Below are 461,373 nucleotides of genomic sequence, written 5' to 3'. Positions count from 1 at the left end.
AGCCGCGTCGACTCGGCCAGGCGGCGTGCGGACGCGGCATCCGCCAGCCCCACCGAGACGATCCCGCCGAACCCGCTCATCTGTCGGGCGGCGATGTCGTGGCCGGGGTGCGACGGCAGGCCGGGGTAGTACACGCGCTCGACCGCCTCGTGGCCGGAGAGGAACTCGGCGATGGCGTGCGCGTTCTCGCTGTGCCGGCGCATCCGCAGCGCCAGCGTCTTGATGCCGCGGGTGGTGAGCCACGCGTCGAGCGGCCCCGACACGGCGCCGACGGCGAACTGAAGGAACTTCGCCTGCGCGAACAGCTCCTCGTCGTTCAGCACGAGCGCCCCGCCGACGACGTCGGAGTGCCCGCCGAGGTACTTGGTGGTCGAGTGCACGACCACGTCGGCGCCGAGCGCGAGCGGCTGCTGCAGCGCGGGCGACGCGAAGGTGTTGTCGACGACGACGAGCGCGCCGGCGTCGTGCCCGAGTTCCGAGAGCCGCGCGATGTCGGTGATGCGCAGCAGCGGGTTGCTCGGAGTCTCGACCCACAGGATCCGCGCGGCGCGCTCCTCGAGGGCGGCTCGCACCGCGCCGAGGTCGCTCATGTCGACGACGCGGACGCCGACCCCCCACGCGCCGAGCACGCGCGCGATGAGCCGGTAGGTGCCGCCGTAGACGTCGCTGCCGAGGAGCACCTCGTCGCCGGGCCCGAGCGCCGCGCGCAGCAGCGCATCCTCGGCGGCGAGACCCGAGGCGAACGACAGCGCGTGCGCGCCGCCCTCGAGGGCGGCGAGCTGGGTCTCGAGCGCCGTGCGGGTGGGGTTGCCGCTGCGGCCGTACTCGTAGCCGCCGCGGAGTCCGCCGATGCCGTCCTGCGCGTACGTGGTCGAGAAGTGCACGGGCGGGATCACCGCGCCCGTCGCCGGGTCGAACGCCTGGCCGGCGTGCACGGCGCGGGTCTCGAAGCCGGCGGTGTTCCTGGGGTCGGTCATTCGGTCGCTCCTTCGTGGGGGGCTGCGTCGGGCGTGGTGGAGCCGGCGCGGGACGCGCCGTCGGCGGGGGTCGCGGGGTCGACGGGGTTCGTGCCGGCGGCGGGGACGGCGGATGCCTCCGGCTCGACGTCGAAGCCGTGCTCGCGCATCCACCCGTCGTCGTAGAAGCGGTTGAGGTAGCCGCGGCCGTGATCCGGGAGCAGCACGACCACGACCGCGTCGCGGGACAGGTCGCGGGCGGCGCGCAGCGCCGCGACGACAGCCATGCCGCTGGACCCGCCGACGAGGAGACCCTCCTCGCGGGCGAGCCGGCGGGTCATCGCGAACGCCTCGGCGTCGGGGATGCGGTGGATCTCGTCCGGCACCGACGGGTCGTAGCTCTCGGGCCAGAAGTCCTCGCCGACGCCTTCGACGAGGTAGCCGTGGATGGGCCCGCCGGAGTAGATCGACCCCTCGGGGTCGGAGCCGATCACGCGCACGCGGCCTTCGGAGACCTCGTGCAGGTACCGACCGGTCCCGGTGATGGTGCCGCCGGTGCCGATGCCGGCCACGAAGTGCGTGACGCGCCCGTCGGTGTCGCGCCAGATCTCGGGCCCGGTGGTCTCGTAGTGGCTCAGCGGCCCGTTCGGGTTCGCGAACTGGTTCGGCTTGAAGGCGCCGGGGATCTCGCGCACCAGCCGGTCCGACACGCTGTAGTACGAGCGCGGGTCCTCGGGCGGCACGCTCGTGTCGGTCACGACGACCTCGGCGCCGTACGCCCGCAGCACGTCGACCTTGGCTCCGGAGAACTTGTCGGGCACGACGAAGATCATGCGGTAGCCGCGCTGCAGCGCGACCAGCGCGAGGCCCACGCCGGTGTTGCCGCTGGTCGGCTCGACGATCGTGCCGCCGGGCAGCAGCTGCCCGTCTCGTTCGGCGGCGTCGATGATCCGGCGGGCGATGCGGTCCTTGGCGGAGCCGCCGGGATTGAAGTACTCGACCTTGGCGAGCACCGTCGCGGCGATGCCGTCGGTGACGCGGGTGAGGCGGACGAGGGGGGTGTTGCCGACGAGGTCGGCCACGCTTTCGGCGTAACGCACGATGAGTCCTGGAGTGTTGCCGCGCAGGGCGCGTGGGTGTGTCGGGGTCGCGGAGGCGTGCCGGAGCACTCAGCGACAACAGCGACAGGTCAACACGCCGACCACTCTATGCGCAAGGGCCGCGCGCCGTCGAGCGGCCGGCACGCCGAGTCGCGGCGTTGCGATCCGGTTGGGGTCTTCGGCGCGCACGGATGACCGCGACCGGAACGAGACATGGCGAGTCGACGGTGAGCGCTGCGCCGGGCGCGTGAGCGAGAGGGCGCCGGCGGGCCGCGTGAGCGAGAGGACGCCGCGGCCGGTCAGCCGCGGAGCGCGAGCGCGAAGGGCAGGACCTCGGATGCCCCCGCCCGCCGCAGCTCGCGGGCGGCGATCGTGAGGGTCCAGCCGCTGTCGACCCGGTCGTCGACGAGCAGCACGGGTCCGTCGGGGAGGTCGAGAGCAGCTGCCGAGAAGCGGCCCCAGACGCCGGCCACCCGGAAGGCGCTGTTGCCGCCGGGACTGCCCGCCGGACCGCCGTCGACCACGTCGAGCGAGCCGAGGAAGGGCAGCCGGCCGATCTCGGCGAGGCCACGGGCGAGCGAGGCAACCAGCTGCGGCTTCGACCGCGAGGGCACCGCGACCACGGCGGCGGGGCGGCGCTCCCAGCCCCATTCGGCGAGCACGCGCACGCAGGCCTGCAGCACCCCGGCCGGCACCGGTGCGTCCCCGGCACCGGCGGCGAACAGGTCGCGAAGCGGCCCACCCCACCCCAGATCGGTGAGACGCGCGAGCGCGCGTCCTTCCGCGGCCTGTTCGTCCGCGGCGATGCGGCCCCTCACCGGGACGCCGAGCCGGTCGGCGCCGGTCGGCCACTGCCGACGCGGTTCGATCGGCACGCCGACGCGATCGAGGGCAGCGGCGGCGGCATCCGTCACTCCCGCCGCGATCTCGACCGGGAACCAGGCGCCCGCGCAGTTGTCGCACCGGCCGCAGGGCGCTGCGGTGTCGTCGTCGAGCGAGCGCTGCAGGAACTCCATGCGGCAGCCCGACGTCTCCTCGTACTCGATCATGTGCTGCTGCTCGGCGATCCGCTCGGCGGCGATGCGCCGGTAACGGTCTTCGTCGTAGGTCCAGGGTTCGCCGGTGGCGATCCAGCCGCCACGCACTCGGGCGACGGCTCCGTCGACGTCGAGCACCTTCAGCAGCAGCTCGAGCGGTGTGCGGCGGATGTCGACGACGGCCTCGAGCGCCGGAGTCGACAGCGGGCCCGGGGCGTCGCCGAGCGCCGCGAGCACCCGCTCGGCGCGCTCGCGGTCGGGCATCGACGCCGTGGCGAAGTAGTGCCAGATCTCGCGGTCCTCGGTGCCCGGCAGCAGCAGCACGTCGGCCGACTCGGTCGCACGGCCGGCACGTCCGACCTGCTGGTAGTACGACACCGGCGACGACGGCGCACCCAGGTGCACGACGAAACCGAGATCGGGCTTGTCGAAGCCCATCCCCAGCGCACTGGTGGCCACGAGGGCCTTCACCCCGTTGTCTTTGAGGAGCGCCTCGGACTCCTCCCGCTCGTCGGTGTCGGTCTGCCCGGTGTAGGCGCGCACGTCGTGGCCGCGTTCGCGCAGGAGCCGTGCGGTGTCGTTCGCCGCCGCCACCGTGAGGGTGTAGATGATGCCCGAACCGGGGAGATCGCCGAGGTGGCTGATGAGCCACGCCAGCCGGCTGGGCGAGTCGGGGAGGCGGAGCACGCCGAGCCGGAGCGACGCGCGCGCCAGGGGCCCGCGGATCGTGAGCACGCCGGCGGACGCAGCATCCGACTCCGCCATACCCGCATCGAGCTGCTCGGCGACGTCGGCGACGACGCGGCTGTTGGCCGTCGCGGTGGTGGCCAGCACCGGCACGCCGGCCGGCATGCGCGCGATGAGGTCGCGCAGCCGGCGGTAGTCGGGGCGGAAGTCATGCCCCCAGTCGCTGATGCAGTGCGCCTCGTCGACGACCAGCAGGCCGATGCGGTCGACGAGCTGGGGCAGCTGCTCGTCGCGGAACGAAGGGTTGTTGAGCCGCTCCGGCGAGACGAGGAGCACGTCGACCTCGTCGTGGTCCAGCTGCGCGAGCACATCCGACCACTCGTGCGCGTTCGTCGAGTCGATCTTGACCGCGCGCACCCCCGCGCGCGCGGCCGCCGCGATCTGGTCGCGCATGAGGGCCAGGAGCGGAGACACGAGCACCGTCGGTCCGGCTCCGCGACGCCGGAGCAGCAGCGTCGCGACGAAGTACACTGCCGACTTGCCCCAGCCGGTGCGCTGCACCACGAGCGCGCGGCGCCGGTCGTCGACGAGCGCCTCGATCGCTTCGAACTGGCCGTCGTGGAAATCCGCATCGCCGCGACCCACCAGTGCCCGGAGCACGTCGAGAGCTTCGGCGCGGGTCGTGGTCGTCGCGGTCACAGGTTCCACCCTGCCTCATGCCGCCGACACCCGCGCCCGCCCCTCTCGGCTGCGGTGCCGTCCGGCCGCGCCCGTGCCGAGGTGGCACGGCACGCGGCATCCCACCGCACGAACCCGCACATCGCGCCACCCGAACGGCCCGCGCCCGCGTCGACATGTCACAACACGCGGCATCCCACCCCACGAATCCGCACATCGCGCCGCCCGAACCGCCCGCGTCCGCGTCGACATGGCAGGACACGCGGCATCCCACCCCACGAACCCGCACATCGCGCCACCCGAACGGCCCGCGCCCGCGTCGACATGTCACAACGCGCGGCATCCCACCCCACGAATCCGCACATCGCGCCACCCGAACGGCCCGCGCCCGCGTCGACATGTCACGACACGCGGCATCCCACCCCACGAACCCGCACATCGCGCCACCCGAGCAGCCCGCGCTCGCGTCGACGTCCCGGATCAGCGGGCGCGGGCGTCGCAAAAGGCTCAGCCGGCCGCGCCCGGCGGGGTTCCGGGGCCGGTGAGCAGCCGGTCGAGGAGACGCAGCGCGGCATCCTGCGGCGCGTCCTGGTCAAGCAGCCACTGCGTCTGCAGGCCGTCGGATGCCGCCACCACGAGTGCCGCCACCGCCTCCGGGTCCACATCCGGCCGCAGCCTCCCTGTCGACTGGTTGTGCCGCACGCGCTCGGCGAGCTCGGCGCGCACGCGGGCGAACCGCTCCGTCGCGAATGCGTGGGCCGCGGGATGGCCTTCCTCCAGCGCCGACGCGACGAGGGTCGAGTACAGCTGCACCAGCCCCTGCACCTCGTGGTTGGCATCGCTCCAGCGTCGCACCAGCTCGGTGGGGGTCACATCGAGCGGGACCGGATGCCGGTCGTCCCCGCGCTCCTCGGACTGCCGGTACACCGCGACGAGGAGCTCCTCGAGCGACCCGAAGTAGTGCTTGAGGGCGGCGTGGGTGACGCCGACCTCCTCGGCGATGGCGCGGAGGCTGGTGCGGTCGGAGCCGCGTTTCGCGAAGACTTCGATCGCCCGGTCGAGGATCTCCTGGCGACGGGCGATGCCCTTCGCATACGAGCCGCGCAGGGCCGGCTGCTGCTCATCGTCCGCCATGCGCTCATGCTATCCGACGAAAACCTCCATGCGGAGGTTTTGGTGGTACCGTGATCCCGGTGCCGGGTCCAGCCCGGAGACACCGCCCGCAGACCACGTCGAAGCAGACAACGAAGGAGCGCGACCGATGCCGGTCCAGACATCCATCCAGCTGTTCACCGTCCGAGAGGCGCTCGAGGCCGACCTCGAAGGCACGCTGGCCGAACTCGCCGCGCGCGGCTTCACCGCGGCCGAACCCTACGACTTCGTGCGCCGCGCCGAGCCGCTCGCCGCCGCGCTGAGGGCCAACGGCATCGCGGCCCCCACCGGTCACGCCTTCCTCGCCTCGACATCGTTCGTGAACCCCGACGGCACGACGACGACCCGTCCCGTCCCTCCGGCCGAGGAGGTCTTCGACGCCGCCGAGGCTCTCGGCATGACGACGGTGATCGAGCCCTACACCGACCCCGCCCTCTGGCAAAGCCGGGAGCACATCGCCGACATCGCCCGGCAGCTGAACGCCGCCGCCGAGATCGGCGCCGCGCGCGGCATCCGCGTCGGGTACCACAATCACGCCCACGAGCTCGAGGCGACGTTCGACGGCCGGACGGGCCTCGAGGTCTTCGCCGACCAGCTCGATGAGCGCGTCGTGCTGGAGGTCGACCTGTACTGGGTGGCGCGCGCCGGGGTGGACTCCCCCGCCCTGCTGCGCGCCCTCGGCGACCGCGTGATCGCGGTGCACGTCAAGGACGGCACGCTCGACCCCGAGGCCGTCGCCGCCTACCCGCCGGCCGACCAGGTGCCCGCCGGCCGGGGCGTCGTGCCGCTCGAGGAGGCGCTGGCCGCGGCATCCGCTCTCGAGGTCGCGGTGGTCGAGTTCGACCACTTCCCCGGCGACCTGTTCGACGCCGTCGAGCAGAGCCGGCGCTTCCTCGACGAGCGCGGCCAGGGCGACCAGGGCGCCGCCTGATGGCCGCCGCCACGCAGCCGGTCGGCGTCGGCATCATCGGCGCCGGCAACATCAGCGACCAGTACCTCACGCACCTCACGAGCTTCCCCGACGTGCGCGTCCTCGCCGTGGGCGACCTCCTCGAGGAGCGCGCACGGGCGCAGGCAGACGCCTACGGTGTGCCGCGCGCCGGCAGCGTCGAGTCGGTGCTGAACGATCCCGACATCGACATCATCGTGAACCTCACGATCCCGGCCGCGCACGTCGAGGTGTCGCTGGCGATCATCGCCGCCGGCAAGCACGTGTGGACCGAGAAGCCGATCGGCATCGACCGCGAGGAGTCGCAGCGTCTGCTCGACGCAGCGCGGGAGGCGGGCCTGCGGGTCGGCGTCGCGCCCGACACGGTGCTCGGCCCCGGGGTGCAGACCGCCAAGCGCGCGATCGCCCGCGGCGACATCGGGCGGCCGCTGTTCGCGACGACCACGTTCCAGTGGCAGGGCCCGGAGCTGTGGCATCCGAATCCCGCCTTCCTGTACGCGAAGGGCGCCGGACCGCTGCTGGACATGGGCCCCTACTACGTCTCGACGCTCGTGCACGTGTTCGGTCCCGTCGCGTCCGTGGCGGCTCTCGGCCTGCGGGGCGTCCCGACCCGCACCGTCAAGTCGGGCGCGCTGGCCGGCCAGGAGTTCCCGGTCGAGATCCCGTCGACGCTGTCGGTGCTGATGGACTTCGAGAAGGGCGGCCAGGCGCAGAGCCTGTACAGCACCGACTCGCCGCTCAAGCGCCACGGCGTCGTGGAGATCAACGGCACCGAGGGCACGATCGTGATCCCCGACCCGAACATGTTCGGCGGCGACATCTCGATCATCCGACCTCTCACCGACGCGTCGGTCAGCGAGCAGGAGATCATCGCGGTGCCGCAGGAGGGCGTGCTCGCCGGTCGAGGCCTCGGCCTGCTCGACATGGCGCGCTCGATCCGCGAGGACCGCCCGCACATCGCCACCGGCGAATTCGGCTTCCACGTGCTCGACACGCTGCTCTCGATCGAGGAGGCCGCCGAGTCCCACGGCTTCGTCGAGGTGGAGAGCACGCTCGGTGAGGTCGGGTCACTTCCCGCGGACTTCGACCCGCTGGCCGCGACGCTGTAGGCCGCCGCGCCCACCGGCTCTCGAACCGCGCACGCTGCAGTCCGGCCTGCTCCGGCTGCACAGTGCGCGGTTCGACACCGGGGTGAGGGCCGGAGTCAGCGGTCGCCGGGGGCGGAGGTGTCGATTCCGGATGCCGCGGCCTCGAGCGCGTCGCGAGCCGCGGCGATCGCGGCCTCGGTCGCCGCGTACCCGTGCTCCGGACCGGGGAACACCCCCTCGCGCACCTCCTGCGCGTACGCGGTCACCCCGGCGACCATGTCGTGGCCGATCTCGGCGTAGCGCTTGACGAACGCGGCGGTCTTCCCCTCGGTGATGCCGAGCAGGTCGTGCATCACGAGCACCTGCCCGTCAGCCGGACCGGCGCCGATCCCGATCACGGGGATCCGCAGCGCCGGAAGCACGATCGCGGCCACGTCGGCGGGCACCGCCTCGATGACGAGCACCGAGGCGCCGGCATCCTGCACGGCGAGCGCCTCTCGCACGAGGCGCGCCGCCGACTCGGCGGTGCGGCCCTGGGCACGCAGACCACCGAGGGCGACCGCGGTCTGCGGCGTGAGGCCGACGTGGGCGACGACGGGGATGCCCGCCTCGGCGATCGCGCGGATGCGGCTGAGTCGCGCCGCACCGCCGCCCTCGAGCTTCACGGCGTCGGCGCCGGCCTCCTTCACGAAACGCACCGCGGTCGCCACGGCCTGCTCGTCCGAGACCTCGGTAGAGCCGAACGGCACGTCGCACACCACGAACGCGGAGCGCACGCCGCGACGCACCGCTCGCGCGAGCACCAGCATCTCGTCCACGGTCACCGACACGGTCGACTCGTGCCCGAGCACGACCTGCGCGCCCGAGTCGCCGACCAGCACCATGTCGACCTCGGCCTGCTCGGCGGTGCGCGCGGTCGGGAAGTCGTACGCCGTGACCATGACGATCGGCTCGCGGCGCGCCTTCATCTCGTCGAGTCGCTGCAGCGTCACCGGCGCGCGCATCAGGAACCTCCAGGTGCGAGGGCGCCCGAAGGCGCGATGAGGGTGTTGTCGATCAGTCGCGTCGCGCCCACCCGGCCCGCGATGGCGACGAGCGCCGGGCCGTCCAAGCGCGCGATCGGCGCGAAGCTCGCCGGGTCGACGACCGCGACATAGTCGGGGTGGATTCCGGATGCCTCGAGCACGGCGATCGCCCGTGCCCGCAGCGCCTCGGGGTCCGTGGTGCCGGCGGCGGCGGCATCCGTCACCTCCTCGAGCGCACGCGGGATGGCGAGCGCCCGCGCGCGCTCGTCGGGCGAGAGGCGGGTGTTGCGGCTGGACCGCGCGAGACCATCGGCGTCGCGCGAGGTCGGGCAGACGACGAGCTCGACCGGGACGCCGAGGTCGGCGACGAGCCGGCGGATGACGGCGACCTGCTGGGCGTCCTTGGCTCCGAAGTAGGCGCGGTCGGGGAGCGCGGCGAGCAGGAGCTTGGTGACGACCGTCGCGACGCCGTCGAAGTGGGAGCGACCGCGCTCCGCGCCTTCGAGCGTCTCGGCGATCAGGCCGGCGACGCTGACGGTGGTGGCGAAACCCGCGGGGTACACCTCCGCGGCCTCCGGGGCGAACACCACGTCGACGCCCTCCGCCTCGGCGAGCGCGAGGTCGGCCTCCTCGGTGCGCGGGTAGGCGGCGAGGTCGGCCTGCTCGTCGAACTGGGCGGGGTTGACGAAGATCGACATCACGACGGTGTCGTCGGCCGAGCGGGCCGCGCGCAGCAGCGTCGCATGGCCCTCGTGCAGCGCCCCCATGGTCGGGACGAGTCCGACCGCCCCGGCCCGCCGGTCGCGCAACGCGTCCCGGAGGGCGGCCACGGTACGCACGACGATCACGGTCCCACCTCCTGTCGAGTGCGGAGGTCCTCCGTGGCGGCGACGAGCGCGTCGAAGAGGGCGGCGCGGGCGGGCAGCCGCTCGCGCACGGCGGCGCGCTGACGGGCGACGGTGTCGGCGTCGCCCCGGGCGATCGGACCGGTCAGAGCCGCGGCGCCGTGCGCCTCCCAGTTCGCGACCGTGGCGCGCACGAGGGGTGCGAGCGCTTCGCGCGGAACGCCCGCGGTCGCGGCGAGCTCCTCGGCGAACGATTCGAGCGTCACGAGGAAGTTCGAGGCGATCGACGCCGCGGCGTGGTACGCGGGCCGGTCGGCATCAGCGACGTCGAACGATCTCATCCCCAGCGCGTCGGCGAGCGCGTGAGCCGTGGCGAGCGCCCGCGCGGTCGAGCCGGCGAGGGCCGCGGGCACACCCTCGAACGAGGTCACGCCGGTCACGGTCGTGAGGGGATGGATGCTGAGCGCCTCGTGCTGCGCGAGCGGCTCGAGCGTCGTCGCGCCCGAGAAGTGCCCCACGACGCGGTCCGGTGCGATGAGCGCCGCGGCGGCGCCGATCTCGGCATCCGGCACCGCCAGCAGCACGATGTCGGCGTGCTCGCCCGTCGCGCCGCGTGCGAGGGGACCCTGCACGTCGACGCCCGCCTGCCGGAGGGCCGACACCATCGCGCGGCCGATGCGGCCGTCGCCGACGATCGCCACGCGGGCGAGCGCGTGCGCGGGGTGCGAGTCCGGCATCGTCGTCGTCTCCCGTCACGGCGCGTGGATCCGGTTCAGGACGGCTGAACCGGATTCAAAAATACCGGAGGGGCCGCCGGCGGCGCGCACGTCCACTTCCTCCCGTGCCGAAGCGCCCTCCGCCGGGCCACACTACGCCGTGGCGGGCACCCGGTACGCGACGTGCACGCGGCCGATCTCGCCGTCGAACGCGAACGGCATCCGGTCGGCGTACGCCCGAGACACCGCGCCGCCGTACGCGCGGCCCACGTCGAGACAGTCGTTCGCCGAGAACAGCAGCGGCGCACTGACCGGCACCGTGCCCGACGCGACCTCGGCGCCGTCGACGCGCAGCACCACGCGGAGCGGGCCGCCGGGGCGCGGCTCGACGTAAGTGGTCTCGATCTCGATCGTGTGGTCGCCCGCGGTGAGGGCCTCGGTGGCGGCGATGGTCGTCCGCTGCACCAGGAACAGGTTGTACTCGTACGTCAGGATGCCGTCGACGACGTACGCCGTCAGGCCGCCGCCTGCGCCGCCGAGCTTGTACAGCACGCCGTTGGCCCGGTCGCCGACCTTCACCTCCATCGTGACGACGTTCGGCTTGTTGCCCAGAGCAGGCGCGCAGAACTCGGGCACGCGGAACGTGTCGCCCGAGAACTCCCACTGCGTGTAGGGAGGTGAGATCCGCAGCTCGGGATGGAAGGGCACGACCCACAACCCGCCGCCGATCGGCAGCACCTTGTTCTTGGCCGCCTCGATCGCGAACAGCTCCTTCATCGCGGCGAGCTTCTCGGGATGCTGATCGGCCAGGTCATGCGCCTGGCTCCAGTCCTCGTCGAGGTTGTACAGCTCCCATTTGTCGTCGTCGGGCGTCCAGGTCTGGATGCCGGCCGGCACGCCCGGCACCCACGGCAGGCGCGGACCGGGGGTGGACGCGATCCAGCCGTCCTCGTAGATCGACCGGCTCGCCATGATCTCGAAGTACTGCACGCGGTGCCGGCCCTCGGCGGTCTTGTCGTCGATCGAGTAGGCGAAGCTCGTGCCGTCGATGGGGTCCTGGGGAATGCCGTTGACGGTGTCGGGATGGGAGATGCCGAGGATCTCGTAGATGGTCGGCGCCAGATCGATCACGTGATGGAACTGGGTGCGCGGCACGGGGTCGTGCTCGATGTGCCCGGGCCACTGGATGAACATCGGGTTGCGGGTGCCACCGAGGTGCGAGGCCATCAGCTTCATGCCCTGGTACGGCGAGGAGCCGGCCCAGGCCCAGGCGGCGTGGTACTGGTTGTCGGTCGCCGGCGTGCCCAGGGCGTCGAGGCCGCCGAGCTCCTCCAGCGCCGCGATGTGCTGGTCGATCGTGGTCGGGATCATGTTCTGCGCGAGCAGCTCGCTGATGGTGCCGTTCTGGCCCTCGCCGGACGAGCCGTTGTCGCCCCAGATGTAGATGACGATCGTGTCATCGGCGTACCCGAGTCGCTCGAGCTCGTCGACCACGCGGCCGGCCTGCACGTCGGCGTGCTCACCGAAGCCGGCGCACACCTCCATCAGACGCGCCTGGAACGGCTTCTGGTGGTCGGGGATCTCGTCCCAGCCCTGCAGCGAGTCGGGGCGAGGCGTGAGCACGGCATCCTCCGGGACCCAGCCGGCCGCCTTCGCCCCCGCGAGCGCTTCCTCGCGGTAGACGTCCCAGCCGTCGTCGAAGACGCCCTTGTACTTGTCGGCCCACTCCTTGTGCACATGGTGCGGCCCGTGGATGGCGCCGGTCGCCCAGTACATGAAGAAGGGCTTGTCGGGCGAGAGCGCCTTGTGGTCGCGCAGCCACGCGATCGCGTCGTCGGCGATGTCCTCGCTGAGGTGATACCCCTCCTCCGGCGACTTCGGCGGCAGCACCGACGTCGTGTTGCGCACGAGGTTGGGCTCGTACTGCGACGCCTCGCCCGCGAGGAAGCCGTAGAAGTACTCGAAGCCGTTGCCGGTCGGCCAGTTGTCGTACGGACCCGCCTTGGTCGTCTCCTCGGCGGGTGTGTTGTGCCACTTGCCCCACGCCGCGGTCGAGTAGCCGTAGTTGCGCAGCACCTCGGCGATGGTGGCGCTCGACTTGGGAATGTGGCCCGAGTAGCCGTCCCAGTCGTTGGCGAGCTCGGCGATCTGGCCGGCGCCGACGCGATGGTGGTTGCGACCGGTCAGCAGTGAGGCGCGCGTCGGCGAGCACATCGACGTGGTGTGGAAGCGGTTGTAGCCGATGCCGTCCTGGCGGATGCGATCGAGCGTGGGCGTGGCGACCTTGCCGCCGAGCGGTGCCGGCAGCGCCGGCCCGGCGTCGTCGATGAGGATGACGAGCACGTTGGGCGCGTCCTCGTTCAGGCGGCGCTCGGGCGGCAGCGGCGAATACGTCGACTCGGCGAGCGTCCGCCCCGCGTAGCTGCCGGACGGCTTGGGCGGGAACGGGAGAGTCCTGCTCGGCGGGAGCGGCGCTCCCACGATCGTGCGTGCGTCCTCGGTCATCGTCATCTCCCGTCAGTGCGCGATCATCCGCTCGAGCGGCGCGCCGGGGCGGCCCACCCGAGACCCCCGCGTCAAGGTAGCCGGGGGCATCCCGCCGTCACATCACTCGGATCGTGTGAAGCGCCGGCCGCGCGGTGGGGCGGCGTTCCGGTTCATACGATCTGCATGGTGCGCGCCACCGGCGCACATTGTGCACTTAGTCCAGTTGTCCGGGTTTCGAAGCGGAGGCGGGCATTGGACGATGTCGATCGGCTGCGACGGTTCTGCGTCGACGATCCGGCGCTGGCTGCAGACCCGGGCGGTTCGTGGTCGGGCGCGCTCGACGTGCGCACCGCTGCCCTGGTGCGGATGGGGGCGCTCATCGCGACCGATGCGCCGGCCGCGTCGATCCGCTCCGCCGTCGACGAGGCGGTGACGGCCGGCGTCACGCTGCACGAGATCGTCGCGGTGCTCGAGGGCATGGTGAGCGTGGTGGGACTGCCACGCGTGGTCGCCGCCGCCCCACGCATCGCCGCGGCCCTCGGCTACGGCGACGACCTGGTGCCGGAACCGGCACTCTGAGCGGCCCCACAAGACCGCCCGGCGTCAGCCGCCGAGCAGCCCCAGGGCGCTCGCCCGGTCCACCGCGCCGCCCCGTGTGGTCACGCCGAGCTTGCGGTAGATCGAGCCGACCTCCGAGCTCACGGTGTTGCGTGAGATGAACAGGCGCTGCCCGATCTCGGCGATCGTGAGGTGCGTCTGCAGGTACGGCAGCAGGCGCAGCTCGGCCGGCGTCAGCGGAACGGATCCCCCCGCGACCGGCTCGGCGGCAAGGGCGACGCGCAGCTCTGCGGCTTGCGCGGCGACCGCGCCGACATCCGGCCGCTTGCGCAGCAGGTCGTCGATCTCCTTCAGGAGGTGCCACGCCGCCGACCGGTCTCCCGCCGCGATGTGCGCCTTCGCCAGCTGCATGCGCGCCCGGATCGAGAGGTAGGGCAGCAGGTGCGTGCAACCGACGCGCGCGCGCATGCCCCGCGAGAGCAGCCGGGCCCCCTCCTCGCGGTCGCCGTCGTGGAGCGCGACGCGGGCCGCAACCGCCAGCGCAAGGGCGGTCGTCGGGTACCCGTCCATGTGGCTCGAAGCGATCGCGTCCACTCCCCGCTCCGCGTGCGCGCGCGCGGCTCCCCAGCGGCCGGCCTCGATCGCCAGCAGCGCCAGCTCGGGCTCGCTGAGGATCACCGTGTCGGCGTTGCCGGCCACCGCGGCGACCTCGACAGCCTCTTCGAACGCCGCCTGCGCGCCGATCGGATCGTCCACCAGCAGGCGCGCCGATCCCCACAGGTGCAGCGCCTGATCGCGCCACGGGCTCGTCGGCGGTTCGTGCTTCATCGCGTACGCGGCATCCGTCACCACCCGCTCATGTCCCCGCTCGCACATCGCGGCGCGGACCATGGCGCGGGCCGACTCGAACGAAAGACGGTCCTCCTCGGGAAGGGACTCGACATCGAACGCGGCGAGGATGCGCGCCCAGCGCTCGCCGGCTGCCACCTCGCCCAGCAGCACCGCCGTCCACGTCATCGAGACCACGAGCGGCGGGTATGTGCGCACCAGCCCGTCGCCGAGCTCGGACAGCCACCGCCGCACCGTCGACACCCGCCCCCTCTGGTACATCGGCAGTCCCAGCTCGGCGATGCGCTCGGCGGCACTCTCGATCTCACCTGCCAGCAGCAGGTGCTCCACGGCCTGCGCCGGCATGCCGTGGTCGTCGTGCCACCGCGCCGCGCGGCGGTGCAGCGCGGCGACGGCGGCGGCGCCCTCGGCTCGTTCGAGCTCGGTCTGGAGGAACTCACGGAACAGCGCGTGGAAGCGGAACCACCCGCGGTGGTGGTCGAGCCCGATGAGGAAGAGATTCGCGTCCTCGAGGTCGCGAAGCCGAGCGCGCGCATCCTCGATGTCGAGCACGGCGTTGCACGAGGCGGCCGAGAACTGGTCGAGCACCGCCGCGCGACGGAGGAAGACCTGCGTGTCCTCGGGAAGCCGCGCCAGGCACTCGCGGTAGAGGAAGTCGGCGACGAAGCGGTCGTCCCCCGTGACCGAGGCGGCATCGCCGCCCGAGCGCGCCACCAGGGCGCAGAGCGAGAGCCCGGTCGGCCAGCCCTCGCAGCGCTCCACGATGGTGTGCAGATCGGCGTCGTCGACGTCGGCAGCGCCGGCGTGATCGAACAGGACGCGCGCCGAGGCGTGGTCGAGCGACAGGTCCGCCGTCGTGATCTCCCACGCGTCGCCCGCCACGCGGAGGCGTCCCACGAGCGCCGGTTCGCGCCGGCTGGCGAGGACGACGTGCGAGCCGGCCGGCACACGACCGAGAAGCACTTCCAGCGCGTCCTGGCATTCGTGCGAGTCAGCCCAGTGCAGGTCGTCGACGAACAGCACGAAGGGGGCCGGGGCGGCGGCGAGGGCACCCGCGAGCATCGGGGCCGAGCGGCCCAGCGCGCCGGTGCCGATGCCGCGCATCTCGGAGACCACGCCGGCCGCTGCCGGCGAGAACGACGCGGCGGCCGCCGCGATGACCGACAACAGGGACGCGGGGTCGGCATCCGTGCGGTCCAGCGACGCCCACGCGACGGTGCGATCTTCGGATGCCGCCCATTCGGCCAGCAGCGTCGACTTGCCGTAGCCGGCGGGCGCCGTGACCGAAACGACGCGGGCACCACTCGTCCGGGCACGATCGATCAGTGCACTCCGGCTCACCGCACCCGGGCGAGGAGGCGGCGGCTGGGTCTTGCCGTGCAGCAGCACAGCGTGCAGATCGGGGGTCCCCACACCCGTCTCACGGAGAGTCTCCGTCACGTTCGGAATCATAGGGGCGCGGCGAACTCTGCCACAAACACCCGGGTAACAGAAGCGAAAGCTCCGTGTGCGAAAGCACCGCGCTCGCAGGCGCAGAGGTGACGGATGCCGCGGCCCCGCGACCGCGCCCCACCGAGACCGCGTCCCCGCCCACCCGCAGCCCACGGCCGCGCCCTCGGGCGTCAGCGCGCGTCGCGCGCGGCATCCCACCACTGCAGCACGCGCGTGCCGATCAGGGTGAGCCACCGCGAGGGCTCGCCTTCGGCGACATCGACCGGGAACCAGGTGCGGCCGGGCAGCGGGGTGGTCTGCAGCCACGACCCGTCGGGCTGTCGCGCCGAGCGCACGAGCTCGACGGCCTGGGTCATCCGCGGGTCGGGTCGTGTGCCCTCGAGCAGGGCGACGTCGCGGAAGTGATCGAGCGCCGCGAGGGCGCTGTAGCGGTGGCGGTTCGGGTACACGAACCGGCTGACGAAGTCGCCGACCACCTCGCCGGTCGATGCGCGGAACATCAGGCGCCGCGAGAGCAGGTACTCCTCGCCGCCGTGACGGGCATCGCGCAGGGCGGTGTCGCCGGTGATCCGCTCGTAGGCCAGCATGCCCCGGACGGCATTGAGGGTGGAGTGGAAGGACGAGCGCACCGACTCGCCCTCCTCGGCCTCGCAGTTCCAGCCGCCGTCGGCCAGCCGGTGCGCGGGGAACCAGGCGGCCAGCCGTGAGACGTCCGCGCCCAGCCACGCTCCGGTGGCCAGCGTGTACGAGTTGATGCACACGTCGACCTCGCCGCCCCAGTACGGCAGGTCGTCGTACTCCCACCGGCTGTTCGCCGCGAGCTTCTCGGCTGTGCCCGCGAGGGCCTCGGCGTCCAGCCCCCACTCGCGCAGATCCTTCAGCACCCACGTCGTCGCCGTCCACGGCTGGCCGGGCTCGTCGGCCTCCGGGCTGCCGAAGAAGCCGGCAGGAAAGAAGGCTCCGCCGGCCCATTGCCCGTCGTCGTCCTGCTCCGCGAGCAGCCGGGCGCCGAAGCCTTCCGTCGCCACGCGGGCTCGTGTGGCCTGCCATACCACCGGCGGTGCGCCGGCGAGATCGCGTTCGACCTGCCACCGCAGCGCGGGGTCGGAGTCCAGCAGCCAGTCGAGCACGCGCGGATCGGTCGCCATGGAGGCAGGCTACTCAGGCCCTCCGACGTGCGGGCCGAACCGGAGACGGGGCGGGCCGACCGATGTCGACCCGCCCCGATGCTCCCCCGCGTCGGTATCCGGTGGCTCAGCCGCCGGCGGTCGCGTTGTCGTACGCGCGCATCGCGGCGGACTGCGCGTCGGCGAGCGCCTCCTCCGGCGTCTTGTCGCCGAGCAGCGCCGCGGTGACGGCGTTGTTCAGCTCGTTCTGGATGTCCTGACCGGCCGGCGACGAGCCGAACGAACGGCCGTAGTCGAGCACGTCGTAGTAGGTCGCGATCGTCTGGTCGAAGCCGGCGTTGCCGGTCTCAACGACATATTCGTCACGGATCGACTGGTCGGGACCGGGCGAACCGGTGAACAGGCCGGTGTTGATGCCGCCGTCCTCCGCGCGGGTCTCGGCGCGCGCCGCACCGGCAGCCGCCCAGCCCTCTTCGCTGGTCAGGTCGATCATCCACGCGCAGGCGGCGGCGGGGTTCTCGGCTCCGGCGGGGATGACGAACGCCGAGCCGCCGGCGACCGAGAAAGGCTCGCCGTCGCTGTTCTTGAACGGGACCGCCTCGATCTGCACCTGGTCGACGTACGGCGACAGCACGTTGGGATACCACTGCGCGTTCACCTGGGCGCCGACCTGGTCGGTGACGAACTGGTTGTTGTCGCCGAACGTGTCGAAGGAGTCGGTGAAGCTCTTCACGTCCGCGTAGCCGCCCTGAGCGTCGTTGATCTGCTTGAGCAGCTCGATGCCGGCGATGTTGCTCGGGTCGTCGAGCGTCGGCGTGCCGTCGTCGTCCGTGAGCTGGCCGCCCATCCCGAGGATCCACAGCGGCGCCTGGCCCGTCGAGACCGGGTCGAACCCGAGCCGCGTCGGCACGCCGCCGGACTCCTGGTACATCTTCTCGATCGCGCCGAGGAGCGCCTCAGGGTTGGAGGTGTCGATCTCCTCGTTGGTGACGCCTGCCTCGTCCATCACCCGCTTGTTCAGCATGATCGCCGGCGGCTGGTAGAACTGCGGCACGGCCCAGATGGCGTCTTCGTAGCGCACATCGTCGACGACGAAGGGGTACCAGTAGTCGTCGGGGGTGACCCCCTGTGCCTCGAAGCACGCGTCCAGCGGGATGATGAGGTCCTGGGCCGCGTACTGCGTCACGTAGCGGCGGTCCATCTGCACGACGTCCGGCACGTCGCCGCTCGCGATGCGCGTGGTGAACTTCTGCGCGTCGAACGCCGTCGCGTCGAGCTCGACCTCGACGTCCGACAGCTGCTCCTCGGCATAGTCCAGCCGCGACTGTCCGACGTCGTCGGCGTTCTCGAAGCCCCAGGCCGAGAGGGTGCCCGTCGGCTCGGCCTCGAAGTCGGCTTCTCCGCCGCCCGTCCCCCCGCCGCCGTTCCCGCCGCCGCCGCAGCCGGCGAGGAGGACAGCGGATGCCGCGATGGCGGCGATTCCGATCACGCGCTTGCGCATTTGCTTGCCTTTCGGTTGGTTGACGTGAAGAAGCGGGGAGTCAGGCGCGAGGCATCCGTCATCCCTTCCGGCCCTGCGTCGCGACGCCCTCGATGAAGTACCGCTGGCCGAACGCGAACAGGATGAGCATGGGAAGCGTCACCAGGAGCGACGCCACCATCACGTACTGGTAATCGCCCTGACCGCCCGCCGTCGGGCTGTACTTCGTCATCGCGTAGGCGATGCCCAGCGGCGCGGTGAACTCGTCGACGGACCCCGCGTTCAGGTAGATCAGCGCGGCCTGCAGGTTGTTCCAGCTCGCCTGGAACTCGAAGAGGAACACGATGACGAAGGACGGGATCGACAGCGGCATCGCGATGCGCCAGAACAGTCCCCAGTAGCTCGCGCCGTCCAGGCGCGCCGCCTCGAACAGCTCCTTGGGCAGACCGAGGAAGAACTGGCGCTGCAGGAAGATGTAGAAGGCGGAGCCGAAGAGGTTCATGCCCCACAGCGGCACCCAGGTGCCGAGGAACCCGGTCTCCTTCCAGATGAGGTAGATCGGGATCATGGTGACGGCGCCGGGGAGCATCATCGTCGCCAGCACCAGGCCGAACAGCAGCCCGCGCAGCGGGAAGCGGAAGTAGGCGAACCCGAACGCGACGATCGAGCTGGAGATCGCCACCGTCCCCGCCGCCAGGATCGCGATGGCGACGCTGTTGAACATCCAGCTCACCAGCGGAAGCTGGTTCCAGACCTCGACGTAGTTCTCCGGCACGAACGTCTTCGGGATGAGCGAGTTGTCGAACACCTCGCCCTTCGGCTTGAAGCTCGCCGCGAGCAGCCAGGCGAACGGGTAGAGGAACAGCAGCGCGAACCCGACCAGGAGGATCGTCAGGACGATGCGGCCGGCGAGCGTCTTCGGCTGGGAGAGCCCGCGGCGCCAGCGTCCGCGCCGCTTCTCCGGCACCGTCACGGCGGCGGTCGCGGCCTCGGGGGTGGCCCGGGTGACCCCCGGGGTCTGCAGCGACGACGACATCAGCGGTCCCCCTCGTAGTAGACGAAGCGGTTGCCGAACTTCACCTGGATGACCGTGATGATCATGATGATGACGAACAGCAGCCACGCCATCGCCGCCGCGAACCCGAAGTTGAACTGACGGAACGCCTGCTGGAACAGATAGATGGCATAGAAGAGGGATGCCTCGGGCGACGCGTTGCTCTGATCTCGCCAGAACAGCAGGTACGCCTGGTCGAAGACCTGGAAAGCCGCGATCGAGAGCACGATGACGTTGAAGAACATCGCGCCCGAGATCATCGGCAGCGTGATGGAGAAGAACTTGCGCACCGGTCCCGCACCGTCGAGCGAGGCGACCTCGTACAGCTCCACCGGGACGTTCTTCAGCGCCGCGAGGAAGATCACCATCGTGCCGGCGACCGTCCACAGCGTCATGATCACGATGCTCGGCTTCACCCACGCGGGGTCGACGAGCCATTGCGGTCCCTCGATGCCGAAGATCCGCAGGCCCTGGTTGATCGCACCGGTGTTCCCGTTGAGCAGCAGGAAGAAGACCGCTGCGGTGGCCACCGCCGGCGTCATCTTCGGCAGGTAGTACAGCGTGCGGAACGCGCCCGCTCCGCGGCCGACCCGGTTGAGGAGCATCGCGAGGACCAGCGCGAAGATGATCTCGAGCGGCACCGCGAGCACCACGTAGAACAGCGTGTTCGCCAGCGAGACGCCGACGCGCGGATCCTCGAAGAGGTTGGCGTAGTTCGTGACCCCGACGGGGCGTGCGACGTTGGTGGCGAGGTTGTAGTTGCTGAACGAGATGTAGAGGCTGTAGACCATCGCGCCCGCGGTGAACACGAGGAAGCCGATGATCCACGGTGAGATGAAGAGGTAGCCGGCGAGCACCTCGCGCTTGTCGTAGTGCTGCTTGACCTTGACCTTGCGCGGACGCTCCTTGCGGCGCAGACGGCCCTTGCGGCCGCTGCCGCCGTCGGCGCTCGAGTCGGTGGCCTCCTTGAGGGCCTCGACGACCGCGTCGTTCTGCGACGTCACGCTCATGACGCGGTCTCGGCGATCGGCGAGGGTGGGCGAATGCAGTCGGACTTCTGCCGCCGCGCATCGCCCGCAGCGGCAGGCGCCGGGACGCGTTCACCGGGCGAGAAGTGGACAGACTGCGACATCATGCCGCGATGCTAGGCACGCCCGAGTGCGACTCTCAGGGGGCTTGCGCAGAGCACCGCTTCTGTGCTTCTCCCCTTCCGCCGCGAGAGCGGCACGCGTCGCGGGACAATGGTGCGATGAGCACAGCGGCGACGGGAAACCACCCGATCGGGCCCCTTTCCGCGAAGGCGGCCTCGGCACGGTGAGCGGCGGAATCGATCGTGAGCGGATCGACGAGCGGCTCGTCCGCGCGCGCTTGCGACACACCCCGGGGCCGACTGCGGCATCAGAGCACGGCGTGGAACTTCGGGCCCGGGCCCGCGCCCGCCGGCCGCTCGCCGGCCAGGATCGCCGGAAGCTCCTCCAGGGTCACCGTCGCGGCCACGAGAGGCCGCGGGTCGACCACGCCGGCCGCGAACGCGTCGATCGTGCCGGCGAGGCCCGGTGAGGCGCTCAGCACGCCGACCGCCGTGACGTCCTTGAGCGCGAGGTCGCGCGTGTCGATGCGGCTCGGCGTGCCGGCGAGGCCGATGTAGACCACGCGCTTGCCCGGCTCGACGAGCTCCAGCGCCTTCGCCGGCAGCTGCGACGCGTTGGAGGCGTCGATCACCGCGTCCCACGGAAGTTCCGGCAGCCGGTCCTGCGTCCACACGTCGTCGATGCCCAGCGAGCGGGCGAACGCCGCGGCGCCCTCGTGGCGCGTCAAGAGGTGCACCTCGGCGCCGGCGGCGCGCGCGAACATGGCGCTGAGCAGCCCGATCGTTCCGGGACCGAGCACGAGGCAGCGGTCGCCGGGCCGCAGGGCCGCGCCCTGCACCGCGCGGAAGGCGTTGCCCCCGGGCTCGACCATGGCCCCGGTCGCATCGTCGACCGAGTCCGCGAGCGCGTGGAGCGATGACGCCGGCGTCGCGACCTTCTCGGCGAGCGCCCCCGCCTTGCCTCCGCGGATGCCGAGCTCGAGCCGGCGCTCGCACACGTGCTGCAGGCCGTGCGCGCACCGCCGGCACGTGCGGCAGCCCAGCATCGTGTCGCCGGTGACGCGGCGGCCGACCCACGCCGGATCGACGTCGGCGCCGACCGCCGAGACGACTCCCATCCACTCGTGCCCGATCCGCATCGGGTACGCGGCGTGGCCGGTGTGCAGATAAGCCATCTCGCCGGTGAAGAACTCGAGGTCGGTCCCGCAGATGCCCGCGCGCCGGACGTCGACCACGACCTCGCCCGGCGCCGGTTCGGGTTCGGGGACCTCGCACACCTCCGCGCGGCGGAGCGCCGTGATGACGAGTGCTCTCATCGCCCTGCCCACAGGTGCGGGAGCAGTCCGGCGACCCCCGGGCGGATGGTGAAGAGCCTCCCCGCGAGCGGAAACTCGGCGAGCTCCTCGGCATCCATTCCTTCCGTCGCCGTGGTGATCACCAGGGTCGCGAGGTCCGGCCCCGCGAAGGCGGGGCACGTCGTGTTCGGTGCGGGCACCTCGACGCGGGCGACGATGCGCCCGTCGGGGGCGATCCGCAGGACGACGCCGCCGCCGAAGACCGCCACCCACAGGTGCTCCTCGGCATCGATCGTCATCCCGTCGGGATGCCCGTGCGGCAGCTCGACGAAGACGCTCCGGCGACCCGCCTCGCCGGTGGCGGGATCGTAGTCGCGCACGAAGATGCGGCGCGCCGGGGTGTCGATGCTGAAGAGGCGCCGCCCGTCACGGCTCCATGCGAGGCCGTTCGACATGCCGAGGTCGTCGTCGAACACCGTCATCCGCTCGTCCTCGTCGATGCGCAGCAGGAGCTCGTCGCCCGGGCCCTTGGTGCCGCCGACGAACCGCCCCGCCGGATCGGGCTTGCCGTCGTTGAAGCGGCGACCCGCGCCGCCGAAGAGCTCGCGCCCGGACTCGACCCGGCCGTCGGCGTCGCGGTACTGCAGCCGGTGAGTGCCGGCGACCACCATGGCTCCGTCACCGGCCACAGCGACCGCACCGGCGGTGTCGGGGAACGGGAAGCTCTCGACGTGGTCGATGCGGCCGTCCTCGCCGAGGCGCCCCTCGTGCACGACGCCGTCCATGATGTCGACCCACAGCAGGCGCTCGCGCACCGGGTCCCACGTCGGTCCCTCGCCGAGGTGGTGGGCAAGCTCGGTGGCGGGTTGCGCGGTGCCGAGCGACGGCACGTCGGCGTAGGCCGCCTGGGGATCAATGGGACTCACGTGACACCTCGGATCCGGACGCGCCGACGAGGAAGTCCAGGTCGGCGCCCCTGTCAGCTTGCAGGACATGGTCGACGTAGAGGCGCTCCCACCCCCGCCGAGGGCGAGCGTAGCCGTCGAGCGTCGCCTGGCTCGGCATCCGCTCCGCGAGCTCCTCCGCGGGCACCTCGAGGTCGAGGCGGCGCGCGCGGACGTCGAGGCTGATGACGTCCCCCGATCGCACCAGCGCGAGCGGTCCGCCGGCGGCCGCCTCGGGCGTCACGTGCAGCACCACGGTGCCGTATGCCGTTCCCGACATGCGTCCGTCGCAGATGCGGACGACATCGCGGATGCCTCGCTCCAGGAGCTTCTTCGGCAGCGGCATGTTCGCCACCTCCGGCATGCCCGGGTAGCCCTTCGGGCCACAGCCGCGCAGCACCAGGACGGAGTCCGCGTCGACGTCGAGGTCCGGATCGTCGACACGGGCGTGGAAGTCCTCGATGGAGTCGAAGACCACGGCCCGGCCCCGGTGCCGCAGGAGGTGCGGGGAGGCCGCAGCCGGCTTGATGAGGGCGCCGCCCGGCGCCAGCGTCCCGCGCAGCACCGAGATCCCGGCGTGCGGCTGAAGCGGCGCCTCGCGCGGGGTGATGACCTCGGCGTCCCAGATGCGCGCGTCGTCGAGGTACGCTGCGAACGGCCTCCCGGTGATGGTGAGCGCCTCGGGGTCGAGCAGGTCGCGCACCTCGCGCATCACGGCGAGGAATCCGCCCGCGCGGAACAGGTCCTCCATCAGGTGCCGGCCGGCCGGCTGCAGGTTGACCAGCAGGGGCACGTCGGCGCCGATGCGGTCGAAGTCGTCGATCGTCAGGTCGATGCCGAGCCTTCCCGCGATCGCCAGCAGGTGCACGACGGCGTTGGTGGAGCCGCCGATCGCCGCGAGCGCCACGATCGCATTGCGGAAGCTGCCCGCGGTGAGGAACGTCGACGGCCGGCGGTCCTCCGCCACCAGCCCCACCGCCCGTGCGCCGGTCAGGTGCGCCGCCTCCAGGAGGCGCGCGTCGGCGGCCGGGGTGCCGGCTACGCCGGGCACCACCACGCCCAGCGCCTCGGCGACGAGCGCCATCGTCGAGGCCGTGCCCATCGTGTTGCAGTGCCCCTTGGAGCGGATCATCGACGACTCGGACCTCAGGAACATCGCCTCGCTGAGCGTGCCGGCGCGCACCTCCTCGCTCAGCCGCCAGACGTCGGTGCCGCAGCCGAGCGCTTCGCCGCGGAAGTGGCCGGTGAGCATCGGACCTCCGGGCACCACCACGGCCGGAAGATCGACGGATGCCGCAGCCATGAGCAGCGCCGGAATCGTCTTGTCGCACCCCCCGAGGAGCACCGCGCCGTCGATGGGATTCGCGCGCAGCAGCTCCTCGGTCGCCATCGCCGCGAGGTTGCGCCACAGCATCGCCGTGGGGCGCACGTTCGTCTCGCCGAGCGAGATCGCCGGGAGCTCCAGCGGGATGCCGCCGGCCTCGTAGACGCCGTTGCGCACCGACTGGGCGACCTCGGTCAAGTGCGCGTTGCACGGCGTGAGATCGGAGGCGGTGTTCACGATCGCGATCTGCGGGCGCCCGGTGAACGCCGAATCCGGCAGTCCGCGGCGCATCCACGCGCGATGGATGTACGCGTTGCGATCGTCGCCCGCGTACCACTGCGAACTGCGAAGCGTCACCCTCGACCTCATCCCGCCCGCTCGGCGCGGGCGCTCCTGCCATCCTGCCCGACCCGGGCGCACCCGGCGCGGCTTCGGCGCGGCCGGGGCGCGGCATCCGTCGTCCGCCCGTCGCCGACGGGCCTGTGTCGAAACCCTGGCGCTGTCGTGGAACGGCTGTGGGATTGCTGTTGCCCGGGCCTGCATAGCGTCGTGAGCAACACGAAGACCCCTTCTCAGAACAGGAACCCACCCACGATGGACACCACCACCGCCCCGGCCGCTCCGACCGCCGCGCCCGTTCGCTCGCGCAAGCGCATCCTCGTCCCGCTGGCCGGTCTGCTGGTCGCCGCGGCGATCACCGTGGGTTCGGGAGCGGACTTCGTCGCCAACTCGGTCAACACCGGCAACGCCTACAGCTCGGGCACGCTCACGCAGCAGAACTCCAAGGCGAACAGCGCCATCTTCAACCTCGACAACCTGAAGCCGGGTGACACCGTCAACGGCAAGGTCACGATCACGAACTCCGGGTCGCTGGCCGCCGTCCTCAAGCTCACCGAGAGCGCCAGCAACGGCTTCGCCAACAAGGACAACCTCAAGCTGACCATCACGACCGGTGCGACCACCGTCTGGAGCGGCACCTTCGGCGCCCTCACCACGGCCGGCCCGGTCGCCCTCGGCCAGTTCGCCGCCGGCGAGGCCCGCGAGTACACCTTCAGCGTCGCCCTCGCTCAGACCGCCGGCAACGAGGAGCAGGGCAAGACGGCCACCGCGACCTACACGTGGGACGCCACCCAGACCGCCGCGACGGTCACCAACCAGTAATCCGAGCTGGGGAAGGGGAGCACGAACATGAGCGCCGCGAGGACGTTCCAGCGAGTGGGCAGCGCCGCGATCACGGTCGCCGCGGTCGTGGCCGCCATCATCGCGGCGCTCATGTTCGTGCCGGGCCTTGTGGGGCTGGACCGCTACGTCATCACGGGCGGCTCGATGTCGGGGACGTTCGAACGCGGGGCGCTCGTGCTGGAGCGCCAGGTGCCGGTGTCGGAGCTGCGCACCGGCGACATCATCACCTACCTCCCTCCCGCCGACTCGGGGATCACCGAGCTCGTCACCCATCGCATCGTCTCGATCGAGCCGAGCCCCGACGGCAGCGCGACCCGGGTCTTCCGCACCCAGGGCGACGCCAACGCGGGCGTCGATCCCTGGACCTTCACCCTCGCCGGCTCCGTGCAGCCCCGCGTCGTGGGCTGGGTGCCGCTCGTCGGGTGGATCTTCATCGCCCTGTCGGATGCGATGATCCGGATGCTGGCCATCGGCGTCCCCGCCGCGGTCATCGCCCTGCTCTTCCTGCGTGATCTGGTCCGCGGGAGCAGCCCGCGGCGCGGCGCGGTCGCCGCCGCCGCATCCTGACGCGGGAACGCGACGACTGTGGACCGGACGAGTCGCTGCCGTGGCACGGCTGTAACCCGCCCGCGCGTACCGTCGGAACCGCCCCGCCCCACCAGGAGACGCCGATGACCCGCACCGCCTTGCGCAACGCGGTGCTCGCCGTGCTCGCGGCCGTCCTCCTGGTCGCCGGCAGCCCCGTCGGACCCGCCCTCTCATCGGCCTCCTTCACGGCCCAGACGAGCAACGGCGCGAACCGGGTGAGCGCCGCCGCGGACTGGACGCCGCCGACGGTGGCGGTGCAGCAGCCCGCCGGCGCGCTCCGCGACATCGCGACGATCACCGCCGTCGCCGCCGATGAGAAGAGCGGGATCCGCAACGTCGTGATCTCTGTCCAGGCCGCCGGCGCCACGACGTGGACGACGCTGTGCACCGACACCACCAGCCCCTACAGCTGCCCGTGGGACACCCGGACGGTCGCCGACGGCGCCTACGACCTGCGGGCCGTCGCCACCGACGACGCGGGCTACACGAGCACGTCGGCAAGCGTCCGGGCGACGGTCGGCAATGCGGTGGGCATCGTCCTGGCCGAGCCTGCCGAGATCGTCCGTGGGATCGTGTCGCTCGGGGCGACGCTGCACAACCCCGGGACCGCGAGCTACACCGTGGCCTTCGAGTACGCCCCGTCGGGCAGCACCGTGTGGAAGTCGCTGTGCGTCACGACGACGTCGCCGTACACGTGCGCGTGGGCGACCGGCGGGTTCAAGGACGACTTCTACGACCTCCGCGCGACCGTCACGACGGGGGGAGCGACCACCGTGTCGAACGTCGTGGCCGAGGTGCTCGTCGACAACGGCGCGCCCGCGGTGGCGATGACCGACCCGGGCTCGCCGCTGCGCGGCACCGTGACGCTGGCCGCGACGGCGTCCGACGCCGCCTCGGGCATCGCCCGCGTCGTCATTCAGCTGTCGGCCGGCGGCACGGGGTGGCAGGACGCCTGCACGGTCACCGCGCCCCCCTACTCGTGCCGGTACTCCACAGCCGCACTGCCCGGGGGGAACTACTCGTTCCGCGCGGTCGCGACCGATGGCGCCGGAAACGTCTCGACGTCCGCCGTGATCGGCCCGCGCCTGGTCGACAACACCGTCGCATCCGTGGCGATGGAGGACCCGGGCCCCTTCCTCACCGGCACCGTGCCCCTCACCGCCACGGCGAACTCGACGGCCGGCGTCGCGAGCGTGGCGATACAGATCGCGCCGAGCGGCACGACCACGTGGAGCACGGTGTGCGCGCCGACGGCGTCGCCGTTTGGCTGCTCGTGGAACACGCGCACGGTCGCGGACGGCCCGTACGACTTCCGGGCCGTGCTCACCGACTCCGCCGGGAAGACGACCACCTCGACCGTCGTCGCGCAGCGGCGCGTCGACAACCGCGCGGTGCGCGGTGCGGACGTGCAGACCGCGAACGGCGGCGCGACGGCCGGCAGGCTGGATGCCGGCGACACGATCACCTTCACATACAGCACGCAGATGAACCCGGCGAGCATCATGCCCGGCTGGAACGGCGCGAGCACCGCCGTGTCGCTGCGGCTGCGCGACGGCAACCTGCTCGCTCTCGGAAACGCCGGCGACACCGTCGACGTGCTGACATCGAACGGCAGCGCCCCGGTGAACCTCGGCTCGGTCAACCTTCGCGCCGACTACGTCAAGAACAACAAGACCTCGACGTTCACGGCCACGATGACGGCCGCCACCGCGACCGTGAACGGCCTGCCGGTGACGGTTGTGCAGATCACCCTCGGGTCGCTGGCGAGCGGCGGCGCCCTCCGCACAGCGCCCACCACGGCAGCGGCCGCCATGGCGTGGACCCCGTCCGGCGCGGCAACCGACCTCGGCGGCACCGCCTCTTCGATCGCCACCGTCACCGAGACGGGCAACCTGGACCGGGAGTTCTGATGAGCGACGACCACGGCGACACCCCCGTCGGGAGTGTCGCGGCCGGCGACAACGGCCTGGATAGCATCGACGTCGTGGGTCAGCGCATCCTGGTCGTGGAGGACGACGACGGCATCGCGGTGCCGCTCGTGCGCACCCTCACCCGTGAGGGCTACGACGTCGAGCGCGTGGCCGAGGGCGCGACGGCGGTGAGCCGCGTCATCGGCGACGGGTACTCGCTGGTGGTGCTCGACCTCGGACTGCCCGACATGGACGGCCTCGACGTCTGCCGTCGGCTGCGCGAAGAGGGCTACGCGGGCGGCATCATCATCCTCACCGCCCGGGACGGCGAGCTCGACCGCGTCGTCGGCCTGGACGTCGGCGCCGACGACTACATCGCCAAGCCCTTCGCGCTCGCGGAGCTCCTCGCGCGGCTGCGGGCGCTGCTGCGACGCAGCGCCGGCGTACTCGGCGCCGGGGCGCCCGAGAAGACGGCGGCCGCGGCATCCGCCCACGCGCTCACCGTCGACACCGACGCGCGCCGGGTGTTCGCCGGCGACCGCGAGCTCTCGCTGAGCACCAAGGAGTTCGATCTCCTAGCGCAGCTGGATCGCACCCGCGGCGCCGTGGTCACGCGCGAGCGCCTCATGGACGAGGTGTGGGACGAGAACTGGTTCGGCTCGACCAAGACCCTCGATGTGACGATCGCCCGCCTGCGGCAGAAGCTGGAGGAGTCCGGCGCGGACGTGCGCGTCACGACGATCCGGGGCGTGGGCTTCCGCCTCGACGACGGGGCGGCGGATGCGTGAACGCCTCGTCCTCGCCTTCGTGGCCCTCGCGGTGGGGATCATCGCGCTGTACGGCATCCCGCGCGCGTACATCGTCGCCGACCTGATCCAGACCAGCGAGGAGCGGCGCGTGGTGCGCCTCGCCGACTTCCTCGCCGTGCTGATGGCCGAACGCGAGGCCGAAGCAGACGTGACCGCGGAGTTCCTCGAGCCGCTGCTCATCGAGGGTGAGCACATCGTCTACGTCGACGCGGAGGGGAACCGCGTGCAGGCGGGCGAAGCGCCGCGACCGGACGACATCGTCTCGACCGCCGACGTCGAGGGGGGCGGCTCGGTGCAGTTCGGCCGCTCCGACGACGTGATCTCCGGGCGGGTGCAGGAGGCGGTGATGCCGGTCATTGTCATCGGATTCGCGCTCCTGGCGGTCTCGGCCGCCGCGGCCGTCCTGCTGGCGCGACGCCTCTCGCAGCCGTTCACCCGCCTGGCCGCGGTCGCGCGGGGGCTCGGCGAGGGAACGCTCGATCGCGAGTCCGAGGACCTGCGGATCCCCGAGGCCCGCGCGATCGACCAGGCGCTGCGTACGAGTGCGTCGACGCTCGAGCAGCGGATCCGCCGCGAGCACGAGTTCGCCGCCAACGCCTCGCACCAGCTGCGCACCCCCATCACGGCGCTGCGGCTGGAGCTCGAGGACCTCTCACTGTGGCCCGAGACGCCACCCGCGGTGCGCGAGCAGCTCGAGCATGCACTCCGCGAGATCGACCGGCTCTCCGAGGCGATCGCCGAGCTGCTTGAGATGGCGCGGGGCGGAACGCCGGGGGCGGACGCCTGGACCCCCCTCGCGCCCATGCTCACACACGCCGCCGACCGCTGGGCTGCGCAGGCGGCGGCGCGCAACCGCGACATCCGCGTCGACGCCGCCCGCGTCGCCACGGTCGACGCCCCGGCGCCGACGGCGCAGATCCTGGACGTCCTGCTCCACAACGCCCTGCAGCATGGCGTCGGGAAGGTCAGCGTCTCGGCGACGCCGGCGAAGGGCTACGTCACGGTGAGCGTGGCCGACGAAGGACCCCGCCCTGCCGGCAACGCCGTCTTCCAACGCACCCCGGGGAAGAGCACGGCGGGTGGCGAGGGCATCGGGCTGGCGCTCTCCGCGGAGCTCGCGGAGGCGCTGGGCGGGCACCTGCTGCTGGATGCGTCGCCCACCACGCGCTTCTCGCTGATCCTGCCGCAGAAACACGCGGAGTGACCCGCGGCGGTTAGTCTTCGAGCAGCCCGCTGCTGCCCATCAGACGGGACGGCACGAGGTGGATGGCCACCCGCTTGGGGTTCACCCGTGGCTGACGGTACCGCCCGGCGTACAGCGAGACCGCGAGCGCGACCTCGTCAGGGTCGTCGTGCACGGTCGCGGTGCCGGGGAAGCTGAGCCACCGCGCGCCGTCGACCTGGGTGATGGTGGCCGCGGCGTCTCGCAGGACGTTGCGCACCTTCTGGGAGTCGCGCGACGTGATGATCCGGAGGATGCCGCCGTGGAGCGTGAACCCGACGGGGACGGAATGGATGCCGCCCCACGGAGCGATCGTCGACAGCGTGGCGAGATGGCGCTCGCGCACGAACGCGAATCCGGCCGACGACAGTTCCCGCACCCTCCCCAACCTAGCCGGGCGGTGCGCAGCATCGGACGCGGGAGCCCCGGGCCTACGACCGACCCGCCGCCCGCGCCATGTCGACGGCGTGCGCCGAGCCCTCCGACCACGCGTCGCCGTGGCCGGGAAGCACGACCCGTGTAGCTGCGTGTCCTTCGGCGCTTCGCCGGATGAACGGTTGACAGCGATGGGTGAACTATAGTTCACTAGTCGACGAGGGGGAGTAATCCTCGCTCCGCATCGTCAGTACGGTCCCGTGCGGGATCCGGTGCGGTGGGCGTCCGGCCGATGAGACCTTCACGACACGTGGAGGTGCCATCGTGGACATTCCCTTCTGGGCCTGGCTCGCCGTCCTCGGCGCAATCATCGCGATGCTCGCGGTCGACCTCGTGGCTCACCGCAAGGCGCATGTCATCGGGGTCCGCGAAGCGGCAGCCTGGTCGGCGTTCTGGGTCGCCACCGGCGTCGGCTTCGGCGTCGTGGTGTGGTGGGTGTGGGGCCCGGAGTCGGGCCAGCAGTACTTCGCCGGGTACCTCATCGAGAAGTCGCTGGCCGTCGACAACGTCTTCGTCTGGGCGATCATCTTCGCCGCGTTCGCGGTGCCGCGGGAGTATCAGCACCGCGTGCTCTTCCTCGGTGTCCTGGGGGCCCTCCTCTTCCGCGGCCTGTTCATCGCCGCAGGCTCCGCCCTCATCGAGAACTTCTCCTGGGTGCTCTACGTCTTCGCCGCCCTCCTCGTCTATACGGGCTGGCGGATGTTCCGCTCGCGCAACGAGCACGTGCATCCGGAGCGGTCGCGCATCCTGCGACTCTTCCGCCGCTTCGTGCCGATGACCGACGCGTACTACGGTCAGCGGTTCCTCATCCGCCGAGCGGGCGCCGTCGTGGCGACTCCCCTGCTGGCCGTGCTCGTGCTGGTCGAGCTCACCGACATCGTCTTCGCGGTGGACTCGATCCCCGCGATCTTCGCGGTGACGACCGAGCCCTTCCTCGTGTTCACCGCCAACGCGTTCGCGATCCTCGGCCTGCGGGCGATGTACTTCCTGCTCGCCGATCTGGTCCACCGCTTCGTCTACCTGAAGCTGGGCCTGTCGGCGGTGCTGATCTGGGTCGGCGTGAAGATGCTGCTGCTGGACGTGGTGAAGATCCCGACCTCGGTGAGCCTCGCCGTCGTAGCGACGATCATCGCGGTCGCCGTCGCAGCGAGCCTCCGCGCCACGCGCGGGCAGGGCCGCAGGACGGTCGAGGCGGCGCCCGCCGGCGCGTTCCGCATCGCCGACGAGGCGGAGATGGCCCAGGCGCAGCCGCTCCTTCGCCGTCGGCGGGAGGGGGCGATGCGCCGATGAGCAGAGAGGGCGGATGCCGCGCCCCGAGGCTGTTCAATAGGAGCGTGGCGCACTGGACCTTCCTCACCCATCACGCGCACGTGCTGCTGGCCGTGGCCGTCGACAGCGACGCGACGATCCGCGACATCGCCGACGAGGTCGGCATCTCCCGGCGGCGCGCCATCGCGATCCTCAACGACCTCGTCGACGAGGGCTACGTGAAGCGCGAGCAGCGCGGGCGCGGCAATCACTACACCCTCCGGGTCGACATGCCGCTGCGGCATCCGTCCAACGCGGGCCACTCGGTCGGCGAGCTGATCGCCGCCCTCACCGTCGCCCGCTGACCGGCCGCGACCTCGGACCGGCGGTCAGCCGAGCTTGCCGACGGCGCGATCCAGCGCGTCGCCGATCGCGGTCGGATCGATCGCCGGCGTCTCGCCGGACTCCACCTGACGCGCCCACGACTGGCCGATGTAGCGCATGACCCCGGCGAGGAGGTGCGTGACGATGTCGGCCTGGTCGGCGAGATCTTCCGCGTTCTCGCCGGGGTACTGGGTCTGCAGCCGCAACTGGATGATCTCTCGCAGCTCGTGCTCGATGGCAGAGAGACGCTCCATCTGCCGGGCCATCAGCACAGGGTTGGTGCCCACCGCCCGGATGCGGCGGGCGAGGAGCCCCGGGTCGCTCGCCATCGCGCCCGCGTCGATGCGGATGAGCTGCGTCGCTTCGCGCAGCAGCGGTCCCGTCGACACGATGAACGAGCGGGCCGCACGCTCGTCGACCGTCGGCGCGCCCGGACCGATGAGCGCCATGTCCTTCGTCTTGAAGTGGTTGAAGAACGTCCGCTGACTCACGCCGGCACGAGCGCAGATCATGTCCACCGTCACGGCCTCGTAGCCGCGCTCGAGCACGAGATCCACCGCGGCGGCCTCGATCGCCGCCGCCTTCGCGACGGCGTCGCGACGGCGGGGACTCGGTGACGTGGACATGATCTGCACTCCTGGGCTCACTCGTACCGTAGCGACTCGATGGGGTCCTGGCGGGCCGCGCGGCGAGCCGGGAGCACTCCGGAGACGAACGCGATGACCATGATGACCACGATGACGACCGCCACGCCCGCCGGCTCGAACAGCAGGATCTGCAGGCCCGGGAGATCGGCCAGCACCGTCTGTGACAGCGACGCGGCCAGCGCGGAGCCGACGGCGACCGCCGCCACCGCGCCCAACGCCGAGCCCAAGAATCCGATCACGACCGCTTCGAGACTGAACAGCCCGAACACGCGTCCGTTCGACATTCCCATCGCCTTCATCAGCCCGATCTCTCGGGTGCGCTCTTGCACACTCATCAGCAGGGTGTTGACGATCCCGAAGGCCGCCGCGATGAGTGCGACGATCGCGAAGGCGCTGAGGACGCCGATGATGCCGTTGATGACCGTCTGCACGACGCCGAGCTGATCCTCGACCGTCTGCCCGGCGAGGTCGGCGTCCGCCAGCTGTTTCTTGACCGCCGCGACGTCATCGGCGGTCACCGCGCCACCTTCGCCCGATCCCTCGAGATAGGCGACCGCGAGCGGCCACGCGCGAGGCTGGCCGGGCACCGACTGAGCGTCGGCGAGCTCCTCGACGAGGGCCGCGTTGGCGCCCGCTCCGGCGGCGAAGAGACTGGTCCGCGCCACACCGACGATGGTGGCCTCGAGCTGGTGCTCCGCCCGCTCGGCGTCGCTGAAGCCCAGGGTCACCCTCTCGCCGATCGCCGCGTCCGCGTCGTCGAAGCCGAGGACGGCGACGTAGTCCTCGGGGATCACGAGCTCGTACGCGGTCGAGTCCTGGTCGAGCTGCGCGCCCGCCACGAGATCGCTCCGGCCGATCGACGAAGTCGGATTGATGTCGATCTCGAATCTCGTGGCGTCGGCGGTGCCGGAGGCCTCGACCCAGTCGACCTGCACCTGACTGACCGCCTCGACCGACCGGACGCCGTCCATCCCGGCGATCGCCTCCACGTCGTCCTCGTTCAGCAGCGTGCCGGCCGTGAGCGGGTTGGCAGCGCCTGCCTGCTGCCGCCCGTCGGGGTCGAACTCGTTCGGACCCTCGGTGCTGTCGGCCGCGGCGGCGGGGCTCACGAGCAGCACGTCGCCGCTGCTCAGGGTCGACACCTGGCGCTCGACGTAGTCGTTGACGCCCGCGCCGAGCGCCGTGGTGAGGGTGAGGGTGAAAGCGCCGACGAACAGGCTCAGCACCGTCAGTGTGGTGCGCAGCCGGCTGCGGAAGGCGTTGCGGGTCGCAGTGCGCACCAGATCGCGCGTTCTCATCGGGACACCCCCAGCGCGCCGGCGGTGGTTGCGGCATCCGCCGTGATCAGGCCGTCGGCGATGGTGGCCGCCCGCTCGCAGCGACCGGCGAGCTCGCGGTCATGGGTCACGACGACCAGCGTGATGCCGCGCTCCCGCTGCAGACCGAAGAGGATCTCCTCGACCTGCCGGCCGGTGGCCGAGTCGAGGTTGCCGGTGGGCTCGTCGGCGAAGATCACCGACGGCTCGCCCACGAGCGCGCGGGCGATGACCACCCGCTGCTTCTGCCCGCCGGACAGATCGACCGCGCGGTTCGCGGCCTTGTCGGCGATTCCCAGTGCGTCCAGCGCCGCCATGGTGCGGTGCCGCCGCTCGGCCGCCGGCACACCGGCGATGACGAGGGGGAGGCTGACGTTCTCGAACACCGACTGCCCGGACGCGAGGAAGAACTGCTGGAAGACGAAGCCAAACGTCGCGTTGCGCAGGGCGTTGAGCTCGCGGGGGCGAAGGGTGGCGGCATCCGTCCCCTCCACCATGATCTGGCCCGACGTCGGTCGGTCCAGCAGCGCGAGCAGGTGCATCAGAGTCGACTTGCCCGAGCCGGACTTGCCGACGATCGCCAGGGATTCGCCCCGGCGGACGTCCAGGTCGACGCCCCGGAGGGCGTGGAATGCGCTGTCGCCCCCGCCGTAGTTACGGGTGACGGAGCGGGCTTGCAGAACGGGCGGACCGTTGAGTGCTCGCTCTTCGTTCGGGGTGCCAGACATGTTGATCCTTTCGGTGTTTGCAGAAACTGCACTTTATACCGCAGAGACTGCATGTTAGCTGAGCGATCCGCCTGCGTGTGCGGAGCGACCGCAGCATTTCGGCTGGTTCTCAGGTAGCCCTCGGACAGACCCCGTATTCTGCGAGCTCCAAGGGGAGTACTCCGCCACTGCTGACTCGTCATTACGGATGCCTCGCATCCCGGGTCGCCGGTCCTCGACACCGGGGATGGAGAAGACCTTGGCGTCAATGGTCACGCCAGGTCTGGAGTCCTCCTTGAACATCACCCCGCTCGTCTGGATCATCACGATCGCGGTCACGATCGCGTTCTTCGTCTACGAGTTCTTCGCGCACGTGCGCAAACCCCATGAGCCGTCCATCGGCGAGTCAGCGCGGTGGTCGGCGTTCTACATCGGGCTCGCCCTCCTGTTCGGCGTCGGCATCGGCGTCGTCACGGGCTGGACCTACGGCGGCGAGTACTACGCGGGATACCTCACCGAGAAGGCGCTGTCGATCGACAACCTCTTCGTCTTCCTGATCGTCATGACGGGATTCGCGGTGCCGAAGATCTACCAGCAGAAGGTGCTGATGATCGGGATCGTCATCGCCCTGATCCTCCGCGGCATCTTCATCGCCGTCGGCGCCGCGCTCATCGAGAACTTCTCGTGGATCTTCTACCTGTTCGGCGCGCTGCTGCTCTTCCTCGCCTACCGGCAGGCCTTCTCCCACGGCGAGGCCGATCCCGCGCAGGGCAGGTTCATGTCGTTCGTGCGCCGCCACCTCCCGGTCAGCGACGAGTACAACGGCGACCGCCTCACCGTCGTCAAGGCCGGCCGACGCTTCGTCACGCCGATGCTGCTCGTGATCATCGCGATCGGATTCGTGGACCTCATCTTCGCGGTCGACTCGATCCCGGCGATCTACGGACTCACCGAAGAGGCCTACATCGTGTTCACCGCGAACGCGTTCGCGTTGATGGGACTGCGTCAGCTCTACTTCCTCATCGGCGGCCTGCTGGCGCGCCTGGTCTACCTCGCCCAGGGCCTCGCGGTCATCCTCGCGTTCATCGGCGTGAAGCTGGTGCTGCACGCGATGCACGTCAACGAGCTGCCCTTCATCAACGGCGGCGAGCCGATGCTCTGGGCTCCCGAGATCCCCATCTGGTTCTCGCTCCTGTTCATCGCCGCCACCATCGCGGTGGCGACCGCCGCGAGCCTCCTCAAGACCCGGGGCGGCCGGCGTCCGGCGCCGCACCCGCCGCTGGCCGCCGAGGACGAGGCATCCGCGCTCCGCTCGGAAGAATCCGCGGTCCGCTCGAAGAGGAAGGTGCCCTGAGCGGCCGACGCTGACGGGCGGGGACCGCTCCGGGCACCGCGCGCAAGTCCTCCCCGCGCCCCGCGCGGTCTGCGACCATGGCGCCATGGCGGGCACCACGGCAGCGCTGATCCTCGCGACGCAGCAGTTCGCGCACCATCCGGCGTACGAGGATCCCGACATCGACGCCTTCCTGTTCGTCGAGTCGGCTCCCCGCTTCGAGGCGCTGCCCTACCACCGGCACAAGATCGTGCTGCTGCTGGCGGCCATGCGGCACACGGCGGCCCGGCTCGAGGCGGAGGGACGCACCGTCCATCGCATCGAGCTGTCGGAGGACCTCGGCTTCGCCGCCGGCGTCGAGCGCCTCGTGCAGCGGCACGGGATCGAGCGGCTCGCATGGATGAGCGCCACCGACCGCGGGGTCGACGAGCGGCTGCTGCGGCTGTGCACGCGCCTGGGACTGCACTCGCGGCGGTACGAGGACGCCCTCTTCCTGACCACGGCGGCCGACATCGACGCCTGGTTCGCCGAGCACCCGCGCACGCCGATGGAGGACTTCTACCGCTGGCAGCGCCGCCGCACCGGCATCCTGATGACGGGCGACACCCCGGCGGGCGGGCGCTGGAACTTCGACGCCGACAACCGCAAGCCGCTGCCGCGCGGCGGGATCGACATCCCCGGGCTGCGGCATCCGTCTCCCGATGCGATCACCGCGCAGGTCATCGCGGAGGTGTCCGAGCGGTTTCCCGGCCACCCGGGCGACGCCGGGCTGTTCTGGCTGCCGGTCACCCCGGAGCAGTCGCGATCGCACCTGCGGCGGTTCGTGCGCGAGCGCCTGGAGGACTTCGGACCGTACGAGGACGCCATGGCGGCCGACGAGCCGTTCCTGTTTCACGCGGTGGTCTCGCCGCTGCTGAACATCGGGCTGCTCACCGTCGAGGAGGTCGTCGAGGCGGTGACCGGATCGCCGGGTGCACCGCTGGCGTCGGTGGAGGGGTTCGTGCGGCAGGTCATCGGGTGGCGGGAGTACATGCGGGGCATGTACCGGGCGCACCCCGATCTGGAGCGCGCGAACGAGCTGCGGCTGACCAAGCGCGTGGAGCGCTGGTGGTGCACCGGCCGCGGAGTGCCGGACGACCTCCCGGTGCCGGTGCGCACCGTGCTCGAGCGTGTGCATCACTGGGGCTACGCCCACCACATCGAGCGCCTGATGGTGCTGGGCAACTGGTTCCTGCTGCAGGGGTACGCGCCGCGGCAGGTGAACCGGTGGTTCCTGGCCCTGTTCGTCGACGCGTACCCGTGGGTGATGGTGCCGAACGTCATGGGCATGAGCCAGTACGCCGACGGCGGTCTCGTGGGCACGAAGCCGTATGTGTCCGGCGGCGCCTATCTCCAGAAGATGGGGTCGTGGTGGGGATCCGCCCGGGAGGCCCGTGAGTCGGCGTTCACCGACGCGTACTGGCGGTTCCTCGAAGACAACGAGGACGTGCTGTCGAGCAACCCCCGCCTGTCGCTGCCGCTGGCGCAGTTGCGGCAGCGGAGGGACGCCGCGCGCTGAACGACGCGGGTCACGAGGCGAGGTCGCGGAGCACCGCGTTCGCCACGCGTTCGCCGGTGACGAGCGCTCCCTGGATCGACGGCGTGTCGCGGTGGTCGCCGGCTCCCTTCCGCGTGCCCGCGCTGATGCCAGAGTACAACGTTGGAATTTATCCTTGACCTCGGCTTGCTCAGACGCCACGATGGGTCGGGAACGGAAATTACGACGTTGTAAACCGTCCCCACGGCTGCACGTCGCCGCTCCATCGGAGGTGTGCTCCTCCGGTGTCGAAGCACCCGCATGACGACGTGCGGGCTGCACACGAGAGGAACTCGAGAGTATGTGGACAGATCAAGAGCGGGGCACCGAGAGGCGCTCCGGTCGTGTCTTGGTGGCGATGGCCACCGCCGCCGCGTTGGGAGTGTCCGCACTCCTCGCGGCCCAGCCCGCCGCAGCGGCTGAGGATCCGTGGGTGACCGAAGTCGACAATGTCGTCCCCGACGTCTACCGGTTCGCGGTCCCGAACTCGGCGATCCAGCCGGCGACAGGGATCACCGGCTCCGTCGTCGCGGTCGAAGGCAACTTCGCGCCGGGCAAGACCTGGACGACTCTGAACATGGGAGCCAGCGGAGGCAGCTGGACCTCGACCATCGGCCCGCTCGAGCCGGGTCTGTACTACTACCAGTATTCGGCGCGGCCGTCGTGGGGTGAGGACGCCATTCCCTTCCGCAATCCCGCCAGCCCTCAGGAGGTGACCTCCAAGCCGACGTGGAACACCCTCTTCGTCGACGGCCCGGGCGCTGAGTGGCTCGCCGACGCACCGGACGGTGGCAACCTCGAGCCGCTCACCTACTCGAGCAAGGTCACGGGTGGCGAGCGCTCGGCGCTGGTGTGGACACCGCCCGGCTATGACGAGAACCGCGCGGAGCCGTACCCGGTCCTGTACCTGCTGCAGGATGAGGGTCAGAGCTACCGCGAGTGGGTCGAGCTGGGCCGGCTGCAGCAGATCCTCGACAACCTGACCCTCGACGGAAACGCCGAGCCGATGGTCGTCGTGATGGGCGACGGCGAGGTCGACGGCATCCGCGATGAGGTCGTGAAGAACCTCCTTCCGGCCGCGGAAGCCGCATTCAACGTCTCCAGCGACGGAGAAGATCGCGCGATCGCCGGCATCGGGCGCGGGGCCGACCAGGCACTCAGCCTTCTGGTCGACGCCACGAAGGAGTTCTCGAACGTCGGCTCGTTCTCAGCCGACCTGCAGGGCAACCTGGGCAACGGCAGCGGGAAGATCAGTAAGGGCAAGGCGAAGCAGATCAACGACGCGACCGACCTCATCCGCCTGTACGTCGGCAACGTCACCGACCCGGACTACAACGCGACGGTGAGCCTCGCCGACAAGCTCGGCGCGGCAGGCGTCGAGTTCCAGTCGGACGGCTCCGACCCGGAGACCGGTGGCACGTGGGACACGTGGCAGAAGAACCTGCATGACTTCGCGCAGCGCGTCTTCCAGGACGCCGGTGACACCGGTCCGAGCGAGGGCCACCTTCCGCTCGAGCCGCACTCCCTGCCGGCGCCCGGCACGACCCCCACGCCGTGGATCGACGAGAACGGCGTGGTCACCTTCGAGACCGGCACGGAGTTCGCCGACGCGAACAATGTGACGGTGTGGGGAAACTTCGGGCCCGCCGGCAGCTGGCCGCGGACGCCCATGACCAAGCAGGACGACGGTCGCTGGCGTCTGACGATGCCGGTCGAGGCGGGTTCGTATTACTACAAGTTCGTCGTGGAGGGGTCGGACCGCAAGGACACCACCAACCCGACGACGGTGCTGTCGGAGCCCAACTGGAGCACGTTCCAGGTGCCCGGCGATGAGACGCTGCGCGGTGAGTACACGACGCCGGTTGCACCCGAGGCTCGCGGCAACGTCGAGGTCATGAACTACACGAGCACCGCGAGCGGCAACCCTGTGCGCTCCGCCTACGTGTGGACGCCCCCGGGATACGACCCCGATCGCGCTGAGGCCTACCCCGTGTTCTACCTCCAGCACGGCGGCGGGCAGACGTGGACGGACTGGATCGAGGTCGGCTTCGCCGCCCAGATCCTGGACAACCACTACGCCAAGGGGAACATCGTCCCCATGGTGGTCGTCATGGCCAACGGCAACGGCGTGAACTTCCCCAACGAGATCACGCAGCGCATCACGGTGGCAGCCGAGGAGCAGTACAACGTCAGCAGCGAAGGCGAGCACCGCGCACTGGCGGGCCTGTCGATGGGCTCCGGGGCCACGCTGACCACGCTCTGGGCGCACCCGGGCGAGTTCGCGTACATCAGCGGGATGTCGGCGTTCGGCAGCGTTCCCGCCGGTGCGGACGTCGCGGCGATCAACGAGGGGACCAAGCTGCTGCGCATCTACTCCGGTGACGTCCAGGACTTCACCTATGGAGCGACGCTGAGTCTGATCAGCAGCATGACGGCCCGCGGTGTCGAGCACGAGTTCGCTCCGATCATCCCGGGTCCCCACAGCTGGGACGTGTGGCAGAAGTCGCTGATCGACTTGCTGCCGCGCCTGTTCCGGGGCTGACGCCTCGGGCGTCACCGGCGCCGAGATGAGGGCCTGTGAGGGCGGGAACGGTGTTCTCGCCCTCACAGGTCACTTTTCGCGGGGCTTGCGCGGTCATCGAGTCGTGAGGGCCTCGCCGGCGAGGGTGACGCCGGCATGGAGCAGGTCCGCTTGCCGTTTCTCATCGGCGATGAACGCGGGGGTCAGGAAGCGCCCGTCGCGATCGTGGAACGCGGTGTCGCCCGGCTGGAGTGTCGGATCGGAGAAGATCTCCGCGAGCTGGCGTCCGATGGCGAGCTGTGCTTGGCCGTGGCTCGTCATTCCGGTGCGCGCCTCAACAGATGCGAGGTCGTGGAACTCCATGCGCACGGACTTGGGCACATCGCGGCTCGACGCGGATCCGACGCGGGCGAAACAAGAACCGCCCTGGTAAACGCGGGTTTTCGTGGCGGTGATTGTGGGCGAACCGGAACCGGGCGTAACGCGAAGTCGCAAGTTGCGTCAGCGTGCTCCCGGGAACTATCGCGGTTGTCGGTGGGGGTCAGTCGATCACGGAATGAGCGCCGAGCCGATGCCACGAGCGGTTGTGGTAGACGAGCGCGCTCCCAGCTCCACCCGGCGTGACATCCCGTGCGACGTGAAGCTGGAGGGCGTGGGCGGCGATCACGGTCGAGTCTCCGGCATCCATCCGGTTGACGATCCCGCAGCGCAACCACGCCCGGGCCGTCGGGAAGACAGGCTCGCCCGTGGCGAGGCGTGCCCATTCGGTCGGATCGGCGAATCGATCGATGCCGCTGGTCGACCCTGTCGACTGACATCCTGGTGAGAGAGAATGCGCTCAGAGCCGCGGATCAATCGGGTCGGACTCGAGCGCGAGCACCCCGAACACTGCCTCGTGCACGCGCCACAGTGGCTCACCGCTGGTGAAGCGGTGGAGCGACTCGATGCCGAGTGCATACTCGCGCGCAGCGAGGGATCGCTTGTGACCGGTGTCGCGGTCACGAAGTCGACTGAGGTTGGCCGGGTTCGTGTAGTCCGCGCCGTAGATGATGCGCAGGTACTCGCGACCACGCACCTTGATGCCAGGCTGCACGAGACCCTTGCTCTTTCGGGTCAGGTTGGCGAAGGGCTTCACGACCATGCCTTCCCCGCCGGCATCGGTGAGCTGATCCCACCACCCCACCGCGGCCGACACGGACGCGTCGTCGCCGAGGTCGACACGGACACGTCGCGTTGACGCCACCGTGTCCGGCGCCGCCTGCGCCATTCGGTCTGCGATCGCAAGGTGCCAGCCGTGATCCCGGCCCTCGAAAGTCCCATTCCCAGCTGCGAGCACCTGGAAGGGGGCGAGCCGTACCTCTCCCGGCGCGCCGACGTAGCGACGGTATGCGTCACGGAATCGTGCCGCATTGTCGGCCCGGATGTTCATCCGTTCCGCGAGTGCGGCGACGTCGATCCCGGATGCCGTCACCCGCGCAAGCAACGATGACGCGGCCGTCGTGGCCGTCGTACCGGCAGAAGCCACCGATGCGTAGAGGTCACGGATGAGGTCGCCGGTCTTGAGTGACCAGGGCAGGATCTCGCTGTCCAGCAGGATCCAATCGGAGTCCAACTCGTTCCACACGCCGGCACTGTCGAGGGCGTCGTCCAGTCCGGCGAGCATTGCCGCTTCGGCGGCTGGTTCGAAAAACGGGCGGCCCGTGCGGGTGTGGATGACTCCCCGCCACCCGTCGGGTGCGTTGAACTTTGCCGGGTTGCGGGAGACCAGGACGACAGCGCGGGATCCCATGTGCTTCTCTTGGCAAACCACATCGGTGACACCGTGGTCGCGGAAGTAGGCGAAGGCTTCGTCGGGGTGCTCGAGATAGCCCTCGCGTGCCGAAGTGTTGGGCGGCGACATCGTCGGCGGAAGGTAGGTGAGCCAGCGGGGGTCGGTTGCCCAGCGGCTCATCGTTTCGAGCCCACCGGCTGCCTGATCTTCTTTGATGCCGACCCGGCCATGCAGGCTCGTCTCGATGATGAGCTTGCCCTGCACGTCTGCGAGGTTCAGCACACCTGGCTCGCGCTCGGGCGCTTGAGGCACCAGCGGGCGGATCGGCTCGTACCAGACCCGCTCGGCGGGCACTGAGACGACCTCGCGTTCCGGATACCGCATCGCCGACAGAGCGCCGCCGAATACGCAGCCGGTGTCAAGGCAGGCGGTGTTGTTGATCCACTCGACGGTCGGCACGGGCGTGTGCCCATAAAGGACGACAGCTTTGCCGCGGTAGTCCTGTGCCCAGGGATACCGCACCGGCAGACCGAACTCGTCGGTCTCTCCCGTCGTCTCACCGTAGAGCGCGAACGCGCGGACACGGCCGGAGGCTCGGCCCTGGTACTGCTCCTTGAGTCCCGCATGAGCAACGACGAGCCGGCCGTCGTCGAGGACGAGGTGCGAAACGAGGTCGTAGCAGAACATCGCGACCTGCTCGCGGAACTCCTCGGACTCACCCGCCAGCTGCGCGAGCGTCTCTTCGAGACCGTGCGAGACGGTGACCTGAGCGCCGCGCAGCGCGCGCACGAGCTTCGCCTCGTGGTTGCCCGGCACCGCCAGCGCAGCGCCCGATGCCACCATCCCCATCGCGAGCCGCAGGACGCCGACGACGTCCGGGCCGCGGTCGACGAGGTCGCCGAGGAAGACCACCCGGCGTCCGCGGGGATGCCTCGCGTCGATCGCTCGCCCCTGGTCATCGCGGAGGAACTCGTACCCGAGGCTGGTCAACAGTGTCTCGAGTTCCCTGCGGCAGCCATGAACGTCGCCGATGACGTCGAACGGCCCGTGCTCGTCGGACCGGTCGTTCAGAAGGCGCGTGCGGTCGATCGTGACAGCGGCCACATCCTCAGGCGTACGCAGGACATGAACCTTCCGGAAGCCCTCCTTACCAAGGTGGCGCAGGCTGCGCCGCAGCTGGTCGGTCTGCCGCTTCACCACCCGGGAGGAATCTCGCGGTCGGTCCTCTCGGAGTTTCGCGCGATGCTCATCGACTCGGGCAGGTCGAACACGATCGCCACGGGGAGCACGTCATGAGCCTTTGCGAGCTCCACGAGCTTGCGACGAGCTTCGGGCTGTACGCTCGTCGCGTCGATCACGGTCAACAGACCGGCATCGAGACGCTTGCCCGCGACGTACTGCAGTGCGTCGAATGCCGCAGTCGTCGCCGACTGATCGGCCTCATCGTTCGCAACGATGCCACGGAACACATCGCTCGACAGCGTTTCGTACGGCCCGAAGTGCTCGCGGGCGAAGGTCGACTTGCCCGAACCGGACGCTCCGACGAGGACCACGAGCGACAGCGCGGGAATGTCCAGCACGCTCACGCGGCCACCTCCCGCCGGAAGAGGGCGAGTTGTGTGGGAGCGCCGAGCACCGCATCCTCGACACCGACCGCACGGAACTCGGCGGAGTACCCGTGCCGGGCCGCGATGTCGTCCGCCCACGCTCGGAACTCCTCACGCGTCCACTCGAATCGATGATCGTCGTGCCGGAACGCACCGTCGACGAGCGTGGGATACAGGGCGTTGTACTCGGCGTTCGGCGTCGTCATCACGACCGCGGCGGGTTTGGCTCCTACGAACACAGCATCCTCGACCGCGGCAAGCCGCGACGGGTCGACGTGTTCGATCACTTCCATCAGCACCATCGCATCGAACCCGACAAGACGGCCGTCGCGGTAGACGACGGAGCCGTGGAGGAGTTCGATGCGGTCACGCTCGGCGTCGGATGCAGAGTCGAGTCGCAACATCCGTGCCGCCTGTTCCAACGAGCGTGCCGAGACGTCGACTCCTGCGATCTTCGTGAACGACAGATCCTTCGCCAACCGCGACAGCAGTGCTCCAGGCCCGCAGCCCATATCCACCACGCTGCGCGCACCGACGTCTTTGAGTGCGGTCATGACGGCATCCGCGCGCAGAACTCTCAGCGGGGTCTCCGCAGCCGAATCGGCGACGTCATCGGTCTGCGCGAGCAGCGAGCGCTGATGGATCAAGTACCGGCGGGTGATCAGATCCCGCTCGGGATGCTGCGCCAACCAGCCCTCACCCGCTCGCTCGAGCTTGGCCACCTCATCGTCGCCGACCCAGTAGTGCTTCGCGTCATCGAGGACCGGGAGCAGCACGTAGAGCTGGCGCAGCGCTTCGGCGAGGCGAACCTCGCCGGTCAAGGTCACGGAACTGAACCTCGAATCACCCCACGCAGGGAAATCCGGATCGAGCGGAATCCGCTCCTGCACGACCGTCCAGCCGCACGGCTCGAACAGACGACGCACGAGGTCGTCGCCACCACGAACAGAGACCACCGGAATCTCGATCCGGAGCGGAAGTGGCGACGCCGCCACATCGGGATACGAGTCGCTCCGCCCGGTCATCGCCGTGCGGAACACTGTCCCGATCGCTACCGCGAGCATGCTCGACGCCACGTACGGCCGGTCATTGACGTAGTGCTCGAGGACACCGGCATCGCCACGAAACCGCTTGTTCCGCACGAGACCGATGGGGTCTACCTCGAGCAACACCGCCACCGTGCAGCGATCGCTCGTCGCCTCCGGGTTGAACACGTGAATGTCGCCCACCGGCGCGGAGAACATCTGGACCTTGCCGGGATGCTTATGGACCAGGAAGCCGAGCACGCTCGCGTCGATCCCCGAGTCGCGAGCCGGCTCGAGTGTCACGGTGACCAGCATTACCGCCTCCCGCCTGATGGCATCCGCACAACTCTATGCGGCCCGACCGTTCCACTCGCGGAGACGGCGAACCCGAGCAGGGCGAGGCACCGAGGTCCAACCTCCAGACTCTGCAATTCCGTAGTCTGAAAGTTCCCGGCTCGGCGGGCACCATCTACCGTGGGGGGTTGCCCACCGTAGGGGCGGACCCAGGAGGTCACGGGGTCTCCGTGATGTCTACGAAATCCGCGTCAGACCGCGGAATCTCGCGGGTCGAGGGCGGACACCCTTACGACCGCGCTCGCTCGCAGCGCCGACCCACCTGCGCAATCGACGCGTTCGCCGCCCGTCGCGCCCTGAGCAGACGAGGGCAAACTGCGGTCAGGGTAATAAGAAAACCCCTGCTGAACAGGGGTTTTCATGGCGGTGACGGTGGGATTTGAACCCTTACGGGACCGCATCACAGGGGTCTCATGGGGTCTCAGAACCGCATGAAATCAACGTTCCCAGTTCTCAAACACTGCATCGAAACACGCTCGATTCACTGCGGTTGTTCCCGCTCTTGTTCCCGAGGGACGGACGAGACCACCCCGTTCACGCTGGTCCACACGAATCCTGACACCCAGTCACGCGCGTCGTGAGCGATGTCGTCAACGGATGCCGCGACGTCAAACTCCACGCCCATCTCATCGGGCTGGAGCATCTCGAGGGCATCGAACTGGGACCGCAACAGGGACGGCGGCATGAAGTGGCCCCGGCGGTCCCCGGCACGCTCGGCGAGCAGATCGGGCGAGCCGGTCAGGTGGATGAAGACCAGGTTCGGTGCGGCCACACGCAGCCGGTCACGGTACGACCGCTTGAGCGCGGAGCACGCGACCACCGGCCGTTCGGGAGCAGCGAGTCGATCCGCCACAGCATCCAGCCACGGCCACCGATCGGCGTCGTCGAGCGGCCGCCCCGCCGCCATCTTCGCTACGCTCGCAGCCGGGTGCAGGTCGTCTGCGTCGATCATCGACCGCCGCAGGAGCCGAGCCAGCTCCGCGGCGACCGAGGTCTTGCCCGACGCCGACACCCCCATGACGACGATGCCCGGCAGCTGTGCGTCGAAACTCACCAGTCGTGAACAGTGCCGTCGAGGAGCCGGTTGTACGGCAAGTACGCCTGCTCGTACGGGTACTTGCCTGCCTCGTCGACGTCGAGCTCGACGCCGAGGCCCGGCTTGTCGCCGGGGTGCAGGTAGCCGTCGGTCCAGGTGAACGACTGCTGGAACACCTGGTCGGTCTTCACACCGTGCTTCATGTACTCCTGGATGCCGAAGTTGTGGATCGACAGGCCCAGGTGCATCGCCGCGGCCATCCCGACCGGCGAGATGTCGGTCGGACCGTGCATGCCCGACTTGATCTGGTACATCGCCGCGTAGTCGAGCGTCTTCTTGAGCGCCGTGATGCCGCCCATGTGGGTCACGGCGCCGCGGACGTAGTCGATCAGCTGGTCACGGATGATGTCCTTGAAGTCCCATACCGTGTTGAAGATCTCGCCGATCGCCAGGGGGGTCGTGGTGTGCTGACGGACCAGCCGCAGCGCCTCCTGGTTCTCGGCAGGGGTGCAGTCCTCGAGCCAGAACAGGTCGTACGGCTCGAGGTCCTTGCCGAGCCGGGCCGCCTGGATCGGCGTCATGCGGTGGTGACCGTCGTGGAGCAGCGGGATGTCGGGGCCGAACTCGTTGCGCACCGCCTCGAACACCCCCGGCAGGTGGTTGAGGTAGGCGCGGGTGTCCCAGTCCTCCTCGACCGGCTTCGCGCCGCGGCGGGCCGGCTCGTGGTCGTAGCGCACGGTCGCGTCGCCGACGTCGGCGCCCTGGGCGGCGATGCCGTAGATCGCCTTGAGCGTCGGCACCCCGGTCTGCACGCGGATCGCCTTGTAGCCCTGCTCCTGGTGCGAGCGGATCGAGTCGAACAGTTCCGGCAGCTCTTTGCCCGACGCGTGACCGTAGGCCATGAGCCCGGTTCGGCTGGCGCCGCCGAGCAGTTGGTAGACCGGCATCCCGGCCGCCTTGCCCTTGATGTCCCACAACGCCATGTCGACCGCGGCGATGGACGCCATCGTGACCGGCCCGCGGCGCCAATACGCGGACCGGTAGAGGAACTGCCACGTGTCTTCGATTCGAGACGCGTCCGCCCCGATCAGCAAAGGGACGACGTGCTCCGTCAGGTACGCGACAACGGCGAGTTCACGCCCGTTGAGTGTGGCGTCGCCGAGACCCGTATGCCCCTCGTCCGTCGTCAGCTTCAGCGTGACGAAGTTGCGGTCGGGGCTGGTGACGATCACCTCGGCCTTGTCGATGATCATGGGTGTTCGACTCCTTCTGTGGACGGTGAAAAGGACACTCCGGATGCCGCGAGCCGGTCGACCGCCACGGAAACGCGGGCGGCGAAGTCTTCGTCGGACGCCAGTCGAGGATCGAGGGCACCGAGGAGCTCGCGCTGGACCTCTGGATGGAGGATTCGGTCGCCGACCGCTGCGGCGATAGGGCTCACCACCGCACCTGCGCCCGCGCCGACCATCCATGCGGCGACCGCAGCCGCGCACCCCTCCGCGGACCGGCCTGCCGCCCGCTCGCCGAGCGCAACCGGGACGATGCGCAGCCGCATCTTGGTGGTCGAGTCGAGCGCGATCTGCGCGAGGCGATGCTCGATACGACGGTTGCGGAACCGCTGGACCAGCGCGACGCGGTAGGCCGCGAGGTCGAGCATCGGCAGCTGCCGCGCGACGTCGTCCCACACGGCCCGCACAACCTGGCGGCACACGAGGTCGTCGATCGCGGTGCTCACCATCGTGTGCCCGCGTGCCTGACCCAGCGCAGCGAGCACGGTGTGCGCCCCATTGAGGGCCCAGAGCTTGCGGTTCTCCCACGGGGTGAGGTCATCGACGAAGCGGGCGCCCGCTGATTCCCAATCCGGGCGGCCGGCCGGGAAGTCGCCGGAGAGCACCCAGTCCGAGAACGGCTCGGTGACCACAGGCGCCGCGTCCAGCCACCCCGTCGCATCGGCGACCGCTGCCGACTCGGCGGCCGAGTCGATCGCCGGTGTGATCCGGTCGACGGATGTGGACACGAACGACACCGATTGGTCGATCCAGTGAGCCAACTCGGGCGAGACCGCTGCGGCGAGGTCTTGCAGCGCGCGCTGCAGCAACCCACCGTTGTCGGGGAGGTTGTCACAGGAGACGAGAGCGATCGGGCCGCCACCGGCGAGGCGGCGAGCATGCAGCGCCAGGAGAATCCGGCCGAGTGCGGTGATCGGGTGGGAGGGCTCGCGATCACTTCCCGAGCCGCTGACGGCGGTCGCCAGTAGGGCGATGTCGGCGCTCACGGCCGGATCGGCCGGATCGAGGCTGCCGCGCTCATCGACGCGGTACCCGGCCTCGGTGATCGTGAGCGTGAGGATGGCGATGTCAGGTTGCTCCACCGTGGCGACGAAGGCGTCCACGTCATCGCCCGCTTCGACGCGGACGATGCTCGGCATGATCTCGAACGCGTCATTGTCGGCGCCGCGCTCGATAAGCGTGTACACGCCGCCCTGCGGCCCCAGCCGGTCGACGAGATCGCGGCTGCGTCCCGTGAACGCGACGATCCCCCACTGCTCTGCGTCGGTGGCGTGCGCGGTATACCAGGCCTGGTGGGCACGGTGGAACGCGCCCAGCCCGAGGTGGACCATGCGTTCGGGCGGGGCGACCGCCCCTGCCGCCCGTCGATCGAGAAGGACGCCGACGGCACCGGCGCGGCGTGCAGCGGTCGGGCTCACAGCTTGAACACCTCGCGCGGAATGGTCTCGACCAGGTCGCGCATGATTCGCCGCGCGGTGGGCATGCTCACGCGGCCCTCGTCGACCAGTCGTGCGAGAACGCCGGCATCGACCCGGCGCGAGGTGTCATGTCGGGCGGGGATCGACAGGAACGCGCGGGTGTCGTCGATGAACCCGCTCGACCGGTAGAAACCCGCCGTCTCCGTCACGGCGGCGCGCCAGCGGCGCATCGCGTCGGGGGCGTCGAGGAACCACCAGGGGGCGCCGATGTAGACGCTGGGATAGAAGCCGGCGAGAGGAGCGATCTCTCGAGAGAAGACAGTCTCATCGACCGCGAACAGCACGAGGTGGAAGCCAGGCACCGTGCCAAAGGCCTCGAGGAGAGGACGCAGGTTCTCGGTGTACTCAGTGCGCACCGGGATGTCGTGCCCGGTGTCAGGCCCGAACCTGTCGAGCGTGGGCCGGTGATGATTGCGACGCACCCCGGGGTGGACGGTCATGACCAGCCCGTCCTGCGTGCTCATGCGCGCCATCTGGAAGAGCATGTGACCGCGGAAGACGCGCGCATCCGCGGCATCCATCCGTCCTTCCAGGGCGTCAGCGAACAGCCGCTGCGCCGCCCCGGGATCGAGGTCGAGGGTGAGCGGCTCCAGCACGCCGTGGTCGGCCGACACCGCGCCGTGCGCGATGAAGTGGGAGCGCCGGTCTTCGATCGCGCCGAGGTATCCGTCGAACGTGGCGGGGCGTCCGGTCGCACCGAGGAGTCTGTGGACTCGGTCGGAGAATCCGGATGCTTCGGGGTCGAGGTAGGCGTCGGGCCGGAACGTCGGCACGACCCGCCCGCGGAATGCAGGGTCGTCGGCGAGCCGCTGATGGACGGAGAGGTCGTCGAGCGGGTCGTCGGTGGTGGCGAGAAGCTCGATTCGGAATCGCTCGAACAGCGCGCGCGGGCGCAACCCGTCGGTGCGGAGGGCCGCCGCGACTCGGTCGTAGACGGCGTCCGCGTTCTCGGGCCCCAGCTCGTCGGTCACGCCGAAGAGCGACGCGAGCTCGTCGGCGATCCAGAAGCCGCTCGCAGTGCCGGCGAACCGGTGCCAGTGCGCTGCCAGGATGCGCCAGGGCTGGCGCGGATCGACCGGGTGCGCCGCGTCCAGCCCGAGTTCGGGGAGGGACACACCCGCCGCGTGGAGCAGCCGCGTGACGTAGTGATCGTGCGTGATGAGCAGGTCGGCCGGATCGGAGAACGGCACATCGTCCGCCAGGAGACGCGGATCGACGTGTCCATGCGGCGAGATGATCGGAGCGGTCGCGACCTCGTCGTGGAGATCCGCCGCGAGCTCGCGCAGGCGCTGCTCTGCGGGGAAGAGGCGATAGCGCCCACCGGCTGTCATCGCGGCGCTCACTTGGCGATGAGGTTCAGCTGAGCATTGAGCGCCGCCACCTGCTCGATCGGCACCTCGCCGGCCTGCTGGAGCAGCTTCTCGACGCTCATCCGATCGATGATCTTGAGCATCGCCGGCGGGATCTCCACCCCGCGGCCGACTTCACCGCGGCTGGTCGCCATGGCCTCCATGACCGAGGCGATCACGCGCGCCCCATCCTCCGACTGCTTGATGTCGGCGAGAGTGTCGCGGATGGAGAAGAATCCCGTCGGGCTGGGAAGCTCTGCGTCTTCGAACCAGTTCGCGATCGTCGTCGTCGGCCGCACCGCCGCTGCGGTCACCTCGTCGACCTTGCGAAGGAAGATCGTGTCGACCAGCTCGCCCGCCCGCGCGGTGATCTGGTGCTGTCCCGAGATCGGGACGTCGAACCGGAACGCACGACGTCCCTCGGTCGTCCCCGCCTCCATGCCGTCGACCAGGAGCGTGACACGGGGCTGGTTCGAGTACACGACGACCTCGGTGACTTCCTCCGCACGATCGGCCCTGCGCCGACCCGCGACGTGCACGAAAGGCTCAGTCGACCACGCCGCCTTGTAGACGTAGAAGGCGTCCTTCCTGAGGGTGCGGTCGAAGGAGACGAGCCCCTTCTGGTTGCGGCCGGCCACCCCGCCCTCGTCACGCCCGGCCGAGCCGAAGTCGGCGAGGTTCCACACGTGCGTGGCCCAGAGCCAGGGGCGCTCCTCGATCATCTCGACGAGGTGCTCGTGGTACAGCGCCTGGTACGACTCGGTGTAATCGCCCTTCGCCGGCTCCGCCGACTGATACTGCGGATTGGCGTCGGCGCCGTACTCCGAGAGGCCGATCGCGATGCCGGGGTAGGCGGCGTGGAAGTCATCGAGCCACGTGTCGTTGTCGGCCGCCTCCCCCACATACCACCCGAAGTAGAGGTTGTACGACATCACGTCGGGCACGGTGACCAGCGGGTGATCGGTCTCGAGCAGGAACAGGTTCGCCATGGCCGTGAGCCGGGTCGGATCGAGGCGATGTGCGAGCTCGTTCAGTTCGCGGTGCGCCGCCACGACGTCTTCGCCGGCGCCCGCCAGCGTGATCTCGTTCGACAGTCCCCAGCAGACGATGCTCGCGTGGTGACGGTTCTGGACGATCAGCTCGGTGAGCTGGTCGCGCGCGTTGTCCGTCGCACCGGGAAGGAAGACGGTGATCTGGGGGATCTCGGCCCACACCACCAGTCCGGCCTCATCGCACAGCTCGTAGAAGCGCTGGTCGTGCTGGTAGTGAGCGAGGCGCACGGTCGTGGCACCGAGCTCGCGGATCAGGGCCAGGTCGGTCAGCTTCATCTCCTCGGTGATGGCATTGCCGACCCCTTCGTGGTCCTGGTGGCGCGAGACTCCACGCAGCGGATACTCCTCGCCGTTGAGCAGGAAGCCGCGCTGCGGGTCGACCGCGAACTCGCGGCATCCGAATCGCAGCTCGACTTCGTCGACCACTTCGCCTTCCACGAGGAGTTCGGCACGTGCCGTGTAGAGGTGGGGGTCACGCAGGCCGTGCCACCGGCGCACCCGCTCGATCCGGAGGGTGGCGATCGCCTCGCCGGCTGCGACGGGGACGGTCTGCGCCGTCTCGCGGTCTATGTGGAAGCGCACGGATGCCGCAGCCCCGCCATCCACGCGCGCGCTGAGCGCTACGTCGGCGTGATCGCCGTCGAGAGTGGGCACCACGGTGAGACCCGGGCCGCCGGCCTCACCGAGAGCGAAGTGGACGGTGCCCACACCCAGCAGCCGAACGTCGCGGTAGATGCCCCCGTAGAAAGTGAAATCGGCCTGCTGCGGGTATACCGTCTCGTTCGCGGAGTTGTCGACGATGACGAGGAGGGTCGCGGGGCCGTCGGCAAGAACGGCCGTGAGGTCCACGCGGAACGTCGAGTACCCGCCGTCGTGCCGGGCGAGCAGCTGGCCACCGACATACACCTCGGCGGAGGAGTTCACGCCGGCAAACTCCACCCACGTCTCCGCGGCGTCAGTAACCGCCGACACACGCCGCGCATACGTCGAGCGCCCACGCCGGTATCCGCCGCCCGCCTGACCATCTGCCGCGTTCCACGTGTGCGGCAGGGTGACAGGCTCTCCCGCCTCGACCACGTCGTCCCAGCTCGAGTCCACCGCCAGTTCGAGTGGCGCGAACGCCCAGTCGTCGAGGATCGGGGTCACCCGGCGGGCGAGGTCGGGGGGAGGCTGCGTCATTGTGGTCTCCTTCGGCGCACAGCACCGGCACATACCGGGCTATCCCAACGTAGGAACCCACGGGGCGTGAATGATAGAACTGGTCACGCAGCAGCAGCACGGATCTCGCACCAATCGCTGAGAAGAGGAGCACGGAGTGGCAACGGACTCACCTGCCGAGCGCGACGCGAGCCTCGAGCCGGTCATCGCGGTGCTCGCGGAGGTGCTCAGCTGCCCCCTGGTGCTCACCAGCGACATCGACTCAGCCCTGACGACCTTCGAACGCGATCACTGCCTGAACCCCCAGCTGCAGCCGGCCTTCACCGTCGCCGCACTGCGGTCGTTCGTCGATGGAATGCCCCCTCAGGTCGTTCACGAGATCGAGGAGCCGCTCGGCATGGCGGTGTCCGTCGCGCGCTGGAACGATCGCCTTCTCCTCATCGGCCCCTATACACACGAGCCTCTGTACCCAGGGACTGCGGAGGAGCTCATGAGCCGGCTCGCCATTCCCACCGCGCACCTCTCGCTGTACAAGCTCTATCGAACGCGTTACCCGATCCTCGACGCCGAGTACGTGTACCGCAGCGCTGCAGCGCTGCTGCGTGCCGCCGGCGCCGAGGACACGCTGGGGAGTCTGCAGCACGTCAAGGCGGAAGCGGGGACGATCACGCCGGGGCTGGGTGACGCTCCGCAGTCCGCGTCGTTCGCGGTGGTGGAGGAGCGCTACCAGCGGGAGCAGGAGTTCATGGACGCGGTCGCCGATGGCTCTGCCGAGGACGCGCTGGCGGCCCTGCAGAAGCTGTCCGGGATGCCGCGGATCAGCGGCTACCTCAACACGCCGTTCCTCGGCGCTACCATCCTGCGCATCATGGCACGCGTCGCGGCGCAGCGCGGAGGCCTGCCGGCTGTGACGATCGACGCGATCTCGCAGGAATACGCCCAGCGGCTGCATCGCATCGGCCACACGTCCGATCCTCGCCGGACCTTCGGCTTCACGGCGCAGATGGTCACGGACTTCTGCCAGGGCGTGCGGCGCCACCGTCAGCGCAGCTATCCCCCGCTCGTGCGTCGGGTGACCGACGAGATCGACCTTCACTTGAGCCACCACGTCTCGACCGTGGAGCTGGCTGAGCGACTCGGCGTCTCGACGTCGACACTGGCTCGCCGGTTCAAGGATGCGACGGGTACGACTGTCGTCGGCTACGTCGCCCGTCGGCGAGCGGAGCGCGCGGCCCGCCTTCTCGCGACCACCACGCAGAGCGTGCGGGATATCGCCGTCTTCGTCGGGTACGAAGACGCGAACTACTTCGTCAAGGTGTTTCGCGCTGAGTACGGGATGACACCGAGTGCCTACCGGGAGCTGCACTCCCGCTGAGAGAGCCCCGCGACCGGCAGCCCCGTCTGGGGCCGCGCGACCGCGGGGCGCGTCGTCTCAGGCGAGCGACCCTGCCGGCTCCTCCGCGATGAGAGCAGCCTTGCGGGCGGCGATCCGCTTCTGGACCTGGATCATCTCGACGCGGTCGAGCTTGTAGCCCCGCATCGCGATGAGGGTGCAGATCCAGCCCAGGATGGGAAGCCCGAAGAACAGCGCCATCGTCATCAGGAGGATCGCCTGGTTAGGGCTGTCGGTGGGCTGGGGCATGACCGTCGTGAACCCGATCAGCGCGACCGCGCCGAGCGCGAGGGTCGATCCCAGCGACGAGATGATCTGATCGAAGATGTTGTACACCGCCGTCACCGTCGCCGGCAGATACTTCCCGGAGCGCTCCAGCTCGTAGTCGATGACATCCGCGCGCATCGCCCCCTGGGCCACCGTGACGACCATCGAGGCGCCGTTGAGGAGGAGGTACACGAGGAAGAACACGATCGTGAGCGGCAGGCTGCCGAGGATGGAGCGGGGGTCGATGACCAGGCAGAAGGCGAGGAGTACGGCGGCCAGGATGAGGCAGATCCACGTCCAGGTGACGGTGGCCGCCTTGGAGCCGTGCTTGCCGTTGTAGCGCGCGCCGAAGATGGCGAAGATGATGCCGGGCAAGATCGCGACCAGGCTGAGAATCGTGCCGAGCTGCATGTTGCCGAGAAGGATGCCCCACATGAGGGTGCCGATCACCGCCTGCGACTTGACCACCTGAGCGAGCTTGTCCGAGGCGCCACTGATGAGGTAGCGCACGAACGATCCGTTGTGGGCGAGCACATTCCACATGTCGCGGATGGACACTTTCGCGTCCGCCTTAGTGACGGAAAGGTGCTCGAAGCTCTCGGGCTTGTCGACGCGGGCGACGCCGACGCACGCGAGGATCTGGAAGAAGAAGGAGCAGACGACGTAGGTGATGGCCGTCTCGCTGAGCATCGCGACGGTGAACTCGTTGCCGTGGCGCGGCAGGAAGACCACCGTGGAGATGATCGTGAACGCTGCGGGGATGAGGTAGGCGTAGACGGTCGCCCACACCTGCACGGTCGGGCGCTGACGGGGGTCGTTCGTCAGTACGGGCCCCGACATCTGGCCCGCGATGTCGTTCATCGACGAGCCGACGATGTACACCAGGTAGATCGCGATGAAGAAGACCGCGCCAAGCCCAGTGTCGGATCCCCAGACGAAGAGCAGAAGGATCGCCAGCGAACGGATCGCCCAGCCGGCGAGCATGAAGAACCGCAGCTTGCCGAAGGGGAACGTGACCCTCTCGATGACGAAGGCGATCAGCGGGTCGATCACCCCATCGAAGACGCGAGTCACTGTGAGGATGATCCCCGCAACCGCGACCGCGATGCCATAGCCCGCGTTCTGGAGGTAGCTCATGAGCCCGACCAGGACGTAGAAGATCATCGCCGAGCCGTTGTTGAGCTGGGAGAAGGCGATCTCCCACGTGCGGGCACGGCGGTAGACGACGCCATCGACCTCGCTGGCTGACTGCTTTCGGGTACGCGCCATCGCGTTCACACTCCTTCGGGTATCGCCTCGGCGCTGTGGCCCATTCCACGATGCGATCGAGGCGAACGCAACGCTACGTTCGGCCACCAGCCGCCGAATAGAACGGATCGAGCAGCATCAGTAGAGATTCGGAACGGATCGCGGCGGGGACACCGACTGCGCCGAGCGCATTGCTGAGATGATTTGGTCCATCGAGCGAGAGACCGCGAGCGTGTCGGCGTGCGTGTGCCACGGATGCTCGAGAAGCCCCGACTGGATCGCATCGGCGACGGCAGTGAGCATCGGCCGATATCCGTTGCCCAGACGCGGATGCTCGATGACCTCCGGCGATCCGAAGATCGCCTCGGCGGACCCCGCATGCACGTTCGCGCGCGTTCCGGCCCAGAACATGGGAGCGATCGTCACCCATCCACGGGCCCCGGCCACCGACGCCGACAGGTCGAGGAACTCCGTGCCCGACCACGACAAGTGCGCGAAGCCGCTCCCGCTCTCGAGCGTCGTATGGCCCGACGTGTCGACGTCGCCGTCGAAGACCCCCGAGGCCGCGATCCGCATGGGCTCACCGAGGAACCAGCTGCTGAGGGTGACCGCGTAGATTCCCCGATCGCGCAGCGCGCTTCCCGCGTCTGCCGGCTTCCGGACGCGCCCCCGCGGGTGGAAAGGCGTGCCGAAGCTCGCACGCACGCTGCTCACCTCACCGAGCAATCCAGCGCCGATCCGGTCGAGGAGGTCGACATGGAGCGGATTGAATCGCATCCACATCGCCTCCATCGCGAAGCGGCGCGCTGCTCGAGCCGCCGCGAAGATGCGCTCCGCCTCCGGGGCGCTTCCCGCGATCGGCTTCTCGATCAGGACGTGCTTGCCCGCCGCGAGCGCTTCGATCGCGATGTCGGCGTGGGTGTGGGCTGGCGTGGCGATATACACAACGCGGACATCGTCGCGGGCGAGGAGCGCGTCGAGTGATTCCGTCGCGACAGGGATGCCGTGCGTCCGGGCGAAGTGGTCGGCACGCGCGGCCGACCTCCCCCACACCGCAGACACGCGCGCGTCCGGGAGCGTCATGAGGTCGGCCACCAGCCGCTCCGATATGTCGCCGGTGCCGATGATCCCCCATGTGAGCATCGTCGTCTCCTTTCGTTGGCGACTCGCGGCCTTTTAGGTCAGAGCGTCTCGCCGCCGTCGGCCATGAGGGTGCTGCCCGTCATGATCATCGAGAGGTCGCTGGCGGCGAAGAGCACGACGCGGGCGATGTCGTCGGGGGTGCCCATTCGGCCGATCATGCTCTTGTTCATGACCTCCAGCGGAGGCATCTCGATGCCCGCCGCGGCAGCCGCCTCGGCGCCGGCCTTCGCGGCGGCGAGATTGCCCTCGGTCGGGACGAAGCTCGGCGCGACGCCGAGCACGCGAATGCCGAGGGGGGCCAGGTCGACCGCGAGCGACTTGGTCATGCCCAGCGCCGCATGCTTCGAGCCGACGTAGGCGGCCATGCCTGGGAACGCCACCTGCACGCCGGCCGTGGAAATAATGTTCACGATGACCCCGCCCGAACCGTCCGCCGACATCCGGCGTGCGGCCTCACGTGCTCCGAGGAACACGCCGCGGGCGTTGACGGCGAAGGTGGAATCCCACATCTCGTCCGGCATCACCGTCACAGGCGCGTTCGGGAAGATCCCCGCGTTGTTGACCCAGACGTCGATGCCGCCGAGTTCGGCGGCGGCGAAATCAGCCGCGGCGACAACGGACGCAGCATCGGCGACGTCGGCGCGCGTGCTCAGTACGCGGACCCCGTAGCGCTGCGCCAATTCCGTGGCCGCGGAATCGGCGGCGTCGGCATTGAGGTCGATCAGCAGAAGGTCGGCGCCAGCCTCGGCCAAGCGGGAGGCGATGGCCTTGCCTAGGCCCTGGGCAGCACCGGTCACGACGGCGCGGCGTCCGCGCAACGAGAGAAGCTCGGATAGTGGACGGTTGGTAACGTCGGCGAACGGGAAAGACATTGTGCTCCTTTGCGTGCTGCTGCCAGGGATTTGGGCGTACGGCTTGAGGCGGGGCACCCAGCGAGCCCTTCGTCAGGCGCCCGATGCCGTCAGTTGAGCAGAGCGCCCATCTGCTTGGCGATGAGGGTGGTTGCCCGCTTTGGGTTGAGGCGCGAGAGCTTGTCCATCGTCGCCGCGTCGCTCCCGATGGTGGCCCGGTACCTGCCCTTGATCACGGCGTCGACGATGACTGCCGCGGCGGCAGAGGGCGGGGTCGTCTTGTACGCGGGCGCGTCCTGCGACCCGTCCGACAGCGCCACACCCGAGTTCGCGGCGATATCTGTGCCGATCGCGCCCGGGAAGATCACCGTCACCGCGACGGACGTGTCGAGAAGCTCGGCGTAGAGCGCCTCGGTGAGCACCTTCACGGCCGCCTTGGATGCCCCGTAAACGGCCTGACCGGGGACCGGAGCATAAGCGCCCATGCTCGCGACATTCACGAGGGCGGCTTCGGGACGCGAGGTCAGCACCGGCAGGAACGCCTTGACCATGTTCATCGTGCCCCAGAAGTTCACGTTCATGACCTTCTCGATCTCCGAGTAGGCCAGATCGGTGACCTTCACGAACTTCTGGATCACGCCCGCGACATTGATCACGCCGTCGGCAGGGCCGTGGGCAGACTCGACCTGCGCTGGCAGCGCCTCCACGGCATCCCTGTCCGTGATGTTCACGACATGCGAAGTGAACCGCGAACCAGCATCGGCGAGCTCCGCGGTCCTCCGCAGGCCGGCTTCGTTGAGGTCGACACCTGCGACCGATGCACCGGTGGCGAGGAGCTGAAGCGTCACCTCGCGGCCGATGCCGTTACCGGCGCCGGTGACGACGAACGTCTTGCCCGAGATCTTCATCGGTCAGGCCTCCCACGACAGCGAGTTGCGCTGCGCCACCTGGCCGAGCCACGCGAGGCTCGGCTTGGGGGTGCGGACGAAGGTGTCGCGGTCGACGGCGATGAGGCCGAACGTCGGCTCCCAGTGCCCCCACTCGAAGTTGTCGAGCAGCGACCAGTGCAGATAACCCTGCACGTCGATGCCGTCGGCGATCGTGCCGAGCAGACCCTGCAGGGCTTCGCCCGTGTAGCGGATGCGCTGCTCGTCGTCGGCAGTGGCGATGCCGTTCTCGGTGATCACGATGGGCGTGTGCTGGCTGATCTCCCACGCGTGGCGCACCGCCATGGCGAGCGAGTCGGGGCGGAACGCGGTGCCGACGAGCGTGTTGTCGGGGTGCGGCGGGTGCGGGACGAGCCCGTTCGCGTCGACCTGCTGGGAGGAGTAGGCCTGCACGCCGACGAAGTCGTCGCCGCGACTGCCCTCCCAGTACACGTCCTCCTTGCCGTATCGGATCTGCCGCAGCTTCTCCTCGCCGCCGGGTGCGGCGGTCAGCGCTCCCGCGGCGATCGTCCAACCGACCTTCGCGCTGGTCCGATCGCGGACGATCGCGCGTGCCGCGTGATGGATCCGGGTGAACATGCGGCCGATCTCCGGATCGGCGTACGTCAGGAACTCGCTGTGCGTCTGCTTCTTCTGATCGTCGCCTTCGGCCTCGACGGTCGGGCTGGTCCAGTCGCCTCCCGAGGCGGAGAGATGGCGCATCGCCGTCATGATGGCGGCCTGCATGTTGGGCTCGTTCATGGTGGCGACCCACTCGACGCCGTCGAGGATCGTGCACGCCTGCTCGACGTATGCGCAGAACAGCGCCTCCGCCTCGGGCGATTCCCATCCGCCGAGCGCGGCGAACCACTGCGGCGTTGTGAAGTGCTGCAGGGTGACGACCGGCGTCACGCTGTTGTCGAGACAGAACTCGATCATGCGGCGGTAGTGCGCGAGCTCCGCCTTGGAGAAGTGCCCGCGCACCGGCTCGATGCGCGACCACTCGAGGCTGAACCGGTAGGACGTCAGGCCCGCATCGGCGAGAAGCTGGATGTCCTCGCGGTAGCGGTGGTAGCTGTCCACGGCGTCGCCGGACAGCTCCATGCCGGGCATCATCTGCTCGCGTGCCCACCAGTCGCTGTTGACGTTGTTGCCTTCGATCTGGTGGCCGGCGGTCGCGGCGCCCCACAGGAATCCATCGGGGAAGTTCGTCATTGCTTGCTCTCTTTCACATCGGTGTGGTTGTCAGCGCACGCTGACAGCGGGAAGGGATGCCGGCATCCCGGCGGTCTCGTCGAAGCGGCCGGGCCCCGCCTGGCGCTCGGTTCCGTCCGGGAACACGATCCGCGCGTGGGTGCCGCCCGGGATGTCCGCGGAGATGCGGATGCGGTCGCCCTCCACACGCCACTCGACGTCGATGCGCCCCTGCGGGCCGTCATGCGCGCCGCGCGCCCAAGTCATCCCTGGTGCGGGCACCGGAGCGATCACGACCTTCTCCCACGCGACGGAGCCGAAATCCTGACGCAGGCCGAGCGTGTGAGTGTGCAGGAACCTGATGACCGCGCCTTTGCTGTAGTGGTTCAGCGACTCGTGGGCGATGCCCTGCTCATCAATACCCTCCCAGTCCTCCCAGATGGTCGTCGCTCCGCGGTCGACCATATAGAGCCAGGACGGCGCCGTGCGCTGGAACAGGAGCTCGTGCGCGATGTCGGCACGACCCGCATCCGTGAGTACCGGCAGCAGATCGCCGGTTGCGAGGAAGCCCGTGCCGAGATGGGTTCCGGCCTCGCGGATCAGCTCCACGAGGCGGTCGATCGCCGCCGCACGCAGCGCGTCTGGGATGAGCCCGAACGACAGGGCGCGGACGTAGGCCGCCTGGGTGTCGGTGACCGTCGTTCCGTCCTCGCGCAGGTACGCGTCACGCCAGGCGGCTGCGACCTTGGCGGCGACCTCGGCGTAGCGCGCAGCATCCGCTCCTCGTCCCAGGATCTCGGCGATGCGCGCCAGGGTCGACGTCGAGCGGTGCAGAAACGCGGTCCCCACCTCGCCCTTGTCCGCCATGAACCAGGCCATGGGGTTGTGCTTGATCGGGTCGATGAAATTGCCGTCTGCGTCGCGCTGCTTGGGCTCGGTCCACTCTCCCCAGTGGAACGTGCCGTCCCAGAGGTATTCCTCGAAGGGTTCTGGGTCGGGGGATGCCTGCGCACGCGCGTGGTGTCGCGAGCCGCGAGCCTGGGCCAGAGCCCACTCCACCCACCGCACCATGGCGTCGTAGTTCTCCGCGAGAACGGATTCGTCGCCGTAGGAGACGTACATCTCCCAGGGGACGGCGACGATCGCATCGCCCCAGCCCGACGATCCAGTCATCATCGCGAACTGATCGTCCAGATGGCGTTTGATCTGGCGGCCGTCGGGCGAGAAGTTCGCGATGCGGCCGTCGTCGAGCTGGTCATCCCTGACCGACCGCAGCCACTTCCGGGTGAAGCCGTGGACGTCATACAGCCGTGTCGCGGTCGGGGCGAACACCTGGTAGTCGCCCGTCCAAGCCAGCCGCTCACGGGTTGGGCAGTCGGTCGGCACATCCACGGCGTTGCCACGGAAGCTCCACTCCGCGATCTCGTGCAGCCGGTTCAGGTCGGGTTCGCTGGACTCGAACGTGCCCGAGCGAGCGAGGTCGGTGTGGACGACCTGCATGGTGACGGATGCCGCGTCCAGCGGAGACCCCGTCCTGGTGATCCGGACGTACTGGAATCCGTGCACCGTGTGGCGCGGCTCGAAGACCGCACCAGCAGGTCCGGCGGTCACCTCGTCCCGCTGGATGAACACGAGCGGGTCGTGACCGGGCTGCGTGGAGTCGAGATGGGAGGTGGACAGGTCGCCCGTCGCGTCGACGTACTCGCCGTACTCGATCACTGTCCTGGTGCCCACCGCACCGAGATCTGTGCATCGGATCCAGCCCGATGCGTTCTGACCGAAGTCGATCACGCACACGTCATCGCCCAGACGCTTCACGGCGACCGGTGAGCGGGTCTCGATCACTCTCACCGGAGGGGCCGGAGACCAGTCGATCGTCGGCGCGTCGATCGCTCCGACACGCACGGGATGCCGCCGCGAAGCCGCCTTCGAGAAATCGACCGCTTGACCGGCCATGAGATCGGCACGGATGATCGTGGACGGGCGGCTGGTCCAGGTTTCGTCGGTGCCGAAGACCTGCAGCGATCCATCGCGCAGGCGCACGTGCAGCTCGAGTCGGAGTGCCGTCGTCGTTCCCCACTGCGCGGGGCGGCGGTGGGCACCCACCTGGCCACGGAACCAGCCGTCGGAGAGCTCGACCTCGATGCGGTTCTCGCCGGGACCGACGAGGGCGGTGACGTCGTGGGCCTGGGCGTAGAGCGTGCGGTCGTAGGAGGTGGAACCGGGGGCGAGCTCGTCCGTGCCGACGCGGCGTCCGTTCACAGCTGCGGTGTAGATCCCCAACGCCGTCGCGTACAGCCGGGCGGAGACGACCTCGGTGTCGAGCTCGAAGCAGCCGGTCAGTACGGCGACTGGGCGCTGCCCGTACCCCGGATCGTCTCCTTCGACGGCGGAGATCCAGTCGGCCGACCAATCCTGGTCGAGCAGTCCGACCTCGAACTCCGCGAGTTCCGACCACGCGGCATCCGGTGCATCCTCGCGCACCCGCCACTGCACGCGGCTGCCGCTGCCGAGCGGGCCGAAGGGCCACTCCACGAAGCGGTGCCCGGCGACATTGGCGGTGACGGGGAGGCCGCCGTCGACGGTCGCCTCGACGACGGACCGGTCCGATGAATCGATCGGGTTCTTCCACGACAGGCGCGGCCGGTCCCCGGTGACGGCGAACTGGTCACCGCCGCTGTCGACCGACAGACCGAAGGGTGCATTGTGCAGCATGATGGGCGGGATTTCCGGCTGGGTGGCGGATCAGCGGACGGACTTGACCTTGAGCAGGATGATGAGCCCGCCCACGAGCGCGAACACCGCACCTGCCAGATAGAGGAGCGTGTAGTTCTTGTCGCCGCCGACAGCCCCGATCGTGATGACGACGCCGGCGAGCAGCGGAGCCACGGCGCTCGGGATCTTCTGCGCGAACTGGATCACCGCCATGTAGCGTCCGGCCTGGTCGCGCTCGGGGATGATCGCGTAGACGATCGCCTGATCGACAGTGGCGAACACCGCGATCGCCAGCTGCATCAGGACGGCGCCCACGATGATCTGCGGCAGTGACCAGGCCGTGGCCTCGACGACCGCGCCTCCGACGAAGAGCAGCGCCGCGAGCATGACGAAGAGGCGTCGACGCTGGAGCTTGTCGGACAGGAAGCCGCCTACGATGGCGCCGGCCGCGGCGGCCAGCACGCCGATCATGCCCACGGTGGCCACGATGCCGGCGACCTCGCGTACGGGCAGGTCGAGCCGCTGGGCGTAGAAGAACGTGCCGAAAGTGGTGTTGAAGTAGAGGCCGATGAAGAAAACGAAGCGGCCGAGCCAGTTCCAGGCGAAGTCCGGGTACTTCCGCACGTTGAAGCCATAGCTCGTGACGACGGACTTCACCGTCACCTGGTCGCGCTGCGGGATGTCCTTCGAGCTGCCCTCCGGCTTGATGAGCGGGAAGAGCGCGAGGAACACGGCGCCGATGAGACCCGGTACGAGGAAGATGAGCAGGGTGCTCGACGACACGGCGTAGGCCACGCCGATGCCGAGCACCGGCGCGATCTGGGTCATCAGCCCGGTGAGAGCCGACACCTTTCCGCGCTGCTTCTCGGGAAGCTTGTCGGCCTGCAGCGTCTGCAGCGCTGCTCCGGCGATCGACCAGCCGGTCATGCCGAGCACCCACCCCGCTCCGACGATCAGCAGGTTCGGTGCGAGTCCGATGATCACAAGTCCGACGAGGCCGATGCCGGTGCCGAGATAGATGAACGGCGAGCGGCGGCCGAAGCGCGATCGCGTGCGGTCGCTCCAGATGCCGATGAGCGGGCTGATGAGGAGATAGACGAGCTGCGCGCTCCCGGTGATGTAGCCGAGGACCTCTTCATGACCGGGAGCCAATTCGGTGATGCGCACCGCGATGCCGTACGAGAGCGGCACCATCATCGCCATCGAAGCGCCGAAGCTGGCGAGCATGAGCCAGAGGATGTACGAGCGACTCATCGGAGTGGTGGGCTCACCGGGTCCGGCGGCGGCCGGCGCGTCGACGACGTCGAGCGCCGTCTCGTTCCCCGGCAGCGGTTCCGCAGCGGCGAGGCCCTCGGCGAGCGCCCGCGCGTTCGGCTCGTTCTTGGTCACCATGACTCCTTCATCAACGTGCGTCGTCTGCCCGCAGCTGCGCGGGAGGACAGGCGGGCGTCGGGCCGCCCTCCAAAAGTAACCACCTCGGTAACTCTTCGTAGAATGTAACCGCTCCGGTTACACTTGGCAAGTCGCCGGACACGGTGATCGCGACCGTGACAGGAGGAGCCATGTCGAACGTCGCCGAGGATGTCGAGTCGGATCGGCCCGTGAAGCCCGCTACCCGCCGCCGAGGGCCCTACGCGAACACGCCGGCGCGCCGAGCGGAGATCGTCCGCGCAGCCTCGGCGAGCTTCGCCGAGCATGGGTACGAGCGCGCGTCACTGCGCGACATGGCCGCTCGGGCGAATGTGACCCATGCTGCGCTGCTGCGGCACTTCGCCAGCAAGGACGAGCTCCTTCTCGCCGCCCTCGCACTGCGGGACGAGCAGGACGAGGAGCTGGCGCGGCGCATCATGGAGGCTCAGGTCCCGGCCGAGCGCGTGCTGTCCACCGTCCTGCGCGAGGAGTTCGCTCACCCCGAACAGCAGCGCAACTGGCTGGCGATCACCGTGGCGGCCACCAATCCTGACCATCCCGCCCACGAGTTCTTCCTCGCACGGCGGGATCGCATGCGTCGCAGCTTCGGCACGGGCCGTCTCGCTACCGCCGACGACCATGAGGAGCTCACCGCCGACGACAAGGTCACCATGGTGCTCGCCATGATCGACGGCCTGCGTATACAGGCGCTTCTCGACCCTGGGCGCGACGTTCTGCCCCTGATGGAGCGCCTGATGCGGCTGCTGTCTACGACGGACAATTAGGCCTGGAGGTTCCCGCGTTCCATCGGCGCCGCTGCTCGCTCGGGTCGCCACCACGACGACCCCCAACGTTCGGCGCCCGAGCGCCCCACCCGCTCGGTCCACGGTGGTGCTCCAAACCACGGTAACTACGCCGTTTGCCGCGGAATCCTGCGGATCTTGAGGCAGGCGACGCAACTAGCGGGAACAAGAAATGCTCGCAAAACGCCGATCAGCGCCACTCGAAAGTAGCGCTGATCAGGGATTTATGGCGGTGACGGTGGGATTTGAACGCATACGGGATGCGGTCACAGGGATCACATGAGGTCACAGAGCCGCATGAAATCAACGTTCCAAGTTCTCAAACGCTGCGTCGAGTCACCCTCGATTCACTGCGATTGTTCTCGCTTCTGTTCCCAGCGAAGTCGCGCCCTCAGGCCTTCGTGCTCGTGCCGCGCGCCCGTGCGGGTGTGCGCGTGGGTGCGGGGTCGCTGAGGGGCTGGAGGCGGGTGAGCTGGGTGACATGGCGGGGTTCGAGTTCGGCGATGGTGGCGACGCCGAGCAGTTGCATGGTGCGTTCGATCTCGGTGCGGAGGATCTGTATGGTGCGGTCCACGCCCTGGCGTCCGCCGGCCATGAGGCCGTAGAGGTAGGCGCGGCCGATGAGGGTGAACTTCGCGCCCAGGGCGAGGGCGGCGACGATGTCGGCGCCGTTCATGATGCCGGTGTCGATCATCACGGTGGCGTCCTTGCCGACTTCGCGGACGACCTTCGGGAGGAGGTGGAACGGGACGGGGGCGCGGTCCAGCTGCCGGCCGCCGTGGTTGGACAAGATGATGCCGTCCACGCCGGCGTCGATGAGGCGCACCGAGTCGGCGACGTTCTGCACGCCCTTGACGACGATCTTGCCCGGCCACAGGTCGCGGATCACCGCCAGGTCGTCGTAGCTGATCGTCGGGTCCATCGCGGCGTTGAGCAGCTCCCCGACCGTGCCGCCGGTGGTGGACAGTGACGCGAACTCCAGCTTCGGGGTGGTGAGGAAGTCGTACCACCACCACGGCCGCGGGATCGCGTTGACGATCGTGCCCACCGTCAGCTGCGGAGGGATGGAGAACCCGTTGCGCTTATCCCGCAACCGGGCACCCGCCACCGGGGTGTCCACGGTGAACTGCAGCGTGTCGAACCCGGCCGCCGCCGCCCGCTGCACCAGCCCGTAGGAGATCTCCCGATCCCGCATCACATACAGCTGGAACCAGTTCCGCCCACCCGGGTTCGCGGCCTTCACGTCCTCGATCGACGTGGTGCCCAGCGTGGACAGCGTGAACGGGATGCCCGCAGCCCCCGCCGCCGCCGCCCCCGCCGACTCCCCCTCGGTCTGCATCAGCCGGGTGAACCCGGTCGGCGCGATCCCGAACGGCAACGCGCTGGGCCCACCCAGGATCTGCACCGACGTGTCCACCACCGCAGCGGGACGCAGGATGTCCGGGTGGAACTCGATGTCCTCGAACGCCTGCCGCGCCCGCGCCAACGACAACTCCCCCTCCGCCGCACCATCGGTGTAATCGAACGCCGCCTTCGGCGTCCGACGCTTCGCGATCACCCGCAGATCCGCGACCGTCAACGCCGATTCCAACCGGCGCTTGCGCCCGTTCAACTCCGGCTTCTTGAAGCTCATCAACTCGAGCAGCTCCGCGGGGTTGGGCAGTTGTCTTTGGACCATTTCGTTACTCAAGACCTTGGTTCGTATCGGAGGGGGGTATGCGTGCGCGCGACGAGCTCACGCATCGTCTCGAGCGTGCCGCTCAGCAGCCCGGCGGCGCGGGCCTGGACGAGAACGTTGCCGAGTGCGGTCGCTTCGACCGGGCCGGCGAGCACCGGAAGACCGGAGCGGTCCGCGGTGGCCTGACACAGCAGCCGGTTCAGCGCGCCGCCGCCGACGATGTGGATCACGTCGATGTCGCGTCCGGTCAGGCGACCCGCGGTAGCCACCGCGGTCGCGAACGCCTGGGCGATGCTCTCGACGATCGTGCGGGTGAAGGCCGCGCGCGACGGGGGCACGGCGAAACCGGCCCCGTCGAACAGCGCGGCGATGCGCGCGGGCATGTCGCCGGGCGCCGACAGCCGCGGATCGTTCGCATCGAAGATCGGGATGTCGCCGTCGACGGATGCTGCAGCATCCAGCAATTCCGAGAGATCGATCGAAGCGCCGTCCTCCGCTTCCCACGTGCGCACCGACTCGCTCAGCAGCCACAGCCCGGTGACGTTGTGCAAGAAGCGGACCCGTCCGTCGACGCCGCCCTCGTTCGTGAAGTTGGCCTCGCGCGCAGCATCCGTCAGCACCGGCTCTTCCAGCTCGATGCCGACGAGACCCCACGTGCCGCAGGAGATGAACGCCGCGTTCGGTGAGCTGAGCGGGACGGCGACGACCGCCGAGGCCGTGTCATGCGATCCGACGGCGACGACCTCGATCGGCGCGCCGACACGCTCGCGGGCCGCCCCGCGCAGCGGTCCGAGACGCGTACCGGGATCGACGATGCGCGGAAGCACGGATGCCGGGATTCCCATCGCTTCGGCCAGCTCCACATCCCACTTCCCCGTGCGGACATCCAGCAAGCCGGTGGTCGACGCGTTGGTGCGTTCGGCGACCCGCGCGCCCGTGAGGAGGAACGCGACCAGGTCTGGGACGAGGAGGGCGACGTCCGCATCGCTGAGGCCGCGCTCGGTGACGTACTGGTACAGCGTGTTGAACGGCAGGAACTGCAGTCCGTTGCGGCGGTACAGCTCCTCGAACGGGACGACCGCGTGCACCTGCTCGACCCCGCGGAGGGTGCGGTCGTCGCGGTAGTGGAACGGCTCGGCGAGCAGCTCGCCTCCCGCAACGAGGCCGTAGTCGACGGCCCAGGAATCGATTCCGACGCTCGCCAGTTCCGGCTCGCGAGCGACCACCTCACGAAGTCCGTCCACAACGTGGCGGTACAGCGACGTGAAGTCCCAGTGCAGCCCATCCGGCCCGGCCACCGGGCCGTTCGGGAACCGCGAGACCGCCTCGAGGCGCAGCATCCCATCCCCGACGTAGCCGAGCATGACGCGGCCGCTGGTCGCGCCGAGGTCGACGGCCGCAACGACGCCCCCGCTCGGCTCGGTCATCGCAGGAACGCTGCCGCGACGCCGGAGTCGACGGGGATGTGCAGGCCCGTGGTCCGGCTCAGCTCGGGTCCGGTGAGCACGTACACCGCGTCGGCGACGTTCTCGGGCACCACTTCGCGCTTGAGGATGGTGCGGTTCGCGTAGAACTGGCCCAGGTCCTCTTCCTTGACCCCGTAGGTCGCGGCGCGGTTGGCGCCCCAGCCGGCGGCGAAGATGCCCGAGCCGCGCACGACGCCGTCGGGGTTGATGCCGTTCACGCGCACACCGTGCTCGCCGAGTTCGACCGCGAGCAGCCGCACCTGGTGGGCCTGGTCGGCCTTGGTGGCCGAGTAGGCGATGTTGTTCGGGCCGGCGAAGACGGAGTTCTTCGACGAGATGTAGATCACGTCGCCGCCCATCCTCTGCGCGATGAGGGCCTTCGCGGCGGCCTTGGCGACGAGGAACGAGCCCTTCGCCATGACGTCGTGCTGCAGATCCCAATCCTTCTCGGTGGTCTCCAGCAGCGGCTTGGACAGCGACAGGCCGGCGTTGTTCACGACGAGGTCGATACCGCCGAACGCGAGCACGGTCGCGTCGATCGCGGCCTGCACGCCCTCGGCGTCGGCGACGTTCGCCGCGACGCCGATCGCGACGTCGGTGCCACCGAGCTCGGCGGCGGCGGCCTGCGCCTTCTCGAGATCGAGGTCGGCGACCACGACGCACGCGCCCTCGGCGGCCAGGCGGGTCGCGATGGCCTTGCCGATGCCCGACGCGGCGCCGGTGACGAACGCGATGCGGCCCTGATGCGTCTTCGGCTTCGGCATCCGCTGCAGCTTGGCCTCTTCGAGCGCCCAGTACTCGATGCGGAACTTCTCCGCGTCCGAGATCGGCGTGTAGGTGGAGACCGACTCGGCGCCGCGCATCACGTTGATGGCGTTGACGTAGAACTCCCCCGCGACCCGGGCGGTCTGCTTGTTCGCGCCGTAGCTGAACATGCCCACGCCTGGGATGAGCACGATGAGCGGGTCGGCGCCGCGGATCGCGGGCGACTCGGCGGTGGCGTGGGCGTCGTAGTACGCCTGGTAGTCCGCGCGGTACTCCTCGTGCAGCTCTTTCAGGCGGGCGATGGATGCCTCGACCTCGGCGTCTGCGGGAAGGTCGAGGATCAGCGGCTTGACCTTGGTGCGCAGGAAGTGGTCGGGGCAGCTCGTGCCCAGCGCGGCCAGAGCGGGCGCCTTCTCCGACGCGAGGAAGTCGAGCACCACAGCCGAGTCGGTGAAGTGACCGACCATCGGCTTGTCCGTCGACGCCAGGCCGCGGATCGTCGGGGCGAGAGCGGCCGCCTTCGCGCGACGCTCGGCCTCGGGGAGGGCCTGGAAGCCGGCGCGCACGCCGCCGAACGGGGCGGACTTGCTGTGCTCGTCGAGGTAGGACTGCGCGGTCTCGATGATCCACAGCGAGTGCGCCTCGGCCTCATCCGACGTGTCGCCCCACGCGGTGATGCCGTGACCGCCCAGGATGCACCCGATCGCCTGCGGGTTCTTCGCCTTGATGTCGGCGATGTCCAGGCCGAGCTGGAACCCCGGGCGACGCCACGGCACCCACACGACCTTGTCGCCGAAGATCTTCCCGGTGAGCACCTCGCCGTCGGCGGCGGTCGCGATCGCGATGCCCGAGTCGGGATGCAGGTGGTCGACGTGCGCCGCATCCACCAGCCCGTGCATCGCCGTGTCGATCGAGGGAGCGGCGCCGCCCTTGCCGTGCAGGCAGTAGTCGAACGCCGCGACCATCTCGTCCTCGCGATCGACGCCGGGGTATACGTTCACGAGCGCACGCATGCGGTCCAGGCGCAGCACCGCGAGGCCCGCCTCCTTCAGGGTGCCGAGGTCGCCTCCCGAGCCCTTGACCCACAGCAGCTCGACGGGCTCCCCCGTGACCGGGTCGGTCTCGGTGCCCTTTGCCGACGTGTTGCCACCGGCGTAGTTGGTGTTCTTCGGGTCGGCGCCGAGGCGGTTGGACCGCGCGATGAGGTCGGCTGCTGCCTGGTTGGTCATGAGGGGTCCTTCGTTCGATTGCTCACGATCTGCACAAACGCGGGCCGTTCGCGACAGGTGAGCGGAAGCGGGTGGTGCGCCGGGGCTGCGGGGATCGGCTTCCCGCAGCCCCGGCGGGTCTCTGAAGTTACGCGCCCCAGCCGGCCTGGGTGCCGCCGACGCGGTCGGCCGCGATCTGCTGCTGGTAGCCGGAGGCCGCATACGCGGCCATCGGGTCGGCGGGCAGGCCGCGCGATTCGCGCCATTCGGCGAGGGCGGGGCGCACGTCGGTGTAGAACGCGTCCATGAACACGGCCTGCGCGCCGAGCACGTCGTTGGCGGCCTGGGCCGCGGCGAGGGCGTCGCGGTCGACGAGCAGCGCGCGTGCCGTCATCTCCTGCACGTTGAGCACCGAGCGGATCTGTCCGGGGATCTTGTCCTCGATGTTGTGGCACTGGTCGAGCATGAACGCGACGTCGGGGTTGTTCAGGCCGCCGCCGCGGATGACCTCGAACAGGATGCGGAACAGCTGGAACGGGTCGGCCGCCCCTACGATGAGGTCGTCGTCGGCGTAGAAGCGGGAGTTGAAGTCGAACGAGCCGAGCTTCCCGAGCCGCAGCAGCTGCATCACGATGAACTCGATGTTCGTCCCAGGCGCGTGATGGCCGGTGTCGAGACACACCATCGCCCGGTCGCCGAGAGCGGCCACCTGCGCGTACGAGGTTCCCCAGTCCGGAACGTCGGTGTGGTAGAACGCCGGCTCGAAGAACTTGTACTCCAGCACCAGGCGCTGCTCGTCGGAGAGGCGCGCGTAGATCTGCTCCAGCGAGTCGGCCAGTCGATCCTGGCGCGCGCGCATGTCGTTCTGACCCGGATAGTTCGAGCCCTCGGCGAGCCAGATCTTGAGGTCGCGCGAGCCGGTGGCGTGCATGATGTCGATGCACTCGAAGTGATGGTCGATCGCCTTCTGCCGGATCGCATCGTCGGCGTGGGTGAGGGCGCCGAACTTGTAGTCCTCATCCTGGAAGGTGTTGGAGTTGATCGTGCCCAGCTTCACCCCGAGGTCTTCCGCATGGCGGCGCAGGTCGTCGTAGGAGTCAACCTTGTCCCACGGGATGTGCAGCGCGACGCTCGGCGCGAGGGCGGTGAACTCGTTCACCTTCGCAGCATCCGCGATCTTCTCGAACGGGTCCCTCGGTGTGCCCGGCGTCGTGAACACCCGGAATCGAGTGCCCGAGTTGCCGAAGGCCCACGAAGGAAGCTCGATGCCCTGGCCCGCCAGTTGCTCGAGGTGGTCAGGGGTAAGCATTGCCGTACTCATCTTCGAGGTCTCCAAGGTAGTGAATCGTTTCATACGATAGTTGCCTGTATCGTTTCACGCAACTCAACCGGGTCGAGAGCAGAGGTCGGGATGTCGGTAAGCGTCAAGGATGTCGCGGCGCTCGCGCAGGTCTCGGTGGGCACGGTGTCCAACGTGCTCAACCGACCCGGCAAGGTGTCAGCGGCGACCGTGCAGCGCGTGCAGGCGGCCATCGACGAGCTGGGATTCGTCCGCAACGACGCCGCGCGCCAGTTGCGGGCAGGGCGAAGTCGCAGCATCGGCCTTGTGGTGCTGGACGTCGGCAACCCGTTCTTCACCGACGTCGCCCGAGGCGCCGAGCGTCGCGCCGCTGAGAGCGACCTCTCGATCCTGCTCGGCAACAGCGACGACGACGAGTCGCGCGAGACGGGGTACCTCGACCTTTTCGAAGAGCAGCGGGTGCAGGGCGTCCTCATCACGCCGGTGCACGATGTCTCGGCACGGCTGGTGCGCCTTCGTTCCCGCGGCATCCCGGCCGTCCTGGTCGACCGCCCCAGTGACAGCGGCGAATTCTCATCGGTCGCTGTCGACGACGTCGCCGGCGGCTACCTCGCGGTGCGCCATCTGCTCGACACCGGCCGGCGCCGCATCGCCTTCGTCGGCGGACCGCTGACGACGCGGCAAGTCACGGACCGGCTCGCCGGTGCGCGTCGAGCGATTGGTGAAAACCCGGATGCCTCCCTCGACGTGATCGAGACAACCGCTCTGACCGTGCTCGAGGGTCGTGCTGCGGGCGAACGTCTGCGCGGGCGCGAGCCCGGGGACCGCCCCGACGCTGTCTTCGCCGCGAACGACCTGCTCGCTGTCGGCGTGCTCCAGGCACTGGTGATGCTCGGTTCCATCTCCGTTCCGGACGACGTCGCGATCATCGGTTACGACGACATCGACTTCGCCTCGGCCGCCGTCGTCCCCCTGTCATCGATCAGACAGCCCAGCGAACTCATCGGCCGACGAGCGGTGGACCTGCTCCTCGCCGCGGTGGACGGGGCCGACTCTGCGCAGCAGATCGTCTTCCAGCCCGAGTTGATCGTGCGATCTTCGACGAGAGCTCGCTAGCGAAGGGGCGAAGACGCCGCACGGCTGGTGACTCGACAGATCTGACTCTTCGGGATCTCAGACGTCAAAGACCAGCACCCGCTTGGCCGAAGACCCGATGAGCTGTGCCACCGGCAGGTGCGCTGGGTGAGAGAGGTAGGCATCACGGTCCGCCCGGGTCTCGAAGGACATCACGAACCCGTAGTCGTACCCTTGCTCCAGCGCCTCGGGGCTGTTGCTCTCACCCAATCGCAACTGTTGGATCTCAGGGATCTGTTCGGGCAGGCGTCCGATTGCCGCCTGCACCGATTCGCGTCGGGTCGGGTCATCCGTCTTCCACTCGATCAGCACGATGTGAGTGACGGTCATGATTCCATTCTCATCCTTCGGGCGGACAGCACATCGCGGGGACAGCGCTGCTGCCCCCGCGATGTGATGCAGTTCCTTACTTGATGGTGAACTGCGTCGCGATAGGCGCCTCGGATGAGCCGCCTACGGCGACGCCGTAGGTGCCCTTCGCGGACACCCAATCGTCGGCGCCCTCGTCCCAGTGCTCGAGCAGGTGCTGCTCGGCGAGTTCGTCGGCCGACAGGGTGATGGTCACGTTGCGGTGCTCACCCGGCTCGAGGGTCACCGACTCCCATCCGACCAGTCGCGAGCCGGGGGCATCGGCCGAGTCCGGAAGCGTCACGTACGCCTGCGCGATCTCGGTGCCCGTGCGGTCGCCGGTGTTGGTGACCTTGAACTGTATGCGGATCTCCTTGGCGCCGTTCGTCGACTTCGGGGTGACCTGCACCCGGTCGTAGGCGAACGTCGTGTACGTGAGACCGTGGCCGAAGGCGAACAGCGGCTCGATGCCCTCTTCTTGGTACCACTTGTAGCCGATCGCGAGGTCCTCGCTGTACTCCACCTGACGGATCTCGTTCGAGCCCGCCGGGCGGGTGGTCGACCCGTCGGAGAAGACGCCGGGGTACTGCTCGGGAGTGTTCGTCGGAGTGTCAGCGAGCGACTTCGGGAACGTCATCGGCAGCTTGCCCGACGGTGCGACGTCGCCGAACAGCAGCGACGCGATCGCCGGGCCCTGCTGCTCGCCGCCGTACCAGTTCTCCAGCACAGCCTCGACCCCATCGAGCCAGGGCATCTCCACCGCACTGCCGGTCTGCAGCACCACGACGGTGTTGGGGTTGGCTGCCTGGACCGCCGTGATGAGCGCATCGCCGTTGCCCTGCAGTCGCAGGTCGGTCAGGTCGCTGAACTCGCCCATCCGCTGGTATCCGAACACGATCGCGATGTCGGCCTCCGCGGCCTGCGCCGCGGCTGCGGCGATGTCCTGGCCGTTGTTCCACGTAACCGAGGCGCCGTCCTCGGCTGCCCGTGCGGTGATCGCCGTCTCCGCCGAGACGACGTCCTCGCACGGCAGCGTGTTGCGCGGAGCGGCCGTCGGGTTGCGCTGCAGCGTGAGGCTGCACACCGAGACGGCGCTGACCGGGAAGCTGCCGACCGTCGTCGGGGTCGTCGATGCGGTGGGACCGAAGAGCGCGATCGTCTGGCCGGCCTCCGCTTCGAGCGGCAGCACGCCGTCGTTCTTCAGGAGCACGCTGCCGTCCTCGGCGATCCTCTTCGCGGTCGCCTCATGGGCGGGAGTGGATGCTTCGACAGCGGCCTCCGCTGGCAGCGGGTTGTCGAACAACCCTCCTCGGATATACGACCGCACGACCCGGAAGGCCGCTTCGTCGATGCGCTCCTGCGTGATCTCACCCGCGGCGAGAGCGGCGTCGAGCTTCTCGGGCGTGAACCAGATCGGCCGATTGAGCTCCTGGTCGAGACCATTCATGAGCGATGCGGTCGTCGAGTGCACCGATCCGAAGTCCGACATGATGAAGCCGTCGAAGCCGTGGTCGTCCTTCAGCAAGCTCTGCATGATCGGGCTCTCGCAGATGTACACGCCGTTGACCTGGTTGAAGGCGCACATCACGCTCTCGGGGCTGCCTTCGTCGACCGCGATCTCATAGGGCAGGCTGTACAGCTCGCGCAGGGCGCGCTCGCTGATGTTCGACGAACTGGTCTGCCGATCCAGCTCCTGCTCGTTCGCCAGGTAGTGCTTGAGGTCGGACAGCACCTTGCCGTCCGCCTCGATGCCCTCCGCGTGGGCACCGGCGAACAGGCCGTTCACGAGAGGGTCCTCACCGAAGTACTCCGGCGTCCGTCCGGCGAGCGGAGTGCGGCCGTTGCCGATCCCGGGGGCGAGAATGACGTTGCGGCGCTTCGCGAACGACTCGTCCGCCTGGGCCACGCCCTTCTCGTACGCAAGCTCGAGATTCCAGGTCGACGCCAAGGCGATCTGCGCCGGGAAGTCCGTGACACCCGGGGCCCGCACCGCCTCGGGCCCATCCGTGTAGACGATCGTCGGGGTGCACTCGACCTGCACCGGGTACACGACCGGCGCCTCTCCTGGGCGGCCGGGCTGCCAATCCGTCCGCGTCGGCGACACAGCGGGCTGTTCCACCAGCCAGCGATACTTCTGGTGCTGCGTGCTGGCCTCGAGCAGGGCTTCCGCGCGGGCGTCCGCCGATTTCGAGGCATCCATCCATGGAACAGTGCTGCAGTCAACGGCAGTCGCCGGTACTGACAGCGTCACTATGGCGCCGGTCGCGATGAGCGCTGCGCTCATCGCCATCCCGACCATCCGGTGGGGTTTCTTCACGTCCGGTTCCCTCTCCCTCGAGGCTTGTAGACCGTTCCACAACTGTGTGGAACGGTTTACATTCTGCTCTGGAAGGACGCGTTGTCAAGAGGAATTGAGTGAGGATTCGATGAATCAGGACGGCGCGCGGCTCGAAGTGCGCACTCGCAGCTCGGGTGGGAACACCTCATGGACGGGTTCGGTCCGGCCGGCGACGCGCTCGAGCAGCAGTTCGACGGCGCGCGCGCCCATCTCGTCACCCGGCTGGTGCACGGTCGTCAATCCCAGGGCCGGGTGTGCGGCGATCGGGACGTCGTCGTAACCGACGACGGACAGGTCTGACCCGGTCTCGGCTACCGCCCGCAGCGCTCCGATCGCGAGCTCGTCGTGCGCCGCGAACACGGCGGTCATTCCGGCACCGTCGCGCAGGGCGGCTGCGACCGCCTCGTAGGCCGGATTCTGGCCCTCGTCGGAGCGCAGGACCAACTCGTGCGCGGAATGGCCCGCAGCCGCCATCGCGGCCCGGTACTCCCGCAGTCGGACCCCGTGCGGTGACGCATCGTCCTCGTCGGACTCAGGCAGCGTGAGATGCGCGATGCGGGTGTGGCCGAGCTCGAACAGGTGAGCCATAGCGGCGGCAGTGCCGCGGACGTCGTCACCGGCCACGGTGTCGTACTCGGCAGAGGTGTCGTAGCGTCCGAACATCACGACCGGGGTGGAGGCCGCGATCCGCTCGAGTTCGCGTTGATCCACCCGGGGCGACACCGCGATGACGCCATCGACCTGCCGGTCGATGAGCGCTTCGATCGCGCGCAGCCCCTCTCGCGAGCCCGCCTCAGCGGGCGCGATCACCAACTGGTACGACGTGCCTGCCAGTCCCCGCATCGCGCCGCCGAGCATGCGCGTGAAGAACTGGTTGCCGAAATCGGGGATCTCGATGCCGATCGTGAATGTACGGCCTCGCATCGCGCGCGCCGCGACACGCGGGCGGTACTGCAGTTCGGTCATGGCGGCCGTCACGCGCTCACGCATGGAGTCGCTCACGCCGTAGGCATTGCGCAGCACCTTCGAAACCGCCGCGCGGGAGACGCCGGCCGCGGCGGCGACGTCTTCGATCGTCGCGTGCCGCCGGGTCGCAGCATCGGTCATGACTTCCTCCGTGGGCGAGGGGAGCGCTCTCGCATGGTTACGGTACCGCCCCTGAGGGAGAACGACCGACCGCCCCGTGGCGTTCCCACGGGGCGGGCGGTCAATCGCGGGGGACGACTCAGCGGCCGTCCGCGGCGATCAGCGCAGGTCCTTGCGGTTCACCTCCACGGCCTCGGTCACGTTGCCCGACGCATCGGTCACGCGGAACGAGACGGTGCTCTTGGCGTCGACCTGGAGCGGAGCGGTGTACTCGGTCCACGGCGAGGCCTCCTGCTTGTTCTTCTGCGTCGAGTACTCGATGAGCGCGACGCCGCTGAGCTCGTCGGTCGCCTCGACGACGACCTTCTGGCTGCGGTCGAGGGTGATCGACACGATCTCGGGTGCGATGCGGTCCACGAGCACGTCCTCCGACAGGCGAAGGTCCCGCGAGGACGCCCCGACCGAGAACTCGTACTCACCGTCGAGCACCGTCCACTTGTCGGCCTCCACGTCCCAGATCGAGAACGGCTGGTTGCTCGCGGTCGAGTCCACCTCGACCTCGACGCGCGTGCTCTCGCCGGCCGCCAGGTCGACGCGGTCGAAGCCGACCAGGCGCTTGCCCGGCTCCTCGGCCGCCGCAGGCAGCGACAGGTACACCTGGGGGATTTCCGATCCTGCGACCGCACCGGTGTTCTTCACCGTGAAGGAAACAGTCGAGTGCACCTCGCCGGTGACCGGGTCGTCGCTGTGCTCGATCTCGAGGCCGCTGTACTCGAACGACGTGTACGACAGGCCGAACCCGAACTCGAACTGCGGGTCGACGCCGTTCTCGTCGTACCACTTGTAGCCGTTCTCCAGGCCCTCGGTGTAGTTGATCTGACGGATCTCCTCCGAGCCTGCGGGACGGGTGATCGAGCCATCGGCGAAGATGCCGGGGAACCGCTCCGGCGAGCCGCCCACGGGACTCTCGGCGATCGACTTCGGGAACGTGACGGGCAGCTTGCCGGACGGGTTCGCGTCGCCCCACAGCAGGTTGGCGAGCGCGACGCCGCCCTTCTCGCCCGAGTACCAGGCGTTGAAGACGGCGTCGACGTCACCGAGCCAGGGCATCTCGACGCCCGAACCCGTGTTGAGGACCACGACGGTCTTTTCCGCGGCGGCGGCCACCGACGTGATCAGCGCGTCGCCGTTGACCGACAGGCGGTAGTTCGGCATGTCGTTGTCCTCGCCCATCTTCGTGTAACCGAAGACGATCGCCACATCGGCCTCAGCGGCGACGGCGGCGGCGGCGACGGGGTCAGCGCCATTGTTGTAGAGGACCTCTCCACCGGCAGCCGTCACCTTCTCGGTGATCGCCGTCAGAGGCGCGGTCATCGCGGTGCAGTTGAGCACGGTGCCTGCGCTGCCGAACGGAAGGAACTGCGAGCAGCCCTGACGCGCGGTCACGCCACCGGTCGGGGTGAGCGAAGCGGTCTGGCCGATGACGGCGACCTTCAGCGGCTCGGCCGCGAGCGGCAGCACGTCGTCGTTCTTCAGCAGCACGATGCTCTGCTCGGCGAGCTCGAGCGCGAGCGCCTTGTGCGCGGGGGTCGAGGTGTCCGGCACGCGGACGGCGGGGATCGGGTGGTCGAACAGTCCGCCGTCGATGTACGCCCTCACGACGCGGAACGCGGCCTCGTCGATGCGGGCCTGAGTGATCTCACCGGCCGCGAGCGCGGCGTCGAGGAGCGCAGGCGTGAAGTACACCGGGCGGTTCAGCTCCTGGTCCATGCCCGCCATGAGCGACGCGGCGGTGGAGTGCACCGCGCCGAAGTCGCTCATCGTGTAGCCGGTGAAGCCCATCTCGTCACGAAGGCTCGTCGTGAGCACGGGGTTCTCGCACGCGTAGATCCCGTTGATCTGGTTGTACGAGCACATCACGCTGTTCGGGTCGCTCTCCTTGACCGCGATCTCGTACGGCAGGTCATAGACCTGGCGGAACGTGCGCTCGTCGATGTTCGACGTGCTGAGCTCTTTGTCGAACTCCTGCTCGTTGGCGACGTAGTGCTTGAGGTTCGCGATGACGGGCTTGTCGGGGTTGCCCTCCTCGAGCCCCTTCACGTTGACGGCCGCGGAGAGGCCCGACAGCAGCGGGTCCTCGCCGAAGTACTCGGGGTTGCGACCGTTCAGCGGGTTGCGGTGGCTGGCGATACCGGGACCGAGGACGACCGCGCTGCGGTTGTCGAACGTCTCCCGACCGTGTGCCGCACCCTTCGCCTCCCCGAGCTCAAGGTTCCAGGTCGCTGCCATACCGATGGGAGCGGGCCACGCGGTCGTGCCGGCGCGGTTGTGCACGCCCTCGGCGCCATTGGCGTAGATCACGGTCGGCGTGCACTCGACCTGAGCCGGGTAGACCACGCCACCGGACCAGGTCGTCTGGGTGGGGCTGTTCGCCGGCTGCTCTACGAGCCAGCGGTACTTCTGGTGCTGCGAGCTCGCCGCCAGGAGGGCCTCGGCCCGCTGGTCGGCGGTCTTGGAGGTGTCCATCCATGGCACCGTGGCGCAGTCGGCGGCGACGGCCGGTGCGCCCAGCGCGACGACTCCTCCGCTCGCGATCAGCGTCGCGCCCAGCAGCAGCGCGGTCATCCGGCGGCGGGCACGCGGTGCATGCGCCGGGCGGATGTCTTCGGACAACGTCATCGTCGGGTCCCTCTCCCTCGAGATCAGGCGGTCGTAGACCGATCTACGATCTGTAGACCGGTCTACATTCGCAGTCAGCAGCGCCCGCTGTCAAGAGCTCGGGACGAATCGGCTGTGAACTCCGCGGATCAGGCCGCTGACGAGCTCGCACGCACCACGAGGTGCGGCTTGAGGGACACCATCCGGCGCTCGTGCGGTGCCCCGGTGAGGTCCTCGAGAAGCAGCTGGAACGCGACCGCGCCCATCTCCATGCCGGCCTGCGCGACGGTCGACACCGGAATGGCCGCATCCCTCGCCGCCGCGTTGTTGTCGTAGCCGATCACGGCCAGATCCTCGGGAACACGGAGCGCGCCCTGCACGGAGTGGATGATCGACAGCGCAACAAGGTCGGAGGTCGAGACGACGGCGTCGGGTCGCACCAGAGGGCCGAGCTGTCGAAGCCGCCGGCCGATGGCCGCACCCTCCGCGAGGTGATCTTCGAAAGGAACATGCTCGAACGTGAGCGCGACGCCGTCTGACTCATCCACGGCGCGCCTCACGCCCTCCAGCCGCTGCTGAATCGGCGCGAGGCGGTCGGGACCTCCGACGAAGTGCAGCCACCGACGCCCGAGATCGATCATGTGCCGCGCGGCGAGGTAGCCGCCGAGCTCGTCGTCGCTCACGACCGACGAGCCGTAGTGCACCGGCCGCGCCACGTTCAGCACGACCGCGGGACCGCGCAGCCCCTCGGGCTCTCGATAGTCCGCCGCGGATTCGAACGGCGCGATGAGGATGCCGGCGAAGCGCGCCTCGTCGAACACGCGGAGGAGTTCGCGCTGCTTGCCCTCGGCGTTGACACTGCTGGCCACGAGAAGCGAGTGCCCCGCGTCGGCGGCCGCCTCTTCGGCGCCGCGCGCGATGTCGACGAAGAAGGAGTTCGCGAGGTCGGTGACGATCATCCCGATCGTGCGAGACCGCCCGCGCGCGAGCGAGCGCGCTTGGCCGTTGGGGACGAAGTCGAGCAGCGCGATGGCCTGCTCGATCGCGGTCTGTGTCGCGGGGGCGACCTTGTCGCGTCGGTTCAGGAAGTTCGAGACGGTGCCGACGGACACCCCTGCCACCCGCGCGACGTCAGAAAGCGTCGAGCGCCGGGCGCCACCGCGGCGTGCGCGCGACGGGGATCCCTCTGCCGCTTCGCTCACCGACACTCCTCTCCGACGGGGCACGTCTGCTCACCGCTCTCGCGCGTCATCGCGCGTCGGGCGGCAGTGCGCCGGTGAACCAGGACAACTCATTCTCGACGATGAACCGCCCGAGCATCGGGTCATCCACCGTCACCGTCAGTCCGATCGCGCTCAGCAGGCCGGCGACGCGCCGAGCGTCGTCCACGCCTGCGCCGTCGACGAGCCGCTCGAGCGCCTCCACGACGACGGCCCCGCCGCTCGCGGCGGACAGGACCTGCTCGCGCTGGTACTTCATGCCGCGGAACAGCACGCGGTCGCTCGCGAGCACGACGCGTGCGGCCGCGAGGGCGGCACGGGACGCCGCATAGCGGCGCGCGAGAGTATCGTCGCGCGCCTGGGCGTGCGGCAGGAAGTATCCGGCGAAGAGCCCGAACTGATCGCCGAAGCTGCGGGCCAGGCCGTCGAACCGGGCACCGGGCGGGTCCACGATGCGCGCGATCACTTCGGGCATCACTCCGGTCCGATCGTGCACCACGGACGCCCCGATGAGCGACGCGCGGAACGGGTCATCGCCTCCGTCTTCGCGCGCTCCATCAGACCGCGGCTGATGAGCTTCACGTCGACGTAGCCGCCGGGCCATGCGTCCTCTCGCGGCTCGATCCACGACACTTCACCGCGAGCAAGCGCGGCATCGAACGCGGCATCGTCGACCACGCGATAGATGTCCACATCGGAGTCAGGCCGTGCGCTGCCGCGCGCGGCCGAGCCCACCACGATCAGCGCCGCGACCTCGTCCGCGCGCGCGGCGCCGGCGAGCTCGGCGATGAGCTGCTCGTGGTGCGCGTGGCGGGTCATCGCAAGGACACCTCTACGGTGTGCACCAGATCGCCGCGCGAGAAACCGACTGCGATCTCGACGGAGCCGGCGGGCGTCGCCCAGGCCCCGTCGACGCGGCGCGCGAGGGCATCGCGGTCCACGGCGACACGGAGCCGCCTCTTCTCGCCTGCGGCGAGCCGCACCGCCGCGAACCCCGCAAGGCTCAGCGTCTCACCGTCGGCGGCGCGCGCGTACAGCTGCACGACCGCCTTGCCTGCACGATCAGGGCCGCAACGCAGGTCGACCATCACACCGTCGCCGTCGGCGTCCGCGGCGACGAGGTCGATCCTCGCGTATCCGAGTCCATGGCCGAACCAATAGGCGGGACGGATGCCGCCGCGCTCGTAACCGCGATAGCCGACGTCGACGCCCTCGGCGTAGTGCACGCGGCCGTCGGCATCGGGATCGGCCGGCCGGACCGGCGCGTGTCCGTCTGGCACCGTGAGCACGAGACGGCCGCCCGGTTCGCGGCGACCCGACAGCATCGAGGCCAGGGCGGTGGCGAATCTCTCCCCCGAGTGCCCCATGTGGAGGATCGCGGCGGCACGCTCGCGCCACGGCATGTCGACCGGCCCTGCTCCGTGGGTCACGACGACGACAGGCGTTCCGGCGGCTGTCACGGCATCGATGATCTGCGCCTGGCCGGCCGGAAGGCCGAGGTCATCGGCATCCATCGCCTCGCCCGTGACGCGGCCGGCGAGCACGACGGCGACGTCGGCTTCGGATGCCGCGGCCACCGCTGCCTCGACGATGGGCGCAAGCGGCACCGCGCCGATGAGGAGGTGCGGCATGATCGGCGTGGCCGGGACCGCGATCGCCGACCCGGTGCGGTAGCGCGCGAGGAGCACGCGATCCCCGTCGGACGCTGGGACGACGGCCTGCAGGACGTAGTGCGGACCGGCGATCATCGGCGACGCCTCGCGGAACCCCGCCGCCAACGGCCGCCCGTCGACGAACAGCTCCAGGTCACCCGCGAACTCCGCGGCGACGAGAAGCTCGCCCGACGCGGGCAGGGTCACCGCCAGCTCGGCCGACCAGGCGGCATCGGGCCGCTCCGGATCGGCGCGGAGCTCGGCGCGATCGAGTGCCTCTCGTCGCTCCCCGGCGGCATCGCGCACGGTCGCGGCGATGGAGATGCCGGGGCCTGCGGCGAGCGGTGGCAGCGGCACGTTCGCGGCTCCGTCGGCCGATGCCGCGAGCTCGAGGCCTTCCGCCGCGAGCGCGTCCACCAGCCGGGGGACGCGCACGTCGGTCAAAGTGACGCTCGCCGCGCCGCCGACGACGAGCCGGTGGCGCACCTCCTCACCGCCGATGAGCGCGACGCGGGCACCGGATGCCAGCGGCAGCGCGTCTTCGTTGCGCAGCAGCACCGCACCGTCGACGGCGACGCGCTCGGCCAGCTCGAGTGCCTCGGGCGTGCCCAGGCGCGTGGCGTCGACGACGCCGGTGGCCCCGACCAGTCCGACGGACGCCGCAGCGGCTCGCACGTGCTCTCCGAGTCGCGCGAGGGTCTCATCGTCGGCTTCCGCGACGATCTCGGGCGTGCGTCCGGCCAACTCCTCGAGCCCGGGGATGTCAAGTCCCGCGTGCAGGGCGGCCTCGGCATCCCTCACCGCGAACAGGAAGTCAGGAATCGTGACACCACGGAAACCCCATTCCTCACGGGTGATGCGCCACAGTTCGGCCGACTCGCAGGTGTACACGCCGTTGAGGCGGTTGTACGAGCCGAGCAGCCCGGCGACGCCGTACCTCTCCACCGCACGGCGGAAGGGCGCGAGATACACCTCGTGCAGGGCGCGCTCATCGACATGCACGTCCATCGCGTCGGTCCGCTCGGCGAAGGACCCCGCGCCCGTGCGCAGCCGCTCGACGTTGTTGCCCACGAAGTGCTTGGCCACCGCGAGCGCTCCGCGCGACTGGATGCCGCGGCCGATCCGCCCCCCGAGCTCTCCGGCGAGGAGCGGATCCTCTCCGAGGTTTTCGCCGATGCGCCCGGATCGCGGGTCGCGCGCGATGTCGAGCGCGGGCGCGAGGAGGACGTTGTGCCCCGCCGCGAGCAGCTCTTCGCCCAGCAGCCGGCCGTACTCCTCGGCCAGGCCCGGGTCGAAGCTCGCCGCGAGGGTCACCGCGCTGGGCAGCGCTGTCGCGCCGTCGACGCCACGGATGCCGCAGCTTCCGTCGGCGTAGGCGAAGGGGGTCGCCCCGCCGCCCGAGAGGTCGTTGAGGGCGATGCGCTCGTCGGATGCGCGCGTCACACCGCGCTCCGCTGGGCGAGGGCGCGCGCAGGGTCGGCCACGGCGGGGGCAGTGACCGTGAGGCGATGGATTCCGGGACCGACCCGGTCCGGTGCGGGGGCGTCGCCGAGCCGCACGATGGACTCCGGCCCGGCGGGAAGGTCGAGCACGGCCTCGGCGCCGAAGGGCACCGACAGGTCGACGACGAGGGCGTTGCCCTCCAGGCGCCAGTCGATGCCGATTGGGCCGAGGGAAGAGCGGATCTCGGCGGAGACTTCCGTGATGCCGACGCTGGGGCGCGGCGCGACGCGGATCTCGCGATACCCGGGACGATCGCCGACGGGGGCGAGACCGGCCACCGTCCGGTACACCCAGTCGATCACCGCCCCATACGCGTAGTGGTTGAACGAGAGCATGCCCTCGCCTGTCTCCATGTCGCCGGGGTGGATCGAGCCGTCCGGTCGCAACGCATCCCAGCGCTCCCACACCGTGGTCGCCCCCCGCTCGACCTGGTACAGCCATGACGGCGCTTCGCGGCGAAGCAGCATGGCGTACGCCTCGTCGAGGTGGCCGGTGCGCGTCAGAGCCGGGAGGACGAGCGGTGTGCCGAGGAACCCGGTGGCGATGCGACCGTCCTCCTCGCGGACGAGCGCGGCCAGACGATCGCCCAGTCCGGCGACCTCCTCCGCCGGCGCGATCCCGAACTCGATGGCGAGCGCACAGCCGGACTGCGTCGAGGACGCGTGGTCTCCCCACCGCTGCCAGGTCGCGTCGGCCACACGGTCGGCAAGCGCGTCGGCGGCGACGGCGCGGTCTGCGTCGCCGACGAGTCGCTCGGCGCGCGCGAGCAGGCGGGCGCTCCAGCTGAAGAACGCGTTCGCGACGAAGTCGCCCGACACCTTCGCCTCCCACGGCCGGTCTCCGGGAGCGTCGGGGTCGAGCCAGTCGCCGAACTGGAACTCGCTCGGGAGCAGCCCGACGTCGCCCGCGCGGCGCTCCAGGTGATCGACCCAGCGGCGCATGCTGCACAGCTGCTGGCGGAGGGCCTCGTCGCTGCCGGTCGACTCATACAGTGCCCAGGGCACGATGGTGGCGGCGTCCGCCCAGCCCGCCCGTCCCATGATCTGGGACTGTCCGGTCGAGTCGAAGTCGGTGTCCTCGATGATGTTGGGCACGACGGCGGCGACGGCGCCGTCGTCGTCCTGATCGATCTCGAGGTCGACGAGCCAGGAGCGCCAGAACGCGTCACTGTCGAAGAGGGTGGCGGCCGTCGCCGCGAATGCCTGGGCGTCGCCGGTCCAGCCCAGCCGCTCGTCACGCTGCGGGCAGTCGGTGGGCACCGAGACGAAGTTGTCTCTCTGCGACCAGGCGACGTTGGCGTGGAGCTTGTCGAGGGCCCACTCGCTGCTGCGGAAGCTCGATCGCTGGGGAGTGTCGGAGCTGATCGCTACTCCGGTGGCGGAGATCACCTCGGCGCCGGTCACGTCGGCGTACTGGAATCCGTGGAACGTGAAGGCCGGCTCGAGCACGTGCTCGCCGTCGCGGTCGAGGATGTACGTGTCCGTCGCACGCGCGGTGCGGAGTGCGGCGACGTGGAGCGCACCGTCCTCCTCGAGCACCTCGGCGTGGCGGACGACGACGGTGTCTCCGGCCTCGCCGCGCACGACGATGCGCATCCAGCCGGCGATGTTCTGGCCGAGGTCGACAGCGGTGCGGTCGTCGCGCACCGAGAGCGTGCCGGTCAGCTCGGCGACGGTGCGCACGGGCGGCGCGAACCGAGGCTGAAAGACAGCCCTGTCGACATCGAGCGTGCACACGCCGCCCCAGGCCGAGTCGTCGAAACCGGGACGATCCCACCCGTGCGGCTCCAGCCGCAGATCGACGTCGCAGCCGTCGTAGAGGCTCGTCATGAGCAGCGACCCGACTGATGAGCGCCAGTCGTCGTCGGAGTCGACGCGAACGATGCTGCCGTCGGCAAGCTCGACCTCGAGCTGCACCAGCAGCCCCAGGGCGCTGCCGTAATGGTGACGCTTGTTGCGCCATCCGAGGCGTCCTCGGTACCAGCCGTCGGCGATTCGGACGGCGAGGACGTTGTCGCCTTCCCGCAACGCCGACGTCACGTCGTGCGTCGCGACGAGGATGCGATCCTGGTACGCAGTCCAGCCGGGCGCGAGGTGCTCGTCGTCGACGGGCTCGCCGTTGACGCGGGCCTCGTAGAGCCCGAGCGAACTGATACGGAGGCGGGCACGAATGGGAGCGTCGGCGAGAGTGAACGACCGGCGGAGGTACGGATTGGGACCCTCGGCGTCGGAGTCGACCGTGATGACAGCCGCCTCCAGCCGGTCGACCGCTCCCTCCACCTCGAGCTCGGCGCTCCAGGGTGACCAGCCGGCTTCGGTGGCGACGCGCACGCGGAAATGCCGCGACGCGCCCTCCGGCAGCGGCCCGCCCGGGGCGGGCACCGCGATCGAGGCCTCGCCCTCGAACGGAGACTCCTCGATCCAGTCGCCCCCATCGGACCACGCGAACTGCGCGCCGACCTGGCGGGCGGCGCTGGTGCTGCGCACCTCCCACGACAGGCGGAGCCCGTCGCGCGGGACACCCAGCAAGCCAGCCGGGTGCTGGGAGCGAAGGCTCCAGACGGCGGTCCCCTCGTCGGTGCGGGCGGACGGTGGGAGGTCGGTCACGGGACGATCCTTTCAGCGGCACTGCAGCAGTGAAGCGCTTCAACGCTACCCCACGATTGTGCACATCGGCGGGTCGCTCGGCAAGTGCCGTACGCGGCAGAGAGATCGCTGGTTCGCGGAAACATGCGGCTGTGATCGACTTGTGACCCGACAAGCTGTTGACATTCTGATGTACACCGATCTACAGTCTCTCGTGTTGAACCGCTTCAACACTCCTGCCCATCGCATCACATGTTTACATGGAGGTAAGCAATGACCATCCGCACCCCGCGACGTGCAGCCCTGGCCCTGGTGGCCGGTGGCGGGATCGTCGCGCTCGCGCTCGCCGGCTGCTCGGCCGGAGGTGGAGGCGGTGACGAGGGCAGTGACGAGCCCGTCACGCTGACGCTCCTCGCCGACAACTCGGAGTCGACCCTCGGCCCGACCCAGGCGATCGTCGATGCATTCAACGCCCAGAGCGACAACATCACCGTCGAGGTCGAGACCCGCCCGCAGGGTGCCGAGGGCGACAACGTCGTCAAGACCCGGCTGTCGACCGGCGAGATGACCGACATCTTCCAGTACAACTCGGGCTCGCTCTTCCAAGCCCTGAACCCCGACTCCACGGTGCTGAACCTGGAGGGCGAGGAGTTCATCGACAACCTCTCCGACACCTTCGTCAGCGCGGTCTCGACCGAGAACGGCGTCTACGGCGTGCCGATGGGCACGGCCATGGGCGGCGGCGTGCTCTACAACGTCGGCATCTACGAGGAGCTCGGTCTCGAAGTCCCCACGACGTGGGACGACTTCATTGCGAACAGCAAGGCCGTCGCGGAGTCGGGCAAGGCCGGCGTCATCCAGACGTACGGAGAGACGTGGACCTCGCAGCTCTTCGTGCTGGGCGACTTCTACAACGTCCTCGCCGAAGACGCCGACTGGGCGACCGCGTACACGGCGAACGAGCGCAAGTACGTCGACGAGCCCGCGATCAAGGGCTTCGAGCACCTGCAGGAGGTCTTCGAGGCCGACGTCCTCAACGAGGACTTCGCCTCGGCGACCTACGACGACGGCCTCCGCATGGTCGCCACCGGTGAGGGCGCGCACTACCCGATGCTGACCTTCGCCATCCCGCCGATGGTCGAGAACTACCCGGAGGCTGCCGAGGGCGTCGGATTCTTCGCGCTCCCCGGCGACGGCCCCGACAACGGCCTCACGGCGTGGACGCCGTCGGGCCTGTACGGCTCGGCGACGACCGAGCACCCCGAGGCGGTCAAGGAGTTCTTCGCCTTCGTGGCGACCACCGAGGCGTGCGACGCGCAGACCGAGGCCGTCGGGGCCGCCGGCCCGTACCTGGTCGAGGGCTGCACCATTCCCGACGACGTGCCCAAGGCCGTCGCCGACATGCTGCCGTACTTCGAGACCGAGGGCGGCTCGCTGCCGGCCCTCGAGTTCCTCTCCCCCATCAAGGGACCGGCGCTCGAGCAGATCACGGTCGAGGTCGGATCGGGCATCCGCTCCGCCGCCGACGGCGCCGCCATCTATGACGAGGACGTCGTCAAGCAGGCGCAGCAGCTCGGCCTCGAGGGCTGGTGACCCGCCCGACCTGACTAGGTCACACTGAACTGAGGGGCCGGTCGGCGCTCGCCGGCCGGCCCCTCATCCATTCCCGACACGAGAGACCCGGATCATGTCGATCACCCCCTCCGCCACGGCGCTCCAGGAGGCCGAGGACATCGCCGATGGCGACGCGCCCGGCCTGCGCCGAGGCTCCCGCCGCCGCAAGCAGGGCGGCAACATGGCGAAGCAGTACCCGATGTGGTTCTACCTGCCCGCCGGCATCCTCTTCATCGTCCTGTTCATCGTCCCGACGATCGCGAGCTTCTACTTCTCGCTGACGCGGTGGTCGCTGTTCGACATCCAGTTCATCGGCTTCGCCAACTACGTCCAGTTCTTCAAGGAGCCGGCCCTGGTGCAGGGCTTCACGAACACGTTCATCTTCGGATTCGTCACGTCAGGCCTGAAGGTCGTTCTCGGACTGCTCATCGCGCTGCTGCTCACCGGCCGCATCATCGGCCGCACCTTCCTGCGCGCCGTCATCTTCTTCCCGGTGCTCGTCTCGACCATCGGCGTCGGAATCACCTTCAAGGTCCTGATGGACCCGTTCGACGGCCTGATCAACAAGACCCTCGCGGTGTTCGGCATCCAGGGCCCCGCCTGGCTCACCGACCCCTCGCTCGCCATCTATTCGGTCGCCATGGTGGACGTGTGGCGCGGCGTCGGCCTTGCGACCCTCATCTACATCGCCGGCATCGTCGCGATCCCGCAGGAGTACTTCGAGGCCGCCAAGGTCGACGGTGCGAGTGCATGGCACAGCTTCTGGAACATCACGCTCCCGCTGCTCAAGCCCGCCACCGTGACGGTCATCATCCTGTCGCTCATCGGCGGCCTCCGGTCGTTCGACCTCATCTGGGCCATGACGAAGGGCGGGCCGGGATTCTCGAGCGACGTCATCTCGTCGGTCATCTTCAAGCAGTACCAAGCCGGGTTCTTCGGTCTCTCGGCCGCCGGCAACGTCATCCTCTTCCTCGTCGTGACGGCCGTCATCGTGCCCATCTTCTGGGCCCTCAACCGGAAGCAGGTCGAGCAGTGATCGCCGCCGTCCGCCGCAACGTCGTCGGCGTCATCGCCATCATCGTCGCCCTGGTGGTGTTCATCGTCCCGTTCAGCTTCATCCTGCTGACCGCGATGAAGCCGCAGCAGGAGGCATCCCTCCTCCAGTTCAGCTGGCCCGAGCAGTTCGCGTTCTTCGAGAACCTCGTCGAGGTGGTCACGGCTCGCGACTTCATGCTCATCTGGGCGTTCATCAACTCGACCATCCTCACCGTCGCGTCCGTCACGCTGATGGTGGTGTTCTCGGCGATGGTCGGGTGGGTGCTGCAGCGCCGGCCGAGCAAGCTCAACCCGCTGATCAACTTCCTGGTGCTGAGCGGCCTGATCATCCCGCCGGCCGTCGTACCGACGATCTGGGTGCTGCAGGGTCTGGAGCTGTTCGGCAACCTGCCCGGACTGATCCTCATCGAGGTCGCGTTCGGACTCTCGTTCTGCGTGCTGATGTTCCGGGCGTTCATCTCGACGATCCCGCGGGAACTCGACGAGGCGGCGACGATCGACGGCGCCGGACCCCTGCGACTCTTCTTCACCGTCGCATTCCCGCTGCTCAAGAGCGTGATCGTCACGATCATCGTGGTGCAGTCGGTGTTCGTCTTCAACGACTTCCAGAACCCGCTGTACTTCCTGCCGGGCGAGCCCACCGTGCAGCTGACGCTCTACAACTTCTCGAGCCAGTTCTCGACGCAGTGGAACCTGCTGTTCACGAACATCCTGCTGATCACGATCCCGCCGCTGATCATGTACATCTTCTTCCAGAAGCAGATCGTCGCCGGCATGACCAGCGGAGCCGTCAAGGGCTGAGCGAACCGTAAGCCGAAAGAGGGGGCGGATGCTGCGGCATCCGCCCCCTCTTCGCGTACCCCCCATTCCTCACGCCCGCCGCTTGCTCGCGCTGGTCTGAGGCGGGTCGCCGAACGCGCGCGCAGCAGCGATGAAGGACCGCAGCAGCGGGTCCCGACGCCCAGCAGCGAACACCGCGACGATCTGGCTCGGGCGCGCATCGGTGATGGGGATGTATCGGAGATCGGCCCGGTCGTACGCGAGCTGGGCTTCCGCGGCGGTGATGTTGACACCCAGGCCAGCGCCCACGGCCGCGAGGATGCCCTCAAAGTCCGGTCCTACAGCCACCTGCTTGGGCACCGTCCCGTCCGGTCGCGGGTCGATGACCCACCACGCCAGGGTCTCCGCGTCGACACCGGTCGGCACCACGAACGTCTCATTCGCGATATCAGACAGCACCACCGCGGGCCGTTTGGCGAGAGGATGTTCCCGGGACACTACGAGCACACGCCGCGAGTCACGGATGTGAGCGCTTCGCACGCCGGCATCGGGCGCGGAAGTGAAGGGCGCGGCTGTGACCACGACGTCTGCCTGGCCGTTCAGGATGTGCGGTATCACTCCACCGAACGGCACGGTGACGAGCGTGATCTCGAGGTCGGGACGTTCGGCGCGGAGCGTGGCCAGCACCTGCGAGCCCAGATCGAACATGCCGCCCGCAACCAGCCCGACCCGGATCGAGCCTCCGGTTCCCATGGTGCGGGTCAACCACGATTGCATGTCGTCGTCGGCGTCCAGAACAGCCCGGGACGCGACAAGAAACTCTTCGCCGAGGCGGGTGAGCTCCACGCCCTTGCGCCCGGAGGAACAGCGGCGCCCCCAGCAGCGCCTCGAGCCGGGAGACCTGCACGCTCAGCGAAGGGGTCGCGATGCCGAGCTTCTCGGCGGCGCGGCCGAAGTTCCTCTCCTCCGCGAGTGCCACGACATAGCGGATGGTCCTGACCGGCAACTCGGGCATGCCCGCCTCCCCGCACCTTAGGCCGAGTCTAATGTCCGGTAGCCGGTTGCGCCTTGTTCCGTCGTCGCTGCGAATGTTTGCATGGGAGAGGCATATGGATCTCGTATGCCTCTCCCCACCCCAACCACTTGGAGCCCAGCATGCCCATGTCTTCTTCGCCCCCGCGGCGCGCACGGCTGACCACCGTAGCAGCGCTCGCGGTGGCCTCGCTGCTCGTCGGCCTGACGGCCGCGCCCGCGTCCGCGGCCAACGACGAGGTGCCTTGGATGGACCCGTCGCTGTCCGCTGACGATCGCACCGATCTCCTTCTCGCCGAGCTCAGCCTCGATGAGAAGATCACCATGCTCATCCAGTCCGGCGGCGCGGGCCTGCCCGAGCGCCTGATTCCCGCCATCCGCGGCAAGGACGGATGCTGCGGCCTCTCCGCGACCGACATCGACACCACCGCGCTCCCCGCGGGAGTCGCCCTCGCCTCGACCTGGGACCCCGAACTTGCTGAGGCCTACGGAGACGTGTCGGGTGACGAGGCGTGGCGCGCCGGCTACACCAGCATCGCCGGACCGACGATGGACCTCGTTCGCAGCCCGTACAACGGCCGGCAGTGGGAGTCCTTCGGCGAGGACCCGCTGCTCAACGGCGCCATCGCGACCGGCCAGGTCGTCGGCCAGGAGTCCAACCCGGTCCACTCCATCGTCAAGCACTACAACTTGAACAATCAGGAGACCCGTCGCGGGCACGTGAACGTGGTCGTGGACGAGCGCACGCTGCGCGAGGTCTACACCCGCCCGTGGGAGCCGGTGATCGCCGCCGACCCGGGCGCCGTGATGTGCGCCTTCAACAAGGTCAACGGCGAGTACTCGTGCGGCAACGGCACTCTCCAGAACGACATCCTGAAGAACGACCTCGGCTTCAAGGGCTACATCTCCAGCGACTTCAACGCCACCCACTCGTTCGCGGACTACGAGAACGGCCTCGACGTGGCCGGCCCCGGGATCGAGTTTTCGGCGAGCAACCTGAAGCAGGCCGTGCTCGACGGCACTGTCAGCGAGGAGCGCGTCGATGACGCCACTCGCCGCGTTCTCTACGCGCTCTTCTCGCAGGGCACCATCGACAACCCGCCCGCGAACTGGGATGTCTTCCCCCAGCCCGCATCCGACGCGCTGCCCGCGGACGTGCTCGCCGAGCACGACGCCGTCGCCGAGAAGGTCGCCACGGAGGGCATCGTCCTCCTGCAGAACGACAAGTCGGCGCTCCCGCTGAACGCCGGGAAGAAGGTCGGCTCCATCGCCGTCATCGGCGCCGACGCGGACCACTACATCGACGGCGGCGGCAGTGGAGCGGTGCAGAACCCGGCCGACCTCACCACCATCCTCGATGGCATCGAGGCGGCCGCGGGCGACGCGCAGGTCACCTACACGGCCGGCGGCGACCCCGTCAGCCTGGGCGACACTCTGACCGGCCTCGCCCCTGTGCCGTCCGATGTCCTCACCCCGTCGGGCGGAGAGCTGGGCGACGGACTGAACGTCTCATATACGGCAACCACGATGGGCATGACGCTCGACCGCGTCGACTCGCAGGTGAACCTTCGCACCGGGATCTCCGGCACGATGATCAACACCTCCCAGGTCGAGAACGTCCCGGCGCTGTTCGCCGTCGGACCCATCACGGCACGCTGGACGGGCTCCATCACCGCGCCGACCACCGGCGAGTACACCTTCGGGCTCTCGCAGATCGGTCAGGCGTCGCTGACCATCGGCGACACCCAGGTCATCTCCCCGGCAACGGGCGACAACGACGTGTACGGCACCGACCAGGCCAAGCTCAGCCTGAAAGCCGGTCAGTCCTACCCCGTCGTGGTGGAATACGCCACGGACGCCCCCAACCAGTTCGACGGCGGTCTGAACGACCAGGCGGGCGCCATGGTCCGCCTCGGCTGGACGCCGCCGAAGGGCACGACGACGGCGAGCCAGCAGGCAGCTGTCGACGCGGCCGCGGCTGCTGATGTCGCTGTTGTGGTGGTCCGCGACTACACGGGCGAGGCGGCCGACCGCGGCGACCTGACCCTGCCCCAGAACCAGGACGCCCTGGTCTCGGCCGTCGCCAAGGCCAACAAGCGCACGATCGTGGTGCTCGCCACCAGCGGCGCGGTGCTCATGCCGTGGCTGAACGACGTCGAAGGTGTCGTGCAGGCCTGGTACGGCGGGCAGGCTCAGGGCGACGCCGTCGCTTCGGTGCTCTTCGGTGAGACCAACCCGTCGGGCAAGCTGCCGATCACCTTCCCGGCGAGTGAGGCGCAGGTTGCTGACACCGGCATCACCAACGAGTTCGACACGCTCGCCGTCGTCGAGCCCGAGGTGCGCTACGACGAGGGACTGAACGTCGGCTACAAGGCATACCTTGCCAACGACGCGGCTCCGCTGTTCTCGTTCGGTCACGGACTGTCGTACACCTCGTTCAAGTACGACAAGAAGGTCACGCTCGGCACCACCACTGTCGACGGCGAGACCCGGACGACTGCCACCGTCACCGTGCGCAACCAGGGCAAGCTGACGGGCACCGAGAAGGTCCAGGTGTACGTCGGGAGTCTGCCGGGCGTCTCATCGCCGGAGAAGCAGCTGGCCGGCTGGGCATCCGTGACGCTCGACTCGAAGCAGTCGGCGGAAGTGACCGTTGTCCTCGACGAGCACGCGTTCCAGTACTGGAATACGGAAGCGGATGCCTGGACCACCGCCACCGGTTCGGTGACGCTCGAGATCGGCAGCTCCTCCTCCGATATCCGCGCCACGACCAAGACCGTCATCCCCGCGGGCTGACGTTCCAGCGCAACGAGAGGGCCGGCATCCCATCAGGGACGCCGGCCCTCCTGTCGCTAGTCGGTCAAGACGTTCACCATTCCGACGGACCACCAGTGCGAGGCATCCGTCCCCGTGTTGTGGATGCTGATGTACCGCGCCGTCCGCGACGCGAACAGTGCGTTCACGACGCCGTACCCGTCGCCCGCTGCGACCTTCGTCCAGGTGACTTTGTCGTTGGACGTGTACACCTCGTAGCCGCGGGGGTAGTCGCCACCCCCGTTGTCGGGGCCGCCGGTCTGGATGAGCTGGACGCCCTTGAACGTGCGGGCGGCACCGAGGTCGATCTCGTACCACTCGTTGTTGCTCTGCGCTTGGCCGGACTGCCAGCGGGAGTCCAGCCACTGGTCGATGCCGAGCCCCGCCGAGGCGGAGGCTGCTGACGCGGATGCCGTCCAGCCGGTGTGAGACAACGAGGACCACGTCACGCCTGTGGTGGTGGACCGTGCCCCGTTGTAGACACGCGCCTCGGCCACGCTCCACCAATTCGTGCTGGACGCTGCTGTGAGCTGCACGCGGACGTACCGCGCGCTGCGGGTGCCCGTGGCGATATGGGTGATGTGGGAGGTGCCGCTTCCGGTGGCCACCGCACTTCCCCAGGTGACTCCGTCGTTTGAGACGTGGATGGTGTAGCCGCGCGGGTAGTCGCCTGACCACACTCCTGCATCCAGTTCGAGCGCCGTGAAGGTGCGGGTCGCGCCCAGGTCGAGGCGCAGCCACTGCCCGGACGCCTGTGCGGCACCGGTTGTCCAGCGTGTACCCGCCGTGCCGTCCCAGGCCGCCGCCGCCGACGTGCCGCTTCCTGTCAGTGATGCCGTGGCCGCCCCCGCGTTCTTCGGCAGCAGCCCTGCCTGGCTGTTGTAGACGCTGACGTCGCCGATGGTCCACCACTTCCCGGCCGCTGCGGTGAGGTTGATCCGGATGTACCGCGCAGTCGCCGGTGCGAAGGAGATGTTGGTGAACGAGGATGTCCCGTTGCCGTAGGAGACCGTGCCGCTCCAGGTCGTCCCGTCTGGGGAGGTCTGCACCGTGTAGCTTCCCGGAGAGTCGGTGGGGAAGGCGATCTGGTTTAGCGAGATCTGGTCGAAGGTGCGCGATGCGCCCAGATCGAGGGTGAACGACTGACCGGAGCTCTGGTCGACGCCCGACATCCAGCGGGTTCGCGGGTTCCCGTCGATGGCCTGAGCCGGGGTGAACGCGTCCCATGTGTTCGTCGCCGACGCGCTCCACCCGGCTTTGCTGATGGCATTGCCGGTGGTCGGGGTGTACACGTACGTGGCGATCGTGTCGCCCGGGATGGTGTCGGTGAACTCGCCGTCGGGCGTCGCGATCCGGATCGGAGCTGCCGCCGTGTTCAGCTGGGTGGTGTTGAAGCGGGCCGGGTTCGACTCGGGCAGGCCGGTGGCGTCGGGTCGGTTGGCGACGACGATGACCACGGTGCCGTCCGGGTTCTGGAAGGCGACGTTCGAGATGGTGCCCATCCGATCGGTGCTGTCGATGCGCTTGGCGCCGAGTTGGATGCTGCGGGAGAACTGTCCCCAGATGTAGTACCAGCCGTTGAGGTCGTACTGCGTCGGGTCGCCTGCTCTCGGAGAGATGAGGGAGGGGGTGTCGGCGTCGGGGTCGGTCGTGCTCACCTTGCGGTCCATCCACCAGCTGGGTCCGGCGTTGCACAGCACGATGTCGTTCGTGGTGTCGTCGACGGCGTTGCACATCGAGTACTCGAACATCGTCGCCCACCCGGAGTAGCTGCTCACGCCGCCGCGGAAGAACTCGATGAGTTTGTTCGCACCCTGCGTGATCTCCGTCATGTGCTGAGTCTTCGTCGGATACTGCGCCGCGACAGCGTTGGGCTGCCACATGGTGGTGTTGTCGTAGTTGTGGAAGGCGATGCCGTCCACGGCCGGGTTGGTGGCGGCGTCGCCGAGGAGCGCGTCGGTGTACTTGAAAGTGTCGCCGGTGAGGTTGGCGTCCATCCCCCAGATCTTCGACGTGATCCCGGCAGCGGTGAACTTCTGCTTGAGGATCTTGGCGAAGTCCTGCATCTGACCGGGGGTGAAGCAAGTCGTCGGATACGGCATCTGGATGTCGGGTTCGTTCTGCAGCGTGACCGCATAGATCGGGATGCCCTGCGCGGCGTAGGCCTGCACATACTTGACGTAGTAGTCGGCGAGCACCGGGTAGTAATCGTTGGATGACCCCGTGTGGTGAGGACCGGTGTTGCCGTGCTGCACACGCGGTTCGGTGCCGTCGGTCTTGCAGTGCCCGAAATAGCCTTCCGGACCGGTGATGCTGTTGTTGGTCTTCATCCACGCCGGCGGCGACCAGAGCGACGCATAGAAGCGGAGTTCCGGGTTGATCTGCCGCATGCGCTGCATAATGGCGATCTTGCCGTCGCTGATGTCTCTCGCGATGGAGAAGGAGGAGAGCGTCGGGTCGGCCACGCCGTTGTTGTCGGCGTATGTCCAGAATCCCGTCGTCTTCGCGGTGCGGCAGAAGTCGGCGCACCCGATGGTGGTGCGCCACAGGTTCATGTTGTTGCCGTTGGCGCGGCTGACGAGGGCTTGCAGCGCGCTCTCGCGGCTGGTCGAGCTCAGCCGCTGCAGGTGGTAGATGGTGGCATCCTCGAGCGAAGAACCCCACCCCTCGTAGGACTGATACGAGACGGACGGGTCGACGTTGATCGTCATCGCCGAGCTGTTGCTCATCGGGGTGAGCGTCTTGTCGGGTTGCGGCGAGAGCCGATGACTGCCCTCGTCGACGTTGTAAGAGGTGTACGTGACGGAGACGGCACCGCCGGCCCCGGTGGATGCGGCGGCCGGCGCAGCCGCGAGGGGCTGGATCGCCAGTGCCACCAGGCCGGCTACGGCGACGGCGGCGACTTTGCGGCGGTTCTCTTGGACAGGTCTGGACATGGACAAGCTCCTTTGCTCATCGAGGCACACTGTGGTTGCGGTGTCCGCACATACGTCACCGGCCCGGGCGCATCAACGCGCCCGGGCCGGACACTGCTCAGTCGAAGTCTTCGATTCTCCATTCGTCATGCCAGTCGATGACCGGGCGGTCACCGTCGAACCGGATCGGCAGCCATACGTAGTCCGCGATGGTCGTGTCGACGTCGGCGAACTCCTCCATCGGCTCGTCGCCGTCCTTGCCCGGCGCGAAGTGGTCGACGAAGGCCTGATGGGCTCGCGCGCCGTGATCCAGGTACCGGGGAAGCCAGCGGTCGGCGATCGCGATGTAGAGGTCCTTCTTGCCGGGGTGTTTGAAGACCGACGAGATCTGCGAGTGGAAGGACGTGCGTGACTCGTCGGTGGGGTGCAGGTCGCCGAGTACCTCGAACGGACCGTGGTAGCTGGCCGCGACTGCCGCTTCGGACGGGTTGGGGTAGTACCCCGTCGTTCCGGAGGTGAGGAGGTAGTGCTTGCGGTTCCGGCGGAAATACGCCGGCGCCTCTCGTACGAACGGAGGCTGCGGCTGCGGGAAGTGGGTGGAGTAGTACCCGGTCACGTCCGTGTAATCCGTCGTGAGGTCTGCGCAGATCATCTCCGAGTGGACGCGCTCGAAGTAGTAATACGCCTTGCCGTCCTCCGGGTCGACGACGAGATCGAAGTCGCCCGCGCTCATATCCAGCGGTCGCAGCCAGGTGCGCTCGATCGTGTAGGGACCGAGGATGTGGTCGGCGGTGAGCACGGTCGAGCGCTGGATGGAGCCTTTCGTCATCACCTTCACCCAGCACACGTACTTCGCGGTGTGCTGGTTGTAGATGATGTGGGGGCGGTCCAGCAGCTGGTGCGGGTGAAGGGGCGATTCCTCGTCGTCTTGGTCCGGGGGGATGATGAGCCCCTCGTCCTGCCAGTTGTAGAGGTCCTTGGAGCTGTAGGCGCGGACGCCCCAGTGCCAGATGCCGCTCCCCGGGGTTGAGCGCTCCTTGTTCTCGCCGTACCAGTAGAAGGTGTCGCCGACGGTGATGACGGAACCGCCGTGTGTGTGGATGCGCTCACCGGAGGTGTCGAGCCAGACCTGGCCGGGGGTAATGCTGGTGCGGGGTGATGTCATTGCTGTCTTTCTTCGCCGTTGGCGAGGGTCAGGCTTCGATGGGATGCCGCTGCGGCTCGAGGTGAGCACCGTCCGGGCCGCCTGCGCGGAGGGTCGTCGTGTAGGTGTGCGTTCCCGGACCGACCGCGATGGCCTCGCCGCTGCCCGGAAGAACGACTTCGCCCGTGGAGCCCACCGGGACCTCGACGGTCAGCGTGAAGGTGTCGTGGTCGTGCTGCCACGAACTGCTGGCCGTGCCGAGGACGGAGTCGTAGCTGGCGGACGCGCTCGTGAGCGATCCTCCTGGAATGGGCGCGAACCGGATGGCGGTCCACCCGGGCGCGACGGGTTCCAGCCCCGCGACGGCCCGGTGCAGGAAGTCGGCGACCCCGCCCAGCGCGTAGTGATTGAACGAGGTCATGTCGCCGGGGTTGATGCTCCCGTCCGGGAGCATGCTGTCCCACCGCTCCCAGATCGTGGTCGCACCCATCGACACCGGGTACAGCCACGACGGCAGCTGGTCCTGCAGCAGCAGCCGGTATGCGTGGTCGGGCTTTCCTGCCAGGACGAGCGCGTCGCAGATGATCGGGGTGCCCACGAACCCGGTGGAGATGCGGAATCCGCTGCGTTCCACCAGCTCGGCGAGCCGTTCGCCGGCGGCGGCTGCCTGCTGCGCGTCGTGGAAGAGGTCGAACACCAGGGCGAGGGCGATCGCGGTGCTCGTATCGCTCACGACGCGTCCGGACGGGCTGACGTACTCGTCCTGGAACGCCCGGGTCGCCCGGGCCGCTACGTGCGCGTAGTGGGTGGCGTCGTCGTTCCGGCCGAGGAGGTCGGCGGTGCTCGCCAGGATCCGTGCCGTCTTGACGTGGTAGGCCGTGGCGACCAGGTGACGGTCGGTGTGGGATTCGCCGGGGTCGTGCGGAGGCGCCTTCGGGTCCAGCCAGTCGCCGAGTTGGAACCCGTCATTCCAGAGGCCGGTGTGGCCGGTGAGGCGGTCGACGAGATCGACCCAGGCCTTCATGCTGTCGTACTGCTCGGCGAGGATCTTCACGTCGCCGTCGTTGCGGTACATCTCCCATGGCACGATGACCGCCGCGTCGCCCCACGCCGCGGTGGGGAAGTTGGGGAACCCGCACTCGACCCAGGGGACGAATTGCGGCACGTGACCGTCGTCCCATTGCTCGACCGCCAGGTCGCGCAACCATCCGGTGAGGGTGCCGTGCGCGGCGTAGAGCCGCAGGGCGGTCGGGGCGAAGATCTGGATGTCGCCAGTCCATCCGACCCGCTCGTCGCGCTGCGGGCAGTCGGTGGGCAGGTCGACGAAGTTGTCACGCATGCTCCACACCACGTTGGAGTGCAACTGGTTCAGGCCGTCGTGAGAGGAGCTGAATCCGCCGGTGCGCTGCATGTCGGTGTGGATCACGACCGCTTCTACATCGTTCGCGGTCAGCGCTCCCTGCCACCCTTCGATCTCGGCGTACTGGAACCCATGGACGGTGAAACGCGGGGTGTAGACCTCGCCGTCGTGGCCGGCGGCGATGTAGGTGTCGACGGACGTCGCCGCGCGCAGAGGTCGGGTTCCGAGTTCGCCGTCTTCGATCACCTCGGCATGGTGCAGCCGGATCACACGGCCGGCGTCTGCCCTCGGCCGGATCCGCAGCACCCCGGAGATGTTCTGGCCGAAGTCGAGCCGGATGCGCCCGTTGTCCCGGTGCTCGATGGAGCGTGGCGGGATCGTCTCGATTTCCCGGACGGGAAGCGCGGTGGGCGCCTCGATGCGGGCGGTGAACCTCTCGCGGCCGAGAACGGTCGCGAAGGGCCAGGCGTTCGCGTCGTATTCCGCTGTCGACCACAGCGGGTCGTGGCGGCGAGCGTCGAACGTCTCGCCCTCGTAGAGTCCGACGGCGGCGATGGGAGACGGTGCCCATCGCCACGTGAGCGGGACGACGGAGGTCGCTCCGTCGATGGTGGTGACCTCGAGCTGGAGCAGTAGCGCGACGTCGGTGCCGTAGATGTCCCAGAGTCCGCCGTCGAAGCCGATGTGGCCCCGGTACCAGCCGTCTGCGAGCCATGCGCCGACGACATTGACGCCGCTGCGCAGGCGATCGGTGATGTCGTGCGTCTGGTAGCGGAGGCGGTGCCGGTAGCTTGTCCATCCGGGCGCCAGCCGGTCGTCGGAGACCGGGCGGCCGTTCAGTTCGAGTTCGTAGACGCCATGTGCCGTGGAGTAGATGCGAGCGCGGCTGATGAGTTCCGCGGCGAGGGCGCCGAGGTCGAACGACGCTCGCAGGAGGTAGCCGGGGCGCGGTTCTCCGGCGTCGGCACGCTCGGACGGACTGACGAAGTCCACCTGCCAGTCGTTCCCGATGCCTCGTTCGATCCGCATCGGCTCGGACCACTCACCGGCCGCGTCGGGCCGCAGGCGCAGCATCCCACCGCCTCGCGCTTCCAGCGCCGGAAACGGCCAGGCGAGGAGCCTGGTGCCGCTGACCGTGGTCGAGACGGATGCGCCGCCGTAGGGGGTGAACTCCAGTTCGTATGAGGTGGCGGGCTCGCAAGGGATGAAGGACAGCCGGGGAGCCGCCTCGTCGATTCCGACCATGCGTCCGCCGCGACGGTTTTCGAGCCAGATCTCCGTGATCGCCGGTGCCATGTCAGCCTTTCACCGACCCCGCGGTCAGTCCTCGCATCACCTGCTGGTTGAGGAAGAGGTAGAGGATCAGGGTGCCCACGACGTTCACGGCGATGCCGGCGAACATGGGCCCGTAATTGATGGCGCCGTACTGTCCGGTGAAGTTGAGCAGTCCGACCTGGATGGTGCGCAGCTCCTGCGTGTTGACGAACGTCAGCGCGACGAGGAGGTCGTTCCAGATGAAGAAGAACTGCACGAGCGCGACGGTGAAGACCGCGTTGCGGACGAGGGGAAGACCGACGGTCCAGAACAGGCGGTAGATGTTCGCGCCGTCGATCGTCGCCGCTTCGAAGACCTCACGCGGCACGTTTCGGAAGTACGTGGCCATCATGAACACCGTCAGCGGCATGCCGATCGCGACGTACGTGATGATCAGCGGCCAGAGCGTGCCCGTCAGGTGGAGCCTGAAGTAGATGGTGAACAGGGGCAGCAGGATCATCTGGACCGGGATCATGATGCCGGCGAGGAACATCAGCAGCACCACGCCGCGGCCCTTCCACACCATGACCTCGAGCGCGAAGCCGGCCGCGGTGCCGAAGAGCACGATGAGGATGATGGAGGGGAAGACGGCGAGCACGCTGTTGCGGATGTAGGTGCCCAGGCCGCCACCGACGAATGCTTCGATGTAGTTGTCGAACCCCCACTGCCGTGGGAGAGCCCAGAATGGTTCGCTGAGGAACTCGTCCTGCGTTTTGAACGACCCCAGCAGAAGCCATACGAGCGGGTAGACGACGATGACGAGCAGGATGAAGACCCCGATGATGACCGGCAGCTTTCGGAAGAACTTCCGGATGCCGCGGCCTCGATGGCCCGTCTCGGGTCGTTGGATGGTCGGCGACGCGGTCGTGGTCGGCTCGGCGATGAGTGCGGACACGGGTCAGCCCTTCGTGAGATCGCGTCGAGTGGAGCGGAAGATGAACACCGTCACGACGAGGCAGAGGATGGTCAGCATCAGCGCCACGGTGCTTCCGTAGCCGTATTGGCCGAAGCTGAACGCGGTGCGGAACATGTAGACGGTCAGCGGCGTCGTGGATGTGCCGGGTCCGCCGTTGGTGAGGGCGACGACGGTGTCGAACACCTTGAGCGTCCCGTTGATGGAGAAGATCAGTGCGGAGAGGAGCACCGGCAGCGAGAGAGGGAGCACCACGGAGCGGACGAGCCGCCAGCCGTTCGCGCCGTCGAGTCGCGCGGACTCGATGAGCTCATCCGGGATCTCCACGATGCCGGCGTAGAGGAGCACGGCGTAGAACCCCATGGAGCGCCACACGTCCATCAGGATGATGACCCAGAAAGATGCGTCCGGCTGTCCGAACCAGTCCACGTTCGGACCGCCGAGAAGGATGATGAGCGAGTTCACCGGGCCGGTTGCGGGGGCGGCCTCGAAGAGCCGGCTGAACAGCAACGCGACGGCGACCGTGGGAAGGATGACGGGGAAGAACACCAGGGTGCGGGTGAGCGCGCCGCCGCGCTTGAGAACGAAGGTGTACAGCAGTGCGAGGCCGTAGCCCGCGGTGACTTGCAGCAGAGTCAGCACGATGGCGTAGCGGATCGTGAATCCGACCGCCTGCATCGCCGTGGGGTCCTGGAAGAACTCGATGAAGTTGGCGAACCCGACGAACTCGAAGCCGCGAATCGCGTTGCCCTCGAAGAAGGTGTAGCCGGCGGACCAGAAGATGGGGACCAGCATCACCGAGGTGTAGACGAGGAATGCGGGGCCGAGGAGCACGAGGATCGCGCGCCAGTCGCTGAGCATGCGTTGCATGGATGTTCCTTGGTGTGGAGGGCGGGGTCGGACGTGGGCCCGACCCCGCCTCTAGGTGGTGCGTGCTCAGCCGTTCGCGGCCTGGACGAGTTCCATGAACTCCTGTCCGGAGAGCGTTCCGGTGGCGAGTCCGCCACCGTTGGTCTGGCTGACGGAGGTCGCTTCGGGCGAGAACGCCGCCTCGAACCACAGCACCGAACCAGGGGCATCGGCGATGACCTGCTGGACGGTGGTGGTCAGTTCGGACTGCTCAGCCGGCGGGTTGTCGACGACGAAGCCGGTCACCTGACCGAACTCGTTGAGAGCCGTGTCGCCGTAGCCGGTCGCGATGCACTCCAGCCACTGGGCCGAGCCCTCGTCCCAGCCGCTGGTGGTGAACATGGTGGGGATGCCGACGTTCGCAGGGACCTCGTCGGCGCTGCCGGCGCCGCCCTCGACGGCGGGGAAGGGCAGGAAGCCGATGTTGTCGGCCCCGATCTTGTTCTGCTCGGAGTCGTTGAAGTTACCCAGCGCCCAGCTGCCCATGTAGAAGAACGCACCGTCACCGGTGAGGAACTGGTTCATGGCCGTGTTGTAGTCGATGGAGCCGGCAGCGTCACCGAAGTAGCCCTCGGAGCCGAACTCGGCGATCGCGTCTGCCGCAGCCACGTACTCGGGGTCGGTGAGCGATGCCTCACCGTCGGCGACCTTCTGCAGCGCGTCGGCACCGAGGGAGCGGAAGAGATAGTTGCCCACCAAGCGTGTGACAGGCCATCCGTCCTTGCCCGCGGCGACGAACGGCTGAACGCCCGCGTCCTGCAGGGTGGCCGCCGCGTCGGCGAGCTCGTCCCAGGTGGCGGGCGGCTCGATGCCTGCGTCCTCGAGCAACTGCTTGTTGTACCAGAAGCCTTCGATGTTGAGCTCGGTCGGAAGCGCGTAGAGCGCGTCCTGGCCGTAGAGGGCCTTGATGGTCGATTCGGCGGCCGGCACGATGCGATCTGCGACGCCGAGCTTGTCGAGCTCCGCGCTGAGGTCGACCACGAGGCCGGCCTCGATGAACTCCTGCATCAGAGCCGGGGTGCCGCCCGCCATGCCGAAGTCCGACAGAGCATTGTTGCCCGCGAGCACCTGCAGCTGCTGGTCCCACGTCGTGCCGTCGACCGAATCGACCTTGAGAGATGCCGTCTCGTCAGCCGTCTCGCACTGGTCGCCCGCGAGCGCCTCGAGAGTTCCCGCGATGACGGTGTTCTGCGTCTGGCTGAGCACGCTGAACTCGCCGTCGCTCTTGGCCGCTGCGCTGTCATCGCCTGTGGTTCCGTTGTCGGCGCTGCCACTGCAGCCCGCGAGGACGAATGCGCTCGCGCCGACGATGGCCACTACCGGCAGCAGGCGCCCCATGTGCCTCGTTGCTGTGGTCATTGTTCCTCCTTGAAAGCGACGCTCCATCTTTGAAGCGCTTCAAGAATGAAAGATGGCATGCTCGCCTCGTGTTGTCAATCAGCGTTATCAGTTTGTGAAGCGCTTCATTTTTCCGCCGCTTCGCGTTGGGCTAAGGTCGAGGCATCCGGTTCGATGCGGAGTCGGAGTCGACGAGAGGGCATCAATGGCGGGTCAGCTTCGCAGTCCGAGCAGCGGCCGCCCGAGTATGGCCGACGTGGCAGCGCACGCTCAGGTGTCGATCGGGACCGTGTCCAACGTCCTCAACAGCCCGGACAAGGTCACGGACAAGACTCGGCGCAAGGTCCAGGCATCCATTGCCGAGCTCGGCTTCGTTCGGAACGACGCCGCCCGGTCCCTCGCTGTCGGCACGAGCAACGCCATCGGCCTGGTCGTGGCAGACCTCGGCAACTCCTTCTTCGTCGACATCGCACGGGGCGCCGAGTCGGTCATGCGACGACACTCGCTCAACGTGATGATCACGAACTCCGACGTGGATCGCGAGCGCGAGGTCCGCAACCTCGAGCTTTTCGAAGCGTCACGGGTGGCGGGCATCATCTTCGCCCCGCTCGATACTCCCTTCGCGCAGTCCTCCCTTCTCCCGGCACCCACTACACCGATCGTCCTCGTCAACTACGAATCGCCGACACTGGCCTATGCGGGCGTCATCGTGGACGAAGGGCACGGCGGCGCTCTGGCGGCCCGCCACCTTCTCGCGCTCGGTCGCCGGCGGCTGCTCTTCGTGGGAGGGCCGATGTTCCTCACAGCAGTGCGGGCCCGCCGGGAAGGCGTCGCGCACGCAGTCGCGGAGATCGCCGACGCGCAGCTGGACACGCTCGAGGTCGGCGGGCTGAATCTCCAGCACGGACGCCAAGCCGGACACGAGATCATCCGACGAGGAGCCGGTGAATACGACGCCGTCATCGCCGCATCCGACCTGATCGCGATCGGCCTGATACAGGTGTTGAACGAGACGCCGGGGTTCCGAGTACCCGTCGACGTCGCAGTGACCGGGTACGACGACAACCACTTCGCGGCCGAGAGCGCCATTCCGGTGACGACAGTTGCTCAACCGGGAGAAGAGATGGGCCGTGCCGCCGCGGAACTGCTGCTGCAGCACATCGACGACCCGAGCACACCGAACCGCACGATCACGCTAGAGCCGCATCTCGTGCCTCGGCGTTCGACGCTCGGCGACGTCTGGCGGCAGTAGTGGGCGGCTGGAAATCGGCCAGGGCCAATGAGAGACCTGGTCCGACGTTGTCAGCGTTCCGCTTCAGAACTGCGGTGGTGCTCCAACCCACCGTAAGTGGGTCCAGAATCCGCGAGATTCCGCGGGAGTTCGACTGGCCGTTCGGCACGTGAGAACAATATGGGAACAGAATTCATCGCGCTTAGGCCGCGAGACGCCGATCCGGGCTACCGGAAAGGGCGACTGATCAGGTATTTCTCGCAGCGGCGGTGATCTACCTATGGTGGGACTCTCGCGTGCCGCGAACGCGGCACCCGTCAGTAATCGACAAATCCCCGATCAACAGGAAAAGCCGCCGCGATGATGTCGCGACGGCTGTTTCCGTTTTGTTCCCAGTTTGTTCCCGTTAACTGAATTAATCGGGCCTGACCTGGGGTTTTTATGGCGGTGACGGTGGGATTTGAACCCACGGTAGGGGGTTACCCTACACAACTTTTCGAGAGTTGCACCTTCGGCCGCTCGGACACGTCACCGCCGACGAGTTTACGTCACGCCGTGCCAACCCGCCAATCGAGGCGATCGGCCGGGACATCGACACGGGACTACGTTGCGGCGCGGCGGGCGCCGGCGAGCCACGCGGCGAGCGCGAGAAGGATGCCGCCGCACACCCGCTCGATCCACACCGCCCCTTGCCGCTTGAGCACGCGGATGGCCTGCGAGCCCAGCACGGCGTACGCGAGCATGATCGTGAGGTCGAGCGCGCAGAACACCGTCCCGATGACGAGGTACTGGGGAAGCTGTGCAGCGGCCGGATCGATGAACTGGGGCAGGAGCGCCCCCACGAAGAGGTAGCCCTTCGGGTTGGTCACCGCGACGACGAAGCTCTTGGTGAACAGCGCACCCCGAGCGCCGCGAGGATCCGCCGTCGGATCGCCGTGCAGCAGGGCCCCCCGAGAGAGCAGCATCCGCAGCCCGAGGAAGGCCAAGTAGGCCACGCCCACCCATTTCACGATGGTGAACGCCGTCTCGCTCGCCAGCAGCAGCGCCCCGAGTCCCACGCCGACGGCGATCACCAGCACGATGTCGGAGGCGACGGCGCCCAGCATCCCGAACGTCGCGCGGCGCACTCCGTAGCGGGATCCGTTGGCGAGCGCAAGCAGCACGGTGGGACCGGGGATCGCGATCGCGACGGCGGCCGCGAGGGCGAAGGCGAGCAGGACGTTTAGATCCACGGGCGGGCCTTTGCGTGTGCAGGGCGCGAGGGATGCCGGAAGCGGCGAGTGGCGACGAGCTTAGCGGCAGGGGAGGACAGGACGCGAGCTCAGGCGGGAAGGAAGTCGCGGTGGTGGTAGCCGTCGGGGTCGAGCACCGCGACGGTGGACTCGCCGACCTCGTGGAAGACGCCGGGCAGCTCGTTGAGCGGCTCCGACACGACGACCTGGGCGTGGTCGCCGAACAGCGACAGGCGCTCCGCGCCGGGATACATGGCGCGGAGGGTCGGCACATCCGCGGAGTGGAACAGCGTGCGCGAGCGTCCCTGCGACGAGTACCGGAACGCCCACAGCGTCTTCCCGTCCGACACCGCCAGCGTCCCCTGCATCGGGAACCGCACTCCGGCGGCGTGGCCCAGCTCCTCGACGCGGCGGATGGCGGCACCCACGGCCGCGATCGGATCATCCGCGAGCCCGTAGGTGAGCGCCAGGTGGAAGAGCACCTCGGAGTCCGTCGTCCCCTGGATGAGCGGGTACAGCGCGGGGTCGACGGCGAGCGTGAGATCGCGCTTGATCAGCCCGAACTGCGCGATGGCGCCGTTGTGCATGAACAGCCACCCGTCGTGCCGGAACGGGTGGCAGTTCGTCTGCTGGATGGGCGGGCCGGCGGCCGCACGGACGTGCGCGAAGAAGAGCGGGCTGACGACCGCGCGGCTGATCTCACGCAGGTTCTGGTCGTTCCAGGCCGGCTCGATGCTGCGGAACACGAACGGATGCCTCGGGCCCGCGGCATCCGTCCTTCCCGCGTCTGCGGGGTACCAGCCGAAGCCGAAGCCGTCGCCGTTGACGGTCTCGGCTCCGAGCGGCGAGTTCTGCGACATCGCGACGACGGAGTGCTGCGCGTCGAGGATGAGGGTGGCGGGCCGCAGCGGCTCCCCCGTATAGGCCAGCCAACGACACATCGCAGCTCCCGCGAGGGTTCGGTGGGCACCGGACGGTGCTGCCGTCATCGTACGGCGGCCGCCCGTCTTCGCGCACCGCGTGGTCCGAACCCGCCGCGATGTCGTCGGACGGGTCTAGCGTGATGTCGTGACCGACCAGCAGCCAGGGGCCGACACGCCCGTCGCCGCCGCGCGCATGTCGACGACGCAGCGGTTCGTCCTGTGGATCGCGGTGCTCGGCTCGTTCGTGGCCTTCCTCGACGGCACGATCGTCAACGTCGCCCTCCCCGCCATCAGCGACGAGCTCGGCGGCGGGATCACGACGCAGCAGTGGGTCGTCGACGCCTACCTCATCACGCTGGGCGCGCTGATCCTGGTCGCGGGGTCGGTCAGCGACGCCTACGGGCGCGTGCTGGTGCTGCGCATCGGGCTGATCGGCTTCGGCGTCGCCTCGGTCGCGATCGCCGCGGCCCCGACCGCCGAGTTCCTCATCATCGCGCGAGGCGTGCAGGGAGCCGCGGGCGCCTTCCTCGTTCCCAGCTCGCTCGCGCTCATCACCTCCAACTTCTCCGGTCGCGCGCAGGGCCGCGCGATCGGAATCTGGACGGCCATGACCACGTCGGCGATGATCGTCGGCCCGCTCATCGGCGGACTGCTGGTCGACCTGTGGTCGTGGCGGCTCGCCTTCCTCATCAACGTGATCCCCATCGGGGTGACGCTGGTGCTGCTCGCGCGCGGCGGCTTCCGCGACACCCGCAAGCCCGGCGCCGCCATCGACTGGCTCGGCGCCGCGATGTGCACCCTGGGCCTCGGCGGCATGGTCTACGCGCTCATCGAGCAGCCCAACTTCGGCTGGTCCTCTCCGACGATCTGGCTGCCGCTCGTGGTCGGAGCGGCGCTGTTCGTGCTGTTCATCCTCCGCCAGCGCACGGTGCGCAACCCGATCCTGCCGCTCGACCTCTTCGGCGTCCGCAACTTCTGGACGGGCAACGTCGCGACGACCTTCATCTACGGCGCGCTCGCCCTCAACGGCCTCGTCGTGGTGGTCTACCTGCAGGAGGGCGCCGGGCTGGCCGCAACCCTCGCGGGACTCGCGAGCCTGCCCACCACGATCCTCCTCATCCTGTTCAGCTCGCGCGTCGGCGCCCTCAGCGGCAAGTGGGGCCCGCGCCTGTTCATGACCGTCGGCCCGATCACGATGGGCGTCGGCGCCCTCCTGCTGCTCACGGTCGGCGAGGACTTCTCGTACTGGTGGCAGGTGTTTCCGAGCATGGTCGTGATGGGCATCGGTCTCGCGCTCACGGTCGCACCCCTCACCTCGGCGATCCTCGGTGCCATCGGCCCCGACCGCTCGGGCATTGCGTCGGCCGTCAACAATGCGGTGGCCCGCGTCGCCGGACTCATCGCCATCGCCCTGCTCGCCACGATCGTCGGCGGGACCCTCGACCTCGACGGCTTCCATCGCGCCGCGATCGTCACGGCCGCGCTCATGTTCGCGGGCGGAATCACGTCGTTCCTCGGCATCCGCAATCCCCCGGCCGACAGCGAGGCGCCGCCGGGGTGAGGAGAGCGACGGATGCCGCGACCCGGCGCGGTCGGCGGCATCCGCTCGTCCTGTCCGTCGTCGCGCTCGCACGCGCTGGCCGCAGCCCGCCCGGCACTGCCAGACTGGCGGCATGGCTGTGATCGAGAACTCGAAAGTCACCATCGTCGGGGCCGGCAGCGTCGGCTCCAGCGCGGCCTACGCGGCCCTCATCCGGGGATCGGCCCGGCACGTCGCGCTCTACGACATCGCGACCGAGAAGGTCGAGGCGGAGGTGCTCGATCTTGCGCACGGCACGCAGTTCACCGGCTCCAGCGACATCGTCGGCGGCAGCGACCTCTCGGTCGTCGAGGGATCGCACGTCGTCGTGATCACGGCCGGCGCGAAGCAGCACCCGGGGCAGACCCGCATCGAGCTCGCCGGCGTGAACGCCGGGATCATGAAGAAGATGATGCCGCAGCTGCTCGAGGCGGCTCCCGACGCCATCTACGTCGTCGTCACCAACCCCTGCGACGTCCTCACCGTGCTCGCGCAGGAGGACACCGGGCTGCCGCCCGAGCGCATCTTCGCCTCCGGCACGGTGCTGGACACCTCCCGGCTGCGGTGGAAGCTGGCCGAGCGCGCCGGCGTCTCGACCTCGAGCGTGCACGCCTACATCGTCGGCGAGCACGGCGACACCGAGTTCCCGCTGTGGTCCAAAGCCACCATCGGCACGGTCCCGATCCTCGAGTGGGTGACGCCGCGCGGCGACCGCATGACCGTCGAGGAGCTGGACCAGATCGCCGTCGACGTCCGCGATGCCGCGTACAAGGTGATCCAGGGCAAGGGCGCGACCAACTACGCCATCGGTCTGTCCAGCGCGCGCATCATCGAGGCGATCCTCAACGACCAGCGCGCGGTCATGCCCGTCTCAACGGTGCTGAGCCGCTTCCACGGCGTGGACGGGGTGGCCCTCTCGGTCCCGTCGGTGGTGAGCGCGACCGGCGCCGTGCCGATCCGCGAGACGAAGTTCGACGACCGCGAGCTCGAGCTGTTCCGCGCATCCGCCGATGCGCTCAAGAAGGTCGCCGACTCGCTGCGGGACTGACGCGCGAGGGCAGCGGGCCGACGCGGGCCGCGAGTCGAGGCATCCCGTTCCATCCGTGGTGTTCCGCACGCTCGGAACGCCTCGACCGGGCCGGAACGCCTCGACTCGTCGGCCGCGCAGCGAGGCCGCCCGGGGATGTCGCCGGCGCGACGTACGCTGGGGCCATGGCAGCCCGACGCCCCACGCAGACCGCGCCCTACCGCTGCACCGAGTGCGGCTGGACGACGCTACGGTGGGTGGGGCGGTGCGGCGAGTGCCAGCAGTGGGGCACGGTGGTCGAGGCCGCGGAGCAGACCGGCATCGTCCGCGCGATCGCGCCCGTCTCCCCCGGCGCCACGCGCGCTGCGCAGCCGATCACGCGCATCGACACGTCCGACGCCCCGCGGCGCACGACCGGCGTCGGCGAGTTCGATCGCGTCCTCGGCGGCGGGCTCGTGCCGGGGGCGGCCATCCTGCTCTCGGGCGAACCGGGCGTCGGCAAGTCCACCCTGCTGCTCGAGGTGGCGGCCCAGTCGGCTCGCGAGGGCCGGCGTGTGCTGTACGCGAGCGCCGAGGAGTCCACGGCGCAGGTGCGACTGCGCGCCGAGCGCACCGGAGCGCTGCACGACGAGCTGTACCTCGCGAGCGAGACCGACCTCGCCACGATCCTCGGGCATGTCGACGACGTCGCGCCCGATCTCCTGATCGTCGACTCCGTGCAAACGGTGTCGTCGGCGCTCTCCGAAGGAATGGCGGGGCATCCGTCGCAGGTGCGCGAGGTGGCCGCGACGCTGATCCGCGTCGCGAAAGAGCGCGGTCTCCCGACGATCATCGTGGGACACGTCACGAAGGACGGGTCCATCGCGGGTCCGCGCATCCTCGAGCACCTCGTCGACGTGGTGTGCCAGTTCGAGGGCGATCGCCAGACGTCGCTGCGGTTCGTGCGGGCGCTGAAGAACCGCTTCGGCCCGACGGACGAGGTCGGATGCTTCGACATGACCGGCGCCGGCATCGCGGAGGTCCCCGACCCGAGCGCGCTCTTTCTCGGACACGGCAGCACCGAGCCGGGCACCTGCGTCTCGATCGCCCTGGAAGGACGCCGCGCGCTCCCGGTCGAAGTGCAGGCGCTGACCATCGCGAGCAAGTCGGGCAACCCGCGGCGCATCGTGAACGGCGTCGACGCTGCGCGTGTGGCGACCGTGCTCGCCGTGCTCGAGAAGCGGATGGAGATCAAGACCTCCGACCAGGACGTCTACGTGTCCACGGTGGGCGGTGTGCGGTTCGCCGAGCCGGCGGCCGACCTCGCCATCGCGCTGGCCGTGGCCAGCGCCGTCGAGGGGTGGACCATCCCCCGGCACATCGCCGCGGTCGGCGAGCTCAGCCTCGCCGGCGAGGTGCGGCCGGTGACCCAGGCACCGCAGCGCCGCAGCGAAGGAGCCCGGCTCGGCTATCGCGATGTCATCGACCACCGATCGGGTTCGCTGGGCGGTGCGGTCCGCGACGTGAAGGTGCGCGCGAAGGGCCGGCCGGGGGAGGACATCCCGGAGTTCTGAACCTGCGCGCTCTCGCCCAACCCCGAGCTAGCGGCCGCGAGGACGACGTCGCCGCTCGGAGGGCGACATGCCCAGGGCGACCGGAATGATCAGACCGGCGGCGCAGACGAGTCCCACGACCAGGAATTCCATCCGGCGAGTCTGCCCCGCGGCGCCCCTCGACGCAACCTGCGTTTCGGAGTGTCGGGGCCTTCTCAGGCGTCGAGCGCGGCGATCAGGTCGGCCGGCGCCGCCTGCAGCGGGTGCGGTCCGGCGATGTCGAAGAACACCGTGGTGATCTCGGCCTCGTGGGCGCCGAGGAACGCGCGCAGCCACGCCGGCGACTGCAGCGCGACTCCGGGCGGCAGGCTTGCGGGCTTGTGTGCGGCGTCGCTGAAGAGCAGCAGCGCGATGTCGCCGGTGTCGGGGTCGCGGTAGGTCCAGACCTCGCCGACGTCGAGCGGGTTGTCGCGCTGACCCGGGCGCATGAGCGGCACGACGGTCGGTCCGTGGCGCAGCGCGAACGCCACCGCCGCCATGTCCTGGGTCTGCAGCGCGTCGGTCAGCTGCGTGTTGCGGAACTCCAGCGGCTCCGTCGACTTCTTCGCGCGCTTCTTGCCTGCCACGTCCTCCAGCGTAGGCGGAACACCGGTCCGCGCCGCTCGCCGATCCACCGGCGTCGAGCAAGACGACCGGCGCCTCAGGCGAGGAAGCCGCGCAGCAGCGCCTCCGAACCGGCGAGGTGTTCGAGGATCGCCGCCTCGGCGGCATCCGGTCTCCCGGCGAGGATCGCGGTCACGATGTGCTCGTGCTGGGCGTTGGAGTGCTCGATGTTGCGCGGAAGGAGGGGGAACGTGTCGAGCCACTCGTTGACCTTCGCGCGGTTCTCGGCGGCGAGCGCGACGAGCGACGGGATGCCGGCGAGCTCGGCGATCGTCAAGTGCAGCAGCGTGTCGAGCCGGCGGTAGTCGGCGGCGGATGCCTCGGCCACGGCCTCGTACCGGGCCCACAGCACCTCGCGGGCCGACGCGTCCAGCGTCCGTCCGGCCGCGGCGCGGGCGGCGCCGGCCTCGAGCACGCGGCGGAGGCCGAGGACGTCCTCGAACTCCGCGGCGGCGACGTCGCGCGGGTGCGGCGGCTGCGGCAGCGGGTCGGCGACGAACGTCCCGCCGTAGCGCCCGCGGCGGCGCACCAGGTAGCCGGTGTCGGCGAGCTCGCGGATGGCCTCGCGGACGGTGTCGCGGCTCACCGCGTACAGCACGGCCAGCTCGCGTTCCGACGGCAGCGACTCCCCCGGGGCGACGACGCCCAGGCGGATGGTCTGGGCGAGCCGGGCGACGGTGTCTTCGAGCGCGTTGCCCTCGCGCACCGGCCGGTACACGGCCTTGCGCACCTCGTGCAGCGGCGCGTCGGTCACGTTGGGGCCCCGGCATCCGATCGGGAGTCCATCTGCGCGCGCCGGCGCCGGCGAGGCGCACCCGTGCCGCAACTCCGCCTGAGCCGCGCACCACGCCCGGCCCCGCCGCGGAATACCGGGGGTGGGGGCGAAGGCACCTCACGCCGAGGTGGAGTCATGACACACGAGGTCACCACGGCCAGTCCCTACAGCGGCGTGACGTAGGCGTTGGTGATGCCGCCGTCGACCACGAAGGCGGTCGCCGTGATGAACGAGGCGTCGTCCGAGGCGAGGAAGGCGACGGCGGCGGCCAGCTCCTCGGGCTCGGCGAACCGGCCCATCGGCACGTGCACCAGCCGGCGCTGCGCGCGCTCCGGGTCCTTGGCGAACAGCTCCTGCAGCAGCGGCGTGTTGACGGGGCCCGGGCAGAGGGCGTTCACACGCACTCCCTGCCGGGCGAACTGCACGCCGAGCTCGCGCGTCATCGCCAGCACCCCGCCCTTCGAGGCGGTGTAGGAGATCTGCGACGTCGCCGACCCCAGCAGGGCGACGAACGACGCGGTGTTGATGATCGAGCCCTTGCCCGCGGGCACCATGTGGCGCAGCGCCGCGCGCGAGCACAGGTACACGCTCTTGAGGTTGACGTCCTGCACACGGTCCCAGGCCGGCAGCTCGGTGGTCTCGATGGAGTCGTCGTCGGCCGGCGAGATGCCGGCGTTGTTGAACGCGATGTCGATCCGCCCGAACTCGGCCGCGACGCCGTCGAACACGGCGTTGACCTCGCTCTCGTCGGCGACGTCCACCTTGCGGAACACCCCGTCGACCGTGTCGGCGGCCACCTCGCCCGCCTCAGGGTCGAGGTCGGCGATCACGACGCGCGCCCCCTCGGCGGCGAAGCGCCGCGCCGTCGCCAGCCCGATCCCCGACGCTCCGCCCGTGACGATGGCGACCCGGTCCTTCAGTCTCGCGGTCAGATCCATGGTGTTCCCTCTCAGTCCGTCGCGAAGAAGACGTTCTTGGTCTCGGTGAAGTGCTCGGCCGCGTCCGGGCCGAGCTCGCGGCCCAGGCCCGAGGCCTTCATGCCGCCGAACGGCGTCCAGTACCGCACCGACGAGTGCGAGTTGACCGACAGCACGCCGCTCTTGACCCCGCGCGAGACCCGCACGGCGCGGCCGAGGTTCTCGGTCCAGATGGAGCCGGCGAGGCCGTAGATGGTGTCGTTGGCGAGCCGGATGGCGTCGGCTTCGTCGTCGAACGGCAGCACCGCCACGACGGGCCCGAACACCTCGTCCTGCGCGAGGCGGTCGCCGCGCTCTGCGAGCACCACGGCGGGCGCGAACCAGAATCCGTCGCCGTCAGGGGCCGAGCCGCGGAACGCGACGTTCGCGCCTTCGAGGAAACCCTCGACGGTGGAGCGGTGGGATGCCGAGATCAGCGGCCCCATCTCGGTGCTCTCGTCGCCCGGGTCGCCCACCCGCCAGGCCCGCACCGCGGGTTCGAGCAGCTCCAGGAACCGGTCGTACGCCGAGCGCTCGACCAGGATGCGGCTGCGGGCGCAGCAGTCCTGGCCGGCGTTGTCGAACACGGCGCCCGGCGCCGAAGCGGCGGCCTTCTCGAGGTCGGCGTCGGCGAACACGATGTTCGCGCTCTTGCCGCCGAGCTCGAGGGTCACCGGCTTCAGCTCCCGTGCGCATCCCGCGGCGACGTCGACGCCCACCGATGTCGAGCCGGTGAAGACGACCTTGCGCACATCGGGGTGCGACACGAAGCGCTGGCCGACGACCGAGCCCGATCCGGTCACGACTTCGAACAGACCCTCGGGCAGTCCCGCCTCGAGGGCGAGCTCGCCCAGACGCAGCGCAGTGAGCGGCGTCAGCTCGGCCGGTTTGAGGACGACGGCGTTGCCCGCGGCGAGGGCGGGGGCGAAGCCCCATGACGCGATCGTCATCGGGAAGTTCCACGGCACGATGACGCCGACGACCCCGTAGGGCTCGTGGAACGTCACGTCGAGCCCACCCGCCACCGGGATCTGCTGGCCCGACAGCCGCTCGGGCGCACCGGCGGAGAAGTTCAGCACCTGGGCGACGTGCGACGCCTCCCACCGCGCCGAGCCGATCGGATGCCCCGAGTTCAGCACCTCGAGGTGCGCAAGCTCCTCGACGTGGTCCTCGACGACGCGCGCGAAGGCCCGCAGGGCGTCGGCCCGGGCGACCGGCGGGAGCGCCGCCCACGACCGCTGCGCCGCGACGGCCCGCGCGATCGCGGCATCCGTCTGCGCCTCATCGGCACGCGCGATCTCGCGGATCGGCCGCGCGGTCGCCGGGTTGATGAGCGTGAACGTCGCAGTCATGCGCGGACCTCCCGGGACGCGTAGACGGATGCCTCCGCCACAAGCCCTGCGAACAGGCGGCGATCCTCCTGGTTCTGCTCGGGGTGCCACTGCACCCCCATGACATAGCCGTCGCCGTCGGACTCGAACGCCTGGATCAGCCCGTCGTCGGCGCGCGCCGTGACGACCAGGCCTTCGCCGAGCCGGTCGATCCCCTGGTGGTGGTAGCTGTGCACGTCCATGGGGCCCGCCCCCACAAGGCCCGCGAGGCGGGTGCCGTCGTCGACGAGCACCTCGTTGGTGGCGAAGACGCCGCCACCCACCCGGTACCGCTCCGTGCCCAGCGCCTCCGGCAGGTGCTGGTGCAGCGTGCCGCCCCGCGCCACGTTGACGAGCTGGAGGCCGCGGCAGATCGCCAGCACCGGCATCTCTCGCTCCTCCGCTCCGCGGAAGAGCGCCAGCTCCCACGCGTCGCGCTCCGGACGCGCCGGGTCGGTGGTCGGATGCCGCTCCGCACCGTACAGCTCGGGCTGGACGTCGAGGCCCCCGGTCAGGATGAGACCGTCGAGGCCGTCCAGGACGGCGTCGGCGGCGGCATCCGGATCCGGCTGCGGCGGAAGCAGCACCGCGACGCCGCCCGACGCGGTCACCGAGTCGAAGTACACCTGCGGCAGGAATGCCGCCCGGACATCCCACACCCCCTGCTTCGCCTGCTCGAGGTAGGTCGTCAGGCCGATGACGGGCTTGCGCCGTTCAGAGTCGCTCGAAGCCACGCACCCGCTCCCAGTCCGTCACGGCCGCGTCGTACGCCTCGATCTCGATGCGCGCCTGATTCAGATAGTGCTCGACCATGTCGTCGCCGAACGCGGCGCGCGCGATCGCCGACCGGTCGAACAGCGCAGCAGCCTCGCGCAGCGTGGTGGGGAGGTGGTCGACGCCCGACGTGTAGGCGTTCCCGGCGAGGGCCTCGGGCATCGGCAGTTCGTGCTCGAGGCCGTGCAGGCCGCCGGCGATGATCGCGGCGATGCCGAGATACGGGTTGACGTCGCCGCCGGGCACCCGGTTCTCCACGCGCAGCGACGAGCCGTGCCCGACCACGCGCAGCGCGCACGTGCGGTTGTCGACGCCCCAGGCGATGCCGGTCGGGGCGAACGAGCCCTTGGCGAACCGCTTGTACGAGTTGATGTTCGGCGCGTACAGCAGCGTGAACTCGCGCAGTGTCGCGAGGATGCCCGCGATCCAGTGCTCCATCAGCGGGCTGAAGCCGTGTGCGCCGTCGCCCGCCATCACGGGGTCACCCGCCTCGGACCGCAGCGAGAGGTGGATGTGGCAGCTGTTGCCCTCGCGCTCGTTGAACTTCGCCATGAACGTCAGCGCCTTGCCGTGCTGCTCGGCGATGGCCTTCGCGCCGTTCTTGTAGATCGCGTGCTGGTCGGCGGTCTCGAGCACCTCCGCATAGCGGAAGGCGATCTCCTGCTGTCCGAGGTTGCACTCCCCCTTCACGCCCTCCGTGTACAGCCCGGCGCCGTCCATCTTGAGGCGGATGTCGCGCAGCAGCGGCTCGAGCCGCCCCGAGGCGAGCAGGTCGTAGTCGACGTTGTAGTCGGTTGAGGGCGTGAGGTCGCGGTAGCCCTTCGCCCAGGCCTGGCGGTAGGTGTCGTCGAAGACGATGAACTCCAGCTCGGTGCCGGAGTAGGCGACGAGGCCGCGGTCGGCGAGGCGCTGCCGCTGCCGGTCGAGGATGTCGCGCGGCGACTGCACGACGGGATCGCCGCCTTCCCACGCGAGATCGGCCATCACCAGCGCCGACCCCGGCAGCCACGGGACGAGCCGCAGCGTCGCCGGGTCGGGGCGGAGCATCATGTCGCCGTAGCCGGTCTCCCAGCTCGACATCGCGTAGCCGTCGACGGTGTTCATGTCGACGTCGACCGAGAGCAGGTAGTTGCAGGCCTCTGCGCCGTTCGGCAGCACCTCCTCCTGGAAGAGGCGCGCCGAGACGCGCTTGCCCACCAGGCGCCCCTGCGCGTCGGCGAACGCGACGACGACGGTGTCGATGTCGCCGGTCGCGATCCGGTCGTTCAGCTGCTCGACGGTGAGGTTTCCCGGCATCCGTCCTCCTCCGTGTCGGCGTGCGACGCGTCGCCGACGCCACCATGCCCAGCCGCGGGCCCGCGCTCACTCTAACGAAAATCCGATGCAAAGGTAGACACAGCCCACCAATAGCGCCACAATTTGCGACAAGTGCAAGCGCGCGACCCGAGCGCCCCTTCCTTCGCCCATCACTGGAGGACCGATGTCCCAAGCGAGCAGTGCAGCACGGCCGGATCGTCCGGCACCGTCCACCGCAGGATCCGCGAAGGTCGCCGGAGCGACCTATACACGCGCCGGCCAAGAGTACTTCGAGAAGCGCGGGCTCAAGCGCGCCGCCGGCGTCTGGGGGCTGTGGGGCCTCGCCGTGGCCGCCGTCATCTCGGGCGACTTCTCCGGCTGGAACTTCGGCATCGACTTCGCCGGATTCGGCGGCATGCTCATCGCCTTCGTGATCCTGGTGGCGATGTACTACGGCATGATCTTCTCGATCGGCGAGATGGCCGCGGCGATGCCCCACACCGGCGGGGCCTACTCGTTCGCCCGCTCCGCGATGGGCCCCTGGGGAGGCCTCATCACCGGCGCCGCCGAGACCATCGAATACGTCGCGACGACCGCCGTCATCGTCTTCTTCTCGGCGTCGTATGCCGACGCGATCACCTCCGAGCTGCTCGGGGTGTCGCTGCCCGGCTGGGTGTGGTGGATCATCCTGTACGCCGTCTTCATTGCGCTGAACGCCGCCGGCGCCAGCATCTCGTTCAAGTTCGCGATCGTCGTCTCGGTCATCTCGATCGGCATCATCCTGGTGTTCTCGGCGATGGCGATCTTCTCCGGCGCCTTCCAGTGGGCGAACCTGTGGGACATCGCCCCGGATCCCGGCCAGACCGAGTTCCTGCCGCACGGCGTGCTCCCGATCCTGTTCGCCCTGCCGTTCGCGATGTGGTTCTTCCTCGGCATCGAGGAGCTGCCGCTGGCCGCGGAGGAGTCGCACGACCCGGTGCGCGACATCCCTCGTGCCGGGTTCTGGGCACGCGGCACGCTCATCGTCACCGGTCTGCTCGTGCTCTTCCTCAACACCGGCGTGCTGGGCGCCGAGGCCACGGGCGTGGCCGCCGAGCCGCTGCTGGACGGCTTCCGGGCGATCGTCGGCGACGGCCTGGCCGCGGTCCTGGCGCTCTTCGCCCTGGTGGGACTCCTCGCCTCGCTGCAGGGCATCATGTTCGCGTACGGCCGCAACATGTACTCGCTGTCGCGCGCCGGCTACTATCCCCGGTTCCTGTCGCTCACCGGCAAGCGCAAGACGCCGTGGGTGGCGCTCGTGATCGGCGCCGTGATCGGCTTCATCGCTTTGCTCATCATCGAGTTCACCGGCGGCTCGGGCAGCGTCGCGGGCGCGATCGTCCTCAACATCGCGGTGTGGGGCGCCGTGCTGGCGTACTTCCTGCAGATGGTGTCGTTCGTCCTCCTCCGCAGGAAGCTGCCGGACGTGGAGCGGCCGTATCGCAGCCCGTGGGGCATCCCCGGCGCCGTCATCGCGGCGGCGATCGCCTTGCTGATCTTCGTCGGCTTCCTGCTGAACCCGACCTTCCTTCCGGCGATCATCGCGATCGCAGTCGTCTACGTGGTGCTGCTCGTGGGCTTCGGCCTCTTCTTCCGCCACCGGCTCGTGCTCTCTCCCGAAGAGGAGTACGCGCTCTCCGGCGGCGCGCACGGCGACCCGCAGGCCGAGGGATACGACGCGATGGAGGGACAGATCTTCGACGACAGGACCTAGGTGTTCGGCTGACACCTCGGTGTGGGGAAGCGGAGCGGGGCGGACTGGGAACGCCCCGCTTCGCGGCGTCCGGGCGCATGCTCACGTGTAGGTGTGGTGCACATGCCAGTCGACGCCGTCGCGGTAGACGTCGAACATCACGACCTCGCCGGCGTCGCTGGTCGCCTGGAACCGCCAGCCGTACATGCCGCGTCCCCGCTCGAGCGGCATGGCCCAGATGGATTCCCGCAGCCGAGTCGGCACATCGCTGACGCGCCAGCGGCGACCCGCGTAGAACATGCGCGCGGGGATGTCGTCGGTCATCCATATGGTTGCGTCATGTTCGAGATGAGAGGTCGTCATGGCATAACAGAATAGAACACATCTTCGATACTCGGTAGAGTGGCGGTGGGCCGGAGGAGGGAGCCGGCAGTGGGCACGAACAGGCGGTACGCCGACCATTACGACCGGCTGATGGGCGAGAGGATCCTGCAGCGGGTGGCCGCCGGCGGCCCGCTCGAGACCCTGACACGGCTCGAGCTCCGGCTCGACGATCTGCCCTGCACGACGGATCCGAAGCCCAAGCCCGTGAGGGCGTGGGTGCGGTTCGGCGGCACGCCGATCCAGGTCGATGCCGAGGCCTGCATGTGGACGCCTCGGGCGATCGCGATCCGCTTCCGCATCTCGGGCACCGAGTACCGCTGCTGGGTGTGGGCGAGCGCGGTGGACGGGACGGGCGACACGGATGCCTCGCCGGGCGGGTGACCCGCCGGGCGCGCCGTTCGCCCGCGTCAGTACAGCAGGAACTGCTTCGGCTCGGTCGACGCGATGCCGCCGATCTCGACCGACAGGTGGTACGACGCGCCTCCGCCGGGCGCGACGGGGCGGGTCGTGTCACCGCAGGTCCCCACGGCGGAGCGCGTGCGGTCCCACTCCAGCGGTGCCGCGCTGGTGACGGTCTGCCCCGCGGTGATGAGGACGATCATGTCGCTGGGCTCGCTCTGGCAGTCGGTCGAGCGCCACCACACGTCGTCGCCGCTGGTGACCGTGAAGGACTGCGCGCTGGTGCCGACGTTGAGCGTGCAGTCGGGACCGTTGTTGGTGAGTTCGATCGAGAACTGCGGCTTCTGGTCGCCGGTGAACGTGTCGGCCGAGGTCACGGGCTCCACCGTCAGCTCGCTGGCGACGCACTCCTGGGCGACGGGGGTCGCGCCGGGAGCAGGCGTGGCGCCCTCGACCAGCGCGCCCTCCACCGCCCCGGTGCCCGACGGCTCGGGAGTCTGCCCGGGCGACGGCACCGGCAGCGAGTCCGCCGTGTTCTGCGACGACGTGCGCTGACCGGTGGGGTCCGACTCCTCGGCCGATCCGCGCCAGGGCTGGGCGACCAGCAGCCACACGAGTCCCGCGATGGCCAGCAGCGCCACGAGAACGACCAGGCGCCGGCGACGGTAGACCGCCAGGGAGTGGCGGCGGCGCGGAGTGGTGCCGGTCATGATGACCAGGCTAACTCCGGGCGGCGCCGTCGCCGGTCGGCACGCCCCGGATGCCCGGACACGACGTCGACGCGACCCTCCCGGCGCCCGCTGTCAGAGGCGCTTGATCATCCGCGTGTTGCCGAGGGTGTTCGGCTTCACGTGCGCGAGATCGAGGAACTCCGCGACGCCCTCATCAGGGGAGCGGATCAGCTGCGAGTACACGTCGGGATCGACGACCTGCTCGCCGATCGGCTCGAAGCCGCGTCGCGTGAAGAAGTCGACCTCGAACGTCAGGCAGAACAGCCGCGAGAGCCCCAGCGTGCGGGCGTTCTCCTCCAGTCCTTCGACGAGCGCGCGCCCCACCCCGTGCCGCAGCCACCCGTCGGCGACGAGGAGCGTGCGGACCTCGCCGAGGTCCTCCCACATGACGTGGAGCGCTCCGCAGCCGATCAGCTCGCCCCCGGCGTCCTCCGCGACCAGGAACTGCTGCGTCGCCTCGTAGAGCACGACGAGGTCCTTGCCGAGCAGGATGCGTCGCTGCACGAACGGCTCGAGGAGTGCCTGGATGCGGCGGATGTCGCGCGTGCGCGCGGGCCGCACCGTGAACTCTGCCATCCGTCCAGCGTAGATCCCTGCACTCCCCGGCCTCGAATCGCGCACACGACGTCTCCGGCCGGGCGAAACGGCACAGTGCGCGTTCGGGACAGGGCCGCCCCCGTCACTGGGGAACGGCGGGCGGACCGTCGCCAGCGGATGCCACAGCCGTCAGCACCGTCTGGACCTGAGCGTCGCTCACCGCCGCCGGGCCGCCGAGGACCTGCAGCGTCATCGGATCCAGCCGTCGCAGCTCGCGGATCACGTCGTCGGGAATCGGGCCGGCCGGCGGCAGCAGGATGATGGGTGCTCCACGCGGACCGACCACCGGGGCCGCCGCGAGCGCGTCGGGGAAGTTCGCGCCGGTCGCCAGCGCGACCGAGGCGGTGGGTCCGTCCGGGATGACCTCAGCGCTGATGGCGGCCGCCGTCTCGTAGCGCGTCGGCCCGGCCCACCGCTGCGGCGATACCCCGGTCGTCGCCGCGACGGCGTCCGCGACCGCCGCCGAGACGGCGCTGGGCCCGCCGAGGATGACCACCTCGGCCGGAGCGAGCCTGCTCACCTCGGCCGCGGTCGACTCCGGGAGCGTCGTCGGCGCCGTGAGGAGCACCGGCGCACCGAGCCCCGCGGCGACGGCCGCACCCGAGAGCGCGTCCGGGAAGTCCCGGCCGCTCGCTATGAACACCCGGTCCGCCGCGGGGAACACCGAGGCGCTGATCGCCGCTGCGGTTCCGTACCGGTCGGCGCCGGCACGCCGCTCGACAGTCCCGCCCGGCGGCAGCTGCGCACGCAGCGCGTCGACCACCGCATCGGAGACGGCCGCGGGTCCGCCGAGGACGACGATGTGCAGCGGCATCAGCCGCGACAGCTCGGCCGCCGTCGCGGGCGGCACTGGACCATCCGGTTCGACGAGGAGGATGGGCGCGTCCAGCGCAGCGGCTGCCGGGCCTCCGGCGAGGGCGTCCGGGAATGCGCGACCGCTCGCGACGAACACCGTCCCCGCTCCGTCGGGGAATCCCTCGGCGCTGACCAGTGCGGCCGTCTCGAATCGGTCCCCTCCGCCGATCCGGCTGAGAGTGGTGTGGACCACATCGAATGTGCTGGAGTGCGCTTCCGCCATCGTGTTGCCGAGAAGGTCGGTCACCGCCGTGTCGACGTCGACGCGGAACCGACCGGTGTGCAGCGGCTGAGCCGGCGTGAGCATGACCGAGGACCGGCTGACGTCGTCACCGTGCTGTTCGATGAGCTCCGCCTCGACGGCCTCACCCGTCGCTTCACGGACCAGCCGGACAGCGCCGGCGAGCGAAGCCGGATCCACGCGCTCCGAGAAGTTGAGAACGAGCCGCGTTGAGCGTGCGACGCCGTTCGCACCGTCGGGCGGTTCGACGGCGACCACGTGCGGTCCGGTCGTATCCGCCGGATCCAGCACCAGGACGCGTGCCCCACCCACCACGTCCATGGGCGGCCGCCCGTCCGTGAACGCAACGGTCGCCGCGGCTCCGACCTCGAGCACGCCTCCTGGCGGATACTCGGCGACCTCGATGTCGAGGCGCGCGATGCCGGACGAGTCGGTCGTGCGCACCTCGCTGCGCACGTCCCCTCCCTCGGGCCACGTGAAGGCGACCGGGCGCCCGGGCCCGGAGGGGTCCTCGCCGATCAGGAGCGCAGCGGACACCTCCACGTTTCCGCCGACAGCGGTGGCATCCGGGGTGGCTCCGACGTCCAGGCGCGGCATCCCCGCCACCGGCGTCAGGCTCTCGTTCAGCACCCGTAGCGGGTTGCAGCCGAGGAACGGGTTCGGGCACTGCGCAAGCGGTGTCAGCACGCGCGCCATCGGCGGCGTGGGCTGCTGGTAGACCCGCACGATCCCCCAGCTCCCCGCCGACAGGCCCATGGTGCCGTTCTCCACGCCGTATCGGTAGTCGCCGACGGCCTGCAGGTCGCCGCCCGCGGCGGGCATGTGGAACGTGTGCGCACTGCCCGTCGCGATCGAGCCCTGAGTCCCGGCGCGGACCGACCCGGCATCGAACGCGTGCTCGAGCCAGTTGTGGCCCTGCACCGCGTACTGCACCACGCGGGCGCGGTCCCCCGCCGCCACGACGTGGAGCCGCAGCGGGTCGCCGTTGTAGGCGCGCACGATGGGCGTGTCCGGGTCGCCGATGGGGACGGGCCCGCCGCCGGTGTCGATCGGATAGGTCGAGCTGAAGACGTTGGCGATCCGGTCGCCGAAGTCGGCGTCGCTGAACGGCGGGCCCTCGGGGTCGATCGGCGGATCGACGAACTTGTCGACGAGCGGATGCGTCAGCCCGAGGCGGCGGTGAACGGGAGCGTTTGCGTAGCTGATCGCGCGCTCGCCCTTGTCGGGCCAGTCACCGATGATCGGATCGAGCATGGGACGACCCTCGGCGTCACGGATGTTCAGCCCGTTGTGCTGGAACACCACCGCGTCACGGTAATCAGTGCCCTCGCCCAACGGGTCGACGTCGACCTGCGCGCCGGAGTGCACACGCTCACCCGTGAGCGGATCGTGGTAGATCGCATCACCTGGGCCGACGGCCAGCGCGGCGAGGAGACCGTGGTGGCGGGTGCCGCGCACGTCGCCGTAGGCGAGAAGCGGCACGACGCCCAGCTCTCCGTCGGTCAGCGCCGGCGCGGCGTTGGGGTCCTGGTAGACCACCTCGTCGGCGAACCAGGTGTACTCGACCGACTGCCCTGGGCCCGCGGTCTGGTCGAAGTTGTAGCCGACGGTCGTGCCGTCCGAGGTGCGCACGTCGTAGCTCACGAGGGACGGATGCAGCGACACCCGGTTCCCGGCCACCCACGGCACGCCGCTCCCCGGTTCCGGCTCAACCGGCTCACCCGGTGCGCGCTCCTCGGGCCATACCGGCTCCAGCGGCATGGGCGCGTCGCCGTCGAGCGTGCCGAGCCGGCCGTGCGTGTTGAAGTGCTCCCAGTCGACCTCATTGCGCAGCGTCACCTGGATGCAGTCGCCCTCGTTCACCCGCAGGACCAGCGGCTCGAGCGGCTTCGCCCCCGACCGCACGGCGTCGGCGTCTTCGGTGAGCACGTACGCGAGCCCGAACGGGTCGTGATCGCCGTAGCGGTTGTACGCGATGTCGTGACTGATCGCCGACACGTCGTACGACTTCACCGGCGCGGCCGCGGGACAGGCCGGCGTCGGCACGGCCTGCGGCACCGGAGCGACCGGGTCAGGCGGCGGAAGCGCGTTCCCCACGGGCAGTGCGGTCGCGTTGTCGGGCAGGGGCAGGAGTCCCCCGTTGCCGGCCGTCTGGTCGAAGACCCGCATGATCCCCCAGACACCGAACCACAGGTCTTCCACGCCCGGGCCGCCGTAGAGGAAGTCCGCGACCCGCGGCGCATCGCCCTCCGTGGGGCGGAAGCACGGACCGGCCGCCCCCAATCCGCAGTCCACTCCGACGGCATCGATGTTGAATGCCTCCGAGACGCCGATCGGCCTCGCGTTGATGTACGGGGCGGCGGGATCGTTCGGGTCGTTCTTCCACCGGAGGCCGTGCACGGTGAAGTTGTGCATCTCCTCGTGCGACCCCTGGATCAGGCGGAACCGCACGGTGTCTCCGCGGTTCGCGCGCAGAATCGGCGTGTCGGGGTCGCCCCATACGCGTGAGCTGAACACGTACGCCGGGTCGACCCAGCCGGCCGCGGCGAGCTGCTCGTCCGTGAGCGCCGCCCCGGGCGCAGCGGGCGGCTCCGGCGCCGGCCCGGCGAACTGCCGATCCGCGAGCGGGGCGGCGCGGTAGTTGATCGCCATTCCGCCCTGGTCGCCCTCGGGCGCCCCCAGCGGCTGATGCGGCGGCTCCAAGGCGTTCAGCGGATCGAGGATGTCGGCGTGGGTGGCCGACTTCGTGAACAGCGGCACGAAGTCGGCGACGGCGAGCCCGAACTCGCGGAAGTCGTCCGGCGTCCAGCCCTCCTCACCGGTGGGAGCCACGGCGGGGCCGATCATGTCCATCGCCGCGCCCCGCGCCTCGCCGACGCAGGCCGCCACGCACTGCGGCTTGCCGGCAGCGGCGGCGTGCGCCGCCTGGTTGATCGGCTGCAGCCATTCGCCCGTGTACGGATGCCGGGAGTCGAATCCTGCCGGCTCGACCAGCAGCGCAGAGAACAATCCGCGATTCTGAAGGGTGCCGGCGAAGTGGTGGTCATGGTTGAACACCGTGCGCAGCTCGTAGTCGGCGTACCAGCGCTCCTTGATCGTCTGGCCCTCGTGAAGCCAGTTGCCCCGTGGATCCTCGGCCTCGGCGACCGGGTCGCGGCCCGTCGGCATCGCCGGGAGGCACACCGCACCCACCGCGCAGTCGATGTCGCCGGCCAGAAGCGCTGTGCTGTATGCGGCCTGGTCCTCGCTGAATGCCGCCTGCTGATAGTTCCACCCGTTGGATGCACCGTCCGAGGCGAGTACGTCGAAGTTCACCAGGTGGATGTGCGACCCGGCCATGTTCGTCATCATCAGCTGCTGGTAGGCGTCGTCGCCGATGACGTTCGGCGACCGGTTGGTCAGCTCGAAGTCGATGCAGTCGCCGGAGTTGACCCGGTAGAACAGCGGCTCCGGCTGCTTCTCACCGGCCAGCACGGCGTCGACGTCCTGATCGGCCACGAGGATGCGCCCCTGCACGTCCCGCCAGCCGTTGCCGGCGTCGCCGGTGTACCAGAGCGGCATCTGGATGAGCGACACGCGATATGTCACCACCCGCGCGTCAGCGGGGCACGGATCGACGAGCGGAGCGCCGGGCACGGGCTCAGTGCCGCGCGCCTCATGGTAGGTCTGCTGCACGTTGCGCTCCACCGCGAGCCGGTGCGCCGTCCGCGCGGTGGCGGGATCGGCGGGCGTGAATCCGGCGCTCGGCGTGGTCGTCGCGGTGCCCGACGGGGCCACGTCGGCGCCGATGGTGAGGTCGGCCGTGGCACGCCATGCGTCGAGACGGACGCGCCACGGGTCGGCGGCGGTTCCCGCCCCCGTCACCGTGACGCGGTCGACGTCGTCGAGGGACTCGAGCGCGGCAGCGATCTGCTCGGCGGTCGCGGGAAGCGCGACGTCGACATCGGCGCCGGCGAACGACAGGGTGAGCGTGCCGACGTCGACGTCGACGACGACGTCCTGCGTGGCCGCCAGCAGTGCGGGGTCGAGCGCCGTGGTGCCGGCGTGCCGCATCACCACCTGTTCCACGGGATCGCCCTCGGCATCGAGCACGGGGTCGCCGTTCACGTCGAATTCCCGCTGCCAGACGCTGAGCGGCGGCTGCGGCGCCCGTGCGCCCCATTCCCCGGGAATGAATCGCGGGTAGCCGGGCACATCGAAGGTGGGGAGGTTCTTCGGCGGCGGCACGGTCGCGGCCATCCCCAGGTCGGGAGCCACCGCGGCCAGCGGCACCCACGGCGCCACCCGAGTGCCGTCGGGCAGAGCGCTCGAGCCGTCCTCGAGCACGTCGTGCACGCGCATGAGCATCCAGAACCCGTGCGAGAAGTGGGTGTAGAGGTGGCAGTGGAAGATCGCGTCGCCGACGGTGCCGACGCGCGCCCCGGCACCGTAGTTGAGATCCGCGGTGAAGGCCGTCCAGGGCGAGTAGGTCTTCGAGTCGATGGTCGTCGCGCGCGGCTGAGCCTCGGGCGTCGGGCGCGGCGGCACGGTTCCGGCAGGTCCCGCGTCGTCGGGCTCGGCGGGCCACGTGTGCGCGTGGAGGTGGAACACGTGGGTCTCGTAGTTGCCGGCGTGCGCGAAGCGGATCTTGATCGGATCGCCCTGGTAGGCACGGGTCACGTTCGTGACGTAGCACGAGGCGGGTCTGGTCTCGCCGGCGGCGGTGGTGAGAAGCAGCCCACAGTCCTCGATGTTGTCGGCGACCAGCCCGCCGGGCGCAGAGAGCGGGTCGTCGCCGCCGAAGTCCGGCGCCTGGGGCAGCCACGGCCCGGATCCGGACGCGAGCTTGACCATTCCGGGGTCTCCGTACACCCACGACGAGAGCACGGTCTCTTCGGTGCTGCAGTCCTCGCACCAGCGCTCGGTGCCCTCCAGGTTGAAGCCGATGCGCTTGGGCTCCGGATCCGAGCCGAAGTTCATGCCGAAGCGCTCGAAGGGCTCGGGCAGCAGCGCGAGCTCCTCGGGAGGCAGATCGGCGCGGTCCTGCATCGGAAGGATGTCCTGGCTGATGATCACGGACTCCCGGAAGCGACGCTGATAGGCGTCGGCGATCACGGCGTCGATGTAGAGGTCCCCGGACTGGTCGGCAACGGCGGCGTACTGCTGGTCGGGAACCGAGGACGACAGCTCCCGACCGGTTACCGGGTCGAACCAGCGGGCGCCGCTGGGCTGCACCGCCAGCGCTCCGTACAGCCCGTGCTCGGCGGCCCCGCCGTCGTCGACGGCGGCGACGGCCATGCCCTCGTCGCGGAACAGGTAGACACCCTCGGACTTCGGAGCGACCCAGAAGTAGGTGCGCGATTCCCCCACGCCGATCGATCCGTCGGGGCTGTACCCGACGGCGGCGCCGCCGGATGAGGCGGCGTTGTACGAGACGCCGAAGGCGCGCAGCGCCACGCGTGGATCGATCTGCGGCAGGAAGCCGGCGACGGCCTCGGGGTCGAGCTCGTTGGTGAGGGTGATCGCGACGCACTCGCCGACGTTGGCGCGCAGCACGAGCGGCCGCGGGCGCAGCCGCCGGCCGTCGGCGGGGTCACCGGCGTAGCCGTCCGCGGCGGTGCCCACCAGCGGCACGTGCCAGTTCTGCACAGCGAGCTTGTCGCGCTGCAGCACGAACAGCATGCCGCCGGGGTCGCCGTCAGTGAGGTGGTCGACGCCGTCCACGACCGGGTCGGGTTCGGGCACGCGCGAGTCGTTCTGCCAGCGCGAGTACGGGATGAAGGCGTTGACGGCCGCGATGTCGTACACGCGCACAGCGGATGCGGCGTCGCAGGCAGGCGCCGGTGGGACGGATGCCTGCGCAGCGGGTGCCACGAGAGCGGGAAGCGTCGCGGCCAGCAGAGCGCCGACCGTCGCGGCGACGGGCGCGAGCAGCCGACGCCGACGCCGTGAGATCCCTCCCGCTCCGGACCGGGCAGCACGGGCGACGGCGGCGGCGAACGGAGTCAGCACCGCGATGACGAGCACCGCGGGCGCGAGCACGGACGCGTCCGCCACAGCGGCCTCGAGCGAACCCGCTTGCGTCTGACCCGCGTGGCCCGAGTGCCCTGGCGCGGCGCCGGCGCCGACGCGCGCGATGCCGAGAAGGATGGTCGACGCGATCGCGAGCACGCCGGCGATGGCGAGGCCTGCGAGCCGGTCCCGGACCGGGGATCCCGTCCGGCCCCGGCGCGTGAAGACCGCCAGCACCCAGAACGCGATGACGGCCGGCGGAAGCAGCCACCCCGCGTTCACGACGGTCGCCGGACCGGAATGAGCGCCGGCGAAGATCGTCGCCAGCAGCACCGCGCACGCGGCCGGCACCACCACCGGTCCAACGACGAGAATGCCGTCACGGATGCGCATCGCCTGCATGAGCACTCCCCAGTGCCAACGCGTGAGGCCCGTGAGGCTCGGCCTCTCGCGCGACCGCTTCCGTCGCTTCCCCAGTGCCGGGCGGTCAGTCGTCAGCATAGGGACCGAGTGAGGAAGATGAAAGGGCTCTCACAGTTTCGGCCCTCAGGATCTGCACAGATTGCTCATGAATGGCCTAAGATGTGCAGTCTCACCGTAAGGGTGGTCGACCGGCCGACGTCTGGGGGGACGATGGGCGACACTGTGACGCGGCGGCGCACGTCCGTGACGCCTGCCATGGCGGCCGACACCACGCGTCGCCGCAGCCCCGTCGCGTGGTGGGCAGTGCTGGCGCTGTCGGCTTCACTGATCGCGGCGATCGCGATCTGGGGCTTCTGGCTGCGCACGTCCGAGGCATCCGTCGGCGTTCCGATCGAGTACGACGGCGGCACGGCGACCGTGAACGCCGCGTGGGTGATGGACGACCCGATGCGGCTCATGCATCCGGACGACCCTGACAAGTTCGCCGCGGCGGGGATGCCGTCGATGTCCATGGCGATGTCGGATGCGGTTCCCGAGGGGTTCAAGCGCGTCGCCGTCGAGGTGCTGCTTCGGGCCGGGGACGCGCCGATGGAGTTCCCCGCCGCGGGTGTCGCGCTCAGTGCGGACGGCGAGCGCTATGCGCCCACGGTGTCGATGCTCAGCGACGAGGAGCTTACGGCGGGGCACGCGCTGGACGCTCTCGCGATCTTCGAGGTGCCGGTGGAGACCGGGCTCGCCCGCTTCCACCTCGCCGTCGGTGCCCCTCCGATCGCGCTCGACCTCAGCGGCGGCCACTCCGTTCACGACGAGTAGGTCGCCGGACACACGCGAGGGGACGGATGCCGCAGCATCCGTCCCCTCGTGAACTCACGAGCTATGCGTTCGCGGCGAGGTCCGGCGTCGCGGTGATCTCGCCGTTGTGCACGACGCCGACCGCGACCTTCTCGCCGCGCGGGCCGTGCTCGAACACGAACTGCCCGTTCTCGGCGTCGACCTTCACGTGGTCGCCGGGGTTGAGCTCGCCGTGGAGGATCTTCTCCGACAGGCGGTCCTCGACCTCGCGCTGCATCGCGCGGCGCAGCGGCCGGGCGCCGAGTGCGGGATCGAAGCCGATCTCGATGAGCTTGTCCTTCGCGGCATCCGTCAGCTCCACCGTCATGTCGCGGTCGAGCAGGCGCTCGCCGAGACGCTTGGTGAACAGACCCACGATCTGACGCAGCTCCTCCTTGTTCAGCTGCGGGAAGACGATGATGTCGTCGACGCGGTTGAGGAACTCGGGCTTGAAGTTGCGCTTGAGCTCCTCGTTGACCTTGCCCTTCATCCGGTCGTACGAGGTGCCGGTGTCGCCCTCGACCTGGAAGCCCACCGGGCCTCCGGCGATCGCCGACGAGCCGAGGTTCGTCGTCATGATGATCACCGTGTTCTTGAAGTCGATGACGCGGCCCTGACCGTCGGTGAGGCGACCTTCCTCGAGGATCTGCAGCAGCGAGTTGAAGATGTCGGGGTGGGCCTTCTCGATCTCGTCGAAGAGCACGACCGAGAACGGCTTGCGGCGCACCTTCTCGGTGAGCTGGCCGCCCTCCTCGAAGCCGACGAAGCCGGGAGGGGCACCGAACAGCCGTGAGACGGTGTGCTTCTCACCGAACTCCGACATGTCCAGCGAGATCAGCGCGTGCTCGTCGTCGAAGAGGAACTCGGCGAGGGCCTTGGCCAGCTCGGTCTTTCCGACACCCGTGGGGCCGGCGAAGATGAACGAGCCCGACGGACGCTTGGGGTCCTTGAGACCGGCGCGCTGGCGGCGGATCGTCTTCGACAGGGCGGCGATCGCCTCCTCCTGGCCGATGACGCGCTGGTGCAGCGCCTTCTCCATGAAGACCAGGCGGCTCGACTCCTCCTCGGTCAGCTTGAAGACCGGGATGCCGGTGGCCTGAGCGAGCACCTCGGCGATGAGGCCCTCGTCGACCACCGCGTGGGAGGCGACGTCGCCCGAGCGCCACTGCTTCTCGAGGCGCAGCCGCTCGGCGAGCAGCGACTTCTCCTCGTCGCGCAGCGACGCGGCCTTCTCGAAGTCCTGGTCCTCCGACGCCTGCTCCTTCTGCTGGCGGACGTTGGCGATCTTGTCGTCGAACTCGCGCAGCTCGGGCGGCGACGACAGGATCGACAGGCGCAGGCGGGCGCCGGCCTCGTCGATCAGGTCGATGGCCTTGTCGGGCAGGAAGCGGTCCGAGATGTAGCGGTCGGCGAGGTTGGCCGCCGCCACGATCGCGCCGTCGGTGATCTGCACCTTGTGGTGCGCCTCGTAGCGGTCGCGCAGCCCCTTCAGGATGTTGATCGCGTGCGGCAGGCTCGGCTCGGCGACCTGGATGGGCTGGAAGCGGCGCTCGAGGGCGGCATCCTTCTCGAAGTGCTTGCGGTACTCGTCGAGCGTCGTCGCACCGATCGTCTGCAGCTCGCCACGGGCGAGGAGGGGCTTGAGGATCGACGCGGCGTCGATCGCGCCCTCGGCGGCACCGGCACCCACGAGGGTGTGGATCTCGTCGATGAAGACGATGATGTCGCCGCGCGTGCGGATCTCCTTGGTGACCTTCTTCAGGCGCTCCTCGAAGTCGCCGCGGTAGCGGGAGCCGGCGATGAGCGAGCCGAGGTCGAGCGAGTAGAGCTGCTTGTCCTTCAGCGTCTCGGGCACGTCGCCCTTGACGATGGCCTGCGCCAGGCCTTCGACGACCGCCGTCTTTCCGACACCGGGCTCGCCGATCAGGACGGGGTTGTTCTTGGAACGGCGCGACAGGATCTGCATGACGCGCTCGATCTCCTTCTCGCGCCCGATCACGGGGTCGAGCTTGTTGTCGCGCGCGGCTTGCGTGAGGTTGCGGCCGAACTGGTCGAGCACCTGCGAGCCACCCTGCGTCGTGCCCTGGGTCTGCTCGCCCGCGCCCGAGGCGACGCCGGCGGGCTCCTTGCCCTGGTAGCCCGACAGCAGCTGGATGACCTGCTGGCGCACCTTGTTGAGGTCGGCGCCGAGCTTGACGAGCACCTGGGCGGCGACGCCCTCGCCCTCGCGGATGAGGCCGAGCAGGATGTGCTCGGTGCCGATGTAGTTGTGGCCGAGCTGCAGCGCCTCGCGGAGGCTGAGCTCGAGCACCTTCTTGGCGCGCGGGGTGAAGGGAATGTGGCCGGTCGGCTGCTGCTGGCCCTGGCCGATGATGTCCTGCACCTGCTCGCGCACGGCGTCGAGCGAGATGCCGAGGCTTTCGAGGGCCTTGGCGGCGACGCCCTCGCCCTCGTGGATGAGGCCGAGCAGGATGTGCTCGGTGCCGATGTAGTTGTGATTGAGCATCTTCGCCTCTTCCTGGGCGAGGACGACCACACGACGGGCACGGTCGGTGAATCTCTCGAACATCTCGTTCACTCCTCCGGGGCGCCTCGGGTCGGTAGGTCCCACTGCGCCTTACATCGAGGGTAGCCAGCGGGCCATTGCGGCATGGCCGTGTTCGCCGTGGGCATAGCGACGACTCGACGGCGGTGACGGAGGCCTTGCGCCGAGGCATCCGTTCGGTTATCGTTTTTCGATAACAACGTTTATCGATATGTGAGGAGATGTCATGAGCCGTCCCGCTCGGGACCGCACGCTCAGCCGGGCCGATGCCCTGGCGATGTGGTTCTTCATCATCGTGGGGGTGGTGCTCGTCGGCTGGACGGTCTACGGCAGCGTCGCGCGCGTCGTCGATGCCGTGAACGGCCGATTCGAGATCCCCGGGGAGTTCTCGGGGACCATCGGCCAGGCGCCGATCGGCCCCGGCGGCGACATGCGCGAGGTGGAGCTGCAGACCGCCCTCCTCCTGCCCGACACGCTCTCGCTCGCCGGGATGGGGGCCCTCGTGATCGAGCAGGTCCTCGCGGTCGCGACCATCGCGACGGTGGTCGGATGCCTCATCGCTGTCACTGTCTCGGTGCTGCGCGGGCGCGTGTTCAGCCGGCGCAACACGGCCCTGATCGCCACGGCCGGAGTCGCGTGGCTCGTGGGGATCGCCGGGGTGCCGTTCTTCGGCAACATGGTCGCAAACGACGCGTTCCGCTCGATCTCGGACGGCACGTTCGACAACGTGCTCATGAGCGTGGACGTGTCGTCGCTGTTCCTCGCCGCGTTCGTCGCCGCGATGGCGACCACCGTGTTCACCGTGGGCGCCCGGCTGCAGCGCGAGACCGAGCTGCTGGTATGACCCCCGCCGAAGACGAGGGTCCGAGCGGTGTCCACTGCCGGCTGGACGAGCTGCTGCACGAGCGGGGCATGACGCTCACCCGTCTGTCGGAGCTCGTCGGCGTCTCGGTGGTGAACCTGTCGATCCTCAAGAACGACCGCGCCCGGGCGATCCGCTACTCCACGCTGTCGGCGATCTGCCGGGCGCTGGACTGCGAGATCGGCGAGCTGCTCGTGCGCGCGGACTGAACGGAGAGCGGATGCCGCGAGGTGCGGCATCCGCTCTCCGCCGCCGTCATTCGTGGCCGATGATCGGGACGCGCACGTTGTCGAACTCGCCGCCTGTGAGGATGGCGAACACCTCGGCGTCGTCGTCGACGCCCTCGACCTGCGCGACGACGCCGCGCGGGGCCATGTCGGCCGTGCAGGGCTGGTCCGCCGGCGGCGTCGCGAACGTGACGGTGACCTCTGCGCCCGCCCCTTCGACGTTCTCGATCACGGGCACGCAGGTCGACGAGCCCCAGGTGAGGATCACGAACTGGCCGTCCTTGTCGGTCCACCCGGCCGACGGGAGGTAGTCCGTCTCGCCGCTCTGGTCGAGGCCGGGCACCGGGTCGAGATCGGCCTCACCGTGGTAGCCCTCGCCGGTCACGCGCACCTCGAGCTCACGGGTCGTGTCGACGCCCTCCGGGAGGCCCACCACGGTGACGCGCGGCACGAGGTCGCGGGTGCAGGCCGTGTCGGCAGGCGGCTCGATGAACTCGACCTCGAGCACGCCGTTGTCGTAGGCCACCTCACCGGCGGTCGGCACGCAGGTCGAAGACCCCTCGGTGACGAGGCCGATCATGCGCCCGCCGTCGAGCCAGGCCGCCTCCACCTCGATCTCGGTGCTGCCGGCGGGCGCCGTCTCGGACGGCGTCCCCGACGTCGAGCCGCTGTCGCCGGCGGGGGTCGCGCACGCGGTCAGCAGCCCCGCGGCCAGCAGCGCCATGCCGAGGCCGGCGACCAGGGAGCGGGAGCGAACGGGCATGCGAGCCTCCTTCAGGATCGCGGATGCCGCTTGCCGCAGCATCCGTCACCCCTATGGTGTCGCAGATCACGCGGGAATCTCATCGCGCCGATCACGTGAAGGTCACGATCCGGGGAGGGCGTCCCGGGGCACGGTCACATCAGGGCAGGGATGCGGGATCGGCGGCGGCACGGACGTAGGCCTCGGCATCCCCCCGCGGCATGCCCCACAGCGTGGTCGCCACCGCCACCAGGGCGGGCACCTCTTGGCGGACCATCTCCTCCGTCGCCGAGGCGTCCTTGCCCTGCGGATCGATGATGTCCTCGTCTTCCAGAGTGGTCGCAGCGACGTCGGCGCGGTGCTCGGCCCACGAAGCGACGACGCCGATGAGGTCGGCAACGGATGCCGGAGGCCCAGCGCCGATCAGCGTTGCGAGGCGGCCGGCCTCCCGGATGGTGAACGTTCGCCGCATGGCTCGCGGCACCCGCCGGACGATCTCGTCATGATGAGCGCGAGATGCCGCCAGGATGAGATCCGCCTCGGCGACCAGTGGATCGGTGAGCAGGCGGGCGCGATGGCCGCGCTCTGCCGCACCGAGGCTCGAGGCGAAGCGGCGCGTCCGGGGTCCCATCGGCTCGCCCACGGGCGCGTGCGTGCCCGCGCTGGAGACGATCACGGCCGCTCGCAGGTCGGACGGCAGGTACCAGCCCGCCCACGTATCGAGGAGCTCGGCGGCGAGCGCGGACCGGTGGAGGTTGCCGGTGCACACGGTGAGCACCGTGAAGGACTCGCTCACCGTCGACTCCGCGTCTGCGATAGGACGTCGGCGTAGAAGCGCCGGTGCTCCGCGGCGATCTCTGCGTCGGTGCGCAAGCCCGGGGTGTGGATGGCGGCCACGCCGAGGGCGTGGCGCAGCGCGGGGTCGGCCGCCAGCTCCCGCAGCTCGCTCGCCAGCGCCTCGGCATCCCGAGGTGCGAACCGCCGCCCGTTCACCCCGTTCTGCACCCACTCGACGGGGCCGCCTTCGTCGGCGACGACCGTCGCGCACCCCGCAGCGAGGTACTGGAGGACGTTCTGCCCCAAGGGCTCGGGGCGCAGCGAAGCCTGCACGGCGATGTCCCAGCGGTGGAGGACCGCATCGACGTCATCGACGTGACCGAGGAGGGTGACACGAGGCCCGACACCCAGCTCCTCCGCGCGATGGCGCAGGTGCGCGGCGAAGCCGTCGTGCCCGAACGGCGCTCCGCCGGCGAACTCCAGGCGCTCGTCCCCGTCGGGGAACGCGCGCGCGAACGCATCCAGCAGCAGCTCCTGCCCTTTCCAAGGATCGATGCGCGCGAGCATGCCCACCACGGTGGGGCCGCTCCGACGTGCACGCGCCTCGCGTCGGACGAGTGCCGATGCGCTGGGGATCACAGCCCTCGACGTGCCGGACCGGATGTATGGCTGCGCTGCACTGAGCGCGCGCTGGGTGTCGGCGATCACTCCATCGGCTCGCGGGAGGACCAGGCGGCGCATGATCGCTGCTCCCGCGGCGCCGAGCGCCTCGGCCTCCGCAAGGTCGCGCACATGCACGACGAACGGCGTGCGGGAGGTGATCGCCGCGAGCGCACCGTACGCGGACGCGCGTGTCGAGTTGGCCACCGCGATGTCTGCCGACCGGAACGCGGGGTGGACGCGCGTCGCCGCTGCCTGGATGACGAGACGCGCCGCGTTGACGATCTGCGGGACCACACCGGCGGTACTCGCGCCGAAGCGCTGGCCGACGCCGGTGGACATGACCGGCACGCTCGTCACGGCGCGGAATGCCCCGCGTCCGGCCGGCGACCGCGGGAGCAGCACGACCGCGTTCCAGCGCGGTCCGGCGTTGAGGATCCTCACGAGAGCGAGTTCCGCACCGCCGGCGACGGTCGAATGGCTCAGGAAGAGGATGCGCGCGGACAAGCCTCGGTCGTCCACTCGACCTCCCGGTCTGCTGGTCGGCCTCATTCCGCGAGGCACGTCGCCCGATAGAGTTTCGCCAGTCGAGTGTACGGGGGTGGGCGGGTGCGGGTGCTCAGGATCTCGCACAGCGCCGGGGTGGACGCCTGGCGCGGCCGTGAACGCGCCCTCGCCGCCCGCGGAGTCGATGTCGACGTGATCTGCGCCGCGCGCTGGGTCGAAGGGGGTGTCCCGGTGACCCCTCACCCTCGCCCCGGCGAGAAGGTCACGCCCGTGCGGACGTGGGGGACCCACCCTGCGCTGTTCCTCTACGAGCCGCGGCCGATCCTGCGCTCGCTTCGCCGGGGATGGGATGTCGTTGACATCCACGAGGAGCCTTTCTCGCTGGCGACTGCGGAAGTGCGCCTGCTCCGCCGGCTGGCAGGCGTCCGTGCGCCGATCCTCCTTTACACGGCGCAGAATCTCGACAAGAGGTATCCGGTCCCCTTCCGCTGGCTGGAGCGTGCGGCGCTTCGCAGCGCGGCGGCGGTGTCTGCTTGCAATGCCGCCGCGGCAAGGATCGCCGAACGCAAGGGATTCGACGGTCGCGCCCGCACGATCCCGCTCGGCGTAGACACCGATGAGTTCGCCCCAACTCCGGAGCCGCCTCGACCGTCGGGCGCAGATGCCGAGGCCGCCGCAACGGCTGCGGGTGAAAGTCCTTCTGCCCCGGGTCGCCCGCCCGTCGTCGTCGGCTTCCTCGGGCGCCTGGTGCCCGAGAAGGGGATCGGACTGCTGCTCGACGCGGTCGCCGCCGAGCCGGGTCTCCGCCTGCGCATCGCCGGCGGCGGGCCCCTTCAGGACGAGCTGGACCGTCAGATCAGCAGCCGAGGACTGGACGCCCGCGTCGAGATGCTGGGCGGAATACAGCCTTCCGATGCGCCGGCCTTCTATCGATCGCTCGATGTCCTCGCGGTGCCATCCCTCCCGACAGCCACGTGGACCGAGCAGTTCGGCAGGGTCGCCGTCGAGGCGATGGCGTGCGGAACGCCGGTGGTCTCGAGCGCCGCGGGCGCCCTGCCCGACGTCGTGGGAGGCGCGGGCATCGTCGTGCCGCTCGATCCGGCGGATCCTGATGTCCCCGGTCTTGCAGCGGCCCTCATCGAAGCAGGCACTGCTCGCGCAGCGGAGTTGCGTGCCCTCGGGCTCGAGCGTGCCGCCGAGTGCTCGTGGGAGTCGGTCGCCGATGAGTACCTGGACCTGTACCGGTCCGTTCTCCACGACGTCGACGGCGCTCCGCGGGATGTCGAGATCATCGTCGTCGCTTACGGAGCACCCGGCCTCCTGCGCCAAGCGCTCGAGCCGGTCGCTGCTCTGCCGGTGACCGTCGTGGACAACTCGTCGTCAGCCGAGATCGCCGACCTGTGCGCGCGACTCGGAGTCCGCTATCTCGACCCAGGCCGCAACGGCGGCTTCGCCGCCGGTGTGAACCACGGGCTGGCGAACCGGCTCCTCCCCGATGCCGACGTGCTGCTGCTCAATCCCGATGCCCGCATCGAGCCGGCGAGGATCGCCGAGCTGCAGGCATCGCTACGGGCCGATCCGCGCCTCGCAAGCGTCGCGCCGGAGCAGACGGATGCCGCGGGCCGACGAGCCCGCGTCGCGTGGCCGTTCCCTTCGCCCCTGAACTCCTGGCTGGAGGCTCTCGGACTGGGCGCCTACCAACGCGGTGGCTCGTACGTCATCGGAGCAGTGCTGATGCTTCGCGCCGAGGCGCTGTCGCAGCTCGGCGGGCTCGACGAGAGGTTCTTCCTCTACGCGGAGGAGACGGACTGGGCCTACCGTGCGCATCGCCTCGACTGGCGCCACGCAGTCGTGACGGACGTCGCCGCGGTGCACGAGGGCGCGGCGACCAGCAACGACGCCCGACTCCGCGAAGCACAGTTCCACGCCTCCCAGGAACGCTATTTCCGCAAGCACTTCGGTACCGTGGGGTGGCAGGTGACGCGCGCCGGCGTGTGGTTCGGCGCGATGGCTCGCGCCATCATGCTGGACAGAGATCGAGCACGCGAGGCCAGGCGCCGCGCGGCCCTGTACCGGCTGGGGCCCGTGCGAGTCGAGCGCAGGCTGTCCTCGCGATGAGTGCGCGCCACGACTCTTCACGGCGCGCGTCGCGGCCCTGGTGGGGTCCGTGATCACCGCTCCTCCTGCGCCTGCGGGGCGCTTGGTCGTGCCGGACGTCCTTCGCGGCGTCGCGATCATCGCGATGCTGCTGGCCCACGCCATGCTCTTCTTCCCGGATGCGAGCGCGTCGATGGTCTTCGTCGTCGCCAACGTGAACGACCTGGCCTCACCTCTGTTCGCACTGGTGATGGGGATGTCCGCGCAGATCGTCTGGGATCGGGCGCCGCGCTGGTGGCCGACGCTCGGTCAGCAATGGCTCCGCGGGCTCGCCTTGATCGTCCTGGGGCTGTGGATGGCTACATGGGGCTCGTGGGTCGTGATCATCCTGGCCTACCTCGGACTCCTGCTGATCGTCGGCGTGCCGTTGCTGAAGTTGCGAACCGGCTGGCTCGTCATGGCCACGATCTTCGCCGTCATCGTGAGCGCACCGCTGAACGCCTGGGCTCGCGGGCTCGCGTCCACGAGCCCCGAGTGGCACTGGGCGACACAGCAGCTTGCGACGTGGGCGGCGCTCGGCACGTCGTACCGCCTCACGAATCTGCTCCCTTTCTTTCTCTTCGGGGCGCTCCTCCTGCGTCACGGCTTCCGTCGGGACCGATGGCTGCAGTGGATGCTGGTCGCCGCTCCGATCACCTACCTCGTGCGCCCGCTCGGGGAGCGGATGCTCGGCTGGCCCGAAGTTTCGGGCAGTTATCCCGACACGCTTCATGACGTGGGTCTGGTCTTCGCGACGTACGTGGCAGTGGTCTGGCTCGCGACAGTCACGCGCCCCCGTCCACGCCGGGTGATCGATGGTCTTTTCGTGCCGATCCGCGCCTGTGGCGAGGTCGCCCTCAGCCTCTACCTCCTGCACGTCGGGATCATCGCGGTATGGGCGGGCAGCCTCGGCCTCCCCGTTGACACCATCCTCTTGGGGTGGGTGCTCACGGTGCCGCTCGTGGTCCTGGTCGGTTGGGCCTGGTGGCGCTTCGTGGGCACGGGGCCGGTCGAGTGGCTGCTCGGTTGGGTGACGGGACGTCCGAAACGGCCACGTGCGAGCCGCGGTGCGGCCTCCGCGGGCCCCCATCGGCAGAGATGAGTAGGGGCGGACTCGATCAGCTACCGCTGACCATGGATCTCAGGTCACCGCGTTGCGTGGCGACGGCGCAGCTAGGCTGAGGGCACCGAGCCCGGATCGAGATGAAGAGGGCGCACATGACCCGCATCGTGCAGATCGTCCCCTTCATGCGACCGGGCTCAGGCGTCGCGGGAGTGGCGTGGAATCTCGATCGCGCGCTGCGCAGCCTCGGCGCCGACGTCGAGGCTTACACCTACACGCAGGCGCGCGCCGGCGAGCGGGAACCGATCGCGGTCCGGGGCAGGCGCACCGCCCGGCTCGCGTCCTCGTGGCGCGTAGTGTGGATGTCGACGGAGGGCACGCGACGAGCGAGAGATTTTCTCGCCGAGCGACCGGATGCGGTGTCGATCGTCCACAGCAACGTCACGATCGGCGACGTGTACGTCAATCACGGCGTGCTGTTCGCGGCGATGCGGGCCCGTGGCCGGGCGGGCCTGAGGCTGCTCAAGGATCCCTCCCGGATATATGTGCACTTTCGCGACCGCAAGCGTTACCGTGGGCACGCTCACCGCCGCATCGTCGTGCTGACGGCAGCCGAAGAGCAGACACTCGTCTCCTCGTACGGGCGCGTCGGTCCGCCGGTGAGGATCATCTCCAACGGGGTCGACCTGGATGAGTACCGACCCCCGACAAGCGACGAAAGGGCCGAAGCCCGTCGAGTGTTCGAGTTGGACGAGGAGGACCGGGTCGCCCTCTTCGTCGGCCATGAGTTCGATCGGAAGGGCCTTCCCCTCGCCATCGAGGCGCTCACGCATGCCCCCACCGTGCTTCTTCTCGTCGTCGGAGGCGCGCGCAAGATGGTCGACGACTCCCGACGCCTGGCTCAGAAGCTCGGCGTGGCAGACCGCGTCCTCCTGCTCGGCGAGCAGCACGGCCTGAAGGCGTATTACGCCGCAGCCGACATGTTCGTGCTGCCGAGCGTCTACGAATCGAGCGGGCTCGTCTTCCTCGAAGCGCTCGCCTCCGGACTCCCGCTCGTCGCGACACGGGTAGGAGTCGCGCCGGAGGTCGTCGTCGACGGGGAGAACGGCTACCTGGTCGACCGTGACGCGGAACAGATCGGCGATCGACTCGAACGCCTGGCTGCACACCCCAGCGGCGCGTTCGCCGCACGTGCACGGGCGAGCGTGACCGGCTACTCCTGGCGTGCAGTGGCCGAGCAGTATCTGGAGCTGGCCCGCGAGATCGAGGCGGAGAGGGCGGCGGAAGCGGCGAGCAGCGCCCCTTCCGTCGGACGCGGTGGCCCCGGCACCAAGGAACCCCGGCGCCGATGACCGACCGCCTGCGCATCGTCCACGCCACACGCTCCGGCGCCTTCGCCGGAGTTGAGCAGTTCGTGTTGCGGCTGGCGACCCGGCAGGCGCTGGACGGTCATGAGGTTCGCGTCATCGGCGGGGCTGCCCAGCGGATGGAGCGCACCCTCGCCGCCCACGGCATCGCGTTCACCCCTGCCGCGCGCACGATCACGACATGTCGGGCGATCCGCGAGGCGCATGACGCGGACGTCGTCAACACCCACATGACAGCAGCCGACGTCGCGGCGGTGGCTGCGCTCGCCGGCTACCGCCGCCCTCCCGCGATCGTGTCGACGAGACACTTCGTCGGCGTCCGTGGCCGCGGTACGCGCATTCCGTTCGACCGAGTGATCGGCGACCGGATCGATGCCGAGATCGCCATCAGTCATGCCGTCGCAGCCTCTCTGGGCCGACCGAGTACGGTCGTGCACGCCGGTGTGCAGGATGATGGCAACGCGCCCCTCCCTCGCGCGCGCACTGTTCTCATGGTTCAACGGCTGGAGGCGGAGAAGCGCACCGATCTCGGCCTGCGCGCCTTCGCGGCTTCACACCTGCAGGATCGTGGGTGGATGCTCGAGATCGCCGGGGACGGTGCCGAGCGTGTTGCCCTCCAGTCGCTCGCCGCAGAGCTCGGGGTGACAGTCCGCTTCCTCGGCTTCCGCGACGACGTTCCGCTCCTCATGCGAAGCGCAGGGATGCTTCTCGCCCCCTGCACGGCCGAAGGACTCGGTCTGGCCGTCCTCGAAGCGATGTCGATGGGAACTCCCGTGATTGCCGCGGACGCCGGCGGGCACCACGAGATCCTGGAGGGTCTCGATCCTCGCGCGCTGTACTCCCCGGAGGACACGGATGCCGCGGCACGGAACCTGCGGGAACTCGCCGACGACGACGGGGGGCGCGCAGCGCTCGGCTCGGCGGGGCAGTCCCGTCAGCGGGCGGAGTTCTCACTTGCGGCTCAGGCCGCCCGTACCGACGCGGTATATCGAGCGGCGATCGCCGGACGCATGAGAAGGGCTCGCGGGTGAACCTCGTGGTCGTGTCCCTTGAGGCATGGGACGACGTATGGCGGCGCAACCAGCATCTGGTGTCCCGGCTGCTTCACACGGATCCGGCCCTCCGCGTGCTGTTCGTCGAGCCGGCGGCAGACCCGCTGCACGACGTCGTGTCGCGCCGACTGCCGCGGCGCGGGCAGCGCCTCACCGAGGAGTCGGGCTTCGACGGCCGTCTCTTGCGGTTCCGGCCGGTGAAGCTCCTGCCCAGATCAATCGATGCTCGCGCCGATGAGCGCCTCGCGCGCAGCGTGCTCGAGGCGACGCGGCGCGCCGGGTTCTCGGAGGCTGTGCTGTGGTTGAACGATCCGAGCGCGGCCCCGCTCGCCCGCCTCACGGGCTGGCCGACGCTCTACGACGTCACCGACGACTGGGTGGCCGCGGATCGCCCGTCCGCCGAGATCGATCGCATCCGCGCCGACGAGAACTGGCTGCTGCGGCACGCGCGGGAGGTGGTGGTCTGCTCACCGGAGCTCATGCGACGCAAGTCCGGCGCGCGGCGCGGGGCGATCCACCTGATCCCGAACGCGGTCGACGTCGCTGCCTACCGCGCAAAGAAACCTCGCCCCCGCGACCTGCCGGCAGCTGCGGCGGTCTACGTCGGCACCCTGCACACCGACCGGCTCGACCTCGACCTCTGCGTGCGAACCGCAGCAGCCCTGTCGCTCCGCGCATCACTCGTGCTCGTCGGCCCCAACGCGCTGACTTCCGCCGCGACGACCCGCCTCAGCGCCGCCGGCGTCGTCTTGCTCGGCCCGCGTCCACACGAAGACGTGATCGCATACCTGCAGCACGCCGACGCGCTCGTCGTCCCGCACGTCGTCTCGCCGTTCACCGACAGTCTCGACCCGATCAAGCTCTACGAATACGCGGCCGTCGGCCGTCCAGTCGTCTCGACCCCGGTCGCCGGCTTCCGCGACGCAGACGATCCGCGCGTCCGTGTGGTTGCGGCATCCGGGTTCCCTGCCGCAGTCGCGGAGCTGGTGCCCGCCGCCACAAGCTTTCCCGACGGGACCGACGTAGCGGTCGCCGGGTGGGATGACCGCGCCGCAGCCATGCGGGGCGTGCTCACCCGGGTGCACGCCTCCTGACAGCCCGGTCGCGGTGAGGCACGACCACGCCTCGCGGCACTCTAACGACATCCCCCGGTACCATCAACACGTGCGCCCGACCGTCATCACGCCTCCCGGCCGGTTGGCGCTGCCGCCGTGGCGGGAGTTGTGGGATGCGCGTGAGGTCGCCCTGCGTTTCGCTCAGCGTGACGTCGTGCTCCGCTACCGGCAGACTTTCATCGGAGTCGCGTGGGTGCTGTTGCAGCCGCTGGCAGCTGCCGGCATCTTCGCGATCGTGTTCGGCGCTGTCGCGCAGCTGCCCACCGGCGGCGTTCCGTACTTCTTGTTCTCGTACATGAGCATGCTCGCGTGGACCCTTTTCGCCAGCACGCTCTCCCGTTCCGCGTCGTCGATGGTGGCCAATCAGGCGCTGGTCTCGAAAGTGTTCTTCCCCCGCATGCTGGTTCCGTTGTCCGCGGCAGGCCCGACGCTGCTGGACTTCGCAGTGGGTTTCGGTTTCGGCGTCGTCCTACTGTTCGCATTCACGGTGAACCCTGGCTGGCCGGTGCTGCTCGTTCCGATCTGGGTCCTGATCATCACTGCGACGGCCGTCGGTGCAGGGCTCGCGGCGTCCGCGTGGATGGTCAAGTACCGGGACGTCCAGTACGTGCTGCCGTGGATCCTGCAGGTGGCGTTGTTCGCGACGCCGGTCGCATACGCGACGGATGCGATCCCGCCGGCCCTCCAGCCACTGTTCCTCGCCAATCCCCTCGCCTGGATGCTCGACGGCTTCCGCTGGTCCACGCTCGGAACGACCGCACCACCCGTCTGGCAACTGGTCGGATCGGTCGTCGTGGCCGTTCTGGTGCTCTTCGTCGGCGCGGCGATCTTCCAGCGATACGAACGGGTGTTCGCCGACCTCATCTGAGCCCTTAGGCTGTCGCAGTGACCCGCACCCTGTCCGTCGATGCCCTCGGTACGGTGGTGCGCATCGACGGCTCAGCCCTGTCCGACGAAGCGTGGGCGGCGACGCAGGCCGCCTGGCGCGACGGCGTTGTGGAGCGCGCCGCTGTCGACACGGCCGCGACTGTCCCAGCGCATGGCTCTCTTCCGACGCGGTCGATGCTCTCGGCGCTGTCGACGGAGGTGACGCTCGCGGCACTGGAAGCACGAGCTGGGGAACTTCTCATGCTGCACGCCGCCGGACTCGCGACCGCAGACGGCAGGGTCGTCGCGCTCGTCGGCCCGTCCGGACGTGGGAAGACGACCGCTTCGCGCATTCTCGGGACCCGCTTCGGCTATGTTTCCGATGAATCCGTCGGCATCGCTGCGGACGGCACGGTGCATCCGTACCGGAAGCCGCTGTCGCTGATGGAGGATGACCAGGTCCTGAAGGTCCAGCGGAGTCCGACCGAGCTGAACCTTCTGCCGCTTCCGACCATGCCGTTGCGGCTGGCCGCCCTTGTGCTGCTGGAGCGGGATGACTCCGCGACGACGCCGCGTTCCGAGCGAGTCGACCTCGCGGAGGGCATCACAGCCCTCGCCGAGCAGAGCAGCTTTCTCGGGACGCTGCCCGCGCCACTGCATGTGATCGCCTCGCACGTGGAGTCGGTCGGCGGCGTGCAGCGTGTCGTCTACAGCGACGCCGAGAGCCTCGTGGCGGTTGTGCAAGAGCTGGGGGCGCGGGAGCCCACACCGCCCGGGCCCGTGGCCGGCCCGGTAGAGCCGGCTGCTGTCGCCGTCGTTTCCCGTCCGCTCGCTGCTTCCTCCTATCGTCGTGTCGAGGCGCTGGACTGGCTCGCGCTGGAAGACGGTCGCCTGGCGCTCCTCGTGCGAGACCACGAGGCATCCACCCGCGTCGTCGTTCTCGATGGGATCGCACCCTCGCTCTGGCACGCGACGGCGCAGCCGACGCCCGTGACCGCGCTCGTCGGCATGGCCATCAGCGTTCACGGACACCCCGACGGCGTGGACGCGGCGAGCCTCGTCCGGGCATCGCTCGCAGAGCTCGTCGACGCGGGGCTGATGATTCGCGCTTAAGCCTTACCCGAAGCTGGAACCGGCGGCCGAACGCCGTGCAAGCTCTCGTAGATGTCGTCGATGAAGGACTTGATGGCGTCGCCGACCACCGGCCCACCGGCAAGCAGACCGTCGGCGCCGAGCAGCACCGCACTCGGCGACGGGATGAAGTCGGCGAGCGACGCTGCGACACGACCGCCGGTGTCATGGAGCGACTGCGGTTCATCGGTCTCGGTCCACGGGCTCGACTCGGGCGGATCGGTGAGCAGCAGCCGCACGTCGACCTCCGGAAGCAGCTCGCGCCACGCCTGACGCTGGGCGACGATCGGTTCGCACCATCCGCATGTCGGCGAGACCAGGAGGAGAAGGACTGGCCGCAGTTCGGTGAGCGCCCGCAGATCGGTAGCCGTCCCGTCGGCGAGCGTCACCGAGACAGCGGGTGTCCGCGTGCGGATGTAATCCAGTTCGTCGCTTTCGTCGGCACTCTCGGACCGAGGACTCTGAGCCGCATCGGCCATGGGTCCGCTGTCGCGTGCGAACTGCGGCGCATCGTCAGGCCACATCACCAGCGCCGTTGTGACGGCAGCCAGCGCCAGGGCGGGCACCACAGGCCAGCCCGCGACCAGAACGCCGCCCAGAGTCGGAGCGGTCCAGATGCTGAACGCGGCGGCGACGGCGATCGCCGTGAGCCACGCATTGCGCACCACGGTGACGCGCGTCACCTTCTTCCGGACGCCGAAGCACGCGCAGCTGGTGTCCTCGTCACGCGAGACGGCCCGCACCACCAGCCAGGTGTAGGCGCTCATGAGGCCCACCGCCGCGAGCGCGGCGAGCAGTCCGAGGATGCCGCCCAGCACAGCCAGCGCGACACCGAGGACGATCTCCCCCGCAGGATGGAACCGGAGGAGCCATTCGCGCCGAAGGCCACGGGGCACGCCCAGGTCGGCCCAGCCCTGCAGGTCTTCGGGGTTTCTCAGCTTGCTGACACCGCTGGCGATGAGTACGGCTGCCAGCACAAGGGGGAACGCCGCCAGGAGTGCGTCAGGCATGCGTCGATGCTACGGCGACGCGCACCCGCGCAGCCGGAAGTGAAAAACGGACGGACACGACTTCACGAGTTGGTGCACGCCGGCGTGCAGGTGAACTCGGGGAAGGCGTCGAGGATGCACCTCTGACGGGCCTCGCTGAACGTGCAGCTTCCGGTGTTCTGGCCGCATGACGTGTTGTTGAATCCCATAGGCGGAAGGCCGCCTGCGGTGCCTGTGGCAGGCGGCTGCGGCACGGCAGGATTCGCACCCACCTGCAGGGTGTAGTTCACCGACACGTCGTTGCTGGCGCTGTTGCCCCAGTCGCTCGTGACCAGGGCATAGGTGCCCGACGAGTTCGCGCCGACCGTGAAGGTCGTGCTGAGAAGGGTGCAACACCCGGTCTGGTTTCCGGGGCCGACCTTGACGACGTTGACCTGGGCGCCGCTCTGCGTCGCGCTGCCACGCACGACGCTGGTGATCGAGATGGTGACCGGCTGAGCCGTGGTATTCGTGATCGTCATGAGGAACACCGCGCCGTCGGAGAAGGCGCCGACAGAGTTGCCCGGCAGCTTGCAGTTCTGACCCGTGAGCTGGATCGTGCCCTGACTCGCCCCGGCGAACGCCGGTACCGGCGCTGCGATCGCGATCGCGGGAACCGCCCACGCCATCGCCTTGGTGACAGTCCGTCGGCTGACGCCGCCCGACTTTTCCTGCTCGTTGAATTCGCTCATCGCGACCCTCCCCAGAGTCTGCCGCAACGACTGTTCGCGGCGGACGACATTCTATGGCTGTACGGGACAGTGTGATATGACCCAGACGATTCGATGCCCCAAGAATCGAATACCCCAGCGCGCCACTGACGGCGATGCTGGCGATGATACCGTAATTCCCCAGGCGAACACACCCGTCATCTCGTCGACCTGAAAGCTGAGGGCCACGTGACGCACGGCACCGCCGCGATCATCGCCTCCAACGTCTCCAAGACGTATCGGATCAGCCACCGCAGCCGCCCGAACCGTGCCAGCGAGGCCATCGTCGAGTTCGCGAAACGGCCCTTCCGCCGCACGGACGTGGAGCTGTTCGACGCCCTTCACGCACTGGATTTCGAGGTTCCCGCGGGCGAGGCGGTCGGCATCATCGGTCGCAACGGGGCCGGCAAGTCCACGCTCCTCAAGCTGCTGACCCGGATCACGGCTCCCACCACGGGCCGCATCGAGCTGCGCGGCCGCGTCGGAAGTCTGCTCGAGGTGGGAACGGGCTTTCACCCCGAATTGACCGGTCGCGAGAACATCTTCCTCAACGGCACACTGCTGGGCATGCGGCGCCGCGAGATCATCCGCCGCTTCGACCAGATCGTGGACTTCGCAGGTGTGGAGAAGTTCCTCGACACGCCCGTCAAGCGCTACTCGTCGGGCATGTACGTGCGCCTCGCGTTCGCCGTCGCCGCGCACCTCGACACCGAGATCTTGGCGATCGACGAGGTGCTCGCCGTGGGCGACGCCGAGTTCCAACGGAAGTCGCTGGCGAAGCTGAGGGATGCCGCGAGGGACGGCCGGACGGTGCTGTACGTGAGCCACCAGATGCAGACGGTGCTCAACCTGTGCACCTCGGCGATGTTCCTGCAGTCCGGGCGCCTTGTAGCGCAGGGCGCCGTTGCGGACGTCATGGCGCGTTATCGCGAGTCGTTCGATGACTTCGCGACCGCTCAGGTCGAGGCATCCCGCCGCCCGGGATCGGGGGAAGTGCGGGCGGCGGCGGTCACCACCGACGGTACTTTCCACGTGGCCGATACCAAGATGGTGCAGATCGAGGTCGCCGCGGGTTCGGCGGGCGGCCGCCCGTACTACGTCTCGGCGCACGTGAACGATGCGAACGGCGTCGTCCTCGCACAATGCGACTCCAGGGTGCATGATGTCTGGCTGGATCCGGCGCGCCCTCAGCGCCTGAGCCTTTCTATTGACGGTCTGTGGCTGCGGCCGGGGCGCTACTCCGTCGACGTGTTCGTGTGCCGTGCGGGCATCCTCGACGCCTGGGAGGCGGCCGCCTCATTCGAGATCCTTCCCGACCTGCCTTATCCCGAGTTCTCCGACCCCGAGGCGACTGCCGGCGGCGCGGTTCTCAGCGACTTCACCTACACGGTCGGCTGAGAGGCCCAGCGAGTGACGCGCCGACGCAACGCCCCAGGCGCTTCGCCGAATCGTCGCGTCAGGTAGCAGGCGGCCGCCCAGCCCGCGACGACGAGTCCACGGCTTCGGCCACGCCACGAACGCCGGCGCAGCCCCGCCAGACCGAAACGACGCAGGAAGCGCACCCGCGCCGCGGGGCCGGCACCCGCGAGCTTTGAGAAGAGCAGCCCGTTGCGGAGGAAGTAGAAGCTTCCCAGCGTCGCCGCGGCCCCGGTGAACGATGCCGATACGGCGTGGAGGATACGCACGTCGCAAGCGACGAGCAGACGGATGCCGCGAGACCGCGCGCGCAAACTCCACTCCGAGTCCTCGAAGTTGAGGAAGAATCGTTCGTCGAAGAGCCCGACAGCCCGCCAGGTCGGAGCCGACGCCGTGATGCAGCATCCGGCGAGCACGTCGGTCACCCGAACACCGTTCACACAGGACGCCAAGTCGGCCTGGGCGGTGTGATGCGGGTAGCCGTCGGGCATGTCGAGGGTGCCGCCGCCGAACCAGATGCGGCCGGGGTCGTCCCTATAGAAGACGGTTGGACTGACCGCGATGGCGTCGGCCGCGAGCGAGGCGAGGCGAGGCAGCGCGCCAGGTGGCACGACGGTGTCGTTGTTGAGAATCGTGATCGTGTCCGCGCCGTGTCCGAGGGCCCACTCGATACCGCGGTTCATGCCTCCGGAGAACCCGAGGTTGCGCAGGAGCTGCAACGTACTCACGCGTGGTGTCCCCGCCAGGGTTTCCACCACCCCGTCGAACGAGCCGTTGTCGACCACGAGGACCTCGGTGTCGGCATCCCCGTCCAGGATGGATCGCACACACTCCAGCGTGTCAGCTCGTCCATGCCAATTCAGGACGATCGCGACGTGCATCGAGAACACCTCGATTCGCGGAGCACACCGCCCCGCCTTCCGAGCTCGCCTGAGCGTACGCCCGATGGGGCATCGAGCGTCGGGCGCCTAACCGACGGACCAGACGTCATGTCTGCTGAGCGCCAGAGACAGCGAACGCAGAGTCGAGAAGACCAGACACGCGCAGTCGTGGATCCGTCCACCCGAACCTACGTCGACCCCACCGAATGATGCGGAGCGCGACGCCGTTGAAACGACCTGCTGCCCGTTCGACCAAGCCACGCGCCGGGTACGAGCTCAGCGGAATCGGCTCGAACTCCCATCCGGTCAAGGTCAGGCGCATCATCCTCTTCCGCCGCATGAATGCGTCGACGATCTGCTCGAAGAAGAGCGTGTTGTGCCGTGGCGCCTGCCATCCGAAGTACCGCGCTGATGCAGGCGAGGAGAGCACCAGCGGGAGCCAACGGTTCATCAGTGGCCGGCAGAAATCCGACCGCCGACACAGGAAGACCTGATCCGTGAATCCGTAGCCGATGAATATGCCCTCGGCTGATTCGTCAGATTCCTCCGCCACCGACGTAGCGCCGTCTGCCATTCGCCAATTCGGGTTTGCGACGCAGAGCCTGGAGTCGGTCTTGAACGCAGCGAGGCTCGCGGAGACCCAGCTGCCATCGCCGCGCAGTGCGAGATCCACGTCCACGTAGCACAACAGTTCCGGCCCATCGAGCGTGAGTGCAACCAGGCAGCAATCTGACCAATGAAGATAGCGGCCGAAATCCGACCTCCGAAGCCCTGTAACTCTCAGCGCGCGGTCCAGGTGATCCTCAACGAACGCGAACCGGTCGATCTCGCCGCGATCGACGGCCGCCTGAGCCAGACGGGCGGCGAGGGGGCGATCCGCAACGTTGTTCACGAGCAGGGTGCGTAGGGCGAAAGGATATCGGTGCTGTGCCACTGCGGCTTCCAGAGCCCCCGGACGGGTCACTTGGACGATGTTGCGCTCGAAGCAGTTCACAACAAACTCGACTGGCTCGACGTTCAATTCCGATCTCCCTCGGTAGGCACCTGATCGTACCCAGGAACGTGCGGAGACTCGCAGCGAACGACTACCAGGCCGAAGATCGGTAGCCTCTCGCATTCAGCATGGCTCGACGCTTGGCTCAGCAACACTTCAGCCGCATCTTCGACCCCGTCCCCGCTTCCGACCCAGTAGGTGTACACCGTCACGCCCGGGCGGGTCTCGAGCGTTGCAAGATCGGCAGCATCCCGTTGCACCGACGGCGACATCAGCCATTCGCGGTAGCGCCGATCAGTCGGCAGCCCGCTCGACAGCAACCAGTTCGGCGTGAAGTTGCCCACGAACAGTGCGTCAGGGTCGGCCCGCCGCTCGGCGTCCAGGTACCGGGACACCGCGTCGAAATCGGTCTTGTACGGCGCCTGTAGGTTCGCGGCGACCCACCCGAGATTCGCAGCCAGGCACGCGAGAAGAAATGCCGTGAAAACCGACTCGAGGCGAGCGCGCGCCGCAACGGCGAACAGAGCCGCGATGACGCCCCACGTAGCGGCGGGGAGGATCACGATCAGGTTGCGAAGCGTCCAGACGTGGACGAACTGCGAGACCGTCCAGGCGAGGACGGTGACCACGATGGCGATCAGTAGCAGCGTCGTCGCAGCGTCTCGAGCCGAGGACCGCGGGCCGACGTCGACGGCGGACGGCGCGCCCCCTCGATACGAGAGAGACCAGAGGATCGTAGCGACCACGGCGCAGAAGACGACACCCGCCCACGACCTCCACGCGAACCCGCCATCGGTCATCTCCAGACCGTCGACCGAGAACAGAGTGGTCGCAAGCTCTGCCAGTTCGCCTGACGCGGGCCGCGGGATCCAGCTGGTGGCACCGCCGAACTGCGGGGTGAAGACTCCCCAGATCTGCCAGAGGAGTTGAGGCGCCACGGCGAGACCAGTCATGGCGGTGATGAGGCTCGGTCGGAGCCGCCGCCACCCCAGGGCCACAGCTCCGGCGACGACCAGCAGCAGAGCGCCGAAGAGATGCGTGGCCGACAACGCCGCGCCCCACAGAACCCACCCCGCCACCAGCCCGCGCTGAGGCTGGTGAGGACAGGCGGCCGTCAGTCTGATCGTGAGAGCTGTAACCGCCAGAGCACAGCACCAGAGGAGGGAATAGGAACGCGCCTCCTGCGCGTAGACGATGGCCATGCCTGCTGCGGCGCTGCCGGCCACGATGAGAAGCCGCAGTCGCAGGTCGAGCTCACTTCTCCGCAACAGCCAGTATGCGAGGAACACGCCCAGCAAGCCGAACGCGGTGCTGAGGGCGCGCGTCCATGCGGCGTCGGTCCCGCCGAGATGCACCCAAGCCCACAACAACAGCTGATAGACCGGCGGGTGGACCTCCGTCTTGATCGTGTGCAGCGAATCCGCGAGGGGTAGAGATGCGACACCCACGGACCACTGTTCATCCACCCAGTAGCTCTGCCGGTCCAGCCACGCGAGGCGCACCGCGCAGGCGAACGCGACGACGACAGCGGCCATCGCGACGAGCTCGCGACGCCCACGAACCGGCGTCGTCAGCGTAGGCATCGGCGACGGTATCCGGGTGCCTGTCATCGTGCGGGCTCCACGGGGGGAGTCTAAGTGCCGGCCGTCAGTCGCGCTCTGGTGGCGAGAGAGGGCGAGGCTGCAACCGCGGCCACAGGCCGCGCGCGAACGGGTGCACATCGCGCAGCCATCGCCAGGTGAGCGGCACCGGGAGCCAGACGGCGAAATAGTAGAGGGTTCCCCGCCACCCGTTGGCGTGCCCCCACGACCGGGTCTTCTGGCGAATCTCATGTGGCCGCCGCGCCCAGGAGTTGTGTATCACCGCTGCCTCCGGCGGAAGGCTGATCCAGCGATGCTCGCCGTCCTCGGCCGGGCGGGTGAGCTGCAGCGAGGAACTGTCGCCGCGAACAACAGGCCGGAGGAACGACCCTTCCACCCGACGGGCGTCGGTGAGGCGGACCTTGGGACGCACGGCGACTGCACCAGGGAAGTCGTAGCGTGGCTCGAGGCGGGACCCCACGACCTCCCACACGCGTCGCGTCGTGCGACGATACAGCACCCGCATCGGCCACTCCACCGCGTCTAGGCCCCGACGTTCCGCCTCATCGATCGCTCCCAGTAGCGCGGCGGTGTCGGGGAGGAGCTCGTCGTTGTCGAGCTGGATCACCCAGTCCACCTCGTCGGCGAGCGCGTCAAGCGCTGCCTGACGCTGCGCTGTGTCGGCCCGCATCGGGTTGGCCTCGTCTGTCCACCGGCCTTCGAGACGGCGCGCGATCCGTCGCTCGTCGACCCGATCGATCACGGCGAGCGCCGCGTCGACGGGGATCGGCGCGCCGGTCCAGCCGCGGCCGTCGACGGGTACTGGCACGACGATCACATCGACCAGACCGTAGTAGCGCCCGAGCGTCTTCTCGAGCCAGACGACGTCGGCGGGGAGGATGTACGCGCCGATGCGCCTGGTCATGGCAGCCCCCTCTGCTGTTCGCACCGGTTCCATTCAACTAGATTCGAGTCCACCGATCGGTGCCGAGGTTCGAAAGGGGGTCTCTATGTCGAGTGTTCGCCAGACGATCAAAGCGATCGCCCCGACACCCGTGCGGTCCGCCGTCGGGAGATGGCGCGATGTGTGGGGTGACCTCCGCCTTCGCCTCCTCGCCGACCTTGGATACTTCCCGTCGCACCGCGTGCGCGGGTACTTCTACCGCCGAGCCGGACTGCAGATGCACCCGACGTCGAGCATCCATTGGCGCGCCGAGTTCTATGCGCCCGAGTCGATTCGCATCGGCCGGTACTGCACCATCGGAGATTCCGCGTTCCTCGACGGACGAAGCGGTCTCACGATCGGCGACTGCGTCAACTTCGGCAGCCATGTGACCGTATACACGCGACAGCACGACGTCGACTCGGCAGACTTCGCAGAGGTCGGTGCGCCCGTGATCGTCGAAGACTACGCGTGGGTGTCCAGCCATTCCATCGTGCTGCCCGGAGTGACGATCGGGCGAGGAGCCGTCGTGGCTGCCGGGTCCGTCGTGACCAAGGACGTCGAGCCGTTCGCCCTCGTCGGCGGGAATCCCGCTCGCTTCATCCGCCATCGCTCGCGTGACCTGACGTACCGGCTGGGGTACGCCAAGCGATTCGTCTGAACGGGACGTCGATGCCGTCCACACCGCATGACCTCGTCACGGTCATCGTGCCGACCTACAACGGCTCTCAGCATCTCGCCGCCACACTGGAGAGCCTCGGCGCGCAGGACTATACGGAGTTGGAGGTCATCATCGTTGATGACGGCTCAACCGACGACTCGCTCGACATCGCACGGCGATCCGGCGTCGCCCGCACGGTTCTCGCCCAGGAGAACTTCGGCGTGGCCGTCGCGCGAAATCGTGGCCTCGCGCATGCGCGCGGGCGCTGGGTGGCCTTCCTCGATCAGGACGACCTCTGGCGCCACGATCGCGTGCGGAATCTGGTGGACTACGCCCACACAGCCGGGGTGGCGGCCGTCGCCTCGACGGAGACGCCGTTCGCGGTGACGTCTGACCGACCGGCCCTCGAAGCGGTCGGCGACGGCAGAGAGCGGTGGCCCGAACTGTGGATCAACCCCGGCCAGGAAAGCACTCTGATCCATGGGGCGCCCTATCCCTCCGTCGCAGAAAGAACCGAGGTGATCACCGTGCAGCGCCTCATGATGGGCGCCGCCATGCTGACCACGTCCGTGCTGTACGAGCGCGAGATCGCGATCGCGGCGGGGGGCTGCACCCCGCACGCGCGAGCCCTCGACGACCACATCCTGAATCTGAATGTCGCCCGCATGGCGGGAGGCATCCACCGGATAGACACGCGCGACCTCCTGTATCGCGTGCACCCGGCATCGGCGACGACGACCTCGCCCATGGCCGGTCCGCTTCTCTCAGCCATGGCGAGCATCCGCCTTGGAGGCGTCTTCCCCACCCACCCGCAGATCGGGCCCAACGTGGAACACCTCCTCTTGGGGCTCTCCGAGACCGAGCTGTCGCCCGCCGAGCAGATGGCGCTTCTGGTTCTGACGGTTCCTCGGGGCTCGCGCACGACTTGGCTTGCCCGGTGGGGCAAGAGAATGCTGCGGCGCATTGTCCCCGGACGCCGAACGTGAAGTCGCTCAAGGCGCGCCTCATCGCGATCCTGCCGCCGACGGTCCTCTCGAGCCTGCAGCGGGCCAAGATCTTGTCTCGCCTGCAGTTGGAGCGGTTCGGGCCGACTCAGCGGCGCACGAATGCGATGATCACCGTTCCCGGGCTGGCCCGCCGCCCGCGGATCGCCGGCTCCGTGTGGGGCGTCTGCATGGCGCGCAACGAGGAAGACATCATCGAGCACACGGTGCGCCATATGCTCTCGCAGGGCTTGGCCGGCGTCATCGTGGTCGACAACCTCTCCACCGATGCAACGCGTTCGGTCCTGGATCGGGTTGCGGCCGACGACCATCGCGTCCACGTCGGAACCGATCGCCAGGTGGGGTTTCATCAGGGCGGCAAGGTGTCGTACCTGTCCCACCTCGCCTGGCGCGCAGGAGCCGATTGGGTGGTTCCCTTCGATGCCGACGAGTTCTGGTTCGCCGAGGGCGAGAGCGTCGCTTCCTTCTTGGCTCGTCAGACCGTAGACGCCGTATGGTGCGACTTCCGGAACGTCTACCCGACGGTGTCGAGGCGGCGTATCGAGCTCGGCACCCCCGGACCTGTGCAGGTAGAGCGACGCGAGAGCCGATGGCTTCGCATCACCTTCCGCGCCCGCCGCTGGGCATTCGTGGGGGAGGGCAACCACGCCCTTCGTGACTCCACCGAGACGCCAGTTCGCGGCTTGCACATGCTCCACTTCTCGTATCGATCGATCGAGCAGTACAGCCGAAAGGTCGAGCACGGCGTCGCGGCGCTCGAAGCCGCGGGCATGGATTCATCGATTGCGACCCATTGGCGGTACTGGGCTTCGTTGAATGGTGAAGAGCGACAGCACCTCTGGGCCCGATATCTCTCCGACGATGGCGTCGGCGCCGACGGGCCGATCCCGCCGACGGAGCGCATCATCGTGGACAGCCCCACCCGATGGCGGACCTGGGATCCGATCGGAGTCTTCTCCCCTGCCGAAGCGGGCGGGTCGTGAGCTCTCGGCCGTTCGACCGTCTTCCGCGCTGGGCTCGGATCATCGCCGAGAAGCCGCCTGCCCTCAAGCGCCTGGCGCTGGCGATCAAGCGCCGCCGCCGTGGCGCGCGCGGGTGCGTCCGCGGTAGACGCCGACGTACGCGTCCGCAACAAGACGCAGGTCGAAGTCCCGCGCACGTTCTCTCGCTGCAGCACCGAGACGATCACGCAGCGACGGATGCCTCAGCACCGCCGTCAACTCCGCTCCAAGCCCGGCCATGTCGGTGAGCACACCATAGCGGCCGTCGCCGGTCACGAAGCGTGCTCCCGGGTTCGGAGTCGCGATGACCGGCAGGCCGGCGGTCATCGCTTCGGCGTAGGGGATGCCGAATCCCTCGTAAGCCGAGGGAAGACAGAACGCCCACGCCCGGCGGTATTCCTGTGCGAGCTCATCGTCGGACAAGCGGCCCAGCGCTTGCACACCATCGGGCAGCTCGGACGGCGCATCCTGCGTCACCATCCGGAGGCAGGCATCCGGAACGTGAGGGCGCACCTGCTCGGAGAAGATGCGCGCCAGTTCCGCGCCGCGCTTGCGCTGATGCCATGTGCCGACGAAGAGCACCGTGGGCTGGGAAGCCCGGGCTGAACCGTCCGACGCGAAGCGGGCGGCATCCACTCCGTTCGGGATGACCGTGCGAACCCAGGGCGTCCACCGACGGGTCTGCGGCGAGATGAGGACGGTGTGATCAGCGACCACACTCGCCAGAACTTCGGTGAAGCCCAGCAGCACCATGCGCAGCTTCTCGCCGATCCCGCGGATGTGTATCGCCTCTTCGAAGCAGGAGCCGTGCAGAGTCCGGACGTGCATAGGGACCCGTCTCCGCCACATCCAGTAGTCCTCGCCGTGCGCATGAAGCACGTCGTAGGAGGACAGATCCTGTCGGCGCATCACGAACGCGAACCGGAAGGTGCGAAGAGATCCGGTGAGCGGCAAGTGGACATGTCCGTACAGCGCGCCGTCGACGGGAGCGCAGGGACTGAAGACGTCGACGTGATGACCGCGCCGTACGAGCTCATTGGCCAGGGCGTGAACCTGGTAGCCGACTCCGATCTTGCTCTCGCTGGGCAGGTAGTACGAGATCATCGCGATCCGCAACGGAACGGACGCCGGCTCGGCGTCCGTCATGTCGCCAACCCCGCTCGCAGGGCGCGCAACCATCCGTGGCCGTCGCGCAGATCCGGCTCCAGATGGTTGCCTTCGGCCCACTCATTCCAGGACTTGACCCAGAGCAGTCGTTCCTCCGGCGGGCGATCGCCCAGCAGCGCGGCAGCCGCCTCGACGTTGCGCTGGAAACCGTCGGGAGTCGCTCCCGTCACCACCAGACCGCGACGGCCGGAGCGCGGAGTGTTGTCCCAGTTCGGATAGACGCATGGCTGCACCTGCGGGTGCCGCGGGAACGTGTCGACGACGGAGTCGGAGTACGGCCAGATCTCGGGCCCGCCGCGGAGGCGCCGCCGAGCGCGCATCTTCAGTCGGGTTGCCGGAGTGACTCTCGCGGGAAGCCGCATGTAGACCGAAGCATCGAAGCCGTCCTGCTCCGCACTCGTGTATCGCGAACCCTCCCCGAGGAGATCGCTCGCCTCGGCGACGAGATAGATGCCGTCCAGTCCCGCAGCTTCTGCCATCCGCTGCCAGCGGTCGACGAAAGCACGGGCATCGGGCAGTTCCTCCGGGCGGAAGACGTAGAACACCGGCTTGCCGCGCACACGGAGGTAGCGCGGGTCGCGGAAGGCCGGCAGGATCGCGTCGAAGTGCCGCTGATCGTCTTCCGGGCCCGGGTAGCGCTGGTGCTTGAGGACCTTGTCTCCTGCCGCGTGCCAGATGCCCGTCCACGATTGATTGGCCCACGCCAGGCAGAAGGACACTTCCGGCGCACCGCTCTCGAGCACCTCTCGAAACGGACGGTCGAGGATCCGATCGCCCTCGCCGAACCAGTAGTGCCAGTACGCGAATGCCTCCACGCCGTACTGCCGCGCAAGGTCGCTTTGCGCCTGGCGTGTCTCTGGTACCCGAAGGTCGTAGAACCCGAGGTCCGCAGGCAGAGTCGGCTGCTGATGCCCACGGAAGAGCGGCCGGGCCCTGGCCGCATTGGTCCACTCGGTGAACCCAGGCCCCCACCAGTCGTCGTTCTCGGGGATGGGGAAGAACTGGGGGAGGTAGAAGGCGACGGCGCGTGCTCTCAGTTCCAGCGACACCCCTCAGCCTCTCCGTGCCCGATGCCGGCGAGGCGCCCCTGTCTGCTCACCGTGCGCGGAGCCGTCGTGGTCCGGAGCCAACAGCTCGTCGAAGACGCCCCCACCCTCGGCGGGCGCGCTCGCGGAGGCGGGCGCTGCCCCACTGTTCCGGGGGGAGGGCTGTGCGGTCGGACGCACCTCCGCCGCCTCGGCATCCAGGCCCCCCACGTCATCCATGGCACCCGCCTCATCCGAAGCGGCGGCGTCGAGGGAAGCTGCCGCGAGGAAGGTCGGGCGGGTGTGATCGACTGGGCGCCCACCGCTGCTCGAGAGTGGCTCGTCGGCGGCAGACGGCACCGCTTCGGCTGCGGCGGCCGGCGCGCCACGCTTGGCGTGCCCAGCGCTGTAGTGGCGTTGGTACTCGTACGAGTACGGCGATGCATCAGCGCCCCGGAGGGGAACCTTGTTCAAGACGATCCCCAAAGCGCGTCCCCGTGCCTTTCGCAGGGTGTCCAAGGCCTTCTCCACCAGGTCGAACGTCGTCTTGCCGAGGCTCACGACGACCAGGGCTCCGTCGGCTTGATGCGACAGGACGGCGCCGTCCGTGACGGGGATGAGCGGCGGGGCGTCGATGATCACCGTGGAGTGCTCGGCGAGGTCATCCAGCAGGTGCTTCATGCGCGCAGAGCCCAACACCTCGCTGGGGTTCGGCGGTGGGCTTCCGGCGGCGAGGACGAAGAGATTCTTCGATTGCGGAGCACGCTGCAGGACGTCGACGACCTCGGCGCGCCCCGCAAGGACATCGCTGAGGCCCGCGCTGGAGCTGACGCCCATCGTCTCGGCCACCTTGGAACGTCGGAGGTCGCCGTCGACCAGCACGACGTGCGAGCCGTTCGCTGCGAGCGTGAGGGCGAGATTGCACGCCACGGTTGACTTGCCGTCTCCAGGCAGGGGGCTGGTGATGACGATGGTCCGCGGAGGGTTGTCGACATCCATGAACTGCAGATTGGTGCGAAGGGTTCGCAGCGCCTCCGCGACCGCGAATCCCGGGCCGCCTCGCGCGGCGTCGGGATCGAACAGACGCGTCTCCGCCCCCGACTGCTTGGCGAAGGGGAGGGTGCCCACGACGGCGACCTCGGTCTTCTTCTCCACGTCGTCGGCGGTGCGCACCCGGCGATCGGATGCCGTTCGCATGAGAGCGAAGCCGACGCCGAAACCCAGCCCGATCACACCACCCACGATCAGCGATGTGCGAAGGTCGGGGAAGATCGGCTCTGACGGCAGCGAGGCCGAGTCGCCCGCCACGATGTTCACAGGAGCGGAGCCCGGGCTGCCGTTGCCGTCGACCTGGTCGATGGTGTCGACCATGCCACGAAGCCAGGATTCCGCCAGTTCGCGCGCAGCCGTCGGGCTGTCCGCCTGGGCGACGACGCGGAGGATGGTCGTACCTTCCGGGTTGCTCACGGCGACGCGTTCGATCAGCTCCTCCGGGGTGGTGTCGAGACCAAGATCCTCGATCACGTACTGGGCGACATCCCGCCATCCCGCGATCACGAGGAAGGAGGGGACCTTGGCCGCCGCCGCCGGGTCACCGATCTGGATGATGCTCTGCTCGTCCAGCTCGCTCTGATCGAGCTTGGCGATGCCATCGGCGGCCGCCTCATAGACGGGCGTCTGCAGCTGCACCCAGACGAAAGAGGCGCCGAATCCGACGAGAACCATCATCACGATCGCCAGCCAATGGCGTCGCAATCCCCGCACGTAGTCCCGCAGTTCCATACAGCTCCCCCAACCCCGGCACGCTTACGCCCCCACCCCACGCGACGAGGCGCATTCTCACGTGGCGCTGGTGTCGATCATACGCATCGGGCCGCTCGCCGAGCCTGCCCGGATTGCGGCACGGCCGGCGGCCCCGCCGGTCACCGTCGCGCCACCGGCGCCGCCAGGTCGGCGGTGAAACTCTCGCGGCGTTCGGCCGCCGATGCCTGCGCGCCCAGGCAAATGCCCGCGATCACGAAGGGGATCGACACCTGCCCGGCCACCCAGAACAGATCGAATTGCGACTGCACGAGACGGCTCAGCAGGACGGCAAAGGCGAGCGTGCCGTAAACCGGATCCACACGCCAGAGGATCACCAGGATGCCGAGCCACATGACGATGAAGCCGATCAGGCCCACCACCCCGGCCGACACGGCAACCTCGACCTCCGCCTGCGGCGGCTGGAAGTCCGCCCATCCCCCTTGGTACCAATACCGGAGGCCGTGTCCGAAGACGGGCGCCTCCTTCCAGTAGGCGAACATCGCTCGCAGCCACTCGAGTCGGGTGTTGGCCGAGTTGAACTGATTGTCGGAGCTGACCTGATCCAAGACCATGACCGCGATCAACCACACCGCTGGAGCCAGCAGCAGCAGGACGAGGCGCGAGTGCCGGTTGCCTCCGGCGCCGCGCCGGAGCGCCAGAACGACGACTGCCACGATCAGGCCGAGCGCCGCCTGCCTCGACTGGGTGAGCACGATACCGACACAGAGGAGCCAGAAGGCGGCTCGCGCCCACCCACGTGTCAGCGAGAGCCACTGAGGATTCGCGTAGGCGACGACTGCGGCGAACGCCATCACCGTGCCGGCGAAGTTCTTGTGCATCTCCACGGGCCAGGACGGGTACACCGGCCCGAGGTCGCCGCGCGAGAACTGGATGAGACCCGTCACGATCGTTCCGACGGCGATCATGCACGCCGCACCGATCATGAGGATCAGCGCCGGGCGGGCATAGCCGGCGCGACCGAGCGCCCACCCCACGATGATCGCTCCCGAGACGAGAAGCCACGCGTGGAACCATTCGACCGTGTTCGCGGCGTAGGGATTGACGATGACGGTGAACAGCGTGGCGAACTGATAGACGAGGTTCAGCCACAAGATCTGCCGCAAAGGGCGGCTGTAGGGCCGGTGCCCCAGGAGGATCGCGGTGCCGAAGGCGGCCGCGAGGGCGACGTCCGAGACGGAGAGATCCGCACCGCCCAGACCCGCGCGCACAGGAATGAACAACGCCGGCGTCGCCATCAGGGCGACAGCGAGGGGCACACGCGGCGTCAATGCGGCGGCGATCACCAGACCGGCGATCGCCGAGGCGGTCACCAGCCCCATCGCGGACTGCTGTCCGAGCAATACGGTGACGGCGACGACCGCACCGGCCGCCATCAACACCCACCGCCAGGCCCCCGCCCACCATTGTGCGAGGCGATCCCGCCACATCGCCGTCTGCATGGGATCACCCCCTGGCTATCCGATGGGTTCAGTATCTCCCACCGGGGCAGGTCTGATCAGCCCTTCGCGAGTCAGTCGATCGATGAAGTCCATCACGTCTCCGGAGATATTGGCCGGCTCGGCCGCGACCAGCTCGGCGAGCCGCATCACCAGCGTCTGCCGTGGACCTGCCAGCGCAGCCTCCCAGATGAGGGCGGCCGTGTCGGTCAGCTGGAGGATCGGACCGTCCGGAAGGCGGGCGACGTAGACGTCGCCCGCTTCCACAACGAAGCCGACGCCCGGCCCTGGGACGAAGCCCGTCACCGCGTTCCCCCACCAGTACGGCGTCGCGGGAGCTGCCTGATCGCCGTCAGCGGACGCGCCAAGAAGCCGGCGACGATCTCTCGGCGGGTGGGAGAGCGGCCCAGGCGATGCGCGAGCTGCTCGACATTCACGACCGGTGCCAGGGCGGCGATCCGGATCGCCTCGGCGAACGTCGGCGCGGCACGGATTCGGGCGCGCCATTCTGCGACGCGGGTACCACCCTGGGTGGTCACGCGCCACAGCGGGTAGTCGGGCTCTCCTCGGTAGCGTTCGAGGTCTCCCGTCGCGGCGGCGAATCCGACACGCGCCTCGAGTCGGTCGACCCACGCCGAGACGGCATCGGCATCCACGCGGCCCCCGTCGATCCACCGGTTCACGGGATCGGGAACCCGGGCTCGATTCCGGGCGTCGTTGAGCACGAGCAGCACCGCCTGCGCCTCCCGAGCCGGCGCGCTGCCGCGCGCCCCCGGCATCTCCAGCCGTTTCCTCTCCCGCCAAAGAAGCTCGAACGCCTGCTCAGCGTCACGCCGCACGCCGGGAAACGACCGATGGAGGTCGAAGTAACCCCACGTGGGGTGCAGGTAGGTCTGAGCGTGACCGAAGGGCGAGCCATACCGGAAGGTGCTGTACACCTGCCAGCCGTGAGCCTTGAGACCGCGGTCCAGCGATGCCACCTGGGACGGACGAACCAGCGCGTCGACATCCGTTCCGGGCTGGGCGACGGCTCGGAGCGACGTGTCCACGGCATCGCCCTTGATGTGGAGGATGTCGGCCCCGACCTCGTCAGCGATGAGCTGCACGGCAGGACGAGCGAGCCTGACGCGCACCACCGAGGGAATGCTCACCGGGGCCTCCCGACCCAGCCCGTCGCTCACCGGGCCAGCCTAACGGTGCCTGCGAACGCTCAGTCAGAAGGGCAGCATCGCCGGTGGCGAAGTGATGACGAGGGCGGTCGCCACCCACGCGCCGAGGACCAGCAGCAATCCGCAAGCGACGCAAGCCACCGCGATCCGTCCGAGAGGACGCCTCGCCAGCAGGGTGGTTCCCCCGTAGGCCAGCGCGACGAGAGGGATCACTCCATAAGCGGTCCGGAACGCGACCTGCCAGCCGAGGTTCACCTGCAGCAGCCACGCCGTCACCGACGCGGCGCCGACGATGAGGACCAGCTGCAGTGGCGCACGGTCGCCGATCTCTCGGGCCCGCCGCAGCAGCATGACTCCTCCCGCCGCGATCGCCGCCGCGATGAAGAAGATGAGCACGTCCGCCCACCAGGGCGAGACGAGGGTGTTGCGCAAGTACTCGGTGGGAACGCTCAAGTACGTGAGAACCGAGCGCGCCAGCGCATCCACCGATAGCCCGCCGGTTCCAAACTCGAAACCCGCCGCCTCGACCCCCGCCTGACCGGTCGCATCGCCGTAGAGCAGCAGATTGCGGACGAACCACCATGCGGTCGAGGCGGCGACGACAACCGTCGCCACCACGGCGGTCCGCACCCGCCTGTGCAGAAGGAGCCACGCGACGATGCCCACCACGAGCGGCGCCATGCTGACCTTGACGAGCATCGCCGCTGCGCTCAGTGCGCCGATGGCAGCACCCGCCGCCCAGCTGTTCCACGGTCGCGAGACCACTGCTGCGAGCACGGCACCGAAGCCGGCCGCCAGCGCCCACGAGTCGTTCTGAACCGACGCCGCCATCACGGTCAGCATCGGATTGAGCGCGACGAAAGCGGTCCCGGTCGCGACCACCAGCCGGTCGCGAGGCACTGCTGCCCGCAGGAGGAAGAACGTCACCCCGACGACCACCGCGCCACCGAGCGCTCCCAGAAGACGAACCGCGAGGAGCCCCTCCCCGCCCTCCCCCACGACCGACATGATCAGTGCCGCCACGGCGTAGTACAGCGGCGCCTGCTGCGCCTGATACAGCACACCCTCCTCTCCCAGCACGGGCAACGCGCGCTCCCTCGCGTAGAAGAGCACGTTCGACCAATGCGCTGGCTCGTCATACGGCAGGCCCGGGGGCACGATGACGGCCGCTGCGGCGCCGCAGATGAGGGCAGTGAGGACCAGCGCGACGAGTGCGACGACCTCGCTTCGCGCGAGGAAGCGGGCGGTGTGGACCGCGTTCATTGCAGCGCCGAAGTCAGCCGCGCGAGGTTGTCGAGGATCGTCGAGCGCAGCGGCTGCTTCTCCCACTCCGCCAGCGTGAGCTCGCGGGAGTGGGAGCGGTACATGTCCTCGACCCCGCGCATCTGCCGCACGAACTCCTCGCCGCGCACGAGCATCGAGATCTCCATGTTGAGACCGAACGAGCGCATGTCCATGTTGCTGGAGCCGATGATCGCGACCTCGTCGTCGATCGTGAGGCTCTTGGTGTGCAGGATGTACGGCCGCTTGTACATCCAGATCTTCACGCCGGCGCGCAGCAGCGCCTCGTAGTAGCTGCGCTGGGCGTGGTAGACGATCGCCTGATCGCCCTCCTCCGACACGAACAGCTCGACATGGATGCCGCGCTGGCAGGCCGTTGTGATCGCCAGCAGCAGCGCCTCGTCGGGCACGAAGTAGGGGCTGACCACGATGATCTGCCGCTGCGCCGCGTACAGCAGCCCGGCGAAGAGCTTCAGGTTGTTCTGGAACTCGAATCCCGGCCCCGACGGCACGATCTGGCAGTCGAGGTCGCCGGGGCCCGCCTGCACGTCGAACAGGTCGATGTCGTCGGTGAGCACCTCGTCGGTCTCGCTATACCAGTCGCTGAGGAAGACCGCGTTGACGGATGCCACGACCGGGCCTTCGATGCGCGCCATGAGGTCGACCCAGTGCAGGCCGCGCCGGATGTTCTTGCGCAGGTTGTACGTCGAGTCGGTCACGTTCTGCGAGCCCGTGAACGCGACCCGGCCGTCGACGACGAGCAGCTTGCGGTGGTTGCGCAGGTCGGGCCGCTGGTACTTGCCGCGCAGCGGCTGCACCGGCAGCATCAGGCGCCATTGCGCGCCCATCGCGTCCAGGCGCTTGATCGTGCGGCGGTACTTCGGCTTGCCGCGGTTGGCCCAGTGGTCCAGCAGCACCCTCACCGGCACACCGCGGGCCGCGACCTCCTCGAGCGCGCGGAAGAAGTTGTCGGTCGAGGCATCCGCCTGGAAGATGTAGAACTCGACGTGCACGTACCGCTCCGCCGCCCGGATCGCGTCGGCCATGGCGTCGAGGCTCTCCTGGTAGTCGGGGATGAGCTGCGCGGAGTTGTCGCCGGCGAGCGGCATCGCGCCGAGGTTGCGGTTGAGTGTGACGAGCGACGTGAACCAGGACGGGGCGTGCGGGCGCAGCGTTCCGAAGTCCAGCGAGGCGCTGGTGTCGTGGATGTACTCGTTGATGCGCTCCTGCTTGCGCCGGCGCTTGCGCGGCAGCCTCGGGTTGCCGATGAGCAGGAACAGGAAGACGCCGATGATGGGGATGAAGTAGATCGCGAGGAGCCACGCCATCGCGGCGGTGGGCCGGCGGTTGCGAGGGACGATGATGATCGCCGCGATGCGGATCGTCAGATCGAGCACGAGGACGAGCACCGCCCACCACGTCGCATCGAACGTGATGGTGATCATCGGCGGGTGCCTCTCGACGTCGCGGCGGGACGGTCAGCCCAGCGTATCGGGGCACGACCGACATGCCGCGCATCGTGGCGACCGGCGGCTCGAGAGGGGATCTGGGCTCAGCGATCGGCGGGCGCCGCACCGGTGGGCGCCGGCGGCAGGCCGCGGCGGGCGCGCTCCTCCGCTTCGACCTTCGCGTACAGACGTCGCTCGTTGCGGTCGGCCCGCATCACCCCGCGCATGACGAAGAAGAAGATGAGCGAGACGACGACGGTCGGCAGAAGTGTCCACACCACCGCGACCCAGTAATCCATGCCCTCCAGGATACGCCGTCCGCCGGCGACGACTCCGCGCCCGCTCCTCCCCAGGCGGCCGGAACGATCGTTCGAGCCGAGTTGTTCCGCGAGCGGCATCCTCGTCGGCCATGACGGGTCCGACGTCGACAGAGTCGTCCCATGACCCCGGCAACAGTCGTCAGAGCCGCCGACGCGGCACAGTTCCTCACCTTCGTCCCCCGCATGCTCGGGTACATCCCCACCGAGAGCCTGGTGCTGATCCCCTTCCACCACGGGCGCAGCCTCGGTGCCATGCGCTTCGATCTGCCGCCCGGCGAAGCGGCCGACAGCACCGCCGCCACCGTCCTCGGCACGGCCTGCCGCCTGCCGGACGCCGACGCCGTGGCGGCGATCGTGTACACCGACCGGCGGTTCGACGATGACGATCGGATGCCGCATCGCGCGCTGCTCGACGCCCTCGAGCGCCGCGCCCAGGCGTGCGGCCTGCGGCTCACCGACCTGCTGTGCGTCGCGGGCGATGCGTGGGGGTCGACGCTGGATCCCGCGTGCCCGCCGGCCGGCCGGTCGCTGGACGACCTCGATGCGACCTCTGCCGGGCTCACCGGCCTGCCCGCCCCGGACGGCGATCAATCCTCGGGCGCGGCGCTTCCGGAGTGCACCACTGAGGAGCGGGAGCGCGTCGCGAAGGCGCTCGACGCGCTGGATCGAGCTGTCGCCCTGCTCTGCGGTCCCGAAGCGGTCGGCGCGACCGCCCATCGCACGACGGCAGCGGCCGACGCCGCGAGCACCCTGACCGCGAGTGCCGACGCGGGGGCCGACTCCGAGCTCGCGGCCGCCACGTACGCCTGCGATCTCGGACCCGTTCCCGCGCCGGTCAGCGACGATTTCGACACGGGCTGTCCGGTGGAGTCCGGGGGCCGAGTGGATCCGCGGGCGCTCAGCACGGCGTGCCGCTTCGACGATCTGCCCGGACTGTACGAGGAGGCGCTGAGCGCCCCACCCGCCATGTGCGATGCGTACGAGTGGGCGGCCCTGATCTGGTGCCTCGCGCGCCCGTCGCTGCGGGACGTCGCGCTGGTGCAGTGGAGCGGTGATGCTGCGCAGGGCGACGAGGCCCTCGACGCTCAGCTGCGGTGGGAGGCCGGGGCCGACTACCCCTCCCACCTCGCGATGCGGATGTGGGGCGAGGGCGACCGGCCGGACGCCGGCCGTCTGGAGTCGGCGCTCGAGATCACGCGCCACGCCGCGGCGATGGCGCCGGAGCGGTCACAGCCGGGAGCGCTCGGGATGTGCGCGTGGCTGTCGTGGGCGCTGGGACGCTCGACCCACGCGGCGTCGTACGCCGAGCGCGCCCTCGATATCGAGCCCGAGCACGGGTTGTCCGAGATCGTGCTGTCGTTCGTCGGCGCCGGCCACCTGCCCGACTGGGCGTTCCGCGCGTCACCGCCCGCGTGATGCTGTGCGGGAGAGCCCTACTTCACCAGCGGGAAGAGGATCGTCTCGCGGATGCCGAGGCCCGTGATCGCCATCAGGAGCCGGTCGATGCCCATGCCCATGCCCCCGGTGGGCGGCATGCCGTGCTCGAGGGCGCGCAGGAACTCCTCGTCGATCCGCATCGCCTCGAGGTCGCCGCGCGCAGCCAGCTTGGCCTGCTCGACGAAGCGCTCGCGCTGGATGACGGGATCCACGAGCTCGGAGTACCCCGTCGCGAGCTCGAAGCCGCGGGTGTACAGATCCCACTTCTCGACCACGCCGGGGATCGAGCGGTGCTCGCGCACGAGGGGGCTGGTGTCGAGTGGGAAATCCATCACGAACGTCGGGCGGTCCAGCCGCGGCTTGACGAAGTGCTCCCACAGCTCCTCGACGAGCTTCCCGTGGATCGCATGCGGCGGCAGCTCCACCCCCTCCGCCTCGGCGAGCGCGACGAGATCTTCGAACGGCGTCTCCGGCGTGATGGTGCGCCCCGCGGCCTGCGACAGCGAGTCGTACATCGACAGGCGGTCCCACTGGCCGCCCAGATCGTACTCGGTCCCGTCGGCCCACGTCACGGTGGTCGAGCCCGTCACCGCGACCGCGGCGTTCTGAATGAGCTCCTGCGTGAGGTCGGCGATGCCGTGGTAGTCGCTGTAGGCCTGGTACGCCTCGAGCATCGCGAACTCGGGACTGTGCGTCGAGTCGGCACCCTCGTTGCGGAAGTTGCGGTTGATCTCGAAGACGCGGTCGATGCCCCCGACGACCGCGCGCTTGAGGAACAGCTCCGGCGCGATGCGCAGGTACAGGTCGGTGTCGAAGGCATTCGAGTGGGTGATGAAGGGACGAGCGGATGCCCCACCGTGCTGCACCTGCAGCATCGGCGTCTCGACCTCGAGGAAGCCGTGCGAACGGAACGTGTCACGCAGGCTCGCATTGACCTTGGCCCGCGCCACCACGGTGTCGCGCGCGCGGTCGCGGACGATCAGGTCGAGGAAGCGGCTGCGGACGCGCGTCTCCTCACTCAGCTCGGAGTGGAGGTTCGGCAGCGGCAGCACGGCCTTCGACGCGATGCGCCACTCGGCCACCATGATCGACAGCTCGCCGCGGCGGCTCGAGATGACCTCGCCCGACACGTAGACGTGGTCGCCCAGGTCGACGAGCTCCTTCCACGCCTGCAGGGACTCCTCGCCGACGGCCGCGAGCGACACCATCGCCTGGATGCGGCTGCCGTCGCCGGACTGAAGGGTCGCGAAGCACAGCTTCCCGGTGTTGCGACTGAAGACGATGCGGCCTGCGACAGCCGCCGTGACGCCCGTCTCCGCCCCGGCCTCCAGCTCACCGAAACGCTCGCGCAGCTGCGGGATCGTGTCGCTGATCGGGAGGGAGACGGGGTAGGGCCCGCCCGAGGCGTCCGTGCGCTCCGTGATCAGCCGCTCGCGCTTGGCGAGCCGGACCGCCTTCTGCTCGAAGACGTCGGCTTCGGTGGGCTCGGCGGGCGAGGTCGTGTCGGTCACGGATGGGCTCCTCGAGGGTGTCTCCGCGGCACGCGGACCCTCAAGTCTACCGACGGCTCGCCGCGAGCTCGCCGGAGCGTGCTTCGACCTGCACGACGGACGACCGCCCCTTGGCCGGCCCGCCCCGCGCGAGTAGGGTCGGAGGCGCTTCCGGGGAGGCCCCTCGACCGAACGGATCGAGATCATGTCGCGAGCTCACGCCACGATGTCGGATCGCAGCGGATTCTGGGTGGTGGCGATCGCATTCGCGACCGTGACGGCCTATGCGACGGTGCCGACACCGCTCTATCCGCTCTATCAGGAGGCCGACCGGTTCCCCGTCCCGGTGGTCACCCTCATCTTCGCCGCGTTCGCGGTGGGGGTCGTGTTCAGCCTGTTCCTCATCGGGCACATCAGCGACTGGGCGGGCAGGCGACGGATGACGATCATCGCGCTCCTCCTGTCCGCCGGCGCGAGCATCCTCTTCATCCTGTGGAGCGCGGTGCCCGGGCTCATCGCCGCCCGGTTCCTCGACGGCGTCAGCGTCGGCACGCTGACCGCCGCCGCGACGGCCCATCTCGCGGAGCTGCGCGCGCGAAAGCGACCGGACGAATCGCCGACCGTCGCCGCCGCGGTGGCGGGTGCCGCCAACATCGGCGGACTGGCGCTCGGTCCCCTGATCGGAGGCTTGTTCGCCGAGTTCCTCCCTGACCCGCTCGAGCTGCCGCACGTGGTGTTCTTCGTGCTCTTCATCGTCGCGGCCGTGGTGCTCCGCCGCGTGCCCGAGACCGTCGACACCGCCGCGCCGCACGAGGGCTACCGCCCGCAGCGGCTGGCGCTCCCCCCCGCCTCGCGGGCGGCATTCGCAGCGGCGAGCATCGGGGCGGCGGCATCCTTCGCGCTCTTCGCACTCTTCACCTCACTCGCGCCGACCTTCCTGCACGACACCTTCCGCGTGTCGGACCACCTCGTCGACGGTGCGACGGTGTTCGCGGTGTTCGGCGCCGCAGCCCTGGCCCAGATCGTCCTGGTTCGCGTCGCCCAGCGCACGCAGCTCGGCATCGCCCTCGCGTGCTTCGTGATCGGGCTGACCCTGATCGCCGCCGGCGCGCTGCTGCCGAACCTGGCGCTGTTCATCCTGGGCGGGATCGTGGCGGGGGCCGGGTCCGGCATCATGTTCCGCTCCGCGATCGGCGCGGCGGGCGCCTTGGCCGCACCCGGACGCCGCGGCGAAACGCTCGCCCTGCTGTTCCTCATCGCCTACGCGGGGCTCGTGGTCCCCGTGCTCCTCGTGGGATGGAGCCTCACCTTCGCCCCGGAGACGGCTGTGCTCGTCGTCTTCTCCGCCATCGTGCTGGTCGCGACGCTCGGAGCGGGCGCAGCGATGCGACGGCAGGCGCCCCCGGCGCGGGCGCGGTCAACGGACGGCGCCCGCTGATCCCGCGGCCCTCAGCCCAGGTAGATGTCGGTGTTGTCGATGAAGCGGTGTCCCGCCACCGTCGCGGCGATGAGCGCGACCGCGGGTCCCCTGCTGCCCTCGTCGACGGGGAGGAAGGTGGCGGGGTCCACCACGCTCAGGTACTCCAGGCGAATACGCTGCTCGCCCATCAGCGCCGACTGCGCGGCGGCGATGCAGGCATCCACCCCTCGGTCCGCGTTCGCCGCGGCGGCATCGAGGGCGGCGGGGAGGAGGGCGGCGGCGGCCAGGTCGCGCGGCTCGAGCATCCCCACGCGCGTCGACACCGGCAGTCCGTCGTCGCCGCGAACGGTGTCGACGGTCGCGACATCGACGTCGAAGAAGAGGTCGCGGATCATGCGGCGAACGAGGAACACCCGCTGCCGATCGCGTTCGCCGTACACCGCCACATCCGGCTGCACGAGGTGGAAGAGCTTCGCCTCGACGGTGAGGAGACCGTCGAAGTAGAACGGCCGGGCGCGTCCTTCGTAGCGCAGACCGAGGTCGCCGGCACTGACCTTCGTGGTGGCCGATCCGTTCGGCAGCAGCTCGGCGGCATCCGGTGCGAACACGATCTCGACGCCGAGCGAGGCGAGCAGCTCGGCGTCCTCGTCGGGCGTGCGCGGGTAGGCGGCGTACTCGGCGGGGGTGGCGAAGCGCAGCGGGTTGACGAACAGCGAGACGACGACGACGTCGGCGACCTCGCGCGCCCGGTGGACGAGATCGATGTGCCCGTCGTGGAGGGATCCGATCGTGGAGACGAGCGCGACGCGCGCGTCGGGTCTGGCGGCGCGGACCTCGGCGATCGCCGCGCGCAGCTCGTCGACGGTGCTGATCATCCTTGGATCGTAGCGGGGGGCTCGTCCGCGGTTCCCGACCCGGCCTCGGCGAGCGCATGGTCGATGGTCGTGTGCGCGAGCGAGTACAGGTACGACCCGGGGTTCGGGACGCCCGCCCGGCTGAGCAGGGCCGACGCCTGCCTGACGATCGACCGCGAGAAGTCCCGCGCCGTCGCGATCGCCTCCGCGTAGGCCGCCCGCGCCGCCTCCTCCACGACCACCGGCTCGCAGCCGAGCTCGACCGCGAGCGCCTGCGCGATGGGGAGCACGGGCCCCGGCGCGGTCACCGCGGCGTAAGAGCTCGACAGCGCGCGAAGGTCCATCGACGTCCCGGTGAACTCGATCGCCGGATGCACGGCGAGCGGGATCGCGCCCTTCACGACGGCCGGCGCGAGAACGGCGGTCCCCCACCCCGGGTCGGTGTGCAGCACGAGCTGTCCCGGCTGCCACGCGCCGACCTCGGCGAGGCCGGCGACCAGTCCCTCGAGCTGATCGTGCGGGACCGCGACGATGACGAGCTCGCTGCGCCGCACGATCTCGGGTGCGTCGAGCACGGGAACGCCGGGCAGGAGCGCCTCCACACGCTCGGGGTCCGAGCCGACGGTGACGCCCACGATCGCGTGGCCCGCACCGCCGAGGGCGGCGCCCACCACCGGGCCGACACGGCCCGCGCCGATGATTCCGACGCCGAGGCGCCCGTCTCGCACAGCCGTCACGCGTCGTCCCTTCCCGTCACGCGCTCCGCCGGCCCGCCGGGCGCCTCGCCGAGCTGCGCCGACCCGCTCGCGGGCACGCTCTCCTCGGCCAGCGGCGATCCATCGCCGCGCACCGTCGCGCCCGCACCCGCCGGCGGGCCGTCCGCATCCTGCGCCCATCGGTGGGTGCGATCCGCGGAGGCGGCGCGCACCGCCCCGCGGGCGACGTCGCCGAAGAGCGCCAGGGCACTGTCGCGGTCCACCGCGGCAAGGAACGGCGAGACCGGCCCGGTGACGACGTGGGCCCGCACGCCCGCCACGCGCGTCGCCCGGTCGAGCGGCCCCTGGTAGAGCCCGATGCTCTGCAGGCGCGCCAGGGGCAGGATCGCGAGCTTGCGCCACACCACGCCCCGACGCATGAGCAGCACGTCGGCGGTCAGCCGGAAGCCGTTGCGTCGATACGACAGCGGGCGGATCCACCACGCCCGCCGAGGGGTGTTCGTGAAGGTGTCCTCGTCACCGGGGCCGAGCATGCCCTCCCGCACGATGAGCGCCCGCTCCGCACCGGGGAGCGACGGCTGCAGCAGCCCGAGCACGCGCTCCACGTCCGCGGCGGTGCCGACCGGCAGCACGGTCGTGAACTGGTCGGTCGCCGAGTCCGAGGCGCTGCGGCCGGTCAGACGATTGATGCGCACGGTCCACCAGCCGGCGGGCCGCCAGAGGATCGGCTGGGTCACCTCCACGGCGTGCACGCGGCCGGGCGGAACGATCTCGGTGATGGTGGTGAACAGGCCGAACGTGATCCGCACGCCGTCCGGTGTCGGGGCGATCGAGTACCGCAGCGACCGCACGATCGAGCGCACCCAGTACGCCCCGAAGCCGATGATCGCCGGGACGAAGCCGAGCAGCAGCCACGTCACGCCCTGGCTCACGCCGATCCCGATCGCGACGACCGCGAACAGCAGCGCGACCGTCGACATGCTGAGGACGTGGGATGCCACGAGCCGGCCGACCGGGATGTTCACGACCGATTCGAGCTCGGCGACGGGAGCCTCCGGCCCCTCGATCATGCCCGTGATCTCGCGGCCGACCGTCTGCCCGAGGGACGCGACGCGACCGGCGTGGCGGTGGTCGGCGGGCGAGCTGCCCGCTCCGAGCCGGCGCCCGGACGCCAGGCGCAGGATGTCGGCGCGGACGGCCTCGGCGTTCGCGGTCGACAGGTACTCGAGCTTGACGTTGGCGTCCATGCCCGCGCCCACGACCTCGAGCTTGGCCATGCCCAGCAGCCGCGCGATCATCGGACGCGTCAGGTTGACGCCCTGCACGCGGTCCAGCGGGGCCCGGCGCTGCGTGCGGAACAGGATGCCGCTGCGCACCTCGACGTCGTCCTCGGTGATGCGGAAGGTGTGGAAGCGCCACGATGTGTAGAACACCGCGACCAGGATGATGAGAGCGGCCAGCACTCCGAGCGCGGCCAGCACGTAGAGGTCGTTGGCGATGATGAAGTCGATCGGGTCGCCGGTGGCGCCGTCCCACTCGCCCACCTCGGCCTGCACGTCGGGACCGAGCCACGGCAGGAAGACGAACACCAGCCGATCGCGCAGGTTCGCCAGCACGATGCCGATGATCACGATGAGGAAGAGCCCCCCGCGCAGCAGCGGGGTGAGCGGGTGCAGCCGGTGCCACTCGCCGTCGCTGAGCGGCGAGCGGACCAGCTGCGGCGGTGGCGCGCTGGGCCCGATGGCGGTCATAGGCCCGTGCGCCTGCTCTCGGCCACCTGCACCAGGTGATCGCGGAGCGTCTCGGCGGTCGCCTGCTCCAGGCCCGGGATCGTCACACCGGTCGCCGCCGCGGCGGTGACGAACTTGAGCTGCGCGATGCCGAACCCGCGGTCCAGCGGGCCGTGGGTGATGTCGATGAGCTGCATGCGGCCGTACGGGACGGCGACGAAGCGCTGCCACAGGATGCCGCGACGGAAGACCAGATCGTCCTCGCGCAGCTGGTAGCCGATCGAGCGCGCCTGGCGCGGCAGGATCGCCAGCGTCCATCCGATGATCACGGTCATGATGACGCCGGGGATCCACGCCCACAGCTGGTGCATCAGGAGCGTCAGCACCAGGGTCGCCGCGATGACGACGAGCAGGAACGAGCCGGACGAGATGAACTGCACCTTCACGTACTTCGGCGAGATCTGGTGCCAGACGCCCTCGGTCAGGACGAGGCGGTTCTCCGACCGCGGTTCGGCGATCCGGTCGTAACCCGCGTCAGTGGTCGTGGAGGCGGGGGTGGAGTCCGGGGTCGTCGCCTCCGGGCTGTTCGTCATCGTCGTCCTTCCGGATCGTGCACAGGTGCTCCGCGATAAGACCGGCGGCGACCAGCAGGGCGCCGCACACGGTCGTCGCGATGACCGTTCCCCACGAGCCTATCGACGGCGTGACGGGCCGGGTCGCGAGGAAGATCCACAGCCCGCCGCCGAGCCCCCCGATGACGGCGCCGACGATGCTCGACGCCTTCGCGAGCATCGCGATGCGCACCGCGCGGAACGGGTTCACCGCCGACGTCGACCCCCGGCGGGTGGCCCGGCGGATGGGCAGGGCGAGCACGACGACCACGGCGCCGAGCAGCACCAGCAGGATGGGGAGGGTGACCGCCGGTGTGAACGTCGGGCGTCCGGCGGCTGTCAGCAGCTGGTCCACGAGGAAGCCGGCCGCGAGCCCCAGAGCGGCGGCCAGCAGCAGGACGCCGGCGCTCGTGCGCTTCATCGACCCGCCTCGTCGGCCTGCCCGTCCGCCTCCCGGAGTCGCGCGAGAGCCTCGTCGACCCGGCCGACGCCCGGCAGCACCGCATCGGGGTCGACGGCGAGCCACGGCCCCAGCACGAACTCGCGCTCGGCCGCGCGGGGGTGGGGGATCAACAGGCTCGGGTCGTCGCTGACGAGGTCGCCGTACGCGATCAGGTCCAGGTCGAGCGTGCGGTCCTCCCACCCCGGCTCGTTCGCGAACCGCCGGGCCGATCGGGTCCGCCCGTGGCGCTGTTCGATGGCGTGCAGGTATGCGAGCAGAACCGACGGCGCCAGCCGGGTGGTGAGGACCGCCACCGCGTTGAGGTACGCCGGGGCCGAGGCATCCGGCCCGTCCTTCGTCACGGCGACGGTCTCGATGGGCTCCGACACCCGCACCGCCCCGACCAGCGGCAGTCGCGCGAGCTCCTTGATCGCCACCGTCATCGTCGCAGCCCGGTCGCCGAGGTTCGCGCCGAGCGCGACCACCGCCTCCACGGCGTCGCGGCGGCGGTGCGAGCTCTCGCCCTCGAACCCCTGAGCCAGCCGGCGGCTCACGGCGCCGCCGTCCCGACGGTCGCACCGGCTCGCACGCGGCGGATCGTGACCGACACGTCGGAGAACGGCACCGGGATCGGGGCCTGCGGCTTGTGGATCGTCACGGACACCATCCTGACAAGGTCGTAGGCGAGCAGCTCGTCGGCGATCCGCGCGGCGACGGTCTCGATGAGGTTGACGGGCTCTCCGGCCACCACGGCCGCGATGCGCTGGGCGGCCTCACCGTAGTGCACCGTGTCGGTGACATCGTCGGATGCCGCCGCCGACGCCGTGCTCAGGTAGAGCGTCGCGTCCACGACGAACTCCTGGCCGCGGGTTCTCTCCTCGGGGAGCACCCCGTGATACCCGAAGGCGCGCACCCCCGTCAGGGTGATCTCGTCGACGACGTCCATCGGATCCCTTCCTGCCAGCCACGGGCGACGACGAGGGCGTCGCGAGTGGCGGCCACATCGTGCACGCGCACGGCCCACGCCCCCGCCTGGGCGGCGAGGACGCTCGTGACAGCCGTCGCGAGATCGCGGCGGGCCTCATCGACCTCGGCCGGATCGGGCTCGAGCGTCTCGGCGAGGAACCGCTTGCGGCTCGTGCCCACGAGCAGCCGCGGTCCGAGGCCGACGAGGCGGTCGAGCTCGTGCAGCACGGCCCAGTTCTGGGCGCCCTTCTTGCCGAACCCGATCCCCGGGTCGAGGATCACCCGCGACGGGGCGATGCCGGCGGATGCCGCCGCCTCGACCCTTCCCCGCAGCTCGCGCACGACCTCGTCGACGACGTCGTCGTACTGTGCGCGCGCATACATGTCGGTGGAGGGGCCGCGCCAGTGGCCCAGCGCGACGTCGGCGCCCGTCGGCGCCACGGCCGCGAGCAGGTCGGGGTCGGCGAGCCCGCCCGACACGTCGTTGACGATGCGGGCACCCGCCTCCACGGCCGCCACAGCCGTCGACGCGTTCATGGTGTCGATGCTCACGACGGCGCCGGCCTCGGCGAGCGCACGCACGACGGGCAGCACGCGGTCCTGCTCCACGCGCGGCGCCACGCGCTCCGCGCCGGGCCGCGTGGACTCGCCGCCCACGTCGAGGAGGTGCGCGCCCTCGGCGCGCAGCCGCAGGCCGTGGGCGACGGCGGCGTCGGCATCCGCATAGCGACCGCCGTCGCTGAACGAATCGGGCGTGACGTTCACGATCCCCATGATGAGCGTCGTCATCACCGGCCGGCCCCCATCAGCGCCACCAGCTCAGCGCGGGCGGCCGGCTCGGCGAACTCGCCGCGGGCGGCGATCGTGACGGTCGAGGCATCCGGCTGTCGTCCGCCGCGCATCGTGACGCACTCATGGCTCGCCTCGAGCACGACCAGCACGCCGCGGGCATCGAGTGAAGCGGCGATCACATCGGCGATCTGCTCCCCCAGGCGCTCCTGCACCTGCGGACGCGACGACAGGATGTCGACCACCTTCGGCAGCGCGCCGAGCCCCACCACCTGCTCGCCCGGAAGGTACGCCAGGTGCGCGTGGCCGCGGAACGGCAGCAGATGGTGCTCGCACACGGAGCGGAACAGGATGTCGCGCAGCATCACCGCCCCCGACGGCAGCGTGTCGGGAGCCGGCCCGCGGGTCACCGAGATGGTGTGCGCGAGCGGCGCCGAGGCATCCTGTCCGACGCCCGCGAAGAACTCCGCGTAGGCGTCGGCGACGCGCGTCGGGGTCAGCTTGAGTCCCGGGCGCTCGGGGTCCTCACCGATCGCCTCGAGCAGTTCCCGCACGAGCGCGGCGACGCGCTCCCGATCGACGGCCACGGGCCGAGCCTACGCGGTCGCGGGGCGCGCCTGCCCGCTCGGGCGGCGCTTGACCGCCTTCTCGGCCGCGGGCTGCTCGGCCTCGACGCTCGCGGCGAGCCCGGCCTCGCCGCGCCGCTGCGGCACGTCCACCGGCGGCAGCGTCGACGGCGGGCGCTGCTCGCTGGAGAGCCACTGCGGGCGCGGCGGCAGGCGCTTGACGTCCTTGAAGATCTCGGCGAGCTCGACGTGATCCAGCGTCTCCTTCTCGAGGAGGGCCAGGGCGAGCCTGTCCAGCACGTCGCGGTTCTCGTTGATCACCTGGTAGGCCTCGTTGTGCGCCAGCTCGATGAGGTCGCGCACCTGTGCGTCCACGCGCTCGGCGATGCGCTCCGAGAAGTCGCGGCCGTGTCCCATGTCGCGGCCCATGAAGACCTCACCCGAAGACTGGCCCAGCTTGACCGGCCCGATGTCGCCGGTCATGCCGTACTCGGTGACCATCTTGCGGGCGATGTTCGTCGCCTTCTCGATGTCGTTGGAGGCTCCGGTCGTCGGGTCGTGGAAGACGATCTCCTCGGCGACGCGGCCGCCCATGGCGTATGCGAGCTGATCCTGCAGCTCGTTGCGCGTGACGGAGTACTTGTCGTCCAGCGGCAGCACCATCGTGTACCCGAGGGCCTTGCCGCGCGGGAGGATGGTGACCTTGGTGACCGGGTCGGTGTGGTTCATCGCCGCCGCCGCGAGCGCGTGGCCGCCCTCGTGGTAGGCGGTGATGAGCTTCTCCTTGTCCTTCATCACGCGGGTGCGGCGCTGCGGGCCGGCGAGGACGCGGTCGATGGCCTCGTCCAGCGCGCGGTTGTCGATGAGCTGCGCGTTGGAGCGGGCGGTCAGCAGCGCCGCCTCGTTGAGGACGTTCGCGAGGTCGGCGCCGGTGAAGCCGGGTGTCTTGCGGGCGACGACCTCGAGGTCGACGCCGTCGGCGAGGGGCTTGCCGCGGCCATGCACCTCGAGGATCTTCTGGCGTCCCTTGAGGTCGGGAGCGTCCACGCCGATCTGGCGGTCGAAGCGTCCCGGGCGCAGGAGGGCCGGGTCGAGGATGTCGGGGCGGTTGGTCGCCGCGATGACGATCACGTTCGCCTTGGGGTCGAAGCCGTCCATCTCGACGAGCATCTGGTTGAGCGTCTGCTCGCGCTCATCGTGCCCGCCACCCAGGCCCGCGCCGCGGTGGCGGCCGACGGCGTCGATCTCGTCGATGAAGATGATCGCCGGAGCGTTCTCCTTGGCCTGATTGAACAGATCGCGCACCCGGCTCGCGCCGACGCCGACGAACATCTCGACGAAGTCAGAACCCGAGATCGAGTAGAACGGCACGCCCGCCTCGCCGGCGACGGCGCGCGCGAGCAGGGTCTTGCCGGTTCCCGGCGGCCCGTACAGCAGCACGCCCTTGGGGATGCGGGCGCCGACCGCCTGGAACTTCGACGGGTCCTTCAGGAAGTCCTTGATCTCTTCGAGCTCTTCGATCGCCTCGTCTGAGCCCGCGACGTCCTGGAAGGTGACCTGCGGCATCTCCTTCGTGACGAGCTTGGCCCGCGACTTGCCGAACTGCATCACCTTGCTGCCGCCGCCCTGCGCGCTGGACAGCAAGAACCAGAAGAGCAGACCCAGCAGCAGGATCGGGAGCAGGAGCGAGAGGAACCCGTCGAACCAGGTGGCGCGCGGCACGGCGTCGTTGAAGCCGTCCTCGGGCTGGGCGGAGTTGATCGCGTCGACGACCTCGTCGGCGCGCGCCGAGACGTAGTAGAACTGCACGTCGGTCGCGCCGTCGTACTCCTTGGACAGCGTCATGTCGACGCGCTGGTCGCCGTCGGTGTTGACGACCTCGGTGACCGTGTCACCGGAGAGGAGCTCGAGCCCCTCCTGCGTGGAGATCTGCTTCGCGCCGTTCAGGCTCGAGATGAGCGAGAACCCCACGATGAGGAAGACCCCGATCAGCAGGACGTAGAAGAGCGGGTTGCGAGTGATCTTCTTGAAGTCCATGGTGCGGGCGCGAGCCCGACCCCTTTCGTCGACGTGCCGCCGCAGACGGGAAACCCCCCGTCGACGGTTGAATCAGGGTATCGCGGGGTTCCTAGGCGCTGACTGTGCATTCGCCTCGGGCGTAATCGGAGCCCGGGCTCAGGAGTACACGTGGGGCGCGAGGACCGCGACGTCGCGGAGGTTGCGGTACCGCTCGGCGTAGTCGAGGCCGTAGCCGACGACGAACTCCGTCGGGATGTCGAAGCCGACGTACTTGCACCGCACCTCGACCTTGGCGGCCTCGGGCTTGCGCAGCAGCGCGAAGACCTCGACGGATGCCGCGCCGCGGGCCGCGAAGTTCTCCAGCAGCCAGCTCAGCGTCAGGCCCGAGTCGATGATGTCCTCGACGATCAGCACGTGCTTGCCCAGGATGTCGGTGTCGAGGTCCTTGCGGATCTGAACCACGCCACTGGACTTCGTGCCCGCGCCGTACGAGGAGACGGCCATCCAGTCCATCGGCGCCAGGGTCTTGAGGTGGCGCGAGAAGTCGGCCATCACCATGATCGCGCCCTTGAGGACGCCGACCAGCAGCAGGTCCTTGCCCTCGTAGTCGGCCGCGACCTGCGCGGCGATCTCCTCGAGCTTGGCCTGGATCTGCTCCTCGGTGACGAGGACTTCGGTGATCTCGCTGGAGACGTCTGCCGCACGCATGCGACGAGTCTATTCAGGACCGAGCGGTGAACTCGATGTGTCCGCCGAGGCGGCGGGCGCGGCATCCGGGCAGATCGATGGGTCCCTGGCCCGACCAGTCGGTGACGAGCCGGGCGACCTCGAGCGTCTGCGTGCGGGTGAGGCTCTCGTGGAACTCGCTGGCGACGACGTGGCGGATGATGCGGTGGCGCAGCGCCGCCGGGTTCGCGGCGAGCGCCGCGGCCGAGACCGAGATGCCCGCCTCGGCATGCTCCACGAGATCCTCGATCGTCTCGTCGATCATCTCGTCGAACGCCTCGGCGTCCTCGCGCAGCTGCGCCGCCGTGCGGGCCAGGGCCTCGGCGATCCCCGGCCCCAGCTCGGCCTCGAGCACCGGCAGCACCGACTGGCGCACGCGCACGCGCGCGTAGCGGCGGTCGCCGTTGTGCGGGTCGTCCCACGGCTGGAGCCCCTCGGCCGCGCAGGCCGCCCTCGTCGTGTCGCGCCGCACGCCGAGCAGCGGGCGCAGCAGCGGCACGCCGTCGAGGTCGGACGCCTCGGCCATGCCCTGCAGACTCGCCGCGCCCGCGCCCCGGGCCAGGCCCAGCAGCACCGTCTCCGCCTGGTCGTCGAGTGTGTGGCCGGTGAGGATCGCCGCCGCCCGCTCCGTTCGCGCGGCGTCGCGGAGTGCGGCGTATCGCGCGTCGCGTGCCGCCGCCTCGGGTCCGCCGGCCGTGCCGACCTCGACGCGCGCGACACGGGCGTCGAGCCCGAGGGCCTCGGCCTTCGCGGCTGCGGCGGTGGCCGCATCCGTCGATCCCTCCTGCAGCCCGTGGTCGATCGTGAGGGATGCGGGACGCAGGCCGAGCCTCGGCGCCTCGAACGCGGTCGCCGCGGTCAGGGCGAGCGAGTCGGCGCCGCCCGACAGCGCCACGAGGACCGTCGCACCCGGTTCAAGGCCGCCCAGCACCCGGCGGACGGCCCGCCGGACCTCGGCGACGGCGGGGTCCAGCCCGGGCCTGCGGTCGGTCATGCGCCCACGGTACCGGGCCGCGCGTGTTCAGGATTCAGTCTGCGCGTGCCCACGCGGGCGTGGCAGCCGCGGAATTCCGGGGACGTGTCCGCGCCGCCGCGCGCGCAGACTGAATTGTGGACCGCGCGACGCCCGGAACTAGGCTTGTCGCGGCAATCCAGTCGAAGGAGCACAACATGGGCGCGTACGACGCCGTCATCGAGATCCCGCGCAACAGCAAGATCAAGTACGAGGTCGACCACGGCACGGGCCGCGTTTTCCTCGACCGCATCCTGTACACGCCGATGGGCTACCCGACGAACTACGGCTTCTTCGAGAACACGCTCGGCGAGGACGGCGATCCGCTCGACGTGCTGGTGTTGCTCGACCACGACCTGGCCCCGGGCATCCTCGCGAAGGTGCGCCCCGTCGGTGTGCTGAAGATGAGCGACGAGGCCGGCGGCGACGACAAGGTCGTCGCGGTGCTCGCCAAGGACCCCCGCTGGGCGCACATCCAGGACGTCGGCGACATCCCGGAGTACACGCAGAAGGAGATCACGCACTTCTTCGAGCACTACAAGGACCTCGAGCCCGGCAAGTGGGTGAAGGTCGATGAGTGGGCGAACGCGGCCGAGGCCGAGCGTCTCGTCGACGAGGCCTTCGCGCGCTTCGCGGAGCACGAGGGCCAGACCAAGACCCAGGGTGAGGGCGTCGCGCCGAACACGCTCTGACCTGAGCCTCACGAGAAGACCGGATGCCGCGGCATCCGGTCTTCGTCTTCTGCGGCGCGTCCGGGTGCGTGCTCAGACGCCGATGCCGCGGTCGGCCATGAAGATGATGGGATTCACGGGGGAGCCGTACCAATAGGTCTCGAAGTGCAGGTGGCAGCCGAAGGAGTTGCCGGTGTTCCCCTCGCTGGCGATGAGCTGGCCGGCACCGACCCACTGGCCCACGCCCACGAAGATGCCGCCGGAGCGGATGTGGGCGTAGCCGGTTCCGATGCCGCCGCCGTGGTCGATCTTGATGTAGTTGCCGTACCCGCCGTTCCAGCCCGCGTAGACGACGCGTCCGGCGTATGCGGCGTAAATGCCTGACCCGCAGCCCGCCGCCAGGTCGACGCCGTAGTGGAAGCCGCTGGAGCAGTACGTATTGCCGCACTGCACGGTGCGCGGACCGTACCCGGAGCTGCGCCAGCCCCACGAGGGCCGGGCCCAGCCGGAGCCGACGACAGCACCGCCGCCGCCTCCGCCGCCTCCGCCGCCGCCCCCGCCACCACCACCGCCGCCGGCGTTCGCGGCCGCCTGCTCGCGGGCGATGCGCTCGGCCTCGGCCCGTGCGGCCGCTGCCGCCGCCGCGCGGGCGGCTTCCTCCGCCGCCTTGCGCACGCGCTCGCCCTCTTCGTACTCGGCGACCGTCTTGGCGGTGGTGTCCTGAAGGGCTGCCAGCTGCGCCTCGAGCTCGCCGCGCTTGGCGTTCTGCGCGTCCAGCGCCGCCTGCGCCTCGTCGGCGGCCTTCTGCGCGGCGGCCATCTTCTCTTCGGCGATCTTCTGCAGCCTGTCGCGCTCGGTGCGCTGCACCGCGGCCTGGTCGCTGAGGCTCTGGGCGGAGTCGCGCGCGGTCACAGCCTGCGCGTACACGGCCTGGTTGCGCTCGACGAGCTTGTCCATCGTGCCGAGGCGCGCCAGCAGGTCATCGGCCGACGACGCGGAGCCGGCGAAGAAGAGCTCCAGCGACGTGTCGTCACCGCCGTTGCGGTAGAGCTGGGCGGCGACGCGGCCGGCCTTGTTCGCGGCGTCCACCGCGGCGGATGCCTGCGCGTCGGCCTCCTGCTGCAGCTGGTCGGCGCGCAGCGCGGCGTCGAAGTACTCCTGCTGGGCGACGTAGAACTCGTCGGCGAGCTGCTGCGCGATCTGGCGCTTCGAGGCGACCTCGGCCTCGAGGCCGGCGATGAGATTCTGGATGTTGACGATCTCTGCGGCCTTGGCGGCCTCGTTCGCCCGGGCGGCGGCGACCTCGTCCCACGACGGATAGTCGGCGGCGAATGCGGGACTCACCAGCGGGCCGAGGACCGCGCCGCCTGCGCCCAGCGCGGCGACACCGAGGATGCCGAGTCCGAGCGCGGTGCGACGGTTCATCGCGGGCCAGAGGCGCCGCTGTTCGGCCGGTGTCGGTGCGCAACCGCAGTCGTCGACGGCGTCGTCGACGATGACCTTCGCGCTGACTCGGTCGAGCTGCACCGGACCCTCCCCTCGCGGCGTCACTCGTTTCACACTAGCAACATCGGTAACATGCGCAAGCCCCCACCTGCGCATCACCACCGCCCGCCTCGGGCGGCGGTCATTGCGCCAGTGTGCGCCTCCTGCGGCCGTTTGACAAGAGCGCCGCGCCCTCGATTCGCGTTTTGCACGGCGATTACGTATGCTTGGTCCTCGGCAGTGAGCCCCCAAAGGTTCACCCGGCCCCATCGTTTAGCGGCCTAGGACGCCGCCCTTTCACGGCGGTAGCACGGGTTCGAATCCCGTTGGGGTCACTCCACACAACTCAATAAGCATGGCCCTGTAGCGCAGTTGGTTAGCGTGCCGCCCTGTCACGGCGGAGGTCGCGGGTTCAAGTCCCGTCAGGGTCGCTCCGAGCGACGGGCCCTTTTCTCGAAGAGGGCCTTTCGTCTAGGACGCGGCAGGTCTTGCGAGAGAAACCGCCGTGCGGCTCTGTAGCTCAGTTGGTAGAGCGTTCGACTGAAAATCGAAAGGTCACCGGATCGATGCCGGTCGGAGCCACAAGGGTGATCGTTACAGTCACCCCAGGAACCCCCGCGTAGCTTCTACATCGCGGGGGTTTCGTCTTTCTACAGTGCAGCTGCGCGGATCCGACGCACAGCGTCGACGCTCTCAGCGACGATCGCCAGGCGATCCCTGACAGCCAGATCGCGGGCGACGCCCACCTTGACCCCGGTCCATGCGAGGGGACCAGCAACGGTCAGCACGTCCGTGATCGCCCCGACGGTCATCAGCGACCCCGGCGTGCCAAGCGGTGTGATCGCAGACGGAGCGAACGGCAGGTGGGCGTCGATCCATGCGAAACCGAAGTCGGTGTCGACGTCGGCGACCCCCGAGGCGATGAAACCGCGGAGGAGCCCGCTCTCCGCCGCGGCGCGTGCATGGGCGACGGCGGTGTCGGGGTGACGTCCTTCGATCACCGACCTTCCCCAGTTGAGTGAGATGCCGACCCCGGTTCCGGAAGCCTCGATCGCCGCGATCTCATCGTGGAGGTCGAGGAACCCCTTCTCCGGGGTGTGATCGTCGCGCCAGGCGTCGCAGTGCTCGATCACCAGCTCCGCTCCATCCCAGTCCCATGCCGCGACCAACCGCAGCGACTCTGTGAGCGCGTTCACTGACGCCGATACGCCGCGCGGGGCGCTGTGCACCTCGACGGCGCTGATCACCTGACGGGCTTGCGCGTCGTTGAGGCGGTGGATTCCGTCGCGCAGGCGAGCAGCGTCGGCGATCGCGGCCGCGCGCCCCTCCGGGTCGGGGGAGGCAACGCCATACGAGGGGTGGGCCGCGATCCGTGACATGACATGAGGGATGTCGGTGATCAGTGCGGAGAGGTTGATCGGGTAGTTCGCCTCCAGCCAGGCATCGTCGTGCGGATGCATGCGCCCCAGCCAGGGCAACTCGATCGCTCCGACACCCGCCACCGCGGCCAACCCCTCGAAGAACTCCGTCTCGGCGCGCGGATCCCACACGCGGTGCGCGGGGGAGGCGGCGTACGCCCCCACGACGAGCCCGTCGATCATGGCGTCCCCGTGGTCACGCCACTGCGACGCGGTTGGCGTACGCGTACCGGTAGTACCCGGCCAGCTGGAGGCGGGAGGCTGCGGCCGCATCGATGAGCACGGTGACATGCGGGTGATGCTGCAAGATCGTCGCCGGCCACAGTGCCGATACCGCGCCTTCGACGAGCTGGTGCACCGCTTCGGCTTTCCCCTTGCCGATGGCGACGAGAATGATGCGCCGGGCTTGCATGATGGTGCCGAGGCCCTGGGTGAGGCAATGGCGGGGGACCGCGTCGATGTCGCCACCGAAGAACCGAGCGTTGTCACGACGGGTCTGTTCGGTGAGAGTCTTCACCCTGGTGCGGGACGCGAACGAGGACCCGGGCTCGTTGAATGCAATATGCCCGTCGGTGCCGATGCCGAGGATCTGCAGATCCACTCCCCCGGCCTCGGTGATCGATCGATCGTACGACTCGGCTTCCGCCGCGAGATCGGACGCCGCTCCGTCGGGCGCCCGGACGGCCCCCGCGGCGAAGTCGACCCGCGAGACGAACTCGTCGTCGATGACAGTGCGGTACCCGCACGGATGGCCGGCCGGCAGCCCGACGTATTCATCGAGCGTGAATCCCCTCGCGCGTGCGAACGAGACGTCGCCTCGCTGGACCCGCGCGGCGAGGCTGTCGTAGATCCGCAACGGACTGGATCCTGTTGCGAGTCCGAGCACCGCATCCGGCTTCCCGGCGAGCAGCGCCGCGATGTCGTCCGCGACCAGCTCTCCGATCGAGCCTTCCGACGTGATGATGACTTCCATCAGTGCTCGTCCTTCCGGTCCGAGTCCGTCCCGGTTCCATTGATGGCAGCGACGAACCAGGTCGTGATCGTGGCGGGGTGCGTGATCGCGGTACCCACGCACACCGCGTAAGCGCCGGCGGTACGTGCCGCGGCGGCGTCCTGCGGCGTGTGGATGCGCCCCTCTGCGACGATCGGCCGCTCGCAGACACTCGCGATCTGTTCGATGAGCGCGAGGTCGGGCCCGGCCGTCTTTGGGCGATCGGGAGTGTACCCCGCGAGGGTGGTTCCGATGAGGTCGGCGCCCGCAGCCTCCGCGGCGATGGCGTCGTCGACAGAGCCGCAGTCCGCCATCACCAGCACGTCATGCCGCTCCCGCAGCCGGGCGACGGTTTCGGCGAGGGACAGCCCGTCGGGGCGCGGACGGCGGGTGCCGTCGAGAGCGACGATGTTCGCGCCTGCCTCGGCCACCGCCGCTGCGTGCTCGAGCGTGGGTGTGATGAAGACATCCGCATCGCCGTCCTTCCACAGGCCGACGATCGGCACCTCCAGGTCGGCCGCGGCGCGAATGTCGGCGATCCCTTGCAGGCGGACGCCGACGGCTCCGCCGACAACGGCTGCGCGTGCAATCTGCGCCATCGTCTCGGGGTGACGCATCGGTTCGCCGGGGTAGGCCTGACACGACACGATCAAGCCGCCTCGCAGGTGCTCTAGGACGCTTTCTGCGTTGCGGGCCATGGCCGCCCTCCCCACTGCTGCCATGCCGCGGCTGCCGCACCGATGAGTGGGGCGTCACCGCCCAGCCGACCGGGGAGAAGGGGGACATCGGCGAGGGCGTCGATGACTTCGGCGCGAAACGCTTCATCCATGGCGTTCCACCATCGTTCGCCGATCTGGGTGAGCCCTCCGGTCACGATGACCCGCTCCGGATCGAGGAGCGTCGCCGCTGCGGCGATGCCGCGTCCGACTGCTGCGGCCGAGTCCTGGATGGCCCGCAGCGCGAGCGCATCGCCACGGCGGGCGAGATCGGCGACGGATCGACCGTCGACGTACTCGGGTGATCCGCCGAGCGAGACGAAATGACGCTGCAACCCGGCGCCTGACCCGATCGCTTCCAGATGCCCATCACGCCCGCAGGGACAGCGCAGGTGTTCGGCGCCCGGCATCGGGATGTGAGCGATCTCTCCGGCGACATGGCGTGCGCCGCGGAAGGGCTTGCCGTCGATGATGATCCCTGCTCCGACACCCGTGCCGACCGCGACCACGAGGGCGCTGCGGGCCCCGGTGCCGGCGCCGCTCGTCACCTCGCCGAGGGCGTGCGCGTCCACGTCATTCTGAACGTTGACGACACCCTCCGCGCCGATCAGGTCGGCGAGTTCCGCGCGGAGGAGCGCAGCTACCGGCGTGCCCGCCCATCTGGCGAACGTGTCGGTCGACGACACGATGCGTCCGGCACCGGCGTCCACGACGCCGGCGGTCGCGACTCCGACTCCACGGATGTCCTCTTCGTGCTGCTGGGCGACCGCACGCGCGAGGCGGACGACCGTTCCGATCACCGCACCGGGACCATCGGATGCCCGCGAAGGCGCCCGGCGGGAGCTCCGGATCTGACCCCGGCTGTCGACCAGACACACGACGGTCTTGGTGCCGCCGATGTCGACGGCGATGACTGACGCGGTCATCGAGCGTGCGGTGCGGGCAGCAGGTCGAGGTCGCTCAGGATCATCCCGATCTTCTCGACGGCGTCATCGCTGAGCGGCTCGACCGTGACCGCCATGGTGGCATGATCGATGATTCCGCGCGCCTTCATGCCCGCCTTGAACGCCCCGACGCCGGTGGCGTCTCCTGACAGTCCGGTCGGCTGGAACACGATCTCGAACGCGCGGTTCAGTCGCTCCTGCTCGGCACGCGCGGCCTCCCAGTCTCCCTGCGTGGCGGCATCCCACAACCGGACGTAGCCGGGCGCCTCGACGTTCGCGAAGCCCGGCACCACACCGTCAGCGCCGGCGAGCAGCATCGCGTCGACCACGACCTCGTGCCCGGTCAGCAGCTGCAGCGGGTGACCCGCCGCCGCGTTGGCGGCGACCAGCCGACGGAACCCGACGTCATCTCCTGACGAGTCCTTGACCCCTGCGATCACCCCGTCTGCCGCCAGGCCCATGAGAAGGTCGAGCGACAGCTTCGAGTGGACCCGGACGGGCACGTCGTACGCCCACAGCGGCACGTCGATGGCCGCGGCGATCGTCCGGAAATGCGCATCGACCTCCGACGGAGAGTTCAGCGTGTACAGCGGCGCAGTGGTGACGACGGCGTCCGCCCCGACATGGGTCAGTCGGCGCGCGGTGTCGATGATGCGCGGGGCCGTCAGTTCGATGGCGCCGGCGATGATCGGCACACGGCCGGCGGCGGCGGTGACGATCGTGCCGAGGATCTCGGCACGCTGCGCGTCGGTGAAGTACGCGGTCTCACCGGTCGAGCCGAGGGCGAACAGCCCGTGGGCGCCCGAACCGACGAGGTAGTCGACCAGTCGTTCCAAGGACGCATGGTCAACTGTGCCATCGGGAAGCAGTGGCGTCGCCACGGGCGGGACGACTCCGGCGAAGCGGGCGGTGCGGTCGGTTGAAGACGTAGTCATGGTGTGGGGTCCTGTCGATGCGGTCAGGCGGGAATGTGGGGAGCGAGGAGCGAGGGCGCGGCGCCGAGCAGCGAGCGCGTGTACTCGTCGGCGGGATCATCGAAGATCTGATCGGCTGTGCCCAGTTCGACCACTCGTCCCTTGTTCATGACGGCGATCTCGTCAGAGAGGTAGCGGACCGTCTGGATGTCGTGCGAGATGAACACCATGCCGAGGTTCAGCTCGTTCTTGAGGTCGGTGAGCAGGTTGAGGATCTGCGCCCGCACGGAGACGTCGAGCGCCGAGGTCGGCTCGTCTGCCACGATCACCTGCGGGTCCAGCACCAGAGCCCGGGCGATTGCGACGCGTTGCCGCTGTCCACCGGACAGCTGGCTCGGTACGGCGTCCAGGACGGACGCCGGCAACCCGACCATGCCGATCAAGTCGCGGACCTTCGCGGCACGCTGCGCCTTGCTGCCGATCCGGTGCACCTCCATGGGGTCGACGAGAGCATCGCGGATACTCATGCGCGCGTTCAGAGCCGTCGCGGGGTCCTGGAACACGACCGACAGGATCCGGCCCAGGCGTTTGCGGACGCCGCGGTTGAAGCTGCGAACGGGTTCCCCCGCGAAGACCACCCCGCCGCTGGTCGGCTGCTCCAGCCCGACCAGCACCTTCGCAGCGGTGGATTTCCCGGACCCGGACTCGCCCACGATCCCGAGGGTCTGACCGCGTCGGACGGTGAACGACACTCCTGCAAGGGCATCCACATACTGCTTGTTCGTGAGGGTCGAGGTGCGCGCCTTGTAGCGCACGTGGACGTCCTTCAACTCGATGACGGCTTCACTCATCGTCCCACCCCGATCTTCTCGACCGGCGCATCGTCGGGATGCGCAGCGTAGTAATGGTCGGTTCCCGCGATCCGACGGCGAACCGGAGTGACACCGCTGTTGCGCGTCGGGTCGGACGAGCGCGGCGCGAACCGGTCGCCGGAGGGAAAGTCCTTCGGCGAGGGAACGATGCCCGGCACCTGATGCAGCCGGTCGGAACCGGTTTCGATGGACAGCACCGCCCCGAGCAAGCCACGGGTGTACTCGTGCACCGGCTGCGTGAGCAGTTCCGTGGTGGTGCCCTGCTCGACGACCTGGCCGGCGTACATCACGGTGATGCGGTGGGCGAGCTCGGCCACCAGCGCCAGGTCGTGCGAGACGAACAGCATCGCGAAGCCGAGCTCCTCGCGCAGACGATTCAGAAGCTCGATGACCTGGGCCTGCACGGTGACGTCGAGGGCGGTCGTGGGCTCGTCGGCGATCACCAGCCGTGGGTCGCGGGTCAGTGCCATGGCGATGAGCACGCGCTGTCGCTGACCGCCCGACAACTCGTGCGGGTACGACGCGAGGACGCGCTGCGGGTCCAGGCCGACCAGTTCCAGCAGGTCTTCTGCGGTCCGTGTGCCACCCCGCGCCGTCAGCTGCTTCATCTGCGCGCGGATCTGCATCGCCGGGTTCAGTGAGCTGAGCGCGTCCTGGTAGATCATGGCGATGTCGTTTCCGCGGAGGGCGGTGCGCTCGGCGGGAGGCATCGCGAGCAGGTCCTGCCCGTCGAACAGGATCTTTCCGCGGATGTTCGCCTTCGGGTCCAGGAGGCCCATGATCGACAGCGACGTGATCGACTTCCCGCATCCCGATTCGCCGACGAGCGCCATCGTCTCGCCGGGCCGCACGGTGAAGCTGACGTGGTCGACCACGTCCACGTCGCCGTGACGAGGGAACGAGATCTGGAGGTCCTGCACCTCCAGCAGGGGTGGGGCATCCGAGCCGTACACCAGCCGGTCGTTGCGCTGCAGCTCCCGGGCGCGCAGCTGCGCGAGTCGCTCGTCCAGCGCGACTGTGGAAACTGCGGCGCGCACGTCGGGCTCGGCATCCGCTGTCCCCGCCTGCTGTGGGAGCGCCGACTCGGGGAGCTCGTCGAGGCCAGCGGCCACCTCCTCCGGAGTGGCGCCCTCGCGAAGCGGTGCTTGCGCCTCCTCCAGGTCGTGAGTGGCCTCTTCGGTTGAAGCGGCATCGATGGTGAGCTTGCGCGCCCGCGGCGTGATCATCGCGTCGGTCATGCCCTCGGAGAGCACGTTGAGACTCAGCACCGTGAGCAGGATCAGCAGGCCCGGGAAGAACGTCGCCCACCAGTACCCACTCATCACGAGGTTGCGACCGTCGGCGATGACGTTGCCCCACGACGGTTCCGGGGCGGGCACGCCGGCTTGCAGGAACGACAGCGACGCCTCCAGCACGATTGCGTCGGCGACCAGCACCGTGGCGAACACCAGCACAGGGGCGATGCAGTTGCGCGCGACATGCTTGGCGATGATGCGAGGAGTGGACGCACCCATCACCTTGACCGCGGAGACGTAGTCCTCCCCGTACTGGTCGAGGATGTTCGCTCGAACCACGCGGGTCAGCTGGGGGATGTAGAGGAAGGCGATCGTCATCACCAGAACGGGCAGCGACGGGCCCAAGACGGTCACGAAGACCGCGGCCAGAGCGATCCCGGGGAACGACATGATGACGTCCATGACGCGCATGACGATCTCGGAGAGCCATTTCGGACCGGTGGCGGCGACGGTGCCGAGCGCCGCCGCCGCGATCAGCGCGACGATGGTGGCGCCGAGACCGATGACGAGCGAGTAGCGTGCGCCGTACAGCAGCCGGGACAGGATGTCACGACCCTGACGGTCCGTCCCGAACCAGTGCTCGGGGCTGGGCGGCTGCACGGGCGGGCCGGAGGCGAGCGGATCGTAAGGGGCGATCAGCGGGGCGAAGATGGCGGCGAGGGCCACCAGGATCAGGAAGCCGAGCGAGATCCTCGCGCTCAGAGAGAGGCTGCCGAGGGCGAGCCCGGGGCGGGAAAGACGTTCTGTGAGGCTGCGTCGCATGTCACACCGACCTGATGCGCGGGTTGATGAGGACGTACAGGAGGTCAACGATGATGTTGATCACGACGAACGCGAGCGCCACGGTGAGCGTGACTCCCTGCACGATGTTGGGTTCGTTGTTGGTGATCCCCTGGAGGATCAGCGTGCCCATGCCGGGGAGGGCGAAGATGATCTCGATCACGACCGCGCCGCCCAGCAGGTACCCCACCCGCAGGCCCAGAACGGTGACCGGGGTGATGAGCGCGTTGCGGAACACGTTGCGCGAGATCACGACCGGACGCGGGATACCCGCACCGAGTGCTGTGCGGACATAGTCGCGATCGAGCTCTTCCGCCATCGCCGTGCGGACGACGCGGGACAGCTGGCCGATCACCGGGACTGCCAGGGCGATCGCGGGCAGTGTCATTCGCGCCAGCCAGCCGGCTGGATCCTCCGTGAACGCCGGCAGCGGTCCGGATGCGGGCAGCCAGCCCAGCTGCAGCGTCACGACCTGGATCAGCAGGACCGCCAGCCAGAACGACGGCATAGACAACGAGCCGATGGAGAGGACACGGATGACCTGGTCGGGCCACCGGTCCCGGTACAGCGCCGCCGCCACTCCGAGCAGCGTCGCGCCGATGATCGCGATGAACAGGCCGAGGAAGGTGAGCTGCAGCGTGATCGGGAAGGCGCGGGCGATCTCGTCGATCACGGGCAGCTGGCGGGCGGAGTAGGTGCCGAGGTCGAGGTGCAGAAGCCCGGCCAGGAACGCGACGTAGCGCACAAGGAGGGGCTCGTTCAGCCCGTTCTCCTCGCGCCACGCTTCGCGCTGTTCGACCGACGCGCCTTCGCCGAGAGCGATGATCGCGGGATCGATCTGAGAGAAGGACATCACGAAGAAGACGAGGAATGTGATGCCCAGGATCATCAGGGGCAGTTGCAGAAGCCTGCGCCCGATGAGTCGGAGCGTATTGCCCACGGTCCGTCCTTCCGGCTCGGGGGGTGCCGCAGCGGTGCGGCGATCTGGGACCGGGGCGGGCGTGCGCCCGCCCCGGTCTTCTGGATTACTGCGCGGCCACGCCGACGTCGAGGAACGACAGTCCGGTGGTGTTCACCGGCTGGAAGCCGACGAGCGCGTCGGGGTTCCATGCGGTGGGCAGCTTGCGGTGGAACAGCGGGTAGAGCGGAACCTCTTCGGAGAGCAGGTCGAACGCCTGGTTCCAGGTCTCCTGCTGCGCGTCGCCCGATTCCTGCACGGCGGAATCCAGCAGCTCGGTGAGCTCGGCGTACTCGGCCGAATCCGCCCAGTTGAACCGGGTGTTCGGCCAGACGTTGTCGCCGTACCACCAGCGCATGAGGATGTCGGGGTCGTTGCCGAACACCGAGGGGTCGCCGGGCGCGACCATCACCTGGTAGTCGCCCGCATCCACCTTCGTGTATTGCGCCGGGGACTGGCCGATGTCGAGCGTCGTGTTGATGCCGATCGCGTCCAGCGACTCCTTGATCAGCGGCGCGACCTCCTTGACCCAACCGGTGTCCGTGGTCAGCAGGGTCAGGTCCATGCCGTCGACCCCGGCCTCCTCGAGAAGCTGCGTCGCCTTCTCCGGGTCGTAGGTGTAGACAGTGGACGCCTCGTGGTAGTTCGGGTGCGACTTGGGCAGGAAGGATGTCGCGGCCTCAGCGTTGCCGAGAAGACCGGTCTCGATGATCTTGTCCATGTCGAGGGCGTAGAGCAGCGCCTGGCGCACCTTCGGGTCGTCGAAGGGGGCGACCTTGGTGTTGAACATCATGAACAGCAGGCCGAATGACTGCTCCGTCGCCACCTCGGCGGAGGCGGACAATGCATCGGCGTCGATGTACGGGACGTCCTCCATGGCTTGGATGGTGCCGGACGACATGGCGGTGACGCGAGCGGCGGGGTCTCCCAGCAGGTTCCAGTTCATGCCCGCCGCCAGCGCCGGACGGGGTCCGTTGTAATCGTCGTACCGCTCGAAGACCACGGCGTCGTTCGGGGTCGCGGAGACCAGCGAGTAAGGACCGGAGCCCACGGGGGTGGTGCCGAACGCGTCGGGGTCTTCCTCGACGAGCGCCTTCGGCACGACCTTCACCACGCCCAGACGCTCGTTCACGAGCGAGAACGGATAGTCGGTGGTGATGCGCACGGTGTCCTCGTCGATAGCCTCGACGGTGTCGATGAAGTCGACGAAGCTCGCGAAGAAGCTGCTCTGGGCCGGGTCCATCGTCCGTTCGAAGCTGAAGACGACGTCCTCGGTCGTGACCGGGTCACCGTTGTGGAACGTCGCACCCTCGCGGATGTCGATCTCGTAGGTCGTCTCGTCGACCTCGACGGGAAGGTCCGCGGCCAGAGCAGCGTAGGGCTCGCGGGTGACCGGGTCGAGGTCTACCAGTCCCTCGAAGATGTGCCAGTTCGCGGCCTGCGTCACCGCGCCGGAGGCGAGGATCGGATCGAAGCTGCCGCCGAGCGAGTACGAGATACCCGCTTCGATGATCGCGTCGGAATCGACTGCCGTCGACGCGGCGGCGTCGGCGTCCGGCTGCGGGCTTGCGGACGAGCCGCAACCGGCCAGCACCAGCGCAGTGGCCACGGTGCCTGCCGCTACAACCGCGAGACGACCCGTCCGGCGACGAGAAGTGGATCGGTTCATGTGTGCTCCAGTAGGTGTTCGGGGCGACGCTTGAGGAGATCAGACGTCTGACGTACTATAAACACATTCACGGCCCATGCACAATGGGGCGACACGAACTCGTTACGGAACGGAGCCGGCGATGAGCCTGATCGACAAGCGCAGCTCGCGCATGCGACGAGTGACCACAGCCGATCAGATCAAGCAGCTCATCCTGGAGCGAAACCTGCGGCCCGGCGACCCGTTGCCCACCGAGGCCGAGCTGTGCGAGACGCTCGATGTCTCTCGATCCTCAGTGCGGGAGGCGATCCGCACACTCTCCACTCTCGACATCGTCGATGTCCGCCATGGTCACGGCACCTACGTCGGCGGGATGTCCCTGGACCCGATGGTCGAGGCACTGGTGTTCCGTGGCGTACTGGCGCCGGAAGGCTCCCTGGACGCCCTGCGCGAGGTCGTCGAGATCCGGCTTGCGCTGGATCTGGCGATGTCGGACCGCGTGGTCTCGGCGCTGGACGGAGCCAGGACGCCGGAGCTGGACGCGATGGTCGCCGAGATGATCGAGCGCGCCGAGCAGGGGGAGACCTTCCTGGACGCTGACCGTGCGTTCCACACCACCCTGTTCGATGCGATCGGCAACCACCTGGCGGTGCAGCTGGTCGGTGCCTTCTGGGACGTGCACACCGCCGTCCTCCCCCAGCTCGGGCTCGCCCTTCCCGCCGACATCGAACTGACCGCACAGGCGCACGCCGACATGCTGGAAGCTGCCCGCAGCGGTGATCTCGACCGGTACCGACGGGCGGTCATCGATCACTACGCTCCACTGCAGCGCTCACTGACCCACGCATCGGCTCGGCGGTCGGCGTGAAGTACGGCATCATCGGGGCGGGCTACTTCGGACGTGAGTTCGCGCGCATCCTGAACGCCATGCCCGGCGCCACCCTGACGTCCGTGTACTCGCCGTCTGACGCATCAGATCTCATCCGGGAATCCGGCGGCACCCAGGCCCCGTCCATCGACGCTCTCGTGAATGCCGTCGACGCCGTGATCATCGCCTCGCCCAACCACGCGCACCGCGATCCCGCCGTCGCAGCCGCGCGCGCCGGAAAGCACGTGTTCTGCGAGAAGCCGGTCGCGCTCACCTATGACGACTGCGACGTCATGATCGGTGCCGCCGAGGAGGCAGGGACCCTCTTCCTCGCCGGCCATGTCCTCCACTTCATGCCCGGCCTCCAGCGCGCCGGCGACCTCGTGCGCGCCGGCGCGATCGGGGAACCGATCGTCGGGCGCACCGCTCGTACCGGGTGGGAGGACGGATCGGCCGCCCCCACGTGGAAGAAGACCCGGGCGCTGTCCGGCGGGCATCTGTTCCACCACATCCACGAGCTCGACATCCTGCAGGCGTTTCTCGGCCCGGCGACCACTGTGACGATGACCGGCGGCGGCGCCCCGCAGGCGGGCCCGCGCATCGGGGACGAGGATGCCATCCTGCTGGCCACCGCGACGTTCGCGCGCGACCGCTACGCGACCATGGAGTGGGGCTCGGTCTTCCGGCGCCCGGAGCACTCCATCATCGTCCAAGGCAGCGAGGGTCACCTCACCGTCGACCTGCAGGATGTCGGAGTGACACTGCAGCGCGCGAACGGGGTCGAACGGTTCCCGCTTCACTCCGCCGCCGAGGTCGACCAGGAACGCACGCGAGACAACCGGGCCGTCACCCACGGGAGCGGCGTCACCTACGGTGACCCGACGGTCCGGCCGCCGCGGTGGCTGCGCGAGGCGATGCGGGCCGAACTCGCCTACTTCGATGGCGTGGCCAGTGGGGCGAGGGCTGTGGACCCCCGTCTGAGCGCTCTCACCGACGGTTCGGCCGCCCGCGCCTCCATCGCCACCGCCGAGGCGATGATGCTCGCGCTCCGCCTCCAGCGCACCGTCTCCGTCTCCGAGATCACGGGCGGCGGAGCTCAGGCGACCGCCTGAGCAGAGCTGCGATCCTCGCCGTCACTCTGCGGCGTCGGACGAGGTCCCGTCGGTTGCGCGGCAATGGCTTCTCCACTACCTTCAGCGGAAGTACGACATCAGACGTCGTACTTCCTGGAAGGAAGGATCCACGTGCGCTCTCTCCCCCACAGGCGGTCGCTGATCGCCCCCCTCGCCGCCACCGCGGCACTGACATTGGCGCTGAGCCTCGCTGGCGGCGCCACCGCCGGCGCGACCGAGGCTCCGTCGGTCGGTGAGTTCACCACCACGAACCTCGCAGCCGACCGCACCGCAGCGAACTACTTCTATCGCATCCCCGCGCTCGCCCACCTGGGCGGTGGGGTGGTGCTCGCCTCGTGGGACGCTCGGCCCGGCAGCGCCGCCGACGCGCCGAACCCCAACTCGATCGTGCAGCGCCGCTCCACCGACAACGGGCAGACCTGGGGTCCGTTGGAGATCATCGCGGCAGGCAAGGTCGCGGACGCGAGCGGACCGCAGTTCGGTTACTCCGACCCCAGCTATGTGGTCGACCGTGAGACCGGCCGGGTCTTCGCGTTCTTCGTCTACTCCAAGGACCAGGGCTTCCACGGCTCCCGCTACGGCAACGACGACGCGGACCGACAGATCATCAGCGCCGCCGTGCAGCACTCGGACGACGGCGGCGTCACGTGGAGCCAGCCCCGCCTGATCACGTCGGTGGCCAAGCCTGCCGCCGGAACGGCTGCCTCTCCGGCCACAGGCGACGTGCGCAGCACGTTCGCGACCTCGGGTGAGGGGATCCAGCTGCGGTACGGCCCGCACGCCGGCCGCCTCCTCCAGCAGTACGCCGGCTGGGTGCGCCAGAGCGACGGATCCGAGAAGCTCCAGGCCTACTCCGTGTACTCCGACGACCACGGCGAGACGTGGCACAAGGGCGAGAACGTCGGCGTCGGGATGGATGAGAACAAGGCCGTCGAGCTCTCCGACGGCCGCGTCCTGCTCAACTCCCGCGACAGCGGCAACGGTCGCCTGCGCAAGGTGGCGATCTCGACCGACGGCGGCCACTCCTACGGTCCGGTCGCCCAGGATCCGGAACTGCCCGACCCCACCAACAACGCCTCCATCATCCGCCTGCACCCGGACGCCGCCGAAGGCTCTGCCGATGCCCGCAAGCTGCTGTTCACCAACTCGAACAACGGCGCCAACGGCAACCGCGTCAATGGGGCCGCGCGCGTGTCGTGCGACGACGGCGAAACCTGGCCCGGGCTCGCTTCGATCGACACCGGCTCGTTCGCGTACTCTTCTGCGACCACGCTCGACGAAGGACGGATCGGCGTGCTGTGGGAGCGCAGCTACGTCAACGACATCCAGTTCTCCACCTTCGATGAGAAGTGGCTGAACTACGCCTGCGCACCGCTCACCGTGCCCGAAACCGCACTCACCGCAGGCACCACCGCCCCGGTGTCGGTGACGGTCACCAACCAGGAGACCGAGGAGCTCTCGGGCGTCGTGACCTTCGCCGCCCCCTCGGGGTGGTCCGCCACCTCCGCCCCGATCACCTCTCTCGCACCGGGCGCCTCGGCAACCGTGACCGTGGACGTCACCGCCCCCACCGGCGCGGCCGGCGCGCACCGACTGCAGGCCACGTTCACCGTCGGTGACGGCCGAGTGAGCCAGACCACCGCCACGCTCCGCCTGCCTCAGGCGTCCACGCTCGACCTGACGCTGTCAGCGACGGCCACCAGCCCGTCACGGGATGTCACCGCCGATCCCTACCGCGTCGGCGAGACTCTCAGCTTCAGCGTGCGCGTGACCAGCAAGGCGAGCGTGGCCACGCTGGTGACGCCGCACGAGACCACCTTCACGGCAGGTTTCCAGCCGACCGCCTGCCGCTGGCAGAACCTCGCCGCGTTCGGGAGCTACAACTGCACCACCCCGAAACGCACCCTCACCGCGGAAGACCTCGCGCGAGGCTGGTACACCCCTGAGTTCAGCTTCACCGTCGCCCCGATGAGCGACACGTCGCAGACCCTCGTCGTCCGCCACTCGGGTTCCCCCGTCGTCCTCCGTGACGGCGTTCTCGACGCGACGATCACCGGCGATCGCGCCGATGCCGGGCGCGATCTGGCGACGCACCCGTACGCCGCGGGAGAGGCACTGCCGTATCACTTCCGCGTCGACAGCACGTCGCCGATGGCAGCCAACGTGACACCCACAGCCGGACCGTTCGCCCCGTTCGTTCCGCCGGGTTCCGGGAATTGCCGCTACCTCAACCTCGCTGCGTTCGCGGGGTATGACTGCACCACCGCGAAGCACACGGTGACCGAAAGCGATCTCGCCGACGGCTTCTTCGTCGCTGACACGACGTGGACGGTGAGCGCGACCGGCCAGCGCACCGCGGAGATCGCGGTGCCGGGCGGCGAGATCGACGTGCTCGATCGCGACCCGCGCCTGGCCGCCGCGGTGACCGGGGAGTGGAACGACACGAATGGCAATGGGATCGCGAACGTCGGCGACACGGTGACCTGGACCAGCACCCTGACCAATACCGGCAACGTGCGGCTTACCGCCGTCCAAGCACCCGGGGTCACCGACGGTGAGCTGGCTGCCGGCGACACCATCGTCGTCTCGACCCGAACGGTGGCCGTCGACGCTGCGGCACTAGCAGCCGGCACGATCACACCGGATGCATTCGATGCAGCAGCGTTCAACGGCTCGCGCGCCGCGACGATCGACACCGCCGCGGCTGCGCTCGCACTGCCGGTCGCGCGCACATGGTCGACGACCACCACGTACCTTGCGGGCGACCAGGTCACCCACGACGGCAATCTGTGGCAGGCGACATGGTGGACGCGCGGACAGCAACCCGGAGACCCGTACGGACCGTGGCAGCAGATCGCCACAGACGAGACCGGGACGGCGCTGTGGACCCCGTCTCGCAACTTCGTTTCCGGCGACCTCGTCGTGCACGACGGAAGGCGCTACGAAGCCAAATGGTGGACACGCAACCAGACCCCCAGCGCGCAGCGGGGTCCGTGGGCGCCCGCCAGCTGACCCCACCGGAGCATGCGCCCGCCGAGTGGACGAGCAGATCCGCCCGTTCACTCGGCGAGGCCCATACACTGCCCGCCCGGAGGAGCGCGGGACGCCCGGCTGTGGCATCCCGTACGGTGCGACCGAGCTCGACGCGACCCGGCGAGCCGCCGCCACAATGGCTAGAACTCAGGGCTCCAGTGTGACGTCGACCTGGATCTCGGTCGCGAGACGCTCCAGCTCGCCGGTCAGATCGGCCAGATCGACGGATGCCGGGACCCGGGCGATGATCGTCGCCTCGAAGAGCCGGCCGCCGTACATCGCGGCCTCGCGGGTGTGCGTGGTCATCCGGTCAATGCTCACCCCGTGCGCCCGCAGGACGGCGGAGACGTCGCGCACAATGCCGGGGTGGTCGTTGCCGATCACCTGGAGCGCGAGGGGCCGGCCGGTGGTGGCATCCGCCTCCGTCACCCCACCCGGGTGCACGGTCACCTTCAACAGCCCGTCGAGCTCGGCGAGCGCCGCGCGGAGCTCCCCGGCACGCTCGGCGGCAACCGACACCTCGATGATGCCGGCGAACGCCCCCGCGAGCTCGGCGAGCCGGCTGTTCTCCCAGTTGCCGCCGTGTGCGCCGACGACGTCGGCCACGGCGGCGACGAGCCCCGCCCGGTCGTCGCCGACCACGGTCAGCACGAGCGTCGTCATGCGTTCACTGTACCGATGCGCCGCGCGGCGCGTCGCACGGCATCGGCGTCGACGAGCGACCGTGGTCAGCGCGGGACGAGCTCGCCAGACACCGGGAACGGCAGCCGGAACCGCTCGGGGTTCGCCCCGACGGCCGACGCCGCGCCGAACTCGTCGGCGACCACGGTGATGCCGTCCGCACCGGCCTCGGCGATCCGCACCGGCCGCTCACTGCCGTCGGGCAGCCGGAGCGTCCACCGGTCGGCGAGGTAGCCCATTCCGAGGTCCTCGAGCAGCTCTTCGGCCTCGAGCCAGTCCATCGGGCCTTCGGCGTCGGGCGACGTGCGCTCGCGGCCGAGCAGGTCGAAGACGCGGAAGCCCTCGCCGTCCGCGCGCATCCAGCCCAGCAGCTCCCCGTCGGCGCGACGGTGTTCGATCCAGTCGGCGGGCGTCACGGCATCCGAGCGTAGCGAGCCCGCCTGCCCGTCGTCACGCGCGTTCTGCGCGTATGACGAGTGTCACCGCGCCCCGGCCGCGCCACCCGATACCATCGGCGACGAGAGCCGGGCGTGGGGACGCGCGGCGCGGACTCCTGGGAAGTCGCATGACCACATCGGGTTCCGGATCCCGGCGACCGTCGGCGCGGGTCCGTCGCCGGCGCCTGTTCGCGGGAGTCGCGGGCGCCGCCGTCGTGCTCGCGGTCGTCGGGGGCACGATCGCTGCGGTGAGCCTCGCGCGGGCGGGCGCCGAAGGGCGCAAGACGGCAGCTGCCGCGGCACCGACGTCGCCCGGCCCGACTCCCACGCCGAAGCCCACCCCGCTCACGCCGGAGGAGGAGCTGCTCGCCTCGACGTCCGATCCGGCGGCCTGCGCCGTCACCTTCGCGGGTGAGGGGGTCGCCGATCCCCCCATGCTGCAGACGCAGGGGACGCTGTACGCGGCGCTGCCGATCCCCGCCCGCGACGACGGGTTCGTCTTCGCCGGTTGGTATGCGACGCCGGAGGACGCGGCCGCCCTCGCGATCCCCGGACGCGTCAACGGGTCGGAGCCCGTGGTGTGCACCGATCAGCGGGTGACGCTGCACGGCGGGTGGGTGAACCCGGAGCGCAACGCCGCGGAGGACGCCCGCATCCCGATCCTGATGTACCACCAGTTCACGACGAAGCCCGAGGGCGAGAGCGGCTGGCTGCGCGGCAACTACGCCTACATCGGCGACTTCGACGCCCACATGAACCACATCGCGACGACGGGGTTCTACCTGCCGACGTGGGACGAGCTCTCGGCGTTCATCGACGGCCGGCTCTTCCTGCCCACGCACTCCGTGATCGTCACCGACGACGACGCCGATCAGACGTGGTTCGATCTGGCCGCGCCCGTCGTCGACAAGCACAAGGTGCTGTCGACCTCGTTCATGATCACCGCCTACCGGCAGGATCCGCCGCCGAACCTCTACGTGCTGCGCCGCTCCCACACCCACGACATGCACCGGGCCGGAGCGAACGGCGACGGACTGATCACGAACCTCGGCGTGCCCGAGATCGTCGCCGACATGGAGACCTCCGCCGGAATCCTCGGCGTCAAGGAGGTCATGGCCTACCCGTTCGGCCACTACAACGACACCGCGAAGGAAGGCCTCCGCCAGGCCGGCTTCGAGATGGCGCGCACCATCGAACCCGGCTACGTCACGATCGGCACCGACAAGCTGGCCCTCCCGACGGTGCGCATCAACTACGGCATGCGCCTGGACGCGCTGATCAACCTCATCGGGTGACGGATGCCGCCGCACGCGGCCCCGAGCACATTACAGCTCGCCGGGCGCGGTGGCCTGGGCGTCGACCTCCTCGACGAAGCGGCGCACCGCGCTGGGCGCGACGCCGGGCTTGCGGGGCGCGTAGACGACCAGCGAGTGGAACACGAACCGCACGAAGAAGGCCACGACGAGGGTGATGGCGGTCGCGACGACCGCGGAGAAGTGCCACGACTCGACCATGAGCGCGATGATCGGGATGCGGATCAGCGCCTCGGTGTTGTTGAACGCGAACGACTTCGCAAAGCGCAGCCATCCACCCGAGGCCTGCGCGCGCATGTCGTGGAAGACGAAGCGCTCCTGCAGCAGGAAGTTGCCGATGATCGTCACCTCCGCGGCGATGATCGCCGCGATGATGTAGTCCACCCCCAGGCCGACGAGCGCCCACACGATGGCGACGTTCGCGACGGCGCCCAGGCCCCCGATGACGGCGAACAGCGACATCTTGCCGAACCGGAGGGCCGTCAGCTGCGCGAGGAAGTGCACGCCCTGCCGGATCGACGCCTTCGACTCGCCGGCGCCGCGACCGGCGAAGTCGAATGGCACCTCCGCGATGCGCAGGGGTCGGCGCGCGAGGATCTCGAGCAGGATCTTGAAGCCGCGGGGTCGCAGCGCCGCCTGGTCGACGCTGCGGCGGTCGATGAGGAAGAAGCCCGTCATCGGATCGCTGACATCGCGCAGGCGGACCGGGAACATCGCGCGGGTGAGCGCGTTCGAGGCCTTCGACACCATCACGCGGGTGCGGTCGGCGAGGCCTCCGGCGGTGCCGCCGCCCGCGTAGCGCGAGGCGATGACGACGTCGACGTCGCCGTGACCGAACCGCTCCCACAGCTCGGGGATCTTCTCGGGGGGATGCTGCAGGTCGCCGTCGATGACGAGGCACGCGTCGGCGCCGGCGTCGGCGAGCCCTTCGAGGACAGCGCCGCAGAGACCGCCCGCGGGCCGCTCCCGGTGGATGAGCCGCACGGGCAGCGGCGCGGAGGCCGCGATGCCGCGGATCACGTCGGGCGTGGCATCCGTACTGTCGTCCACGAACAGGATCTCAGCGTCCACGCCGCCCGGCACGAGCGCGAGCGCCGCCGCGATGCGGCGCACGAGCTCCGCGACGTTGGGCGCCTCGTTGAAGGTCGGGACGATGATGGACAGCTGCATTGCGGCATATCCTTTCACGCCGCGTGCGGCGCCCGTCCAGGATTCCCGGGGGAGAATGGAACGATGACTTCTCCTGCGACCCTCACCATGTTCGGAGCGGACTGGTGCCGCGACTGCATCCGCACCAAGAAGCAGCTGGAGGAGCTGGGCGTCTCGTACACGTACGTCGACCTCGTCGCCGACCCCGCCGCCGCGGAGGTCGCACGGGACATCTCCGGCCGGACCAGCATCCCGGTCGTCGTCTACCCCGACGCCTCGCACCACGTGGAGCCGTCGAACGCCGACGTCGAGGCGAAGCTGCGCGAGCTCTCCCTCATCTGAGGCCGACGCGGCGCACGGGCCTGACGGCGGGAGGCTCCTCCTCATTAGGCTGAGGCCGTGAGCGTCGAACGCAACACCAGGGCGATCGAGGGGTCGGTGGTCACCGACTTCCAGGACCGCATGAGCTACGGCGGGTACCTGGACCTCGGCACCCTGCTCTCGGCGCAGCGTCCGCTCAGCGACCCGGAGCACCACGACGAGCTGCTGTTCATCGTCCAGCACCAGACGACCGAGCTGTGGCTGAAGCTCGTGCTCCACGAGCTCGGCGCCGCGTGCCGGCTGCTGCGCGAGGATCAGCTCGCACCCGCGCTCAAGTGCATCGCCCGGGTGAAGCACATCCAGCAGACCCTCACCGAGCAGTGGTCGGTGCTGGCGACCCTCACGCCCGCCGAGTACGGGCAGTTCCGCGCCGTGCTGGGCAATGCCAGCGGCTTCCAGTCGGCGCAGTACCGCGCGGTGGAGTTCACACTCGGCAACAAGAACGCCGGCATGCTGCGGGTGTTCGAGTCCGACCCCGCGGCTCATGCGCTCGTGACCGCGGCGCTTCAGGCTCCGAGCCTCTACGACGAGTTCCTGCGCCTGCTCGCCCGGTCGGGCTACCCCGTCCCTGCCGCCGTGCTCGAGCGCGATGTCACCGCCGCGTGGACGTACTCGCCGGAGCTCGTGCCGGTGATCGTCGACATCTATCGCGATCCCCGAGCGCATTGGGCGGCCTACGAGACGTGCGAGGAGCTTGTCGACCTGGAGGACAACTTCCAGCTGTGGCGCTTCCGCCACCTGAAGACGGTCGAGCGGATCATCGGCCTGAAGACCGGCACCGGCGGCTCGAGCGGCGCGCCGTTCCTGCAGCGCGCCCTCGATCTGACCTTCTTCCCCGAGCTGTACGCGGTGCGGACCGAGCTGTGATGGCACACGACCCGCACGCGCTGCGCGCCCTCCTCGGCGAGGATGCCGAGCTCTGCCACCGCGCCATCACCGGCGAGCACGGCGTCTCACTCCCGCCGTTCACCGACCACCACGTGCACCTGCACCTCTTCGACGAGACCAGGCTCGCCGCCGGCGGGATCGCGGGAGCGGTGGACCTCGGCGGCGACCCGGTCGCGCTCGCGCGGCGCGAGAACCACGGCATTCCCCGCGTGGCATACGCCGGCGCCTTTCTGACCGCACCCGGCGGGTACCCCGTCGGCAGGTCCTGGGCGCCCGGTGAGATCACCCGCGAGATCAGCGATCCCTCCGCCCACCCCGGCGTCCCCGGCGGCGCGGCGACCGCGGTCGACGAGCAGGCGTCGTTCGGGGCATCCGTCATCAAGGTCGCGCTCAACAGCACCGCCGGTCCCGTGCTCGACTCCGAGACGCTGTCGGCCGTCGTGGCGGTGGCGCGGGAGCGCGGTCTGGCGGTGATCGCGCACGCGGAGGGCGAGCGGATGCCGCGACTCGCGTTCGATGCGGGGGTCAGCGGCTTCGCCCATGCGCCTTTCAGCGAGTACGTCGGCCGCGCCTTCCTCGCGCGCTCCGCAGCAGCCGGTCACGTGTGGATCTCGACGCTTGCGATCCACCGCGGCGACGAGGAGGCGGCGGAGTTCGCGCGCGTGAACCTGGCCGGCTTCGCCGCCGCCGGCGGGCGCGTGCTGTACGGCACCGACCTCGGCAACGGCGAGCAGCCGGTGGGGGTGAACGCCGACGAGGTCACCGCCCTCGACCGCGCCGGCGTGCGGGGCCCGGCGCTGATCCGAGCGATGTCGGACCCGTGGCCGCATGCCGAGCCGCCGTCGGGCGTGCGGACGTTCGTGCCCGGTCCCCCGCCCCACCATGCCGACGAGGTCGCCGGGTGGCTGCGGGGCGCGACCGTCGTCCCCACCGAGGAGCTCGTCCATGATGACCACTGACCCCCTGCCTGCTGCGTCCGCCGAGACGCTGGAGGCCGAGGCCGCCGCCCTCGACGCGGCCGACCCGCTTCGCGCGCATCGCGACGCCTTCGTCGGAGCCGAGACCTCGCTGGTCTACTTCGACGGCAACTCGCTCGGCCGGCCCCTGCGCGCGAGCATCGAGCGCCTGGCGGCCTTCACCCGGGACGAGTGGGGCGGGCGGCTGATCCGCGGCTGGGACGAGTCGTGGATGGAGCTCCCGTTTCGCATCGGAGACGCCGTCGGACGCGCCGCGATCGGGGCGGCGCCCGGGCAGACCGTCATCGGCGACTCGACCACCGTGCTGCTGTACAAGCTGGTGCGCGCGACGTTCGATGCGGCTGTCGCGGCCGACCCGGCGCGCGTCGAGATCGTCATCGACCGCGACAACTTCCCCACCGACCGGTACCTCGTCGAGGGCATCGCCGCCGAGCGCGGCGGACGCGTGCGCTGGATCGACGTCGACCTGGCCTCGGGAGTCACCCCGGACGCGCTGCGCGCCGCCGTCGGACCGCAGACGGCGGTGGTGGTGCTCTCGCACGTCGCGTACCGCTCCGGGTACCTGGCCGATGCCCCGGCGCTGACCCGCATCGCGCACGACGCAGGCGCGCTCACGGTGTGGGACCTGTGCCACTCTGCCGGCTCGGTGCCCGTCGAGTCGGATGCCTGGGGGTTCGACGTCGCCGTCGGCTGCACGTACAAGTACCTCAACGGCGGGCCGGGCTCTCCGGCCTTCGCCTATGTCGCGTCGCACCTGCAGGAGCGCCTCGCCCAGCCGATCCAGGGATGGATGGGCGCTGCGGATGTCTTCGCCATGGGTCCGCAGTACCGGCCGGCGGCGGGCATGCGACGGTTCCTCTCGGGCACGCCGCCCATCGTGGGCATGCTCGCCATGCAGGACACGCTGGCCCTCATCGAGCAGGTCGGGATCGGCGCCCTCCGGTCGAAGTCGATCCGGCTCACCGAGTTCGCCGTCCGCGTCGCCGACCGGCTGCTCGCCCCTCAGGGTGTCGAGATCGCCTCTCCCCGCGACCCCGAGCTGCGGGGCGGGCACGTCACGCTGGCGCATCCGCAGATGCGCGCGGTGACCGCGCGCCTGTGGACCCGGGACGTCATCCCCGACTACCGGGACCCCGGCGGTCTGCGGATCGGATTGTCGCCGCTGTCGACGTCGTTCTCCGAGACGCTCGCGGGCCTGCGGGCGGTCGACGCGGCGGTGCGCGCGGTGGCGCGGGGTGGAACCGGGTAGCGCGCTCACGGGCACCGAGTCTCACGGCCGCGGCATCCGCGTTTATGCTGGACCACACCCGCCCGAAGGAGAGCGTCCGTGCCGTCCACTGCGAAGGCGTCCGCGCCGCCGCGCCGACCCGCTGAAGCCCCCGTGTGGGCGCCGGCCCTCGAGTCGGCGATCGCCGACCTCACCACCGGCGCGGCCGTGTGGACCCAACTCACACTCGACCAGCGGGCGCGCCTGCTCGAGCGCGTCCGGGCGACGGTCGTCTCGCACGCCGAGGAGTGGGCCACGACCTCGGCCCGCACCAAGGGGCTCGACGCCTCGCACCCGCTGGTCGGCGAGGAGTGGCTGGGCAGCCCGTACGGAGCCCTCGTCGCACTCGACGGCTACGTCGCGACGCTGCGCAAGCTGGCGGCGGGCGGCAGCCCGCTCGACGGAGTGCGCATCGACGAGGCGCCGGGTGGTCGCGTCCGCGTGCACGTGTTCCCCGCCGGCGCCACCGACCGCGTGCTGCTCTCGGGCTTCCGCGGCGAGGTGTGGCTGCAGCCGGGCGTCACGGCGGCGGAAGCCGTCCGGGCGGCGGGGCTCGGTCAGCTGACCCCCACCCAGCCGGGCGGCATCGGGCTGGTGCTGGGCGCCGGCAATCAGTCCTCCATCCCCGTCCTCGACGTGCTCTACGAGCTCGTCGCGAGCAACCGCGTGGTGCTGCTGAAGGTGAACCCGACGCAGGACGAGCTGGTGTCGCTGCTGACCCAGGCGCTCGCGCCGCTCGTCGAACTCGGTCTGCTGCGCATCGTCACGGGCGGACCGGAGGTCGGCGAGTACCTGACCCAGCACGCGGCCATCGGCCACGTCCACATCACGGGCGCCGCCGCCACGTTCGACGCGATCGTGTGGGGCCCGGCGACCGGCCCGGGCGCGGCGCAGACGGCGCGCCGGCGCCGCGAGCACCGGCCGCGCCTGCGCAAGCCGATCACGGCGGAGCTCGGCGGCGTCTCGCCCATCATCGTCGTCCCCGGCCGGTGGACCGAGGCGGATCTGCGCTTCCAGGCCGAGCACGCCGCCACCATGCGCCTCTACAACAGCGGCCACAACTGCATCGCAGCCCAGGTGGTCATCGTGAGCGAGGACTGGCCGCAGCGCGACGCGTTCCTCGCCGCCCTGCGCACCGCGTACGACGCGATGCCGAGCCGGCCGGTCTGGTACCCGCGAGCCGACGAGCAGCTGGCGGCCGCGGCATCCGACTATCCGGACGCGCACTGGAATGCCTCACACGATCGCGCGTTCGTCGAGCTCGGCCCCGGCGATGATCCCACGCCGCTGCAGCAGACGGAGTACTTCGCGCCGGTGCTCGGCGTCGTCACGCTGCCCGGCCTCGGGCAGGAGTTCCTCGACACCGCCGTGGCGCACGCCAACGACCGCCTCGCGGGAACCCTCGGTGCGAACATCATGATCGACCCGGTGACCGAGCGCGCGCTGGGCGACGGCTTCGAGCGCGCGGTCGCCGCACTCCGCTACGGCTCGATCGCGGTCAACACCTGGACCGCCTTCGGCTACCTCAACGCGGCGCACACGTGGGGCGGCTTCCCCGGCGCGACGCTCGACGACGTCGGCAGCGGCATCGGGGTGGTGCACAACGCGCTCCTCCTGGACAGCGTGGAGCGCAGCGTCGTGCGCGGGCCGTTCCGCCCGTTCCCGCGCTCGCTCAGCGCACTCGGCGGCACCGGCATCGTCTCGGTGCTCGCCAAGCCGCCGTGGTTCGCGAGCTCCCGCACCGCAGCGGCCGTCAGCGAGGGCTTCACCCGCTTCCAGATGGACCACGACTGGGCGAGGTTCAGCCGGACCATCGTCCAGTCGCTGCGCGCATGAGGCGCCGGCCGGTCGATCTCTCGGCCGACGTCGTGGTCGTCGGCGCGGGCTCCGCGGGGGCGGCCCTGGCCGCCCGGCTGAGCGAGGACCCGACGGTCTCGGTGCTGCTGCTCGAGGCCGGCGGGCCCGACCGGGCGATGGAGCTGCACGTCCCGGCGGCGTTCTCGAAGCTGTTCCGAAGCGCCTACGACTGGAGCTACGACACGGTCCCCCAGCCCGCGCTCGAGGGCCGCACGGTCTACTGGCCGCGGGGAAAGACGCTGGGCGGGTCGTCGTCGCTCAACGCGCTCATGTGGATCCGCGGGTTCGCCGCCGACTACGACGAGTGGGCGGATGCTGCGGGCCCTGGGTGGTCGTGGAACGCACTGGTGCCCTACTTCCGGCGCGTGGAGCGCACCACCGATCCCGCAGACGACTCGCAGGGCGTCGACGGCGCCCAGTCCGTCGAGCACCAGCGCGACCCGCGGCCGCACACGGCGGCGTTCCTGGCAGCCGCGGCCGAGGCGGGGCATCCGCTCACCCCTCCGAACCTTCCGAGCGGCCAGGGGTTCTCGCAGACCATGGTGAGCCAGCGCCGCGGGGCCCGCGCATCGACCGCCGATGCGTACCTGCGCCCGGCGAGGAGGCGCCGCAACCTCCGGGTGCTGACGGATGCGTTCGTGCGGCGCGTGACCTTCGAGGCGGAGGCGGATGCGGAGCCCCGCGCGACCGGCGTGTACGTGGATCTGGACGGCATCACCCGCCACATCCGCGCGCGGCGCGAAGTGGTGCTGTGCGGCGGGGCGGTCAACACTCCGCAGCTGCTGATGCTGAGCGGGATCGGTCCCGCCGACCACCTCGGCGAGCATGGCATCGGTGTGGTGGTCGACGCGCCGGGGGTCGGCGCGAACCTGCAGGATCATTTGGTCGCCGGCCTCGCGCCGGCTGCCCGCGGCGGGACGCTCCACGACGCCACCCGCGCCGTCGAGCTCGCCCGGTATGTGACCCGCCGCCGGGGCATGCTCACGTCGAATGTCGCCGAGGCGTACGGGTTCGTCCGCACCGGGATGGCCGAGCGCTCCGGCACGCCCGACGGCCTGCCCGATATCGAGATCCTCTTCGCAGCGGTGCCGTACGTGGGTGAGGGCCTGGTGCCGTCGCCGGGCCACGGCCTCACGCTCGCGGCGATCCTGCTGCGCCCGCACAGCCGCGGCACGATCCGTCTGGCCTCCGCGGATCCCGCGGACAAGCCCCTCATCGACCCCCGCTACCTGTCCGACCCCGACGGGCTGGACGAGGCCACGCTCCGGGCGGGCCTCGCCGAATGCGAGCGCCTGCTCGACACCGCCGCGCTGCGGGCCGTGACCACGGGCGGGTGGGTGCTGCCCGAGCACGGCGAGCGCATGACTCCGGCCGAGCGCGCCGAGCTGTCGATCCGGCGCTACTCCCACACGCTCTACCACCCCGTCGGAACGGCACGCATGGGGACGGATGCCGCCTCCGTCGTCGACCCGGAACTGCGGGTGCGCGGGGTGTCGGGGCTGCGCGTGGCCGACGCATCCGTCATGCCCACCGTCATCCGCGGCCACACCAACGCCCCCGCGATCGTGATCGGCGAGGTCGCGGCCGACCTGCTCCGCGGGCGTCGGTGACCCGCTGCGCGCCGGCGTGTGCGGTACGGGTGCGTTCGCCCCTGGGCGCCGCCGAAACTAGGCGTTGCCGCCGAAACCGAGGGTGATACCCCTTGCCTCGGCGCGAAGCCCTCGTCTCGGCATCACGCGCGCAAGCGCCCGCGCGACGCGCACGCAGCACGCCGGCCGGTCGCGGAGGTCAGCGACCGGTCGCGGAGGTCAGCGACCCCCGCGGCGGTTGGTGCCGTTGGGGCGGACGACCGAGCCGACCATGAGCTTGCCGGTGCCCGACGACGAGGCGCGGCGACCCGGCGTGCGGGGGTTGCCCGCAGGCTGCGCCGAACGCGAGTGGCCGGCGCTCTGGTCGTGACGCTGGTGGGCGGCCTTGTCGCGGGCCGACGCGGCGTCGCGACGCTGACCGCCCGACTGCGAGCGCGCGGCGGCGCCCTGCCCCGAGCCACCCTGGCCCGCCGCGCCCTGACCCGAGCCGCGACGGCGACGGCCGCCGCCGGAGCCGGAGCCTGCCGAGCGGGCGCCGGTGGCGGCATCCGCCTCTCGTCCTTCGCGCGCGGCGCGCTTGCGCTGCGCGTTCGCGCCCTGGCTGGTGCCGCGCGGGACGTCGGCGACCGGGACCGGCTTCACGTACGCGGCGACCTCGCCGACGAGCTCGACGACCTCCGGCGAGGCAGCGGTGACCGCGGTGAAGTCGACCGAGATCGCGGCCTTGCGCAGCAGCTGCGAGACATCGCGGCGCTGCTCGGGCAGCACGAGGGTGACGACAGCGCCCTCGGCTCCCGCGCGCGCGGTGCGGCCGGAGCGGTGCAGGTACGCCTTGTGCTCCATGGGCGGGTCGACGTGGATGACGAGCTCGACGTCGTCGACGTGCACCCCGCGGGCCGCGACGTCGGTCGCGACGAGCACCTTCACGGCGCCCGACGAGAACGCCGCGAGGTTGCGGTCGCGGGCGGCCTGCGACAGGTTGCCGTGCAGGTCGACCGCGGGGATGCCCTGGCCCGTGAGCTGCTTCGCGAGCTTCTTGGCCTGGTGCTTGGTGCGCATGAACAGGATGCGGCGACCCGTGCCCGAAGCGAGCGCCGTGACCACGTCCCTCTTGGCGTCGGCGTCGGCGAGCGTGAAGACGTGGTGCGTCATGGCGGCGACCGGCGAATGCGCCTCGTCGACGGAGTGGAGCACCTCGTTCTGGAGGAAGCGGTTCACCAGCTTGTCGACCCCGTTGTCGAGGGTCGCGCTGAAGAGCAGGCGCTGGCCGCCCGCGGGCGTCGCGTTGAGGATGCGCGTGACACCGGGGAGGAATCCGAGGTCGGCCATGTGGTCGGCTTCGTCGATCACGGTGATCTCGACGGCGTCGAGGTGCACGAAGCCCTGCTTCATGAGGTCCTCGAGGCGGCCGGGGCAGGCCACGACGATGTCGACGCCGGCGTTCAGGGCGTTGACCTGGCGGTTCTGGTTCACGCCGCCGAAGATCGTGGTCGTGGTCAGGCCGTAGGCCTTGGCGAGCGGGGCGAGGGCCGCATCGATCTGCGTGGCGAGTTCGCGCGTCGGCGCCAGCACGAGGCCCAGCGGGCGGCCCTTGCGGCGGTTGCCGCCGGCGAGCTTGCCGCCCAGGCGCGCGGCCATCGGGATCGAGAAGGCGAGGGTCTTGCCCGAGCCGGTCTTGCCGCGGCCGAGCACGTCGCGGCCGGCGAGCGTGTCGGGGAGCGTGTCGACCTGGATCGGGAACGCGGTGGTCTTGCCGGACGCGGCGAGCGCGTCGACGAGGGGCTGCGGCACGCCGAGCGCGCCGAATGAGGTTTCGGTCATGAGGAGTTTCTCCGGGCACGCGGGTGCCCTGTCGGTGGCCGGGGCGTATCTCGCCCGCGGGTCGCCGTACGAAAGATGTCAGCGCGGTTCTGCGGATCGGGGTCCGGATGCCGGCGAGGGAAGCGTTCTACGACGCGAGAAGCGCATCGGAGCGCTGCAAGGTTCTCCACCCTACCAGGGCCCGGCTGGACGTTGCCCGGCGAGCGGCGCGGCTGCCGGAAACCCGGCCCGCCACCGCGACACGCCCGGAAGGCACCCGCCGCCGCGGCGTGTCGCGCGATCGACCAGGCTTTCGGCACGGAAAGAGGGTGGCCGTGCCGAGGCGCCGCCGGCGGGCCCCTACACGGCGCCCGGCTGCAGCTCGCCGTGCGAGTCGTGCGCAGCGTCGGCTTCCGCCGGGACGGATGCTTCGTCGCCGGGCTCCGTCGAGGACTCCGGGTGATGCTCCGGGGCGTCGGCGGCAGTGTTCTCGGCATGGGGCTCGCGGGCCGCGTCCGCGTGGGCCTGCGACGCGAACCGGTCCGTCGCCGCGCGCAGGGCGGCAGCGATGCCCGGCTCGGACGCCGCGTGCGCGGCATCCGGAACCATCGTGAACTCTGCCTCCGGCCATGCCCGGTGCAGGTCCCACGCGGTCATCGCCGGAGTGCACAGGTCGTAGCGACCCTGCACGATGACGGCGGGGATGTGCCGGATGCGCTCGACGCCGGCGATGAGCTGGCCCTCGTCGAACCAGCCGCCGTGGAGGAAGTAGTGGTTCTCGATGCGGGCGAACGCGACGGCCGCCCGCGTCTCGGTCATCGACGCGATCAGCTCGGGGTCGGGCAGCAGCGTGAGGTTCGCGGCCTCCCACTGCGACCAGGCGATGGCGGCGGGCACGTGGATCTCGGGATCCGGGTCGGTGAGGCGGCGGTGGTACGCCTGCATCATCTGGGACCGCTCGAGGATCGGGATCGGGGCGACGAAGTCCTCCCACAGGTCCGGGACGACGGATGCCGCCCCGCCCTCGTAGAACCACTCCAGCTCGTGGCGGCGCAGGGTGAAGATGCCGCGCAGCACGATCTCGCTGACCGCGCGCGGGTGCGCCTGGGCATAGGCCAGGGCGAGGGCGCTGCCCCACGATCCGCCGAAGACCTGCCACTTGGCGATGCCGAGGTTCCTGCGCAGCAGCTCGATGTCGGCCACGAGGTGCCACGTCGTGTTGTGACGGAGGTCGGCGTGGGGGTCGCCGGCATGCGGCGTCGAGCGGCCGCAGCCGCGCTGGTCGATGAGGATGACGCGGTAGCGCTCGGGGTCGAAGAACCGACGGTGCCATGGCGAGGCACCCGCGCCCGGCCCGCCGTGGAGGAACACGACGGGCTTGCCCTCGGGATTGCCGCACTGCTCGTAGTAGATGCGGTTGCCCTCGCCGGCGATGAGGGTGCCGACGTCGTACGGCTCGATGGCCGGATAGAGGATCTCGTCGAGGTGCTCGTTCACAGACTGCCCCCGGCGACGCCGAAGGTGTCGCACGCGGACGGCCCGCTCTGGTACCCCGTCTCGAACCATCGCTGCCGCTGCTCGCTGGAGCCGTGCGTCCAGCTCTCGGGATTCACGAAGCCGCCCGATTCCTGCTGGATGTGGTCGTCGCCGACGGCCCCTGCCGCGTTGATGGCGTCGGCGATCTGCTGCTGGGTCGGCGTCTCGAGGTAGGGCACGCCGTTGTCGTCCTCGAGCTCGGTCATGTCGCCCACCCAGGCACCCGCGAAGCAGTCGGCCTGCAGCTCGATGCGCACTCCGTTGCTGTCGGGGCCCGTTCCGTTGTTCGGGTACCGCTCCATCACGCCGGTGATGTGCTGCACGTGATGCCCGTACTCGTGGGCGAGCACGTAGAGCTGCGCCAGGTCGCCGGCGGAGGCGTCGAACCTCTCACGCAGGAGGCCGAAGAACGTGGGGTCGATGTAGACGGTCTCTTCGGGCGGGCAGTAGAAGGGCCCGGTCTGGTTCGAGGCGGTGCCGCACTGGGTGCCGGTCTGGCCGTCGACGATGATGAGCTCCGGCGCCCGGTAGCCCTGCACCTGCGTCTCCCAGTACTCGTCGAGCACCAGACTGCCGGCGGCGAGGCGACACGCGTCGTCGCGGTTGGCGTCGGCGCCGGTCTCGCACTGCTGGATCTCGGACTCGGTTCCCGAGCCCGTCTGCGGCGCGGGCACGAGGCCCGACAGGTCCTGCCCGGTGAACAGCTGGAACAGCAGCACCGCGATCGCCCCGATGCCGGCGATGCCGCCGCCGGCGACCGCCGCCCCGGCTCCCCGACGCCTCGCCCGGTTCCCCCCGACGTTGGCGTTCTCATTGAACGTCATGGCAGTCACGGTACCGCGTGGGGCGCCGTCCGCCCGGGAACCTGCCCCGGATCTCTGCGAACGGGTAAAATGCCGCGGGCATAGGCTCGTGCCATGACGAACCGGCCCACGACCGTGACCATCACCGGGGGCGGCGGCCAGATCGGCTACGCCCTCATGTTCCGCATCGCGGCGGGCGACATGCTCGGACCCGACGTCCCGGTGCGGCTGCGACTGCTCGAGATCCCGCACGGCATGCGGTCCGCCGAGGGGGCGGCGCTCGAGCTGCAGGACTGCGCCTTCCCCCTGCTGCGTGAGATCGAGATCACCGACGATCCCCTCACCGCCTTCGACGGCACGCACATCGCGATGCTCGTCGGCGCGCGTCCGCGCTCGGCCGGCATGGAGCGGGCGGATCTCCTCGCCGCGAATGCCGGCATCTTCGGTCCGCAGGGAGCGGCGATCGGCGCGGTCGCCGACGACGACGTCCGCGTGGTCGTGGTGGGCAACCCGGCGAACACGAACGCGCTCATCGCGGCGGCATCCGCCGGTCCTGACGTGCCCGTGGAGCGCTTCACCGCGCTGACCCGCCTCGACCACAACCGCGCCGTCGGCCAGCTCGCCGAGACGCTGCAGGTCGGCGCCGGCGAGATCGCAGACGTCGTGATCTGGGGCAACCACTCCGCGACGCAGTTCCCCGACGTCTCGCACGCGATCCTGCCCGACGGGATGCCGGTGCTCGAGGCGCTGGCGGAGCGCCTCGGCGGCCGCGACGCGGCGACCGCGTGGCTCGACGACGTCTTCATCCCGCGGGTCGCCAAGCGCGGAGCCGAGATCATCGAGGTGCGCGGCTCGTCGTCGGTGGCCTCCGCCGCCAATGCCGCCATCGACCACGTGCGCGACGAGCAGCTCGGCACACGCCGGGGGATGACGTCCGCGGCGGTCGTCTCGCACGGCGAGTACGGCGTGCCCGAGGGGCTGGTGTGCTCGTTCCCGGTGATCTCGCGCGGCGACGGGTACGAGGTGGTCGAGGGGCTCGACCTCGACGAGCGCGCGCGACAGCGGGTCGCGGCATCCGTCGACGAGCTCGTCGCCGAGCGCGACGCCGTCCGTGCGTTGGGGGTGCTGTAGCGACTCTCCCGGTTTCGCATCAGGTACTCGCACCCTGGACCCCGAATCCGCGCCGAGTGGGCTCTTCGAAAGCCGGGGGAGCCTCGGCAATAGGCTCTGAGGCGTGGAAGCGCTGGTCATCGTCATCGCCGCGATCCTGGTCATCGCCCTGGCGACGGCGATCGCCCCGAAGGTCGGCATCGCGGGACCGCTGATCCTCGTCGTCATCGGCGGCGCGGTGAGCCTGCTGCCTTTCGTCGAGGTGCCGCAGATCGACCCGGAGTTCATCCTCGTCGGCGTCCTCCCACCGCTGCTGTACTCCGCGGCCGTCTCGCTTCCCGCGCTCGAGTTCCGCCGGGACTTCGGCCCGATCGCCGGGCTGTCGTTCCTCCTCGTCCTGATCAGCTCGGTCGTGCTCGGCCTGTTCCTCCTCGCCGTGATTCCGGGCATCTCTCCGGCGATCGCGGTGGCGCTCGGGGCCATCCTCAGCCCGACCGACGCCGTGGCGACCTCGATCGTCAAGAGACTGGGGGTGTCGCGCCGCGTCGTGACGATGCTCGAGGGTGAGAGCCTGCTCAACGATGCGACCGCCCTGGTGCTGCTGCGCACGATGATCGCGGCGGGCGCCGTCGCCACGACGGCCACGGGGGACGGGGCGCTCACCGTCGGCTTCCTTCCGGCGTTCGCGTGGGGCGTCGTGGTCGCCGTCGCCGTCGGCGCGGTCGTCGGCTACCTGAACCTGCGGCTGCGCGCCCTCATCCGGCACTCCGCCGCCACCACGGCGATCGGCTTCGTGGTGCCGTTCATCGCCTACATCCCGACCGAGGAGCTGGGCGGCTCGGGCCTCGTGGCCGCCGTCGTCGCGGGCATCGTCACCGGACAGGGCGCCGCGCGCTGGTTCACGCCCGAGCAGCGCCGGTCCGACGAGCACAACTGGCACACGATCGAGCTGGTCCTCGAAGGCGCGGTCTTCCTGGTGATGGGCCTCGAGCTCTACGACATCGTCAGCGCGAACATCCGGGAGCACAACGGCATCGGCACCGGGATCGGCATCGCCGCCGGGGCGCTCGCGATCATCCTCGCCGTCCGCGCCGCGTACGTCTCGCTGCTGGTCTGGCTGCAGAGCCGCCGCGCCCGCGGGCGCCAGCGCCGGCGGCTCGAAGCGATGTCGGCGCGCATCGACGAAGTGGCCACCGGTCACGCCGGACCACCCGGCGGGAAAGGGCAGACGGATGCCTCGCCCGCCGGTGACGCCGACGGCCCGGCCTCACCTGCCGCCGCGGCGGATCCGGCCACGCCCGCGCTCCGGCGCCGGGCGCCGGACCCCGGCAATCCCCGAACCCGGCGCCGCGTCGCGGCGATGCGCGCCCGCATCGCCCGGGCCCTCGGCGATCTCGACTACTACCAGGCCTCACCGCTCGGGTGGAAGCACGGCGCCGTCATCGTCTGGGCGGGCATGCGCGGCGTCGTCACGCTCGCGGCCGCGCAGACGCTTCCCCGCGACGAGACCGGCGACCGGGCGCTGCTGGTGTTCATCGCGTTCGCCGTCGCCGTCGGCAGCCTGATGCTGCAGGGGTTCACGCTCCCCGGGCTGGTGCGGCTGCTGCACCTGGAGCGCCCTGGCGACGACAGGCTCGACAGGGCCGAGCAGGCGGCGCTCGATGACGAGCTGCGCGACGCGGCGGTCGGCGCGCTGTCGAGCCCGGACCTCCGTCGCCGCGACGGCACGGCGTTCGATCACGAGCTGCTGGCGCGGATCGGCGGACGTCTCGTCGAGCCGCCCGACGAGGCCGACACTCCCCGCACGCGCGACCTGCTCGAGCTGCGCCTGGCGATGATCGAGGCGATGCGGGTGCGGCTGATCGCGGTGTCGTCGGGCGGGGGCTACAGCACGCAGGCGCTCCGGCACGCGCTGGCCGAGCTCGACGCCGACCAGCTCAGCCTGGAGCTGCGACTCGACGACGAGGAGTGACGCCGCCGGGTGAGACAATGGGGCGAGCGAAGGGGCCCTGAATGACCGACACGACGAAGACGCCGGATGCCGCGCACACCCACGCTGCCGCCACGGCGCACTCGGCCGGTGCCGACACCGCACCCCTGCATCTCCCCCACCCCGCCGCCGCCTGCCCGAAGTGCTTCACGGAGCTGCAGCGCGACCGCAACTGGTGGCAGGCCCAGCCTGCCGGGTCTCGCCTGGTCGGGCTGGTGATCTCCCGCGACGACATGCCCTCGGTGGTCGAGCAGCGCAACGAGCTGACGCGCTTCGGCGTGCCGATCGAGGGTTTCCGCCACCCGGCGCCCGAGACCCTGGAGTCGTGGGAGGAGCGCCTGGTGCGCCTGTTCGGCACGCTCGGCCGGGGCGACGTGCTCGTCGTCGCCAACGTGCACGCGCTCGGCCGCGACATCGATGAGGAGACCCGGACGGTCGCCGAGCTCCACCGCCGCGGCGTCGTGGTCAAGGTGGTCAGCCACGGCGGCCGGCACCTCTACGACGCCGGGCGCTGACGGACCGCCCGTCGAGGCTGTTCAGGCGTCGTCGTCGGCAGGCGTGCCCTGGCCGCCGAGCGAGGCCTCCCGCTCGATGTCGAGCAGCGGCAGATCCTCGCGGGTGACCAGGCGCGCGGCGATCGCGTGCTCGACCAGGCGCACGCGCCGGTTCGTGGCATAGGAGCGCACCCCGCCGCGCATGCCGGGCACGCCGATCTTGTCGAGCTTGTCGCAGACGTTGTCGAGCTTGCGGTTGAACCGGGTGAGCGTCCATCCCAGCCTCTCGGCGGCCTGCGCCGACGTGGGCAGCTCGCTCATGCCCGTGCCGTCCCGCCGCAGCACGGGCTCGGCGAGCGCGAGGATCATGACGCGCTGGCTGTGCGTGAGCGGCACCTCGCCGATCGTGCTCAGTCCGTCGTCCTCGGCCGGGGGCTGCGACTCGCGGAACGTCGGCTCGGACGCGTGGATCGTCAGCTCGTAGGTGGTCGGGCCGGCGCTGAAGATGACGGATGTCGCGGCGAAGACGAGCGGCAGGCGCGCGCCGGGTGCGAGCCAGGCCTGCACCCGCCCGCCCGAGTCGGTGACGGTGGCCGACAGCCGCGACCCGACGTTCGAGAGCAGCCACAGTCCGTCCACGTTCTGGATGGTCAGGAAGTTGCGGTGCAGGAACAGGTTGTCGTCGATGGCGAGGTCGCCCTCGCGGCCCACCGTGAAGACCGTGTCGGGTTCGACCGAGAACTCCTCGCCGGCGAACTCGACGGTGAGCGCGTCGGCTTCCGCGACGGTCATGGCGCGCACCCCCTGGTCTTCTCGGGATCCTGCTGCTGCGTGCCGTTGGCGCGGACGAGTGTCACGTCGACGCACGTCTGCCCGGCGGCGGCCGCGGGGACGATGATCTCGGTGGTCTCGACGGTCTCGACAGCGGGTGTGCTGTCGGCGAGGTCGACGAGCTCGACGATGTAGAAGTCGCCGTCCTGCGGGTCGGGATTGGTCCAGGTGAACCGCACGCCCCCATCAGCCGGGGCTCCGGCGACCCCCACCACCGGCGGCACGACCGCGGCGATGGGGTCCTGCGGCCGCGAGGTGGCCGTCGGCTCGGTCGCGGCCGGGCCGGTCCCCGAGAGCATGCCGGGCAGCGAGACCCCGATGATCACGGCGACGACGACGAGGGCCGCCGCGCCGAGCCCGATCCACAGCGCCGTGCGGGGGCGGCGGGGTGCAGCGTCCGTCTCCGTCTCCGCCGGCGGCGCGGCGGCGGTCTCGAACGGGCCCGGCGCGAGCACGGCGGGCGCTGCCGGCGGACGCAGGACCGTCTCGTCGGGCAGCGCCGGGCCCGACCCCCCGCGCCGGACCGTCTCGTCGATGTCGGCCTGGTCGAAGGCCGGTCGGGTCGGCGCGGCGCGCAGCACCGTCTCGGCGTCGACGGTGGTCCCGAACGCGGGAGGGGATCCGGCGCTCGGCGCCGTCGTCGCCGACGGCCTGGTCGCCCCGGCCGCCGGCGCGGTCTCGGGGCTGATGCTGACGACGCCGCGCACGCGGGTGAGCCCGTCGTCCTCATCGGCCTCGACGTCTTCGGGCAGCTGGTCGTCGAGGATGTCGATCGGCGTGACCGAGTGCGAGAGCTCGATCTGCACGGTCTGCAGCGCGCGGGCAAAGGCGAGCGCGCTCTCGTGGCGATCGGGGGGGTTCTTGGCCATCGCACGCTCGATCACCCGCTGCAGCGAGGCCGGCACGTCGGCCCGCCCGAGCGCGGGCAGCGGCTGCGTCTCGATGCGGTGGATGAGCTCGGCGGCGCCGTTGCGCTGCCCCGGCAGCTCGAACGGCGACCGGCCCGCGAGGAGCGTGTACACCGTCGCGCCCAGCGCCCACACGTCCGAGCGCGGGTCGCTGCGCGGCACATCGGCGAAGGACTCCGGCGGCGACCACGGGATGGACAGGCCGGCCGACTCGGCGGCCGCGCTCGTGGTCGAGGCGATGCCGAAGTCCGTCAGCGCCGGCCGGTTGTACTCGGTGACGAGGATGTTGGCGGGCTTGATGTCGCGGTGCAGCACGCCCGCCCGGTGCGCGGTCTCGACCGCGGCGGCGACCTGCACGCCGACCCGCAGCGACTCCGCGATCGAGAACGCCTCGCGCCGATACCGCACCTGGAGGTTCGGCCGCGGGCAGTACTCCATGACGAGGTAGGGCCGGCCGTCGCCGGCGACGCCCGCCTGGTAGATCGTGACGATCGCCGGGTGGGTCGACAGCATCGCCATGACGTTGGCCTCGGCGGTGAACTCCTCGACCGAGCCGCTCGACATGCGCTCGGTCAGCAGCACCTTGACCGCGACGCGGCGCTTGGGCAGCTGCTGCTCGTAGAGGTACACGTCGGCGAAACCGCCCGAGCCGAGCAGGTCGACGTAGGTGAAGCCGGGGAGCTCCGGCGGCGCCATGGGCGCGCGCTTGGCGCTCACGACGGCGCCTCGATGTGCACGGTCACGCCGTCGCCGAGGTCGAGCACGTCGCCGGGGACCACCACGGTCCCCTCCCCGGGGTGCAGCCGCACCGGGTCGGCGCCCGGCCTCAGCAGCGTGGTGCCGTTGGTCGTGCGCAGATCGGTCGCGACGATGCTCTCGCCCTCGACGCGGAGCTCGACGTGGCTGCGCGAGATGTCCTGCTGGGGGCTGTCGACTGCCACGAGGTGCGGCAGGTCGGTGCCGCTGACCCGAGTGGAGCGCGGGCGGCGGCCGATGACGACGGTGCGGTCGAGCGCGACCAGCTGGCCCGTCGAGAGCCGCACACGCCCCGGGGCCGGAGGACGCGGCGGAGCGAGCGGTGCCGGGGCGGAATCGGACGGGAGAGCGGATGCCTCACCCGCGGCCTCATCGGAGGCTCCGGCGCGGAGCGCGCGAGCCTGGGCGAGGGAGATGGTGGCGCCGTCGTGGTCGCCGATCACCGCCGTGGGGACTCCGGGCGCGGACCCCCCGCCGCCGCGGACAGGGCCGGGCTCGTCGAGCGGACGCAGGACGGTGGCGCCGACCTCGGCGTCGAAGCCGGCGTCGTCGTCGGGCTCCGCGTCGTCGGCGCCCGCGCTGTCGGTGGACGCGGGGTGCAGGGCGGAGTCGAAGGGCAGCAGCGTCTCGGCGTCGGCCACCGACGGCACCGAGCCGGAGTCGATGAGCGTCACCCCCGGCGCGACCGGGACCGCTCGGCCCGCAGGTGGCGGTGCGGCGGGGGTCGCGGGCACGGCGGGGGTCGCAGTGGGGAGCACCGGCGCGGCGGCGATCGCGGGCGCGGCCGTGGCGGGGGTCGCAGGCGCGACGGGCTCGGCGGTGACGGGGGGAGCAGGGGCCACGGGCTCGGACGTGGCGGGGGTCGGCACGCTCGGAGAGTCCTCGGGCGCGGCCGGGGCCGCGGCCGGGGCGACCGCGACGCCGCCGGTCGACCTCGCCTCGTGACGGTCGCCCGTTCCGGGCACAGCCCACGCGACGCTGCCCGCCAGCACGACACCGTCGGCGATCTCGAACTCGGCGGGGGCGGCATCCGTCTGCGGCGTCGCGAGCGCGATGCGCTGAACGTCCGGGATGACCCGCTCGGTCCAGGTCGTGACGCCGGCGCCCGAAACTTGCTCGGCCGCTGCCGCCGTGAGGTCGAACGCGAAGTCGCCGCGGACGGCGACGCGGACGCCGTCACCCTCCCACAGGGCGACGGCGAACGCGGGAATGGCCGTGAGCGACGCACCGTAGGCGCCGGTGAGGGCTTCGATGACGCCGCCGAGGCCGCGGCCGTCCACCAGCTGCGACCGGATCCGCGCGAGGAGCGCGGCGGAGGCGCCCGCCTCGAGCGCGACGAACCCGCGCGGCGTGACGGCGACCGGTGTCGGGCCGGGGGCGTACAGCGTCGGCATCAGAGACCTCCTGTGGCCGCTGCGCGCGGCAGCGTGTCGCCGTCGATGTCGGCGACGGGAGCGGTGGGGGCGCTCACCGGCACCGTATCGCGTTCGGCAGCCCCGCTCGCCCGGCTCCGCACCGAGAGCGCGTCGACGACGATCGCGGTGATGTTGTCTCGCCCGCCGCGCACCATCGCCTCGTGCACCAGCCTCGTCGCCGCCGACTGCGGGTCGGACTCGGTGACGAGGATGCCGTGGATGGCGTCCTTCTCGAGTTCGCCCGAGAGGCCGTCGGAGCACACCAGGATGCGGTCGCCGTCCTCGGCGGGGATGAGCCAGTAGTCCGGTTCGGCGTCGCTGCCGGCCCCGATGGCGCGGGTGATGACGTTGCGGCGCGCGTCCCGCTGCGCGGCCTCGGCCGCGAGCTCGCCGCTGTCGATCAGCTCCTGCACGACCGAGTGGTCCACGCTCACCTGCTCGAGCCGGCCGCGGCTGAGCCGGTAGGTGCGGGAGTCGCCGAGGTTGACCGTCAGCCAGTAGCCCTCGCCGTCGACGTCGGCGACGACGACACCGGCGAGGGTCGTGCCCGCCCCCGCGCCGCCGCCGGGAGGAAGCGCCGCGACGCGTCGGCGTGCCTCCCGCACCGCGGTGTGGACGTCGTCGATCGCCAGGCTGTCCCGGCCCGCCAGAGCGGCGAACTCCTCGATCACGGTCGCGCTGGCGATCTCGCCGGCGTTGTGGCCGCCCATCCCGTCTGCGACGAGGAACAGCGGGGCGGCGGCGAGGTAGGAGTCCTCGTTGACCCGGCGTCGCAGGCCCGGGTCGGTGGCCGCGCCGAACGCGAGTGCGATGGGAGGCACCGATCCGGTCATCGGCCCGCCCCCACGGTGAGGCGGCGATCACCGAGCTCGAGGCCGTCCCCCGGGCGGAGCGTCGTCGGAAGGCCCGGCGTGAGGGGAATGCGGTGGCCGTCGCGGACGAGCACGGTGCCGTTCGTCGAGTGCAGGTCGGTCACCCACGCCCCCGCGGTGTCGCCACCGATCTCGAAGTGCTCCTTGGACAGCGAGAGGGTCTCGTCACGCACCGCGATCGCCACCGCCCCGGGCGCCGGCGCCGGGTTGCGCCCGTACCGCGTGCGGCCGTAGACGGCCATCCGCGCGCCGTCGTCCCAGGTGAGCACGACGACGACGGGCGCCTCGGGGTAGAGGGCTGCGCGCTGCGCGGGCGGCGGCGCGGCCGGGTGGGTCGCCTCGACGTCGTCGTCGGGGTGCCCCACGACCGTCGCCTCGCGCGCCGAGGTCGAGGCGGGCGTCGCTGCTCCGGCCAGGGACGGACGGGTCGCCGGCCGGGCTCCGGCCGCCGCCGCTCGGGCGTCGTGGAACAGCCACGCCAGGTCGGCGACCGGCCCGGTGGGTCTCACGCTCATTCGGACTCCTGTGCAGGACGGGCGGAGGGCTCCGATGCCTTCCGCGTCGGGGCGGATCGACGGCGCGAGGCGCGCGTCGCCCGCGCCTCGGCCGTCGGCGCGGCGTGCGGGGCGCCGGCGGACGCGGCATCCGTCATCGGCACCGCGCGGGCCGGCCGCGCAGGACGGGGCGCGCGGGCCGGCAGCGCGAACCGCGTGCCCGCGAGGAGAGACCGGATGCTGAGCCGCGCGCGCAGCCGCTGCCACAGCGATCTGCCGGCGCCCATTCCGCCGACGATCTCGTCGACCTGCGTCCAGAACGCCTCGATGTCGTCGGGCGTCGGCTCGGCGGGGCCGAACACCTGGGCGTCCGCCCGGGAGGCGAGCATCGTCACGCGCGGCTCGGCGAACGCCGCGGTCAGCACGCCCGCATCCTCTTGACGCGTCGCGCCGGCACGCACCGGAGCGCCGAAGTCCGACGCGCGGTCGACGAGCTCGTCCCAGCCGCCCGAGATGCGGTCCGAGGCCCGCGCGGCCTCGCGCCGCTGGCGGCGGCGGGCTGCCTTCAACGCGCCGACGACGACGAAGGGCGCGAGGAGCACGGCCAGGAGGCCGAGGATCCCGACGCCGATGCTGACGATGGTCCACAGCAGCGCCGCGTCGAAGCCGTTCTCGTCCTCCGAGCCGCGGTCGTCCGCGACGGTCGGAGGCAGGTCGACCGGCTCCTGCGGCGGGGGCGGCGGCTGCAGCACCTGCGGCTTGGGATCGGCCTTGGGCTTGGTCGTCTGGTCGCTGGGTACCTGGTCCTCGGGCGGCGTCGGGTCGAAGGGCACCCATCCGGCGTCCTCGAAGGCGACCTCGACCCACGCGTGCAGGGTGTCTCCCGTGGCCGTGAACACGCCCTGTGCGGCTTCGTCCTCGGCGGGATAGAAACCCATGACGACGCGTGCGGGGATGCCCACCTGGCCGGCAAGCAGCGCCATCGCCGTGGCGTACTGCTCGTCGTCGCCGACCATCTGCTGCGATCCCAGCAGCGTCGAGATGCGCTCGGCGCCGTGCCCGGCGCGCGACAGCGGCTGGCCGGTGAGGCCGTGGCTGAAGTACCCGCCCTCCGAGAGCATCTGCTGCAGCGCGCGCGCCTGCTGGATCGGGGTCTCGGCCTCCGCGACGGCCTCCGACGCGATTTCGGCGAGCGACTCGGGCACGCCCTCCTGCTTGGGCATCTTCAGCGGCGCGAACGCCTGGTCTCCGAGCTGCGCGTCGCTCGGGACCTCCGGGACGACCGCCTCGAGCGTGTACTCGTCGCCCGCTTCCAGCCCGGCCGTCACCACGGCCGTCTTCGTCGACTCGTTGTAGTGGGCGGTGCGGCGGAGGTCGTCGGCCCGGGCGCCGTCGAACGTGACGCTGCGGACGGCGCCGGCCTCCGGCATCCACACGCCCTCCAGTGCGCCGATCTCGACGTGCACCGTCGCGGGCGTCCCCTCGGCGTCCGCCGACATGTTGGTGCGCGCGGGAGTGAAGGCGCTCGAGCTGCCCGTGCCCGAATCCGAGACGTTGTAGACGGTGCCGTTGTAGGCGTCCATCGTCGCCAGGCGCACGCGCGCCCCCTCGGGGAGCCCGCGCGCGGTGAAGAGCGCCTCGTCGGGGTGGTCTCGCACGTACGCGCGGAAGGACTGCAGGGGGCTCGCGAACTCGCGGACGTCGAAAGGCGGGATCACGATGTCGCGCAGCACGTACCGGGGTGCCGTCGGCGCCGCGAACGCGCTGGTCGCGGCGCCGATCACCGCGGCGAGCGCAATGACGCCGGCCCCCATCAGCAGCCGTCGGGTGCCGGCGCCGCGAGCGCCGGTGCCCTCGCCGACCGAGATCGCCGCCGTCTGCGGCTGCCACGCCTGCCGCACCGCCAGCCACGTCACCGCGACGAGCCCGAAGACGATGCCCTGCACGACGGGCACGATCGGCTCGGACGTGCCCAGCGCGATCTCGATCGCGAGGAACGCCGCGGCCGGGATCAGCGCCCATCCGGCCGAGCGCAGGCGCAGCGCCAGCGACGCGGTGAGAACCGCGGCGACGAGCGTGAGCAGGAACGGGACGATCAGGTGCCCGTCGCCGGTCGCGACGGGCGCGATCGTTGTCAGCAGCTGCTTCCAGGACGTGAAGGTGCCGAGCCCGAGCAGCCGGAGCGTCTCGAGGGTCGGGATGACGCCCGCGACGGTGGTGTGCGGCAGCGCGAGCGCCCCGCCGAAGAGGAAGTACCCCACGACCGTCGCGCCCGCGAGGAGCAGGATGCCCCACCGCAGCACGCGACCCAGCACCGCGATCCCCACGCCGAGCAGGAGCGCGCCGAGCGCAGCGACGAGGTACCTCGGGCCGTCGAAGGTCGGTTGGAACCCGATGATGGGCACGAGGAGCAGTGCGACCACGGCCCCGAGGTCGAGGATCCAGCGGCGCACGGGCAGCGGCTCGACCGGGGGTGCGACGGGGCGCGGCATCGGCGCGGGAGACGTGCGCTCCTGGCGGGAGCCGCGTGCACGCAGCGAGGCGGGGGCGGTCATGCCAGCACCTTCCGCAGCGCGCGCGGCAGCTGCTCGAGCGTGCCGAGGGTGACCACATCGGCCTCCCCGATGCGCCGGAGCGACGGTGACGTCTGCGACGACGCGGCGACGACGGCGAGCACGCGCGCGCCGAACGGCAGGCGGCTGCACGCGGTGCGCAGGTCGTTGGCGTCGACGCGGCTGCCGCAGACCAGCACCACCACGCTGGCCAGCGGCAGGCTGGCGGCGACCGAGCCGGCGAGCTCGACGATGCGTCCGCCGCGCGGCTTGGACGCCTGCAGCGCCGACAGCGAGTCGAGGAACTGCTTGCCCGTGCCGGACGGGAGCGCGCGCTCCTGCACCCGCACCTCGACACGGTGCGAGTCGCGCAGCGCCCGCAGGCCCAGCGAGCCGGCCGCCGAGATCGCGAGCTCGAACTCCTCGTCGTCGCGGTAGTCCGCAGGGTTCGTCGACAGCCCGATGACGAAGTGGGAGCGACGGGTCTCCTCGTACTGCCGGACCATCATGTGGCCGGTGCGCGCCGTCGACTTCCAGTGCACGTGCCGCAGGTCGTCGCCCGGCTGGTACTCGCGCAGGGCATGGAACGACACGTCGTCGGGCGAGAGATCGGCGGCGGGAAGGCCCTCCAGGTCGCGGAGGAAGCCGAGCGACTGGCCGTCGAACAGCACGGTGCGCGGGTGCACGAAGAGGTCGACGGGTTCGTCCCGGCGGTGCACGCGCTCGAAGAGGCCGAGGGGATCGCCGCGCACGACGCTGACCGGTCCGACCTTGACCACCGCCCGGCGGGTGGTGGGGATGGCGAAGAGCTCCTCGGCGGACTCACCGGCCGCGAGCCGGTTGACGTCGAACACGCCGCGCCCGTTGCCGACGGGCAGCACCACGCGCGACGGCAGGATCGCGCGGGAGCCCGTGTTCGCGAGCGTCAGCGCTCCCACGGCACGCTCGCCGACGACCACCCGGGTGCGGTTGAGGTCCAGCGAGACGTCGTACGCGGTGCGCCCGATGAGGAACAGCAGGCAGAGCACGAGCACGGCGGCCACCACGACCGCGGCGGCGGTCAGCTCCCACCACCCGAGCGCCTGCCCGAAGACCCACAGCGCGATCGCGCCGAGGATCAGCACCCAGGCGGCGGGGCGCACGACCCCGAAGACGCGGCCGAGCACGGCACCGGCGCGCCGCAGCGCGGCGAGCGCCAGCTCGCCCTGCTGCGCGCGCCGATCCTCTGCGACCGTCGCCTGCCCGAGTGCCTCCGTCGCCATCAGGCCGCGGACCTCGCCTGCGGTGCGGCGACGGCGTCCAGCACGCGTGCGACGACGGTCTCGGCCGTCGTTCCGGCGAACTCGGCCTCGGGGTCGAGCACGATGCGGTGGGTCCACACCGGCGCGACGAGCGCCTTGACGTCGTCGGGCAGCACGAAGTGGCGACCCTGCGCGGCGGCGTAGACCTTGGCGACGCGGATCATCGCCAGCGAGCCGCGGACCGAGACGCCCAATCGCGTCGCGGCGTCGTCGCGCGTCGCCTCGGCCAGCTGCGCGGTGTAGCGCAGCACGGCGGGGTCGACGTGCACCGTCGCGGCGAGATCGGCCATGTCGGCGACGGCGCCCGTCGTGATGATCGCGGGCAGGTGGGCCGACGGGTTGCGGTCGGCCGCGCCGGCGAGGATGCGCTCGGCCACCGCGAGGTCGGGGTAGCCGATCGACGTCTTCACCAGGAAGCGGTCCAGCTGCGCCTCGGGCAGCTTGTAGGTGCCGGCCTGCTCGATCGGGTTCTGGGTCGCGATCACGAGGAACGGCCGGCCGACGTCGTGGGCGACGCCGTCGACGGTGACCCGAGACTCCTCCATCACCTCCAGCAGCGCCGACTGGGTCTTGGGCGACGCGCGGTTGATCTCGTCGGCGAGCACGATCGAGGCGAAGACCGGACCGCGGTGGAACTCGAACCGGTGTGAGGCCTGGTCGTAGATCGTGACGCCGGTGACGTCCGAGGGGAGGAGGTCCGGCGTGAACTGGATGCGGCTGCTCGTCCCCTGCACGGTGGCCGCGAGCGCCTTGGCCAGGCTGGTCTTGCCGGTGCCAGGGGCATCCTCGAGCAGCACGTGGCCCTCGGCGAGCATGGCCGAGAGCACCAGGCCCACCACCTCGCGCTTGCCCATCAGGGCCTGATCGACGTTGTCGACCAGTCGCGCGAAGGTGCTCTGGAACCAGGCCGCCTGTTCGGGGGTCATCGTCATGTTCGTCTCGTTCTCTCGTTGCGGGAAGTGCAGATGGCGGATGCCGCGGCTAGTACCAGTTCATCGGCGCGGCGTCGCCCCAGCCCACGATGGTCACCCAGACACGGGCGCCGGGGTAGCCGTGGTAGCAGTTCGCGCGGGCTCGGCCGTTCGCCGGCACCCACGTCGTGCTGCCGCCACCCCACGAGCTGTTGCCGTCGTTGCACTGCAGACGGTAATTGCCGGCCGGGAAGTTCGTCACGTCGACAGCCATGTAGGCGCACGATGCCGACGAGCAGTCGCCCCAGCTGCCGGACGCGCCCTTGACCGTCTGCGCCGTCGGCCGCGGGCGGTCCACGGTGGTCGCGGCATCCGAGACGACGTTGCTCCACTGGCCCTCGGCATCCTGCGCGCGCGCGTCGATCGTGTGGCGCTCGCTGTAGCCGTAGCTGTTGGTGCGGGAGCCGTTGTTCGCGACGTTCTGCCAGCCGCCGCCGTCGATGCGGATCTGCATCTGCGTGATCCTGCGGCCGTTCTCGGCGGGTGCGCTCCACTGGAACGTGATGTTCGTGCCGTCCCGCGTCGCCGAGACGCCGGGATTGCGCACCGGCCCGTACGGCACCGCCCCGTTCGACTGCGCGGACGGGTCGCCGTTGTAGCGCACGCCGTCCAGTGCGGTGTAGGCGCGCAGCCGCACGGTGTACGTGGTGCCGTTGCCGACGCCCCCGATGGTGCGACCGCTGAACGCCTGCCATCCGCCGCCGTTGAGCGAGTACTCGTACTGCAGCTCGCCGGCGTTCGCACCGTTTCCGGCCGCGGGTGTGAACGTCACGTCGATCGTGCTGTCGCCGCGCGGAGTGGATGCCTGCACGTTCGTCGGGGCGCCCGGCACGCCGAACGCGCGACGGGGAGCCGAGGACGCGCCCCACTCGCCCCAGCCAGCCTTGTTCGAGGCGCGGACCCGGAACGTGTAGTCCGTCGTCGAGGTGGTGACATTGACTGCCTGGCGGGTCTGCGAGCCGGGGATGCCGGTGATCGTCCGCACGACCGAGGAGCCCTGCAGCACCTGCAGCTCGTAGCTCGAGATCGCGTCGCCGTTGTCGGCGGGCGGGTTCCACACGACTTCCAGCTGCGCCTGGTCGCCGACCGGGTCGAGGCGGTTCACCGAGGGCGCGCCGGGGGCGTCCGGCGCGCGCGCCGGGATCTCGCTCACCGACCACGTGCTCCAGCTCGATGGCTCGGGCGCGCGGTTGTGCGCCTGCACGCGCACCTGGTAGGCGACGCCGTTCTGCAGGCCGTCCCACACCAGGGAGTTGCCCACCACATCGGCCTTCTGGCTCATCCCCGACGGCGGGGCGGGCGAGATCTCGAGGGTGTACTTCTCCACCGGAGAGCCCGGCGTGGTGGGGGTCGCCCACGACACCGTGAGGCTGCGGTCGCCGAACTGCAGCGCAGGGGCGGCGGGGGTGTCGGGCCGGGCATCGGGACGCGCGGTCTCGGACGGCGCCGACGGGTCGGACGGGCCGACGCGGTTCTCGGCGACGACGACGAAGTTGTACTCGACGTTGTTGGTGAGACCGTCCAGCGTGCACGTCGTGGCGAGGCACTCCTTCTCGTAGTTCCCCGCTGTGGAGGTGACGAGGTAGCGCTCGATCTCGGCGCCGTTGTTCGCCGGGGGCGTCCACGACAGCACGACGGTGCGGTCCTGCACGCTGGAGACCACGGGCGTGCCGGGAGCGTCGGGCTTGCCCTGCACGGTGAGGCGGATGCGTCCCTCGACCTCGCGGTCGGGGTCGCCGGTCGCATCCTGCACGCGGTAGCGGACCACCATGGTCCCGAAGAACTTCGCGTCGGGCGTGACCCGCACATCGCTGCCGGCGAAGTCGACGTCGCCCTGCCCGGTCTCCACGAGCGCGGTGGTGATCTTCAGCGGGGTGTCCGGGAAGGGGTTCACGTCGTTCTCGAGCACCGGCACCGACACGGTCCTGCCCTGGTCGGCCTCCGGCACGATGTCATCGTTCGCCGTGGGAAGCTCGCGCGTCGACGCGATGACGCGCACGCTCACGGAGCCCTCGATCGGATCCGTCGTGCCGTCGGTGATGCGCAGCTCGATCGTGGCGCCGGTGCCCTTCCGGGTGTCGGCGGCCGCGCTGACCTGCAGCTCGGCGCCCTCGATGCGCGCCGTCATGCCGCTGGGCGACCCCCCGACGATCTCGAACCGCAGCCGGTCGGCGTCCTCCGGATCGGGGTCGGTGGTGAGCCCCGCGAGATCGAGCACGGCCGGGTCCTCACCGGGCGCGACATCCATCTGCCCGTTGACGAAGGCGGGCTGCTGGTTCTCGGGCGGGAGCACCGTGATCGGCAGCGTCAGCGTCGCCTTGCGGCCCTGCGGGTCGTCGGGGCCCTCTCCGTCGGTCACCTCGAAGGTGATCGCGTCGGGCCCGAAGTAGCCGGCCGACGAGGTGTACACGAGCGTCGTCTGATCCTTCACGAGCGACGATCCGTCGCTGTGCGCCGCCGTGACCTTGGCCGCCTCGGTGATGATCACCGTGCCGCCGCCGGCCGCACGCACGTGCTCCCCCAGGGGCAGTTCGACGGTCTCGCCGCTCTCGACCTCGACCGGGTCCGTGCTGATGAGGGTCGGCGGAAGCGACGACAGCGCGGGGATGTGGATGAAGGCGGATGCCTCGTTCCCGTCGCGGTCGGTGATGGTGTAGCCGGCGAGGCGGTCGCGGTCGCCGAGCGTGATGCGCACGGTGCCGTCCGCGAGGACGCGGGCGTCGGCGTCGGCGACCGTCAGCTCGAGATCGTCGACGGTCCCGTCGGGGTCCTCGTCGTTGGCGAGCACCTCGAGGTCGACGACGCCGTCCTCGACGTCGGCGGCGCGGACGTAGTCGTCGCGGGCGATGGGGCGCTGCAGCGGGACGTCTTCTGCCACCGTGATCTGCAGCACCGCCTTCGCCTCGGCGCCGCGCGCGTCGCGGATCGTGTACTGCAGCGAGGTCTCGACGGGCTCGGACGGTGAGGTGACGACGACGCGGTTGCCGTCGACCTTCGCCTTGAGACCCGGGACGTCGGGCAGGATCAGCCCGTCGCGGATCAGCCCGAACTCGTCACCGTCGGGGTCGGAGTCGTTCGCGAGGACCGGCACCGCGACCGCACGGCCGGGGCGCATCAGCACCGCGTCCTTGACCGCGTACGGCGCCTGGTTGACGCCCTCGGGCGGGGCGATGCCGACGCGGATCGACGCGGTCGCCTCGGCGCCCAGGCGGTCGCGGACACGGTAGGTGAAGGCATCCACCCCCGCGGTCTCGTCGAATGCCTCGTAGATGAGGTAGTCCGAGCCGGTCTCGACGACGCGTCCCTTGCCCGGCGAGGACGCCAGGCCCATGAGCTGCACCGAGTCGCCGTCGGAGTCGATGCCGTCCAGGGGGACGGCGATGCGCACGCGGCTGCCGCCGAGCACGCGGGCGGTCAGGTCGCGGGGGCGTGGGGCGGCGTTCGTGTCGGCGTTCACCGGCAGCACCTGGATGGTGATGTACCCGGCGTCCTTCTGCCCCGTGCTGTCGACGGCCTCGTAGGTGGCGTAGACGGTGCCGGGCTCGTCCGTTGCGCGGAAGCGGACGGTGTCCTGCGAGACGAAGATCTCGCCGTCCTCCGGCTCCACCAGCGGCGGAATGAGGTCGGGGGCGACGTGGATGGCGTCGCCGTTGGGGTGGTAGTCGTTGTCGAGGACGGGGATCGTCACGACGTCGCCGGCGCGCACGACGACCTGGTCGTCGTTGGCCACCGGCGGCCGCAGCTGCGAGGGTGCGGGGATCGGGATGACGATGACGTCGCCCTCGGCCGACTGGGAGCCGTTGGAGATGCGGTACGTGATCCGCACCTGCTCCGAGAGCGCGGCCTGGTCGCTGATCCGCAGGGTCTCGTGGTTGAGCACCGCGACCGCGATGCCCGAGTTGGGTTCGACGGTGACCGACTGCACGACCAGGATGCCGCCGGACGGGTCGGAGTCGTTGGTGAGCACGTTGACGAGCACCTCGCCGCCGCTCGGCAGGAGCGCGACGTCGCGCACCGCGACGGGCGGGAGCTCGGTGTCTCCCTCGGGCAGCACGTCGACGCGCACGATGCCGGGGACGCCCGCCGCGCCCGCGGCGACCATGTACTGCACGTAGTAGGTCCCCGGCGTCGCCGAGCGGAAGGTGAACGTCTTGTTGGCGTAGTCGGGCACGATGTCGGCGCCCGAGACGGGGTCTACGCGTGCCAGGCGCAGCGGCTCGCGGCCGGCCCCGACGTCGTTGGCGAGAGGGGCGACGGTCGCGGTCTGTCCGGTGCGCACCGCGATGTAGTCGGCGTTGGTCACCGGGTCGATCGATCCCACGGGCCGCACGTCGAAGCGGATGATGCCGACGGCGACGTCGGAGCCGTCCGACACCGTGATCTCGACGTCCTTGCGCCCCTGGGTGCCGCCCACCGCGCGGTAGGTGATGCGGCCGTCGGAGGTGAAGTCGGCCTCATCACCCTCGGCCGGCGCGACCGACCCCAGGAAGACGTCGTCGCCATCGGGGTCGATCCAGTCGGGCAGCACGTTGTAGGTGATCGTGCCCCCGGCCTCGACGGCGACGGTGGTGACCCGCTTCTGCACCGGCGCGGCGTTGACGTCCCACCCGCGCACCGCGAGGGCGACGCGGGCGGTGTCGGTGCCGCCGCGGCCGTCCGAGATCTCGTAGGCGAACGATGCCGAGCCTGAGGCATCCTCCGCCACCGCAATCTGCAGCGACCGGCCGTTGTCGATCGACTGCACCTCGCCGATGGACGGATCGCCGTCGAGCACGCGCGCGGTCAGCACGTCGCCGTCCGGGTCGCTGTCGTTGTCCATGATGGGCAGGATCGTCGTGCGCCCGGGCCGGACGCCGAGATCGTCGTCGTTGGCGTCGGGCGGGGTGTTCACCTCCGACCGCTCGGGCAGCACCGTCTCGGTGGTCTCCTCGGTCGTCTGCTCGCTGTCCTCGGTCTCACCTTCCGGCGGGGTGATGTCATCCCAGTTGTCGACCCGCTGCATGTCCTCCGCGGCCATCCAGGTCGCGCCGCCGATGACGTCGTTGAGCACGACGACGTCGCGATTCACCCGGAACTTCAGCAGGGAGGTCGGTTCGATGCCCTCGATGCCGACGGTGAGGTCGTCGGCATCACCCGCGCAGTCGCGCACGAAACGACCCGAGCCGCTCCAGGCCGCGTAGGCGCAGCCCTCGAGCCACACCGGCTCGGCCGGCGCGCCGTCCCCGCCGGCGGGGAGGGCAGCGGGCTCGGAGCCGTCGAACGGCACGCGCACGAGCGCGGACTCGGTCGACAGCGAGACGGCGTCCGCCGCCGCGGACGGCTGCTGAAGCACGGCGCCGCGTCCCCCGTCGACGACGGTCTCACGCCCGTCGGCGATCACCGTGCCGGTCGACGCGTCCAGCACGACGGGCTTGTCGGCGACGGCCGTGACGCTCAGCTCCGCCGTGTCGTCGATGCCCGCGAGCCCGGTGCGCACCGGCTCTTCGGGGGTGTCGTCGGTGCCCATGCGGATCGTGATGAGCTCGGCGGTCTCGGAGGAGGCGACGTAGACGACGCCGTCGACGCCGACCGCGGCATCCGCCCCCTTCCCGGCGTTGGCGACCGGGTCGGACCCCTCGATCTGGAAGGTGCCGGCGCTCTCGACGGGAAGCACCCAGACGTCGCCCGATGCCCGATCGAGGATCGCCACGGTGGACCCGCCGAGTGCGACCTCGGCATCGCCGGGCAGGCTCGCTGCCCCCGCGAGCGCCACCATGCCCGGGTCGATCACGCTGACCGCCGAGTTCGCCTTGTCGACGAGGAGCACGTCGGAGCCGGACTGCAGGATGTCGTAGTCGTCGCTGGTGGTGCGCAGTCCGCCGTCGAGCACCTGCGACTCGTGATTGAAGTGCCCGACCATGAGGCTCGACTGCTTCGTCACCCACACGCCGCCGTCGTGGAGGTCGACCTCGGTAGTGGGAACGCCCTGGTAGACGAAGGCGAGGGTGGTGAGCGTCACCGCTGCGGCTGTGACCGCGCCTGCCGACGCGAAGGCGCGCGGGCGCGCGCGAAGCCATGCGAAAGACCTCATCGAACCTCGGCCTCCTCCGGGGTGTCGTGCGTCTCTACGTGGCGTCGGGACCCGACGTGGGGCATCGGGCGCTCACAGAAACCTGGGGACGATCCAGCCTAACCCGGCCCATCGCGGGAATGGGACGGGCAGTGTCATCGCTCGATGCTAATCGCCCAGATCAGAGGCAGACGATGGGGACAATCACCCACCCGCCGGAAAGCTCAGCGAAGCGCCGACGTACTCGCGCAGATGCCGGGCGGTCAGGGTGTCGGCGGTCGCGACGAGGTCGGCCGGAGTGCCCTCGAACACCACCTCGCCACCGTCGTGCCCGGCGCCCGGACCGAGATCGATGATCCAGTCGGCGTGCGCCATGACGGCCTGATGGTGCTCGATCACGATGACGCTGTTGCCCGCCTCCACGAGGCGGTCGAGCATTCCCAGCATGTTGTCGACATCGGCGAGATGAAGACCCGTCGTCGGCTCGTCGAGGACGTAGACCGCCCCCTTCTTCGCCATCGAGATCGCGAGCTTCAGACGCTGCCGCTCGCCGCCCGACAGCGTGTTGAGCGCCTGCCCGAGGGTGAGGTATCCGAGTCCCACGTCGATCATGCGGGTGAGGATCGTGTGCGCGGGACCTTTGGCGAAGAAGACGGATGCCTCGTCGGCCGACATCGCCAGCACCTCGGCGATGTTCTTGCCGTCGAGGGTGTACTCGAGCACCTCGTCGCTGAAGCCCGAGCCCTCGCACAGCTCGCACAGGGTCTCGACGGTCTGCGTGAATCCGAGGTTCGTGATGATGACGCCCAGGCCTCGGCACGCGGGACATGCCCCCTCGGAGTTGGCGCTGAAGAGGGCGGGCTTGACGCCGTTGGCCTTCGCGAAGGCCGAACGGACGGTGTCGAGGATGCCGGTGTAGGTCGCCGGGCTCGACCGCCGGTTGCCCTTGATGGGCGACTGGTCCACGACCACGACGTCGTCGAACGCCGGCACGTTGCCGTGGATGAGCGACGACTTTCCGGAACCGGCGACCCCCGTCACGACCGTGAGGATGCCGAGCGGGATGTCGACGTCGACGTTCTTGAGGTTGTGCTGCGTCGCGCCGCGGATCTCGAGCGCACCGGCGCGCCCGCGGGTCGAGCGCTTGAGCCGGGCGCGGTCGTCGAGGTGACGGCCCGTGATGGTGCCCGACGTGCGCAGTCCGGCGACATCGCCCTCGTACTGCACTTCGCCGCCCGCACGACCGGCGCCGGGACCGAGGTCGACGATGTGGTCGGCGATCTCGATGACCTCGGGCTTGTGCTCCACGACGAGCACCGTGTTGCCCTTGTCGCGCAGCTGCTGCAGCAGCCGGTTCATGCGGGCGATGTCGTGGGGGTGCAATCCCGCCGTCGGCTCGTCGAAGACGTAGCTGATGTCGGTGAGGGGGGACCCGAGGTGCCGGATCATCTTCGTGCGCTGCGCCTCGCCGCCCGACAGCGTGCCCGAGGCGCGGTCCAGCGACAGGTAGCCGAGGCCGATGTCGATGAACGACGCGATCGTCTGGCGCAGGCCGACCATGAGCGGGGCGACCGACGGGTCGTCGACGGTGTCGAGCCACGCCGCGAGATCGGTGATCTGCATGGCCGCGGCATCCGCGATGCTGATCCCGTTGATCTTCGACGACCGTGCCCCCTCGTTGAGCCGCGTGCCGCCGCACTCGGGGCACGGCAGGAACTTCACCGCGCGGTCCACGAACGCGCGGATGTGCGGCTGCAGCGAGTCGCGGTCCTTCTGCAGCATGGACTTCGTCAGCTTGGGGACCAGGCCCTCATAGGTCATGTTGATCCCGGCGATCTTGACCTTCGTCGGCTCCTTGTAGAGGAAGTCCGCGCGCTCCTGCTCGGAGTAGTCCTGGATGGGCTTGGCGGGGTCGACGAAGCCGGACTCGGTGTACGCCTTCACCATCCAGCCGTCGACGCTGTAGCCCGGGATCTTCAGGGCGCCGCCCGCGAGCGACTTGGTCCGGTCGTACAGCTCGTCGAGGTCGACGTCGCTCACCTCGCCGAGCCCCTCGCACCGCGGGCACATTCCGCCCGTCACTTCGAACGATCGGCGCTCCTTGACCTTCTTGCCGGCCTTCTCGAAAGTGACGGCACCGGCACCCGACACCGACGGGATGTTGAACGAGAAGGCCTGCGGCGAGCCGACGTGCGGCGAGCCGATGCGGCTGAACAGCAGCCGCAGCATGGCGTGGGCGTCGGTCGCGGTGCCCACGGTGGAGCGGGCGTTGGCGCCCATGCGCTCCTGGTCGACGATGATCGCCGGGCTCACGTTCTCGAGCGCGTCGACCTCGGGGCGGCTGAGCTGCCCCATGAACTGCTGCACGAACGTCGGATACGTCTCGTTGATGAGGCGCTGCGACTCGTTCGCGATGGTCCCGAACACCAGCGACGACTTGCCCGACCCGCTGACGCCCGTGAAGACCGTGAGGCGGCGCTTCGGGATCTCGACGGAGACGTTCTTGAGGTTGTTCTCGCGGGCTCCGACGACGCGGATGACCTCGTGCGAATCGGCGACATGAGATGCCATGCGCACGAGTATGCCCGGCAATGCGGACACCGCGCTTCCTCGATCCTGCTCGACCTCTTCCCCTTTCAGCACCGTCGCGCCCGAGGGCGCCGCCGACGTCACGATGCGGGTCAACGGTGCGTGCGCCAGCAGCCTCCGACGTGATCGTCGACCATGCCCGCCGATTGCATCAGGGCGTACATCGTGGTCGGTCCCACGGACCGGAACCCGCGCTTGCGCAGCGCCTTGCTGAGCGCGTCCGACGCGGGGGTCGTCGCCGGCACGTCCGCGAGCGTCGCGGGACGACGATGCGCAGCGGGGGCGAACGACCACATGAAGGCGTCGAACTCGCCCGGCGCGAGGTCGAGGAGCAGCCGGGCGTTGGAGATCGTGGCCTGGATCTTGGCGCGGTTGCGGATGATGCCGGCATCCGTCATCAATCGCTCGATGTCGTCGTCGTCGAACGTGGCCACAGCCTCGGGCTCGAATCCCGCGAACACCTCGCGGAAGCGCGGCCGCTTGCGCAGGATCGTGATCCACGACAGGCCAGCCTGAAAGCCCTCGAGGCTCATCTTCTCGAACAGCGCGCGGTCGCCGTGCAGCGGAACGCCCCACTCCTCGTCGTGATAGCGGGCGTACTCGGGGTCGTCGCCGACCCACGCGCAGCGCGCGCGGCCGTCGGCGCCGAGGCGGACGTCGGTGCTCACCGCGCCAGCCTAGGGGTGCCCCCGCTGCGGAGGCTGTCAAGCCCCTCCGCCGGGGAGGGTGCCGCACGTAACGTGGCGGCATGACTGATCTCACCGGAAAGAAGGTCGCGTTCCTCGCGACGAACGGGTACGAAGACAGTGAGCTCACCTCCCCGTGGGAGGCGGTGACCTCCGCCGGCGCCACCGCCGTGATGGTGGCGCCTGAGGGTGGCGAGATCGAGGGCAAGAACGGCCACCGGCAGTCGGTGGATCTGTCGGCGTCGCAGGCGGATGCCTCCGAGTACGACGCGCTCGTGCTCCCGGGCGGCGTCGTCAACGCCGACCACCTGCGGATGGACGCGGACGCCGTCGCGTTCGGCCGGGCGTTCTTCGAGCAGCACAAGCCGGTCGGCGTCATCTGCCACGGCGGCTGGCTGCTCGTCGAGGCCGACGTCGTGAACGGCCGCACGCTGACGAGCTACCCCAGCCTCAAGACCGACCTGCGCAACGCCGGGGCGACGTGGGTCGACGAAGAGGTCGTGGTCGACCAGGGCCTGGTATCGAGCCGGACCCCCGACGACCTTCCTGCCTTCAATGCCAAGGTCGTCGAAGAGATCGCCGAGGGCACGCACTCCGGCCAGACCGCCTGACGTCTGCCATGCGATGCCGCGGCGGTGCGGGAGACCGCATCGCCGCGGCATCCGTCCGTCCGGGCCGGCGCACCGGCGTGCGCTCCCGGTTCCGGGATGCCCGGCACGTCGCGTACCGTGGAACGTCGGGCCGTTCAGCCCGGCGCAGGAAGGAACCGCCGTGAAGATCGTCGCCTCGTCGGACTGGCGCGACGCCATCCCCTTCGACACGCTGGTGCTCGTCGCCGACGTCGTTCCCGGCGACCCCACCCGGTGCTTCACGTGCGGCGCCGGTTCCGAGCCGCTGCCGCGCACCGAGCTGTGGGCGTACAAGCACCGCCACCCCAAGAACCACGACGGCTACGTGCGGTTCTACTGCGCCGAGCACCGCCCGGTCATCCAGCGCCCCGCCCCGGCCATGGCCGCGCCCGGCGTGCGCAGCGCTTCCCGCAGCTCATCGCGCCCCGCCGCCGAGCGTCGTCCCGCGAAGCCCGTCGTGCCCGAACGGCAGCGGGCCATCTGCCCGAACTGCTTCGTCGAGGTCTCGGCGACGGGCGAGTGCGGCATGTGCGGCTGGTCGGCCGACTGACCGAGGTTGCGAGGCATCCGCCCCGACCTCGCCGCGCGAGCGCACGATCTGCCGTCGAGTGCACGGCGCCGCGGCGCGCGCTGCTCGTGCAGTCGCGACGAGGCCGTGCGCTCGCCCCGCGGTCTACTTCTTCTTGAGCGACTTCTCCGAGACCGGCGCTTCGCCCGACGCGGCGAGCGCACGGTAGTACTCGCGCGCCTCGTCCTGACGCTTCTGCTCGGCGCCGGACGCGATCGGCGCGCGCACGTGCTCGGGCGCGAACCCATAGGCGTCGACGAGATCCTGCGCGTGCGGCCGCAGGCGCCCCGCGAGCCGGTCGATGTAGCGGGAGACGGATGCCGCGCGCTGAGCCGACAGCCGGCCGTTGATGAGGTACCACGCGAGGTGCTTCTCGATGAGGTGCAGGCCGAAGAGGTCACGCAGCCACGTCAGGACGCGCTTCGTGCCCTCGTCGGAGATGCCGTTCACCCCGTCGGTGAACGCCTCCCACTGCAGCAGCTCGCCGTGCGCGCGGGCCGCCTCGATGAGCTCGGCCTGGTGGCTGTTGAACAGGGCTGCCGCCTCGGCGGGCGACAGCTTCGACGCGGGGCGCAGTGCGGCGGCGACGTCGGCCACCATCTGCTGCACGCGACCGGCGAGCAGCTCGTGCTGCTGGTCGGCCCGCAGGCCCAGCTCCACCGAGCGTGCGGTCGAGCCGAAATCGGCCACCGCCTGGCCCAGCTGCCGCAGGCCCGCACCGTGGAACACCTTGCCCGCGGTCTGGCCGACGGCGAAGCGGGCGAGGGTCGCGGCATCCGCTCCCTTGAACTGCGTGGCGTAGTCGGCCAGCAGGCGTTTGCCGACGAGCTGGAGCAGGACGTTGTTGTCGCCCTCGAAGGTGACATACACGTCGAGGTCGTGGTGGAGGCCCACCATGCGGTTCTCGGCGAGGAACCCCGAGCCGCCGCACGCCTCGCGGGCCTCCTGGATGGTGTCCAGCGCGTTCCACGTCGACAGCGGCTTGAGCGCCGCGGCGAGCGTCTCGAGGTCTTCGCGCTCCTCGGGCGTGTCGTGGCGGCCCGAGAAGACGCCGTCGAACTTCTTCAACAGCTCGTCGGTGCTGAAGAACTGCGCGTAGTTCTGCGCGAGGAGGGGCAGCAGGCGCCGCTGGTGCTTGCCGTAGTCCAGCAGCACGACTTCGTCGGTGCCGGCGCCGGAGTCGAACTGCCGGCGCTGGTTGGCGTAGGTCACTGCGATGTGGAGCGCGAGCGCCGCGCCGGTCGTGGCGGCGCCGTCGAGCGAGACGCGGCCCTGCACGAGAGCGCCGAGCATGGTGAAGAAGCGGCGGCCGGGGCTGGCGATCTCGGACGTGTAGGTGCCGTCGGCCGCGACCTGCCCGTAACGGTCGAGCAGGTTGAAGCGCGGCACCCGCACCTGGTCGAACGCGAGGCGCCCGTTGTCGATGCCGTTGAGGCCGCCCTTGACGCCGTCGTCCTCGCTGATGATGCCGGGCATCATGTTGCCCTCGTCGTCGCGGATGGGCACGAAGAAGCAGTGCACGCCGTAGTTGACGCCGCCGGTGATCAGCTGCGCGAACACCGTCGCCGCCTTGCCGTGCAGAGCCGCATTGCCGAGGTAGTCCTTGTAGGCGCCGCGGAACGGCGTGTGGATCACGAACTCCTCGGTGTCGACGTCATAGGTCGCGGTGGTGCCGATCGCCGCCACATCCGATCCGTGCCCGGTCTCGGTCATCGCGAACGCGCCGGGGAGGCTCACGTCGATCACCGCGGGGAGCCACTCCTCGTGGTGCTTCTCGGTGCCGAGCTGGAAGATGGCCGAGCCGAAGAGGCCCCACTGCACGCCCGACTTGATCTGCAGACTGGGGTCGGCGAGCACGAGCTCCTGGAAGCCGGCGATGTTCGCGCCGTTGTCGCTCAGACCGCCGAACTTCTCGGGGAACGCGCGGCGCGAGCCGCCGTGGTCCACGAGCAGGCGCAACTGGGCGAGCACGCGCTCGCGCTGCTCGGACATCGACTGCCCTTCGATACGCCAGAACACCGGGTCCTTGATCATCTCGCGTGCCTCGCGGCGCGTGTCGGCCCAGGTGCCCAGGAGCAGGTCGGTGACCGCGGCGATGTCGATACGGGGCTCGGATGCCTCAGCCGCGGTGTGCGGCGCGACAGGCGCGCCGCCGGCGGGCGTGCGCTTGCTGGTGGCGGGCTTCTTGGTGCGGACGGCGGCGTCAGCCATGTGCATCACCTCTCGGTGCAATGGACAGGATCACGTTCTCTTCGACCGTAGAACTCCCACAAGCGGTCATCAACGCGAATAGCGGATGTCTACAACTTCCAGGGCGGATGCCTCGGCCTCGCGTTGTGCGAGGGGCACAGCGGCGGCATCCGGCCTCCGCGCGTGCGCCGTGCATGCTCGGTCGCGCGACACGCCGCGCGGAGGCGCCGGCCATCGGCGTGTCGCCGTCGCCGGCGATGCACCACGCATTCCGGGCGGCGACCTCCGCTCGTAGGCTGGGCGCATGACGCCCCCTCCGACGGCCATCACGACGGCGTTCATCCCGGTGCGCGACCCCCGGGCGGGCGCGCACTGGTTCGCGGACGTGTTCGGCCTCGAGATCGTCGAGGAGTCGGACTTCTCGAGCGTGCTCGCCGGGTCGCACGGCCAGGTGACGCTGATGGGGCCCAGGAGCGGCATCGAGGTCGTCCCCGGTCTGCCGTGGGCGACATGCAGCTTCCGCGTCGACGACCTCGAACCGGTGCACGAACTGCTCGCCCGCCTCGGCGCACACCCGAGCGAGGTGCTCGGCGATCCCGGTCGTTGCCTCTTCTTCACGGCGACCGACCCCGACGGCAACACCATCCTGGTCACGGACCGCTGAGCCGGCGCCGCCGAGGATGTCGGGGGTCCCGCCGACAATGGATCCGATGGTGCTCGACATGTCCCCGCTCGACCTCACCGGCCGCGTGCCCGACGTCGACGAGACGTTCGCGTCGCCGACACTCGACTCCCAGCGCTGGTGGCCGTTCTACACACCGCACTGGTCGACGCGGGATGCCGCGGCGGCACGGTGGCAGCTCGGGTCCGGCGGTCTCGAGCTGAGGATCGACGCCGACACCCCGCCGTGGGCGCCTGACCTCGACGGCGAGCTGCGCGTGTCGCACCTGCAGACCGGGCAGCACTCGGGGCCGCCGGGCAGCGGGATCGGACAGCACCGCTTCCGGCGTGGGCTCACGGTGCGGCAGGAGCAGCCGGAGCGCCGGCTCTGGCTCGTGCGCCACGGCGTCATCGAGGTCAGGCTCGCCGCCATCCGGCATCCCGACGCGATGGTCGCGTTCTGGCCGATCGGCTTCGAGGATCGCCCCGAGGACTGCGGCGAGATCTGCATCGCCGAGATCTTCGGCAGCGACCTCGACGACGACGGCGGCTGGGTGGGCGTGGGCGTCAAGCCGCAGAACGACCCGCGGCTGCGCGAGGACTTCGAGAAGATCCGCGTCGACGGCGACCTGACGGACTTCCACGACTACGCGGTGGAGTGGACACCCGATCAGCTGCGCTTCTTCATCGACGGACGGTGGGTCAAGACGGTGCAGCAGAGGATCGACTACCCCGTGCAGCTCATGCTCGACGTGTACGAGTTCCCGCGGGCCGGCGGCATCCGTGACTCTTCCGCACTCCCGCATGTGCTGCGGGTGCAGCGCGTCCGCTCCTTCCCGCCGGCATGACGGGGTCCGCACCGAGCCCGGGCGTCAGAAGAGCCCGACGATCCTGCCGTCCGCGTCGACGTCGATGCTGTTCGCCGCCGGCACGGCCGGAAGGCCGGGCATCGTCATGATGTCGCCGCACACCATGACCACGAACCGCGCGCCGGCGGCCAGGCGCACCTCGCGGACGTCGACGGCGTGCCCGGTCGGGGCGCCCCGGAGCTTCGGGTCGGTGGAGAAGGAGTACTGCGTCTTGGCGACGCACACCGGGTAGCCGCCGTACCCCTCGTCCTGCAGGCGCTTGATCTGGGCGCGCACCGTCGTCGAGGCCGTGACTTCGGATGCCCCGTAGATGCGTGTCGCGATGGCCGTCATCTTCTGCCAGAGCGTCGCGTCGTCGGGGTAGGTGAATCGGAGCCCGCTCTTCGGCGCTCGCGCGTCGACCGGCGCGGCATCCGACTCGGCGCACAGCCGCACCACTTCGCGTGCGAGCTCCTCGGCGCCGGCGCCGCCCTGCGCGAAGTGCCGAGCCACGACCGCTTTCACCCCGACCGCGTCGGCGGCGGCGATGAGCGCCGCGATCTCGGCATCCGTGTCCTCCGCGCGATGGTTGATGGCGACGACGGCGGGTATGCCCCACGTCTCGCGCACGGTCTCGAGGTGCCGGACGAGGTTGGCCGTTCCGCGCTCGAGGGCGGCGACGTCTTCGCGAGCGAGGTCGGCCACCTCGACGCCGCCGTGGTACTTCATGGCGCGCACGGTGGCGACGACGACGGCGACGTCTGGCCGCAGGCCCGTCGTGCGGCACAGGATGTCGACGAACTTCTCGGCGCCGAGATCCGCACCGAATCCGGCTTCGGTGACGACGTAGTCCGCCATGCGCAGCGCCGAATCGGTGGCGAGGTACGAGTTGCACCCATGCGCGATGTTGGCAAACGGCCCGCCGTGCACGAACGCCGGCGTGTGCTCGAGGGTCTGCACGAGGTTGGGTGCGAGGGCGTCGCGCAGCACCGCCGCCATCGCGCCGTGCGCCTGCAGGTCGCGCGCGCGGACCGCCCGGCGGTCGCGCGTGTAGGCGACGACGATCTCGCCGAGCCGCTCCTTGAGGTCGGCGAGGTCGGTGGCCAGGCAGAAGATGGCCATCACCTCGCTGGCCACGACGATGTCGAAGCCCGCCTCGCGCGGATAGCCGTTGCCAGGGCCGCCGAGCCCGACGACGGTGTCGCGCAGGGCGCGGTCGTTGACATCGAGCACGCGCCGCCACGTCACGCGCCGCACGTCGATGCCCAGCTGGTTGCCATGGTGCACGTGGTTGTCGATCAGCGCCGCGAGCAGATTGGTCGCGATGGCGATGGCCGAGAAGTCGCCCGTGAAGTGGAGGTTGATGTCTTCCATCGGCACGACCTGCGCGTACCCGCCGCCCGCAGCCCCGCCCTTCATGCCGAATACCGGCCCCAGCGCCGGCTCGCGCAGGCAGATCATCGCGCGCTCCCCGATGCGGGTGAGCGCGTCGCCGAGGCCGACGGTCGTCGTGGTCTTGCCCTCGCCGGCGGGCGTCGGCGAGACGGCGGTCATCAGCACCAGGCGGCCCCGGGGCTTGTCGCGCAGCGTGCGCAAATGATTCAGCGACACCTTCGCCTTGTAGCGGCCGTACGGCTCGAGCTCGTCGTCCGGGATGCCGAGCCGCTCGGCGATCCGGGTGATCGGCCAGAGCTCGGCCTGCTGTGCGATCTCGATGTTGCTCGCGGACACCGTCGCTCCCCACGGCGGGCTCCGTCGTCCGCCGATGTCAGCCTAGGGGTTCGCCTGCCGCCGTCCCGGTTTCCGCCGCCGTTGCCGGGAAACCCTGGCGGGGAACGCCCTCGGGTCTTTACGGTGGTGTCCATGGTGGCGCCGGTGCGTAGAGCCACGGTCGACGACGCCGAGGTCGTCGCCGCGCTGCTGCACGATTTCAACAGCGAGTTCGACACGCCCTCTCCGGGCACGGCAGTGCTGGCCGAGCGCCTCCGCGTCCTCCTCGCCGGCGCCGAGACGTTCGCGCTGCTCGGCGGCGAGCCGGCGGTCGGCGTCGCGCTCGTGACCGTGCGGCCCAACGTCTGGTATCCGGGACCGGTCGCGCTGCTCGACGAGATGTACGTCGCACCCCGTGCGCGCGGCGGGGGCGTCGGCGGCGCGATCGTCGACCGCCTCGTGGCGGACTGCCGCCGCGCCGGGGTATCGGCGATCGAGATCAACGTCGACGAGGGTGACGTCGATGCCCAGCGCTTCTATGAGCGCCACGGCTTCTCGGGAGTCGATCCCGACACCGACGAGCGCGCGTTCTTCTACTCGCAGGAGCTCTGACCCCGGGGAGCGCGCATCCCGCGCCCGCTGCACGGGTTGTCGGCGAGCGCACGGGTTGGGCACAGGACCAAGCCGTGCGCTCGGCGCCAAGGCGTGCACTCGTCCGGCCCGCGCCGCGCCGACGGGCGGTCGGACGTCGGGGGCGCGACCGGGAGTCGGACGAACCGCGGCGAGGCGCGGTCCGACGGCGGGCGGCGGCGCGCCACGCGTCGAGTACGGGTGAGGAGACTTCGGGGGTCAGGCGGCGGACGCGACGACAGCCAGCACCGCCTCGCCGTACGCCTCGCGCTTCTTGGCACCGATGCCCGCGACGCCGTCGAGATCGGCGAGCGACTCGGGTCGGCGCTCGGCGAGGGCGCGCAGCGTCGCATCGCCGAACACGATGTACGCGGGAACGCCCAGCTCTTTGGCCACGACGCCGCGCCACGCGCGCAGCGCCTCGAAGACCCCCGCGTCCGCCGGGTTGAGGGTGTCGGGCGCATTCGTCTTGCGCACGCGGGCCACCCCGCCCGACCGCCCCATGACGTCGCGGCGCAGCGGCACCGGGGTCTCGCCGCGCAGCACGCCGGCGGCCGGCTCGCCGAGCGCGAGGGTGCCGTACTCGCCGCGGGCGACCAGGACCCCGCGCGCGAGGAGCTGCCGGATCACGCTGCGCCAGTCCTGTTCGCTGAGGTCCGCCCCCAGCCCGTACGTGGAGAGCGACTCGTGCCCTTGCTGGCGGATCCGGTCGTTGGATGCCCCGCGGAGGATGTCGATGAGGTGGCCGGCGCCGAACGCTTGGCCGCGCTCACGCTGCAGCCGCACGATCGTGGAGAGGAGCTTCTGCGCGGGCACGAGGCCGTCCCACGTCTCGGGCGCCTCGAGGCACGTGTCGCAATTCCCGCACGGCTGCGAGCGCTCGCCGAAGTAGGCGAGCAGGTTCTGGCGGCGGCATCCGACCGTCTCACACAGCGCGAGCATCGCATCGAGGTGCTGCCCGAGCCGCATCTTGAAGGCGCGATCGCCGGGCGACTGGTCGATCATGCGGCGCTGCTGCACGACGTCGCCGAGCCCATAGGCCATCCAGGCGACGGATGCCTCGCCGTCACGGCCCGCTCGCCCGGTCTCCTGGTAGTAGCCCTCGACCGACTTCGGGAGGTCGATGTGGGCCACGAACCGGACGTCGGGCTTGTCGATGCCCATGCCGAACGCGATGGTCGCGACCATCACGACGCCGTCCTCGCGGAGGAACCGCGCCTGATTGGCGCTGCGCGTCTCGGCGGGGAGTCCCGCATGGTACGGCAGCGCGTCGACGCCCTGGGCAGACAGGAACTCGGCCGTCTGCTCCACCGACTTGCGACTGAGCGCGTAGACGATGCCCGCCGCGCCGGCGCCCTGCGCGCGGATGAACGCGACGAGCTGCCGCCGCGGGTCGGACTTGGCCTCGATGCGGTACTGGATGTTCGGGCGGTCGAAGCTCGACACGAAGTGCCGCGCCTTCGGCAGCTGCAGCCGCTCGGTCATCTCGCGATGCGTCGCGGGTGTCGCGGTGGCGGTCAGCGCGAGGCGCGGGACCCCGGGGAACCGGTCGGCGAGCGCACCGAGCGCCAGATAGTCGGGCCGGAAGTCGTGACCCCACTGCGAGACGCAGTGCGCCTCGTCGATCGCGATGACGCTCAGCCTTCCCCGCCCGAGGAACCGGAGGGTCGCCTCGGTGTTGAGCCGCTCGGGAGCGACGTAGAGGAGGTCGAGGTCGCCGGCGAGGTACGCGCGCTCGACGGCCGCCCGCTCGGCGGGCGCCTGGGTCGAGTTGAGATAGGCCGCACGAACGCCGTTGGCGACGAGGGCGTCGACCTGGTCGTGCATGAGGGCGATGAGGGGGCTGACGACGAGCCCGGTGCCCGGTCGCACCAGGGCGGGCACCTGGTAGCACACGCTCTTGCCGCCGCCGGTGGGCATCAGCACGACGGCGTCTCCGCCGGCGATCACGTGGTCGACGATGGCGCCCTGCTCCCCGCGGAACGCGTCGTACCCGTACACCTCGCTCAGCACGGCTCGCGCGTCGAAGCCCGTGAAATCGCGCCGCGGACCGGCGTCGGCGAACGGATCGAGCGGCGCCGACCCGGCGGCGAACGGATCCGGCGGCGGCGCCCAGCCGTCCTCCGGCGGCGCCCACGCGTCGTCGGGCGGCGCGAACTCATCGGCCTCCCACGCGAGACCGGCGTACGGGTCGCCCTGCGGGATCGTCATCTGGTCCAGCGTAACCGCGGCTTCCGACGCCGCTCCCCGCGACCTCCGCACCGGGGGACGGCCCGCCGCACGAGGGTGCGGGGGAGGAAGGTCAGCACCACTTCTCGGCGATGGTGGTGACGACGTTGAGGTTGCGGTTCGTGGCAACGCCCAGCAGCTTGGCAGCCCCCAGCGGATCGACCGAGCCCGCCTGGTACCCCGGTCCCAGCAGAGCATGCGCGACCCGGCCGCGAACGACCATCTCGCCCTCGGCCGACGCGAGACCGGTGATCCGCTCCACGGCCTCGGGCGAAGGCTCGTCCTTCATCAGGTAGACGTAGTGCCGCTCCAGCCCGGGATGCTGCGCGTTGAGCTCCGCCGCCTCGCGCGCGATCTCGGCCAGCTCGCCGGTGGTGAACACGATCGCCGGGACGTCGAAGCCACGGTCGGCGGCGAAGGCCCGCTCGAGCAGCCCCTCGATCTTCGGGCGCGAGCGCAGCGACGTCGTCAAGCGCACGTTGCCGGTGTTGATGTGCGTCTCGACGCCGGTGAAGCCGACGCTCTCCACGACGCGGCGGATGTCGTCCTTCGGGAACTTGCGGTTCGGACCGAGGTTGATCGCGCGGAGGAACGCCACGTAGGTGGGCATGACGTCATCATTCCGGATGCCGCCGACACGAGGCATCCGTTATCGTCGTCGTCATGCAATGCCCGTGACCCGTCTCCGTCACCATCCGTCCCTGCGCTTGCCGGGACGCTGAACACGGATGCCGCACCCCGGCGTCCTCGAAAGGCATCGCATGTTCTCCTCTTCTGCTCTCCCCCTTGCCGGCAAGACCGCCCTCGTCACCGGCGTCTCACGCCGCCGCGGCATCGGATTCGCCGTCGCGTCGCAGCTCGCCTGGCTGGGCGCCGACGTCTTCGTCCACCACTTCCGCCCGCACGACACGGTGCTGCCGTGGGGCGGCGACGACCTCGACGCGGTGCGGGACGCGCTGCGCGCGGAGCTGGCCCCGGGCGCCCGCTTCGGCGATGTCAGCGCGGACCTGCGGGACGCGTCATCCGTCCCCCGTGTCATCGAGGCGGCCCGGGGCGTCACCGGCCGGCTCGACATCCTGGTGTGCAACCACGCGCAGTCCGGCGACGACGGGTCGATCCTCGACATGACCGCCGACCGCCTCGACGGGTTCTGGCAGGCCAACGCCCGCTCGACGATCCTGCTCACCCGCGAGTTCGCGGCACTGCACGCGGGCGCCGGCCCGGGCGCGCGGCCGGGCGAGCGCATCGGGCGGCGCGGTCCGTTCACCGAGCCGACCGGCCGCGTGTTCTGGATGACGTCGGGCCAGATCCACGGGCCGATGCGCGGCGAGGTCGCGTACGCCGCGAGCAAGGCCGTGCTCGCCGGGATCACGAAGACCGTGGCCGCGGAGCTGCTCGAGCTCGGCATCATCCTCAACACGATCGACCCGGGGCCGGTGAACACCGGCTACCTCGACCCCGAGACGACCGACCGCCCGCTCGACGAGATCGAGGCGTGGATGCGCACGACGCCGTTCGGCCGCTACGGCGAGCCGGCCGATCCGGCGCGCCTCATCGGCTGGCTCGCGAGCCCCGACGGCGCGTGGGTGGTGGGCCAGGTGCTGTCCACCGACGGCGGGCTCGGGCTCGGCTGACCCTGGCCGACGTGAAGGAACCGGGCAGAATCGCGCCTCTCGCGGATCCTGCCGATTCTGCCCGGACCCGTGACACCCGAGCCGCTACAGCCGCACGACCTCGGTCACCCGCACGACGGCGGTGCCCGCCTCCTCCGACGCCGCGAGGTCCACGACGCCGCGGATGCGCCAGTCGTGGTCGCCGGCCGGGTCGTCGATCGTCTGCTCGACGCGCCAGAGACCGGATGCCGCGGCATCCGTCTCATCCACGGTCACGAGGCGCGGCGACCGGGCGGGCCCGCCGGTGAGGATCTCGTCGTGCTCTTCGAAGTACGCGTCGAGGGCGGTCGGCCAGTCGACGTCGGGGTCGAGCTCGACGAGCTCGTCGTCGCGCTGCCGCGCGGCCAGCTGCACGCGGCGGAACAGCTCGTTGCGCACCAGCACCCCGAAGGCGCGGCGGTTGGTGAGCACCGACGGCGGGGCGGGCGGCACGACCGGGGCGGCAGGGTCGTCGACGGGGTTGACGAGCGCCTCCCACTCGTCGACAAGGCTGGAGTCGACCTGCCGCACCACCTCGCCGAGCCACGCGACCAGGTCGTGGAGGTCCTCGGTCTGCGCCTCGGCGGGAACGGTCTGCCGGATCGCGCGGTACGCGTCGGAGAGGTACCGCAGCACCAGGCCCTCGCTGCGGGCCAGCTGGTACAGCGAGATGAGCTCCGAGAACGACAGCGCGCGCTCGAACATGTCGCGCACCACCGACTTGGGCGACAGCGCGAAGTCCCGCACCCACGGCTGGCTCGACGCGAAGACCTCGTACGCCTGCGTCAGCAGCTCCTCGAGGGGCTTGGGGTAGGTGACCTCCTCGAGCAGGGCCATGCGCTCGTCGTAGTCGATCCCTTCCTGCTTCATCGCGGCGACCGCCTCGCCGCGCGCCTTGAACTCCTGCTGCGCCAGGATCGGCCGCGGGTCGTCGAGCGTCGCCTCGATGACGCTGACGACGTCGAGCGCGTAGTGCCCGGTCCCGGCGCGCGCAGAACTCCACGCATTCGGGCCCGTCGCGGCCGGATCCGGCTCTTCGCCCGGCCTCGCATGCGGATCCGTGGAGTTTCGCCGGTCGGCAGGCGGGTCCTCCGGGTCGAGCAGCTCGATCGCGGCGAGCGCGAAGGGCGACAGCGGCTGGTTGAGCGCGAAGTTCGGCTGCAGATCCACGGTGAGGCGGATGCGATGGCGGATGCCGCCTCCCGCGGTCGCCGGATCCGCCGACCGGTCGACCTCCACCACGCCGGCGGCGACGAGCGTGCGGAAGATCGCGATGGCGCGGCGCGCGAGGTCGTAGCGCCGGGCACGGGGCTCGTGGTTGTCGAACACGAGGCTGCGGACGTTCTGGAACACGTCACCGCCTCGTGCGATGACGTTGATGAGCATGGCGGCGGTGAGCTGCAGGTGGGGCACGAGGGGCTCGGGCTCGGCTTCGACGAGGCGCTCGAACGAGCCGAGACCCCAGTTGACGACGCCCGTCGGAGCCTTCTTGCGCACGATCTTCTTGCGCTTGGCCGGGTCGTCCCCTGCCTTGCGCAGGGCCGCCTCGTTCTCGATCTCCCACTCGGGCGCCATGACGACGACGGTGCCGGACGTGTCGAAGCCGGCGCGCCCGGCACGGCCGGCGACCTGGTGGAACTCGCGCGCCGAGAGCTGCCGCATCTTCGTGCCGTCGAACTTCGACAGCGCCGTGATGAGCACCGTGCGGATGGGCACGTTGATGCCGACGCCGAGCGTGTCGGTGCCGCAGATGACCCGCAGCAGCCCGCGTTGCGCCAGCGTCTCGACCAAGCGCCGGTAGCGCGGCAGCATGCCGGCGTGGTGCACCCCGATGCCGGCGCGGACGTACCGCGAGAGCGTGCGCCCGAACGCCGTGGTGAACCGGAAGCCGCCGATCGCCTCGGCGATCGCGTCGCGCTGCTCGCGGGAGACCACCTTGATCGACGACAGCGCCTGCGCCCGCTCCATTGCGGCGGCCTGCGAGAAGTGCACGATGTACACCGGCGACTCGCCGGTCTGCAGCAGCTCCTCGACCGTATCGTGGATCGGCGTGCGGGCGTACGAGAAGTGCAGCGGCACGGGCCGCTCCACCCCGGTGATGCGCGAGACGGCGCGCCCGGTGCGGCGCTCGAGGTCGGCGGCGATGTCGGTGACGTCTCCGAGGGTCGCCGACATGAGCACGAACTGCGCATCCGTCAGAAGGAGCAGCGGCACCTGCCAGGCCCAGCCCCGGTCCGGATCGCCGTAGTAGTGGAACTCATCCATCACGACCTGGTCGACGGCGGCGTCGGCGCCCTGGCGCAGTGCGAGGTTCGCCAGGATCTCGGCGGTGCAGCAGACGATGGGCGCGTCGGGGTTCACCGATGAGTCGCCGGTCACCATGCCGACGTTGGCGGCGCCGAAGATGTCGACGAGCGCGAAGAACTTCTCGCTCACCAGCGCCTTGATCGGGGCGGTGTAGTAGGTGCGGCCACCGCGGGCGACGGCGGCGGCGTGCGCGGCGACGGCGACGAGCGACTTGCCCGTGCCGGTCGGCGTCGACAGGATCACGTGCGAGCCCGACACGATCTCGATGACCGCCTCGTCCTGCGCCGGGTACAGCGCGAAACCCTGGTCACCCGCCCACTCGACGAACGCGTCGTAGACCGCGTCGGCGTCCGGCGATCCGGATCCGGACCCGGATGCCTCGGCCGCGGCCGCGATCGTCTCGAGAAGCGTCGTCACCGTCCGAGTCTGCCAGGTGCCCAGGCGGCGGCCGCCCTTGCGCCGGAGCGTGCCGAAGCGCCCGCCGCAAGAGCGTCGGGACGCGACGGATGCCGCGGGCCGCGGCATCCGTCACCGGTTCAAGGCGTCAGGGGTTCAGCTTCGACAGGATGACCTGGGTGTAGGCGGCGTACCCCTCGTAGGTGGGATGCAGGAAGCCGGCCGGGTCGTTGACCGGGTCGACGCCGAACCAGGGATCGCTCGGCGCGCCGGGCAGCAGCTGCACGCCGTGACCGAGGAACGCCTGCACGACATCGGCGTAGACCACGTTCGCACCGTTCGCGGCAGCCATTGCCACCGCTGCCTGGATCGCGGCGTTGAGGGCGTCCGCGGCTGTGTTGACGGCCTGGGCGAGGGCGGCCAGCGCCAAGCACTGCTCGACCGGTGCCACCAGCGCGCACGCCTGCACGTCGACGGGCTCGAGCAGGTGCGGGTACCCCGTGACGACGATGGTGGCGTTGGGGGCGCGCTGCGCGATCGCGCCGATCAGCATCGCGAGCGGTTGGACAAGACCGGGCGCGTCGTCGATGACGGTCTGAACCGCCATCAGACATGCATTGAGGTCGCCGCCGGCGGGAACCGTCGCACACTGCGCGTAGACCGTATCGAGACCGAGATCGTTCGCGCCGACGGTGAGCGTGACGAGGGTGGTGCCGCGGTTCACCTGCGACAGCTGCGCGGCGGTGTCGCCGATCGTCGCCCCGCTGCAGGCGGGGTGGCGCAGCAGATTCACCTTCGGCACGTCATCGAGCTGAGATGCATAGCCGCCGTCGGTGCGGGCGCAGGCGTCGAGCGGCACGCCACCGCCCTGTCCGGCGGCGATGGAGTCGCCGAGGGCGACATACTTGGCGACCGTTGTCGGCGCGGCGGCAGCCGACCCACCGGCTGCCACGAGCCCGGCTCCGACAGCGACGGCCGCGAGCACGGCGAGAATGCGTCGTTTCATGATTCCCCCTTGAATCCCCAGCGAATGAAGCGATTCCCCCAGGAATCGGTCCGCCGATGCGTCGGCGCGCTTCTCGCTGCGCGCACACGCCGCGGACGATGCCGACGATAGACCTCCCCACCGCGCCCCGCCAGAGGGGTCGCGCGCTGGCGGAATCACTCGCGCGACACGTACGTTGAGTCAAGCGACGGAAGGAGACCGGGTGACCCACACCGAACAGACCACCGTGACCCGCAATGACGAGGACCACCGCTACGAGGTGCACGTCGGAGACGTGCTGGCGGGCTTCACCGTCTTCCGCGCCGACTCGCGTGGCCGGGTGCTCTTCCCCCACACCGAGATCGACCCGGCGTTCCGCGGGCAGGGACTGGCGCAGACGGTCGTGTCGGAGGCGATGGCGGATGCCGCGCGCCGCGGCGACACCGTGGTGCCGCACTGCCCGGTCGTGGCGAAGTATCTGCGCGAGAACGAGGTTCCCGGCCTCGACATCGCGTGGCCCGACAAGCCGCACCCCGAGTGAGCGGAGCGCGTCGATGACCCGGTTGGACGCGTCCTCGACGGCGGGCGGGCTGCGTCCGGACGCGATGGAGCTTGCCTCCGCGGTCGAGTGCTCCGGCCCGCGCACCCTGCTCCTGGAGTCGCGCGAGGTTCCGCTCGGCGGCGTGCGCGCCATGTCGGTGCGCCGCTCGCTGCCGCAGCGCGACCTGCCGCTGGTGGGAGCGTGGTGCTTCCTCGACCGGTTCGGCCCGCAGGAGACGCGCATGCGCGTGGAGCCGCATCCGCACATCGGACTGCAGACGGTGACGTGGCCGTACCTCGGCGACGTGCGGCACCGCGACTCGGTCGGAAGCGACGTCGTCGTGCGCCGCGGAGCCCTCAACCTGATGACGAGCGGCGCGGGCATCTCGCACTCGGAGTACTCCGTGGGCGACGGACCGACGCCCCTCGATGCGCTGCAGCTGTGGATCGCGCTGCCGGACTCCCGCCGCCACGGCGCTCCCGACTTCGAGCAGCACGCGGTGCTGCCCGACGTGGAGCTGCCGGCGCTGCTCGGGACACCCGGCGCCGCCACCGTCGTCCTCGGCGAGCTCGCCGGGGTCGCATCGCCCGCCACCGTGTACACGCCCATCGTCGGGGCAGAGATCCGCATCCCGCCGGGCGCGACGGTCCGTGTGCCGCTGCAGGCGGAGTGGGAGCACGCGCTCATCGCGGTGGCCGGTGCGGCCGAGATCGCGGGCGGCGACGCCGCGGGCGAGGCATCCGTCGTCCTGGACACCTCCCACCTGCTGTATCTCGGGATCCGCCGCGACGACGTCGTCATCTCGAGCGCGGACGGCGCCACGCTCTTCCTGCTCGGCGGTGAGCCGTTCGAGGAGGACGTCGTGATGTGGTGGAACTTCGTCGGCCGCTCGCACGAGGAGATCGTCGAGGCGCGCGAGGCCTGGGAGGCCGGGTCGGAGCGGTTCGGTCGCGTCGTCGACCACGGCGACGAGCGCATCCCCGCCCCGCCGATGCCGGGCGTGCGCCTCACGCGCCGCCGACGCCGGCTCTAGGCGCCCGCCCCCCAGACGCCGAGAGGCGCCCGGGCCGCAGCCCGGACGCCTCCCGTGGATGGAGCGGTTACGGCACGTCGACCGAGACGACCGTGCGCACCTGGGAGTCGCCGTAGCGCACGACGCCCAGGTAGCTGCCCGACTCGAGGCCCGACCACGACAGCTGGAACTGGGTCGGCGTCGCCTCGGTCACCGGCAGCGGGTTCGGGGCCGCGGTGAGCGATCCCAGTCCGTCCGGCGTGACGAGTGCCGAGGTGGCCTGCCAGGTGAACGGCTGCGTGTACGAGTACACGTGCGCCTCGACCAGGTAGTAGCCCGGGGTCGGAGCCACGAGCTGGACCGCCTCGTCGGCCGAGGCCGACGCTGACTGCCAGTACTCGTAGTACGACCACTGGGTCGGGCTCACCACGCGGTAGACCGTCAGGTCGAGGTCGGAGTTGGTGTCGTCGGACGAGTCCAGCGCGAAGCGCGCCAGCTCGGTTCCGTCCTTCACCTCGACCACCTCGTAGGTGAATCCGCCATCAGCCTCACCGGTCGCCTCGGTGCCGTCGATGACGACGTCCTCCGCAGCCAGGCCCGCGACGTTCAGCGGCAGGTCACCCGTGAGGCCCGGCGTGATCTCGATGTCGACGCTGCCGTCGGCACCCTCGCCCTCGACCTGCGCGGGAGCGGCGGCCGTGACCGGGAACACCGCGATCGGCGAACGCACCTCGGTGTCGCCCGACGTCCACGTGAGGAAGCCGGTGGTCCACTTCTCGACAGGAGCATCGCCCTTCGTGAAGGTGACCGAGAACGACTGGGTCTCGCCCGCGCCGCCGAAGGTGAGCGTGCTCGGCTCGACGGTGACGTTCATGCCCGGGACCGATGCCGACGCGGTGAACGTTCCGGCCTGCGTCGAGGTGACCGTGCGGGTCACCGTCTGCGGGCCGGGGAACGTGCCGATTCCGAACGACGCCAGGTTCAGGTCGCTGGGGTCGGTCGCCTCGATGCCGTCGAAGAGGTCCTCACCGAGCGCGCCCTCGAGGTAGCCCGCCCAGTCGGCGGGGCCGTTGAGGTAGAGCAGGCCCGGCTCGAAGTACTTCGTCGGGTCGACATGGCCGGCACCCTGCGCAAAGGGGTCGGTGACGTCGTTGTCGTCGGCGTCGACCGTGTTGTACGCGGTCGTCATGAGCGCGGACTTGATCTCAGCGGGCGTCGCGAGCGGACGCTCGCCCAGGTAGAGCGCGCCGAGACCCGCGACGTGCGGCGATGACATCGACGTGCCCGACTTGAAGCCGAAGGTCGGAGCCTCGGTCGGGCCGTTGTGGGTGGCGGCCACGATCGCGACACCCGGAGCCGAGACGTCGGGCTTGATGACGTCGGCGCCGTCGGCGAGCATCGGGCCGCGGCTCGAGAAGCCGGCGACCTGCGGGGTCGGGGTCTCCTTGCCGGTGACGTTGTCGCCGACCAGGGTCGCCGTCGCGCCCGGGGTGTTGCGCACGTAGTCGAGCAGCGCCGTGCGGAACTGCGCGTCGATGTGCACCGTCGGGACCGAGTGGAAGTCGTTGTCAAGCGAGCCCGGCGTGACGTTCACGAGGATCATCGCGGTGCCGCCGGCGGCGGCGACCTCCTGCGACTTCTCGACGCGCGCGTTGGTGCCGCGGTCGCAGACCACGATCTTGCCCGCGACCTTCGCGGGGTCGAGCGTGCCGAGGAAGCACAGCGCCGCCTCGTTCGGAGCTGCACCCGCCTTGGCGACGTCGCCCGAGTACACGACCGGACCGGTCACGCTCTCGCCGAACGGCACGGTGACCGAGGCGCCGGCGGCCTGGAAGCCGTTCGGCAGCTGCACGGTGCCCTCATACGTCGGGATGGTGGATGCCGCAACCGTCGTGTACCACGGCGAGGCGTGGTCGGCCGTAGCCGCTCCCGGGCCGCTGTTGCCCGCGCTCACCGCGACGAAGACGCCCGCCGCCGCCGCGTTGAAGAAGGAGATGTCCTCCGGCTGCAGCACGGTGGTGGCCGAGCCGCCGCCGATCGAGTAGTTGATGACGTCCACGCCGTCCGCGACGGCCTTGTCGATCGCCGCGAGCAGGTCGCTCAGCGCGCAGATGTCGTCGCTGGTCACGAGGTCGTCGGGTCCGACATAGCAGGCCTTGTAGGAGGCGACCTTCGCGGCGGGCGCTACTCCGGACATGTCGCCGAAGCCGATGCCCTCGACCGACGTCTCGACACCGAAGTTGCCGGCCGCGGTGCTCGCGGTGTGCGAGCCGTGGCCGTCGCCGTCGCGCGGCGACAGGTAGTCGTAGCTGAAGTCGAACCCGGTGGCCGCGGCGCCGTCGGCGAAGTACTGCGCGCCGATGAGCTTGGTGTTGTAGAGCTGCTTGGTCCAGCCCTCATCCTCGGCGGCCACGCGGCGGGCGCGGTACTCGTTGCCGTCGGACTTCTTGAAGACCACGTTGTCGCCGTTGATGTACGGCTTGCCGGTGCCGGGCTTGCCGATGAGCTTGTCGCCCGCGAACGCCGGGTTCTCCGGGGCGATGCCGGTGTCGACCACGCCGACCACGACGCCCTTGCCGGCCTCGGCGACGCCGCCGACGGCATCCCACACGCCGCCGGTGCCTGCGTCGCCCGAGCCCAGCCCGATGAACTCGGTGGAGGGGACGGCGTCGGGGTGGCGGATCTCGTCGGGGTACACCCCGAGGACGTTCTTGTCGCCCTGAAGCTTGGCCACCTGCGCGCCGTCGAGGTCGGCGGTGAAGCCGTTGAGGGTCACCTGGTAGGTGGCGGCGGGGGTGACGCCCGCGTCGGCGGCGACCTCCTCCTGCTCCTTCTTGAGGTGCGCGACGTACTTCTGCGAGTTGGCGGAGTGCGCGTCCAGCTGCTTGCCCTTGTCGGGCTTCGTGCGCTGGATGCCGGCCTGGCCGCCTTCGTACGTGGCCAGCGGTGCGTCCTTCAGCATGACGATGTAGCGGCCGGAGGGCGCATCGATCGGAGCGGGTGTCTTCACCTCCTCCGGGGCCGCGCCGAAGCTGGCTGTTGCAGTGCCCGTGAACAGGGCGGCGAGTGTGACGACCGCGGCTGCTCTGACGGAGGATCGACCCATTCGTGGCCTCCATGTGGATTTTGTGGGGAGAAGTCGCGCCACTTCTTCGGGGCGCAACGACCTCAAACCTAACTCTCGGTCAATTCCCGGTTAATGAGATCTTTGTGAGAAAAGCGATGGCTCCCGTCGGTAGACTTGTCAGGTGGCTGAACGCGTCCGACTTTCGACGAGCGTTCTGCTCACCTGTGCGGCGATCGGTGTCGCGACCGGTGTTCTGCAGGCCGGCGCAGGTGCGATCAGCGGCTTCGTCTCGGCGGGTGCGCCGATCCTCTACGGGCTCGTTCTCGGGGTGCACGTCCTTCCCGGCGTGGTGGCGCAGGAGCTGCTCCGGCGTCCGTGGGTCGCGCTGATCACGCACCTCATCGCAGCGCTGGTCGCGAGCGCGGTCGTGCCGCTGTGGATCGGCCGATACATCGGCACGGCGCTGCTCGTCGGCGCGCTGCAGGAGCTGATCGCCGCCGCCTCCCGCTACAAGCGCTGGGAGCCGTGGCGGTTCTTCGTCTCCGCGGTGATCGTCGGCGCCGTGATCGCGGTGTCCATCTGGTTCGCGGCGGACGTCTCGCGGTTCCCGCTGTGGGGTCAGGTCGTCTACGTGTCGCTCTTCATCGTCGGGCCCGTGGCGTGGACCGCTGTGGGGCTCGCCATCGGCGCCGCGCTGCGCCGCGCCGGCGTCGCGCGCCGCAGCCGCGCCTGACCGTCGCACGGGGCCGGGACCGGGTTCCGCCCCGGCGGACGGGGTAGGTTAGGGGACGCTAAGTTCCCTTGACGATCGGATGCCCGTGTCCACTGCCGCGCCGCTGCTGCGGGTGCGTGCGCTCGGCGTCACTCACGACGGCGAGACCGCTCCGGCACCGGCATCCGTGTCGTTCGACATCGCTCCCGGCGAAGTCGTGCTGCTCTTGGGACCCAGCGGCTCGGGCAAGTCGACGCTGACGCTCGCGCTCAACGGACTCATCCCGCACGCGGTGCCCGCGACGGTGACCGGTTCGGTGGAGGTCGACGGGATCGACACGCAGGTCTCCGCCGTCGCCGAGCTCAGCACGCGGGTCGGCATGGTGTTCCAGGATCCGGACGCTCAGCTGGTGACCGGCACGGTGCTCGACGAGGTCGCCTTCGGCCCGGAGAATCTGCGGATGCCGGTGCCCGACGTGCTGGCCAGGGCCGAGGCTGCTCTGCGCCGCGTGGGCCTGTGGGAGCGTCGCGCCGAGAACCCGGACCGGCTGTCGGGCGGAGGCCGGCAGCGGCTGGCGATCGCGTGCGCCCTCGCGATGGGGTCACCGCTGCTGGTGCTCGACGAGCCGACCGCGAACCTCGACCCGGCGGGGATCGAGGAGGTCTACGCGGCCCTCGGCGAGCTCGTTGCGGCCGGCGACCGCGCTGTCCTCCTGGTCGAGCACAACCTCGACGCGGCGGTCGGGTTCGTCGACCGGGTGGTGGTGCTCGACCACGAGGGCCGCCTCGCCGCCGACGGCAGCGTCGACGACGTGCTGCGCGGGCGGGCGAACGATCTGCACGAGATGGGCGTGTGGCTTCCGGTGTCGGCCATCGCCGCGCTGCGGCTGCGCCGAGCCGGTTTCGCGCTGGACCCGCTGCCACTCACCCCCGACGAGCTGCGCGCGGCGCTCGACGCGGAGCCCGCGCCCTCCCCTCCTCCCCCCTCCGTTCTGTCGAAACGCACGACGTCGGCGGGCGCAGGTACCGAAGTCCCGGTCATCACCGTGCGCGACCTCACGCTGCGGCGCGGCCGCACCGAGGTCCTGCGGGGCGTCGACCTGGACGTGCCGCGGGGTGCGTTCGTCGCCATCGTGGGAGCCAACGGCGCAGGCAAGACCAGCCTCATCCAGGCGATGGCGGGCGTCATCGCGCCGCCCAGAGGCACCGTGCACGTCGACGGCCTCGACGTGGGGCGCACCGACTCGCGCACCCTGAGCCGGCGCATCGGGTTCGTGTTCCAGAACCCCGAGCACCAGTTCATCGCGCACACCGTCTTCGACGAGATCGCCCACGGCCTGCGGTTGCAGCGGCTGCCCGAAGCCGAGGTGCGGGCCCGCGCCGACGCCCTGCTCGCCCGCTTCGGACTCGCCGCCAAAGCCGACAGTCACCCGTTCCTGCTCTCGGGCGGGCAGAAGCGGCGCCTCTCCGTCGGCACGGCGCTGGTCGCCGGTGCCTCGGTGCTCGTGCTCGACGAGCCCACGTTCGGCCAGGATCGCGCACGGGCCGACGAGCTGCTCTCCCTGCTGTCGGAGCTGAACGCGCAGGGCACGACGATCGTCGTGGTGTCGCACGACATGCAGCTGGTGACCGACTACGCCGACCGCACCGTCGTGCTCGCCGACGGCCGCGTGCTCGCCGACGGGGCGACGGCGGATGTCTTCGCCGACGACGCGCTCATCGCCCGTGCCGGCCTGCGGCCGCCCCCGCTGCGCCGAGCGCTGCGCGGGGTACGCAACCACCCGGAGCTCGCCCGCATCGCGCGCCTCGCCGACCTCCCCGGCGGCCCGCCGGCACCCCCCGTTCCGGCTGCCCCGGCGGCGGCGGCTCCGGTTCCGGAGGCCCCGCCTCCGGCCATGCCCGGGGGAGGTGCGCCGTGACCGAGACCGGCCCCCTCACCGTCGCGACGGCGGCACGCCGCACGATCGATCCGTACGCACGGGTCGAGGCATCCGCTGTCCGGTTCCTGTACCGCCTCAATCCGCTCGCGAAACTCGCCGCACCGCTGCCCGCGATGGCGGTGCTGGTGTTCGTGCGGGATGCCGCGACTCCGGCGGCATTCCTGCTGCTCGCGTACGCCGTGCTGCTCGTCGGGGTGAGGTTCACCCGCCGGCTGGCGGCGCTCCTCTTCGTCGCGCTGCCGCTGGGCGTGCTGGTGATCGGCCTCGGGTTCGCGCTGTGGACCGACGTGTCGCGCGTCGACCAGTCGGTCGTGGTGTGGCAGATCGGCGGCTGGTCGATGTACGGGGGCGCGCTCGCGGTCGGGTATGCCACCGCCGTGCGGCTGGCCGCGATCCTCGCGCTCACCCTCATCGTCGGCCTGTCGACGACCGGCCCGGATCTCGTGCGCGCCTCGGTGCAGCAGCTGCGCGTGCCGTACCGCATCGGCTACACCGCGCTGGCGGCGTTCCGCTTCGTGCCGCGGTTCGGGTACGAGCTCGACGTCATCCGGCAGGCGCATCGCGTGCGCGGCGCCCACGGCGGGCGGGGGCCCTTCGCCGCCGTCGCGCGCTGGTTCGGCTACATCGTGCCGCTGCTGGCCGGAGCGATCCGCCACGCCGAGCGGGTCGCGCTCGCGATGGACGCGCGCGCCTTCGGCGCCCATCCCGACCGCACCGAGCGCCACCTCGTGCCTTGGCGCGTGCGCGACACCGTGTTCGTCCTGGCGTTCTGGGCGGTCTCGGCCGCGATCCTCTGGGCGTTCTTCCCCTGGGGGCTGTGACCACCCCGGGCCCGCCTCGCGCTGGGGCGGCGCCCAGGACGGCACAGACGACGGATGCCGCGGCCCGGCGCCGGCGAAAGGCGCGGGGTCGCGGCATCCGCTCCCGTGCTAGCGCTTGCCGACGATCTGGCGCGAGACGAGGTCGCGCATGATCTCGTTCGTGCCGCCGTAGATGCGGTGGACGCGGGCGTCGAGGTAGGCGCGGGCGATCGGGTACTCGGTGATGTAGCCGTAGCCGCCGTGCAGCTGCACTCCGATGTCGAGCAGCTCTGCCTCGCGGTCGGTGGTCCAGAATTTGACCTTGGCCGCCTCTTCGGCGGTGAGCTTCTGGTCCTTGTAGAGCATCATCGCGCGGTCGGTGTAGGCCCACATCACGTCGACGGTGGTCGCCATGTCGGCCAGCTTGAACCGGGTGTTCTGGAAGTCCGCGATCCGCTCGCCGAAGGCCTCACGGCTGAGCACGTAGTCGCGCGTCCACACGAAGGCGGCCTCGCCGGCGGCGGCCGCGGCGACGCCGATCGAGAGGCGCTCGAGCGGCAGGTTCATCATGAGCTGGATGAACCCGAGGCCCTCCTTGCCGCCGATCAGGTTCTCTTCGGGCACGAACACGTCGGTGAACGAGAGCTCGGCGGTGTCCCAGCCGTGGAAGCCCATCTTCTCGAGCTTCTTCGAGTGGTCGAAGCCCGGCATGCCGTCCTCGAGGATCAGCAGGCTGAAGGCGTCGGGGCGGTTGCCCTCGCCGGTCTTGACGAACGTGACGACCATGTCGGCCGTCTTGCCCGACGAGATGAACGTCTTGGCGCCGTTGACGAGGTATCCGCCCTCGACCCGCTTGGCGGTCGTCTTGATGCCCCGCAGGTCGGAGCCCGCCCCGGGCTCGGTCATCGCGAGCGCGCCGAGGATCTCGCCGGTCGCCATGCCGGGGAGCCACTTCTCCTTCTGCTCCTGCGTGCCCATGTGCACGATGTACGGCACGGCCAGGTCGTCCTGGATGCCGAGGGCCCCGGCGAGCGAGCCGAGCCCGGCCGAGATCGTCTCTTCGAGCACGATCGCACGGAAGCGGTAGTCCTGCAGCATGCCCGCACCGCCGAACTCCTCGGGCACCGACAGGCCGATGATCCCGGCCTCGCCCGCGGCCAGCATGGTCGCGCGGTCGATCTCGCCGTCGCGGTCCCACTGCCGGCGCTTCTCGTCCGACGCGTAGCGCTTGATGAACTCCTTGACGACGTCGCGGAAGGCGTCGTGGTCCTCGTCGTAGATATCCCGCTCCATCGCAGGCGAAACCTCTCTCTTCGTCGGGTCGGCGTCCCGTCGCCGCCCCGGTACCTCGATCCTACGCCGCCCGCGACATTGAGTCTCACCCAGGGTGGGATTCAGTTCCGCGGCGGGCGGCGGCGCGGCGGGTCACTGCCGGTAGTCGGGTGCCGGCTCGAGGGCGAAGAACGCCTCGAGCGACGTCCATCCGCCGTCGTGGTAGGCCTTCGCGAGCTCCGGCCCGATGTAGCGCAGGTGCCACGGCTCGGGAAGGTAGCCGGTCATGTCGGTCGCGCCCTCGACGTAGCGCACGATCCACCCGTGCTCCCACGCGTGCTGAGCCACCCACTGCCCCTGCGGCGACGCGGCGAGCTGGTCGAGAGTGCCGCACCCGCCGGCGCACGCGACGACGTCGGCGCCGAGACCGAGCTGGTGCTCGCTGTACCCCGGTCGCGCGCTCACCTGGTCTGCCCGGTCGCCGCGCTCGGCGAAGTGCCGCCCGTACGTCTGCTGCTGCGTCTGATACGAGCGGAAGCCGCTCTCGAGGGCGATCTCGCCCACGCCGGCGGTGCGGGCAGCGTTGACGAGCGAGGTGAGAGCGGATGCCGCATCGCTGCGCAGCGCGCCTCCGTCGACGTTGCGCACGCCGTCGGGGATCACCAGCCCGCTGGGGCGGTAGTCGACCGGTGAGGCCGGGCGCAGCTTGTCCACGACCGCCCAGACGCGTGCGGAGTCGCCGAGGTCGACGCACGGCGCGCGCCCGTCGACCACCGCCGCACGGAACGCCTCGCCACCGCCCGCCGCGACGATCGCCTGCTCGTCGGCGCCCGACTGCAGCGCGGTGAGGAACTCGGGGATGGCGCAGAGGTCGGCCGCGAGCGGGGACTGCTCGACCGCGGGCACCGGCAGCTGTTCGATCTCGCGCGTCTCGGGGGCCGTGGTGAGCGCGGCTCGGGCGTCGGCCTCGGGTGCGGGCGGCAGCATGGCCGCCGTCATCGCCGCCGAGCCGAGCAACAGCGCGGCGCCGGTGGTGAGTCCCGCCACCACGGCGATGCGGCCGGTGAGACGACGCGGGCGGGCGTGGCGGACGGGCTGCGCGTCCTCTGCGACCGCGAGGATCTCCGCCCCGCGCGCGGCGCGCCGCTCGCTCGTCGCCGGGCGGTTGCGGGTCGCGGCCTTCCGGTCGCGCCGCGTTGCGGGGGCGGGCAGGGGCGCGGCGGGAGCGGGGGGCGTGGTCGGCGCTGACTCGCGGGCGGCGGACGCGGCCAGTGCGGGCGCGGCGGCGGGTGGATCTGCGACGGAATGGGGGGCGGGAGCGGTCTCGCGGGCACGCCGCGCCGCCTCCTCGCGCAGCTCTCGGGCAGCACGACGAGTCTCGGGGACGGCTCGGGGGGTGGCGAGCCGGCCTGGCTCCGTCACGCCTGCCATTCTTCCTGGCCTGGGGCGCGACCGCCACCGCGGCCGACCCTCTCGCTCGGGCATGTTCGACACGCCGTCACCCAGTCTTGACGTGTCTTCGAACTTTTGTTCTGATGGGGAGGTGAGATGGCAGGGTCAGGAACTGGGAGTGGCGGATGCCGCAGCCCTGCCCGGGCTCGAGCAGCTCAACGGCCTCGTGCGCTCGGTCACCACCCCCGAGTTCGCGGGCGTCACGTTCCACGAGGTGCTCTGCAGGTCGGCGCTGAACCACGTGCCGACGGCGTCGGCGATGCCGTTCGACTGGACGGTCAACCCGTACCGCGGGTGCAGCCATGCGTGCTCGTACTGCTTCGCCCGCGGAACGCACGAGTACCTCGACCTCGACGCCGGGCGCGACTTCGACACGCAGGTCGTCGCCAAGATCAACGTCGCCGAGGTGCTCGAGAAGGAGCTCCGGCGCGGCAGCTGGCAGCGGCAGCCGGTCATGCTCGGCACCAACACCGACCCCTACCAGCGTGCGGAGGGCCGCTACCGGCTGATGCCCGGCATCGTGTCGGCGCTCACCGAGTCGGGCACCCCGTTCTCGATCCTCACCAAGGGCACGCTGATGCGACGCGACCTGCCGATGCTGACGGATGCCGCCACCCAGGTGCACGTCACCCTGGCCATGTCGATCGCGGTGTTCGACGATGAGCTGCAGCACCTCATCGAACCGGGCACGCCCACCGCGTCCGCGCGGTTGGAGACGGTCCGCGCGGCCACCGACGCGGGCTTCCGCGTCACGGTCTTCCTGATGCCGATCATCCCCCACCTCACCGACTCCCGTGCTGCGATCGATCACGCGCTCACCCGCATCAAGGAAGCCGGTGCGATCCGCGTGGTCTACGGGGCGCTGCACCTCCGGCCGGGTGCGAAGCAGTGGTTCATGCAGTGGCTGGAGGAGAGGCATCCGCAGCTCGTTCCGGCGTATCGCGGCATGTACCCCGGCGTCACCGCGAACGCGCCGAAGGCCTACCGCGCGTGGCTCGCGCAGCGCGTGCGGCCGCTGCTGCGCGCGCACCGGCTGGACGGGCGAGCCGAAGAGGAGCACGGTCGGGGCATGACCGTGACCGGTCTCGCCGACCGCGCCGCCACCCGCGCTGCGACGATCGTCACGACCTCACGCGGCCGAGCCGCCGCCGCTGCTCTCCGCCCGGCGACGCCGGCGCTCGCGACACCGAGGGCCGAGGCATCCGACCGCCTGTTCTGACCTCCGGACCCGGAGTCAGCCGGCGAGGATCCCGCGGATCGCCCCGGCGTACGCCACATAACCCGCGCTGTTCGGGTGGAAGGCGTTCCGACTGCTCAGCCACCGGAAGTCGTTGATCCACGGCGCCGGGCTGCCGATGCCGTGGCCGGCGAAGTCGTCCTCGACGTCGACGAAGCGGGCGCCGTTGGCGAGCACGACTGTCTCGATGACGTCGTTCAGCACGACCGTCTGATCGTTGACCTCGTCGGCCCACGTGTACTTCGGGTTGACGCCCGACGTGTTCTCCCAGAACAGCAGCGGGTACCCGGTGACGACGATGCGTGCCGCCGGGGCCTTGGTTCTGATCGCCGTGACGACGTTGGCGACGCTCGCCTTGAACGCGTCGGAGTTGGCGATCGCAGCGCCGGTGGCCGCCTCGACGACCCCGAGGCGACAACACCTGCCACATCCACCCGCGCCGCCGCCTGCACCACAGAGATGGCCCATATGGCCGCTTCGCGGGCGCCGAGGCGACAACAACTGCCATATCCTCCGGCGCCCGGGCGGCCGATGTGGCGCATGTGGCCGCTTCGACGACCCCGATGCGACAACACGCGCCACATCCACCGGCGCCCGCACGCCACCCGCTGCCGTGCGGCGTCTCAGCGCGTCGACGCAGCGAGCGCGGGCTCGGGCCGCGTCTCGACGTCGACCGGCGCGACGTCCGGCGCCTGGTCCGCCACAGGGCCGGCGACGTGCGCGAGGACCGCGTCGAGCACGACGTCCGCCGCGAGCAGCCGGTTGTGGCCGAGGCCGCTGGTCGGCAGCAGCCGCGCGGCCGGGTGAGCGGCCGCGATGCGCTCCGCCTCCGTGAAGGGGACGAGCCTGTCGCCCCGGTCGTGGACGATCAGCAGCGGCACGGCGGCCGGCAGCGGCCGGCGCACGCTCGACAGCCACGCGAACGGGTCGGGATCGCCCGCGAAGTAGCGGCTGGCGAACAGCTCCCTCATGCGTCGGGAGACGGCATCCGAGTATCCGAGTCCCGCCTGGAACCCCGCGAGCAGCGCGTCGGCGTCGGCAGGGGCCGCGATCGTGACGACGCGGGCAGAGCGGATGCCTCCCGCGACGCCGACCAGCGCCGCGAGGCCGCCGAACGAGTGCCCGACGACCGCCTCGAAGTCGCCGTGGCGCTGCTGAAGGGCGGCGAACACGTGGATCCAGTCGACGAGGTAGGTCCGCCGTCCGGCGGAGCCGCCGTGCGCCGGGGCATCGAATGCGACGACGCGGTACCCGTCGGCGACGAGTTCGCGGACGAGCGGCGCGAACTGGCTGGCGCGCGCGTCCCAGCCGTGCGCCAGCAGCACGGTGCGGTCGCCGGCTCCCCACTCGTACGTGTCGACCTCGACACCGCGCCGGTCGATGCCGGCGATCGTGACGCTGCCCCGACGCGCGCGTGCCATCGTCGGCTCGTGGTCGGCGTGCACGGGCCGCGGCTTCGCGACCCGCCCGAAGAGCGGCATCGCAAGAGCGGCGCCCCAGCGGGGTGAGAGCGCGCCCGCGGCGCGGACGGATGCCCCGGCGGTGGCGACGAGAAGGCTCATGGGGGCTCCGATCCAAGAATACGAACGGTCGTACTTATGAATACGAACGATCGTACGGTAACCTCGCCCCATGGCACAAGCCCCCGTCGACCGCCGTCGCCTGCGTGGCGACGAGTCCCGTCGCGCCGTGCTCGCACACGCGGTCGATACGGCGACCGTCGACGGGCTCGACGGACTCACCATCGGACGATTGGCGGATGCCTCGGGGCACAGCAAGAGCGGGATCGCCACACTGTTCGGCTCGAAGGAGCAGCTGCAGCTCGCCGTCGTCGCCGCCGCGCGCGAGGTCTTCGTCGATCGCGTCGTGGCACCCGCCCGCGCCCGCACCCCTCGCGGCCTGGTGCGCGTGTGCGCGCTGCTCGCGGAATGGGTGGCGTACTCGCGCGACCGCGTCTTCCGTGGCGGCTGCTTCTTCGCCGCGACCTCGGTGGAGTTCGACGCGAAGCCCGGCGCGGTCCGCGACGCGGTGGTCGCCGCGTCCGGCGAGTGGGAGGACTACCTCACGGCCAGCATCGAGCATGCGATGGCCGCCGGCGAGCTGCCGCTCCTCGACGACGCGCGGCAGCTGACGTTCGAGCTCGTGTCGTTCCTCGAGGCGGCCAACACCCGGTCGCTCCTCTACGCGAGCGACGAACCGTATCGGCGTGCCGCTGTCGCGGTGCGCGCCCGCCTGACGTCGCTCGGCGGCGACCCCGAGCTCATCGCCACGATCGGCGCGACCCCGGCCACTTGACCGGCGCCGCTCTCCCGCATCCGGTCCCGCTGGTTCGCGAGGGGCCGCACCGCACAGAGCATCCCGCAGCCACCCCGCGCCCCCTTCGGCAACGGGATGCGGCGTGCCCGAAGCCGGCCGCCACGCGCGGCCCTGGAACTCGGCCCGGAGGGAGAGGACGATGGCGGGATGGCGCGCTTCCTGCTGTCGGCGATGCCGTTCACCGGTCATGTCGACCCGCTCCGGGCAGTCGCCCGCGCTCTCGCGGAGCGCGGCCACCACGTGCGCTTCTACACGGGTGCCGCGTTCGAGGCCCGGGTCGCGGCATCCGGAGCCGCCCTCATGCCCTGGCGCCGCGCCCCCGATTTCGACGAGAACGACCTGCGTGCCACCTTCCCGCGGCTCGAGGGCAGAAAGGGAATACGGCAGGTCTTCGCCAATCTCGAAGACGTCATGATCAACACCGCCCCCGCGCAGGTGGATGACCTGCAGGCGGAGTGGGACCGCGAGCCGTGGGATGCGGTCGTCGCCGACGAGACCTCCGTCGGCGTGGCACTCTTCGCGGAGCGGAACGGATGCCCCTGGGCCACGGTCGCCGTGCTGCCGCTGGCTCTGCCGAGCCGGCGGGGCGCCCCGAACGGGCTGGGCCTGGCGCCAGGTCGCAACCCCATCACCTGGGCGAGGGATGCGGCACTTCGCGGTGCCGCGCCGCTGCTGATGCGGCCGCTCGCCCGTCCGCTCGCGCGCGCCCGGGAGGCCGTCGGGCTGCCTCCGCGTGCAGTCCGGTTCGAGGAGGCGGCGTACTCGCCGGACCGCGTGCTCGCCACCGGCGCGCCCCTGCTGGACTTCGCCCGCTCCGATCGCCCCGACCACCTGGACTTCGTAGGCGTGCTGGCGCCACCGGCATCCGCTCCCGGTCCGCTCCCGCCGTGGTGGGGCGACCTCGACGGCCGCACCGTCGTGCACGTGACGCAGGGCACGCAGAACATCGATCCCGCGGACCTCATCCGCCCGGCCCTCGAGGCACTCGCCCATCGCAACCTCCTCGTCGTGGTGTCGACGGGCGTGCGCGGTCGCGACGAGCTGCCGTTCGCGGTGCCCGGCAACGCGCGAGTGGCGGGGTTCCTGCCGTACGACGAGCTGCTGCCGCGCACCGATGTCGTCATCACGAACGGCGGGTGGGGCGGCACGCTGGCCGCACTCAGCCACGACGTCCCGCTGATCATCGCCGGCGGCGACCTCGACAAGCCGGAGGTCGCGGCGCGCGTCGCGTGGACCGGCGCCGGCATCGACCTGCGCACCGGCACGCCCACGGCGGCCCAGGTCGCACGCGCGTACGAACGCGTCTCGGCGGATCGATCGATGCGGGATGCCGCGGCCCGCGTCGGCGCCCAGCTCCGGTCGCTCGGCGGGGCCGCCGGAGCCGCCCGCCTGCTCGAGGCCTTCGCCGCGCGCGCCTGAGCGCGCGGGAGGTGCCCGCCGCCCCGTGCCGCCGCATGGCGGTCTCGGAGGACCGCGGTCGCGGCCGGGCGGTGTGGCTTCGCTTCGCGTCGCTGGGCCCCGGGGCTGGCGCGGGCGTCGTCGGTGCCGCAGACGCTGGCGCCGAGACAAGGGGTTCCCGCCGAGAAAAGTGGTGTCGCCCTGGGTCTCGGCGCGAACCCCATGTCTCGAGGGGTGGCGGACGCCGTTTGTGACACACGAGGGCAAGGCCGCAACTCGTGACGCACGAGCACGCAGGCGCGCCACTCACCTGTCACGACACGCGGCACGGCGGCCCCGGACGGCGCAATACGTGTCAAGCGAAGGCGACGCCGCAACTCGCGGCACACGAGCGCGCAGGCGCGCCGCTCACCTGTCACGACACGCGGCACGGCGGCCCCGGACGGCGCAATACGTGTCAAGCGAAGGCGACGCCGCAACTCGCGACACACGAGCACGCAGGCGCGCCGCCCGCCCGCCACAAGGGCCGGGGCGAGAGGAGGGACGGATGCCGCGGCGGGGAGTAGCATCCGTCCCCGGCCCGGTCAGCGCGGCAGCAGCGGATCCCCCGGGCGGGCCTCGTCGAAGGGCGCGTCGATGTCGGCGCGGTCCAGCAGATCGGCGAGCCGGGCGCGACGAGCCCGCGTCACCAGCGTCACGACGGTGCCCGGGCGACCGGCGCGTCCGGTGCGGCCGGCGCGATGCAGGTACGTCTTGTACTCGTCGGGCGGGTCGGCCTGCACCACGAGATCGATGTCGTCGACGTGGATGCCGCGGGCCGCGACATCCGTCGCCACCAGCACGTCGATGCGACCCGAGGTGAGCTTCTCGAGGTTGCGGGTGCGGCGGGCCTGGTCGAGGTCGCCGTGGAGCGCCAAGGCGCGGACGCCGGCTTCGCCGAGCTGCTCGGCGACCATCTCGGCGTAGGCGCGGGTGCGCGTGAACACCAGCGACTTCCCGGCCGCGCCCACGAGGGAGCGCAGGATCTCCGGCTTGTCGCGATGGTCGATGACCAGCACGCGGTGGTCGATGGTTCCGGAGCGCTGCGTCTCACCCGCGACCTCGAACACCGCCGGCTCGGCGAGGAACTCCCGCACGAGCGCCTGCACCTGCCCGTCGAGCGTCGCCGAGAACAGCAGCCGCTGCGCGTCGCGCGGCGTCCGGCGCATGATGCGCTGCACCGGCTCGAGAAAGCCGAGGTCGCACATGTGGTCGGCCTCGTCGAGCACCGCGACCTGCACGTGCGAGAGGTCGAGCGCGCGCGACTCGACGAGATCCTCGATGCGCCCCGGCGTGCCGATGACGATGTCGATGCCCTTCTTCAGCGCGCCGAGCTGCCGGGCGTGCGGCACGCCGCCGTAGATCTGCGTCGTGAAGAGGCCGACGCTTCGCGCGATCGGCTGGATCGTCGCGTCGATCTGCAGCGCCAGCTCGCGCGTCGGCGCGAGGATCAGCGCGCGCGGCGGGCGCCCGACCTCGCGCTTCTGCCCGGCCTGCGAGCGCAGCACGCTCTCGACGAGCGGCGCTCCGAACGCGATGGTCTTGCCCGAGCCGGTCCGGCCGCGCGCGAGCACATCCCGGCCGTCGAGGATCGCCGGGATCGTCGCCGCCTGGATGGGGAACGGATGCCTCGCCCCGAGCTCGCCGATCGTCTTGACGATGTTCTGCCCGAGGCCCAGGTCCGCGAAGGTCGCGCCTTCGCCCTCCGCGGGCGACACCGTCGCGGCCTCGAGCCGCTCGTGCACCACGTCGGGCCGGCCGCCGTCCGCCGGCCGGCCGCCGTCCTGACGCGGACCTCCGCTCGGCCGGGCAGCGCCGGCGCCCCGCGCGCCGCCCGCGCCCCGCGTGCTCGCCTCACCTCCGGCAACGCGCTCGCCCCCGGCGCGACCGCTGGTCCCGGCACCCCGTCGCGGGCCTTCGGCGCCTCCGCGGTCGTCGCGGGCGTGACCGCGGATCGCCCGCGCCTCATCGCGCCCCGCCCGCTCCTGCTCCGACCAGCGGCGCTTGGCCGGCGGCTCGGCGGCGTGATCCCGGTGACCGCGATGCCCCGGGCTGCGACTGCCGGGCTTGCCGGACGACGACTGCCCGGGACGCCGCTTGGCGTCGTCGCCGGCTCCCCCGCCTCCCACACCGGCGCCCGCAGCGCGACCCCCGTCACCCTGAGCGCCCGTGCTCCGGCCGCCGCGCGACCCGCCTGCCGCCCGATACTTCGGGTTGTACCGCGGGTCGAAGTTCTTGGCCGCACGACCGCCGCCGGGCTTCTTGTTCTTGGGCATCCGGATCCGGCTCCTTCTCGCGGTTCCGCGGGCATCCGCACCGCCGTCGGCGCGGGTCGGCCCCGGCTTCCCCAGCGTAGTCGGGAGCCGCTCGCGCCCCGCAGATACCCCTTTCGAGGGGATCGGCGCAAGTTCTGGTCAGCGCTTGCCCGGCCTGGCAGGTTAGTGTTACCACAGGCGGCTTGCCGCTCAACAGCCTGGGAGGGCTGTTCTGGGGAGTAGTCGTCGTATACCGATGGGCCCCGGACCGGGGATTCTATGGGGGGACGACCGGCACCGGGCTCATGCACCGAACCGATCGTGAGTCTCGAATGTCTCCCACGACCCTTTGCGATGCACCAAGCGCCCCACCGGTACCGGCAGGCGCCGTGATCACGGCTGCCACCGCCACTCTCTCACAGGTTGCGGCCGACACGGCCCCCGCACAGGCCACGCGGCGCGACATCATCGTGCCCGTCGTCAGCAGCACCGCACGCGCGATCGCCCTCGCACCGACGACCGTCTCGACCACCGCACCGGCCGCCCTGCGCGGCATCCGCCCCGTCGCCGACCCCGCGCTCATCGCCCACCGCATCGGCAAGCTGGCGGTGCTGTCACTGCCGCTCGGCGTGCTGGTCTCCATCCTCACCACCGGCGATGCGACCTGGTGGCAGCTCCACTTCTCGCAGCTGGGCACGCACTCCGACCTGTCCGGACGCACCTTCAACTCGATCGTCATCTTCTCCGGGTTCTTCCTCGCCGCCTACGGCGTGTTCCTGTCGCTCGCGCTGCCGGCCGGCATCGGGCGCCGGCCGTCGCGCGCGTTCCGGGGCTCGGTGGTGTCGGCGGGGCTGCACCTCACCGCCGTGGGCCTCGTTCCCATCCCGGTGAGCGCCGTGATGCACGACATCATCGCGTCAGGACTCGGCCTGTCGTTCCTCGCGACCGTGGCCACGGGACTCGCGATCCCGGGCCGCAGCCGGCGCTTCCGCCGCGCCACCCTCTTCTGCGTCGGTCTTCTCGCGACGGGCATGGTCGTGCTCACCGCGGGCTTCATCACGCTCGCTCTCTTCGAGTTCGTCGCCTTCGTCTCGATGGGCATCTGGCTGCTCTCGCTCCCCCGCGCGCTCGCGCACCGCGAGGCGCCCGTGACGGCCGCCGAACCGGTGCGGCGGGATGCCGGCGCGACCGGAGAATGGATGCCATGGCAGAACCCGTGGCCCACCCCATCACCGTCGCGATCGAACGACGCATCGATCCTTCCCGCACCGTCGAAGCCACGAGCTGGATGCAGGCCGGCACCGATCTCGCAGCCGGTTTCCCCGGCTTCCTCGGCTCAGGGTGGGTCCGCGCCGGCGAAGGCAGCGACCTCTGGTACATGCTCTACCGGTTCCGCGACATCCCGACCCTCGAAGGCTGGGAGGGCTCCCCGCAGCGCTCGTGGTGGCTCGACTCCGGTCGCGCCTTCGCCCGCGAGGTCAGGGTCGAGCGACGCACTGGCATCGAGGGGTGGTTCGACGCTCCGTTCGCCACGGTCGTCGAGCCGCGGCATCCGGATCGCTCATCGGGACCGGCCACCGGTCCTGTGCAGCAGCCCATCCCGCCCGCTCCCGCACGCTGGAAGCAGGCTGTCACGATCTGGCTCGGCTTCTTCCCCACGAACCTTCTCGCGTCGTGGCTCCTCGGCTTCGTCCCGGGTTTCGCGGAGTGGCCGCTGATCCTGCGAGTCCTGCTCGCGACGCTGCTGCTCACGCCTGTGATGACGTATGCGGTGCTGCCGTGGGTGACACGGATGCTGCGCCCTTGGCTGCAGCGGGGGCCCTCGGCCGCCTGACTCAGCGGTTGCCCGCCGAGCAGGTCTCTTGCTGCGCCGTCGACCCGGTGATGCTCTCGGGGAGGACCACGGGCTCCTCGGCCGGCGTGGGCGTAGCCGTCGGGTCCGGGCTGGGCACCGACGGGGCGGCCTCGGGAGGCGTGACCTCGATGACACCGCCGTTCGCTCCGGCCTCGCCCGACACCTGCAGGGGCCGGTTGGCCGCGAGCGCGTCCCACAGCCGCTGCGCCGAGTCGCCGTCGGGCACGACCCGGTTGCGGTCGGACGGGTCTTCCATCACCGGGTACTGCACGAACACGATCTGGTCCAGCGGCACGTCCCTGCCGGCGAGCGCGAGCTGCACCATGCGCAGCGGATCGGCGAGCGACTGCGTCGGAGTGATGTTGTCGGCCGCCGTCGCGGCGAGCCGGAACAGCGTGGCGGGATTGGTGAGCACCTCCTCGCTCGTGAGCTTGCGCACCAGGCGCGACATGTACTGCTGCTGGTTGCCGATGCGGGCGAGGTCGCTCTGATCTCCCACGCCGTAGCGGGTGCGCAGGAACTGCAGCGCCTCGAAACCCGCGATCGTGCGCGGGCCGGGTGGCCAGTCGATGCCGGTGAAGGGGTCGCGGATCCCGTCGTTGCCGATGCACACCTCCACGCCGCCGACGGCCGACGTGAGCGCCACCACGCCGCCGAAGCTGACCTTGGCGGCGAATTGGATGTTCTGCTGCGTGAGGTTCGACACGGTCTTCGTCACGCAGGCGAGTCCGCCCAGCCGGTACACGGCGTTGATCTGAAGCTTGGAGATCGGCTCGGCCGTCGAGCCGTCGGCCTGGGTGCACGAAGGAACGGGCACCATGAGGTCACGCGGGAACGAGACCACGGTCACCCGTCGCGGGTCGTCCGAGACGTGCAGCAGGACGTTGACGTCGTTGAGCTCGTTCATCGAGTCGGGTCCGGTGCAGCGTGCCCCGAACGCGGCGATCAGCTCCGGCTCGCACTCGTCGGTGCCGACGACGAGCAGGTCGAACGGACCCTCGATCGGCCCCATCTGCGGGGGTGGCAGTGGCGTCTGGTCGTGAAGGACGACCGCATCCTCGGCGAAGCTCGCGCGGAGGTCGTACAGCGAGAACGCGACGACCGCGGCACTGGCCACGAGCACCGTCATCGCCACGACGCCCGCGAGGGTCAGCGCCTGGCCGAGCGGGGTCGGCGAGCGGAGCGGCGCATGACGCGCGACGGTCCGCCGCCTGGAAGCACCCTGACGCGACAACGGGATCACCCCTTCCCCCGCGCCCTTGCGATTCACATCCTCCCACCGGCGTGCTCGGCGGGGCAGAACCGTCACCGAATCTTGACGCGCCGGACGATCCCCCGATCCTCGGCCGGTCGTACCCTGACGTCGTGAGCACCGTGAACACCTCGCCGCGCCCGGGTGCCGCAGCCCCGACACCCGGTCGCCGTGCCGAATCCGAAGCCGTCTACGCCGCCCTCGCCGCCGGTGTGGTCGGCGCGGTCTACGGCCTTCTCGTCGGCATCCTCGCCCCCGATCTGCAGCTGGCAGGGGAAGCCGACTCATTCGCCGTCTGGGCCGCCGCCGGCGCTGCCGTGGTGGCCGCCGCGGCATCGACGTTCGAGTACTGGCGGGCGCGCCATCGCCCGGGTCAGGAGTGGCGGCAGTCGCTCCCGTCGTGGAAGTACATCGTCAACACCGTCTCGGTCGTGATCGTGCACGCGGCGCTGGCGTTCGTCGCGGTCTACGCGCTGTACCGCGTGCTGGCGATGGGCTTCATCGGGCTGCCGATCGTCACATTCTGGTCGGTCGTGCTGATGGCGGTGACCCTCGGCCTCACGACGTGGATCGTGTTCCTGTCGGTCTCGGCGATGACCACCCAGCGCATGTCGAGCCTGCTCATGGCGTTCATCGCGATCGGCACGCTCACCGCGATGGTGACGACGCCCGACCCGCTGTGGTGGACCGTCCACTTCAGCCACCTCGGCACCTTCGAGGACGACCTCTCCAGCTGGGTCTTCAACGGCACCCTCATCGCCGCGGGTCTGCTCGTGACGACCTTCGCCGTCTACATCGCCAACGACATGCGCGAGCTCGCCGCGGCGGGCGTGCTCGAGAACCCGCGGGCGCCTCGCACCGTGCCGGCGCTTTTCGTGATCATGGGTGTCATGCTCGCGTGCGTCGGCATCTTCCCCGTCGACGTCAACATGCCGGCGCACAACATCTCGGCATCGGGCATGGCCGCGATGTTCCTCGTGCTGCTGATCGGCGGCCCGCGGTTCCTCCAGGGCATGCCGCGCACCTACTTCGTGGCGTCGTGGGCGTTCCTGGCGGCCATGGTGGCGTCGGTGATCCTCTTCATCCCGGCCGTCGGCTTCTTCTCGCTCACTGCGTTCGAGATCATCGTGTTCGCGCTGATCTTCGGGTGGATCGCCGTCTTCATCCGCTTCCTGGGGGTCGCCGGACGCCAGGACTGACGACGGCGGATGCTGCGCGGCTAGGGTGGGCGCAGCGGCACGAGGAGGCGCCATGGCGGACACCGATCGGAATGTCGACCCCGGGAGCGAGATCGACCTCGCGATCGAGAGGGCACTCGAAGGCGCGAACCTTCGCCCCGGCGATGCGCCGAGCACTGCGACGGCGTACATCGTCGAAGACCGCGAGTTCTCCGCCGCCGAGGCGGGCGGCGGCTCCGCGGGCGCGGTGAGCGACGCCGACGGGGACTAGCAGCCGTGGGCCCACGATCGCGGGCCCACCTCGGGCCCGGGTTGTCAAGTCCGCGCGGCGCGGGGGGCCATCTGCTTACGCTCCTCGTGATCGAGCACCGCACGGGGAGGTCTACTGACGTGGCACGTACGCCGCATTCGCGCCTCGGTGACACCGCCCCGGCGGCCTGACCGTGCCCGACGACACCCGAGACGAGCGCCGATCGCTCATCGCGCCGGAGCTTCCCCGCGAGGGGTGGAGTGCGGCCCCGCTCACGGAGGCCGCGCGCATCCCGGACTTCGGGCGTGACCTTCCGGCGACGATCGACTGGTGTGTGCGCACAGGAGCCGGCGCGCCGCCGCTGGGAGGCGGGCGAACAGGTGAGGTGTGGGACCTGCTTGCGGCCACGGCGCTGCAGGACGTCGCCGCGGCACGGATGCTGGAACCGCACCTCGATGCGCTCGGCATCCTCCGTCAGGCCGACGCGCGCGTCGGCGCGGGCGACGGTCCCGTGGGTGTCTCGGACATCGGCGCGGACGCGTCGTCGTCCTGGGGCGTGTTCGCCGCGGAGGGCGCGGGCATGCGGCTGGACGCGGCGGAGACTGCCTCGGGTTGGACCCTCACCGGGACCAAGCCGTGGTGCTCCCTCGCGGCTGAGCTCTCACACGCCCTAGTGACGGCCTTCGTCGGCGAGGAGCGCCGGCTGTTCGCCGTCGCGCTGCGCACGCCCGAGGTGCGTCCCCATGACGGGCCCTGGGTGGCACGCGGCCTGCCCGGCATCGTCAGCGCTCCGGTCGACTTCGACGGTGCCCGCGCGGTGCCCGTCGGTCCGGCCGGGTGGTATCTCACCCGCCCGGGCTTCGCGTGGGGCGGGATGTCGGTCGCGGCATGCTGGTGGGGCGCGGCGGTGGGCCTCGTCGCCGGGTTGCGCGCCGCAGCGGCGTCGGAGCGCGCCGACCAGGTCGCGCTCGTGCACCTCGGACGTGCGGACGCCGTACTGTGGGCCGCCCGCGCCACGCTGCGCGAAGCAGCCGACCTCATCGACACCAGGCCTGGCGGCGATTCTCGCCTGTTGGCCGAACGTGTGCGTGCAGCGGTCGCCACGGCGGCGGCCGTCGTCCTCGCCGAGGCCGATACGGCTCTGGGCCCGGGTCCGCTGGTGACGGACGACGCTCACGCGCGCCGGGCGGCCGACCTGCACCTGTACCTGCGACAGCATCATGGGCTGCGGGATGCCGCACGCCTGGGCAGGCTGCGTCTCGAGGGCGAGCGCGGCTGATGGCCGGCTTCAGCCACCTCGACGCCGGGACGGCGGAATCGGTATGGACCGACGTCCTGGCCGAACGTCGCCTTCGGCCGTTCGACGCGTCCTTCGACGCGCTCGTCGTCGTCGCCGCCCACCCGGACGACGAGACGCTCGGTGCCGGCGGGCTCCTGCGCCGGGCGTCGCACGCAGGCGCGCGAACGGTGGTCGTGATCGCGACCGACGGCGAGGCATCCCATCCCGACTCCCCGACACACGACCGCGCCACGCTGGCGCGCCTGCGGCGCGATGAGGTGCGCGAGGCCGTGTGCCTTCTCGCTCCCGACGCAGAGGTGCGATTCCTCGGACTCCCGGACGGCGGCCTCGACCGCAGCCGAGCGGAACTCGACGCCCGGCTCACGGCCGTCCTCGAAAGTCTGGCGACGGAGGGGCGGGTCGTCGTCGCCGCTCCATGGAAGGGGGACCGCCACCGCGATCACCGCGTCGCCGCCGAGGTCACCGGCGCGCTCGCGGCTCGAGGCCGACTCATCCACCTCGCCTACCCGGTGTGGGCCTGGCACTGGGGCACGCCCGACGACCTGCCATGGGAACGACTGGTCCAGCTTGCCCTGACCGATGAGGAGCGCAGCGCGAAGCGGAAGGCGCTGGCACGCCACACCACCCAGATCGCGCCGCTCTCCGACCAGCCCGGCGATGAGGTGCTGCTGCACCCGGGCATGCTGGCGCACTTCGACCGCGACGTCGAGGTCTTCGTGTCCGCGGACGCCCGGGACGACGATGATCCCGCCGATACCCCCACCGCGACCGCGCCGGAGAGCCTGGACGCGCAGTGGTTCGACGACTTCTACGGCCGCAACGGCCCGGATCCCTGGGGCTTCGAGTCGCGCTGGTACGAGCGGCGCAAGCGGGCCCTGCTGATGGCCGCGCTGCCGGCCGCCGAACTCGGCGATGTGTTCGAGATCGGCTGCTCCACCGGCATGCTGACGATCGACCTCGCCGCCCGCGCGAGGAGAGTCGTCGCGTGGGATGCCGCAGCCGCCGCGGTCGAGACGGCGCGGTCCCGGCTCGCCGGCGAGCCGAAGGTGTCGGTGCAGCTGGGAAGCGTGCCGGCCGACTGGCCCGACGGCCAGTTCGACACCATCGTGCTCTCAGAGGTCGGCTACTACCTCTCGCCCGCAGACCTGCAGCAGAGCATCGTGCGGATCGACGCCGCGCTCGCCGACGGCGGCTCCTTCGTCGCGTGCCACTGGCGCCACCCGGTCGAGGAGTATCCGCAGACGGGCGACCAGGTGCACGTCGCCCTGCGAGCGGCTGCCGCGTGGGAGACGCTGAGCCTCCATCTGGAGCGCGACTTCGTACTCGAGGTGTTCGCGCGCCGTCCCGCACGCTCGGTCGCCGAAGCAGAAGGCCTCGTATGAACCGCCCGCGTGCCGACGCCATGGTCGTGGTCGTCCCCGTCCGCAACGAGGAGCTGCTCCTTTCGGCATCCCTGTCTGCCCTGGCCGCCGCGGTCGACCGCGCGACGGCGGCCGGCATCGCAACCGCCGTCCGGGTCGTGCTCGACCGGTGCACGGATGCCTCCGCCGACATCGCGGCGCGATTCCCGTTCCGCACGCTCACCACGGCCGCCGGACGTGTCGGCGCAGCGAGGGCGCTGGGTGTTGCGGACGCCCTCGACGCTCTCGCCGGGGTGCCGCTCGAGCGCATCTGGATCGCGAACACCGATGCCGACTCCCGGGTTCCCGCCGGATGGCTCTCGAACTTCCACGACTGCTCGCCGATAGCCGACATCTGCGTCGGTACGGTGCGACCCGACTTCGCCGACCTGTCGATCTCACAGCGGGCACTCTGGCTGCGCACGCACACCCGCGGCCGACCCAACGGACATGTGCACGGCGCCAACCTGGGGATCAGCGCCCTCACCTACCTGGACGCCGGTGGGTTCGCCCCGCTCGGCGAGCACGAAGACGTCGACCTGGTGGCACGCTGCCGCAATCGCGGTGCCGTCATCGTCGCCAGCGACGACGCTGAGGTCGTCACGTCGGGCCGCTTCACCGGACGCACCCCCGGCGGGTACGCCGGCTATCTGCGTCAGCAGGCCGCGGATCTCGCGCGCGACGCATCCGAGTAGCGATCGCGATCGCGAGGAGTACCGTGATGTGGACGCACCGCTGCGGCCATGCGGGGCGCGTTCGTCCGACCGCGAAGGAGCATCTCGATGGACGACTCGACGAGCGGATCAGGGCGGATCTCCACGGCGGAGTTCCGCCGGGCGGAGGAGGCGTCGGATTGGCGCGTCACTCCCTTCGGCCCCGAAGCCGTCTTCACGGCAGGCTCGTTCTCGCGCGCTGCGGAGCTTGTCCCGCCGATCGCCGCGTCCGCCGACCGGACCGGTATTCAACCGGACGTCGATCTGCGGCCTGAGGGAGTCGTGGTCCGCATTCCGGCCGACGACAACGGCGTCCCGGCGAGCGCGATCACCTTCGCGGCGTCGGTGTCGCAGTCGGCCGTCGAGCTGGGCCTCACCGCCGACCCGTCGCGCGTGCAGTCGGTCGGCGTCTACGTCGCCGAGCACTCGCAGATCGACGTGCGCCCCTTCTTCCAGGCGGCGCTGGGCTACGCCCCGTGGGGAGAAACCGATGCCGTCGACCCGCTGCGCCGCGGACCCCAGCTCGCGTTCAACCCGATCACCGGCGACGCTCCGGGTCGCGGCCGCACGCACTTCGACGTCTTCGTGCCCGCCGATCAGGCGAAGGCGCGAGTGGAGGCGGCCATCGCGGCCGGCGGCAGGCTGGCCGATGATTCGTACGCGCCGTCGTGGTGGTCGCTCGCGTCGCCCGACAACCACGGCGTCGACATCGCTGCGTGGCCCGACGCATCCGACTGACGGACACACTCGGTCGAGAAACGGGGCGAGCCGGCGTGCGAACGGATGCCGCCACCCGCGCTCGAACATGGTCCGGCGCGGATGGCAACCCCCTGCACGTAGAGGCCGGATGCCCCGCAAGCTGGCGTGCATGAGCGATAGAGACGACGTCAAGCAGCCGCTCGACCACCAGCCCCCGCAGGACGAGCGCGACGAGGCGACTGATCCGACCGAGCCGCGGTACCCCGGCACAGGGGATGCCACCGATCCGTCAGCGGTGAGCCCCGACACCGCCGCCGAGCCGGAACCGCCGGGCCGTCACGGCCTCGACCAGCCGCCGACCGGCGGGCGCTGAGCGTCGACGCAATGGCCCTCGCCTGCCTCTTGTCGCGGGACGAGGCAGTCGGCAGACTGCTCCCATCGAGGCGAAGGGCGGGTGCCGATGGCAGCGACGGGTGCGCACGTGATCAAGCCGCTCACCTCCGAGACGTTTCCGGCATGGCTGGCGCTCGCCGAGAAGCACAACGGGGTGTGGGGCGGGTGCTACTGCTCGTATTTCCACGGCGACACCGAGCAGACCGTCAAGAGCGAGTACGACGGACCGACCTTCAAGCGGCGGCTCGTCGACGAGGGGGTGGCACACGCCGCGCTCGTCTTCGACGGTGACGCCGCGATCGCCTGGTGCGAATACGGCAGCCCCGAGGAGTTGCCGCGGATTTATCACCGCAAGCAGTACGACGCGAGTGAGACCGACCCCGCTCCGTGGCGCATCACGTGCTTCTTCGTCGACCGCGATCACCGGCGCTCCGGGGTGGCGCGCGAGGCGCTCGACGGCGCCCTCGCGCTGATCGCGCAGGCGGGCGGCGGCGAGGTCGTGTCGTTTCCCAACGAGCTGCCGCAAGGAAAGCGGACATCGTCGTCGTTCCTCCACAACGGCACGCGGGCGATGTTCGAGAAAGCCGGCTTCACCTTCGAGCGGCACATCGGCACGAGCAAGACCGTCATGCGCAAGACCGTCCCGCCGGCGACCGGCTGAGGCGGTGAGGAGTCGGCGGGCGGCGGCATCCGCCCGCCGTGGCATGCGTCAGTTGATGATCTGCCCGCGCTCGTCGTTGCGCAGCTCGGCCAGGCGTTCGCGCCAGGCCGCGAGCGCCTCCTCGGTCAAACGGGGCCAATCGAGGGTTTCGCCCACGATGCGCAGCGGCGCCCTGCTTCGGTACGAGCGCGTCGGATTGCCCGGGAACTTCTTGTCGGTGACATTGGGATCGTTCTCGAAGTCGCCAGTGGGCTCCACCAGGTAGACGCGGGGTGGGGCGTCGCCCGGCGCGAGCTCCGCTGCCAGCCCGGCGCCGTCGACGATCGCCGTGAAGTAGATGTGGTTCATCACGACCTCGGGCCGGTAGTTCGACCGGAATCCCGGGGTGAGCAGATCGCCGGTCCGCAGGTCGGCCTTGGTGCCATGGAAGAACGGGCCGTCATCCAACGCGTGGGTCATCGAAGTAGCTTGGACGACGACGTGCCTGGCGGCAACACCCGCCAACGGCTGCGACCTAGCGGTCGGCCGGTGACGGCGATCATCGTCTACGGCCCGCCGGGTCAACGTTCGCGCCGCTGAGTCGGCACGATCGTCGGTCGGCCCCGGCCTGACCCCGGAACACACGCAGACCTCGCGCCGGCGACGCCTTTGTCACTACTGTGAGGGCCGGTGCACTCGCCCACCCGCCCATGAAGGGACCTCGCATGGCTCAGCGCCCGCTCGGCGTCACCCTCGTCGCCATCATCGCCTGGCTCTCCGGCTTCCTGCAGAGCGTCGCGTCGATCATCATCATCATCACCACGGGATTCTTCTCGGGCCCGGCCATCCTGGGCTGGATCAGCCTCATCATCGGGCTCGTCACGCTCTTCGTGGGCGTGGGCCTGTGGCGCGGGAACCCGACCGCCCGCACGATCGCGACGATCGTCTTCGTCGCCAACATCGTGCTCGAACTGCTCGGCATGTTCAACGGCGAGAGCCTGTGGTCGGCGCTCGCCGGGTCGATCCTCTCGATCATCGGCCTGATCCTGCTTTACACCCGGCGGGCCCGCGAGTACTTCGGCGCCTGAGGTCTGGGTCCCCGCGATGCGAACCCAGCACCTCTATCGCATCCGCTTCCATTACCCCGAGGGGTGGATGGTGGGACTCGAGGGTGGATGGCAGCAGCACTTCTATCTCGCCGAGGGGTCCTGCGAGGGTGAGATCAGCGGTCGATTCCGCGCCGCCAACTCTCCGCTCCGAAGGACGAGCGATGGGCCGTTCCTGCCCGACATGCGCGGCGTGATCGAGACGGACGACGACGCCACGGTGATGTTCGAATGCCGCGGGTACGGACGTGCTCATCCGGCAGGCAGGCGGCAGGTCGTCGCCTCGGTGCTGCACGTCAGCGATCACCCTCGCTACCGCCGGCTCAACGACGTGGTGTGCGTGTGCGTCGGCGAGGTGCGCGCGTCCAGCGATCCGGGGCATCCTTCGCCCGAACTCGTGCTCGACGTCGCCGAGCTGATCTGGGAGCCGATCGCGCCGTAGCATCCTGGGCGTTTCCCACTCCACCTGATCTGGATGCCGGCGGTCCGCGGGCGAGACTGTGGCCTGCGCGAGACGCTCCCGTGGAACGGCCGTAGCACGCGCGAGCGTAGCGTCGAAGACAGCCCCGAGAACATCAGCGGGGGAGGAGGATCCGATGCACGCCATCGAACTGATCATCGGAGAATATGTCCACCGCCTGCCGCGGGGCGCCGACGAAGAGGCCGTCTTGGCACAGCTCACGGACGCCGTCCACGCCGGCGGCGCGGTTGTGAGCTTGCCCGCGCTTCGACCTCACACCAGCGTCTCGGTGCTGATCAGCCCCGGCGTCCCGGTGGTCATCGAGCGCACGCTCATCGAAGAGGAAGCTTCTGCGGGGGAATGCGAGCCGTTCGACGTGGATCTGATGGAGTGGGCCGGCCCCTGACTCTGGGGGTCACTGACCGCTGTCGCGCACCCCGTCCAGTGGCGTCGTTCCGCTGAAGCGGTCGGCGAGCAGGCCGACGCCCCGCTGCGGGTGCGCCAGCTCGACGAGGCCTTGACGCTGTGTCCGCGTCTTCGGGGTGTCCAGACCCATCGCCCGCTCGCGGTCCGCTTCCAGCCGCGGGTCGCACTCGCCGTCGCGGTTGAACGACCACATCAGCATCGGGTCGCCCAGCGGCAGGCTGTGGCCGCCGCCGATGTCATGGCGACCCGTGTGCCACGTGTGCCACGTCTTGCCGTAGCTGTTCATCAGCCGCTTCATGAGCGCCTTCTCGGCCGCCGCGGGCAGCCCCGGCGCGACGAGCGACCCCGACAGCACCTCGTAATTGTGCGGATGCCAGTACTTCTTCTCCTCCTCGGGTAGTGCGTCGAACAGCTGCTCCGAGACGATGTACTCGACGCCGATCAGGTTCGCGTGAGCGGTGTTGCCGTCGAACAGCGCGGCTTGGATGAAGTCGTCGTTGACGACCTGGCAGTAGTGATGGGCCTCCATCTGCATCGACGGATCGTCCTTCGCGGGGTGGAACCCGCTGACATAGACGTCGAAGTGCTTCAGCGGCGCCGCGCTCTGCAGGGCATTGGCTCCCTGCTCGAGCACCGCGAGCCAAAGTCCCTTGTCGTCGCCTGCCGGGGTCACCGGACTCGGCCGGTCGCTGCTGCTCATCGAGGCTCCTTCGTGTCGCTCCCCCGCCGACCCGACGACGCCGGCTGGAGACGACAGTCTGCGCAACGCCTCACGTCGCGGTCAGGTGCCTTGCGTGATGGGACGGATGCCGCTACCCGCCGCAAACCATCATCGAACAGCGGCTGCTGAGTGCCCGTTCCGCCCTCGCCTCCTCCAGCGCCCGCAACCGCTCCATCGCCGAGATCGCCAGCACGTGGGGGTTCAGCAACCCGAGCTACTTCGCCGACCGGTTCCGCCGGCGGTTCGGTGTCACCCCCCGCCAGTGGCGCGACCAGGCTCTGTCACCCGCCGAGGCGACGAGCGGGGTCGGCCCGATCCCTGGGTAGGCGGCGCGGCGAGGATGATGGCGATCGCCTCGACGGCGAGCAGCACCAGCGGGCCGTGAGGCCAGTATCCGGTGGCGAGGGTGCCCACGACGAGTACCGGCAGAGTCAGCCCCAGCATCATGCGCACCCACAGCGGCCAGCCGGGTCCTGCCGTGACGGCGGCGAGGATGCCGGCGAGACCGACGGCGATGAGCACGAACGCCTCCGCGCCCCAGAGCGCGTGCAACGGCGCCTCCTGGGGGGTGTTGAGATAGCTGAGCGCGGTGACCGGTGCGCCCAGGATCACCAGCCAGGCCATCACCGCGCCGCCCCAGCCCGCTCGGCGAAGGTCGGGGAGCAGCGCCAGCCCTATCGCCAGGAAGGACACGGCGGCGAGCGCGCCGAACACGATGTACGGATCGTGCACTCCCTCCCGCGCCCAGAAGTACGCGCGGTAGCGGAAGACCCAGCTCCAGAGGGTCACCCCGAACTCCGTGGCGGGGAACGGCAGGATGAGCAGGGCCCACAGCCCGCCCGCGCCGGCGAGCACCGCCCGCCACACGCGGGACCGGTCGACGAGCGGTTCGCGGTCTGCCTCCACCCGCCGATTGCACCATCGATCCGATGGGCGCCGCCACTGCGGAGGCGGAGAGCCGCGGAATGCGCTCGACGCCAGGTCCTGTTCGGATGCCGCCCCACGGCGCACGACGGAGGTTGAGGCTACTCTGTGGTCGTGGATGCGTCAGCCCGGCCGACGCCGGAGCCGCCCACGGCCGCGTCGTCGCGAATCCTCCTCGACACCAAGCTGTACCGGCCGAGGCCGCGGCGCAGTGCCGTGGCCCGACCTCGGCTCTCGGAGCAGCTCGACCGCGGCGCCGAATCGCGCCTCACGATCGTCTCGGCGCCTGCGGGCTTCGGCAAGTCGACGGTGCTCGGCGCCTGGCTCGCGGACCACGCCGGAAGCGGAGCCGGGGGTCGCGAAGCGGCCTGGCTCTCGCTCGACGCCGGCGACAACGATCCGGCGTTGTTCTGGGCGTATGTCATCGGGGCGCTGCGAACCGTCTCGCCCGATGTCGGAGCCGACACCCTCGCCGCGCTCGAAACGTCGGGCGTCGGCTTGACGCAGGGCGCCCTCACCGGTCTTCTCAACGACCTCGCCGCCCTCGAACGAGACGTCGTGCTCGTGATCGACGACTATCACCTCATCGAGGCGGCAGCGGTGCACGACTCCGTCGCCTTCTTCATCGACAACACCCCTCCGAACCTGCATCTCGTGCTCGCGACCCGCGCCGATCCTCCCCTGCCGCTAGCCCGGCTCCGTGCGCGCGGCGAACTCACCGAGGTGCGCGCGGCGGATCTGCGCTTCACGGCGGAGGAGGCATCCGCTTACCTCACCGACGTGATGCAGCTGCCGCTGACCGCGTCGCAGGTGTCGACCCTCGACGACCGGACCGAGGGGTGGATCGCCGCGCTGCAGCTCGCGGCGCTGTCGATGCGGGGACGCGACGACCTGAGCTCGTTCGTCGCCGAGTTCGCCGGAGACGACCGCTACATCGTCGACTACCTCGTCGAGGAGGTGCTCGAGAACCAGCCGGAGGAGGTGCGGGCCTTCCTACTGCAGACCTCGATCCTGTCGCGGATGAACGCGTCGCTCACCAACGCCCTGACCCTTCGGGACGACGGCCGCGCGATGCTGGAGGCGCTGGATCACGCCAACCTCTTCCTCGTGCCCCTTGACGACCGGCGCCGTTGGTTTCGTTACCACCACCTCTTCGCCGAGGTGCTCCGGGCACGATTGACCGACGAGCAGCCGGACGAGGTTCCCGGGCTTCACCGCCGGGCCAGCGCGTGGTATGCGGAGCACGGCGAGACCGACGCCGCTGTCCAGCACGCGCTCGCGGCGCCGGATCACGCCCTGGCCGCGCGCCTCATCGAGGCGGCCGTGCCCGCCATGGGTCGCGACCGCAGGGAGGCGGCCCTGCGGAGGTGGATGGAGGCGCTCCCGGCGGACATCTTCCGCACCCATCCGGTGCTGAGCCTCAGCTTCGCCGGTGCCCTGCTGTCCACCGGCGAGGTAAATGGGGTGGAGGCGAGATTGCGGGACGCGGAGCGGTGGACGGATGCCACGGCCGCCGCCGTCGCGCAGGGCGATGCGCCCGTCGTGGTCGACCCCGAAGAACTGCGGCGCCTGCCCGGCTCGATCGCGATCTACCGCTCCGGGCTCGCTCTCGCGCTCGGGGACGCCGGCACGACCGTGGAGCAGGCGCGGCGCGCGCTCAGCCTGCTCGACGAGGACGATCAGTACCGGCGAGGCGCGGCCGCCGCGCTGGAAGGGCTGGCGCTCTGGGGGCGCGGCGACCTGGACGGCGCGTACAGCGGGTACGCCGAGTCGGTGGCGAGCTTCCGCCGGTCCGGCCACATCGCCGATGTGCTCGGATGCACCATCACCCTCGCCGACATCCGGCTGACGCAGGGCCGGCTCAGCGACGCGCTGGCGAGCTACGAGGGCGCCTTGCAGCTCGCGCTCGACCAGACAACCGAGGTGCGGCGCGGCATCCCCGACATGCACGTCGGCATCAGCACGATCCTGGCCGAGCGCGGTGACCTGGATGCCGCGACCGCCCATCTCGACCGCGCCCACATGCTGGGCGACGCCGCCGGGCTGCCGAAGTACCGCTACCGCTACGCACTGGCCCGGGCCCAGATCCTCCAGTCGCGGGGCGACCTGGATCGCGCGGTCGAACTCATCGACGACGCCGAGCGCTTCTTCGTCGCCGACATGGCCCCGCTGGTTCGTCCGGTGCCCGCCACGAGGGCGCGCGCCTGGCTCCGGCAGGGCAGGGTCGCCGAAGCCCTCGCGTGGGCGCGTGAGGCCGAACTGACCCCGGAGGACGACCTCCGCTATCTGCGCGAGTACGAGCACGTGACACTCGCCCGGGCGCTGCTCGCCCAGCACCACCGCTCCGGCGAGGAGCGGCCGCTGGACGACGCACTGGCGCTCCTCGACCGACTGCGTGACGCCGCAGAGGCGGGAGGACGGACGGGAAGTCTCATCGAGATCCTTCTGCTCCAAGCTCACGCGCATCAGGCGCGGCGCGACCTCGACGAGGCGGTGACGCTGCTGCAGCGGAGCCTGACGCTCGCCGAACCCGAGGGCTACGCCCACCTCTTCCTCGACGAGGGCGCCGCGGTGACCCGGCTCCTCGACGCTGTCGCGGCGCGCGGCGTCGTAGCCGCGTATGCGCGCCGCCTCGTGAGTATGGCGAGGAATTCGCATTCTGCCATCCCGCCCACGGAGGCGCGTCTCACCGAGCCGTTGAGCGACCGGGAGCGGGAGGTTCTCGAGCTGCTTGCCACTGAGCTCAGCGGTCCCGAGATCGCCCGCCTGCTCGTGGTGTCGCTGAACACGGTCAGGACGCATACGAAGCGGATCTACACCAAGCTCGGGGTCAACAGCCGACGGGCCGCAGTGCTGCGCGCCGAGGAGCTGGGCGAGTTGTCGGCGAGGGGCCGGCGCGGGTCCTCGTCGGCGTAGCGCATGGTCGGCCGCGGGGTACCCGCGAGTCCGCGGCATCCGTGCCCTGTCGTCACGGTTGCCGGTCGATGACTTCGATCGCGCGGACGGAGAGGAGGATCACGCCCAGATCGCGGATCCTGCACAGGATGCCGTGCAGTGCGGCCTGGTCGGCGAGACAGCCGCGCAGCGTGGTCGTGCCGTCGGCTTCGCGCGTGAGTGTCAGCGGACCGAACCACTCGCCCCAGCGATCGTCGAGGTGCCGGTCGACGCGGAGCTCGTAGCCGGAGGGTTCGTCACTACGGCGCCCCGCGGTCATCGCCCTGCCTCCGCTCCGGCACCGCCGCGCCGGCTCGGGACCCGCGCGGCCCGCCGGCGGATCGCCCATTCCGCCACCGCGAGGTTGATCGCCCAGCCGGCACCGTTGAGCAGGGCCACGCTGAGCTCGCCCTTCCCGAAGAGCAGCTCACCGAAGCCGAGGGTGAACACCTGCGTCGCGGCCCCGAGCCCCAGGGCGAAGGCACGGATCATCCAGGCTCGGTGCTGTGGGAGCTTCCGGTGCCGGATGGCGAGGAATCCCCGCACGATCGAGACGGCCATGCCCGTCGCCGCAAGCAGGCGGAACGCGAACAGGAGGACGGACGAATCCGGCAGCGTCGCGAATGCCAGCCAGAGCCCGGAGAAGGCCGCGAGCAGCGCCCCCAGGATCGCGACCCTGCCGGCGATCCGGTGCCACGTCGGCCGGCGTCGCCGGAAACCGGCGGAGAACTGCAGGGCGCCGAGGGTGACGAACACGGTGGCGCCCAGCACGTGCAGCACCACGGGGAGCGACATCGCGCCCGCGCCAGCCGAGGCGGCTTCGGGCGCACCGACCGCCAGAGCTATCCGCCGGAGCGCGTTGGCGACGATCGGAAGGAGCCCGAGCGTGATGAGGCCGGCGGGCAGCAACCAGCCGGGGCGGCGGCGACGCGGCGGCCGGGCACCGGTCGCGGGGCGTGAAGCGTGGAGAGTCATCGGAGTTCGTCCCTCGTCGAGTCGCGGGCCGTCTGCTACTCGGAGCGCAACGCGTCCATCGGCGTCCGGCGCGCTGCTCGCTGTGCGGGCACGGTCGCGTCGGTGATCTGGAGGACGACACTGCCGCGCTTGTGCCCGGTGTCGACGTAGCGGTGGGCGTCGACGATGTCGTGCAGAGGGTAGGACCGGTCGATGACGGGTCGAAGGTCTCCGAGCTCGGCGAGGAGCATGACGTGCTCGAGGTCTGCGGCACGATAGCGGCCGGGGCCGGTGACGACGGTGATCCCGTACCGCCGGGCGTCCCGCTTGGCGCGGAGCAGCGAGCCGAGATCCGCTGCCACCAGGAGCACCGCGCCTCCCGGGTTGAGCGCGCCGTGCACGCGGTCGACCGGGGCGTTGCCGACGCAGTCGACGATCACGTCGTAAGTCGCGCCGTCGGCGGTGAAGTCCTCCGAGCGGTAGTCGATCGTCCGCCGCGCTCCGAGGCCGGTCACGAGGTCGTGGTTCTCAGTGCTGCAGACGGCCGTCACGTCAGCGCCCACCGCACTCAGGATCTGCACGAACGCGGTCCCGACGGCGCCGGATGCCCCGTTGACCAGCACCCGCGTGCCGGCCCCGACGCTGACTTGATTCAGGTAGGACTGAGCGGTGAGGCCGCCGAAGACGAGACTGGCCGCCTCGTCGAACGCCAGGTCGCGCGGCTTGCGCGCGACCGCGTCGGCGGCCTTCACGACGACGTACTCGGCATGGCCGCCGAAGCGACTGCCGAGCATCGCCACCACTTCCTCTCCCACGGCGAAGCCCTGCACGTCCGCACCGGTACGCTCGACGACGCCGGCGACGTCCATGCCGAGGACGGGCCTGCGGGGGCGGAAGAAGCCGAGCACGAGCGAGCTCGGGACGATCAGGCCGGCAGGGATGTCGCGGGAGCGCGAGCGGTGGTCGGCAGCGCTCACCGTGCTGGCGTGGACCCGGATGAGGATCTCGTCCGGGCGCGGTCGGGGGTCGGCGATGTGCTCGATGCGGACGACGTCGGGTCCTCCGAATCGGCGGTACACGGCAGCTTTCATGTCATCTCCAGGCGGTTCGTCGAGCTGGTCGAGCGGTGGTTCTGCCGAGCAACGTACGGACCGATGTGGTGACCGCGCATCACCACATGTGGTGATCTTCGCCACACGGTGCGCCGAGGAAATGCTTGCGCAGTCCTATAACGTCATATAACGTCTAGATACGTTCTATAACGAGAAGGGTAAACCGTGAGTTCTACTGTCGTCTCCACCGCATCGTCTGTCATCGAGGAGCAACTGGCCGCGGCCCGTGAGGCCATCGCCTCACGTACCGGCCTCTCCCGCGTGGTTCTCAGCGCCTGCGGGGGCTCATTCGCCGTGATGCTGCCGGGCGAGTACTTCCTGGGCACGTCCGCTGGCAGCCTCGAGTCCGTCGTCCTCAACGCGGCCGAGTTCATCTCCCGTGCGTCGGCGCGAGTCGACGCACAGACCGTGGTGATCCTGTGCTCGCACTCGGGCACGACACCCGAGACCGTGGCGGCAGCCCAGCACGCCCGCGAGAGGGGTGCGCTCACCGTGGCCTTCACTCACGAGCTGGACTCCCCGCTCGCACAGGCATCCGAGTTCGTCATCGGCTACCAGCACGGCGCCGAGAAGAGCGAGTCATACGTGGCGCCGGCGCTTCTCCTGCGTCTCATCGCCCGGATCCTCGACGATCGCGAGGGTGGGTCCTTCGTGGAGCCGATCGACGCCGTGGTCGCGTCCCTTCCGAACCTCGTGCCGGCCGCGCGAGCCGCTCACACCGAAGCTGCCGACCGCTGGGCGTTCGCCTCGCGACGCGAGGAGCTCATCTACACGATGGCCGCCGGCTCGAACTACGGCACCGCCTACTCGTTCGCCATCTGCCTCCTCCAGGAGATGCAGTGGGTTCACTCGGCGGCGATCCACTCCGGTGAGTACTTCCACGGCCCGTTCGAGATCACCGACGTGGATGTGCCCTTCATCGCTCTCCTCGGCCTGGACGAGACCCGCCCGGTCGAGCAGCGCGCCGTCGACTTCCTCACGAAGCACACCGAGAAGGCGCTCATCATCGACGCCGCCGACTTCGGACTGGACGGCGTCCACGAATCGGTCCGCGGCATCTCCGCGCATCTCCTCTTCAATCCGGTGCTGCGCACGTACGCCGACGCGCTCGCCGATCACCGTGGACACCCCCTGAGCGTGCGTCGCTACATGTGGCGCATGGACTACTGAACCGAAAGGAACCGCACAATGCGCACACGTGCTCGCATTGCCGCCGCCGCCGTCGGCATCGCTGCACTCGTTCTTCCGCTGGCAGCCTGCGCCGGGGGAGGTGCGGGGGCATCGGGAGACACCGTCGAGATCGACTTCTTCCACCGCTGGCCGAACGAGCCGAAGAACGCCTACTTCGCCGCACTGGTGGAGGAGTTCGAGGCCGAGAACCCCGACATCAAGGTGAACGTCGAGAGCGTCCTCAACGACGCGTACAAGGACAAGGTCAAGGTCGTCGCCGGGTCGGACAACGCGCCCGACGTGATGTTCTCGTGGAGCGGCTCCTTCCTCAACGAGCTCGTGGAGGGCGGGGCAGTGATGGACCTCGGCCCGTGGCTCGACGAGAACGCCGACGTCCGTGACAGTTTCTTCGAGAGCCAGATGGAGCCGATGAGCATCGACGGCGTGCAGTACGGGCTGCCGCTCGGAATGCACTCGAAGCTGTTCTTCTACAACGTCGACGTCTTCGGCGAGCTTGGCCTGGAGGCACCGACGACGTGGGACGAGTTCCTCGATGTGCTCGATGAGATCGAGAAGGCCGGGATGACGCCGATCGAGTACGGCGCAGCCGATCAGTGGACCATCGCGCACTACGTCGGCACGCTCAACCAGCGTGTCGTCGATCCCGAAGTGTTCGAGGGCGATCAGGATCCCGCGACAGGTGAGTTCACCGACCCCGGCTACGTCGAGGCACTCGAGCGCTTCCAGGAGCTCTCGTCCTACATGAATCAAGACATGACAGCGGTGACCCATGAGGTTGCGCGCAACGCATGGATCGCGGGCGAAGCGCCCATCATGTACATGCAGAGCGCCGAGGTCGGCTACTTCGGCGACGCGCAGTTCGAGTACGCGACGTTCAACTTCCCGTCCGTCGACGGCGGCAAGGGGGATCCGGGCCAGCTCACGGGCGCCCCGGAGGGGTTCGTGGTGTCGGAGACGACGCAGCACCCGGAGGAGGCGCTGCGGCTCCTCGCGTTCCTGGTGAACAAGCAGAACGGCATGCGGTACACGGAGGCGACTGGGGAGCTGAGCGCGGTGGACGGCGCTGTGGACGAGGCGGACGTCGCTCCGATCACGAAGGAGCTCGCCCAGGGCATCGTCGACGCCACGGCGATGACGACCTGGCTCGACAACGCCTACGACCCGCAGATCGTTCAGGCGTACCTGACCGAGACGCAGCTCATGCTCAACGGCCAGCAGACGCCCGCGGGTGTTATGAAGGCCGTCCAGGACGCCGCAGCCCGAGTGCGCGCGGAGTCCTGACCAGCCGGCGGAGCCGCCGCGCGACCTGTGCCCGCGCGGCGGCTCCGTAGCCCCGGTATGAACGTGCCGACATCCGAGCATTTCACCGACCGAGAGGAAGGCGCATGAACACTCGCGCCCGTACCTTCAACGTTCTCTACATCGCCCCGGCTCTCGCCCTCATCGGGCTGTTCGTCTACTACCCGCTCGTGTCCAATGTCGGATACAGCTTCTTCCGGTTCTCGGCCGGGTCCGGCGACATGCAGTTCGTCGGGCTGGAGAACTTCACCCGGCTGTTCACCGACCCGGTGATCGCGACCGCCCTGGGCAACAACACCCTGTACGCCGTCGTGTCCATCGTGTTCCAGGTGATCGGAGGACTCGTCGTCGCCGCCTGGCTCACCCATCTGCTCGGGCCGCGGATGGGGTCGTTCCTGCGGAGCGTCTACTTCATCCCCGCCGTCATCTCGATGACGGTCATCGCGCTCCTGTTCACCTTCGTGTTCGACGCGCGCGGCGGCCTGCTCAACGCGTTCCTCGAGCTCATCGGTCTCAGCGGTCTGCAGACCGCGTGGCTGGCGAATGTCGACACTGCGATGGGCGCGGTCATCAGCGTCTCCCAATGGCAGAGCGTCGGGTACGTCTGCATGCTGTACGTCGTCGCGCTGCAGCAGATCCCGGTTGAGCTGTACGAAGCCGCCTCCCTCGACGGCGCCGGCCGTGTGCGCCAGTTCTGGCACGTGACCGTGCCCCAGGCGAAGGAGATGATCTTCGTCGCGATGATCCTCACCGTGTCGGGCGCGTTCACGGTCTTCAACGAGCCGTACATCCTCACGCGCGGTGGCCCCGGCAACACAACCCAGGTGCTCGCCACCTACATGTACAACCAGGGCTTCTTCCAGAACCAGATGGGGTACGCCTCGGCGATCGCGACGCTGATCTTCGTCATCACGCTCGTGCTCTCGGTCATCCAGCTGGTCTCGTTCCGAAGCGGAAAGGACTGACATGTCGACTTCGAATGTGCGCGACGCCACTTTAGCCGTGCTCGACGACTCGCCCCGCACGGCACCGCTCGACACGGTCACCATCACCACCCGCAAGCCGCGGCGAGATCGCGGCCGCCGACGCCATCGCGTCAATCGGTGGAGCGTGTGGAACATCCCGGTCTACGCCGTGCTCGCCGCCTATGCGGTGGCGATCGCTTACCCGCTGTTCTGGATGGTGGTCTCATCGTTCAAGGCGTCGGCCGACATCTACGCTGACCCCTGGGGGCTTCCCGGCACCTGGCTGGTGGGCAACTACGCCGCCGCGTGGGACCGAGGGATCTCGGAGTACTTCCTCAACTCGCTGATCGTCACGATCCTGTCCACGGCCATCACGGTGCTGGTCGCGGCGCTGTGCGCCTATGGGATGGTGCGCCTAGCCAACCGCTTCGCCGACATCGTGCTCGTGGTCATGCTGGGCGGGCTGGTCGTCGCCCCGCAGGTGAGCCTCATCCCGCTCTACCGACTGCTCGACTCGCTCGGGCTGCTGAACACGTACTGGGCGATGATCCTTCCCTACGTCGCGTTCCGTCTGCCGATGGCGGTCATCCTGATCCGTTCCGTGTTCCTTGCGGTACCGACGGAGCTGGTCGACGCCGCGACCATCGACGGATGCCGGTCACCCCAGGTCCTTCGGCACGTCTACTTCCCCCTGAGCCGGTCGGTCCTCGTCACTGCGGCCGTCCTGACGGCGTACTTCGCCTGGAACGAGTTCCTGTTCGCGATCGTCTACGTCGACGCCGATGCTGTCCGCACGATCCCCGCCGGCCTGATGGCTTTCCGCGACGCGCTTTCCACGGACTGGGGTGTGCTGCTGGCGGGTCTTGTGATCGCGGCGCTTCCGATTGTCATCGTCTTCCTGTTCCTGCAACGTTATTTCGTCGCCGGTGTCGCCGCCGGCAGCGTGAAAGGCTGATCACGTGTACACCCCGGCGCAGCTTCGCGACCGCCTGGCCTCCGTCCCCGCGCCCTCCCTCGTCGGCATCGGCGACAACGTGCTGGACTGCTACCTGCACGAAGACCTGGCGTACCCCGGCGGGAACGCCCTGAACGTCGCGGTCTACAGTCGGCTGTTCTTCGGGGCGGACGCGGGTTTCGTGGGCATCTTGGGCGACGACCGGTTCGCGACGCACCTGATGAGCGTCCTCGACGAGCTTCACGTCGACTATCAGTGCGTTCGTCGAGCCCACGGCCCGAACGGCATGGCCTTCGTGTCGCTCGACGACGACGGGGATCGACGCTTCGTCGGCTCGAACTATGGCGGTGTCCAGCGTGGCCTCCGCCTGCGGCTCACCGAGCAGGACTTCGCCCACCTCGAGTCATACGACCGGGTGCACACGTCGGTGTACTCGGCCATCGAGCCGGAGCTGCCCGCCTTCACGGAACGCGGCATCCGGGTGTCGTTCGATTTCTCGGACGATGCGCCCGCCGGGCTGCTGGCTCGGATCGGTGCGCACATCGACGTCGGCTTCTTCTCCAGCGGGGCGCTGACCGAATCCCAGATCGATGACCTCGGGCAGGCCGCTCTGGAAGGGGGAATGAGCGTCGCCGTCGTGACCAGGGGATCCCGGGGTGCGAGCGCGTACACCGACGGTGCTCGGGCCGTCGCCACGGTGGCGCCCGTCGGTGCGGTCGATGCGCTCGGTGCCGGCGACGCGTTCATCTCGGGCTTCCTTGCGGCTCGCGCCGCGGGGGACGACATCGACGGATGCCTCGAAATCGCCGCGACGGCGGGCGCCCTGGCGTGCACGTACCGTGGCGCGTTCGGTTACCCTGTCGAGGCAGGCGACGACGCGCGTGCCCAGTTGGTTCGCCGATACGAGTCCGTCTAGAGAGGCGCACGATGGTCCAGCCCGTTGCGATGTCGCTGCACGAGCAGGTGCGCAACACGCTGCTGTTCGAGATCGAGACCGGCGTCTTCGCGGGAGACGGCAAGCTGCCGACCGAACCGGAGTTGTGCGAGCGATTCGGCGTGAGCCGCATCACCGTTCGTCGCGCAGTTGCCGACCTCGAAGAGATGGGCATGGTGACCAGGCGTCAGGGGCGCGGCACGTTCGTGGCCGCAGAGCGCCCGTCGCTGGGGACCATGGCGATGGGTGGCTTCTCCGACCAGCTCAGCGCTGCCGGTCCGACCTCCCGTCGCATCGTCGAAGCCACCACGACCGCCGCAGACGAGGCCACCGCGCAGCGGCTCGGCGTGCGGGCAGGATCTCCCGTCTTCCGGCTGATCCGCGTGTTCCTGCTGGACGACGTTCCGCTGTCGCTTGACGACAGTTCCTACTCGCTTGAGCGGTATCCCGGCCTGGACACCATGATCGACGACGCGACGTCGACGTACCGCGTCCTCCGCGAGACGTTTGGTGTCCACTTCCACGAGGTCGAACGCCGGATCGGCGTCAGCTTCACGACCGTCGAAACGGCGCTGCTCCTCGACCGCCCAGAGCACGACGCGCTGATCAGGATCGACAAAGTGGCCCGCGACCGCAAGGACGCCATCATTCACATGTCGACGGTCGAGGTCGTGCCCTCGCGGCTCGAACTCCGGATGACCGCCCGCGAGGAGTGAGACCGCGCGGTTCCGCCGCCCACATATGGTTGCCCCGCGCCGGGCGGGCGGGACACTGCGAGGCTATGTCAGCACATCCCGGGTGGTGAACCGCCAGACGGCGAGTGCGCCCGCGAGTGCGATCCACACCGCCTGCAGCAGGGCGTTGTCGAGGAACGAGTCCCACGAGATGGGTGAGCGCAGCAGGTCGCCGAAGTCCAGCCAGCGGTCGGTGAACAGGTAGGGGTGCACCGCCGACAGCTGCGGGATCTGACCGACGATCTGCGCCGCGACCGCGAGGATCGCGGTGGCCGCCATGGCGCCGACCGGCACGGTCGTGAGCGTCGAGAGCAGCAGACCGATCGCCGTGAGCCCCAGCATCGACACCGACACGTAGGCGACCACGGCCACACACCGGGCCAGCCCCTCCCCGAGACTCACCTGCGTGCCGCTCAGCAGGGTCAGCGGTCCGGCGCCGAAGAGCACGGCGCCGACGATCACGCCCACCGCGACGACCGTGAAGGTGGCGACGACGCAGAACACGGCGGCGGCGACGTACTTGACGGCCAGGAGCGCCACGCGCCCCGAGGGTGCCACCAGCAGATAGCGAAGGGTGCCGAGGCTCGCCTCGCCGGCGATCGTGTCGCCGGCGACGACGCTGACGGTGAGCGGAAGGAAGAGCGGGATCGCGATCGTCAGCGCGGCCAGTCCGACGAAGACGCCGTTCTCGGTGATCTGGTCGAGGAACGCCGGCCCACGCCCGGCACGGGCGCCGCCCGCGATGAGCACCGCGACGCCGAGGAGCACGCCGATGAGCCCGAGGGCTCCGAGCATCATCCACGTGCGCAGGCGGCGGAACAGCGTCGCCAGCTCGCTCGTGAGGAGACCTGCGATGCCGCTCCCGCGGCCGCCGCGACCGGGAGCCGACGCCGTCGGCGGGGCGTCGGTCGGGCGAGCGGGAGCATCACGCGACGACATCGAAACCCTGCCCCGTCAGCTCGACGAACCGGTCCTCGAGGCTCGTCCGCTCGACCGTGATGCCACGCACGCGCACGTCCGCGCGCACGAGGGCCGCGACGAGGTCCTCGGGCTCGGGCCCGTGCGCGCCGAGTGTTCCGACCAACGTGTGGGGCGCGGCATCCGTCGTCTGGATCCCCGCGCTCGCGAGCACCTCTCTCGCCCTCGCCACATCGGGTGTCTGCAGCTGCAGACGACCCGTGCCGTCGCCGCTGCGCAGCTCGTCGAGGGTGCCGGATGCCACGAGCCGCCCCGCGCTCATGATGCCGGCGTGCGTGCACACCTGCTCGACCTCGGCGAGCAAGTGGCTCGAGACGAACACGGTCGCCCCCTCCTCGGCGAGGGAGCGGATGAGCCCGCGCACTTCGCGCATGCCCTGCGGGTCGAGCCCGTTGGTCGGCTCGTCCAGCACCAGCAGCTCGCGGGGAGTGAGCAGGGCGTTGGCGATGCCGAGGCGCTGCTTCATGCCCAGCGAGTAGGCGTGCACCTTCTTGTCGGCGGCCGAGGTGAGTCCGACGCGCTCGAGGGCGTCCTCGATGCGCCGGCGACGGGTGGCGGATGCCGCATGCCGGCCGGCCGCGTCGAACCGCTGCAGATTCTGTCGACCGGTGAGGAACGGCGCGAACGCCGGGCCCTCGACGAGCGCGCCCACCCTCGGCAGCACCGCCCGGATGGCGTCGGGCACGGGCCGCCCCAGGATGCGGGCCTCCCCCGCGGTCGGACGGATAAGGCCGAGGAGCATCCGGATCGTGGTGGTCTTGCCGGATCCGTTCGGCCCGAGGAACCCGAACACCGAGCCGTGCGGCACGTCCAGGGCAACGGCGTCCACGGCCGCCTGCGCGCCGAAGCGCTTGGTCAGCCCGGAGGTCTGGATGGCGAGGTCGGTCACCGCGGGCTCAGTCGCCGGCCGCGACCTGCGCGAGGTGATCCGCGTCGACGGCTCCGGCGAACACGCGCCCGTCGTCGGCGAAGAACACCGTCACGAGCGCCGTCTCGAGCACGCGTCCGCCGGTCACCGGACGCGTCAGGCTCTGCAGGTTCGCCCCGTCCATGCCCTCGACGCCGGAACCGCTGGTGGGCGCCGGCGGCAGCTCGACGACGGCGGTCCAGCCCTCACCGTGCACGACGGGCCGGGCGGCGGCATCGGTGTCGACCTCACTGTCACCGGGGTGATCGTGGTGGGGTGCGGAGAGGGTCTTCTCCTCGACGGTGTATCCCGAAGCAGGCGTGTACGTGAGCGCCGCGGGGTCAGGCGCCGTATAGGAGACGTCGGTGAAGGCGATCTCGAACGCGGGCTGGTCAGCGCCGCGGGCGGTGACGGATGCCGCGAGCGCAGCGCCCGTCTCGCCGTCGATGGCGAACCGCACCGCGCCGATGAGGCTGGCGTCGTCGTCCGGCGCGAGCACGAGCTCGTACACCTCACGCCCGGCCACTCGCCCGTCGGTTCCGACCGAGATCTCGGTGGATTCGTCGAGCGTCGCCAGCGCGTCGTCGAGCATCTGCTGCGGGGTCTCGACCGGCGCGTCGGGCCGCGGCTGCGGCATGCCCGGGTCGATCTCGACCGTGTAGCGCGTCGCGGTCTGGGCCTCGGAGTCGACGAACCAGCCTTCGCCGGCGGTCCGGTCGACGTACACGTTGCGCTCGGCGAGGCGATCGAGCACCTGGAGCCGCGACTTGTCGCCGTCGAGGTAGATGTTGGCGGTGTGCGAACCCGTCAGCAGATCGATGGCGTCATCGGCGCCGGTACTCGCATCCTCGTCGTCCGACCCCACGATGCTCGAGAGGTCCGGCAGACCGAGCTCCGACGTCTGCTCGATCGTGCCCGTCAGCGCCGTGACATCGCTCGCGGCGGCGAACTCGAGCAGTTCGGCGGGCGTCATGTCGGGGAGGTTCACCTGGGCATCGGCAGCAGTCGGGATGACCACGGCCGCGGCGACGGCCCCGGCGAGAACGAATGCGCCGGTGATCGGAAGCCAAGGGGCTGGTGACCGGCGCGGATGCCGCCTATCCATGGGGAAAGGCTACGCCTGCGTTGCGGCGCGCGGGCTGGGAGATGGATCTGAGAACGCGGCTTGCGGCCGCGCGCTACCCCGTGGCGCGCAGGGACGCCTGGGCTCCTGCCGGGGAGGTCAGGATCAACCGGGCGGCGAACGGCGACGCCAGCGGGATGAGGATGTCGTACAGCGTGGCACCGTGCGGCCCCTTCCGGTACGCGAAGCGGATACGGCGGCCCGCCGGATACAGGGGACGCAGCGGCAGCTCGAGCGACCCGCCACCGTCCATGCGGATATTGCTCAGAGCGATGGAGGCCGTGAGCGCCGGGCCGAGGGACGGACTGGGCACCGGAACAACAACTGGCCCGGTGGGGAGATGCAAGGTGCCGCGCCGAGCGGCCGACACAGCGAGGGTGTACGGCGGGGTCGCGGTCCTCGGGACCGTGCTCGATACCGTCACGACGCTCACGGATGCCGACACGGCTTTGACCCCTACGAGCGCGAAGTCGGGCGGCTGGGGCGCCGTCCACCCGGCAACGGTCGTGACCTCCACCGACGAGCGACCGAGCGGGTCGACGAGCCGGAGCCCGACATCGACCGGGTCCGAGGCATCCGTTCTGGTGAACCAGATCGCCAACGGCGTCCGACCGTCCACCCTCGTCCCGCGCGTGACGACGGCGACCCCCGGTGCGGGAGCCGGCGGCGGCTCGGTCGCTGAGACCGCCGAGAGCGAGGAAGGCACGACGGCTTCGAGCGTCGCCGCGGTGACGGAATCGCCCGTCGCCGCCGCGATCAGGTGAGGACCGAAGTCGGTGTCGGGGATCGGCGCCGCGGTCGACGTCCGCGCGACGAGCACGGTCCGGTCGGGCGTCACGGCTTCCACGACGAGCGGATCGAGATCGGGCGGCGTGGACGGCGGGACGCGGACGGTCACGATGTCGGACGCGGGCGAGAGCTGACCCCGCCACCCTCGCTCCGGGATGGTCGTCGTGTCAGGCTCCGCCGTGGTTCGCACGTACCAGGTCCGCCAGCTCGGTGTGAGAGCGTCCGACCAGCGGGCGCGATACAGCGGGAGCCCGGTGACGAGATCCCTGTCGCCGGCGGCGGGAGGGTCGGCAGGTGCAGCGGCTGTGACGAGCTGCGGCGCTCCCATCGAGTCGGCTCGCCGCGCCGCATCGAAACTCTGCGTGCGGTACACGCGGAAGCGCGAGACAGGCACCTCGCTCGGCACCTCGAGGTCGATCTCCACTCCCGCCGGTGTGATCACAGGGCGAGCGAGCGGCTGACCGGGGACGACGACCCGCGGTGCGATGAAGACCTGCGTGAAGTCCTGCGTGGCCGTGTTGATGGGCCATGGCGAGTCGGCCCCGGCCCGCGTCGTCGAGGTGACGACGAAGAACTGGATGCTGCGCGACCCACGAGCCAGAGCGATGTCAGCCTCGCGCCGGTCGCCGGGAACCTCCAGCACGCGCCGGAAGGCGAGCCGGCACGCCTCGGGCCGGTCGATCAGGAGCTGTCTCAGGGCGACGAGCCTCGCCCCGGCTACCGTGCGCGGGTCCGGTTCGGGCACTCCGCATCGTTCGCGAAGGTACTCCTCGCTCGCCTGCCAGATGACGAAGGACTTGGCGTTGTTCGGCGAGGGCGCGCCCCACACGACGGCGGCGTGGGAGCGGCCGTCCGAATCGGGCAGGCTTGCAAGGGGGACGCCGGGCAAGCGTGTGATTGCCGGGACGACCGGCACCGGGCTGCCCACAGAACTGACCATCGCACGAGCCGGATCGGTCGGGCCCCACACACTGGGGGTCGGGCCTACGACGAGCGACCTCCTAGCCCACAGGTCGACGCCCCAACGGTCTGTGACCGCGAAATCCAGGGGCGGGAGCTCGACGTGCACGGCGTAGCGACGGGGCTCCCCCTGCCCTGCTCCGAACGTGGCGGCCGGCACCCCGTTCGCGTCGAGAGGCGAGACGGTGCATCCGACGCCGGTGGGCACGTCGCCCGCGAAGGACAGGGAGAACGAGTGCCCGAAGGCGCCCGGTGGTGCCGTCTCGGGGCCGATCCCCGCGGGAGGCTGAGCCGAGGGGGAGCTCATGGGGTAGAAGACCGCCGACAGGTCGACCGACGACGTCGAGCGTTCGCGCCACTCGACGACCACTTCGACGTCGAGCGTGGCCGGGCACTGCGGAGTTCCGGCGTATCGACTCACGAGCGTGAGGTTCGCGAGCATGGGCGGGGCCGCCGCCGGCTCGGTGCCGGAGTAGATGCCCTCGCTCCACGGCGACCACACGCCGTAGACGTCGGAGTGCGCCGCAGCGTAGACCTGCTGCCGACCGCCGCTCCCGAGCGGGATCTCAGCCAGAGGGTCGACCGACGAGTGCAGGACGTCTCCCGGGGCGAGAGGCGGGAGATTGGGGATGCGCCAGCCGTCGTAGTCGGCGTCGAACGGGAAGAGCGCTTCCGCTTCGAAGGCGCCGAGCGACGCGCGCACGGGCGCGAACTGCGTGACGTGGACGCTGCCGGCAGCGGCGGGCAGCGGCGGCCATGTGCTCCGCACGTTCTCCCGCCACGGGGCGTCACGGCTCACGGGGGGCTGCGACGAGTAGCGCGACGGCACAAACGGCATCGGCGCCGGGGTCTGGCTGTGGGGTGCGAGCGGCGCGTAGGCGGCGTACTCCCCCTTGGGGAGCTGCACCTCGACGTTCCAGCCGGGTCCGGATGCGCGGAAGACCGGTCCCGGGGTGTATCTGGCCGTGACGAGGAACTCGGGCAGCGGGGGCAGCCGCACGCCCTCGGGCATCCCTGCCGAGGGGTACGCGGTGCCGAAGCCCAGTGCGAGGTTCATGAAGGGGTCGGTCGTGGCGGGCACGACCAGCAGCGGCCAGGGAGCCGCATCGATCACCGCCGGCTGCCCGGCGCCCGCGGGGCCGTCGACTTCGATGGCGTTCCGCAGCGCGGCCTGCTCATTCTCTGGGAGTCCCGCTCGGTAGAGCGGCGCGATCCGGTTCAAGAACTCATGCTGGAGCAGGTCGACGAGCCGCGCCGAGTCGGGCGCTTGCCATGGTGGCGCCGCCATGCCGGACGGCAGTGCGGGAAACCATCCTGCCCGGGGCGCCCCGCGCGCCAGGCGATCGACAGCGGCATCCCGGGCCTCCTGCGGGGTTGCGACCAGACCCTGCTTCCACCCGTCGTAGTCGGTACCCGCAAGGCCCGCCTCGTCGATCGGGAGGCCGACGTGCTCGATCTCCTTCCAGTCGTCGGCATCCACAATCGCGTTCAGCGAGACGATCTGCACGACGGGGTCGTCACCGCTCGAGACGTTCGTCAGCAGAGCGCAGGTGGCGCCCGGTGTGCGCATGTCGACGCGCACCCTCCCTCCTGCGGGCATCACCGAGCGGATGGCGGTGATGGACTCCTCCGTGCGCGTGCGCCAGAACAGCGTGATCGTCACGGGGCTGGTCTGACTCACGGCCGCGACATCGATCAGGACCCGGCCGGCCGGCTCCCTCCATGACAGCTGCATCCCGTCACCCACGGGCGTGAGGTCCACCTCGACCGACTCGGCAACCTCGTCTGGTGCCGTTCGAGCCCAGACGGTGAAGACCCCGTGCGGCACGCCCAGGTCTTTGTGGCACGCCCATGAGAGCCTCGGGGTCCACTCACGCTGATCCTCCTCGCGACGTTCCTCCACGCCCTCGTGCGCCGTCACGATGGCCTTCCAGTCGATCGCGACTGCCTCCGCCCGGAAGAACTCGGGGTTCGCGAGGCGATCCATCAGTCCTCCACCTCCCACGGCGCGGCCCCGAGCGGGACCGAGAGCAGCGGCGTCCGCTTCTCGGCGGGTCCGGCCGGGCCGTCAGGGTCGGTGACGAGGTCCAGGCGCAGACGCTTGCCGCGGGAGCCGGACTTCAGGAAGACGATCACGCGCGTGCCGCCCGGTGCCGTGACGATGCGGTCGATCGCCGCGTCGGTCGAACCCGGTTCCGGAGCGGAGACGGATGCCGCGACCCGCAGCCAGCGCGACGGCGCACTCGTCCAATAGTGGTGGGTCGGGTCGGGATCGGCGGCCGTCGCCGGAACCTTCTGCGGCATCGACCGTGAGCGCACCACCTCCTCGCTCGACTCCACCACGATCGCGATCGGCTGTGGCTCGGTGTCAGTGCTCCACAGCACCTGCAGGGCAGGAAATCCCGGTACCTGCGGCGCGCCGAGACCCGCCTTCTCGAAAGCGTCGTCGATGGCCGCGCCTGAGACCTCGCCGACGAGACCCGACAGTGCCGACGGCACGAGCACGCCGCGGCCCTCTGCGCGCGACTGGCCGACATACGCGGCGAGCTCCGCTTCGTCGGCGAACCGGCCGGTACGGAAAGGCACTCGGTAGACGATGTCGCCCCGACCGCCCGCAGCCTTCTTCCGCGCATGCACGTCCAGCAGGTACTCGGTGAGGGGTTCGAAGACGTAGGGGATGGTGACGGTGAACGTGCTGCGATCGAAATGCGAGGCGTCGAGGCATCCGAGCTCCACGACGAGACCTTCGACGGCTTCACGCCACGGAGACGTCACGCCGTAGGGATCGGCCAGCGTGGCGAAGGGCGATGCGGGCGTGAGGGGCACGTGCGGGGCGGGCGGCGAACTGCCGTCGGCGAGGCGCGGATGGATGCCGGAAGCTGCATGCACGACCGCGAACAGCTCGAGGTCATACGCGTCGAAGAGCGCCGCGACGCGCTGCGATGAGAAGGTGAGCGACACGCCGGCGCGAGTGAAGACGCCGATCTCGTCCTTCGCGGGAATGGTGGCCAGTACCCAGGGCGACAGGTCCGTGACCACGTCGGAGGGGATGCCGGCCTTATGCTTCGTGCGGAAGGCAAAGCTCTGCGACTTCGCGACGGTCTGCGCAGCGGGCAGGTCCGACGGCGCCAGTGTGGCAGCGGGGGGCTGGCCTGGCAGCGGGCTGTTCGGGTCGCCTGTCACCGGGATCCACGTCGCCGTCCAGTCCACCTCGACCGCGTAGTTGGTGCCCGGGCTGAGGAGCGGTTCGCTGCCGGCCGGCTGGGTCAGCGCTGTGCTGAGCGCCTGCTGGTCGGCGTTGAGCGTCGTCACGTCCCACTGGAAGCGGTGCGTCTCGGACGACAAGCACGCTTCGACGGCGACGACGTAGTACGGCGGGAACGGCGGGTGCTCCTCCGTCCGCTCCCAGCCGATCGCGATGCTCGTCGCCTTGCCGCTCAAGCCTTCCAGGTGCACGTAGGCCTCGAAGAGGCCCTCGCTCACCGCCACCCGCCCGCCGAGGGTTGTCGCCCGGTGCACGGGTTCGACCCAGGGGTACCCCGGTTTCGACCAGTCGGCCGGGATCGACGCCTGGGTGGGCACCTGGTGTGCGCCGGTCACCGTCTCCCTGCGCACCTCGTTACCCTCGGCATCGCGCGCCCACACGATGAGCCCGTGTTCGAGCCCGATGCGGGGCACGAGCAAGAGCATGCCGACGTCTTCGAACGCGTCGGGCGAGGTTTCGTCGCCCGCCCCGAAGACGACCGTGTCGCGCAGCTCGTGCGGCACGAATGCGGACGCCTGCCACGCGTCACTCACAAGGCTCTCCGTCTGCGAGTCTCCGTCCGGCGCCGGCTTGGGGGAGTCACCCGCCGGTGACCGCAGGATCTGGCCGAAGCATCCGGCGTCAGGAGTGGCCCGGTCGCGGCCGCCCGCTGCACGCGCGAAAGCCGACACGACGTCGGGATCCCATGCCGTGTCCTGCCGCACCGCCGGGAAGTCGAACAGCGATCCGTCCTGGGCCGCATGCGCAGCGAGTTCGGCGAGTGCCGCCTCACCGCTGGGCCACCACCGGGTGCTGAAGCCCGAAAGGCGGTCAGGCGTGCTCGACATCTTGAGCGTTTCGACGTCGTCGCGCTCCTTTCCGTCGAGGCAGGGCACGGCATCGCCCACGACCGCCGCCGGGTCGGTACCCTGCAGTGCGTCCACCGGCGGCGCGATCCGCCACGCTTCGCGCACGCGCAGTCGCGTCGACGGCGGCGCGGTGCGCACGGTGTCCGGCTCATCCGGCCACGGGATTCCGATGAGCTCCCAGCCGGATGTGCTCGGGCCGAGAGGCTGGCCGTCGAACGTCCACAGCACCGGCGCTGGGCAGGCCGCCCGGCTGCACAACCTTCCCCAGCGGTGCTGGACCGTCGTGGTCAGTGCTTCGCCGTACGGCACCGCGGCCGGGTGGGCGTCGGGCGTCCAGTTGAGCAGCGCCAACTGCAGCGAGGTCGACTCGGTGTCGTTCTTCTGCACCCACCACACGCTGGCCGTCGACGCGCCGGGCGCGGGGGGCGGGATGAGCGGCCCGCCGGTCAGCCGCACCGCGACGACCTCGTACCGCCACCAGTGATCGCCCAGCTGCATCCACGGGTTGGCGGGCGCGCCGGCGTAGCTCCCGAGCACGGCACCGAGCACCATCGCCTGATCCGCCTTGGGGAGGGTGAGGAATGAGACGACGGGGATGGCGTCGATGGGGACGTCGACCGGCAGCGGCCCCGTCCCCTCGACGGCCTTGGCGATCACGCCGTCGACGGGTTCGCCCGCCGCGGAACCCTCGAGCAGAACGTGGATCGACCGGGCGACGAGCCCGACGCCCGTCACCAGATCCTGCACCGGCGGCGGATCGGTCGGCGGCTGGCTGCCGATCGTGAGCTCGACCGAGCCCTCGACGCTGAAGAAGAAGAAATCCACCTTGCCGCGCACCTCGCCGTGCACCCAGAGGGCGTCGGTGGAACCACGGTAGATCACGTCGAGCTTCGCGCTCGCCGTGATGCTGACGATCCAGAGCCGCAGCTCACCGCTCACCGCTCACCGCGACGATCCCCCCGACATACAGGGGGTCGGGGGCGAAGAGCGCATCGAATCCGGCGGCCGCGCGGAAGTAGAGCCCCAGGTGCGTGCTCCCCATCAGCACGGCGTCGATGTGGAAGCCCGTCGCGAAAACGAGCCCGTCAGAGCTGAGCGGGGGTTGGGTGGGAAGCGTCAGTCCGTCGCCATGCACCTCCAGGTAACCCGACCCCTCGAAGGTGTCGAACACCCGTACGGTCGCCGGGTGGTCGTGGCTCCCGAGCTCCAGGTACCAGTGGGACGTCCGCCGCGTGTCGAAGAACGCCGTGACCGGAACGGTGATCGACAGGAACAGGCCGACGCGGTAGTCGACTCGTAGCGCGACAAGGATCGTCCCGCGGCCGAAGTCGAGGTCGATCACGGCGAGGATCGTGGCCGACGTATCGCCGAGCAATCCCGGCAGTGCAGGCGACAGCACGTTCGCGAGGGCCATCAGGGTCAGCTGCGGCCCGGGAACCGAGATGAGCAGCACGCCCTTGAGATCGAGCGTGAAGCCGGCGTCGACCGTGCCGAGCACCAGGCCCGCGCCGAACGAGTAGGCGTCCTTGGCGTAGTGCCAGGCGGCGGGCGTGAAGAGATCGTCGTCGCGCAGATGCGTGATGGCCCAGTCCAGCGCGGGCAGTTCCGCGGTCTCGTCATACGTCCGCGCGAAGTTGATGCCCATTCCGCCGAGGAAGCCGTAGATGCCGAGTCCTGATGCACCGAGAAGGATCGGTGCAGGGAACTCCACGGCCGCGCCGAAGAGGATGCCGATGGCCGGACCGCCCGAAGGATCGGGATGGATCGTGAGCGTCGCCGCGATGCGGATCCCGACTGAGGTCACCGACACGTCGAAGCCGCCGCTGATCGCGTCCTCCGAGATCGCGACGAACCCGGTGCCGTGCAGCACACCGGGCACGTCGAGGGTCGCGGCCAGCCGCGAGATGCTGATGTCAGGCGTCCCGTCGCCGGCGAACGCCGCACGCACCGTCGCGGTGTCGATCGTGAGGATCCCGAGTTCGAGCCCGAGGCCGAACTGCACCTCGACGAACATCGGGTTGTCGCGGCTGACCTTGAAGCCGAAGATCCGCAGGATCCGGTCCAGCGGCGGCTTGGCCACGAGCGAACCGTCGGGCGCGTCGATCGTGTAGCCCTTGCTCGGGTCGAAGACGGCCCGGGGCGCGAACCCGGGGTCGGCCGCGCCACCCCACTGCGCGCCGACGCCGATCGCCTTGTATCGGGCGCTCATCGGCTTCCCGTCGGCCGTGCGGATGATCTTCAGGTCGAAGTCGAACTTCGTCTCCACGTCGAAGAAGATGCTCACCGTGTAGCCCGCCGCGGCGTCGCCCGTGGAGCCGTCGGCGCTGACGATGCCGTCGCTCACTGCGAGCTGTCCGCCGTTGAGCATGATCTGCTGCGTGTCGATCACTCCGAATGCACCGACCGCAACCGTGCCCAGTGCGACGACGGCGCCTGCGGAGGGTGAGAGATCGGCCACGCCCGCTGTCAGCGGGGCGAGGATCGCGAGAGCGCCGACCGAGTCGATGACGAGGTCCGGGATGCCGTCGCCTCGCCGTCGTCGGTACAGACCGTCCTTGTCAGCGTCGTGCGCTCGGAACTCGGCATCCGTCTGCCACGATTGCCGGTCCTCGCTGATGCGCAGGCGCACCAGGAAGTCGACGATTCCATCGGCCGGATTGTCGGCGCGCTGCTGTGCCGTCAGGCCGAGACCGGGCCGGGCCTGTTCGGCCGCGGTGGAGAGGTCGAACTCGCCCCAGATCTCGGCGCGGATGAAGGTGTCGCGGAGGATCTCGACGCGCGCGCCGATGCGGCGGAAGCAGTCCGGCTGCGGCGGCCGCGACGGTGTGGGGTCCTTCTGGGTGTTGTCCCCCGCCCAGGTCTGACGCCGCGCCTCGAGATCGGCGGTGACGATCGTGGTCGGCGCAGCCGTCGCCCACGCGCGGGCACGCCACCAGGCGCCGTCGCCCTGCGCTGGGGTGCTCGCCGTCGCCGGGTCGGGCCGAGGCGGCACGCCGTCGCGGGCGTTCACGGCACCGAACGGGGTTCCGGGGGTGACGTTCGTGAAGCCCGCATCGCGCAGGATGGCGATGGCCGCATCGCGTCGCCGCTGGCTGAGGTCCTTGTTGTACTGCGCCTGATCCGTTTCGTAGGACGCGTAGCCGTCGACGGTGAGCTCCGTCGTCTTGTCGATGTACGTCGCGAGATCCCGCGCCGCATCGACGTAGCTGCGCGAGGCGGCGTGCTGGTCACGTCGGGGCGACTTCTGGTCGCGGGTGTTCGCCCGGTTCAGCGCCCAGTGCGGATCGGTCAGCTCGCCCTTCTTCGGGTGGTCGAACAGGAAATAGCAGTCGCTGACGACGGCGGGAAGCCCGGTGACCGTCGCGGTCAGATCGCTCGTCAGAGGGTTGGTCGCGCTGAGTGCGGAGATGTCGAGGGTGACGGATGCCTCGTCCGCGGCGCCGACGATGGACACGGCCGAACTCGTCCAGGCGATGGTCGCCGTCACGGGCGGCTCGGGTTCGAGTCTGACCACTGCCGGGTCGAGCGAGACGACCATCAGGCGGAACGGTGTGAGGGCGCTGGTCGGCGTGACCGAGAGCGACGTCACTCCCCCGCCCGTGGCACCGCCCCCACCGCCTGCCGCCGCGAGCGTGGTCCGCACCGTCAGATGCTTCGTGATGCCGGCGGCCGCGTCGACGACCGTGACCTCGATGGTGGTGCCGCCCGCGGGCGTGGTGATGGCGGCTCGCGTTCCGAGCACCGTCGAGGCGTTCGACGGCGAGATCGTCACGCTGTTGGCGCCCGATCCTCCGCGGGTGTCGATGAAGAGCGTCGACAGCGCCGGCACGGTCGCCGTGCCGCGGGCGGGATCGGCGGACGGGTCGGTGACGACCACGGGGATGTGGGTGCCGGTCTCGGTGAGGAAGTGGGCCGAAACGACGAGCTCGGCGGCATCGACGACCTCCGCTTCGAAGATCGCGGTGAGACCTGCACTGGCTCCCGTCCCGATGTAGACGTCGCGCGCGGCCGCGGTGATGTAGAGATCTTCGAGGCCGGGCGGTTGGACGAACAGCCGGGCCTCGGGCAGGTGGAAGCCCTGCCAGGAGGCCGGCATCGCGCGCGCACCTGCGGGTAGCCCGGCCGGCCCCGACTCGGAGCTGAGATCGAGCACCGCTGAGCGGAAGCCGATCCCCACCACCCCCTGAGGTCCGACCATCGCGTACGGCGGCTCCATCCGGACGAGGTCGTAGATGCGGTCGGCGGGGCTGCCGGTCGTCGAGGCCGAGAGGAAGTCGAACTGCACGACCTGCCCTGCCAGCTGCATGAGGCGCAGCCGCAGTCCGCCGACGATCATCCGCACACGGTCGACCGAAGGATCGGCAAGGAGGCGCGCGTTGGCGGCATCGTACTTCGCCGGTGTGAGGAAGGGCAGGTGCACGGCCACCACCGGGCTCGTCACCACGACGCGCCATCCGCCGTCATCGACACCGCCGCTCTGGTGCAGACCGATCTCGATGCGGAGATTCGGGTCGACGAACTCGATCGGAGTCCCGCCGCCCGGCACGCCGCCGAAGCCGTCGAGCTGCACGAGGGTGTCGGCGCGATAGTCCTTGGTCCACACCCGCCAGTCGCCGTCGGATGTCGGGCCGCTCGCTCCCCCCGCCCTCAGCGCGGTCTCGAGCGCCGTCAGGACACCGCCGTTCTTCGCGGCATCCGGCAGATCTTCCCACTGTGTCATCGCGCGCCTCACTGGGCCGAGCACTGCATGTGGTTCCCCGCCTGAGAGGCTAGGACCTCGGGATGCCGCGAACAAGAGCGGTCGCGGTCACCCCCAGAAGAAGCTGAAGACGAACTTCACGCGGCGGTTCTCCGCCCGGTGCGCCTCGTTCGCCGGTGGGTCGTGCGCGAGCACCGCCGCGCCGGTCGGCACCATGATCCAGGTCACCCGGTCGGAGTCGTTCGGCCAGTCCGACCACGACGTCGTGAGCTGCGCGGTCACGGCATCTTTCAGCCACGCGAACGCGGAGTCCGCGCGGGTCAACGATGCGTTCGACTCGCTCCTGCGGCGGTCGTCGCACGAGAGCGCAGCGGAGTCGTTCCTGTCGGAGAATCCGACGATGGCGATGGCGACGAATGAACTGCCGGTAGAGCCCGCATCGACGATCCCGGCGATGTCGGCGACGGCCGCGTCGAGTTCGGCGCGCTCCGCCGAGCCGGGGTGGTAGCGCGCGTACCGTTGCGCGAAATCCGTCTCACCGGACGCGAACCCTTTGAACTCGATCGATTGTGCGCGCACCGTCGCCTCCGTCTCCCGGCATCAGGACCAGCCGCTCACAGCATCGACCTGCTGCGGCCGTATCGCAACAACATGCCGTCAGCGGCATGTCATGAGGTGTCGCCGACCCGCGTTGCGAGCGGTACGGTCTGGCCATGGTGTTCGAGATCGGCGCGGCCAGCGCGGCCGACGTGACGCTGATGGCGGAATGGGCAGCCGGCGAGGGATGGAACCCCGGGCTCACCGACGCTCGGGCCTTCGTCGTGGCTGATCCGCGCGGCTTCCTCGTCGGGCGGATGGATGGGGAGCCGGTCACGTGCATCTCGGTGGTGCGGTACGGCGAGGCGTTCGGCTTCCTCGGGATCTACATCGCGCGCCCCGACGTGCGCGGGCGGGGGCTCGGCTATCAAACCTGGCAGGCGGGCATGGCACGACTGGCGGGAAGAACCGTCGGACTCGACGGCGTGGTCGCCCAGCAGGAGAACTACCGTCGATCGGGCTTCCAGCTGGCGTGGACCAGCGTGCGCTTCGAAGGGCCGGCCCCCGAGGTGGAGCCGCCGCCGGGGATCCGAATCGTGGATGCACGCGACATCCCGTTCGATCTGCTGGCCGCCTACGACCGGCGGTTCTTCGGCGCACCGCGGGACGCGTTCCTGGCGGCGTGGAGCAGTCTGCCCGCGCGCAGCGCGCGTGTCGCCGTCCGCGATGGCGACATCGTCGGCTTCGCCGTGCTGCGCGACGCGCACGCGGCGTCACGGATCGGTCCGCTGTTCGCCGCCGACGGCTCGATCGCGCATGCTCTCGTCAGCTCTCTTGCGAGAGCGAGGGATGCCGCGACCGTCGCCGTCGACGTCCCCGGCGTCAATCCCGCCGCCGTCTCCTGGGCGCAGGATGCCGGGTGGGCGCCGTCGTTCGAGACCGCGCGCATGTACACCGGCGAGCCGCCCGGGATCGACCACGGCGGACTCTTCGGCATCACCAGCCTCGAACTCGGGTGAGGGGTCGGACCGTCCTGCCGTCGGGCACGCGCCGGCCGCTTAAGGCGTGATCAGCTCGTCCCGCACCACACCGGCGCTCCACCGTCCCAGCAGGATGCCCGCGACGGTGTCCGAGATGTGGTGCTGGCCGCGGTAGATCCGCGAGAACGCGATCGCGCCAGGTATCCCATATCGAAGGAGGGGGCCGAGGAACCGCGCGCCACGGGCGCCGTGGCGATCGAGCAGGTCGGCGAGCGTGCCGTGGAGCGCGAAGGCGGCCGCCGTGTGGCCGGAGGGGAACGACGACGTCGCGTGCGGCAGCTCGGGGCGCCACACGCGCTGGGGTCGCGGCCGTCCCACGAGCGCTGCGGCTGCCACGAAGCACGCCGTCTCGAGGGCGAGCGCCGCCGCGGGAGCCACCGCTGCGCGCCGGTTGCGCGTCAAGAACCAGCTGACGCCGCACCAGACCGCTCCGTTCGCAATGGTCTGCGGCACCCCCGAGTACCACGACAGCGGCGCGGTGACTCTGTCGATCGGCTCGCGAACCTCGGTCGGGTCGACGTCCGTGGTGGCGGCAGCATCGCTGTCGGTGGGCGAGTGCCCGAACGCGTGCTGGAGGGCACGCAGCGCCCGGTCCTCAGGCGGGTCGTCCCCGCCGAGAAGGCGTACCGCCCTCCCCGTCGCAACGAGCCCGGCGATCACACCGAGCGCCGGGAGGACGACGGCTCGGATCAACGGCATTCCCGCATCGTACTGGCGTCGCAGGCGGGGGTGCGTTGCATCGGTCACCGCTGCGCGACCGTCAGCAGCGCGCATGAGAAGACCCCTTCGCTGAGCCGGACCAACGCGGGACAGATTCTCTTGTAGCAGGAGCGTGAGCGCGCCGGGAGTCCTACGTGTTCTTCGCCGTCTTCTTGCCGAGTCGGGAGGCGATGTCGGGAACGTAGCTGAACTGCTCGATGGGCGGCCGCTCGTAGTCGTCCGCCTGCGGACGGTCGGGGATCGCGATCTTCGGCCGGTCCAGGTGGTGGTACGGGATGCACATCGGCCAGGGCTTGCGGTGCGCGCCCCGATGCGACAGAGCGACGGCTCAGTGCGCGCTCTCCGCGTCGATGGCCGCACGCAGGACCGCCGGCTCCATCCCCAGCGCCCACTCACTCACGTCGGCGACGACCTGCTGGTGGGCGCGCTGGGACGGCGGCGCCGCGGTGTTGACGTAGGAGCCGGCGCCGTCGACGGCGATGAGGATGCGGGTACAGGCGGCCGCGGCATCCGCGGTTCGGAAATCACCGGTCGCGATGCCGTCCTCGATGATGGCGATGAGGCGCTCGCGGTCGAGCGCATCCTGGTGCTGCAGCGCCTCATCGAGCGCCGGGCTGAACCGGGCCAGATGGCGCGCGTTGAGCCACATGCGGGCGAGCGGCTCGGATGCGCCGCGCTCGATGTGGTTCACGAAGTGAGCGAGCCGCTGCACGGGATCGCCCGCCGAGATGAAGAAGCGCTCGCGCTCCCGCACGGCGGCGCGGGCGAAAGCCTCGATCACGAGCGTCTCGGCGGCGGGGAAGTAGTGGGTGATCAGGCCGGGGCGCACACCCAGCCGGTCGGCGACGGCGCGGAGGGTGATGCGCTCGAGTCCCTCGTCGAGCGCGATCGCGGTGGCGTGCTCGAGGATCTCTTCGCGGCGCTCCTCGGGCCGCTTTCGCGTGCGCACCGAGATTCCGCTTGACGTCACGCCGCCCATGTTATTGAATGTGTGACCAATAGTCCATTGGGCATGTGACCAATAGCGATGACGCTGACCCGGAAGGAACACCGTGACCCACCCTCAGACCGAACTCGAGGATGAGTTCGTCGACACCGCCTCGCGACCCGAGACGCGCGGCATCGAGCTGGTCAGCGACGCGGAGCGCCACGGCCGCGCGCGGGACCTCTTCTTCATCTGGGCGGCGCCGAACGTCAGCATCCTGAATCTCACGATCGGCGCGACCCTCATCCTGCTCGGCCTCGAGCTCTGGCAGGCGGTCGCGGTCATCGTCGCCGCCTCGCTGCTGTGGGTGTTCCCCGGGCTCATCGCCGGCAGCGGCCCCGCCTCGGGCACCTCGGGCTCGGTGGTCACGCGGGCGATGTACGGCATCCTCGGCAACCGGCTCTTCGTCGCCTTCGTCGGCTGGTTCATCGGCGCGGTGTTCCTGTCGCTGACATGGCTGGCCTCGTCGTTCATGGGAGCCGACCTGCTCCGCCGCATGGGTCTGGAAGACCCGGTGTGGGTGCCCATCGGCGTCACCGTGGTGGTGGCCACGATCACGGTGCTCGTCGCGATCTTCGGTCACGGCCTGATCGTGCGGGCCTACTCGTACATGGCCGCGGCGCTCTTCGTCATCTTCCTGCTGGTCGCCGGGTTCATCCTGCCGACCGTCGACTGGCAGTACGCCGCCGCGCAGCCGCTCGAGGGCGTCGCCCTCTGGTCGGCGATGACGATCGGTTTCACGATCCTCGCCTCGACACCCCTGTCGTTCATCAACAGCCCCGACATCGCACGCTACCTGCCGCGGTCGACGAAGCCCTCGCACATCGCGCTGGCGACGGGCCTTGGCGGCGGCATCCCGTTCATCGCCTTCACGAGCGTCGGCGTGCTGCTCGCGACGGGTCTCGACGCAGCCGCCTTCGACGCCGGACTCGACATCGCGCTGCTCGACCTGCTGCCCGCGTGGCTGGCCCCCGTCCTGGTGATCGGCGTCGTGATCAACACCATCGCGCTCAACGCGATGACCACGTACACCTCGAGCATGGCGCTGCAGGCGATCGGCTTCCGGCTGCGCCGCATCCCCGCCGCGATCATCGTGGGAGTCGTCGGCACCGCCCTGACGATCTACCTCGTGCTGTCGTCGAGCCTGCTCGAAGCGGCGAACCTGATGCTGCAGTTCCTCGTGATCGTGTCAGGGCCGGCGATGGCGATCTACGTCGTCGACGTGATGCTCCGGCGCTACCGCTACGACGGCGTCGAGCTGTTCGACGACCAGCCCGGCGGGCGCTTCTGGTACTCCGGCGGCTGGAGCATCCCGGGCATCGTCGCACTTCTCGCCGGCGGCCTCGCCACGGCACTGTGCCTGTCGACCACCGTCTGGTCGGGCCCTGTCGCCGAGGCGACGGGCTACATCGACCTCTCGGTACCGGCCGGCATGCTGGTGGCCGCCGGTCTCTACGCAGGGCTGCTGCGCACCCCGCTCGGGAAGGAGGGCCGCCCATGATCACGCGCTATGTCAACGGCAGAGTCTTCACCGCCGATCCGGCGCCCGGGAGCGCCTGGGCGGACGCGTTCACCGTGCGCGACGACGTCATCGTGCACGTCGGCGACGGCGGCGACGCTCCGACGGCCGATGAGACCGTCGACCTGCAGGGCCGGCTCGTGGTGCCCGGGTTCACCGATGCGCACACGCACCTGCTCATGATGGGCGCGGCCCTCGGACAGGTGCACCTCACCGACGCGCGCTCGCTCGAAGAGATCCAGGCCCGGCTGCGCACGGCGAGGGAGCAGACTCCGGATGCCGCGGTGCTGCGTGGGCGCGGATGGCTCTTCGACTCCGTTCCCGGCGGGGCACCCACTGCGTCGATGATCGACGCGGCGGTGGCCGACATCCCGGTGTTCCTCGACGCGAACGACTACCACTCCTGCTGGGTCAACAGCGCGGGTCTGGCCGCGCTCGGAATCACGCGCGACACCCCCGATCCGCTCGGCGGCGCGATCGCACGCGACGCCGACGGAGAACCCACCGGCATGCTCTACGAGACGGCGGCCGTTCAGTACGCGTGGGCGCACCGTGACGCGACGACGACGGATGCCGACCGAGACGACGCCGTCCAGCGCGCGATCGACGCTTACCTGGCCAGCGGCGTGACCGGTGCGATCGACATGGCCTTCGACGAGTTCGCTCTCGCCGCGTTCGAGCGCGCTCGGGCTCGTCACGGCGGCGAGCTGCCGATCCGCGTCGCCGGGCACTGGCTCATCGAGAACACCGGCGACGATGAGAAGAACCTGGCGCAGGTCGGCCGGGCTGCCGAGCTCGCCGCCAGCCCGTCGTCGCCGTGGCTCCGCGTCGTGGGGATCAAGCTGATCCTCGACGGCGTGATCGACGCCTGCACGGCAGCGATGCGCCGACCGTACTCCGACGGCACGAACGCCGAGCCGATCTGGCCGCTCGCGCAGCTGAAGCCCGTCGTCGCCGCGGCGGATGCGGCGCGACTGCAGATCGCGCAGCACGCGATCGGCGACTACGCGAGTGAGATTGCGCTCGACGCCATCGAGCACGCCATCTCGGTGAACGGCGACCGCGACCGCCGTCACCGCATCGAGCACCTCGAGTACGCAGCACCCGGAACCGCGGAGCGCATGGCGTCGCTGGGTGTCACGGCATCCATGCAGCCCGTGCACTCCGACCCCGCCATCTTCGACAACTGGGCGCAGATGCTCGGCGACGAGCGCGTGCAGCGGGCGTTCGCGTGGCCTGAGTACGAGGACGCGGGCGCGCTGCTGGCCTTTTCCACCGACGCACCCACGGCGCCGCACAGCGCGCTGGCGAACATGTATGTCGCGTCGACGCGCGCGTCGGCCCTGGACCCCACGGTGCCGGCCACCCATCCTCAGTACGCGCTGCCGCTCGAGCGCGCGATCGGGCACGCCACCCGCGACGCGGCAGCCTCGGTGGGCGACGGCGCCTGGCGCGGCCGGATCGCGCCCGGGTTCGCAGCCGACATCGTCGTGCTCGACACCGACCCGTTCGCCGACGGTCCCGATGCGCTCCTGCGTGCGCGGGTGGTGGAGACGATCGTCGCGGGCCGTTCCCGCCATCGTGCGGGCGGCAACGCGTAGGCGAGCGGCATCCTTCACCCGAGCCTCGCCGCGGACTAGCGTGGGGTCGTGTCCGCACCCGCGACCGACGCCCGCACCGCGCACGCCGCCGGCGTGCGGCGGCTGCTCGAGAGTTACCGGGCGCTGCCCCAGGGTGCGCCGGTCCGGCTTGCCAAGCGCACCTCCAACCTGTTCCGTTCCCGCTCGGCACTTGCCGCCCCGGGCCTGGATACGTCGGGGCTGACGGGAGTCATCCGCGTCGATCCCGATGCTCGGACGGCGGACGTCGCCGGCATGTGCACGTACGAGGATCTCGTCGCCGCGACACTGCCACACCGGCTGGCACCCCTCATCGTTCCGCAGCTGAAGACCATCACCCTCGGCGGCGCGGTGACCGGCCTGGGCATCGAGTCGACCTCGTTCCGCAATGGGCTGCCGCACGAGTCGGTGCTCGAGATGGACATCCTCACGGGTGCGGGCGAGGTCATCACGGCATCTCCGCGCGAGCATGCCGACCTGTACCGGACCTTCCCCAATTCCTACGGCACCCTCGGCTATGCGGTGCGTCTGCGCATCGAGCTCGAGAGGGTGCAGCCGTTCGTAGCCCTGCGGCACCTGCGCTTCCACACGTTCACCGACCTCATGGGGGCGATGGACCGCCTCGTCGCGACGCGCCGGTTGGACGATGTGCCGGTGGACTACCTCGACGGCGTGGTCTTCAGCGCCGACGAGAGCTACCTGTGCGTCGGCACGCAGACGGCCACACCCGGCCCGGTCAGCGATTACACGGGCCGCCACATCTACTACCGCTCGATCCAGCACGACGACGCGGTCAAGACAGACCGGCTCACCGTCCACGACTATCTCTGGCGGTGGGACACCGACTGGTTCTGGTGCTCGGCGGCGTTCGGTGCGCAGCATCCGCTCATCCGTCGCTTCTGGCCCCGCCGGTACCTCCGCAGCGCCAGTTACAGCAGGCTCATGCGGCTGGAACGCCGATTCGACATCGGCGACCGCCTGGAGAAGCTGAAGGGCCGCCCGGCACGCGAACGCGTGATCCAGGACATCGAAGTCCCGATCGCCCGGTGCACCGAGTTCATCCACTGGTTCCTCGAGAACGTGCCGATCACGCCCATCTGGCTCTGTCCGCTCCGCCTGCGCGCCGACGATGCCTGGCCGCTGTACCCGCTGCATCCCACCGAGACGTATGTCAACGTCGGCTTCTGGTCGACGGTGCCGATCGGGGCGACCGATGGCGAGACCAACAGTCGGATCGAGCGGAAGGTGTGTGACCTCGACGGGCACAAGTCGCTGTACTCCGACGCGTTCTACTCGCGGGACGAGTTCGACGCGCTCTACGGCGGCGCCGAGTATCGGGCGGCGAAGACGCGGTACGACCCCGACGGGCGACTGCTCGACCTCTATCAGAAGGCTGTGCAACGACGATGACCACATCCCAGGAGCGGACGGATGCCTCGCAAGCCGGCGACGCGGCGGGCACGGCCGACGACGAGTCCGGCAAGCTGACGCTCGCCGAGGTGCTCGAGATCTTCACGGCGGGCCGGCTGCCGCTGCGCTTCACCGCGTACGACGGCAGCACGGCCGGACCCGAGGACGCGCCCTTCGCGCTGGACCTGAAGACACCCCGCGGCACGACCTATCTCGCGACCGGGTTCGGCGATCTCGGGCTCGCGCGCGCCTACATCGCCGGCGATCTCGAGGTGCGAGGTGTGCATCCGGGCGACCCGTACGAGCTGCTCAAGACGCTCGAGAGCCTGGAGTTCACGCGACCGTCGCCGCGGCTCATGGCCCGCATCGTCCGTTCCATCGGCGTCGAGCATCTGCGCCCGGTCGCGCCGCCGCCGCAGGAGGTGCCCTCGCGCTGGAAGCGCATCGCCGGGGGCCTGCGGCACAGCAAGTCGCGCGATGCCGAGGCCATCCACCACCACTACGACGTCTCGAACACCTTCTATGAATGGGTGCTCGGGCCGTCGATGACCTACACGTGCGCGTGCTACCCGCACCTCGACGCGTCGCTCGAGGAGGCGCAGGAGAACAAGTACCGGCTCGTGTTCGACAAGCTGCGCCTGAAGCCGGGTGACCGGCTGCTCGACGTCGGCTGCGGCTGGGGCGGCATGGTCCGCTACGCCGCGCGTCGCGGCGTCCACGCGCTGGGGGTGACGCTGTCGCACGAGCAGGCGGCGTGGGCGCAGCGCGCGATCGCCGACGAAGGGCTGGGCGAGCATGCGGAGGTGCGCTACGGCGACTACCGCGACATCGCCGAGACCGGTTTCGACGCGGTGTCGTCGATCGGGCTGCTCGAGCACATCGGCGTGCGCAACTACCCCGCGTACTTCCGCTTCCTGCGCTCGCGTCTGCGTACGGGCGGCCTGCTCCTCAACCACTGCATCACCCGCAGCGACAACAAGACCCAGCCCGCCGCGCAGGGCTTCATCGACCGCTACGTGTTCCCGGACGGCGAGCTGACCGGTTCCGGTCGCATCATCACGGAGGCACAGGATGCCGGTCTGCAGGTGCTGCACGAAGAGAACCTGCGCCCGCACTACGCCCTCACGCTCCGCGACTGGTGCGCGAACCTCGTTGAGCACTGGGACGAGGCGGTCGCCGAGATCGGGCTGCCCGCCGCGAAGGTGTGGGGTCTGTACATGGCCGGATCACGGCTCGCCTTCGAATCGGGCGGGATCGAACTGCACCACGTGCTGGCCGTCAACGGACAGGGGAACGACGACGCGGACCTTCCGCTGCGGCCGTGGTGGACGCCGTAGCGGCGGCACCCCTGCCGATCCCGTCACTGCGCGATCACGGCACGGACGATGCATCCGCGCGGTGTGATTCTCGAGAATGCTTTGACGAGGGGACCCACCGCGAGCCGAGGAGGCACAGTGTCCACGACAACGACGACGTACCACGGCAGCGCCCGCACGCGAGACATCGCAAGACAGGTGCTCATCCTCGTCAGCTCCGTGCTCGCCATCGTCGCCGCCTTCGTCGGGTCCGGCGCGTTCTTCGGAACGCCGATCCAGCAGGCGTCCGGCGGCTTCCTCGACGCCGACTCGACGCTCATCGCTCCGGGAACGGGTGCCTTCCGCATCTGGAGCGTGATCTACACCGGCATGCTCGCCTATGCGATCTGGCAGGCACTGCCCGGGCAGCGCAGCGATGAGCGGCAGAAGCGCATCGGCTGGTGGGTGGCAGCGTCGCTCATCCTCAACGCGGTCTGGATCGGCGTCGTGCAGGCCGGCCTGCTCTATCTGAGTCTTCCCGTCATCGTGCTGCTGCTGATCGTGCTCTGCCGGATCTTCGTCATCCTGCGTCGCACCACCCCGAAGAACACGATCGAGACCATCGTCGCCGACGGCGCCATCGGCCTGTATCTCGGCTGGATCATCATCGCCACAGCGGCGAACGCGACCGCGATCCTCGTAGCGGCCGGCTTCGACGGATTCGGCATCGCGCCCGAAATCTGGTCGTCCTTCGTGCTCGGCGCCGCCGCAGCCATCGGCATCGCACTCGCCTTCTGGGGCGGGGGCCGCCTCGCACCCGCGGCGTCGCTGTGCTGGGGAATCGCGTGGGTCGCTGTCGCGCGGTACGCCGATGACCCCTACTCTCCGACCACGGCCATCGCGGCGATCATCGCCGTCGCGCTCATCGTCGTGGCCACCGTCATCACGCGGGTCCGCCACGACCGGGCGAAGCGCGTCTGACAGACACCGAGCGGGCTTGCGCCCGGCGCTTGCTCAGTTCTTCGTCAGGTCCTGGGCGAACATCACGAGGATGCCGCTCGGGCCGCGCAGATAGGTGAGCTTGTAGACATCCTGGTACGTCGCGACTCCGCGAAGCGGATGGCACCCGTGCTTCGCCGCGATCTCGAGGGCGTCGTCAATGTCGTCGACGGAGAAGGCGACACGGTGCATTCCGATCTCGTTCGGGAGCGTGGGCTCCGTCTCGATCGCGTCGGGATGGATGTATTCGAAGAGCTCGATCTGGCCGTGACCATCCGGCGCCTGGAGTATCGCGATCTTGGCGTGGTTGCCGTCGAGGCCGACCGCTGTGTCCGCCCACTCACCGCTCACCGTGTCACGACCGAGAACCGTCAGGCCCAGGTCGGTGAAGAAGGCGATGGCCGCCTCGAGATCGCGAACGGCGATGCCGACGTTCTCCAACTTGATGCTCATGAGTTGGATGCTACCCAGCAGGGCGGGCGAGGGCTGTTGGCGCCGTCCACTCGGCCGCGTGCCGCCACCGATGAGAGACTCGGTCTAGAAGCGTCTCACGTAGATCGCACCGCCCGAGTCATCCTCGATGTCGAGGCGGTATTCCTCTCCTCGGAACCACGCGGCCGTGGGAATGGACCCGTCGGCCTCCCGGTCGCGGACCTCGACACCGACGGTGACGCGGCGCTGGCCACCGGTGGCCACCTCGTCGAATCGGGCTGTGAAGAGGTTCGCCGGCTGCATGTGTCGAGCGTACGCCGCCGACGTCACAGGCATCGCTCACATCCGACCGCTGGGCGATCGCCGCTGTGAAGCGCGCGAGCTGGCGACGTCGCGGGCGAGGCGCTCGATCGCGGCACGAGCGGCCCGCCGCTCTTACGCCAGCTCCCCCAAGGTGCAACTGACGAAGATCCGCAGGCGCTGATCCGGCGTGCGGACGGGGCCGGACGCGGCCCCGCCCCTGCGCCACAGGGTCTCTCCGTCAACCCCGGCATCCGGGGTCATAAGGGATCTCACCGATGTATGCCTGCCACTCGCTCTCGGTGAGCGCGCGCCCGGCGACCTCGCACGCGTGGTCCTTCCATACCGACGGGTCGGCAGTGATGGCCCAGACCACAAGCCCGACCACCGCCGACGGCGGGGGTGCCCCACGACCGCATTGGTGTACTGCACCGTGAACACGGCGATCCGTATGCGGGCAGCGCGATGCCGCGACGTGGTCGGACGAGGCCGCACAAGTGCATTCGCGCTAGAATTCTGTACATGACGGTACTGTCACTCGCGGATGCGCGCGCATCGCTGAGCAAGCACATCGAATCGGCGGCGACCACTCATGAGCGTTTCGAGATCACACGCAACGGTGCTCGAGTCGCGGTTCTGCTGAGCGCTGAGGACTATGACGCGCTCGTGGAGACCGTGGACATCTTGAGCCGTCCTGACGAGGTCGCAGCGTTGAGGGAGGCGATCGCCGAGCTCGAGTCGGGCGACGTGTCGTCGGCAGATGAGGTTCGTGCCGCTATGGTCGCGCGCGGTCGGCTTGCCGAGTGATCGGGCCCTACGAGGTCGTCTTCACACGATCGGCGAGGCGTGCGCTCGAGGTCACGCTCCCCGAATCCGTCGCCGCAGCGGTGTTCGAGTTCATCGTCGGGCCGCTGGCAGCCAACCCGACGAGACTGGGCAATCCGTTGCGTGAGCCGCTCGCGCCTTTGTACTCAGCGCGTCGCGGCGAGTATCGAGTGCTCTATCGGATCGAGGACGACCGCCTGGTCATCGAGATCGTCACCATCGAGCATCGTCGGGACGCGTACCAACGCCGCTGAGCGCTCGTCGGTCGAGATCGACTCCGCGGGGGATGGACGGAGCCGTGGGTTGTCAGAAGATGTGCGCTTCGCAGGTGGCGAGGAACGCCACCCGGCGGCGTTGGAGTTCGCGGTAGACGGTGGCACGGGACACGTTGAACAGCTCGGCGATCTCGGTCTGGGTGTACTCACCCCGGTCTTGGACGTCGAACAGGAGCTTGCGCTGCGTGGTCGACAGCTTGGGCTGCTTGCCCTTCAGGTGACCTTTCGCGCGGGCGACCGCCATACCTTCCTTCGTGCGCATGCTGATCAGGTCGCGTTCGAACTCGGCGACCATGGCGAGCACGTTGAACAGGAGCCGTCCCACCGGATCTGTGGGGTCGTATCTGCTGCCGCCCAGACTGAGCGCGACGCCTTTCGTCGTCAGCTCGTCGGCGATGTCGCGCGCGTCCCTGACCGATCGGGCAAGCCGGTCGAGCTTGGTGACCACGAGGGTGTCGCCTTCGCGGACGGCGGCGAGCGCTTCGCGCAGTCCGGGTCTTGCCCGGTTGGTGCCGGTCAGCCCGTGATCGACGTAGGTGTTCGAATCGAGGACTCCCAGTCGCAGCAGGGCGTCCCGCTGCGAAGTGAGGTCCTGATCGGCGGTGGAGACTCTGGCATAGCCAATCTGTATTCCATTCATGCCGCGAGCGTCCCACTGAGAGTGCGCACGCGCACGCGGGTTGGATCGTTTTCCGGGCAGTGCATGAAGGCGGTGTCGCCTTAAAGCGCTCGCCCGGTACGCCAATGGAGCCGTAAACGAGGAGGGAGCGCCCGAAGGCGCCCCCTTCTCGTCGCGACCTCGGTTAGGTCGCGCAGTTCGTACAGGTGATCAGAGGTGAGGGTGAGCCTCGACTTTGCTGTCCAGCGGCACCTTCCAGAAGTCGACGTTCCACGCCGCCGTGCCGCCGGAAGGCACGCGGTCGGTGTAGGTGAAGTCGACGCCTACGATCTTTCCGCCGCCGTCGCGGGCGATCAGATCAATGCGAACCATGTCCTGGTCCTCGGAGAAGTTACTGGTGACGGTGCCGTTGACTGTCATGTAGTCGTACTCGGAGCCGGTCGTGATCGGCCCCATGGTGAACGATCCCGTCTCGGCGGCAGGCGAGTGAGTCGCCGCGTCAGCGGTAGGCCCACGCACCTCAATGTGGTTGATCTGCGCCGAGCCGATGTCGAAGAAGTCTCCCACGTACCACGAGGTGCCCGACAGGATGGTGCCGTACGTGCTGTCGGTGTCAATCAGCACGCCGTTCGCGTCGTACGCCTCCACGTCGATGCCGGCGCTGGCGAAGATGTAGTCCTCGTTCGGGTTAGTGACCTGCACGGCGTACCAGCCCATGCCGCTCTCGGTGTCAACGCCGAACGCGGTTTCCCCCAGCACCAGATCTTCGGCGTCCGCGACCGCCGGCTCCTCCTCGACGGCCGGCTCCTCGTCGGCCGATGTCTCCTCGTCGGCGACGTCGGAAGTGCCGACTTCCTCGGTGACGGTGGCGTTGATGGCATCGCTGACGGCGCCGGCCGCCACGGCCATGAACACGATCACGCCGACGATGGTGCCGACAACGGAGACGATGATTGCGGTCAGCCCCTGCCACTTTGGCTTGTCCTTTTGAAACAGGGCGATGATGCCAAGGAAGAAGCCGATCGGCAGGAGAATCCACCCGACAATCAGAGCGCCGGGAATACAGGCGAAGATGAAGCCCACGGCGGCCACTGCGAGGGCGACGATTCCGAGGATGTTGCGGGGCCTCTTCTCGGGCGCCGGAGCGGTCGGCGGGCCCGGAACCACGCCCGTCGCGGTGGCGATGCCGCCGGCAGGACGAACTTGGTCGGTCCACGAGGTGCCGTCCCAGTAGCGCTCTTGGCCTTGAACGCCTGCAGGAAACCAGCCTGCGGGTGCGGATGTAGGCGTCGAATCGGTCAAGGCGTTCCTTTCACACAAGGGCACACGGTCTACGCCGTGACCCCAGGCACGAGTGCTCGCCGGGCATATGCGAGCTAGCGCAACTTTATGAGAGGGGCCTCATCAATCACGCGAGTTTGGCTTAGGTTTACGCCAGCCCGCGAAGAGGGAGCCCGGGAGCTTCGTAATCGGGGACTGAAACGCCAGGTGATTTACCCGCACCGGCCGGGGTCGAGCGGGCAGACCTACTCGCCGCGGTTCTCGCGCATTTCCTGGTATGACCCCGTGTCCAGCACCTCGCCAGTCGCATCATCGACGAACTCCACGATCACGTCAATGTCGTCGGGGGTGACTCCGTTGAACTGCTGGTACAGCGCCCCCTGAATGTAGAACCCGAGTGCGAGCAAGCTCTCGAGCGCACCGTAACTCGCTGCGTCGACCGACACCTCGAATGACGTCATCTCGTCGTTGAACTCGACCGCGGTTACCGAGTTCGCCTCATCCGCAATCAGTTCATCGGCCGCGTCCTGAACTGTCGAGCGCATCTGCGAGAGCATCTCGTCGCGCTGCGGCTTCGTCATCGTGTAGACGACGGTGTCGCCCTCAACATCCGCCGCGATGCCTTTCTCGCCTGCGCCGGCCACGATCTGTTCGTCGGTGAGCGACCCACTCTGGTCCAGCAACGACCGGGCGATCCGCACATCGACGGTCACTAGTTCCTCCTCGACCTCGACGGCGGCGGGTGAGGAGGTCGAGCTGTTTGTCGCACTGTCCCCGCCAGCGGAGCAACCGCCCAGCACGAACACCGAACAGACGATGAGCGACACGATCGCACCACGAATCTTCACGAGGAACTTCCTAGGGTCTCTTGGTCGGACAGCCGACCCTTCGATCCTATGGAGACCACCCGACATGAATCCTCGACAGCCATCGCCCGCGGAAGGAAGGCGCCGGGGCGCCGATGGTACGCGCGGGCTCGATCGCTCCTCGACGCGGGTCGTACATGGGTATGACTTACGAGTAGGCGGCGCGGTACAGGAGATCCGCACGCCGTACGGCCTCCGCACTTGGCCGCTGGTCATTCGCTGACGCAGGATCGAAACTTGCCCATTCGTCCGCAACCCGCCTCCTGAGCGCTTCGTTGTCTATGCGGCTGTAGTACCGGGATCCTGAGTATCCATCTAACAATCCCGCGAGCATCATCAACTTGGCAGCAGCGTTCTTTAGGAGTATCTGCTCCTGGTCACTGCGCAGGATCGTCGAGAGACGGGCCGGCTTGATCGCACCGGGAGTCTTACCTAGGTATTTGCGGATCGCGTCCATCGCCTCCGAATACTTCGGGAGAGTTTCGACGCTGAGCGTGTTCAAGTCTGGGATCAGCTCGAAAGGCTTGTTGTCGTTCTCATCGACGCCTCGGAGCAAGAGTTCGCACCGCGCGGACAGTTGACTCAGCTCAGCCTTCGCGGTGACCATGGGCACTGACAGTTGGCCATCGAAAGACTTGCTCTCCGCGACGATAACTAAGCGAATCGCGGTCCCCCACCTCTCAACGCCGTTGGCCACGTCCTTCTCGACGCTCTTACTGAGTTCGCGGACGATCACTCGCGCCTGATAACCAGCCGAGATCTGTCCTACATTGAACCCCGCTTCGAGAGCGGCCGATACGGACAATTGCGAGTCGAACAGCCTCCACTCCGCGGCCTCCGCTACCGCTTCTGCCAAACCACGGCGACTCGCTTCGGTTGCGCTTGAGGCAGAGTTGTCCAGAATCTCGACCATGACAGCCCCCCAGTTCGGCGTAGCCCCGATGCTTCGCCTCGGCGTCACGATAGCGCTGGATCGGCTCGCGGTCGAGGAGTCCTGTCGCGCTCCTCTGTGCCGACCCACCCGGCGAATTGGGGAACGGCTCGCATTCACCCACGCGGCGAGGGCTGAACGCCCGAGTGGCGTGCTGGATCGCGGGGCCGCTCGTTTGAGGATCGATGCGAACCTGGGCCGCGGGTAGTGTGTCGGCGTGGAATCTGACTCTGAGTTCCCGGTCACTCTCGGCAAGGTCGCGCGTCGCGAGCTCGCCGTCCACGGAATCACTCGATTCCAGCAACTCACATCGCTCACCACATCCGACGTACTGAACATTCACGGTGTCGGCCCGAAGGCGGTTCGGATCCTCGCGGAGGAACTCAGCGCGCGCGGGATGCACTTCGCTCGGTAGGACCGCCCGTTCAGGGACGACAACTGCGCCTGCTGGGAGCCGCACGCGATATACGTCCATCGGGCAGTGCTCGGCTGCGGATCGCACTGACGGCCTGTCACGTCGACGCTTTTGAACGGCTGAGCGAGGTGTTGCACTGCTCTTCCACAAGTGCGGCACGCCGCAATGCGATCAAGGCGTAGATAAGCCAGCCCACTCCGTGCAGCATCTGGATGGCGCTGTGGAAGGGGGTGCCCGCTTCCAACGCCGTGACTCGGAAGGTGAGATCGAACAGCGCGTGCAGCACGACGGGCGGCCAGAGTGAGCCGGTGCGCATACGCATGGCGGCGTAGCCGGTGCCCGCCATCGCCGCGAACGTCACTTGGAGCAGAACGGTCTGCCAGGGCGAGCCGAGGAACAGGTTGGCAACGTGCAGCAACCCGAAGAGGGCGGAGGAGAGCAGCACCGCCGTCCACGGTCCGCGTGGCAGGAGCCGGGTGAGCAGGATCCCGCGGAACGTCGTCTCCTCAACCACGCCTGCAAGCACTACCGACGTGAACGCGAGGGTCAGTGTCGAAACCTCCACGTGTCGGAAGCCGGCGAAGAAGCCGACGACCACAGTGAGGGTCGGAAACATCAGCACGAGCCGGTCGCGCGACGCCGGCAGTCGCCGAAGGCCCAGCGCATCCCATCCGACGCGGACGGCGAACGGGAGAATCATGAGCAGCATCCCGAGCTGCAATGCGACCTGGACCGGGCCGACGCCGCCAGGGCGTGGTCGGAGGGTGGGCGTCAGCCACTTGGCGAGGATCCCTATCGCCGTGATCGCCACGAGAAACAGCGCCCACAGCAGCACCGGGCGGGCGAGGAGCCCGTCCCGAACTGAATGCCGTCTAGTCGGCCCAAGTGTCTTGATTTCTGAGGGCATGTTGTCCTCATCCTGAGCAGGACGGTGCATCAACTGGCCACTGTCGTTCCGCTCCGGTGGCCCGCGAAGTTCGACACCGCAGCGAGCAGCCACCGCGGCCTGACGGACGGGAAGGCGGCGATGGCGACCAGTACTGCTACGGCCGCCGCGGTGGCTGCGGCCAGGTGAGCGGCGGAGAGGCCCGCCTCCGCTGCGGCCAGCTCGCTTCCCCCTGCGGCGAGGACGGCTACGCGTGGGTACGCGTCGATGGCGCCGAATGCGGCGATGCCGAGGGCTCCGCCGATCTGGGCGGTGGAAGATGCGAGTCCTGACCCGACGCCTGCGTTGCTTGCGGTCATGCCGCTTGCGATGACGAGGGTGGTGGGGGTGAAGCTGAACGCCACGCCCGCGGCTGCGAGCAGGAGGACGGGGAGCACCCGTGCGAGGTACGGCATCCCGTGGTCGAGGGAGGCGAACATCAGGTGGGCGGTGACGAGGAGGATGAGCCCCAGCACCGCGACCTTCTCGGGACCGAACCGTGCGAGCGCGCGCGGCAGCAGCAGTGTGCTGACGGCGAAGCCGGCCACCGATGTTGGCAGCATGGCCAGCCCAGCGGCCGCCGGGTCGTACTCGAGTACCTGCTGAATGAGCAGGGCAACCAGCACGAAGCACGCGACTCGGGCGGCGCCACCGAGCACGTTGACGACGATGCCACCTGCGACGCGCGGCTCCCGCAGTGCCGGAAGCGGCAGAACAGCGTCCCGGCTGCGCTGCTCGACCAGAACGAAGCCGGTCCCGGCGGCCACGGCGACGGCCGCCGCGATGAGCACCTCGACCGAGGCCACCCCAGCATGCGGAAGGCTCAGCACGGCAAAGACCACCGCACCCGCCGCCGTGGTCACGAGCGCCGCACCCGCAGCATCGAATGGTCGGCGGGTGGTGGGGTGGTCAAGCTTCAGCTGAGCCCAGCCGGCGATGCCGACAAGCACGGCTGCGGCGGCGGTGACGAACATGACGCTCTGCCAGCCGAGTGCGCTGGTGATGATGCCTCCGACGCTCACGCCGAGCGCGCCGCCGACGGTGGACGCCGCACCCCACCAGGCCATCGTGCGGGTCCGGGCGGTGCCGGTGAATGTGGCGAGGATCACCGCCATGGCGGCGGGGCTGAGCATCGCAGCGCCGCCGCCCTGGATCAGGCGGGCGGTCACCAGCACGGCGTCCGTGCTGGCGAAGCCGCCCAGGAGTGAGCCGGCGACGAGAACCGTCGCCCCGGTGAGGAACATCCGGCGGCGGCCGACGATGTCAGCGGCCCGACCGGAGACCAGCAGCAGCCCGCCGAAGGTCAGGAAGTAGGCGTTGAGCACCCACGCTGTCCCGACTGCGGTGAGATCTAGGTCTTCGGCGATGGAAGGCAGCGCGACGATGAGGATGCTGGAGTCGAGCATCACGACCAGCTGAGCGGCCACCAGTGTGAGCACCAGTGGCAGGGTCCGGTCACGCATGCGCAATCGCCTCCAGGACCGGCAGCTTCGCGGCGCGAGCGGCCGGCGCGATCCCGGCGAGCAGGCCCGCCACGGCGACGACTCCCGCGAGTACTGCCAACTGCGCGACCGGCACTTCCATGCGCAGCGGGGCGATGGTGGACAGCGCGCCGATGGCGGCGACGCTGGCGGCGACACCGAGGAGCAGCCCGGTGACCACGGCGACGACCGACACGATGACCGCCTCGGCTTGCACCATCAGCGCCACCGACCGGCGTGACATGCCGACCGAGCGGAGGACACCGATCTCGCGGGTGCGTTCGACGATGGACAGCGCGAGGGTGTTCGCGATGCCGAGCACGGCGATGACCATGGCGAACGCGAGGAGCACCGTGACTAATCCGAAGATTTGGTCGACGGTCTGTGTGCGTCCCGCGATGACCGCCGCCTGGTCTCGCACCTGTACTGTCGGGTGGTCCTCGAGCGCGGTCTCCAGGGCGGTGGAGAGCTCCGCAGGAGAGGTGCCGGCCGCTGCCAGCACAAAGATGCTGGCATCCATGTCCTCGGTGAAGAGGGCACCGTAGGTGTCCAGGGAGACGAAGAAGTCGGTCTGCAGCGCCTGCGCGGGACCGTCGGCGATGATGCCGACGATGGGCAGGATGGTCTCACCCAGCCGCGCGAACGTCATCGGCAGCTCGTCGCCCACCGCCAGCTCACGCTCGGTGGCGACGCGTTCGGCGATGACGACGCCTCCGGCGCTCAGTGCGGCGATGTCCCCGTCCACCATCCGGATCTGCGCGACCTCGGTGATGAGCTCAGGGTCCAGACCGGTCAGCGCGCTGGTCGTCCTGCCGTCCTTCCAATGCCCGTACTTCAGCCGGGTGGCAACGCCGACAGCGGAGACCGCCCGGACCTCGTCGTAGACGGCCGCGTGCACCCCGCCGAGCATCTCCTGCCCTGCGCTTTCGATGACGACGTCCGCGGCGATGACCTCGCGGTACTGCTCACCGGTGGCCGCTTTCACCGAGCCGCCGACGATGGACACGAAGCTCATCAGCGCGAGCCCGAACGCCAGCGCCATCACCGTCGCGGAGGTGCGACGCGGTGCGCGAAGCGCTGCTTCCCGGGCCAGCTGCCCGGGCACTGTCCGCGCGGAGGCCGCGCCGACGAGAGAGACCAGCGGACGCAGCGCGGACGGCGCGATCAGCACGACACCGACGAGGGCGAGCACCAATCCCGCGCCGAGCAGCAGGATCGGGCCCGCGGCCAACCCTGGAAGGGCGGCGACGGCGGAGCCTGCCACCAGCAGAACCGTGCCGGTGATGAGGCGCCCGCGACCGAGACCGCGCGTCTCGGCGGCGCTGCTGCGCATCGCGGCAAGCGGAGAGACCGCCGCGGCACGGCGAGCCGGGCCGACAGCCGAGACAAGGGTGACCAGGACACCGACGGTGAGGGCGATGATGACGGTTCGGGTCTCGATGACGAGCTCACCGGAGGGGATGCTGACCCCGAAGACTCCGGCCAGTGCGCGCAGGCCGTAGGTGCTCACGATGCCCAGCAGCACGCCGACGGTCGAGGCGAGGGCGCCCACGAGCAGCGCCTCGACGAGCACCGACGCAAGAACCTGCTTCCCGGTCGCGCCGGTCGCACGGATCACCGCGAGCTCACGGGTGCGCTGCGAGATGACGATGGCGAAGGTGTTGGCGATGAGGAACGCGCCGATGATGAGCGCCGCGACGCTCATCGCGATGAGCACGACCTGGAGCATCTCGAGGTTCGCGGCAGCCTGCTCGGCGCCGGCTGCGGCGAGGTCTTGCGCCGTAGCGACCTGCACGTCGTCAGCGAGTACATCAGCGAGCAGCGGCTGCAGTTCACCGGCGGTCAGTTCCGAGGTGACGAGGATCTCGGACAGGCCGTCGCCGAGGCCGAGGACGCTCTGCGCGGTGGTGAGGGTCGAAAGCGCGACCGCCCCCACCGGCGGACCGTCACCGTCACCGAACCCGACGAGCCCGACGACACGAGCATCGACCCGGGTGTCGCCGACGACGGTGACAGCGTCGCCGATGCGCAGGCCGAGCGCGTCGGCGGTGTTCTTGTCGATGACGATCTCGCCGTCGCTGGTGGGTGCCGCGCCGTCGCGGAGCGGGTATGCGCCGACGGGCTCGTCGACCCAGGTGCTCAGCTGGACGCTGCCCAGATCGGTGGTGCCCTGCTCGAGGCGGGCGGCGCCCTTGGCGACCGGGACCGCATCTGTGACAGCGTCCACGTCGCGGACGGAGTCCAGCGTTGCGGCGGGAAGCGGGTCCCGTTCGACCTCGACGCCCATTCCGGAGTCGAATGCGGTGGCGGTGCGGACGGTCACGTCGGCGCCGGCGGAGGCGGTGGCGAACTGGTCGTCGAACAGCTTCTGGGCCGTGTCGTTGAGGACGAGGCTGCCGGTGACGAAGGCGACGCCGAGCATGACGGCGACCACCGTGAGAGCCAGTCGCAGGCGGTGGGCGAGGACCTGGGCGAACGCGAACCGGATCATGCCGCCACCCCCTGACGCTCGGCGTCGAAGCGCGCCATGCGCTCAAGGACGGTTGCGGCGGTCGGGTTGTCGTGACCGTCGATCACCTCGCCGTCGGAGAGGAACTCGACCCGGTCCGCGTACGCCGCGGCCGACGGGTCGTGCGTGACCATCACGATGGTCTGCCACAGCTCGCTGGCAGCGCGGCGCAGGAAGGCCAGCAGCGCCTGGCTGGAGCGGGAGTCCAGTGCTCCGGTGGGCTCGTCGGCGAAGACGACCTCGGGGCGGGAGATGAGGGCGCGGGCGACGGCGACGCGCTGCTGCTGGCCGCCGGAGAGCTCGGAGGGGCGGTGGGTGAGCCGGTCGGCGATGCCGAGCGTCGCGGCTAGCTCCAGCATCCAGTCCTTGTCGACCTTCTGACCTGCCAGGCGCAGCGGGAGGGCGATGTTCTCCTCCGCGGTGAGGGCGGGCACGAGGTTGTACTGCTGGAAGATGAAGCCGACGTGGGTGCGGCGAAGCAAGGTGCGCTGCTTCTCGCTCATGCCGACGAGCTCTGTTTCTCCGAGGCGGATGCTGCCGGAGTCGACGGTGTCCAGCCCCGCCATGGCGTGCATCATCGTGGACTTGCCGGACCCGGACGGGCCCATGATGGCGGTGAACCGGCCACGGCGGATGCTGAGGCTGGCGTGGTCGAGGGCCCGGACGGTGGTGTCGCCGGTGCCGTACGTCTTCACGAGGTCGGTGGCCTCGATGGCGAATGTGGTGCTCATGGTGTGTGTCCTTTAGCAGTTCAGCGGGCAGCGGCGAGGTGTCGGCGGTACTGCGCCGGCGTCCAGGACGCGGTCATCTTGGTGTTGAGGGTGGCGCCCAGGCGCGCGTAGAAGCGCTGCCCGGCGTGGTTGTTCAGGCGGACGCCCCACTGCACGAGCAGGTCGTCTTCGGCGGCGAGTCGGGCCACGGCGGTCATCAGCTGGCTGCCGATGCCCTTGTCGCGGTGTCCCGGTCGGACGTACAGGTCGTCCAGCGCGAGCAGGTCGCCGCCGGTCCAGAGATGGATGCGGCGCACGGTGCTGGTGAAGCCGACCGCGCCGGCGTCATCCTCGGCGATCAGGACGCGCACGTCGGGGCGCGCGAGCAGCTCCCGCCACGCCTCCGCGTCCACGTGAACGTGCTCCAGGTCGCCCTCGTGCGCGGCGAGCTCTCGCACCATCTCGTCCAGGGCCACGGCATCCCCAGGGCCGACCTGTCGGATGTGGATCATGATGCTCCTTACGGTGTCAGTTGTTGCCTTTACGATGTACGGATACGTCGTACAGATTGCACCGTACGATGTAAGCTGTCAAGCAGGGAGGCCGCAATGGCAGAAAAACTCACACAGATGGGCATTGCACAGGCGGCCCTGGCCGCTATCGACGCGGACGGTATCGAGGGGCTCAGCATGCGCAAGCTCGCGAAGAGCCTCGGCTCGTCGCCGATGGCGGTGTACACGTACTTCCCGGACAAGGACGCGTTGCTCGACGGCGTCGCTCAACTCCTGCTCGCCGAGGTCGACACGCCGCCTGAGGACATCCACTGGCGCGACGCCATGCGCTTCATCATGCGGTCCGTGCGACACGTCGCCATGCGCCACCCGAACGCCTCGCGACTCATCAACCAGTTCCCACCGCATACACCCGACGCTCTGGCCTTCGTGGAAGCGGGGTTCCGCAGCTTCCGCCGCGCCGGCTTCGACGAGCTCAGCACCGCACGCTGCTACCGCGCTCTGGCTGCGTATTCGCTGGGCACACTCGACATCGAATTGGGCGGATACTTCTCGCCCGAGACGCGCACGATCACATCGGAGACGCGCGACAGCATGGACACGCCCACGGCAGCCAAGCTCCTCCCGCTTGTAACGGAGATCACGCCAACCCTTCTCGCACAGGATGACGCGGCAGAGTTCGAGTACGGCCTCGAGCTCCTGCTGGACGGGTTCGCCGACGCTATGTCAAGATCTGGCCGCACCGCCTAGAGTTTCGCGGCCTGTTCACCGGCCACACTGACGCAGCCTCGCCGCAGCTCTTGAACACGTCGTGCGCCAACCGTCCTCCTGGGGCCGAGGTCAAGTCAGCTCATTCGATCCGCCGGTCCTCCGCCGGGTGCACGTCGGGGTCCCGCTTTCGCGCGCCGCCCGCAAAGGGATCCGCAACGAAGCGGGTTGCTGGGATTACTTGCGATGCGACAGCCGTTGCGGGCTATGGCAGCTGAAGGAGCGTCACCCGGGCGGCACCGACGTGGTCGACGGGCACGACTTGGAGTCTTTCGTCTCCATTGAGGATCCGACCGTCCTCGATCCGCCCGTCGGTGATGAGGAGCTCGGTCACGGTGTCGATCTCGACTCGACCGGCGCCCCCGGCCCTGAAATCGACTTTGACGCCTTGGCCCACGATCACGACGGTGTCGTCCTCTTCGGCGAACATCAGCGCGAATGGTCGCTGCTCCCCTGGGGTGGGAACAGGTTCGCCCGGGAGTGTCTCGTCCGGGACGGGCACGGCCTCGTCGGGTAGTTGTACGCCGACGTCGAGGAGAAAGTTCCTGACGATGCTGTTCAGTCCGCGCGCGCTGATCTGGAGCGAGCCGACTTCGGCGGTGGCAGTCTCGTCGCCTTCAACGACCACCGCCGCGATCCGCTGAGTCTGTTGAGCGGCTGCAATCGCAGTCTCGAGAGCGACAAGGTAGGCAAACGTGGCCGCGACCTGTCCGTCGGGGTTGGCACCGTCGATGCCGAATCCTGACCAGCCCATCGCCCGGTAGGTGCCCACTGCGCGGACGAGCTCACCGGCGCGAAGCCGGCTTTCCGGAACGAAGAACGGTTGAGTCGCGGCGTACGTCTGCATGACAGGATCGGCGTCGTCGACGTAGATATCCGGTGCGACGAACGCGAGCGAGGGTGCGGCTGTGTGCCAGACGTCGATGACGCGGCTGCTCGGTCCGCCGCTCGGCCATTGGCCGGGCTCATCCTGGCCCGGTTGCGGTCCTAGCCAAGCGTTGGTGTACATCGGGATCGGCTTGATCGCCCGGCCACGAGCGGCGAGTTCCTCGACGTAGGTGGCGACCGCCCAGGCCATGAACACTTCGTCGGCCGCGCTGCTGTTCCCGAACACGTCAGCCCACGACCCGGAGTCGCGACGTCCGGCATCGACCCACAGCGTGCTGAGCGGCGATCCCGCGGGCGCGACCGATGCGGCGCGGACAAGATCTGCGGGCACAGTGTCGCGCCACGCCTTCTCGGCGAGCTCGTTTCGGTCGCGGCTGTCCATCAGGATGCCGGACTCATTCTCCACCTGGACGAGAGCCACAACGTCGTCGGTGTCGTTCTCCGCGAGTTGGGTGATGAACGCCTCGAACGCCGCAGCATCCGCCTCTCGCAGGTCGCTGCTGAAGACTGACAGGACGGGTGTCGGGGTGACTCCCCGATAGTGGAACGCGCTGCCCTTCTGCTTCGATTCGATCACCGCCCGCATGAACCGGTTCTCGTCCGTGCGGACCCATCGGGGCGCGTAGGTCGACGCGGCATTCTTGAAGGCACCGAACCACAGCAGCACCAGCCGCAACCCCGACGCCCGCGCCTGCTCGATCATGTGGTCGACGAGCGTGAAGTCGAATCTCCCCTCTTCGGGCTCGCTGAGTGCCCAGCTGACGGGCGCGAGAACGGTGTTGCCGTTCATACGCCGGACGTGCGCGAAAGACTCACGGATCGACGCGGCCGAGGAACTCGAGGAATTGTGCACCTGACCGCCGAGCAGCAACGCTGGCTCCGTCCCTCTGAGGAGACCGCCAGTCCCGGGATCGACGACCCAGCGATTCGTTCCAGATGACATGCCCGACCCCTTCAGCTTCGACGCTCGATCCAGCCTCACAGCTTTTGTCGAGTTCGAACATTTCGGGTCGTAATTCAAGACATCACGACCATCGATGCCGAGGCCGAACCACCCCACCCCGCGCGTCGCATCAACACCGAGCTCCTGCACACACCACCGCGGGGACGGCTCTCACCTAGTCGGCATTCAGTGCCCACTCAGGGATGTCGAACAAACGCGCTCAGGCCGTTCGCCACCGACGTCTAGCGGGCAATGCCCGAATAGGGATCCTCAATCGGGCGGTGACCGATTGAGGGGCCCACCCGCGCACGCGACGCGCGGGCTATTAGGCGAGCCTGCGTCTCACGACAGCTGTATCGCGGTCGGGAGTGCGGACGATTCGGTCGCGCCGAACTTCAAACTCGCTCTTGTGAATGACTACGAGCCGAACGCCGTGAGCGGGGATCAGCTCGGCCTTGCGCACGTCGTACAGCCGCCGCTGCTCACCGCGAGGAACGCCGGACACGGTCGCGCGCCGATCGAAGATCGGCACTGACTCGGTGTGCTGCTTCTCCTGGAACTCCACGACCAACCCGTGCTCGGGCCAATATCCGTCTACCGGCAACCGAGCTGCACGGCCTGACGTCGGTGACAAATCACCACGGAGCCAGTCGAACCGGGCCTGCCGGTGGCCGGCAGCCGCGAGGACTGCGTCGCATAGATCAAGGACGTAGTGCTCGTCGCTCTCAGTCCTCTTCGCCACACCGCCACCATATGCCGCCGCCTCATCCCGAGCGATCCGCTTGCGGGCGTTGGGCGGAAGCGGGGCGGACAGCAGGCGTTCGACCGATAAGCGCCGGTGCGGCCAGTGCTCCGCCGCCTCGTAGTCGAACTCGGCTGGCAGGCAGGTCCGTGATTGTGCTGCATCAGCGCGGGCGCGCTCTCGGTCGGACCGGGGATTCACTCGCTGTCGCCGACGATGTCGTAGGTGCTGCGCACTATCCTGCCTAGAGGACCTTCAAGGTCCATCATCCGAGCGTCTCGATCGGCGTAGCCCAAGAGCGGCGCGATGATCGAACTCGCATCTCCGTCCTGCGAGGAGACAACCTTCGCGCCGACCTGATCGACGAACACGTCCGGCACCTTCGCGGGCCACCGGGAAATACGATCAGGCGGATGTGGGAGCCGCAGCACGACGACAGTGTCTTGGCCGTCGTCGACTTCGAGAGCCCAAGCGGTCCAGCTGCCGAAGTCGCTTACCCAACCGGTGTCGCTATCCTCCCAGAACGCGAGGAGGAGGGACCGCCCAGGAACTGTCGCGTTTACTACGCCCGCCGATTCCAATGCACCGATAACCTCGGCGACGCGCTTCCGTTCCGCGACAATCTCCCGGTGAAGCGTGTCGGCGTCCGGCGCAAAGAGCACTGAGCGAAGCCCCGAGTTGTACTTCTCGCCGGCCTGATCGATATCGTCCAGCAATGCTGCCAGCGGATGCGGCATCGATAGGTTCTTCCCGTAGCGGTGGACCGTTGTCGCCATCCGCTCACGGCCGTCGAGAATGCCATGCTCGCGTAGCCTCAGTTCAAGTAGCGGGTCGTGGCGTCGCGGCTCTAGCTCTGAAATATCCAGTGTGGCCTGAGGCATCTCGGTTCTCACCTCGAACGTTGTCCAGGATTGCGGAGCCCCTCGCGCAGCAGTGAGAAAGCGTCGGCGCCCAAGCCCTAGAATTTCGATTTCATCAGTTGTGCTCACCGATGCGAGTGCTTGTGCGAGCTTCGTCCTTTGGTCCAGACTCTCCATGACTTCGCCTTTGTGTGGCTGTAGGGTGCTTCCGAGATCGGGAGACATCGCCTCAACCGCCAGGCGGTAGCGGGCATACCGCAACCGCGGCTGCGGCAGCGCTAGTAATCGATCGAGTTGCACACGGGAGGCGAGCTCGCCAATCGCGCGCATCGATCCTTCCGCTTCGGCTCTCGTCTCGCGAGTAGGGAGCGCAACAGTAAAGCTCAGCTGCTGGTCTTCGATGGTCACGGTTCCGCCGAGGGCCAATAGCTTCTCGCTACTCCCAATCGATTGGGGGTCTCTAAGCAGCCTCAGGTGATGTTTGTGCTCGACCAGGGTTGAGCTGCCCAACGTAACGATCGCCGCACTGAACGTTCCGAGGGCTGGACGAATGAAGGCATCGAAAGCCGCTGACGCGAACCGGGGCCGCGGGGAGGCGTGAAAACGTAGCAGAACCTCGCCGAGCAACGCTGCATACTCAGTGTTGTGACGAACCATGCTGCGAACAAGCCGTGCATCCTCGGCCTCTTTCGTCTCGACCAGGCCCTGTGATTCCAATTGCGTCAGGACTCGGAGCGCATCGATCGTTCGACCAGAACGCGATTCGGCGTGGCGCACCGCTTCGCCGATCTCTGCGAAGGGGGCTAGTGCGGAACCTGGTTCTATTACCTCGATAAGGCCCCAGAGCAAGGCGATGGCGTCGTCTGGCAACGCAAGGAGTTCGCCAATCAGGCTCCCCGCCGCAGGCTTCGTCTCTCGCGCGAGAACCGCGGTCGCCGACGGAACCCACGGTTCGATTTCGCTCCTGCTCTCCAACCACTTTGCGACCGCATTGAACGCCGACTCGGCGACGTGCGCGCGCTGCTTTGCTGTGAGCACCCGGTCCCAGATGAATGCTCGCCGCCGATCGTGAAACCATGCTTCACCGTCCGACCGGTGGACGAAGATCCCCGAATCAATTAGCGAATCTGTCAGGATCCCCCACTGCAGAACGTCGTACCCCAGGTACTCGCGGATAAAGTCGTCGCTGGGCGGGTTGGCGAACGGCGCCAATTTCGCCACCGTCGCTCTGATGCTTTCCGGAATGCTCCGCCATGACGCGCGCAGGAGTGCCTCGAACCCGTCGGGCGCGGTGATCCCGTCCAGCGACTCCCCCGCGCCGGTCAACCGAACAGCATCGGCAATGAAGAAGGGGTACCCGCTAGAGAGTCGGGAAATCGTGTCCCACCTACCGCGTGGTATCTGCTCGGATTGCAGCCACTGCTCGACTGCTGGGCGGTCGAGGGGGCCCAGCAAATGCGGCTCGATACCGCGCAGGGTCACCTGGCGGATGATCTCGTCGCCGGCCTGGTGATGCGGCGTTACACATACGACGATCCGCACGTCGCCCACGGTGCACCCAGCGAGTTCCGCCAGCAGGCCGTGGTCCCCAGGTGAGAGGCGCTCGGCATTGTCGAGCCGCAACACGACCGGCCGCCCTGTAGCTTCGCTCAGTCCAGCGGCGATCTCACACAGCTCGCTTGCACGGTCAGGGACTCGAATGGCTGCGAGCTGATCGTCGAAACCCAGGACGCCGCCCTTAGCGATATCGCCAAGCACCTTCTTGCCAATCGCAACTGCTTCCTTACCCAGCTTCGACTCGGCGTAAGCGAGAGCGCCCGCGACAACCGCCCGCCCAACCTCTCGCCCCGTGACGGTTCCGATTCGATCGGCGATCGACTTCACCACGACCCATGCGTCACGAACATCGGTCGCGCTGTCGAGGTATTGGGTAATGCAATCACTAATCGCATCCGCGAGCGCCGTCTGCAGTGATCCCTCAACTGAACGCAGAACTATAGGACGCGAAACGAGGGGCTCTCCCGGCCACGCCGTCAGACTGGAGAGAAACGACGACTTGCCGATGCCAGAATCACCCACAACGAGCAGCAGTCCATTGGGCGATGCGGTGATTGCGGCACGGTCGCCATCACGCCCATATAACGCCGACTGAGTCATCACCCTATTGTCTTGCGGGCGGCGTTAGAGTCGTGCCCCGGCGCGCTGGAGCGCGGAAGGTGGGGGGAGGCGCGAGTCAACCCGCCGAGCGGCGGACTCCCGCCACTCAGACGGCTCCTGGGTTGCTGGCTGTCGGATCCCTAAGCGGGCGACGATCGGAAGCCGTCCCGCTCTCGAGCATTCGAACCAATCGCGGCCTGATGCCGGGCCAGACCGCTCGAGGGGTTGCGGCGGTGAGTCCTTGAGCTAGGGCGGGCGTAGGACGCAAGCGGCACCATGGGCGGGCAATCGCCTCAATGAGGATCTCCAACGCGGACACCGCGCGAATCGCGCAGTCCATCGATAAGGTCGAGTTCCGCCTTCGGACTGGATCGAGAAGACTTGGCGAATCTGAACCTGAACAAGAAGCCGCTGCCACCGGCGCCAGGGTGGGGCGTTCCGCGTCGGTCGTGGTTCTGGCCAGCTTTGTATCTCACACTGATCCCGCTTGCGATCATCTTCGCGTTGATCTACTCGTTCGACGGTGCGGTCAGCGCGAGCATATTCGGCGTGCTGGCGGGTGCCGGGTGGGTCCTCGTGTGGTTCGTTGCGGTCCTCGTTGCGCTGGATCCGATCGGCCGCCCGCGCCGCCGGCCACCGATACGGCTGCCGCGTGAAGCGGAGCGGAAGAAGACGCGCACCCGACGCGCGCGTTAGCGGTGCCGGTCCCGCCAGCTCAGCCACTTGCGGCGCTGGCGGCGCTGATGTTCAGGGCGGCGACGATCGAGCAGATCCTCCACCGCGATTGACTGCGTGCGTGATGCTCGAGCGGGCGCCGGTCGCAAGGGAAGCGTGCGCGAGCGGGGGGGGAACCCGGGTCCTCCTGCCCCCGATATGCTCCGTCCATGGCCTGGCTGTTCGATCTGCTGCTGATCGGCGGCACGACGATCGTCTTCGGCGTTCCCGCCGCGATCGTCATTGCACTCCTCACCTTCCTGTGGAGGCACCGACCCCCGCATGGCTCAGGATGGGGGCGATTCAAGGAATCAGTGCGCAGGCATCCGTGGGCAGCGTGGGGCAGCGGCATTGGCCTGGGGGCCGGGGTACTCGCGATCATGGTCGGAGTAATCGGGCTGCAGTCACAGACGCAACCCGGCCCGGGGCCTGGGCCCACGACCGCGTCGACTCCCATCGCAACGCCATCAGCCACGCCGATTCCGACGACCACGCCCGTTCCGCTGGGCGGGTGGGGGCCTAGTCGTAGCCTCGCGAAACACGACGCCCGCCCACAGGGGGCAATGCTCAACTCTGTCGTGGACGACCCGAGCTTCGGGGACGAGCGCGGGTTCATGGTTGTGCGGCTGGCTGACGATGATGACGCCACATGGTCGAGCTCCGTCGTCGCGGTTCCCGGCATGGTCTACGACGTGGCCGTTATCGTCAACAACGACGCGTCCGAGGGAGGAGAGGCTGCCGAAGGCGTTCGTGTACGCGTGGAGATACCCGCAGTGGCCAGTGGAGTCGATGCGGCGTCCGAGGCATTCGTCACAGCGTCCAACGTCTCACCAGAAAAGATCTGGGCCGGGATGGCTTGGGTGGCAGAGACCGAAGGTGTCGATTACGCGCTTCGCTACGTGAGCGACTCCGCAATGCTTCACACAGGCGGTGACGCGAACGGCGCACTGCTCTCGGACTCACTCTTCGAGGAAGGCGTGCTGATCGGCTGCGACGCCCTCGATGGCGTTCTACCCGCCGGGGAGCGATGCAACAGCTGGGTGAGTTTCAAGATCCGAATTGACCGGCCCGACTTCGACGTCGAGGCGCTGGCTGAAATAGACGGCACAGATCAATGGGCGAACCGATTCGTTGGAATCCCGGGACAGCAGGTAACCGTCGCGGGCACTTACACAAATACGGGTACGACGATGCAGGACGATGTCACGTTCACCGTCGACTTGCCCGACAACATGCACTACGTCACTGGCAGCACGCAATGGTCCAACGCATCCACGGATAGGCACCCTGCGAGCAGTGACGAGATCGTCGACACGGGGATCAACGTTGGCTCGTACGCACCTAGAGCTAATGCGACCGTCTACTTCGACGTAATCATCGACGGACCGATAACGGGGTCGCGCATCCAGGAGATTGAAGACATGGTTGTTGTCCATACGAACGCTGGCAGCAAGGGAGCTACGTTGACTGTGCGCTGGCCGTAAGGGAGCGAGACTGAACCGCGAGCCTCACCTCGATCCCCTTACGCGCAACGCACGATGAGGGAATGTGGCGGGCACACGACACGGTGCCCTGAAGATGCGCACGTGTGCTGCGACCGTCCTGCGCGTCTGTGCGGTGCCGAATGTCGGCGGCGCGTGAACTCTGAACGTTTTCGGCGCCGTTACTGACCAGTGTTCGAGCGCCGTCGACACCGAACCCTGCCGGGCGAATCCGACGCTGGCGCTGTTAGGACGCCACGGGTTCGGTGGCTGTGCGCCTGCCTACGCAAGTGAAGTCGTGCACCCTACTCGCGACATCGTGCGAGGCTCCGTCGGGCAACGTGACCGTGCATCGAGTCGATACCGGCACCTCGATGCGGACTTTGCACGAGTCGTCGTCGAGGCCCAACGACGACGACGCGCGACCGTACAGGGTCTCGACCACGCCCTCTGCGGAGGTGGAGTCGGTGGCGTGATGGATGATTGGCGGGTGAGGGATCATGCCGAGCCGGCGCAACACGAGTACCCGTTGCCGCCCCGGACGACCACTCGGAAGCGGGGGCTGGCTTGGCTTCTTGCGCTGCTCGCTGGCGTCGTGGCTGCTGTTGTCGTGGTCGGGGGGCTGGTGGCGATCCCGCGCGACAGTGATGGCGATGGGCTTAGCGATGCGGTCGAGGAATCGGGATGGCGCACTAGCGGTGGCACAGTGTATGTCACCGATTCGCACTACGCGGACACGGACGGTGACGGCCTAGACGACTCCGAAGAGGCCGGCGAGGCTGTCTCCGAGTCACCGGGCAGGACGATCTATGCGGGTATCTCCGACCCTACGAAGTCTGATTCCGACGACGACGGGCTTGAGGACAGGACCGAAGTAGAGGGGTGGCGGACGACGAAGGGCGTCCTTTATCTGACCGAGCCGATGAACCCGGACACCGATGGTGATGGGGTCACCGATGCCGAGGAGGCCGGTGGGGTGCTCCTGGAGGCGGGGAGCGCTGGTTACGAGGCGATCTCAAGCCCATTAGTTGCGGACTCCGACGGCGACGGCCTGACGGATTTCGATGAGTACGACCTGGGTACCGACTCGTGGGCCCGCGATACGGACGGCGACGGGCGCTCGGACTTCAGCGAAGTGACTGCGTACGATACCGACCCCCGAGCACTTGACTCGGATGGCGATGGATACAACGACGATTACGAGATCTCGCACGCGGCCGATGCGTACGATCCCCTCGAACCGGCCATCCCTCCTGACCCCGCGCGATTGGCTGAGGACTTCTACGTCGGTGCGGTCCTCGGTGCCTGGGACGAGCGTGATTCCGTCGCCTGGCTTGCTGGGAACGTCACCCAAGGTGGCACGATCGTCGTTCCCGGCGTCGGCGAGGCGATAGGGGCCGTCGGAGATTTCAGGGACTCGCTCGCGCAGGCCCTACGGGGCGATTATGCCGATGCCACGCTATCGGCGCTGGGCCTGGTGCCCGTGATCGGGCTGACGGCCATCACACCCAAGGTTGTCAAGTTCGTCAAGCGACTACCGGAGCTCCGCGTCCAGGTCGACAAGTGGGTCGGCAGCATCGACGTCCCTTACAGCTGGCAGCTCACGTTGCGCAAAGCGGTGTGGGGTTCCAATTGGGACAACCTCACGTCACGCGGCTTCACCGATGCGGATCTCACCCGCATGGGCCCGACGCGACGGGCGAACCTTATGGAGGAAGTCCAGCAGCGCCCGTCGTCCATAGGGTCGCGACAGGCGGCGATCACCGGGGACACTCGAAACGAAATTGGCCGCAACGCTGAGTTGGCCCATGCCGCGAAGCTGGACGCTGAGGGTGCCGAGAACGTCAAGGTCCAGGTGACGGTCGACGTGCCGGACTCGTGCACCGCGGCCTGCGGCCCACGGCCCACGCGGAAGTTTGATGTCTGCTCCGGCGGTGCTACGGAGTTGTCGTGCGCGGAGGTCAAAGCCGGGTACGCGCCGTGGAGCACGCACATCCGGGAAGAGATTGCCCGCGACGTCGAGTCTCTCAAGTCCGGAAAGATCAAGAGCGTCGCTTACCACTTCTACGTGAGCGAGAAGTCGGGAACTGTCGGCGCGGACCCCCAGGTGCTCGAACGGCTCAGGGAGAACGGCATCCCGTACGAGATCCACCCTCCGAACTGACCGGTGGATGCCGAGATGCGCACCCGATAGCGTTCCCCCGCACCGAGCATGGTTCCCGTCGGCGCGCGCTTCAGGGCGAACCGGTCGGAGCGGCGGGCAGTGTATGCCTCCCAGGGAGTCCGCCGACAACTCGAGTCGTGGATCCTGGTGACCAGCAGGGACGATCCCCAACCGCACCGCGTCAGCCCGCGGTTCGAGGATCCGTATGCGGGCGGTGCACGCTGGCGGGGGTGTGGCGGGCGCCGTGCATCCAGTCGCCTTAGCCGCGATGTCGGAAGCGCTCGATAGCGTCGAGACCCCGACACCAGGAGGAGCGATAATGACCGATTCGTGGCGTACGACGCTCGCGAAACTCCAACTCCTGAACTCGAGTTGGCCACTCGGACCGTGAGGGTAACCAAACGAGCTACATGCGGCGAGCCCCCAACGCCCCTTGCGGGTGCACTGCCCGCATTCGGATCGCTCAGTTTCAAGCCCAAGGACGGGAGGCGCTCGCTAAATCGGCCATGTCTGCGTCTTGGGCTTGCCAGCCCGCTTGCGGCTGATTTCAACAGCGCGCTTGCGCAAAGCGTCGTTGTAGCGGTTCCGCTCAGCTTCAGTGAGATCGCGCGACTGCAGGGTGAAGCTCGCTGACCTTTTCACGCCGAGCCGCCTCGGCGATCGTCATCTCGCCAGCGAGGATGCTCAGCACGATCCTCGCCTTCTTCTCCACCGGGATCACTGGTGGTCTACCCATGGTCAAACTCTCCGCTCAGGACTCAATCAATCGTCCTGCCACAAAGTCTGACGCGCGACACTTGCCGTCATTGTCGTCTGTGCTTGGGTAAGTCTTTCGGTCTCGTCCTGGTGCGCGAATGGCGATGAGGAAGCCCGCGGGTGGAACGCGAGCATGTACACGCTGCCAATCATCATTAGCGCGGGGATCCTGCAGTGGATCGTTGCAGCCTTCCTCGGCGAACCCATCGTCTCGGCCGACTGGAACTGGCAGGCGTGGGTCATGGTCGGTCTGGGCGCAATTACCGTCCCCCTGCTCGCGTTCTGTGGCGCTGCAGGAATGGCGTTCCTTTACGAGACCACCGTTCTTCGCACATCTGAGGGTCGACTCCACTATTACGCGAGGGTCGGTTGCCTCCTCATGGCCATCGCGATGATCTGTGCCCCGTTCGTGGCGTGGTTCCTGATCTACTTCGGTGTCCAGTTCATACAGCGTGATCTCTTTGTGTTGGGTCTCGGCATGATCCTCGTTCCCGTGAGTTGGTTCTTAGTGCCCCTGCTCGGAAGCCTTTTCGAAGGTCGGTGGAAGCACCTGACCGAACCACGGAAACCACCTGAGGACGACTGGTTCTAGGTCAAGGCTCGCTTCTCCAGATTGCGCGAAGGACGTCGGGGACAATCGAAATCAGGGTGCGCGCGCCGGCGCCACTTGAACCTCAGGTGGCGACAACCTTCGGCGAATGCCGTTCGGCGGCGCAAAGTCCGCCGGCGCCAGGGAGTGTTCGACGGCACGCTCCACGCGGTCGGCGCAAGGGCAGTGCGCGCTTGAGGCGCGTGGCGTGCCGGCCGGAGTGAGTTCGGTTGTGGGTCGTTGAGCGCGCAGATATTCGGAAGCGACCCCGAGAACGATCGCAGGAATGGTGATTCGCACGGCCGACATTCTGTCTCGATATACAGCGCTCGTTAGAGGCCCAGCGCGCGAGATCCGGTCGCCTTGAGCGCAGTCGAGCCGCGATCTATGTCGGCGCGCCCTTCCCTGATCGTCAGTCGCTCGCGGCGTGAACCACCTGACCCGCATGGCGAGCGCTGCATCCGCGGCGACGATGGATCCTGCGTGTCCCGACGTCGCGACATAGGTGCGTATAGATGCTCGCCCCGAGTTCCGGCATCATTGCCGATGATGAGACGACTGTTTGTATAGAGCGTGAAAGCCACCAGATGACTTGGGAAGCCTTGGTCGCCGGCCTGGCCGCACTTATTGGTGCGGTTGTCGGCGGTCTGTTTGCGATCTGGGCACAGGCTCGTGAGGCAAGGGCTCAAGCTGCGCGCGACCGAGAAGCGCGCGAACACGACCGCGCCGAGGCTCGGCGCGCGGACGGCATGGCGGACTGTCGAGCGATCCTCGCGGAATTCATCGAACTCCGCCGGCTGACGCCGACCATCCAGAATGATTCCGGTGCCTGGCGACGGATATGGACCAGTGATCGACAGGATGCGCTTCACCTTCGAGCCGGGCTGATTCCCGACGACCGAACGAGGAAGGCCGTGTCGCGCCTTCTCGAGCACATTGACCGCGCGCCAGTCTTCGCGAAGGGATCGTCTGACTGGCCCGGCGCGATCTGGGAACTGGGTGAGCTTGTCGACCTTCTCCTGAAGAAAGCCGTACAGATAATGAACGCGTACGTACGGGGCGATGCGATAAGTGATGAGTTAACCGACGTGTCGTTCTTCGAAGGAATCGCTGATCGTCATGATGAGTGGTTCAACGCAGAGTTGCGCGCGAGGGGTGCGCTCTAGCGGATCGACCGCCGCGTCACATCGTCGTGTCGAAGCTGACCCCGTCGCGGTGGGCCAATAATTCGACTGTCTCCTCCGCACGCCGGCGGGTCGTTTCAGCGGGCGGCGATGACGCAATTGTTGGCGATGGCTACATGGTTGGCCTGCACCCACGCAACTATCTGGCCCACGGGGTGACTCAGCGAACTGGCTCCAAGTCGCCGGCGGTCTCGTCGCTGCCCGGCGGACGCTCCACCCGCGCTTCCGAAGCCATAAACCGCGACGTTGATCCGGAGAGCTGACGCCGCCCCGGATCCTTCTTCACACGACAAGACGATGTCAACACGACCTCCATGATCTAGGAAGTGTCGCGATCCTCGCGAGAATTCATCGCGTCGTCGACACTCGCCCGGCGGCATCTTGTCCAAGCGGACGCCGGGGCCCTATCCTGCAAGCAATCTGCAGGCTGGGGAGCCGAGATGCGCTGGGGAAAAAGGCCGTCATTGGGGTGGGCGCTATTCGCCGTGACTGTGGTCCTTGGGCTCGTTGTCCTATCGCGACTCGACGAGGCTGTCCTCACCGCGATGTCGACCGATTGGGTCGCTGAGCCGCAAGCCACCGCACGCCGTTCCGGGCCGACGCTGGGACTGTTCTACTGTGACGAGAACTTCTGCCGTCGGATGAGCGGCCCTTGGCCCGAAGTGTACCTGGCCCTCTCGCTCGGGATGGGTGCCCTCTCGTGGGTGCTGGTCCGCAAGGTGGAGAGGCATGTCTCCGAGTCCCGGGGCCGACGAACCACCTTCACCGTCGCGGTGCTGACCTTGACGATGTTTATGGTGGCGTCCCTGGTTCGCTACCTTGCGGCGAACGGCGTCAACCTGTCGCCGTGGGCTCTTCGAGTCACGGCGGCGATCGCTGTTGCCGGTCTGGTCGCCTGCCTGCTCCTACTGGGGCGTCGGGCATACCCCGGCTCCGCGGGCAATTTCTGGCGATCGATCGAAGCGATGACAGCGGACCATCGGGTGACAGTCGTCGTGCTGCTGATCTGGTCAGCCGCCCTCCTCGCAGCGCCCATCGCCCAGCAACAGATCGCGGACGCCGTCCGCTCCCTGGGCGTACAGACTGCCCAGTCGCGGGCGCAGTTGGCCTCGCTGGTCGCGGGAACGACCACTCTCGCCGCCGTCGTCCTGTATACGTCGCTGCGGCTGAACCAGCGCACACAGACCAAGAGCAAGCCGATATCGGCGTGGGCATGGCTGGTTGCCGGGGTCGGCGTCGGGCTGCTCGGCGGGCTCGTCTGGGTCCTCGGCGGCGGACCCGGGTTGCTCATGCTCGCCGCTCTCCTCCTTGTCCTAGCGCTGCTGCAGCGTTTCGCGCTACCCGCGAACACGAAGTCCCCCAACAACACGCAACGCAGCGGCACGACGACGGGACGCTCGGACGGCAACGATCAAGACCTCACATCGTCTCTCAGTGCCGCCCGCCAACGGCTGCCGTGGGTCCTCGCCGCGACCCCGCCATTGGTCATGGGCGCGACCATCCTGGCCTCGGAGCTGGACGTGATCGTTCTGGAATCCGGATACTCGAGCGACACTGTCCTCGTCCTCGCCGTCGGGCTGCTGCTCGGCCTGTCGAGCGCGTTGCTCGTTGGGTTCGGCTCGCCCACTCTGGTACCGAGGCCACGCCGCCGGGGCGGTCTCATCATGCTGGTGGTGGTGACGGTCGGTCTGGCCGTCCTGGCCGCGAGACTACCCGCCGATCCCACCCTGACTTGGGTCGCCGCGGCGTTGATCGCGCTCGCGCTGGTCGCAGTGTTCGTCGTCTCCGCGTCCATCGGCAAACCGTCCCTCGCTTACGCACTGCCTTTCACCCTGCTGGTGGGCGTCGCCATCGCGATCGCTGTACACATCGAGCCTCGGTTGACCGGCTGGAACCTGGGTGCGGTCACGCTGGTGGCGCTCTTCGCGGCCTTGATCATCGCCCTCGGCTACGCGGCCGTCGCCGGCGCAGACCGCTACCCTCCGCCCGACTTTCTGCATTGGGCGGGGATGACCCGATTTCCGATCATCAGCCTGTTCCTGATTTGGTGGGTGCTGGCCGGGCTGGTGGCTCCTGCACAGATGCACGACGTCCGCCTTACCGCAAGCACCTCCACGGCAGCGCCCAGCACGCTCGCGGACGCCTTCAACGCCTGGGTGGCCGCGCAACCTGAGCTCGCCGAGCTGTCTGTGGACGGCGCAACCGCTGCATCCCCTGTCCCGCTGGTCGTGGTCGCGACGCACGGCGGCGGCATTCGCGCGTCCTACTGGACCGCCCTGGTCCTCGACTGCATCGTCGCCCGTGAGATGACGCTGCCCGGGCCCTACGAACCCGATGACGTGGACACGTGCGCCGGACCGCGCCGGAGCGCGGCAGAGCAACAGATCGCGGCCGGGCGGCTCTTTCTGGCCAGCGGTGTCTCCGGCGGTTCCGTGGGGCTGGCGGCTTACAGCATGGAACTGCTCGACAACGAAACACTGACAGCCGGATGGGTCGACCGGCGCTTGAACGCCGACTTGCTCTCGCCCGTCGTCGGCTGGGGCCTGTTCCACGACCTCCCCAACCACTTCTTTGGCACCTACCCCCGATCACCGTCGGTCTGCACGATTCCCTATCAGAGCCACTGCCTGATCCAGGATCGGGCAGCCGTTCTGGAACAGACGATCGATCGAGTAGGCGGCGGGAGCACCCATCTGCTGCGCGAATCGTGGCGGGAACGATCCGAAACCGTCGACGGGGTCGCCGTGCCACCGCTGCTGGTGCTGAACTCGTCGACACCGAACATCCCCCACCGTGCGATCACCTCCCCCGTCGACCTGTCGACCTGGCCGGTGTACCTGCCCGGTTCAGGCGAGCTGACCGGCCGATCCCTGCCCCATCCCGTTGCCGGCGCTGTCGACGTCGTCGATATGCTGTGCACTTCGTCCGACCTCAGACTCTCCACCGCCGCGGTACTTTCGGCGCGTTTCCCGTTCGTGTCCCCCTCCGGGCGGATCGCAGGAAACTGCGGGGTCGATCCCGGCAGCAGCATCCCGGTAGTGGAAAGGGACTCCGCTTGCGCGACAGGGTCCGCGTTTTGCGAAACGCAGCTCGTCGATGGCGGCTACATCGACAATTCGGGCATGCTGACCGTCTCCCAGATCTGGCCCGAACTGCGCCGACTCGTGCTCGAGCAGAACGCCCGCACGCCCGCACACCCGATCGCCGTAGTCGTCTTGGAGATCAACAATGAATACTCGAGCTCGCTCGCAGGGCTGTTCCGGATGCCCGGTGGGCGTGCTGGTGAGTCCTTGCTCCCGCTGGGAGTGGCGCTGAGTGCGCCCAGTGCCATCGAAGCCGCAGCCCGCGAAACCGTTCTGCTTTCACACGCGCAGAACTGCGTCATCGGCATCACGCCGTCGGACGCCCCCAGCGCACAGGCACCACTCGGCTGGGTGCTGTCGGACGTCACCCGCAGCGATCTCCGCGACGCGTTGACGGCACCCGACCCGCGGGCAGGTCAATACGGATCCCCCGCATACTGGCTACGGACCATGCAGGACGTGCTCGGCGAGCACCTCGGCCCCGGCGACAACCGCGCCCTCGGCACGACCCTTGCATCCTGCGTGCCCGCCGCCGACCCGTCTCAGCCAACACCAGTCGGCTGACCGCTCAGCCGGACGGTGGACAGCTCCTACGCTCAGCGGGCGATGTCGCCGTCCGCGACCGATCGGCGAAGCAGATTTCGACGCAAATCGCCGGCGGCCGATAGACCATGTCGAGGGCGCCGACATCGGCGCCTAGTCGCGACCTCGTCGATCCGGGTCCAACGCACGGTCGCCGAGAACGACACCGACTCACCTCGGGCCGGTCGTCGAGGTGCCATGGTGCGGTGGCCCTAGGATGCGCTGGTCACGCCGGGATGCGCGATCGCGAGTGACTCGGCCAGGTGCGTCTTTTTTCACGCCCCCTTTTCCTCCGCCATTGGAATGAGACGCAGCACGGTGTCGATGCGGTGATCCTCGCTCAGGCAAACGACGCGATCGAAGCGCTCCTCAGGATCGACACAATCTCCATGCTCACAAATCAACCAGGTCGCGGAGATTCCGACTCCTCCCCAGGTGTATCTCCCGTGTCCGATCGCCGGTCGTTCACCGCGCGCCCTCCCCGCGTTCCGCACCGCGCACCCCTGGCGTTGCACAACGTGCCCGTTTACCCGGCGCGGTGATGTCGCACTGGAAGGCCGCCTATGCGTGCGGCCTGCGCGACCGGCGCTGGCGTCACTCTCGCGGTGGCTGATGCCCGTCCGTGTCGGAGGTTCCGTCAGCGTTCTCATGCGGCTGCGGGTCCTCAAGCTCCTGAGCACTCTCGTCCGACGCCTGCTCATCGGCGTCGGTTGATTCGTCTGCCCGTGTCAGGTCATTGGTGTCGGCCGACGACTCGGGCCCGGCTTCTTCCGACGCCTCATCGACGCCACCGTCCTGCTCGGCAGCTCCGGCGTCCACAGTCCCAGCTGCAGAGTCCTCGCCGCCCTCCACGGTGTCAACCGACGCACTCGCCGGGGCAGGCGCCGACTCCGACACCTCGACATCGGGATCTTGTTCAACAGCCCCCGGAGCAATGTCCGCAGCACCAGCGGACTCAGTGTCCACCGCCTCCGCGCCACCGCCCGAAACCACCTCCCGACCCTGGTCCATCCCAACGGAGCCATCAGCGGCAGGCTCCGCGGCAACGGCAGCCGGCGCCGGCGTGGCGTCCGACACCTCGACGTCGGGGCCCTCCTCGATCACCGGCACCGAGATCTCCGACGTCGCGGTCGATACGCCGCCGTCGCGCTGGCGTCGCTGACGCCGCGTTTCGAACGCCGCAGCCGACGCGGCACCGACAGCAGCGCCGACACCGACACCGGAAGCCGAGCCGGAACCGGCACCCGACGAACGCGGCACCTCAGCCCCAAGACCCCCGGCCCCGACGAGCGCCGGCACGGCCGCGGCATCCGTCCCACCCGCCGGCCCATCCCCGCCAGACCCGGGGTCACCGGAGCCATACCCGCCCCGCCGCTCAGCCCGCCGCTCGCGCGCACCCTCGACGAGGTTGTACAGGGTCGGCAGCACGAGGAGCGTCAGCACCGTCGACGAGACGAGCCCGCCGATCACGACGATCGCGAGGGGCTGCGAGATGAACCCGCCCTGGCCGGTGATGCCGAGCGCCATCGGCGTGAGCGCGAAGATCGTCGCGAGCGCGGTCATGAGGATCGGGCGCAGACGTCGCGAACCGCCGGCGATCGTCGCGTCGTGGGCCGACAGGCCCTTCTCGCGGTACTGGTTCACGAGGTCGACGAGCACGATCGCGTTCGTCACCACGATGCCGATGAGCATCAGCACACCGATGAGCGACGCGACCCCGAGCGGCACGCCCGTGATGATCTGCAGCAGGATCGCGCCGGTCGCCGCGAACGGCACCGAGATCAGCAGCAGCAGCGGCTGGCGAAGCGACTTGAACGTCGCCACCATCACGATGTACACGATGAGGATCGCAGCCAGCAGCGCCAGGCCGAGCTGCGTGAACGCGTCCTGCTGCTGCGTCACGACACCGCCGAGCGAGGCATCCGCCGCCGCCGGAAGCTCGGCCTCGTCGAGCGCGGTGGTCACCGCGGCCGACGCGCTCGCGAGGTCGTCGGTCGACGGCGTGACCGTCACCGTGGAGGTGCGCTGGCCCTGCTGCGTCGTGATCGACGTCGGCCCCTCGCTCTCTTCGACGGTCGCGACGTCCGAGAGCGGAATGGGTCCGGTCGCGCTCGGCACCGGCAGCGCGCGCAGCTCGTCGAGCGACGCGGGAGTCTCGGATGCCGCCAGATAGACGGTCAGCGACGTTCCGTCGATCTCGACCGACCCGATCGACTGCGGCTGCATCGTGTTCGACACCAGCGCGCCGACCGCGACCTCCGACAGGCCGAGCTGCGCCGCCCGCTCGCGGTCGACCGTCACGGCGATGTAGGGCAGCGACGCCGACAGGTTGCTCGACACCTGGCCGACGCCTTCGGCTCCGTCGACGGCCGCCACGACGGCATCCGTCGCCTCCTGCAGGGTGCCGGAATCGGGAGCCGTCACGTCGATCTCGATGTCGCTCGAGCCGAACCCGCCGCCCGCGGTCGAGACGGTGATCTCGCCCGCGTCGTCGAGCTCGGCGACCGCCGCCTGCACCTCTTCGCGCAGCGCGACCTGGTCGACGCCCGGGTCGGTGGTGATGGAGTACGTGATGCCGCTGCCGCCGCCCGAGAACGCGTCGCGCAGCGCCGAGCCGCTCGAGCCGATCGACACCTGCACGGTCTCGATGCCCTCGATGTCGAGCAGCACCGCCTCGACCTCCTCGGCGGCCGCGCTCTCGGCCTCGAGCGACGGCGCCGGGCCGATGTCCTGCGTCATGGTGAACGTGTTCTGGCCCGAGTCGCCCAGGAAGTTCGTCTTCATGAACGGCGCCGCGGCGATCGTGCCGATGAGCACGAGCAGCGCGAGGCCGAGCGTCGCCCACGAGTGCTTCATCGTCCACCGGAGGATCGGCAGGTACGACTTCTGCAGGCGGCTGGGCGGGGCGGCCGGGTCTTCGGGGTCGATCGCGACGCCGCGCTCGTCGAGGATCGGCTTGCCGGGCCGGAGGAACCAGTACGCCAGCACCGGCACGATGGTGAGCGCCACGAACAGCGACGCCGTCATCGCGATCGTGACGGTCAGTGCGAACGGCCGGAACAGCTCGCCCGTGACGTCGCCGACGAACGCGATGGGCAGGAACACCGCCACGGTCGTGATCGTCGAGGCGGTGATCGCCGCCGCGACCTCGCGCACGCCGCGGAGGATCGCGGTGCGCTTGTCGGCGTCGCCGACGTAGTGCCGCTTGATGTTCTCGATGACGACGATGGAGTCGTCGACCACACGCCCGATCGCGATCGTGAGCGCGCCGAGCGTGAGGATGTTCAGCGAGTACCCGAACGCCTGGATGCCGACGAATGTGATGAGCACGCTGGTCGGGATCGAGATCGCCGCGACCAGCGTCGAGCGCACCGACAGCAGGAACACGAAGATCACGAGCACCGCGAACACGAGGCCGAGCAGGCCCTCCTTCGCGAGCGTGTCGATGGACTCCTGGATGTAGGGCGCCTGGTCGAACACCACCGTGAACTCCGCGCCGCCCAGCGACTCCTCGAGCTCGGGCAGGATGTCGAGCACCCCGCGCGACACGTCGACGGTGTTCGCCGCGGGCAGCTTCGTCACGGCGATCGTGAGCGCCGGCTCTCCGTTCACGCGCGAGACGGTGGTGACCGGGTCGGCCTCCTCGGCGACGGTCGCGACGTCCTGGATCGTCGCGGCGCCGGCCTGGAACTGCTCGGGCGTCGACGGCACCAGCGGCAGCGCGGCGATCTCGTCGACGGTCGTGATCTTGGCGCCCGTCTGCACCGTGAGGGTCTCGTCGCCCTCGGTGATCTCGCCGCCCGGGAACAGCACGCCGTTCTGCTCGAGCGCGTCGCGGATCGCCTGCTGCGTGTAGCCGGCGGCCGCGAGCGCCGCGGGGTCGGGCGTGATCGTGACGCGCTGACCGACTCCGCCGACGATCTGGGCGGCGTTGACTCCCGCCACATCCTCGAGGTCGGGGATGACGGATGCCTCCAGCTCGGCCTGGATCGACTCCTCGTCGTCGTACCCCGTCACCGCCAGCTGGATCACCGGGAAGTCGTCGATGCTCGCCGTGATGACGCTCGGATCGACGCTCTCGGGCAGCTGGCTCTTGATGCGGTTGATCGCCTGCGTCATCTTCTGCTCGGCGGTCGCGAGATCGGTGCCGTACGTGAAGGACGCCTGCACGATCGAGGCGTTCGTCGTGCTCGTCGCGGTGGAGGTCTCGAGTCCGGGCACGCCCTGGATGGCGTTCTCGATCGGCACCGAGACGTCGTTGCTGACGACTTCGGGCGAGGCGCCCGGGTAGGTCGACACCACGATGAGCGCGGGGAACTCGATCGAGGGGATGAGCTCCTGCTTGAGATTGGTGAGGGCCAGGCCGCCGAAGATGGCGGCGACGATCGTGATGAGCGCGATGAGAGCGCGGTTCTTCAGACTCAGGACGGCGAGGTTGGACACGGATGCCTTCGCTGGGGGAGGTGGTGCGTCGAATACGGGAGCCCGCACGATACGAAGATGTATCGGCTGTCAGTATTTCATGCACCTCTCATGTGAGCCGCCTGAGCGTCGAGACGGGCGGTCTCACGCGAGGGCGGCCCCGAGCAGCAGCCCGAGTCCGGCCGCGACCGCGGCGAGCGCGAGCGTGCCGAAGAGATTGAGCGCGGCATCCCGCCACCGCCTCCGCTCGGCGAGCAGCACCGTCTCGACCGACACCGTGCTGAAGGTGGTGTAGCCGCCGAGGAGCCCGGCTCCGAGGGCGAGCGACCACTCCGGCGCGACGGCGGCGCCGAGCCCGGTGAGCAGGCCGAGCGCGAACGATCCCGACACGTTGACCACGAGGATGCCCACCGGGAACCGCGCGCCGGCCCGCGGTGTGACGAGCCGGTCGACGAGGTGACGCAGACCCGCGCCGACCCCGCCCGCGACCGCGACGACCAGCAGCCACGGCGTCATTCGGCGTCCTCGACGGCTTCGATGCGGCCGGGAGTGTCGGCGATCCGGCGTCCGATCACGAGCCCGACGACCGCTCCCACAACCCCGGAGATGACGGATGCCGCGGCCAGCCCCGCGACGAGCCACGGCGTTGCCGCCCCTGCGGCCAGCGCCACGGCGAACGCGCTGTAGGTCGTGAACCCGCCGAGCACTCCGGTGCCGAGGAACGCGCGCAGCAGCGGCCGCCTTCCGTCGAGCCATCCGACGACGATACCGAGGAGCAGCGAGCCGACCGCGTTGACGCCAAGCGTCACCCACGGCACCGCCGCGGGGTCCTCCAATGGGACGATCACGGCCGCGCGGGCGAGCACGCCGACCGCCCCGCCGGCCACCACAACCCCGAGCACACGGGCGTCGACCGGCTGAGGCATCCGTCCACGCTACTCCCGCCGTACGCCCGGCTTGAGCCGCGCCCGGCCAGGCTCCCGCGCCCTCGCGGTGCGCTCAGGCCACCTCGACGACGTCCTCCGGCTCGGTCTCGCCGCGGACCGGCCGCAGCAGCTGGCGGATCGCCGACTCGGGCGTGCGCGACAGGTCCAGGAGGTTCCCCTCGCGGTAGCGGACGAACACCCTCGGGTCGATGTACGACCCGCGCGCGACGGCGGGCGTGTTGCCGAGCGCTTCGGCCGTGGCCCGCACCGCGAGCACCTCGGCCCGCTTCAGGTCGGTCTTGGTGTCGACGGTGCCGATGTGGGCGAGAGCCTCGGCCGCGAGGATCGTTCCTCGCAGCGTGCGGAAGTCCTTGGCGGTGAACTTTCCACCGGTGAGCGATCGGACGTAGGCGTTCACCTCGGCGGGGGTCAGCGGCACGCGGCGGCCGGCGCGGTTGAAGGCCAGCAGCGGCGAGCGCGGGCGGCCCGGCACGAGCAGCTCGATGACCGCCGCCAGCTCGGCGTCGTCGATCTCGAGGTACTGCAGCTTGCCGCTCTTGCCGGGGAACGTGAGGGTGACGACGGAGCCGTCGACCGAGGCATCCCGTCGATGGAGCGTCGTGAGGCCGCGGCTGCCGTTCTGCGCGAGGTAGCGCTCCGAGCCGATGCGCGGGGCGGCGTTGTCGAGCAGCCGGAACGCGACGGCGAGCACCCGCTCACGGTCGAGGTCGTCGCGGCGGATCGACGTCGTGACCCTGGCGCGGGCACGCGGCAGCGCCTCGGCGAGCGCGAGCGCGCGGGCGAACTTGCCCTTGTCGCGCCCGGCCGTCCATGCCGGGTGGTAGATGTACTGCCGCCGCCCGGCGTCGTCGGTGCCGACGGCCTGGATGTGGCCGTCGGCGCGGGCGCTGATCCAGACGTCCTGCCAGGCCGGCGGGATGACGAGCGCCCGGATGCGTTCCAGATGCCGCTCGCCGGGGGTACGGCCCTTGGCGTCGAGGTAGCGGAATCCCGCTCCCGCACGCAGGCGCCGGAAACCCGGGTCTTGGAAGGGACGCACACGCGTGAGCTTCGGCATGTGCTCAGTCTCCCCTGACCGCCGGTCCCGCCGGCGCATCGGCCGACGGGCCCGGCGACCACATCCTCAGTGGTTCCGGATCATCTCGATGAGCTCGGACTTCCTCTTGCCCGAGTAGCCCGAGAGTCCGAGCTCCTTCGCGCGCTTGCGCAGCTCGGGCACCGTCCGGTCGTCGTAGTTCGTCGCGTTGGCGCCGCGGCGGCCGACGGTCTTGCGGCCCTGGTTGGCGGCCGCGTTCGAGATGCGCGCCGCCTTCTCTTTGGAGGCTCCGTCCTTGCGAAGCTCCTCGTACAGCTCGCGATCCTTGAGATTGGATCCGCGTCCCTGTGGCATCGCCTGCTCCTTCCGTCGCCGCACCGCCCGGGTGCGGGGCCCTGCACCGCCCGGTCAGAGCGGCTTTCCGCCGGTCACCGGCACGATCGCGCCCGAGGTGTACGTCGACAGGTCGGACGCGAGGTACACGTATGCGCCGGCGAGCTCGGCCGGCTGGCCGGCGCGGCCGAGCGGGGTGTCCTGCCCGAACGACGCCAGGCGCTCCTCGTCCCACCCGGTGGCGGGGATGAGCGGCGTCCAGATCGGGCCGGGTGCGACGCCGTTGATGCGGATGCCCTTCTCGCCGAGCTCCTCGGCCAGCGCCTTGATGAGAGCGACCTGCGCGGCCTTCGTCATCGCGTAGTCGACCAGCCCCGCCGAGGGGTTGAACGCCTGCACCGACGTGGTGAGGATGATCGAGGCGCCGGGCTTCAGGTGCGGCACGGCCGCGCGCAGGGTGAAGATCTGCGCGAAGAGGTTGGTGCGGAAGACCCGCTCCATCTCCTCGGTCTCGAGCGTGTCGATGCCCTCGCGGTCCTTCTGGTACGCGGCGTTGAGCACCAGCACGTCGAGCCCGCCGAGCTCCGAGAGGGAGCGGTCGACGATGTCGGCGCAGAACTGCTCGTCGCGCAGGTCGCCGGGAAGGGTCACCGCCTTGCGGCCGGCGTCGGAGACGAGGCGGGCGGTGTCCTCGCCGTCCTCCTCCTCTTCGGGCATGTAGACCAGCGCGACGTCAGCACCCTCGCGGGCGAACGCGATGGCCACGGCCCGGCCGATGCCCGAGTCGCCGCCGGTGATGAGCGCTCGACGCCCGGTGAGGCGGTCCGATCCTCGATACGACTCCTCGCCGTGGTCGGGTTCGGGTCTCGTCTGGTCGGTGAGTCCCGGCTGCTCCTGCTCCTGCGCCGGGAAGCCTTCGTCGTGGTGCGCGGTCGTGGGGTCCTGGGGCGACGATGAACTCATACCGGCACGCTAGGCGTGCCCCGGGGCGCGCTCACGGGGGTTGACTTCCCCGCATGACGCCCCTAACGGCAGGGCTTCGGCTATCACCGGCGCCGACACGCCGTCAACCCCCTCGGGTCGCGGGCCCAGCGGTGCCACTGTGAAGACGTGCCCAGGAGGCATCCGTTGCAGACCATGCAGGGGACACGCAGAAGGAGAAGATCCCATGAACCTCGCCCTGATCATCATCATCGTCGTCGCGATCATTCTCGCGATCGTCGGCGGCCTCAACTCCGCGCTGAACTGGCTGCTGTGGGTTGCGATCATCGTCGGCATCATCGCGCTGATCGTGTGGCTGTTCCGAGTGATCAGCGGGAACCGACGAGCTTGACCCGCTTCACCAGCTGAAGACGACGGATGCCGCGGCCAAGGTCGGCCGCGGCATCCGCCTGTCTGCAGGGTCGAGGTGCGCCTACAGGTTCGCCTCCGCGTACACGCGGAGCGCGTCGCGGACGAACTCCGCGCCTGCGGTGCCTCCCGCGCTCGTCGCGTAGTTCGCGCCGAAGCGCGGATCGGCGACGTACATCTCTCCGAGGCCCAGGACGTAGCCCTTCACGTCGCCGCCCGGCGTCGCCGCGGGCGTGCCGGGGATGCCGGTGAGCCACTCCACGTGACGCTTCGCGAGCGCCTGCGCCTCGTCGCCGTCGGGCGCGATGCCCGCCTCCGCCGCCGCGATCCAGTCGCGACCGAGGTCGGAGACGCGCTCCTGCCACGCTGCCTTCTCGTCGGCGCTCATCGAGCGCCACCAGCGGTCGCTGTCGGCGTAGGCCTTCCTGCCCCAGCGCTGCTCGACCTCCTCCTTGTACTGGGTGTGGTCGAAGCCGTCGAACATGTTCTCTGCCATCAGTCGTTCACCTCCCCTCAATGCGCTGATCGTGCTCTCGACCGACGCGATCTGCCGCGCCAGCCGGTCCTGCTCCTGCCGCAGCCACGCGAGGTGGCTCTCGAGCGCGGGTGCCTCGGACGCCTCGCGGTCGAGCACCTCCCCGATCTGCGGCAGCCCCAGTCCGAGCTCGCGCAGCAGCAGGATCCGCTGCAGCCGCACGAGCGCGCCCTGGTCGTAGTAGCGGTAGCCGTTCTGACCGACGCTCGACGGCGCGAGCAGACCGATGTCGTCGTAGTGGCGCAGCGTGCGGCTCGTCGTGCCGGCGAGCTTCGCGATCTGCTGGATCGACCACTCCTGGTCCGCCATGGCCGTCTCCTCTCGTCGGTCGTGGGCGTCGCTGATCACACTAAAGGTTGACGTTGCGTCAAGGTCAAGCGGCGGTATCCGCCCGACCGGCGCAGGCTTGACAGAGTCGCGATATATCGTGTTATCCTGCCTGCACGCGATATATCGCGATTCCACCCCGATAGGCAGGAGAATCAGTCATGACCCTGGAGAAGTGGATCATCCACCCGGGCGAGACACGCGTGATCGACATCGAAGGCATCCGCGCACTCAAGGTCGGCCTCGTCGGCGGCCAGGTCGACGTCATCGCCCACGACGAGCCGGGCGTCCGCATCGAGGTGCACGACGTCACGGTGAAGGACCTCCGCATCGAGGTCACCGACGACCGCGTCGAGATCGACCACCCGCAGCTGCGCTGGGACAACTTCCTCGAGGTGTTCCGCAACTTCGGCGCCGGCGGCCCCAAGGCCGAGATCAGCGTCGCGGTCCCCCGCGACGTCGCCCTCAACCTCGGCGTCGTGAGCGCGAGCGCGCTCGTCTCGGGCCTGCAGGCCGGCGCTTCGCTCAACACCGTGTCGGGCGACATCATCGTCGACGGCCTCACCGGCGACCTCTCGGTCAACGCCGTCTCGGGCGACGTGCAGGTGCGCGGCCTCGTCGGCGGCCTCAACGCCAACAGCGTGTCGGGAGACGTCGCGGCGACCGGGTCGCTGCGCAAGGCCACCGTCGACACCGTGTCGGGCTCCGTGCTCGTCGACTCGAGCGGCGACATCGTCTCGGTCGGGCTCAACACCGTCAGCGGCAGCTCGACCGTGCGGCTGGACGAGGGCTACCCGGCGAACTACGTCATCCGCAGCGTCAGCGGCCGCGTGCAGATCGACGGCGTCGTGCGCTCGGGTCAGGGAACCGGCCCGACGACGAACTACGCCGGCTCGGTGGGCGAGCTCAGCGGCAGCTTCGCCGACGTGCGCGCCCACAGCGTCTCGGGCGACATCACCGTGCTGCGCCGCGCGTCCGGAGAGGTGACGGATGCCTCCGCCGCTGCCGCTGTCGGCTCGGCGCCGGAGTCGGCGTCGGCGTCATCAACCGCGTCGACGGCGTCGACTGGAGAGCCGGCGTCGACGCAGCCCGCGGGCCCGGCGTCAGCGCAGGACGCGACCCCGACCGCGCAGACCCCGTTCGGAGGCGACGCCCCGGCGCCGGCCGAGACCCGCACCGACCGAGAGGAGCTGTGATGGCTCCGGTCTTCTCCCACGGCGACCTGCGCCTGTACCTGCTGAACCTGCTCGACGAGGGGCCGCGCCACGGCTACGACATCATGCAGGCCCTGTCGGACCGCACCGGGGGCACGTACACCCCCAGCGCCGGCACCATCTACCCGCGTCTGGCGAAGCTCGAAGAGGAGGGTCTCGTGACCAAGACCGTCGACGGCCGCAAGACCGTCTACGCGATCACCGAGGCCGGCCACGCCGAGGTCCAGGCCCGCGCGGGCGAGCTCGAGGGCATCGAGGCGGGACTGGCCGACTCGGTGCGGCTCATTGCCGAAGAGGTGCGCGGCAGCGTGCGCGAGGCGATGAAGAGCCTGCGCGCCGATCTCGCCGCCGCCTCCCGCGAAGAGCGCGAGACCACGCCGCAGCAGCCGCGCGAGGACGACCCCCGCGTGCGCAGCCGCGAGCAGCTGCAGCGCCTGGACGCCCTCGTCAACGAGTTCCGCGCCACGCTGCGCGGCGATGTCCGCGTCCACGTCGCGCGCGGCGGGGAGCTCGCCGCCACGGTCGTCGACCAGGTCGCGAGCGAACTCGACCGCGTCGCCCGCGACGTGACGCGCGCGCTGCGCGGCTGAGCCGAGGCATCCGTCCCTGCGCCCTCCCCGCGAGGGCGCAGGGAGGCGAGCGCCGCGGTCAGGCGGGCCAGATCTCCTCGTCGTCGGGCACCGGCTCGCCGAGCGGCACCACGAGGATGGGGCGATGCTGGCGATGGGCGAGACGGGCGCCGACCGAGCCGGTGAAGAACTCGCGCACGGACTCGCCGAAGCCCCGCTTGCGGGTGCCGACCACCAGCAGCCGGGCGTCGATGTCCTCGGCGAGGTGCTTGATGGCCATCGCCGGATCGCCGACGAGCTGGCGGACGGTCCAGTCCACGTCGGAGTCGGCGAGGACGGATGCCGCGGCATCCTGCACCTTCGTCAGCTCCCCCTCGCCCGCCGCGATGTTCATGTCGATGGGCGCCGAGTGCACGTACCCGTCGGGGTCCTCGTACGTCACGAACCGGGTGACGTCGACGTGGACCACGACCAGCGGCGCCTGCAGCAGCCGGGCGTAGCGCACGGCCTCCTTGAGCACGCGCGGGGACTGGTCGGGGATCACTCCGGCGATCACCGCTCCGCGCAGGCTCGCATCACTCCTGGCGTCGACCTCCGGCTCGGATGCCTCGTCAGTCATACGTCCGCGCTCCTCCCGCACCGCCGGGCCCCGGGACAGCCGGGCCAGGGGGCTCCGTGTTATCCTGAATGCTACTCTTACCGGTTCGAAGCCGGATTCGTGAATGCCCGGGTGGCGCGGCGGAAAAGCCCGCAGAAACCCGCAACTCAAATGAGGGGGTCTCGCATGGGGCGTGGCCGTCAGAAGGCGAAGCACACCAAGATCGCCCGAGAGCTGAAGTACGACACGTACAGCGTGAACTACTCCGCACTCGAGCGCGAGCTCGGTCACCACAGTGAAGACGAGTACGTCGACAAGTGGGCCGACCAGTACAACGACGAAGACGAGGACGAGACCTCGCCCGTCTCTTCGTCCCAAGCCTGAGCACGGCGAGGCGCACCGCCTCGCCGTCCGTCGAACCGACCCCGCGTGCCGCTGCACGCGGGGTTCGACGTGCATGCGGCACAGAGCGCCGGCGCGTCACCCGGTGTGAGGCCGGTCGGCGGGGCGCGTCACCCGGCAGGATGCCGGTGGACCGGCATCCGGAACGGCCCCGCGGTCACCACGGCCCATGGCGGCGCGACCAGTCGTCCTCCACGGTGTGCGGGCGCGCCGCCACCACGCCGGCCGGGATCGCGGCGGCTACGACCAGAGCGAGCAGCAGGAGCGGGCCGGTCCACGAGTCCGTCGCATCGTGGAGGAGGCCGATGGTGAGCGGGAAGACCGCAGCGATCGCGTAGCCGCCGCTCTGCACGAACCCGCTGAGGGCGACCGTGCCTTCGTGCGTGCGTGTGCGCAGGCCGAGGAGCACCAGGACGAGGGGGAACAGCAGCGGCGGCAGGCCGATCAGCACCACCCAGAGCCACGGCGCCGCGGCGGGCGCGAGCAGCAGTCCGGCGATGCCGGCCAAGCCGGTGACGACGGCGACGCCGAAGAGCAGCCGGGTGGCGTTCCAGCGGGTGACCAGGAGCGGCACCGCGAGCGATGCCGGCAGCCCCATGAACGCGAAGAGCGCCAGCAGCACGCCCGCCGCGGCCGGGGTGACGTCCGCGATGTCGACGAGCATCCGCGGCATCCAGGCGAACGAGGTGTACGCGATCGTGCTCGAGACGGCGAATGCCACCAGCAGCGCCCACGCCAGCGGCACGTGCCACATCCGCGAGAAGACGCGCGGGTTCGCCTGCTCGATGTCGTCATCCGCGCCGTTCGCCCGACGCCGCAGCGCGAGCCCGGTCCACGGGATCATCGCGACCAGCGCGAAGACCGCCCAGAGCCCCAGCGAGATGTGCCAGTCCGCGGCATCCGCCACCGGCACGGCGAGCAGCGGCGGCACGAAGGTCGAGACGGCCATCGTGGTGGAGAACACCGTCGTCATGAGCCCGATGCGGTCGGGGAAAAAGCGCTTGACCAGCGGCGGCAGCAGGATGTTCGCCGTCCCCACTGCGGCGAAGACGAGCGCGGTGCCGGCGAGCAGCAGGGCCCAGTTCGGCGCGAGGCTGCGGGCGACGAGCCCGGTGGCGACAACCGCCATCGCGATCACCGCCAGGCGCTCGAGGCCGAGCCGGCGCTCGAGCGCGGGGGTGAGCAGCCCGAACACCGCGAAGCACACCGGAGGCGCGGTCCCGATGAGCCCGATCACGGCGGCCGGCAGGTCGAACTCCGCCGAGATGTGGTCGAACAGCGGCGACAGCGACGCGACGGCGGACCGCAGCGAGAACGCGAACAGCACGATGCCCACGAGGGCCAGGGTGCGTCCCTGCCACAGCGGGCGGGCAGGGGATGAGGTCACTCCTCCAACCCTATGACGGCGACGGATGCCTCCGGCCCACCGTCGGGTCGTCAGGTCGCCGGTCAGCTCTCCTGCGAGCCCTCCACCCAGGCGAGGTACTCGTCGGTGACGGTGCCTGTCACGTAGCGCCCGTCGAAGCAGCTCATGTCGAGGTCCTCGACGTCGGATCCCTCGAGGATCGCGGCCTTCAGGTCCTCGACCTCCTGGTACACCACGAAGTCGGCGCCGAGCTCCTGCGCGATCTGGGGAATGGTGCGACCGTGGGCGACGAGCTCGTGGCGCGAGGGCATGTTGATGCCGTAGACGTGCGGGTAGCGCACGGGCGGGGCGGCCGAGGCGAACGTGACGCTCTTGGCACCGGCATCCCGCGCCATCTGGATGATCTCCTTCGACGTCGTGCCGCGCACGATGGAGTCGTCGATGAGGAGCACGTTCTTGCCCTTGAACTCGGTCGACATCGCGTTGAGCTTCTGTCGCACGCTCTTCTTGCGCACCGCCTGCCCCGGCATGATGAACGTCCGGCCGACGTAGCGGTTCTTGTAGAAGCCCTCGCGGTACTCCACGCCGAGCTTGCGCGCCACCTGCATGGCCGCCGGCCGCGACGAATCGGGGATCGGCATCACCACGTCGATCGCCTCGCGCGGCGTGTACTTCGCGATGGTGTCGGCGAGCCGGTCGCCCATGCGCAGCCGCGCCTCGTACACCGAGATGCCGTTCATCACCGAGTCGGGCCGCGCGAGGTAGACGTACTCGAACGAGCACGGGACCAGCCGCGGATCGGCCGCGCACTGGCGGGTGTGGAGGTTGCCCTCCAGGTCGATGAAGACCGCCTCGCCGGGATCGACGTCGCGCACCACCTCGAACTCGCCGTTCTCGAGCACGAGCGACTCGCTCGTCACGACCCACTCGTAGTGCCCGTCGGCGTGCTTGCGCGTGCCGAGGATGAGCGGGCGGATGCCGAACGGATCGCGGAACGCCAGCAGCCCGTAGCCCGCGATGAGCGCGATCGCGGCGTACGAGCCCTCGACCCGCTCGTGCACGCGGGTGACCGCGTGGAACACCTGCTCCGGGTCGAGCTCGAGCCCGGAGATCGACGACTGCAGCTCGTTGGCGAGAACATTGACCAGCAGCTCGGTGTCGGAACTGGTGTTGAGATGGCGGCGGTCGCGGTGGAAGAGCTCCTGCGTGAGCTCGCGCGTGTTGGTGAGGTTGCCGTTGTGCACCAGCACGATGCCGTACGGCGCGTTCACGTAGAAGGGCTGCGCCTCCTCCTCGTTCGAGGCCGTGCCCTTGGTGGCGTAGCGCACGTGCCCGAGGCCGATCTCGCCGAGGAGCGCCCGCATGTCGCGCGTGCGGAACGACTCGCGCACCTGCCCGCGCGTCTTGTGCATATGGACGACGCCGTGACGCTCGGCCGTCGCGATGCCGGTGGAGTCCTGGCCGCGATGCTGCAGCAGGAGCAGGGAGTCGTAGATCTCCTGATTGACCGACCCGCGGCCCACCATCCCGACGATTCCGCACATGGGTGTTGCTCGCTCCGTATGTTCGGTGTGCGGCTCAGCGAGCCGTGTGGTCTGCGTACGCCCCGACGAGGCGCACCGCGCCGCCGTCGACGCCCTTGGCGCCCTGCTCCCAGTCGCCGTCAGGCCGTGCGCCGTCGCGGACGACGCCGACCTGCCAGGTGGCGATGCCGCCGCGGGAGAGAGCGGATGCCGCGGCCTCGGCCTTGTCGGCGGCCACGACGGCGAGGAAGCCGATGCCGAGGTTCCAGGTGCCCTCCGTCGACGGGAGGTCGAGGTCGCCGAGATCGGCAAGGACGCGGAACACCGCGGGCGGCGACCACGTGGCGCGGTCGACCTCGACCCACGTGCCCTGCGGCAGCACGCGGGCGAGGTTCGCGGCGATGCCGCCGCCGGTGACGTGGCTGAGGGCGTGCACACGGTCGCCGTGATCGGCGATGAGCTTCAGCAGCGGCTGGGTGTACAGGCGCGTCGGCTCGAGCAGCGCCTCGCCCCAGGTCGTGCCGAAGTCCGCGGCGTTGGCGCCGTACTGGATGCCGGCGCCGGTGACGATGTGCCGCACCAGCGAGTAGCCGTTGGAGTGCAGGCCCGAGCTCGCGAGCGCCAGCACCACGTCGCCGTCGCGCACCCGCTCGGCGCCCAGCACGCGGTCGGCCTCGACGATGCCGGTCGCCGCGCCGGCGACGTCGTAGTCGTTGACGCCGAGAAGTCCGGGGTGCTCGGCGGTCTCGCCGCCGACGAGGGCCGTGCCGGTCTCGGCGCAGCCGGCGGCGATGCCGCGGACGATGTCGGCGATGCGCTCGGGGAAGACCCTGCCGCACGCGATGTAGTCGGTCATGAACAGCGGCTTCGCGCCGACCACGACGATGTCGTCGACGACCATGCCGACCAGGTCCTGCCCGATGGTGTCGTGCTTGTCGATGGCCTGCGCGATGGCGACCTTCGTGCCGACGCCGTCGGTGCTGGTGGCCAAGAGCGGCCGGTCGTAGGCCTTGAGCGCAGCGGCGTCGAAGAGGCCCGCGAATCCGCCGACGCCGCCGAGCACCTCGGGCCCGTGGGTGCGGCGCACGGCCGACTTCATCAGCTCCACGGCGAGGTCGCCGGCGGCGGTGTCGACGCCGGCAGCGGTGTACGGGTTCACCGGCTGTTCGGGGCGTGAGAGGGCGTCGCGTTCAGAGGAGGCCACGGCTACCAGCCTACCGGCGGCCCGGATGAGCGGATGCCGCACCCTGGCGCTGTTACGGCGGGGGAGGCATCCGTCCCCCGGCCTGCCGGGAGGCGCCCGCGCTGCTCCGGCCGCGACGTCGGCGGGCGGATCTACAATGGCGGCATGGGCGGCGCCGGTTCACCGGAATGGCTGATCCGCGAGGACGCAGGTCAGCCGGTTCTTCTCGCCCTCTATCTGCGACAGGTGCTCGGAATCCGCTCCCCGGACGAGCTGCCGCATCTGCGCGGCATCCCCCCGCGCGCCAACGATCGCTCCGACGAGGCGCAGGCGGTGCTCGAGCGGCAGTGGCGGGAGTTCTGGGCCATGACGGTCGAGCCGCAGGCGCACCCGTCGCCCGTGCCGCTCGACCTCGTCGACGGCTTCGACACCGCGCTCGCCCTGCCTGTCGATGGGTGCGACGAGCTGCGCTACGCCTTCACCCCGCATGCCGCCGACGCGATGGCGTTCGCCCGGGCGGCCCACGACCGCTACCGCAGAGAGGCCTCGCACAGCACCGGCACGGCCTACCGCGCGTATGCGGGGGCGATCGCCGAGCACGAGCGGCAGGTCGGCCGCCGGGCGCACTCGTTCGAGCTCAACGTGCAGGTGCTGCCGCTGAACCAGCGGGGCGTGTGGTGGATCGGCTCCCTCACGATCGCCGTCACCGACGGCCTGCGCGGAGACGTCGCGGCGTTCGACGCCGCGATCCACCCGATCATCGCCGAGCTGGCCTGACGCCCGGCGGCCGGGCTCAGCGCGCGGCGTCGTCGCTGGACGGGGGATCGACCTGCACCGACGCGTGGTCGACCGACACCTCGCGGGTGTGGCGACGCGACCGGCGGTCGAGGAGAAGGGCGACGAGGGCGCCGATCGCGATGCCGATGGGCGCGCAGATCAGCGCGAGGAATCCGAACACCTGGGTCTGCGCGTACTCGACCCCGGTGTTGGGGCTGACCTGGGACGTGCCGTCGAAGGCGAACGTGAGGATCATCGCCACGAAGACGCCGAGTGCGGCGCCGGCGATGAGGAAGACCGAGATCTTGGGGGCCCGCCGCACCCGCAGCGTCTCGACGCGATCCTGGCTGTGCTCGGGCATGCCTCCATTATCCCTTCGGCAGGCGGCCGCTCGGGTCGTCCGTCGCGGGCAGGTGCGGTCCGGAGCCCTCGCCCCGCTCGGCCTCGATGATCTCGCGATCGCGCACCCACTGCGGCACGTCGTCGGTGACCGGCGAGACGAGGTCGTCGCTGAGGCTCGTGGAGTGCTCGGCGATCGCGGGGCGGTCGCGGCTGCCGACGACACGGTCGAGCACGATGACGATGAGGCCCGCGACGAGGAGCCCGAAGCCGACGCAGACGACGGCCATGACGCCGAACACCCGGAGGAACCCCGAGGCGCCGGTGGAGAGCGGCCCGCCCGGCTCCTCCGAGAAGGCGGCCATCGCGGTGAGGACGCCCGCCGCGACGACGCCGAACACGATGCCCGAGATCATGATGCGGCCGATGCGCGGGGCGCGCCGGATCCCGACGGACTCCCACTCCTCGTGGATGACGTGCTCGTCAGGGTCGTCGTCGCCGGCTGCGCCGGTGCGCGCGCGGGTCATGGTGCCATTGTCCCACCGCTGCGCCTGGGCGGCTCGGGCGGTTCGCCGGTGCCGGGGGCCGTGGCTGGGGGCGCAGCGGCCCGTGGGTCGGGACGGCGGGCCGGTTAGGGGCGCAGCGGCAGCAGGTGCGAGATGTCGGCGCGCGTGCCCGATGCGACGATGCGGCCGGCGGTCGCGGCATCCGTCCAGTGCTCCGCCCCCGTCGCCACCGCGATCCAGGTCGCGGGGTCGGTCTCGACGACGTTCGGCGGCGTGCCCCGGGTGTGACGGGGCCCCTCGACGACCTGCACGGCGCCGAACGGCGGCACGCGCACCTCGACGGAGTTGCCCGGGGCCTTCTCGGCGAGAAGCTGCAGCAGGAAGCGCACCGCGGTCGCCTTGTCGGCGCGCGACGCGGGGACGGGTGTCGCGGCCGCCGCCGCGACCGCGTCCAGCGCCGCGCGGCCGTCGTCGGTCGAGATCCTGCGTGCCACGCCTCCACGCTACGCGTGAAACCCCAGGCAGGAATCGCCGAATCCGCTGTCAGGAGGCCGGCGACCGCACGTCTGCCCGGTTCTTTCTCGCGAACCTGCCGCGGCCGGGTCGCCCGGTCGAGGACTCGGGGAATGCGGCTGCCGGAGGTGGGTGGAGCGCCCGAAACGCCCGGAAGGGCCGCCGCTAGGCTGGAACGCGTGAAGATCCTGGTTCTCGGCTCGGGCGCGCGCGAGCACGCCATCATCCTGGCGCTGCGGTCCGAGGAGGCCGAGCACGAGATCTTCGCCGCCCCCGGCAACGCCGGCATCGCGCAGGACGCGCAGCTGGTCTCACTCGACGCCAACGACCCGGTCGCCGTCACCGACTTCGCGATCGAGAACGACATCGCGCTCGTCGTCATCGGCCCGGAGGCTCCCCTCGTCGCCGGGGTCGCCGACGCCGTGCGGGAGCGGGGCATCCCGGCGTTCGGGCCCGGCAAGGCGGCGGCTCAGCTCGAGGGCTCGAAGGCGTTCGCCAAGCGCATCATGGAGGCCGCGGGCGTCCCCACCGGGCGCGCGGTGCGGGCCTACTCGCGCGGCGAGGTCGAGTCGGCGTTGGACCAGCTCGGCACCCCGTACGTCGTGAAGGCCGACGGGCTCGCCGCCGGCAAGGGCGTGATCGTCACCTCCGACCGCGACGCGGCGCTCGCCCACGCCGACGAGTATCTCCCCTCCGGCCCGGTGCTGGTCGAGGAGTACCTGGACGGCGCCGAGGTCTCGCTCTTCTTCCTCAGCGACGGCGACCACGTGCTCCCCCTGAGCCCCGCGCAGGACTACAAGCGCCTGCTCGACGGCGACGAGGGCCCGAACACCGGCGGCATGGGTGCGTACTCGCCGCTGCCGTGGCTCGACGGCCGGTTCGGCAGCGAGCAGGAGTTCGTCGACCTCGTCACCCGCGACATCGCCGAGCCCGTGATCCGTCAGCTGGATGCCGAGGGCACGCCGTTCATCGGACTCCTCTACGCGGGCCTCATCCTCACCGACGGCGGCGTCAAGGTGATCGAGTTCAACGCCCGCTTCGGCGACCCCGAGACCCAGGTGGTGCTCCCCCGCTTGGTCGACCCGCTGTCGGAGCTGCTGCTGGCCGCGGCATCCGGAACGCTCGAAGATCTGCCGCGCCCCGCCTTCGCCACCGACGTCGCCGTCACGGTGGTGCTCGCCAGCGAGGGCTACCCCGCGGCGCCGGTGACCGGTCGGGCACTCACCGGGCTGCGCGAGGCGTCGGACGTCCCCGGTGTGCACCTCGCCCACGCCGCCACCGCCGAGACCGACGGCGGGCTCGTGGCCACCGGCGGCCGCGTGCTGAACGTGGTCGGAGTCGGCACGACGTTCATGGAGGCGCGCGAGCGCGTCTACCGCGCGCTCGGCCAGATCGAGCTGGAGGGCGGTCACCACCGCACCGACATCGCCGCGCGCGTCGCCGCCGGCCTGTGAGGCAGCGCCCGCGTCGGCGGCTCGGGCTCGCCTAGAACTGGGGCGTGCCGGGGCTCCCCGAGGGACCGCCCGCGCCTGCCGAGCCGGCGATCAGCTCACGGGCGACCTCGGAGATCCGCGCGCGGCTGTCGCGGGCACGCGCGCGCAACCGGCGGAAGGCCTCGTCCATGTCGACGTTCTCGGCGGTCGCGATCACGCCTTTCGCCTGCTCGATCACCACGCGGCTCTCGAGCGCACGCTGCAGCTGCTCGCGCGCCAGCGTCTGCTCCTTCAGCGACCGCTCGTGGAGGATGCTGATCGTCGCGACGTCGGCAAGCCCCTGCGCGGCCTTCATGTCGGCCGCGGAGACGGGTGCGTCGTGGTCGAAGAAGAGGTTGAGCGACCCCAGTCGATCGTCGCGCAGGCGCATCGGCACCGCCAGCACGGATTCGTAGCCGAGCTCTCGCACCGACGCGGCGAAGCGGGGCCAGGACGCGTAGATCGGCGCCCAGCCGTGCACGGCGACGATCCGACCCGTCCGGCAGGCGTCCACGCACGGGCCCTCGTCGGCGGCGAGCTGCATGAGGCCGATGAGGTGGCTGCGCTCGCTGGACGCCGCGACGACCTCGAGCCGGCCCTGCCCGTCAGTCAGCAGGATCCCGGCGTCGGTGGCGTCGAGCAGGTCGCGGCTCAACTCCGACAGCGTGCTGAGGAGGTCGACGACGTCGTACTCTGCGACGAGCGTGTCGGCGAGGTTCACGAAGGCGTCGACGAGTGCGCCCTCCCGGCCGGCTTCCATGTCGACGCGAGTCTAGGGCGCCCCGCCCGCGTGCGACAGCGGGTCACACCGCAGCCCGCTGCTGCAGCAGCGGGCACTCGAAGGGATCGCGCTCCCCGAGCCCGACGCGATTGATGTAGCGCGTGACGATCCGGTAAGACTCGACGAGCCCGGTCTCGGTGTACGGCACTCCGCGCGACCGGCAGTACTCCTTGATCGCGCCCGACGCCCGCCGCAGATGCGGCCGCGGCATGGACGGGAAGAGGTGGTGCTCGATCTGGTAGTTGAGGCCGCCCATCACCGTGTCGAGCAGCCGGTTGCCGCGGATGTTGCGGCTCATGAGCACCTGCCGCCGCAGGAAGTCGAGTTTGACGGATGCCGGCACCATCGGCATCCCCTTGTGGTTCGGCGCGAACGACAGGCCCATGTAGACCCCGAAGACCCCCAGCTGGACGGCCAGGAACACCGCCGCGATCCCCGGCGAAAGCACGAGGAAGACGAGCGTCAGATAGCCGCCGATCCGCACCGCGAGGAACGCGATCTCGACGGCGCGGTGGCGCAGCGGCTCGCGTGAGAGCACTCGGCGCACGCTCGACGCGTGGAGGGACAGGCCCTCCAGCAGCAGGATCGGGAAGAAGAACACGCCCTGATGAGCCATGATCCACGTGAGCACCGGCCCGGACCTCCGCGCGCGACGGTCGGCCTGTTCCGGGGTGACCGACACGACCGGAAGCTCGATGTCGGGATCGGAGCCCACCTTGTTGGGGTTGGCGTGGTGCCGGGTGTGCTTGTGCTGCCACCACCCGTAGCTCATGCCGACCAGGAGGTTGCCCAGGACCATCGACGTCCAGTCGTTCCACCGGCCCGAGACGAAGATCTGCCGATGAGCGGCGTCGTGTCCCAGCATCGCGATCTGGGTGAACAGGATGGCGAGCGCGGCCCCCGTGAACAGCTGCCACCAGGTGTCGCCGATGAGGACGAACCCGGTGATCGCGGCTGCCAGGACCACGACGGCGCCGATGAGCTTCGTCCAGTAGTAGCCGTAGCGGCGGCGCATCAGGCCGCTCGCGGCGATCATCTTCGCGAGGCCCGTGAAGTCGTTGGGTGCGCGGTCCGTGCGGGCGACGGTGCTGCGGATGCCGGTGCCGGAGTGTGCGGGCATGTGATCGACCTCGATCCTCATCAGGCCGCACCATCGTGCAGGCCGCCGCGTCGAGGTCCAGGACGCGCTCTCAGGCTACGCCCGCCGACGATGGGGGAGGGCGGCTCGCGGCCACTTCACAGGCGCGGCTCGCCTCCCGCTTGACAGACGGACGCCGGCGTCGCGAGCTTGGGGAGACTGGCGAGCCGGCGTCCGGATGACGCCGGGGATCTGTGCGATCCGGACCGGCGTCCGGAGAACCTGAGCTGGGGGACTCAGGTCTGACGACGTATGAAGCGCATCAGCCACGCGATCACCGCGATGACGACGATCACCAGGCCGATCCACAGCAGGAACTGGACCGCCTCGACGAAGACGCCCAGCAGCAGCAGGACGATTCCGATGATCAGCAGGGTCACTGCGAGTCCGGTCATGTCCTCCATCCTTCGCTCGCGCGCGGCGCGGGCCAAGCTCTTGACAACCGCGCTCAGCGGGTCTAGCCGCCGCACGCCGCGGATCGGGCCTCCGGGATAATGGGCGGGTGACGGACTCCACCCCCACCTCCCTCGACCTGCCCGGCTGGCGCCACGTCTACTCCGGGAAGGTGCGGGACCTGTACGTCCCCGACGACGCCGCGACGGCCGGCGGCGACGCGACCGGCGCACCCGCCGAGCGCATGCTCGTCGTCGCCAGCGACCGGGTCAGCGCCTTCGACCACGTGCTCTCGCCCGGGATCCCCGGCAAGGGCACGCTCCTCACCACCCTCAGTCTGTGGTGGTTCGACCGTCTCGCCGGCGCGGACGGCGGGCGCGGCATCCCGAACCATCTCGCCGCCTCGCACACGCTCACGCTCGGCGGCGACGGCGAGGCGAACACGCCCGACGACCTGCAGAGCCTGATTCCGGATGCCGTCATCGGGCGCTCCATGATCGTGAAGGGTCTCGACATGCTGCCGGTCGAATGCGTCGTGCGCGGCTACCTCACCGGATCCGGCTGGGCCGAGTACCGCGAGAGCGGCACGGTGTGCGGCATCGCGCTGCCGGAGGGGCTGACCAACGGCGACCGGCTGCCCGAGCCGATCTACACGCCCGCATACAAGGCCCCGCTCGGCGAGCACGACGAGAACATCTCGTTCGCGCGCACCGTCGAGCTCGTCGGCGCCGAGCGCGCGGCCGAACTGCGCGACCTCTCCCTCGAGATCTACGCGCGTGCCGCGCGCACCGCCGAGGCGCACGGCCTCATCCTCGCCGACACGAAGTTCGAGTTCGGCGTCGACGCCAACGGCGTGCTGACCCTCGCCGACGAGGTGCTCACGAGCGACTCGTCGCGGTACTGGGATGCCGCGGCCTGGGCCTCGGGCACCACCCCGGAGGAGCGCATGGCGAGCTTCGACAAGCAGATCGTGCGCGACTGGCTCGCCGCGAACTGGGCGCCGCCGCGCGAGGGCGAGCCGCCGGCACTCCCCGACGACATCGTCGAGCGCACCGCGGCCCGCTACCGAGAGCTGCTGGAGCGCCTCACCGCCGCCTGACCTGGGCGCCACCCGGGAATCACGGGGTGAGTCAGGTGTGCCGTCCGCGCACGCCCGAGCCCGAGGCATCCGTCCGTCACGCGTTCTTCATCGCCTTCAGCCGCGCGAGCAGCCTCGGGCCGGTGCGATCGAGCGTCGACCCGCCGACGAGGATGCCGGCGATGAGGATCCCGGTGCCGAGCACGATGCCGACAGCGCAGGCGATCGCACTCAGCACGGCGTCGCCGGTGAAGAACGCGACGGTGCCCATGATGCCCGCGGGCGCCGACAGGGCGACGGCGACCAGCCAGATGCCGAAGAACGCCAGTCCCTGCAGGAAGGTCGTGCCGGGCACCCGCTTGAACGGGTTGTCGCCGGATGCCGCCACCGGCACGACGAAGAACGCCGACGTGACCGCGCAGACGCCGTAGCAGGTGAGGAGGATGCCGACGGCCATGCCGAGGATGCCGGGGAACAGGCTCCACTCCCCCGAGAACGCGAAGGGCAGGATCGCCGCCAGCAGCACGAGCGGCAGGGAGACGGCGGCGGCGCCGAGGCTGCGCCCGAGCCGGTCCGCGCGCCCCGGAGCGCCGGTGGCGAGCTCGGTGCCGTACGCGGTGCCGTCGTACGAGATGTCGGCGTACACCACGATCCCGATCACGATCGCGATGATCGGGCCGGAGAACGACAGCGCCACCAGCGGATCGCCCTCGCGCGCGTAGAACCACAGCAGCACCGGAACGAGCGGCGCCCCGATCAGCTGGCGGAGGTAGCGGGGGTCGCGGGTCCAGTACGTCAGCGATCGCGCGAAGACCGCGCCGGCGGCACCGGTCGGCACACGGCCGAACCATCCGAGCGACCCCGGGCGCACGGCGGCCGCCGAGGTGTGCCGCGGGCGGGAGAGCGAGCGGCCGAGCGCGGCGCGCCACAGCAGCCACAGCACGCCCAGGGTCGCCACCGCGATCAGCAGCCGGACGCCTGCCCCGGCGAGGTCGCCCGCGGCGGCGGCAGCGGGGACGGCCCAGGCCGCTGCGACGGGAGTCCAGCCCAGGAGGGGGATCAGCTCGACGAGCGTGTCGGCGTTCACCGCGAACCCGCTCGCGACGCCGACGATGATCGGCCCGGCGAGGATCAGCGGGATGAAGATCAGGATGCCCGCCACCTCGCGGAAGCGCCGACCGCTGCCCAGCCCGGCCGCGAGCGTCGCGACGGTGCGTGACGCGACGACCGCCGTGAGGACGGCGACCGGCGTGCTCACGGCCCAGGCCACGATCGCGGCGGGCCAGTGCACCCAGGTCGCGACCGTCGCGAGCGCGGCCAGCGACGTGATGATGCCCGGGATGCCGCTCACCGCTGCCACCGTGAGCGCGACCATCATGCGCGGGAGCGTCATGGGGAAGACGACCAGGCGGTCGGGGTCGAGCGTCGTGTCGATGCCGAACGCCACGAGCGGGACGAGCGCCCAGCCGAGGGTCACCAGCGACCCCGCGCCCACGACGACGACCGACGCCGTCGCGAGGCCGGCGAAACCGAGCAGCACCAGTCCGACGGTGATCGCCGCCAGCACGCCCAGGCCGTAGAGTGCGCCGAGGAGGAAGCCGACGAGCTGCCAGGGACTTCGCGCGAGCTGATTGCCGAGCACCCGGAAGCGCAGCCTCAGGAGCGTCGCAACCATTCCGGCCCTTCCGTGTGGCGGCGTCCGCCGACGAGCTCGACGAAGCGGTCCTGCAGCGACTGGCCGGCCCGCACCTCCTCGACGCTGCCCGCGACGAGGAGCCGCCCGGCGGCGACGATCGCCACGTGGTCGCACATGCGCTGCACGAGATCCATCGAGTGGCTGGAGATGATGACGCTTCCACCGCCGGCGACGTAGCCGGTGAGGATGTCCTGGATGTTCGCCGCCGACACCGGATCCACCGACTCGAACGGCTCGTCGAGAACCAGCAGGCGCGGCGCATGCACCAAGGCGCAGGCGAGCGCGATCTTCTTGGTCATGCCGGCCGAGTAGTCGACGACCATCGTGCCCGCGGCATCCGTCATGTCCATCAGCGCGAGCAGGTCGGCGGTGCGCTCGGCGATCTCGTCGCGCGGCACGCCGAACAGGAGCCCGTTGTAGGTGACGAGCTGCTCGCCGGTCAGGCGGTCGAAGAGCTTCACGCCGTCGGCGAGGTTGCCGAGCATGCGCTTGGCCGCGACCGGGTCGCGCCACACGTCCACGCCGTGGACGAGCGCCCGCCCGGCATCCGGCGCCAGCAGGCCCGTCGCCATCGACAGCGTCGTCGTCTTGCCGGCGCCGTTCGGCCCGACGAGGCCGTAGAACGACCCCGACGGCACGCGCAGGTGCAGATCGGCGACCGCGACCTTCTCGCCGAACCGCTTGTGCAGCCCGATGAGCTCGAGCGCGGCGTCGGGCGCGGGGCCGGCTGCGGCGGGGGAAGTGTCGGGTGCCGGGGTGGCGTCGGAGGTTGTGCGGGGTACCGAGGTCGTTGCGCCGGGCGCGGGGGCGGGTTCGGATGCTCGGGCGGGCGTCGGGGGGATCGCGGGGTCGGTCACGTCTCTCCGTCCGTCGAGGGCCCGGGTGCGAACCGGGGCCCCCAGCCTTTCGGATGCCGCGGGGCCGGGGCAACTCGGCCCCCGCCGATCGCTAGGGTGATGGACGCACCCTCACCCCGAGCAAGGAGCGCGCATGCCTCTGTGGACCCTGCACGGCAACGGCCGGACCGTCGAGCCCGGCACCGTGGTCAAGCCCGAGGAGCGGCTGAACTGGCCCGCCACCGTCGCGATCGGCGCGCAGCACGTCGTCGCGATGTTCGGCGCGACGTTCCTGGTGCCGGTGCTCACCGGCTTCCCGGTGTCGACGACGCTGCTCTTCTCGGGCCTGGGGACGCTGCTGTTCCTGCTCATCACGAAGAACCGCCTCCCCAGCTACCTCGGGTCGTCGTTCGCGTTCATCGCGCCGGTGACCGCCGCGACGGCGTCGCAGGGCATGGGCTCCGCCCTGGCCGGCATCGTGGCGGTGGGCGTCCTCCTCGCCCTCGTCGGGTTCGTGGTGCAGTTCGCGGGTCTGCGCTGGATCGAGAAGCTGATGCCGCCGGTGGTCGCCGGTGCGATCGTGGCGCTCATCGGGTTCAACCTCGCGCCGGTGGCATGGGACAGCTACCAGCAGGCGCCCCTGACGGCGACGATCACGCTCGTCGCCGTGATCCTGTTCAGCGTGCTGTTCCGCGGGTTCCTCGGCCGCATCTCGATCTTCCTCGGGGTGATCGTCGGCTACCTCGTGGCGCTGGTGCGCGGCGAGGTCGACTTCACGGCGGTCAACGAGCTCGTCGCCGAAGGCCAGTGGGTCGGGCTCCCGACGTTCCACCTCGCCGACTTCGGCTCTCCGGGCACGTGGAGCGTCATCGCGATGTTCCTGCCGGTCGTGCTCGTGCTCATCGCCGAGAACGTGGGCCATGTGCGCGGCGTCGCCACCATGACCGAGGCATCCGTCAACCAGTACACCGGTCGCGCGCTCATCGCCGACGGCGCGGCCACCGTGCTCGCCGGCACCTTCGGCGGCTCGGGCACGACGACGTACGGCGAGAACATCGGCGTGATGGCCGCCACCCGCGTGTACTCCACCGCGGCGTACTGGGTCGCCGGCACCTTCGCGATCCTGCTCTCGCTGTCGCCGGTGGTCGGCGCGGTGTTCAACTCGATCCCCGCCGGTGTGCTCGGCGGCGTGACGACCGCGCTGTACGGGCTCATCGGCATCATCGGCATCAAGATCTGGGTCGACAACCGCGTGGACTTCTCGCGCCCGGTGAACCAGTACACCGGCGCCGTCGCGCTCGTCATCGCGATCGCGGGGTTCACGATGCAGTGGGGCGATTTCCAGCTCGGTGCGATCGTGCTCGGCGCGGCGGCCGCGCTGCTGATCTACCACGTGGGCAACGCGATCGCCCGCTGGCGCCGGACGGGCGCCGACGACGGCGGTCCCATCCCGGCGGTCGGGCAGCTCGGCGGCGATCCCCAGGACGCCGCAGCCCGCTGACCCGCGTGCCCTGGCGCCGCCATCCCCGGTGCGGTGGCGGCGTTGCGCCGAAACGCGGCGTCGGCGCCCGCCGAACCGGGGCGTCGGGGCCGCCGAAACGGGGCGTTCCGGCCGAGCCAGGGGACGACACCCCAGGTCTCGGCCGAAACCCCCGGTCTCGGCGGGCGCTCTCGCCGCGGCGGCATCCGGTAAGCCCCCGGTCTCGGCGGGCGCTCCCCGCCGCGGCGGCATCGGGCAAACCCCGGTCTCGACGGGCTCGCCGGCCCGACGGGGCGGGGCTCAGACCGACTCGCGTACCACGAGCTCCGTCTCGAGGATCGTGACGTGCCGCGGATGCCTCCCCGCCAGGAGGTCGATGAGCACCGACGCCATGCGCTCCCCCTGCTGGAACGAGGGCTGGCGCACCGTCGTCAGCTGCGGGGTGACCGACGTGGCCACCGGGGAGTCGTCGAACCCGACGATCGCGACGTCCTCGGGCACCCGGAGGCCCTCTTGCGCCAGCACCGTGAGCGCACCCCGGGCCATGAGGTCGCTGGCCACGAAGACGGCATCCGGCGCGGCGCCCGAGGCGAGGATCCGGCGCATCGCGTCGGCCCCGCCGTCGGCGGTGAAGTTGCCGTCCTCGACCGCGACCTCGTCGAGGCTCCACGCGGCGAGCGCGTCGCGATACCCCTGCACGCGGTCCACGCCGGCGGGCATGTTGCGCGGACCGGTGATCGTGGCGATGCGGCGGCGGCCGTTCTCGATCAGGTACACCGTCGCGTCGTACGCGCCGCGGACGTTGTCGACGTCGACGTAGTAGTCGCGCTCCCGCTCGCGCGCGGGCCGACCGCCGTAGACGACGGGCACGACGCTGGCGATGCGGTCGATGAAGGTGTCGCTGGTGTGGTGCGACACCACGATCGCGCCGTCCACCGCGCCGCTGCGGACGTAGCTGGTCGTCTTGTCGCCGGGGTCGTCGCTGGCGATGAAGAGGTTGAGCACGTAGTCCGAGCGGCTGAGCCGCGAGTTGATGCCCGACACGATCGCAGCGAAGAACGGGTCGCCGAAGAACCGGGTGGTGTCTTCGGGCACGATGAGCGCGACGGCGTGCGTCTTGTGGCTGGCGAGGGAGCGCGCGGCGCGGTTGGGGACGTAGTTGAGCTCGGCGATCGCCCGCTGCACCGACTCCAGCGCCTCGGGGCTCACCGCCGTCGAACCGTTCACCACGCGCGAGACCGTCGACCGCGACACGCCCGCCGCGGCGGCGACCTCCTCGATCGTCACCGCCGATCGCATCGTCTCGGTACCCATCTGTCCCTCCCCCCGGATGCTACGGCACGCCGTGGACCACGGCGACGCGGCGACGCGGCATCCCACCCGTCATGACGGGACGGACGCGACCTCGGCGTTGCCCGGCGCGAGCGCACGGGCGGCGATGATGCGGCGGTACTCGCGCGCGCTGTCCTTCAGCGTGCGCTCCTGGGTGTCGTAGTCGACGCGCACGATGCCGAAGCGCTTCTCGTAGCCCCACGCCCACTCGAAGTTGTCCAGGAGCGACCAGTAGAAGTACCCGCGCACGTCGACGCCGGCCTCGGCCGCATCGAGGATCGCGTCGAGGTGGCCGCGCAGGAACTCGACGCGGTCGGCGTCGTGCACCCGCTTCTCGCCGTGCTCGACGACGAGCTCGTCGTCGTAGGCCGCGCCGTTCTCGGTCACGTAGAGCACCGTGCCCGCGGGCTGGGCGTACTCGTCCCACACGCGGCGCAGCAGCGTGGTGAGCCCCTCGGGCTGCACCTCCCACTGCATCGGCGTGCGGGGAAGCCCGCGCTCGTGCCAGAAGATGCCCTCATGCGACGGGAACGGCGAGCGCCCGGGACGATCGGTGGGCGCGTCGCCGCCGACGGGCGGGTTCACCGGCTCGTGCCCGCCGACGTACTCGCCGTGGTAGTAGTTCACCCCGAGCGTGTCGATGGGCGTCGCGATGGCCTCGAGGTCTCCCGGGCGGACCGCGGCCTCCCAGGCGGCGACGGCCGCGGCATCCACCTTCCGGAAGTCCTCGACGATGTCTGCCGGGTACTGCGCGCGGAAGATCGGGTCGAGGAACCAGCGGTTGAACTGGCCGTCGATGCGGCGGGCGGCGTCGACGTCGGCGGGATCGGCCGCGTCCACGGGGTCGGCGACGGTGAGGTTCAGCGTGATGCCGAGGTTCAGCGACTCGTCGCGGGCGCGCAGTTCGCGCACCGCCTGGCCGTGACCGAGCAGCAGGTGGTGCGCCGCGAGCACGCCCTCCTCGACGCTGTAGTGCCCGGGGGCGTGCAGGCCCGCCGTGTAGCTGAGGAACGACGAGCACCACGGCTCATTGAGTGTCGTCCACACGTTCACCCGGTCGCCGAGCGCGTCGTGCATCGTCAGCGCGTACTCGGTGAACAGGTCGGCGGTGTCGCGGTTCGCCCAGCCGCCCGTGTCCTGCAGGGCCTGCGGCAGGTCCCAGTGGTACAGCGTCAGCCACGGCAGGATGCCGGCGCCGAGCAGCTCGTCGACCAGGCGCTTGTAGAAGTCGACGCCCTGCGCGTTGACCGGGCCCCCGTCGGGGCGCACGCGTGACCACGACGTCGAGAAGCGGTACGTCTGCAGCCCGAGGTCCTTCATGAGCGCCACGTCATCGCGGTAGCGGTGGTAGTGATCGCACGCCACATCGCCGTTGTCGCCGTTGATGACGGCGCCCGGCACCCGGCAGAAGGCGTCCCAGATCGAGTCCCGGCGGCCGTCCTGGTGGGCGGCCCCCTCGATCTGGAAGGCGGCGGTCGCGGCGCCGAACAGGAAGTCCGGCGGGAAGGCGCGCGGGATCGCGGTCGTCATGAGGGGAGAGTCCTCTCTCGCAAAGCGTTGATGTCAGGATGTCGCAGGCCGAGGCCGGGGCGAAAGCCCTAGCCCTTCACGGCGCCGGCCATGATTCCGCTCACGAGCTGCTTGCCGGCCACGACGAACAGCAGCAGGAGCGGGACCGTCGCCAGCAGCACGCCGGCGAGCACGACGGAGTAGTCCACGAAGTAGTTCGACTGCAGCAGCGACAGCGCGACGGGCAGCGTCGGGTCGCGCCGGTCGAGGACGATGAACGGCCAGAAGAAGTTGTTCCACGCACCGACGAACGTGAACAGGAACAGCATCGCCGCGGCGGGGCGCGCCGCCGGCACGGCGATGGTCCAGAAGGTGCGGAGCATCGTCGCGCCGTCCACGCGGGCCGCTTCGATCAGCTCGTCGGGCACGGTCTGCTGCAGGTACTGGGTCATCCAGAACACGCCGAACGCGCTGGTGAGGGCCGGGATGATGATCGCGCCGACGCTGCCGGTCCAGCCGAGCTCGGCGAACAGGATGTACAGCGGCACGACGCCCAGCTGCGTGGGCACCGCCATCGTGGCCACCACGAACACCAGCAGGCCCTTGCTGCCCTTGAACCGCAGCTTTGCGAACGCCCAGCCGGCGAGGGTCGAGGTGACGACGACGGATGCCGCGATCAGCGTCGAGCTGTAGATCGAGTTCCACAGCGCGGGCCAGAAGTTCACGGCGGGGTCGTTCACGACGGAGGCCGCGTTGGCGAGGAAGTTGCCGCCGGGGATCCACGACATGTCGGGATCACTGATGGTCGAGGCATCCCCCGATCCGATCAGGAACGACCAGTAGTACGGGAACACCGCCGAGAGGATGACGACGCCCAGCCCCGCATACACCCAGAAGCCGGCGCGGTAGCCGCGGATCTTCGTGGTGCGCGAGCTGCGGTTTCGGCCCCGGCCGAGGCCGGCGGTGGCGATGGGCTGCTCGACCATGGCGATCGGAGGCGTGGTGCTCATCGGCGGGGTCCCTTCTTGCGGGAGAGCGAGACACCGCGTCCGCCCTCGTCCCGGACGAGGCGGCGGGTGACCAGGAGGTTGATGAGGCCGATGACGAGGATGATGAGGAACAGGATCCACGCCAGCGCCGCGGCGCGACCGAAGTTCCACTCCCGCCAGCCGATGTTGTAGAGGAACAGCGTGATCGTCAGCCACTGCTGCGCCGCGCCGCCCTGGCCGGTGTTGTCGAACTGGCTGGGCTCGTCGAAGATCTGCAGTCCGCCGATGGTCGACGTGATGATGACGAAGATCAGCGTGGGGCGCAGCGACGGCAGCGTGATGCTCCAGAACTGGCGGAACGCGCCGGCGCCGTCGACCGTGGCCGCCTCGTAGTAGTCCCGCGGCACGGCCTGCATCGCCGCGAGGAGGATCAGCGCGTTGTAGCCGGTCCAGCGGAAGTTCACCATGGTCGCGATCGCGACGTGACTCCAGAAGGGGTCCTTGTGCCACGGGATGGGCGTCAGGCCCAGGTCGGTGAGGACGTTGTTCACCAGGCCGTGGTTGTCGCCGAACATGTTGCTGAAGATCAGGGCGACGGCAACCGGCGCCATCACGTAGGGCAGCAGGACGCTGGTGCGCCAGAAGGTCTTGGCGCGGATGTTCTTGTCGAGCATCGCGGCGATGAAGATCGCGAACACGAGCTGCGGGACGCTGGAGAGCAGGAAGATGCTGAAGGTGTTGCGCAGCGCCGTCCAGAACTGGGGGTTCTGGAGGATCCAGATGTACTGGTCGAAGCCGATGAACTCGCCGGAGTTGCGGACCAGGTCCCACTCCATGAACGAGATGACCGCGGTGTAGGCGATGGGGAACAGCCCCACCACCGCGAACATGATGAAGAACGGCGAGATGTAGAGGTACGGCGAGACCTTGAGGTCCCAGCGGCTGAGGTTCTGGCTGAAGGACAGCACCCGGACGGGCTTGTCCTTCCCCTGCGGCGGCGCCTCAGGCGCTTCGGGCCGCACATCGGTGGCAGTCACGTTTGCTCCGGTCGGGGTGGGGGCGGATCGTCCGGGTGCGTGCGAGCGGGCTCGCCCGCACGCACCCGGCGGGTCAGGAGGTCAGCGGCTCAGAAGGCCTCGACCTCGGCGACCCAGGTGTTCCACGAGGTCTCCTGGTCCTCGACGCCGTCGAAGACACGGATGACCGCGTTCTGGAGCGCGTCGTGGTACTTGAAGTAGTTCTCGTCCTTGAACGGGGCGACGGTCACCGCTTCGGCGCGGGTGGAGAGGATCTCGCCGACCGGCGCGTCCTGGAAGTACGCGTTGGTCGCATCGGCGAGCTCCTGGCTCTCGAGCGCCTCGATCTGGCTGGGGAACGTGCCGGCGTTGCCGAACGCCTTCATCTGCTGCTCGGGGGCGGTCAGCCAGTCCGCGAGCTCGAGGGCGGCCTCGACGTTGTCACCGTCGGCGGGGACGGTCAGGTACGACCCGCCCCAGTTGCCGCCGCCGTTCGGGAAGACGTCGGCGATGTTCCAGTCGGTCGTGTCGGGGGCGTTGCCCTCGATGACGCCCAGCATCCAGCCCGGGCACAGCATCGCGGCGAACTCGCCGTTCGCCATCGACGCGAACCAGTCGTCCGACCACTGGCCCGAGTAGGCCGAGTTCGGCACGGCGCGCTCGGCGACGAGCTCGTAGGCGGCCTGCACCTCGGGGTTCTCGGTCGCGATGACCGCGCCGTCCTCTTCGGTGTAGGTGTACTCGACCTGGTTCATGATGCCCTGGAGCACCGAGTTGGCCGAGTCGATCATCGGCTTGCCGGTGGCGGCCTTGTACTGGTCGGCGACGTCCAGGAAGTTCTCCCAGTCGCCGTCGAACAGCTGCGCGACGCCCTCGGGGTCGCTCGGCAGGCCGGCAGCGGCGAACAGCTCGGAGCGGTAGCAGACGCCCTGCGGGCCGATGTCGGTGCCGAAGCCGACCAGACGGCCGTCGGCATCCGTCGCCGCAGCCTCCTTCCAGTCCAGCCAGCGGCCCTTCACGCTGTCGGGCGCTTCGGCGAGCATGTCGGAGTACTGCATCGCCTCGGCGAACCAGTCGATCTCGACGGCCTCGATGTCGGCCAGGCCGCCCTTGCCGAGCTTCGCGAAGAAGTTCGAGCGGGCGTCGCCGGACTCGGCGGCGCGGGTGTGCTCCACCGTGACGTTCGGGTGCTCGTCCATGTACTCCTGGAGGAGCTCGTCGGTGTAGCCGAAGTCGTTGAAGGTGGCCACGGTGAGGGTGATCTCACCGTCTTCGCCACCGGCGTCGTTGTTGTTGCCGCTGGCGCAGCCGGCGAGGACGACGGCCGAGGCCGAGAATGCGGCGATTGCCACAGCGCTTCTGCGGAAGGCGCGTGCGTTCACTGTCACTCCTTTGTGTTGTCAGGGTCGTGTGTCTTGCAGGACCGGCCGGGGCGGTGCCGTGGCCGAGGTCGTGGGAGCGGTCCCACCGATTGAGTCGAAAGGCTATGGGATCGCTCTCACGAAGTCAAGGGAGCGCTCCCACGGAATGGTCACGGTTGAGTGACGGCGCCGGCGACGACCCGGCGATGCTCGGGCGCGACGGCCCGTAGACTGGGAGGGACCCCTGCCCGCGACATCCGGCGCTCCGAGACCTCGGGCGCTCGTCGCCCTACGACCGACAGCCGCAGCCCGCGGCCGCCAGGAGGATTGCGATGCCCACCATCGTCGTCGACGTCATGCCCAAGGCCGAGCTGCTCGACCCGCAGGGGAAGGCCGTCTCGGGCGCATTCTCGCGGCTCGGCGTCTCGGAGTTCACCGACGTGCGCATCGGCAAGCGGTTCGAGCTCACCGTCGCCGGCGAGGTCACCGACGAGGTGCTCGCCGAGGCGAAGCGGGTCGCGGACGAGATCCTCTCGAACTCCGTGATCGAGGACGTCGTGGGCGTCGAGGTCGTCGAATGACCGCCCGCATCGGGGTCATCACGTTCCCCGGTTCGCTCGACGACCGCGACGCGCAGCGCGCGATCCGCGTCGCCGGCGGCGAGCCGGTCGCGCTGTGGCACGGTTCGCACGACCTCGACGGCGTCGACGCGCTGGTGCTGCCCGGCGGTTTCAGCTACGGCGACTACCTGCGCGCCGGAGCGATCGCGGCGCTCGCCCCGATCATGGCGGAGGTGAAGGATGCCGCGGCCAAGGGCATGCCCATCCTCGGGATCTGCAACGGCTTCCAGATGCTCGTCGAGGCGCACCTGCTTCCGGGCGGCCTGATCCGCAACGCCCACCAGCAGTTCATCCGGCGCGATCAGCGCCTGCGCGTCGAGAACAACGACACCGCGTGGACCAGCGACTTCTCGACCGGCCAGGAGATCGTCATCCCGCTGAAGAACGCCGACGGCGGATACATCGCCTCCGAGTCCGAGCTCGACCGCCTCGAGGGCGAGGGCCTCGTCGCGTTCCGGTACCTGGGCGTCAACCCCAACGGGTCGCTGCGCGACATCGCCGGGCTCACCAACGAGCGCGGCAACGTCGTGGGTCTCATGCCCCACCCGGAGCACGCCGTCGAGCCGGGCTTCGGTCCCGACACGTCCGCGGCGATGCGCTCGGGCGTCGACGGCCTGGCGTTCTTCACCTCGGCCGTGGCCGCGGTGGTGGGCGCCGCCGCCTGACGCCGCGGCATCCCACCCGGTCCTGCGCCGGGCGCCCTCAGACGGTGCCGGCCGGCGGCCAGACGCCGATGATGAGCGCCATCACGACGATCGTCACCAGCTCGTGCGCGATGTTCATGACGGTGAGCGCGGTGGGCCGTCCCTCGAACGCGTCGTGCGTGATGAAGCGGGCGGCGGTGAATCCCGCCCACAGGATGACCCCCGTCGCGAGCGCCGCCCACAGGTAGCTGCCGCCGTAGAAGTGCCACGCGATCGACGAGGCGCCGGCCAGCACCCACGCGGTCACGAAGCTGACGATCACCGTGACGACGATGGGCACGACGGCGCTCGAACCGGGGCGATCCATGTCGACCTTGGCGAGCTGCGCCCACCGCGTGCCGAACACCTTCGGCGTGTACCAGATCGTGCCGACGACCATGCTCGACGCCGTCGCGATCAAGACCGCCCAGTAGTTGATCTCGGGAACCATCTCCGCCTCCCCGGCGCTGCCGTGCTTCCTCCCGGCGCAGCCTCCGCGGCGCCGCGGGCGGGCGCCTGTGCCCGCTCGACGTGAGCGTAGCGCCGCCCCGCGGCCTCGGCCATGCACCCCGCCGGTAGCGTGGACGGGGTGAGCAGCGGCATCCGGAACTTCATCGTCAGCGTCCCCACCGAACGGCTCGCCGCCGACCTCGGCGAGCTGCCCGAGGGGGTGGAGCTGGTGGTGTGGCCGATGGATGCCGCGGCCCCGCGCGACCGGTTCGACATGGTCGTCCCCCCCTACATGTCGATGACCCGCGTGCTCGACCGCCTCGAGGGCGTGGAGGTCGGGCTGGTGCAGAGCCAGTCGATCGGGTACGACGGCGTGGCCGACCTCCTTCCCCACGGCCTGCGGTTCGCCAACGCCGCCTCGGTGCACGAGACCTCGACCGCCGAGCTCGCCGTCGGCCTCGCCCTCGCCGCCCAGCGGCACCTCGACGCGTTCGCCGTCGACACCGCCGCCGGGCGCTGGAAGCCGGTGTTCGCCGAGAGCCTCGCCGACCGCCGCGTGCTGCTGCTGGGGTACGGCGGGGTGGGCAAGGCGGTCGCCGCCCGGCTGGCGCCGTTCGAGGTGGAGCTGATCCCCGTCGCTTCGCGGGCCCGCGACGAGGACGGCGTCGCGGTGCACGGCATCGACGAGCTGCCGTCGCTGCTCCCGCGTGCCGAGATCGTGGTGCTGACGCTGCCCGGAGGCGACGCGACGCAGGGTCTCGTCGACGACGCGTTCCTGGCGGCGCTGCCCGACGGGGCGCTCGTGGTCAACGTCGGGCGCGGCACCCTGATCGACACCGACGCGCTCGTCGACCACGTGCGCCGCGGTCGCATCCGCGCCGCGCTCGATGTCACCGACCCCGAGCCGCTTCCCGACGGCCACCCGCTGTGGGGCCTTCCTGGCGTGCTCATCAGCCCGCACGTGGGCGGGGCGTCCAGCGCCATGCGCCCGCGGGTGGCGAAGCTGGTGCGCACCCAGATCGAGCGTCTCGTGGCCGGCGAGCCGCCGCTGAACGTCGTGCTGGGCGGCTGAGCCGGCGCGGCTGCCGTCGTCCGGCCCCAGGGCCGGACGACCCTTCCTCTCGGCCGCGGTCTGGGGTATGACCGAAGGGAAGGACGGTGGTGCCGATGAGAGACTCTGCGGTGTCGAAGCAGGCCGCCGCGGTCGAGCGGCTGGATGCCGCCACCTGCTGGGCGTACGTGCAGGGGGCGAGCTTCGGGCGCCTCGCCGTGATCAACGCCGACGGCGCCCCCGATATCTTCCCCGTGAACCACCTCGCGCACGAGGGCTCGATCTACTTCCGCACGGCCCGGGACTCCAAGCTGCTGCACATCGCCCACCACCCGCTGGTCGCCTTCGAGGTCGACGGCGAGTCCGACGAGCACTACTGGAGCGTCGTCATCCGCGGCCGCGCCCAGCGCGTCACCCGCGACGACGAGATCCGCGACAGCGGCGTGCGGGCGCTGCGGTCGTGGAGCCCGACCGCCAAGTTCTTCGTCGTCCGGGTGACCGCCCACGCCGTGACCGGTCGCCGGTTCCCGACGCACGCCGGACGCGGCGGGAGGCTGGTGGCCTTCGAGCCGGACGCGACGGCGGGGACGGTTCCGGATGCCGCCACCACAGCGCGCGGCGACCGCCCCGAGCCGATCCCGCACTTCGAGCCACGCTCCGGCAGCGACGCCGCTCCCGCGACACGGGCATCGGACCGGGGCGACTGAGGAACGGAGGAGAGCCCATGGCCGACGCCGAGACCCTGCGCGTACGCATCTACCGGCAGCTCGCCGAGGAGGGGCGCGTCGATCGGCTCGCGCTCCTGGCCGCCGACATCGACGAGGACGAGCGCACGACGGCGGCGCTCCTGGCGGACCTCGAGCACGCGCGGCATGTCGTCCTCGACCGGGACGGCGCTATCGAGCTCGCTCACCCCTTCGCCACGCGCGACTTCGGCTTCTCGGTCAAGAGCGATCGCACGCTGTGGTGGGGCGGATGCGCGTGGGACTCCTTCGCGATCCCGAACCTCGTCCCCGGAGCCTCGCCGTCGCTCGTCGCGACGACCTGCCCCGGGTGCGGGACCCCGCACGCCTGGATGGTGGGCAGCGACGGCCCTCCGCCCGGCGACCAGGTCGCCCACTTCCTCGTGCCGATGGCCCACGTGTGGGACGACGTGGTGCACACGTGCGAGAACCAGCGCATCTTCTGCGGCGAGCGCTGCGTCGAGGACTGGCTGGCCCGGACCGGGGAGGCGCGTGGCGACGTGTTCGACCTCGCGACGCTGTGGCGCCTCGCGTCGGAGTGGTACACGGGCCGCCTCGAGCCCGGCTACCGGCGGCGGGAGCCGGCGGCCGCGGCGGCGTACTTCCGCGACGCGGGCCTGAGCGGGCCGTTCTGGGGCGGGTGACCGCCGCGGGCCGCCGGATCCCGCCCGTGACGGCGCTCAGGCGGTGAACACCGCGTGGACGTCGCCGACCACGCCGCGGCCGCCGAGCGCGGTGAGCTCCATGAGCACGGCGGTGCCCACGACGACCCCGCCGAGCACCTCCACGAGCTCGCGCGCGGCGACGAGCGTCCCGCCGGTGGCGAGCACGTCGTCCACCAGCAGCACGCGGGTGCCGGCGGCGATGTCGTCGTGCGCCTCGATCGTCGCGGTGCCGTACTCGAGGTCGTAGTCGACGGATGCCGCGGGCAGCGGCAGCTTGCCGGACTTGCGGATCGGCACCAGACCGACGCCGGCCTGCATCGCGACCGCGCCGGCGAGCAGGAAACCGCGCGCCTCGACGCCGGCGACGACGTCGAACGACCCGTCGAAGGGGGCGGCCATCGCGTGGATGACGGCGCGGAGGGCGGCGGCATCCGCGAGCAGCGGAGTGATGTCGCGGAACAGCACCCCGGGCTCGGGGTAGTCGGGAACGGTCCGGATCAGAGACTCGGCGCGGACGAGCGCTTCAGACGACACCCGCCCACCCTACGCCGGGAGTCCGCCTCGCCTCGCTCCCTGTAAGCGCTTGCAGTACACTGGCCCGATGACTTCCGCAGAGACCGCAGAGCGCACGGATGCGTTCCTCGCCGCCGTGGGCGGCGAGTGGTGGCGCACCGCCGTCATCTACCAGATCTACCCCCGCTCGTTCGCGGACGCCTCGGGCGACGGGATCGGCGACCTTCCCGGCGTCACCGCGCACCTCGACGACCTGCAGAACCTCGGCATCGACGCCATCTGGCTGAGCCCGTTCCAGCGCTCGCCGCAGAAGGACGCCGGCTACGACGTCAGCGACTACTGCGACGTCGACCCGCTGTTCGGCACGCTGGCCGACTTCGACGAGATGCTGGCCGGCGCGCACGCCCGCGGCATCCGCGTCATCGTCGATCTCGTGCCCAACCACTCGTCCGATCAGCACGAATGGTTCCAGCAGGCCCTCCGCGCCGCGCCGGGGAGCGCCGAGCGCGCCCGCTACATGTTCCGCGACGGCCAGGGCGCCCACGGCGAACTGCCCCCGAACAACTGGGAGTCGGTGTTCGGCGGGCCGGCGTGGACGCGCGTCGTCGAGGCCGACGGCCACCCCGGCCAGTGGTACCTGCACCTCTTCGACTCGTCGCAGCCTGACTTCGACTGGTCGAACGAGGAGGTGCGCGAGGAGTTCCGCCGGATCCTGCGCTTCTGGCTCGACCGCGGGGTCGACGGCTTCCGCGTCGACGTCGCGCACGGCCTCATCAAGGCCGAGGGCCTCCCCGACTACCTGCCCGACCCCGAGGCGGGGTCGATGGGCGGCGAAGAGGCGAACGTGCCCTACTGGGGTCAGGACGCCGTGCACGAGGTGTACCGCGACTGGCGCAAGATCCTCGAGGAGTACGAGGGCCACCGCGCCCTCGCCGCCGAGGCGTGGCTGCCCACCGCCGAGCGCACCGCCGAGTGGGTGCGCCCCGACGAGATGCACCAGGCGTTCAATTTCCCGTACCTCGAGACGAAGTGGGACGCCGCCGACCTCCGCACGGTGATCGACGTGTCGCTGCGCGCCTTCCCCGGCGTCGGCGCGCCGAGCACCTGGGTGCTGTCGAACCACGACGTGGTGCGCCACGCGTCGCGCCTCGCGCTGACGGCCGAGAACCCGCAGGGCCACGGCATCGGCCCGGACTCCCCCGGCCAGCCCATCCCCGAGGTCGGCCTGGCGCGCGCCCGCGCGGCGACGACCCTCATGCTCGCGCTGCCCGGCTCGGCGTACCTGTACCAGGGCGAGGAGCTCGGGCTTCCCGAGGTCATCGACATCCCCGGCCACGCGCGCCAGGACCCGACCTGGTTCCGCACGAACGGCGAGCGGTACGGCCGCGACGGCTGCCGCGTGCCCATCCCGTGGACGTCGGATGCCCCCGCCTACGGCTTCAGCCGCAGCGGTGCGTCGTGGCTGCCGCAGCCGGCGGAGTGGGCGACGCTCGCCCGCGACCAGCAGTCCGGTGTCGAGGGATCGACGCTCGAGCTGTACCGCACGCTGCTGGCCGAGCGGCGCGCCCGCGCGCTCGGCGCCGGCTCGCTGGAGTGGATCGACGGGTACGGCGACGACGTCGTGGCGTTCCGCAACGGCTCCGTCATCGTGGTCGCGAACACCGGCGGCACGCCGATTCCGGTGCCGGCCGGTATCGTGATCGCGTCGAGCGGGTCCGTCGTGGGAGACCGGATCCCCGCCGACACGACCGTCTGGGTGGCGGCCGACTGAGCCTGCGCGTCAGGCGGCGAAAGCCTGCCGCCTGACGGCCGGCGCGGCGGATCGAAGGCCGGCGCGGGTGGGACCCCGCGACCGGGAGCAAGGAGGACGACGTGGTCAGCATCGACGAGGTCGCCCGCGCCGCGGGCGTGTCGACGGCGACGGTCTCGCGCGCGCTCAGCGGGCGCGGCCACGTCTCTCCGGCCGCCAAGGCCAAGGTGGAGGCGGCCGCGAAGAGCCTCGGCTACGTGGTCTCGGCCTCGGCATCGAGCCTCGCCTCCGGCCGCACGCGCAACATCGGCGTCCTCGTCCCGTTCCTCGACCGCTGGTTCTTCTCCACGGTGCTCAGCGGCATCGCGTCGGCCCTCATGCGACGCGGCTACGACATCACGCTCTACAGCCTCACGGCCGACCGCCGCGAGCGCCACGACATCTTCGACACCTTCCTGCGCCGTCAGCGGGTCGACGGGGTGATCGCGATCTCGCTCGAGCTCGGCCAGGAGGAGAGCGAGCGCCTCGTCGAACTCGACCTTCCCGTCATCGCGATCGGCGGACCCAACCCGCTGCTCACGACCCTCACCGTCGACGACGTCGCCGTCGCCCGCCTGGCGACCGAGCACCTGCTCGCGCTCGGCCACCGCGAGATCGCGCACATCGGCGCGAGCCCCGAGTTCGACGTCGACTTCCACATCCCCACGCAGCGCCGGCAGGGCTTCGAGCAGGCGCTGGCGGACGCCGGGATCCCGGTGAAGCCGTCGCTGTACGAGCCGGCGGACTTCACGATCGAGGGCGGCTTCCGCGCCGCGAAGCAGCTGCTGGGTCAGCCCGGCGGGCGCCCGACCGCGATCTTCGCGGCCTCCGACGAGATGGCGATCGGCGCGCTCCTGGCCGCGCGCGATCTCGGCTACCGCGTGCCCGAGGACCTCTCGGTCATCGGGATCGACGGCCACGAGCTGGGCGAGTTCTTCCGTCTGACCACCGTCGACCAGTTCCCCCTCGGCCAGGGTGAGCGCGCCGCCGACGCGATCCTGGAGGCACTGGAACGCAGGACGGATGCCGCGGCCACGACGCATCGGCCGGGCGAGCTGCCCTACGAGCTGATCGTGCGGGGGTCGACGGCACGCCTGCCGTCGTGAGGTCACCTGTTCTCGCGGAAACTCATCAGCTTCTCACCATCGACGCGGCGCCGCGGCGAGCGTACTCTGGCGCGCACCGGGACGGAGGAGCGGTGAGAAGACGGCACGTGCAGCGCGCGATCACGGCGGACGAGCAGCTCGCCCGCTACGCCTATGTGCTGGGCACCGTGCCGTCGAGCGTCGCCGACAAGGCGTACGCCGCCGCCTTCTCGCGGCTGTCTCCGGCCCAGCGCGCGGACATCGTCGGCCAGCTGAGCGCGGAGCTGCCCGTGCCGCCGGCGGAGGAGGCATCCGTCGATCCCGACGCCTTCGCCGCACTCATGCGCGGCCTGCTGGCGCGCAGCGTGCTGGTGGGCATCCCCGACAGCGCGGTGCTCGCCGCCGGATTCGTGACGAGCCCGCCCGTCGTGGCGTACTTCACCACCGGCGCGGGCTCGGTCGCGATCGACCAGCACCCGCCGTGGATCCACGAGCTCGCCGGTCACGAGACGGCCCCGGTCGACGCCGGCAGGGCGCACCACCGCCCCGGGGTGCCCGGCATCGGCGCCTTCGGCAGGCACAACTCCGGCGACTCGCGCGACTGGTGACACGGACGCCACCGCCTCGCCCCGCACCCGAGCCTCGCGCTCCCGCCCCCGCGCGCGACCTGCCGGGAAGCGTCCGGATAGGCTCGTCCGCATGACCGTCGACCTCGAAGCGCTCTACATCGATCTGCACCGGCATCCGGAACTGTCGTTCCAGGAGACGCGCACGGCGGGAGTCGTCACGCGGCACCTCGCCGACCTCGGGATCGAGTTCGAGGAGGGCATCGGCAAGACCGGCGTCGCCGGTGTGATCCGCAACGGCGACGGCCCGGTCGTGTGGCTGCGTGCCGACATGGACGCCCTCCCGGTCCCCGAGCAGACCGGCCTCGACTACGCCAGCACGGCACGCGGCACCGACCCGGCGGGCAACGACGTGCCGGTGATGCACGCGTGCGGCCACGACATGCACGTGACCGCGCTCATCGGGGCCTTGGAGCGCCTGGTCGCTACGAAGGACGAGTGGTCGGGGACGATCGTCGCGGTCTTCCAGCCGGCCGAGGAGTACGGCGCCGGCTCGCAGGCGATGATCGCCGACGGCGTGCTGGACCGCTTCCCCCGGCCCGACATCGTACTCGGCCAGCACGTCACGCCGCTGCCGGCGGGCACGATCGGCGTGCGCAGCGGCACCCAGATGGCCGCCTCCGACGGACTCACCGTGACGCTCCTCGGGCGCGGCGGCCACGGCTCACGCCCCCATTCGACCATCGACCCCGTCGTCATGGCGGCCGCCACCGTGATGCGCCTGCAGACGATCGTGTCGCGCGAGGTCGATCCGCGCGACGTCGCCGTCGTGACGGTGGGATCCATCCACGCCGGCCTCAAGAACAACATCATCCCCGCCGAGGCGAGGCTCGAGCTGAGCCTGCGCTACCCCGACGACGAGGCCCGCGAGCGCGTGCTCGAGAAGGTCGAGCGCGTCGTGCGCGCCGAGGCGCAGGCCTCCGGTGCCGAGCAGCCGCCCACGATCGTCGTCGACCACTCACTGCCGCCGACGATCAACGACGTGCACGCGACGGCTCGTCTGGTGCTGGCATTCGACGCCGCCTTCGGCGAGGGCACGGTCATCGACCCGGGCATGTTCACCGGCAGCGAGGACGTCTCGTGGTTCGCGCGCGAGGCGGGCGTGCCGCTGGTGTTCTGGTTCTGGGGCGGCGTCGACCCGGCCGCGTTCGCCGCGGCGCAGGCAGCCGGCACGATCGAGCGCGACATCCCCACCAATCACTCGCCGTTCTTCGCGCCGGTGCTGCAGCCGACGCTGAGCCGCGGCGTCGAGGCGCTGGTCGTCGCCGCGCGCGAGTTCTTGGAGTCGACCACGGATCGGTGAGCGGATGCCGCGACCCGCGGCATCCGTCCCTCGCGGCGCGCTCCCACCGCGGCTCTGCCGCAGGGACGCCGGCTTCGGTCGCCGGGTTCGGGGGCCGGGTTCAGCGGCCGGGTGGTTGAGGCCGACCGGAGGGGGCGGCATACGGCTCCTGACGCTCCCTCGCATCGACGAGCCGCTGACCCGACACGAGGCCCGGCAAGCCGCGGCGATCGCCGGTGCCGAACACGAGCAGCAGGGACCCGACGACGAACACCGCCGTCACAAGCCCCCACGCGCCCGGAAGCGCTCCGAGCACGAGGTAGCCGCCGATGCCTCCCGCGAAGCGCAGCGTGCGGGCGAGGCCGATCGGCAGCTCACCGCCCGTGAAGCGCAGCTGCACCGCGTGATCGCCGACGGTCGCGCCGGTGACGAGCGTCACCACGAGCCACAGCAGGATCGGCACGCCGCTGCCGACCACCCGCGCCGCCGATCCGTCGCGCACGGCGGACTCGGCATCCAGCAGCGACAGAGCGAGCTGCACCGCGACAACGGCCGAGACGCCCACCACCCATGCGGCGATCACATCGCTCGCCATGCCCAGCAGCCGCCGGCTGCGGGTGACCGGTTGCGGCTCGTCGGCGTCCGGCAGGCGCGGCGAGCCCCGGAGCCGGCGGGGCACCGCGAGCGCCAGGAGCGAGCCGAGCACCGCACCGAGGGTGTTGGTGAGGAGGTCGTCGACATCGAACACGCGGTAGGCGCAAGGGTACAGCGTCCACACGCCGGTGAGCTGGGTCAGCTCGACGAAGGCGGAGAGCCCGAATCCGGCGACGAGCGCCGCGACGACGCCCCGGTCGCCGAGCACGCGGAGGAAGAACCCGAGTGGCACGAACAGCAGCACGTTCAGCAGCAGCTGCTGCATCGCAGGATCCGTGGCGGCGGCGCTGCCCCGACGGCGGAACGCCCCGCGGATGACGTCGACGATCGCGGTCGCATCGGTGTTCACCCCGGCGCAGCTGAGCGTGGCGGGATCGGGCAGCGGCAGGAGCGTGTACGTCCAGATCGCCATGACGTAGACCAGCGCGGCTCCCCACAGCACGAATCGCCCGAAGCCGAACCCGCCCCGTCGCCGGTAGCTGAGGGCGACGAACGGGACGAAGAGCAGCACGCCCACGACCACGCCGAGGGTGATCGCGAGCACGCCGAGACGGATCTGCTCGCCCACGGCACGAGTCTTGCAGAGCGCGTCGTCGGCGCCGACCCGATGCGCGCTGCGACGCCGGCGCGTATGGATTCCGTGAGGAACCGCGGCCGGCCGAGCACGAAGGCGTAGCTTCTCGGGCTGTGACGAACGAACTCAAGGCGCCTGCGGTCGACGATCAGCCGATGGCGAAGCGCCTGATCCTGGGCGACCCGCTGGCCTCGACCGACTCCGAGGAGCACCTGCTGCCCAAGAAGCGGGCGCTGCCCATCTTCGCCTCCGACGCCCTGTCGTCGGTGGCCTACGCGCCGCAGGAGCTGCTGCTCATCCTCCTCACCGGCGGGCTGGCGTTCCTCGCCTTCGCGCCGTGGATCGCCGCGGCGGTCGTGCTGCTGCTGGTCGTCGTCGTCGCGAGCTACCGGCAGCTCATCCGCGCGTACCCCTCCGGCGGCGGCGACTACGAGGTCGCGCGCACCAACCTCGGGGAGGTGCCCGGGGTCATCGTGGCGGCCGCGCTCCTGGTCGACTACGTCCTCACGGTGTCGGTCTCGGTCGCCTCCGGCGTCGACAACATCATCTCGGCGCTTCCCGGCCTCGACCCCTTCCGGGTGGAGCTGGCCGTCGGCTTCGTCATCCTCATCGTGCTCGTCAACCTGCGCGGCGTCCGCGAGGCGTCCACGGCGTTCGCGATCCCGACGTACGTGTTCATCGGCTCGGTCGCGGTCATGATCGTCGTGGGTCTCGTCCAGACCTTCACCGGCGACGCCCCGGTCGCCTCCAGCGCCCCGTACGCCGTGCAGGCAGAGAGCGTCACGCAGGCGGCCGTCATCCTCCTCGTGCTGCGGGCGTTCTCGAGCGGCTGCTCGGCGCTGACCGGCGTGGAGGCCGTCTCCAACGGCGTGCCGGCGTTCCGTCAGCCCAAGGTGCGCAACGCCCAGACCACGCTCGCGCTCATGGGCGGCATCGCCATCCTGCTGTTCACGGGGCTCACCGCCCTGGCCCTCATCTCGGGCGTCCACTACGCCGAGAACCCCTGCGACCTCGTCGGCTTCGACTGCGCGGACAACCCGCAGCCGAGCCTGATGGCCCAGGTGTCGTCGGCCGTGTTCGGCATGAACTCGATCCCGTTCTTCGTGATCCAGGGAGCGACCGCGGTCGTGCTGCTGCTGGCGGCCAACACCGCGTTCAACGGATTCCCGCTGCTGGGCTCGGTGCTCGCCCGCGACGGCTACGCGCCCAAGGCGCTGAACACCCGCGGCGACCGGCTCGTCTACTCGAACGGCATGATCATCCTCGGCCTGGCGGCGATCGGGGTGCTCGTGGTCTACCAGGCGAACCTCACCAACCTGATCCAGCTCTACATCATCGGCGTCTTCACCTCGTTCACCTTCGGCCAGATCGGCATGATCCGGCACTGGGGGCGCGGGCTCCGCCGCATCCGCGAGCTGCCGGACGCCGAGCGCCGCGGGAAGGCGGTGCCAGGCGAGCTGCTCAGCCATCGCAAGGGGCTCGTCATCAACTCGGTGGGCGCCGTGATGACGGCATCCGTCCTGCTCATCGTGACGATCACGAAGTTCACGCACGGCGCGTGGCTGGTCTTCCTCGCCATCCCCGTGCTGTCGCTGCTGATGATCGGCGTGCACCGCTACTACCGCGACGTCGAGCATGAGATCGCGATGGACGACCGCATCCACTTCGGATCGTCCGGCGACGTGGCGCTGATCCTCGTGAACAAGCTGCAGAAGCCGGTCGTGAAGGCCGTCGACTACGCCCTGGCCGCGCAGCACGACAAGACCTTCGCCGTGCACGTCTCGGTGACCGACGAGGACGCTGCAGCGCTGGAGCGGGAGTGGCGGGAGCACCGGATGCCGATACCGCTGAAGATCATCGAGTCGCCGTACCGCACCTACGCCAGCCCCATCGCCGAGTTCGTCAAGAGGTATCGCGAGCAGCACGGGCCGGCCGTGGTGACCGTGTACCTGCCGCAGTACATCGTGGGGCACTGGTGGGAGGCGCTGCTGCACAACCGGCGCGCACGCCGCATCGCGCAGCAGCTGATGCTCGTGCACGGCGTCTCGATCACGCTGGTGCCGTGGCTGCTGGACTCGTCCGAGCTCATCTACGGGCGCCGTTCGCGCTCGCTCCCCGGCGACGATCGCGCCGGCCGGGGCGCCGCGTCCGAGACTCGCCCCTCGTGACGCCCGGGGTGGCCCCGGCGTGGTTCAGGTGTCACGACACGCCGCCACCCCGCCCGCGAACCCGCACTTCGTGACACCCGAGCCCGGCCCGGCGCCATTCACGTGTCACGACACGCCGCCACCCCGCCCGCGAACCCGCACTTCGTGACACCCGAGCCCGGCGACGCCGCCCGGGCGAGGCATCCGCCATTCACGTGTCACGACACGCCGCAACCCTCAGGCGAAGCCGCACTTCGTGACACCCGAACCCGGCCCGGCGTCGTTCACGTGTCACGACACGCCGCAACCCTCAGGCGAAGCCGCACTTCGTGACACCCGAGCCCGGCCCGGCGCCATTCACGTGTCACGACACGCCGCCACCCCGCCCGCGAAGCCGCACCTCGTGACACCCGAAGCCACCACGGCCGCCCCGGCGGGGCGGCGCGGCGCTCAGGCTTCCCGCGTAGCCTGGAAGGGTGAGCTCCCCTGCGCCCGTCCTCGACGCCGCCGCGATCCGCGCCGACTTCCCGATCCTCGGCGAGCGCGTAAACGGCGAGCGGCTGGTGTACCTGGACTCGGGGGCGACGAGCCAGAAGCCGCAGGCGGTCATCGACGCCGAGGTGGCGTTCCTCACGCGCACGAACTCCGCCGTGCACCGCGGCGCCCACACCCTCGCCGCCGAGGCCACCGAGCTGTTCGAAGACGCCCGGGCCGCGGTCGCTGGCTTCGTCGGAGCGCGGCCGGAGCAGCTCGTATGGACGAGCGGCGCCACCGCCGGCCTCAACCTCGCCGCGTACGCGATCGGCAACGCGTCCGTGGGGCGCGGGGCTCCGGCATCCGCCCGCTTCGCCCTCGCGCCCGGCGACGAGATCGTGGTCACCGAGAGCGAGCACCACGCGAACCTCATCCCGTGGCAGGAGCTCGCCGCGCGCACGGGCGCGGTGCTGCGCCACATCCCGGTGCGCGACGACGGGACACTGGACACGGATGCCGCAACCGCCGTCATCGGCGAGCGCACGCGTGTCGTCGCCTTCCCGCACGTCTCCAACGTGCTGGGCATCGTCAACCCGGTCGCGGAGCTGGTCGCCCTGGCGCAGCAGGTCGGCGCGATCACGGTGCTGGATGCGTGCCAGTCGGCGCCGCACCTGCCCCTCGACCTGCCCGGGCTCGGCGTCGACCTCGCCGTGTTCTCGGGGCACAAGATGCTCGGACCCTACGGCGTGGGCGGGCTGTACGGGCGCGCAGAGGTGCTGGAGGCGCTCCCGCCGTTCCTCACCGGCGGGTCCATGATCACCACCGTGACGCTCGACGAGGCGCAGTACCTGCCGCCGCCGCAGCGCTTCGAGGCGGGAACGCAGCCCGTGTCGCAGGCGATCGGCCTCGCCGCGGCGGTGCGGTACCTGCAGCGCATCGGGATGGACGCCGCGCACGCCCACGAGAAGGCGCTCGAGGCGCGCATGGCCGAGGGACTGCGGTCCATCCCGGGCGTGCGGCTGCTGGGCGACGCGGCGGGCGCCGAGCGCGTGGGGCTCTGGGCGTTCGACGTCGAGGGCGTGCACGCGCACGACGTCGGGCAGTTCCTCGACGCCCGCGGCGTCGCGGTGCGGGTGGGGCACCACTGCGCGCAGCCGCTGCACCGGCGCTTCGGGCTCACCGCGTCGGTGCGCGCATCGACGGCGGTCTACAACACCCCCGACGACGTCGACGTGTTCCTCGACGCCCTGTCGGGCGTGCGCGCGTTCTTCGGAGCCGGCGCATGAGCGGCCTGGAATCCCTGTACCAGGAGCTGATCCTCGACCACTCCAAGCGCCCGCACGGCAAGGGCCTCGGCGCCGAGACGGGGCGCGTCGCGTCCTCGTTCCAGCGCAACCCGATCTGCGGCGACGAGATCACGCTGCGGGTCCGCCTCTCCGACGACGGGTCGACCGTCGACGAGGTCACGTGGGACGGGGCGGGCTGCTCGATCTCGCAGGCGTCGGCATCCATGCTCGCGGCGCTGATCGAGGAGGAGGGACGGATGCCTCGGGCCGAGGCATCCGCTCTCATCGAGGGCTTCCGCGAGGCGCTGCGCTCTCGCGGCGAGATCGCGCTCGACGAGGAGGTGTTCGGCGACGCGGCGGCGCTGTCGGGCGTCTCGAAGTTCACCGCGCGGGTGAAGTGCGCGATGCTCGCGTGGGTCGCCTTCGAGGACGCCGTCTCGCGCGCCTGAGGGGCACCCTCCGGCGCCCGCTCGGCCCGCTCCCTCCCGGTTCGCTCATGCGGCATGGCGTGCGCGGCGAGGCGTTCGGATTCCGTGAGGACAGCGGGTGCGGCATCCGCGGCGGGTCGTAGGGTGGCGGCATGGCGCAAGGCGATGACCGGCGGCTCGGCGCGGGGCCGGGCGTCGAGCAGGCGCGCGACACCCCGGCCGACCGGTTGGCGCGCGACACCCCGGCCGACCGGCACACCCTGCCTCGCGTGACCGGCGGCGTGCTCAGCCTGCGCCGCCGACTGCTCGGGTTCGGCCTGGCGCTCGTGGGCGGCCCCCTGCTGACGTGGCTCCTGGTCTCGATCCGCAGCGACGAGACGATCACGAGCGATGTGCTGGCGTACCAGCTGCTGGTCGTGCTGGTCTCGCTCGTCGGCGGCATCTGGCCCGCCGTCTTCGCCGCGGTGATGTCGGCGCTGACGCTCAACTACTTCTTCGTCGAGCCGTACTACACGGCCTCCGTCGCCGATCCCCGGAACGTGTGGGCCCTCGTGCTGTACGTCGTCATCGCGGTGCTCGTGAGCGCCGTCGTCGACCGCGCCGCGCGCGCGGCACGGGCCGCACGGCGTGCCGAGGCCGAGGCGGAGCTGCTCGGCACCGTCGCCGGGAGCGTGCTGCGGGGAGACTCCGCCGTGCTCGCCCTCATCAGCCGCACCCGGGAAGCGCTCGGGCTCGCGGGCGTCCGCCTCGTCGACGCCGACGGCAGCGTGCTCGCCACCGACGGGGAGCCGGTGCGCGACGAGCGGTTCGACACGGTCACGGTGAGCCGGCGCAACGGCGGACCGCCGGCGCTGCTCGAGCTGCACGGTCACGCGCTGGACGCGTCGCAGCGGCGTCTCATCGACGCGGTGAGGGCGCAGCTCTCGGCGGCCCTCGAGCACGCCGATCTCGCCCGGGCGGCGCGCGAGGCCGACGCGCTCGCCGAGACCGACCAGGTGCGCAGCGCCCTGCTGTCGGCCGTCAGCCACGATCTGCGCCGACCGCTCGCCGCCGCCGTCGCCGCCGTGGGCGGTCTTCGCGCCGCGGGCCCGCACCTGTCGGACGCCGACCGCGCCGAGCTCCTCGCGACGGCCGACGAATCGCTCGCGACGCTGTCGACGCTCGTCACCGACCTCCTGGACGTCAGCCGCATCGAGGCGGGCGTGCTCGCGGTGTCGCCGGCGCCGGTGGACAGCACCGGGATCGTGCTCGCCGCCCTCGACGAGCTCGGCGCGGGGCCCGACGGGTTCGACCTCGACCTCGACCCGGAGCTGCCGGCGCTCCACGCCGACCCGGTGCTGCTGCAGCGGGTGCTCGTGAACGTGCTGGCCAACGCGGCCCGCCACTCACCCCCCGGCTCCCGCGTGCGGGTGTCCACGAGCCGGCGCGGCCGGACCGCCGAGATGCGCATCGCCGACCGCGGCGCCGGCATCCCGCCCGAGCGGCGCGACGACATGTTCACCCCCTTCCAGCGGCTCGGCGACACCGACAACACCGTCGGCCTCGGCCTCGGCCTCGCGCTGTCGAAGGGGTTCACCGAAGGCATGGGCGGCACGCTCGCGGTCGAGGACACCCCTGGCGGCGGCCTCACGATGGTGATCACGCTGCCGCTCGCACCCCACCCCGCCGCTGCGGGCCCCGCCCGCCCCGACCCCGTCACCACGGAAGGCGCCGACGCGTGAAGGTCCTCATCGCCGACGACGACCCGCAGCTCGTGCGCGCCCTGCGCATCACCCTCGCCGCGCACGGGTACGAGGTGATCGCGGCGCCCGACGGCGCTGCCGCAATCGCGCTGGCGGCCAAGGCGCATCCTGACATCGTGATGGTGGACCTCGGGATGCCCCGCCTCGACGGCGTCGAGGTGATCCAGGCGCTGCGGGGCTGGAGCACGGCCCCGATCATCGTGGTGTCGGGCCGCACCGGCTCCGGCGACAAGGTGGACGCGCTGGATGCCGGCGCCGACGACTACGTGACCAAGCCGTTCCAGATCGACGAGCTGCTGGCGCGGCTGAGGGCGCTCTCGCGACGCGCGGGCGCGGCATCCGTCCCCCCTGTCATCACCTTCGGGGACGTCGTGGTCGACCTCTCGAGGAAGACCGTGACGCGCGCCGGCGCGCGGGTGCATCTCACCCCGACCGAGTGGCGGATCCTGGAGTTCCTCGCGCGCCACCCGGGTGCGCTCGTGACCCGGCAGAGCCTGCTCAAAGACATCTGGGGCACCGAGCAGGTCGCCGACACCGGCTACCTGCGCCTCTACGTGTCGCAGCTGCGCAAGAAGCTCGAGGCCGATCCGGGGCGTCCGGCTTTCCTGCTCACCGAGTCGGGCATGGGCTACCGGCTGCTCGCCGACCCCGCCTGACCCCGCATCCGGACGCGACTCAGCCGAGACCCTGGCGCTCCTCGGCGGCGGGCGCGTCATCCCCCGACACCGGCATGCGGGAAAGACCGACCGAGCCGCCCGACTTCGCGCCCGCGAGGGCGCTGTGGACCGCCACCGACTCGTCGACGTCGGGGTACTGCGGACGCAGCTGAACCGCGTGCTGCTCCCGGTTCTCGCGCTTGGCCTTGCGGGCGGAGTAGGCGAGGTTGAGCGCCTCGACGAAGATCGCGAAGGCCATCGGCCCGTAGATGAACGCCTTGTCGATCTTGATCTCGAACCCCTCCGCGACCAGGAAGACGCCGATGAGCAGAAGGAACGACAGCGCCAGCATCTTCACCGTGGGGTGCTTGTTGACGAAGGCGAAGATGAAGCGCGAGGCGAAGAGCATGATGCCGAACGACAGCACGACGACGGTGATGATGACGACGAGGTTCTCGGTCATGCCGACGGCCGTGATGACCGAGTCGAGCGAGAACACCAGGTCGAGCAGCAGGATCTGCACCAGCACCGAGCCGAACGTGACCGTCTTGCGTCCGACGCCGCTGCCGTGCTCCTCCTCGGCGCCCTCGAGCTTGTGATGGATCTCGGTCACCGCTTTGTAGACCAGGAACAGGCCGCCCGCGATGAGGATGAGGTCCTTCCACGAGAAGCCCATGTCGCCGACGAAGAAGACGTCGTTCTTCAGCGTGATGATCCACCCGGCGAAGAGCACCAGCACCACCCGCATCACCATCGCGAGCGTCAGGCCGAGGTTGCGCGCCTTCGCCTGCTGCTCCTTGGGGAGCTTGGACGCGAGGATCGAGATGAAGATGACGTTGTCGACGCCGAGCACGATCTCCAGCACGAACAGCGTGAGGAAGACGGCGACCAGGTCGGGCGTGAAGGCGAGGGAGAAGTCCACCCCGCAATGCTACGGGGGACGGATGCCGCGGCATCCGTCCCCCGTGCCCTCTGCCTGCAGAACTCCACCGATCCGCGCCGCCGCACGCCCCGCGGAGGCGGAAAGGCGGGCGGAGGCGCGAGATCCGTGGAGTTCTGCCGGGCGTGGGTCTCAGACCCCGGCGAGCACACCCTCGAGGCGGGCGTAACTGGCCTCCATGCCGTCGGTCATGCCGGTGGCGAGCACCATGTCGCGCGTCTGCGAGTCGGGGTACTCGATGAGCACCGTGATGAGCGTCGCGCCGTCCTCCTCCTCGAGGGTGAGGTCGTTCAGCGTCGACGGGTAGTCGGTGCCCGTCATGTGCTCGGTCGTGACAGCGCGGCGCGGCGGCTCGGAGAGCAGCGTCGCGCCGTCGAAGCCGAACGGCTCGCCCGGAGCGCCGTCGACCGGCTCCCATTCGTAGCGGTAGCGGCCGCCGACCGACGGGTCGACCTCGCAGACCGACATGCGCCAGCCGTCGGGTCCGAGCATCCACTTCTGCAGCAGCTCGGGCTCCTGGTGCGCGCGCCAGACGAGGTCGATCGGACCCTCGATCAGGCGCGTGATGCGCACGTGCGTGTCGTCGAGGATCTCGGTCTGCGTCCCCTTGCCCTGCGCGTACTCGCGCAGGCCCGCCAGCACTCTGTCGAGCTGGTTGATGGCCATGGTCGAACCTTCGACCGCGCCGAAGTCGACCACCTGCTGCAGTGCGTCGGCCGATGCGAAGTGCGTCACGTTGACCATGCGCGAGCCGGTCTCCGTCGGCTCGAACGTGAAGACGACCCGCATGGTGGGCATGCCCTCCAGCGGGGCGCCGTCCTCGTTGGCGAAGTTGTCGAGCACCGTGAAGCTGCGCGGCCGGTCGATCTCGAGGAACTCCCACGAGCCGTACGACTTCTCGCCCCGCGGGCTGGTCATGTAGTAGACCGCGCGGCCGCCGACGGAGAGGTCGAACGTGGGGAAGCGGGCGGGCCATCCGGGCGGGCCCCAGAATCGCTCGAGCTGCGCGGGCTCGGTGAACGCGTCCCACAGGCGCTCGACCGGGGCGGCGAATTCCGCGGTCAGCGTCAGGGTGAGCGCTTCGGGGTCGGTGGTGACGTCGGTGACGGGCATCGTCATTCTCCTTCGTTCGTGCGTTCGGTGTCGTTCGTGCGTTCGGTGTCGTTCGTGCGTTCTTCGGGGGTGTTCCGGATGCCGGAAGACCCGGCCGGTCCGGCGAGCAGGGCGTCGAGGCGGTCGATGCGGGCGCGCCACATCTCCTCGTAGCGGGCCAGCAGCGCCCGGGCGCGGGCGATCATCTCGGGATCCGCTCGGACGAGCCGCTCGCGGCCTTCGGCGCGCTTGACGATGAGGCCGGCGGCCTCCAGCACGCTGACGTGCTTCTGCACGGCCGCGAACGACATGTCGTACTCCCGGGCGAGCGCCGAGACGGAATGCGCGCCGTCGATCGTGCGACGCAGGATGTCGCGGCGCGTCGCCGCCGCGAGCGCGTGGAACACGCGGTCGATCTCGTCATCGCTGAGCTCATTTCGTACAACCATTTGGTTGTACGTTACGCCGCGTGGCGGCATCCGTCAACCCCTCCTCTGCCGACCGGGCCCCGACTCGCCAAGACACGCCGGGCCTCTGTCGACCGGGCCCCGACTCGCCAAAACACGCCGAGCCCACCCCCGCCCACCGGCGTGTCTTGGCGAGTCGCGGAACGAGTCGCGGAACGGGCCGGGGAACGGGTCACGTGACGGAGGACGGGAGGGGAAGCCGGATGCCGCGGCCGAACTAGACTGGACCGGTCCGGCATCCCCCGAATCCTGGAGTTGAGCCGCGTGACCACCCCTCCCCAGGCCGCCGTGGCCGACACCGTCGAGAACGCCGCCGTCACCCCGGAGAAGGAGCAGCCGTACGCGGCGCTCGGTCTCAAGGACGACGAGTACGCGAAGATCCGCGAGATCCTCGGCCGCCGGCCCACGTCGGGCGAGCTCGCCATGTACTCCGTCATGTGGTCCGAGCACTGCTCCTACAAGTCCTCGAAGATCTACCTGCGCCAGTTCGGCCAGAAGGTCTCGGACGAGATGAAGGAACGGCTCATGGTCGGCATGGGCCAGAACGCCGGCGTCGTCGACATCGGCGAGGGCTGGGCTGTCACCTTCAAGGTCGAGTCGCACAACCACCCGAGCTACATCGAGCCGTTCCAGGGGGCCGCGACCGGTGTCGGCGGCATCGTGCGTGACATCATCTCGATGGGCGCGCGGCCGGTCGCCGTCATGGACCAGCTGCGCTTCGGGGCCATCGACAATCCCGACACCGCCCGCGTCGTGCACGGCGTCGTCTCGGGCATCAGCTTCTACGGCAACTGCCTCGGCCTTCCGAACATCGGCGGCGAGACCGTGTTCGACGCGGTCTACCAGGGCAACCCGCTCGTCAATGCGCTCGCGGTCGGCGTCCTGCGCCACGAGGACCTCAAGCTCGCCAACGCGTCGGGCGCCGGCAACAAGGTCGTGCTGTTCGGCGCCCGCACCGGCGGCGACGGCATCGGCGGGGCATCCATCCTCGCCTCCGACTCGTTTGATGAGACCGGCCCGACCAAGCGGCCGGCCGTGCAGGTGGGCGATCCGTTCGCCGAGAAGGTGCTCATCGAGTGCTGCCTGGAGCTCTACCAGGGCGAGCTCGTCGAGGCGATCCAGGACCTCGGCGCGGCCGGCATCTCGTGCGCGACCTCGGAGCTCGCCGCCAACGGCGGCTCGGGCATGCGCGTCGACCTCGAGAAGGTGCTGCTGCGCGACCCCACGCTCACGCCGGAGGAGATCCTCATGAGCGAGAGCCAGGAGCGCATGATGGCGATCGTCGTGCCCGAGAAGCTCGACGAGTTCCTCGAGGTGACGACGAAGTGGGACGTCGAGACCAGCGTCCTCGGCGAAGTGACCGGCGACGGGCGCCTGCAGATCTTCTGGCACGGCGAGCAGATCGTCGATGTCGACCCCTCGACCGTCGCGGTCGACGGACCGGTCTACGAGCGCCCCGTGGCGTACCCGGCATGGATCGACGCGCTGCGAGAGGACTCGGCATCCGCCCTCCCCCGCTCGAGCGATCCCGACGCGCTGCGCGACCAGTTCACCCGGCTGGTGGCGAGCCCGAACCTCGCGGACACGTCGTGGGTGACGAACCAGTACGACTACTACGTCATGGGCAACACGGCCCTGTCGTTCCCCGACGACGCCGGCATGATCCGCGTGGACGAGCACTCCGGACTGGGCTTCGCGATCGCGACCGACTGCAACGGCCGGTTCTGCCAGCTCGACCCCTACCAGGGGGCCAAGCTCGCCCTCGCCGAGGCGTATCGCAACGTCGCGGTGACCGGTGCCCAGCCCACCGCGGTGACCGACTGCCTGAACTTCGGCAGCCCCGAGAACCCCGAAGTGATGTGGCAGTTCTCGCAGGCGGTCGAAGGACTGTCGGACGGATGCCTCGAACTCGGCGTGCCCGTCACCGGCGGCAACGTGTCGTTCTACAACCAGACCGGCGACCAGCCCATCTTCCCGACGCCGGTGGTCGGCGTCCTCGGGATCATCGACGATGTCGCCCGCCGCATCCCGTCGGGATGGCAGGATCCGGGCGAGAACATCTACCTCCTGGGGGTCACGGCGACCGAGCTCTCGGGCTCGCAGTGGGCCGGCACGATCCACGGCCACCTCGGCGGTCGCCCGCCGGCGGTGGACCTCGCGAACGAGAAGAAGCTGGCCGACCTGCTCCACGCCGCCGGACAGCAGTCGCTCGTCTCGTCGGCGCACGACCTGTCGTCGGGGGGTCTCGCGCAGGCTCTCGCCGAGTCCGTGATGCGGTTCGGCGTCGGCGCCCGCGTATGGCTGAACGAGATCCAGGAACGGGACGGGGTGGATGCCGCGACCGCGCTGTTCTCGGAGTCCACCGGCCGCGTCATCGTCTCGGTGCCGCGCGAGGACGACGTGAAGTTCCGCGGGCTGTGCGAGGGCCGGGGCTACCCGGTGCTGCGGATCGGTGTGACCGACTCCGCGGCCGACGGCGACGAGCCGGCGCTGGAGGTGCAGGGCCTGTTCACCGTGCCGCTGGCCGAGCTGCGCGGCCTGTCGACCTCGACGCTCCCCGACGCCTTCGGGCCGATCGTCACCGAGCACACCGCCTGACACGGGTTCGCGCGGACCCGGAAGTAGGATGAGCGCATGGCGGCGGACGACGACGAGTACAGCGGTTTCAACGACACCCGGCAGCGCCGGGTCAAGATCATCGCGTGGGTGACCATCGTCGCCCTGATCCTCGTCGGCGGCGGCGCCACGGTCTTCGCACTGCTGTTCGGCTGATCTCGATACGCGGCGGCGGGCTTCGCCCGGCGTCGCACTCGATCCGGCGGATCCCCATGCGCGGCGGCGGGCTTCGCGCGGCGCCGCACTCGATCCGGCGGATGCGGATGCCGCGCACGCGCGGTATGGTCTGCCCATGAGCGGCGGCCTCTCGATGTGGACCCGGGTGCGGAACTTCTTCTCGCCGCCGCGTGAGACGTACGAGTCGCGGAAGACCCGCACGCGCACGCGCGAACCCGGCCATGGCCCCGGCAGCCCGGTCCACGAGGCCACCGACCGCCGACGCCACGGCGGAACGATGGAAATCGGCGGCCACTGAATCCGCCGGAGATCCTCCAGGAGACTCCCGGCGACAATTGCGCTATATCGCGACTACCATGGCACCGTGGAGCCGATCCTCCTCATCGTGTCGACCTGGTGGTGGATCGCCCCGGCCGCCGCGGGCGCCGGGGCGGCGACCTACGCCGGGCTGACGACGCGCACCCGCCGCGCGCGTCGTCTCGAGCTCGACGCCGCACGTCATGAGGAGATGCAGGCGTACCGCGCGCTCGTCGCTGCGAAGGCCCGCGTGCGCACGGCCCAGGCCGACGTCATGACGTCGAAGGCACAGCCGGCGCACCGCGCGTACGAGGCGCGGCGAGAGCTGCAGGCTGCGAAGCACGCCGAGCGGAGCGCGTCGCTCGAGCTCCGCGCGAGCCGCTCCCGCGTGAAAGCCGGCTACTCGCAGTACCGCGCGGCCGACGTCCACGACCCGCTGCCGATCGACCGGCTGTACGCGGTGCACGATGCGGTGAACGCGCGGTGGCTGGCGTACGAGACCGACGTCGACAAGGCGCTGGCCTATCCGCAGATGACCGACTCGCGGCATCCGGCCACTCTCGCCTTCCTCATGGCGCAGCGCGAGGCCCTCACCAAGCGGCCGACGCTGCGCGACCGCGTCACACCGCAGCAGTTCGCCGAATACCGCGTGGCGGTGCGTGAGCTCGAGCTCGCGTTCGACGAGGCGGAGCGCCAGGCCGCCGTGCCCGGCGCCGCCCGCCCGATCTCGGCCGCGACGACCACGGCCGCGAGCATCACGGCGGCGGCGGCCGCCATCGCCGAGCTTGCGGACCGGCTGCCGGGGCTGATCGCACGACTCCCGCAGCCGCGACCAGGCGAGCCACCCGCTGGCAGGGTGCCCTGAGGCGAGCGCGCGGTCGGCGGCGGCCGTTAGCATGACAGAGTGGACCAGATCTGGGTCTTCATCGGCAGCTACTGGTGGCTGGTGTTCCCGCTCATGGGCGTCGTCGGCTGGGTCGGCAGCGCCTGGGAGCGCGGTGCGCGCCTGCGCCACAAGCGCCGGCTGGAGATGATGCACGCCAAGGCCGAGCTGAAGGCGGCGCAGGCGGCCGCCCGCGGCAAGGCCGTGCCGGCGGCATCCCTCCCCACGATCACCGGACCGACCGCCGTGCCCGCGGCGGTGCCCGCCGCCCGCGAGACGCAGGCCACCCAGCTGGAACGTCTGTTCGCGACGCACGACGCGGTCACGTCGCGGTGGCTGGAGTACGAGCTGGACGTCGCCAAGATCATCGCGTTCCCCGCGATGAGCGACGGCCGCCAGCCGCTGACCGCCGCGTTCCTGCGCGCCAAGCGCATCGCCGACGGACTGCGCCCCGCATCGTCCAAGGCGCGCCTGACCAAGGACCAGCTCGCCGAGTACCGCAGCGCGGTGGCCGACTTCGAGGTCGCCTTCGACGTCGCGGAGCGCGACGCCCGGCGCCTGCGCGACTCGAGCTTCACCGAGATCGAGCGAAAGCGCCTCGAGACCGCGAAGAAGCTGCTCACCGTCGCGATCGACGAGGCGGCGACCCCCGCCGAACGCCAGCTCGCCTACCGCCGCGTCCGCGAAGAGCTCGACGGACTCATCTCGCTCTCCGACGAAGCGATCGAGGTGCTCGAGAAGAAGGTGATGCTCGAGCTGGGCCCGACCGCCGCGCCACCGGCGACGACGGAGACGGCATCCGCCCCTCCCGCCTCGGCCTCCGGCGCACCTGCGGCGCCCCCGCCCGCGTCGTCGCCCGTCGCCGAGCCGCTTCCCGCGCCGCAGCGGCCCAGCACGACGCCGCCCGCACCGTGGCCGGTGCCGTCGCGGGGTCACGGCGACGCGCCGGGACGCGTCGTGCATCCGAAGCCGCACCGCTGACCCTCAGCCGTCGAGCTCGGGGTGCGCGTCGATCCACCCGTCGATCCGCGCGAACCAGTCGAACAGCCACGCCCCGCGCTCCTCGATGCCCTCGGGCACCTCGGCGCGGGGCACTCGCCACGCGCACATCGTGATGCCCTTGTCCATGGGCAGCTCCCGCCAGATGTCGCGCACGGTCACCAGGCGGTCCAGGCCGGTGTGCGCGATGAACACGACATCGGCCGTCGGGGCGGCGTCGAGCGCCGCGTGGATACCACCCGGCTGCGGCGCCATCACGTGCACGAGCGCTTCGGCGCGCGCGGCGAGGCCCTCGCGCCCGGCATCCCGCAGGCGCCGGATCCGTGTCAGCCGACGGGTCGGGCTCACGTTGCCGCCCTCCGGGAAGATGACGAATGCGTCGTCGGCCCCGAGGCCGGTGGCGAGGTCGGCGAGCGCCCGCTCGACGCCGATGCCGCCGCCGCGCTCGGTGCGGTGGAAGCCGGTCGGGACGATGAACCGCGACGGCACGCGGTGCAGCAGGATGTCGATCGCGGGATCCCACTGCAGCGTGTACTTCAGCACGATCCGCGGCCGGCGATGCGCCTCGTTGAGCACTGTGTGGATGAGGATGAACGAGTCGCCCGGTCCGCCGTGCCTGCTCGCCACGATGAGCGGGGTGCCCGGCGCGAACAGCGCGTCGAACGCGTCGGGTCCCGCGACGGCGTCCATTCCTCCGTCGTCGTCCCCGCCGGTGGTCGAGATGGTCAAGCGCAGCACGCTGCCGAAGACGCGGAAGAGCACGCGCAGGCCCCACGCACCCAGGCGATAGTGGGCGGCCACGAAAGCGGGCCGTCGCAGCGCGTAGCCGAAGCCGGACCCGATCCACAGGCCGAACATCGCCAGGACCAGCACGGCTTCCCAGAGGAGGTAGACGGTGATCAGCCACAGCACGCGGGGGAGGCGGAACCGCCCGGGGACGAGCGAGGTCAGCGCGAGGCCCACGAGCAGCCAGAGCGGCGTGAGGACGAACATGAGCACCGCGGCCACGATCACCAGCGGGGCGAGGAGGATGCGGCGCACCCAGATGGGAGCCATCCGCATCATGCATCCCCGCCGACGAGGCCGTGCGCGGCGAGGAACTCGCGGCCCGCCTCGTATGCCCGATCGATCCGGCCGCGGACGCTGTCCATGCGGCGGTACGACAGCAGCGAGTCGTCGCCGCCCGGCTCGCCGCTGGGCAGCACGAGCAGCGTCACCCCCTCGGGCACGGTCGCGAGGTCGCGCGCGTAGCGGTGCCGGCGGGCCACCTCGAAGGCGACCCGCGCGGTGTCGACGGCGGTCTGCGGCGCCTCGAGGGGTGTCTCGACGCGGCCCACCTGCAGCACGAAAACGGTGTCGGCACCGGTTTCCACGGCGTGTGCGATCGGGATGGAGTTCACGATGCCGCCGTCGATGAAATGCTCTTCGCCGATGCGGGTCGGCGGCAGGAGACCCGGGACCGAGGCCGATGCCAGCACGGCGTCGATGAGCGGACCGGAGTCGAAGACCCGCTCGGCCGCCCGCTCGATGCTCGCGGCCACGACGCGCAAGCGCACCGGCAGATCCTCGAAGCGGGCGTCTTCCCCGAGCGCGCGCTCGAGCAGCCTCCGCAGCGGGGCCGGCGAGTTCAGGTGCGTCCGGGTCCTCACCAGCCGCGTGAACTGCGCGAACAGCGAGTCTCCGTACACCGAGTTCGCTTCGGGCGAGGTCCACGCGTCGAGCAGACGGTCGACGACCGCGGGGCGCGGGTCGCTTGCCACCAAGGCGCCGTTGATCGCGCCGACCGAGGTGCCGACGATCAGGTCCGGCCGGATGCCGGACTCCAGCAGCGCGCGCAGCATGCCGATCTGCACGGCACCGCGGACTCCGCCGCCACCGAGGACGAACGCCACCGTCATGGGCACACCCTAGTGCGCAAGGCACCCGCCGGCCGACGCCCGGTCGGCGTCGCCGACCGGGGCGCGAGTCTTGACAGCTCGGGCGTTCTGTGGTTACTTACTCAAGTAACTAACCGACAAGCCGGAGTGGACGTGATCGAAGAAGGACGCGCGCTGTTCCTCCAGATCGCCGAGAGCGTGGAGGACGCCATCATCGACGGCAGCCTGGCTGAGGAAACGCAGGCGCCGTCTACCAACGAGCTCGCAGCCTTCTACCGGATAAATCCCGCCACCGCAGCGAAGGGAGTGGCGATGCTCGCCGACAAGGGAGTGCTGTACAAGCGTCGCGGGATCGGCATGTTCGTCGCGCCCGGCGCGCGAGACATCGTCCTCGGCGAGCGCCGGGCCGCGTTCGCCGACCGCTTCGTCGATCCGCTGCTCACCGAGGCCCGCAAGCTCGGGCTCGGGCCCGAGGACCTGGCAGTGCTCATCCGCGACCGCGCCGACGCGACGGTCGCCGACCTGGAAGGGAACATCCGATGACGACCGGGACGCCCGTCATCGAGGTGAGGAACCTCACGAAGCGCTATCGCGACGTGGTCGCCGTGGACGACGTGAGCTTCACCATCGAGAAGGACACCATCTACGGTTTGCTCGGGCGCAACGGCGCCGGCAAGACGACCGTCATGTCGATCCTCACCGCGCAGAACTTCGCCTCGAGCGGCGATGTGCGCGTGTTCGGGATGCCGCCGTACGAGAACGCCCGGGTGCTCTCCCGGATGTGCTTCGTGCGCGAGAGCCAGAAGTACCCCGACGATGCGCTGCCGCGGCACGCGTTCGCGACGGCGCGGCTGTTCTTCCCGAACTGGGATCAGGCCCTGGCAGAGCGGCTGATCGACGACTTCCAGCTGCCCGTCAAGCGGCGCATCAAGAAGCTGTCCCGCGGGCAGCTGTCGGCGGTCGGTGTCATCATCGGCCTCGCCTCTCGCGCCGAGATCACCTTCTTCGACGAGCCGTACCTGGGTCTGGACGCCGTGGCCCGCCAGATCTTCTACGACCGGCTGCTGGAGGACTACGCCGAGCATCCGCGCACCGTGATCCTCTCGAGCCACCTGATCGACGAGGTCTCGAACCTCCTCGAGCGGGTGCTCGTGATCGACCGCGGCCGGATCATCATGGACGAGGAGACGGATGCCGTCCGCGACCGGGCCTCGAACATCATCGGCGACACCGCCGCGGTCGAGCAGTTCGTCGCCGGCCGCGAGGTGATCCACCGCGAGAGCCTGGGCCGCGTCTCGTCGGTCACCGTGCTCGGCTCGCTGACGGACGACGACCGCGAGCGGCTCAGCGTGGCCGGGCTCGAGATCGCCCCGGTCTCCCTCCAGCAGCTCATCGTCCGCACCACTCAGCACGCGGGCGGAACGCCCGATCCGGCCGTCATCGACGAAGGGGCACTCCGATGAACCGCACCGTCAGCGTCGTGCGCATGCAGCTGATCAACCGGCAGACCTACGTGTGGGTTCCGCTGCTCGTGCTGGGCGGCGCGTTCCTGCTCACCCTCGCCATCTACGCCATGCTCGAGACGTCGGGGATCACCGGCGCCAAGTACGGCGGCGGCGCCCAGGCGCCGCTGTGGTACTTCTGCGTCGTGGGCGTGCAGGCGCTCACGCTCACCTTCCCGTTCTCGCAGGCGATGAGCGTCACGCGCCGCGAGTTCTACGCCGGCACCCTCCTGACGGCGGCGGCCACGAGTCTCGTCCTCGCGGCGGTGTACACCGTCGGAGGGCTCCTCGAGCAGGCGACCGGAGGGTGGGGCCTGAACGGCTACTTCTTCTACCTGCCGTGGGTGTGGGAGGGGGGCGCGGCGGCCGCGCTGCTGTTCTGGTTCACCTCTGCGATGCTCGTCTTCGTGGCGGGATTCTGGGCCGCGACGATCTACAAGCGCTCGGGGACGCTGGTGCTGACCCTCGTGCTCGTCGGACTCGGGGCGACGATCGTCCTCTGGATGTACATCGTCGGACGCCTGGACGCGTGGGAGCGGGTCTTCACCTGGTTCGCGACGCAGGGCGCGTTCGGCCTGTCGCTGTGGGGACTGCTGCTCGGCGCCGCGCTCGCCGGCGTCTCCTACCTGACGCTCCGGCGCGCGGTGCCCTGATCCGTGCAGGGAGCCGGGGCTCAACGGCTGTCGGCGACCTCGGTGTGGTGGCGGATCACCTCGGCCACGACGAAGTTGAACCACTTCTCGGCGAAGGCGGGGTCGAGGTCGGCCTGCTCGGCGAGGCGCCGCAGCCGCGCCACCTGCTGCTCCTCCCGGGCGGGATCGGAGGCCGGCATGCCGTGATCGGCCTTGAGGTGACCGACCTGCTTGGTCGCCTTGAACCGCTCCGCGAGCATGTACACCAGTGCGGCGTCGATGTTGTCGATGCTGCTGCGCAGCCGGGCGAGCGTCGCCGCGGGATCTTCGGTCATCAGGGGAGCCTCCTCGCCCCTCGACGATACCCGAGGGGCTCCCGCGGCCTCGCCCGGGCCCTCGTCACGCGATCGGCGTGAATCTGCCGCCGACGGCTCGTTGCGCCCGGCGGCCCGGGCATACAGTGTGTCCATGACCGAGTCCTCGCCCTCTCTCGGCGCGACCGACGCGCCGGCGGCCGACCTCTCACCGTCCGTGGCGGCACCGGGCACCGACGGCCATGCGCCGGCTTCGTCCGCCGCGCCGCTGCTCGCCGACCGGGAGCCGGTGTTCACGGGCGAAGCGCCGGCCGGCAAGACGTTCTGGGCCAACCTCAACAGCCCGTTCCGCCTGGGCCTGCTCATCACGCTCGGAGGACTCACCGCGATCGGGCTGGGCCTCGCCTTCTGGAACCTGTCGACGATCATCATCTACGTCGTCTTCGCCCTGTTCGCCGCCCTCGGCCTCGATCCGATCGTCCGGTGGTTCGGGCGTCATCATGTGTCACGGCCCTGGGCGATCGTCATCGTGTACACCGCGTTCGCGCTGGTGCTGGCAGCGGTCCTGCTGCTCGTCGTCCCGGCGCTGGTGGGCCAGCTGACCTCGTTCTTCCAGGACCTGCCGCAGACGGTGAACGACTTCCAGCAGTCCGACTTCTACGCGTGGCTGTCCGGCACGTTCGGCGCGCAGGTCGGTGCCATCACCGACCAGGTGGAGCAGTTCCTCACCAACCCGGCGAACATCGCCGCGATCGGCGGAGGAGTGCTGAACTTCGCGATCAACGTGGGCACAGCCATCTCGGGGCTCATCATCGTGCTCGTGCTGAGCCTGTACTTCCTCGCCGGGCTCCCCGCGATGAAGACGGCGTTCATCCGGTTCGCCCCCGCCCGCAACCGCCCCAAGGCGGGCGCCCTGACGGAGCAGATCACGGACTCCATCGGCGGCTATCTGATGGGCATGGTGATCCTGGCGTTCTGCAACTCGGTGGTCGCCTTCCTGCTGCACCTCTTCCTCGGTCTGCCGTTCCCGGCCCTGATGGCGGTGCTCGCGTTCTGCATCACGCTCATCCCCCTCATCGGTTCGGTGCTGTACTGGATCACGGCGACGATCATCGCGCTGTTCACTGGATGGCTGCCCGCGCTCATCTTCGCGATCATCTACCTCGTCTACATGCAGCTCGAGGCATATGTGCTCACTCCCCGGGTGATGAACAAGACCATCTCGGTGCCGGGAGCGCTCGTCGTCATCGGCGCGATGGTCGGCGGCACGCTCCTCGGGCTGCTCGGAGCGCTCGTGGCGATCCCGGTGACGGCATCGATCCTGCTCATCATCAAGCAGGTCTTCATCCCCCGACAGGACGCGAAGTTCTGAGAACCGCGTGCGGCTGAGGCCGCGGACGGCGGCCGGACCCGGATCTCAGGCGATCGCGGCGATGCAGGTCGGCGAGGGGGCCGCCGCACGGTGCCGCACGCGGCCGGGCACTCCGGTGCGGATGTCGACGAGGCGCGAGGCGACCTCATCCGAACGCTGCCCCGCGACGAGGAGGGTGTCGCGCACCACGAGGTGGTGACGCGGCCAGTCCACGCCGGCATCGACGAGCGCGACGGGCACGACGGACTCGCCGGCACCGCGCACCCGCAGGGTCGCGAGGGTGTTGCTCCCGCGGACGCCGGCGTACAGGAACTCGCGGTCGTGCGAGAGGGCGAGCTCGGCAGCGCTGTCGCCCGGAAGCGTGCCCGCGCCGAGAGGGCTGCCGCCGACCACGCGCCACGACGACGGACCGGATCCGGTCGCCGGCGGGAACGGGGCGAGCACGAACAGTTCGCACGACAGCTCGGTCACGACGTACAGATGCCCGCTCGGATGCCACACCATGTGCCGCGGCCCGCTGCCACGGGGCAGCGCCACCTCCTGCTGCCGTCGCAGTCCGTCGCCCCGCATCCGCCAGAACCGAACGAGATCCAGACCCAGATCGGTCGTCGCCACCAGCCCGCCCGGCAGGAACACCGCCTGATGGGCGCGGGACGGGCGAGCGGATGCCTCGTCTCCCGCGTCTTCCGCCGCGTCCTCGTCGTCGACCCGCGGAACCAGGTGGGCGTATTCCGCTCCGGCCGCCTCACGGAGGGCACGCGCGGCTGCCGCGAGGTCGAGGTCGCCGGCAGCGGGCGCCGGCGACGTCTCCGACGCGGCGGGCCCGGTCGCGGCGGGAAGGATCACCGGTGAAGACGGCCGGCCGGCGGCATCCACCTCCATCCGCACCACCCTCCCGTCGCCCCAGCAGGCTGCCAGCAGGAACGAGGCATCCGGCGCGATCGCGAGATGGCACACCGCTTCGCCGGCGGTCACGGGCGTGCCGAGCGGCACGAAGGTCGCCTCGCCGGTGCGGCGGAACGCCTGGACCTCGCCGCGCGCCTCCAGCGCCGCGTACACCACGTCGCCGCGGGCGAGGCCGGCCGATCCGGGGTGGAGCGCGATCCACGACGGCGAGTCGGCCGCGGCCGCGTCACCGGTGAACGCCAGCGCGCCACCGGCAGACGCGTCGTCTGCGGCGCCGGCGAGCAGCATCCCGAATCCCGTCGCGCCGCCGTCCATGTCGGCGGTGTACCCGCCCAGCAGGAATCTCATGCGTCTGAAGCGGCGTCAGTCGACGAGGTCGTGACGCACGATCACGGCGTCGCGCGCGGCACCCACGCCGATCACCGAGATGCGCGTTCCGCTCATCGCCTCGAGCGCCAGCACGTACTGCTGCGCCTCCACAGGGAGGTCCTCGAAGGTGCGGGCGCCCGAGATGTCGTGCTTCCAGCCCGGGAAGTACTCCAGGATGGGCGTGGCGTGGTGGAAGTCGGACTGGTTCACCGGGACCTCGTCGAATCGCTGACCCTCGACGTCGTAGGCGACGCACACCGGGATCCGATCGAGACCGGTGAGGATGTCGAGCTTGGTGAGCACCAGGTCTGTGATGCCGTTGATGCGCGTGGCGTACCGCGTGATCGGCGCGTCGTACCAGCCGACGCGACGCGGACGGCCCGTGGTGGTGCCGAACTCGAAGCCGCGCGAGCGCAGGAAGTCGCCGTTCTCGTCGAACAGCTCGGTGGGGAAGGGTCCCGAGCCGACGCGGGTCGTGTAGGCCTTGACGATGCCGACGATGCGGTCGAGGCGGTTCGGTCCGACGCCCGAGCCGGTCGCGGCCCCGCCCGCCGTCGCGGACGAGGAGGTGACGAAGGGGTAGGTGCCGTGGTCGACGTCGAGCATCGTCGCCTGGCCGCCCTCGAAGACGACGACGTCGCCGGCGTCCAGCGCCTCGCTCAGCAGCAGGCCCGTGTCGGCCACCATGGGGCGCAGCCGGTCGGCGTACGCGAGCAGGTCGTCGACGATCTCGTCGCACGTGATGGCACGGCGGTTGAAGACCTTCACCAGCAGGTGGTTCTTCTGGTCCAGCGCCCCCTCGACCTTCTGGCGCAGGATGTTCTCGTCGAAGAGGTCCTGCACGCGGATGCCGACGCGGTTGATCTTGTCGGCATACGCCGGGCCGATCCCGCGACCGGTCGTGCCGATCTGGCGCTTGCCGAGGAAGCGCTCGGTGACCTTGTCGAGCGTGCGGTGGTACTGCGTGATGATGTGCGCGTTCGCGCTGACGCGAAGGCGCGAGGTGTCGAGGCCTCGCGCGTGCAGCGCCTCGAGCTCCGCGAAGAGCACCTCGAGGTCGACGACGACGCCGTTGCCGATGACGGCGTTCACGCCGGGCGAGAGGATGCCGGAGGGCAGCAGGTGGAGGGCGTACTTCTCGTCGCCGATCACGACGGTGTGGCCGGCGTTGTTCCCGCCGTTGAACTTGACGACCCAATCGGTGCGCTCACCGAGCAGGTCGGTCGCCTTGCCCTTGCCCTCGTCTCCCCATTGGACTCCGACGATCACGATGCCTGGCATGGGCTACTCCCCCGCTAGCGGACGGTTACACCCCATCCTATCCGGGCGGGCCGAGGGGGCCGGATGCCGCGGCCCGGCGGCGAGCGGCTTCGCCACGCTGAGAGCGGCGATGTCGGAGGTATGTTCTAAAGTCAGAGCATGTTCAGCGATCCCGAGATCCCCGGCAGGATCTTCCTCGACGACGTCGATCGGGTCGTCGAGACCGCCGACATGATGACCGTGTTCGCAGCCGAGCGACTGGTGCACATCGATGCGATGCGGCGCGAGGCCTGGCGCAGGCCGGCCGCAGCGGGCGGGTCCTGACCCCGGTGGTGGAGCGCGGCGTGCGGCTGGAGCTCGCGGCCGCGCTGCGCGTGACCGAGCACGCGGCGGGGAGTCTGATGAGCTTCGCCGAGGCCGTCATCCACGACTTCCCCTCCGTGCTGACCTCGATGGAGCACGCGGCCATCACCGAGGACCACGCGAGCATCCTGGTGGGCGAGCTGCGCGAGCTGTAAGCGGACTTCCACGACCGCGTGCTCGAGGCGGGGCTCGCGCTGGCGGAGCAGGAGCCGGTGGGCACCTTCCGCCGCAAGCTGCGCACGCTGATCGAGAGCGTTCGCTCCGCGACCCTCACCGAGCGCCACGAGGCGGCCCTGAAGAACCGGCGGATCGCGATCGAGCGCGCCGACGACGGCATGGGCTGGCTCCACCTGTACGGGCCGATGGTCGCGATCGAGGCGGCACACGCCCGCGCCACCGCGATGGCCAAGGCGATCCGCGCGGCACACGTCGAGACCGTTCCGGATGCGTGCGAGGGGGATGCGAGCGCTCTGCACGAGTGCGCGCGCTGCGTGCCGGCGGGCGACCACGGCGGCGGCACGCAGGCGGGCGACGAGCGCACCCTCGAGCAGGTCCGCACCGACGTGATCCTCGACCTTCTGATCGACGGCCGCACCGACCTCCACCCCGACGCGGCCCGCGGCATCACGGCGACCGTCGTGGTCACCGTCCCCGCGCTCGCACTGCTCCACGACTCCGATCGGGAACGAGCGGCGGCGGGGATCGCGCCGCCGGTCGTCGAGGGCATGGCCCCGATCCCCCTCTCCGTCGCGAAGGAGCTCGCCGGCGGCGCCGCCGGGTGGACGCGCGTGCTGACCCACCCCGAGACCGGGATGGTGCTGTCGGTCGGCCGTGATCGGTACGCACCACCTCCGGCACTGGCGAAGCTCGTCAAGTGGCGGGCCGACCGCTGCATGGGCCCGGGGTGCGGGATGCCGGCCTCTCGGTGCGACGTCGACCACCACGTGGACTGGGCCCGCAACGGCCACACCTCGCTGACCAACCTCGGCCCGCTGTGCAGAGGTCACCATGTCGTGCGACATCACACCGAATGGACGGTCTCGGCCGTTCCGGATTCCGGCGGAGCCGTTCTCTGGACATCGCCGACCGGGCGCCGGTACGTCGTCCAGCCGGAGCGTCCGGTCCCTGTCTTCCGTCCGTTCTCCGAGGACTCCGCGGGCGCCGCGCCGTTCTGAGCGCCGACGACGCTAGGGTGACGGCATGCGGACGACGTCGTTTGCCGGCGTGTGGACCGCCGCACGTGCGGCGATGGCGATCGCGATCATCGCCGGCATCGTGGCCCAGCTCGCGAAGTCGATCGGCACCGCCGCCGAGCTCGGACGCGACATCACGACGACGATCGCGAACTTCTTCAGCTTCTTCACGATCCTCTCCAACGCCTCGGCGGGGATCGTGCTGCTGTGGGCGGCCGTGTGGTTCGTCGTCCGCCGACGCGGCCCAGGCGCCGTCGAGCCCACGGGGCTGGCCATCGCGCTCGCGTCCGTGAGCACCTACATGATCATCACGGGCATCGTCTACAACCTCCTGCTGCGCAACATCACCCTGCCGCAGGGGAGCGAGCCGATCCCCTGGTCGAACGAGGTGCTGCACCTCATCGGACCGCTGTTCCTCCTCGCCGACGTCTTCCTCGGTCCCTGCCGACGAGCTCTGCCCTGGCGTGCGCTGTGGGCGATCGTGGCCTTCCCGATCGCCTGGGTCGCCTACACGATGTCCGCGGCGGCCTGGTCACCAACCCCGTCTCCGGCGACCCGTTCTGGTACCCCTACCCGTTCCTCAACCCGAACGCGCCGGGCGGCTGGGCTTCGGTCATGGGGTACGTCGTCGGCATCGCGCTGGCGATCATCGCGGTCGGCGCCTTCGTGATGTGGTGGGGTCGCCGCATCGGCGCGGCGTCCGCCGCGGCAGACGCCGACTCCGCACTCGCGCAGGGGATGTAAGCGCTTGTAGAGATTGTCCCCCGAACGGCGGACATGTTGTGCGCTTGCCACAAAGCCGAATGACGGACACGCGTTTTCCGCGCTATCCGAACACCAAGGTTCCCCCTCGCCGCGCCCTGCCGGGAGTACACCAGTGCCCGGGGAAACGACACGTGAACGCGTGATGTCGAAAGGGGCAGGAAATGCGCTGGGCATGGTTCCGAATCGGGGCGGCAGTCACCGGATGCTCGGGGATCGTCGCCGGTTTCATCGTCAATGTGGATCGCGCGGCACGCCAGGGTCACAGCCCTGTCGTGGTGCTGACGAACTACTTCAGCCTGTTCACGATCGTGTCGACGACGCTCGCCGCCGTCACCCTCATCGTGGCCGCATCATGGGCGATGCGGCACCCGGGCTCGAGGCGCGAGCCGCTCGGCATCGCACTCGCCGTCGCGGCCGTCACCGGACCCGTTCTGCTGCTCGGCCTCGTCTACAACATGCTGCTCCGCGACCTGCCGTCGGCCGTCGCTCTGGGGGACTCCGTCGGCATCGCAATGCTCGACACCTACGCCGCCGATGTGCTGCACGTCGTCCTGCCGATCTACTTCGTCCTCGACCTGCTGCTCGCACCGCGCCGGCGCGCGCTGCCGTGGTGGACCCTGATCGCGCTCATGGGTTATCCGCTCGTCTGGACGGTCTACACGATGATCCGCGGCGAGCGGGTCGCGAACCCGGACGGGACCACGCCGTGGTGGTACCCATACCCGTTCCTCGACCCTCACGGCGCCGGAGGGTATCCGTCCGCGTTCGCGTACATCGGCGCCATCCTCGTCGCCTTCCTGGCGATCGGCACGATGATCATCCTCATCGGCCGCTACCGCGATCGGCGTGCCGCCCGCCACGGCGCGCCGGCGGCCCACGGGCCGCTCGTGGCGTGAGCGCGGCGGCCCACGGGCCGCTCGTGGCGTGAGCGCGGCGGCGGTCTGAGTCCACCGGTCGAGGCGGGGACCGGCCGGAGGACGGAGGGGCGGATGCAGCAGGCATCCGCTCCTTCCTCGTCGTCACGGTGACGAGCTCGGTTCGAGGCATCCGATGGCCGCTCAGTAGACTTGTGATCCATGTCGAAGGTCCTCCAGTCCCTGCCCGTCGGCGAGCGCGTCGGCATCGCCTTCTCGGGAGGACTTGACACCTCCGTCGCCGTGGCGTGGATGCGCGACAAGGGCGCCATTCCGTGCACGTACACCGGCGATCTCGGGCAGCCCGACGAGGACGACATCGCCGCGATCCCGGACCGCGCGCTGACGTACGGCGCCGAGATCTCACGCCTCGTGGACTGCAAGCCGGCCCTCGTGGAGGAGGGCTTCGGCGCCCTGGCGTGCGGCGCCTTCCACATCCGCTCGGGCGGTCGCACCTACTTCAACACCACGCCGATCGGCCGCGCCGTCACCGGCACGCTCCTCGTGCGGGCCATGAAGGAGGACGGCGTCGACATCTGGGGTGACGGCTCCACCTACAAGGGCAACGACATCGAGCGGTTCTACCGCTACGGACTCCTCGCCAACCCGGCGCTGCGCATCTACAAGCCGTGGCTCGACGCCGACTTCGTCACCGAGCTCGGCGGTCGCCAGGAGATGAGCGAGTGGCTCGTGGCCCACGGCTTCCCGTACCGGGACTCCGCCGAGAAGGCGTACTCGACGGACGCGAACATCTGGGGCGCCACCCACGAGGCGAAGACGCTCGAGCACCTCGACGTCTCGCTCGAGGTCGTCGAGCCCATCATGGGCGTGAAGTTCTGGGACCCGGCGGTCGAGATCGAGCCCGAAGACGTCACCGTGACCTTCGAGGCGGGCCGTCCGGTCGCGCTCAACGGCGTGGACTACGCCGACCCGGTGCAGCTCGTCTTCGAGGCCAACCGCATCGGCGGCCGCCACGGCCTGGGCATGAGCGACCAGATCGAGAACCGCATCATCGAGGCGAAGTCGCGCGGCATCTACGAGGCGCCCGGCATGGCGCTGCTGTTCACGGCGTACGAGCGCCTGGTCAACGGCATCCTGAACGAGGACACGCTCGCGACCTACCACGAGCAGGGCCGGCGCCTCGGCCGCCTCATGTACGAGGGACGCTGGCTCGAGCCGCAGTCGCTCATGCTGCGCGAGTCCATCCAGAAGTGGGTGGGGTCCACCATCACCGGCTCGGTGACGCTGCGCCTGCGACGCGGCGAGGACTACACGATCCTCGACACCAGCGCCCCGCGCCTGTCGTACCACCCCGACAAGCTCTCGATGGAGCGCGTCGGCGACGCCGCCTTCGGCCCGACCGACCGGATCGGCCAGCTGACCATGCGCAACCTCGACATCGCCGACTCGCGGGTGCGCCTGGAGTACTACGCGGCGAAGGGTCTCATCGGCGGCGCGACCGGCGAGCTCGTCGGTCACCTCGCACCGGGTGAGGCGGATGAGATCACCGAGCGGGCCGAGCGGTTCAGCGCCGAGCAGGAGGAGCTCGCGGAGGCGACGGATGCCGCGTCCGAAGCGGCCGCGTTCGATTCCGGCACCGACTGACCGATCGCGCCGATCCGCGGCGCGGGGCTGCGGCGACCGGCTGATGGGTGCGCAGAAGCGAGGGCGATTCGGCGCCGCGCGCAATCGGGGTTAGCATGCGATCGGTGCCGCGCCGACCCGAACGCGCGCGGCACCGGATCTCGCGATGCCTGACACCGCGTTCCCGACCCCAGACGCCCGGAAAGCCTTTCGATGTCGAAGCCTGAACCATCCCCGTACGCCGTCGACGAACCCGCTCCGCGGCGGTCGGTGGGGCGGACCGTCGGCATCACGCTCTACAGCGTGCTCGCGGGCATCGTGGTGATCGCGCTGATCGCGGTCGGCTTCGTCGTCTACACCGCGCAGCGGTCGTTCCCGACGCTGAGCGGCGAGGTGACGGCGCCGGCGCTCGATGACGAGGTGACCGTGCAGCGAGACGCGCTCGGCATCCCCACCATCACGGCGTCGTCATCGCACGACCTCTTCTTCGCGCAGGGTTACGTCCACGCCCAGGACCGGTTCTGGGAGATGGACTTCCGCCGCCACGTCACGAGCGGCCGGCTCTCGGAGCTGTTCGGCGAGTCGCAGCTCGCGACCGACAAGTTCCTGCGCACGCTCGGCTGGCGGGCGATCGCCGAGCAGGAGGTCGAGGCGCTCGACGAGACGGAGCGTGCCTACTACGACGCCTACGCCGCCGGCGTGAACGCCTACCTCGCCGACAACGACGGGACGGACGCGTCCTTCGAGTACGCCATCCTGGGGCTGCAGAACCCGGACTACGAGATCGAGCCGTGGACGCCGGCCGACTCCGTCGCCTGGCTCAAGGCGATGGCCTGGGACCTCCGCAGCAACATCGAGAGCGAGACGGAGCGCGCGGTGATCGCCTCCGACTTCACCGAGGCGCAGATCGACCAGCTCTACCCCGGCTACCCCTTCGACCGCAATCCGGTCATCGTGCCGCAGATCTCCACAGTGCCGGCGGTCGGCACGGTGCCCGACCAGCCCGCCGACGGCGAGACGGAGGCATCGTCCGGCGACCCGGACGCTGACGCCTCGGTGATCGAGTGGACCGAGGTCGGCGGCGTCCTGGAGGCGGTGAGCGAGCTCGTCGGCGACGCGGGCGAGGGCATCGGCTCGAACTCGTGGGTCGTGTCGGGAAGCCTGACGGACACCGGGATGCCGCTGCTCGCGAACGATCCGCACCTCGGCGCCTCGCTGCCGAGCGTGTGGCACCAGATCCAGCTGCGATGCGAGACGGTCGACGAGGAGTGCCCCTTCGACGTCGCGGGCTTCAGCTTCTCGGGACTTCCCGGCGTGATCATCGGTCACAACGACCGCATCGCGTGGGGCTTCACGAACCTCACCACCGACGTCACCGACCTGTACCTCGAGAAGGTGCAGGGCGACTCCTCCTGGTACGACGGCGCCCTCGTGCCGCTCGAGACGCGCACCGAGACCTTCGAGGTCGCCGGGGGCGAGGACGTCGAGCTCGAGGTGCGGTCCACCGTCAACGGGCCGATCGTCTCGGGGCTGACCGGCGACTTCACCGCCATCGCCGACGCGCCGTACACCGGCACCGACGGAACGGTCGCCGCCCCCGCCGACGCACCCGAGGGCGAGGTCGCGGTGAGCCTGCGCTGGACGGCGCTGCAACCCGGCACCACGGCATCCGCGATCTTCGCCCTCAACAGCGCGCGGGACTTCGACGACTTCCGCGCGGCGGCGGCCCTGTTCGACGTGCCGGCGCAGAACCTCATCTACGCCGACGTCGAGGGCAACATCGGCTACCAGACGCCCGGGAAGCTGCCGATCCGCGGCGCCGGCGACGGTTCGATGCCTCAGCCCGGCTGGGACTCCGCCTACGCGTGGAAGGGCTACATCCCGTTCGAGGAGCTGCCGGTCGCGTACAACCCCGCCGACGGCTACATCGTCACCGCGAACAACGCGATCGTGGGCGAGGACTACTCCTACGAGCTCACGACCGACTGGGACTACGGGTGGCGCGCCGCCCGCATCGACGAACTCATCCAGCGGGCGATCGCACTCGGACCGATCACCGCCGAAGACCTTCGCCTCATCCAGGCCGACAACTATTCCTTCATCGGCATGCGCCTGACCGCCGCCTATGCCGACATCACGACGGGCGACGACGACACCGACGCGGCACTCGCGCTGCTGCAGGAATGGGACGCGCAGAACAACGCGGACTCGGCGGCCGCCGCGTACGCCAACGTGCTGTGGGACACCCTCGCCGAGAACGTCTTCGTCGACGGCCGGGAGGAGGCCGCGCCGCTCAGCGGGCAGGGACGCCTGTTCCTGGTGGTGAACCAGATGCTGGACGACGAGACGTCCGCGTGGTGGGTCAACGACGGGCTCGGGGTGGACGGCATGACCGACATGCTGGAGCAGTCCGCGATCGAGGCGCACGAGCGCCTCGTGGAGCTCCAAGGCGACAACCCCACGCGTTGGAACTGGGGCGGCCTGCACGCGCTGCCGCTCGTGAGCGACACGTTCGGCTCGTCGGGCATCGCGCCGATCGAGTGGCTCTTCAACCGCGGGCCTTTCCCGGTGGGCGGCGGCTCGTCGGTGTCGAACGCGACGGGCTGGGATCTCGGTCAGAGCTTCGCGACGGTCACCGTGCCGTCGATGCGCATGATCGTCGACCTCCGCGACTTCGACGACTCGCAGTGGAACCAGCTGACCGGTCAGAGCGGTCACGCGTTCCACACGAACTACATCGACCAGGTCGAGTCGTGGCAGAAGGCCGAGCTGACGCCGTGGGCCTACACCGACGCGGCCGTCGACGCGACGACCACCGACACGCTCATGCTCCGCCCCTGACCCGGGCGCGACCCTCGCAGCCGGTGCGTTCAGCCACCGGCGGCGGGCGGGGTTCGCGTGGACTCGGCGAGCTCGTCGACCAGGAGCCCGGTCTCGTCGATGGTGCCGTTGCGGTACGCCTGGCGGCCGACCATGTGCGCCGACAGCGGCGCCGTGGCGAGCTGGATCAGCACGACCGGAACGAGGAAGGCCACGACCGGCCACGACCGCAGCGACAGCGCGATCGCCAGGCAGATGAGGATCAGGCCGAGCACCTGGGGCTTCGTGGCCGCGTGCAGACGGGTCAGGACGTCGCCGAAGCGCAGCACGCCGATCGCGGCTGTCAGGCACAGCAGCGCGCCGGCGAGGATCAGCGCGAGCGCGATCCAGTCCAGGACGACGGCAGGGTCCAGTGCGTGGTCCATCAGCGTTCCTGGTCCCTTCTCGCGACGAAGCGGGCGATCGAGATCGACCCGAACACGCCGACGGCGGCGATGATCAGCATGACCGGCAGAGTCCGCGTGTGCTGGTTGATCGCCATCTCCGCGCCGAGCACGCACAGCACCTCGGTGAGGAGGACGTCGGATGCCACTGCGCGGTCGAGAATCGACGGCCCGATGACGATGCGCCACAGCGTCAGCAGCGCGGCGGCGGCGAAGACCACGTAGATGACGATGAGCAGTGTGTTCACCCGGGGCCTCCTTCGGCGTGCGACCCGGTGCCGGCCACCTTGGTGTGCGATCCGAGCGCCTGGCGGACTGCTCGCAGCTGGGCGCGAGAGCCCACGGCGCGCACGATGCGCGCCTCCCAGCGCAGCACGCTCGCGCGCTGCTTCTCCACCGCGTCGGCGTCCGCGACCCCGATCACGTGGAGGTAGAGGATGCGGCGGTCGCGGTCGGCCTCGACGATCAGCGATCCGGGGATGAGGGACGCCGTCACGCCGGTGTGGGTCATGATGAGGTCGTCGTCGGTGCGCAGCTGGACGGCGATGATGGCGGCGCCCGGCTGCCGGCGCAGGTCGAGCACCTGCCACGCGACGACCAGCGAGCCGTGCAGCACCGCGGCGAGGAACTGGAGGACGAACACCAGCCCCCACCACAGGTTGAGCCGACCCGACAGCTCGACGGGCGGCAGGCGGAAGATCCGCGTCACGATGAGCGCGGCCACGAGGCCGGTGAGGAAGGCGAGCCACGTGAACTGCCCCCACAGCAGCATCCACAGCGCGATGAGCCAGGCGAAGAACGGCAGCTGCCGCCACGCCGTCGCGGCAGCCCGGCGCAGACGGCTGGGCGGTGGGGCATCGGCCAGATCCGCGGTCACGGCGCTCCCTCCGTCACCTCGGCGTCGTCCTCGACCTGGCTGATCGAGATCGGCTGCAGCAGCGCCGCGCCGATACGGGTGCACACGTCGTACAGCGGGCCGGCGAACACGGTCAGTGCCACGGTGACCGCCACCATGCCGGTGGTCGCGGCGGTCATGATCCGTGGGATCACGCGGCGCTGGGTCTCGATGCCGGCCGCGGGCGCGGCGCCGAGGTACGAGATGCGCGCCTCGGTCTCGGCCGAGTCCTCGTCCTCGCGCCAGAAGGACAGGTTCCATGCGCGCATCAGGGCGTACAGAGTGAGGAGGCTGGTGAGGATGCCCCCCACCATCAGCACCATCATGATCGGCGTGCCGACCTGCGCCGCGGCGTCGAACAGTGCGAACTTGCCGATGAAGCCCGAGAAGGGCGGCAGCCCTCCGAGGTTGATCGCCGGGATGAAGTAGAGCACGGCGATCACCGGCGCCGCCTTCATGAGCCCCTTGACCCGCAGGATCGAGGTCGACCCGGCATCGCGCTCGACGAGCCCCACCGCGAGGAACAGCGTCGTCTGCACCACGATGTGGTGCACCATGTAGTAGATGGTCGCCCCGATCGCCGCCGGGGTCGCGATCGCCAGCCCGAAGATCATGTAGCCGATGTGGCTGACGAGCGTGAAGGAGAGGATGCGCTTGAGCTCGGCCTGCGCGACCGCTCCGAGGACGCCGACGATCATCGTCGCCAGCGCCACCCACATCAGCAGGTCGTTGACGTTGTTGTCGAGGAACAGCTGGGTCTCGGTGCGGATGATGGCGTAGACGCCCACCTTCGTCAGCAGGCCCGCGAACACCGCCGTCACCGGCGCCGGCGCGGTCGGATACGAGTCCGGCAGCCAGAACGACAGCGGGAAGACGGCCGCCTTGATGCTGAATGCCACGAGCAGCATGAGGTGGAGGATCGTCTGGGTCTCGGCGGGCAGCTCACCCACCCGCTCGGAGATCTGCACCATGTTCACGGTGCCGAGGGCCCCGTAGATCATGGCGATCGCGGCGAGGAAGAGGATCGACGAGACGAGCGAGACGACGATGTACACGACGCCGGTGCGGATGCGGGACTCCGTCGAGCCCAGCGTGATGAGCACGTACGACGCGACGAGGAGGATCTCGAATCCCACGTAGAGGTTGAAGAGGTCGCCCGCGATGAACGCGTTGAAGATGCCGGCGGCCAGGATGAGGTACGACGGGTGGAAGATCGACACCGGGGTGTCGTCGTCGCCGTCGGCGGCGCCCTGCCCGACGGAGAACAGCAGAACCGCCAGCAGCACGACGCTCGAGACCATCACGAGCAGCGCCGCGAGCCGGTCCACGTACAGCACGATCCCGAAGGGGATCGGCCACCCGCCCACCGACACCGCGATCGCCTGGTCGCCGACATCGACCACGTAGAGCAGGATCGCCGAGACCACCGTCACCGTCGTGAGCGTCACGACCGACACCGCGACCTGGGTCTTGCGGTGGCGGCCGGCGATGAGCGCGACGGCGGCGCCGAGGAGTGGCAGCGTGACCAGGAGCGGGACGAGGGCGGGGGCGAACGGGGTCATGCGTCCTCGCCTCCGTCATCCCGACGGCGGGCGGGACGATCGACCGGCGCGTCGTCGCGGACGCCGGCGACGTCCCGAGCGCCGAGGATCATGATCGGCGCGGTCGCCGTGCCGACGAAGTCGGTGGTCGCGTCGTCGTCGGCATCCTCGATCTCGGTCTCCTCGTCCATCGTGTCCTCGGTCTCGGCGGCACGCTCGCGCACCTCGATGTCGGCGGCGTCGTCCGTGACGGTGTCCGCCTGGCCGAGCTGCCACGAGCGGTAGATGAGGGCCAGGAGGAAGGCGGAGACCGCGAACGTGATCACGATCGCCGTCAGCGTGAGGGCCTGCGGCAGCGGGTCCGACATCTCCTCGACCGGCCCCGAGCCGAAGAACGGCGCGATCCCCGGCTCGCCCATCACGATCAGCAGCAGCAGATTGGCGGCGTTGCCGAGCAGGAGGAACCCGATGAGCACCCGCGTGAGGCTGCGCTCGAGCATCGCGTACACGCCGCACGCGAAGAGCACCGCCATGACGATGATGAGCACCAGCGAGACGTTCACGAGACGCTCACCCCCTGCGCCTCGCGCGCACCCTGCGCCTGCCGGTCGACCTCGGCGCCGAGGCTGCGCAGCACGTCGAGCACGAGGCCGATCACGACGAGGTACACCCCCACGTCGAAGATGGTGGACGTGACGAACTCGACGTGGCCGAGCACCGGCAGCTCGGCCTCCCAGAACTGGCTGGTCAGCGGCGCCGCGCCGAAGAAGAGGGGCACGATCGCGCAGGCGACGGCGATGGTCATGCCGGTGCCGAGGAGCCGTCCGGCGTCGGTGGGCGCGGCCGCACCGAGCTCGTAGCGGCCGCCCGCGACGTAGCGCATGACCAGAGCCATGCCCGCGACGAGCCCGCCGGCGAAGCCGCCCCCGGGGAGGTTGTGGCCGGCGAAGAGCAGGTACAGCGACACGATGATGATCGTGTGGAAGAGCACCCGCACGATCACCTCGAGGATGATCGAGCGGTTCTCGGGACGCACGCGCTGCCCGCCCACGAGCCACGCCATCCGTCCGCTGCCGCGCACGTCCTCGCTCTGCTTCAGCCCGTCGGACGTCTCGACGAGAGGTCGGCGAGCGCGTGTGGCGCCGGTGGGAAGGGGCTGGAAGCGCGACAGCGTGTCGGCCCGGTGGGTGACGAACACGAGCGATGCCACACCCGTCGCCGCGAGGATCAGCACCGAGAGCTCGCCCATCGTGTCCCAGCCGCGCAGGTCGACCAGGGCGACGTTCACGACATTGCGGCCGTGGCCGATCTCGTACGCGAGGTCGGGGAAGGCGCCCGAGATCGGCTCCGCCACGCGGGCGCCGGTCGCGACGATCGCCACGAGCGCCATCGTGACGCCGACGGCCGCTCCCAGAACGGCCCGGGCGACCGGCCACACCGAGGCGTTGTGCTCGCCGAGGCGCGACGGGATGCGCCGCAGCACGAGCGCGAAGGCGACGAGCGTCACGGTCTCGACCAGGATCTGGGTGAGCGCCAGGTCGGGGGCGCCGCTCGTCGCGAACAGCAGCACCATGCCGAGCCCGGTGACCGAGACCAGCACGACCCCGGTGTAGCGCTTGCGCGCGCGGATCGCGATCAGCCCGGCCGCGATCATGAGCGGCGCCACGAACAGCTGGGTGGGCGTGTGGTACGCGTCCAGCGACGCCTTCCACTCGTCGCTCGCGATGAGGGCCGTGGCCTCCGCCGCGACGAAGACCACGAAGATCGTCCCCACGTACACCGGCAGCGAGCCGCGCTGCGTGAGGCCCGTCGTGACCACCGAGAGTCGAGCCACACCGCGCAGCGCGCCGTTGTAGGCATCCGCGGCGGTGAAGGGGAGCAGCCGCTTCGCGGGCCGCCACCGGCGGGTGAGCCAGAACACCAGAGCCCCGGCGATGATGGTCGCGAGCGAGATCCACAGGGCGGGCTCGAGACCGTGCCAGAGCGCCAGATGCGCCGGATGCTCGAGCGCGGGCACGCCGGGCGTCGCGAGCGGCGCCTCGTCGGCGTACGGCGTGAACGCTGCGTCGAGCCAGGGCGTGGCGATCCCTGCGACGACCGTGAGCGCCGAGAGGAGGATCGGCGCGACCAGGAAGCCGATCGGTGGATCCGGCCACTCGGTCTCGGGCAGGCGATCGCCGTTCGGCTCGCGCTTGGTCCAGAAGGCGCCCCACACGAACCGGATGCCGTAGGCCGCGGTGAGCGCCGAGCCCAGGGTGATGCCGGCGAGGGCGACGATGCCCCAGACCGCGCCGTGCTCTGCCTCGTGGAGCAGCGCGGTGAGCACACCCTCCTTGGCGACGAACCCGATCGTCGGCGGCAGCCCCACCATCGAGGCCACGGCGATGATCGAGAACGTCGCCATGACCGGCGCCTGCCGTCCGACGCCCGAGAGCTCGGTGAGGTCGCGCGTGGACAGCTGGCGGTCGATGACCCCGACCACGAGGAACAGGGCCGACTTGAACAGCGCGTGACTGAGGAGCAGTGCAAGACCTGCCAGCGCGGCATCCCGCGTTCCGTAGCCGAGCACGACGGTCAGCATGCCCAGCTGACTCACCGTGCCGAACGCAAGCACGCGCTTCAGGTCGGTCTCGCGGAGCGCCTGGAACCCGCCCAGCAGCATGGTGAAGGCGCCGAGTCCGACGACGAGCGGCCGCCACGTGGGCGCGATGGCGAACACCGGCGCGAGGCGCGCGATGAGGTAGATGCCCGCCTTCACCATGGCCGCCGCGTGCAGGTAGGCGCTGACGGGAGTGGGAGCGGCCATCGCGCCGGGGAGCCAGAAGTGGAACGGGAAGATCGCCGACTTGCTCAGGGCGCCCACGAGGATCATCACGAGGGCGGCGTCGACGACGGCGCCCGTCGGAGCCTGGGCGAGGATCGCCGCGATGCTCGACGTGCCGGCCTTCACGACCAGCAGCACGACGCCGATCAGCATCACGAGGCCGCCCAGGGTGGTGACCAGGAGCGCCTGGAGTGCGGCACGGCGACTGGCCGCGCGGCGGTTGTAATACCCGATGAGCAGGTACGACAGCACGCTGGTGACCTCCCAGAACATCACCAGCACGACGAGGTCATCGGTGAGGACCAGGCCGTACATCGCGCCGGCGAACGCGAGCAGCACGGCGGCGAACTGGCCGAGGTTGTCCTTCTTGCCGCGGAAGTACCAGCGGCAGTACATCATCACGAGCGCGCCGACGCCCGTGACCACGAGGGTCATGAGCCATGACAGCGTGTCCATCCGCATCGACATGTCGATGCCGAGCGGCGGGATCCAGGCGTATGTCTCGAACGGAATGTCACCGGCCATGACGGCCGGGGTGAGCACGGCGGCGTGCACGAATCCCGCGATCGGGAGGAGTGCCGCGACGTAGAAGGCCGGCGGGCCCAGGCGTGCCACGAGCCAGGGCATCAGGATGGGGAGGACCGCGAACGCGCCGAGGACGAGGAGCATTCAAGCCTCCTCTGGTCGTCGGCCACACTGGACGTCGGGGGACGGCGCGGACCAAGGCGATCGGGGTGTCGCGAACCATCCTACCGGCCGAGCGACCCCGCCCGGGCCGCGCCGGCACGGTCCCGCCAGCCATGCCGGGGCCGGCATGCGAGCCGGGGCTCGCCGGTGCTACCCGTCGGTCTCCGGTCCCGCCGGAGGCGGTCCGGTGGTGTTGCCCTCGTGGAACGTGCACGTGAAGCGGATGGAGGCGGCCGGCGCACCCTCCAGCATGGCGGCGACGGCCGCCCCGGCCGCCCGGCCCTTGTCGGTCGCGGGCTGCACGAGGGTGGTGAGGTCGTAGGGTGCGAGCCCGTCGACCACGATGCCGTCGAAGCCGGTGACGCTGACGTCGTCGGGGACCCGCAGCCCCATCTCTTCGGCGGCACGGATCACGCCGGCGGCGAGGAGGTCGCTCTGGGCGATGACGGCCGTCGGCCGCCGGCCGGGGTCGGCGAAGATCTCGCGACCGGCAGCGAGTCCCTCGTCGATGAAGCTGCCGCCCGCCGCGTAGGCCGCGGCCTCCGGGAAGACGTCCAGCGCGCCGGCGAGTCGCTCGCGGGTGACGTCGACCGAGATCCCGGTGTCGTCGTGCAGCCAGCCGCGCTGCCAGCCGGCGCGTGCGGGGAGGGCGACCACGGCCACCCGGCGGTGGCCCAGTGCGCGCAGATGGCTGGCGGCCTGGCGCTGGGCCTCGCGGTTGTCCAGCCCGATGCGCGGGACGTCGCCGCCGGCATCCCCCTCGATGACGACGACGGGGATGCCTCGCGCCTTGACCGTCTCGAGCGACTCGCGCAGCAGCCCGCTGCACCCGATGAGCACCGCGGCATCGAGCGGTGCGGTCGTCAGCGACGGGCCGCTCCCCGTCGGCTCGTGATCGCGCAGGAGCAGCAGACCGGCGCCGAGCGGCGTGACGGCGTCGGCCAGGCCGTCCATCATGAGGGTCTTCACCGGGTCGAGGAACGCCGTGCCGAGGTGCTCCTCGAAGACGACGCCGACGATTCCGGAGCGGCCGCGCCGCAGCGACGCCGCGCGTGGATCGGGTCCCGTGTACCCGAGGGATGCCGCCGCCTCGAGGACGCGACGGCGGGTGGCGTCGGACACCGGCGTCTTGCCGCTGAAGACCACCGAAGCAGTCGACGGCGAGACGCCGGCCTCACGGGCGACGTCCGAGATCGTGGCGCGGCGGATGCCGGCATCCTGGCGGGTCATGTCGTCACGATCGTAGCCGCGCGGCGGCGGGGGGTCGAATCGATTCGGACAATGTCGAATCGATTCGTTACCCTGTTCGGATGGACACCGTGCTCACCCGCTCGCAGCTCGTCGCATGGCGTACCGCGATCTTCACGATCTTCTTCGTGACGGGCCTGGGCTTCGCCTCGTGGGCATCGCGCCTGCCGGCGGTCAAGGACGACCTCGGCATCAACGACCTCCAGATCGGCGTCCTGCTGTTCGTGGCGGGCGCCGCCTCCATCGTCGGCCTCTCCCTCGCCAACGTGATCGTGGTCCGGTGGGGAGCGCGGCGGGGGATGATCGCGACGATCATCACCTTCTCGCTCGGTGTCGCCATCGTTGGCCTCGGCGTGCAGACCACGCAGTCGTATGCCATCACCGCGGTCGGCCTCGGGCTGATGGGCATCGGCATGAGTGCGACCGACGTGATGATGAACGTGGAGGCGGCCGCGGTGGAGCAGGCCTTCGAGCGCACGCTCATGCCGCTCTTCCACGCCTTCTTCAGCATCGGCACGGTCGTCGGCGCCGGCATCGGGGTGGCGATGGCGGCCTGGGGAGTCGGCGTCGGGTGGCACCTGTGGGCCATCGGCGTGCTCGTGCTCGCCGCGGGGCTCTTCTCGCTCCGCGCCGTGCCGACGCGCGAGATGGTCCATGACGATCCCGCGACGGCGACGACCAGGCGCGAGCGGATCGCCGAGGTGCTCTCGGTGTGGCGCGATCCGCGCACGTACGCCATCGGGGCGATCATGCTCGGCATGGCGTTCGCCGAGGGCAGCGCCAACGACTGGCTCACGATCGCAATGGTCGACGGGCACGGCCAGACCGAGGCGGTCGGCGCGGTCGCCCTGACCGTCTTCTCGGTGGCGATGACGGTGTTCCGCATCCTGGGCGGCCCGATCGTCGACCGGATCGGGCGCGTCTGGACGCTGCGGATCCTCGCCGTCGCGGCCGGCGTGGGACTGGTGATGTTCATCCTGGCGCCGTCCCTGCCTATCGCGTTCGTCGGCGTGGCGCTGTGGGGGGCGGGAGCCTCGCTCGGGTTCCCCCTGGGCATGTCGGCCGCGGCCGACGATCCCGCCAAGGCCGCGGCATCCGTCTCCGCCGCCGCGACGATCGGCTACCTCGCCTTCCTCTGCGGCCCGCCGATCCTCGGCTGGATCAGCCACGAGATCGGCATCCTGCCGACCCTGTGGATCATCGTCGGCCTCATCGTGATGTCGGGACTCGCGTCGGGCGCCGCCAAGCCGGTCGCGGGGTCGCAGGTGGGTGCCGGCCACGCCCACCGCTGAGCGACCCGCGACGCCCGCCGACGCAGGGCGCGGGTTGCGTCAGAGCCGGTCGGCGACCGTGGCCGCGACCGTGAGCCACGCATCCCGCGTCTCGGGTGCCAGCGCCTCGAAGTCGATCGGCCCGCCGTCCACGAGCGACGGGTCGAACGGCGCGCTCACCACGGCCGACGTCACCTGCTCGAAGTGCCGCGACAGGCGGGCCTCCAGACGGCGGTCGGGTCGGGAGGACGGCGCCGTGAGCACCGTCACCGCGTCGTCGATCTTGGCTCCGAAGCCCTTCTCGCGCAGTCCGTCCAGAAGCCACGCGGCGCTGGCCGCGGTGTCTTCGCGCACCGTCGACACGATCACGAGCTGGTCGGCCGCGTCGACGGCGGCCACCCAGTTGGAGGCGCGCATGTTGTTGCCGGTGTCGACGATCATGAGGCGGTAGTACCGGCGCAGCAGCGCGTGCAGCCGATCGAACGCTGCGGCGTCGATCGTCGAGGACGCCGCGGCGTCCTCGTCGGAGGCCAGCACGTCGAAGCGGGCGTCGACCTGCGTGCGCACGTAGGTGTCGAGCGCGGCGAGGCTCGACCCCTGCGGATTCCAGAACTCGTCGAGGTCCTCCAGCAGATCGACCGCCGTGCGGTGGTGCGGCGCGCTCTGCGCACGCCACCCGAGCGTGCCACGCGTCTCGTTGTTGTCCCACGCCAGCGTCGCACCGCCGCGGAATGTGCCGAAGGTCGCAGCGAGCAGGAGCGTGCTGGTGGTCTTGTGGGCACCGCCCTTGGGGTTGAGCACGACGATCGTGCGCGGCGCGTCGAGACGTCGCTGCACCCGCTTCACGCGGTCGAGCCGCCCCTGCTCCGCGCGGCCGGGCGCCGGCGAGACCGCGCCACCGGTGGCGCGGCGCACGAAGCCCTGCCACCCCTCGGTCGCACGCGGTCGCGTGCTGCCGCCGCCTCGCGACTCGAGCAGGTCCTGGACGGTCGGCCGTGCGGGCTCGCGGGCAGCCACGTCGCGCGCGACAGCGGCCTCGGGCGCGGCGGGGGCGAGGGCAACGTCGGCGGCGGCAGCGGCGTCGCTCACCGGCACGGAGGAGATGGGCTCAGCGGGAAACGGGGCGGCCAGGGATGCGCTGGGCGCGGCGGTCACGGATGCGCTGGGCACGGCGGGAAGCGGGGCGGTCACGGGGATGCGTCCGGTCTCGGGCGTGGCCGGGTCGAGCGCCTCGGCGTAGGTGCCGTCGGGGTGCACCACGAGCGGCCAGCGCGACGTGCCCTCGACGAGCGTGGCCTGCGCCGGCTCGCCCGACGACGCGGCGAGCTGCCGCATCTCCTCGACGATCCGGTCGCGCAGCGCGCGCGGGTCGGGCGCGACGACCTCCTCGACCTCGGTGCCGACGTGCAGCCGGGCGACGGTGCTGGACAGGATGTGCACGGTCGCATCGGGGTGACGCGAAGTCATCGGTTCTCCTCCGTGGGGGCGGATGCGGGCGTCGGCGGCGCGGTGGGACGGGCCGCCGAGCGGTGGGGCAGGCGGTGGGCGCGGAGGCCGGCGAGAGCCGTCGGAGCGCGAGGTGCTCAGTGCGGCGCGCATCCGCCGTGCATGTTCACGGTAGTCGACGCACCGCCTCGGCGCCGCTTCGGCGGGCACGGAGACTAGGCTCTTCGGGTGCGTCTCGTCATCGCCCGCTGCTCGGTCGACTACACCGGGCGGCTCAACGCCCACCTCCCGCTCGCGACGCGCCTGCTGGTGCACAAGGGCGACGGGAGCCTGCTGGTGCACTCGGACGGCGGCTCGTACAAGCCGCTGAACTGGATGAGCCCGCCGTGCCGGCTCGATGTCGAGATCCCGGATGCCGAGTCCGCTGCGGCCGGAGTCCTCGAGCACTGGCGCGTGACGCACGCGAAGACCGGCGATGCCCTCCTCGTGCGCATCTACGAGGTGCTGCACGACACCTCGCACGAGCTGGGGCTGGATCCGGGCCTCCAGAAGGACGGCGTGGAGGCCGATCTCCAGCGTCTCCTCGCGGAGCAGGTCGACGTGATCGGCGACGGCCTGACCCTCGTCCGCCGCGAGTACCCGACGGCGATCGGGCCCGTGGACCTGCTGCTGCGCGATCCCGCGGGCGGGACCGTCGCGGTCGAGGTCAAGCGCCGAGGCGACATCGACGGCGTCGAGCAGCTGACGCGCTACCTCGCCCTGCTCGGGCGCGACCCGCGCCTGGCGCCGGTCACCGGTGTCTTCGCGGCCCAGGAGATCAAGCCGCAGGCCAAGGTGCTGGCAGCGGATCGCGGCATCCGCTGCGTCACCCTCGACTACGAGGGCATGAAGGGCATCGAGTCCGGGGCACCGCGCCTGTTCTGAGCCGGCACGGCGTCTCGCTGCGCGCGCGCAATAGGCTGGACGGCATGCCGAGCCGATCGCCGTGGACCTGTGTGCTGTGGGACGTGGACGGGACGATCGTCGACGCGTCCGACGGCATCCTCCGGCGCCTCACGATCTGCCTCGAGCACTTCGGCAAGCGCCCGCCCACCCGTGCCGAGCTCGTGCACTGGATCGGGCCGCCGATGTACGAGTCGTTCCAGGTCAACGTCGGCATGACGCCGGAGGAGTCCACCGAGGCCGTCGCGTTCTACCGGCGCCTCGGCAAGGCGGACGGCTACACGACCGGTGCCAGGCTGTTCCCGGGGATCGCCGAGCTCATCACGGATGTCGCCGCCGCCGGCATCCCGCAGGCCACCGCCAGTTCCAAGCCCGAGGTTCAGGTGGTCGCGCTGATGGACCACTTCGACCTGTCGCCGTCGCTCACCGCGATCGTGGGGGCGACCCCGGACGAGCGGACGCTCAGCGCCAAGTCCGACATCGTGGCCGAGGCGCTGCGCCGCCTCCACGCCGCCGGCGTCGACATCAGCCGGCCCGTGCTCGTCGGCGACCGCCACCACGACGTGGAGGGCGGCGCCGAGCGGGGCGTCCCGGTGATCTTCGTCCGCTGGGGCTTCAGCTGGCCGCACGAGTCGGAGGGCGCACAGGCGGTCGTGGACGACGTCGACCGGCTGCGGGCGCTGCTGCTGGTCCGCGAGCACGCGCCCGAGCCCGCGGGAACCGCCGCCATGGGCGCCGATGGCTGACATCGTCGCGGCGATCGCGGGCTGGGTGATCCCTGCCCTGGTCGTGTTCGGCGTCACGGCGCTCGCCCTTGCGGCCCTCGCCTGGGCGGTGCGCCGCGCGCGCCGGTCGCCGCGCGCGCGGGCGGCGGCGGAGCAGGAGCGCGCCCGCGCCGGTGCCGCCCTCGTCCGCCTCGATGACGCGGTCGCCGAGCTGGAGCTCGAGGTCGGCCTGTCGGGCGCTCTCTACGGCGGCGACGCCCCGCCGTCGCTGCGGCGGGCGCGGCTCACCGCGCAGCACGTCCGCGACGAGGGGTTCGAGGAGTACCGCGACCTCAGCGATCCGGAACTCGTCCCCGTCGACATCCGCCGCGCGTCGGCGCGCATCGAGCGCCATGCCGAGGAGGCGCTGGCGAAGGTGGCCTCGGCCCGCGCCGAGCACGGCGCCTGGGTGCGCGCGAACGTCTCGGCGTCCGGGCAGATCGACGCGGCTCGGCGGCGACTCGACGCCCTCCGCTCGACGATGGGCGACCCGGCGGCCCTGGTGGCGGAGCTGTCGTCGCGCTTCGCCGAGGAGGAGTGGCGGGATGCCGCGCGCGCCGGGCACGCCGCACTCGAGGCGCGCACGGCGGCCGAGCGCCACCTCGATGACGCCGCCGCCCGCGCGGCCGACCCGTCCCTCAGCGCACTCGCCGACCTCGCCGCCGCGGAGCGGGCGCTGCGCCGGGCGGAGGCCGAGGCGCGCAGCCTCGAGGAGACGCATCGGCTCGTGCTCCAGGCGGCGCAGGCCGTGCCCGAAGAGCTGTCGGCCGCCCGTGCGGCGCTGCGCCAGGCGTCCGTCACCCGCGAGCACCTCGAGGTCGCCGACGCCGAGCGGCTCGGCGCGGAGCTGCACGCGGTCTCGGACGAACTGGACCGCATTGAGACGGATGCCGCCCGCCGCCCGACCCGCACCATCCACGCCGTCGCGCGCGTACGCAGCCGCCTGGATCTCGCGCTGGGCGATGCCCGCACCGCCCAGCAGCGCCTGCGGGGCGCTCGCACCGCACTGCCCGGCACGCTCGCGGCCGCGCGCGGCGCGATCGCGCAGGCCGAGGCATCCGTCTCCCACACCCGCGCGGGCGCCGACGCGAGGGCGCGCCTGGTGTCGGCCCAGCGGGAACTGGCCGAAGCGCGTCAGGCCCAGGATCCGGTCGCGGCTCTCGATGCCGCGCGGCGGGCGATGCGCGACGCCGAAGACGCGGCGGTGCTCGCCGGCGTCGCCGTCCTTCCCGGCGACCGCCACCGGGCGCGCGTGCAAGAAGCCCACGATCCCGGAGAGGGTCCGCCGCTATCGTGAACCCATGAGCGACGGGGCGCCCCAGCGACCGAACCGCGCGCTCGCGGGCGCATCGAGGGTCCCCGCGACGCTGACGATGATCGCGTTGATCCTCGTCGCGGGTGTCGTCTGGCAGGGGCTCTGGCGGCCGTTCGAAGATTCGGACACGTTCGAACTCGTGGCGTACGGGCTTCCCGCGCTGGAGGCGGGCAGATGGTGGACGCCCGTGACCGGGACGTTCTTCGTCAACCAGCCGTGGGTCTACGTCCTCACGATCACCTCCTTCGCGGGCATGGCATACCTCGAGGTCCGGCGCGGATCCCGCGTCGCGCTGGCGTACTACTGGGTGGGGCAGCTGTTCGCCATCTTCGGCAGCGCCCTGCTGCTGTGGGGGCTGTCCGTCCTCCCCTGGGCATGGGCGCAGCAGCAGGCCGACGCGCTCGACGTCGGGGCATCCGGTGGCACGATGGCATGCCTCGCCGCGGCGGCGGGGCTCCTGCGTCCGCCGTGGCGGGTGCGGGCGTGGCTCGTGCTGCTCGGCTTCGTCTTCGTGGCGATCGTGTTCTGGGGGACGCTCGCCGATCTCGAGCACCTGTTGGCGGTGCTGCTCATCCTCTTCGTCGACCGGTCGCTGCGCATCCAGCGCACGACCGTCCGCGAGCAGCGTCTCATCGCGTTCATCTCCGTGCTGGCGCTCGGTGCCATCCAGCTGCTGACGCTCCTCATCCCCACCGACGGCCCGTTCGGTCCCACCGAGCCCGCCTCGGGAGGGGTCTTCGACTTCGCCATCGACGTCGTCGTCATCCTGGTGGTGGCCAACGGACTGCGCCGCGGCCGGCGGTGGGCCTGGGTCGTCGCGGTGATCCTCGCGGTGTTCAACGTGCTCACGGGGCTCGTGGTGCTCGCCGGCATCATCATCGCCAGCGAGGCGCGCCTGGAGGCGACGATCGACGGCGAGACCGAGCTCGCCCTGGCCAGCGGCGTGCTCTGGCTGCTCGTGCTGCTCTACCTGATCTGGGTGCGGGGGGCGTTCCGCGCCCGCCGCAGGTCGCGGATCGGCGGGCAACCCGCGCCCGACATCGACGAGGTCAAGCGCATGCTCCACGCGCACGGGGGCGGCACGCTGTCGTGGATGACGACGTGGGACGGCAACAGCTACGCGCGCACCGCCGATGGGATCGTGGCCTACCAGCGCCGCGCGGGCGTCGCGCTGGCGCTCGCCGACCCGCTCGGTCCCGCCGCCTCGCGCGAGGCATCCGTGCGCGCGTTCATCCACGACGCCGAGCTGGCAGGTCTCGTGCCCTGCTTCTTCAGCGCCGACGAGGCGACGCGCGCGAGCGTGCCGCCGTCGTGGCGGAGCCTCGTCGTCGCAGACGACACGATCGTCGACCTGCCCGGGCTCGAGTTCACCGGCAAGCGGTGGAACTCGGTGCGCTCGTCGCTCAACCGCGCCGGGCGCGAGCAGATGACCTTCCGCATGACCCGCCTGAAGGACGAGCCGTGGGGTGTCCAGCAGCAGCTGCGGGCCATCTCCGAGATGTGGGTGGGCGACAAGGGCCTTCCCGAGATGGGATTCACCCTCGGCACGCTCGTCGAGGCGGAGGACCCCGAGGTGCGGCTCGCCCTGGCGATCGCGCCGAACGGCGACGTCGACGGCTTCCTCTCGTGGCTGCCGGTCTACCGACCCGGCGGCACAGCCCGCGGCTGGACGCTGGACCTCATGCGGCGGCGCGAAAGCGGCTTCGCACCGGTGATGGAGTACCTCATCGGGTCCTCGGCCAAGCTCTTCTCCGAGGAGGGCGCCGAGATCATGTCGCTGTCGGGCGCGCCGCTCGCGCACGACTACCCGCCGGACGCCGGCATGATCGCCGCCCTGAGCGACAAGCTGGCCGACGCACTGGAGCCGGTCTACGGGTTCCAGTCGCTGCACCGCTTCAAGGAGAAGTTCCATCCGCGGTACGAGACCATGTACCTGCTCTACCGCGACGAGAGCGACCTCACCCGCATCGGAGGAGCCCTCACCCGCGCATTCCTGCCGGATGCGACGCTGCGTCAGTTCGCAGGCGCGGGGATGGAGCTGTTCCGCGGCGAGCGCGACTGACCGATGCAGACGGCAGCCCGAGAGCCGCGGCATCCGTCATCGTCTGACGGCGGATGCCGCGGCTCACCGATCGCGCGGAGCGATCAGCCCGCTCGACTCAGAGCGGGCGGATGTTCTCGGCCTGGAGGCCCTTGGGTCCCTGCGCGATCTCGAACTCGACGCGCTGATTCTCCTCGAGGGAGCGGTAGCCACCCGACTGGATGGCGCTGTAGTGCGCGAAGACGTCTGCGCCGCCTTCATCGGGAGCGATGAACCCGAAGCCCTTCTCCGAGTTGAACCACTTCACGGTGCCCTGCGTGCTCATTACTTGCCGTTCTTCTTTGGTCTCGTCGCGTTTGCGGCGAGTGCCTCCAACGTAGTGAAGACGCGCGCGTGCGGCGAGACCCAGTTCGGATGGTGACAGAAACGTTGCACGGATCGGCGTGGTCACGAGCCCATCGCACGCCCGGGCTGAGCAGAGCTCCAAGCCCGGGCGTCGACGGATCCCCCCGGATAGGCCACACCGAAGCGTGGACATCGACATCGTACCGATATATCAGCGGAGGGGCGAGGGTTCGCTTCCCGTCCGAGGTCTATGCAGCTGAATCGTCCGGCGTACACTGGGGCCAGCCATGACCGCCCCCTTCCTTCCGCTCGACCCGCGCGGCGTCGCCCTCAAAGACGAGGTGTACGCACGCCTGGGCGAGGCCATCCTCGACGGCCGCCTCGCGCCCGGCGAGCGACTGCGCGACCACGAGCTGGCGGAGTGGCTGGGCGTCTCGCGGACGCCGGTGCGCGAAGCGCTGCAGCGGCTGGAGCGCACCGGGCTGGTCGAGGTGTCGCCTCACCGGTACACGCGCGTGTCCCTCCCGGATCACGAGAGCGACACGGTGGAGCTGGTGGCGTACAACATGGGCCTGGCCGTGCGGATGGCCGCGCGCCGGGCCGACGACGCGGCGCTCGCGCTCGCCTTGGAGAAGCTCGACGAGGTGATCGCGGCGTCGCGTGCGGATGACGCGGCGGCGATCGCCGCGGCGAGTCACGAGTTCTTCGCGGTGATCACGCGCGCCAGCGGCAACCTTCCGCTGCGGAGGTTCATCCGCGAGTACGAGATCGCGATCCGGCGCGACCTCAAGGGGTGGCGTCCCCACATCCAGTGCCCGGTGGGGCGCACCGCCGCGTACGAGGAGTTCCGCACGTCCCTGGCGGGTCGCGACGGCGACGGCGCGGAGGCGCAGCTGCGCCGCATCCACGGTCTGACCTGACCACGCGCGCCATCGCAAGCCCTTCTCGCCCCCGGGCGCGTCTGGGTAGCGTGGGCGGGGTGACCCACCACATCGAGCTGCGGGCTCTCGACGACGACGACCTGGACGCGATCTTCGAGATGATGCGCGACCGCGAGGCGATCGCCATGGCCGCGTTCACCGCGGAGGATCCCGACGACCGCGGCGCCTTCGACGCGTGGATCGCCCGTCAGCGGGACGACGAGAACGTGCTCTCCCTCGTGGTGACCGAGGACGGCGGCTTCGCCGGCACCATCGCCTCCTTCACTGTGGACGGCGACCGCGAGGTCACGTTCTGGATCGCCCGGCACGCCTGGGGTCGCGGGGTGGCGACGGCGGCGCTGCGCCTCCTCATCTCCCGCGAGCCCATCCGTCCCCTCTTCGCACGCGCGGCCGCTCACAACGCCGCCTCGATCGCGGTGCTGGAGAAGGCCGGGTTCACCGAGGTCTCGCGCAACACCGATTTCGCCCCGGGCGTCGGCCGCGAGATCGAGGAGATCGTGTTCACCCTCGTCCCCGCCCTCGACGGCGTCGGCGGCGGCTGAGCGGCCTCGCCGGCCACTGCCGGGAACGGCGAAGGCCCCCGTCACCGGGGGCCTTCGCTGCGCTGTGCGCGAGGGGGGAGTTGAACCCCCACGCCCTTTCGGGCACTGGCACCTGAAGCCAGCGCGTCTGCCTATTCCGCCACTCGCGCGAGCCGCGGCATCCCAGGATCCCGCGAAACTCAACTTGCCGAGGATATCATGCGTGGCGGCCCCGTCCGAACCGGCCAGGTCGCGTGGGCGATCCATCGCGGGTACAGGCTGTGCAACTAGCATGTACCAACCGGCACCCCCCTCCAGAGGAGCTCCGTGGGACTACTTGACAGCTTCGAGAAAGGTCTCGAGCGCGCTGTGAACAGCGCGTTCGCCAAGACCTTCCGCAGCGGCATCCAGCCCGTCGAGATCGCCTCGGCCCTGCGCAGCGAACTCGACAAGAAGGCCGCGGTGGTCAGCCGGGATCGCATCCTCGCTCCCAACACGTTCACGGTGATGCTCTCACCGGCCGACGACGACCGCATGTCGAATCTCGGCGACGCGCTCACGCACGAGCTCGACACCCTCGTGCACAAGCACGCCAAGGCGCAGGGCTACTCGTTCGCCGGCCCGGTGTCGATCTCGCTGCGCCGCGACGATCAGCTCTCCACCGGCACGCTGCGCGTCGAGTCGACAGCGGCGCAGGGCGGCCAGGTCGCCTGGCGGGGGGTGGTGGACGTCGAGGGCCGCCGCGTCCCGCTGACGAAGTCCCGCACCGTCATCGGCCGCGGCAGCGACGCCGACATCACCGTCGCCGACCCCGGCACCAGCCGCAAGCACGTCGAGATCCTGTGGGACGGCGAGCGCGCGATGGTCCGCGACCTGGGCTCGACCAACGGCACGATGCTCGACGGCCGGAAGGTCGGCGAGGCCGCGCTGCCGCCGGACTCGACGGTGCGCATCGGTCGCACCGACATCGTGTTCCGCGTGGTGGCGCAGGCCGCGGCTCCCCGGCCCGCCGCGCCCGCCGACGACGCGACCCGCATGTTCGACGCGCCCCCCTACGATGCACGGGAGAGGGGTCCGCTGGCATGAGCGAGCTGACCCTGCTCCTGCTGCGCATCGGGTTCCTGGTGCTGCTGTGGGCGTTCGTGTTCGGCGTGATCTACTCGCTGCGCGCGGACCTGTTCGGCGTGAAGGTGAGGCGGATGCCGGATGCCGCGGCCGCCGCGGCCGCACCCGCCGGCGCCCCCGCCGCCTCGCCGTCGGCCGTCACCTCCGCGGTCGGCCAGGCCACGCCGCCGCGCCCGCTCCAGACCACCGGACCGGCAACCACCTCGACCGCCTCGCGGATCGTGATCACGAGCGGCCCCAAGACGGGCCTCGAGCTGCCCCTGGGCAATGAGCCGCTGACCATCGGCCGCTCGAGCGAGTCGGGGCTCGTGGTGCGGGACGACTACACGTCCAGCCACCACGCGCGCCTGGTGCTGTGGGGCGATCAGTGGATGATCCAGGACCTCGACTCCACGAACGGCACCTGGCACGACGGCGTGCGCGTGACCGCCCCGGTCCCGGTGAACCTGGGCGCTCCGATCAAGGTCGGTGCGACGACGTTCGAGCTGCGGAAGTAGCGGGCGGACCCCTCGCACATGGTCTTCCAGGGCTCGAGCGCCGCCATCTCGCACACCGGCAAGGTGCGCTCCAACAACCAGGACTCCGGCTACGCCGGCTCGAACCTCTTCGTGGTCGCCGACGGGATGGGCGGCCACGCGGGCGGCGATGTCGCCTCCAGCCTCGCCATCTCGCGGCTGGAGCCGCTCGACCGGCCCTATGACTCCACCGCGGAGGCCGAGCGGGCCCTCCGCGATGCGATCGCCGACGCCGCCGTCGACCTCATCGACACCGTGAACGTCCGCCCCGAGCTGGCCGGCATGGGCACCACCGTGAGCGCACTGATCATGGTGGACGACTACGCCGTCATCGCCCACATCGGAGACTCGCGGATCTACCTCTACCGCGACGGCGCGCTGACCCAGATCACGACGGACCACACGTTCGTGCAGCGCCTCGTCGATTCCGGGCGGATCACCCCCGAAGAGGCGCGCTACCATCCGCGCCGCTCGGTTCTCATGCGGGTGCTCGGCGACATGGATCCCGACCCCGAGCTCGACACGTTCATCATGCCGACCCAGCCGGGCGACCGCTGGCTGCTGTGCTCGGACGGCCTCTCGGGGGTCGTCGACGACGCCCACACCGCCAAGGCGATGAGTCTGGGCCTCGCGCCCGGCCGCACGGCCGACAGCCTGCTGAAGCAGGCCCTCGACGGCGGCGCGCCCGACAACGTCACGATCGTCCTCGTCGACGTCGGCGGGCAGCATCCGATCTTCTCCGGCACGGCCACCATCGTGGGCTCCGCCTCCAACCCGGTGGGCATCGAGGTGCCGGCCGCGGCGCCCCGGAGGTCGGGCTGGCTGCACCCGAACCGGCAGGCGGCCAACGAGCCGACGCACTTCGAGCCGGCGGCGGAGTTCCTCGAGGAGCTCATCGAGGAGGACCGCCGCCGCGCCCGTCGCCGCCGCATCGGCTGGATCGCCGGCGTGCTGCTCGCGCTGCTCCTGCTGTTCGGCGCCGCCTGGATCGGCTACCAGTGGACGCAGACGCGGTACTTCGTCGGCGCCGACGAGGACACCGTCGTGATCTACCAGGGCGTGCAGCAGAACATCGGGCCGATCTCGCTCTCGACGCCGCACGAGGACACCGGCATCCCGCTGGACTCGCTCTCCGACTTCGCCCGGGCGACCGTCGAGGGCACCATCTCGGCAAGCTCCCTCTCAGACGCGCGCCGTATCGTCGCCGACATCAGTGACCTGGCGGGAGGGGGCGGATGAGCGCGCAGACGAGGACGCCCGCCGAGACGGTCTCCACCGACACCGCGGTGGTGCGCGCACTGCGGCGCATCCGGGTGCCGCAGACGCAGCGCAACCGCGAGCTGGCCCTGCTGCTCTTCGCCTTCCTGATCAACGGCTGCGCCGTCGCGCTCGTGCAGCTGGGCGCGAGCGGGACCATCGACTGGACCTTCCTGGTGTACTGCGGCGGCCTCACCGCGCTCGTCTTCGCGCTGCACATCCTGCTGCGCCTGCGCGCCCGCGACGCGGATCCCTTCGTCGTGCCGATAGCCACGCTCCTCACCGGTGTGGGGCTGGCGATGATCTACCGGCTCGACCTGCACTGGGAGCGGCACGGCTGGAACGCGTTCTCGACGAGACAGCTCGCGTGGGCGGCGATCGCCCTGGTCGCGGCGATCCTTGTGGTGATGTTCCTGCGCAACTACCGGGTGCTGTTCCGCTACACCTACATCTTCGGCTTCGCCGGCATCGCCCTGCTCGTGCTGCCCGTCATTCCGGGCCTCGGAACGGATGCCAACGCCGACGTGTGGGTCTCGCTCGGGTTCTTCTCGTTCCAGCCGGGCGAGCTGGCCAAGATCGCGCTGGGCATCTTCTTCGCCGGGTACCTCGTCCGCACCCGCGAGAGCCTGACCTCGACGGGGACCCGCTTCCTCGGCCTCACCTGGCCGCGGGCGCGCGAGCTCGGGCCGCTCCTGGTGATCTGGCTGATCTCACTGGGCATCATCGTGATGCAGCGCGACCTGGGCACCGGACTGCTCATCTTCGGAATGTTCGTCGCGATGCTCTACGTCGCGACGGGCAAGACGAGCTGGGTGCTCATCGGCGTGCTGCTGGCCACCGCCGGCGCCGCTCTCGCCTCGCAGGTGCTCCCGTACGTCCAGGGCCGGTTCCGCAACTGGCTCGACGCGTTCAACCCCGAGCTGATGGACAACTCCAGCTACCAGCTGGTCAACGGACTGTTCGGCATGGCCAACGGCGGCCTGATCGGCACCGGCCTCGGCCAGGGGCGTCCGTACCTCACGCCCGTCGCCGAGAGCGACTACATCCTCCCGGCCCTCGGCGAGGAGCTGGGCCTCATCGGGGTCTTCGCGATCCTGTGCCTGTACATGGTGTTCACCAGCCGCGGCATCCGCATCGGCCTGGCCGGGCAGGACGACTTCGGCAAGCTGCTCGCGACCGGCCTGTCGTTCACCATCGCGCTGCAGGTGTTCATCATGGTCGGCGGCGTGACGCGCCTCATCCCCCTCACCGGCCTCACCACGCCCTTCCTGGCAGCGGGCGGCTCGTCGCTGGTGGCGAACTGGATCATCGTCGCCCTGCTGCTGCGGATCTCGGACGCGGTGCGCAGCCGGCCCCGGGTGGTGATCGGCTGAGATGACAAAAGAACTCCGGCGTCTCAGCATCCTGATGCTGATCATGTTCCTCGCGCTGTTCGCCTCGACCAGCTGGATCCAGGTGATCCAGTCCGACGAGCTCGCCGCCAATCCAGAGAACCGCCGCGCGCTGTACGACTCGTACGAGGTGCAGCGCGGCTCGATCATCGCCAGCGGGTCGGCGATCGCCTCGTCCGTGGCATCCGACGACCTCTACAGCTGGCAGCGGGTCTACACCGACGCCGAGATGTGGGCGCCCGTCACCGGGTACATCAACCCCGCACTGAACTCGGCCACCGGGATCGAGCAGGCGATGAACCAGCAGCTCAGCGGGACCGCCGGCTCGCAGTTCCTCTCGCGCATCGAGCGCATCTTCACGGGGCAGCCGCCGCGGGGCTCGAACGTCGTGCTGTCGCTGGACGCCGACGTGCAGCGGGCCGCGTTCGAGGCGCTCGGCGGCCTGCAGGGCGGAGTGATCGCGATCGAGCCCTCGACGGGGCGCGTGCTCGCACTCGTGACGAGCCCCAGCTACGACACGAACGTCCTGGCCTCGCACGACACCGAGCAGGTCAACGCCACGTACGACGAGCTCGTCGCCGACCCGGGCAAGCCGCTGTCCAACCGGGCCATCGCCGGCGACCTCAACCCGCCGGGGTCGACGTTCAAGCTCGTGACGGCCTCTGCGGCGCTGGCCTCCGGCGACTACACGCCGGACTCGCAGCTTCCCAACCCCGCCCGCTACCAGCTGCCGCAGTCCAGCAGCGTCGTGCAGAACGCCGGCGGCGGGACGTGCGGCCCGGGCGAGACGGTGTCGCTCGCCGACGCGCTGCGACTGAGCTGCAACATCCCGTTCGCGGAGCTCGCGGTCGAGCTCGGCGACACGGCCATCCGGGAGGAAGCGGAGAAGTACGGCTTCAACATGTCGGTGGAGATCCCGCTGGTCTCGACGCCGTCGGGGTACCCCCGCTCCATCCAGGACGACGCGCAGACCGCGCTCAGCGGCTTCGGCCAGGGCCAGGTGACGGCGACCCCGCTGCAGATCGCGATGGTGTCGGCCGCCATCGCAAACGGCGGGATCGTGATGAACCCCCGCATGGTGGACCGGGTGATCGGGCCGGATCTGTCGGTGCAGCAGACGTTCGACGACACCGAATTCGGGCGGGCGCTGGACGCCGATCTCGCAGAGGAGCTGGTCACGATGATGGTCGCCAATGTCAGTGACGGCGCTGCGTCGGGTGCAAGAATAGACGGGGTCGACGTGGCCGGTAAGACCGGTACCGCGGAGAACGGAACCGGCGAGCCCTACACGCTGTGGTTCACCGGGTTCGCGCCCGCGCAGAGCCCGGATGTCGCCGTGGCCGTCGTCGTGGAGGACGGCGGCGGGCAAGGACAGTCGGGCAGCGGCAACACCATCGCCGCTCCCATCGCGAAGAAGGTCATGGAGGCGGTGCTGGGACGATGAGACCGACGCAGGGCGTGACCTTCGGCGGCCGCTACGAGCTCGACTCGCGCATAGCGATCGGCGGCATGGGCGAGGTGTGGGAGGCGACGGACCACGTCATCGGACGCACGGTCGCCATCAAGATCCTCAAAGACGAGTACATGGGCGACCCCGGCTTCCTCGAGCGCTTCCGCGCGGAGGCCCGTCACGCCGCGCTGGTCAACCACGAGGGCATCGCCAGCGTGTTCGACTATGGCGAGGAGAACGGCAGCGCCTTCCTCGTCATGGAGCTCGTGCCCGGCGAGGCGCTGTCCACGATCCTCGAGCGCGACGGCTCACTCTCGACCGACAAGACCCTCGACGTCGTCGCGCAGACCGCCGCCGCCCTGCAGGCCGCGCACGCGGCCGGGCTCGTCCACCGCGACATCAAGCCCGGCAACCTCCTGATCACCCCGGACGGGCGCGTCAAGATCACCGACTTCGGCATTGCGCGCATCGCCGACCAGGTGCCGCTGACCGCGACCGGCCAGGTGATGGGCACGGTGCAGTACCTGTCGCCGGAGCAGGCGTCCGGCCACCCGGCATCCCCCGCGACCGACATCTACTCGCTCGGGATCGTCGCGTACGAGAGCCTCGCCGGCAAGCGCCCCTTCACCGGCGAGTCGCAGGTGGCGATCGCGATGGCGCAGATCAACGAGCAGCCTCCGGCGCTGGCCGCCACGATCGCGCCGCCCGTGCAGAACCTCGTCATGGCGATGATCGCCAAGAAGCCCGAGGACCGCCCCGCATCCGCCGCCGCCGTCGCACGCGCCGCCACCGCGCTGCGTCGCGGCGACCTCGCCGCCGCCGCGGCCGCCGTGCCCGCGATCGCCGGCGCCGCAGCCGCCGGCGACGCGACGACGCAGCTCTTGGGCGCCGGCGGCGACACCGGCGCCGCGACCCGCATCCTGCCGACCCCGGTCGAAGAGGTCACCACGACCGAGGAGACGGCAGAGAAGAAGAAGCGCAGTCCGTGGACGTGGCCGCTGATCGCGCTCATCGCCCTGCTGCTGCTGGTGCTCGCAGGCACCATCTGGGCGGTCCTGGCCAACCAGGACACGCCCGAGCCGGATCCCACGCGCACCTCGGCCTCGCCGACACCGACGCCCACGCCGACGCCCACCCCGTCGGCGACCACGGCGAACGTGGTCGCCGCGGACTTCATCGGGTCGGACTGCGCCACGGCCTCGGCCGCGCTGGACGCACTGGGCCTGGGCGCGACCTGCGCCGAGGGCAACGCGGCTCCCGACCAGCCCAGCGAGGGCCTGGTCTACGACGTGAGCCCCACGGGCAACGTCCAGCTGGGGACCGTCATCCAGCTGACGGTCTACGCCGGCCAGACGCCGATGCCGACGCCCACGGCGCCGACATTCCAGGGTGCTCCTCAGACGGTCGAGCCCGGCGGCGAGCTGACCGTCCTCTGGGAGGGCTACAGCTGCCCGCCCGGGACCGGCTCGGTCAGCGCCTATACCTTCACCGTCCAGAACGGCTCGATCGCCAACGGACCCAGCTTCCCCCAGAACGCGCGCAACGCCACCGTCACCGCGGCGGACGCCGCCGGCCAGACCGTCATCGTCACCTACAACGTGACCTGCAGCGGCGGCTCGGCGGGCAACCGCACATCGGGCGAGTCGGGCGAGGCCACCGTGCTCATCCAGGCGGCGGCTCCGACTCCGGAGCCGACCGACGTGGTGGGCAACGGCTGACCAGCCTCAGCCGGATCCGGGCAGGGCGCCCGCCGCGTCCCCCGCTCCGGCTCGGCTAGTCTGGCTTGTGTTCCAGGCAGGGAGTGACCGTTGACAGCTGAGCCGCGCGTGCTTTCGGGGCGCTATCGCATCGATGAGCCGATCGGCCGGGGCGGAATGGCCAGCGTGTACCGGGGATACGACCTGACGCTGGGCCGAGAGGTCGCGATCAAGATCCTCGACCGCGAGCTGGCAGACGACAACGCGTTCCGCACACGGTTCCGTCTGGAGGCGCAGGCCGCTTCGCGCATGGCGCACCCGACCATCGTGCGCGTCTACGACGCGGGCGAGGACTCGCTCACCACCCCCGACGGCACGGTGCGGCCGGTGCCGTTCATCGTGATGGAGCTCGTCAAGGGCCGGCTGCTGAAGGACATCATCGCCGCGGGTCCGGTGCCGGTGGCCGATGCGGTGCGCTACGTCGACGGCATCCTCGAGGCGCTCGAGTACTCGCATCGCGCCGGCGTCATCCACCGCGACATCAAGCCGGGCAACGTCATGGTGACCGACGCCGGCCAGGTCAAGGTGATGGACTTCGGCATCGCGCGGGCCGTCTCCGACAGCTCGTCCACGGTCGCCGAGACGACCCAGATCCTCGGCACCGCCGCCTACTTCTCGCCGGAGCAGGCCAAGGGCGAGCCCGTCGACGGGCGCGCCGACGTGTATTCGACCGGTGTGGTGCTGTACGAGCTGCTCACCGGACGCCAGCCGTTCCGGGGAGAGTCGCCGGTCGCCGTCGCGTATCAGCACGTCAGCGAGGCGCCGGTGCCGCCGTCGGAGGTCAACGACACCGTCCCGCGCACCCTCGACACCGTGGCGCTGCGCGCCCTCGCGAAGGATCCCTTCCAGCGCTACCAGGACGCCGCCCGTTTTCGCGAGGCCCTGGACGCCACGGTCGACGGACGCGAGCCGTCGAAGCGGCAGGTCGGCGCGCTCACCAGCGAGCTCTACGGTCCCAATCCGCGTCAGGCCGCCGAGACCGCGCGATCGCTGCGCCAGCTCAGCACCGACACCACGATGAAGCGCACGCAGGCAGGCCCTCCGGTCGCGTGGATCTGGGCCGGCGTCGGGCTCTTGGCGGTGCTGCTCATCTCCCTGCTGTTCTGGGTGCTGTCCATCCAGCCGGGCGACGACCTGCCGGCGAACGTCCGCGTCGTGCCGAACGTCGAAGGGATGACCTACGACCGGGCGAACGAGGAGCTCGCCGACAGTGATCTGCTCGCCTTCCGCGTCGACGAGGAGAGCACGGAGGTCCCCGAGGGCAGCGTCATCCGCACCGATCCTGCCGCGGGCACCTCGGTGGAGCCGCAGCAGCAGGTGCGGGTCTACGTCTCGAGCGGTCAGGAGATGGCGACGGTGCCCACCCTGACGGGGCTGGGACAGGATGCCGCCATCGCGGCCATCACCGACGCCGGCCTGGTGCTCGGCACCATCACCACGCAGAACGACGCGGGTCTCGCCGCCGGCACGGTCATCTCGAGTGACCCGGCGGATGCCGCGAGCGTGCCGCAGGGCACCACCGTGAACCTGGTCGTCGCCTCGGGGCGGGTCGCGATCGACGACGTGCGCGGCTACACGCTCGACGCGGCGACGCGCGAGCTGGAGTCCGCCGGACTCACCGTGATCCCCGCTGAGGACCCGGGCTGCCCGGCCTCCGATCCGACGACGGTCCAGTCCCAGTCGCTGCCGCCGGGCGATGTGCCGGTGCGATCCGAGATCACGCTGACGTACTGCTCCGGCGCGTAGGCGATCGCCGGGGGCTGAGTGCCGCGCCTCGAGTAGCGGCATCCGGATATCCGACCGACGCGAGCCAGTTGCCCAGCAGCCGGTAGCCCCCGTCGGTGAGCACGCTCTCGGGGTGGAACTGCACGCCGACGATGGGGGCGCTGCGATGGGCGACTCCCATGATCACGCCGCTGTCGGTGCGGCTGGTCACCGCGAGCTCCGGGGGAATCGTCTCGGGCACGATGGCCAGCGAGTGGTATCTCGTCGCCACGAACGGGTCGGCGAGGCCGGTGTAGAGCTCCGAGCCGTCGTGATGCACCCGCGAGGTGATGCCGTGCATGAGCTCGGGCGCGTGGTCGACGCGAGCGCCGAAGGCCTCTCCGATGGCCTGGTGCCCGAGGCACACGCCGAGGAGCGGGATGCCGGACTCCGCCGCCGCGCGGACGACGTCGATCGACGCGCCGGCGTCTGCCGGCGCGCCGGGGCCCGGTGAGATCAGCACGCCGGGGCGCCCGGCGATGTCGCGCGCAGGATCGCTGAGGCGGTCGGCCTCGACCATCTCGGTCTCGGCGCCGAGCTCGTGCAGATATCCGATGAGGGTGTGGACGAAGCTGTCGTGGTTGTCGACGACGAGGATCGGCGCCGGCGGCCGCGCAGTCACGACAACGCCCGCCCGGCCACGGCAGGGAGGGCGACGGTGACCTCCTGCGGGTTGACGAACTCGCTCACCCACGGGAAGACGTGGAAGAGGAGTCCGTACAGCACCGCCGCGAGCAGCACCAGGAGGATGAGCACCCGCACCCACCAAGGACCGGGAAGCACATGCCACAGCGCGGCGTACATCAGGCCACCGCCTGCAGGGACGCGGGTTCGCCTTCGCCGCGCGGGGTGAACGAGTCGAACACCCCGTACGCGACGATGCGCTCGGTCATCGCGTACATGGGGCTGCAGCTGGTGAGCGTGATGTAGGCGGTGCCGGCCGGGACGTCGATCGCCTGCGGCACCGGGAGCAGCACCTCGACCTCGGTGGGCGTGACGTACTCGAGCGTGCGGAAGCGGTAGGTGAACCACCCCTCCGGCGTCTCGACGACGATCGCGTCACCGAGTCGCAGCTCGGCGATGCGGTGGAACGGCTTGCCCCAGGTGGTGCGGTGGGCGGCGAGGGCGAAGTTGCCCGGCTGCCCCGGCATCGGCGTGCCGGGATAGTGCCCGATGCCGATCGGGTCGAGCGTGCGCTCGCGGGTCACGCCGCCGGCCATCGGCACGGCGTAATCGGCGCCGAACCGGGGGATGCGCATGACCGCGAACACCTCGGCATCGGCGGGCTCCGCGAGCACCGGCGGCGTCGGGGGAGCGGGCTCATCCGGTTCGGCGGGGGTCTCCGCCGTCGGATCGGGCGTGGGCGCCGCGGCGCCGGACTCGCGCGCCCACTCCTGCGAGAGCGACGAGCCGGTGGCGTTGCGCTCCGCCCCGTAGATCAGATCCCCGACCCACAGCTGCCACACGACGTACAGCAGCACGATCAGACCAGCGGTGATGAGGACCTCGCCGATGACGCCGACGACCGACGGACGCCGGAAGGGACGCCCGCTCGCCCCGCCGGCGCGACCGGAGGCGGCCACCGCTTCATCCACAAGGGGATTCTCGCACGCGCGGGTCGGCGCCGGCTGACGGCTAGACTTCTCTCTATGGCACGACCCGGCAAAGACGACGACTCGCTCGTCGAGCGCGCAGAAGGCGAGGCCGCACCCAACCCGGTGTGGTTCAAGCCGATCATGATCGGACTGATGCTGATCGGTCTGGTGTGGATCCTCGTCTTCTACCTGAGCGGGATGGCCTACCCTATTCCCGGCATCGGCGCGTGGAACCTCGTGATCGGCTTCGGGATCGCCTTCATCGGCTTCCTGATGACGACGCGCTGGCGATAGCGAGTCACCGAAAGAGCCCCGGTCGGCGCCGACCGGGGCTTTTCCGTGCGCGGCGGCGGGAGGGCTCCGCCGGTTCTCAACAACCCCGTTAACAGGTGTGAATTACACGCGTGTGATTCTCCCCAGCTGTGGAGGAACCTGTGGATAACTCGCGTCGGCCGAGCGGCTAGAGGATGACGACGCCGGGAAAGAGGACCGGGACGAACAGCAGGGCGATGAGCCCGGCGCCCACCGTCGCCAGCAGCCCGATCTGCAGGCCGCGCTGTCTGACCGCGCGCGTGCGGGTGAAGATCAAGCCCACGAGCAGGCCCACCACGAGACCGCCGATGTGCGCCTGCCACGAGACGTTGAAACCGGGTATGAAGCCGATGACGAGGTTGACGCCCAGGATGATCGCGATCCCGCCGATGTTCGCGCCGATGTGACGGCCGATGACCAGCAAGGCTCCGAAGAGGCCGAAGATGGCTCCGGATGCCCCGACGACGGGTGTCGTGAACGACAGCAGCGTGACGGCGACCGAGCCGCCGAGCGCACTGAGGAGGTAGAGCGCGAGGAAGCGCCAGCGGCCCAGGAGCGGCTCGAGGCTGCGCCCGATCATCCACAGCGCCAGCATGTTGAGGCCGACGTGCCAGAAGCCGGAGTGCACCAGCGAGACGGTGACGAGGCGCCACGGCTGGAAGTCACCGTTGAACTGCGGATACAGCGCGGGCGCCCAGAACAGCAGCGCACCCTGCACCGCGTCGCCCACCCCGCCCGGGATGAGTGAGAGCAGGAACACGAAGGCGGTGAGGGCGATGATCGTGTAGGTCACGACCGGGCGTCCGGCGGACGCCGAGAGCGCCCGCGGGCGCGACCACCGACGCTCCGCCTTCCGCTGCGCAGGGGACTGCGCCTTCTGCTGATCGCGCAGGCACTCGGGGCAGATCACGCCGACGGCGGCGGGGGTCTGGCACTCGGGGCAGATCGTGCGCAGGCACCGCTGGCAGAGCACGAAGCTCTGTCGATCGGGATGCCGGTAGCAGAAGTTCTCGCGGTTGCGGCTGAGGTCGTCGGTGGTCACGCGCGGCGGTCAGACCGTGGCGATGTCGATCGACTCGATGACGACGGGCTCGACCGGACGATCGCCGGCAGCGGTCGGGACCTCGCTGATCGCGTCGACGACGGCCTTCGAGGCATCATCGGCCACCTCGCCGAAGATGGTGTGCTTGCCCTGCAGCCACTCGGGGCCGCGGCCGCCCTGGCCCGGGACGGTGATGAAGAACTGCGAGCCGTTGGTGCCCTCGGCCTGACCGGTGATTGCGTTGCGGCGCAGACCCGCGTTGGCCATGGCGAGCTTGTACGGCTCGGTGAAGGTGAGCTCGCCGTTGATCTCGTCGTTGAAGGTGTAGCCGGGGCCGCCCACGCCCTGACCCAGCGGGTCGCCGCCCTGGATCATGAAGCCCGAGATGATGCGGTGGAACACGACGTCCTTGTAGAGCGGGCCGTCACCCGGCTGCCCGGTCCCCGGGTGGGTCCACGCCTGCGAGCCGTCTGACAGGCCGATGAAGTTCTGCACCGTGCGCGGCGCGTGGTCGCCGAAGAGGTTGACGACGATGTCGCCGTGGTTGGTGTGGATCGTTGCGACTGCAGTGTGAAGCGGCATTCATACATTGTCTCAGAGTTCGCTGCAACCCCTGCCGTCCGGGCGCTCGTCTGGCAAGATGAAGAGGACCGACATCCCCCAAGGGAGGGCACCGTGAGCCTCAGCCGCAAGCGCAAGAAGGAACTCGTGAAGCTGCAGAAGCAGGCGAACAGCCTGTGGGAGTCGCAGCAGCTCCTGGTCGGAGAAGCGGCGTCGGTCGCCCGCGAGGCCGGCCGCCAGCTCGGCAACTATGGCCGCGAGCAGATCAGGCCGCAGGTCCAGGCGAACTACGACAAGTACGCCGCACCGTACGTCGACAAGGGCAAGAAGGTCGTCAACACCACGGTCATCCCCGCCGCGGGCGCCGTCATGGGCTCCGCGATGTCGGTGTGGGACGCCGCGAACGACACCCGTTCCCGCCTGGCAGGCGGCCGCGGGATCGACCTCAAGGCGGCATTCCGCAAGCCGGCTCCCGAGCCGGTGAAGACGGGCATGGGCGTGGGCGGCTGGATCGCGATCGTCCTCGGCGTCGCCGCGGCGGTGGGCGTTCTCTACGCGGCGTGGCAGACGCTGCGTGCCGACGACGAGCTGTGGGTCGCGGACGACCCGCTGCGCGCGCCGGATGCCTGATCCCGCCACCGGCGAGGGTCTGCACGGCATCGACCGCGTTCGCGCGGCGGCTGCCGCGCGCGGTCTGGACGTCGAGATCCGTGAACGGCCGGCGGCGAACAGTCTCGCGGAGGCGGCGGCGATCCTCGGCATCCCGCCCGCCGGGATCGTCAAGACGCTGGTGGTCAAGCGCAGCGACGACACCTACCTCTTCGCGCTCATCCCGGGCGATCGCGCGATCTCGTGGCCGAAGCTGCGGACGGTCGTCGGCGTGAACAAGCTCCAGCTGCCCGACCCGGCGCGCGCGCTGGCCGCCACCGGCTACGAGCGCGGCACCATCGTGCCCATCGGGAGCACGCACGAGTGGCCGATCTACGCCGACGGCGCGATCGTCGGCCGGCGCATCGCGATGGGAGCGGGCGCGCACGGCTACAGCATGTTCGTCGAGGCGGACGAGCTCATCGCCGCCTATGGCGCGACCGTCGCCGACATCTCGCAGCCGATCGACTGACCTCGTCGGCGCGTCGCGTGTCCCGTCTCCGCGATCAGCGCTGCCGGGGCAGTTCGATCCCGGCCATCTCGAGCGCGATGTCGACCAGCTTGACCCGGTGAAGCGCCCTGACGTCGGCGAGCGGGAACCACTCCGCCCGATCGGTGGAGCCGTCCTTCTCGTGGCGCAGGCGTCCGCCGGTGACGCGGGCGCGATAGATGACGCGGAGGGTGTGCAGCGGGGCGTCCGCGCCGGGTGACAGCCGGCGGCCCGGCGGGATGACGCGGGAGTGGATGCCGAGGAGCCGCTCGATCACGACGCGATACCCGGTCTCCTCCCGCACCTCGCGTCGCGCGGCCCGCTCGGGATCCTCGCCCGGCTCGAGACCGCCGCCGGGCATCGTCCACGCCGAGCGGCGCCCCTCGTTCCAGTGCGCGAGCAGAAGACGGTCCTCCTCATCCATGATGACCGCATAGGCAGCGACGCGCAGGTCCATGCTTCACCCTAAACCGGCGGAGAGCGTCATCCGGCGGGGCGCAGCATCCCCACGACACCCAGGATCGCGCGCGTCACGAGTTGCGGCTGCTCGGCGGGCAGGCCATGGCCGCTGCGGGTCTGGGTGAGGTGGTCGGCGCCGAGCTCTTCCGCCAGGAGGCGTTGCGCCTCGACCCACGCCGGCCAGGTGGAGGCTCCCGGGGTCACCTGCAGATCCCACGGCTGGTCCGACGACATCACGACGACCGGCGTCCCGCGGGGAAGGGCGGCGGTCGCGCCGAGCCCGTCGATGCTCGCCTCGTAGTCCGGCGCCTCGGCGACCCCGTCGCCGCTCGCGGCGATCGCCGCCATCCACGCGTCCCACTGCTCGGGTGTGAGTGTGCGCTGCAGGTGAGCGCTGGCGGAGTCCAGCAGCACCAGGCCGTCCACGTCGTCGCTGAAGGTGCGGGCGAACTGCTGGGCGATCAGGCCTCCCAGCGACAGTCCCACCACGACATAGGGTCCCTCTTCTCCGGCCGCGTGCAGGACGGCCTCCAAGTCGTCGGCACCCTGGGCCGCCGTCGTCGGCTGGGCGACGGCCGTCGACGGCGTGGGTGAGCCATCGTCGCGGATCGTTCCCGGGCGGTCGTAGGCGCACGCGCGGGTGTGTGCGGCGACCGCCTCGAACGTGGTCGGCGTCCCCGGCGCGACGCCGGGGAGCAGCGTCTGCCATTCGTCGGCGGCGCCGCGGGTGCCCGAGACGAACACCACCGTCGGCGACCCGCTGCCCCGGCATTCCATGAACACCTCGCGTCCGTCTCCGATGTCGAAGAGGCCGGCGATGGATGCGTCGCTGCGCGCACGGCTGGGTTCGGCGGACGGCGCGGCAGAGGCGCACCCGCCGAGCATGAAGGACAGCAGCGTGCCGATCGTGAGCAGGCGCACGCGGCCGGCACGGCCTCCTCCCCGCAGGTCGGCCATGGTGGCTGCACTCTACCGCGCACCGGATCGTCTGCGACAGATCGCGCGGCACGTGGCAGCCGGCCACCGGTCTGTACGACGGGATGCCGCCGCAGTACGATGCAGCCGGGTCTGCGGTGATCCCGTCTGGGGACGAGGAGGTCGTCATGGCGCGCCGCTTCATCATCGTGCTGCTGTGCGCGGCGGGGCTGACGCTCACGGCGTGCACCGCGGCGGAGACCGAGACCGAGGAGCCGGGCCGGGCGGAGACTTCGAGCGAGGACGTGGCCGGGCTCGTCGACATCGGGGACGGGCGGCGCATGTACATCGAGTGCGCGGGGGAGGGCGCCCCGACCGTCGTGCTCGTGTCGGGGCTGGATGCCGCGGGCGACCTCTGGAACAGCCCGCTGGGTCCCGAGCCCCGCGTCTTCCCCGAGGTGGCTCGCACCACGCGGGTGTGCGCCTACGACCGCCCGGGCACGACGCGCGCGATCGAAGGCGGCGGCGAGAGCAGGAGCGACCCCGTGACGCAGCCGACCACCACCGCCGAGGCGGTGGCGGATCTGCGCGCCCTGCTCGACGCAGCCGATGTCGCGGTGCCGGTCGTGCTCATCGGTCATTCGTATGGCGGGATCGTGAGCCGCCTGTTCGCGAGCACCCACCCCGGCGATGTCGCGGGCCTCGTGCTCGTCGACAGTCTGTCGTCCGAGCTGCGCGATCACCTGAGCGCCGAAGAGTGGGAGATCTGGAAGCAGGCCAACGCGCGCACCGCCGAGCAGATCGAGGACTACCCCGACCTCGAGCGCATGGACCCCGACGTCGCCCTCGATCAGGTGACCGCCGCCGACGCGATCCGGCAGCTTCCCCTCGTGGTCATCACCGCCGACGAAAAGAACGGTCCGAAGATGCGGGCGCAGGCGGACGCGGGAGGTCTGCCGCCCGGTGTCCCGGCGGACTTCGGCTTCGTCATCGACGCTGCCCACGAGCGGGCGCAGGCCGAGGTGGCCGACCTCGTCGATGGTGCGCAGCACATCATCGCTGAGAGCGGCCACAACGTCATGATCGACAACGCGCCCGTCGTCATCGACGCGATCCGCACCGTCGTCGATGCCGTGCGGGACGGCCGGGACGCGACCGCGGAGTGACCGGGCGAGACGACGAACGCCGGCCCCTCGGGACCGGCGTGACGTGGAGCCTAGGAGATTCGAACTCCTGACATCCTGCTTGCAAAGCAGGCGCTCTACCAACTGAGCTAAGGCCCCGGGGGCTGTGAGTGGGGCTACCAGGACTTGAACCTGGGACCTCTTCATTATCAGTGAAGCGCTCTAACCGCCTGAGCTATAGCCCCGTTGTCTGCGGCGCTCGCGCCCCGCAACCTCCAAGACTTTACCCGACGGATCTCGATTTCACGAATCGGACTGGTTGACTGGGCGCGTGAGCACAGAGGCGCACCCGCACGAGCCGCACCGCGCGGGAACCGGACAGCGGCTGAACTGGCTGCGCGCCGGCGTGCTGGGTGCCAACGACGGCATCGTCTCCGTCGCCGCGCTGGTGGTCGGCGTCGCCGGCGCCACCACCGACAGCGGGGCACTGTTCACGGCCGGCATCGCCGGGCTCGTCGGTGGCGCGATCTCGATGGCACTCGGCGAGTACGTGTCGGTCAGCAGCCAGCGGGACTCCGAGCGCGCTCTGATCGCCAAGGAACGCCGGGAACTGCGCGACATGCCGGAGGCGGAGCTCGAGGAGCTCACCGGACTGTACCGGGCGCGCGGCCTCTCGGACGAGACGGCCCGCCAGGTCGCCGTCGAGCTGACGGCGCACGACGCGCTGTCGGCGCACCTCGAGATCGAGCTGCACATCGATCAGGACGACCTCGTGAACCCCTGGCATGCCGCGCTCTCTTCCGCGATCGCGTTCACGCTCGGCGCCCTGCTGCCGCTGCTGGCGATCCTGCTGCCGCCGCCCGACTGGCGTGTGCCGGTGACATTCGCCGCCGTCCTTATCGCCCTCGCCGCCACCGGCACGCTGTCCGCGGTCCTCGGCGGCGCGCCCCGCCTGCGTGCGGCGACGCGGCTGGTGGTCGGCGGCGCGCTCGCCCTCTTGGCGACCTGGCTCATCGGCACTCTGCTCGGCACGACCGTCGTCTGACGGGAATGCGAAAGCGCCGGCATCCGGGGTCGATTCCGGATGCCGGCGCTCAGCGCTGGGCGTCAGTTGGAGGTGAAGCCGACCAGCAGACCGCCGGTCACCTTGACCGCGAGGTTGTAGATCCCGGCGATGACGGCGCCCAGCACCGTCACGACGACGAGATTGAGGATGGCCACGACGGCCGAGAACGCCAGCACCTGCGGGAAGCTCACGAACTGGGACAGCAGGATGCTGCCGTCGGAGAAGCTCGAGAAGAACTCGTCCGCTCGCGCGATGAGGCCGGTGGTCTGCACCACCAGGAACACCATCACGAACGCCACGACGGTGACGACGGCGATCGCGATGGCGGCGAGGAAGGACAGCTTCACGGCAGACCAGAAGTCGATGTACACCAGACGCAGGCGCACCTGCTTGGCGTTCGTCTTGTGGCTGGATTTCTTGGCGAGCTTGTCGGCTACCGTGCTCATGAGTCAGTGCTCTCTTCGGGGGTCTCGGGCGAGGCATCCGTCCCGCTGGGGACGTCGGGTGACGGGGCCTCTTCGGCGCCGTCGGCGGCTGCGTCGTCTGGTTCTTCGGCCAGGCCCCGCTCGCCGTTGCGTGCGATCGCGAGGATGCGATCGGCTTCGTCGGAACGGGCGAACACGACTCCCATCGTGTCTCGACCCTTGGCGGGGACCTCGGCCACGGCAGAGCGTACCACCTTGCCGCTGGCAAGGACCACCAAGACCTCGTCGTCCTCCGACACGATCAGACCACCGGCGAGACCGCCCCGATCCAGGCTGAGCTTGGCCACCTTGATGCCCAGCCCGCCCCGGTTCTGCACGCGGTACTGGTCGACGGACGTGCGCTTGGCGTACCCGCCCTCGGTCACCACGAAGACGTATCCCTGGTCGGTGGCGACCGACGCCGAGAGCAGGCTGTCGCCCGGACGGAAGTCCATGCCCTTCACGCCGGAGGTCGACCGGCCCATGGGGCGGAGGGCCGAATCGGTCGCCGAGAACCGCAGCGACATCCCCTGCCGGCTGATGAGGAGGATGTCATCGCCCTCATCGACGAGCAGGGCGCTGACGACCTCGTCGTCGGGACCGCTGTCGGCCTCGTCGGCCTCGTCCGGCACCTGGCCGCGGAGCTTGATGGCGATGATGCCGCCCTGGCGGTTGGTGTCGTACTCGCTGAGTCGGGTCTTCTTCACCAGGCCGTTGCGGGTCGCGAGCACGAGATAGGTCGCGACGGAGTAGTCGCGGATGTCGAGGATCTGGGCGATCTCCTCGTCCGGCTGCAGGGCCAGGAGGTTGGCGACGTGCTGGCCCTTGGCGTCGCGGCCGGCTTCGGGCACCTCGTAGGCCTTCGACCGGTACACGCGGCCCTTGTTCGTGAAGAACAGCAGCCAGTGGTGGGTGGTCGTGACGAAGAAGTGCTCGACGACGTCGTCGGCACGCAGCTGCGCGCCCTTGACGCCCTTGCCGCCGCGATGCTGGGAGCGGTAGTTGTCGATGCGCGTGCGCTTGATGTAGCCGTCGCGCGTGACGGTGACCACCATCTCCTCTTCCGGGATGAGGTCCTCCACCGACATGTCGCCGTCGTAGCCCGGCAGGATGTGGGTGCGCCGCTCGTCGCCGAACTTCTCGACGATGGCGGTGAGCTCGTCGCGGACGATGTCGCGCTGACGCTGCGGGGTGGCGAGGATGTCCTGATAGTCGGCGATCTGGCGCTCGAGCTCGGCGGCCTCGTCGACGATCTTCTGACGCTCGAGAGCCGCCAGGCGCCGCAGCTGCATCTGCAGGATCGCGTCGGCCTGGATCTCGTCGATGTCGAGGAGCTTCTGCAGGCCCTCGTTCGCCTCCTGGACGGTGGGGGACCGGCGGATGAGCGCGATGACCTCGTCGAGGGCGTCGAGCGCCTTGAGGTAGCCGCGCAGGATGTGCATGCGCTCTTCCGCTTTGCGCAGGCGGAAGGCGGTGCGACGCACGATGACGTCGATCTGGTGATCGACCCACAGCGAGATGAAGCCGTCGAGGGGCAGCGTGCGCGGCACTCCGTCGACGATCGCCAGCATGTTCGCGCCGAAGTTCTCCTGCAGCTGCGTGTGCTTGTACAGGTTGTTCAGCACGACCTTGGCGACGGCATCCCGCTTCAGCACCACCACGAGGCGCTGGCCGGTGCGGTCCGAGGTCTCGTCGCGGATGTCGGCGATGCCGGTGATCTTGCCGTCACGGGCGAGGTCGCCGATCTTGACCGCCAGGTTGTCGGGGTTGACCTGATACGGCAGCTCGGTGATGACCAGGCACGTGCGGCCCTGGATCTCCTCGATCGCGACGACCGCCCGCATCGTGATCGACCCGCGACCCGTGCGGTAGGCCTCCCGGATCCCCTTGGTGCCGAGGATCTGGGCACCGGTCGGGAAGTCCGGGCCGGGGATGCGCTCCAGGAGCGCCTCCAGCAGCTCCTCGCGCGGGGCATCCGGATGCTCCAGCGCCCACAGCGCGCCGGCGGCGACCTCGCGGAGGTTGTGCGGGGGGATGTTGGTCGCCATGCCGACCGCGATGCCGACCGATCCGTTGACGAGCAGGTTCGGGAAGCGCGCCGGCAGCACCGACGGCTCCTGCGTCTGACCGTCGTAGTTGTCGTGGAAGTCGACGGTCTCCTCTTCGATGTCGCGCACCATCTCGAGCGCGAGCTGGGCCATCTTCGTCTCGGTGTACCGCGGCGCCGCCGCGCCCATGTTGCCGGGCGACCCGAAGTTGCCCTGGCCCTGCGCGAGCGGGTAGCGCAGCGACCACGGCTGCACCAGACGCACGAGGGCGTCGTAGATCGCGGTGTCGCCATGCGGGTGGTACTGGCCCATCACCTCGCCAACGACGCGGGCGCACTTGGAGAACGACTTGTCGGGGCGGAACCCGCCGTCGTACATGCCGTAGATGACGCGGCGGTGCACCGGCTTCAGTCCGTCGCGGACATCCGGGAGCGCCCGGCCGATGATGACGGCCATCGCGTAGTCGAGGTAGCTGCGCTGCATCTCCAGCTGCAGGTCGACCTGGTCGATGCGGCCGTGGTCGTGCTCGGGCTCGCCGGTCGCAGAGCCTGCCGAAGTGTCGTCTGCCATGTCTGTCTTTCGTGTTCTGTCTGAACGGATGCCGGCGCCGAGGCGCGGCTCAGATGTCGAGGAAGCGGACGTCCTTGGCGTTGCGCTGGATGAACGTGCGACGGGACTCGACGTCCTCGCCCATCAGCACCGAGAAGATCTCGTCGGCCGCGGCCGCGTCGTCGATGGTGACCTGCCGGAGGGTGCGGGTGCGGTGGTCCATCGTGGTCTCCCACAGCTCTTTGGCGTTCATCTCGCCCAGACCCTTGTAGCGCTGGATGCCGGAGTCCTTGGGGATCCGCTTGCCGTTGGCGAGTCCGTCGGCCAGCAGCGCATCGCGCTCCTTGTCGGAGTAGACGTACTCGTGCGGCGCGTTCGTCCACTTCAGGCGGTACAGCGGCGGCATCGCGAGGTACACGAAGCCCGCCTCGATCAGTCCGCGCATGTACCGGAACAGCATGGTGAGCAGCAGTGTGGTGATGTGCTGGCCGTCGACGTCGGCATCCGCCATCAGCACGATCTTGTGATACCGCGCCTTGTCGATGTCGAAGTCCTCGCCGATGCCGGTGCCGAAGGCCTGGATCATCGCCTGGACCTCTTTGTTGGAGAGGGCCTTGTCGAGGCGGGCGCGCTCGACGTTGAGGATCTTGCCGCGCAGAGCCAGGATCGCCTGGGTGTGCGGGTCGCGGCCCGACACCGCCGAGCCGCCGGCCGAGTCGCCCTCGACGAGGAAGATCTCGCTGATCGACGGGTCCTTGCTGGTGCAGTCCTTGAGCTTGTCGGGCATCGCGGCCGACTCGAAGACGCTCTTGCGGCGCGCCGTCTCGCGCGCCTTGCGGGCGGCGAGCCGCGCGGACGCGGCGTCGATCGCCTTGCGGATGACGTTCTTGGCCTGCGTGGGGTTGCGGTCGAACCAGTCGCCGAGTTTGTCGCCGACGACCTTCTGGACGAACGCCTTCGCCTCGGTGTTGCCGAGCTTCGTCTTGGTCTGCCCCTCGAACTGCGGCTCGGAGAGCTTGACCGAGATGACGGCGGTCAGTCCCTCACGGATGTCTTCGCCGGTGAGGTTGTCGTCCTTCTCCTTGAGCATGTTCTGCGCACGCGCGTAGCGGTTGACCAGGGTGGTCAGCGCCGCACGGAAACCCTCTTCGTGGGTGCCGCCCTCGTGCGTGTTGATGGTGTTGGCGAAGGTGAAGACGTTCTCGGTGTAGCTCGTCGTCCATTGCATGGCGAGCTCGATGGAGATGTGGCGCACGGTGTCTTCGGACTCGACCTCGATGATCTCGTCGTTGACCACATCGGCGTGACGCACCTTGTTGAGGTGCTCGACGTAGTCGACCAGGCCGCGCTCGTAGAGGAAGTCGTCGTGGCGGGGCTGCGGCTCGCTGACGCCGTCGGCCGGGTCGTCGTCCGGGACGAGCGCATGCGGCCGCTCGTCGCGCAGGCTGATGCGCAGGCCCTTGTTGAGGAAGGCCATCTGCTGGAAGCGCGTGCGCAGCGTGTCGTAGTCGAAGTCGACGGTGTCGAAGATCTCGGGGTCGGGCCAGAACGTGATGGTGGTGCCGGTCTCGTCGCTCGTCTCACCCTTGGCGAGAGGGGCCAGCGGCTGGCCGCCGCCACGATACGACTGACGCCACACATGGCCCTGGCGCTTCACCTCGACTTCGAGACGCGTCGACAGCGCATTGACGACGGACGAGCCGACGCCGTGGAGGCCGCCCGACACCGCGTACCCGCCGCCGCCGAACTTGCCCCCCGCGTGCAGCACCGTGAGCACCACCTCGACGGTCGACTTGCCCTCGGTGCGATGCATGTCGACCGGGATGCCGCGCCCGTTGTCGACGACGCGGACGGCGCCGTCCTCGAGGATCGTGACGCTGATCGTGTCGCAGTACCCGGCGAGGGCCTCGTCGACCGAGTTGTCGACGATCTCGTACACGAGGTGGTGGAGACCCCGTTCGCCGGTGGACCCGATGTACATCCCGGGGCGCTTGCGGACGGCTTCGAGGCCCTCCAGCACCTGGATGGCATCTGCCCCGTATTCGCTGGGAGCCCGGTCGGGCGTTTCGGGTTCCTCGGAAACGTTGTCGGGGTTGTCAGACGTCATCTTCGCGATGGCTCCAAATCCTTCGGAGTGGACCCCGTCAGTCTATCGGGTCACAGCTGCTTCCCCGCGCTCTGCGCCCGTGTGAGCGCCTGAAATCCTCGAAGAGGTCTCCTGACGTGGGTCAGCCGTAGGTATCGCGCGGACCGCGCCCTGGAATCGTTCTGGGACCCCATTTCCAGGAGGGGACGTCCGGCCCGATGAAGCGGACCGCCGTCACGCCGGCCTCAGGGAAGCGCCGGACGATCTCCGAGAGGATGTGCGCACGCATCAGCTGGAGCTGCTTGGCCCAGGCCGTCGAGTCGGCTCGGACGGTGAGCGTCCCCTCCGAGAAGGCGACCGGGCGGGTGTGCCGGGCGGTGTCGGCGCCGGCCACCTGGTCCCACGCGCGCACGACGTCCTCACGGGCGAGCTGAGCGTCCCACCCCGCCTCTCGCGTGAGGTCGGAGAGCACGTCGCCGACCCCGCGCGGATCGCGGCCGGGGGCGAACGGCAGGTTCTCGTCCTCCTCGGTGCGGCGGCGGCGCTTGCGGTAGGAGCGCGCCGAGGGTTCGAGCCCGCGCAGGCGCAGATAGGTCGCGATCGTCTCGGGGACGGCTGCGCGATCGCCGGGAGTGGCGGGCTCCGTCGACGGGTCAGGCATCGGCCTCCTCCTCGTCGACGCGGCCCACGATGCGACCCGCATCCACCCGCACCATGCGGGCACGCAGGTTCTCGGGCACATCGCCTTCGACGGCCGCGGTGACGACCACCTGCTCGTAGCCGGCGGCCAGGCCCGCGAGCCGCGCGCGGCGGTCGGCGTCGAGCTCGGCGAACACGTCGTCGAGGATGAGCACCGGGTCGCCGAGCCGCGAGTCGGCCCGGAGGAGCTCGGCCGAGGCCAGGCGCAGCGAGAGCGCCACCGACCACGATTCGCCGTGCGACGCGTAGCCCTTCACCGGAAGCCCGCGGATCCGCAGCAGCAGGTCGTCGCGGTGGGGCCCGACGAGGGTGAGTCCGCGCTCGAGCTCGGACGCGCGCCTGACCGCGAGTGCCTGGCGGAAGAGCTCGGCGATGCGGGTGGTCGAGGCATCCGGAACCGGTCCGGCTCCCGGCCCGCCCGGCCCGCCGGTCGTCGTCGAAGCGGCGCCGTCGGCGTCCTCACCCGTCTCGGCGCCGGCGACCGACAGCGCCCACTCGATCTCGTGGTTGTGGTCGGCCCCCGCGATGGCGGTGTAGGCGGCAGCGAGTGGTGTCGCCAGGTCGGCGGCCAGCGCCAGCCGGGCGGCGATCAGCTGGGTGCCGAGCGAGACGAGCTTGTCGTCCCACACATCGAGGGTGGAGAGGGCGTCGCCGCGGATCCCCCGCGCCCTCGCCGACTTCAGCAGCGCGTTGCGCTGCTTGAGCACGCGGTCGTAGTCCGAGATCACGCCGGCCATGCGCGGCGCGCGCTGCACCAGCAGCTGATCGGCGAACCTGCGGCGGGCCGACGGGTCGCCGCGGACGATCTGCAGATCCTCGGGCGCGAACAGCACCACCTGCGCGTACCTCGGCAGGTCGGCGGGCTTCACCGGCGACCCGTTGACCCGCGCCTTGTTCGACCCCTGCCGATTGACCTGCACCTCCAGCTGCACCCGGCGCTCGCCGTGGGCGAGCCGGGCGCGGATGATCGCAGCGTCCGCGCCGTCGCGCACCATGGGCGCGTCGTGGGAGACGCGATGCGAGCCCAGCGTCGCGAGGAAGCCGATCGCCTCGGCGAGATTGGTCTTGCCTTGGCCGTTGCGGCCGACGAAGACGTTGGGACCGGGGCCGAGCTCGACGTCGGCGGCCGCATAGTTGCGGAAGTCGACCAGACTCAGGTGCTCCACGATCACCGGACAAGCCTAATGATCGCAGCCGACGTCACCTGAGGAGGAGGTTGGGCTGCAGCAGGTAGCGGAACGAGTCCGAACCGGCGCGGTCCACCGACGTCTGCGGGGTGATCAGCACGGGGCTGAGCTTGTTCGCGTTCTCGCTCGAGGTGAAGGTGATCCGCACGAACTCGCTCTTGACGGCACCGAGCGACTCGAGCAGGTACTGCGGGTTGAGACCCAGCGTGACCTCGTCGCCGCCCTGCAGCGTGGCATCCACCGACTCCGTCGCGCGCGCCTGCTCGGTGCCCGAGGCATCCATCGACACGCTGTCGGACGTGAAAGTGAACCGCAGCGGGGCGGAGCGGTCCAGCACCAGCGACACGCGGCGCACCGCCTCGGCGAGCTCCGCCGTGTTGACCACCGCGTGGTGCTCGGTCTGCTCGGGGAACAGCCGCCGAACGGGCGGGAAGTTGCCCTTGATCAGCAGCGACGTCACGGTCTTGTTGCCGGCGGTGAAGGCGATGATCTCGCGGTCGCCCGACCCCGAGAACGCGATGGAGATGTCGCCGCCGTGCGCGAAGGTCTTCCCGACCTCGGTGAGCGTGCGCGCGGGCACGAGCGCCGTCGTCGCCTCGTCGCCCGCGGCCGACCCGCCGTCCCACGGGATCTCGCGCAGCGCCACGCGGTAGCGGTCGGTGGCCACGAGGCTGAGGCGGGTGCCCGAGACCTCGAGCTGCACGCCGGTCAGCACCGGCGTCACGTCGTCGCGCGACGCGGCGAACGCGACCTGCGAGATGGCGGTGGCGAAGTCCTCCGACGGCACGAGACCCGAATCGCCCGAGACCTCGGGGATCGCGGGATACTCCTGCACCGGCATGGACGCCAGTGTGAACCGGGCCGAGCCGCACGTCAGCAGGATGCCGCCGTCCTGGTCGACCTCGATCTGGATGGGCGCGTTGGGAAGACGGCTGGCGATGTCGGACAGCAGCCGGCCGTGCACCAGGATCGTCCCCGGCTCATCGACGGTCGCCTCGATCGTGGTGCGGGCCGAGGCCTCGTAGTCGAACGCCGCGAGCGAGAGCCCCTCGTCGGATGCCTCGATCAGCACGCCGGCGAGGATCGGCTGGGGGTTCCGCTGCGGCAGGAGCTTGACGACGAACGATACGGCTTCGCTGAACACATCGCGATTGACGTGGAACTTCACGAACGCTCCCTCTGCGGCGGACCCGCAGGCTGCGGGCTCGGGGTTCTCATGCTAGTGCCAGCCTCGCCGATTGCCAGTCCGGTTCTTCGGTCTGCCTCCGTCCACCGCGAAGGTCATCGGATCGGATTCATCAGAGAGATTTCTTGTCATGGTGTTAACGGCTGTGGAAACTGTGGACAACGTCCGCGTCCGCAGTCGGCACACCGAAACCACACGCGTGTGAGTTGTGGAACGGCTGCGGAGGAGCCTCGGGAGGACGGATGCCCCGGCCCGACGCATCCGCCATCCATCCACAGGCATCCCACCCGTGTGCACAGGGATTTCCGCAGGGTCCGAGAGTTATCCACAAGTTTTCCACACTGTGCAGAACCGGATGATGGCGCCCCTGCGGCCTCGATGTCAAGAACTTCTTCGGGCATATGCGCAAGCGGGCCCCCGCGCTCGCGCATGGGGGCCCGCTTGGCTGTCTCGACGAGCCGTCAGCGGCCGTTCCGGCCCAGCTGGGCGGTGATCTCGGTGACCTGGTTGTAGATGGAGCGGCGCTCCTTCATCAGCTCGCTGATCTTCTTGTACGCGTACATGACCGTGGTGTGATCGCGGTTGCCGAAGAGCTGCCCGATCTTGGGCAGCGACAGGCTGGTGCGCTCACGACACAGATACATCGCGATCTGACGCGCGGTGGCCACGGACTGCGACCGGCTCGACCCGTACAGGTCATCCACCGTCAGCTTGAAGTAGGCCGCTGTCGCCGTGATGATGTCGGTCGGTGAGACGACGTTGGCGTCGTCCTGGTCGACGATGTCGCGCAGCACGGTCTGGGCCAGCGACATGTCGAGGGTTGAGCGGTTGAGGCTCGCGAACGCCGACACGCGGATGAGGGCGCCCTCGAGCTCACGGATGTTGCTGGAGACGACCGTGGCGATGTACTCCAGCACCTCGTCGGGAATGTGCAGGCGCTCGGACTGCGCCTTCTTGCGGAGGATCGCGATGCGCGTCTCGAGGTCCGGCGCCTGGACGTCGGTGATGAGACCCCACTCGAACCGGCTGCGCATGCGGTCCTCGAAGCCGGTGAGGTGCTTCGGCGGCACGTCGCTCGTGATCACGACCTGCTTGTCGTGGTCGTGCAGCTGGTTGAACGTGTGGAAGAAGGCCTCCTGCGTCTCGGCGCGGCCCTGGAGGAACTGGATGTCGTCGATCAGCAGGATGTCGACGTCGCGATACCGCGCTTGGAATGCCGAGCCGCGGTTGTTGGCGATCGAGTTGATGAAGTCGTTCGTGAACTCCTCGCTGGACACGTACCGCACACGGATGCCGGCGTACAGGCTCAGCGCGTAGTCGCCGATCGCATGCAGGAGGTGGGTCTTGCCGAGCCCCGAGTCGCCGTAGATGAACAGCGGGTTGTACGCCTTGGCGGGCGCTTCGGCCACGGCGACCGCTGCGGCATGCGCGAAGCGGTTGGACTGCCCGATGACGAAGTTGTCGAACGTGTACTTCGGGTTGAGCCGGGTGTCGCTGCGGGAGACGGATGCCACGTCCGCAGGCTCCTCGAGCGGCGGGCGCCCGACCGGGGACGAGGACGGCGGCGCAGCGGCGGCGGTCTGCGGCAGCGAGATGGGAGCGGTAAGGTGCGCGTCGGCCAGCTCGGGATTGACGACGACGCGGAAGTTCGAGGCGGGATCCTGGACGTCCTCGGCCACCCGGGTCAGCGCCTCGAGGATGGGCGCGCGCATGCGCTTGGTGAACTGCGCCGCGGTGAGGTCGTTGGGCACGTCGAGATAGAGCGTTCCGCCCATCACGCCCTGCGGGACGGCCAGGCTGATGAAGCCGTGCAGCTGCGGGGTGATGCGATCGTCTCGCACGAGTTCGTCGAGGACGGCGGTCCAGACGGGAACATCTGGAACTTCGTGCGATGACATGGGCCCCCCGGGTTGTTGACGATTCCACCCGATGCCGCGGAAAACGTCGGTCCGAGCCTGTGGATAACTGCCGGAGCCACGCTAGTCAGCGGGCGGCGCGTGAGCAAACTCCACTGTAGATCGGGCCTGCGTGTCGGTGCCAGGGTTCGACGCCG

General features: G+C 70.1%; 387 protein-coding genes, 7 tRNA genes and 7 pseudogenes (1 of these 401 only partly in view). 165 read left to right on the top strand and 236 right to left on the bottom strand.

The annotated features are described in order from the left end of the window. The 4 genes from IR212_RS02000 to IR212_RS01985 all read right to left on the bottom strand — a co-directional run. Positions 1-977, bottom strand: the 5' portion of a protein-coding gene (locus tag IR212_RS02000; RefSeq protein WP_194397365.1) for a cystathionine gamma-synthase. The gene continues 184 nt to the left of window position 1, outside the view; 977 of the gene's 1,161 nt are visible here — the first part of the coding sequence; the start codon lies at positions 975-977; its stop codon lies off the left edge, out of view. Beyond that, complete coding sequence (locus tag IR212_RS01995; protein ID WP_228479440.1) at positions 974-2,056, bottom strand: pyridoxal-phosphate dependent enzyme; 1,083 nt, start codon at positions 2,054-2,056, stop codon at positions 974-976. The genes IR212_RS02000 and IR212_RS01995 overlap by 4 nt, the downstream gene beginning before the upstream one ends. Before the next feature lie 299 nt (positions 2,057-2,355). Next, positions 2,356-4,479, bottom strand: a complete 2,124-nt coding sequence (locus IR212_RS01990) for a RecQ family ATP-dependent DNA helicase (protein ID WP_194397364.1) — start codon at positions 4,477-4,479, stop codon at positions 2,356-2,358. A gap of 486 nt (positions 4,480-4,965) precedes the next feature. Continuing rightward, a complete protein-coding gene (locus IR212_RS01985) occupies positions 4,966-5,592 on the bottom strand; it encodes a TetR/AcrR family transcriptional regulator (protein ID WP_194397363.1) in 627 nt (208 codons plus the stop codon). 127 nt (positions 5,593-5,719) lie between these two features. Between IR212_RS01985 and IR212_RS01980 the strand changes: the two genes are divergently transcribed. Both IR212_RS01980 and IR212_RS01975 read left to right on the top strand, forming a co-directional pair. Next, positions 5,720-6,541 carry a sugar phosphate isomerase/epimerase family protein gene (locus tag IR212_RS01980; RefSeq protein WP_194397362.1) on the top strand — a complete coding sequence of 274 codons (822 nt, stop codon included), beginning with the start codon at positions 5,720-5,722 and terminating at the stop codon, positions 6,539-6,541. Beyond that, positions 6,541-7,668: a Gfo/Idh/MocA family protein gene (locus tag IR212_RS01975; protein WP_194397361.1), complete on the top strand. Its 1,128-nt coding sequence runs from the start codon at positions 6,541-6,543 to the stop codon at positions 7,666-7,668. Before IR212_RS01980 ends, IR212_RS01975 begins: the two co-directional genes overlap by 1 nt. A 95-nt stretch (positions 7,669-7,763) precedes the next feature. On the opposite strand, the gene panB is transcribed toward IR212_RS01975, so the two are convergent. The 4 genes from panB to IR212_RS01955 all read right to left on the bottom strand — a co-directional run bounded on the left by panB (position 7,764) and on the right by IR212_RS01955 (position 12,738). Continuing rightward, positions 7,764-8,651 carry a 3-methyl-2-oxobutanoate hydroxymethyltransferase gene (panB, locus tag IR212_RS01970; RefSeq protein WP_194397360.1) on the bottom strand — a complete coding sequence of 296 codons (888 nt, stop codon included), beginning with the start codon at positions 8,649-8,651 and terminating at the stop codon, positions 7,764-7,766. Beyond that, positions 8,651-9,520 carry a pantoate--beta-alanine ligase gene (gene panC, locus IR212_RS01965; protein WP_194397359.1) on the bottom strand — a complete coding sequence of 290 codons (870 nt, stop codon included), beginning with the start codon at positions 9,518-9,520 and terminating at the stop codon, positions 8,651-8,653. The genes panB and panC (IR212_RS01965) overlap by 1 nt, the downstream gene beginning before the upstream one ends. Further along, positions 9,517-10,254 carry a DUF2520 domain-containing protein gene (locus IR212_RS01960; protein ID WP_194397358.1) on the bottom strand — a complete coding sequence of 246 codons (738 nt, stop codon included), beginning with the start codon at positions 10,252-10,254 and terminating at the stop codon, positions 9,517-9,519. Before IR212_RS01960 ends, panC (IR212_RS01965) begins: the two co-directional genes overlap by 4 nt. A gap of 132 nt (positions 10,255-10,386) precedes the next feature. Next, entirely contained in the window at positions 10,387-12,738 is a 2,352-nt protein-coding gene (locus tag IR212_RS01955; RefSeq protein WP_194397357.1) for an arylsulfatase, read from the bottom strand. Between the two features lie 234 nt (positions 12,739-12,972). Here IR212_RS01955 and IR212_RS01950 point away from each other — a divergent pair, with 234 nt between their 5' ends. After that, positions 12,973-13,299, top strand: coding sequence for a carboxymuconolactone decarboxylase family protein (locus IR212_RS01950; RefSeq protein WP_194397356.1), 327 nt, complete (start codon positions 12,973-12,975; stop codon positions 13,297-13,299). A gap of 24 nt (positions 13,300-13,323) precedes the next feature. Here IR212_RS01950 and IR212_RS01945 read toward each other — a convergent pair whose 3' ends face one another. From IR212_RS01945 to IR212_RS01910, 8 genes are all read right to left on the bottom strand, one after another. Next, complete coding sequence (locus IR212_RS01945; RefSeq protein WP_194397355.1) at positions 13,324-15,567, bottom strand: LuxR family transcriptional regulator; 2,244 nt, start codon at positions 15,565-15,567, stop codon at positions 13,324-13,326. A gap of 182 nt (positions 15,568-15,749) precedes the next feature. Next, positions 15,750-16,727, bottom strand: coding sequence for a squalene cyclase (locus IR212_RS01940; RefSeq protein ID WP_194397354.1), 978 nt, complete (start codon positions 16,725-16,727; stop codon positions 15,750-15,752). A gap of 106 nt (positions 16,728-16,833) precedes the next feature. Further along, on the bottom strand, positions 16,834-18,207 hold the full coding sequence (locus IR212_RS01935) for an ABC transporter substrate-binding protein (protein WP_194397353.1): 1,374 nt from the start codon (positions 18,205-18,207) through the stop codon (positions 16,834-16,836). A 58-nt stretch (positions 18,208-18,265) separates the two neighbouring features. After that, a complete protein-coding gene (locus tag IR212_RS01930; protein ID WP_194397352.1) occupies positions 18,266-19,222 on the bottom strand; it encodes a carbohydrate ABC transporter permease in 957 nt (318 codons plus the stop codon). After that, positions 19,222-20,250 carry a carbohydrate ABC transporter permease gene (locus tag IR212_RS01925; RefSeq protein WP_228479439.1) on the bottom strand — a complete coding sequence of 343 codons (1,029 nt, stop codon included), beginning with the start codon at positions 20,248-20,250 and terminating at the stop codon, positions 19,222-19,224. Before IR212_RS01925 ends, IR212_RS01930 begins: the two co-directional genes overlap by 1 nt. Positions 20,251-20,638: 388 nt before the next feature. Beyond that, positions 20,639-21,646, bottom strand: a complete 1,008-nt coding sequence (locus IR212_RS01920; protein WP_194397351.1) for a zinc-dependent alcohol dehydrogenase — start codon at positions 21,644-21,646, stop codon at positions 20,639-20,641. After that, the gene (locus tag IR212_RS01915) at positions 21,643-22,551 is read right to left on the bottom strand and encodes an SMP-30/gluconolactonase/LRE family protein (protein WP_228479438.1); all 909 of its coding nucleotides are present in this window, start codon (positions 22,549-22,551) and stop codon (positions 21,643-21,645) included. Before IR212_RS01915 ends, IR212_RS01920 begins: the two co-directional genes overlap by 4 nt. Then, positions 22,538-24,262, bottom strand: a complete 1,725-nt coding sequence (locus IR212_RS01910; RefSeq protein ID WP_228479437.1) for an IlvD/Edd family dehydratase — start codon at positions 24,260-24,262, stop codon at positions 22,538-22,540. The genes IR212_RS01915 and IR212_RS01910 overlap by 14 nt, the downstream gene beginning before the upstream one ends. Before the next feature lie 225 nt (positions 24,263-24,487). Here IR212_RS01910 and IR212_RS01905 point away from each other — a divergent pair, with 225 nt between their 5' ends. The 5 genes from IR212_RS01905 (at position 24,488) to IR212_RS01885 (ending at position 29,586) form a co-directional block, all read left to right on the top strand. After that, complete coding sequence (locus IR212_RS01905) at positions 24,488-25,054, top strand: TasA family protein (protein WP_194397348.1); 567 nt, start codon at positions 24,488-24,490, stop codon at positions 25,052-25,054. 27 nt (positions 25,055-25,081) lie between these two features. Next, complete coding sequence (locus IR212_RS01900; protein WP_194397347.1) at positions 25,082-25,642, top strand: signal peptidase I; 561 nt, start codon at positions 25,082-25,084, stop codon at positions 25,640-25,642. Positions 25,643-25,746: 104 nt separating this feature from the next. After that, a complete protein-coding gene (locus tag IR212_RS01895; RefSeq protein ID WP_228479436.1) occupies positions 25,747-27,573 on the top strand; it encodes an Ig-like domain-containing protein in 1,827 nt (608 codons plus the stop codon). Then, positions 27,573-28,361: a response regulator transcription factor gene (locus IR212_RS01890; RefSeq protein WP_194397346.1), complete on the top strand. Its 789-nt coding sequence runs from the start codon at positions 27,573-27,575 to the stop codon at positions 28,359-28,361. The genes IR212_RS01895 and IR212_RS01890 overlap by 1 nt, the downstream gene beginning before the upstream one ends. Next, positions 28,354-29,586, top strand: coding sequence for a sensor histidine kinase (locus IR212_RS01885; protein ID WP_194397345.1), 1,233 nt, complete (start codon positions 28,354-28,356; stop codon positions 29,584-29,586). Before IR212_RS01890 ends, IR212_RS01885 begins: the two co-directional genes overlap by 8 nt. Before the next feature lie 10 nt (positions 29,587-29,596). Here IR212_RS01885 and IR212_RS01880 read toward each other — a convergent pair whose 3' ends face one another. After that, positions 29,597-29,983 carry a PPOX class F420-dependent oxidoreductase gene (locus tag IR212_RS01880; RefSeq protein WP_194397344.1) on the bottom strand — a complete coding sequence of 129 codons (387 nt, stop codon included), beginning with the start codon at positions 29,981-29,983 and terminating at the stop codon, positions 29,597-29,599. A gap of 320 nt (positions 29,984-30,303) precedes the next feature. On the opposite strand from IR212_RS01880, the gene IR212_RS01875 reads away from it, so the two are divergent. Then, positions 30,304-31,329, top strand: a complete 1,026-nt coding sequence (locus IR212_RS01875; RefSeq protein WP_194397343.1) for a TerC family protein — start codon at positions 30,304-30,306, stop codon at positions 31,327-31,329. Between the two features lie 44 nt (positions 31,330-31,373). Next, complete coding sequence (locus IR212_RS01870; RefSeq protein WP_194397342.1) at positions 31,374-31,652, top strand: helix-turn-helix transcriptional regulator; 279 nt, start codon at positions 31,374-31,376, stop codon at positions 31,650-31,652. Positions 31,653-31,676: 24 nt separating this feature from the next. On the opposite strand, the gene IR212_RS01865 is transcribed toward IR212_RS01870, so the two are convergent. From IR212_RS01865 to IR212_RS01855, 3 genes are read right to left on the bottom strand one after another with little or no spacing between them, the layout of a single operon-like run. Further along, the gene (locus IR212_RS01865; RefSeq protein ID WP_194397341.1) at positions 31,677-32,297 is read right to left on the bottom strand and encodes a TetR/AcrR family transcriptional regulator; all 621 of its coding nucleotides are present in this window, start codon (positions 32,295-32,297) and stop codon (positions 31,677-31,679) included. 17 nt (positions 32,298-32,314) lie between these two features. Continuing rightward, positions 32,315-33,616, bottom strand: coding sequence for an ABC transporter permease (locus IR212_RS01860; protein WP_194397340.1), 1,302 nt, complete (start codon positions 33,614-33,616; stop codon positions 32,315-32,317). Continuing rightward, positions 33,613-34,362, bottom strand: a complete 750-nt coding sequence (locus IR212_RS01855) for an ABC transporter ATP-binding protein (protein ID WP_194397339.1) — start codon at positions 34,360-34,362, stop codon at positions 33,613-33,615. Before IR212_RS01855 ends, IR212_RS01860 begins: the two co-directional genes overlap by 4 nt. A 274-nt stretch (positions 34,363-34,636) precedes the next feature. On the opposite strand from IR212_RS01855, the gene IR212_RS01850 reads away from it, so the two are divergent. Further along, positions 34,637-35,695, top strand: a complete 1,059-nt coding sequence (locus IR212_RS01850; RefSeq protein ID WP_194398467.1) for a TerC family protein — start codon at positions 34,637-34,639, stop codon at positions 35,693-35,695. 85 nt (positions 35,696-35,780) lie between these two features. Then, the gene (locus IR212_RS01845; RefSeq protein ID WP_194397338.1) at positions 35,781-37,232 is read left to right on the top strand and encodes a cryptochrome/photolyase family protein; all 1,452 of its coding nucleotides are present in this window, start codon (positions 35,781-35,783) and stop codon (positions 37,230-37,232) included. Positions 37,233-37,242: 10 nt separating this feature from the next. Here IR212_RS01845 and IR212_RS17205 read toward each other — a convergent pair whose 3' ends face one another. After that, the gene (locus IR212_RS17205; protein WP_273542106.1) at positions 37,243-37,371 is read right to left on the bottom strand and encodes a hypothetical protein; all 129 of its coding nucleotides are present in this window, start codon (positions 37,369-37,371) and stop codon (positions 37,243-37,245) included. 312 nt (positions 37,372-37,683) lie between these two features. On the opposite strand from IR212_RS17205, the gene IR212_RS01840 reads away from it, so the two are divergent. Continuing rightward, positions 37,684-39,792 (top strand): alpha/beta hydrolase-fold protein, encoded by a 2,109-nt coding sequence (locus IR212_RS01840; RefSeq protein ID WP_194397337.1) that lies wholly within the window; start codon positions 37,684-37,686, stop codon positions 39,790-39,792. Positions 39,793-39,885: 93 nt separating this feature from the next. Here IR212_RS01840 and IR212_RS01835 read toward each other — a convergent pair whose 3' ends face one another. The 9 genes and pseudogenes from IR212_RS01835 to IR212_RS01795 all read right to left on the bottom strand — a co-directional run bounded on the left by IR212_RS01835 (position 39,886) and on the right by IR212_RS01795 (position 51,911). Next, positions 39,886-40,134 (bottom strand): hypothetical protein, encoded by a 249-nt coding sequence (locus IR212_RS01835; RefSeq protein WP_194397336.1) that lies wholly within the window; start codon positions 40,132-40,134, stop codon positions 39,886-39,888. A 178-nt stretch (positions 40,135-40,312) separates the two neighbouring features. Next, positions 40,313-40,567: pseudogene (locus IR212_RS01830) on the bottom strand (flavin reductase family protein); the annotation flags it as partial. Between the two features lie 42 nt (positions 40,568-40,609). Continuing rightward, positions 40,610-43,128, bottom strand: a pseudogene (locus tag IR212_RS01825) (polynucleotide kinase-phosphatase). Beyond that, positions 43,125-44,489: a 3' terminal RNA ribose 2'-O-methyltransferase Hen1 gene (locus IR212_RS01820; RefSeq protein WP_194397335.1), complete on the bottom strand. Its 1,365-nt coding sequence runs from the start codon at positions 44,487-44,489 to the stop codon at positions 43,125-43,127. Before IR212_RS01820 ends, IR212_RS01825 begins: the two are co-directional and overlap by 4 nt. A 520-nt stretch (positions 44,490-45,009) precedes the next feature. Further along, on the bottom strand, positions 45,010-45,582 hold the full coding sequence (locus IR212_RS01815) for a gluconokinase (RefSeq protein ID WP_228479435.1): 573 nt from the start codon (positions 45,580-45,582) through the stop codon (positions 45,010-45,012). Beyond that, complete coding sequence (gene manD, locus IR212_RS01810) at positions 45,579-46,817, bottom strand: D-mannonate dehydratase ManD (RefSeq protein WP_194397334.1); 1,239 nt, start codon at positions 46,815-46,817, stop codon at positions 45,579-45,581. The genes IR212_RS01815 and manD overlap by 4 nt, the downstream gene beginning before the upstream one ends. Then, positions 46,814-48,271, bottom strand: a complete 1,458-nt coding sequence (locus IR212_RS01805) for a mannitol dehydrogenase family protein (protein ID WP_228479434.1) — start codon at positions 48,269-48,271, stop codon at positions 46,814-46,816. The genes manD and IR212_RS01805 overlap by 4 nt, the downstream gene beginning before the upstream one ends. Then, positions 48,268-49,662, bottom strand: a complete 1,395-nt coding sequence (gene uxaC / locus IR212_RS01800; RefSeq protein ID WP_194397333.1) for a glucuronate isomerase — start codon at positions 49,660-49,662, stop codon at positions 48,268-48,270. The genes IR212_RS01805 and uxaC overlap by 4 nt, the downstream gene beginning before the upstream one ends. An 8-nt stretch (positions 49,663-49,670) precedes the next feature. Further along, positions 49,671-51,911: a glycoside hydrolase family 2 protein gene (locus IR212_RS01795; protein WP_194397332.1), complete on the bottom strand. Its 2,241-nt coding sequence runs from the start codon at positions 51,909-51,911 to the stop codon at positions 49,671-49,673. Between the two features lie 136 nt (positions 51,912-52,047). Between IR212_RS01795 and IR212_RS01790 the strand changes: the two genes are divergently transcribed. Beyond that, positions 52,048-53,265 carry a helix-turn-helix domain-containing protein gene (locus IR212_RS01790; RefSeq protein ID WP_194397331.1) on the top strand — a complete coding sequence of 406 codons (1,218 nt, stop codon included), beginning with the start codon at positions 52,048-52,050 and terminating at the stop codon, positions 53,263-53,265. Between the two features lie 57 nt (positions 53,266-53,322). Here the strand turns inward: IR212_RS01790 and IR212_RS01785 are convergent, their stop codons facing one another. The 7 genes from IR212_RS01785 to IR212_RS01755 form a co-directional block, all read right to left on the bottom strand. After that, positions 53,323-54,819 carry an MFS transporter gene (locus IR212_RS01785; protein ID WP_194397330.1) on the bottom strand — a complete coding sequence of 499 codons (1,497 nt, stop codon included), beginning with the start codon at positions 54,817-54,819 and terminating at the stop codon, positions 53,323-53,325. 117 nt (positions 54,820-54,936) lie between these two features. Then, entirely contained in the window at positions 54,937-55,941 is a 1,005-nt protein-coding gene (locus IR212_RS01780) for a Gfo/Idh/MocA family protein (RefSeq protein ID WP_194397329.1), read from the bottom strand. Positions 55,942-55,979: 38 nt separating this feature from the next. Beyond that, positions 55,980-56,870 (bottom strand): SDR family NAD(P)-dependent oxidoreductase, encoded by an 891-nt coding sequence (locus IR212_RS01775; protein WP_228479433.1) that lies wholly within the window; start codon positions 56,868-56,870, stop codon positions 55,980-55,982. Positions 56,871-56,902: 32 nt separating this feature from the next. Beyond that, positions 56,903-57,700 (bottom strand): SDR family NAD(P)-dependent oxidoreductase, encoded by a 798-nt coding sequence (locus IR212_RS01770; RefSeq protein WP_194397328.1) that lies wholly within the window; start codon positions 57,698-57,700, stop codon positions 56,903-56,905. A gap of 3 nt (positions 57,701-57,703) precedes the next feature. Beyond that, entirely contained in the window at positions 57,704-58,933 is a 1,230-nt protein-coding gene (locus IR212_RS01765) for a glycoside hydrolase family 1 protein (RefSeq protein ID WP_194397327.1), read from the bottom strand. A 30-nt stretch (positions 58,934-58,963) separates the two neighbouring features. Further along, a complete protein-coding gene (locus tag IR212_RS01760; protein ID WP_228479432.1) occupies positions 58,964-61,627 on the bottom strand; it encodes a family 78 glycoside hydrolase catalytic domain in 2,664 nt (887 codons plus the stop codon). Positions 61,628-61,657: 30 nt separating this feature from the next. Beyond that, positions 61,658-63,019, bottom strand: coding sequence for an MFS transporter (locus tag IR212_RS01755; RefSeq protein ID WP_194397326.1), 1,362 nt, complete (start codon positions 63,017-63,019; stop codon positions 61,658-61,660). A 170-nt stretch (positions 63,020-63,189) separates the two neighbouring features. Between IR212_RS01755 and IR212_RS01750 the strand changes: the two genes are divergently transcribed. After that, positions 63,190-63,822, top strand: a complete 633-nt coding sequence (locus IR212_RS01750) for a TetR/AcrR family transcriptional regulator (RefSeq protein ID WP_194397325.1) — start codon at positions 63,190-63,192, stop codon at positions 63,820-63,822. Between the two features lie 409 nt (positions 63,823-64,231). Here the strand turns inward: IR212_RS01750 and IR212_RS01745 are convergent, their stop codons facing one another. The 4 genes from IR212_RS01745 to rhaI form a co-directional block, all read right to left on the bottom strand. Further along, the gene (locus tag IR212_RS01745; protein WP_194397324.1) at positions 64,232-65,518 is read right to left on the bottom strand and encodes an alpha-hydroxy acid oxidase; all 1,287 of its coding nucleotides are present in this window, start codon (positions 65,516-65,518) and stop codon (positions 64,232-64,234) included. 8 nt (positions 65,519-65,526) lie between these two features. Continuing rightward, positions 65,527-66,945, bottom strand: a complete 1,419-nt coding sequence (locus tag IR212_RS01740) for a rhamnulokinase (protein WP_194397323.1) — start codon at positions 66,943-66,945, stop codon at positions 65,527-65,529. After that, a complete protein-coding gene (locus IR212_RS01735; protein ID WP_194397322.1) occupies positions 66,942-68,978 on the bottom strand; it encodes a bifunctional aldolase/short-chain dehydrogenase in 2,037 nt (678 codons plus the stop codon). Before IR212_RS01735 ends, IR212_RS01740 begins: the two co-directional genes overlap by 4 nt. A gap of 127 nt (positions 68,979-69,105) precedes the next feature. Continuing rightward, on the bottom strand, positions 69,106-70,266 hold the full coding sequence (rhaI, locus tag IR212_RS01730; protein WP_420488610.1) for an L-rhamnose isomerase: 1,161 nt from the start codon (positions 70,264-70,266) through the stop codon (positions 69,106-69,108). A gap of 102 nt (positions 70,267-70,368) precedes the next feature. On the opposite strand from rhaI, the gene IR212_RS01725 reads away from it, so the two are divergent. Further along, a complete protein-coding gene (locus IR212_RS01725; RefSeq protein WP_194397320.1) occupies positions 70,369-71,373 on the top strand; it encodes a LacI family DNA-binding transcriptional regulator in 1,005 nt (334 codons plus the stop codon). A 57-nt stretch (positions 71,374-71,430) separates the two neighbouring features. On the opposite strand, the gene IR212_RS01720 is transcribed toward IR212_RS01725, so the two are convergent. From IR212_RS01720 to IR212_RS01680, 9 genes are all read right to left on the bottom strand, one after another. After that, positions 71,431-71,721: a Dabb family protein gene (locus tag IR212_RS01720; RefSeq protein WP_194397319.1), complete on the bottom strand. Its 291-nt coding sequence runs from the start codon at positions 71,719-71,721 to the stop codon at positions 71,431-71,433. A gap of 76 nt (positions 71,722-71,797) precedes the next feature. Continuing rightward, positions 71,798-73,939, bottom strand: coding sequence for a beta-glucosidase family protein (locus IR212_RS01715; protein ID WP_228479431.1), 2,142 nt, complete (start codon positions 73,937-73,939; stop codon positions 71,798-71,800). A gap of 231 nt (positions 73,940-74,170) precedes the next feature. After that, a complete protein-coding gene (locus tag IR212_RS01710) occupies positions 74,171-75,184 on the bottom strand; it encodes a LacI family DNA-binding transcriptional regulator (RefSeq protein WP_194397318.1) in 1,014 nt (337 codons plus the stop codon). Between the two features lie 138 nt (positions 75,185-75,322). After that, positions 75,323-77,842: a beta-glucosidase gene (locus IR212_RS01705; RefSeq protein ID WP_228479430.1), complete on the bottom strand. Its 2,520-nt coding sequence runs from the start codon at positions 77,840-77,842 to the stop codon at positions 75,323-75,325. A 128-nt stretch (positions 77,843-77,970) separates the two neighbouring features. Further along, entirely contained in the window at positions 77,971-79,023 is a 1,053-nt protein-coding gene (locus IR212_RS01700) for a LacI family DNA-binding transcriptional regulator (protein ID WP_194397317.1), read from the bottom strand. A gap of 46 nt (positions 79,024-79,069) precedes the next feature. Beyond that, positions 79,070-79,516: a hypothetical protein gene (locus IR212_RS01695; protein WP_194397316.1), complete on the bottom strand. Its 447-nt coding sequence runs from the start codon at positions 79,514-79,516 to the stop codon at positions 79,070-79,072. Further along, positions 79,516-79,860: a nucleotidyltransferase domain-containing protein gene (locus IR212_RS01690; RefSeq protein ID WP_194397315.1), complete on the bottom strand. Its 345-nt coding sequence runs from the start codon at positions 79,858-79,860 to the stop codon at positions 79,516-79,518. Before IR212_RS01690 ends, IR212_RS01695 begins: the two co-directional genes overlap by 1 nt. Continuing rightward, positions 79,857-82,136: a beta-glucosidase family protein gene (locus tag IR212_RS01685; protein WP_194397314.1), complete on the bottom strand. Its 2,280-nt coding sequence runs from the start codon at positions 82,134-82,136 to the stop codon at positions 79,857-79,859. Before IR212_RS01685 ends, IR212_RS01690 begins: the two co-directional genes overlap by 4 nt. Then, complete coding sequence (locus IR212_RS01680; protein ID WP_194397313.1) at positions 82,133-84,802, bottom strand: alpha-L-rhamnosidase; 2,670 nt, start codon at positions 84,800-84,802, stop codon at positions 82,133-82,135. Before IR212_RS01680 ends, IR212_RS01685 begins: the two co-directional genes overlap by 4 nt. A 252-nt stretch (positions 84,803-85,054) precedes the next feature. On the opposite strand from IR212_RS01680, the gene IR212_RS01675 reads away from it, so the two are divergent. The 3 genes from IR212_RS01675 (at position 85,055) to IR212_RS01665 (ending at position 88,252) form a co-directional block, all read left to right on the top strand. Then, positions 85,055-86,374, top strand: a complete 1,320-nt coding sequence (locus IR212_RS01675; protein ID WP_194397312.1) for an ABC transporter substrate-binding protein — start codon at positions 85,055-85,057, stop codon at positions 86,372-86,374. A 94-nt stretch (positions 86,375-86,468) separates the two neighbouring features. Further along, a complete protein-coding gene (locus IR212_RS01670; RefSeq protein ID WP_194397311.1) occupies positions 86,469-87,431 on the top strand; it encodes a carbohydrate ABC transporter permease in 963 nt (320 codons plus the stop codon). Beyond that, a complete protein-coding gene (locus IR212_RS01665; protein WP_228479429.1) occupies positions 87,428-88,252 on the top strand; it encodes a carbohydrate ABC transporter permease in 825 nt (274 codons plus the stop codon). The genes IR212_RS01670 and IR212_RS01665 overlap by 4 nt, the downstream gene beginning before the upstream one ends. Positions 88,253-88,321: 69 nt before the next feature. Here the strand turns inward: IR212_RS01665 and IR212_RS01660 are convergent, their stop codons facing one another. Together IR212_RS01660 and IR212_RS17315 are read right to left on the bottom strand one after the other, a co-directional pair. Then, complete coding sequence (locus tag IR212_RS01660) at positions 88,322-89,077, bottom strand: LysR family substrate-binding domain-containing protein (RefSeq protein WP_228479428.1); 756 nt, start codon at positions 89,075-89,077, stop codon at positions 88,322-88,324. A gap of 13 nt (positions 89,078-89,090) precedes the next feature. Continuing rightward, a pseudogene (locus IR212_RS17315) lies at positions 89,091-89,246 on the bottom strand (helix-turn-helix domain-containing protein); the annotation flags it as partial. A gap of 146 nt (positions 89,247-89,392) precedes the next feature. On the opposite strand from IR212_RS17315, the gene IR212_RS01650 reads away from it, so the two are divergent. Continuing rightward, positions 89,393-92,059, top strand: coding sequence for a glycoside hydrolase family 3 protein (locus IR212_RS01650; RefSeq protein ID WP_194397309.1), 2,667 nt, complete (start codon positions 89,393-89,395; stop codon positions 92,057-92,059). 56 nt (positions 92,060-92,115) lie between these two features. Here IR212_RS01650 and IR212_RS01645 read toward each other — a convergent pair whose 3' ends face one another. The 6 genes from IR212_RS01645 to IR212_RS01620 form a co-directional block, all read right to left on the bottom strand. After that, positions 92,116-95,013: a discoidin domain-containing protein gene (locus IR212_RS01645; RefSeq protein WP_194397308.1), complete on the bottom strand. Its 2,898-nt coding sequence runs from the start codon at positions 95,011-95,013 to the stop codon at positions 92,116-92,118. 97 nt (positions 95,014-95,110) lie between these two features. Beyond that, complete coding sequence (locus IR212_RS01640; protein ID WP_194397307.1) at positions 95,111-96,157, bottom strand: family 43 glycosylhydrolase; 1,047 nt, start codon at positions 96,155-96,157, stop codon at positions 95,111-95,113. A 28-nt stretch (positions 96,158-96,185) separates the two neighbouring features. Further along, positions 96,186-98,792 carry a family 78 glycoside hydrolase catalytic domain gene (locus IR212_RS01635; RefSeq protein WP_194397306.1) on the bottom strand — a complete coding sequence of 869 codons (2,607 nt, stop codon included), beginning with the start codon at positions 98,790-98,792 and terminating at the stop codon, positions 96,186-96,188. A gap of 1 nt (position 98,793) precedes the next feature. Then, positions 98,794-99,705 carry a carbohydrate ABC transporter permease gene (locus IR212_RS01630; protein WP_228479427.1) on the bottom strand — a complete coding sequence of 304 codons (912 nt, stop codon included), beginning with the start codon at positions 99,703-99,705 and terminating at the stop codon, positions 98,794-98,796. Positions 99,706-99,708: 3 nt separating this feature from the next. Continuing rightward, on the bottom strand, positions 99,709-100,593 hold the full coding sequence (locus IR212_RS01625) for a carbohydrate ABC transporter permease (protein ID WP_194397305.1): 885 nt from the start codon (positions 100,591-100,593) through the stop codon (positions 99,709-99,711). A gap of 66 nt (positions 100,594-100,659) precedes the next feature. Then, positions 100,660-101,991: an ABC transporter substrate-binding protein gene (locus tag IR212_RS01620; protein WP_228479426.1), complete on the bottom strand. Its 1,332-nt coding sequence runs from the start codon at positions 101,989-101,991 to the stop codon at positions 100,660-100,662. Positions 101,992-102,226: 235 nt separating this feature from the next. Between IR212_RS01620 and IR212_RS01615 the strand changes: the two genes are divergently transcribed. After that, positions 102,227-103,222 carry a LacI family DNA-binding transcriptional regulator gene (locus IR212_RS01615; protein ID WP_194397304.1) on the top strand — a complete coding sequence of 332 codons (996 nt, stop codon included), beginning with the start codon at positions 102,227-102,229 and terminating at the stop codon, positions 103,220-103,222. Between the two features lie 296 nt (positions 103,223-103,518). Here the strand turns inward: IR212_RS01615 and IR212_RS01610 are convergent, their stop codons facing one another. The 4 genes from IR212_RS01610 to IR212_RS01595 all read right to left on the bottom strand — a co-directional run bounded on the left by IR212_RS01610 (position 103,519) and on the right by IR212_RS01595 (position 105,374). Beyond that, complete coding sequence (locus tag IR212_RS01610; protein ID WP_194397303.1) at positions 103,519-103,671, bottom strand: hypothetical protein; 153 nt, start codon at positions 103,669-103,671, stop codon at positions 103,519-103,521. After that, positions 103,644-103,734 (bottom strand) — tRNA-Ser (locus tag IR212_RS01605). The genes IR212_RS01610 and IR212_RS01605 overlap by 28 nt, the downstream gene beginning before the upstream one ends. A 69-nt stretch (positions 103,735-103,803) precedes the next feature. Further along, complete coding sequence (locus IR212_RS01600; RefSeq protein ID WP_194397302.1) at positions 103,804-104,433, bottom strand: LysE family translocator; 630 nt, start codon at positions 104,431-104,433, stop codon at positions 103,804-103,806. Positions 104,434-104,522: 89 nt separating this feature from the next. Next, entirely contained in the window at positions 104,523-105,374 is an 852-nt protein-coding gene (locus IR212_RS01595) for a class II glutamine amidotransferase (RefSeq protein ID WP_194397301.1), read from the bottom strand. 175 nt (positions 105,375-105,549) lie between these two features. Here IR212_RS01595 and IR212_RS01590 point away from each other — a divergent pair, with 175 nt between their 5' ends. From IR212_RS01590 to radA, 3 genes are all read left to right on the top strand, one after another. Beyond that, positions 105,550-106,917: an MFS transporter gene (locus tag IR212_RS01590; protein ID WP_194398456.1), complete on the top strand. Its 1,368-nt coding sequence runs from the start codon at positions 105,550-105,552 to the stop codon at positions 106,915-106,917. 112 nt (positions 106,918-107,029) lie between these two features. Then, on the top strand, positions 107,030-107,983 hold the full coding sequence (locus tag IR212_RS01585; RefSeq protein ID WP_194397300.1) for an L-lactate dehydrogenase: 954 nt from the start codon (positions 107,030-107,032) through the stop codon (positions 107,981-107,983). 164 nt (positions 107,984-108,147) lie between these two features. Further along, the gene (radA, locus tag IR212_RS01580) at positions 108,148-109,515 is read left to right on the top strand and encodes a DNA repair protein RadA (protein WP_194397299.1); all 1,368 of its coding nucleotides are present in this window, start codon (positions 108,148-108,150) and stop codon (positions 109,513-109,515) included. 194 nt (positions 109,516-109,709) lie between these two features. On the opposite strand, the gene IR212_RS01575 is transcribed toward radA, so the two are convergent. The 6 genes from IR212_RS01575 to IR212_RS01550 form a co-directional block, all read right to left on the bottom strand. Continuing rightward, positions 109,710-110,120 (bottom strand): dehydrogenase, encoded by a 411-nt coding sequence (locus tag IR212_RS01575; protein ID WP_194397298.1) that lies wholly within the window; start codon positions 110,118-110,120, stop codon positions 109,710-109,712. 74 nt (positions 110,121-110,194) lie between these two features. Next, positions 110,195-110,911 carry a FadR/GntR family transcriptional regulator gene (locus IR212_RS01570; RefSeq protein ID WP_194397297.1) on the bottom strand — a complete coding sequence of 239 codons (717 nt, stop codon included), beginning with the start codon at positions 110,909-110,911 and terminating at the stop codon, positions 110,195-110,197. A 185-nt stretch (positions 110,912-111,096) separates the two neighbouring features. Then, positions 111,097-111,870, bottom strand: a complete 774-nt coding sequence (locus IR212_RS01565) for a 3-oxoacyl-ACP reductase (RefSeq protein WP_194397296.1) — start codon at positions 111,868-111,870, stop codon at positions 111,097-111,099. 11 nt (positions 111,871-111,881) lie between these two features. Next, positions 111,882-113,240 (bottom strand): aldehyde dehydrogenase family protein, encoded by a 1,359-nt coding sequence (locus IR212_RS01560; RefSeq protein ID WP_194397295.1) that lies wholly within the window; start codon positions 113,238-113,240, stop codon positions 111,882-111,884. Continuing rightward, complete coding sequence (locus IR212_RS01555) at positions 113,237-113,992, bottom strand: gamma-glutamyl-gamma-aminobutyrate hydrolase family protein (RefSeq protein ID WP_194397294.1); 756 nt, start codon at positions 113,990-113,992, stop codon at positions 113,237-113,239. Before IR212_RS01555 ends, IR212_RS01560 begins: the two co-directional genes overlap by 4 nt. Then, entirely contained in the window at positions 113,973-115,328 is a 1,356-nt protein-coding gene (locus IR212_RS01550; protein ID WP_194397293.1) for a glutamine synthetase family protein, read from the bottom strand. Before IR212_RS01550 ends, IR212_RS01555 begins: the two co-directional genes overlap by 20 nt. Before the next feature lie 184 nt (positions 115,329-115,512). On the opposite strand from IR212_RS01550, the gene IR212_RS01545 reads away from it, so the two are divergent. Next, positions 115,513-117,081, top strand: a complete 1,569-nt coding sequence (locus IR212_RS01545; protein WP_194397292.1) for an amino acid permease — start codon at positions 115,513-115,515, stop codon at positions 117,079-117,081. Positions 117,082-117,162: 81 nt separating this feature from the next. Here the strand turns inward: IR212_RS01545 and IR212_RS01540 are convergent, their stop codons facing one another. After that, on the bottom strand, positions 117,163-117,384 hold the full coding sequence (locus IR212_RS01540; RefSeq protein ID WP_228479424.1) for a hypothetical protein: 222 nt from the start codon (positions 117,382-117,384) through the stop codon (positions 117,163-117,165). 108 nt (positions 117,385-117,492) lie between these two features. On the opposite strand from IR212_RS01540, the gene IR212_RS01535 reads away from it, so the two are divergent. Then, positions 117,493-117,825: a hypothetical protein gene (locus tag IR212_RS01535; RefSeq protein ID WP_194397290.1), complete on the top strand. Its 333-nt coding sequence runs from the start codon at positions 117,493-117,495 to the stop codon at positions 117,823-117,825. A gap of 26 nt (positions 117,826-117,851) precedes the next feature. Here IR212_RS01535 and IR212_RS01530 read toward each other — a convergent pair whose 3' ends face one another. The 3 genes from IR212_RS01530 to IR212_RS01520 form a co-directional block, all read right to left on the bottom strand. Further along, complete coding sequence (locus IR212_RS01530) at positions 117,852-118,553, bottom strand: hypothetical protein (protein WP_194397289.1); 702 nt, start codon at positions 118,551-118,553, stop codon at positions 117,852-117,854. A 93-nt stretch (positions 118,554-118,646) separates the two neighbouring features. Continuing rightward, the gene (locus tag IR212_RS01525) at positions 118,647-119,150 is read right to left on the bottom strand and encodes an amino-acid N-acetyltransferase (protein ID WP_194397288.1); all 504 of its coding nucleotides are present in this window, start codon (positions 119,148-119,150) and stop codon (positions 118,647-118,649) included. Between the two features lie 103 nt (positions 119,151-119,253). Next, positions 119,254-126,759, bottom strand: coding sequence for a cell wall-binding repeat-containing protein (locus tag IR212_RS01520; protein WP_228479423.1), 7,506 nt, complete (start codon positions 126,757-126,759; stop codon positions 119,254-119,256). Positions 126,760-126,891: 132 nt separating this feature from the next. On the opposite strand from IR212_RS01520, the gene IR212_RS01515 reads away from it, so the two are divergent. After that, positions 126,892-127,494: a hypothetical protein gene (locus IR212_RS01515; RefSeq protein WP_194397286.1), complete on the top strand. Its 603-nt coding sequence runs from the start codon at positions 126,892-126,894 to the stop codon at positions 127,492-127,494. A gap of 61 nt (positions 127,495-127,555) precedes the next feature. Here IR212_RS01515 and IR212_RS01510 read toward each other — a convergent pair whose 3' ends face one another. Then, entirely contained in the window at positions 127,556-130,081 is a 2,526-nt protein-coding gene (locus tag IR212_RS01510; protein ID WP_194397285.1) for an ATP-dependent Clp protease ATP-binding subunit, read from the bottom strand. Positions 130,082-130,283: 202 nt separating this feature from the next. On the opposite strand from IR212_RS01510, the gene IR212_RS01505 reads away from it, so the two are divergent. Together IR212_RS01505 and IR212_RS01500 are read left to right on the top strand one after the other, a co-directional pair. Beyond that, the gene (locus IR212_RS01505; RefSeq protein WP_194397284.1) at positions 130,284-130,901 is read left to right on the top strand and encodes a DUF2975 domain-containing protein; all 618 of its coding nucleotides are present in this window, start codon (positions 130,284-130,286) and stop codon (positions 130,899-130,901) included. Further along, complete coding sequence (locus tag IR212_RS01500; protein ID WP_194397283.1) at positions 130,898-131,128, top strand: helix-turn-helix domain-containing protein; 231 nt, start codon at positions 130,898-130,900, stop codon at positions 131,126-131,128. The genes IR212_RS01505 and IR212_RS01500 overlap by 4 nt, the downstream gene beginning before the upstream one ends. A gap of 46 nt (positions 131,129-131,174) precedes the next feature. Here the strand turns inward: IR212_RS01500 and IR212_RS01495 are convergent, their stop codons facing one another. From IR212_RS01495 to IR212_RS01485, 3 genes are all read right to left on the bottom strand, one after another. Continuing rightward, positions 131,175-131,909 carry a hypothetical protein gene (locus IR212_RS01495; RefSeq protein WP_194397282.1) on the bottom strand — a complete coding sequence of 245 codons (735 nt, stop codon included), beginning with the start codon at positions 131,907-131,909 and terminating at the stop codon, positions 131,175-131,177. A 139-nt stretch (positions 131,910-132,048) separates the two neighbouring features. Beyond that, the gene (locus IR212_RS01490; protein ID WP_194397281.1) at positions 132,049-132,684 is read right to left on the bottom strand and encodes an arsenate reductase/protein-tyrosine-phosphatase family protein; all 636 of its coding nucleotides are present in this window, start codon (positions 132,682-132,684) and stop codon (positions 132,049-132,051) included. Then, a complete protein-coding gene (locus IR212_RS01485; RefSeq protein ID WP_194397280.1) occupies positions 132,681-133,832 on the bottom strand; it encodes a glycosyltransferase family 4 protein in 1,152 nt (383 codons plus the stop codon). Before IR212_RS01485 ends, IR212_RS01490 begins: the two co-directional genes overlap by 4 nt. An 84-nt stretch (positions 133,833-133,916) precedes the next feature. Between IR212_RS01485 and IR212_RS01480 the strand changes: the two genes are divergently transcribed. The 7 genes from IR212_RS01480 to IR212_RS01450 all read left to right on the top strand — a co-directional run bounded on the left by IR212_RS01480 (position 133,917) and on the right by IR212_RS01450 (position 142,545). Then, the gene (locus IR212_RS01480; protein ID WP_337907614.1) at positions 133,917-135,950 is read left to right on the top strand and encodes a glycosyltransferase; all 2,034 of its coding nucleotides are present in this window, start codon (positions 133,917-133,919) and stop codon (positions 135,948-135,950) included. Between the two features lie 88 nt (positions 135,951-136,038). Continuing rightward, the gene (locus IR212_RS01475) at positions 136,039-137,070 is read left to right on the top strand and encodes a heparan-alpha-glucosaminide N-acetyltransferase domain-containing protein (protein ID WP_194397278.1); all 1,032 of its coding nucleotides are present in this window, start codon (positions 136,039-136,041) and stop codon (positions 137,068-137,070) included. A gap of 116 nt (positions 137,071-137,186) precedes the next feature. Then, positions 137,187-138,383, top strand: a complete 1,197-nt coding sequence (locus IR212_RS01470; RefSeq protein WP_194397277.1) for a glycosyltransferase family 4 protein — start codon at positions 137,187-137,189, stop codon at positions 138,381-138,383. Beyond that, positions 138,380-139,429 carry a glycosyltransferase family 4 protein gene (locus IR212_RS01465; RefSeq protein WP_194397276.1) on the top strand — a complete coding sequence of 350 codons (1,050 nt, stop codon included), beginning with the start codon at positions 138,380-138,382 and terminating at the stop codon, positions 139,427-139,429. Before IR212_RS01470 ends, IR212_RS01465 begins: the two co-directional genes overlap by 4 nt. Continuing rightward, positions 139,426-140,544, top strand: a complete 1,119-nt coding sequence (locus tag IR212_RS01460; protein ID WP_194397275.1) for a glycosyltransferase — start codon at positions 139,426-139,428, stop codon at positions 140,542-140,544. The genes IR212_RS01465 and IR212_RS01460 overlap by 4 nt, the downstream gene beginning before the upstream one ends. Positions 140,545-140,614: 70 nt before the next feature. Then, positions 140,615-141,433, top strand: a complete 819-nt coding sequence (locus tag IR212_RS01455) for an ABC transporter permease (RefSeq protein ID WP_194397274.1) — start codon at positions 140,615-140,617, stop codon at positions 141,431-141,433. Between the two features lie 17 nt (positions 141,434-141,450). Further along, complete coding sequence (locus IR212_RS01450; protein ID WP_194397273.1) at positions 141,451-142,545, top strand: P-loop NTPase family protein; 1,095 nt, start codon at positions 141,451-141,453, stop codon at positions 142,543-142,545. Here IR212_RS01450 and IR212_RS01445 read toward each other — a convergent pair. Further along, positions 142,542-143,573: a MauE/DoxX family redox-associated membrane protein gene (locus IR212_RS01445; protein WP_194397272.1), complete on the bottom strand. Its 1,032-nt coding sequence runs from the start codon at positions 143,571-143,573 to the stop codon at positions 142,542-142,544. The two genes, IR212_RS01450 and IR212_RS01445, sit on opposite strands and share 4 nt — an antisense overlap. Before the next feature lie 62 nt (positions 143,574-143,635). Next, a complete protein-coding gene (locus tag IR212_RS01440) occupies positions 143,636-144,283 on the bottom strand; it encodes a hypothetical protein (RefSeq protein WP_194397271.1) in 648 nt (215 codons plus the stop codon). A 207-nt stretch (positions 144,284-144,490) separates the two neighbouring features. Between IR212_RS01440 and IR212_RS01435 the strand changes: the two genes are divergently transcribed. Beyond that, the gene (locus IR212_RS01435) at positions 144,491-145,699 is read left to right on the top strand and encodes an ABC transporter ATP-binding protein (RefSeq protein ID WP_228479421.1); all 1,209 of its coding nucleotides are present in this window, start codon (positions 144,491-144,493) and stop codon (positions 145,697-145,699) included. On the opposite strand, the gene IR212_RS01430 is transcribed toward IR212_RS01435, so the two are convergent. The 4 genes from IR212_RS01430 to IR212_RS01415 all read right to left on the bottom strand — a co-directional run bounded on the left by IR212_RS01430 (position 145,684) and on the right by IR212_RS01415 (position 150,097). Then, positions 145,684-146,598 carry a glycosyltransferase family 2 protein gene (locus IR212_RS01430; RefSeq protein ID WP_194397270.1) on the bottom strand — a complete coding sequence of 305 codons (915 nt, stop codon included), beginning with the start codon at positions 146,596-146,598 and terminating at the stop codon, positions 145,684-145,686. The two genes, IR212_RS01435 and IR212_RS01430, sit on opposite strands and share 16 nt — an antisense overlap. Positions 146,599-146,704: 106 nt before the next feature. Continuing rightward, a complete protein-coding gene (locus IR212_RS01425) occupies positions 146,705-147,619 on the bottom strand; it encodes a hypothetical protein (protein WP_194397269.1) in 915 nt (304 codons plus the stop codon). Further along, the gene (locus IR212_RS01420; RefSeq protein ID WP_194397268.1) at positions 147,616-149,175 is read right to left on the bottom strand and encodes a glycosyltransferase family 39 protein; all 1,560 of its coding nucleotides are present in this window, start codon (positions 149,173-149,175) and stop codon (positions 147,616-147,618) included. Before IR212_RS01420 ends, IR212_RS01425 begins: the two co-directional genes overlap by 4 nt. Before the next feature lie 64 nt (positions 149,176-149,239). Next, positions 149,240-150,097 carry a hypothetical protein gene (locus tag IR212_RS01415; RefSeq protein WP_194397267.1) on the bottom strand — a complete coding sequence of 286 codons (858 nt, stop codon included), beginning with the start codon at positions 150,095-150,097 and terminating at the stop codon, positions 149,240-149,242. Here IR212_RS01415 and IR212_RS01410 point away from each other — a divergent pair. The 3 genes from IR212_RS01410 to IR212_RS01400 are packed head-to-tail and all read left to right on the top strand — an operon-like array spanning position 150,072 to position 152,763. Further along, a complete protein-coding gene (locus IR212_RS01410) occupies positions 150,072-150,776 on the top strand; it encodes an acyltransferase (RefSeq protein WP_420488609.1) in 705 nt (234 codons plus the stop codon). The genes IR212_RS01415 and IR212_RS01410 overlap by 26 nt on opposite strands. An 11-nt stretch (positions 150,777-150,787) precedes the next feature. After that, positions 150,788-151,762 (top strand): glycosyltransferase family A protein, encoded by a 975-nt coding sequence (locus tag IR212_RS01405; RefSeq protein ID WP_194397265.1) that lies wholly within the window; start codon positions 150,788-150,790, stop codon positions 151,760-151,762. Next, entirely contained in the window at positions 151,759-152,763 is a 1,005-nt protein-coding gene (locus tag IR212_RS01400) for a glycosyltransferase family 2 protein (protein WP_194397264.1), read from the top strand. The genes IR212_RS01405 and IR212_RS01400 overlap by 4 nt, the downstream gene beginning before the upstream one ends. 84 nt (positions 152,764-152,847) lie before the next feature. Here the strand turns inward: IR212_RS01400 and IR212_RS01395 are convergent, their stop codons facing one another. The 9 genes from IR212_RS01395 to IR212_RS01355 form a co-directional block, all read right to left on the bottom strand. Beyond that, positions 152,848-153,927: a glycosyltransferase family 4 protein gene (locus tag IR212_RS01395; protein WP_194397263.1), complete on the bottom strand. Its 1,080-nt coding sequence runs from the start codon at positions 153,925-153,927 to the stop codon at positions 152,848-152,850. Then, positions 153,924-154,997, bottom strand: coding sequence for a glycosyltransferase WbsX family protein (locus IR212_RS01390; protein ID WP_194397262.1), 1,074 nt, complete (start codon positions 154,995-154,997; stop codon positions 153,924-153,926). The genes IR212_RS01395 and IR212_RS01390 overlap by 4 nt, the downstream gene beginning before the upstream one ends. A 3-nt stretch (positions 154,998-155,000) precedes the next feature. Next, a complete protein-coding gene (locus tag IR212_RS01385) occupies positions 155,001-156,755 on the bottom strand; it encodes a tyrosine-protein kinase domain-containing protein (protein WP_194397261.1) in 1,755 nt (584 codons plus the stop codon). A 140-nt stretch (positions 156,756-156,895) separates the two neighbouring features. Beyond that, a complete protein-coding gene (locus tag IR212_RS01380; RefSeq protein ID WP_194397260.1) occupies positions 156,896-158,236 on the bottom strand; it encodes an O-antigen ligase family protein in 1,341 nt (446 codons plus the stop codon). 15 nt (positions 158,237-158,251) lie between these two features. Continuing rightward, positions 158,252-158,539: a PqqD family protein gene (locus IR212_RS01375; RefSeq protein ID WP_194397259.1), complete on the bottom strand. Its 288-nt coding sequence runs from the start codon at positions 158,537-158,539 to the stop codon at positions 158,252-158,254. Further along, entirely contained in the window at positions 158,536-159,414 is an 879-nt protein-coding gene (locus IR212_RS01370; RefSeq protein WP_194397258.1) for a hypothetical protein, read from the bottom strand. The genes IR212_RS01375 and IR212_RS01370 overlap by 4 nt, the downstream gene beginning before the upstream one ends. A 33-nt stretch (positions 159,415-159,447) precedes the next feature. Next, positions 159,448-160,665: a glycosyltransferase family 39 protein gene (locus IR212_RS01365; RefSeq protein WP_194397257.1), complete on the bottom strand. Its 1,218-nt coding sequence runs from the start codon at positions 160,663-160,665 to the stop codon at positions 159,448-159,450. Further along, a complete protein-coding gene (gene cls / locus IR212_RS01360) occupies positions 160,662-162,128 on the bottom strand; it encodes a cardiolipin synthase (RefSeq protein ID WP_194397256.1) in 1,467 nt (488 codons plus the stop codon). The genes IR212_RS01365 and cls overlap by 4 nt, the downstream gene beginning before the upstream one ends. Before the next feature lie 107 nt (positions 162,129-162,235). Continuing rightward, a complete protein-coding gene (locus IR212_RS01355; RefSeq protein WP_194397255.1) occupies positions 162,236-162,430 on the bottom strand; it encodes a hypothetical protein in 195 nt (64 codons plus the stop codon). 141 nt (positions 162,431-162,571) lie between these two features. Here IR212_RS01355 and IR212_RS01350 point away from each other — a divergent pair, with 141 nt between their 5' ends. After that, the gene (locus IR212_RS01350; RefSeq protein WP_194397254.1) at positions 162,572-163,867 is read left to right on the top strand and encodes a DUF4192 family protein; all 1,296 of its coding nucleotides are present in this window, start codon (positions 162,572-162,574) and stop codon (positions 163,865-163,867) included. 17 nt (positions 163,868-163,884) lie between these two features. Here IR212_RS01350 and lysS read toward each other — a convergent pair whose 3' ends face one another. After that, positions 163,885-165,399 (bottom strand): lysine--tRNA ligase, encoded by a 1,515-nt coding sequence (lysS, locus tag IR212_RS01345; protein WP_194397253.1) that lies wholly within the window; start codon positions 165,397-165,399, stop codon positions 163,885-163,887. A 184-nt stretch (positions 165,400-165,583) separates the two neighbouring features. Here lysS and IR212_RS01340 point away from each other — a divergent pair, with 184 nt between their 5' ends. Next, complete coding sequence (locus IR212_RS01340; RefSeq protein WP_194397252.1) at positions 165,584-166,816, top strand: MFS transporter; 1,233 nt, start codon at positions 165,584-165,586, stop codon at positions 166,814-166,816. A gap of 11 nt (positions 166,817-166,827) precedes the next feature. On the opposite strand, the gene panC (IR212_RS01335) is transcribed toward IR212_RS01340, so the two are convergent. The 12 genes from panC (IR212_RS01335) to tilS form a co-directional block, all read right to left on the bottom strand. Beyond that, the gene (gene panC / locus IR212_RS01335) at positions 166,828-167,673 is read right to left on the bottom strand and encodes a pantoate--beta-alanine ligase (RefSeq protein WP_194397251.1); all 846 of its coding nucleotides are present in this window, start codon (positions 167,671-167,673) and stop codon (positions 166,828-166,830) included. Further along, entirely contained in the window at positions 167,670-168,389 is a 720-nt protein-coding gene (locus tag IR212_RS01330; RefSeq protein ID WP_194398754.1) for a DUF2520 domain-containing protein, read from the bottom strand. Before IR212_RS01330 ends, panC (IR212_RS01335) begins: the two co-directional genes overlap by 4 nt. Next, complete coding sequence (locus IR212_RS01325) at positions 168,386-170,119, bottom strand: PH domain-containing protein (RefSeq protein ID WP_194397250.1); 1,734 nt, start codon at positions 170,117-170,119, stop codon at positions 168,386-168,388. The genes IR212_RS01330 and IR212_RS01325 overlap by 4 nt, the downstream gene beginning before the upstream one ends. After that, positions 170,116-170,691 (bottom strand): PH domain-containing protein, encoded by a 576-nt coding sequence (locus tag IR212_RS01320; protein WP_194397249.1) that lies wholly within the window; start codon positions 170,689-170,691, stop codon positions 170,116-170,118. Before IR212_RS01320 ends, IR212_RS01325 begins: the two co-directional genes overlap by 4 nt. After that, positions 170,633-171,130 (bottom strand): DUF3180 domain-containing protein, encoded by a 498-nt coding sequence (locus IR212_RS01315; protein ID WP_194397248.1) that lies wholly within the window; start codon positions 171,128-171,130, stop codon positions 170,633-170,635. The genes IR212_RS01320 and IR212_RS01315 overlap by 59 nt, the downstream gene beginning before the upstream one ends. Then, positions 171,127-171,705 (bottom strand): 2-amino-4-hydroxy-6-hydroxymethyldihydropteridine diphosphokinase, encoded by a 579-nt coding sequence (folK, locus tag IR212_RS01310; RefSeq protein ID WP_194397247.1) that lies wholly within the window; start codon positions 171,703-171,705, stop codon positions 171,127-171,129. Before folK ends, IR212_RS01315 begins: the two co-directional genes overlap by 4 nt. After that, positions 171,702-172,097: a dihydroneopterin aldolase gene (folB, locus tag IR212_RS01305; RefSeq protein WP_194397246.1), complete on the bottom strand. Its 396-nt coding sequence runs from the start codon at positions 172,095-172,097 to the stop codon at positions 171,702-171,704. The genes folK and folB overlap by 4 nt, the downstream gene beginning before the upstream one ends. Further along, a complete protein-coding gene (folP, locus tag IR212_RS01300) occupies positions 172,070-172,906 on the bottom strand; it encodes a dihydropteroate synthase (RefSeq protein ID WP_194397245.1) in 837 nt (278 codons plus the stop codon). Before folP ends, folB begins: the two co-directional genes overlap by 28 nt. Beyond that, positions 172,906-173,493, bottom strand: a complete 588-nt coding sequence (gene folE / locus IR212_RS01295; RefSeq protein WP_194397244.1) for a GTP cyclohydrolase I — start codon at positions 173,491-173,493, stop codon at positions 172,906-172,908. The genes folP and folE overlap by 1 nt, the downstream gene beginning before the upstream one ends. A 9-nt stretch (positions 173,494-173,502) precedes the next feature. Continuing rightward, entirely contained in the window at positions 173,503-175,509 is a 2,007-nt protein-coding gene (gene ftsH, locus IR212_RS01290; protein WP_194397243.1) for an ATP-dependent zinc metalloprotease FtsH, read from the bottom strand. A 138-nt stretch (positions 175,510-175,647) separates the two neighbouring features. Next, on the bottom strand, positions 175,648-176,199 hold the full coding sequence (gene hpt, locus IR212_RS01285; RefSeq protein ID WP_194397242.1) for a hypoxanthine phosphoribosyltransferase: 552 nt from the start codon (positions 176,197-176,199) through the stop codon (positions 175,648-175,650). Positions 176,200-176,212: 13 nt separating this feature from the next. After that, the gene (gene tilS, locus IR212_RS01280; protein ID WP_194397241.1) at positions 176,213-177,211 is read right to left on the bottom strand and encodes a tRNA lysidine(34) synthetase TilS; all 999 of its coding nucleotides are present in this window, start codon (positions 177,209-177,211) and stop codon (positions 176,213-176,215) included. Between the two features lie 176 nt (positions 177,212-177,387). Here tilS and ppa point away from each other — a divergent pair, with 176 nt between their 5' ends. Then, positions 177,388-177,921: an inorganic diphosphatase gene (gene ppa, locus IR212_RS01275; RefSeq protein ID WP_194397240.1), complete on the top strand. Its 534-nt coding sequence runs from the start codon at positions 177,388-177,390 to the stop codon at positions 177,919-177,921. A 72-nt stretch (positions 177,922-177,993) separates the two neighbouring features. On the opposite strand, the gene IR212_RS01270 is transcribed toward ppa, so the two are convergent. After that, positions 177,994-179,427, bottom strand: a complete 1,434-nt coding sequence (locus tag IR212_RS01270; protein ID WP_228479420.1) for a peptidoglycan DD-metalloendopeptidase family protein — start codon at positions 179,425-179,427, stop codon at positions 177,994-177,996. 220 nt (positions 179,428-179,647) lie between these two features. Between IR212_RS01270 and IR212_RS01265 the strand changes: the two genes are divergently transcribed. The 3 genes from IR212_RS01265 (at position 179,648) to IR212_RS01255 (ending at position 179,967) form a co-directional block, all read left to right on the top strand. Further along, positions 179,648-179,720: transfer RNA gene (locus IR212_RS01265), tRNA-Glu, on the top strand. A 22-nt stretch (positions 179,721-179,742) separates the two neighbouring features. Beyond that, positions 179,743-179,816: transfer RNA gene (locus IR212_RS01260), tRNA-Asp, on the top strand. Positions 179,817-179,894: 78 nt separating this feature from the next. Continuing rightward, positions 179,895-179,967 (top strand) — tRNA-Phe (locus tag IR212_RS01255). 68 nt (positions 179,968-180,035) lie between these two features. Here the strand turns inward: IR212_RS01255 and IR212_RS01250 are convergent. The 9 genes from IR212_RS01250 to IR212_RS01210 form a co-directional block, all read right to left on the bottom strand. Then, positions 180,036-180,986: a DUF4862 family protein gene (locus IR212_RS01250; protein WP_194397239.1), complete on the bottom strand. Its 951-nt coding sequence runs from the start codon at positions 180,984-180,986 to the stop codon at positions 180,036-180,038. A 13-nt stretch (positions 180,987-180,999) separates the two neighbouring features. After that, positions 181,000-181,776, bottom strand: coding sequence for a glucosamine-6-phosphate deaminase (gene nagB, locus IR212_RS01245; RefSeq protein ID WP_194397238.1), 777 nt, complete (start codon positions 181,774-181,776; stop codon positions 181,000-181,002). Next, on the bottom strand, positions 181,776-182,492 hold the full coding sequence (locus IR212_RS01240; protein WP_228479419.1) for an N-acetylmannosamine-6-phosphate 2-epimerase: 717 nt from the start codon (positions 182,490-182,492) through the stop codon (positions 181,776-181,778). Before IR212_RS01240 ends, nagB begins: the two co-directional genes overlap by 1 nt. Then, a complete protein-coding gene (locus IR212_RS01235; protein WP_194397236.1) occupies positions 182,465-183,436 on the bottom strand; it encodes an ROK family protein in 972 nt (323 codons plus the stop codon). The genes IR212_RS01240 and IR212_RS01235 overlap by 28 nt, the downstream gene beginning before the upstream one ends. Continuing rightward, the gene (locus tag IR212_RS01230) at positions 183,433-184,389 is read right to left on the bottom strand and encodes a dihydrodipicolinate synthase family protein (RefSeq protein WP_194397235.1); all 957 of its coding nucleotides are present in this window, start codon (positions 184,387-184,389) and stop codon (positions 183,433-183,435) included. Before IR212_RS01230 ends, IR212_RS01235 begins: the two co-directional genes overlap by 4 nt. Positions 184,390-184,412: 23 nt before the next feature. After that, the gene (locus IR212_RS01225) at positions 184,413-185,219 is read right to left on the bottom strand and encodes an ABC transporter ATP-binding protein (RefSeq protein ID WP_194397234.1); all 807 of its coding nucleotides are present in this window, start codon (positions 185,217-185,219) and stop codon (positions 184,413-184,415) included. Next, a complete protein-coding gene (locus tag IR212_RS01220; RefSeq protein WP_194397233.1) occupies positions 185,216-187,297 on the bottom strand; it encodes a dipeptide/oligopeptide/nickel ABC transporter permease/ATP-binding protein in 2,082 nt (693 codons plus the stop codon). Before IR212_RS01220 ends, IR212_RS01225 begins: the two co-directional genes overlap by 4 nt. 1 nt (position 187,298) lies before the next feature. Then, positions 187,299-188,255, bottom strand: a complete 957-nt coding sequence (locus IR212_RS01215) for an ABC transporter permease (RefSeq protein WP_194397232.1) — start codon at positions 188,253-188,255, stop codon at positions 187,299-187,301. An 85-nt stretch (positions 188,256-188,340) separates the two neighbouring features. Then, complete coding sequence (locus IR212_RS01210) at positions 188,341-189,882, bottom strand: ABC transporter substrate-binding protein (protein ID WP_228479418.1); 1,542 nt, start codon at positions 189,880-189,882, stop codon at positions 188,341-188,343. Positions 189,883-190,063: 181 nt separating this feature from the next. Between IR212_RS01210 and IR212_RS01205 the strand changes: the two genes are divergently transcribed. From IR212_RS01205 to IR212_RS01195, 3 genes are all read left to right on the top strand, one after another. Further along, on the top strand, positions 190,064-190,789 hold the full coding sequence (locus tag IR212_RS01205; protein WP_228479417.1) for a FadR/GntR family transcriptional regulator: 726 nt from the start codon (positions 190,064-190,066) through the stop codon (positions 190,787-190,789). Continuing rightward, a complete protein-coding gene (locus IR212_RS01200; protein ID WP_194397230.1) occupies positions 190,786-191,901 on the top strand; it encodes a Gfo/Idh/MocA family protein in 1,116 nt (371 codons plus the stop codon). Before IR212_RS01205 ends, IR212_RS01200 begins: the two co-directional genes overlap by 4 nt. 132 nt (positions 191,902-192,033) lie before the next feature. Further along, positions 192,034-194,934, top strand: coding sequence for an exo-alpha-sialidase (locus tag IR212_RS01195; RefSeq protein ID WP_194397229.1), 2,901 nt, complete (start codon positions 192,034-192,036; stop codon positions 194,932-194,934). A 168-nt stretch (positions 194,935-195,102) separates the two neighbouring features. On the opposite strand, the gene IR212_RS01190 is transcribed toward IR212_RS01195, so the two are convergent. Further along, positions 195,103-195,618 carry a glycine cleavage system transcriptional repressor gene (locus tag IR212_RS01190; protein ID WP_194397228.1) on the bottom strand — a complete coding sequence of 172 codons (516 nt, stop codon included), beginning with the start codon at positions 195,616-195,618 and terminating at the stop codon, positions 195,103-195,105. Positions 195,619-195,683: 65 nt separating this feature from the next. Next, positions 195,684-196,052: a hypothetical protein gene (locus tag IR212_RS01185; protein ID WP_194397227.1), complete on the bottom strand. Its 369-nt coding sequence runs from the start codon at positions 196,050-196,052 to the stop codon at positions 195,684-195,686. A 149-nt stretch (positions 196,053-196,201) separates the two neighbouring features. On the opposite strand from IR212_RS01185, the gene IR212_RS01180 reads away from it, so the two are divergent. After that, a complete protein-coding gene (locus IR212_RS01180; RefSeq protein ID WP_194397226.1) occupies positions 196,202-197,368 on the top strand; it encodes a polysaccharide deacetylase family protein in 1,167 nt (388 codons plus the stop codon). 30 nt (positions 197,369-197,398) lie between these two features. On the opposite strand, the gene IR212_RS01175 is transcribed toward IR212_RS01180, so the two are convergent. Further along, positions 197,399-198,556: a glycosyltransferase gene (locus tag IR212_RS01175; protein WP_194397225.1), complete on the bottom strand. Its 1,158-nt coding sequence runs from the start codon at positions 198,554-198,556 to the stop codon at positions 197,399-197,401. A 63-nt stretch (positions 198,557-198,619) separates the two neighbouring features. Here IR212_RS01175 and IR212_RS01170 point away from each other — a divergent pair, with 63 nt between their 5' ends. The 6 genes from IR212_RS01170 (at position 198,620) to IR212_RS01145 (ending at position 205,515) form a co-directional block, all read left to right on the top strand. Continuing rightward, positions 198,620-198,877, top strand: coding sequence for a glutaredoxin family protein (locus IR212_RS01170; RefSeq protein WP_194397224.1), 258 nt, complete (start codon positions 198,620-198,622; stop codon positions 198,875-198,877). Positions 198,878-198,934: 57 nt separating this feature from the next. Beyond that, a complete protein-coding gene (gene kynA, locus IR212_RS01165; protein ID WP_194397223.1) occupies positions 198,935-199,783 on the top strand; it encodes a tryptophan 2,3-dioxygenase in 849 nt (282 codons plus the stop codon). Beyond that, positions 199,783-200,763, top strand: coding sequence for an amidohydrolase family protein (locus tag IR212_RS01160; protein WP_194397222.1), 981 nt, complete (start codon positions 199,783-199,785; stop codon positions 200,761-200,763). Before kynA ends, IR212_RS01160 begins: the two co-directional genes overlap by 1 nt. Next, positions 200,753-202,030 carry a kynureninase gene (locus IR212_RS01155; protein ID WP_228479586.1) on the top strand — a complete coding sequence of 426 codons (1,278 nt, stop codon included), beginning with the start codon at positions 200,753-200,755 and terminating at the stop codon, positions 202,028-202,030. Before IR212_RS01160 ends, IR212_RS01155 begins: the two co-directional genes overlap by 11 nt. Before the next feature lie 78 nt (positions 202,031-202,108). Beyond that, a complete protein-coding gene (locus IR212_RS01150; RefSeq protein WP_194397220.1) occupies positions 202,109-203,884 on the top strand; it encodes an aldehyde dehydrogenase family protein in 1,776 nt (591 codons plus the stop codon). Then, positions 203,881-205,515, top strand: a complete 1,635-nt coding sequence (locus IR212_RS01145; protein WP_194397219.1) for a GMC family oxidoreductase — start codon at positions 203,881-203,883, stop codon at positions 205,513-205,515. The genes IR212_RS01150 and IR212_RS01145 overlap by 4 nt, the downstream gene beginning before the upstream one ends. A gap of 198 nt (positions 205,516-205,713) precedes the next feature. Here the strand turns inward: IR212_RS01145 and IR212_RS01140 are convergent, their stop codons facing one another. The 3 genes and pseudogenes from IR212_RS01140 to ypfJ all read right to left on the bottom strand — a co-directional run bounded on the left by IR212_RS01140 (position 205,714) and on the right by ypfJ (position 209,654). Then, complete coding sequence (locus IR212_RS01140) at positions 205,714-207,315, bottom strand: DEAD/DEAH box helicase (RefSeq protein WP_194397218.1); 1,602 nt, start codon at positions 207,313-207,315, stop codon at positions 205,714-205,716. Between the two features lie 504 nt (positions 207,316-207,819). Next, positions 207,820-208,791 (bottom strand): annotated as a pseudogene (pip, locus tag IR212_RS01135) (prolyl aminopeptidase); the annotation flags it as partial. Further along, complete coding sequence (gene ypfJ, locus IR212_RS01130; RefSeq protein ID WP_194397216.1) at positions 208,788-209,654, bottom strand: KPN_02809 family neutral zinc metallopeptidase; 867 nt, start codon at positions 209,652-209,654, stop codon at positions 208,788-208,790. The pseudogene pip and the gene ypfJ, both read right to left, overlap by 4 nt. 93 nt (positions 209,655-209,747) lie before the next feature. Here ypfJ and IR212_RS01125 point away from each other — a divergent pair, with 93 nt between their 5' ends. From IR212_RS01125 to IR212_RS01115, 3 genes are all read left to right on the top strand, one after another. Beyond that, on the top strand, positions 209,748-210,764 hold the full coding sequence (locus IR212_RS01125) for a malate dehydrogenase (protein ID WP_194397215.1): 1,017 nt from the start codon (positions 209,748-209,750) through the stop codon (positions 210,762-210,764). A gap of 103 nt (positions 210,765-210,867) precedes the next feature. Next, positions 210,868-212,715, top strand: a complete 1,848-nt coding sequence (locus IR212_RS01120; protein WP_194397214.1) for a cation:proton antiporter — start codon at positions 210,868-210,870, stop codon at positions 212,713-212,715. Positions 212,716-212,756: 41 nt separating this feature from the next. Next, entirely contained in the window at positions 212,757-213,248 is a 492-nt protein-coding gene (locus tag IR212_RS01115) for a recombinase family protein (protein WP_228479416.1), read from the top strand. Between the two features lie 21 nt (positions 213,249-213,269). On the opposite strand, the gene IR212_RS01110 is transcribed toward IR212_RS01115, so the two are convergent. From IR212_RS01110 to IR212_RS01060, 11 genes are all read right to left on the bottom strand, one after another. Then, positions 213,270-214,019, bottom strand: coding sequence for a hypothetical protein (locus tag IR212_RS01110; protein ID WP_194397213.1), 750 nt, complete (start codon positions 214,017-214,019; stop codon positions 213,270-213,272). Then, positions 214,016-215,683 carry a serine/threonine-protein kinase gene (locus IR212_RS01105; protein ID WP_194397212.1) on the bottom strand — a complete coding sequence of 556 codons (1,668 nt, stop codon included), beginning with the start codon at positions 215,681-215,683 and terminating at the stop codon, positions 214,016-214,018. The genes IR212_RS01110 and IR212_RS01105 overlap by 4 nt, the downstream gene beginning before the upstream one ends. Next, entirely contained in the window at positions 215,680-217,116 is a 1,437-nt protein-coding gene (locus IR212_RS01100; RefSeq protein ID WP_194397211.1) for an FHA domain-containing protein, read from the bottom strand. The genes IR212_RS01105 and IR212_RS01100 overlap by 4 nt, the downstream gene beginning before the upstream one ends. Continuing rightward, positions 217,116-217,970 carry a PP2C family protein-serine/threonine phosphatase gene (locus IR212_RS01095; protein WP_194397210.1) on the bottom strand — a complete coding sequence of 285 codons (855 nt, stop codon included), beginning with the start codon at positions 217,968-217,970 and terminating at the stop codon, positions 217,116-217,118. The genes IR212_RS01100 and IR212_RS01095 overlap by 1 nt, the downstream gene beginning before the upstream one ends. Next, entirely contained in the window at positions 217,967-218,524 is a 558-nt protein-coding gene (locus IR212_RS01090; protein ID WP_194397209.1) for an FHA domain-containing protein, read from the bottom strand. Before IR212_RS01090 ends, IR212_RS01095 begins: the two co-directional genes overlap by 4 nt. Continuing rightward, positions 218,521-221,058, bottom strand: a complete 2,538-nt coding sequence (locus IR212_RS01085) for a transglutaminase-like domain-containing protein (RefSeq protein ID WP_228479414.1) — start codon at positions 221,056-221,058, stop codon at positions 218,521-218,523. Before IR212_RS01085 ends, IR212_RS01090 begins: the two co-directional genes overlap by 4 nt. Continuing rightward, positions 221,055-222,317 (bottom strand): DUF58 domain-containing protein, encoded by a 1,263-nt coding sequence (locus tag IR212_RS01080; RefSeq protein ID WP_194397208.1) that lies wholly within the window; start codon positions 222,315-222,317, stop codon positions 221,055-221,057. Before IR212_RS01080 ends, IR212_RS01085 begins: the two co-directional genes overlap by 4 nt. After that, positions 222,317-223,288: an AAA family ATPase gene (locus IR212_RS01075; RefSeq protein ID WP_194397207.1), complete on the bottom strand. Its 972-nt coding sequence runs from the start codon at positions 223,286-223,288 to the stop codon at positions 222,317-222,319. Before IR212_RS01075 ends, IR212_RS01080 begins: the two co-directional genes overlap by 1 nt. A 49-nt stretch (positions 223,289-223,337) precedes the next feature. Next, positions 223,338-229,397: an Ig-like domain-containing protein gene (locus IR212_RS01070; RefSeq protein WP_194397206.1), complete on the bottom strand. Its 6,060-nt coding sequence runs from the start codon at positions 229,395-229,397 to the stop codon at positions 223,338-223,340. A gap of 183 nt (positions 229,398-229,580) precedes the next feature. Next, positions 229,581-231,947 carry an ATP-binding cassette domain-containing protein gene (locus tag IR212_RS01065; protein WP_194397205.1) on the bottom strand — a complete coding sequence of 789 codons (2,367 nt, stop codon included), beginning with the start codon at positions 231,945-231,947 and terminating at the stop codon, positions 229,581-229,583. 110 nt (positions 231,948-232,057) lie between these two features. Beyond that, complete coding sequence (locus IR212_RS01060; protein ID WP_194397204.1) at positions 232,058-232,633, bottom strand: DNA-3-methyladenine glycosylase I; 576 nt, start codon at positions 232,631-232,633, stop codon at positions 232,058-232,060. An 80-nt stretch (positions 232,634-232,713) separates the two neighbouring features. Between IR212_RS01060 and IR212_RS01055 the strand changes: the two genes are divergently transcribed. Further along, positions 232,714-233,262, top strand: coding sequence for a type 1 glutamine amidotransferase domain-containing protein (locus tag IR212_RS01055; RefSeq protein ID WP_194397203.1), 549 nt, complete (start codon positions 232,714-232,716; stop codon positions 233,260-233,262). A 160-nt stretch (positions 233,263-233,422) separates the two neighbouring features. Further along, positions 233,423-233,830 carry a glucose-6-phosphate dehydrogenase gene (locus IR212_RS01050; protein WP_194397202.1) on the top strand — a complete coding sequence of 136 codons (408 nt, stop codon included), beginning with the start codon at positions 233,423-233,425 and terminating at the stop codon, positions 233,828-233,830. A gap of 123 nt (positions 233,831-233,953) precedes the next feature. On the opposite strand, the gene IR212_RS01045 is transcribed toward IR212_RS01050, so the two are convergent. Then, the gene (locus IR212_RS01045; RefSeq protein ID WP_194397201.1) at positions 233,954-236,059 is read right to left on the bottom strand and encodes an acyl-CoA dehydrogenase family protein; all 2,106 of its coding nucleotides are present in this window, start codon (positions 236,057-236,059) and stop codon (positions 233,954-233,956) included. A 283-nt stretch (positions 236,060-236,342) separates the two neighbouring features. Here IR212_RS01045 and IR212_RS01040 point away from each other — a divergent pair, with 283 nt between their 5' ends. Both IR212_RS01040 and IR212_RS01035 read left to right on the top strand, forming a co-directional pair. After that, positions 236,343-236,702: a VOC family protein gene (locus IR212_RS01040; protein ID WP_194397200.1), complete on the top strand. Its 360-nt coding sequence runs from the start codon at positions 236,343-236,345 to the stop codon at positions 236,700-236,702. Between the two features lie 46 nt (positions 236,703-236,748). Next, positions 236,749-237,546: a glycoside hydrolase family 16 protein gene (locus tag IR212_RS01035; RefSeq protein ID WP_194397199.1), complete on the top strand. Its 798-nt coding sequence runs from the start codon at positions 236,749-236,751 to the stop codon at positions 237,544-237,546. Positions 237,547-237,570: 24 nt separating this feature from the next. Here the strand turns inward: IR212_RS01035 and IR212_RS01030 are convergent, their stop codons facing one another. Continuing rightward, on the bottom strand, positions 237,571-239,277 hold the full coding sequence (locus IR212_RS01030; protein ID WP_194397198.1) for a formate--tetrahydrofolate ligase: 1,707 nt from the start codon (positions 239,275-239,277) through the stop codon (positions 237,571-237,573). A 132-nt stretch (positions 239,278-239,409) separates the two neighbouring features. On the opposite strand from IR212_RS01030, the gene IR212_RS01025 reads away from it, so the two are divergent. Then, positions 239,410-239,868 (top strand): GNAT family N-acetyltransferase, encoded by a 459-nt coding sequence (locus IR212_RS01025; protein WP_194397197.1) that lies wholly within the window; start codon positions 239,410-239,412, stop codon positions 239,866-239,868. A 237-nt stretch (positions 239,869-240,105) separates the two neighbouring features. Here the strand turns inward: IR212_RS01025 and recQ are convergent, their stop codons facing one another. Together recQ and IR212_RS01015 are read right to left on the bottom strand one after the other, a co-directional pair. Beyond that, positions 240,106-242,097: a DNA helicase RecQ gene (recQ, locus tag IR212_RS01020; RefSeq protein WP_194397196.1), complete on the bottom strand. Its 1,992-nt coding sequence runs from the start codon at positions 242,095-242,097 to the stop codon at positions 240,106-240,108. 91 nt (positions 242,098-242,188) lie between these two features. Beyond that, entirely contained in the window at positions 242,189-242,725 is a 537-nt protein-coding gene (locus IR212_RS01015; RefSeq protein WP_194397195.1) for a DUF1697 domain-containing protein, read from the bottom strand. Between the two features lie 151 nt (positions 242,726-242,876). Between IR212_RS01015 and IR212_RS01010 the strand changes: the two genes are divergently transcribed. Next, positions 242,877-243,749 carry an SDR family oxidoreductase gene (locus tag IR212_RS01010; protein WP_194397194.1) on the top strand — a complete coding sequence of 291 codons (873 nt, stop codon included), beginning with the start codon at positions 242,877-242,879 and terminating at the stop codon, positions 243,747-243,749. Positions 243,750-243,833: 84 nt separating this feature from the next. Here the strand turns inward: IR212_RS01010 and IR212_RS01005 are convergent, their stop codons facing one another. After that, positions 243,834-246,491 carry a DEAD/DEAH box helicase gene (locus IR212_RS01005; RefSeq protein WP_420488608.1) on the bottom strand — a complete coding sequence of 886 codons (2,658 nt, stop codon included), beginning with the start codon at positions 246,489-246,491 and terminating at the stop codon, positions 243,834-243,836. Between the two features lie 127 nt (positions 246,492-246,618). Next, a complete protein-coding gene (locus IR212_RS01000; protein ID WP_194397193.1) occupies positions 246,619-247,476 on the bottom strand; it encodes an SGNH/GDSL hydrolase family protein in 858 nt (285 codons plus the stop codon). 202 nt (positions 247,477-247,678) lie between these two features. Between IR212_RS01000 and IR212_RS00995 the strand changes: the two genes are divergently transcribed. Both IR212_RS00995 and IR212_RS00990 read left to right on the top strand, forming a co-directional pair. Further along, positions 247,679-247,996 carry a GNAT family N-acetyltransferase gene (locus IR212_RS00995; RefSeq protein WP_194397192.1) on the top strand — a complete coding sequence of 106 codons (318 nt, stop codon included), beginning with the start codon at positions 247,679-247,681 and terminating at the stop codon, positions 247,994-247,996. A 13-nt stretch (positions 247,997-248,009) separates the two neighbouring features. After that, positions 248,010-249,029: a pirin family protein gene (locus IR212_RS00990; protein WP_194397191.1), complete on the top strand. Its 1,020-nt coding sequence runs from the start codon at positions 248,010-248,012 to the stop codon at positions 249,027-249,029. Positions 249,030-249,096: 67 nt separating this feature from the next. On the opposite strand, the gene IR212_RS00985 is transcribed toward IR212_RS00990, so the two are convergent. Then, positions 249,097-252,114: a S8 family serine peptidase gene (locus tag IR212_RS00985; protein ID WP_194397190.1), complete on the bottom strand. Its 3,018-nt coding sequence runs from the start codon at positions 252,112-252,114 to the stop codon at positions 249,097-249,099. A gap of 142 nt (positions 252,115-252,256) precedes the next feature. Here IR212_RS00985 and IR212_RS00980 point away from each other — a divergent pair, with 142 nt between their 5' ends. The 3 genes from IR212_RS00980 to IR212_RS00970 all read left to right on the top strand — a co-directional run bounded on the left by IR212_RS00980 (position 252,257) and on the right by IR212_RS00970 (position 255,547). After that, entirely contained in the window at positions 252,257-252,808 is a 552-nt protein-coding gene (locus IR212_RS00980; RefSeq protein WP_194397189.1) for an ECF transporter S component, read from the top strand. Between the two features lie 79 nt (positions 252,809-252,887). Next, positions 252,888-254,705, top strand: coding sequence for an ABC transporter ATP-binding protein (locus tag IR212_RS00975; RefSeq protein ID WP_194397188.1), 1,818 nt, complete (start codon positions 252,888-252,890; stop codon positions 254,703-254,705). Next, entirely contained in the window at positions 254,702-255,547 is an 846-nt protein-coding gene (locus IR212_RS00970; protein WP_194397187.1) for an energy-coupling factor transporter transmembrane component T, read from the top strand. Before IR212_RS00975 ends, IR212_RS00970 begins: the two co-directional genes overlap by 4 nt. A 108-nt stretch (positions 255,548-255,655) precedes the next feature. Here IR212_RS00970 and IR212_RS00965 read toward each other — a convergent pair whose 3' ends face one another. Both IR212_RS00965 and IR212_RS00960 read right to left on the bottom strand, forming a co-directional pair. Continuing rightward, positions 255,656-256,819: an acyl-CoA dehydrogenase family protein gene (locus tag IR212_RS00965; protein WP_194397186.1), complete on the bottom strand. Its 1,164-nt coding sequence runs from the start codon at positions 256,817-256,819 to the stop codon at positions 255,656-255,658. Positions 256,820-256,951: 132 nt separating this feature from the next. Then, the gene (locus tag IR212_RS00960) at positions 256,952-258,220 is read right to left on the bottom strand and encodes a M15 family metallopeptidase (RefSeq protein WP_194397185.1); all 1,269 of its coding nucleotides are present in this window, start codon (positions 258,218-258,220) and stop codon (positions 256,952-256,954) included. Between the two features lie 121 nt (positions 258,221-258,341). Between IR212_RS00960 and IR212_RS00955 the strand changes: the two genes are divergently transcribed. Further along, positions 258,342-259,469 carry an Rv2578c family radical SAM protein gene (locus IR212_RS00955; RefSeq protein ID WP_194397184.1) on the top strand — a complete coding sequence of 376 codons (1,128 nt, stop codon included), beginning with the start codon at positions 258,342-258,344 and terminating at the stop codon, positions 259,467-259,469. Between the two features lie 15 nt (positions 259,470-259,484). Here IR212_RS00955 and IR212_RS00950 read toward each other — a convergent pair whose 3' ends face one another. Next, positions 259,485-259,955, bottom strand: a complete 471-nt coding sequence (locus IR212_RS00950; protein ID WP_194397183.1) for a GDSL-type esterase/lipase family protein — start codon at positions 259,953-259,955, stop codon at positions 259,485-259,487. 155 nt (positions 259,956-260,110) lie between these two features. Next, the gene (locus IR212_RS00945) at positions 260,111-261,049 is read right to left on the bottom strand and encodes an alpha/beta fold hydrolase (RefSeq protein WP_194397182.1); all 939 of its coding nucleotides are present in this window, start codon (positions 261,047-261,049) and stop codon (positions 260,111-260,113) included. 70 nt (positions 261,050-261,119) lie between these two features. On the opposite strand from IR212_RS00945, the gene IR212_RS00940 reads away from it, so the two are divergent. Both IR212_RS00940 and IR212_RS00935 read left to right on the top strand, forming a co-directional pair. Continuing rightward, positions 261,120-261,782 carry a TetR/AcrR family transcriptional regulator gene (locus IR212_RS00940; RefSeq protein WP_194397181.1) on the top strand — a complete coding sequence of 221 codons (663 nt, stop codon included), beginning with the start codon at positions 261,120-261,122 and terminating at the stop codon, positions 261,780-261,782. A 168-nt stretch (positions 261,783-261,950) separates the two neighbouring features. After that, positions 261,951-263,222: a glycosyltransferase gene (locus tag IR212_RS00935; RefSeq protein ID WP_194397180.1), complete on the top strand. Its 1,272-nt coding sequence runs from the start codon at positions 261,951-261,953 to the stop codon at positions 263,220-263,222. Between the two features lie 563 nt (positions 263,223-263,785). On the opposite strand, the gene IR212_RS00930 is transcribed toward IR212_RS00935, so the two are convergent. Continuing rightward, entirely contained in the window at positions 263,786-265,516 is a 1,731-nt protein-coding gene (locus IR212_RS00930; RefSeq protein WP_194397179.1) for a DEAD/DEAH box helicase, read from the bottom strand. A gap of 1,183 nt (positions 265,517-266,699) precedes the next feature. On the opposite strand from IR212_RS00930, the gene IR212_RS00925 reads away from it, so the two are divergent. Beyond that, positions 266,700-267,329 carry a putative antibiotic biosynthesis monooxygenase gene (locus tag IR212_RS00925; protein WP_228479413.1) on the top strand — a complete coding sequence of 210 codons (630 nt, stop codon included), beginning with the start codon at positions 266,700-266,702 and terminating at the stop codon, positions 267,327-267,329. A gap of 1 nt (position 267,330) precedes the next feature. Here the strand turns inward: IR212_RS00925 and IR212_RS00920 are convergent, their stop codons facing one another. After that, complete coding sequence (locus IR212_RS00920) at positions 267,331-268,584, bottom strand: LCP family protein (protein WP_228479412.1); 1,254 nt, start codon at positions 268,582-268,584, stop codon at positions 267,331-267,333. Positions 268,585-268,715: 131 nt separating this feature from the next. On the opposite strand from IR212_RS00920, the gene IR212_RS17200 reads away from it, so the two are divergent. From IR212_RS17200 to IR212_RS00880, 8 genes are all read left to right on the top strand, one after another. Continuing rightward, positions 268,716-269,801: a DUF998 domain-containing protein gene (locus IR212_RS17200; protein ID WP_194397177.1), complete on the top strand. Its 1,086-nt coding sequence runs from the start codon at positions 268,716-268,718 to the stop codon at positions 269,799-269,801. A gap of 52 nt (positions 269,802-269,853) precedes the next feature. Next, positions 269,854-270,051, top strand: coding sequence for a hypothetical protein (locus IR212_RS00910; RefSeq protein ID WP_194397176.1), 198 nt, complete (start codon positions 269,854-269,856; stop codon positions 270,049-270,051). A gap of 172 nt (positions 270,052-270,223) precedes the next feature. Continuing rightward, a complete protein-coding gene (locus IR212_RS00905) occupies positions 270,224-271,309 on the top strand; it encodes an acyl-CoA dehydrogenase family protein (protein WP_228479411.1) in 1,086 nt (361 codons plus the stop codon). Next, complete coding sequence (locus IR212_RS00900; protein ID WP_194397175.1) at positions 271,309-272,712, top strand: bifunctional PIG-L family deacetylase/class I SAM-dependent methyltransferase; 1,404 nt, start codon at positions 271,309-271,311, stop codon at positions 272,710-272,712. Before IR212_RS00905 ends, IR212_RS00900 begins: the two co-directional genes overlap by 1 nt. Continuing rightward, positions 272,709-273,425 (top strand): glycosyltransferase family 2 protein, encoded by a 717-nt coding sequence (locus tag IR212_RS00895; protein WP_228479410.1) that lies wholly within the window; start codon positions 272,709-272,711, stop codon positions 273,423-273,425. The genes IR212_RS00900 and IR212_RS00895 overlap by 4 nt, the downstream gene beginning before the upstream one ends. 87 nt (positions 273,426-273,512) lie before the next feature. Next, positions 273,513-274,181 (top strand): VOC family protein, encoded by a 669-nt coding sequence (locus tag IR212_RS00890; protein ID WP_194397174.1) that lies wholly within the window; start codon positions 273,513-273,515, stop codon positions 274,179-274,181. Between the two features lie 130 nt (positions 274,182-274,311). After that, entirely contained in the window at positions 274,312-274,515 is a 204-nt protein-coding gene (locus tag IR212_RS00885; RefSeq protein ID WP_194397173.1) for a hypothetical protein, read from the top strand. A gap of 87 nt (positions 274,516-274,602) precedes the next feature. Next, positions 274,603-275,196 (top strand): GNAT family N-acetyltransferase, encoded by a 594-nt coding sequence (locus tag IR212_RS00880; RefSeq protein WP_194397172.1) that lies wholly within the window; start codon positions 274,603-274,605, stop codon positions 275,194-275,196. A 48-nt stretch (positions 275,197-275,244) separates the two neighbouring features. On the opposite strand, the gene arr is transcribed toward IR212_RS00880, so the two are convergent. Beyond that, complete coding sequence (arr, locus tag IR212_RS00875) at positions 275,245-275,655, bottom strand: NAD(+)--rifampin ADP-ribosyltransferase (RefSeq protein ID WP_194397171.1); 411 nt, start codon at positions 275,653-275,655, stop codon at positions 275,245-275,247. Positions 275,656-275,900: 245 nt separating this feature from the next. Between arr and IR212_RS00870 the strand changes: the two genes are divergently transcribed. The 3 genes from IR212_RS00870 to IR212_RS00860 all read left to right on the top strand — a co-directional run bounded on the left by IR212_RS00870 (position 275,901) and on the right by IR212_RS00860 (position 277,147). Next, positions 275,901-276,263: a hypothetical protein gene (locus IR212_RS00870; protein WP_194397170.1), complete on the top strand. Its 363-nt coding sequence runs from the start codon at positions 275,901-275,903 to the stop codon at positions 276,261-276,263. A 16-nt stretch (positions 276,264-276,279) separates the two neighbouring features. Then, entirely contained in the window at positions 276,280-276,723 is a 444-nt protein-coding gene (locus IR212_RS00865) for a DUF3237 family protein (protein ID WP_194397169.1), read from the top strand. Positions 276,724-276,877: 154 nt separating this feature from the next. Further along, complete coding sequence (locus tag IR212_RS00860) at positions 276,878-277,147, top strand: hypothetical protein (protein WP_194397168.1); 270 nt, start codon at positions 276,878-276,880, stop codon at positions 277,145-277,147. Positions 277,148-277,156: 9 nt separating this feature from the next. Here the strand turns inward: IR212_RS00860 and IR212_RS00855 are convergent, their stop codons facing one another. After that, positions 277,157-277,867: an OBAP family protein gene (locus IR212_RS00855; RefSeq protein WP_194397167.1), complete on the bottom strand. Its 711-nt coding sequence runs from the start codon at positions 277,865-277,867 to the stop codon at positions 277,157-277,159. Positions 277,868-277,995: 128 nt separating this feature from the next. On the opposite strand from IR212_RS00855, the gene IR212_RS17310 reads away from it, so the two are divergent. Then, positions 277,996-278,214: a helix-turn-helix domain-containing protein gene (locus tag IR212_RS17310; protein WP_194398446.1), complete on the top strand. Its 219-nt coding sequence runs from the start codon at positions 277,996-277,998 to the stop codon at positions 278,212-278,214. Here the strand turns inward: IR212_RS17310 and IR212_RS00845 are convergent. Continuing rightward, positions 278,138-278,794, bottom strand: a complete 657-nt coding sequence (locus IR212_RS00845) for a hypothetical protein (RefSeq protein ID WP_194397166.1) — start codon at positions 278,792-278,794, stop codon at positions 278,138-278,140. The two genes, IR212_RS17310 and IR212_RS00845, sit on opposite strands and share 77 nt — an antisense overlap. A 132-nt stretch (positions 278,795-278,926) precedes the next feature. Between IR212_RS00845 and IR212_RS00840 the strand changes: the two genes are divergently transcribed. Beyond that, positions 278,927-281,728 carry a winged helix-turn-helix domain-containing protein gene (locus IR212_RS00840; RefSeq protein WP_228479409.1) on the top strand — a complete coding sequence of 934 codons (2,802 nt, stop codon included), beginning with the start codon at positions 278,927-278,929 and terminating at the stop codon, positions 281,726-281,728. 52 nt (positions 281,729-281,780) lie between these two features. Here the strand turns inward: IR212_RS00840 and IR212_RS00835 are convergent, their stop codons facing one another. The 3 genes from IR212_RS00835 to IR212_RS00825 are packed head-to-tail and all read right to left on the bottom strand — an operon-like array spanning position 281,781 to position 283,791. Then, entirely contained in the window at positions 281,781-282,026 is a 246-nt protein-coding gene (locus IR212_RS00835) for a hypothetical protein (protein WP_194397165.1), read from the bottom strand. Further along, on the bottom strand, positions 282,023-282,721 hold the full coding sequence (locus IR212_RS00830; protein WP_194397164.1) for a DUF2306 domain-containing protein: 699 nt from the start codon (positions 282,719-282,721) through the stop codon (positions 282,023-282,025). The genes IR212_RS00835 and IR212_RS00830 overlap by 4 nt, the downstream gene beginning before the upstream one ends. Before the next feature lie 35 nt (positions 282,722-282,756). Further along, positions 282,757-283,791, bottom strand: coding sequence for an NAD(P)-dependent alcohol dehydrogenase (locus tag IR212_RS00825; RefSeq protein ID WP_194397163.1), 1,035 nt, complete (start codon positions 283,789-283,791; stop codon positions 282,757-282,759). Between the two features lie 186 nt (positions 283,792-283,977). On the opposite strand from IR212_RS00825, the gene IR212_RS00820 reads away from it, so the two are divergent. The 6 genes from IR212_RS00820 (at position 283,978) to IR212_RS00795 (ending at position 289,872) form a co-directional block, all read left to right on the top strand. Beyond that, positions 283,978-284,982 (top strand): SIS domain-containing protein, encoded by a 1,005-nt coding sequence (locus IR212_RS00820; RefSeq protein WP_194397162.1) that lies wholly within the window; start codon positions 283,978-283,980, stop codon positions 284,980-284,982. 18 nt (positions 284,983-285,000) lie between these two features. After that, positions 285,001-286,284, top strand: a complete 1,284-nt coding sequence (locus tag IR212_RS00815; protein WP_194397161.1) for an ABC transporter substrate-binding protein — start codon at positions 285,001-285,003, stop codon at positions 286,282-286,284. Positions 286,285-286,388: 104 nt separating this feature from the next. Next, the gene (locus IR212_RS00810; protein ID WP_194397160.1) at positions 286,389-287,267 is read left to right on the top strand and encodes a carbohydrate ABC transporter permease; all 879 of its coding nucleotides are present in this window, start codon (positions 286,389-286,391) and stop codon (positions 287,265-287,267) included. A 1-nt stretch (position 287,268) separates the two neighbouring features. Next, positions 287,269-288,222, top strand: coding sequence for a carbohydrate ABC transporter permease (locus tag IR212_RS00805; protein WP_194397159.1), 954 nt, complete (start codon positions 287,269-287,271; stop codon positions 288,220-288,222). Between the two features lie 4 nt (positions 288,223-288,226). Next, complete coding sequence (locus tag IR212_RS00800; RefSeq protein WP_194397158.1) at positions 288,227-289,138, top strand: PfkB family carbohydrate kinase; 912 nt, start codon at positions 288,227-288,229, stop codon at positions 289,136-289,138. A gap of 11 nt (positions 289,139-289,149) precedes the next feature. Further along, a complete protein-coding gene (locus tag IR212_RS00795; RefSeq protein ID WP_194397157.1) occupies positions 289,150-289,872 on the top strand; it encodes a GntR family transcriptional regulator in 723 nt (240 codons plus the stop codon). A 63-nt stretch (positions 289,873-289,935) separates the two neighbouring features. Here the strand turns inward: IR212_RS00795 and IR212_RS00790 are convergent, their stop codons facing one another. From IR212_RS00790 to IR212_RS00760, 7 genes are all read right to left on the bottom strand, one after another. Next, complete coding sequence (locus tag IR212_RS00790) at positions 289,936-290,829, bottom strand: ABC transporter permease (protein WP_194397156.1); 894 nt, start codon at positions 290,827-290,829, stop codon at positions 289,936-289,938. Next, positions 290,816-291,757: an ABC transporter ATP-binding protein gene (locus IR212_RS00785; protein ID WP_194397155.1), complete on the bottom strand. Its 942-nt coding sequence runs from the start codon at positions 291,755-291,757 to the stop codon at positions 290,816-290,818. Before IR212_RS00785 ends, IR212_RS00790 begins: the two co-directional genes overlap by 14 nt. Before the next feature lie 7 nt (positions 291,758-291,764). Then, the gene (locus IR212_RS00780) at positions 291,765-292,880 is read right to left on the bottom strand and encodes a LolA family protein (protein ID WP_194397154.1); all 1,116 of its coding nucleotides are present in this window, start codon (positions 292,878-292,880) and stop codon (positions 291,765-291,767) included. A gap of 73 nt (positions 292,881-292,953) precedes the next feature. Continuing rightward, positions 292,954-296,634, bottom strand: a complete 3,681-nt coding sequence (locus IR212_RS00775; RefSeq protein WP_194397153.1) for a hypothetical protein — start codon at positions 296,632-296,634, stop codon at positions 292,954-292,956. Then, entirely contained in the window at positions 296,634-299,699 is a 3,066-nt protein-coding gene (locus IR212_RS00770; protein WP_194397152.1) for a hypothetical protein, read from the bottom strand. Before IR212_RS00770 ends, IR212_RS00775 begins: the two co-directional genes overlap by 1 nt. After that, positions 299,689-303,555 (bottom strand): hypothetical protein, encoded by a 3,867-nt coding sequence (locus IR212_RS00765; RefSeq protein ID WP_194397151.1) that lies wholly within the window; start codon positions 303,553-303,555, stop codon positions 299,689-299,691. Before IR212_RS00765 ends, IR212_RS00770 begins: the two co-directional genes overlap by 11 nt. 12 nt (positions 303,556-303,567) lie before the next feature. After that, complete coding sequence (locus tag IR212_RS00760) at positions 303,568-304,038, bottom strand: hypothetical protein (RefSeq protein ID WP_194397150.1); 471 nt, start codon at positions 304,036-304,038, stop codon at positions 303,568-303,570. Between the two features lie 134 nt (positions 304,039-304,172). Here IR212_RS00760 and IR212_RS00755 point away from each other — a divergent pair, with 134 nt between their 5' ends. After that, positions 304,173-305,015, top strand: a complete 843-nt coding sequence (locus IR212_RS00755; RefSeq protein ID WP_194397149.1) for a GNAT family N-acetyltransferase — start codon at positions 304,173-304,175, stop codon at positions 305,013-305,015. Positions 305,016-305,054: 39 nt separating this feature from the next. Here IR212_RS00755 and IR212_RS00750 read toward each other — a convergent pair whose 3' ends face one another. The 3 genes from IR212_RS00750 to IR212_RS00740 all read right to left on the bottom strand — a co-directional run bounded on the left by IR212_RS00750 (position 305,055) and on the right by IR212_RS00740 (position 306,735). Then, entirely contained in the window at positions 305,055-305,735 is a 681-nt protein-coding gene (locus tag IR212_RS00750; protein WP_194397148.1) for a phosphatase PAP2 family protein, read from the bottom strand. Between the two features lie 151 nt (positions 305,736-305,886). Continuing rightward, complete coding sequence (locus IR212_RS00745) at positions 305,887-306,039, bottom strand: G patch domain-containing protein (RefSeq protein WP_194397147.1); 153 nt, start codon at positions 306,037-306,039, stop codon at positions 305,887-305,889. Positions 306,040-306,084: 45 nt separating this feature from the next. Next, a complete protein-coding gene (locus IR212_RS00740; protein WP_194397146.1) occupies positions 306,085-306,735 on the bottom strand; it encodes a TetR/AcrR family transcriptional regulator in 651 nt (216 codons plus the stop codon). A gap of 73 nt (positions 306,736-306,808) precedes the next feature. Here IR212_RS00740 and IR212_RS00735 point away from each other — a divergent pair, with 73 nt between their 5' ends. From IR212_RS00735 to IR212_RS00715, 5 genes are all read left to right on the top strand, one after another. Then, positions 306,809-308,242 (top strand): purine-cytosine permease family protein, encoded by a 1,434-nt coding sequence (locus tag IR212_RS00735; protein WP_194397145.1) that lies wholly within the window; start codon positions 306,809-306,811, stop codon positions 308,240-308,242. Then, positions 308,239-309,861 (top strand): amidohydrolase, encoded by a 1,623-nt coding sequence (locus IR212_RS00730; protein WP_194397144.1) that lies wholly within the window; start codon positions 308,239-308,241, stop codon positions 309,859-309,861. Before IR212_RS00735 ends, IR212_RS00730 begins: the two co-directional genes overlap by 4 nt. 48 nt (positions 309,862-309,909) lie before the next feature. Beyond that, a complete protein-coding gene (locus tag IR212_RS00725; protein WP_194397143.1) occupies positions 309,910-311,289 on the top strand; it encodes an FAD-binding oxidoreductase in 1,380 nt (459 codons plus the stop codon). Then, positions 311,286-312,626, top strand: coding sequence for a class I SAM-dependent methyltransferase (locus tag IR212_RS00720; protein ID WP_194397142.1), 1,341 nt, complete (start codon positions 311,286-311,288; stop codon positions 312,624-312,626). Before IR212_RS00725 ends, IR212_RS00720 begins: the two co-directional genes overlap by 4 nt. A 117-nt stretch (positions 312,627-312,743) precedes the next feature. Continuing rightward, positions 312,744-313,565 carry a tryptophan-rich sensory protein gene (locus IR212_RS00715; protein ID WP_228479408.1) on the top strand — a complete coding sequence of 274 codons (822 nt, stop codon included), beginning with the start codon at positions 312,744-312,746 and terminating at the stop codon, positions 313,563-313,565. A 33-nt stretch (positions 313,566-313,598) separates the two neighbouring features. On the opposite strand, the gene IR212_RS00710 is transcribed toward IR212_RS00715, so the two are convergent. Both IR212_RS00710 and IR212_RS00705 read right to left on the bottom strand, forming a co-directional pair. Continuing rightward, positions 313,599-314,036, bottom strand: coding sequence for a VOC family protein (locus tag IR212_RS00710; protein ID WP_194397141.1), 438 nt, complete (start codon positions 314,034-314,036; stop codon positions 313,599-313,601). Between the two features lie 84 nt (positions 314,037-314,120). Continuing rightward, positions 314,121-314,318 carry a hypothetical protein gene (locus tag IR212_RS00705; protein ID WP_194397140.1) on the bottom strand — a complete coding sequence of 66 codons (198 nt, stop codon included), beginning with the start codon at positions 314,316-314,318 and terminating at the stop codon, positions 314,121-314,123. Positions 314,319-314,837: 519 nt separating this feature from the next. Here IR212_RS00705 and IR212_RS00700 point away from each other — a divergent pair. Next, positions 314,838-315,122 (top strand): type II toxin-antitoxin system Phd/YefM family antitoxin, encoded by a 285-nt coding sequence (locus IR212_RS00700; RefSeq protein WP_194397139.1) that lies wholly within the window; start codon positions 314,838-314,840, stop codon positions 315,120-315,122. Further along, positions 315,119-315,394 carry a type II toxin-antitoxin system RelE family toxin gene (locus tag IR212_RS00695; protein ID WP_194397138.1) on the top strand — a complete coding sequence of 92 codons (276 nt, stop codon included), beginning with the start codon at positions 315,119-315,121 and terminating at the stop codon, positions 315,392-315,394. The genes IR212_RS00700 and IR212_RS00695 overlap by 4 nt, the downstream gene beginning before the upstream one ends. A gap of 52 nt (positions 315,395-315,446) precedes the next feature. On the opposite strand, the gene IR212_RS00690 is transcribed toward IR212_RS00695, so the two are convergent. The 9 genes from IR212_RS00690 to IR212_RS00650 all read right to left on the bottom strand — a co-directional run bounded on the left by IR212_RS00690 (position 315,447) and on the right by IR212_RS00650 (position 325,664). Next, positions 315,447-316,055, bottom strand: a complete 609-nt coding sequence (locus tag IR212_RS00690) for a recombinase family protein (protein ID WP_194397137.1) — start codon at positions 316,053-316,055, stop codon at positions 315,447-315,449. 189 nt (positions 316,056-316,244) lie between these two features. Continuing rightward, positions 316,245-317,336 (bottom strand): DUF2510 domain-containing protein, encoded by a 1,092-nt coding sequence (locus tag IR212_RS17025; RefSeq protein WP_228479407.1) that lies wholly within the window; start codon positions 317,334-317,336, stop codon positions 316,245-316,247. A 224-nt stretch (positions 317,337-317,560) separates the two neighbouring features. Then, positions 317,561-318,163, bottom strand: coding sequence for a hypothetical protein (locus tag IR212_RS00680; protein ID WP_194397136.1), 603 nt, complete (start codon positions 318,161-318,163; stop codon positions 317,561-317,563). Positions 318,164-318,329: 166 nt separating this feature from the next. After that, positions 318,330-319,094 (bottom strand): hypothetical protein, encoded by a 765-nt coding sequence (locus IR212_RS00675; protein WP_194397135.1) that lies wholly within the window; start codon positions 319,092-319,094, stop codon positions 318,330-318,332. Between the two features lie 530 nt (positions 319,095-319,624). Beyond that, entirely contained in the window at positions 319,625-320,434 is an 810-nt protein-coding gene (locus IR212_RS00670) for a CPBP family intramembrane glutamic endopeptidase (RefSeq protein WP_194397134.1), read from the bottom strand. A 29-nt stretch (positions 320,435-320,463) separates the two neighbouring features. Then, positions 320,464-321,915, bottom strand: a complete 1,452-nt coding sequence (locus tag IR212_RS00665; RefSeq protein ID WP_194397133.1) for an MFS transporter — start codon at positions 321,913-321,915, stop codon at positions 320,464-320,466. After that, complete coding sequence (locus IR212_RS00660; RefSeq protein ID WP_194397132.1) at positions 321,908-324,424, bottom strand: ABC transporter permease; 2,517 nt, start codon at positions 324,422-324,424, stop codon at positions 321,908-321,910. Before IR212_RS00660 ends, IR212_RS00665 begins: the two co-directional genes overlap by 8 nt. After that, positions 324,421-325,173, bottom strand: coding sequence for an ABC transporter ATP-binding protein (locus IR212_RS00655; protein ID WP_194397131.1), 753 nt, complete (start codon positions 325,171-325,173; stop codon positions 324,421-324,423). Before IR212_RS00655 ends, IR212_RS00660 begins: the two co-directional genes overlap by 4 nt. A gap of 20 nt (positions 325,174-325,193) precedes the next feature. Then, entirely contained in the window at positions 325,194-325,664 is a 471-nt protein-coding gene (locus tag IR212_RS00650) for a GNAT family N-acetyltransferase (protein ID WP_194397130.1), read from the bottom strand. A 117-nt stretch (positions 325,665-325,781) separates the two neighbouring features. On the opposite strand from IR212_RS00650, the gene IR212_RS00645 reads away from it, so the two are divergent. After that, complete coding sequence (locus IR212_RS00645) at positions 325,782-326,414, top strand: TetR/AcrR family transcriptional regulator (RefSeq protein ID WP_228479406.1); 633 nt, start codon at positions 325,782-325,784, stop codon at positions 326,412-326,414. A gap of 223 nt (positions 326,415-326,637) precedes the next feature. Here the strand turns inward: IR212_RS00645 and IR212_RS00640 are convergent, their stop codons facing one another. The 3 genes from IR212_RS00640 to IR212_RS00630 form a co-directional block, all read right to left on the bottom strand. Further along, a complete protein-coding gene (locus IR212_RS00640; RefSeq protein ID WP_194397128.1) occupies positions 326,638-328,263 on the bottom strand; it encodes a DUF5597 domain-containing protein in 1,626 nt (541 codons plus the stop codon). Positions 328,264-328,588: 325 nt separating this feature from the next. Then, on the bottom strand, positions 328,589-329,005 hold the full coding sequence (locus IR212_RS00635; RefSeq protein ID WP_194397127.1) for a hypothetical protein: 417 nt from the start codon (positions 329,003-329,005) through the stop codon (positions 328,589-328,591). Between the two features lie 197 nt (positions 329,006-329,202). Beyond that, positions 329,203-332,022, bottom strand: a complete 2,820-nt coding sequence (locus tag IR212_RS00630; protein WP_194397126.1) for a hypothetical protein — start codon at positions 332,020-332,022, stop codon at positions 329,203-329,205. A 381-nt stretch (positions 332,023-332,403) separates the two neighbouring features. On the opposite strand from IR212_RS00630, the gene IR212_RS00625 reads away from it, so the two are divergent. After that, positions 332,404-332,718, top strand: a complete 315-nt coding sequence (locus IR212_RS00625; protein WP_194397125.1) for a hypothetical protein — start codon at positions 332,404-332,406, stop codon at positions 332,716-332,718. Positions 332,719-332,906: 188 nt separating this feature from the next. Then, positions 332,907-334,220, top strand: coding sequence for a hypothetical protein (locus IR212_RS00620; RefSeq protein ID WP_194397124.1), 1,314 nt, complete (start codon positions 332,907-332,909; stop codon positions 334,218-334,220). A gap of 244 nt (positions 334,221-334,464) precedes the next feature. Here IR212_RS00620 and IR212_RS17305 read toward each other — a convergent pair whose 3' ends face one another. Further along, complete coding sequence (locus tag IR212_RS17305) at positions 334,465-334,719, bottom strand: alpha-L-rhamnosidase C-terminal domain-containing protein (RefSeq protein ID WP_420488627.1); 255 nt, start codon at positions 334,717-334,719, stop codon at positions 334,465-334,467. On the opposite strand from IR212_RS17305, the gene IR212_RS00610 reads away from it, so the two are divergent. The 4 genes from IR212_RS00610 (at position 334,708) to IR212_RS00595 (ending at position 342,557) form a co-directional block, all read left to right on the top strand. Further along, on the top strand, positions 334,708-336,381 hold the full coding sequence (locus IR212_RS00610; protein ID WP_194397122.1) for a hypothetical protein: 1,674 nt from the start codon (positions 334,708-334,710) through the stop codon (positions 336,379-336,381). The two genes, IR212_RS17305 and IR212_RS00610, sit on opposite strands and share 12 nt — an antisense overlap. 889 nt (positions 336,382-337,270) lie before the next feature. After that, complete coding sequence (locus IR212_RS00605) at positions 337,271-337,729, top strand: hypothetical protein (protein WP_194397121.1); 459 nt, start codon at positions 337,271-337,273, stop codon at positions 337,727-337,729. A gap of 512 nt (positions 337,730-338,241) precedes the next feature. After that, entirely contained in the window at positions 338,242-338,892 is a 651-nt protein-coding gene (locus IR212_RS00600) for a hypothetical protein (protein ID WP_194397120.1), read from the top strand. A 563-nt stretch (positions 338,893-339,455) separates the two neighbouring features. Beyond that, complete coding sequence (locus IR212_RS00595; protein ID WP_194397119.1) at positions 339,456-342,557, top strand: hypothetical protein; 3,102 nt, start codon at positions 339,456-339,458, stop codon at positions 342,555-342,557. Positions 342,558-343,880: 1,323 nt separating this feature from the next. Here the strand turns inward: IR212_RS00595 and IR212_RS00590 are convergent. From IR212_RS00590 to IR212_RS00565, 6 genes and pseudogenes are all read right to left on the bottom strand, one after another. Beyond that, positions 343,881-347,018 (bottom strand): annotated as a pseudogene (locus tag IR212_RS00590) (efflux RND transporter permease subunit); the annotation flags it as partial. A gap of 123 nt (positions 347,019-347,141) precedes the next feature. Beyond that, on the bottom strand, positions 347,142-347,513 hold the full coding sequence (gene crcB, locus IR212_RS00585; protein ID WP_194397117.1) for a fluoride efflux transporter CrcB: 372 nt from the start codon (positions 347,511-347,513) through the stop codon (positions 347,142-347,144). Further along, positions 347,510-347,923, bottom strand: coding sequence for a fluoride efflux transporter FluC (locus IR212_RS00580; protein WP_194397116.1), 414 nt, complete (start codon positions 347,921-347,923; stop codon positions 347,510-347,512). Before IR212_RS00580 ends, crcB begins: the two co-directional genes overlap by 4 nt. Positions 347,924-347,996: 73 nt before the next feature. Next, on the bottom strand, positions 347,997-349,001 hold the full coding sequence (locus IR212_RS00575; RefSeq protein WP_194397115.1) for a DNA topoisomerase IB: 1,005 nt from the start codon (positions 348,999-349,001) through the stop codon (positions 347,997-347,999). A 66-nt stretch (positions 349,002-349,067) separates the two neighbouring features. Next, positions 349,068-349,334: a DUF7218 family protein gene (locus IR212_RS00570; protein WP_194397114.1), complete on the bottom strand. Its 267-nt coding sequence runs from the start codon at positions 349,332-349,334 to the stop codon at positions 349,068-349,070. Positions 349,335-349,388: 54 nt separating this feature from the next. Beyond that, positions 349,389-350,276: an SDR family oxidoreductase gene (locus IR212_RS00565; protein ID WP_194397113.1), complete on the bottom strand. Its 888-nt coding sequence runs from the start codon at positions 350,274-350,276 to the stop codon at positions 349,389-349,391. A 205-nt stretch (positions 350,277-350,481) separates the two neighbouring features. Here IR212_RS00565 and IR212_RS00560 point away from each other — a divergent pair, with 205 nt between their 5' ends. Further along, complete coding sequence (locus IR212_RS00560) at positions 350,482-350,646, top strand: hypothetical protein (RefSeq protein WP_194397112.1); 165 nt, start codon at positions 350,482-350,484, stop codon at positions 350,644-350,646. A gap of 81 nt (positions 350,647-350,727) precedes the next feature. Here IR212_RS00560 and IR212_RS00555 read toward each other — a convergent pair whose 3' ends face one another. Next, positions 350,728-351,507, bottom strand: coding sequence for a MerR family transcriptional regulator (locus IR212_RS00555; protein WP_194397111.1), 780 nt, complete (start codon positions 351,505-351,507; stop codon positions 350,728-350,730). 179 nt (positions 351,508-351,686) lie between these two features. Here IR212_RS00555 and IR212_RS00550 point away from each other — a divergent pair. Then, positions 351,687-352,532 (top strand): annotated as a pseudogene (locus tag IR212_RS00550) (DUF4097 family beta strand repeat-containing protein); the annotation flags it as partial. A 188-nt stretch (positions 352,533-352,720) separates the two neighbouring features. Further along, entirely contained in the window at positions 352,721-353,329 is a 609-nt protein-coding gene (locus IR212_RS00545; RefSeq protein WP_194397110.1) for a PadR family transcriptional regulator, read from the top strand. A gap of 58 nt (positions 353,330-353,387) precedes the next feature. Here IR212_RS00545 and IR212_RS00540 read toward each other — a convergent pair whose 3' ends face one another. Further along, on the bottom strand, positions 353,388-353,927 hold the full coding sequence (locus tag IR212_RS00540; RefSeq protein WP_194397109.1) for a universal stress protein: 540 nt from the start codon (positions 353,925-353,927) through the stop codon (positions 353,388-353,390). Between the two features lie 165 nt (positions 353,928-354,092). Between IR212_RS00540 and IR212_RS00535 the strand changes: the two genes are divergently transcribed. Then, a complete protein-coding gene (locus IR212_RS00535) occupies positions 354,093-354,290 on the top strand; it encodes a DUF3073 domain-containing protein (RefSeq protein WP_194397108.1) in 198 nt (65 codons plus the stop codon). Positions 354,291-354,465: 175 nt separating this feature from the next. Here IR212_RS00535 and IR212_RS00530 read toward each other — a convergent pair whose 3' ends face one another. The 3 genes from IR212_RS00530 to purM form a co-directional block, all read right to left on the bottom strand. After that, the gene (locus IR212_RS00530; RefSeq protein ID WP_194397107.1) at positions 354,466-355,695 is read right to left on the bottom strand and encodes an MFS transporter; all 1,230 of its coding nucleotides are present in this window, start codon (positions 355,693-355,695) and stop codon (positions 354,466-354,468) included. A gap of 62 nt (positions 355,696-355,757) precedes the next feature. Continuing rightward, complete coding sequence (gene purF, locus IR212_RS00525) at positions 355,758-357,218, bottom strand: amidophosphoribosyltransferase (protein WP_194397106.1); 1,461 nt, start codon at positions 357,216-357,218, stop codon at positions 355,758-355,760. A gap of 34 nt (positions 357,219-357,252) precedes the next feature. Next, on the bottom strand, positions 357,253-358,401 hold the full coding sequence (purM, locus tag IR212_RS00520) for a phosphoribosylformylglycinamidine cyclo-ligase (RefSeq protein ID WP_228479404.1): 1,149 nt from the start codon (positions 358,399-358,401) through the stop codon (positions 357,253-357,255). 144 nt (positions 358,402-358,545) lie between these two features. Here purM and IR212_RS00515 point away from each other — a divergent pair, with 144 nt between their 5' ends. Beyond that, the gene (locus tag IR212_RS00515; RefSeq protein WP_194397105.1) at positions 358,546-359,157 is read left to right on the top strand and encodes a zinc-binding alcohol dehydrogenase; all 612 of its coding nucleotides are present in this window, start codon (positions 358,546-358,548) and stop codon (positions 359,155-359,157) included. A 16-nt stretch (positions 359,158-359,173) separates the two neighbouring features. On the opposite strand, the gene IR212_RS00510 is transcribed toward IR212_RS00515, so the two are convergent. The 3 genes from IR212_RS00510 to IR212_RS00500 form a co-directional block, all read right to left on the bottom strand. After that, positions 359,174-359,518, bottom strand: coding sequence for a YtxH domain-containing protein (locus IR212_RS00510; protein WP_194397104.1), 345 nt, complete (start codon positions 359,516-359,518; stop codon positions 359,174-359,176). A gap of 7 nt (positions 359,519-359,525) precedes the next feature. Further along, on the bottom strand, positions 359,526-360,023 hold the full coding sequence (locus IR212_RS00505; RefSeq protein WP_194397103.1) for an MHYT domain-containing protein: 498 nt from the start codon (positions 360,021-360,023) through the stop codon (positions 359,526-359,528). Positions 360,024-360,127: 104 nt separating this feature from the next. Beyond that, positions 360,128-360,496 carry a sterol carrier family protein gene (locus tag IR212_RS00500; protein WP_194397102.1) on the bottom strand — a complete coding sequence of 123 codons (369 nt, stop codon included), beginning with the start codon at positions 360,494-360,496 and terminating at the stop codon, positions 360,128-360,130. 198 nt (positions 360,497-360,694) lie between these two features. Between IR212_RS00500 and purD the strand changes: the two genes are divergently transcribed. Beyond that, positions 360,695-361,969, top strand: a complete 1,275-nt coding sequence (gene purD, locus IR212_RS00495) for a phosphoribosylamine--glycine ligase (protein WP_194397101.1) — start codon at positions 360,695-360,697, stop codon at positions 361,967-361,969. Between the two features lie 31 nt (positions 361,970-362,000). Here purD and IR212_RS00490 read toward each other — a convergent pair whose 3' ends face one another. The 3 genes from IR212_RS00490 to IR212_RS00480 all read right to left on the bottom strand — a co-directional run bounded on the left by IR212_RS00490 (position 362,001) and on the right by IR212_RS00480 (position 364,301). Continuing rightward, complete coding sequence (locus IR212_RS00490; protein ID WP_194397100.1) at positions 362,001-362,747, bottom strand: GAF and ANTAR domain-containing protein; 747 nt, start codon at positions 362,745-362,747, stop codon at positions 362,001-362,003. Positions 362,748-362,790: 43 nt separating this feature from the next. Continuing rightward, complete coding sequence (locus IR212_RS00485; RefSeq protein WP_194397099.1) at positions 362,791-363,888, bottom strand: fatty acid desaturase family protein; 1,098 nt, start codon at positions 363,886-363,888, stop codon at positions 362,791-362,793. Between the two features lie 254 nt (positions 363,889-364,142). Then, complete coding sequence (locus tag IR212_RS00480; RefSeq protein ID WP_194397098.1) at positions 364,143-364,301, bottom strand: hypothetical protein; 159 nt, start codon at positions 364,299-364,301, stop codon at positions 364,143-364,145. A gap of 107 nt (positions 364,302-364,408) precedes the next feature. Between IR212_RS00480 and IR212_RS00475 the strand changes: the two genes are divergently transcribed. Beyond that, positions 364,409-365,398 (top strand): phosphoribosylaminoimidazolesuccinocarboxamide synthase, encoded by a 990-nt coding sequence (locus IR212_RS00475; RefSeq protein ID WP_194397097.1) that lies wholly within the window; start codon positions 364,409-364,411, stop codon positions 365,396-365,398. Positions 365,399-365,474: 76 nt separating this feature from the next. On the opposite strand, the gene IR212_RS00470 is transcribed toward IR212_RS00475, so the two are convergent. Both IR212_RS00470 and IR212_RS00465 read right to left on the bottom strand, forming a co-directional pair. Further along, positions 365,475-367,052 carry a hypothetical protein gene (locus IR212_RS00470; protein ID WP_194397096.1) on the bottom strand — a complete coding sequence of 526 codons (1,578 nt, stop codon included), beginning with the start codon at positions 367,050-367,052 and terminating at the stop codon, positions 365,475-365,477. Further along, positions 367,034-367,930, bottom strand: coding sequence for an ABC transporter ATP-binding protein (locus IR212_RS00465; protein WP_420488607.1), 897 nt, complete (start codon positions 367,928-367,930; stop codon positions 367,034-367,036). Before IR212_RS00465 ends, IR212_RS00470 begins: the two co-directional genes overlap by 19 nt. A gap of 133 nt (positions 367,931-368,063) precedes the next feature. Here IR212_RS00465 and IR212_RS00460 point away from each other — a divergent pair, with 133 nt between their 5' ends. Continuing rightward, entirely contained in the window at positions 368,064-369,410 is a 1,347-nt protein-coding gene (locus tag IR212_RS00460; protein ID WP_194397095.1) for a uracil-xanthine permease family protein, read from the top strand. 279 nt (positions 369,411-369,689) lie between these two features. On the opposite strand, the gene IR212_RS00455 is transcribed toward IR212_RS00460, so the two are convergent. The 5 genes from IR212_RS00455 to IR212_RS00435 form a co-directional block, all read right to left on the bottom strand. Beyond that, the gene (locus IR212_RS00455; protein WP_194397094.1) at positions 369,690-370,703 is read right to left on the bottom strand and encodes a LacI family DNA-binding transcriptional regulator; all 1,014 of its coding nucleotides are present in this window, start codon (positions 370,701-370,703) and stop codon (positions 369,690-369,692) included. Positions 370,704-370,772: 69 nt separating this feature from the next. Further along, a complete protein-coding gene (locus tag IR212_RS00450; protein WP_194397093.1) occupies positions 370,773-372,251 on the bottom strand; it encodes a glycoside hydrolase family 1 protein in 1,479 nt (492 codons plus the stop codon). Positions 372,252-372,319: 68 nt separating this feature from the next. After that, a complete protein-coding gene (locus IR212_RS00445) occupies positions 372,320-373,240 on the bottom strand; it encodes a carbohydrate ABC transporter permease (RefSeq protein ID WP_194397092.1) in 921 nt (306 codons plus the stop codon). Beyond that, entirely contained in the window at positions 373,237-374,256 is a 1,020-nt protein-coding gene (locus IR212_RS00440) for a carbohydrate ABC transporter permease (RefSeq protein WP_194397091.1), read from the bottom strand. The genes IR212_RS00445 and IR212_RS00440 overlap by 4 nt, the downstream gene beginning before the upstream one ends. Before the next feature lie 89 nt (positions 374,257-374,345). Continuing rightward, complete coding sequence (locus IR212_RS00435; protein WP_194397090.1) at positions 374,346-375,617, bottom strand: ABC transporter substrate-binding protein; 1,272 nt, start codon at positions 375,615-375,617, stop codon at positions 374,346-374,348. Between the two features lie 311 nt (positions 375,618-375,928). Between IR212_RS00435 and purS the strand changes: the two genes are divergently transcribed. Together purS and purQ are read left to right on the top strand one after the other, a co-directional pair. Continuing rightward, positions 375,929-376,177, top strand: coding sequence for a phosphoribosylformylglycinamidine synthase subunit PurS (gene purS, locus IR212_RS00430; protein WP_194397089.1), 249 nt, complete (start codon positions 375,929-375,931; stop codon positions 376,175-376,177). Beyond that, a complete protein-coding gene (purQ, locus tag IR212_RS00425; RefSeq protein ID WP_194397088.1) occupies positions 376,174-376,881 on the top strand; it encodes a phosphoribosylformylglycinamidine synthase subunit PurQ in 708 nt (235 codons plus the stop codon). Before purS ends, purQ begins: the two co-directional genes overlap by 4 nt. 37 nt (positions 376,882-376,918) lie before the next feature. Here the strand turns inward: purQ and IR212_RS00420 are convergent, their stop codons facing one another. Then, complete coding sequence (locus tag IR212_RS00420; protein WP_194397087.1) at positions 376,919-377,350, bottom strand: DUF1761 domain-containing protein; 432 nt, start codon at positions 377,348-377,350, stop codon at positions 376,919-376,921. Positions 377,351-377,488: 138 nt separating this feature from the next. Between IR212_RS00420 and IR212_RS00415 the strand changes: the two genes are divergently transcribed. From IR212_RS00415 to merB, 3 genes are all read left to right on the top strand, one after another. Beyond that, positions 377,489-378,421, top strand: a complete 933-nt coding sequence (locus IR212_RS00415) for a 2-hydroxyacid dehydrogenase (protein ID WP_228479403.1) — start codon at positions 377,489-377,491, stop codon at positions 378,419-378,421. 95 nt (positions 378,422-378,516) lie between these two features. Then, positions 378,517-379,107, top strand: coding sequence for a pyridoxamine 5'-phosphate oxidase family protein (locus IR212_RS00410; RefSeq protein ID WP_194397085.1), 591 nt, complete (start codon positions 378,517-378,519; stop codon positions 379,105-379,107). A 17-nt stretch (positions 379,108-379,124) separates the two neighbouring features. After that, positions 379,125-379,787, top strand: a complete 663-nt coding sequence (gene merB, locus IR212_RS00405) for an organomercurial lyase (RefSeq protein ID WP_194397084.1) — start codon at positions 379,125-379,127, stop codon at positions 379,785-379,787. Between the two features lie 36 nt (positions 379,788-379,823). Here the strand turns inward: merB and IR212_RS00400 are convergent, their stop codons facing one another. Continuing rightward, positions 379,824-380,342 carry an adenine phosphoribosyltransferase gene (locus IR212_RS00400; RefSeq protein WP_194397083.1) on the bottom strand — a complete coding sequence of 173 codons (519 nt, stop codon included), beginning with the start codon at positions 380,340-380,342 and terminating at the stop codon, positions 379,824-379,826. Positions 380,343-380,409: 67 nt separating this feature from the next. On the opposite strand from IR212_RS00400, the gene IR212_RS00395 reads away from it, so the two are divergent. From IR212_RS00395 to IR212_RS00380, 4 genes are all read left to right on the top strand, one after another. Continuing rightward, positions 380,410-382,092, top strand: a complete 1,683-nt coding sequence (locus IR212_RS00395; protein ID WP_194397082.1) for a glycoside hydrolase family 13 protein — start codon at positions 380,410-380,412, stop codon at positions 382,090-382,092. A gap of 101 nt (positions 382,093-382,193) precedes the next feature. Further along, on the top strand, positions 382,194-383,216 hold the full coding sequence (locus IR212_RS00390) for a LacI family DNA-binding transcriptional regulator (RefSeq protein ID WP_194397081.1): 1,023 nt from the start codon (positions 382,194-382,196) through the stop codon (positions 383,214-383,216). 107 nt (positions 383,217-383,323) lie between these two features. Continuing rightward, positions 383,324-383,803 carry a gluconate 2-dehydrogenase subunit 3 family protein gene (locus tag IR212_RS00385; protein ID WP_194397080.1) on the top strand — a complete coding sequence of 160 codons (480 nt, stop codon included), beginning with the start codon at positions 383,324-383,326 and terminating at the stop codon, positions 383,801-383,803. A gap of 91 nt (positions 383,804-383,894) precedes the next feature. Further along, entirely contained in the window at positions 383,895-385,124 is a 1,230-nt protein-coding gene (locus IR212_RS00380; protein WP_194397079.1) for an amidohydrolase, read from the top strand. 100 nt (positions 385,125-385,224) lie between these two features. Here the strand turns inward: IR212_RS00380 and IR212_RS00375 are convergent, their stop codons facing one another. Then, positions 385,225-386,325: a VanZ family protein gene (locus IR212_RS00375; RefSeq protein ID WP_228479402.1), complete on the bottom strand. Its 1,101-nt coding sequence runs from the start codon at positions 386,323-386,325 to the stop codon at positions 385,225-385,227. A gap of 161 nt (positions 386,326-386,486) precedes the next feature. Between IR212_RS00375 and IR212_RS00370 the strand changes: the two genes are divergently transcribed. The 5 genes and pseudogenes from IR212_RS00370 (at position 386,487) to IR212_RS00350 (ending at position 393,064) form a co-directional block, all read left to right on the top strand. Beyond that, on the top strand, positions 386,487-388,499 hold the full coding sequence (locus tag IR212_RS00370; RefSeq protein WP_194398440.1) for an APC family permease: 2,013 nt from the start codon (positions 386,487-386,489) through the stop codon (positions 388,497-388,499). Between the two features lie 455 nt (positions 388,500-388,954). Beyond that, on the top strand, positions 388,955-390,238 hold the full coding sequence (locus IR212_RS00365; protein ID WP_194397078.1) for a SufS family cysteine desulfurase: 1,284 nt from the start codon (positions 388,955-388,957) through the stop codon (positions 390,236-390,238). Next, positions 390,235-390,687: a Fe-S cluster assembly sulfur transfer protein SufU gene (sufU, locus tag IR212_RS00360; RefSeq protein WP_194397077.1), complete on the top strand. Its 453-nt coding sequence runs from the start codon at positions 390,235-390,237 to the stop codon at positions 390,685-390,687. The genes IR212_RS00365 and sufU overlap by 4 nt, the downstream gene beginning before the upstream one ends. Before the next feature lie 161 nt (positions 390,688-390,848). Further along, positions 390,849-392,387: pseudogene (locus IR212_RS00355) on the top strand (sensor histidine kinase); the annotation flags it as partial. After that, the gene (locus tag IR212_RS00350; protein ID WP_194397076.1) at positions 392,384-393,064 is read left to right on the top strand and encodes a response regulator; all 681 of its coding nucleotides are present in this window, start codon (positions 392,384-392,386) and stop codon (positions 393,062-393,064) included. The pseudogene IR212_RS00355 and the gene IR212_RS00350, both read left to right, overlap by 4 nt. Positions 393,065-393,083: 19 nt before the next feature. Here IR212_RS00350 and IR212_RS00345 read toward each other — a convergent pair whose 3' ends face one another. The 3 genes from IR212_RS00345 to IR212_RS00335 form a co-directional block, all read right to left on the bottom strand. After that, entirely contained in the window at positions 393,084-393,986 is a 903-nt protein-coding gene (locus IR212_RS00345; protein ID WP_194397075.1) for a TerC family protein, read from the bottom strand. Positions 393,987-394,136: 150 nt separating this feature from the next. Next, the gene (locus tag IR212_RS00340; protein WP_194397074.1) at positions 394,137-395,117 is read right to left on the bottom strand and encodes an SRPBCC family protein; all 981 of its coding nucleotides are present in this window, start codon (positions 395,115-395,117) and stop codon (positions 394,137-394,139) included. 2 nt (positions 395,118-395,119) lie between these two features. Then, positions 395,120-395,545: an ArsR/SmtB family transcription factor gene (locus IR212_RS00335; RefSeq protein ID WP_194398439.1), complete on the bottom strand. Its 426-nt coding sequence runs from the start codon at positions 395,543-395,545 to the stop codon at positions 395,120-395,122. Positions 395,546-395,827: 282 nt separating this feature from the next. Here IR212_RS00335 and purL point away from each other — a divergent pair, with 282 nt between their 5' ends. From purL to IR212_RS00310, 5 genes are all read left to right on the top strand, one after another. Beyond that, positions 395,828-398,161 (top strand): phosphoribosylformylglycinamidine synthase subunit PurL, encoded by a 2,334-nt coding sequence (gene purL, locus IR212_RS00330; RefSeq protein WP_194397073.1) that lies wholly within the window; start codon positions 395,828-395,830, stop codon positions 398,159-398,161. Positions 398,162-398,197: 36 nt separating this feature from the next. Then, complete coding sequence (locus IR212_RS00325) at positions 398,198-398,335, top strand: hypothetical protein (RefSeq protein ID WP_192633022.1); 138 nt, start codon at positions 398,198-398,200, stop codon at positions 398,333-398,335. Between the two features lie 136 nt (positions 398,336-398,471). Further along, complete coding sequence (locus IR212_RS00320; RefSeq protein ID WP_194397072.1) at positions 398,472-398,654, top strand: hypothetical protein; 183 nt, start codon at positions 398,472-398,474, stop codon at positions 398,652-398,654. 66 nt (positions 398,655-398,720) lie between these two features. Then, complete coding sequence (locus IR212_RS00315) at positions 398,721-399,518, top strand: hypothetical protein (RefSeq protein WP_194397071.1); 798 nt, start codon at positions 398,721-398,723, stop codon at positions 399,516-399,518. A gap of 39 nt (positions 399,519-399,557) precedes the next feature. Beyond that, positions 399,558-400,517 carry a hypothetical protein gene (locus tag IR212_RS00310; RefSeq protein ID WP_194397070.1) on the top strand — a complete coding sequence of 320 codons (960 nt, stop codon included), beginning with the start codon at positions 399,558-399,560 and terminating at the stop codon, positions 400,515-400,517. 3 nt (positions 400,518-400,520) lie between these two features. On the opposite strand, the gene IR212_RS00305 is transcribed toward IR212_RS00310, so the two are convergent. Further along, a complete protein-coding gene (locus tag IR212_RS00305; protein ID WP_228479401.1) occupies positions 400,521-401,591 on the bottom strand; it encodes a 1-acyl-sn-glycerol-3-phosphate acyltransferase in 1,071 nt (356 codons plus the stop codon). Positions 401,592-401,596: 5 nt separating this feature from the next. Then, complete coding sequence (locus IR212_RS00300; RefSeq protein WP_194397069.1) at positions 401,597-402,433, bottom strand: patatin-like phospholipase family protein; 837 nt, start codon at positions 402,431-402,433, stop codon at positions 401,597-401,599. 132 nt (positions 402,434-402,565) lie between these two features. On the opposite strand from IR212_RS00300, the gene IR212_RS00295 reads away from it, so the two are divergent. From IR212_RS00295 to IR212_RS00285, 3 genes are read left to right on the top strand one after another with little or no spacing between them, the layout of a single operon-like run. Next, a complete protein-coding gene (locus IR212_RS00295) occupies positions 402,566-402,955 on the top strand; it encodes a GntR family transcriptional regulator (protein WP_194398437.1) in 390 nt (129 codons plus the stop codon). Beyond that, positions 402,952-403,875, top strand: a complete 924-nt coding sequence (locus IR212_RS00290) for an ABC transporter ATP-binding protein (RefSeq protein WP_194397068.1) — start codon at positions 402,952-402,954, stop codon at positions 403,873-403,875. Before IR212_RS00295 ends, IR212_RS00290 begins: the two co-directional genes overlap by 4 nt. Beyond that, entirely contained in the window at positions 403,872-404,567 is a 696-nt protein-coding gene (locus tag IR212_RS00285) for a hypothetical protein (RefSeq protein WP_194397067.1), read from the top strand. Before IR212_RS00290 ends, IR212_RS00285 begins: the two co-directional genes overlap by 4 nt. 20 nt (positions 404,568-404,587) lie before the next feature. Here IR212_RS00285 and IR212_RS00280 read toward each other — a convergent pair whose 3' ends face one another. After that, positions 404,588-404,881, bottom strand: a complete 294-nt coding sequence (locus tag IR212_RS00280; protein ID WP_194397066.1) for a chorismate mutase — start codon at positions 404,879-404,881, stop codon at positions 404,588-404,590. A 133-nt stretch (positions 404,882-405,014) separates the two neighbouring features. Between IR212_RS00280 and IR212_RS00275 the strand changes: the two genes are divergently transcribed. Next, a complete protein-coding gene (locus IR212_RS00275) occupies positions 405,015-406,232 on the top strand; it encodes an AI-2E family transporter (RefSeq protein WP_194397065.1) in 1,218 nt (405 codons plus the stop codon). A gap of 45 nt (positions 406,233-406,277) precedes the next feature. On the opposite strand, the gene IR212_RS00270 is transcribed toward IR212_RS00275, so the two are convergent. Both IR212_RS00270 and IR212_RS00265 read right to left on the bottom strand, forming a co-directional pair. Continuing rightward, complete coding sequence (locus tag IR212_RS00270) at positions 406,278-407,486, bottom strand: lactonase family protein (RefSeq protein WP_194397064.1); 1,209 nt, start codon at positions 407,484-407,486, stop codon at positions 406,278-406,280. 15 nt (positions 407,487-407,501) lie between these two features. Continuing rightward, positions 407,502-408,788, bottom strand: a complete 1,287-nt coding sequence (locus IR212_RS00265) for an adenylosuccinate synthase (protein WP_194397063.1) — start codon at positions 408,786-408,788, stop codon at positions 407,502-407,504. 138 nt (positions 408,789-408,926) lie between these two features. On the opposite strand from IR212_RS00265, the gene IR212_RS00260 reads away from it, so the two are divergent. The 7 genes from IR212_RS00260 (at position 408,927) to IR212_RS00230 (ending at position 416,427) form a co-directional block, all read left to right on the top strand. Continuing rightward, positions 408,927-409,091, top strand: coding sequence for a hypothetical protein (locus IR212_RS00260; protein WP_194397062.1), 165 nt, complete (start codon positions 408,927-408,929; stop codon positions 409,089-409,091). 20 nt (positions 409,092-409,111) lie between these two features. Next, on the top strand, positions 409,112-409,285 hold the full coding sequence (locus IR212_RS00255) for a hypothetical protein (protein ID WP_194397061.1): 174 nt from the start codon (positions 409,112-409,114) through the stop codon (positions 409,283-409,285). Between the two features lie 18 nt (positions 409,286-409,303). Continuing rightward, positions 409,304-410,305 carry an HNH endonuclease signature motif containing protein gene (locus IR212_RS00250; RefSeq protein ID WP_194397060.1) on the top strand — a complete coding sequence of 334 codons (1,002 nt, stop codon included), beginning with the start codon at positions 409,304-409,306 and terminating at the stop codon, positions 410,303-410,305. 25 nt (positions 410,306-410,330) lie between these two features. Further along, entirely contained in the window at positions 410,331-410,993 is a 663-nt protein-coding gene (locus IR212_RS00245; RefSeq protein ID WP_337907610.1) for a Pr6Pr family membrane protein, read from the top strand. 256 nt (positions 410,994-411,249) lie between these two features. Beyond that, on the top strand, positions 411,250-411,984 hold the full coding sequence (locus tag IR212_RS00240) for a Pr6Pr family membrane protein (protein WP_194397059.1): 735 nt from the start codon (positions 411,250-411,252) through the stop codon (positions 411,982-411,984). Between the two features lie 180 nt (positions 411,985-412,164). Continuing rightward, positions 412,165-413,607, top strand: a complete 1,443-nt coding sequence (argG, locus tag IR212_RS00235; protein WP_194397058.1) for an argininosuccinate synthase — start codon at positions 412,165-412,167, stop codon at positions 413,605-413,607. A 192-nt stretch (positions 413,608-413,799) separates the two neighbouring features. Further along, entirely contained in the window at positions 413,800-416,427 is a 2,628-nt protein-coding gene (locus tag IR212_RS00230) for a penicillin acylase family protein (RefSeq protein ID WP_194397057.1), read from the top strand. Between the two features lie 29 nt (positions 416,428-416,456). Here the strand turns inward: IR212_RS00230 and mnhG are convergent, their stop codons facing one another. From mnhG to IR212_RS00195, 7 genes are all read right to left on the bottom strand, one after another. Beyond that, positions 416,457-416,831, bottom strand: a complete 375-nt coding sequence (gene mnhG / locus IR212_RS00225) for a monovalent cation/H(+) antiporter subunit G (protein ID WP_194397056.1) — start codon at positions 416,829-416,831, stop codon at positions 416,457-416,459. Then, on the bottom strand, positions 416,831-417,097 hold the full coding sequence (locus IR212_RS00220; protein WP_194397055.1) for an MrpF/PhaF family protein: 267 nt from the start codon (positions 417,095-417,097) through the stop codon (positions 416,831-416,833). The genes mnhG and IR212_RS00220 overlap by 1 nt, the downstream gene beginning before the upstream one ends. Next, on the bottom strand, positions 417,094-417,726 hold the full coding sequence (locus IR212_RS00215; RefSeq protein ID WP_420488606.1) for a Na+/H+ antiporter subunit E: 633 nt from the start codon (positions 417,724-417,726) through the stop codon (positions 417,094-417,096). The genes IR212_RS00220 and IR212_RS00215 overlap by 4 nt, the downstream gene beginning before the upstream one ends. Beyond that, positions 417,723-419,306, bottom strand: a complete 1,584-nt coding sequence (locus tag IR212_RS00210) for a Na+/H+ antiporter subunit D (protein ID WP_194397054.1) — start codon at positions 419,304-419,306, stop codon at positions 417,723-417,725. Before IR212_RS00210 ends, IR212_RS00215 begins: the two co-directional genes overlap by 4 nt. Continuing rightward, positions 419,303-419,848 (bottom strand): Na(+)/H(+) antiporter subunit C, encoded by a 546-nt coding sequence (locus tag IR212_RS00205; RefSeq protein ID WP_194397053.1) that lies wholly within the window; start codon positions 419,846-419,848, stop codon positions 419,303-419,305. Before IR212_RS00205 ends, IR212_RS00210 begins: the two co-directional genes overlap by 4 nt. After that, positions 419,845-422,778: a Na+/H+ antiporter subunit A gene (locus tag IR212_RS00200; RefSeq protein WP_194397052.1), complete on the bottom strand. Its 2,934-nt coding sequence runs from the start codon at positions 422,776-422,778 to the stop codon at positions 419,845-419,847. The genes IR212_RS00205 and IR212_RS00200 overlap by 4 nt, the downstream gene beginning before the upstream one ends. Before the next feature lie 168 nt (positions 422,779-422,946). Continuing rightward, positions 422,947-424,026, bottom strand: coding sequence for a LacI family DNA-binding transcriptional regulator (locus tag IR212_RS00195; RefSeq protein ID WP_194397051.1), 1,080 nt, complete (start codon positions 424,024-424,026; stop codon positions 422,947-422,949). 80 nt (positions 424,027-424,106) lie between these two features. Between IR212_RS00195 and IR212_RS00190 the strand changes: the two genes are divergently transcribed. Further along, the gene (locus tag IR212_RS00190; RefSeq protein ID WP_194397050.1) at positions 424,107-425,336 is read left to right on the top strand and encodes an MFS transporter; all 1,230 of its coding nucleotides are present in this window, start codon (positions 424,107-424,109) and stop codon (positions 425,334-425,336) included. A gap of 39 nt (positions 425,337-425,375) precedes the next feature. Here the strand turns inward: IR212_RS00190 and IR212_RS00185 are convergent, their stop codons facing one another. After that, on the bottom strand, positions 425,376-426,782 hold the full coding sequence (locus IR212_RS00185; RefSeq protein ID WP_194397049.1) for a chromosome partitioning protein: 1,407 nt from the start codon (positions 426,780-426,782) through the stop codon (positions 425,376-425,378). A gap of 207 nt (positions 426,783-426,989) precedes the next feature. Here IR212_RS00185 and nucS point away from each other — a divergent pair, with 207 nt between their 5' ends. The 4 genes from nucS to IR212_RS00165 are packed head-to-tail and all read left to right on the top strand — an operon-like array spanning position 426,990 to position 431,844. Beyond that, on the top strand, positions 426,990-427,685 hold the full coding sequence (gene nucS, locus IR212_RS00180; protein ID WP_194397048.1) for an endonuclease NucS: 696 nt from the start codon (positions 426,990-426,992) through the stop codon (positions 427,683-427,685). Between the two features lie 44 nt (positions 427,686-427,729). Beyond that, positions 427,730-428,449 (top strand): HAD hydrolase-like protein, encoded by a 720-nt coding sequence (locus IR212_RS00175; protein WP_194397047.1) that lies wholly within the window; start codon positions 427,730-427,732, stop codon positions 428,447-428,449. Beyond that, positions 428,442-429,764 carry a hypothetical protein gene (locus tag IR212_RS00170; RefSeq protein WP_228479400.1) on the top strand — a complete coding sequence of 441 codons (1,323 nt, stop codon included), beginning with the start codon at positions 428,442-428,444 and terminating at the stop codon, positions 429,762-429,764. Before IR212_RS00175 ends, IR212_RS00170 begins: the two co-directional genes overlap by 8 nt. 4 nt (positions 429,765-429,768) lie before the next feature. Continuing rightward, positions 429,769-431,844 carry a bifunctional lysylphosphatidylglycerol flippase/synthetase MprF gene (locus IR212_RS00165; protein ID WP_194397046.1) on the top strand — a complete coding sequence of 692 codons (2,076 nt, stop codon included), beginning with the start codon at positions 429,769-429,771 and terminating at the stop codon, positions 431,842-431,844. Positions 431,845-431,941: 97 nt separating this feature from the next. Here IR212_RS00165 and IR212_RS00160 read toward each other — a convergent pair whose 3' ends face one another. Further along, entirely contained in the window at positions 431,942-432,148 is a 207-nt protein-coding gene (locus tag IR212_RS00160) for a cold-shock protein (RefSeq protein ID WP_109208752.1), read from the bottom strand. Between the two features lie 307 nt (positions 432,149-432,455). Between IR212_RS00160 and IR212_RS00155 the strand changes: the two genes are divergently transcribed. Together IR212_RS00155 and IR212_RS00150 are read left to right on the top strand one after the other, a co-directional pair. Beyond that, a complete protein-coding gene (locus IR212_RS00155; protein ID WP_194397045.1) occupies positions 432,456-433,088 on the top strand; it encodes a GntR family transcriptional regulator in 633 nt (210 codons plus the stop codon). A gap of 59 nt (positions 433,089-433,147) precedes the next feature. Beyond that, the gene (locus IR212_RS00150) at positions 433,148-433,651 is read left to right on the top strand and encodes a GNAT family N-acetyltransferase (protein WP_194397044.1); all 504 of its coding nucleotides are present in this window, start codon (positions 433,148-433,150) and stop codon (positions 433,649-433,651) included. 65 nt (positions 433,652-433,716) lie between these two features. Here the strand turns inward: IR212_RS00150 and IR212_RS00145 are convergent. Next, a tRNA-Leu gene (locus IR212_RS00145) sits at positions 433,717-433,800 on the bottom strand. A 157-nt stretch (positions 433,801-433,957) separates the two neighbouring features. Here IR212_RS00145 and IR212_RS00140 point away from each other — a divergent pair. The 7 genes from IR212_RS00140 to pknB all read left to right on the top strand — a co-directional run bounded on the left by IR212_RS00140 (position 433,958) and on the right by pknB (position 442,871). Next, a complete protein-coding gene (locus IR212_RS00140; protein WP_194397043.1) occupies positions 433,958-434,716 on the top strand; it encodes an FhaA domain-containing protein in 759 nt (252 codons plus the stop codon). After that, positions 434,713-435,252 (top strand): FHA domain-containing protein FhaB/FipA, encoded by a 540-nt coding sequence (locus IR212_RS00135; protein WP_194397042.1) that lies wholly within the window; start codon positions 434,713-434,715, stop codon positions 435,250-435,252. Before IR212_RS00140 ends, IR212_RS00135 begins: the two co-directional genes overlap by 4 nt. 18 nt (positions 435,253-435,270) lie before the next feature. Then, the gene (locus IR212_RS00130) at positions 435,271-436,509 is read left to right on the top strand and encodes a PP2C family protein-serine/threonine phosphatase (protein WP_194397041.1); all 1,239 of its coding nucleotides are present in this window, start codon (positions 435,271-435,273) and stop codon (positions 436,507-436,509) included. Further along, positions 436,506-437,900, top strand: a complete 1,395-nt coding sequence (locus IR212_RS00125) for an FtsW/RodA/SpoVE family cell cycle protein (RefSeq protein ID WP_194397040.1) — start codon at positions 436,506-436,508, stop codon at positions 437,898-437,900. The genes IR212_RS00130 and IR212_RS00125 overlap by 4 nt, the downstream gene beginning before the upstream one ends. Before the next feature lies 1 nt (position 437,901). Then, positions 437,902-439,362, top strand: coding sequence for a peptidoglycan D,D-transpeptidase FtsI family protein (locus tag IR212_RS00120; RefSeq protein WP_194397039.1), 1,461 nt, complete (start codon positions 437,902-437,904; stop codon positions 439,360-439,362). After that, positions 439,359-441,086, top strand: a complete 1,728-nt coding sequence (locus IR212_RS00115; protein WP_194397038.1) for a serine/threonine-protein kinase — start codon at positions 439,359-439,361, stop codon at positions 441,084-441,086. The genes IR212_RS00120 and IR212_RS00115 overlap by 4 nt, the downstream gene beginning before the upstream one ends. A 90-nt stretch (positions 441,087-441,176) precedes the next feature. Further along, positions 441,177-442,871, top strand: coding sequence for a Stk1 family PASTA domain-containing Ser/Thr kinase (gene pknB, locus IR212_RS00110; protein WP_194397037.1), 1,695 nt, complete (start codon positions 441,177-441,179; stop codon positions 442,869-442,871). On the opposite strand, the gene IR212_RS00105 is transcribed toward pknB, so the two are convergent. The 3 genes from IR212_RS00105 to IR212_RS00095 are packed head-to-tail and all read right to left on the bottom strand — an operon-like array spanning position 442,843 to position 444,484. Beyond that, on the bottom strand, positions 442,843-443,511 hold the full coding sequence (locus IR212_RS00105) for an anthranilate synthase component II (RefSeq protein ID WP_194397036.1): 669 nt from the start codon (positions 443,509-443,511) through the stop codon (positions 442,843-442,845). The genes pknB and IR212_RS00105 overlap by 29 nt on opposite strands. Continuing rightward, entirely contained in the window at positions 443,508-443,693 is a 186-nt protein-coding gene (locus IR212_RS00100) for a hypothetical protein (protein WP_194397035.1), read from the bottom strand. The genes IR212_RS00105 and IR212_RS00100 overlap by 4 nt, the downstream gene beginning before the upstream one ends. Then, positions 443,693-444,484 carry a class E sortase gene (locus tag IR212_RS00095; RefSeq protein ID WP_228479399.1) on the bottom strand — a complete coding sequence of 264 codons (792 nt, stop codon included), beginning with the start codon at positions 444,482-444,484 and terminating at the stop codon, positions 443,693-443,695. Before IR212_RS00095 ends, IR212_RS00100 begins: the two co-directional genes overlap by 1 nt. 54 nt (positions 444,485-444,538) lie before the next feature. Here IR212_RS00095 and IR212_RS00090 point away from each other — a divergent pair, with 54 nt between their 5' ends. Next, positions 444,539-444,778: a cell division protein CrgA gene (locus tag IR212_RS00090; protein WP_194397034.1), complete on the top strand. Its 240-nt coding sequence runs from the start codon at positions 444,539-444,541 to the stop codon at positions 444,776-444,778. 166 nt (positions 444,779-444,944) lie between these two features. Here IR212_RS00090 and IR212_RS00085 read toward each other — a convergent pair whose 3' ends face one another. Both IR212_RS00085 and IR212_RS00080 read right to left on the bottom strand, forming a co-directional pair. Beyond that, a complete protein-coding gene (locus tag IR212_RS00085) occupies positions 444,945-445,838 on the bottom strand; it encodes a rhomboid family intramembrane serine protease (RefSeq protein ID WP_194397033.1) in 894 nt (297 codons plus the stop codon). A gap of 9 nt (positions 445,839-445,847) precedes the next feature. Next, on the bottom strand, positions 445,848-446,420 hold the full coding sequence (locus IR212_RS00080; RefSeq protein ID WP_194397032.1) for a peptidylprolyl isomerase: 573 nt from the start codon (positions 446,418-446,420) through the stop codon (positions 445,848-445,850). A gap of 93 nt (positions 446,421-446,513) precedes the next feature. Between IR212_RS00080 and IR212_RS00075 the strand changes: the two genes are divergently transcribed. Beyond that, the gene (locus IR212_RS00075) at positions 446,514-447,029 is read left to right on the top strand and encodes a DNA helicase (RefSeq protein ID WP_194397031.1); all 516 of its coding nucleotides are present in this window, start codon (positions 446,514-446,516) and stop codon (positions 447,027-447,029) included. After that, positions 447,022-447,519 (top strand): aminoacyl-tRNA deacylase, encoded by a 498-nt coding sequence (locus tag IR212_RS00070; protein ID WP_194397030.1) that lies wholly within the window; start codon positions 447,022-447,024, stop codon positions 447,517-447,519. Before IR212_RS00075 ends, IR212_RS00070 begins: the two co-directional genes overlap by 8 nt. 34 nt (positions 447,520-447,553) lie before the next feature. On the opposite strand, the gene IR212_RS00065 is transcribed toward IR212_RS00070, so the two are convergent. Together IR212_RS00065 and IR212_RS00060 are read right to left on the bottom strand one after the other, a co-directional pair. Then, positions 447,554-447,994 carry an NUDIX hydrolase gene (locus IR212_RS00065; RefSeq protein ID WP_194397029.1) on the bottom strand — a complete coding sequence of 147 codons (441 nt, stop codon included), beginning with the start codon at positions 447,992-447,994 and terminating at the stop codon, positions 447,554-447,556. 26 nt (positions 447,995-448,020) lie between these two features. Beyond that, entirely contained in the window at positions 448,021-448,953 is a 933-nt protein-coding gene (locus tag IR212_RS00060) for an alpha/beta fold hydrolase (protein WP_194397028.1), read from the bottom strand. Between the two features lie 146 nt (positions 448,954-449,099). Between IR212_RS00060 and IR212_RS00055 the strand changes: the two genes are divergently transcribed. Beyond that, complete coding sequence (locus IR212_RS00055) at positions 449,100-450,077, top strand: alpha/beta fold hydrolase (protein WP_194397027.1); 978 nt, start codon at positions 449,100-449,102, stop codon at positions 450,075-450,077. Between the two features lie 44 nt (positions 450,078-450,121). Here the strand turns inward: IR212_RS00055 and IR212_RS00050 are convergent. Both IR212_RS00050 and IR212_RS00045 read right to left on the bottom strand, forming a co-directional pair. Beyond that, positions 450,122-450,194 (bottom strand) — tRNA-Ala (locus IR212_RS00050). Positions 450,195-450,206: 12 nt separating this feature from the next. Further along, a tRNA-Ile gene (locus IR212_RS00045) sits at positions 450,207-450,280 on the bottom strand. A gap of 86 nt (positions 450,281-450,366) precedes the next feature. Here IR212_RS00045 and IR212_RS00040 point away from each other — a divergent pair. Beyond that, positions 450,367-451,080, top strand: a complete 714-nt coding sequence (locus IR212_RS00040) for a VIT1/CCC1 transporter family protein (RefSeq protein ID WP_194397026.1) — start codon at positions 450,367-450,369, stop codon at positions 451,078-451,080. 62 nt (positions 451,081-451,142) lie between these two features. On the opposite strand, the gene IR212_RS00035 is transcribed toward IR212_RS00040, so the two are convergent. The 7 genes from IR212_RS00035 to dnaA form a co-directional block, all read right to left on the bottom strand. After that, positions 451,143-451,547 carry a DUF3566 domain-containing protein gene (locus tag IR212_RS00035; RefSeq protein WP_194397025.1) on the bottom strand — a complete coding sequence of 135 codons (405 nt, stop codon included), beginning with the start codon at positions 451,545-451,547 and terminating at the stop codon, positions 451,143-451,145. Next, positions 451,544-454,183, bottom strand: coding sequence for a DNA gyrase subunit A (gyrA, locus tag IR212_RS00030; protein WP_194397024.1), 2,640 nt, complete (start codon positions 454,181-454,183; stop codon positions 451,544-451,546). The genes IR212_RS00035 and gyrA overlap by 4 nt, the downstream gene beginning before the upstream one ends. A gap of 49 nt (positions 454,184-454,232) precedes the next feature. Then, positions 454,233-456,269, bottom strand: a complete 2,037-nt coding sequence (gene gyrB, locus IR212_RS00025; protein WP_194397023.1) for a DNA topoisomerase (ATP-hydrolyzing) subunit B — start codon at positions 456,267-456,269, stop codon at positions 454,233-454,235. A 121-nt stretch (positions 456,270-456,390) separates the two neighbouring features. Continuing rightward, entirely contained in the window at positions 456,391-456,909 is a 519-nt protein-coding gene (locus tag IR212_RS00020) for a DciA family protein (RefSeq protein WP_194397022.1), read from the bottom strand. Further along, positions 456,902-458,119, bottom strand: a complete 1,218-nt coding sequence (gene recF, locus IR212_RS00015; protein ID WP_194397021.1) for a DNA replication/repair protein RecF — start codon at positions 458,117-458,119, stop codon at positions 456,902-456,904. The genes IR212_RS00020 and recF overlap by 8 nt, the downstream gene beginning before the upstream one ends. A 28-nt stretch (positions 458,120-458,147) precedes the next feature. Further along, entirely contained in the window at positions 458,148-459,302 is a 1,155-nt protein-coding gene (dnaN, locus tag IR212_RS00010) for a DNA polymerase III subunit beta (protein WP_194397020.1), read from the bottom strand. Between the two features lie 479 nt (positions 459,303-459,781). Continuing rightward, a complete protein-coding gene (dnaA, locus tag IR212_RS00005) occupies positions 459,782-461,218 on the bottom strand; it encodes a chromosomal replication initiator protein DnaA (RefSeq protein WP_194397019.1) in 1,437 nt (478 codons plus the stop codon). Between the last annotated feature and the right edge of the window lie 155 nt (positions 461,219-461,373).

Source organism: Microbacterium atlanticum, from assembly GCF_015277815.1.
GTDB lineage: Bacteria > Actinomycetota > Actinomycetes > Actinomycetales > Microbacteriaceae > Microbacterium > Microbacterium atlanticum.
This window is presented reverse-complemented; position numbering and strand designations above follow the sequence as displayed.

Coding starts and splice junctions, on each gene's coding strand:
- IR212_RS01545 (WP_194397292.1), top strand. CDS start 115,513: ATGTCCCAAGCGAGCAGTGCAGCACGGCCGGATCGTCCGGCACCGTCC.
- IR212_RS01960 (WP_194397358.1), bottom strand. CDS start 10,254: ATGCCGGACTCGCACCCCGCGCACGCGCTCGCCCGCGTGGCGATCGTC.
- IR212_RS00070 (WP_194397030.1), top strand. CDS start 447,022: ATGCCTGATCCCGCCACCGGCGAGGGTCTGCACGGCATCGACCGCGTT.
- IR212_RS00380 (WP_194397079.1), top strand. CDS start 383,895: ATGACCGTCGACCTCGAAGCGCTCTACATCGATCTGCACCGGCATCCG.
- IR212_RS00230 (WP_194397057.1), top strand. CDS start 413,800: ATGTCGAAGCCTGAACCATCCCCGTACGCCGTCGACGAACCCGCTCCG.
- IR212_RS01625 (WP_194397305.1), bottom strand. CDS start 100,593: ATGCAACGCATGCTCAGCGACTGGCGCGCGATCCTCGTGCTCCTCGGC.
- tilS (WP_194397241.1), bottom strand. CDS start 177,211: ATGACCGACCGCAGGCCCGGGCTGGACCCCGCCGTCGCCGAGGTCCGG.
- IR212_RS00690 (WP_194397137.1), bottom strand. CDS start 316,055: ATGAATGGAATACAGATTGGCTATGCCAGAGTCTCCACCGCCGATCAG.
- IR212_RS01085 (WP_228479414.1), bottom strand. CDS start 221,058: ATGACCGCCCCCGCCTCGCTGCGTGCACGCGGCTCCCGCCAGGAGCGC.
- IR212_RS01650 (WP_194397309.1), top strand. CDS start 89,393: ATGTCTTCTTCGCCCCCGCGGCGCGCACGGCTGACCACCGTAGCAGCG.
- IR212_RS01495 (WP_194397282.1), bottom strand. CDS start 131,909: ATGCCCGTTCGCTCCCGCTCCCTGGTCGCCGGCCTCGGCATGGCGCTG.
- IR212_RS01620 (WP_228479426.1), bottom strand. CDS start 101,991: ATGACCACAGCAACGAGGCACATGGGGCGCCTGCTGCCGGTAGTGGCC.
- IR212_RS01935 (WP_194397353.1), bottom strand. CDS start 18,207: ATGCGCAAGCGCGTGATCGGAATCGCCGCCATCGCGGCATCCGCTGTC.
- ppa (WP_194397240.1), top strand. CDS start 177,388: ATGGGCGCGTACGACGCCGTCATCGAGATCCCGCGCAACAGCAAGATC.
- IR212_RS01095 (WP_194397210.1), bottom strand. CDS start 217,970: ATGACCGGATCGGTGCCTCCCATCGCACTCGCGTTCGGCGCGGCCACC.
- IR212_RS00120 (WP_194397039.1), top strand. CDS start 437,902: ATGACAAAAGAACTCCGGCGTCTCAGCATCCTGATGCTGATCATGTTC.
- IR212_RS00700 (WP_194397139.1), top strand. CDS start 314,838: ATGACGGTACTGTCACTCGCGGATGCGCGCGCATCGCTGAGCAAGCAC.
- IR212_RS00670 (WP_194397134.1), bottom strand. CDS start 320,434: ATGCCCTCAGAAATCAAGACACTTGGGCCGACTAGACGGCATTCAGTT.
- IR212_RS01675 (WP_194397312.1), top strand. CDS start 85,055: ATGACCATCCGCACCCCGCGACGTGCAGCCCTGGCCCTGGTGGCCGGT.
- hpt (WP_194397242.1), bottom strand. CDS start 176,199: ATGCGTGCGGCAGACGTCTCCAGCGAGATCACCGAAGTCCTCGTCACC.
- folP (WP_194397245.1), bottom strand. CDS start 172,906: ATGACGACGCTCATCATGGGGATCGTGAACGTCACGCCCGATTCGTTC.
- IR212_RS01015 (WP_194397195.1), bottom strand. CDS start 242,725: ATGCCCACCTACGTGGCGTTCCTCCGCGCGATCAACCTCGGTCCGAAC.
- IR212_RS00370 (WP_194398440.1), top strand. CDS start 386,487: ATGGCGAAGCGCCTGATCCTGGGCGACCCGCTGGCCTCGACCGACTCC.
- cls (WP_194397256.1), bottom strand. CDS start 162,128: ATGATCACCATCACGTTCGATGCGACGTGGTGGGCGGTGCTCGTCCTC.
- IR212_RS01055 (WP_194397203.1), top strand. CDS start 232,714: ATGACTGATCTCACCGGAAAGAAGGTCGCGTTCCTCGCGACGAACGGG.
- IR212_RS00515 (WP_194397105.1), top strand. CDS start 358,546: ATGGGCGGCGCCGGTTCACCGGAATGGCTGATCCGCGAGGACGCAGGT.
- IR212_RS01740 (WP_194397323.1), bottom strand. CDS start 66,945: ATGACCGAGCCGAGCGGGGGCGTCGTTGCGGCCGTCGACCTCGGCGCG.
- IR212_RS00795 (WP_194397157.1), top strand. CDS start 289,150: ATGGTCCAGCCCGTTGCGATGTCGCTGCACGAGCAGGTGCGCAACACG.
- IR212_RS00265 (WP_194397063.1), bottom strand. CDS start 408,788: ATGCCAGGCATCGTGATCGTCGGAGTCCAATGGGGAGACGAGGGCAAG.
- IR212_RS01920 (WP_194397351.1), bottom strand. CDS start 21,646: ATGAGAGCACTCGTCATCACGGCGCTCCGCCGCGCGGAGGTGTGCGAG.
- IR212_RS00720 (WP_194397142.1), top strand. CDS start 311,286: ATGACCACATCCCAGGAGCGGACGGATGCCTCGCAAGCCGGCGACGCG.
- IR212_RS00125 (WP_194397040.1), top strand. CDS start 436,506: ATGAGCGCGCAGACGAGGACGCCCGCCGAGACGGTCTCCACCGACACC.
- IR212_RS01860 (WP_194397340.1), bottom strand. CDS start 33,616: ATGAGAACGCGCGATCTGGTGCGCACTGCGACCCGCAACGCCTTCCGC.
- IR212_RS01735 (WP_194397322.1), bottom strand. CDS start 68,978: ATGACCAACCAGGCAGCAGCCGACCTCATCGCGCGGTCCAACCGCCTC.
- IR212_RS01395 (WP_194397263.1), bottom strand. CDS start 153,927: ATGACGGACGCCGAGCCGGCGTCCGTTCCGTTGCGGATCGCGATGATC.
- IR212_RS01905 (WP_194397348.1), top strand. CDS start 24,488: ATGGACACCACCACCGCCCCGGCCGCTCCGACCGCCGCGCCCGTTCGC.
- IR212_RS00260 (WP_194397062.1), top strand. CDS start 408,927: ATGTTCAGCGATCCCGAGATCCCCGGCAGGATCTTCCTCGACGACGTC.
- IR212_RS01770 (WP_194397328.1), bottom strand. CDS start 57,700: ATGAAGATCTCGGGCAAGACGTTCGTCGTCACCGGCGCCGGTAACGGC.
- IR212_RS00925 (WP_228479413.1), top strand. CDS start 266,700: ATGGCAGAACCCGTGGCCCACCCCATCACCGTCGCGATCGAACGACGC.
- gyrB (WP_194397023.1), bottom strand. CDS start 456,269: ATGACGTCTGACAACCCCGACAACGTTTCCGAGGAACCCGAAACGCCC.
- merB (WP_194397084.1), top strand. CDS start 379,125: ATGGCCGACGCCGAGACCCTGCGCGTACGCATCTACCGGCAGCTCGCC.
- IR212_RS01240 (WP_228479419.1), bottom strand. CDS start 182,492: ATGGCCCGCAACGCAGAAAGCGTCCTAGAGCACCTGCGAGGCGGCTTG.
- IR212_RS00755 (WP_194397149.1), top strand. CDS start 304,173: ATGGTGTTCGAGATCGGCGCGGCCAGCGCGGCCGACGTGACGCTGATG.
- IR212_RS00290 (WP_194397068.1), top strand. CDS start 402,952: ATGACGACCGGGACGCCCGTCATCGAGGTGAGGAACCTCACGAAGCGC.
- IR212_RS01765 (WP_194397327.1), bottom strand. CDS start 58,933: ATGACGAACTTCCCCGATGGATTCCTGTGGGGCGCCGCGACCGCCGGC.
- IR212_RS01640 (WP_194397307.1), bottom strand. CDS start 96,157: ATGACATCACCCCGCACCAGCATTACCCCCGGCCAGGTCTGGCTCGAC.
- IR212_RS00815 (WP_194397161.1), top strand. CDS start 285,001: ATGCGCACACGTGCTCGCATTGCCGCCGCCGCCGTCGGCATCGCTGCA.
- IR212_RS01510 (WP_194397285.1), bottom strand. CDS start 130,081: ATGTTCGAGAGATTCACCGACCGTGCCCGTCGTGTGGTCGTCCTCGCC.
- IR212_RS00535 (WP_194397108.1), top strand. CDS start 354,093: ATGGGGCGTGGCCGTCAGAAGGCGAAGCACACCAAGATCGCCCGAGAG.
- IR212_RS00805 (WP_194397159.1), top strand. CDS start 287,269: ATGTCGACTTCGAATGTGCGCGACGCCACTTTAGCCGTGCTCGACGAC.
- IR212_RS01705 (WP_228479430.1), bottom strand. CDS start 77,842: ATGACGTTGTCCGAAGACATCCGCCCGGCGCATGCACCGCGTGCCCGC.
- IR212_RS00975 (WP_194397188.1), top strand. CDS start 252,888: ATGCCCGTGTCCACTGCCGCGCCGCTGCTGCGGGTGCGTGCGCTCGGC.
- gyrA (WP_194397024.1), bottom strand. CDS start 454,183: ATGGCAGACGACACTTCGGCAGGCTCTGCGACCGGCGAGCCCGAGCAC.
- ypfJ (WP_194397216.1), bottom strand. CDS start 209,654: ATGACGTTCAATGAGAACGCCAACGTCGGGGGGAACCGGGCGAGGCGT.
- IR212_RS00510 (WP_194397104.1), bottom strand. CDS start 359,518: ATGCCCGAGCACAGCCAGGATCGCGTCGAGACGCTGCGGGTGCGGCGG.
- IR212_RS00055 (WP_194397027.1), top strand. CDS start 449,100: ATGGCGCGCCGCTTCATCATCGTGCTGCTGTGCGCGGCGGGGCTGACG.
- IR212_RS01985 (WP_194397363.1), bottom strand. CDS start 5,592: ATGGCGGACGATGAGCAGCAGCCGGCCCTGCGCGGCTCGTATGCGAAG.
- IR212_RS01565 (WP_194397296.1), bottom strand. CDS start 111,870: ATGGATCTGACCGCGAGACTGAAGGACCGGGTCGCCATCGTCACGGGC.
- IR212_RS01110 (WP_194397213.1), bottom strand. CDS start 214,019: ATGACCGTCGCGGAAGCCGACGCGCTCACCGTCGAGTTCGCCGGCGAG.
- IR212_RS01515 (WP_194397286.1), top strand. CDS start 126,892: ATGGGCGACACTGTGACGCGGCGGCGCACGTCCGTGACGCCTGCCATG.
- IR212_RS00285 (WP_194397067.1), top strand. CDS start 403,872: ATGAACCGCACCGTCAGCGTCGTGCGCATGCAGCTGATCAACCGGCAG.
- IR212_RS00855 (WP_194397167.1), bottom strand. CDS start 277,867: ATGAGCAGCAGCGACCGGCCGAGTCCGGTGACCCCGGCAGGCGACGAC.
- IR212_RS01930 (WP_194397352.1), bottom strand. CDS start 19,222: ATGTCGTCGTCGCTGCAGACCCCGGGGGTCACCCGGGCCACCCCCGAG.
- purF (WP_194397106.1), bottom strand. CDS start 357,218: ATGTGCGGAATCGTCGGGATGGTGGGCCGCGGGTCGGTCAATCAGGAG.
- IR212_RS01070 (WP_194397206.1), bottom strand. CDS start 229,397: ATGAGGTCTTTCGCATGGCTTCGCGCGCGCCCGCGCGCCTTCGCGTCG.
- IR212_RS01820 (WP_194397335.1), bottom strand. CDS start 44,489: ATGCTGGTCACCGTGACACTCGAGCCGGCTCGCGACTCGGGGATCGAC.
- IR212_RS00195 (WP_194397051.1), bottom strand. CDS start 424,026: ATGACCCGCCAGGATGCCGGCATCCGCCGCGCCACGATCTCGGACGTC.
- IR212_RS01645 (WP_194397308.1), bottom strand. CDS start 95,013: ATGTCCAGACCTGTCCAAGAGAACCGCCGCAAAGTCGCCGCCGTCGCC.
- IR212_RS01125 (WP_194397215.1), top strand. CDS start 209,748: ATGACGAACCGGCCCACGACCGTGACCATCACCGGGGGCGGCGGCCAG.
- IR212_RS01940 (WP_194397354.1), bottom strand. CDS start 16,727: ATGGCGACCGATCCGCGCGTGCTCGACTGGCTGCTGGACTCCGACCCC.
- IR212_RS01505 (WP_194397284.1), top strand. CDS start 130,284: ATGAGCCGTCCCGCTCGGGACCGCACGCTCAGCCGGGCCGATGCCCTG.
- IR212_RS01715 (WP_228479431.1), bottom strand. CDS start 73,939: ATGGATGCCTCGAAATCGGCGGACGCCCGCGCGGAAGCCCTGCTCGAG.
- IR212_RS00165 (WP_194397046.1), top strand. CDS start 429,769: ATGAGCGACGGGGCGCCCCAGCGACCGAACCGCGCGCTCGCGGGCGCA.
- IR212_RS01910 (WP_228479437.1), bottom strand. CDS start 24,262: ATGAGGTCGAGGGTGACGCTTCGCAGTTCGCAGTGGTACGCGGGCGAC.
- IR212_RS00065 (WP_194397029.1), bottom strand. CDS start 447,994: ATGGACCTGCGCGTCGCTGCCTATGCGGTCATCATGGATGAGGAGGAC.
- IR212_RS00190 (WP_194397050.1), top strand. CDS start 424,107: ATGGACACCGTGCTCACCCGCTCGCAGCTCGTCGCATGGCGTACCGCG.
- radA (WP_194397299.1), top strand. CDS start 108,148: ATGGCAGCCCGACGCCCCACGCAGACCGCGCCCTACCGCTGCACCGAG.
- IR212_RS01550 (WP_194397293.1), bottom strand. CDS start 115,328: ATGCCGGGAAACCTCACCGTCGAGCAGCTGAACGACCGGATCGCGACC.
- IR212_RS01420 (WP_194397268.1), bottom strand. CDS start 149,175: ATGCCTACGCTGACGACGCCGGTTCGTGGGCGTCGCGAGCTCGTCGCG.
- IR212_RS00340 (WP_194397074.1), bottom strand. CDS start 395,117: ATGCCCGTCACCGACGTCACCACCGACCCCGAAGCGCTCACCCTGACG.
- IR212_RS00185 (WP_194397049.1), bottom strand. CDS start 426,782: ATGACTTCGCGTCACCCCGATGCGACCGTGCACATCCTGTCCAGCACC.
- IR212_RS00080 (WP_194397032.1), bottom strand. CDS start 446,420: ATGCCGCTTCACACTGCAGTCGCAACGATCCACACCAACCACGGCGAC.
- IR212_RS01170 (WP_194397224.1), top strand. CDS start 198,620: ATGACTTCTCCTGCGACCCTCACCATGTTCGGAGCGGACTGGTGCCGC.
- IR212_RS01585 (WP_194397300.1), top strand. CDS start 107,030: ATGGCTGTGATCGAGAACTCGAAAGTCACCATCGTCGGGGCCGGCAGC.
- IR212_RS00620 (WP_194397124.1), top strand. CDS start 332,907: ATGGCCTGGCTGTTCGATCTGCTGCTGATCGGCGGCACGACGATCGTC.
- IR212_RS01190 (WP_194397228.1), bottom strand. CDS start 195,618: ATGACGACGCTCGTGCTGACCGTGGTCGGCGACGACCGGGCGGGGCTC.
- IR212_RS01235 (WP_194397236.1), bottom strand. CDS start 183,436: ATGACCGCGTCAGTCATCGCCGTCGACATCGGCGGCACCAAGACCGTC.
- IR212_RS00605 (WP_194397121.1), top strand. CDS start 337,271: ATGTACACGCTGCCAATCATCATTAGCGCGGGGATCCTGCAGTGGATC.
- IR212_RS01975 (WP_194397361.1), top strand. CDS start 6,541: ATGGCCGCCGCCACGCAGCCGGTCGGCGTCGGCATCATCGGCGCCGGC.
- IR212_RS00860 (WP_194397168.1), top strand. CDS start 276,878: ATGCACGCCATCGAACTGATCATCGGAGAATATGTCCACCGCCTGCCG.
- uxaC (WP_194397333.1), bottom strand. CDS start 49,662: ATGACAGCCGGTGGGCGCTATCGCCTCTTCCCCGCAGAGCAGCGCCTG.
- IR212_RS01430 (WP_194397270.1), bottom strand. CDS start 146,598: ATGCACGTCGCGATCGTCCTGAATTGGCATGGACGAGCTGACACGCTG.
- IR212_RS00450 (WP_194397093.1), bottom strand. CDS start 372,251: ATGACGACCGCGATCCCGCGCGCCTTCCCGCCGGACTTCCTGTTCGGC.
- IR212_RS00835 (WP_194397165.1), bottom strand. CDS start 282,026: ATGACCGCGGGGCGCCGTAGTGACGAACCCTCCGGCTACGAGCTCCGC.
- IR212_RS00745 (WP_194397147.1), bottom strand. CDS start 306,039: ATGTGCATCCCGTACCACCACCTGGACCGGCCGAAGATCGCGATCCCC.
- IR212_RS01250 (WP_194397239.1), bottom strand. CDS start 180,986: ATGATCGACGGGCTCGTCGTGGGGGCGTACGCCGCCTCCCCCGCGCAC.
- IR212_RS00655 (WP_194397131.1), bottom strand. CDS start 325,173: ATGAGCACCACATTCGCCATCGAGGCCACCGACCTCGTGAAGACGTAC.
- IR212_RS01205 (WP_228479417.1), top strand. CDS start 190,064: ATGAGCCTGATCGACAAGCGCAGCTCGCGCATGCGACGAGTGACCACA.
- IR212_RS01075 (WP_194397207.1), bottom strand. CDS start 223,288: ATGACGATGACCCCCGAACAGGCGGCCTGGTTCCAGAGCACCTTCGCG.
- IR212_RS01520 (WP_228479423.1), bottom strand. CDS start 126,759: ATGCTGACGACTGACCGCCCGGCACTGGGGAAGCGACGGAAGCGGTCG.
- IR212_RS01100 (WP_194397211.1), bottom strand. CDS start 217,116: ATGCCGACGCTGTACGCCCCCGGCCCGACACCGGTCGCCGTCACGCCG.
- IR212_RS00130 (WP_194397041.1), top strand. CDS start 435,271: ATGGTCTTCCAGGGCTCGAGCGCCGCCATCTCGCACACCGGCAAGGTG.
- IR212_RS01785 (WP_194397330.1), bottom strand. CDS start 54,819: ATGGCGCGTACCCGAAAGCAGTCAGCCAGCGAGGTCGATGGCGTCGTC.
- IR212_RS17305 (WP_420488627.1), bottom strand. CDS start 334,719: ATGATCCCTCACCCGCCAATCATCCATCACGCCACCGACTCCACCTCC.
- IR212_RS00660 (WP_194397132.1), bottom strand. CDS start 324,424: ATGATCCGGTTCGCGTTCGCCCAGGTCCTCGCCCACCGCCTGCGACTG.
- IR212_RS01155 (WP_228479586.1), top strand. CDS start 200,753: ATGACCACTGACCCCCTGCCTGCTGCGTCCGCCGAGACGCTGGAGGCC.
- IR212_RS00275 (WP_194397065.1), top strand. CDS start 405,015: ATGACCGAGTCCTCGCCCTCTCTCGGCGCGACCGACGCGCCGGCGGCC.
- IR212_RS00335 (WP_194398439.1), bottom strand. CDS start 395,545: ATGGTTGTACGAAATGAGCTCAGCGATGACGAGATCGACCGCGTGTTC.
- IR212_RS01440 (WP_194397271.1), bottom strand. CDS start 144,283: ATGAGCGAATTCAACGAGCAGGAAAAGTCGGGCGGCGTCAGCCGACGG.
- IR212_RS00870 (WP_194397170.1), top strand. CDS start 275,901: ATGGCTCAGCGCCCGCTCGGCGTCACCCTCGTCGCCATCATCGCCTGG.
- IR212_RS00705 (WP_194397140.1), bottom strand. CDS start 314,318: ATGCAGCCGGCGAACCTCTTCACAGCCCGATTCGACGAGGTGGCCACC.
- IR212_RS01080 (WP_194397208.1), bottom strand. CDS start 222,317: ATGGCGACGGAGGCACTCGGGCAGGCGACGGTCGCAGAGGATCGGCGC.
- IR212_RS01525 (WP_194397288.1), bottom strand. CDS start 119,150: ATGGCAGAGTTCACGGTGCGGCCCGCGCGCACGCGCGACATCCGCCGC.
- IR212_RS00565 (WP_194397113.1), bottom strand. CDS start 350,276: ATGAGTTCATCGTCGCCCCAGGACCCCACGACCGCGCACCACGACGAA.
- IR212_RS01385 (WP_194397261.1), bottom strand. CDS start 156,755: ATGGAACTGCGGGACTACGTGCGGGGATTGCGACGCCATTGGCTGGCG.
- IR212_RS01040 (WP_194397200.1), top strand. CDS start 236,343: ATGACGCCCCCTCCGACGGCCATCACGACGGCGTTCATCCCGGTGCGC.
- IR212_RS00545 (WP_194397110.1), top strand. CDS start 352,721: ATGGCTCCGGTCTTCTCCCACGGCGACCTGCGCCTGTACCTGCTGAAC.
- IR212_RS01590 (WP_194398456.1), top strand. CDS start 105,550: ATGTCGACGACGCAGCGGTTCGTCCTGTGGATCGCGGTGCTCGGCTCG.
- IR212_RS00940 (WP_194397181.1), top strand. CDS start 261,120: ATGGCACAAGCCCCCGTCGACCGCCGTCGCCTGCGTGGCGACGAGTCC.
- IR212_RS01220 (WP_194397233.1), bottom strand. CDS start 187,297: ATGCGACGCAGCCTCACAGAACGTCTTTCCCGCCCCGGGCTCGCCCTC.
- IR212_RS00630 (WP_194397126.1), bottom strand. CDS start 332,022: ATGACTCAGTCGGCGTTATATGGGCGTGATGGCGACCGTGCCGCAATC.
- IR212_RS00115 (WP_194397038.1), top strand. CDS start 439,359: ATGAGACCGACGCAGGGCGTGACCTTCGGCGGCCGCTACGAGCTCGAC.
- IR212_RS00270 (WP_194397064.1), bottom strand. CDS start 407,486: ATGAGATTCCTGCTGGGCGGGTACACCGCCGACATGGACGGCGGCGCG.
- IR212_RS00880 (WP_194397172.1), top strand. CDS start 274,603: ATGGCAGCGACGGGTGCGCACGTGATCAAGCCGCTCACCTCCGAGACG.
- IR212_RS00740 (WP_194397146.1), bottom strand. CDS start 306,735: ATGGGCGGCGTGACGTCAAGCGGAATCTCGGTGCGCACGCGAAAGCGG.
- IR212_RS01045 (WP_194397201.1), bottom strand. CDS start 236,059: ATGGCTGACGCCGCCGTCCGCACCAAGAAGCCCGCCACCAGCAAGCGC.
- IR212_RS01900 (WP_194397347.1), top strand. CDS start 25,082: ATGAGCGCCGCGAGGACGTTCCAGCGAGTGGGCAGCGCCGCGATCACG.
- IR212_RS00750 (WP_194397148.1), bottom strand. CDS start 305,735: ATGCCGTTGATCCGAGCCGTCGTCCTCCCGGCGCTCGGTGTGATCGCC.
- IR212_RS01845 (WP_194397338.1), top strand. CDS start 35,781: ATGGCGGGCACCACGGCAGCGCTGATCCTCGCGACGCAGCAGTTCGCG.
- IR212_RS01180 (WP_194397226.1), top strand. CDS start 196,202: ATGACCACATCGGGTTCCGGATCCCGGCGACCGTCGGCGCGGGTCCGT.
- rhaI (WP_420488610.1), bottom strand. CDS start 70,266: ATGCTTACCCCTGACCACCTCGAGCAACTGGCGGGCCAGGGCATCGAG.
- IR212_RS00210 (WP_194397054.1), bottom strand. CDS start 419,306: ATGACCCCGTTCGCCCCCGCCCTCGTCCCGCTCCTGGTCACGCTGCCA.
- IR212_RS00730 (WP_194397144.1), top strand. CDS start 308,239: ATGATCACGCGCTATGTCAACGGCAGAGTCTTCACCGCCGATCCGGCG.
- IR212_RS01380 (WP_194397260.1), bottom strand. CDS start 158,236: ATGCAGACGGCGATGTGGCGGGATCGCCTCGCACAATGGTGGGCGGGG.
- IR212_RS00305 (WP_228479401.1), bottom strand. CDS start 401,591: ATGGCTCCCATCTGGGTGCGCCGCATCCTCCTCGCCCCGCTGGTGATC.
- IR212_RS01160 (WP_194397222.1), top strand. CDS start 199,783: ATGGCACACGACCCGCACGCGCTGCGCGCCCTCCTCGGCGAGGATGCC.
- IR212_RS00540 (WP_194397109.1), bottom strand. CDS start 353,927: ATGACTGACGAGGCATCCGAGCCGGAGGTCGACGCCAGGAGTGATGCG.
- IR212_RS00280 (WP_194397066.1), bottom strand. CDS start 404,881: ATGACCGAAGATCCCGCGGCGACGCTCGCCCGGCTGCGCAGCAGCATC.
- IR212_RS00665 (WP_194397133.1), bottom strand. CDS start 321,915: ATGCGTGACCGGACCCTGCCACTGGTGCTCACACTGGTGGCCGCTCAG.
- IR212_RS00455 (WP_194397094.1), bottom strand. CDS start 370,703: ATGGGTACCGAGACGATGCGATCGGCGGTGACGATCGAGGAGGTCGCC.
- IR212_RS01710 (WP_194397318.1), bottom strand. CDS start 75,184: ATGACCGATGCTGCGACCCGGCGGCACGCGACGATCGAAGACGTCGCC.
- IR212_RS00990 (WP_194397191.1), top strand. CDS start 248,010: ATGACCCGGTTGGACGCGTCCTCGACGGCGGGCGGGCTGCGTCCGGAC.
- IR212_RS00090 (WP_194397034.1), top strand. CDS start 444,539: ATGGCACGACCCGGCAAAGACGACGACTCGCTCGTCGAGCGCGCAGAA.
- IR212_RS00640 (WP_194397128.1), bottom strand. CDS start 328,263: ATGTCATCTGGAACGAATCGCTGGGTCGTCGATCCCGGGACTGGCGGT.
- IR212_RS00320 (WP_194397072.1), top strand. CDS start 398,472: ATGAGCGGCGGCCTCTCGATGTGGACCCGGGTGCGGAACTTCTTCTCG.
- IR212_RS01090 (WP_194397209.1), bottom strand. CDS start 218,524: ATGAGCGTGAGACCCACCGGGCCGGTCGCCGACCTGGCGTGGCTGTTC.
- IR212_RS01890 (WP_194397346.1), top strand. CDS start 27,573: ATGAGCGACGACCACGGCGACACCCCCGTCGGGAGTGTCGCGGCCGGC.
- sufU (WP_194397077.1), top strand. CDS start 390,235: ATGAGCGGCCTGGAATCCCTGTACCAGGAGCTGATCCTCGACCACTCC.
- IR212_RS00910 (WP_194397176.1), top strand. CDS start 269,854: ATGGCGGACACCGATCGGAATGTCGACCCCGGGAGCGAGATCGACCTC.
- IR212_RS00160 (WP_109208752.1), bottom strand. CDS start 432,148: ATGAGCACGCAGGGCACCGTGAAGTGGTTCAACTCGGAGAAGGGCTTC.
- IR212_RS01140 (WP_194397218.1), bottom strand. CDS start 207,315: ATGACCGAAACCTCATTCGGCGCGCTCGGCGTGCCGCAGCCCCTCGTC.
- IR212_RS01530 (WP_194397289.1), bottom strand. CDS start 118,553: ATGACCGGCACCACTCCGCGCCGCCGCCACTCCCTGGCGGTCTACCGT.
- IR212_RS00020 (WP_194397022.1), bottom strand. CDS start 456,909: ATGCCTGACCCGTCGACGGAGCCCGCCACTCCCGGCGATCGCGCAGCC.
- IR212_RS00410 (WP_194397085.1), top strand. CDS start 378,517: ATGAGAGACTCTGCGGTGTCGAAGCAGGCCGCCGCGGTCGAGCGGCTG.
- IR212_RS01855 (WP_194397339.1), bottom strand. CDS start 34,362: ATGTCTGGCACCCCGAACGAAGAGCGAGCACTCAACGGTCCGCCCGTT.
- IR212_RS00100 (WP_194397035.1), bottom strand. CDS start 443,693: ATGTACGCCGCGCTGTGGCATGTGCTTCCCGGTCCTTGGTGGGTGCGG.
- IR212_RS00445 (WP_194397092.1), bottom strand. CDS start 373,240: ATGAGCACCACGCCTCCGATCGCCATGGTCGAGCAGCCCATCGCCACC.
- IR212_RS01690 (WP_194397315.1), bottom strand. CDS start 79,860: ATGACCCGCCACGCGCACCACGAGCAGCTCATCGCCGAGCTCGCCGGC.
- IR212_RS00300 (WP_194397069.1), bottom strand. CDS start 402,433: ATGACGGTGGCGTTCGTCCTCGGTGGCGGCGGAGTCCGCGGTGCCGTG.
- IR212_RS01415 (WP_194397267.1), bottom strand. CDS start 150,097: ATGACCAGGCGCATCGGCGCGTACATCCTCCCCGCCGACGTCGTCTGG.
- IR212_RS01365 (WP_194397257.1), bottom strand. CDS start 160,665: ATGAACGCGGTCCACACCGCCCGCTTCCTCGCGCGAAGCGAGGTCGTC.
- nagB (WP_194397238.1), bottom strand. CDS start 181,776: ATGGAAGTCATCATCACGTCGGAAGGCTCGATCGGAGAGCTGGTCGCG.
- IR212_RS01175 (WP_194397225.1), bottom strand. CDS start 198,556: ATGCAGCTGTCCATCATCGTCCCGACCTTCAACGAGGCGCCCAACGTC.
- panB (WP_194397360.1), bottom strand. CDS start 8,651: ATGCGCGCGCCGGTGACGCTGCAGCGACTCGACGAGATGAAGGCGCGC.
- IR212_RS01465 (WP_194397276.1), top strand. CDS start 138,380: ATGACCGACCGCCTGCGCATCGTCCACGCCACACGCTCCGGCGCCTTC.
- IR212_RS00480 (WP_194397098.1), bottom strand. CDS start 364,301: ATGACCGGACTCGCAGTGACCCTGCTGATCATCGGAATCGTCCTGCTG.
- IR212_RS00985 (WP_194397190.1), bottom strand. CDS start 252,114: ATGGGTCGATCCTCCGTCAGAGCAGCCGCGGTCGTCACACTCGCCGCC.
- IR212_RS01865 (WP_194397341.1), bottom strand. CDS start 32,297: ATGTCCACGTCACCGAGTCCCCGCCGTCGCGACGCCGTCGCGAAGGCG.
- IR212_RS00595 (WP_194397119.1), top strand. CDS start 339,456: ATGTCGACCGATTGGGTCGCTGAGCCGCAAGCCACCGCACGCCGTTCC.
- IR212_RS01230 (WP_194397235.1), bottom strand. CDS start 184,389: ATGACTACGTCTTCAACCGACCGCACCGCCCGCTTCGCCGGAGTCGTC.
- IR212_RS00175 (WP_194397047.1), top strand. CDS start 427,730: ATGCCGAGCCGATCGCCGTGGACCTGTGTGCTGTGGGACGTGGACGGG.
- IR212_RS00060 (WP_194397028.1), bottom strand. CDS start 448,953: ATGGCCGACCTGCGGGGAGGAGGCCGTGCCGGCCGCGTGCGCCTGCTC.
- IR212_RS01955 (WP_194397357.1), bottom strand. CDS start 12,738: ATGACCGAGGACGCACGCACGATCGTGGGAGCGCCGCTCCCGCCGAGC.
- IR212_RS01720 (WP_194397319.1), bottom strand. CDS start 71,721: ATGACCGTCACTCACATCGTGCTGATCGAGTGGAAGACGGATGACCCG.
- IR212_RS00885 (WP_194397173.1), top strand. CDS start 274,312: ATGAGCGATAGAGACGACGTCAAGCAGCCGCTCGACCACCAGCCCCCG.
- IR212_RS01025 (WP_194397197.1), top strand. CDS start 239,410: ATGGTGGCGCCGGTGCGTAGAGCCACGGTCGACGACGCCGAGGTCGTC.
- IR212_RS01320 (WP_194397249.1), bottom strand. CDS start 170,691: ATGACGAACAGCCCGGAGGCGACGACCCCGGACTCCACCCCCGCCTCC.
- IR212_RS01560 (WP_194397295.1), bottom strand. CDS start 113,240: ATGACTGCGACGTTCACGCTCATCAACCCGGCGACCGCGCGGCCGATC.
- IR212_RS00810 (WP_194397160.1), top strand. CDS start 286,389: ATGAACACTCGCGCCCGTACCTTCAACGTTCTCTACATCGCCCCGGCT.
- IR212_RS01895 (WP_228479436.1), top strand. CDS start 25,747: ATGACCCGCACCGCCTTGCGCAACGCGGTGCTCGCCGTGCTCGCGGCC.
- IR212_RS00945 (WP_194397182.1), bottom strand. CDS start 261,049: ATGAGCCTTCTCGTCGCCACCGCCGGGGCATCCGTCCGCGCCGCGGGC.
- dnaA (WP_194397019.1), bottom strand. CDS start 461,218: ATGTCATCGCACGAAGTTCCAGATGTTCCCGTCTGGACCGCCGTCCTC.
- IR212_RS01750 (WP_194397325.1), top strand. CDS start 63,190: ATGTCGAACGTCGCCGAGGATGTCGAGTCGGATCGGCCCGTGAAGCCC.
- IR212_RS00560 (WP_194397112.1), top strand. CDS start 350,482: ATGAACCTCGCCCTGATCATCATCATCGTCGTCGCGATCATTCTCGCG.
- manD (WP_194397334.1), bottom strand. CDS start 46,817: ATGATCATCGACAAGGCCGAGGTGATCGTCACCAGCCCCGACCGCAAC.
- IR212_RS01340 (WP_194397252.1), top strand. CDS start 165,584: ATGTCGCGAGCTCACGCCACGATGTCGGATCGCAGCGGATTCTGGGTG.
- IR212_RS00895 (WP_228479410.1), top strand. CDS start 272,709: ATGAACCGCCCGCGTGCCGACGCCATGGTCGTGGTCGTCCCCGTCCGC.
- IR212_RS01980 (WP_194397362.1), top strand. CDS start 5,720: ATGCCGGTCCAGACATCCATCCAGCTGTTCACCGTCCGAGAGGCGCTC.
- IR212_RS00240 (WP_194397059.1), top strand. CDS start 411,250: ATGCGCTGGGCATGGTTCCGAATCGGGGCGGCAGTCACCGGATGCTCG.
- IR212_RS00780 (WP_194397154.1), bottom strand. CDS start 292,880: ATGGATAGGCGGCATCCGCGCCGGTCACCAGCCCCTTGGCTTCCGATC.
- IR212_RS00135 (WP_194397042.1), top strand. CDS start 434,713: ATGAGCGAGCTGACCCTGCTCCTGCTGCGCATCGGGTTCCTGGTGCTG.
- IR212_RS01410 (WP_420488609.1), top strand. CDS start 150,072: ATGTACGCGCCGATGCGCCTGGTCATGGCAGCCCCCTCTGCTGTTCGC.
- IR212_RS01445 (WP_194397272.1), bottom strand. CDS start 143,573: ATGCCTGACGCACTCCTGGCGGCGTTCCCCCTTGTGCTGGCAGCCGTA.
- IR212_RS01835 (WP_194397336.1), bottom strand. CDS start 40,134: ATGGAGTTCCACGACCTCGCATCTGTTGAGGCGCGCACCGGAATGACG.
- IR212_RS00490 (WP_194397100.1), bottom strand. CDS start 362,747: ATGGAAGCCGGCCGGGAGGGCGCACTCGTCGACGCCTTCGTGAACCTC.
- IR212_RS00555 (WP_194397111.1), bottom strand. CDS start 351,507: ATGGCGGACCAGGAGTGGTCGATCCAGCAGATCGCGAAGCTCGCCGGC.
- purS (WP_194397089.1), top strand. CDS start 375,929: ATGCCCACCATCGTCGTCGACGTCATGCCCAAGGCCGAGCTGCTCGAC.
- IR212_RS01885 (WP_194397345.1), top strand. CDS start 28,354: ATGCGTGAACGCCTCGTCCTCGCCTTCGTGGCCCTCGCGGTGGGGATC.
- IR212_RS00900 (WP_194397175.1), top strand. CDS start 271,309: ATGGCCGGCTTCAGCCACCTCGACGCCGGGACGGCGGAATCGGTATGG.
- IR212_RS00600 (WP_194397120.1), top strand. CDS start 338,242: ATGCTCGCCCCGAGTTCCGGCATCATTGCCGATGATGAGACGACTGTT.
- IR212_RS01405 (WP_194397265.1), top strand. CDS start 150,788: ATGCCGTCCACACCGCATGACCTCGTCACGGTCATCGTGCCGACCTAC.
- IR212_RS01725 (WP_194397320.1), top strand. CDS start 70,369: ATGTCGGTAAGCGTCAAGGATGTCGCGGCGCTCGCGCAGGTCTCGGTG.
- IR212_RS00965 (WP_194397186.1), bottom strand. CDS start 256,819: ATGGAGCGGGATATCTACGACGAGGACCACGACGCCTTCCGCGACGTC.
- IR212_RS00570 (WP_194397114.1), bottom strand. CDS start 349,334: ATGCCACAGGGACGCGGATCCAATCTCAAGGATCGCGAGCTGTACGAG.
- IR212_RS00470 (WP_194397096.1), bottom strand. CDS start 367,052: ATGGTTGCGACGCTCCTGAGGCTGCGCTTCCGGGTGCTCGGCAATCAG.
- IR212_RS00200 (WP_194397052.1), bottom strand. CDS start 422,778: ATGCTCCTCGTCCTCGGCGCGTTCGCGGTCCTCCCCATCCTGATGCCC.
- panC (WP_194397251.1), bottom strand. CDS start 167,673: ATGATCAGCACCGTCGACGAGCTGCGCGCGGCGATCGCCGAGGTCCGC.
- IR212_RS01065 (WP_194397205.1), bottom strand. CDS start 231,947: ATGGCATCTCATGTCGCCGATTCGCACGAGGTCATCCGCGTCGTCGGA.
- IR212_RS00035 (WP_194397025.1), bottom strand. CDS start 451,547: ATGAGCACGGTAGCCGACAAGCTCGCCAAGAAATCCAGCCACAAGACG.
- IR212_RS00825 (WP_194397163.1), bottom strand. CDS start 283,791: ATGAAAGCTGCCGTGTACCGCCGATTCGGAGGACCCGACGTCGTCCGC.
- IR212_RS01595 (WP_194397301.1), bottom strand. CDS start 105,374: ATGTGTCGTTGGCTGGCCTATACGGGGGAGCCGCTGCGGCCCGCCACC.
- IR212_RS00935 (WP_194397180.1), top strand. CDS start 261,951: ATGGCGCGCTTCCTGCTGTCGGCGATGCCGTTCACCGGTCATGTCGAC.
- IR212_RS00645 (WP_228479406.1), top strand. CDS start 325,782: ATGGGCATTGCACAGGCGGCCCTGGCCGCTATCGACGCGGACGGTATC.
- IR212_RS00865 (WP_194397169.1), top strand. CDS start 276,280: ATGCGAACCCAGCACCTCTATCGCATCCGCTTCCATTACCCCGAGGGG.
- IR212_RS00485 (WP_194397099.1), bottom strand. CDS start 363,888: ATGCCCGCACACTCCGGCACCGGCATCCGCAGCACCGTCGCCCGCACG.
- IR212_RS01355 (WP_194397255.1), bottom strand. CDS start 162,430: ATGGATTACTGGGTCGCGGTGGTGTGGACACTTCTGCCGACCGTCGTC.
- IR212_RS00575 (WP_194397115.1), bottom strand. CDS start 349,001: ATGCCGAAGCTCACGCGTGTGCGTCCCTTCCAAGACCCGGGTTTCCGG.
- IR212_RS00890 (WP_194397174.1), top strand. CDS start 273,513: ATGGACGACTCGACGAGCGGATCAGGGCGGATCTCCACGGCGGAGTTC.
- arr (WP_194397171.1), bottom strand. CDS start 275,655: ATGACCCACGCGTTGGATGACGGCCCGTTCTTCCATGGCACCAAGGCC.
- IR212_RS00325 (WP_192633022.1), top strand. CDS start 398,198: ATGGCGGCGGACGACGACGAGTACAGCGGTTTCAACGACACCCGGCAG.
- folB (WP_194397246.1), bottom strand. CDS start 172,097: ATGGACGTCGTCGACGAGATCACCCTGACGGGGGTGCGCGCCTTCGGG.
- purQ (WP_194397088.1), top strand. CDS start 376,174: ATGACCGCCCGCATCGGGGTCATCACGTTCCCCGGTTCGCTCGACGAC.
- IR212_RS01635 (WP_194397306.1), bottom strand. CDS start 98,792: ATGGCACCGGCGATCACGGAGATCTGGCTCGAAAACCGTCGCGGCGGA.
- IR212_RS01000 (WP_194397193.1), bottom strand. CDS start 247,476: ATGAAACGACGCATTCTCGCCGTGCTCGCGGCCGTCGCTGTCGGAGCC.
- ftsH (WP_194397243.1), bottom strand. CDS start 175,509: ATGGACTTCAAGAAGATCACTCGCAACCCGCTCTTCTACGTCCTGCTG.
- IR212_RS01145 (WP_194397219.1), top strand. CDS start 203,881: ATGAGGCGCCGGCCGGTCGATCTCTCGGCCGACGTCGTGGTCGTCGGC.
- IR212_RS01010 (WP_194397194.1), top strand. CDS start 242,877: ATGTTCTCCTCTTCTGCTCTCCCCCTTGCCGGCAAGACCGCCCTCGTC.
- IR212_RS00790 (WP_194397156.1), bottom strand. CDS start 290,829: ATGTCGTCGCGTGATGCTCCCGCTCGCCCGACCGACGCCCCGCCGACG.
- IR212_RS00710 (WP_194397141.1), bottom strand. CDS start 314,036: ATGAGCATCAAGTTGGAGAACGTCGGCATCGCCGTTCGCGATCTCGAG.
- IR212_RS00245 (WP_337907610.1), top strand. CDS start 410,331: ATGCGGACGACGTCGTTTGCCGGCGTGTGGACCGCCGCACGTGCGGCG.
- IR212_RS01115 (WP_228479416.1), top strand. CDS start 212,757: ATGACCGACACGACGAAGACGCCGGATGCCGCGCACACCCACGCTGCC.
- IR212_RS01780 (WP_194397329.1), bottom strand. CDS start 55,941: ATGCTCACATGGGGGATCATCGGCACCGGCGACATATCGGAGCGGCTG.
- IR212_RS01035 (WP_194397199.1), top strand. CDS start 236,749: ATGGTGCTCGACATGTCCCCGCTCGACCTCACCGGCCGCGTGCCCGAC.
- IR212_RS00460 (WP_194397095.1), top strand. CDS start 368,064: ATGCCTCTGTGGACCCTGCACGGCAACGGCCGGACCGTCGAGCCCGGC.
- IR212_RS01225 (WP_194397234.1), bottom strand. CDS start 185,219: ATGAGTGAAGCCGTCATCGAGTTGAAGGACGTCCACGTGCGCTACAAG.
- IR212_RS01325 (WP_194397250.1), bottom strand. CDS start 170,119: ATGACCGCCATCGGGCCCAGCGCGCCACCGCCGCAGCTGGTCCGCTCG.
- mnhG (WP_194397056.1), bottom strand. CDS start 416,831: ATGGACCACGCACTGGACCCTGCCGTCGTCCTGGACTGGATCGCGCTC.
- IR212_RS01540 (WP_228479424.1), bottom strand. CDS start 117,384: ATGACCGACGACATCCCCGCGCGCATGTTCTACGCGGGTCGCCGCTGG.
- IR212_RS00505 (WP_194397103.1), bottom strand. CDS start 360,023: ATGACCCGCGCGCGCACCGGCGCAGCCGGCGACGACGACCCTGACGAG.
- IR212_RS01470 (WP_194397277.1), top strand. CDS start 137,187: ATGACCCGCATCGTGCAGATCGTCCCCTTCATGCGACCGGGCTCAGGC.
- IR212_RS00675 (WP_194397135.1), bottom strand. CDS start 319,094: ATGGTCGAGATTCTGGACAACTCTGCCTCAAGCGCAACCGAAGCGAGT.
- IR212_RS00650 (WP_194397130.1), bottom strand. CDS start 325,664: ATGATCCACATCCGACAGGTCGGCCCTGGGGATGCCGTGGCCCTGGAC.
- IR212_RS01695 (WP_194397316.1), bottom strand. CDS start 79,516: ATGCCCGAAGTGATCGCGCGCATCGTGGACCCGCCCGGTGCCCGGTTC.
- IR212_RS00775 (WP_194397153.1), bottom strand. CDS start 296,634: ATGGATCGCCTCGCGAACCCCGAGTTCTTCCGGGCGGAGGCAGTCGCG.
- IR212_RS00930 (WP_194397179.1), bottom strand. CDS start 265,516: ATGCCCAAGAACAAGAAGCCCGGCGGCGGTCGTGCGGCCAAGAACTTC.
- IR212_RS01500 (WP_194397283.1), top strand. CDS start 130,898: ATGACCCCCGCCGAAGACGAGGGTCCGAGCGGTGTCCACTGCCGGCTG.
- IR212_RS00830 (WP_194397164.1), bottom strand. CDS start 282,721: ATGACTCTCCACGCTTCACGCCCCGCGACCGGTGCCCGGCCGCCGCGT.
- argG (WP_194397058.1), top strand. CDS start 412,165: ATGTCGAAGGTCCTCCAGTCCCTGCCCGTCGGCGAGCGCGTCGGCATC.
- IR212_RS00420 (WP_194397087.1), bottom strand. CDS start 377,350: ATGGTTCCCGAGATCAACTACTGGGCGGTCTTGATCGCGACGGCGTCG.
- IR212_RS00950 (WP_194397183.1), bottom strand. CDS start 259,955: ATGGGCCATCTCTGTGGTGCAGGCGGCGGCGCGGGTGGATGTGGCAGG.
- IR212_RS01745 (WP_194397324.1), bottom strand. CDS start 65,518: ATGGTCCAAAGACAACTGCCCAACCCCGCGGAGCTGCTCGAGTTGATG.
- IR212_RS01670 (WP_194397311.1), top strand. CDS start 86,469: ATGTCGATCACCCCCTCCGCCACGGCGCTCCAGGAGGCCGAGGACATC.
- crcB (WP_194397117.1), bottom strand. CDS start 347,513: ATGACGCCGTGGCTGCTGGTCGTCGCGGTCGCGGGCGGGGTCGGCGCG.
- IR212_RS01315 (WP_194397248.1), bottom strand. CDS start 171,130: ATGAAGCGCACGAGCGCCGGCGTCCTGCTGCTGGCCGCCGCTCTGGGG.
- IR212_RS00170 (WP_228479400.1), top strand. CDS start 428,442: ATGGCTGACATCGTCGCGGCGATCGCGGGCTGGGTGATCCCTGCCCTG.
- IR212_RS00155 (WP_194397045.1), top strand. CDS start 432,456: ATGACCGCCCCCTTCCTTCCGCTCGACCCGCGCGGCGTCGCCCTCAAA.
- IR212_RS00580 (WP_194397116.1), bottom strand. CDS start 347,923: ATGCCTCAGCCGGTCGACGCCCGTGTGCTCGGGGTTGTGGTGGCCGGC.
- IR212_RS00395 (WP_194397082.1), top strand. CDS start 380,410: ATGACTTCCGCAGAGACCGCAGAGCGCACGGATGCGTTCCTCGCCGCC.
- IR212_RS01350 (WP_194397254.1), top strand. CDS start 162,572: ATGACCCCGGCAACAGTCGTCAGAGCCGCCGACGCGGCACAGTTCCTC.
- IR212_RS01925 (WP_228479439.1), bottom strand. CDS start 20,250: ATGAGCGTGACGTCGCAGAACGACGCGGTCGTCGAGGCCCTCAAGGAG.
- recQ (WP_194397196.1), bottom strand. CDS start 242,097: ATGACGATCCCGCAGGGCGACCCGTACGCCGGTCTCGCGTGGGAGGCC.
- IR212_RS01755 (WP_194397326.1), bottom strand. CDS start 63,019: ATGGTGACCAAGAACGAGCCGAACGCGCGGGCGCTCGCCGAGGGCCTC.
- IR212_RS01760 (WP_228479432.1), bottom strand. CDS start 61,627: ATGCTGCACAATGCACCCTTCGGTCTGTCGGTCGACAGCGGCGGTGAC.
- IR212_RS01795 (WP_194397332.1), bottom strand. CDS start 51,911: ATGACGCAGCCTCCCCCCGACCTCGCCCGCCGGGTGACCCCGATCCTC.